Origin of the sequence: Arthrobacter sp. ISL-69 (assembly GCF_018613775.1) — a bacterium.
Taxonomy (GTDB): Bacteria; Actinomycetota; Actinomycetes; order Actinomycetales; family Micrococcaceae; genus Arthrobacter.
Map to the genome: position 1 here is coordinate 1 of NZ_JAGGPO010000005.1, position 422976 is coordinate 422976.

Annotated in this window: 387 protein-coding genes, 1 tRNA gene, 17 pseudogenes and 3 riboswitches; of the genes and pseudogenes, 199 read left to right on the plus strand and 206 right to left on the minus strand. The window is 65.8% G+C overall.

Going from position 1 to position 422976, the window contains the following annotated elements:
* Positions 1–248 precede the first annotated feature (248 nt).
* From J7I79_RS00955 to J7I79_RS00980, 6 genes are all read left to right on the plus strand, one after another.
* Positions 249–1577, plus strand: a complete 1329-nt coding sequence (locus tag J7I79_RS00955) for a dicarboxylate/amino acid:cation symporter (RefSeq protein WP_251042246.1) — start codon at positions 249–251, stop codon at positions 1575–1577.
* Between the two features lie 41 nt (positions 1578–1618).
* Positions 1619–1912 carry a winged helix-turn-helix domain-containing protein gene (locus J7I79_RS00960; protein ID WP_214949155.1) on the plus strand — a complete coding sequence of 98 codons (294 nt, stop codon included), beginning with the start codon at positions 1619–1621 and terminating at the stop codon, positions 1910–1912.
* Between the two features lie 248 nt (positions 1913–2160).
* Positions 2161–3759: a CdaR family transcriptional regulator gene (locus tag J7I79_RS00965; RefSeq protein ID WP_214949157.1), complete on the plus strand. Its 1599-nt coding sequence runs from the start codon at positions 2161–2163 to the stop codon at positions 3757–3759.
* The gene (locus J7I79_RS00970) at positions 3756–4697 is read left to right on the plus strand and encodes a glutaminase (protein WP_214949158.1); all 942 of its coding nucleotides are present in this window, start codon (positions 3756–3758) and stop codon (positions 4695–4697) included. Before J7I79_RS00965 ends, J7I79_RS00970 begins: the two co-directional genes overlap by 4 nt.
* Positions 4698–4760: 63 nt before the next feature.
* The gene (locus J7I79_RS00975; RefSeq protein WP_214949159.1) at positions 4761–6275 is read left to right on the plus strand and encodes an amino acid permease; all 1515 of its coding nucleotides are present in this window, start codon (positions 4761–4763) and stop codon (positions 6273–6275) included.
* Between the two features lie 241 nt (positions 6276–6516).
* Positions 6517–8256, plus strand: coding sequence for a thiamine pyrophosphate-dependent enzyme (locus tag J7I79_RS00980; protein WP_214949160.1), 1740 nt, complete (start codon positions 6517–6519; stop codon positions 8254–8256).
* On the opposite strand, the gene J7I79_RS00985 is transcribed toward J7I79_RS00980, so the two are convergent.
* Complete coding sequence (locus J7I79_RS00985; protein ID WP_214949161.1) at positions 8225–8923, minus strand: DUF2306 domain-containing protein; 699 nt, start codon at positions 8921–8923, stop codon at positions 8225–8227. The genes J7I79_RS00980 and J7I79_RS00985 overlap by 32 nt on opposite strands.
* Before the next feature lie 418 nt (positions 8924–9341).
* On the opposite strand from J7I79_RS00985, the gene J7I79_RS00990 reads away from it, so the two are divergent.
* Positions 9342–9539 carry a hypothetical protein gene (locus J7I79_RS00990; protein WP_181039031.1) on the plus strand — a complete coding sequence of 66 codons (198 nt, stop codon included), beginning with the start codon at positions 9342–9344 and terminating at the stop codon, positions 9537–9539.
* A 98-nt stretch (positions 9540–9637) separates the two neighbouring features.
* Here J7I79_RS00990 and J7I79_RS00995 read toward each other — a convergent pair whose 3' ends face one another.
* Genes J7I79_RS00995 through J7I79_RS01005 form a run of 3 tightly spaced genes read right to left on the minus strand, consistent with a single transcriptional unit; the run spans position 9638 to position 11899 of the window.
* Positions 9638–10135 (minus strand): SRPBCC domain-containing protein, encoded by a 498-nt coding sequence (locus J7I79_RS00995; RefSeq protein ID WP_214949162.1) that lies wholly within the window; start codon positions 10133–10135, stop codon positions 9638–9640.
* A 13-nt stretch (positions 10136–10148) separates the two neighbouring features.
* Positions 10149–10481, minus strand: coding sequence for a helix-turn-helix transcriptional regulator (locus J7I79_RS01000; protein WP_214949170.1), 333 nt, complete (start codon positions 10479–10481; stop codon positions 10149–10151).
* Between the two features lie 41 nt (positions 10482–10522).
* Positions 10523–11899: an NtaA/DmoA family FMN-dependent monooxygenase gene (locus tag J7I79_RS01005; protein WP_214949172.1), complete on the minus strand. Its 1377-nt coding sequence runs from the start codon at positions 11897–11899 to the stop codon at positions 10523–10525.
* A 152-nt stretch (positions 11900–12051) separates the two neighbouring features.
* Here J7I79_RS01005 and J7I79_RS01010 point away from each other — a divergent pair, with 152 nt between their 5' ends.
* From J7I79_RS01010 to J7I79_RS01020, 3 genes are read left to right on the plus strand one after another with little or no spacing between them, the layout of a single operon-like run.
* On the plus strand, positions 12052–12498 hold the full coding sequence (locus J7I79_RS01010; RefSeq protein ID WP_214949174.1) for a hypothetical protein: 447 nt from the start codon (positions 12052–12054) through the stop codon (positions 12496–12498).
* On the plus strand, positions 12495–13274 hold the full coding sequence (locus J7I79_RS01015; RefSeq protein WP_251042247.1) for a cyclase family protein: 780 nt from the start codon (positions 12495–12497) through the stop codon (positions 13272–13274). The genes J7I79_RS01010 and J7I79_RS01015 overlap by 4 nt, the downstream gene beginning before the upstream one ends.
* Before the next feature lie 41 nt (positions 13275–13315).
* Positions 13316–14077, plus strand: coding sequence for an IclR family transcriptional regulator (locus J7I79_RS01020; RefSeq protein WP_214949176.1), 762 nt, complete (start codon positions 13316–13318; stop codon positions 14075–14077).
* On the opposite strand, the gene J7I79_RS01025 is transcribed toward J7I79_RS01020, so the two are convergent.
* Positions 14070–14882: an IclR family transcriptional regulator gene (locus J7I79_RS01025; protein ID WP_396020141.1), complete on the minus strand. Its 813-nt coding sequence runs from the start codon at positions 14880–14882 to the stop codon at positions 14070–14072. The two genes, J7I79_RS01020 and J7I79_RS01025, sit on opposite strands and share 8 nt — an antisense overlap.
* A 139-nt stretch (positions 14883–15021) precedes the next feature.
* Positions 15022–16479 carry an amino acid permease gene (locus J7I79_RS01030; RefSeq protein WP_214949178.1) on the minus strand — a complete coding sequence of 486 codons (1458 nt, stop codon included), beginning with the start codon at positions 16477–16479 and terminating at the stop codon, positions 15022–15024.
* A gap of 300 nt (positions 16480–16779) precedes the next feature.
* Between J7I79_RS01030 and J7I79_RS01035 the strand changes: the two genes are divergently transcribed.
* Positions 16780–17892 (plus strand): homoserine dehydrogenase, encoded by a 1113-nt coding sequence (locus J7I79_RS01035; RefSeq protein ID WP_214949179.1) that lies wholly within the window; start codon positions 16780–16782, stop codon positions 17890–17892.
* A complete protein-coding gene (locus tag J7I79_RS01040) occupies positions 17885–19294 on the plus strand; it encodes an aldehyde dehydrogenase family protein (RefSeq protein ID WP_214949180.1) in 1410 nt (469 codons plus the stop codon). The genes J7I79_RS01035 and J7I79_RS01040 overlap by 8 nt, the downstream gene beginning before the upstream one ends.
* Here the strand turns inward: J7I79_RS01040 and J7I79_RS01045 are convergent.
* Complete coding sequence (locus tag J7I79_RS01045) at positions 19291–19779, minus strand: Lrp/AsnC family transcriptional regulator (protein ID WP_396020142.1); 489 nt, start codon at positions 19777–19779, stop codon at positions 19291–19293. The two genes, J7I79_RS01040 and J7I79_RS01045, sit on opposite strands and share 4 nt — an antisense overlap.
* Positions 19780–19880: 101 nt before the next feature.
* Between J7I79_RS01045 and J7I79_RS01050 the strand changes: the two genes are divergently transcribed.
* A complete protein-coding gene (locus J7I79_RS01050; RefSeq protein WP_214949182.1) occupies positions 19881–20570 on the plus strand; it encodes an HAD hydrolase-like protein in 690 nt (229 codons plus the stop codon).
* Between the two features lie 101 nt (positions 20571–20671).
* Here the strand turns inward: J7I79_RS01050 and J7I79_RS01055 are convergent, their stop codons facing one another.
* The 4 genes from J7I79_RS01055 to J7I79_RS01070 form a co-directional block, all read right to left on the minus strand.
* The gene (locus tag J7I79_RS01055) at positions 20672–21259 is read right to left on the minus strand and encodes an adenylate kinase (RefSeq protein WP_214949987.1); all 588 of its coding nucleotides are present in this window, start codon (positions 21257–21259) and stop codon (positions 20672–20674) included.
* A gap of 197 nt (positions 21260–21456) precedes the next feature.
* The gene (locus J7I79_RS01060; protein WP_214949188.1) at positions 21457–22980 is read right to left on the minus strand and encodes an aldehyde dehydrogenase family protein; all 1524 of its coding nucleotides are present in this window, start codon (positions 22978–22980) and stop codon (positions 21457–21459) included.
* A gap of 44 nt (positions 22981–23024) precedes the next feature.
* Complete coding sequence (locus J7I79_RS01065; RefSeq protein WP_214949189.1) at positions 23025–23936, minus strand: DUF817 domain-containing protein; 912 nt, start codon at positions 23934–23936, stop codon at positions 23025–23027.
* Positions 23937–24017: 81 nt separating this feature from the next.
* Entirely contained in the window at positions 24018–24791 is a 774-nt protein-coding gene (locus J7I79_RS01070) for an oxygenase MpaB family protein (protein WP_214949190.1), read from the minus strand.
* A gap of 107 nt (positions 24792–24898) precedes the next feature.
* On the opposite strand from J7I79_RS01070, the gene J7I79_RS01075 reads away from it, so the two are divergent.
* The 4 genes from J7I79_RS01075 (at position 24899) to J7I79_RS01090 (ending at position 28622) form a co-directional block, all read left to right on the plus strand.
* The gene (locus J7I79_RS01075; protein WP_214949191.1) at positions 24899–25375 is read left to right on the plus strand and encodes an NUDIX domain-containing protein; all 477 of its coding nucleotides are present in this window, start codon (positions 24899–24901) and stop codon (positions 25373–25375) included.
* Positions 25376–25530: 155 nt separating this feature from the next.
* Positions 25531–27693 carry a penicillin acylase family protein gene (locus J7I79_RS01080; protein ID WP_251042248.1) on the plus strand — a complete coding sequence of 721 codons (2163 nt, stop codon included), beginning with the start codon at positions 25531–25533 and terminating at the stop codon, positions 27691–27693.
* The gene (locus J7I79_RS01085) at positions 27680–28273 is read left to right on the plus strand and encodes a GNAT family N-acetyltransferase (protein ID WP_214949192.1); all 594 of its coding nucleotides are present in this window, start codon (positions 27680–27682) and stop codon (positions 28271–28273) included. The genes J7I79_RS01080 and J7I79_RS01085 overlap by 14 nt, the downstream gene beginning before the upstream one ends.
* Before the next feature lie 46 nt (positions 28274–28319).
* Complete coding sequence (locus tag J7I79_RS01090; protein WP_214949194.1) at positions 28320–28622, plus strand: hypothetical protein; 303 nt, start codon at positions 28320–28322, stop codon at positions 28620–28622.
* Between the two features lie 149 nt (positions 28623–28771).
* On the opposite strand, the gene J7I79_RS01095 is transcribed toward J7I79_RS01090, so the two are convergent.
* The 4 genes from J7I79_RS01095 to J7I79_RS01110 all read right to left on the minus strand — a co-directional run bounded on the left by J7I79_RS01095 (position 28772) and on the right by J7I79_RS01110 (position 31823).
* Entirely contained in the window at positions 28772–29149 is a 378-nt protein-coding gene (locus J7I79_RS01095) for a hypothetical protein (RefSeq protein ID WP_214949196.1), read from the minus strand.
* Complete coding sequence (locus tag J7I79_RS01100) at positions 29149–29622, minus strand: hypothetical protein (RefSeq protein WP_214949198.1); 474 nt, start codon at positions 29620–29622, stop codon at positions 29149–29151. The genes J7I79_RS01095 and J7I79_RS01100 overlap by 1 nt, the downstream gene beginning before the upstream one ends.
* Before the next feature lie 531 nt (positions 29623–30153).
* Positions 30154–30603: a nitrilase-related carbon-nitrogen hydrolase gene (locus J7I79_RS01105; RefSeq protein WP_251042249.1), complete on the minus strand. Its 450-nt coding sequence runs from the start codon at positions 30601–30603 to the stop codon at positions 30154–30156.
* Positions 30600–31823: an MFS transporter gene (locus tag J7I79_RS01110; RefSeq protein WP_214949200.1), complete on the minus strand. Its 1224-nt coding sequence runs from the start codon at positions 31821–31823 to the stop codon at positions 30600–30602. Before J7I79_RS01110 ends, J7I79_RS01105 begins: the two co-directional genes overlap by 4 nt.
* A 92-nt stretch (positions 31824–31915) precedes the next feature.
* Between J7I79_RS01110 and J7I79_RS01115 the strand changes: the two genes are divergently transcribed.
* The 9 genes from J7I79_RS01115 (at position 31916) to J7I79_RS01155 (ending at position 42912) form a co-directional block, all read left to right on the plus strand.
* Positions 31916–32485 (plus strand): TetR/AcrR family transcriptional regulator, encoded by a 570-nt coding sequence (locus J7I79_RS01115; protein WP_214949202.1) that lies wholly within the window; start codon positions 31916–31918, stop codon positions 32483–32485.
* Between the two features lie 123 nt (positions 32486–32608).
* Positions 32609–33850, plus strand: a complete 1242-nt coding sequence (locus J7I79_RS01120) for an NYN domain-containing protein (protein WP_214949209.1) — start codon at positions 32609–32611, stop codon at positions 33848–33850.
* Positions 33851–33947: 97 nt separating this feature from the next.
* Positions 33948–35822, plus strand: a complete 1875-nt coding sequence (locus J7I79_RS01125) for a Na+/H+ antiporter (protein ID WP_214949210.1) — start codon at positions 33948–33950, stop codon at positions 35820–35822.
* Positions 35823–35968: 146 nt separating this feature from the next.
* Positions 35969–36862: a MurR/RpiR family transcriptional regulator gene (locus J7I79_RS01130; protein ID WP_214949213.1), complete on the plus strand. Its 894-nt coding sequence runs from the start codon at positions 35969–35971 to the stop codon at positions 36860–36862.
* Positions 36863–36952: 90 nt separating this feature from the next.
* Entirely contained in the window at positions 36953–37882 is a 930-nt protein-coding gene (locus tag J7I79_RS01135; RefSeq protein ID WP_214949214.1) for an NAD(P)-dependent oxidoreductase, read from the plus strand.
* A 9-nt stretch (positions 37883–37891) separates the two neighbouring features.
* On the plus strand, positions 37892–39439 hold the full coding sequence (locus tag J7I79_RS01140; RefSeq protein WP_214949216.1) for an aldehyde dehydrogenase: 1548 nt from the start codon (positions 37892–37894) through the stop codon (positions 39437–39439).
* Positions 39440–39467: 28 nt separating this feature from the next.
* The gene (locus tag J7I79_RS01145; RefSeq protein WP_214949218.1) at positions 39468–40691 is read left to right on the plus strand and encodes an amidohydrolase; all 1224 of its coding nucleotides are present in this window, start codon (positions 39468–39470) and stop codon (positions 40689–40691) included.
* Positions 40688–42064: a DUF3100 domain-containing protein gene (locus J7I79_RS01150; RefSeq protein ID WP_214949220.1), complete on the plus strand. Its 1377-nt coding sequence runs from the start codon at positions 40688–40690 to the stop codon at positions 42062–42064. Before J7I79_RS01145 ends, J7I79_RS01150 begins: the two co-directional genes overlap by 4 nt.
* A gap of 98 nt (positions 42065–42162) precedes the next feature.
* Positions 42163–42912: an ABC transporter permease gene (locus tag J7I79_RS01155; protein ID WP_214949222.1), complete on the plus strand. Its 750-nt coding sequence runs from the start codon at positions 42163–42165 to the stop codon at positions 42910–42912.
* A 103-nt stretch (positions 42913–43015) separates the two neighbouring features.
* Here J7I79_RS01155 and J7I79_RS01160 read toward each other — a convergent pair whose 3' ends face one another.
* The 4 genes from J7I79_RS01160 to J7I79_RS01175 are packed head-to-tail and all read right to left on the minus strand — an operon-like array spanning position 43016 to position 48078.
* A complete protein-coding gene (locus J7I79_RS01160; RefSeq protein ID WP_214949224.1) occupies positions 43016–44407 on the minus strand; it encodes a GntP family permease in 1392 nt (463 codons plus the stop codon).
* Between the two features lie 24 nt (positions 44408–44431).
* On the minus strand, positions 44432–45067 hold the full coding sequence (locus J7I79_RS01165) for a bifunctional 4-hydroxy-2-oxoglutarate aldolase/2-dehydro-3-deoxy-phosphogluconate aldolase (protein ID WP_214949226.1): 636 nt from the start codon (positions 45065–45067) through the stop codon (positions 44432–44434).
* Positions 45057–46718 carry an amidohydrolase family protein gene (locus tag J7I79_RS01170; protein WP_214949228.1) on the minus strand — a complete coding sequence of 554 codons (1662 nt, stop codon included), beginning with the start codon at positions 46716–46718 and terminating at the stop codon, positions 45057–45059. The genes J7I79_RS01165 and J7I79_RS01170 overlap by 11 nt, the downstream gene beginning before the upstream one ends.
* A gap of 10 nt (positions 46719–46728) precedes the next feature.
* Complete coding sequence (locus J7I79_RS01175) at positions 46729–48078, minus strand: alanine racemase (RefSeq protein WP_214949236.1); 1350 nt, start codon at positions 48076–48078, stop codon at positions 46729–46731.
* 249 nt (positions 48079–48327) lie between these two features.
* Here J7I79_RS01175 and J7I79_RS01180 point away from each other — a divergent pair, with 249 nt between their 5' ends.
* The 3 genes from J7I79_RS01180 to J7I79_RS01190 are packed head-to-tail and all read left to right on the plus strand — an operon-like array spanning position 48328 to position 50502.
* Complete coding sequence (locus J7I79_RS01180) at positions 48328–49335, plus strand: sugar kinase (RefSeq protein ID WP_214949238.1); 1008 nt, start codon at positions 48328–48330, stop codon at positions 49333–49335.
* Between the two features lie 19 nt (positions 49336–49354).
* The gene (locus tag J7I79_RS01185; protein ID WP_214949992.1) at positions 49355–50101 is read left to right on the plus strand and encodes an IclR family transcriptional regulator; all 747 of its coding nucleotides are present in this window, start codon (positions 49355–49357) and stop codon (positions 50099–50101) included.
* Entirely contained in the window at positions 50098–50502 is a 405-nt protein-coding gene (locus J7I79_RS01190; RefSeq protein WP_214949240.1) for a RidA family protein, read from the plus strand. Before J7I79_RS01185 ends, J7I79_RS01190 begins: the two co-directional genes overlap by 4 nt.
* 153 nt (positions 50503–50655) lie before the next feature.
* On the opposite strand, the gene J7I79_RS01195 is transcribed toward J7I79_RS01190, so the two are convergent.
* The 7 genes from J7I79_RS01195 to J7I79_RS01225 form a co-directional block, all read right to left on the minus strand.
* Positions 50656–51015 (minus strand): rhodanese-like domain-containing protein, encoded by a 360-nt coding sequence (locus tag J7I79_RS01195; protein ID WP_214949994.1) that lies wholly within the window; start codon positions 51013–51015, stop codon positions 50656–50658.
* A 94-nt stretch (positions 51016–51109) separates the two neighbouring features.
* Positions 51110–52732 carry a beta-N-acetylhexosaminidase gene (locus tag J7I79_RS01200; protein WP_214949243.1) on the minus strand — a complete coding sequence of 541 codons (1623 nt, stop codon included), beginning with the start codon at positions 52730–52732 and terminating at the stop codon, positions 51110–51112.
* Positions 52729–53640 (minus strand): carbohydrate ABC transporter permease, encoded by a 912-nt coding sequence (locus J7I79_RS01205; protein WP_311380489.1) that lies wholly within the window; start codon positions 53638–53640, stop codon positions 52729–52731. The genes J7I79_RS01200 and J7I79_RS01205 overlap by 4 nt, the downstream gene beginning before the upstream one ends.
* Positions 53637–54635, minus strand: a complete 999-nt coding sequence (locus J7I79_RS01210; RefSeq protein WP_214949245.1) for a carbohydrate ABC transporter permease — start codon at positions 54633–54635, stop codon at positions 53637–53639. Before J7I79_RS01210 ends, J7I79_RS01205 begins: the two co-directional genes overlap by 4 nt.
* 43 nt (positions 54636–54678) lie before the next feature.
* Entirely contained in the window at positions 54679–55971 is a 1293-nt protein-coding gene (locus J7I79_RS01215; protein ID WP_214949247.1) for an extracellular solute-binding protein, read from the minus strand.
* Between the two features lie 70 nt (positions 55972–56041).
* Entirely contained in the window at positions 56042–57001 is a 960-nt protein-coding gene (locus J7I79_RS01220; RefSeq protein ID WP_214949249.1) for an ROK family protein, read from the minus strand.
* A gap of 28 nt (positions 57002–57029) precedes the next feature.
* Complete coding sequence (locus J7I79_RS01225; protein ID WP_214949251.1) at positions 57030–58178, minus strand: ROK family transcriptional regulator; 1149 nt, start codon at positions 58176–58178, stop codon at positions 57030–57032.
* A 116-nt stretch (positions 58179–58294) separates the two neighbouring features.
* Here J7I79_RS01225 and J7I79_RS01230 point away from each other — a divergent pair, with 116 nt between their 5' ends.
* Both J7I79_RS01230 and J7I79_RS01235 read left to right on the plus strand, forming a co-directional pair.
* Positions 58295–59035: a copper homeostasis protein CutC gene (locus tag J7I79_RS01230; RefSeq protein WP_214949252.1), complete on the plus strand. Its 741-nt coding sequence runs from the start codon at positions 58295–58297 to the stop codon at positions 59033–59035.
* Positions 59036–59087: 52 nt separating this feature from the next.
* Positions 59088–59660: an MOSC domain-containing protein gene (locus tag J7I79_RS01235; protein ID WP_214949254.1), complete on the plus strand. Its 573-nt coding sequence runs from the start codon at positions 59088–59090 to the stop codon at positions 59658–59660.
* A gap of 71 nt (positions 59661–59731) precedes the next feature.
* On the opposite strand, the gene J7I79_RS01240 is transcribed toward J7I79_RS01235, so the two are convergent.
* The 6 genes from J7I79_RS01240 to J7I79_RS01265 form a co-directional block, all read right to left on the minus strand.
* On the minus strand, positions 59732–59995 hold the full coding sequence (locus J7I79_RS01240) for a hypothetical protein (RefSeq protein ID WP_214949255.1): 264 nt from the start codon (positions 59993–59995) through the stop codon (positions 59732–59734).
* The gene (locus J7I79_RS01245) at positions 59992–60795 is read right to left on the minus strand and encodes a putative hydro-lyase (protein WP_214949256.1); all 804 of its coding nucleotides are present in this window, start codon (positions 60793–60795) and stop codon (positions 59992–59994) included. The genes J7I79_RS01240 and J7I79_RS01245 overlap by 4 nt, the downstream gene beginning before the upstream one ends.
* Positions 60792–62165 (minus strand): MFS transporter, encoded by a 1374-nt coding sequence (locus J7I79_RS01250; RefSeq protein ID WP_214949257.1) that lies wholly within the window; start codon positions 62163–62165, stop codon positions 60792–60794. Before J7I79_RS01250 ends, J7I79_RS01245 begins: the two co-directional genes overlap by 4 nt.
* Positions 62166–62435: 270 nt before the next feature.
* Complete coding sequence (locus J7I79_RS01255; protein ID WP_214949998.1) at positions 62436–63113, minus strand: GntR family transcriptional regulator; 678 nt, start codon at positions 63111–63113, stop codon at positions 62436–62438.
* Positions 63114–63303: 190 nt separating this feature from the next.
* Complete coding sequence (locus tag J7I79_RS01260) at positions 63304–64161, minus strand: LysR family transcriptional regulator (RefSeq protein WP_214949258.1); 858 nt, start codon at positions 64159–64161, stop codon at positions 63304–63306.
* Positions 64162–64271: 110 nt separating this feature from the next.
* The gene (locus J7I79_RS01265) at positions 64272–64859 is read right to left on the minus strand and encodes a nucleotidyltransferase family protein (RefSeq protein WP_311380490.1); all 588 of its coding nucleotides are present in this window, start codon (positions 64857–64859) and stop codon (positions 64272–64274) included.
* Positions 64860–64902: 43 nt separating this feature from the next.
* Here J7I79_RS01265 and J7I79_RS01270 point away from each other — a divergent pair, with 43 nt between their 5' ends.
* The 4 genes from J7I79_RS01270 to J7I79_RS01285 all read left to right on the plus strand — a co-directional run bounded on the left by J7I79_RS01270 (position 64903) and on the right by J7I79_RS01285 (position 66654).
* Entirely contained in the window at positions 64903–65427 is a 525-nt protein-coding gene (locus J7I79_RS01270) for an adenylyl-sulfate kinase (protein ID WP_214950005.1), read from the plus strand.
* A 74-nt stretch (positions 65428–65501) separates the two neighbouring features.
* Positions 65502–65900: a GNAT family N-acetyltransferase gene (locus tag J7I79_RS01275; RefSeq protein WP_214949260.1), complete on the plus strand. Its 399-nt coding sequence runs from the start codon at positions 65502–65504 to the stop codon at positions 65898–65900.
* 149 nt (positions 65901–66049) lie between these two features.
* Positions 66050–66223 (plus strand): CsbD family protein, encoded by a 174-nt coding sequence (locus J7I79_RS01280; protein WP_214949263.1) that lies wholly within the window; start codon positions 66050–66052, stop codon positions 66221–66223.
* Positions 66224–66405: 182 nt separating this feature from the next.
* Positions 66406–66654: a hypothetical protein gene (locus J7I79_RS01285; protein ID WP_214949266.1), complete on the plus strand. Its 249-nt coding sequence runs from the start codon at positions 66406–66408 to the stop codon at positions 66652–66654.
* A 32-nt stretch (positions 66655–66686) separates the two neighbouring features.
* Here J7I79_RS01285 and J7I79_RS01290 read toward each other — a convergent pair whose 3' ends face one another.
* A complete protein-coding gene (locus J7I79_RS01290) occupies positions 66687–66986 on the minus strand; it encodes a DUF6221 family protein (protein ID WP_214949268.1) in 300 nt (99 codons plus the stop codon).
* Positions 66987–67285: 299 nt separating this feature from the next.
* Here J7I79_RS01290 and J7I79_RS01295 point away from each other — a divergent pair, with 299 nt between their 5' ends.
* Together J7I79_RS01295 and J7I79_RS01300 are read left to right on the plus strand one after the other, a co-directional pair.
* Complete coding sequence (locus J7I79_RS01295) at positions 67286–67720, plus strand: hypothetical protein (RefSeq protein WP_214949270.1); 435 nt, start codon at positions 67286–67288, stop codon at positions 67718–67720.
* Between the two features lie 29 nt (positions 67721–67749).
* Positions 67750–68142, plus strand: a complete 393-nt coding sequence (locus J7I79_RS01300; RefSeq protein ID WP_214949276.1) for a VOC family protein — start codon at positions 67750–67752, stop codon at positions 68140–68142.
* 94 nt (positions 68143–68236) lie between these two features.
* On the opposite strand, the gene J7I79_RS24065 is transcribed toward J7I79_RS01300, so the two are convergent.
* The 11 genes from J7I79_RS24065 to J7I79_RS01355 all read right to left on the minus strand — a co-directional run bounded on the left by J7I79_RS24065 (position 68237) and on the right by J7I79_RS01355 (position 78601).
* Positions 68237–68464, minus strand: a complete 228-nt coding sequence (locus J7I79_RS24065) for a hypothetical protein (RefSeq protein ID WP_251042251.1) — start codon at positions 68462–68464, stop codon at positions 68237–68239.
* Entirely contained in the window at positions 68461–69126 is a 666-nt protein-coding gene (locus tag J7I79_RS01310) for a GPP34 family phosphoprotein (protein ID WP_214949278.1), read from the minus strand. The genes J7I79_RS24065 and J7I79_RS01310 overlap by 4 nt, the downstream gene beginning before the upstream one ends.
* 42 nt (positions 69127–69168) lie before the next feature.
* Positions 69169–69807 (minus strand): GPP34 family phosphoprotein, encoded by a 639-nt coding sequence (locus J7I79_RS01315; protein WP_214949279.1) that lies wholly within the window; start codon positions 69805–69807, stop codon positions 69169–69171.
* A gap of 103 nt (positions 69808–69910) precedes the next feature.
* Complete coding sequence (locus J7I79_RS01320) at positions 69911–70471, minus strand: TetR/AcrR family transcriptional regulator (RefSeq protein ID WP_214949280.1); 561 nt, start codon at positions 70469–70471, stop codon at positions 69911–69913.
* A gap of 4 nt (positions 70472–70475) precedes the next feature.
* Positions 70476–70958: a sugar O-acetyltransferase gene (locus J7I79_RS24545; RefSeq protein WP_214949281.1), complete on the minus strand. Its 483-nt coding sequence runs from the start codon at positions 70956–70958 to the stop codon at positions 70476–70478.
* A 31-nt stretch (positions 70959–70989) separates the two neighbouring features.
* Positions 70990–71745 (minus strand): SDR family NAD(P)-dependent oxidoreductase, encoded by a 756-nt coding sequence (locus tag J7I79_RS01330; RefSeq protein WP_214949282.1) that lies wholly within the window; start codon positions 71743–71745, stop codon positions 70990–70992.
* A 28-nt stretch (positions 71746–71773) separates the two neighbouring features.
* Complete coding sequence (locus J7I79_RS01335; RefSeq protein WP_214949283.1) at positions 71774–73534, minus strand: hypothetical protein; 1761 nt, start codon at positions 73532–73534, stop codon at positions 71774–71776.
* A gap of 75 nt (positions 73535–73609) precedes the next feature.
* Positions 73610–75364 carry a DUF5605 domain-containing protein gene (locus J7I79_RS01340; RefSeq protein WP_251042252.1) on the minus strand — a complete coding sequence of 585 codons (1755 nt, stop codon included), beginning with the start codon at positions 75362–75364 and terminating at the stop codon, positions 73610–73612.
* 41 nt (positions 75365–75405) lie between these two features.
* Positions 75406–76290, minus strand: coding sequence for a carbohydrate ABC transporter permease (locus J7I79_RS01345; protein WP_214949284.1), 885 nt, complete (start codon positions 76288–76290; stop codon positions 75406–75408).
* The gene (locus tag J7I79_RS01350) at positions 76290–77258 is read right to left on the minus strand and encodes a carbohydrate ABC transporter permease (RefSeq protein WP_214949286.1); all 969 of its coding nucleotides are present in this window, start codon (positions 77256–77258) and stop codon (positions 76290–76292) included. The genes J7I79_RS01345 and J7I79_RS01350 overlap by 1 nt, the downstream gene beginning before the upstream one ends.
* Positions 77259–77344: 86 nt before the next feature.
* On the minus strand, positions 77345–78601 hold the full coding sequence (locus J7I79_RS01355) for an ABC transporter substrate-binding protein (protein WP_214949288.1): 1257 nt from the start codon (positions 78599–78601) through the stop codon (positions 77345–77347).
* Between the two features lie 281 nt (positions 78602–78882).
* On the opposite strand from J7I79_RS01355, the gene J7I79_RS01360 reads away from it, so the two are divergent.
* Positions 78883–79917, plus strand: coding sequence for a LacI family DNA-binding transcriptional regulator (locus J7I79_RS01360; RefSeq protein ID WP_214949290.1), 1035 nt, complete (start codon positions 78883–78885; stop codon positions 79915–79917).
* Positions 79918–80207: 290 nt separating this feature from the next.
* Here J7I79_RS01360 and J7I79_RS01365 read toward each other — a convergent pair whose 3' ends face one another.
* From J7I79_RS01365 to J7I79_RS24865, 3 genes are all read right to left on the minus strand, one after another.
* A complete protein-coding gene (locus J7I79_RS01365; protein ID WP_251042329.1) occupies positions 80208–80534 on the minus strand; it encodes a hypothetical protein in 327 nt (108 codons plus the stop codon).
* Between the two features lie 232 nt (positions 80535–80766).
* Entirely contained in the window at positions 80767–81111 is a 345-nt protein-coding gene (locus J7I79_RS24075) for an alpha/beta hydrolase (protein WP_311380491.1), read from the minus strand.
* Positions 81062–81481 (minus strand): alpha/beta fold hydrolase, encoded by a 420-nt coding sequence (locus J7I79_RS24865; protein WP_396020144.1) that lies wholly within the window; start codon positions 81479–81481, stop codon positions 81062–81064. Before J7I79_RS24865 ends, J7I79_RS24075 begins: the two co-directional genes overlap by 50 nt.
* A 129-nt stretch (positions 81482–81610) precedes the next feature.
* On the opposite strand from J7I79_RS24865, the pseudogene J7I79_RS01375 reads away from it, so the two are divergent.
* Both J7I79_RS01375 and J7I79_RS01380 read left to right on the plus strand, forming a co-directional pair.
* A pseudogene (locus J7I79_RS01375) lies at positions 81611–82701 on the plus strand (type I restriction endonuclease).
* Positions 82698–83369: a hypothetical protein gene (locus J7I79_RS01380; RefSeq protein ID WP_214949292.1), complete on the plus strand. Its 672-nt coding sequence runs from the start codon at positions 82698–82700 to the stop codon at positions 83367–83369. The pseudogene J7I79_RS01375 and the gene J7I79_RS01380 overlap by 4 nt, the downstream one beginning before the upstream one ends.
* Before the next feature lie 93 nt (positions 83370–83462).
* On the opposite strand, the gene J7I79_RS01385 is transcribed toward J7I79_RS01380, so the two are convergent.
* From J7I79_RS01385 to J7I79_RS01395, 3 genes are all read right to left on the minus strand, one after another.
* Entirely contained in the window at positions 83463–84257 is a 795-nt protein-coding gene (locus tag J7I79_RS01385) for a hypothetical protein (protein ID WP_214949294.1), read from the minus strand.
* A gap of 77 nt (positions 84258–84334) precedes the next feature.
* Entirely contained in the window at positions 84335–85825 is a 1491-nt protein-coding gene (locus J7I79_RS01390) for an HNH endonuclease signature motif containing protein (RefSeq protein ID WP_214949296.1), read from the minus strand.
* A 57-nt stretch (positions 85826–85882) separates the two neighbouring features.
* Positions 85883–86737, minus strand: a complete 855-nt coding sequence (locus J7I79_RS01395) for an aminoglycoside phosphotransferase family protein (RefSeq protein WP_311380492.1) — start codon at positions 86735–86737, stop codon at positions 85883–85885.
* 310 nt (positions 86738–87047) lie between these two features.
* On the opposite strand from J7I79_RS01395, the gene J7I79_RS01400 reads away from it, so the two are divergent.
* Entirely contained in the window at positions 87048–87896 is an 849-nt protein-coding gene (locus J7I79_RS01400) for an HAD-IIB family hydrolase (RefSeq protein ID WP_251042253.1), read from the plus strand.
* Positions 87897–88090: 194 nt separating this feature from the next.
* Here J7I79_RS01400 and J7I79_RS01405 read toward each other — a convergent pair whose 3' ends face one another.
* From J7I79_RS01405 to J7I79_RS24550, 9 genes are all read right to left on the minus strand, one after another.
* Positions 88091–88846 carry a GPP34 family phosphoprotein gene (locus tag J7I79_RS01405; RefSeq protein WP_214949299.1) on the minus strand — a complete coding sequence of 252 codons (756 nt, stop codon included), beginning with the start codon at positions 88844–88846 and terminating at the stop codon, positions 88091–88093.
* A gap of 134 nt (positions 88847–88980) precedes the next feature.
* Positions 88981–90060: a LacI family DNA-binding transcriptional regulator gene (locus J7I79_RS01410; RefSeq protein ID WP_214949301.1), complete on the minus strand. Its 1080-nt coding sequence runs from the start codon at positions 90058–90060 to the stop codon at positions 88981–88983.
* Between the two features lie 38 nt (positions 90061–90098).
* Positions 90099–91010, minus strand: coding sequence for a carbohydrate ABC transporter permease (locus tag J7I79_RS01415; RefSeq protein WP_251042254.1), 912 nt, complete (start codon positions 91008–91010; stop codon positions 90099–90101).
* The gene (locus tag J7I79_RS01420) at positions 91007–91888 is read right to left on the minus strand and encodes a carbohydrate ABC transporter permease (protein ID WP_214949304.1); all 882 of its coding nucleotides are present in this window, start codon (positions 91886–91888) and stop codon (positions 91007–91009) included. Before J7I79_RS01420 ends, J7I79_RS01415 begins: the two co-directional genes overlap by 4 nt.
* Positions 91889–91934: 46 nt before the next feature.
* Positions 91935–93269, minus strand: a complete 1335-nt coding sequence (locus tag J7I79_RS01425; protein WP_214949311.1) for an ABC transporter substrate-binding protein — start codon at positions 93267–93269, stop codon at positions 91935–91937.
* Positions 93270–93312: 43 nt separating this feature from the next.
* Entirely contained in the window at positions 93313–94749 is a 1437-nt protein-coding gene (locus J7I79_RS01430) for a glycoside hydrolase family 32 protein (RefSeq protein ID WP_214949314.1), read from the minus strand.
* A gap of 287 nt (positions 94750–95036) precedes the next feature.
* Positions 95037–96089 (minus strand): hypothetical protein, encoded by a 1053-nt coding sequence (locus J7I79_RS01435; protein ID WP_214949316.1) that lies wholly within the window; start codon positions 96087–96089, stop codon positions 95037–95039.
* Positions 96090–96122: 33 nt separating this feature from the next.
* Positions 96123–96986: a phosphatidylinositol-specific phospholipase C/glycerophosphodiester phosphodiesterase family protein gene (locus J7I79_RS01440; protein WP_214949318.1), complete on the minus strand. Its 864-nt coding sequence runs from the start codon at positions 96984–96986 to the stop codon at positions 96123–96125.
* A 197-nt stretch (positions 96987–97183) separates the two neighbouring features.
* Positions 97184–97948, minus strand: coding sequence for a FadR/GntR family transcriptional regulator (locus J7I79_RS24550; protein WP_214949322.1), 765 nt, complete (start codon positions 97946–97948; stop codon positions 97184–97186).
* A 164-nt stretch (positions 97949–98112) separates the two neighbouring features.
* Here J7I79_RS24550 and J7I79_RS01450 point away from each other — a divergent pair, with 164 nt between their 5' ends.
* The 5 genes from J7I79_RS01450 to J7I79_RS01470 are packed head-to-tail and all read left to right on the plus strand — an operon-like array spanning position 98113 to position 104692.
* Positions 98113–99636, plus strand: coding sequence for an ABC transporter substrate-binding protein (locus J7I79_RS01450; RefSeq protein WP_214949324.1), 1524 nt, complete (start codon positions 98113–98115; stop codon positions 99634–99636).
* A 31-nt stretch (positions 99637–99667) separates the two neighbouring features.
* Entirely contained in the window at positions 99668–100612 is a 945-nt protein-coding gene (locus J7I79_RS01455) for an ABC transporter permease (protein WP_311380493.1), read from the plus strand.
* Positions 100609–101505, plus strand: coding sequence for an ABC transporter permease (locus J7I79_RS01460; protein WP_214949326.1), 897 nt, complete (start codon positions 100609–100611; stop codon positions 101503–101505). The genes J7I79_RS01455 and J7I79_RS01460 overlap by 4 nt, the downstream gene beginning before the upstream one ends.
* Positions 101502–103280, plus strand: coding sequence for an ABC transporter ATP-binding protein (locus J7I79_RS01465; RefSeq protein WP_214949328.1), 1779 nt, complete (start codon positions 101502–101504; stop codon positions 103278–103280). Before J7I79_RS01460 ends, J7I79_RS01465 begins: the two co-directional genes overlap by 4 nt.
* Entirely contained in the window at positions 103277–104692 is a 1416-nt protein-coding gene (locus J7I79_RS01470) for an amidase (protein WP_214949330.1), read from the plus strand. The genes J7I79_RS01465 and J7I79_RS01470 overlap by 4 nt, the downstream gene beginning before the upstream one ends.
* Positions 104693–104766: 74 nt before the next feature.
* On the opposite strand, the gene J7I79_RS01475 is transcribed toward J7I79_RS01470, so the two are convergent.
* The 3 genes from J7I79_RS01475 to J7I79_RS01485 all read right to left on the minus strand — a co-directional run bounded on the left by J7I79_RS01475 (position 104767) and on the right by J7I79_RS01485 (position 108619).
* Positions 104767–105075, minus strand: a complete 309-nt coding sequence (locus J7I79_RS01475; RefSeq protein WP_214949332.1) for a hypothetical protein — start codon at positions 105073–105075, stop codon at positions 104767–104769.
* A 114-nt stretch (positions 105076–105189) separates the two neighbouring features.
* Positions 105190–107193, minus strand: coding sequence for a VWA domain-containing protein (locus tag J7I79_RS01480; protein ID WP_214949334.1), 2004 nt, complete (start codon positions 107191–107193; stop codon positions 105190–105192).
* A gap of 37 nt (positions 107194–107230) precedes the next feature.
* Positions 107231–108619 (minus strand): sigma 54-interacting transcriptional regulator, encoded by a 1389-nt coding sequence (locus J7I79_RS01485; RefSeq protein WP_214949335.1) that lies wholly within the window; start codon positions 108617–108619, stop codon positions 107231–107233.
* 146 nt (positions 108620–108765) lie between these two features.
* On the opposite strand from J7I79_RS01485, the gene J7I79_RS01490 reads away from it, so the two are divergent.
* Positions 108766–109449 (plus strand): MSMEG_4193 family putative phosphomutase, encoded by a 684-nt coding sequence (locus tag J7I79_RS01490; protein WP_396020145.1) that lies wholly within the window; start codon positions 108766–108768, stop codon positions 109447–109449.
* 43 nt (positions 109450–109492) lie between these two features.
* On the plus strand, positions 109493–110194 hold the full coding sequence (locus J7I79_RS01495; RefSeq protein ID WP_214950022.1) for an SCO1664 family protein: 702 nt from the start codon (positions 109493–109495) through the stop codon (positions 110192–110194).
* Between the two features lie 48 nt (positions 110195–110242).
* Here the strand turns inward: J7I79_RS01495 and J7I79_RS01500 are convergent, their stop codons facing one another.
* On the minus strand, positions 110243–111247 hold the full coding sequence (locus tag J7I79_RS01500) for a LacI family DNA-binding transcriptional regulator (RefSeq protein WP_251042297.1): 1005 nt from the start codon (positions 111245–111247) through the stop codon (positions 110243–110245).
* 350 nt (positions 111248–111597) lie between these two features.
* Here J7I79_RS01500 and J7I79_RS01505 point away from each other — a divergent pair, with 350 nt between their 5' ends.
* From J7I79_RS01505 to J7I79_RS01550, 10 genes are all read left to right on the plus strand, one after another.
* Complete coding sequence (locus tag J7I79_RS01505; protein ID WP_214949337.1) at positions 111598–112302, plus strand: nucleoside/nucleotide kinase family protein; 705 nt, start codon at positions 111598–111600, stop codon at positions 112300–112302.
* 93 nt (positions 112303–112395) lie between these two features.
* Positions 112396–113160 carry an ATP-binding cassette domain-containing protein gene (locus J7I79_RS01510; RefSeq protein WP_214949339.1) on the plus strand — a complete coding sequence of 255 codons (765 nt, stop codon included), beginning with the start codon at positions 112396–112398 and terminating at the stop codon, positions 113158–113160.
* Positions 113157–114242 carry an ABC transporter permease gene (locus J7I79_RS01515; protein ID WP_214949341.1) on the plus strand — a complete coding sequence of 362 codons (1086 nt, stop codon included), beginning with the start codon at positions 113157–113159 and terminating at the stop codon, positions 114240–114242. Before J7I79_RS01510 ends, J7I79_RS01515 begins: the two co-directional genes overlap by 4 nt.
* Positions 114243–114295: 53 nt before the next feature.
* Positions 114296–115273 (plus strand): ABC transporter substrate-binding protein, encoded by a 978-nt coding sequence (locus J7I79_RS01520; RefSeq protein ID WP_214949343.1) that lies wholly within the window; start codon positions 114296–114298, stop codon positions 115271–115273.
* Between the two features lie 75 nt (positions 115274–115348).
* Positions 115349–116848, plus strand: coding sequence for a mannitol dehydrogenase family protein (locus J7I79_RS01525; RefSeq protein ID WP_214949344.1), 1500 nt, complete (start codon positions 115349–115351; stop codon positions 116846–116848).
* Positions 116845–117621: an SDR family oxidoreductase gene (locus J7I79_RS01530; RefSeq protein ID WP_214949346.1), complete on the plus strand. Its 777-nt coding sequence runs from the start codon at positions 116845–116847 to the stop codon at positions 117619–117621. Before J7I79_RS01525 ends, J7I79_RS01530 begins: the two co-directional genes overlap by 4 nt.
* 60 nt (positions 117622–117681) lie before the next feature.
* The gene (locus J7I79_RS01535) at positions 117682–118266 is read left to right on the plus strand and encodes an ATP-binding protein (RefSeq protein WP_214949347.1); all 585 of its coding nucleotides are present in this window, start codon (positions 117682–117684) and stop codon (positions 118264–118266) included.
* Positions 118267–118416: 150 nt separating this feature from the next.
* On the plus strand, positions 118417–119316 hold the full coding sequence (locus J7I79_RS01540) for a hypothetical protein (protein WP_214949349.1): 900 nt from the start codon (positions 118417–118419) through the stop codon (positions 119314–119316).
* Positions 119317–119615: 299 nt separating this feature from the next.
* Positions 119616–120173: a hypothetical protein gene (locus J7I79_RS01545; protein ID WP_214949351.1), complete on the plus strand. Its 558-nt coding sequence runs from the start codon at positions 119616–119618 to the stop codon at positions 120171–120173.
* Positions 120170–123049: an ATP-binding cassette domain-containing protein gene (locus J7I79_RS01550; protein ID WP_214949358.1), complete on the plus strand. Its 2880-nt coding sequence runs from the start codon at positions 120170–120172 to the stop codon at positions 123047–123049. Before J7I79_RS01545 ends, J7I79_RS01550 begins: the two co-directional genes overlap by 4 nt.
* Here J7I79_RS01550 and J7I79_RS01555 read toward each other — a convergent pair.
* From J7I79_RS01555 to J7I79_RS01565, 3 genes are all read right to left on the minus strand, one after another.
* Positions 123039–123191, minus strand: a complete 153-nt coding sequence (locus tag J7I79_RS01555) for an LPXTG cell wall anchor domain-containing protein (RefSeq protein ID WP_028269736.1) — start codon at positions 123189–123191, stop codon at positions 123039–123041. The two genes, J7I79_RS01550 and J7I79_RS01555, sit on opposite strands and share 11 nt — an antisense overlap.
* 48 nt (positions 123192–123239) lie before the next feature.
* Positions 123240–126890 carry a methionine synthase gene (gene metH, locus J7I79_RS01560; RefSeq protein ID WP_214949360.1) on the minus strand — a complete coding sequence of 1217 codons (3651 nt, stop codon included), beginning with the start codon at positions 126888–126890 and terminating at the stop codon, positions 123240–123242.
* A 148-nt stretch (positions 126891–127038) separates the two neighbouring features.
* Entirely contained in the window at positions 127039–127818 is a 780-nt protein-coding gene (locus tag J7I79_RS01565; protein WP_214950029.1) for an SDR family NAD(P)-dependent oxidoreductase, read from the minus strand.
* A gap of 83 nt (positions 127819–127901) precedes the next feature.
* Between J7I79_RS01565 and J7I79_RS01570 the strand changes: the two genes are divergently transcribed.
* Positions 127902–128519, plus strand: coding sequence for a TetR/AcrR family transcriptional regulator (locus J7I79_RS01570; protein WP_214949362.1), 618 nt, complete (start codon positions 127902–127904; stop codon positions 128517–128519).
* Positions 128520–128607: 88 nt separating this feature from the next.
* On the opposite strand, the gene J7I79_RS01575 is transcribed toward J7I79_RS01570, so the two are convergent.
* The 3 genes from J7I79_RS01575 to J7I79_RS01585 form a co-directional block, all read right to left on the minus strand.
* Complete coding sequence (locus tag J7I79_RS01575; protein WP_214949364.1) at positions 128608–130341, minus strand: AIPR family protein; 1734 nt, start codon at positions 130339–130341, stop codon at positions 128608–128610.
* 199 nt (positions 130342–130540) lie between these two features.
* Positions 130541–132586 carry an ABC transporter ATP-binding protein gene (locus J7I79_RS01580; RefSeq protein ID WP_285291274.1) on the minus strand — a complete coding sequence of 682 codons (2046 nt, stop codon included), beginning with the start codon at positions 132584–132586 and terminating at the stop codon, positions 130541–130543.
* On the minus strand, positions 132583–134316 hold the full coding sequence (locus tag J7I79_RS01585; RefSeq protein WP_214949366.1) for an ABC transporter ATP-binding protein: 1734 nt from the start codon (positions 134314–134316) through the stop codon (positions 132583–132585). Before J7I79_RS01585 ends, J7I79_RS01580 begins: the two co-directional genes overlap by 4 nt.
* A 259-nt stretch (positions 134317–134575) precedes the next feature.
* On the opposite strand from J7I79_RS01585, the gene J7I79_RS01590 reads away from it, so the two are divergent.
* Both J7I79_RS01590 and J7I79_RS01595 read left to right on the plus strand, forming a co-directional pair.
* Positions 134576–135031 carry a group II truncated hemoglobin gene (locus J7I79_RS01590; RefSeq protein WP_214949369.1) on the plus strand — a complete coding sequence of 152 codons (456 nt, stop codon included), beginning with the start codon at positions 134576–134578 and terminating at the stop codon, positions 135029–135031.
* Between the two features lie 107 nt (positions 135032–135138).
* Positions 135139–135987, plus strand: a complete 849-nt coding sequence (locus J7I79_RS01595) for a PhzF family phenazine biosynthesis protein (RefSeq protein ID WP_214949371.1) — start codon at positions 135139–135141, stop codon at positions 135985–135987.
* Positions 135988–135993: 6 nt separating this feature from the next.
* On the opposite strand, the gene J7I79_RS01600 is transcribed toward J7I79_RS01595, so the two are convergent.
* Positions 135994–136374 (minus strand): RidA family protein, encoded by a 381-nt coding sequence (locus tag J7I79_RS01600; RefSeq protein WP_214949373.1) that lies wholly within the window; start codon positions 136372–136374, stop codon positions 135994–135996.
* A gap of 108 nt (positions 136375–136482) precedes the next feature.
* Here J7I79_RS01600 and J7I79_RS01605 point away from each other — a divergent pair, with 108 nt between their 5' ends.
* Complete coding sequence (locus tag J7I79_RS01605) at positions 136483–136836, plus strand: VOC family protein (RefSeq protein WP_214949381.1); 354 nt, start codon at positions 136483–136485, stop codon at positions 136834–136836.
* Between the two features lies 1 nt (position 136837).
* Here J7I79_RS01605 and J7I79_RS01610 read toward each other — a convergent pair whose 3' ends face one another.
* From J7I79_RS01610 to J7I79_RS01620, 3 genes are all read right to left on the minus strand, one after another.
* A complete protein-coding gene (locus tag J7I79_RS01610; RefSeq protein WP_214949383.1) occupies positions 136838–138175 on the minus strand; it encodes a formimidoylglutamate deiminase in 1338 nt (445 codons plus the stop codon).
* Complete coding sequence (locus J7I79_RS01615; RefSeq protein WP_214949385.1) at positions 138172–139371, minus strand: allantoate amidohydrolase; 1200 nt, start codon at positions 139369–139371, stop codon at positions 138172–138174. Before J7I79_RS01615 ends, J7I79_RS01610 begins: the two co-directional genes overlap by 4 nt.
* A 70-nt stretch (positions 139372–139441) precedes the next feature.
* Positions 139442–140371 (minus strand): 2-hydroxyacid dehydrogenase, encoded by a 930-nt coding sequence (locus tag J7I79_RS01620; protein WP_214949387.1) that lies wholly within the window; start codon positions 140369–140371, stop codon positions 139442–139444.
* Between the two features lie 196 nt (positions 140372–140567).
* Here J7I79_RS01620 and J7I79_RS01625 point away from each other — a divergent pair.
* Positions 140568–140913: pseudogene (locus J7I79_RS01625) on the plus strand (VOC family protein).
* 233 nt (positions 140914–141146) lie between these two features.
* A complete protein-coding gene (locus tag J7I79_RS01630) occupies positions 141147–143810 on the plus strand; it encodes a Tat pathway signal sequence domain protein (RefSeq protein ID WP_214949389.1) in 2664 nt (887 codons plus the stop codon).
* Between the two features lie 177 nt (positions 143811–143987).
* Here J7I79_RS01630 and J7I79_RS01635 read toward each other — a convergent pair whose 3' ends face one another.
* Together J7I79_RS01635 and J7I79_RS01640 are read right to left on the minus strand one after the other, a co-directional pair.
* The gene (locus tag J7I79_RS01635; RefSeq protein WP_214949391.1) at positions 143988–145394 is read right to left on the minus strand and encodes a cation:dicarboxylate symporter family transporter; all 1407 of its coding nucleotides are present in this window, start codon (positions 145392–145394) and stop codon (positions 143988–143990) included.
* Between the two features lie 152 nt (positions 145395–145546).
* Positions 145547–145786 carry a hypothetical protein gene (locus J7I79_RS01640; protein ID WP_214949393.1) on the minus strand — a complete coding sequence of 80 codons (240 nt, stop codon included), beginning with the start codon at positions 145784–145786 and terminating at the stop codon, positions 145547–145549.
* Between the two features lie 520 nt (positions 145787–146306).
* On the opposite strand from J7I79_RS01640, the gene J7I79_RS01645 reads away from it, so the two are divergent.
* Positions 146307–146633: a hypothetical protein gene (locus tag J7I79_RS01645; protein WP_214949395.1), complete on the plus strand. Its 327-nt coding sequence runs from the start codon at positions 146307–146309 to the stop codon at positions 146631–146633.
* A gap of 105 nt (positions 146634–146738) precedes the next feature.
* Here the strand turns inward: J7I79_RS01645 and J7I79_RS01650 are convergent, their stop codons facing one another.
* Positions 146739–147611 (minus strand): hypothetical protein, encoded by an 873-nt coding sequence (locus J7I79_RS01650; protein ID WP_214949403.1) that lies wholly within the window; start codon positions 147609–147611, stop codon positions 146739–146741.
* Positions 147612–147805: 194 nt separating this feature from the next.
* Positions 147806–149845 (minus strand): rhamnogalacturonan lyase, encoded by a 2040-nt coding sequence (locus J7I79_RS01655; protein ID WP_396020146.1) that lies wholly within the window; start codon positions 149843–149845, stop codon positions 147806–147808.
* 318 nt (positions 149846–150163) lie between these two features.
* Here J7I79_RS01655 and J7I79_RS01660 point away from each other — a divergent pair, with 318 nt between their 5' ends.
* The 11 genes from J7I79_RS01660 (at position 150164) to bcp (J7I79_RS01710) (ending at position 161415) form a co-directional block, all read left to right on the plus strand.
* Positions 150164–151129, plus strand: coding sequence for a hypothetical protein (locus tag J7I79_RS01660; RefSeq protein WP_251042256.1), 966 nt, complete (start codon positions 150164–150166; stop codon positions 151127–151129).
* Positions 151130–151281: 152 nt separating this feature from the next.
* Positions 151282–151458 carry a CsbD family protein gene (locus J7I79_RS01665; RefSeq protein WP_214949405.1) on the plus strand — a complete coding sequence of 59 codons (177 nt, stop codon included), beginning with the start codon at positions 151282–151284 and terminating at the stop codon, positions 151456–151458.
* Positions 151459–151701: 243 nt separating this feature from the next.
* Positions 151702–152502: a hydroxypyruvate isomerase family protein gene (locus J7I79_RS01670; protein WP_214949407.1), complete on the plus strand. Its 801-nt coding sequence runs from the start codon at positions 151702–151704 to the stop codon at positions 152500–152502.
* 118 nt (positions 152503–152620) lie between these two features.
* Positions 152621–153499, plus strand: coding sequence for a 2-hydroxy-3-oxopropionate reductase (locus tag J7I79_RS01675; protein WP_214949415.1), 879 nt, complete (start codon positions 152621–152623; stop codon positions 153497–153499).
* A 170-nt stretch (positions 153500–153669) separates the two neighbouring features.
* Entirely contained in the window at positions 153670–155448 is a 1779-nt protein-coding gene (gene gcl, locus J7I79_RS01680) for a glyoxylate carboligase (protein WP_214949417.1), read from the plus strand.
* 2 nt (positions 155449–155450) lie between these two features.
* Positions 155451–156659, plus strand: coding sequence for a glycerate kinase (locus J7I79_RS01685; protein WP_214949419.1), 1209 nt, complete (start codon positions 155451–155453; stop codon positions 156657–156659).
* On the plus strand, positions 156652–157995 hold the full coding sequence (allB, locus tag J7I79_RS01690) for an allantoinase AllB (RefSeq protein WP_214949421.1): 1344 nt from the start codon (positions 156652–156654) through the stop codon (positions 157993–157995). The genes J7I79_RS01685 and allB overlap by 8 nt, the downstream gene beginning before the upstream one ends.
* A 12-nt stretch (positions 157996–158007) precedes the next feature.
* Positions 158008–158694 (plus strand): winged helix-turn-helix domain-containing protein, encoded by a 687-nt coding sequence (locus J7I79_RS01695; protein ID WP_214949424.1) that lies wholly within the window; start codon positions 158008–158010, stop codon positions 158692–158694.
* A gap of 42 nt (positions 158695–158736) precedes the next feature.
* Positions 158737–159240 carry a thioredoxin-dependent thiol peroxidase gene (gene bcp, locus J7I79_RS01700; RefSeq protein ID WP_214950035.1) on the plus strand — a complete coding sequence of 168 codons (504 nt, stop codon included), beginning with the start codon at positions 158737–158739 and terminating at the stop codon, positions 159238–159240.
* A 121-nt stretch (positions 159241–159361) separates the two neighbouring features.
* Entirely contained in the window at positions 159362–160813 is a 1452-nt protein-coding gene (locus J7I79_RS01705; protein WP_214949431.1) for a CotH kinase family protein, read from the plus strand.
* Between the two features lie 122 nt (positions 160814–160935).
* On the plus strand, positions 160936–161415 hold the full coding sequence (bcp, locus tag J7I79_RS01710; RefSeq protein ID WP_214949434.1) for a thioredoxin-dependent thiol peroxidase: 480 nt from the start codon (positions 160936–160938) through the stop codon (positions 161413–161415).
* 152 nt (positions 161416–161567) lie between these two features.
* On the opposite strand, the pseudogene glyA reads toward bcp (J7I79_RS01710), so the two are convergent.
* A pseudogene (gene glyA, locus J7I79_RS01715) lies at positions 161568–162422 on the minus strand (serine hydroxymethyltransferase); the annotation flags it as partial.
* Positions 162423–162579: 157 nt separating this feature from the next.
* On the opposite strand from glyA, the gene J7I79_RS01720 reads away from it, so the two are divergent.
* Positions 162580–163251, plus strand: a complete 672-nt coding sequence (locus J7I79_RS01720) for a GntR family transcriptional regulator (RefSeq protein ID WP_214949436.1) — start codon at positions 162580–162582, stop codon at positions 163249–163251.
* Positions 163252–163476: 225 nt separating this feature from the next.
* On the opposite strand, the gene J7I79_RS01725 is transcribed toward J7I79_RS01720, so the two are convergent.
* The 3 genes from J7I79_RS01725 to hxlB form a co-directional block, all read right to left on the minus strand.
* Complete coding sequence (locus J7I79_RS01725) at positions 163477–164067, minus strand: hypothetical protein (RefSeq protein WP_214949438.1); 591 nt, start codon at positions 164065–164067, stop codon at positions 163477–163479.
* 531 nt (positions 164068–164598) lie between these two features.
* Positions 164599–165222: a 3-hexulose-6-phosphate synthase gene (gene hxlA / locus J7I79_RS01730; RefSeq protein ID WP_214949445.1), complete on the minus strand. Its 624-nt coding sequence runs from the start codon at positions 165220–165222 to the stop codon at positions 164599–164601.
* A gap of 64 nt (positions 165223–165286) precedes the next feature.
* The gene (gene hxlB, locus J7I79_RS01735) at positions 165287–165889 is read right to left on the minus strand and encodes a 6-phospho-3-hexuloisomerase (RefSeq protein ID WP_214949446.1); all 603 of its coding nucleotides are present in this window, start codon (positions 165887–165889) and stop codon (positions 165287–165289) included.
* A 187-nt stretch (positions 165890–166076) separates the two neighbouring features.
* On the opposite strand from hxlB, the gene J7I79_RS01740 reads away from it, so the two are divergent.
* From J7I79_RS01740 to J7I79_RS01765, 6 genes and pseudogenes are all read left to right on the plus strand, one after another.
* Positions 166077–167420, plus strand: coding sequence for a response regulator transcription factor family protein (locus tag J7I79_RS01740; RefSeq protein ID WP_214950036.1), 1344 nt, complete (start codon positions 166077–166079; stop codon positions 167418–167420).
* A 38-nt stretch (positions 167421–167458) separates the two neighbouring features.
* Positions 167459–168031, plus strand: a complete 573-nt coding sequence (locus J7I79_RS01745; protein ID WP_214949448.1) for a GNAT family N-acetyltransferase — start codon at positions 167459–167461, stop codon at positions 168029–168031.
* A 163-nt stretch (positions 168032–168194) separates the two neighbouring features.
* Complete coding sequence (locus J7I79_RS01750) at positions 168195–169004, plus strand: IclR family transcriptional regulator (RefSeq protein WP_214949450.1); 810 nt, start codon at positions 168195–168197, stop codon at positions 169002–169004.
* Positions 169005–169101: 97 nt separating this feature from the next.
* Positions 169102–170217: pseudogene (locus tag J7I79_RS01755) on the plus strand (BCCT family transporter); the annotation flags it as partial.
* Positions 170148–170336, plus strand: a pseudogene (locus J7I79_RS01760) (glycine cleavage T C-terminal barrel domain-containing protein); the annotation flags it as partial. The pseudogenes J7I79_RS01755 and J7I79_RS01760, both read left to right, overlap by 70 nt.
* Before the next feature lie 172 nt (positions 170337–170508).
* A complete protein-coding gene (locus J7I79_RS01765) occupies positions 170509–170706 on the plus strand; it encodes a DUF1508 domain-containing protein (protein ID WP_214949451.1) in 198 nt (65 codons plus the stop codon).
* Positions 170707–170759: 53 nt separating this feature from the next.
* On the opposite strand, the gene J7I79_RS01770 is transcribed toward J7I79_RS01765, so the two are convergent.
* The gene (locus tag J7I79_RS01770) at positions 170760–171392 is read right to left on the minus strand and encodes an RNA polymerase sigma factor (RefSeq protein ID WP_214949453.1); all 633 of its coding nucleotides are present in this window, start codon (positions 171390–171392) and stop codon (positions 170760–170762) included.
* A gap of 248 nt (positions 171393–171640) precedes the next feature.
* Between J7I79_RS01770 and J7I79_RS01775 the strand changes: the two genes are divergently transcribed.
* The 3 genes from J7I79_RS01775 to J7I79_RS01785 all read left to right on the plus strand — a co-directional run bounded on the left by J7I79_RS01775 (position 171641) and on the right by J7I79_RS01785 (position 173787).
* Complete coding sequence (locus J7I79_RS01775) at positions 171641–171991, plus strand: DNA-directed RNA polymerase subunit alpha C-terminal domain-containing protein (RefSeq protein ID WP_214949455.1); 351 nt, start codon at positions 171641–171643, stop codon at positions 171989–171991.
* A gap of 236 nt (positions 171992–172227) precedes the next feature.
* On the plus strand, positions 172228–172491 hold the full coding sequence (locus J7I79_RS01780) for a hypothetical protein (RefSeq protein ID WP_214949463.1): 264 nt from the start codon (positions 172228–172230) through the stop codon (positions 172489–172491).
* Between the two features lie 240 nt (positions 172492–172731).
* Positions 172732–173787: a sigma-70 family RNA polymerase sigma factor gene (locus tag J7I79_RS01785; protein ID WP_214949465.1), complete on the plus strand. Its 1056-nt coding sequence runs from the start codon at positions 172732–172734 to the stop codon at positions 173785–173787.
* A 46-nt stretch (positions 173788–173833) separates the two neighbouring features.
* Here the strand turns inward: J7I79_RS01785 and J7I79_RS01790 are convergent, their stop codons facing one another.
* On the minus strand, positions 173834–174121 hold the full coding sequence (locus J7I79_RS01790) for a hypothetical protein (protein ID WP_214949467.1): 288 nt from the start codon (positions 174119–174121) through the stop codon (positions 173834–173836).
* Positions 174122–174381: 260 nt separating this feature from the next.
* Between J7I79_RS01790 and J7I79_RS01795 the strand changes: the two genes are divergently transcribed.
* The 13 genes from J7I79_RS01795 (at position 174382) to J7I79_RS01855 (ending at position 188182) form a co-directional block, all read left to right on the plus strand.
* Complete coding sequence (locus tag J7I79_RS01795) at positions 174382–176538, plus strand: glycogen debranching N-terminal domain-containing protein (protein WP_214949469.1); 2157 nt, start codon at positions 174382–174384, stop codon at positions 176536–176538.
* A gap of 158 nt (positions 176539–176696) precedes the next feature.
* A complete protein-coding gene (locus J7I79_RS01800) occupies positions 176697–177482 on the plus strand; it encodes an amino acid ABC transporter ATP-binding protein (protein ID WP_214949471.1) in 786 nt (261 codons plus the stop codon).
* Between the two features lies 1 nt (position 177483).
* Positions 177484–178128 (plus strand): amino acid ABC transporter permease, encoded by a 645-nt coding sequence (locus tag J7I79_RS01805; RefSeq protein WP_214949473.1) that lies wholly within the window; start codon positions 177484–177486, stop codon positions 178126–178128.
* Positions 178125–178778, plus strand: coding sequence for an amino acid ABC transporter permease (locus J7I79_RS01810; RefSeq protein WP_214949474.1), 654 nt, complete (start codon positions 178125–178127; stop codon positions 178776–178778). Before J7I79_RS01805 ends, J7I79_RS01810 begins: the two co-directional genes overlap by 4 nt.
* A 47-nt stretch (positions 178779–178825) precedes the next feature.
* The gene (locus J7I79_RS01815; protein ID WP_214949476.1) at positions 178826–179698 is read left to right on the plus strand and encodes an ABC transporter substrate-binding protein; all 873 of its coding nucleotides are present in this window, start codon (positions 178826–178828) and stop codon (positions 179696–179698) included.
* 167 nt (positions 179699–179865) lie between these two features.
* Complete coding sequence (locus J7I79_RS01820) at positions 179866–180771, plus strand: dihydrodipicolinate synthase family protein (protein ID WP_214949478.1); 906 nt, start codon at positions 179866–179868, stop codon at positions 180769–180771.
* Positions 180772–181014: 243 nt separating this feature from the next.
* Positions 181015–182016, plus strand: coding sequence for a proline racemase family protein (locus J7I79_RS01825; protein WP_214949480.1), 1002 nt, complete (start codon positions 181015–181017; stop codon positions 182014–182016).
* Positions 182013–182975, plus strand: coding sequence for an ornithine cyclodeaminase family protein (locus J7I79_RS01830; protein ID WP_214949481.1), 963 nt, complete (start codon positions 182013–182015; stop codon positions 182973–182975). Before J7I79_RS01825 ends, J7I79_RS01830 begins: the two co-directional genes overlap by 4 nt.
* The gene (locus J7I79_RS01835; protein WP_214949482.1) at positions 182972–183697 is read left to right on the plus strand and encodes a GntR family transcriptional regulator; all 726 of its coding nucleotides are present in this window, start codon (positions 182972–182974) and stop codon (positions 183695–183697) included. The genes J7I79_RS01830 and J7I79_RS01835 overlap by 4 nt, the downstream gene beginning before the upstream one ends.
* Positions 183694–184878: an FAD-binding oxidoreductase gene (locus tag J7I79_RS01840; RefSeq protein ID WP_214949484.1), complete on the plus strand. Its 1185-nt coding sequence runs from the start codon at positions 183694–183696 to the stop codon at positions 184876–184878. The genes J7I79_RS01835 and J7I79_RS01840 overlap by 4 nt, the downstream gene beginning before the upstream one ends.
* Complete coding sequence (locus tag J7I79_RS01845) at positions 184875–185204, plus strand: (2Fe-2S)-binding protein (RefSeq protein ID WP_214949486.1); 330 nt, start codon at positions 184875–184877, stop codon at positions 185202–185204. The genes J7I79_RS01840 and J7I79_RS01845 overlap by 4 nt, the downstream gene beginning before the upstream one ends.
* Positions 185201–186652, plus strand: coding sequence for an NAD(P)/FAD-dependent oxidoreductase (locus J7I79_RS01850; protein WP_214949493.1), 1452 nt, complete (start codon positions 185201–185203; stop codon positions 186650–186652). Before J7I79_RS01845 ends, J7I79_RS01850 begins: the two co-directional genes overlap by 4 nt.
* Before the next feature lie 39 nt (positions 186653–186691).
* Complete coding sequence (locus J7I79_RS01855; RefSeq protein WP_214949494.1) at positions 186692–188182, plus strand: aldehyde dehydrogenase (NADP(+)); 1491 nt, start codon at positions 186692–186694, stop codon at positions 188180–188182.
* Between the two features lie 349 nt (positions 188183–188531).
* Here J7I79_RS01855 and J7I79_RS01860 read toward each other — a convergent pair.
* The 4 genes and pseudogenes from J7I79_RS01860 to J7I79_RS01875 all read right to left on the minus strand — a co-directional run.
* A pseudogene (locus tag J7I79_RS01860) lies at positions 188532–188878 on the minus strand (hypothetical protein); the annotation flags it as partial.
* Entirely contained in the window at positions 188875–189495 is a 621-nt protein-coding gene (locus tag J7I79_RS01865) for an MBL fold metallo-hydrolase (RefSeq protein WP_104174390.1), read from the minus strand. The gene J7I79_RS01865 and the pseudogene J7I79_RS01860, both read right to left, overlap by 4 nt.
* Positions 189492–190631 (minus strand): S-(hydroxymethyl)mycothiol dehydrogenase, encoded by a 1140-nt coding sequence (locus tag J7I79_RS01870; RefSeq protein ID WP_214949501.1) that lies wholly within the window; start codon positions 190629–190631, stop codon positions 189492–189494. Before J7I79_RS01870 ends, J7I79_RS01865 begins: the two co-directional genes overlap by 4 nt.
* A 120-nt stretch (positions 190632–190751) precedes the next feature.
* Positions 190752–191792 (minus strand): amino acid permease, encoded by a 1041-nt coding sequence (locus J7I79_RS01875; protein WP_311380494.1) that lies wholly within the window; start codon positions 191790–191792, stop codon positions 190752–190754.
* Here J7I79_RS01875 and J7I79_RS01880 point away from each other — a divergent pair.
* The 3 genes from J7I79_RS01880 to J7I79_RS01890 all read left to right on the plus strand — a co-directional run bounded on the left by J7I79_RS01880 (position 191762) and on the right by J7I79_RS01890 (position 195426).
* Complete coding sequence (locus J7I79_RS01880) at positions 191762–193150, plus strand: MFS transporter (RefSeq protein ID WP_214949502.1); 1389 nt, start codon at positions 191762–191764, stop codon at positions 193148–193150. The genes J7I79_RS01875 and J7I79_RS01880 overlap by 31 nt on opposite strands.
* A gap of 121 nt (positions 193151–193271) precedes the next feature.
* A complete protein-coding gene (locus J7I79_RS01885; RefSeq protein WP_214949504.1) occupies positions 193272–194528 on the plus strand; it encodes an aminopeptidase P family protein in 1257 nt (418 codons plus the stop codon).
* Between the two features lie 88 nt (positions 194529–194616).
* Complete coding sequence (locus tag J7I79_RS01890; RefSeq protein ID WP_251042259.1) at positions 194617–195426, plus strand: IclR family transcriptional regulator; 810 nt, start codon at positions 194617–194619, stop codon at positions 195424–195426.
* A gap of 104 nt (positions 195427–195530) precedes the next feature.
* Here the strand turns inward: J7I79_RS01890 and J7I79_RS01895 are convergent, their stop codons facing one another.
* The 3 genes from J7I79_RS01895 to J7I79_RS01905 all read right to left on the minus strand — a co-directional run bounded on the left by J7I79_RS01895 (position 195531) and on the right by J7I79_RS01905 (position 199268).
* Positions 195531–196376 (minus strand): class I SAM-dependent methyltransferase, encoded by an 846-nt coding sequence (locus tag J7I79_RS01895; RefSeq protein WP_214949508.1) that lies wholly within the window; start codon positions 196374–196376, stop codon positions 195531–195533.
* Between the two features lie 178 nt (positions 196377–196554).
* A complete protein-coding gene (gene opgC, locus J7I79_RS01900; protein WP_214949510.1) occupies positions 196555–199071 on the minus strand; it encodes an OpgC domain-containing protein in 2517 nt (838 codons plus the stop codon).
* Positions 199068–199268, minus strand: coding sequence for a hypothetical protein (locus J7I79_RS01905; protein WP_214949512.1), 201 nt, complete (start codon positions 199266–199268; stop codon positions 199068–199070). Before J7I79_RS01905 ends, opgC begins: the two co-directional genes overlap by 4 nt.
* Positions 199269–199551: 283 nt before the next feature.
* Here J7I79_RS01905 and uraD point away from each other — a divergent pair, with 283 nt between their 5' ends.
* The 5 genes from uraD to purM are packed head-to-tail and all read left to right on the plus strand — an operon-like array spanning position 199552 to position 203635.
* Complete coding sequence (gene uraD / locus J7I79_RS01910; RefSeq protein WP_214949519.1) at positions 199552–200049, plus strand: 2-oxo-4-hydroxy-4-carboxy-5-ureidoimidazoline decarboxylase; 498 nt, start codon at positions 199552–199554, stop codon at positions 200047–200049.
* A complete protein-coding gene (gene uraH / locus J7I79_RS01915) occupies positions 200046–200387 on the plus strand; it encodes a hydroxyisourate hydrolase (RefSeq protein WP_214949526.1) in 342 nt (113 codons plus the stop codon). The genes uraD and uraH overlap by 4 nt, the downstream gene beginning before the upstream one ends.
* 34 nt (positions 200388–200421) lie before the next feature.
* The gene (locus tag J7I79_RS01920) at positions 200422–200772 is read left to right on the plus strand and encodes a hypothetical protein (RefSeq protein WP_214949528.1); all 351 of its coding nucleotides are present in this window, start codon (positions 200422–200424) and stop codon (positions 200770–200772) included.
* A gap of 47 nt (positions 200773–200819) precedes the next feature.
* On the plus strand, positions 200820–202469 hold the full coding sequence (gene purF / locus J7I79_RS01925) for an amidophosphoribosyltransferase (protein WP_214949530.1): 1650 nt from the start codon (positions 200820–200822) through the stop codon (positions 202467–202469).
* Positions 202466–203635: a phosphoribosylformylglycinamidine cyclo-ligase gene (purM, locus tag J7I79_RS01930; protein ID WP_214949532.1), complete on the plus strand. Its 1170-nt coding sequence runs from the start codon at positions 202466–202468 to the stop codon at positions 203633–203635. Before purF ends, purM begins: the two co-directional genes overlap by 4 nt.
* Positions 203636–203713: 78 nt before the next feature.
* Here purM and J7I79_RS01935 read toward each other — a convergent pair whose 3' ends face one another.
* Both J7I79_RS01935 and J7I79_RS01940 read right to left on the minus strand, forming a co-directional pair.
* Positions 203714–204586, minus strand: coding sequence for a VOC family protein (locus J7I79_RS01935; protein WP_214949534.1), 873 nt, complete (start codon positions 204584–204586; stop codon positions 203714–203716).
* The gene (locus tag J7I79_RS01940) at positions 204583–205377 is read right to left on the minus strand and encodes a VOC family protein (protein ID WP_214949537.1); all 795 of its coding nucleotides are present in this window, start codon (positions 205375–205377) and stop codon (positions 204583–204585) included. The genes J7I79_RS01935 and J7I79_RS01940 overlap by 4 nt, the downstream gene beginning before the upstream one ends.
* A 206-nt stretch (positions 205378–205583) precedes the next feature.
* Here J7I79_RS01940 and J7I79_RS01945 point away from each other — a divergent pair, with 206 nt between their 5' ends.
* Complete coding sequence (locus J7I79_RS01945; RefSeq protein ID WP_214949539.1) at positions 205584–206366, plus strand: alpha/beta fold hydrolase; 783 nt, start codon at positions 205584–205586, stop codon at positions 206364–206366.
* 177 nt (positions 206367–206543) lie between these two features.
* Here the strand turns inward: J7I79_RS01945 and J7I79_RS01950 are convergent, their stop codons facing one another.
* Positions 206544–206777 carry a DUF3073 domain-containing protein gene (locus J7I79_RS01950; RefSeq protein WP_104174527.1) on the minus strand — a complete coding sequence of 78 codons (234 nt, stop codon included), beginning with the start codon at positions 206775–206777 and terminating at the stop codon, positions 206544–206546.
* Positions 206778–207077: 300 nt separating this feature from the next.
* On the opposite strand from J7I79_RS01950, the gene J7I79_RS24700 reads away from it, so the two are divergent.
* Positions 207078–207830: a septum formation family protein gene (locus J7I79_RS24700; RefSeq protein WP_214949540.1), complete on the plus strand. Its 753-nt coding sequence runs from the start codon at positions 207078–207080 to the stop codon at positions 207828–207830.
* Here J7I79_RS24700 and clpB read toward each other — a convergent pair.
* Positions 207827–210496 (minus strand): ATP-dependent chaperone ClpB, encoded by a 2670-nt coding sequence (gene clpB, locus J7I79_RS01960; RefSeq protein WP_214949548.1) that lies wholly within the window; start codon positions 210494–210496, stop codon positions 207827–207829. The genes J7I79_RS24700 and clpB overlap by 4 nt on opposite strands.
* A gap of 252 nt (positions 210497–210748) precedes the next feature.
* On the opposite strand from clpB, the gene J7I79_RS01965 reads away from it, so the two are divergent.
* Positions 210749–211084, plus strand: a complete 336-nt coding sequence (locus J7I79_RS01965) for a YciI family protein (protein ID WP_214949550.1) — start codon at positions 210749–210751, stop codon at positions 211082–211084.
* Between the two features lie 261 nt (positions 211085–211345).
* On the plus strand, positions 211346–211855 hold the full coding sequence (locus J7I79_RS01970; protein ID WP_214949552.1) for a carboxymuconolactone decarboxylase family protein: 510 nt from the start codon (positions 211346–211348) through the stop codon (positions 211853–211855).
* Here J7I79_RS01970 and J7I79_RS01975 read toward each other — a convergent pair.
* From J7I79_RS01975 to J7I79_RS02005, 7 genes are all read right to left on the minus strand, one after another.
* Positions 211852–213432, minus strand: coding sequence for a GMC family oxidoreductase (locus J7I79_RS01975; protein WP_214949553.1), 1581 nt, complete (start codon positions 213430–213432; stop codon positions 211852–211854). The genes J7I79_RS01970 and J7I79_RS01975 overlap by 4 nt on opposite strands.
* The gene (locus J7I79_RS01980; protein WP_214949561.1) at positions 213429–214952 is read right to left on the minus strand and encodes an aldehyde dehydrogenase family protein; all 1524 of its coding nucleotides are present in this window, start codon (positions 214950–214952) and stop codon (positions 213429–213431) included. The genes J7I79_RS01975 and J7I79_RS01980 overlap by 4 nt, the downstream gene beginning before the upstream one ends.
* Positions 214949–217171: a choline BCCT transporter BetT gene (gene betT, locus J7I79_RS01985; RefSeq protein WP_251042260.1), complete on the minus strand. Its 2223-nt coding sequence runs from the start codon at positions 217169–217171 to the stop codon at positions 214949–214951. Before betT ends, J7I79_RS01980 begins: the two co-directional genes overlap by 4 nt.
* Positions 217172–217370: 199 nt before the next feature.
* The gene (locus J7I79_RS01990) at positions 217371–218429 is read right to left on the minus strand and encodes a sulfate/molybdate ABC transporter ATP-binding protein (protein ID WP_214949563.1); all 1059 of its coding nucleotides are present in this window, start codon (positions 218427–218429) and stop codon (positions 217371–217373) included.
* Positions 218426–219295: an ABC transporter permease gene (locus J7I79_RS01995; RefSeq protein ID WP_251042261.1), complete on the minus strand. Its 870-nt coding sequence runs from the start codon at positions 219293–219295 to the stop codon at positions 218426–218428. Before J7I79_RS01995 ends, J7I79_RS01990 begins: the two co-directional genes overlap by 4 nt.
* A 7-nt stretch (positions 219296–219302) precedes the next feature.
* Positions 219303–220121 (minus strand): molybdate ABC transporter substrate-binding protein, encoded by an 819-nt coding sequence (gene modA / locus J7I79_RS02000; protein WP_214949565.1) that lies wholly within the window; start codon positions 220119–220121, stop codon positions 219303–219305.
* On the minus strand, positions 220118–220528 hold the full coding sequence (locus tag J7I79_RS02005; protein WP_214949567.1) for a molybdopterin-binding protein: 411 nt from the start codon (positions 220526–220528) through the stop codon (positions 220118–220120). Before J7I79_RS02005 ends, modA begins: the two co-directional genes overlap by 4 nt.
* A gap of 192 nt (positions 220529–220720) precedes the next feature.
* On the opposite strand from J7I79_RS02005, the gene J7I79_RS02010 reads away from it, so the two are divergent.
* Positions 220721–222055: an FAD-binding oxidoreductase gene (locus J7I79_RS02010; RefSeq protein WP_214949569.1), complete on the plus strand. Its 1335-nt coding sequence runs from the start codon at positions 220721–220723 to the stop codon at positions 222053–222055.
* Positions 222056–222243: 188 nt separating this feature from the next.
* On the opposite strand, the gene J7I79_RS02020 is transcribed toward J7I79_RS02010, so the two are convergent.
* Positions 222244–224061 (minus strand): HNH endonuclease signature motif containing protein, encoded by a 1818-nt coding sequence (locus J7I79_RS02020; protein WP_251042262.1) that lies wholly within the window; start codon positions 224059–224061, stop codon positions 222244–222246.
* Between the two features lie 97 nt (positions 224062–224158).
* Here J7I79_RS02020 and J7I79_RS02025 point away from each other — a divergent pair, with 97 nt between their 5' ends.
* Both J7I79_RS02025 and J7I79_RS02030 read left to right on the plus strand, forming a co-directional pair.
* On the plus strand, positions 224159–225046 hold the full coding sequence (locus J7I79_RS02025; RefSeq protein WP_214949576.1) for a DUF4031 domain-containing protein: 888 nt from the start codon (positions 224159–224161) through the stop codon (positions 225044–225046).
* A complete protein-coding gene (locus J7I79_RS02030) occupies positions 225043–225714 on the plus strand; it encodes a 2-phosphosulfolactate phosphatase (RefSeq protein ID WP_311380496.1) in 672 nt (223 codons plus the stop codon). The genes J7I79_RS02025 and J7I79_RS02030 overlap by 4 nt, the downstream gene beginning before the upstream one ends.
* Before the next feature lie 111 nt (positions 225715–225825).
* Here J7I79_RS02030 and J7I79_RS02035 read toward each other — a convergent pair whose 3' ends face one another.
* The 3 genes from J7I79_RS02035 to J7I79_RS02045 all read right to left on the minus strand — a co-directional run bounded on the left by J7I79_RS02035 (position 225826) and on the right by J7I79_RS02045 (position 227156).
* A complete protein-coding gene (locus J7I79_RS02035; RefSeq protein WP_214949578.1) occupies positions 225826–226329 on the minus strand; it encodes an SRPBCC domain-containing protein in 504 nt (167 codons plus the stop codon).
* The gene (locus J7I79_RS02040) at positions 226322–226672 is read right to left on the minus strand and encodes a helix-turn-helix transcriptional regulator (protein ID WP_214949585.1); all 351 of its coding nucleotides are present in this window, start codon (positions 226670–226672) and stop codon (positions 226322–226324) included. The genes J7I79_RS02035 and J7I79_RS02040 overlap by 8 nt, the downstream gene beginning before the upstream one ends.
* Before the next feature lie 82 nt (positions 226673–226754).
* Positions 226755–227156 carry a YccF domain-containing protein gene (locus J7I79_RS02045; RefSeq protein ID WP_214949587.1) on the minus strand — a complete coding sequence of 134 codons (402 nt, stop codon included), beginning with the start codon at positions 227154–227156 and terminating at the stop codon, positions 226755–226757.
* A 224-nt stretch (positions 227157–227380) separates the two neighbouring features.
* Between J7I79_RS02045 and J7I79_RS02050 the strand changes: the two genes are divergently transcribed.
* Positions 227381–228397: a magnesium and cobalt transport protein CorA gene (locus J7I79_RS02050; protein WP_214949589.1), complete on the plus strand. Its 1017-nt coding sequence runs from the start codon at positions 227381–227383 to the stop codon at positions 228395–228397.
* A gap of 36 nt (positions 228398–228433) precedes the next feature.
* On the opposite strand, the gene J7I79_RS02055 is transcribed toward J7I79_RS02050, so the two are convergent.
* The 3 genes from J7I79_RS02055 to J7I79_RS02065 form a co-directional block, all read right to left on the minus strand.
* Positions 228434–228979 (minus strand): YceI family protein, encoded by a 546-nt coding sequence (locus tag J7I79_RS02055; protein WP_214949591.1) that lies wholly within the window; start codon positions 228977–228979, stop codon positions 228434–228436.
* Positions 228980–229103: 124 nt separating this feature from the next.
* On the minus strand, positions 229104–230168 hold the full coding sequence (locus J7I79_RS02060) for an LLM class flavin-dependent oxidoreductase (RefSeq protein ID WP_214950037.1): 1065 nt from the start codon (positions 230166–230168) through the stop codon (positions 229104–229106).
* A gap of 96 nt (positions 230169–230264) precedes the next feature.
* On the minus strand, positions 230265–230861 hold the full coding sequence (locus tag J7I79_RS02065) for a phosphoribosylanthranilate isomerase (RefSeq protein WP_214949593.1): 597 nt from the start codon (positions 230859–230861) through the stop codon (positions 230265–230267).
* A 140-nt stretch (positions 230862–231001) separates the two neighbouring features.
* On the opposite strand from J7I79_RS02065, the gene J7I79_RS02070 reads away from it, so the two are divergent.
* Entirely contained in the window at positions 231002–231667 is a 666-nt protein-coding gene (locus J7I79_RS02070) for a HutD family protein (RefSeq protein ID WP_214949595.1), read from the plus strand.
* A gap of 24 nt (positions 231668–231691) precedes the next feature.
* Here J7I79_RS02070 and J7I79_RS02075 read toward each other — a convergent pair whose 3' ends face one another.
* Positions 231692–233659 carry a glycogen debranching N-terminal domain-containing protein gene (locus J7I79_RS02075; RefSeq protein ID WP_214949602.1) on the minus strand — a complete coding sequence of 656 codons (1968 nt, stop codon included), beginning with the start codon at positions 233657–233659 and terminating at the stop codon, positions 231692–231694.
* Between the two features lie 208 nt (positions 233660–233867).
* On the opposite strand from J7I79_RS02075, the gene J7I79_RS02080 reads away from it, so the two are divergent.
* The 8 genes and pseudogenes from J7I79_RS02080 to J7I79_RS02115 all read left to right on the plus strand — a co-directional run bounded on the left by J7I79_RS02080 (position 233868) and on the right by J7I79_RS02115 (position 241332).
* Positions 233868–234968 (plus strand): LacI family DNA-binding transcriptional regulator, encoded by a 1101-nt coding sequence (locus tag J7I79_RS02080; protein WP_214949604.1) that lies wholly within the window; start codon positions 233868–233870, stop codon positions 234966–234968.
* 216 nt (positions 234969–235184) lie between these two features.
* Positions 235185–235676: a hypothetical protein gene (locus J7I79_RS02085; RefSeq protein ID WP_251042264.1), complete on the plus strand. Its 492-nt coding sequence runs from the start codon at positions 235185–235187 to the stop codon at positions 235674–235676.
* Positions 235677–235726: 50 nt separating this feature from the next.
* Positions 235727–235792, plus strand: a riboswitch (guanidine-III (ykkC-III) riboswitch).
* Between the two features lie 9 nt (positions 235793–235801).
* Positions 235802–236125, plus strand: coding sequence for a multidrug efflux SMR transporter (locus J7I79_RS02090; protein ID WP_214949607.1), 324 nt, complete (start codon positions 235802–235804; stop codon positions 236123–236125).
* On the plus strand, positions 236125–236511 hold the full coding sequence (locus J7I79_RS02095) for a multidrug efflux SMR transporter (protein ID WP_214949609.1): 387 nt from the start codon (positions 236125–236127) through the stop codon (positions 236509–236511). Before J7I79_RS02090 ends, J7I79_RS02095 begins: the two co-directional genes overlap by 1 nt.
* Positions 236512–236575: 64 nt before the next feature.
* Positions 236576–237205 carry a nucleoside/nucleotide kinase family protein gene (locus J7I79_RS02100; protein ID WP_396020154.1) on the plus strand — a complete coding sequence of 210 codons (630 nt, stop codon included), beginning with the start codon at positions 236576–236578 and terminating at the stop codon, positions 237203–237205.
* Between the two features lie 877 nt (positions 237206–238082).
* A pseudogene (locus J7I79_RS24870) lies at positions 238083–239584 on the plus strand (EAL domain-containing protein).
* 65 nt (positions 239585–239649) lie between these two features.
* Positions 239650–240660, plus strand: coding sequence for an aldo/keto reductase (locus J7I79_RS02110; protein ID WP_214949618.1), 1011 nt, complete (start codon positions 239650–239652; stop codon positions 240658–240660).
* 21 nt (positions 240661–240681) lie between these two features.
* Entirely contained in the window at positions 240682–241332 is a 651-nt protein-coding gene (locus J7I79_RS02115; protein WP_214949621.1) for an MBL fold metallo-hydrolase, read from the plus strand.
* Between the two features lie 132 nt (positions 241333–241464).
* Here J7I79_RS02115 and J7I79_RS02120 read toward each other — a convergent pair whose 3' ends face one another.
* Positions 241465–243372, minus strand: a complete 1908-nt coding sequence (locus J7I79_RS02120; protein WP_214949628.1) for a DEAD/DEAH box helicase — start codon at positions 243370–243372, stop codon at positions 241465–241467.
* Positions 243373–243879: 507 nt separating this feature from the next.
* On the opposite strand from J7I79_RS02120, the gene J7I79_RS24105 reads away from it, so the two are divergent.
* Positions 243880–244017 (plus strand): hypothetical protein, encoded by a 138-nt coding sequence (locus tag J7I79_RS24105; protein ID WP_251042266.1) that lies wholly within the window; start codon positions 243880–243882, stop codon positions 244015–244017.
* Positions 244018–244498: 481 nt separating this feature from the next.
* Positions 244499–245989 (plus strand): D-serine/D-alanine/glycine transporter, encoded by a 1491-nt coding sequence (cycA, locus tag J7I79_RS02130; protein ID WP_214949630.1) that lies wholly within the window; start codon positions 244499–244501, stop codon positions 245987–245989.
* Here the strand turns inward: cycA and J7I79_RS02135 are convergent.
* Entirely contained in the window at positions 245986–247443 is a 1458-nt protein-coding gene (locus tag J7I79_RS02135) for an MFS transporter (protein WP_214949632.1), read from the minus strand. The genes cycA and J7I79_RS02135 overlap by 4 nt on opposite strands.
* 109 nt (positions 247444–247552) lie before the next feature.
* On the opposite strand from J7I79_RS02135, the gene soxR reads away from it, so the two are divergent.
* Positions 247553–248053 (plus strand): redox-sensitive transcriptional activator SoxR, encoded by a 501-nt coding sequence (gene soxR / locus J7I79_RS02140; protein ID WP_214949634.1) that lies wholly within the window; start codon positions 247553–247555, stop codon positions 248051–248053.
* Between the two features lie 10 nt (positions 248054–248063).
* On the opposite strand, the gene J7I79_RS02145 is transcribed toward soxR, so the two are convergent.
* Positions 248064–249098, minus strand: coding sequence for an Lrp/AsnC family transcriptional regulator (locus J7I79_RS02145; protein WP_214949636.1), 1035 nt, complete (start codon positions 249096–249098; stop codon positions 248064–248066).
* 158 nt (positions 249099–249256) lie between these two features.
* On the opposite strand from J7I79_RS02145, the gene J7I79_RS02150 reads away from it, so the two are divergent.
* Together J7I79_RS02150 and J7I79_RS02155 are read left to right on the plus strand one after the other, a co-directional pair.
* Positions 249257–250477, plus strand: a complete 1221-nt coding sequence (locus tag J7I79_RS02150) for a M20 family metallopeptidase (RefSeq protein ID WP_214949638.1) — start codon at positions 249257–249259, stop codon at positions 250475–250477.
* Between the two features lie 17 nt (positions 250478–250494).
* A complete protein-coding gene (locus J7I79_RS02155; protein WP_214949640.1) occupies positions 250495–251784 on the plus strand; it encodes an MFS transporter in 1290 nt (429 codons plus the stop codon).
* Between the two features lie 350 nt (positions 251785–252134).
* Here the strand turns inward: J7I79_RS02155 and J7I79_RS02160 are convergent, their stop codons facing one another.
* Complete coding sequence (locus J7I79_RS02160) at positions 252135–252761, minus strand: TetR/AcrR family transcriptional regulator (protein WP_214949642.1); 627 nt, start codon at positions 252759–252761, stop codon at positions 252135–252137.
* Between the two features lie 57 nt (positions 252762–252818).
* Positions 252819–253706, minus strand: coding sequence for an SGNH/GDSL hydrolase family protein (locus tag J7I79_RS02165; RefSeq protein WP_214949644.1), 888 nt, complete (start codon positions 253704–253706; stop codon positions 252819–252821).
* A 184-nt stretch (positions 253707–253890) separates the two neighbouring features.
* Between J7I79_RS02165 and J7I79_RS02170 the strand changes: the two genes are divergently transcribed.
* Together J7I79_RS02170 and J7I79_RS02175 are read left to right on the plus strand one after the other, a co-directional pair.
* Complete coding sequence (locus J7I79_RS02170) at positions 253891–254343, plus strand: DapH/DapD/GlmU-related protein (protein WP_214949646.1); 453 nt, start codon at positions 253891–253893, stop codon at positions 254341–254343.
* Positions 254344–254587: 244 nt separating this feature from the next.
* Positions 254588–255397 (plus strand): hypothetical protein, encoded by an 810-nt coding sequence (locus J7I79_RS02175; RefSeq protein ID WP_214949648.1) that lies wholly within the window; start codon positions 254588–254590, stop codon positions 255395–255397.
* Positions 255398–255442: 45 nt separating this feature from the next.
* On the opposite strand, the gene J7I79_RS02180 is transcribed toward J7I79_RS02175, so the two are convergent.
* Positions 255443–256027, minus strand: coding sequence for a histidine phosphatase family protein (locus J7I79_RS02180; RefSeq protein WP_214949650.1), 585 nt, complete (start codon positions 256025–256027; stop codon positions 255443–255445).
* Between the two features lie 276 nt (positions 256028–256303).
* On the opposite strand from J7I79_RS02180, the gene J7I79_RS02185 reads away from it, so the two are divergent.
* On the plus strand, positions 256304–256909 hold the full coding sequence (locus tag J7I79_RS02185) for a GAF domain-containing protein (protein WP_214949652.1): 606 nt from the start codon (positions 256304–256306) through the stop codon (positions 256907–256909).
* 60 nt (positions 256910–256969) lie between these two features.
* Here the strand turns inward: J7I79_RS02185 and J7I79_RS02190 are convergent, their stop codons facing one another.
* Complete coding sequence (locus J7I79_RS02190; protein ID WP_311380498.1) at positions 256970–257821, minus strand: dipeptide/oligopeptide/nickel ABC transporter ATP-binding protein; 852 nt, start codon at positions 257819–257821, stop codon at positions 256970–256972.
* Between the two features lie 25 nt (positions 257822–257846).
* On the opposite strand from J7I79_RS02190, the pseudogene J7I79_RS24110 reads away from it, so the two are divergent.
* Positions 257847–258263: pseudogene (locus J7I79_RS24110) on the plus strand (sulfonate ABC transporter substrate-binding protein); the annotation flags it as partial.
* Between the two features lie 119 nt (positions 258264–258382).
* Here the strand turns inward: J7I79_RS24110 and J7I79_RS02200 are convergent.
* Both J7I79_RS02200 and J7I79_RS02205 read right to left on the minus strand, forming a co-directional pair.
* Complete coding sequence (locus J7I79_RS02200) at positions 258383–259378, minus strand: Gfo/Idh/MocA family oxidoreductase (RefSeq protein ID WP_214949656.1); 996 nt, start codon at positions 259376–259378, stop codon at positions 258383–258385.
* 1 nt (position 259379) lies between these two features.
* Positions 259380–260582 (minus strand): Gfo/Idh/MocA family protein, encoded by a 1203-nt coding sequence (locus tag J7I79_RS02205; RefSeq protein WP_214949658.1) that lies wholly within the window; start codon positions 260580–260582, stop codon positions 259380–259382.
* Positions 260583–260688: 106 nt separating this feature from the next.
* On the opposite strand from J7I79_RS02205, the gene J7I79_RS02210 reads away from it, so the two are divergent.
* Positions 260689–261720 (plus strand): LacI family DNA-binding transcriptional regulator, encoded by a 1032-nt coding sequence (locus J7I79_RS02210; protein WP_214949660.1) that lies wholly within the window; start codon positions 260689–260691, stop codon positions 261718–261720.
* Between the two features lie 47 nt (positions 261721–261767).
* Here J7I79_RS02210 and J7I79_RS02215 read toward each other — a convergent pair whose 3' ends face one another.
* Complete coding sequence (locus J7I79_RS02215) at positions 261768–263093, minus strand: MFS transporter (protein ID WP_396020148.1); 1326 nt, start codon at positions 263091–263093, stop codon at positions 261768–261770.
* A 304-nt stretch (positions 263094–263397) separates the two neighbouring features.
* Between J7I79_RS02215 and J7I79_RS02220 the strand changes: the two genes are divergently transcribed.
* From J7I79_RS02220 to J7I79_RS02230, 3 genes are all read left to right on the plus strand, one after another.
* Entirely contained in the window at positions 263398–263676 is a 279-nt protein-coding gene (locus J7I79_RS02220; RefSeq protein WP_214949662.1) for a hypothetical protein, read from the plus strand.
* A gap of 99 nt (positions 263677–263775) precedes the next feature.
* Positions 263776–264765 (plus strand): tRNA (guanosine(46)-N7)-methyltransferase TrmB, encoded by a 990-nt coding sequence (gene trmB / locus J7I79_RS02225; protein WP_214949664.1) that lies wholly within the window; start codon positions 263776–263778, stop codon positions 264763–264765.
* A 6-nt stretch (positions 264766–264771) separates the two neighbouring features.
* Positions 264772–265167 (plus strand): hypothetical protein, encoded by a 396-nt coding sequence (locus J7I79_RS02230; protein ID WP_214949667.1) that lies wholly within the window; start codon positions 264772–264774, stop codon positions 265165–265167.
* Positions 265168–265175: 8 nt separating this feature from the next.
* On the opposite strand, the gene J7I79_RS02235 is transcribed toward J7I79_RS02230, so the two are convergent.
* Positions 265176–265622 carry a hypothetical protein gene (locus tag J7I79_RS02235; protein WP_214949668.1) on the minus strand — a complete coding sequence of 149 codons (447 nt, stop codon included), beginning with the start codon at positions 265620–265622 and terminating at the stop codon, positions 265176–265178.
* Between the two features lie 71 nt (positions 265623–265693).
* Positions 265694–267262: a hypothetical protein gene (locus tag J7I79_RS02240; protein WP_214950043.1), complete on the minus strand. Its 1569-nt coding sequence runs from the start codon at positions 267260–267262 to the stop codon at positions 265694–265696.
* Positions 267263–267607: 345 nt separating this feature from the next.
* Between J7I79_RS02240 and J7I79_RS02245 the strand changes: the two genes are divergently transcribed.
* Together J7I79_RS02245 and J7I79_RS02250 are read left to right on the plus strand one after the other, a co-directional pair.
* Positions 267608–268366 carry a DUF1206 domain-containing protein gene (locus J7I79_RS02245; protein WP_214949670.1) on the plus strand — a complete coding sequence of 253 codons (759 nt, stop codon included), beginning with the start codon at positions 267608–267610 and terminating at the stop codon, positions 268364–268366.
* A 32-nt stretch (positions 268367–268398) separates the two neighbouring features.
* A complete protein-coding gene (locus tag J7I79_RS02250) occupies positions 268399–268878 on the plus strand; it encodes an SRPBCC family protein (RefSeq protein ID WP_214949672.1) in 480 nt (159 codons plus the stop codon).
* Here J7I79_RS02250 and J7I79_RS02255 read toward each other — a convergent pair.
* Genes J7I79_RS02255 through J7I79_RS02265 form a run of 3 tightly spaced genes read right to left on the minus strand, consistent with a single transcriptional unit; the run spans position 268868 to position 271363 of the window.
* The gene (locus tag J7I79_RS02255) at positions 268868–270052 is read right to left on the minus strand and encodes a pyridoxal phosphate-dependent aminotransferase (protein WP_214949674.1); all 1185 of its coding nucleotides are present in this window, start codon (positions 270050–270052) and stop codon (positions 268868–268870) included. The genes J7I79_RS02250 and J7I79_RS02255 overlap by 11 nt on opposite strands.
* Positions 270053–270083: 31 nt before the next feature.
* Positions 270084–270866, minus strand: a complete 783-nt coding sequence (locus J7I79_RS02260; RefSeq protein ID WP_214949676.1) for a zf-HC2 domain-containing protein — start codon at positions 270864–270866, stop codon at positions 270084–270086.
* The gene (locus J7I79_RS02265) at positions 270863–271363 is read right to left on the minus strand and encodes a sigma-70 family RNA polymerase sigma factor (protein WP_214949678.1); all 501 of its coding nucleotides are present in this window, start codon (positions 271361–271363) and stop codon (positions 270863–270865) included. The genes J7I79_RS02260 and J7I79_RS02265 overlap by 4 nt, the downstream gene beginning before the upstream one ends.
* Before the next feature lie 215 nt (positions 271364–271578).
* Here J7I79_RS02265 and J7I79_RS02270 point away from each other — a divergent pair, with 215 nt between their 5' ends.
* Positions 271579–272112 (plus strand): hypothetical protein, encoded by a 534-nt coding sequence (locus tag J7I79_RS02270; RefSeq protein WP_214949680.1) that lies wholly within the window; start codon positions 271579–271581, stop codon positions 272110–272112.
* Positions 272113–272165: 53 nt separating this feature from the next.
* On the opposite strand, the gene J7I79_RS02275 is transcribed toward J7I79_RS02270, so the two are convergent.
* The 3 genes from J7I79_RS02275 to J7I79_RS02285 form a co-directional block, all read right to left on the minus strand.
* Positions 272166–272975 (minus strand): hypothetical protein, encoded by an 810-nt coding sequence (locus J7I79_RS02275; RefSeq protein ID WP_214949681.1) that lies wholly within the window; start codon positions 272973–272975, stop codon positions 272166–272168.
* Entirely contained in the window at positions 272968–273525 is a 558-nt protein-coding gene (locus J7I79_RS02280) for an RNA polymerase sigma factor (RefSeq protein WP_214949683.1), read from the minus strand. The genes J7I79_RS02275 and J7I79_RS02280 overlap by 8 nt, the downstream gene beginning before the upstream one ends.
* 130 nt (positions 273526–273655) lie before the next feature.
* Positions 273656–274297, minus strand: a complete 642-nt coding sequence (locus J7I79_RS02285) for a protein tyrosine phosphatase (protein ID WP_214949685.1) — start codon at positions 274295–274297, stop codon at positions 273656–273658.
* A 178-nt stretch (positions 274298–274475) separates the two neighbouring features.
* Here J7I79_RS02285 and J7I79_RS02290 point away from each other — a divergent pair, with 178 nt between their 5' ends.
* The gene (locus J7I79_RS02290) at positions 274476–275069 is read left to right on the plus strand and encodes a DUF5655 domain-containing protein (protein WP_251042271.1); all 594 of its coding nucleotides are present in this window, start codon (positions 274476–274478) and stop codon (positions 275067–275069) included.
* A gap of 21 nt (positions 275070–275090) precedes the next feature.
* Here J7I79_RS02290 and J7I79_RS02295 read toward each other — a convergent pair whose 3' ends face one another.
* The gene (locus J7I79_RS02295; protein WP_214949687.1) at positions 275091–276821 is read right to left on the minus strand and encodes a cell wall metabolism sensor histidine kinase WalK; all 1731 of its coding nucleotides are present in this window, start codon (positions 276819–276821) and stop codon (positions 275091–275093) included.
* A gap of 138 nt (positions 276822–276959) precedes the next feature.
* Between J7I79_RS02295 and J7I79_RS02300 the strand changes: the two genes are divergently transcribed.
* The gene (locus tag J7I79_RS02300; RefSeq protein ID WP_214949689.1) at positions 276960–278186 is read left to right on the plus strand and encodes a pyridoxal phosphate-dependent aminotransferase; all 1227 of its coding nucleotides are present in this window, start codon (positions 276960–276962) and stop codon (positions 278184–278186) included.
* A 149-nt stretch (positions 278187–278335) separates the two neighbouring features.
* The gene (locus J7I79_RS02305) at positions 278336–281017 is read left to right on the plus strand and encodes a GH32 C-terminal domain-containing protein (protein WP_396020149.1); all 2682 of its coding nucleotides are present in this window, start codon (positions 278336–278338) and stop codon (positions 281015–281017) included.
* A gap of 77 nt (positions 281018–281094) precedes the next feature.
* On the opposite strand, the gene J7I79_RS02310 is transcribed toward J7I79_RS02305, so the two are convergent.
* Entirely contained in the window at positions 281095–281388 is a 294-nt protein-coding gene (locus J7I79_RS02310) for a putative quinol monooxygenase (RefSeq protein WP_214949691.1), read from the minus strand.
* A 73-nt stretch (positions 281389–281461) separates the two neighbouring features.
* Positions 281462–282457, minus strand: a complete 996-nt coding sequence (locus J7I79_RS02315; RefSeq protein ID WP_214949693.1) for a LacI family DNA-binding transcriptional regulator — start codon at positions 282455–282457, stop codon at positions 281462–281464.
* A gap of 163 nt (positions 282458–282620) precedes the next feature.
* On the opposite strand from J7I79_RS02315, the gene J7I79_RS02320 reads away from it, so the two are divergent.
* The 4 genes from J7I79_RS02320 (at position 282621) to J7I79_RS02335 (ending at position 286743) form a co-directional block, all read left to right on the plus strand.
* On the plus strand, positions 282621–283739 hold the full coding sequence (locus J7I79_RS02320; RefSeq protein ID WP_214949696.1) for a substrate-binding domain-containing protein: 1119 nt from the start codon (positions 282621–282623) through the stop codon (positions 283737–283739).
* A gap of 114 nt (positions 283740–283853) precedes the next feature.
* Positions 283854–284900, plus strand: a complete 1047-nt coding sequence (locus tag J7I79_RS02325; protein ID WP_214949698.1) for an ABC transporter permease — start codon at positions 283854–283856, stop codon at positions 284898–284900.
* On the plus strand, positions 284897–285691 hold the full coding sequence (locus J7I79_RS02330) for an ATP-binding cassette domain-containing protein (RefSeq protein WP_214949704.1): 795 nt from the start codon (positions 284897–284899) through the stop codon (positions 285689–285691). The genes J7I79_RS02325 and J7I79_RS02330 overlap by 4 nt, the downstream gene beginning before the upstream one ends.
* A 77-nt stretch (positions 285692–285768) precedes the next feature.
* Positions 285769–286743, plus strand: coding sequence for a carbohydrate kinase (locus J7I79_RS02335; RefSeq protein WP_214949706.1), 975 nt, complete (start codon positions 285769–285771; stop codon positions 286741–286743).
* On the opposite strand, the gene J7I79_RS02340 is transcribed toward J7I79_RS02335, so the two are convergent.
* Both J7I79_RS02340 and J7I79_RS02345 read right to left on the minus strand, forming a co-directional pair.
* Complete coding sequence (locus tag J7I79_RS02340) at positions 286716–288674, minus strand: glycoside hydrolase family 32 protein (RefSeq protein WP_214949708.1); 1959 nt, start codon at positions 288672–288674, stop codon at positions 286716–286718. The genes J7I79_RS02335 and J7I79_RS02340 overlap by 28 nt on opposite strands.
* A 146-nt stretch (positions 288675–288820) precedes the next feature.
* Positions 288821–289819 (minus strand): hypothetical protein, encoded by a 999-nt coding sequence (locus J7I79_RS02345; RefSeq protein WP_214949710.1) that lies wholly within the window; start codon positions 289817–289819, stop codon positions 288821–288823.
* A gap of 177 nt (positions 289820–289996) precedes the next feature.
* On the opposite strand from J7I79_RS02345, the gene J7I79_RS02350 reads away from it, so the two are divergent.
* Entirely contained in the window at positions 289997–293476 is a 3480-nt protein-coding gene (locus J7I79_RS02350; protein ID WP_214949712.1) for a DEAD/DEAH box helicase, read from the plus strand.
* Positions 293477–293509: 33 nt separating this feature from the next.
* Here the strand turns inward: J7I79_RS02350 and J7I79_RS02355 are convergent, their stop codons facing one another.
* Complete coding sequence (locus tag J7I79_RS02355) at positions 293510–293896, minus strand: hypothetical protein (RefSeq protein ID WP_104174728.1); 387 nt, start codon at positions 293894–293896, stop codon at positions 293510–293512.
* Positions 293897–294241: 345 nt separating this feature from the next.
* Here J7I79_RS02355 and J7I79_RS02360 point away from each other — a divergent pair, with 345 nt between their 5' ends.
* Positions 294242–295177: a ketopantoate reductase family protein gene (locus tag J7I79_RS02360; RefSeq protein WP_214949714.1), complete on the plus strand. Its 936-nt coding sequence runs from the start codon at positions 294242–294244 to the stop codon at positions 295175–295177.
* Between the two features lie 43 nt (positions 295178–295220).
* Here the strand turns inward: J7I79_RS02360 and J7I79_RS02365 are convergent, their stop codons facing one another.
* From J7I79_RS02365 to J7I79_RS02415, 11 genes are all read right to left on the minus strand, one after another.
* On the minus strand, positions 295221–296054 hold the full coding sequence (locus J7I79_RS02365) for an alpha/beta fold hydrolase (protein ID WP_214949716.1): 834 nt from the start codon (positions 296052–296054) through the stop codon (positions 295221–295223).
* A 110-nt stretch (positions 296055–296164) separates the two neighbouring features.
* Positions 296165–296587 carry a heat shock protein transcriptional repressor HspR gene (locus tag J7I79_RS02370; RefSeq protein WP_214949717.1) on the minus strand — a complete coding sequence of 141 codons (423 nt, stop codon included), beginning with the start codon at positions 296585–296587 and terminating at the stop codon, positions 296165–296167.
* 40 nt (positions 296588–296627) lie between these two features.
* The gene (locus J7I79_RS02375; RefSeq protein WP_214949723.1) at positions 296628–297614 is read right to left on the minus strand and encodes a DnaJ C-terminal domain-containing protein; all 987 of its coding nucleotides are present in this window, start codon (positions 297612–297614) and stop codon (positions 296628–296630) included.
* A gap of 175 nt (positions 297615–297789) precedes the next feature.
* Positions 297790–298494 carry a nucleotide exchange factor GrpE gene (locus J7I79_RS02380; RefSeq protein ID WP_214949725.1) on the minus strand — a complete coding sequence of 235 codons (705 nt, stop codon included), beginning with the start codon at positions 298492–298494 and terminating at the stop codon, positions 297790–297792.
* 2 nt (positions 298495–298496) lie between these two features.
* Entirely contained in the window at positions 298497–300365 is a 1869-nt protein-coding gene (dnaK, locus tag J7I79_RS02385) for a molecular chaperone DnaK (protein ID WP_214949732.1), read from the minus strand.
* Between the two features lie 348 nt (positions 300366–300713).
* The gene (locus J7I79_RS02390; protein WP_214949734.1) at positions 300714–301217 is read right to left on the minus strand and encodes a hypothetical protein; all 504 of its coding nucleotides are present in this window, start codon (positions 301215–301217) and stop codon (positions 300714–300716) included.
* 128 nt (positions 301218–301345) lie between these two features.
* Positions 301346–302881 (minus strand): alpha-N-arabinofuranosidase, encoded by a 1536-nt coding sequence (locus J7I79_RS02395; protein WP_214949736.1) that lies wholly within the window; start codon positions 302879–302881, stop codon positions 301346–301348.
* Positions 302882–302945: 64 nt separating this feature from the next.
* Complete coding sequence (locus tag J7I79_RS02400) at positions 302946–303845, minus strand: carbohydrate ABC transporter permease (protein ID WP_214949738.1); 900 nt, start codon at positions 303843–303845, stop codon at positions 302946–302948.
* Positions 303846–303847: 2 nt separating this feature from the next.
* A complete protein-coding gene (locus J7I79_RS02405; RefSeq protein WP_214949740.1) occupies positions 303848–304801 on the minus strand; it encodes a carbohydrate ABC transporter permease in 954 nt (317 codons plus the stop codon).
* A gap of 82 nt (positions 304802–304883) precedes the next feature.
* Positions 304884–306215 (minus strand): extracellular solute-binding protein, encoded by a 1332-nt coding sequence (locus tag J7I79_RS02410; protein ID WP_311380499.1) that lies wholly within the window; start codon positions 306213–306215, stop codon positions 304884–304886.
* 179 nt (positions 306216–306394) lie between these two features.
* Entirely contained in the window at positions 306395–307201 is an 807-nt protein-coding gene (locus tag J7I79_RS02415; RefSeq protein WP_214949742.1) for a TetR/AcrR family transcriptional regulator, read from the minus strand.
* A 178-nt stretch (positions 307202–307379) separates the two neighbouring features.
* Here J7I79_RS02415 and J7I79_RS02420 point away from each other — a divergent pair, with 178 nt between their 5' ends.
* On the plus strand, positions 307380–308309 hold the full coding sequence (locus J7I79_RS02420) for an NAD-dependent epimerase/dehydratase family protein (protein WP_214949751.1): 930 nt from the start codon (positions 307380–307382) through the stop codon (positions 308307–308309).
* 22 nt (positions 308310–308331) lie between these two features.
* Here the strand turns inward: J7I79_RS02420 and J7I79_RS02425 are convergent.
* A pseudogene (locus tag J7I79_RS02425) lies at positions 308332–308652 on the minus strand (MMPL family transporter); the annotation flags it as partial.
* Positions 308653–308660: 8 nt separating this feature from the next.
* Here J7I79_RS02425 and J7I79_RS24115 point away from each other — a divergent pair.
* Positions 308661–308837: pseudogene (locus tag J7I79_RS24115) on the plus strand (MarR family transcriptional regulator); the annotation flags it as partial.
* Here the strand turns inward: J7I79_RS24115 and J7I79_RS02430 are convergent.
* Complete coding sequence (locus tag J7I79_RS02430; protein ID WP_311380500.1) at positions 308816–310123, minus strand: APC family permease; 1308 nt, start codon at positions 310121–310123, stop codon at positions 308816–308818. The pseudogene J7I79_RS24115 and the gene J7I79_RS02430 sit on opposite strands and share 22 nt — an antisense overlap.
* 128 nt (positions 310124–310251) lie before the next feature.
* On the opposite strand from J7I79_RS02430, the gene J7I79_RS02435 reads away from it, so the two are divergent.
* From J7I79_RS02435 to J7I79_RS02445, 3 genes are all read left to right on the plus strand, one after another.
* The gene (locus J7I79_RS02435; protein WP_214949754.1) at positions 310252–311067 is read left to right on the plus strand and encodes a methyltransferase domain-containing protein; all 816 of its coding nucleotides are present in this window, start codon (positions 310252–310254) and stop codon (positions 311065–311067) included.
* A 145-nt stretch (positions 311068–311212) separates the two neighbouring features.
* On the plus strand, positions 311213–311764 hold the full coding sequence (locus tag J7I79_RS02440; RefSeq protein ID WP_214949756.1) for a dihydrofolate reductase family protein: 552 nt from the start codon (positions 311213–311215) through the stop codon (positions 311762–311764).
* 167 nt (positions 311765–311931) lie between these two features.
* The gene (locus J7I79_RS02445) at positions 311932–312555 is read left to right on the plus strand and encodes a LysE family transporter (protein ID WP_104174742.1); all 624 of its coding nucleotides are present in this window, start codon (positions 311932–311934) and stop codon (positions 312553–312555) included.
* Here J7I79_RS02445 and J7I79_RS02450 read toward each other — a convergent pair.
* From J7I79_RS02450 to J7I79_RS02475, 6 genes are all read right to left on the minus strand, one after another.
* Positions 312533–314143: a long-chain fatty acid--CoA ligase gene (locus J7I79_RS02450; RefSeq protein WP_214949758.1), complete on the minus strand. Its 1611-nt coding sequence runs from the start codon at positions 314141–314143 to the stop codon at positions 312533–312535. The two genes, J7I79_RS02445 and J7I79_RS02450, sit on opposite strands and share 23 nt — an antisense overlap.
* Before the next feature lie 42 nt (positions 314144–314185).
* The gene (locus J7I79_RS02455; RefSeq protein ID WP_214949760.1) at positions 314186–315550 is read right to left on the minus strand and encodes an MFS transporter; all 1365 of its coding nucleotides are present in this window, start codon (positions 315548–315550) and stop codon (positions 314186–314188) included.
* A 70-nt stretch (positions 315551–315620) separates the two neighbouring features.
* Entirely contained in the window at positions 315621–316076 is a 456-nt protein-coding gene (locus J7I79_RS02460) for a MaoC family dehydratase (protein WP_104174745.1), read from the minus strand.
* Positions 316077–316179: 103 nt separating this feature from the next.
* Entirely contained in the window at positions 316180–317409 is a 1230-nt protein-coding gene (locus tag J7I79_RS02465) for an acyl-CoA dehydrogenase family protein (protein ID WP_214949768.1), read from the minus strand.
* 1 nt (position 317410) lies between these two features.
* On the minus strand, positions 317411–318304 hold the full coding sequence (locus tag J7I79_RS02470; RefSeq protein WP_214949770.1) for an amidohydrolase family protein: 894 nt from the start codon (positions 318302–318304) through the stop codon (positions 317411–317413).
* A gap of 2 nt (positions 318305–318306) precedes the next feature.
* A complete protein-coding gene (locus tag J7I79_RS02475) occupies positions 318307–319269 on the minus strand; it encodes an SDR family NAD(P)-dependent oxidoreductase (protein WP_214949772.1) in 963 nt (320 codons plus the stop codon).
* 125 nt (positions 319270–319394) lie between these two features.
* Here J7I79_RS02475 and J7I79_RS02480 point away from each other — a divergent pair, with 125 nt between their 5' ends.
* A complete protein-coding gene (locus J7I79_RS02480; RefSeq protein WP_214949780.1) occupies positions 319395–319880 on the plus strand; it encodes a MarR family winged helix-turn-helix transcriptional regulator in 486 nt (161 codons plus the stop codon).
* A 245-nt stretch (positions 319881–320125) separates the two neighbouring features.
* Here the strand turns inward: J7I79_RS02480 and J7I79_RS02485 are convergent, their stop codons facing one another.
* Entirely contained in the window at positions 320126–320398 is a 273-nt protein-coding gene (locus tag J7I79_RS02485) for a hypothetical protein (RefSeq protein ID WP_251042273.1), read from the minus strand.
* A 214-nt stretch (positions 320399–320612) separates the two neighbouring features.
* On the opposite strand from J7I79_RS02485, the gene J7I79_RS02490 reads away from it, so the two are divergent.
* Together J7I79_RS02490 and J7I79_RS02495 are read left to right on the plus strand one after the other, a co-directional pair.
* Positions 320613–321209 (plus strand): dihydrofolate reductase family protein, encoded by a 597-nt coding sequence (locus J7I79_RS02490; protein WP_214949783.1) that lies wholly within the window; start codon positions 320613–320615, stop codon positions 321207–321209.
* Between the two features lie 55 nt (positions 321210–321264).
* The gene (locus tag J7I79_RS02495) at positions 321265–321783 is read left to right on the plus strand and encodes a putative immunity protein (protein WP_214949785.1); all 519 of its coding nucleotides are present in this window, start codon (positions 321265–321267) and stop codon (positions 321781–321783) included.
* Between the two features lie 44 nt (positions 321784–321827).
* On the opposite strand, the gene J7I79_RS02500 is transcribed toward J7I79_RS02495, so the two are convergent.
* From J7I79_RS02500 to J7I79_RS02530, 7 genes are all read right to left on the minus strand, one after another.
* On the minus strand, positions 321828–322358 hold the full coding sequence (locus tag J7I79_RS02500) for a GNAT family N-acetyltransferase (RefSeq protein WP_214949787.1): 531 nt from the start codon (positions 322356–322358) through the stop codon (positions 321828–321830).
* Between the two features lie 69 nt (positions 322359–322427).
* The gene (locus J7I79_RS02505; protein ID WP_214949789.1) at positions 322428–322994 is read right to left on the minus strand and encodes a dihydrofolate reductase family protein; all 567 of its coding nucleotides are present in this window, start codon (positions 322992–322994) and stop codon (positions 322428–322430) included.
* Between the two features lie 156 nt (positions 322995–323150).
* Positions 323151–323669 (minus strand): AAA family ATPase, encoded by a 519-nt coding sequence (locus J7I79_RS02510; protein WP_214949791.1) that lies wholly within the window; start codon positions 323667–323669, stop codon positions 323151–323153.
* A 176-nt stretch (positions 323670–323845) separates the two neighbouring features.
* Positions 323846–324343, minus strand: a complete 498-nt coding sequence (locus J7I79_RS02515) for a hypothetical protein (RefSeq protein WP_214949793.1) — start codon at positions 324341–324343, stop codon at positions 323846–323848.
* Between the two features lie 301 nt (positions 324344–324644).
* Positions 324645–325028, minus strand: a complete 384-nt coding sequence (locus J7I79_RS02520; RefSeq protein WP_214949795.1) for a hypothetical protein — start codon at positions 325026–325028, stop codon at positions 324645–324647.
* Between the two features lie 84 nt (positions 325029–325112).
* Positions 325113–325781, minus strand: coding sequence for a hypothetical protein (locus J7I79_RS02525; protein WP_214949797.1), 669 nt, complete (start codon positions 325779–325781; stop codon positions 325113–325115).
* Positions 325778–326389 (minus strand): RNA polymerase sigma factor, encoded by a 612-nt coding sequence (locus tag J7I79_RS02530; RefSeq protein WP_214949799.1) that lies wholly within the window; start codon positions 326387–326389, stop codon positions 325778–325780. Before J7I79_RS02530 ends, J7I79_RS02525 begins: the two co-directional genes overlap by 4 nt.
* Before the next feature lie 274 nt (positions 326390–326663).
* On the opposite strand from J7I79_RS02530, the gene J7I79_RS02535 reads away from it, so the two are divergent.
* From J7I79_RS02535 to J7I79_RS02550, 4 genes and pseudogenes are all read left to right on the plus strand, one after another.
* A complete protein-coding gene (locus J7I79_RS02535) occupies positions 326664–327095 on the plus strand; it encodes a LexA family transcriptional regulator (protein WP_214949801.1) in 432 nt (143 codons plus the stop codon).
* Positions 327088–327393 (plus strand): annotated as a pseudogene (locus J7I79_RS02540) (DNA polymerase V subunit UmuC); the annotation flags it as partial. The gene J7I79_RS02535 and the pseudogene J7I79_RS02540, both read left to right, overlap by 8 nt.
* Before the next feature lie 219 nt (positions 327394–327612).
* Positions 327613–328665 carry a tyrosine-type recombinase/integrase gene (locus J7I79_RS02545; RefSeq protein WP_214950060.1) on the plus strand — a complete coding sequence of 351 codons (1053 nt, stop codon included), beginning with the start codon at positions 327613–327615 and terminating at the stop codon, positions 328663–328665.
* A complete protein-coding gene (locus tag J7I79_RS02550; protein WP_214949803.1) occupies positions 328655–328996 on the plus strand; it encodes a helix-turn-helix transcriptional regulator in 342 nt (113 codons plus the stop codon). Before J7I79_RS02545 ends, J7I79_RS02550 begins: the two co-directional genes overlap by 11 nt.
* A 28-nt stretch (positions 328997–329024) precedes the next feature.
* On the opposite strand, the gene J7I79_RS02555 is transcribed toward J7I79_RS02550, so the two are convergent.
* On the minus strand, positions 329025–329294 hold the full coding sequence (locus J7I79_RS02555) for a hypothetical protein (RefSeq protein WP_214949805.1): 270 nt from the start codon (positions 329292–329294) through the stop codon (positions 329025–329027).
* 366 nt (positions 329295–329660) lie between these two features.
* On the opposite strand from J7I79_RS02555, the gene J7I79_RS02560 reads away from it, so the two are divergent.
* Entirely contained in the window at positions 329661–330932 is a 1272-nt protein-coding gene (locus J7I79_RS02560) for a hypothetical protein (RefSeq protein WP_214949807.1), read from the plus strand.
* A 294-nt stretch (positions 330933–331226) separates the two neighbouring features.
* Here J7I79_RS02560 and J7I79_RS02565 read toward each other — a convergent pair whose 3' ends face one another.
* Positions 331227–331886 carry a hypothetical protein gene (locus tag J7I79_RS02565; protein WP_214949810.1) on the minus strand — a complete coding sequence of 220 codons (660 nt, stop codon included), beginning with the start codon at positions 331884–331886 and terminating at the stop codon, positions 331227–331229.
* Between the two features lie 645 nt (positions 331887–332531).
* On the opposite strand from J7I79_RS02565, the gene J7I79_RS02570 reads away from it, so the two are divergent.
* A complete protein-coding gene (locus J7I79_RS02570) occupies positions 332532–332822 on the plus strand; it encodes an antibiotic biosynthesis monooxygenase (protein WP_214949812.1) in 291 nt (96 codons plus the stop codon).
* Between the two features lie 226 nt (positions 332823–333048).
* Here J7I79_RS02570 and J7I79_RS02575 read toward each other — a convergent pair whose 3' ends face one another.
* The 3 genes from J7I79_RS02575 to J7I79_RS02585 form a co-directional block, all read right to left on the minus strand.
* The gene (locus J7I79_RS02575) at positions 333049–333336 is read right to left on the minus strand and encodes a hypothetical protein (protein WP_214949814.1); all 288 of its coding nucleotides are present in this window, start codon (positions 333334–333336) and stop codon (positions 333049–333051) included.
* A 154-nt stretch (positions 333337–333490) separates the two neighbouring features.
* A complete protein-coding gene (locus tag J7I79_RS02580; RefSeq protein ID WP_214949816.1) occupies positions 333491–333973 on the minus strand; it encodes a hypothetical protein in 483 nt (160 codons plus the stop codon).
* A 175-nt stretch (positions 333974–334148) separates the two neighbouring features.
* A complete protein-coding gene (locus J7I79_RS02585) occupies positions 334149–334580 on the minus strand; it encodes a hypothetical protein (RefSeq protein WP_214949818.1) in 432 nt (143 codons plus the stop codon).
* A gap of 606 nt (positions 334581–335186) precedes the next feature.
* Here J7I79_RS02585 and J7I79_RS02590 point away from each other — a divergent pair.
* Positions 335187–335492, plus strand: coding sequence for a hypothetical protein (locus J7I79_RS02590; protein WP_214949820.1), 306 nt, complete (start codon positions 335187–335189; stop codon positions 335490–335492).
* A 1169-nt stretch (positions 335493–336661) separates the two neighbouring features.
* Positions 336662–337675, plus strand: a pseudogene (locus J7I79_RS02595) (DUF4113 domain-containing protein); the annotation flags it as partial.
* Between the two features lie 28 nt (positions 337676–337703).
* Here J7I79_RS02595 and J7I79_RS02600 read toward each other — a convergent pair.
* The 3 genes from J7I79_RS02600 to J7I79_RS02610 all read right to left on the minus strand — a co-directional run bounded on the left by J7I79_RS02600 (position 337704) and on the right by J7I79_RS02610 (position 340366).
* A complete protein-coding gene (locus J7I79_RS02600) occupies positions 337704–338054 on the minus strand; it encodes a DUF3846 domain-containing protein (protein ID WP_214949822.1) in 351 nt (116 codons plus the stop codon).
* Positions 338055–338163: 109 nt separating this feature from the next.
* Entirely contained in the window at positions 338164–338847 is a 684-nt protein-coding gene (locus J7I79_RS02605; protein WP_311380501.1) for a GntR family transcriptional regulator, read from the minus strand.
* Between the two features lie 52 nt (positions 338848–338899).
* Positions 338900–340366, minus strand: coding sequence for a chlorohydrolase family protein (locus J7I79_RS02610; protein WP_214949832.1), 1467 nt, complete (start codon positions 340364–340366; stop codon positions 338900–338902).
* Between the two features lie 326 nt (positions 340367–340692).
* Between J7I79_RS02610 and J7I79_RS02615 the strand changes: the two genes are divergently transcribed.
* The 6 genes from J7I79_RS02615 (at position 340693) to J7I79_RS02640 (ending at position 347966) form a co-directional block, all read left to right on the plus strand.
* Positions 340693–341766, plus strand: coding sequence for an ABC transporter permease (locus tag J7I79_RS02615; protein WP_251042276.1), 1074 nt, complete (start codon positions 340693–340695; stop codon positions 341764–341766).
* A 74-nt stretch (positions 341767–341840) separates the two neighbouring features.
* Complete coding sequence (locus tag J7I79_RS02620; RefSeq protein WP_214949834.1) at positions 341841–343565, plus strand: ABC transporter substrate-binding protein; 1725 nt, start codon at positions 341841–341843, stop codon at positions 343563–343565.
* 63 nt (positions 343566–343628) lie between these two features.
* A complete protein-coding gene (locus J7I79_RS02625; protein ID WP_214949836.1) occupies positions 343629–344630 on the plus strand; it encodes an ABC transporter permease in 1002 nt (333 codons plus the stop codon).
* Positions 344627–345682 carry an ABC transporter ATP-binding protein gene (locus J7I79_RS02630; RefSeq protein ID WP_214949837.1) on the plus strand — a complete coding sequence of 352 codons (1056 nt, stop codon included), beginning with the start codon at positions 344627–344629 and terminating at the stop codon, positions 345680–345682. Before J7I79_RS02625 ends, J7I79_RS02630 begins: the two co-directional genes overlap by 4 nt.
* Positions 345683–345689: 7 nt before the next feature.
* Positions 345690–346709 (plus strand): ABC transporter ATP-binding protein, encoded by a 1020-nt coding sequence (locus tag J7I79_RS02635; protein WP_214949845.1) that lies wholly within the window; start codon positions 345690–345692, stop codon positions 346707–346709.
* A 24-nt stretch (positions 346710–346733) separates the two neighbouring features.
* Entirely contained in the window at positions 346734–347966 is a 1233-nt protein-coding gene (locus J7I79_RS02640; protein WP_214949847.1) for an amidohydrolase family protein, read from the plus strand.
* A gap of 94 nt (positions 347967–348060) precedes the next feature.
* Here J7I79_RS02640 and J7I79_RS02645 read toward each other — a convergent pair whose 3' ends face one another.
* Positions 348061–349362 carry an MFS transporter gene (locus J7I79_RS02645; protein ID WP_311380502.1) on the minus strand — a complete coding sequence of 434 codons (1302 nt, stop codon included), beginning with the start codon at positions 349360–349362 and terminating at the stop codon, positions 348061–348063.
* A 255-nt stretch (positions 349363–349617) separates the two neighbouring features.
* On the opposite strand from J7I79_RS02645, the gene J7I79_RS02650 reads away from it, so the two are divergent.
* Both J7I79_RS02650 and pabB read left to right on the plus strand, forming a co-directional pair.
* A complete protein-coding gene (locus J7I79_RS02650; RefSeq protein WP_251042277.1) occupies positions 349618–350166 on the plus strand; it encodes a low molecular weight protein-tyrosine-phosphatase in 549 nt (182 codons plus the stop codon).
* The gene (gene pabB / locus J7I79_RS02655) at positions 350163–352226 is read left to right on the plus strand and encodes an aminodeoxychorismate synthase component I (protein ID WP_214949849.1); all 2064 of its coding nucleotides are present in this window, start codon (positions 350163–350165) and stop codon (positions 352224–352226) included. Before J7I79_RS02650 ends, pabB begins: the two co-directional genes overlap by 4 nt.
* A gap of 7 nt (positions 352227–352233) precedes the next feature.
* Here the strand turns inward: pabB and cls are convergent, their stop codons facing one another.
* Positions 352234–353709, minus strand: a complete 1476-nt coding sequence (cls, locus tag J7I79_RS02660) for a cardiolipin synthase (RefSeq protein WP_214949851.1) — start codon at positions 353707–353709, stop codon at positions 352234–352236.
* A 149-nt stretch (positions 353710–353858) separates the two neighbouring features.
* On the opposite strand from cls, the gene J7I79_RS02665 reads away from it, so the two are divergent.
* Positions 353859–354803 carry an aminodeoxychorismate lyase gene (locus tag J7I79_RS02665; RefSeq protein WP_214949854.1) on the plus strand — a complete coding sequence of 315 codons (945 nt, stop codon included), beginning with the start codon at positions 353859–353861 and terminating at the stop codon, positions 354801–354803.
* An 83-nt stretch (positions 354804–354886) separates the two neighbouring features.
* Here J7I79_RS02665 and J7I79_RS02670 read toward each other — a convergent pair.
* Positions 354887–355467 (minus strand): annotated as a pseudogene (locus J7I79_RS02670) (DinB family protein).
* Positions 355468–355588: 121 nt separating this feature from the next.
* On the opposite strand from J7I79_RS02670, the gene J7I79_RS02675 reads away from it, so the two are divergent.
* A complete protein-coding gene (locus J7I79_RS02675; protein WP_214949856.1) occupies positions 355589–356104 on the plus strand; it encodes a GNAT family N-acetyltransferase in 516 nt (171 codons plus the stop codon).
* An 82-nt stretch (positions 356105–356186) separates the two neighbouring features.
* Here J7I79_RS02675 and J7I79_RS02680 read toward each other — a convergent pair whose 3' ends face one another.
* The 4 genes from J7I79_RS02680 to J7I79_RS02695 all read right to left on the minus strand — a co-directional run bounded on the left by J7I79_RS02680 (position 356187) and on the right by J7I79_RS02695 (position 361413).
* Positions 356187–357236, minus strand: a complete 1050-nt coding sequence (locus J7I79_RS02680; protein ID WP_311380503.1) for an EAL domain-containing protein — start codon at positions 357234–357236, stop codon at positions 356187–356189.
* A gap of 253 nt (positions 357237–357489) precedes the next feature.
* Entirely contained in the window at positions 357490–358524 is a 1035-nt protein-coding gene (locus tag J7I79_RS02685) for a PLP-dependent cysteine synthase family protein (RefSeq protein ID WP_214949860.1), read from the minus strand.
* Positions 358525–358526: 2 nt separating this feature from the next.
* On the minus strand, positions 358527–360113 hold the full coding sequence (locus J7I79_RS02690) for an aromatic amino acid ammonia-lyase (protein ID WP_214949862.1): 1587 nt from the start codon (positions 360111–360113) through the stop codon (positions 358527–358529).
* 4 nt (positions 360114–360117) lie between these two features.
* Positions 360118–361413: an NtaA/DmoA family FMN-dependent monooxygenase gene (locus J7I79_RS02695; RefSeq protein WP_214949869.1), complete on the minus strand. Its 1296-nt coding sequence runs from the start codon at positions 361411–361413 to the stop codon at positions 360118–360120.
* A gap of 243 nt (positions 361414–361656) precedes the next feature.
* Positions 361657–361770: riboswitch (SAM riboswitch) on the plus strand.
* Between the two features lie 13 nt (positions 361771–361783).
* Between J7I79_RS02695 and J7I79_RS02700 the strand changes: the two genes are divergently transcribed.
* The 4 genes from J7I79_RS02700 to J7I79_RS24875 all read left to right on the plus strand — a co-directional run bounded on the left by J7I79_RS02700 (position 361784) and on the right by J7I79_RS24875 (position 364433).
* Positions 361784–362107, plus strand: a complete 324-nt coding sequence (locus J7I79_RS02700; RefSeq protein WP_396020152.1) for a DUF1737 domain-containing protein — start codon at positions 361784–361786, stop codon at positions 362105–362107.
* On the plus strand, positions 362104–362514 hold the full coding sequence (locus tag J7I79_RS02705) for a rhodanese-like domain-containing protein (RefSeq protein WP_104174785.1): 411 nt from the start codon (positions 362104–362106) through the stop codon (positions 362512–362514). The genes J7I79_RS02700 and J7I79_RS02705 overlap by 4 nt, the downstream gene beginning before the upstream one ends.
* A complete protein-coding gene (locus J7I79_RS02710) occupies positions 362515–363723 on the plus strand; it encodes an O-succinylhomoserine sulfhydrylase (protein WP_214949871.1) in 1209 nt (402 codons plus the stop codon).
* A 263-nt stretch (positions 363724–363986) separates the two neighbouring features.
* Positions 363987–364433 (plus strand): methyltransferase family protein, encoded by a 447-nt coding sequence (locus J7I79_RS24875; protein ID WP_396020155.1) that lies wholly within the window; start codon positions 363987–363989, stop codon positions 364431–364433.
* Positions 364434–364579: 146 nt separating this feature from the next.
* Here J7I79_RS24875 and J7I79_RS02720 read toward each other — a convergent pair whose 3' ends face one another.
* From J7I79_RS02720 to J7I79_RS02735, 4 genes are all read right to left on the minus strand, one after another.
* Positions 364580–364972, minus strand: a complete 393-nt coding sequence (locus J7I79_RS02720; protein WP_214949875.1) for a nuclear transport factor 2 family protein — start codon at positions 364970–364972, stop codon at positions 364580–364582.
* 99 nt (positions 364973–365071) lie between these two features.
* Complete coding sequence (locus J7I79_RS02725; protein ID WP_214949877.1) at positions 365072–365395, minus strand: hypothetical protein; 324 nt, start codon at positions 365393–365395, stop codon at positions 365072–365074.
* 27 nt (positions 365396–365422) lie between these two features.
* Positions 365423–366661: a glutamate--cysteine ligase gene (locus tag J7I79_RS02730; RefSeq protein ID WP_214949879.1), complete on the minus strand. Its 1239-nt coding sequence runs from the start codon at positions 366659–366661 to the stop codon at positions 365423–365425.
* A 113-nt stretch (positions 366662–366774) separates the two neighbouring features.
* On the minus strand, positions 366775–368298 hold the full coding sequence (locus J7I79_RS02735) for a UDP-N-acetylglucosamine 1-carboxyvinyltransferase (protein ID WP_214949881.1): 1524 nt from the start codon (positions 368296–368298) through the stop codon (positions 366775–366777).
* Positions 368299–368593: 295 nt separating this feature from the next.
* Between J7I79_RS02735 and J7I79_RS02740 the strand changes: the two genes are divergently transcribed.
* Positions 368594–369058 carry a hypothetical protein gene (locus J7I79_RS02740; RefSeq protein ID WP_214949882.1) on the plus strand — a complete coding sequence of 155 codons (465 nt, stop codon included), beginning with the start codon at positions 368594–368596 and terminating at the stop codon, positions 369056–369058.
* Here the strand turns inward: J7I79_RS02740 and J7I79_RS02745 are convergent.
* From J7I79_RS02745 to J7I79_RS02755, 3 genes are read right to left on the minus strand one after another with little or no spacing between them, the layout of a single operon-like run.
* Positions 368985–369788 carry an energy-coupling factor transporter transmembrane protein EcfT gene (locus J7I79_RS02745; RefSeq protein WP_214949884.1) on the minus strand — a complete coding sequence of 268 codons (804 nt, stop codon included), beginning with the start codon at positions 369786–369788 and terminating at the stop codon, positions 368985–368987. The two genes, J7I79_RS02740 and J7I79_RS02745, sit on opposite strands and share 74 nt — an antisense overlap.
* The gene (locus J7I79_RS02750; RefSeq protein WP_214949886.1) at positions 369785–371416 is read right to left on the minus strand and encodes an ABC transporter ATP-binding protein; all 1632 of its coding nucleotides are present in this window, start codon (positions 371414–371416) and stop codon (positions 369785–369787) included. Before J7I79_RS02750 ends, J7I79_RS02745 begins: the two co-directional genes overlap by 4 nt.
* A gap of 16 nt (positions 371417–371432) precedes the next feature.
* Positions 371433–372065, minus strand: coding sequence for an ECF transporter S component (locus J7I79_RS02755; RefSeq protein WP_104174796.1), 633 nt, complete (start codon positions 372063–372065; stop codon positions 371433–371435).
* A 72-nt stretch (positions 372066–372137) separates the two neighbouring features.
* A riboswitch (TPP riboswitch) is annotated at positions 372138–372281 on the minus strand.
* A gap of 175 nt (positions 372282–372456) precedes the next feature.
* On the opposite strand from J7I79_RS02755, the gene J7I79_RS02760 reads away from it, so the two are divergent.
* Positions 372457–372720, plus strand: a complete 264-nt coding sequence (locus J7I79_RS02760; protein WP_214949888.1) for a DUF4235 domain-containing protein — start codon at positions 372457–372459, stop codon at positions 372718–372720.
* 63 nt (positions 372721–372783) lie between these two features.
* Here J7I79_RS02760 and mnhG read toward each other — a convergent pair whose 3' ends face one another.
* From mnhG to J7I79_RS02790, 6 genes are read right to left on the minus strand one after another with little or no spacing between them, the layout of a single operon-like run.
* Complete coding sequence (gene mnhG / locus J7I79_RS02765) at positions 372784–373191, minus strand: monovalent cation/H(+) antiporter subunit G (protein WP_214949890.1); 408 nt, start codon at positions 373189–373191, stop codon at positions 372784–372786.
* Entirely contained in the window at positions 373181–373459 is a 279-nt protein-coding gene (locus J7I79_RS02770) for a monovalent cation/H+ antiporter complex subunit F (protein ID WP_214949892.1), read from the minus strand. Before J7I79_RS02770 ends, mnhG begins: the two co-directional genes overlap by 11 nt.
* Complete coding sequence (locus J7I79_RS02775; protein WP_214949899.1) at positions 373456–374001, minus strand: Na+/H+ antiporter subunit E; 546 nt, start codon at positions 373999–374001, stop codon at positions 373456–373458. Before J7I79_RS02775 ends, J7I79_RS02770 begins: the two co-directional genes overlap by 4 nt.
* Positions 373998–375632 (minus strand): Na+/H+ antiporter subunit D, encoded by a 1635-nt coding sequence (locus J7I79_RS02780; RefSeq protein WP_214949901.1) that lies wholly within the window; start codon positions 375630–375632, stop codon positions 373998–374000. Before J7I79_RS02780 ends, J7I79_RS02775 begins: the two co-directional genes overlap by 4 nt.
* Positions 375629–376276 carry a Na(+)/H(+) antiporter subunit C gene (locus tag J7I79_RS02785; RefSeq protein ID WP_214949903.1) on the minus strand — a complete coding sequence of 216 codons (648 nt, stop codon included), beginning with the start codon at positions 376274–376276 and terminating at the stop codon, positions 375629–375631. Before J7I79_RS02785 ends, J7I79_RS02780 begins: the two co-directional genes overlap by 4 nt.
* The gene (locus tag J7I79_RS02790) at positions 376273–379326 is read right to left on the minus strand and encodes a Na+/H+ antiporter subunit A (RefSeq protein ID WP_214949905.1); all 3054 of its coding nucleotides are present in this window, start codon (positions 379324–379326) and stop codon (positions 376273–376275) included. Before J7I79_RS02790 ends, J7I79_RS02785 begins: the two co-directional genes overlap by 4 nt.
* 204 nt (positions 379327–379530) lie before the next feature.
* Between J7I79_RS02790 and J7I79_RS02795 the strand changes: the two genes are divergently transcribed.
* From J7I79_RS02795 to J7I79_RS02805, 3 genes are all read left to right on the plus strand, one after another.
* Positions 379531–380934 carry an MFS transporter gene (locus J7I79_RS02795; protein ID WP_214949907.1) on the plus strand — a complete coding sequence of 468 codons (1404 nt, stop codon included), beginning with the start codon at positions 379531–379533 and terminating at the stop codon, positions 380932–380934.
* A 65-nt stretch (positions 380935–380999) separates the two neighbouring features.
* Entirely contained in the window at positions 381000–381482 is a 483-nt protein-coding gene (locus J7I79_RS02800) for a cation:proton antiporter regulatory subunit (protein ID WP_104174805.1), read from the plus strand.
* A gap of 5 nt (positions 381483–381487) precedes the next feature.
* The gene (locus tag J7I79_RS02805; RefSeq protein ID WP_214949909.1) at positions 381488–382675 is read left to right on the plus strand and encodes a cation:proton antiporter; all 1188 of its coding nucleotides are present in this window, start codon (positions 381488–381490) and stop codon (positions 382673–382675) included.
* A gap of 142 nt (positions 382676–382817) precedes the next feature.
* On the opposite strand, the gene dcd is transcribed toward J7I79_RS02805, so the two are convergent.
* Positions 382818–383393 (minus strand): dCTP deaminase, encoded by a 576-nt coding sequence (gene dcd / locus J7I79_RS02810; protein ID WP_104174807.1) that lies wholly within the window; start codon positions 383391–383393, stop codon positions 382818–382820.
* Between the two features lie 155 nt (positions 383394–383548).
* Here dcd and J7I79_RS02815 point away from each other — a divergent pair, with 155 nt between their 5' ends.
* Positions 383549–385324, plus strand: a complete 1776-nt coding sequence (locus J7I79_RS02815; RefSeq protein WP_311380504.1) for a CAP domain-containing protein — start codon at positions 383549–383551, stop codon at positions 385322–385324.
* A gap of 46 nt (positions 385325–385370) precedes the next feature.
* On the opposite strand, the gene J7I79_RS02820 is transcribed toward J7I79_RS02815, so the two are convergent.
* A complete protein-coding gene (locus J7I79_RS02820) occupies positions 385371–385817 on the minus strand; it encodes an SRPBCC family protein (RefSeq protein ID WP_104174808.1) in 447 nt (148 codons plus the stop codon).
* 334 nt (positions 385818–386151) lie between these two features.
* Between J7I79_RS02820 and J7I79_RS02825 the strand changes: the two genes are divergently transcribed.
* From J7I79_RS02825 to J7I79_RS02835, 3 genes are all read left to right on the plus strand, one after another.
* Positions 386152–386225 (plus strand) — tRNA-Gly (locus J7I79_RS02825).
* Between the two features lie 156 nt (positions 386226–386381).
* Positions 386382–386531, plus strand: a complete 150-nt coding sequence (locus J7I79_RS02830; protein ID WP_181038911.1) for a hypothetical protein — start codon at positions 386382–386384, stop codon at positions 386529–386531.
* Complete coding sequence (locus J7I79_RS02835; RefSeq protein ID WP_214949911.1) at positions 386528–387688, plus strand: N(5)-(carboxyethyl)ornithine synthase; 1161 nt, start codon at positions 386528–386530, stop codon at positions 387686–387688. The genes J7I79_RS02830 and J7I79_RS02835 overlap by 4 nt, the downstream gene beginning before the upstream one ends.
* Here J7I79_RS02835 and J7I79_RS02840 read toward each other — a convergent pair.
* Positions 387621–389150 carry an MFS transporter gene (locus J7I79_RS02840; protein WP_214949913.1) on the minus strand — a complete coding sequence of 510 codons (1530 nt, stop codon included), beginning with the start codon at positions 389148–389150 and terminating at the stop codon, positions 387621–387623. The two genes, J7I79_RS02835 and J7I79_RS02840, sit on opposite strands and share 68 nt — an antisense overlap.
* 178 nt (positions 389151–389328) lie before the next feature.
* On the opposite strand from J7I79_RS02840, the gene J7I79_RS02845 reads away from it, so the two are divergent.
* Complete coding sequence (locus tag J7I79_RS02845) at positions 389329–390183, plus strand: LysR substrate-binding domain-containing protein (RefSeq protein WP_104174811.1); 855 nt, start codon at positions 389329–389331, stop codon at positions 390181–390183.
* 749 nt (positions 390184–390932) lie between these two features.
* On the opposite strand, the gene J7I79_RS02850 is transcribed toward J7I79_RS02845, so the two are convergent.
* The gene (locus tag J7I79_RS02850) at positions 390933–394460 is read right to left on the minus strand and encodes a bifunctional proline dehydrogenase/L-glutamate gamma-semialdehyde dehydrogenase (protein ID WP_214949915.1); all 3528 of its coding nucleotides are present in this window, start codon (positions 394458–394460) and stop codon (positions 390933–390935) included.
* Between the two features lie 194 nt (positions 394461–394654).
* On the opposite strand from J7I79_RS02850, the gene J7I79_RS02855 reads away from it, so the two are divergent.
* A complete protein-coding gene (locus tag J7I79_RS02855) occupies positions 394655–395860 on the plus strand; it encodes a hypothetical protein (RefSeq protein WP_214949917.1) in 1206 nt (401 codons plus the stop codon).
* Between the two features lie 201 nt (positions 395861–396061).
* Here J7I79_RS02855 and J7I79_RS02860 read toward each other — a convergent pair whose 3' ends face one another.
* A complete protein-coding gene (locus J7I79_RS02860) occupies positions 396062–397525 on the minus strand; it encodes an amino acid permease (protein ID WP_214949919.1) in 1464 nt (487 codons plus the stop codon).
* A gap of 152 nt (positions 397526–397677) precedes the next feature.
* Between J7I79_RS02860 and J7I79_RS02865 the strand changes: the two genes are divergently transcribed.
* The 3 genes from J7I79_RS02865 (at position 397678) to J7I79_RS02875 (ending at position 400263) form a co-directional block, all read left to right on the plus strand.
* The gene (locus J7I79_RS02865; protein WP_214949927.1) at positions 397678–398613 is read left to right on the plus strand and encodes a LysR substrate-binding domain-containing protein; all 936 of its coding nucleotides are present in this window, start codon (positions 397678–397680) and stop codon (positions 398611–398613) included.
* Between the two features lie 93 nt (positions 398614–398706).
* On the plus strand, positions 398707–399135 hold the full coding sequence (gene panD, locus J7I79_RS02870) for an aspartate 1-decarboxylase (RefSeq protein WP_214949935.1): 429 nt from the start codon (positions 398707–398709) through the stop codon (positions 399133–399135).
* A gap of 204 nt (positions 399136–399339) precedes the next feature.
* Complete coding sequence (locus tag J7I79_RS02875) at positions 399340–400263, plus strand: AEC family transporter (RefSeq protein ID WP_214950072.1); 924 nt, start codon at positions 399340–399342, stop codon at positions 400261–400263.
* Here the strand turns inward: J7I79_RS02875 and J7I79_RS02880 are convergent.
* The 5 genes from J7I79_RS02880 to J7I79_RS02900 form a co-directional block, all read right to left on the minus strand.
* On the minus strand, positions 400260–402887 hold the full coding sequence (locus J7I79_RS02880) for a trehalase-like domain-containing protein (RefSeq protein ID WP_214949937.1): 2628 nt from the start codon (positions 402885–402887) through the stop codon (positions 400260–400262). The two genes, J7I79_RS02875 and J7I79_RS02880, sit on opposite strands and share 4 nt — an antisense overlap.
* 161 nt (positions 402888–403048) lie before the next feature.
* A complete protein-coding gene (locus J7I79_RS02885; RefSeq protein WP_214949945.1) occupies positions 403049–404152 on the minus strand; it encodes a PP2C family protein-serine/threonine phosphatase in 1104 nt (367 codons plus the stop codon).
* Positions 404153–404284: 132 nt separating this feature from the next.
* A complete protein-coding gene (locus J7I79_RS02890; protein ID WP_214949947.1) occupies positions 404285–405274 on the minus strand; it encodes an LLM class flavin-dependent oxidoreductase in 990 nt (329 codons plus the stop codon).
* Between the two features lie 191 nt (positions 405275–405465).
* Positions 405466–407787 carry a chromosome segregation ATPase gene (locus J7I79_RS02895; protein WP_214949949.1) on the minus strand — a complete coding sequence of 774 codons (2322 nt, stop codon included), beginning with the start codon at positions 407785–407787 and terminating at the stop codon, positions 405466–405468.
* Positions 407788–408006: 219 nt separating this feature from the next.
* Positions 408007–408813 (minus strand): hypothetical protein, encoded by an 807-nt coding sequence (locus J7I79_RS02900; protein WP_214949952.1) that lies wholly within the window; start codon positions 408811–408813, stop codon positions 408007–408009.
* A gap of 200 nt (positions 408814–409013) precedes the next feature.
* Between J7I79_RS02900 and J7I79_RS02905 the strand changes: the two genes are divergently transcribed.
* From J7I79_RS02905 to J7I79_RS02915, 3 genes are read left to right on the plus strand one after another with little or no spacing between them, the layout of a single operon-like run.
* Positions 409014–409994: an ABC transporter substrate-binding protein gene (locus J7I79_RS02905; protein WP_214949954.1), complete on the plus strand. Its 981-nt coding sequence runs from the start codon at positions 409014–409016 to the stop codon at positions 409992–409994.
* A gap of 54 nt (positions 409995–410048) precedes the next feature.
* On the plus strand, positions 410049–410531 hold the full coding sequence (locus J7I79_RS02910; RefSeq protein ID WP_214949956.1) for a helix-turn-helix transcriptional regulator: 483 nt from the start codon (positions 410049–410051) through the stop codon (positions 410529–410531).
* Between the two features lie 10 nt (positions 410532–410541).
* The gene (locus tag J7I79_RS02915) at positions 410542–410952 is read left to right on the plus strand and encodes a VOC family protein (RefSeq protein ID WP_214949963.1); all 411 of its coding nucleotides are present in this window, start codon (positions 410542–410544) and stop codon (positions 410950–410952) included.
* Positions 410953–411146: 194 nt separating this feature from the next.
* Here the strand turns inward: J7I79_RS02915 and J7I79_RS02920 are convergent, their stop codons facing one another.
* The 7 genes and pseudogenes from J7I79_RS02920 to J7I79_RS02950 all read right to left on the minus strand — a co-directional run.
* Positions 411147–412553, minus strand: a complete 1407-nt coding sequence (locus J7I79_RS02920) for an NtaA/DmoA family FMN-dependent monooxygenase (protein WP_214949969.1) — start codon at positions 412551–412553, stop codon at positions 411147–411149.
* A gap of 10 nt (positions 412554–412563) precedes the next feature.
* Positions 412564–413661, minus strand: a complete 1098-nt coding sequence (locus tag J7I79_RS02925; RefSeq protein ID WP_251042280.1) for an LLM class flavin-dependent oxidoreductase — start codon at positions 413659–413661, stop codon at positions 412564–412566.
* Entirely contained in the window at positions 413661–414260 is a 600-nt protein-coding gene (locus tag J7I79_RS02930; RefSeq protein ID WP_214949973.1) for a DUF1684 domain-containing protein, read from the minus strand. The genes J7I79_RS02925 and J7I79_RS02930 overlap by 1 nt, the downstream gene beginning before the upstream one ends.
* Positions 414238–415261, minus strand: a pseudogene (locus J7I79_RS02935) (LLM class flavin-dependent oxidoreductase). Before J7I79_RS02935 ends, J7I79_RS02930 begins: the two are co-directional and overlap by 23 nt.
* Positions 415258–416288: pseudogene (locus tag J7I79_RS02940) on the minus strand (transporter substrate-binding domain-containing protein). The pseudogenes J7I79_RS02935 and J7I79_RS02940 overlap by 4 nt, the downstream one beginning before the upstream one ends.
* Positions 416289–416299: 11 nt before the next feature.
* Positions 416300–417139, minus strand: coding sequence for an amino acid ABC transporter ATP-binding protein (locus J7I79_RS02945; RefSeq protein WP_251042281.1), 840 nt, complete (start codon positions 417137–417139; stop codon positions 416300–416302).
* A pseudogene (locus J7I79_RS02950) lies at positions 417136–417762 on the minus strand (amino acid ABC transporter permease); the annotation flags it as partial. The gene J7I79_RS02945 and the pseudogene J7I79_RS02950, both read right to left, overlap by 4 nt.
* A gap of 146 nt (positions 417763–417908) precedes the next feature.
* Between J7I79_RS02950 and istA the strand changes: the two are divergent.
* Both istA and istB read left to right on the plus strand, forming a co-directional pair.
* Positions 417909–419597, plus strand: a complete 1689-nt coding sequence (gene istA / locus J7I79_RS02955; protein WP_214950076.1) for an IS21 family transposase — start codon at positions 417909–417911, stop codon at positions 419595–419597.
* Positions 419594–420409 (plus strand): IS21-like element helper ATPase IstB, encoded by an 816-nt coding sequence (gene istB / locus J7I79_RS02960; protein WP_214949981.1) that lies wholly within the window; start codon positions 419594–419596, stop codon positions 420407–420409. Before istA ends, istB begins: the two co-directional genes overlap by 4 nt.
* Positions 420410–420493: 84 nt before the next feature.
* Here the strand turns inward: istB and J7I79_RS02965 are convergent.
* Positions 420494–420691: pseudogene (locus J7I79_RS02965) on the minus strand (recombinase family protein); the annotation flags it as partial.
* Positions 420692–421646: 955 nt separating this feature from the next.
* Here J7I79_RS02965 and J7I79_RS02970 point away from each other — a divergent pair.
* On the plus strand, positions 421647–422939 hold the full coding sequence (locus J7I79_RS02970; protein ID WP_214949983.1) for an IS256 family transposase: 1293 nt from the start codon (positions 421647–421649) through the stop codon (positions 422937–422939).
* Positions 422940–422976: the final 37 nt, after the last annotated feature.

Below are 422976 nucleotides of genomic sequence, written 5' to 3' on the forward strand. Positions count from 1 at the left end.
CGCCGAACTCGTCCTCGAACACCAACTCCTCACCGCCGAACAACTCCAGGAACTCCTCAGCCCCCAACGCCTGGCCAACCTGAGCAAGTAACCGCACCACCACCGAAGCACCTTCTACCCCATCCGACCAGGGAGCAGGGGCACACCGCCGTGCCCAAATTTCCCCACCGACTACAGAGAAAACGGCACTCGATGACGAGGACCGTTCCAGCACCGGGCCCCGCCCGGCCTCTACGCAAGGACTGAGTATGAAAAACAAATCAACGATGTGGATTCTGGCAGCGCTCGTGTTCGGAATCCTCAGCGGACTGTTCTTCCACTGGCTGCTGCCGGTGGACACCCGCGAATCCGTCGTGGCCGTCCTCGACACCGTGACGCACATGTTCCTCAACCTGATCAAGATGATCATCGCCCCGCTGATCTTCGCCACCCTGGTCTCCGGCATCGCAGGTGCTGCCAAGTCCGCCGGCGTGGGGAAGCTCTTCGGCCGGTCGATGATCTGGTTCCTGTCCGCCTCTGTCCTGGTGGGCGCCTTCGGCTTCATCACCGCGCACGTGCTCAACGTCGGCCACGGCCTCAACCTCGTAGCGGGCGGTGACGCGGGGATGGAAACGAAGCCCCTCGATTACGCGGAGTTCATGACCCACATCATCCCCACGAGCGTCTTCGCGGCACTGACGGCCAACAACCCCCTGCAGATCCTGGTGTTCGGCGCGCTCTTTGGCATCGCCCTGCTGAACCTCCGGAAGAAGGGCCGCTCGTCCATCGCGGATGCCATCGACGAACTGATGGGCGTTATGCTCAAGGTCACCGGATACGTGATGAAGGCGGCCCCGGTGGGCGTTTTCGCAGGCATCGCAGCGGCCTTCACCGCCGAGGGCCTGGACGCTTTCGCCACCTACGCGTCGTTCATCGGCGGCTTCTACGTCTCTCTCTCCGCACTCTGGGTCATCATGATCGGCGTCGCCGTCGTCTTCCTCGGAAAGGCCGCCTTCCGGCTGGTCCGCATTGTGCGGGAACCCATGGTCATCGCCTTCGCCACCTCCAGCAGCGAGGCAGCCCTGCCCAAACTCATTGAAGGCCTGACGAAGTTCGGCATCGAAAAGCGCACCACCGGTTTCGTGCTGCCCCTGGGTTACTCGTTCAACGTGGACGGTTCCATGATGTACATGACCTTCGCGTCAGTCTTCCTGATCAACGCCTACGGGATCGACATGGACCTTGGCCAGCAGATCGCGATGACGGCAATGCTCCTGCTCAGCAGCAAAGGCATGGCTGGCGTGCCGCGCGGGTCACTCGTCGTCGTAGCCGCCGTGGTCCCGGCCTTCGGTATCCCCGCCGCCGGGATTGGTGTCCTGCTGGTGATCGACCAGCTCCTGGACATGGGACGCACCGCCACCAACATCCTGGGAAATGCCATCGCCACCGCGGTCATCGGCCGGAACCACGACAAGACCGCTTCCCTCCTCGATGCGCCGCGTGCGGAAACCTCCCACGACGATCAGGACATTCAGCACGCCGAAGTCACTGAGGTCACAGAAGACAGCAGGGAGCCTGAGCGCGTTTCGATGCACTGACCGAGCGAACCTCCCCTCACCCCGGACGAAAGGCATGGCCAATGACCGCTGACTTTGAACTCCAGAGCCCGACGGAGGCACACCGCATTGAGCGGACGAAAAGGGCGCGAAGCCCACCAATCAGAGCACAAATCATCAACTACCTGGCGAGCAACGGCGCAAGCAAAGTAGCTGACATCAGCAGCGGCATCGCCTTCTCACGGGACTGCGTCAGGTACCACCTGGCAGCGCTGGAGAGCGCTTCGATCGTCCGTTCCAACATTTCCCCCGGAGCGAGGGGCCGGTTCACGCCCTTCTACGCCCTCGCCCCCGGAAAAGCGCGGGCGGACTCCTAGCTCGACGGCGATGAGCTGCCCGCAGGCGGACGACGGCGGGACCTCCCGCCGTCGTCCGCTTTGCCTTTTATCGCCGGGTTACCGCGGATTCCCCCTCACACTTACCCCCAAACCGACCGCGCATTGGTTCAGGGACCTAAAAGCCGGGGCTGGATTTAGTCGGGCATCCATATTTTCCGGCAACTGCACTCGATAGCATTGGGTGACCGGACAGAGCCGTCCGGGGGTATCAATGCCGAAGGAAACCCATGGCCGCAGCTACAGTGGACGACATCCTGTCGGATCTCCCCCTGGGTTTCGCCAGCCTCATCCTCCGGCCGTCCCGCGCAGAATCCCCCATTGAACGCTTCCTGATCGTTGACGCGGACGACGAAACGTCCGACGGCGGCGCCGCGTTTGTCCTGCTGATCGGGGTTCGTGGGCGCTCCGCTTTGCCGGCGCTCCGGCGGCTTGTGAAGAACCCGCCCCTGGTGCTCGCCGTCAAGGGCAGCCCTGGGGAACTGGCGGAAGCCGAAGAGCTACTCCGGGCAGCCGGAACGGGCCTCCTCCTGGTGGACCCGGCCGCTGACTGGGACCGGCTCCTGTCCATCGCCAAGGACCGGATCATGCCGCGCAGCTACCAGAGCGAAGTGCTGACGCTGCTGGAGGAAGACCTGTTCGCCATCGCGCAGACCACGGCCCGCCTGACATCGAGCCATGTTGTGATCGAGGACGCGGCCAACAAGGTCCTGGCCTACTCCACGGTGACGAATGACATCGATGAGCTCCGCAAGGCATCGATCCTTGCACGCCGTGGTCCGCGAAAGTACGAACTCCTCCTGAAGGATCTGGGCGCCTACCGCGAACTGCACCGGACCCGCCTGCCTGTCAGGGTTCCGGCCCGGCCCCAGGACGGGCTGAGGGAACGCGTCGCCATCACCCTGTTCGCCGGCGAGCGCATCATGGGGTACATCTGGCTGCAGGAAACCGGGGACGGGTTCGGCACGGACGTCGACTATGTCCTGACCGGATCGGCTGCCCGGGTGTCAGCCGAGCTGATCCGCTACCGCAACCAGCAGTCGGTGCACATGCGCGAGGACCGCATTGCGCGGATCCTTTCGGGCCCGGCCGAGGCCGCAGCAAGTGCACATAGCGAGAAGATCCCCGCGGACCGTCCCTCGGCACTGATCCTGCTGGGAATGTCCGCCTCCCAGGCACAGGAAGACGACGCAGCCCTCAAACACGGGGAACTCGCCAACCTTGCGTCCATCCATGCGGCGGCCTACAAAGCGTCTGCCATCGTGGGGCAGTTCAACGGCGACACGGCCGTGATCGTCCCGGGGCTCCAGTCCGCCAATGCCGAAGCCGGGCTTCGGAGCCTGGCCGAGGCAATCGTCCGGGACGCCGGGAAGCACCTGGGTATCAGTCCGTTCGCGGCAGTGGGCCCGATCGCCCCCGATCTGTTGTCGATTCACTCCGTGACCGCCAAAACGGAGGCCCTGCTCGGCTGCATGCGGCGGTCAGGGACCGCGTCGGTGGCCTCGGTGGGCGACTTCGAGGTGGACATCCTGTTCCACGAGGCGGTGGAGAACTTCACGGCCTCCGACTTCCGCCACCGCAGCCTCTGGGCACTCCTCCGCGACGATGACGAACTGGCCGAAACCCTGCGGGCGTATTTTGCGGCGTCGCTGGACGTGGCCGAATGCGCCCAGCAGATGAGGATGCACAAGAACACCGTCTATTACAGGATCAGCAAGATCAGCCGGGTTACGGGCCTGAACTTCAACAATCCCCGAGATTCATTGGTCGCCCTGCTCCATCTCCAGGAGTGGGCCGGCAAGCATAAGGAGCACCTGGGCAAGAAATGATGACAGCACTCGATTCACCGCCTCTTGGTCTGGTCCTGGCTGATATTGTCCGCAGCCACCGGCCCCGAAGTGTTGCAGGCTCGGTGCCTGCCGGCATTCCGCACCTGTCATCGCCGCCGTTCGACCGCTTCGGAATCGCGGTGGCCACAACCTCCGGGGAGGTGTTCAGCGCCGGCGACGCCGCCCTGCCCTTCTCGATCCAGAGCATCTCGAAGGTTTTCACCCTGGCCATGGCCCTCAACGCCGATGACCCCGGCACACTCTGGTCCCGGGTGCTCCGCGAACCGTCGGGAACCTCGTTCAACTCCCTGGTGCAGCTTGAAGTGGAGCACGGGATCCCCAGGAACCCCTTCATCAATTCCGGCGCCCTGGTGGTGACCGACCATCTGATGGACAGGTTCCCTGACGCTGCAGGGCATGTCCTGCAGTTCCTCCGCGGCCAGGCGGGGCAGCACAGTGGCCAGGGACCGTTCATCGATGAGGTGGCCGCAGAGAACGAGCTGGCCAACAGCAGCCGCAACCTTGCCCTGGCCCATTTCCTAAAGAACTTCGGCAACCTGCACCGGCCCGCCGAGGCCGTGGTGGAGAACTACGTCAGGCAGTGCTCCATCATGATGAGCTGCGTCGAGATGGCGAAGGCCGGCCTGTTCCTTGCCCGCGGCGGGCACGGAACAAACGGCCCCGTCGTCTCCCGGAGCGAGGCCAAGCGGATCGGATCCATCATGCTCACCTGCGGCATGTACGACGCCGCCGGTGAGTTCGCCTACCGCGTCGGCCTTCCCGGTAAAAGCGGTGTGGGCGGCGGAATCCTGGTCATCGTCCCCGGCGAATGCGCGATCTGCGTCTGGAGCCCGCGGCTGGACTCCAAGGGAAACTCTCTGGCGGGCTCGGCGGCCCTCGCTGACCTGTCCGACCGGACCGGATGGTCCGTTTTCTAATCCGTCCCCGCATTTTCCTGTTCCACCCTCAGCTAGATCTTCAACCGGTCGAAAGGATCACCCATGTCCAACAACCCCAATGACGAGGTTGCCCAGCACGATGCTGACGGCGGCCACGCGCATGCCACCGAACGCCTCCTTCACGCGGAGGACAAGGGCTACCACAAGAGCCTGAAGCCCCGCCAGATCCAGATGATCGCGATCGGCGGGGCCATCGGCACCGGCCTGTTCCTCGGTGCCGGCGGCCGGCTCAACGCCGCGGGCCCTTCCCTGGTGATCGCCTACGCCGTCTGCGGGTTCTTCGCTTTCCTGATCCTCCGCGCGCTGGGCGAACTGGTGCTGCACCGCCCGTCGTCGGGCTCCTTTGTCTCCTACGCCCGTGAATTCTACGGCGAGAAGGCAGCCTTTATCTCGGGCTGGTTCTACTGGATCAACTGGGCAACCACCACCATCGTGGACATCACCGCCGCAGCGCTCTACATGAACTTCTTCGGCCACTACATCCCGTGGATGGCCGATGTCCCGCAATGGGCCTGGGCCCTGACCGCCCTGGTTGTCGTGCTGTGCCTGAACCTCGTCTCGGTCAAGGTCTTTGGCGAGATGGAATTCTGGTTCGCCATCATCAAGGTCGTCGCCCTCGTCGCGTTCCTGCTCATCGGCACCTACTTCGTCATCTTCGGCACTCCGGTGGATGGCCAGGCAGTCGGCTTCAGCCTCATCACCGACAACGGCGGAATCTTCCCCAACGGCATCCTGCCCATGATCATCCTCATGCAGGGCGTATTGTTCGCCTACGCCTCGATCGAGCTGGTCGGCACCGCCGCCGGCGAGACCGAAAGCCCCGAAAAGATCATGCCGAAGGCCATCAACTCCGTGGTCTTCCGCATCGCCGTGTTCTACGTCGGCTCCGTCATCCTCCTGGCCTTGCTGCTGCCCTACACCTCCTACGAAAAGGGCGTAAGCCCCTTCGTGACCTTCTTCGGATCCATCGGCATCCAGGGCGTGGACGTCATCATGAACCTCGTGGTCCTCACCGCCGCTCTTTCCTCCCTCAACGCAGGCCTCTACTCGACCGGCCGCATCCTTCGCTCCATGTCCGTGGCCGGCTCCGCCCCCAAGTTTGCCCAGCGCATGAACAAAGCCGGCGTACCGTACGGCGGCATCGCCATCACCGCTGGCGTTTCCCTCCTCGGCGTCCCGCTGAACTACCTCGTCCCTTCCCAGGCCTTTGAGATCGTCCTCAATGTCGCCTCCGTGGGCATCGTCGTCACCTGGGCCACCATCGTCCTCTGCCAGATGCAGCTCAAACGCTGGGCAGACAGGGGCTGGCTGAATCGTCCCTCCTTCCGGATGTTCGGCGCTCCCTACACCGGCTACCTCTCGCTCCTGTTCCTCGTCAGCGTCCTGGTGATGGTCTTCATCGACTCCCCGCTCACCCTCCTGGTTACCCTCATCGCCTGCGCCCTCATGGTGGCCGGCTGGTACTCCTGCCGCAAACGGATCCACGAAATCGCCGAGGCACGCGACGGCTATACCGGCGCCGCACCCGTGGTGGCCAACCGGACACCAATCCGGTAACAGTCCCGCAACCACCCGGTTTCCACAGCTCCCAGACCCCAACAACAACCGACGAAAGCCCGCCATGAACCGACAAAACCTGCTGAGCCCCCAACCTGACCGGGCGCCAACGGAAAACCAGACGACGGACAGCTGCGAGGACGGCTGCTTCTTCTGCACCGGACCGGAAACCGACTAGGCGCCACCGGCGCCTCCACCCAACGCACGTAAACCAACGCCCAACCCAAGAAGACAAGTAGTGATGACAACGGAGTCCGCATCCACCATGACCGAAACCGACACCCAACCGTTCGACGGCGACACCATCCATCAGATTGCAGCACGCCCAGCCTCGGCGGCTGACCCCGGAATACTGAGATCCGCCGGGCACGTGATTGTTGACTCCCTCGTGGCCCACGGCGTGGAGCGCACCTACGTGGTTCCCGGCGAGAGCTTCCTGGACGTGCTGGATGGGCTGCACGGTTCAGACATCGACACCGTGGTCTGCCGGCATGAGGGCGGTGCCGCGTACATGGCCGAGGCCGACGGCAAAATGAACCAGCGCCCGGGCGTTGCCATGGTGACGCGCGGCCCCGGTGCGGCCAACGCCCACGTTGGCCTGCACACGGCCTGGCAGGACTCCACGCCCATGCTGCTCTTCGTCGGGCTCATTCCCTTTGCTCACCGCGACCGCGAGGCGTTCCAGGAATTCGATATCAAGGCCTGGTTCGACACCGGAGCCAAGCGCGTGATGGTGCTCGATCACGCCGAGCGCGCCTCTGAGATTGTTGCGGAAGCCATGTTCGCGGCCATGAGCGGGCGGCCGGGGCCGGTGGTGGTGGGCTTGCCGGAAGACATCATCCGCCAGCAGATTGATCCGGCCCTGCACCCCACCATCCCGGTGGCGGCGGGCGGCATGAGCACCACCGACGCCGAGGCACTGGCCACCGCACTGGCGAATTCCTCGAAGCCGCTCTTTGTCACCGGCGGCAACGACTGGACCCAGGAAGCGGCCGGCCAGCTCACCGAATGGCTGGAAAAGCACCACATCCCGGCCGCCGCGGAATGGCGCACCCAGGGAACCGTCTCCTTCGACTCCCCGTCCTATGTTGGTCCGATCGGCTACGGCCGCCCCCGCCCCACCTACGACCTGCTGGATGAAACCGACCTGCTTGTTTTCGTCGGGACCGTTCCGGGTGACGTGATCACGGACGGATTTCTCTGCCGGCAGGACTGGAACAAGAAGAACTTCCTGGTGACCATCGATCCTTCGCTGCGCGGCCGCTCCGGCCCCGTCTCCCGGCAGATCGTGGCGAAACCGGACGCTTTCGTCCGTGACCTGGTGGCAATCGACCTGCCCCTGAAGGAGGAATGGAAGGCGTGGACGGCCAGGATGCGTGCCGAGCAGACGTCCTTCGCGAGCCTGCCTCCGGCCACGCCGGCTGAAGGTCCCGCCAGGATGGACACTTTGATGGCCAACCTGGTCCCGAGGCTGCCGGAGGACGCCATGGTGACATTCGGCGCAGGCGAGCACACCAACTGGGCGCACCGGTATTTCCCCACCCGCCGCTATGCCTCCATGATCAGCGCCCGGAACGGCTCCATGGGCTACTCTGTTCCCTCGGCCGTCGCCGCCTCGCTGGCCAGTCCGCAGCGCCGGGTGGTCACCATCGCCGGAGACGGCGAGTTCCTTATGAACGGCCAGGAGCTGGCCACCGCTGCCCAATATGGGGCCACGCCGCTCATCATCGTGATGGACAACCAGGAGTACGGCACCATCCGCACGCACCAGGAGCGGCACTACCCGTCCCGGGTGTCGGGCACGCAGCTGAAGAACCCGGACTTCGGCCTCATGGCCCGGGCCTTCGGCGGATTCGGCATCACCGTCACCCGTGACGGGGATGTGCCGGCCGCCCTCGACGCCGCGTTCCGGGCCATCGACCAGGACGGCGTCTTCGCCCTCATCCACCTCATCGTGGAACAGCGGGTGAAGGCCTACTGACTGTCCGGCGCGGTGCCTTCCGGGCGCGGCGGTGGATGACGTACTCGGCCACCGCCACGTTGATCACCCACCCCGCGCCCAGCAGCACTGCGCGGGTGGGCACGTCGGTGGGTCCGATAAGCAGCAGCCAGGGGATGCTCACGAAGGCCTGTGTTCCCGCGCCGACGGCAACCGCATAGGCCCGCGTCATCCAGGCGCTGTGCCGCACGAAGTCCCGCCGCCTGATCGCGGCCAGCCCCAGGACCAGGCTCACCAGCATCGCGGTGCCGAAAAAGAGCCGGAGGGGGACGTCGGTGTAACCGTCGGGGAGAGGGTAGAAGGCGGACATCCACAGCCCGGAAAGGGCGGCAAGCAGGCCGGCTGGGATGAGAATGCGCCCGGCGATGCGGTGCCAGCCCCGGCGTCCCCGAAGTGACGGAACGAACTGGAACGCCCCGAGCAGGGAGTAGACGGTGACGCTAACAATGTGCGTCACCACCGGGATCGGAGACGCGAAGAACCGCGCGTTTTGCGGCGTAACATCGGCGCCTGCGGTCAGTTCGGTCAGGCGGAGGGCCCCGAAGATCACCGGGATGAGGCTCAGCAGGATCAACCCGGCGGGCACGGGCCACTGGGGCCAGGAACGCCGGACGGGTGCGGCTGCGGGGCGGATGGTTTGCGTTGGCATGGCGGGGTCCTTCGCTGGCTGGGTATACGGTGTACACCTGATGCGTCTGACCATAGGTGTACGCCGTACACTTGTCAATGGATGGCGGGTCCGGAGCCAGCCCGCAAGCGGCCTGCGAAACCGTTGTGATGAGTCTCACGCGCAATGACCGGCTATTGGCTTGAGACGCCAGCACCCCTCCGTGCATCATGGAAAGGACGGCTGAGAATGCGATTTCCCAGCCGGAAAGCCCTGATCATCACGCTTAGGCGCAGAGAATGCAGCGGCTTAGAACAACCCAACCTGGTGGACGCAACGAGGCCAAACCAGTGAGCTCGCCCGAGCTGCAGAAGGCCTCTGAGCGTTCACGGACAGACCCGTCCCGGGCTCCGCACCGACGCGAAGCCCATGACCGAACTTACGAATGAGGCACCGAATAATGACGTTCGAAACCAACCACTCCGTGACGCTGAAAATCTGGGACCGCTCCGCGATTGACCACACGCTGGACGCCCTGGTGCACGACATTTCCACCAAAGCCAACGCCCACCGCAGCGACGTTGCCGTCACCCTCAGCGGGCCGAACACCTTTACGGTCAGCCTGAACCGGAAGGCCGCCCAGGGCGTCACCGTCTAGGGAACCACACGGAAAACGCAAGAGAACGACGGCGGGAGCTCCCGCCGTCGTTCTCTTGCGTTACTGGCCTGAACAGTCTTCGCTGGCCGTGATGCCGGTCAGGCGTGCGAGTGCTCGGCGAGCATGGCGTCGATCTGGCCGGCCGCTTCCTTCATGCCTTCCTCCATGCCCATCTTGACCATTTCTTCCATCTGCTCTTCGGATTCGAACGTGGACATGATGGTCATCCGGGCGCGGCCGCCGAGGTCCTCGAGGGTGACCGTCGCGTGGGCAGTGCCCACGTCCTCGACGGGATCACCGTCTTCGTCGGCAAAACCTTCGTCGAACTCCAGCTGGTTCGGAGCCTGGACGGCGGTGAAGCGCCACCATCCGCGGGCCTTCGTACCGTCCGGACCGGTCATGTAATAGGCGGCCTTCCCGCCGGGCTGGAAATCAAAGCCGTCGAACGTGGCGGGGTAGGTGGGCGGGCCCCACCAGCGCTCGAGCTGCCGGGGGTCTTCCCAGATCTGCCAGACGCGCTCAACGCCCGCATCGAATTCTGCGACGAGGGTGAAGCTCAGGGCCTCAAGATTCTTGGTGGAACTGATAACAGTCATTGCGGAACCTTTCCTATCCTTCAGCGAGAATGTCTGCAATCCGCTCGGCACGCTGCCGCCAGATCGCCTCGTACTCATCGAGCAGGCGGCGGGCTTTCTCCAGGCCTTCATGATTGCCCCGCACGATCTGCTCCCTTCCGCGCTTCTCCTTCGTAACCAGGGAGGCGCGCACCAGCACCGCCACGTGCTTCTGGACGGCGGCAAAGCTCATGGCATAGAGGGCCGCGAGGCCGGACACCGAATACTCCCCCACCGTCACCCGTCGCACAATGTCCCGGCGGGTGGCATCGGAGAACGCCTGGAAGAGGCGGTCAACTTCGGCTTCACTCATCTGATCTACAACCATTTGGTTGTAGAATACGGCTGTGGCGGAAGGGTGTCAACAGGCTATCGCTGGCGGAAGCCCGCCCCGTAAGACGGGCTGGCCATCAGGTCCGAGCCGTCAGCCCGCAGCCTGGAGCGCATGGTGCCGCTCTTCGGTTCCGTGTCGTAAAGCCCGCGCTTGGCGAGTTCAGGCACCACCAGTTCTGCGAAGTCATTCAGGGAGCCGGGGCTCACCAGCGGGTTGATCATGTAGCCGTCCAGCCCCGACGTTGCCGCGTGGTCCTGGATCTGCGACGCAACGTCTTCCGGCGTGCCGATGAACAGCAGGTCGGTTCCGCGTGTGACCTCGGAGAATTTGCACCGCACATCCCCGGCGGTGAGCGGCTTGTCCTGCGGCGCCCCCTTAACCACATAGGACGTGAGACCGTTGGACGCCGTGGCCAACGGCTCGTCGTCGGCGTACTTGCTGAGGTCGATCCCGGTATCGCCGGCATAGCTGACCAGCTGCGCCTCCAAGTGGTAGTTGCGCTGAAGCCCGTCATACTTCTCCTGCGCTTCGATCACGGTGGGTGCGGTGATGATCCGGGCCAGCGCCATGGACCGCACCTCACCGGCGGGACGGCCGCGCTCCAGCGCCCGGCGGTTGATGTCCGCCAGGCCTGCGGCGATCTCCTGCGGGTCCTTCTTGGGCAGCAGAATCACTTCGGCGTGCTTGGCCGCGAACTCGCGGCCCCGCGACGACCACCCCGCCTGGAACAGGGCGGGGGTCCGCTGCGGCGACGGCGACGTCAGCGACGGTCCGTCCACGCGGAAATGCTCGCCGTCGTGGTTGATCGACTGAACGGAACCGGGACGGGCGTAGACCTTTTCACTCTTGCTTCCGACGACGGCGTCGCCCGCCCAGCTGCCCTCCAGCAGCTTGTAGAACACATCCATGAATTCATCCGCGCGGCCGTATCGGTCCGCGTGCTTGAGCATCTCGTCCATGCCGAAGTTCCGGGCGGCGCTGGAGAGGTACGACGTAACGATATTCCAGCCGATCCGGCCGTTGCTGAGGTGGTCCAGGGTGCCGAAGCGGCGGGCCAGGGAGAACGGGTGCTCGTACGTCGTCGAGGCCGTAATCACGAACGACAGCCGCTCCGTGAGGGCGGCGAGTGCCGGCACATACATAAAGGGGTCGTTCGCAGGTGCTTCCACGGCCCAGCCCAGGGCGGCGTCGGCCGATCCGCCGTACACGTCATAGAGGCCCAGGACATCGGCAAAGAACAGTGCATCGAGGTTGGCCTGCTCGGCCGTGATGGCCACATCCCGCCAGCGGTCCAGTGAATTGAGCTCCAGACGGTTATCAAGCGGGTGCGTCCAGAGGCTCGGGGCGCCGCCGCAACCGACGCTGGCCTGTTCGTAGAGGGCAAAAAGCAGCGGGGAGGTGGGGGTGCTCAAGACGGATCACTTCGCTTTCGTGGACGGAACGACTTCAATCTATGTGCAGTATAGACAATTAGATATGCTTGTGTTGCCCGTCACCTTCTGTCAGGATGATGCAAACGCCACGCGAGCTGGCTCCGGACGATCCATGGAAGAGGCATCCAGACATGAATATTGGTATGAGAAGCGTGCGCAAACTCCGCGTCCACTGGCCTATTGCCGCAGTGTCGTTGAGGCAGCTGGTGGAGGGCGACCTGGAGGTCCTGAAAGCGGATCCGGGCCTCGCGTCACTTTTTGACGCATTGGAGTCATGCCCTGAACTGGGGGACTTTGGAAACTACCGGCATGTATTCGAATCGAGTCTCGGCTTCGAGGGGTTCACCGCTTCGGCGGCAGCCAACCCCACGTTCGGCCGCGCGGGCGAGAGGACGCTCTCGCCCACTTTTGTCCTGACCACGTACCTGGACGCTGATCTGTCCGAGGAGGCAGTCGGCCGGCTCCTGGAACGCATGATCGAAGTCCACCCTTGGGAGGTGCCGGTCATCGAGCTCTCCGATCCGGTCCGGGTCTCCACCGCAGCGGCGATTCGCCCGGTACTGGGCCGGGCGTCATGACAGTCCACGCCGCCTGCACCCAGGCCACCGGCACTCAGGCTACCGGCCTCTGGAAGGGCTTTCAGTCGCTGCTGTCCGGCAGGTCGTTCACAGACCTGACACACGCCTTCCACCCCGGCCAGCCACACTTCCCCGCTTTCCCGGACGAAGGCAGGACGGCCCTGTTCGACCTCGAAAAGGGCGACGGCTTCACGGCGCACGTCTACTCCATCGTCGGCCAGTGGGGCACCCACGTGGACCCGCCGTCGCACTTTATCCGGGGCGGGCGAAGCCTGGACAACATCCCCGTGGAAGAGATGGTGCTGCCCCTGGTGGTGCTGGACATCAGCACGCGGGCCGCGAGCGACGCCGACGCGACGCCCACCCTCGATGACGTCAGCGAATGGGAGGAGCGGAACGGCCGGATGCCGGCGGGCGCGTTCGTGGCGCTCCGGACCGGCTGGAGCAACCGCTGGCCCGACCCCGGGGCGATGGCGAACCGGGATGCCGACGGCGTCAGCCACACCCCGGGCTGGTCCCGGGACGTGCTGTCCTTCCTGGTCACCGAGCGGAACATCACGGCGATCGGCCACGAGCAGACGGATACGGACCCGGGCAGGGCGACGTCGTACCAGGACTTCAGCCTGGAAACCTACATCCTTGCCCAGGACTGCTGGCAGATCGAGCTCCTCGCCAACCTGGACGGGCTGCCGGAATCGGGGGCGTTGCTCGTGGCCACCTGGCCGAAGCCTCAAGGCGGCAGCGGATTCCCCGCCCGGGTCTTTGCGATCCACTAGGGACACCAAACCGCGGGTTGCCAGCAACTAAGATCGGAGCCATGTCGAAAATCTCCAGCATGGGCCGCGGAATGCAAGTTGTCTTCGCCGTCGGCTCCCGTCACGGCGGAGGAGCGCGGGGCGCGACCGTCGGGGACATCGCCGCAGATCTGGGCAAGGACCGCAGCCAGGTTTCCCGCGGGCTCAAGGCCGCCCAGCAGGAGAACTTCCTGCTCCGTGGCGGGCACCGGGAGTATTCGCTGGACTGGAGCCTCTACACGGATGCCCAGCTACTGACTGAGCAACGGCTCCGGACGGAAGGCATGACGGCATTGGAGGGGCTCGTAGAGGACACCGGGGAAGGCTGCTTCCTCGGTGTCCTCAACGGGGACAGCACCGTAACGATCGGTGAGCACGTCCCGCCGAACAGCAGGATGGTGGGCTCGTGGATCGGCCGGCCCTACCCCGCTTACTGCAGCGACGCCGGCCAGGCGCTGCTGTGGGACGCCACCGACGCCGAGGTCCGGGCCGTGTTCAGCCAGACCGACTTTGTCCGCCATGGCCCCAACACTCCCGCCGATATTGAAGACTTCCTGTCCCGCCTGGGCGGGGCGCGGGAGCGCGGCTATTCCGTTGTGGATGAAGAGGCGGAGCCCCATCTGTACTCGGTGGCCGTTCCCGTCCGCGACTTCCGCGGCGAAGCCATCGCTGCTTTGCAGGTGGTCGGATCAAAGGCCCGGCTGGAACCGAAGCGCGAAGAGATTGCCGCCGCGGCCCTGAAATGGGGCGGGTGGCTTGAAGCGGCCCTGGGCCGGCCTAGCTGACTCCCCCGCCGTCTGATCCCACCACCGAGAGGCGCTGTGCTGCCGTATGCAGCGCCCCGGCAATTTCCTCGCACCGGACGTCAAAAGCGGCACTGCCGCCCAGGACGGCAAGGGCTGCGGTCACACGCCCAGCCGGATCCCGGACGGGAACGGCGAGCTCATGGACGCCGTGCTCAAACTCCTCGGCCGCCCTGATGAAACCCCGCGGGCGGTCCTGTTCCATCAATTCGCACACTTCCGGCACGGAGTGAGCTGCCCGTGGGCCGCCCACGCCGATAAAGTCCACACCCTGAAGAAGCTCCTCAACCTCGGTGGCCTTGTGGTCCCAGAGGAGGGCCCGGCCTGAACCTGTGCACCAAACGGGGGTGACCATGCCGGGTTTCACAAAGCTTCCCAGCGCGCCGTCATTGCTGGACGTCCTGAGCAGGATCACCCGTACGCCGTCACGGACGGACAGCCGGGCCCGGAGGCCGAACTCAGCCACGAAAAGTTCCAGCTCACTCTTGGCCTGGCCTATCCAGCCAACATTGAGGCTAGCTCCAAGCTGGAAGAAGGCCGGCCCGGCACGGAACGGCCCGCGTTCCACCCGTTCCAGAATGGCCAGTTCGCAGAGCTCCTGGGTAAGCCGGGACACGCGGCCCTGGTCCATCGCAAGCTCTGCGGCGAGCTGCGAAACGCCCAGCAGTCCCCTGCCCCGCTTCTCGCGGTCGACGATGAGCCGGACAATGCGAAGGCCCTGGCCCAGCGATGACGCTTCCGACAATTCCAAGCTGAACCGCTCCCTCTGGTGGACTTCAACGCCCATTCTCACACAGCGCAGGCGGCGGTGACCGGCGGCTTTCGTCGTGCCGGCGGGCCTTTCGACAAATACGCCGGAGGCCCGACGGCCGAACCAATGTTCGGCCGCCGGGCCGGCGGGGTAGCCGCAGAACTGCCGCAGCAGGCTACTTAGCGAGCTGCCGCCGTCGTCCGTACTTGACGTAGAAGAAGGCGTAGCAGGCGCCCACGAAAGGAACGCCGAAGTAAAGGGCAGCGACCTGGTTCGGATCGAAGGCGATGCCGATCAGCGAGATAAGGCACAGCGTGAAGGCAAGGATCGGAACCACGGGGAACAGCGGGGCCCTGTAGGCGAGATCGTGGATGTTTCCGCCGTTCCGCACGAAGGCCCGCCGGTGGAAGAAGTGCGACGCCGTGATGGACATCCAGACCCCCACAACGGCGAACCCGGCAACAGACACCAGCGCGAGGTACACCGATTCCGGAGCCACCACGCTGCTGATCAGGGAGGCCAGCCCGCCGACCATGCTGACGCAGAGCGCGATGAGGGGAATCCCGTTTTTGGTCAGCTTCCGGAAAGCCTTCGGTGCGTGCCCTTCCTCGGACAGGGAAAAGAGCATCCGGGCGCAGGAGAACAGGCCGCTGTTTCCGGCGGAGAGCAGGGCGGTGATAATGACGAAGTTCATGATGTCAGCCGCATAGGGGATGCCTATGGAGGAAAAGACCGTCACGAAGGGGCTCTCGTCCAGGCCCACCTGGTCAAAGGGGATGGTGGCAGCGATGACACCGATGGCGCCCACGAAGAAGATCAGCAGGCGGAACACGGTGGTCCGCATGGCCTTGGGAATGCTGGTCTCGGGGTTGGCGGTTTCGCCCGCTGCGACGCCGATGAGTTCCGAACCGGAGAACGCGTAGAACACTGCAAGGGCAGTCACCAGGACGCCGGAGAAGCCGTTAGGGAACAGTCCGCCCGATGTGTTGAAGTTTTCGAGCAGGAACGGGTGGGAACCTCCGGCCAGCGGGTGGAACCCGACCAGGGCGGCCCCGCCGAAGGCAATCAGGACAACGATGGCGCCCACCTTGATGATGGAAAACCAGAACTCGGATTCGCCGAAGAAGCGCGATGAGACGGCGTTCAGGGCAAACAGGATGGACGCGAAGACGATGCACCACACCCACACCTCAATGCCCGGGAACCAGCGCTGCATGAGCAGTCCGGCCGCGGTGAACTCCGACCCCAGGGCCACTGCCCAGCACAGCCAGTACAGCCAGGCCGTGGTGAAGCCGGTGGCGGGACCGATGGACCTGGCTGCGTAGATGTGGAACGCGCCTGAGACCGGATAAGCGATGGCCAGCTCGCCGAGGCAGGCCATGACCAGATAGACGACGAACGCGCCCACGAGGTACGCGAGGACCGCGCCAAGCGGGCCGGCCTGGGAAATCGTGTAGCCCGAACTGAGGAAGAGGCCGGACCCGATGACGCCGCCCATGGCGATCATCACCAGATGCCGCGGCCCCATGGACCGGCGGAGCCCCGGCGCCGGTCCGCGCCCCGATTCAGCGGATTCCGATTCAAGAGATGAAGAAGCCTGCGGATCCAAGCGGGTGGTGGAAGAGAGTTCCATGAATTGCTCCCGGGAAAGTAGTCGGGGTGCGAACGGGATTGATGCACCGGAAAGCCTCGGAGGGGTTGGGGACCAGTCCGGTACACCCAACCGCTGTGATGAAAGTAACACCAAAAACATAGTTTTGATCTTTAAAAACATCCCTAGATGCATATATTGCACGAATATTAAGGAGTCACGGTACAAACGGCGTCATCCTTGGTCACTTTGCGCAGTCCTTTGGGCGGAATCACATGGCGGGACGGACACGGACCGGCCTGAGCATGGAACCACCAAGCATTTCCGAGAGAAGGACACGGCATGACCACCTACGACCTTGCACTTATTGGCTTCGGCGGAGTGAACCGCAGCCTGGCTGAGCTGATCTCCGCCCGCGGCGAAGCCCTCCGCGCCGAGCTGGGCTTCGGCCTGCGTGTAGTTGCCATCACCGACCTGCGCCTCGGTTCCCTGGTGGACGCCGACGGTATTGATCTGTCCATGGCCCTGGCGCTGGGCGGAGACGGCGAGACCTTTGTCCGGCACGGCGGTTCCGTGGCACCGGACAACGAGGCGGTGATCCGCAACTGCACAGCGGACATCATCTGTGAGGCCACTTTCACCAATCCCGACGACGGCGAGCCTGCGGTTTCGCACGTGCGCTGGGCCCTGGAATCGGGCAAAAGCGTCTGCACCACGAACAAGGGGCCGGTGGCCCTGCAGGGCCGGGAACTGGCGGCCCTGGCGGAACAGCAGGGAGTCCGCTTCGAGTTTGAGGGTGCCGTCATGAGCGGCACGCCGGTGATCCGGCTTGCCAAGCAGATGTTCAGCGGGCTGAAGCTCAACGGCTTTAAAGGGATCATGAACGGCACCAGCAACTACGTTCTGGGGCGCATGGAAGCCGGCCTTGACCTTGGCGAGGCGGTCCGTGAGGCCCAGGAGCTGGGCTATGCCGAGGCGAATCCTGCCGCGGACCTCGAGGGTTTTGACGTGCAACTGAAGGTGCTGATCCTCGCCAATGAGCTCCTCGGCGGGAACCTGCAGCTGAAGGACATCCGGCGCGAGGGCATCTCCGCAGTAACGCCGGAGGATATCCGGGCGGCTGCGTCAGCCGGCCGGCGCTGGAAGCTGATCGGATCCGCCAGGCGGACTCCCGACGGCGGCATCGCGGCGGGCGTTGCACCGCGCGCCGTCGACTTGGAGCACAGCCTTGCCGGCATCTCGGGTGCCACGAACGCTGTTTCGTTCGAAACTGACCTGCTGGGCCCCGTGACGGTTTCCGGCCCCGGCGCCGGACGGATCGAGACGGCCTACGCGCTGCTGTCCGACATCATTGCCATCCACCAGGCATCGGAAATCAGCGGCGCCGCCGGCTCCCCTGCCGCGGCCGGTTCCCTTGAGGCTGCCACGGAAGACGGAGGGCTGGCACGTGCCTGAGGCCACCGTTCTGCAGGACGTCCAGGTTCCCCCGCTCCACGAGGTGACCAGTCCCTATGACGGCAGGATTGTCGGAGCGGTCCCCACCGCCGACGTCAACGCCGTTGTTGCACTGATGGCAACGGCACGCTCCGGCGCTCTGACGGCAAAGTCCCTGCCCCGCCATGTACGCGCCGCCATCCTGTCCACGGCCGCGGCGGACATTGAACGCAGAACCGAGGACTTCGCCCGGACCATCGTGGCGGAGGCGGGGAAGACCATCCGCCAGGCGCGCAAGGAAGTGCACCGGGCCATCAACACCCTCCGGCTGTCCGCGGAGGAAGCCACGCGCGGCGCCGGCGAAGTCATCCCGTTCGACTCCTATGCCGGATCAGAGGACCGGACCGGCTGGTTCACGCGGGAGCCGCTCGGGGTCATTGCGGCCATCACGCCCTTCAACGATCCCCTTAACCTGGTGGCCCACAAGGTGGGCCCGGCGATCGCCGGGGGCAACGCCGTCGTACTCAAGCCGTCGGCCCTCACGCCGCTGTCCGCCCAACTGCTGGCTGACGCACTGTATGACGCCGGCCTGCCGCCGGAGGTCCTCACGGTGGTCCACGGCGGGAGGGATGTTGCGGCGGCCATCATCGGGACCCGGGACGTCCGGATGGTTTCCTTCACCGGCGGGTTCGCGACCGGTGAGGCAATCGCCCGCACGGCAGGGCTGAAGAAGCTCGCCATGGACCTGGGCGGCAACGCGCCGGTGATCGTCCTGGACGATGCGGACGTGGACAAGGCCGTGGACTCATGTGTATCCGGCGCGTTCTGGGCTGCGGGCCAGAACTGTGTGGGGGTGCAAAGGATTCTGGTCCACCGTTCCGTCTACGGCGAATTCCGCCGGAAGTTCGTGGCGGCCACGGGAGCACTGGTCACCGGCGACCCCGCCGAGGAACGGACTGACGTTGGCCCCATGATTAGCCCCGGAGCGGTCAGGGAGGTCCAGCTCAAGATCGGCGGCGCCATCGACGCGGGCGCAACGGTCCTGGCCGGCAACCGGGCTGAGGGAAATGTTTTGCTGCCGACCGTCCTGGAGTCCGTTCCGGAGGACTGCAGCCTCTGGCAGGAGGAAGTATTCGGACCGGTGGTCATACTCAAGATGTTCAGCACCTACGACGAAGCGATCGGGCTGGCGAACTCCATCGATTTCAGCCTTCATGCGGGCATCTTCACCCGCTCCCTTGCGGCGGCCATGCGTGCTGCCCGGGATCTGGACGCAGGTGGCGTGATGATCAACGACTCCTCGGACTACCGGTTCGACGGCATGCCGTTCGGCGGGTCCAAGTACGGCAGCATGGGCCGGGAAGGCGTCCGGTTCGCCTATGAGGAAATGACCCAGGCCAAGGTGGTCTGCATCAGGAACTAGCGGGGCGGCAGGCCCTGGAGCCCGTCAGCGGCGTGCCCGGCGCCGTTCCCGTCGGCGCCCCGCCGCCGGATGACGTTGGACAGGGTCAGCGCGGTCACGGTGTCGCCCACGCCGGGGAGGGCCGCGATCTGCTCCCAGATCTCCTGGACCCTGTCCAGCGAGCGCGCCTCGAGCCGCACCAGCAGGTCAAAGTCGCCGCTCAGGACATCACAGAGGACCACTTCGGGAATGGTCCGCAACGCGGCCAGGACGTCTGCGCCGCGCATGCGGTCCTTGCGGTAAATCATGAGGAAAGCGGAAACCATGCTCTGGCCCACGCTGCCCGCCACAATCGTGTAGCCCTGGATGTAGCCCTGCCGCTCCAGGCGGTCCACACGCTGCCGCACGGCGTTCCGGGACAGGAGCACCCTGCTGGCCAGCTCGGCATGGGACACCCGGGCGTTCTTTGTGAGTTCCGCAAGGATCTTCTGGTCGATGTGATCCAAACCCGCCCCGTCCATCCCTACCCTCCGCCGCAATCATCGGTGCGCCACTGCCCCTGGGACTGTGTGCGCTCCGAAACCGTAGCCAGAAAGGCTCCGCAGAAATGATACGTCTACACCTGGACAATCAGGCACCCGCCGCCGTCAGCTGCATTCTGTTCGACATGGACGGGACGCTTTTGGACTCCGCACCGGGGGTGATGGATAGCGCTGCCCGGGCGCTCAAAGCCGTAAATGCGCCCGTTCCCCCGCGCCGGGATCTGCTCAAGTATGTCGGACCGCCCATGTACGAGTCGTTTCGGCACAGCGCGGGCCTGGACGCAGCAACTGCCCAGGAAGCGCTCCGGCACTACCGCGCAGCCTACGCCGACACGGGTGCGGAACAATCCAGCCTTTTCGACGGTGTTGGCGGCCTCCTGGACCAGCTGGCTTCGCTGCAGTGTCCGATGGCCGTGGCGACGTCCAAAGTGGAGGATCAGGCGCTCCGGCTGGCGGGCGCTTTTGGTATCGACCGTCACTTCGCCGATATTTGCGGTGCGTCCGACGCAGCCGGCAGGGCCTCCAAGGAGGACGTTATTGCCGAATCGCTCGGGCGGCTGAAGGCGCAGGGCGTGGACATTTCCAGCCCGGTCATGGTGGGCGACCGGAGCTACGACGTTGACGGGGCGGCCGCACACGGGGTCCCTTCGATCTTTGTCGCCTGGGGATACGGAGACCCGTCGGAAGCGCGCGGGGCCGCGGCTGTTGCCGGGTCTCCCGAGGTCCTTGCGATGCTGCTCCGTGCAGGCCGGTAAAGCAGCCGCCCGGTAACTGAAGCGGAGGACGACGGCGGGAAGTCCCGACGTCGTCCTCCGGCTTTAGCTCTTAGTCGCCACGGTGTTCACGTGGTTCCGGATCACCGTCCGCTGACGATGGAGACCGAGCTTGGGTTTTCGATGGCGCCCATCACCCTGTCGGTCACTTCATCGATGCCGCCGATGCCGTCGACCTGGGTCAGGATGCCGCGCTCGGCATACTTGGCCACAACGGCCTCTGTCTGCCCGTGGTACAGGTCCAGCCGGTGGCGGATGACGGCTTCGTTGTCGTCGCTGCGGCCCGTCTCCTTGGCGCGGCCCAGGAGACGGTGGACCAGTTCGTCGTCATCGGCCGTCAGCTGCAGGACGACGTCCAGTTCCTGCCCGCCCCTGGCCAGGACCCCGTCCAGATAATCAACCTGCGCCGTGGTGCGGGGGTATCCGTCCAGCAGGAAACCGTTCTCGACGTCGTCCTGGCAGAGGCGGCTGCGCACCATCTCGTTCGTGACGCTGTCCGGAACGAAGTCACCGGCGTCCATGTACTTCGTGGCCTCGATGCCAAGCGGCGTCCCGCCCTTCACATTGGCGCGGAAGATATCGCCGGTGGAGATGGCAACAACGCCGAGGCGCTCCGAGATGCGCTCCGCCTGCGTGCCCTTGCCGGAACCGGGCGGGCCAATAATCAACATTCTCGTCATTCAAATAACCCTTCGTAGTGCCGTTGCTTCATGTCAGTGGCGACCAGGATGCATCGGTGCGTGACAGCAGAGTACGACGGCGGGAGGTCCCGCCGCCGTCCACTGGCTTTTTATGCAGCTAACGGTAGTTATGGTGCAGTAGGCGGTCACGCGGTGGCAGTCCGGTGAGCCTGGGCTGGTGCCCGGGCTTAGAAGAAGCCGAGCTTGTTTTCGGAGTGGCTGACCAGGAGGTTTTTGGTCTGCTGGTAGTGGTCCAGCATCATGGCGTGGTTTTCACGTCCGATACCGGAGGACTTGTACCCGCCGAACGCGGCGCCGGCCGGGTAGGCGTGGTAGTTGTTGACCCAGACGCGGCCGGCCTGGATCTCGCGGCCGGCACGGTAGGCGACGTTGCCGTTGCGCGACCAGACGCCGGCGCCCAGCCCGTAGAGGGTGTCGTTCGCGATGCTGATGGCGTCGTTGTAGTCGGTGAAGCGTGCCACGGAGAGCACGGGGCCGAAGATTTCCTCCTGGAAGATCCGCATCTTGTTGTTGCCTTCGAAGATGGTGGGCTGGACGTAGTAGCCGCCGGCCAGGTCCCCGTCGAGCTCCGTCGGTGCACCGCCGGCCAGGATTTTGGCGCCCTCTTCGAGCCCGATGTCGATGTAGGAGAGGATCTTCTCCATCTGGCCCACCGATGCCTGGGCGCCGATCTGGGTGTTGGTGTCCAGCGGGTTGCCCTGGACGATCTTCTGGGTCCGGGCAACGGCGTCAGCCATGAAGGAATCGTAGATACCGTCCTGGACGAGGGCGCGGGACGGGCTGCTGCAGACCTCGCCCTGGTTAAAGGCATACAGGGTGAAGCCCTCCAGCGCCTTGTCGTAGAACGCGTCGTTGGACTCGGCAACGTCGTTGAAGAAGATGTTCGGGCTCTTGCCGCCCAGTTCCAGCGTGACCGGGATCAGGTTGGCGCTGGCGTACTGGCTGATCAGGCGTCCCGTGGAGGTCTCGCCGGTGAAGGCGATCTTGCGGATCCGCGGGCTGGAGGCCAGCGGCTTTCCCACTTCGGCACCAAAGCCGTTCACGATATTCAGCAGGCCCGGCGGCAGCAGGTCCGCGATGAGTTCGGCCAGGACCAGGATGGACGCCGGGGTGTTGGAAGCGGGCTTGAGCACCACCGCGTTACCGGCGGCCAGGGCAGGAGCCATCTTCCAGACTGCCATCAGGATGGGGAAGTTCCACGGGATGATCTGGCCCACCACGCCAAGGGGTTCGTGGAAGTGGTAGGCCGTGGTGTCGTCGTCGAGCTGGGAGAGCCGGCCTTCCTGGGCGCGGATGGCGCTTGCGAAGTAGCGGAAGTGGTCCGCCGCGAGCGGAATGTCCGCATTCAAGGTTTCGCGGATGGGCTTGCCGTTGTCCCACGATTCGGCGACCGCCAGCATCTCCAGGTTCGCGTCGATCCGGTCCGCGATCCTGTTCAGCACGGCGGCGCGCTCCGTGGCCGATGCCTTGCCCCAAGCCGGTGCGGCCTTGTGTGCGGCATCGAGTGCCAGCTCAACGTCCGCAGCGGCGCCACGGGCCACCTCCGTGAACTGCTTGCCATTCACTGGCGATACATTCTCAATGTATTGGCCGGTTGTCGGGGCCACCCATTCGCCGCCGATCCAGTTCTCGTAGCGGTCCTTGAACTGGACCTTGGATCCTTCTTGGCCGGGCTGTACATAAACAGTCATGGTCACTCCTCTGGAAAACAGACGTCTTCGTCCTGGCCCCCATGCTAGGTGTTCAAAGGTTGCGACCAGGCTGCATCGGCCGCTTGAGGCCCGCTTCCTACCGCGGGCTCCTCGGGCGGCCGGGGCTTGTAGACCCAGGCCACGAGCACCACGGAGATGATCATCAGCAGGAACCAGGAGACCAGCTTGTCGGGCGAGACCAGGTGCCATCCGTCCACCTGGTTGGGGTAGAGCCAGGCCCCGGACCAGGTGGCGATATTCTCCGCGATCCAGATGAACAGCGCCACGAGCAGGAAGGCCAGGACCAGCGGCATCCGGAACTTCCTGCGGAACACGCGGAAGTGCATCACGCACCGCCCGTAGATGATCACGACGGCGGCCAGCAGGACCCAGCGGGCGTCCACGATGTAATGGTGGGTGAAGAAGTTCACGTAGACGGCCGCGGCCACGACCGCCGTCACCCACCGCCTCGGGTAGCGGGCAAAGCGGAGGTCAAAGAGGCGGTAGACGCGCACCATGTAGGAACCGACGGCCGCGTACATAAAGCCGCTGAAGAGCGGTACGGCCCCGATGCGTAGGACACCCTCGGCTTCATAGGCCCAGGACCCCACGTCGGTCTTGAACAGCTCCATGACCGTTCCCACCAGATGGAAGAGGACAATCACCCTGAGCTCACGGAGGGTTTCGAGCCGTGTGGCTACCATCAGGATTTGGATCACGACGGCGGCGAGCGTCAGGAAGTCGTTCCTGGCCAGTCCGGCGTTGTCGGGATACCAGAGGCGCGCCGCAAGGAGCACGGCAAGGAGCACGGCGCCAAAGATGCACGCCCAGCCCTGCTTGAGGCCGAAGACAACAAACTCAGTGAGCCTGGAACGGGCACCGCCGGCAGGTGCCTTGTCCAGAAATCGGTGAGCACGCTCATCGATCAAAAGCTCTACGGACGTGAAGCTGCGCATCGGTATCCCGTTCCCCCGCCACGAGTGGCAATGTTAATTTTTCTGCCGGACATCCTGTCCGTTTCCTGCCTGCGCCTGGCGCTAGGCCGTGCCGAGCCGGGCCAGGCAATAGTTCTTGGGCCAGTGCCGGGCCCGTTGCGGCAGCCGCGGATACACCACGGCGGACCACCGCATGGTGCGGTCGAACCAGCGGCGATGGCGTTCACTCCACGGCAGCCCGAAGCCCCGCCGGAGCTGGTCCGGCAGGAGTCCCACGGTGATGAAGCGGGCCAGCGGCATGACCAGGCGCTGCCAAAGCTGCGGGTCGGACGGATACAGCAGGTCGCGGGCCACGCGGACGCTGACCTCGTCGGCCTGCAGCCTTTGCAGGGAGCCGTTCCAGTAGGTGGCGAAGGCCGCGCGGTCGGCGGGCCACAACTCTGCCGGAAGCTGCAGGGCCGTACCGATTCGCGCGTAGTCCCGGTACATGAGGTCCGCTGCTTCGTCGTCCAGCGCCCCGTAGATTCTCTCGTAGACCGTGACGGCGGTGTCATAGAGGGTTGCCACCACCCACAGCTGCGACTGGGCATCGAAGGCGCTGTAGCCCGCGGAACCCGCATCGGGTTTGCGGCGGACGGGACCATGGGCGCGGTTCACGCTGCGGCGCACCGCTGCCACCTGCCCCTCGGTGCCGTACACCACGGCGTACACGTAGGTCAGGGTGCCGCGAAGCCGCTCCAGCGGACGATCTGTGAAATTGCTGTGCTCTGCCACGCCGTGGCCCACCGCCGGGTTCGCGATCTGCAGCAAAATTGCGCGTCCTGCCCCCGCGAGCAGAACGCCTTCTGCTCCCATGTCGGCAAGTCCACGCACCATTCCCACACCCTACCCGAGTGGCCGGGATGGCGCCCCCGCAGGCGTCCCCTCAATGGCCGGACGCCTCGGCGCCAGCCGGCCCGTATAGCCTTGGGAGAGGAGGGAACATGACCGTTCGAAGCGCAGGAATACTGTTGTACCGGTGGAACCCGGCAGCCCAGCTGGAGGTCTGGATAGCCCACATGGGCGGACCGTTCTGGGCCCGCAAGGACGCCCACGCATGGTCCATCCCCAAGGGCGAATACCCTGAGGACGAGGATCCGCTAATCGCCGCCCGGCGGGAGTTCGCCGAGGAAATGGGCACGCCGGCGCCGCCCGCTGACTACATCCGGCTTGGCGAGTTCAGGCAGCCGTCAGGCAAGATCATCACGGCCTTCGCCGCAGAGTGGGACTTCCGGCCCGGACAGGTTGTGAGCAATACGTTCCCGCTGGAATGGCCTAAGGGATCCGGCGTCATCCAGCACTTTCCCGAGATAGACGACGCCCGCTGGTTCGAAGAACCCGAAGCGCGGACCAAGCTGGTGAAAGGCCAACTGCCCATCCTTGACGCCCTCAGCCAGCACCTCCGGGACAACCTTCCCTGAACGCTCTCGCCCGCCGCCGTCGGACGACGGCGGGACGTCCCGCCGTCGTGCTTGTCCCATTATTACCGCCGCATTTTGTCACCGCGGATTCGCCGCCTTATTCTTCTTGTTAGCTAAGCCTTACCTAACTAGATGAATCCGGGAGACTCACGTGCATGCTGCACCGCGACGCCATCCGCAAGGGGTCTCCGCCTATGCCCGCTGAGACGTTCCGCGACGAGTGGGGAATTCCGCACCTGCGGGCCGACAGCGCGGATGAACTGGCGTTCCTGCAGGGCTTCAACGCGGCCACGGACCGGTCCTGGCAGATCGAAATGGAACGGTGGCGCTCGGAAGGCAGGACAGCCGAGATGCTGGGAGCCGACGGGCTCGAATGGGACCGCTTTGCGCGGCGGACGCGGCTCGACGACACCGCGCGCCGCTGTTTCGCAAACCTGGATGCTGCCACGCGGGGCTGGTGCTCGGCCTATGTCGAAGGCATAAACCACGCCCTCGCTGCCGGACTCCGGAACGCCCCCGAGTTCCGGGACACGGACACCGTGCCTGCTTCCTGGAAGCCTTGGACGCCCCTGGGGGTTTTCCTGGTCCACCACATTCTCTTCGGTACCTTTCCCAACAAGCTCTGGCGTGCGCACGTGACCCAGACCCTCGGCGCGGGGGCGGTGGAGCTGTTCAGCATTGAAGCTCCGGTGTGGGCCGGCAGCAACGCCTGGGCGGCGGCGGGCAGCCTGACGCAGTCCGGTTCCCCGCTCATTGCCGGGGACCCGCACCGGCTGATGGAACTCCCGGGCGTGTACCAGCAGGTGCGGCTGGCATGCCCGGAGTTCGACGTCGTCGGCCTGGCCTTTCCCGGCGTTCCCGGGATCCCCCACTTCGGCCACAGCGGGACGGCGGCCTGGGCCGTCACCAACGCCATGGCGGACTACCAGGACCTCTACAGCGAGCAGTTGCGGCGCGAGGGAGACGTGGTGCTGGCCCTCGGACCCGACGGCGCGCGCCCGGTCCTGGTGCAGCACGAGGAAACGATCCTCGTCCGCGGTTCCGCTGCGGAGACGGTTGAAGTCATCGAAACGGAACGCGGCCCGGTGATCTCCGGAGGGGTCGAGGGCGGCGCCCTCAGCCTCCGCACGCCGGCACGCGTAGCGGGAACGCTGGGCTTTGAAGCGCTGCTGCCGCTCCTGCGGAGCCGTTCCGCGGACGATGTGGAAACAGCGCTGGAAGCCTGGGTGGAACCCGTCAACTGCGTGCTTGCGGCCGATTCCCAGGGCGGCGTGCGCCAACTGGTCGCCGGGAAGGTCCCGGTCCGAAGCCGGGAGAACCGGGTCCGTCCGGTCCCGGCGTGGTCAACGGAACACCAATGGACCGGCGGCTGGGAGGATCTGCCCGGGACTCCGGTGCCCGGGCTGGCGGTCAATGCCAACGACCGCGATTCCGGCGGCGGGGACCGGCTCGGACTGGAGTTTGCACCTGCCCACCGCGCCCGGCGGATCCGGCAGTTGCTGGAGGAGGGCGGCACGGGGCTGGACGCCGCCTACATGGAGCGCATCCACATGGACAGCCTGCTCGGTTCGTGGCCCGTCTTCCGTGCACTGCTGCAAGGGCTCACACCCCGGTCCGAAGCCGACCCGGCGTCCGCAACCGGCCCGCTGTCCGCAACCGCGCGGGCGCTCCGCGCACGGCTGCTGGAATGGGACGGCCAGATGCGCGCGGACAGCGGCGATGCCGCTGTCTTTGCAGCCTGGCGCTCGGCCTTGGTCACCGCGTTGGCGGCCGCGCCGGCGTTGAACCGGCTGGCTGCCGCCAACAGCTACGCTCCCCTGTTCGCTCCCTGGCTGAATCCGGTGGCGCGCGTGGGATTCGCTTTGGAGACACTCCTCGCGAAGGGCCCGGCGTACGGCATCGACGTCACCGGGGCAGCCAGCCGCGCGCTGGAAGAAACAGCCACCGCAGCTCCGTCAGGAACATGGGGCGGCAGCCATACCGTGCTGCCGCTGCACGCCCTGGCCGACCACGGCACGGCCGGGGCCGCATCAGTGCCCACCGTCCCACTCACCCGGCTGTCCGGCGACACCGCCTGCGTGCTTTCCACCGAAAGCCTTCCCGGACTCACCGACAGGTCTTTCCGGGGGCCTGTGGCCCGCTACGTCTGGGACCTGGAAAACCGTGCCAACAGCCGCTGGGTGGTGCCGTTTGGCGCCTCGGGCCTCCCCGAAAACCCGCATTTCGCCAGCCAGCTGCCCCTGTGGGCGGCCGGCGACTTCATTCCCATCATCACTGCCTGGGAGCAGCTCACCAAGGAGAACCATGACCCGCGCTGACACCGCCCTGCCTCTCTCTGCCAGGGAGTCCGCCTACGAGGAGGACCTGCCCGCGCTGGGCCGGCTCCGGCTTGTCCGGGTCCTCCCGGAGGCCGACGCCGACCTGATCTACAGCTGGGTGCGGGAGGAACGGGCCCGGTTCTGGGGCATGCGTGACTGGAGCCGGGACGAAGTCCGGGACATCTACGAATTCCTGGATGGGCTGGATACGCACCACGCGTACCTGATGTCCGTGGCGGACAGCCCGGTGGGAATCTTTCAGAGCTATGAGCCGCTCGAGGATCCCGTGGCCGAAGCGTACGCGGCCCGCCCCGAAGATACCGGCATGCACCTCCTGCTGGCTCCTGCCACCCGCCCGGTACGGAACTTCACCCCCATCCTGGTCGCCGGACTGGTCCGTTTCCTGCTGTCGGATCCCGCCAAGGACCGGGTCGTGGCGGAACCGGATGCCCGGAACGACAAGGCGATCCGGCGGTTCCACGGCTGCGGCTTCGAACCGGGATCCAAGGTGCGGCTCGCGGAAAAGGAAGCGCAGCTGGTGTTCCTGACCAGGGCAAAATTCGAATCACAGGAGTCCTAGCGGCCTTCCGGAAAGCCGCGATCATCCCAGAGGAAAGGTGTAATCCGTGCAGCAGGCCCTTCTTTTTCCCACCACCCGAAACCACGACCACCTGTACGGCCTGGCCAGCCATCTGTGGATCGGGGACGGCCTCTATCCCACCGTCCATAACCGGCGGGATCCCTACGCCCTGCCGGCCTTCGACATCAACGGCCAGTGGGTGTACCCGTCCCGGTACAACAGCTATCTGTCACCGCAGCTGCCCGTCTACCTCCTCGAGGAGGACTATCTTGTCTCAACGGGGCACGGCGAGGAGCCGCCCGGACTTCCGTTCTTCGAAATCCGCTGCATGTGCCTGCCCCAGCTGTAGGGCTAATTGCGGCCCAGGAAACTATCCGAAGGGCACCGGACACTATAGGTACGGGAAAAGCCGACGGTCAACCGGGCCGACAGCAGTCAGGCCCTGGATTTTGTCCAGGGCCTGACTTCAATTTATGGGCATCGTCATGACTTCCACATTCAAGTGGCTGTTTCTGAGGGATCCCCGTAAAACCGGCCGAAACGGTGGAGGTACAGGTACATGCCGAGGAAGGTGACTACGCCCAGGAGCGGCCCTGCCCAGATGGCAACCGGAGTGCCGTGGATGAGTATCGCGGCGGCTCCGAATATGCCTCCCGCGACGCCTACTCCGGGGGTGGCAGTGGCGAGCTTGCCTTGGACGTTTCGGCCTACCTGACGGTATCGAAGGCCGTGCAGGACGCCGAAGAGGATAAAGGCGGCCCCCATAATCAACGGCCACGGCCATTCGGCCATTGCTACAACGCTCAGGGTCAGCCCGTACATGGCGGCCAACACCAACCAATAGTTCCGTACAGTGGTGGTGACTTTCGTGTTCATCAGCATCCTCGGTTGAAGTCAATCACGGATCCGGCGATGGCCATGGCCGCTGAGCAACCAAGCGCAGCCATGGGGCCGAAGAATCCCAAAGCGCCGCAGAATGCGGCATTGGTGCCCCACCAAGCCCAGAGGGCAGCCCAAGCCGACGGGCACTGCGGGAACATCGGTTTCATGGACATGCTGCCTTTACCGCCACCGGCCATCGAAGGTTTCGCCTTAATGATTTTGGCTACCTTGGTGTTGTTGGGCCCATCGCTGACGTCGAGTGAAAGATACCCGGTGTCGGTGAGCTCGACCAACGATTTAAGTACGTCAGTAGGCATGGAAGCGGCCAGGAAGTTCTGTTGAAGTCCGCTGTCGAATCGACTATCGGACGACAGAAAGGTGGTGAGCGGCTTGGATTTCTTTATGATGCGAAGCCGCTCAGCGAACCCGGCCGGGTCGCTTGATCGAGCTTGCTCAAGTCGTTTCATGGCCTCGTCTGTCTGGGCCCGGGTCGGTTGGAGCAACGCGACCCCAGACCCGGTGCCGGCCACGGTGCGCGCTCCGGCGGCACTGGCAGGCCCGACGGATGCCAAGAAGACCGCAATTACTGCCACAATCGTAACGACTACTCGACAGGCTTGTTTCCAAGCGCCAATTGTTAAAAACATTTGAATTCCCCCAATACAGACTCCACCCACTCTTGCTGAGCAGGCGCACTACCGCGCGACCATTACAGGGCGCGGAAGCGGGGTCTAGGCTACAAACCCCACCAAGGTGATGCAAGTCAAATGGGCACCGTCCCATATTGAGGACTGGCGTGAGGCGCTTACGTTCGGGCGGGCTCGAAGCCTTGCGGGGTCCACGGCGAGGAGAACCGCCGCGAGCCGCGCGTTGAGCTCGAAAACACCGCGGCTGCTCGCCACCCCGGCTACGCCGGGCACTTGGTGGGGAACGCGCCCAAGCAAGCGGACGACGGCGGGAGGTGCCGCCGTCGTCCGCTCGCCGTTGCCGGCGGTGCTTTAGCTCCATTCGGGCGGCTGGAAGCTCGCTCCATCGAACATGGCGTAGGCGAGGATACCGCGCTGGTCCTTGAGCTGGGACCACGGTTTGTTGATTCCAAACGTCCCGTAGCGCCGGGCCTGCGTCACCCGGTCCAGGTCCAGGACGCCGTAAAGGATCTCCTCCCCGCCCCGGGCCTGCTGCATGATGGTCCCTTCCGGGTCAACGATGACGGTGTCGCCGACCCCTGAAGGATCCGCCCCGTTGACGTTCACCACGAAGACCTGGTTGACGAAGGCATTCGCCCGGGACATGACCACTTCCATTTCCCGGTCCCGCGTGGTGGTGAGGGTCGGCTGGATGATCACCTCGGCTCCAAGCCAGGCCAGCTGCCGGGAGACCGTGTGGCGCCGGACGTCGTCCGCAGTGTAGTTGCCGCCCGGACGCCGGCCCGGTCCCATGCGGCTCATCTTTCAGCCTTGGACTGGCGCAGCATGCCGCCGAGGGCCAAAGCCGAGAGGACGATGACAATGCCGCCCACCACGATTGCTGTCAGTTCGATTCCCCACATTGATGCGAGCAGCCCGGCCGCGATGGCCGGAACGCTCATCGCGAGGTAGCTGATGACATAGACCGTGGACAGCAGCGAGGCCCGTTCGGACGCCTTGGCGAGCGGCATTACCGTCCGCATGGCGCCCTGGAACCCTGTTCCGAAGCCGGCCCCCGCCACGACGACGCCGAGGAACAAGAGGACCGGCTGGCCGGCGACCACGGCGCCAAGGGTGACCGCGACGCCGGAAAGGAGGGCAGCCGCGCCACCCACCAGGACCCGCGCGGCCGGGCGGCGGCCAAAGGTGAAGACGGCTACGGCTCCGCTGGAGGTCAGCGCGAACACCAGCCAGCCTCCCACCATGGGTGAGGCGGAGCCGGTCTGAACCCGCGCGAGGCTTGGGCCAAGGGACAACACAAAACCACCGATGGCCCACACGGCGATGAGCACCGGGGACGCGACCAGGAGTGCCTTGCGGGCAGCGGGCGGGACGAACACGCTGATCCGTAGGGACTTCAGGGCACCCGGACGCCGTACCGCCGACTCCGGCAGAAAAAGCGCGGCCACCAGCAGCAGGGCGAACACCGCAATCAGAATCACGAAAACTTCCATGGCGGGGGCGGGAGCCGAAGCTGCCAGGGCTGCAGAGCCGAGCGCGCCCACGGCCATGCCGATGATCGGTGCCACGCTGTTCACCAGAGGGGCACGCCGCGGGGCAAGATCCGCGAGCGCTGCCCCCAAGGCCGCCGTCGCCGCCCCCGTGGCGACGCCCTGCAGGATGCGGGCTGAGATAAGTTCCGCGGCGCTGCCGGAAACGGCGAAGACGATCATGGCTGCCGTTTCCAGAGTCAGGGCGCCAAGAATGACGGCACGCCGGCCCAGATGGTCGGACAGCGAGCCGATGATCAGGAGCGCGGCCAGAAGAGCCAGCGCATACGCGGCGAAAACAACCGTCACGGTGAACTGCGTCAGATGCAGCTGCTCCTGGTAGATGGCGTAGAGCGGCGTTGGCGCGCTGGACGCCGCCAGGAATGAGACGGACATCAGCACCTGCACCACAACCGCCGCCCGGGCGCCCATTCTGGCGGGAAAAGGAACCTTGGCTGGCGCGGCGGATCGGGGAAGATATTCTGTGGTCACGAACAACACCTCTCAAAAGCAAACCGTTTGCTTTTATACCAACATATGATCGATTGACCGCAAAAGCAACTGGTTTGCGTTAGTATGGACGAATGACACCCCTCGATGGCTCCCGCCCCGGCGGCCGCAGCGCCCGCATCCAAGAGGCCGTCCATACGGCGACCAAGGAACTGCTTGCTGCCACAAGCCGCGATGACCTCACCATTCCCGCTATTGCGGCGCGGGCGGGAGTGAACCCGACCACCGTCTACCGCCGCTGGGGTGATCTTCCCGCGCTGCTTTCGGATGTGGCGGCCGACCGATTCCGCCAGACCGAGCCGCCTGCCGAAACCGGCTCCCTCGAAGGCGACCTCGCCGCCTGGGCGGAACAGTTCCGGGAAGAGATGGCCTCCGGACCCGGGCGGTCGTATGTGGCAGATGTGCTTGCCGGCGATGCCACCGGAGACAACGCGGGGATCTGCTCGCGCTATGCCGCAGACTCAGTCTCGATCATTGTCCAGAGGTTCCCGGCGGCGCACGCTCCGGCGACAGAGGACGTCCTCGACCGCGTGGTTGCGCCGATCCTCTACCGCATCCTCTTCACCCGCGACCGCCCGACGGCAGGGTATGCCGCCGGGCTGGTCTCGGGGCTGCTGGCGGACGGGCGCCCGGAAGCGGGATAGTCAGGGCGCGAAACCCGGCGTATCTCAAAGGCGTCGTCCAGTTGCCCGCCCACGGATAGCCGGACAACGCCCTGGTTGGAGAAAAAGCTCCCACGTGCCCCGGGTTGCTGGCACACTAAGCCAATGAAAGACGCGCGCTCCCCCTCCCGACGCCCCGGCATCCGGGCCGCCATGTTTGTTGACTTCGACAACGTTTTTACGGGCCTGCAGGCCCTCGATCCGGCGGCGGCGAAGCGGTTCGCGGAAGACCCCAAACACTGGGCAGACGCGTTGTCCGCCGCGGGCTCGGGCGAGAGCGCCCGGCGCTTCCTGATCCGCAACTGCTACCTGAATCCGGTGGTGTACTCGAAGTACCGGACGTACTGGACGCGTGCGGGTTTTCGCGTGATCGACTGCCCGTCGCTGACGCAACGCGGAAAGAGCAGCACCGATATCAACCTTGTGCTGGACGCAATGGACACCCTCTCCGGGAGCGGCGGCATCGACGAGTTCTTCATCGCGTCGGCCGACGCCGACTTCACATCACTGATCCAGCGATTCCGGGCCGCCGACAAGATGACCACGGTGATCGCCGCCGGCGCCGTAGCCTTCGCATACCGCGAGATGGCGGACAACGTGGTGGAGTCCCACGACTTTGTGGCCATCCTGAACGGCACCACGGTGGAGCCGATCCACGCGGTGGCGTCCGTCCAGCCGCAGCGGGCGGAGGGGGCACCGAAGGCGAAGCCGAGGGCAAAGACCGTTTCCGCCGCGGTCAAGGAGGTTTGCGACTTCGTCCGGACTGCCCCGGGCCCGGTCGTCGGGGCAATGGTGGCCCACCGGGCACTCACAGCCGACCCCTCCCTGAAAACTGACTGGGGCGGCTACGGGAAGTTCGGAACCTGGGTCGCCCAGATCGGCCAGGGTGTTGAATACACGGCTACGCGCGGCGGCTGGGTCTGGGACGCGCAGAGGTTCTCCAGCGACGATCTGCCGACCGAAGCAGACGTCGAGTCCGGCATTGAAGAACGGGTTGCCAGGGTCACCGATGTGCCCGCACTCTCCGCCGCCCAGTTCCGGCAGATGTTCCTGGCCATGGCGGCGAGGCTTCGTGAGCAGCCTGCCAACCGCAACGAACTGGCCAAGCTTGTGAGAGATGACTGTGTCACGGCGGGCCAGCCGGTGTCCCGCGGCGCCGTGAATTTTGTCATTCAGGGCCTGGGATACGTCGATTTCCAGCTCACTGACACTGCGACGGCGGAAGAGCTGGCGGCGGCCTGGACGGACGACGTGGAAGAACTATGCCGGGTGGCACTGATGGAGTTCGACGACGCCGAGAGGCTGGCCCTGCGGCGCTGGGCCGGTGGCGGCTTCGTGGATGCCTAAGAGGCGTGGTCCTCCCCGACTCCAGACGCCCGCCACAAGCACCTCTGAGACGTTGAACGCGGGGCGCTTCGCCCCTCCCACCTGAAAGAATGGCTGAATGGAAGTCGCCCTGGGACTGCTTGTTCTCGTGGCGGTGGTCTGCGCCGGCAGCGCACTGGGCAGGAAACTCAACGTTTCGGTGCCGCTGCTGCTGGTGCTGGCCGGCGTCGCCGGTTCTTTCCTCCCGTTCGTTCCGCCAATCGACCTCAACCCGGAACTGGTCCTCGTGGGCCTGCTGCCGCCGCTGCTCTATGCCGCCGCGCTGCGGACCTCGCTGTTCGACTTCGGCTCCAACCGCCGCGCCATCGGGCTCCTCTCGGTTGGCTACGTCATTTTCGGCACCCTCACCGTGGGCTACGTGGTCTGGTGGCTCTTCCCGGAGATCCCGCTGGCCGCCGCCATCGCCCTCGGCGCCGTGGTGGCGCCGCCAGATGCGGTGGCCGCGACCGCCATCGCGCGGAAGGTGGGGATGCCGCGCCGGATTGTCACCATCCTCGAGGGCGAGTCACTGGTCAACGATGCCACCGCCCTGGTCTGCCTCCGCGCTGCGATCGCCGCCATCGCGGGGTCCGTGTCCGCCGCCGGAATCGCCGGTGGATTCCTTCTCGCGGCCGGCGGCGGCCTGATAGTCGGCCTGGCCGCGGCCTACGTCCTGACCCAGCTCCGCAAACGGATCCGGAACGTCGCCATCAACACGTCGACGTCGCTGATGGCGCCGTTCGTCGCCTACCTGCCGGCCGAAGCGATCCACGCCTCCGGTGTCCTCGCCGTCGTTGTTACCGGGCTGGTGATGGGAACCAAGGCGCCGTCCATGCCCAACGGCGCCGCACGGCTGAGCCAGCGCAGCAACTGGAACACAGTGCAGTTCCTGTTGGAGAATTCCGTTTTCCTGCTGATCGGGCTGCAGGTCCGGACCATCATCGACGGTGTCCAGGATGACTCTCTCGGTGCGGCCCGCATCTGGGCGGGCTGCGCGGTCATCCTGCTGGCAGTGCTGCTGCTCCGGCCAGTCTGGGTCTTTCCAGCGACGTACCTGCCCCGGCTGATCCCGTCCGTGCGGCGCAACGACCCGGCGCCGCCGTGGCAGTTCGCCGCAATTGTGTCCTGGGCGGGCATGCGCGGCGTGGTGACCCTGGCTGCGGTATTGGTCCTGCCCGCGGACCTCGAGCACCGATCCGTGCTGGTCCTGGCTGCCATGGCGGTGGTCGCCGGGACGCTCACGCTGCAGGGGTTTACCCTTCCGCCGCTGGTCCGGCTCCTGCGTGTCAGGGGCCCGGACCAGCGCGAGGACGCCCTGAACCAGGCTTCCCTGGTGCAGCTGGCCACCGCCGCCGGCGTGGAGCGGCTGCAGGAAATGCGCACCGACAACGATCCGCCGGAGGTCGTGGCCATGCTGAAGCGGCGCACCCAGGAGCGCGGGCTGGCGGCGTGGGAACGGCTGGGCCGCCCGACGTCGGAAGCGGCGACGCCCAGCCAGCGCTACGCCCAGCTGCGGCTCGCCATGCTGGAAGCCGAGCGGGCCAAGGTCCTGGAACTGCGGAGCGGCGGCCAGTACGCCCACGAGGTCCTCGGTGAAGTCCTGGACCGGCTGGACGTCGAGGAATCGATGCTCGACGCCTCGCTGGATGAGCTGGATGCCTCCGGCGGGGGCGGCGGAGAGGGCATCGCGAGGCCGGGCGGCGTATGCGGCCACCTGGAGTCCGCGGCGGACCCGCAGGTCCCGCCGGACCCGTTCTGCCCGGACTGCGCACTCGAAGGCACGACGACGGTACACCTCAGGATGTGCCTGGACTGCGGGAACGTGGGCTGCTGTGATTCCTCCCCGGGAAACCACGCGTCCCGGCACTTCGGGTCGACAGGCCATCCGGTGATGCGGAGTATCGAACCCGGCGAAAACTGGCGCTGGTGCTACGAGGACGACCTGCTGGGGTGACCAGGGAACGCGCGCGGCGCCGGCCGTTGGCCAGCCAGGTTTAACAGCCCGGAAACACAAAACTCTTCCTGCAATTCAAATTGCATAGTACATTTGATGCAAACGCCATTGCAGAGTGATCCAGATTACAGAGAAGAGTTCCCGCCGTGTCCAGTTCGGCATCGCCCGGTCATCCCGCCAGCAGCAACGGCGCCTCCGATCCGGCATCCGCCTGGCTTGGCGACGCCCTGCCGGACGTCCTCCTGACCAAAGCCCAAGGCCGGGTAGTGGAGGTCATCGTGCGCAATCCGCAGCTGTCCTCCTACGCGGACATCGCGGAGATCGCGCAGCGTGCCGACGTAAACAACTCCACCGTGGTCCGGGCCGCACAGCACCTGGGCTACCGCGGCTGGCCCGACCTTCAGCGCGAACTGCGCGCCCGCTACCTGGTGATGATCTCCACCGAGGACACCCTGGTGGAACACGGCGCGCACCGCAGCCCGCTCCACGATGCGCTGAACCACGACATCGAAAATCTCCGCCTCACCCTCGAAGCGAACACCGCCGACGAGGCCGAGTCAGCCATCGCGACGCTTGCCGGGGCACGGTCGATCACCGTAGTGGGCATGGGCTCCTTCGCCGGCCCGGCCAGCGTCATGGCACATCTGGGAACCATCATGGGCTACCCCATCGCCCTGGAGCCCCGCGGCGGAGTCCATCTCGCCTCCAGCGTCAACAGGCTCGGTCCCGGCGATGTCCTGGTGGTGATCAACATGTGGCGCTCCATGCGCGAGATCATCGCCGCCGCGGAGGCAGCGCACCAGGCCGGCGTGAAGGTCGTGGCCATCAGCGACATGCGACGCGGCCGCCTGGCCACGATCGCAGACCACCTGCTGGTGGTCGCCTCCGAAGGCATCTCCTTCTTCCAGTCCGTCACGGCAGCCAACTCGGCGGTCTACGGCCTGCTGACCGGAATGGAGGCTGCCCACCCCGAACGCAGCCGCGAAACCATCCGCCGGACCCAGCAGCTCTGGAAAGACCTGGACATCTTCTTGGACTAAGCGCATTCCCCGACTGGGCTGCACGTCCGCCGCCCGTCCATCCGTCCCACACCCCTTCCGCACTTCAGCAACATCCCCAAGGAGCATTCAATGAGCACCAGCATCGACCGCCGCATAGCCGTCATCGGCCTCGGCGCGATGGGCGGAGCCATGGCAGACACCCTGCGCCGGACCGGCTGGCAGGTCACCGGCTTCGACCCCTCCGAAGCCGCCAGGGCAGCCGCCGAGGCACGCGGCATTGCCACGGTGAGGGAGGCCAATGCGTTGGCCGGAACGCCCTACGTGGTGCTTTCCCTGCCGTCGGCAGCGATTGTCGAGGCCACCGTGCCCGGCCTGTTCAGCGCACCCGGAACAGTCGCCGTCGTTGACACCACCACCTCCGAACCAGCCACCAGCGCCGCGATGGCCGCCCTGGCCGAATCGAACGGCGCCGCGTTTGTGGATGCGCCTGTTTCCGGCGGCCGGGACGGCGCCGCCAGCGGTTCCCTCAGCGCCTTCGTCGGAGCCAGCGAAGCAGCCCTCGCCGCGGCCGGGCCCGTGCTGAACGCACTGACCGGCGGAAAATACAGCCACATCGGCGGCCCGGGCAGCGGCAACGTCGTCAAGCTGCTGAACAACGTCCTGGCCGCCGCCAACCTCGTGGCCGTGGGCGAAGCCCTCGCCGTCGCGAAAGCCTACGGCATCGATCCGGGCACCGCCGCGGCCAGCATCAGCGCAGCCTCCGGGGGCAGCAAAGTCTCCGCCAACATGTACCCCAACTGGGTGCTCTCCGGCACCCACGATTCCGGCTTCACCCTGGGCCTTATGGCCCGCGACGCCGCCCTGGCGGTGGACGTTGCCCGGCAAAAGGGTGAGAACCCCGCCCTGCTCGCCGCCGTCGTCGGCAAGTGGCAGGAAGCCCTGGCCGCCCTCGGCCCCGCCGCCGACTTCACCGAAATAGCCCGCATGGTTGCCCCCGGCATCACCCGCGCCGGCACTCCCACCAACCCGGTGGCCGCAGCCACCGCGCACCGCGCTTAAGGACCCTGCATGACCATCACAACAGCACCCACTTCATCCTCGACGGACACCGCCCGCGCCGTCCTCGACGCGACCTTCCCCGGCGGCCTCGGCGCCTTCATCGGCGGCAAGATGGTGCCGGGCAGCGGGGAAAGCATCACGCTGACCGCCGCCGCCACCGGCGCACCCTTCGCCACCTACACCGATCCGGGCGCCGAAGGGGCCCGGGACATCCTGGAAAGCTCCGTCCGCGGCGCCGCGGCCTGGGGCGAACTCAACGGTTTCGAGCGCGCGGCCATCCTCCGGAACGTCAGCCGCACGCTGGAGGCCCACACCGAAGAACTGGCCATCCTGGAAGCGGGCACCACCGGAAAACCCATCCGCGATGCCCGGGTGGAAGCCGCCAAGGTGGCCGAAATGTTCGGTTACTACTCCGGCTGGGCGGACAAGCTCACCGGACAGACCATCCCGGTGCCCGGATCCTGGCACACGTACACCGAGCGGGTGCCGTGGGGCGTCATCGTGGCCATCACGCCCTGGAACGCACCGATGTTCACCGCCGGCTGGAACTCCGCCGCGCCCCTGGCCGCCGGCAACGCCGTGATCATCAAGCCCAGCGAGTTCACTCCGGCCTCCACGATCCGGGTGGCGCAGCTGGCCCACGAAGCCGGGTTGCCGGACGGTGTCTTCAACGTCGCCCCCGGGCTCGGCCAGACGGTCGGCGCAGCCCTCACCTCGGACCGCCGCGTCGGAAAAGTCAGCTTCATCGGCTCCGTGCCCACCGGTCGACGCGTCGCGGTGGCCGCTGCCCAGGCCGGCATTCCGGCCCTGCTGGAACTCGGCGGCAAAAGCGCCAACATCGTGTTCGCCGACGCCGACCTCGAGCGGGCGGCCGACGGCGCCATTTCGGCCATCTTCTCCGGGGCGGGGCAGTCCTGCGTGGCAGGGTCCCGGCTGCTCGTGGAACGGAGTGTGCACGACAGGTTCGTGGAGCTGGTCGCGGACCGGGCCGCCCGCCTCCGCGTCGGGGATCCCCTGAGCGCCGACACCGAGGTGGGCCCCATCATCACGGCCCAGCAGTTCGCCACCGTCAAGTCCCTCATCGACGCCGGCATGCAGGACGGCGGGCGCCGGATCACCGGATCCGTGCTTCCGTCCCACCTCGCTGACTCAGCCCTGGCCGGCGGCCACTGGGTGATGCCCACCCTGCTGGACGGCGTGACGCCGCAGAACCGTTTGGAGACCACCGAGGTTTTCGGCCCGGTGGTCGGCGCGGATGCCTTCGACACCGAGGCGGAAGCAATCGCCCGGGCCAACAGCACCAGTTTTGGCCTGGCGGGAGCCGTGTGGACCTCGGACGTTTCCCGGGCACATCACGTGGCGCGTTCGGTCAGGGCCGGAACGTTCTGGATCAACTCGTACAAGACCATCCACGTGGCCGTCCCGTTCGGCGGCTTCGGCGACTCAGGCCATGGACGGTCCTCCGGTCCCGGCGTGCTGGACGAGTACACGCAGACCAAGGCGATCTGGGTGCCCACTCGGGCAGCTGGCTCCCCCTTCCCTTCCCTTTCGTACTAGCCCTTTCCTACCAGCAAGGCAGAGACCCGTGGAACTTACAGACACATCCAGACCCGCCGATGCGCTGAGAGCTGAGCTCAGCGAGGGAGTGGACCGGTGGAAACCGAGCGTCCAGGCCATGGCCAGGAGCATGCACGCCAACCCCGAAATTTCCTTCGAGGAAACCCGTTCCGCCGAGGCGGCCGCCTCGCTGCTCGAAGAGGGCGGCTTCAGGGTTGAACGCGGAAGCTGCGGCCTGCCCACCGCCTTCACAGCGACCGCCGGCAGCGGCGACCTCGTCGTCGCACTTTGCGTGGAGTATGACGCGCTCCCGCAGATCGGCCACGCGTGCGGACACAACCTGATCGCCGGAGCCTCAGTTTCCGCGGCACTGGCGCTGGCTCCGCTGGCCGATGAACTGGGCATCACCCTCAAGGCCATCGGCACCCCGGCCGAAGAGCACGGCGGCGGCAAAGTCCTCATGCTCGAACGCGGCGGTTTCGACGGCGTGGGCCTGGCACTCATGGTCCACCCGGTCCAGGACGGCCTGACCTACAACCCGGCCGGGACAAGCGCCCAGGCCGTGGGGCGGTACCAGGCAACATTTACCGGCAAGGCTGCGCACGCGGCGGCCGCTCCGCACCAGGCCGTGAACGCCGCCGACGCCGCGGTGCTGAGCCAGGTTGCCGTGGGCCTGCTCAGGCAGCAGATCCCCGGCGACCACAGGATTGCCCTGTACGTCGCCGAGGCCGGGCACGTCACCAACATCATTCCCGAGCGGGCCGTGGTGAACTTCGAATGCCGCGCCTTCACCCTGCCGGAGTACGAAGCGCTGCTGGAACGCGTGCGGCGCTGCTTCGAGGGCGCCGCCCTGGCCACCGGGACGCAACTGACCATTGAAGCCACGGAACCGCTGTACGAACCCCTGCTCCAGGACGATGCCCTCGCAGCCCACTGGACCAGTGCGATGGACTCCTTCGGCAAGGACACCTCACCTTCGGCCGGACTCAGCGGCGGCTCCACGGACATGGGAAACGTCTCCCAGGTCATCCCCAGCCTGCACCCGTGGCTGAGCATCCCGGGCGCGGACGTGCCGATCCACTCCCACGCCTTCGCCGCCTTGGCGGACACCCCGGAGGCATACGCGGTCATGTTCGAGGCAGCCCTCGCCCTGGCCTGGACCGTCGCTGCCGCCGCCACCACCCCCACGGAACGCGAGCGGTTCACCGGTGCCGCGTTCAGCCGCCCCACCCCACAGGAAGTCACACCATGAGTACCAGCACCACAACCGCTCCGGTCACCAGGGCCGGAACCAAGCTGACACTTCCCGTTGCGGCGCTGGCCCTCGCCATCGCCGTCACCGTCCAGCTCATCGGCCAGCTGAAGATCGATCTGGGCATCGGCTCGATCATCATCTTCCCCATGGTCTGGGGCCTCATCCTCGGCCTCCTGACCTCGGTCCAGAAGTTCAGGCCCCTCGGACTGGACCTCCAGCGGGTGGCGGCAGCCCTGGTGGGCGTGGCCGTGTTCCTGCTGGTGGCCCGGCTTGCCTTCAACATCGGCCCCAGCCTCCCCAGCCTCATCAAGGCCGGGCCGGCGCTGCTCCTGCAGGAGATCGGCCATCTGCTCGGAACCGTTGTACTGGCACTCCCGCTGGCCGTCCTCCTGCGCATGGGCAAGGCAACTGTCGGTGCCACCTTCTCCCTGGACCGCGAGCCCTCCTTCGCCATGGTCTCCGAAAAGTACGGCCCCGACTCCGACCAGTACCGCGGCGTCCTTGCCATGTATGTCTTCGGCACCCTCTTCGGCGCCGTGTTCATCACCCTGCTGACCTCGCTCGTGGCCAACTGGAAGATCTTCGACCCCCTGGCCCTGGCCATGGGTGCAGGCGTGGGTTCCGGGTCGATGATGGCCGCCTCCGCAGCCAGCATCATCGGCGCCTACCCCGGCGACCAGGAGGCCATCCTCGCCATGGCCGCCATCTCCAACCTGATCACCACGGTCCTGGGCGTGTACGTCGGAATCTACGTGGCCCTGCCGCTCGCCGACCGTTTCTACCGGTTCCTGACCCGCAAGCAGACGGCCCGCGAAACCGCTGCCGTCACGGCCGGCGCCCCCGCCGAAAGGACGCAGGCAGATATCGACCGGGAAGAAGCCCAGGCTGACGCCAACCGCAAATTCCGGGAACAGGTCGCCGCGTCATCGGCAGCCATCACGCTGCCGCTCTGGCTCTCCCTTTCGGTCCTGACCGTCCTCGGTGTGGCCACGGCCTCGATCGCGGCCAAGGGATTCAGCTGGTCCATCGTCGGCGGCTACGCCATCCTGCTGGCCCTGGTGCTCTTCAGCCTCCTCCTGGCCAGGATCACCCGGAAGATCTCCGCGATCGTGTTCATCACCACGATCGGGGCGTTCATCTCCAGCCCGTGGTTCTTCGGGGCCGAGCCGCTCAACGCGATGGTGAAAACCGTTGACTTCCTGTCCATCGCCACGGTCATGCTGACCCTGGCCGGCCTGTCGCTCGGAAAGGACATCCCCCTGCTGAAAAACATCGGCTGGAAGATCATTCCCGTCGGGCTGCTCGCCATCACCGCGTCGTTCCTGCTCTCCACCGTGATCGCCGAGTTCGCGCTGGGGCTCTGGCACTAACCGCCGCCGCTGCTGCACTGCGGCAAACGCAACGGACGACGACGGCGGGACCTCCCGCCGTGTCGTCCGTTTGTTGCCCCCGCCGCTAGGCTGGCAGCATGACTGAGTTGGGCGCGTTCGTTCCCACGCTTCTCTGCCTCTCCCTGCTTGTAGCCCTGACGATGACGGTCCTACGGGGGTTCAAGGCGCCGCACAGTACCGCGCCGGCCCTGGCAATCCTGCGCGGAGCGGCCCAGCTTGCCGTGATCAGCTTCGTGCTCAGCGGCGTCATCACCAGCCCCGTCTTCGTCACCGCCGCGCTGCTGATCATGTTCACTGTGGCGGCAGCAACTGCCGCGCGGCGCATCGGTTGGAGCTGGACGCGCCTCGGACTCGTCAGTGCTTCGATGGCCGCCGGCATCGCTGCCACCCTTGCCATCATTTTCGTGACAGGCGCCATCCCTTTCACGCCGCGCTACGCCCTGGCGATCGGCGGCATAGTCATCGGAAACGCGATGACCATCGCCACCCTCGCCGGCCTGCGGTTTGCGGAATCCGTGAACGACCGCTGGGAGGAGGTGGAGGGCTGGCTCGCCCTCGGGGCCACGCCGCGGCAATCAACCCGGGAACTGGCCCACGCCGCCGTCTACTCGGCCCTGATTCCCAGCACCGACCAGACCAAAACGACGGGGCTGGTCACATTGCCGGGAGCCTTTGTGGGCGCCATCTTCGGAGGCATCTCGCCGTTGGAGGCCGGGCGCTTCCAGATCATTGTCCTGGCCGCGATCATGGCCGCAGGCTCCATCACCGCTGTCATAACCATCGCCGCCCTGGCGCCCGTCCGCATCCGCCCCGACCGGCCGCACTGACCACCCGAGCGCGAACTGGCAGGTAACGCCCGCAAAACAAGGATTTGAGGGCATTATCTGCCCGTTCGCGCGTCGGCTATGGGCCGCTTGTTACAGCAGCCGGTCACCTGACGAACTGGTAGAGCAGTGCCGCCATGGCGAAGCCCACCACGGACAGCACAGTTTCCAGCACGGTCCAGGTCTTCAGGGTGTCCTTGACGGACATGTTGAAGTACTTAGAGATGATCCAGAAGCCGCCGTCGTTGACGTGGCTGGCGATGATGGAGCCGGACGAAATGGCCACCACGATCAGGGCAAGCTGCGGCTGGGAGAAGCCGGAGGCCAGGCTGGGTGCCAGGATGCCGCCGGTGGTCACGATCGCCACTGTGGCGGAGCCCTGGGCGATGCGCATGCCCGCGCTGATGACAAATGCGGAAAGGATGATCGGCAGCCCGGCCTGGGCCAGCGAATCCGCAACGGCCTTGCCAACACCGGTGGCGGACAGGACCGCGCCGAAGAATGCACCGGCGCCGACCACCAGCAGGATCATGCCCACCGGGCGCAGCGATGCGCCCGTGATTTCGCTGAGCTCGTCCGGCGTCATGCCGCGGCGGATGCCCAGGAGCCACATGGCCAGCAGCACGGCCACGGTCAGTGCGATCGCCGGGTTGCCGAAGAACGTCAGGGCGTCACGCACCGGGCCTGCGGGAGCGAAGATGTTGCCGAACGTACCACCGAGGATGAGGAGCATCGGCAGGCCGATGGCCAGCAGCACCAGTCCGATGGACGGTTCGTGGCCCTTGGCTTCCTCAGCCTCGGGGACGATCCGGTCCTCGGGAACGTTAACCATAACGCGCTTGCCGATCCAGGTGCCCCACAAGATGCCAGAGGCGAACCAGGCCGGAATACCGCAGATCAGGCCCATGAGGATGATCCAGCCGAGGTCCACGTGGAACAGGCCGGCGGCAGCAACGGGGCCGGGGTGCGGCGGCAGGAAGGCGTGCGTCACGGAGAGGCCTGCCAGCAGCGGCAGTGCGTACAGGGCGAGGGACTTGCCGCCGCGGATGGCCGCGACGTACACCAGCGGCGCCAGGACGAAGATGCCGATGTCGAAGAACACCGGGATGCCCAGCACGAAGCCGGTGATGCCCATGGCGAGCGGCGTGCCCTTCTCCCCGAAGATCTTCACGAGCCTGCCCAGCAGCACTTCCGCGCCGCCGGATCGCTCAAGGATGGCGCCGAGCACCGTGCCGAGGCCGATGATCACCGTGATGTGGCCCAGGATGCCGGCGAAGCCCTTTTCAATGAGGGCGTCGCTGCTCTTGGTGGCCGAGCCAACCAGCGCCTCCACCGAGATCCCGCCCACCAAGGCCACGATCACGCCGGTTCCCACCAGGGCGATGAACGGCTCGAGCTTGAGCTTGATGATCAGGAACAGCAGGAGGGCGATGCCCGCGCCTGCCAGGAGGAGCAGGCCGGCGGTGTCGTGCCGGAGCCAGTTCAGGAATTCATTCATGGAACGTGTCTTTCTCGGTTAGTCCTACTTGAGGGTGCCGGTGAAGGCGACGGCACGTGCCGCGATGTCTGCCCAGTTGCCGGCAGCCACTGCTGCGGGCGGGACCACGCTGGTGCCGCAGCAGACCGCGGCAGCACCGGCGTCGAGGTAGCTCTTGGCGTTGGAGGCGTCAATGCCTCCGGAAGGAAGCAGCCGGATGCCCGGGTAGGGGCCTTGCAGGTCCTTCAGGTACACCGGGCCGAGCTGCCGGGCGGGGAAAATCTTGACGGCGGCGGAGCCCAGATCCAGGGCCTGCGCCACCTCGGTGGGAGTCATGGCGCCCAGGCTGAAGGGGATGCCGGCGTCGGCGGCGACTTTGGCGACCTCCGGGCGGAGCCCGGGCGTCACCAGGAACTGCGCCCCGGCGTCGATCGCCGCCCGTGCCTGGTCCGCAGTCATCACCGTGCCGATTCCGACGGCGGCACCGTGCTCCGCGGCCGTGTCCGCCGCGCGCCGGACGTGGGTCAGCACATCAGGCGTGGTGAAGGTCAGTTCGACGGTGCGGATGCCGCCGCCGGCCAGTGCCCGGCAGAGGTCCGCGGCGTCCGGGATGGACGCGGCGCGGACGACGGCGAGGGTGCGGTCGGCTTCAAGCTGCCGGACGAATTCTTCAGGAGTCATGGGTGGGTTGCTTTCCTTCTCGGGTGAGTCCGTCGCTGCTGCGGCGCAGGGCACGGCCGGCGCGGACGCCGGTGGGTTGGCCTCCGTCGATGGCTGCCGCGCCGTTGACGAAGACGTAGTGGATGCCGGCGGCGGCCTGGCGCGGGTTCTCAAAGGTGGCTTCGTCCCGGACGGTTTCCGGATCGAAGAGGACCACGTCGGCTGCGAAGCCTTCGCGGACCAGGCCGCGGCGGTCAAGCTTGAGCCGTGCCGCTGGACGGCCGCTCAGGTGCTGCACGGTTTCTTCGAGGCTGAGCAGCCCGAGGTCCCGGGAGTAATGGCCGAGGTAGCGCGGGAACGTGCCCCAGGCCCGCGGGTGCGGCTTGGCTCCGACCAGGAGTCCGTCGCTGCCGCCTGTGTGCGTGCGGTGTTTCATGATGGCCTGGACGTTTTCCTCGTGGCCAACGTGCTGCAGGATACCGGTGCCGAGTCGGTCCTCGGTGAGGATGCGTGCAAAGACGTCGAAGGGCTCTGCACCCGTTTCAGCGGCGATGCCCGCGATCGTCTTGCCCACATGCCCGGCGAGCGCCGGGTTCTGGACACCGCTGATCTCCAGGGTGTCCCATTCGGCCACCACCCCGTGGCAGCCGTCGGAACCGTAGATCTCCACGCTTTCGCGGATCTTCGCGCGGGTTTCCGGATCGGCCAGGCGCTCCAGGGTGGCCCCGGTGCCGCCGGACGACGCCCAGCTGGGGAGGATGGCAGAGAGCGTGGTGGCTCCGGGTAGGTAAGGGTACGTGTCCAGGGTGATGTCCACGCCGTCGTCCAGGGCTGCGTCGATCAGGTCCAGCAGTTCGCCGGCGCGGCCCTTATTCTCCGCAAAATTCATGGTGGCGTGGGACAGGTGCAGCGCACAGCCGGTGTCCCGGCTCAGGCCGATCATTTCGGCGTAGGCGCCAAGCGCGCCCTTGCCGTAGGAGCGGTGGTGCGGTGCGTAGAAGCCGCCCAGCTCCCCCACCGTCCGGCAGAGCCCGGCGAGTTCCTCGGTGCGGGCATACATTCCCGGCGTGTAGGTCAGCCCGGAGGACATTCCCACGGCGCCCTCCTCCATGGCGGTGCGGACCACGTCCTGCATCCGCTCTTGCTGCCCGGGCGTGGGGTCACCTTCGGCGAAGCCCATCACCATGGCACGGACGGTTCCCTGCGGGACGAGGTAGGCGGCGTTGGTGGCGATCCTGCCGCCGTCGCCGTCTTCGCGGTCCAGCCGGTCGAGGTACTCGCCCACTGTCCGCCAGTTCCAGTCGAAGTCCGCGGGGTTGTCGTTCCAGCCGGCAATCTTCTCGCGGACTCCGGCCAGCGTGGCGTCATCCACCGGTGCGTAGGACAGTCCGTCCTGGCCCAGCAGTTCCGTGGTGACGCCCTGGCTGAGTTTGGCGTAGTGGTCCTTGTTGACCAGCAGCTGAAGGTCCGAGTGGGCGTGCATGTCGATGAAGCCGGGGCTCAGGACCAGGCCGGCGGCGTCGATCGTGCGGTCGGCGCCGGTTCCGGCCACCGTGAGGGATCCGGCGTCGGCGACGGCGGCAATCACCGGGCCGTCCAGCAGGACGTCCGCCGGGCGGCGGTCCGCTCCGGATCCGTCCACTAGGACGGCGTTGCTGATGAGGGTCTTCATGGCATGTGTCCTAGAAGAAGGTGTGGATGAGGTCGACGACGGTCCGGTCGCCGTCGGTGTCCGCCAGTACCGGGATGACGGTCCATTTGTCGAGCGCGGTGCACGGGTGGGACAGGCCAAGCCGGACCACGTCACCGGGCCGCACCGATGTGGTTCCGGCGTCGAACGTCATGAAGCAGTGCTGGTCGTTGACGGCGGTGATTTCGGCACCGGCGAGCGGTTCCATGGGGCCGCCGAGGGCGGGTCCGATCAGCTGGGGACGCGGCAGTCCTTCGTCGACGGGAAGGTCCCGTTTGCCGGCGTCGAGGATGGCCAGGCCGGGTTCAGGCTGGGAGACAACCCGCGCCCAGCCGTGCATTCCGGCACGGAAGGGTTCGCCTCCGTCGCGGGAAAACGGCGAGATGCCGCGGTAGAAGCCGTCGTCGTGGATGATGTACGCGCCGCTGCGGATCATGAGTTCCACCCGGGGGCCGTTCGCCGGGCCGCCTGGCTCGGCGCCGGCCGTGATGCAGGGTGAAAGGACGGAGACGACGTCGTCGAAGTAGGCGCTGCCGCCGGCGGTGAGGATGACGGCGTCGGACCCGTACAGGCCGCCGTCGAGCAGTTCCTCATGAAGCTGGCGCATGTGGCCGAGGTAGCCGCGGACGGCGGCGAGGCTGTCCTGGTCCGCCGTGTGGGCCAGCGATCCTTCGTAGCCGCTGACGCCCACCAGCCGCAGGTGCGGCGACGCCGAGACGGCCCGGGCCACCTCCAGGGCAGCGTCCACGCCGCGGGCACCCGTCCGGCCGCCGGTTCCGCCAAGTTCCACGAGGACATCCAGGACAGCCCCGCTTCCGGCGGCTGCCAGGGTGCGGCCGATGACCTCCACGGTGTCCACGGAGTCCACCCAGGACAGGATGGGCGCGTCTTCGGTGGCGGTGTTGGCCACCCACTCGATGGCGTGCGGGTCCGTGAGGCTGTTGGCGAGCTGCAGGCGGCGGACGCCGAACTCGCGGGCCACCCGGAGCTGGGCGAAGTTGGCGAGCGTGATGCCCCAGGCTCCGCGGTTGAGCTGTTCGGTCCACAGCTGGGGTGCCATAGTGGTTTTTCCGTGTGGGGCCAGCAGCACGCCGTGCTCCTTGCACCACGTGGCGAGCCGGTCCGCGTTGCCGCCCAGTGCCCGGGCATCGAGCGTAAGCAGCGGGGTCTGCAGGTCAGCCAGGTTGTGGCCCGCCTCGACGAACCCGGCGTGGGTTGTCCCGTTGGCGGTGGCGGGCACGGCCTTGTGCCGCCAGTCGAGCCGGACGTCTTCGAGGCGGGCCACGGCGGCCGCCGAAATGGCCTCAGCCGTTGCTTCGGTGCCGTACGCGGAAGTATTCACGGGTTCATTCCCTTCACGGTGCGCTGCGTTGTTGGAGCTGCGTTGTGGGTCTCGGCGATGGGTACACCGCCAGTGCGTTGCGTATTTTGCAACGTCGGTTGCAAAGCTGCTGGTGATATGTCTAACATGGTGCAGGATTGAGAGTCAAGGCCGCGGCGTGCCCGCAGAGCCGGTTTATCCGCCGCGGAACCCTCCGTACCGCGGCGTCCGAGTGCCGCTGAAAAGCGCAAGAGGGAGTGCGGGAGTTACATGCTGTCAGCTGTATGTGTTGGCGAGACGATGGCCATGCTTACCCCGGTACAGGCCGTACCGCTGCACCAGGCCACCGAGCTCCACTGCGGGATCGGTGGTGCCGAGTCGAACGTTGCCATGGGGCTCGCAGCCATGGGCCTGGACTCGCACTGGGTGGGACGCGTCGGCCGGGACGGTTTCGGCAGGCGGATCCTTAACGAGCTCAGCGGACACGGCGTGGGGGTGGCCGGCGTCGAAGTTGATCCCGCCCTGCCCACCGGCCTCTACGTGAAGGTTCCCGCCCAGGAGTCAGATCCCGACGGCGGCAGCTCGGTCCTGTACTACCGGCAAGGCAGCGCGGCGTCGGCCATGGGACGCGAAACACTGGCGAATCCGGTGGTCGCCGGCCTGCTGGAAAGCGCGGCCCTGATCCACCTCAGCGGAATCACCGCCGCCCTCTCCCCCGAGTGCCTGGAACTCATCGAGGCCGTCCTGACCGCCCCGCGGAACGGACGGACCATCAGCTTCGACGTCAACTGGCGGGCCGCCCTCTGGGCCGGCCGGGACCGCTCGGTGCTTCGACGGATGGCCAACCTGGCCGACGTCGTCCTTGTTGGCAAGGACGAAGCCGAGCACGCGTTCGGCACCACCGACGAGGCCGAACTCCGCAGGCTCCTCCCGGACCCTGACGTCCTGGTGATCAAGAACGAGGCGATCAGCGCGATTGCGCTGAACCGGAACGGCAGCCGCGACGAGGTCCCGGCACTGTCCGTGGACGTTGTCGAACCGGTAGGCGCCGGGGATTCCTTCGCTGCCGGCTACCTGAGCGGCATGCTCTTCGGCCTGGACCAGAAGGCAAGCCTCCGCAGGGGCCACGTGGCGGCAGCCTGCACGCTCACCGTCCACGGTGACCGCGGCCCGCTCCCCGAGGCCGCGCAGCTGGCCGCAATCCTTGCATCGACCGACGCCGAGTGGGCCGCCATCCGCGTTGCCGACGGTCACTTCAACACCAGAACCGGAGCGTGACACCGTGAGCCAGAGCCTGATGCGGGCCATCGACCTGCTCGCTGAACTCGCCGCCAAACCCGCCACCTTGGACGAGCTCGCCGCCAAGGCGTCCGTGCACAAGACCACAGTGATGCGCCTGCTGCACGCCATGGAAGAAAAGCGTTTTGTGGTCCGGGACGAGGACCAGCGCTTCATGCTTGGCTCCAAACTGTTTGAACTGTCTTCGCTCGCGCTGGAGCAGCGGGACATCCGCAAGGTGGCCCACCAGCATCTGGCCGAACTGAATGGCCGCACCGGGCACACAGTGCACCTTGCGGCCTTCGAAGGCAACGAGGTGGTGTACATCGACAAGTTCGAATCGCACCACCCTGTCCGCATGTATTCGCGCATCGGCCTGACTGCATCGCTGCACTCGGCCGCTGTGGCGAAAGTCCTCCTCGCCGACATGCCGCGCAGCCGGCAGGAAAAGATCGCCGCGGGGCTGGACTACGTCAAAGTTACCGACAACACCCTGACCTCGCCGGAAGCCCTGCTGGCCGAACTGGAGCAGGTCAGGATCCAGGGCTGGGCCCACGACAACGCCGAGCACGAAGCGTTCGTGCACTGCATCGCGACCCCCATTCGCGACGCCAGCGGCGCCGTTGTTGCCGCAGCCTCTTGTTCGGTACCGGTGGTGATGCTCAGCTATGAAGGATTGCTGGAGCTGCTGCCCGACCTCAAAGCCAGCACCGAGGCCATCTCGAAGGACCTCGGCTGGATCAGCCACGAAAGGAACTCAGCATGAGTGAAAAGACCGTAGTACTGACCGAAAACGCTCCCGCCCCGGCACACGTATTCTCCCAGGGCATCCAGAAGGGCGGCTTCTTCCAGGTCTCCGGCCAGGGCCCGATGGACCCCGCCACCAACCAGTACATCGGCGCGGGCGACGTCCGCGTCCAGACCCGCCGCACGCTGGAGAACGTCAAGGCCATCCTGGAAGCCGGCGGCTCCTCCGTGGAGGACGTGCTGATGTTCCGCGTTTACCTCACCACCCGCGACGACTTCTCCGCCATGAACGAGGTCTATGGCGAGTTCATCAAGGAAAACGTCCCCAGTGGAGCCCTTCCCAGCCGCACCACCGTGTTCGTTGACCTCCCCCACGAGGTCATGCTCGTGGAGATCGACGCCCTGGCCGTCACGGCCTAGTCACCAACGGTAAGGTTCGACGGCGGCACTCGGGTGAGTGCCGCCGTCGTGCGTTTCTGGGTGGTTGGGACACGCAAACGGCGTGAGCACACGACACACGCGGATGCAGATGTCATCGCACCGTTGGGGCGTCCCTTGGGAATATGCGCGTCGCTAGGCCGTGCGCGCCGTGACCAGCACGTCGGGCTTCCCCGGAGTGACGCCGTCCGCCGTCTCCACCGGAAGACCGTTCCGTGCCCAGTACTCGATGCCGCCGATCATTTCCCGCACGGGATAGCCCAGCTCAGCGAACGCCAGGGCCGCGAAGGTGCTGCCGTTGCAGCCCGGCCCCCAGGAATAGACCACCACGTCGGTGCCGGCGGGGATCAGTTCCGGGGCGCGGGACGGGATGTCGGCGGTGGGCAGGTGCACGGCACCGGGGATATGGCCGTGGTCCCAGGACGCCCGCCGCCTGGTGTCGACGAGCACGAATCCCCCGGGAGGGAGGTTTTCGAGGGTCTCGGCCACGTCCATGACATCGATCTCGAACCTGAGTTTGGCGCGGAAGTACGCCGCCGCGTCATTGTGTGCGGCCCCGGTGTCTGTGCGTTCAGTATTCACTCGTGTCCTATCCGGCGTGGGTGCCCTGTTCGGCGTCGTAGTCCCGTTTCCAGCCCTCCACGCCGGGCCGCTGCTGCCACGGCTTGGGTCCGGACAGTGGCCGGTATTCCACTCCCATGGCATCCAGCCGAGCCAGGTGCGCCCCGGTGAGCCGGGCCAGGAACCCATCGTAGTCCCGCTGTTCGGGCCGCGACCAAAACACTTCGGCGACGGCACTGAGGCGCGGATACGCCGCGTAGTAGACGCGCCGCGGCGAGTCCAGGTGCTCGGTCCAGATGTTGGCCTGGGCGCCGAGGAGCCGGCCGGGGAACGCAGGATCAACGTCGTCCGGGAGCGGCTCGAAATCGTAGACGGCCTGCAGGGTGGTGACAAAACCGACCGGGACCGGCTCCGCGTCGCCGTCGGCCTGCCTGTGGTCCAGGTACAGCTTGTGCTCGGGGCACATCACCACGTCGTAGCCGTTCTTCAGGGCTTCGATCCCGCCCTCATAACCGCGCCAGGATGCCACGAGGGCGCCGTCCGGCAGTCCGCCGTCGCCGATTTCGTCCCACACGGATGTGGCGCGTCCGTGCCCCTCAAGGTGGAGGGCCAACTGCCGCACGAACCAGCTGTGCAGCCCTGCCACGTCCGGCAACCCCAGGCCGGCGGCTTTGGCGCTGGCCCGGTCGCTGGCCTGCCATTGGGTGAGCGGGACTTCGTCGCCGCCGAGGCTGATCCAGGGGGACGGGAAGATTTCCACGACTTCGTCCAGCACGTTGCGGTAGAACTCCAGCGAGGTGTCCGAGATTTCCAGGACGGTTTCGCTGATGCCCCAGCGGGTCCAGACCTCCACCGACGCGGAACCATCCAAGGTGCCGGTGCCCAGTTCGGGGTAGGCGGCGATGGCTGCCTGGCTGTGGCCGGGCACGTCGACTTCCGGGATAACGGTGATGTGCCGTTCGGCTGCGAAGGCCACCACTTCGCGGAGGTCCGCCTGCGTGTAGAAGCCGCCGTGCGGCAGCGAGTCGAAGACCCCTGCACGCCAGGATCCGCGGGAGGACTCACGCCGCCACGAGCCGGTTTCTGTGAGCTTCGGGTAGCGGTTGATCTGGATCCGCCAGCCTTGGTCGTCCGTGAGGTGCAGGTGCAGGACGTTGAGCTTGTGCATGGCCATCACTTCGATGAACCGCAGCAGGTTGTCCTTGGGCATGAAGTGCCGTGCCACGTCCAGCATGGCGCCACGGTAGCCGAAGCGGGGCTTATCCTCCACAGACACCCGCGGCACCGGCCACGCAGAGGCGTCACCAACGGGAGCCTGCCGCAACGCAGCCGGACCCATCAGCTGCAGTAACGTCTGCGCGGCATAGAAGGCGCCCGCAGGACCGCCGGCATGGATCACGACGGCGGCGTCCACGTCCAGCCGGTACGCCTCGGCGTCGAGCTCCGGATCCAGCCGGAGGCTGATGGTGGCAGAGGCTCGCGGGGCGGGCATCAGGTCCCAGCCGGTGGCCGCGCCCAGGGCCCGGGACAGCCAGCGGCGCGCCGTGTTCAGTTCCCGGTCGGCACCGAGGGTGGTGGAACCGTCCAGCTCCAGCACGCCCTGCTGCAGGTCCACCGACCACGGCGCCGGGACGAGGTGGTGCGCGCTCATCCCTTCACCGCCCCGGCCAGTCCGGACACCAGCTTGCGCTGCACGGCTATGAAGAAGATCAGCACGGGGATGGTCATGATCACGGAACCGGCCATGATGGCGCCCCAGTCGTTCTGGTCGGGTTTGAAGAAGGTCAGCAACGCCATGGGCAGCGTCTGGTTCTCCTGAGCCGAGATGATGAACGTTTTGGCGAACAGGAAGTCGTTCCAGGTGGAGATGAAGGAGAATACCGAGCAGGCCACCACGCCCGGTGCCACCAGCGGGAACAGGATGGACCGGACGAAGCGGAAGCTGCTGGCGCCGTCCAGCCGGGCTGCCTCCTCGATCTCCACCGGCACGGCGGCCACGAAGCCGCGAAGCATCCAGATAGCGAACGGAATGCTGAAGCCGACGTGGACCAGCACCAGGGACCCCAGCTGGTTCAGCCCCACCAGCGGGATGGCTTCGCCGGCGTTGCGGAGCAGGAAGAACAGCGGGATAGTGAGGGCTTCCACGGGCACCATCTGGGACACGAGGATGATGATGAGCAGCTTGGTGCGCATCTTGAAGTTGTAGCGGGTCAGCGCCACGGCGGCCAGGAAGGCCAAGACGGTGGAAATGACGACGACGGCCAGTGCCACGATCACGCTGTTCAGGAAGTACTGGCCGAAGTTGTTTACGGCCAGCACTCGGCCGAACGAGTCGAGCGACGGTTCCAGGGTGAACGGCGCCGCGTCGCCGGCGTCGAGGTCTGTTTTGGGCTTCAGCGCCGAGAGCACCATCCAGAACAGCGGGAAGGCGACCACCAGCGCGATGGCGAGGGCCGCGGCGTCGGCGCCGAACCGCCGTCGTCCGTTCTTGCGGAACTTCTGCGGCGCGTCCGCCGCGGACGGCAGGTTGTTGCGGAGTGAAACGTCGACGGCGGTCACAGTGCTTCTCCCGTTCTCTTGAGGATGCGGAGGTAGACGAGGGTGATGACCATGAGCAGGGCGGTCATGATGACGCCCAGGGCCGAACCGAGCCCGTAGAGGCTGGCCGCGAACGCCTGCTGGTAGCCGTAGACGTTCAGCACGAGGTTCTGCCCCGCGATCCCGCCGCCGTTGGTCATGATGTAGATCTGGGAGAAGATCTTGAAGTTCCAGATGATCGACTGGATGGTCACCACGATCACGATGGGCCGCAGCATGGGAAGCATGATGCTGCTTGCGATCCGCGGCATGGTGGCGCCGTCGATCCGGGCTGCTTCGATCACCTCGGTGGGGATGGCCTGGATGCCGGCGTAGACGGTCACCAGGACGAACGGGAACGAGCACCAGACCACTTCGCTGGCCACGAGGCCGAAGCCCGACCATTTGTCGTACGTCCAGGAATGGCCGGCGAACTGCGTCAGCCCCGCGGACACGAGCGTCTTGTTGACCAGGCCGAGCGTGGGGTCGAAGAGGAATAGCCAGACGGCGCTGCCGGTGACGGCGGGAGTGGCCCACGCGCCCAGCGAGACGATAAAGAGGGTGGAGCGGACCCACGGCCTCAGCCGGGTGGCCAGCACCGCGAGCGTGCTGCCCACCAGCAGCGTGAGGACCACGCAGGCGGCAGCGAACAGCACCGTGTTGCCCAGCACCGTCCAGAACTGCGGGTCGGCGAAGAGCTTCTGGTAGTTCTCCAGGCCGGTGAACCGGAGCGGCGCCTTGCCGCTGACCTGGGCCTGGCGGTAGTCGTACAGCGAGACGTTGATCAGCTGGAAGATGGGGTAGCCCAGCAGGGCGATCAGGACGATGAAGGCGGGGGCAAGGTACAGCCACGGTTCCAGTCCGCGTTTGGCCTTTGAGCGGCGGACCGACCTGCCGTCCGGCGTCGGGGCGCCGCCGGGCCGGGTGCCGTTGTTGCCGCGCGGCGATTCGGCCTGCAGCGGCGCCAGGGCCGTCATGCCGCGCCGCCCGGCGCGAGGGTGGGTGAAGGATTGTGTGACATTACTTGGCTCCGAATGCCTTGTTCATGGCGTCGGCGGCTTCGCTGGTGGCCGTATTGACGTCCGCCTTGCCGGTGACGATCTTCTGGTACATGCCGGTGAAGACGCCCTGCGCGTCGATGGTGGACCAGGTCTCCGTGACCGGGACGAAGTTGGTGCCGGCGCCGAGGGTCTGGATGAAGGGCGCCACCTGGGCGTTGGAAGCGGCCACGTCCTTCTGGACGTCCGAGAACGTGGGCAGGTTGCCCATGGAGTCGAACATCTTCTGCTGGTACTTCTTGCTGGCCAGCAGCTTCACGAAGTCTGCAGCCAGGGTGCGGTGGGTGCTGCTGTTGAAGACCCCGAGGTTGTTGCCGCCGGCGAAGGCCGGCGCAACGGAACCCGCTGTCTTACCCGGAACGGGGACTACGGCGAACTTGTCCTTGACGGCGCTGGCCGCCACGGCCTTGTAGTTGAAGTCGCCGCCGATGGTCATTGCCGACTTGCCGGCGATGAACTGCTGGACGCTGGCGTTGCCGCCGAATTCGGCGCAGGTCTGGGCGGGGCAGATATCGTCCTTGAGGAGGCGGGTGTAGGCGGCCACGCCTTCGCGGGATTCCGTTGAGTCCAGGCCGGAGACGAACGTGTTTCCGTCTTTGGTGGCGATGCTGCCGCCGTTGGCCCAGAGGTACGGCATGGCCGAGAACTGGGCTGCGCCGCCCACCGAGATGCCGAGCATCCCGGGGTTGGCCGCCCGGACGGCACGGGCCACGGATTCCACGTCGGCCAGGGTCTTGGGGACTTCCAGGCCGAGCTGCTGGAGCAGGTCGGTGCGGTAGTAGAGGGCGCGCACGCCGACGAACCACGGGACGCCGTAGTTCTTGCCGTCGATTTCGGTGGTGGCCAGGATCTTGCCGTCCAGGTCCCTGCCCTCGTCCCAGGCCTTGATGTCTTCAGTGACATCGGCCAGGCCGCCGGAGGCCACGTAGCTGGCCAGGTCGGTGTTGCCGAATTCGGCGACGTCCGGGGCGCTGGAGGGATCGTTGAAGGCGGCCTTGAAGCGTTCGGCCCGGCTGTCCACGGGGATGTACTGGACGTCGATCTTGGCGCCGCTGTGGGCTGCCTCGAACTCGGTCACGGCCTCTTTGACCACTGCCGATTTGGGGTCCTGATTGACTTCGGAGAAGAGCCACACGCGGACAGTTCCGGTCTGCTCATCCGAGGACGAGGCGGCGTTGTTCGAGGTGGGCGGGGCGCAGGATGTCAGTGCGAGGGCGGCCAGGGCGACTGCCGCGGCGGTGCGTGCGATTTTCAAAATTCCTCCGTTGCGAAAGTGGGATAACCGGTTGGAATGTGGGGGCTGCTGGAGGTACGGATGACGGCTGCTAGGACGTCCGGATGAGGTTCTCGTGAGGGGTTTCTATCTGCCGGGACAGTGCCGCGGCGCCGAGCGCCGCCAGCGGAATCTCTGACGGGAGCAGCTCAAAGCGCCCTGGGAGCCCCAGGGACTCGAGGAACCGGGACTTCCCGGCACGGTGGTTGAGTTCGGACCGGATGCCATTCAGTAGTGCCGGTCCCAGGGCGGCGAGGCCTCCGCCGATGATGATGCGGTCGGCGCCCGTGGACAGCACGAGCAGCTGGACCGCCAGGGCGACGCCGCGGCACAGCACCGCGGCCGCCGCGCGGGCCTGTTCGTCGCCGGCGAGCGCAGCCGCGAAGGGATCCCGTCCGCCGCCCGGCGGCGCAGTCCACATCCGGGCGAGGGCAGACCCGGACGCGAGGGTTTCCAGGCAGCCCACCTGGCCGCAGGCGCAGGGGGTGTCCCCGCCTACCGGCAAGTGGCCGATTTCGCCCAGCATGCCGTCCGGTCCGCGCAGCACCCTGCCGTTCCGGACGACGCCGGCGGCCAGGCCGGTGCCCAGGTTCAGGTATGCGAGAGTCTCAGCCCCGCCGGGACCACCGGCCGCCGACCGATGGGCAGTTCGGGCCGCAAGGATGCCATGGGCTCCGAGTGCTGCCGCCTTCACATCGTTCTCGACGGCGACAGGAGTTCCGAGCAATTCCTCCAGCTCACCCGCCAGATTGAGGGTTTCCACGCCCAGGTTCACGGCGTGGCGGACCACGCCGGTGGACGGATCCACCAGGCCGGGCATGCACGCCCCGACGGAGTCCAGCCGCCCGGGGCCGGCCTCGGCCATGGCGTCCCTGGCCAGGGCCGCGGCCACCCGGATCACCTGGTCCCGGCCGTAGCCGGAAGGTGCGGTGCACAGGGCCGCCAGCGAGCCGTCGTCGTGCAGGATCGCGGCGGCAGTTTTGGTTCCGCCGATATCCAGTCCGAGCCTCATGAAGCGGGTCCGGTCAGTATCGGTCCCATCAGGCAACGCCCAACTGGTTCCAGAGCACCAGCACGGAGGTTCCGCGCAGGACGATGTCGGGGGCATCGTCCGCGAGCCGGACGGATACCGGCGCCGGGTCCTGCTGCAGCAGCCGTGCGAGGAGAGTTGTCTCCACGGATTCGAGCAGCTGTCCGTCCAGCAGGTGCGGCGGTCCGCTCAGGACCACTTCCGATAGGTCCAGGGCGCCGACAACCGGTGCCAGGGCAACGGCGAGCCGTTCGCCCGCTTCACGGAACAGGGCGTCGGCTGCGGCCTCCGGTTCGGCGCTTGCGGCCGCTTCGGCCATCTTCCGCTCCAGGTTGGGGACGGACATCCAGGTTTCCAGGCAACCGGTCTTTCCGCAGTTGCACATGGCTCCGCCGTCGGTGCCGACGGTGACGTGGCCGATCTCGCCTGCGCCGGAGTGGGCGCCGCGGACCCGCCGGCCACCCACGATCAGCCCGGAGCCGACGCCGCGGCCGATCTTCACCAGGATCATGTCGTCGCTGCCGTCCCCGAAGGTGTACTCCGCGTGGACGGCGGCGTCCGCGTCGTTGGATACCAACACCGGCAGGCCGGTGTGCTGCTGCAGCACGTCCCGGAGCCGCACGTTTTTCCAGCCCAGGTTGGAGGCCTCGACCACGACGCCGTCGGGGTTGACGATGCCCGGGGTTCCCACGCCGATGCCCAGGAGCGTGGCGGTGGCCAGCTCCACGGCGTCGGCGGCGAGCCGGAGTACCTGGCTGACTACGGCGTCGCCGGTTTCCGGTCCGATGGTGCGTTCGAGCCGGTCCACGATGTTGCCGTCAAGGTCCAGCACGGCGGCGCGCAACAGGCCGTTTTCCGCCAGGTCCATGCCGATGATCTGCAGCCCGCGGCGGTTGAGGTCCACCAGGATTGCCGGTTTGCCCGGGCGGCCCTTTTCGGACTGGCCCAGCTCCACCACGTGGCCGCGTTCCATCAGATGCGCGACGAGGTCCGAAACGGTCACCCGGGTCAGGCCGAGGGCCCGTGAGAGATCCGCCCGGCTCATGGCGCCGGAGGAGTGGAGGGTCTGGCGCACCAGCGAAAGGTTGCGTGCACGGCCGTCGGAGGGAAGGGTTCCGCTTACCGAGCCGGCAGTGCGAACACCTGGAGATTCAGTCATGTTTGTTAGTAAACTATACTAACTATCAAATAGCAATGGTTTCTTTGGCCTCATCCCGGGCTCGGTACTGAACGGGTGGCCGCACCAAACGTCCGCCCTTACCGCAGGAGCTATCCGTGAAACTTGAAATTGCAGTGGTAAGTGCCGAGGGCGCGGGGATTGCGGCCGCTGAGGGTGCCGACCGGATCGAGCTGTGCAGCAGCCTGGAGCTCGGCGGCATCACGCCGTCCCAGGGCCTGATGGAGGCGGCAGCGGAACGGGTTGACGGCAGGCTGGAGATTCATCCGCTCATCCGGTGCCGGCCCGGAGATTTCAGCTACTCCCCCGCAGAGCTGGACACCATGGAGCGCGAGATCCGCAGCCTGCTGATGCAGGGGGCCCACGGGGTGGTGCTCGGGGCACTGAAGCCCGGCGGGGAAGTGGATGCTCCGGCCATGCGCCGCCTCGCTGAGTCCGGGCGGAACGCAAACCCGCTGGCGCAGCTGACGTTCCACCGTGCCATCGACCAGACCCCTGACGCAGTGGCAGCCGTGGACGTGCTGATGGACCTCGGCTTCACCCGGGTTCTGAGCTCGGGCCGGTCCGCGTCGGTGCACGAAGGCCTGGACACGCTCGCGCGGATGGCCCGGCGGTCTGCCGGACGCCTACAGGTGATGGCTGGTGGAGGGCTGAGGATTATCGACATTCCGGCCGTCAGGCGTTCCGGGATGGATGCCGTGCACCTGTCCGCCAAGCAGAGGGTGCCCGTTTCAGTATCCGGTGCATTGTCCCTGGGCACCGGGGATGGAGCCGATCCGGCGGCATACTACGTGACCGACGCGGCGGTTGTGCGGGCGGCCCGCATGGCGTGCGGCTGAAACTGAGCCCATCCCGGTGCGCAGGCGCCTGCGATGGGGATAGTTTTGAGGTATGACGGCAAGCTACCGGTACGACGTTGAGGTCCTTCATCTGCTCGTATCTCCGGCGCACGCCTATTTTGGCCGCGCCCGGGAGGGTGCGGCCGACGTTCCGACAACTGACGCCGACCACGTCGAACTGGTGGCCGGCAAAGGCATTGTGGGAGACCGGTTCTTCGGCAAGGCCGCGCACATGGATGCAGCGGTCACGCTGATCGCGGTCGAGGCCCTCGAAGCCATGGCCGCGGAGCTTGGGACCGGCCCCTTTGACCCGCTGCTGACGCGGCGCAACGTGGTCCTCCGGGGCGCCCACCTCGCCCCGCTGCTTGGCGGCGAGTTCGCTCTGGAATCGCGCGGTGACCTCGTGCGGCTCCGGGCCGGCAGGCCGGCCCACCCCTGCGCCTGGATGGATGAGATGCTGGCCCCGGGCGCCCATAAAGCGATGCGCGGGCGGGGCGGCGTTCGCTGCCAGCCGCTCTCGGACGGCATCCTGCACCGCGGGCCCGCCGTACTGATCAGCCCGGTGCCCCTCGACCCCGAAAGTGCCGGCACGCCCGCCCTGCTGCATCCATCGCGGCTGCCCTGACAGTCCCTCACGCGTCAGTAAGCGGACGACGGCGGGAAGTCCCGCCGTCGTCCGCTCGCCGTTTGCTGGCCTTACAGTCGGTGACGCTCCGGAGCTGCCCACCGGGCGTCTCCGGAATCGGCTTTGCTCGCCGGTTGGCCTGCGTACGTCCAGACGCAGGGCCGGCCGCCATCGCTCGGGAAGAGCTGGCCTTCGTACAGCGAGATGCTCGCTCCCGCCGGGCTCTGCCAGACTCCGGTCAGTTCGCAGTGGGTGCCGGTGGCCTGCCGCCGCGGCGCCGAGAGGTTGATGATCCTGCGTGCCCGTTTCTCGGCAACGGGAAGTCTCTTCTTCACGATGACGCCCCTGCCGATTCCCGGTACGTGCTTTCGGGAACATCAGTGATGAACATGTAGCCGGGGGCGTGGCTGATGGCAAAGGAGGGCGTGGATGCCATCACCGCGCTCTGCGGTGTCACCCCGCAGGCCCAGAAGACCGGCACTTCCCCCGGCCGGATCTCCACCGCATCGCCGAAATCGGGGCGGTTGATGTCGGCGATGCCGAGGTCCTCGGGCGATCCGACGTGAACCGGGCTGCCGTGGACCTTCGGTACTTCCGATGTCACCCTGATGGCCGTTTCGACCAGTTCGGGCGGCATCGGCCGCATGGAAACCACCATCGGGCCGTGGATCCGCCCGGCAGGGGTGCACTCGACGTTCGTGCGGTACATCGGGACATTCCGGCCGGTTTCGGTGTGGCGGAGCGGGACGCCCGCACTGGCAAGCGCGGCCTCGAAGGTGAAGCTGCAGCCGATGAGGACGCCCACCATGTCGTCACGCCAGACCGATGAGACGTCCGTGACTTCGTTGGCAAGTTCGCCGTCCACCCACACCCGGTAGGCGGGGATGTCACTGCGGATGTCGGACCCTGCGGCGAGGACGCTCCCGTACTTTCCCGCCGGGATGATGTCGATGACCGGGCAGGCTTTGGGATTGAGCCGGCAGAATTCGATGAATTCGTCGGCGTAGTCGGCCGTCACCGCTATCAGGTTCGCCTGGGTGTAGCCATCGCTCCATCCGGAGGTGGGGGTGACCAGGCCGTTGCGGAACTTCAGGCGTGCATCGGATGGGGCCAGGAGGGCGCTGTCCTTGCTCATCGGGTCCCGCTCTCAACGACTTCCGTGGCCGGCTCGGTTGAAGACTGCAGGTACTCGTCGTCCTCGGCAACATTGGAGTCGCGGCCGAGGGCCAGGCCCACGAGAGTCAGGAGGCAGGCGACGCTGAGGTAGATGGCCACCGGGACCCAGCTGTCATAGGTGCTCAGCAGGAGGGTGAACATGAACGGAGCGATGGCCCCGCCAATGATTCCGGCGAACGTGTAGGCCAGTGAGCTGCCGGTGGAGCGGAGCCGCGGCGAGAACTGCTCGACGACGAATGCTGCCTGGGGTCCGTACATAAACGAGTGGCAGAGCAGGCCAAGCACGATGCCCACGATCAGCATGACCGGGGACCGTCCTTCGAGGATGATGAAGAACAGGTAGGCCCAGACGGCGGCGCCAACTGCGGCGATTGCGTAGACCAGGCGGCGGTTGATGCGGTCGGAGATGGCGCCGGCGAGCGGCATGGTGAAGAGCTGGAGGGCTGACCCGATCAGGACGGCGACGAGAACCTGGCCGCGGTCGAAGCCGAGCTCCTGGATGCCGTAGGTGAGCGTAAAGACTGTGCACATGGCGTAGAGAACGTCCGGGCCAATGCGGCTGAGCATGGCGGCGATGAGGGGCCGGCGCTGGGTGGCCAGCACTTCGCGGATGGGGGCCTTGGGCTTGTCGCCCCGGGCCTCCATGGCCTTGAAGATGGGGGTGTCCTCGAGCTTGAGCCGGATCCAGAGGCCGAAGGCCACAAGCAGCGCGGAGATCAGGAAGGCGATGCGCCAGCCAAAGCTCAGGAAGTCTTCTTCGGACAGGGTCAGGGTGAGAACGGCGAGTGCACCGTTGGCCATCAGGTTGCCGGCCGGCGGGCCGATCTGCGCGGCTGATGCCCAGAAGCCACGGCGTCGCGGGTCGCCGAATTCGCTGGAGAGCAGGACCGCGCCGCCCCATTCGCCGCCGACGCCAACACCCTGGGCGAAGCGGAGGAAAACGAGGATGGCGGGGGCGATGACGCCGATGTTGTCGTACGTGGGCAGCAGGCCGATCAGGAACGTGGCGACGCCGATCAGCATGAGCGTGATGACCAAGATCTTCTTGCGGCCGATCTCGTCCCCGAGCCGGCCGAAGATGATGCCGCCGACGGGCCGGGAAATGTAGCCCACGGCGTAAGTGGAGAAGGCCAGCAGGGTACCCGTGACAGGGTCCGAGGCCGGGAAGAAGATGAGCGGGAAAACGATCGCGGCCGCGGCGGAGTAGACGGCGAAGTCGTAGAACTCCAGCGCGGTTCCGGTCAGGCTGGCCGCGAATGCCTTGTACATGCCCTTGCGCCCTACAAAGGGTTTCGGGTCAGCGGGGGCCATTACTGATGGAGTGGCCATTTGTACCTCCATGAAGAGTGTGGATGTCATCCGGGTGGGGGCGGATGGTGTTTGTGCGCCTTTCTGTCCGGGCCTGCGGCGTTGCAGGTCGAGGCATTCGGGCGCCTGTGCGGCTACCGTGATTGGCTGCGGAAGTCGGGACTACGAGCAATTGTTGGATTGTTGAACAATCCGAACTTGTTGAACAATTTACGCGACGCAGATCACACCGTCAAGGGGTTAAGGGTGATTCGGTCGTCGCGGCAGTTGCCGGATTTAGGGCGGGAAGCGCTACTTCGAAGCGTCAGGCCCGGACGCGTGAACCGCCGTCTGGTGCTCTTCGGACCGGACGAGGTAATCGGTCAGGCGGTCGGCCGCGAGCTCTGTGTCCCCGGCTTCGAGGGCCTTGCAGATCTGTTCGTTGTCTGCCAGCCAGTCCCGGTAGAACCCGCCGTCAACAGCGGCCTTGTGGAAGAAGAGCCGCATCTCGGCAAGCACCTGCGACATGATGGTGTTCAGCCGTTCGCTGTCCGCCATGGCCACCAGGGCGCCATGGAAGTGCTGGTTGGCGCTGCCGAGGCGTTCGCTGTCCCCCGCGGCGGCTGCACTTTTGCCTTCCTCGACGGCGGCCCTCACCAGGGCGATGCTCTCGGGACTGCCCCCGCCGCGGACAGCGCTCACCTCGATGGCGCGCCTGACGGTGTAGACGTCGTGGATGTCCTTCGCGCCCAGGCTGGCAACGAAGACGCCGCGGTTGGGCTCGCGGACAACCAGGCGCTCGCTCACGAGTTCGGCGAATGCCTCTCGGACAGTGTTGCGGGAGACCCCGAGCTCGTCGGAAAGGGCCTCTTCCCTGAGTTTCGTCCCCGGCGGCAGCGCGCCCTCTGCGATCTGAAGCCGCAGCTCCGCAGCCACCCTGGCCGCCACCGACGGCACTGCGACCCGCAGCCTGGACGCCCCGCCCGGCATCCCAGTCCCGTTCCGCGGGCCACCCGGGAGTTCGCGGAAGGAGGGAGTTTCGGCGTTCGGGTTGAGGGTGGCCATACCCTGAATCTACCCCGGGCCATCAACAATCCCTTTGTTGAATTGTTCAGTTGCGGCATGAACGACGACGACGGGACCTCCCGTCGTCGTCCGCCTTGCCTTTGGTGCCGCTCCCCTACAGAGCCGGGTGGCCAGGGATGAACGCTTCCTGGGCCAGCCGGGTGAAGTCGGCGACGAGAACCGAAGGGTCGTCCTTCCAGGACGCAAGGAAAACGGAAATCGGCGGGGCGTCGCGGACCGGCCGGTATGCGATCCCGGGTCGTGGATTCTGCGCAGCCGTTGCCTCGGAGGACATGCCGATGGCCTGTCCCGTGGAGATAAGCGTCAGCCATTCGTCGACGCCTTGCACCAGCCGGACCGAGGCCGGCCGGGCGGCGTCGGACCAGAGGTCTTCCGTCGTGGTTCCCGTGCGGTGGTCGACGGCAATCGTTCGTCCCGCGAAGTCGGCCAGGCAGAGGAAGCGCCGCCGGGCGAGCGGATCAGCCTTGGCGAGGGCGCCGTACCGGGCCTCAGTTCCGATGAGCGTGGACGCGAAGCGGTGGTCATTGAGGTGGCGCCTGACAATGGCGACGTCGACGGACCCATTCGCAAGGCCGCCCGTCGGGGCGTTGGACTGCACCCAGATCAGGCGCACGCCCGGGTGTATCTCCTCCCATTTCCGCTGCAGGGCCACGGTGCGGCGGCCCAGCGCCGACCATGCATAGCTCACCCTGAGCTCGCCACCCTGGTCCTGGGCTGCGCGTTCAAGCAGCGCGACCTGGTCAAGGACGCTCCGTGCATGCTCGATGATCCGCTCCCCGGCGGCCGTCGGGGTGACCTGGCGGGTCGTTCTTTGCAGAATCCGCAATCCAAGGGCCAGCTCCAGGGCAGCGACGGACCGTGACACTGCAGCCTGGGAGGTGCCGAGGGCGATAGCCGCGTCCGTAAATGTCTGGGAGTCCACCACGCTGGCCGCAGGTTTGGGAGTCTTCATCCTTGTGTTGCCGAGACCTAGCAGCGACTTCGTCGGGATTGCCATCGGCATGGCAGGTGCCGCGGGCTGGGCGGCGCACATCCATCTGGCTGGCCGGCCGCAGGCCGTCCCTAAACGTTGACCGCAGGCCAGGGCTGGATGTTGAGTGAGGGCCACTCCGTGCTCCACCGTTTGGTCTTGTCCAAGTACACGTCCCTGGGGGCAAGGACAGGGTTGGGCACCACGTTCCGGCCGAAGAGGTCGTCGTAACCGTGCGGTGCGTACGTCGTAACGCCGCCGTGTTCGTCGGCCGTGACTGCGAAGCAGCAGGTCTTCGCTGCGAAGTGGTCTATCGCGTCGACAGTGCTGGTGAACGGCACCGCCGGGACGCCGAAATGCTCCTCATACCAAAGGTGGACCCGGGCTTCGTTGCGGACTTCGACCTCCGCATCCAGGTCCTTGAACAGTTCCCGCGCCCGGTGAATTACCGCATCTTCCGCGTCGTAGGAGGTGTCTTCGTCAAAATAGAACAGATCGTAGTCCCGGATGCCGGCTCCGGGGTTTCTGCCGTCCAGCACGTTCCAGACGGTCTGGAACAGTGCACCCGCTGTCAGCCACCAGTCCGAAACACCCAGCGCCGGCGCCAACTGAAGGATCTGCCGGTTAATCGGGTTCCTTTGGATATAGGTCAGAAAGAGGCGCTCATCATCGGAAGTCACCAGCCAATCGTGCCCCAGCCTAGGCAATACTCGAGGGGTGAACATGCAGAGTGAGGTTCTTTTCATCGGCGGCCGGTCGGGTGTCGGCAAGAGCTCCGTGGCGTTTGAACTCCACGCGCAGCTCGCCGCCCTGAACATCAAACATTGCGTGATCGAAGGGGACAGCCTCGACCTGGCCTTTCCCCAACCATGGGAGCAGCACCTGGCCGAGCGCAATCTGGCCGCGATCTGGGCAAACTACCGGGATCTTGGCTACCGGCGGATGATCTACACGAACACGGTTAGCGTCCGATACACCCAGGAATTGGCGGCAGCCATGGGCGACGAACCCAGCATTACTGCTGTTCTGCTGACCGCCACCGATGAGACATCCTCAGCCCGGCTGCGCGGTCGCATCCTGGGGAGCGACTTTCAGGAACATCTTGACCGCAGTATTGCCGCCGCGAGGGAACTGGAGCTCCAAACGCCGCGGTGGGTCCATCGATGCCCGACGGACAACCGCAGCGTCCAGGCCATTGCTGCTGACCTCCTGCCGCTCACGGGCTGGACCGCCAACCCGGCCGACTAGGAAATATCGCTCCCATGTCTCGGTCTGGCAATTCACAGTCCCGGTGACGGGTCGTGTCTGCAATGCTGTTCAGCATGACGATTGCTTTGAAATGGCGCGGAGCGTTGACGAACGAAGAAATCAATCAGCTGCACGCTGAGGGCTTCGATCACGCTTACGTTGAAGACGACTGGACTGACCGGCTCTCCCGCCTCAGCCTGGGGTGGGTCACGGCCCGTGACGATCAAGGGCTGGTCGGCTTCGTCAACGTGATCTGGGACGGCGACGTGCACGCCTTCATCGAAGACACTTTGGTGGCACACAGCGCACGCCGTCAGGGCGTCGGCAAAAGACTCCTCGCCGTTGCCACGGAACAAGCCCGGGAGGCGGGCTGCGAATGGATCCATGCCGACTTCGACGATCACCTGAAGAGTTTCTACTTCGACGCGTGCGGGTTCCGGCCCACCAATGCTGGTCTGATCCAGCTCCGCTAGCAGCGCCGGACGGTGACCCGCCAGAAGGGCACTCTGGCTTCTGGAATTTATACCATCAGTATGCTTAGCATTTGGCCTGAATCGGGTTTACGATGAACTAGTAGCCGCGGGCGGATCGCCGGCGGCAACCAACCGGAGGGAGTATCACCGTGGGTCTGGATGACAAGATTCAAAATGCTGCCGAGAAGCTTGGCGGCAAAGGCAAGGAAGCTGCCGGAGACGCCAAGAATGATCCGGGCCTGAAGGCTGAAGGTCAGGCCGATCAGTCCAAGGCGGACCTGAAGCAGGCTGGCGAGAAGGTCAAGGACGCCTTCAAGGAATAGGCCGGCAACACAAGGAAGGGTGCAAGCCGAACTCGGCTTGCACCCTTCCTTACTGTCCGGCCCCCAGGGCGGCAACCGGATTGATGACCCGGGACGATTGGCCCTATTTGAGGCTGGCAGTTTGGTGCTAAGAATGCAGCAGGTATCCGGAGCAAGAGATCCGGCTATTGATAGGAAGTCCAGTGGATCCGACGACCGCTGCAGGGTATGCCCTCATGTATATGGCGGCAATCGCCGTGATCGTCGTCCTCTTGCTGCCGGTTCTTGTCACGTTTTTCCTGCTCCTGCTTGTGGCCGGAGCAATTCAGATTGTGGTTTTCCTGGTGAAAGTCGCCACCGTCAGCTTGATCAGGGGCATCATCGGGCTCTTCAGAGGTTCGGACGACGGGTCCCAGCCCAAGGACCACCGCGGCGGGCTGGTGCCGCACTGACTGGCAGCCGATCGCAAACGGCGAGATAACTCCTACCCGGAGACGGACCAGCCTTCCTCATACTCAGGGTGCCAGCTGTACACCGAGGCCAAACACATCAGCACGTACTCGCTGGTCCCGCCCATCTGCGACGGTATGTCGGTAACCAACGGTACGTTCTCCAGAATCTTCCGCTTGGCGGCGCACTCGGCCAGCACCCGCGCCGCTGTGAACGGCGAGACTTCGAGGCGGGTCCCGATCACCTGATGACCTGGCCCGATCTCCACCAGTTCCTCCGCGGCCGCCTCGTCCTCGGCAACCCGAGCTTCTAGGAATTCGATGATGTCAGCCATGCCCCCATTCTTCAACGCGCACACAATTTCCGGGAAACCGGTCCGTGTACCGATACGGTCCAGCGGACGACGGCGGGGCCTCCCGCCGTCGTCCGCTTGCGTTGTCGACTGCTTGCTCTTGTCACACAGGCAGGTAGTGAGTAATGTACGGCCCACCACCGGACTTTCGGCGCATCAGGCGGCGCCCGGAACGGCGCTGCCGTCAGGGGCTACACCCCGTACATATAAGACGCCCAGTGACCGCGCTCACCGACAATGCGGAACACAGGACGCCACGCTTCCATTCAAGGGAGAACCTGATGTTAGGCACCAGAAGCTGCCTCGCCGCAGCTGTTGCCGCCATGCTTGTGACCACAGCCAGCCCCGCGCAAGCAGCCCCCGCCACGCTCGTGAGCGCCGGGCCGGGAATCCTCGTCGCCGACGGCGCCGCGGTGGATGTTCCCGTCACCTTCGTGTGCGACACCGACCCCGCCTTGATCATCGCAATTCCCGTCGTCCAAGTCACCCAAAGGGTCAGCGACGGACGGATCGCCGGCGGCGGCGGAAACGATCAGCTCAGCTGCACCAAGCAGGCCCAAACAGTCACCATACGAGTGGTTCCAAACATGATGGCGTTCAACGAAGGCGCTGCCGCGGCTTCGGTCTACCTGCAAACCTGCAGCGCGCAATTCCAGTGCACCACGGTCATCAACAACATGGAAATAACACTCGCCAAACCAGCCGGCGTCGGGTGACCAATCGAGCTCGGAAAGAGGATCTGGAAATGCCCAGCGACCCTACGGACATGGTCAGCGTCCGGTACATGGTGGACGATGTCGGTGCGGCGATCGACTTTTACACCAAGCACCTCGGGTTCACCCTGAGGATGAGCGCTGCACCGGCGTTCGCCGACGTCGCCCGCGGCCAGCTGCGGCTTCTGCTGAGCGGGCCAACCAGTTCGGCGGGCCGGTCAATGCCGGACGGCACGGTGCCGTCACCGGGAGGATGGAACCGCATCCACCTCATCGTGGACGATATCGCGGCCGAGGTGGACCGGCTGCGCGCCGCGGGCGTCACGTTCCGGAACAACATTGTCACCGGTCCGGGCGGTCAGCAGATCCTGCTGGAAGATCCGGCCGGCAACGTGGTCGAGCTATTCCAGCCCGGTCCTTCTTAACGAAGCCAGGCGGATAGCGCGCAACAACCGATAGGACGACGGCGGGACGTCCCGCCGTCGTCCGCGTGCGTTTGCTTCCGCTCCCCCCGCCGACCTACGCGTCGAGGAACCGCAGGAGGAACGGGACCGTGGCGTGCATCGTCCGGAGATCCCCGCCGCTGGCGGCCTGCTCACCGAGGTAGTCACCGTGGCCACCGGGGACGATCAGCAGCCGGGCGCCCGGGATGAGGAGCAGCGGCGGCCGGCCGGGCACCTCCCGGCCGTGGACCTCGTAGTACGTGCGAAGGCCGTTGTTGTCCGCGAAGCCGTGGGTGAAAGTCATGCGGCGTCTGCCAGTCCCAGTCTGATCAGGCGCAGTTCGTCCTCCACTGCACGGGAGGGCCAGTGGTTCTTCACTAGCTCGCGTGCCCGGTTCTGGTCTGCTTCCGGGAAAAGCCTGGCGAGCAGCCCGGCCGCCTGGAGCAGCGCGATCAGTGCTGTGGTCCTGGCATCGGGCGGCGTGGCTGCTGCCGGCGTGGCACCTGACGGCCTAAGGCCGAGTGCGGTTTGGATCGTTTGCAGGAGCGCCGCTTCCGGAGCGTGGTCCTTCTCCGGGTAGCGCGTGGACTTAAACAGACCAAGGTGTTTTTCGCCGACGTGCTCCACGATGCCCAGCGACGCCATCCCTTCGTACACACGGTGCACTTCGCCGCGGCCCTCCAGCATGGAGACCCACCGCTTGGGAGTGTGTGGCCGTGATTTTTCCCGGATGAGTTCCAGCTCGTGCTGGAAGTCCGATTCCGGGGCGGCCCCGATAGCCCGGACATGCTTACCCCGCGCCGCGATGGCACCGAGCAGGTCCAGCTCAGCCAGGATTGCCCCTGCCACCGTGGTCCTCAGTACGTACGCCGGCAGTTCGGGTTCGCCGTCCTTGTCGTTCGTTGCCAGCAGGAGGAAAGCCTGGGGAAGGCTTAGGTCCTCGGCCTTCGGTATCGCAGCGTTCATACCTTCATGGTGGACCCGTTGGGCAGCGGCCACAACGGCCGCTTAGGTGGCGGCTTCAGCCTCCGCCAGCCTGATCATGCGCAGTTCGTCCGTCACCGCACGGGACGGCCAGTGGTCCTTCACCAGTTGCCTGACCCGGTTCTGATCTGCTGCTGGGAAAAGCCTGTCGAGCAGGCCTGCGGCCTGAAGCAGGGCGATCAGTGCCGTGGTCCTGGAATCGGACAGCGAACCGCCGAGCGCGGCTTGGATCTTCTGCAGGATGGCTGCTTCCGGGGCGTGGTCCTTCTCCGGATACCGCGTGGCCCCGAACAAACCGAGGCGTTTTTCGCCGACGTGCTCCAAGATGCCCAGCGACACCATCCCCTCGTAAACACGGTGCAGTTCGGCGCGGCTCTCCAGCATCGAGACCCACCGCTTGGGAGTGTGGGGCCGCGACTTGTCCCGGATGAGGTCCAGCTGGTCTTGGAAATCCGGTTGCGGGGCGTTGCCGGTAGCCCTGAGGTGCTTCCCCTGCAGTCCGATTGCACCGCGGAGGTGCAGCTCAGCCAGTATTGCCCCTGCCAGGGCGGCCTTGAGCACGACTACCGGCAGTTCAGCTTCGCCGTTCTTGTCGTTCGTGGCTAGGAGGAGGAGGGCCTGGGGAAGGCTCAGCTCCTCGGCCTTCGGTGTTTCAGCGTTCATAGGATCATGGTGGCGCAGTTGGGCACCCACCACAACGGCGATTCTCAGGATAGGACGACGGCGGGACGTCCCGCCGTCGTCCGCTCGCGTTTGTCGGCAGAAGTCAGTGATCCCGGGAGGAGACGGGAGTGGTAATCCGGGTGACGGCTTCCGCCGTCACCGCCCGGTCATGCTGCTCGGTATCCAAGGCTGCGTGCAGGAAGGAACCTTCGATCAGCGCGTCCAGCATCCGGCAGGTGACCGGGTCGAAGTGGCGGGCCAACGAGGTGCGGCTCTGCCGCATCCACGCGTGGGTGATGGCGCGGTAGGCCGGGTCCCGGGCCGCCAGCGTGTACAACTCCTGGGTGAGAACCAGCTCACGGGGCGACACGTTCAGGTCCTCGTGGACCAGATCCACCACCGCTTCCCGTGCCTCTTCCATGGTGTGGGCCTGCAGCAGGCGTGCTTCGAAACGGGCGGAGATGGCGGTGGCGAAGCGGGTGAAGGCCTCGTGCAGCAGGTCCTCCATGCCGCTGAAGTGGTAGGTCATCGATCCCAGCGGCACATCGGCCTGGGCGGCGATCTTCCGGTGTGAGGCTCCGGCCACGCCGTGTTCGGCAATCACGTCCAGGGCCGCATCGATAATCCGATCGCGGCGTTCCGGGTCAAAGCGACGCTGGACCATGAGCCTAGATGGAGCGCACGACGCGGGCGGGATTGCCCACGGCCACCACGTTGTCGGGGACGTCCTTGGTGACCACGGCGCCGGCTCCGATCACGCTGTTCTCCCCGATTGTCACGCCGGGCAGAACTATGGCTCCGCCGCCCAGCCAAACGTTGTCCTCAATGGTGATCGGCTCGGCGGCCTCCAGCTTGTCCCGACGCGGCTGGGGGTCCACCGGATGGGTGGGGGTGAGTAGCTGGACGTTCGGGCCGATCTGGCAGTCACGGCCGATCGTAATGGCGGCGACGTCCAGGGCGGTCAGGCCCGAATTGATAAACGTCCCGGCTCCGATGGTGATGTAGCTGCCGTAGTCCACCGACAGGTGAGGCCGGACGTCGACGTTCTCCCCGAGGTCTCCCACGAGCTCCTCAAGGATGGGCCGCGCCGATCCCGGGTCCTCGACGTAGGCCGCGGCGTACCGGTGCGGCGGGACTTCTGCCGCCGTCACGGTCCCGGAAACGTTGTTTGTCGTGGGGCTGTCAGAGTGCCGTCAGGCCGCCGTCGACGGTGAAGAGGCCGCCGGTCGCGTAGGCCGATTCATCGCTGGCCAGGAAAACCATAATCCCTTCGACGTCGCCGGCGGTGCCTGCCCGTCCGAGCATCGTGGAGTCGACCAGGCCGGCCCGGCTGACTGGATCGTCTGCGATGGTCTGCACGAGAGGGGTCTCGGTGTAACCGGGCACCACGGTGTTCACGCGGATGCCTTCTCTGGCATAGTCGGCCGCGACGACGCGCGCAAGCCCGTGGACGCCGGCCTTGGAGCTGGAGTAGGCGGTGAACGTCTGCCCGCACGCGACTACCGCGGTGGGGCTGCCGGTGCAGATGATCGATCCGCCCCGGCCCTGGAGGGCCCGCACCGCGTGCTTGAGCGTCAGGAACGCCCCGCGGTGGTTGATCGCTACGGTTTTTTCCCAGACTTCCAGGGAGAGCTCGCCTACTTTGGCGTCCTGGCCAAAGAGTTGGACGCCGGCGTTGGCTACGACGATATCCAGCGAGCCGCCGGTGGCGATAGTGGCGTAGGCGGCTTCCACGCTGGCCTCGTCAGAGATGTCCATCGGAAGGGCCACGGCACTGTCGTTGCCTGTGGAGGCGGCTGCTTTTTCGGCAGCTTCAATGTTGATGTCGGCGAAGTACACCCGGGCACCTTCGGCAGTGAAGCGCTGTGCCACGGCCAGGCCAATGCCTGATCCGGCTCCCGTGACGAGAGCGGTCTTGCCTGCAAGCCTGTTGGACATCATGTTCCTCATTTCGTGTTTGGTGGATTCAGCCCAGCAGCCGGGTTTGGACCGACCAGGCAGGAATGTCGAGGGTGTGTGTGTTGCCGCCTTCGAGCCTGACGGCCGTGCTCAGCGTCTCTTGCGTGAGGTTCGCGGCAAAGAGCAGCACGCCGGCGTCGGCAGTGACCGGGTAGAGAACCAGCCCGGGGACGGGGCACTCCACCTCTAGCACTTCGGCGCCGCGCAAGGCCGCCAGTTTCTGCAGAAGGTGGAATGCCGGCGTCGGGGTGCCAGCGTCGGTGAGAAGACCCCTGGTTCCGCTGGCCTCGAAATAGCTGACTGATTCCACACCGGGCAGGGTCAGGGCCGCAATGCTGCCCAGCAGCCAGGCGGCTGTGAAGTCTTCCGCCTGCAGCGGGTCGGTGGTCATTTCCTCGATGGTCCCCGCGTCATAAGCCCCGTCGGTGGAGACGGCGTTGAAGCGGGCCTTGAGGGTAATCGGGCCAATGTGAAGGGGCTTCCCCGCCCCGATCCGGAGGGCGTTCAGCGCAAGTAGCCGCTGGATCGGGAGGCTTTCGACGACGTGGGGTACTTCGGTCGCGTGCATCTGGGGTGTGATGCTGTAGGTGATGGCATCGGCGTTTGACGGGACAGAGTCCCGCCGACGGTTAAGCTCTGTGAAATGGGAGCGGGCCCCGACTAGGAGTGCGCCAGTGAAACCGCGCCGCTGCGCTTCGGAGTGCAGCTCCTCCCACAGGTCAGGCTCTGTGACGTGGCTGCGGGAGCTGAAAGCGCCGATTCTGACTGCGTTTTCCAAGGGCAGCAGGTCCATCACGGCCCGAATTTCCCCAGGGCCGGTCGCGATGATCCTCACGTCCAGCGCAGCTGCCAGCTCTGCTGCCTGCTGCACGGCATGCCCAAGGATCTGGGTGGCTGAGGCGGTGTCATCTCCCGGAACTTCGACGATCAGGGCGCCCAGGCCGGGTACCTGGCTGAGTCTGACAGCAGACAGGGACGACGACGTTCCCAAGGCGGGTACGCGGCCTTGGGCCTGTCCGCACACCGTCACCACCTCGGCCGAGGGTCCCGGGGAAGGAGCTTCTGCCGCCTGGTCTGCTGGTGCGGCCTGGTCTGCTGGTGCGGCGGTCAGACGAACGCTCTGGTGCACTCGGTCTCCGGCATGCACGGTGACGGGGAAAGGACGTGACAGCGGCGTGCTGTAGGTCTTGAAGGAGGCGTCGGTCCAGTTTCGCTGATCCTCGGTTTCAAAGATGTCGCCGCTGAATTCGAGGCCGAAGGTGGTGCCGTCGCGTTCCCAGCTCATCGCTGCAATGTCCATGAAGGGCTGGTGCGGTCCGATGGCCGTAGGAAATACGAGCTCGCTGCGGCTCTGGTCGGGCGCAGTGATGGTGACGTTGCGCCCGGCGTCGTCGGGTCGGTGCAGGACCACCAGTCCGATGCGGTTGCTGCGCAAGTCGCCGGGCGCGACACCATCAAAGGTCACTGTGAGGTCGTCGCCGAAAATCCGGACAGCCAGCTCTGCACGGTACTCGGGGCCAAATCCGGCGAACGCGACGACGAGCCGCAGGGTAAACCTGCCGTCGTCGTTCCAGGTCGTTGATTCGACAATGGGCGCCAGCGTCCTCCAGTCGTGGTCGCGGACCACGGGCCGGATGGCCCTGAGCACGGGATGCCCGCGGTATTCGATGTCGGCCAGTTCATCCCCGCGCAGTTGCAGCCGCCACGGGCCGGTTTCAATCGTTTTAGCCGGTGCAAGGAGCCGGGATTGGTTCTCGGCGAGGATCACGTTTGTGCTTTCGGTCGGGATGGGCGAAGTATGGCCGGCCGGGGACAGGGAAACCCGCCCCCGGCCGTCAAGGCGTCAGGCCTCGACGCGAAGCCGCACGGCAATGTACTGCCGGCCAGGCAGATCTATGCGGAAGCGGCCTTCGAAGGTGCCGGGAAGGGTTTCCACGGTCATGTTCCAGGTGTCGATGACGTCGATCTGGAACCGGATGCCCGGAGGCATGACGAACCGCCGGTACGTGGGCTGGTTGAAGCCGAAGTAGATCAGCTCGTACTGGTCCTTGATGCCGGCGCTGGGCGCATCCCAGTGGCCGGGGAGTGGCTCGAGGTGGCCTGCGGGGCTTTCCTCCAGGATGCGGCGCAGGAATCCGATGCGGTCCGGGCTGGTGCCGTGCAGCTTTCCGCCTTTGGCCCACCAGAGGATGTCGTCGGGGTGGACGTAGGTTTCGCCGTGTCCGACGTAGCCGCCGCGGATGGCACCTTCCCAGAACCGCCGCGTCATCTCTTCGCCGGTGATGTTGCCCCAGCCCTGGTCGATGTTCCCTTCGTAGGCGCATTCATCGATGACGACGGGCTTCTGCCATTCCTGCCGCCACTGGGTGGTCATTTCGGCGGTCTTGTAGATGTCCAGCCGCTGAATGCTTGCGTGCGTGACCCAGGGGCGGGAGTGGTCATACATCTGGCGGCAGTTGTGGATGGAGAGCAGGTGCTTGTTGGGGTCGTTCTCCTGCACGATCGCGGCGAAGCGTTCCCAATCCTCGATTGTCTTCTCGAACATGAGGTCGAATTCGTTGGCCAGCGACCACCAGATGTTCCGGTGGGACGCCAGCCGGGCGGTGACGTACTTGACGTACAGGTCATCCGCCGCGGCGTTCATCGTGGAGAAGCCCCACCGGTCGTAGGCATGGAAGAGGATCAGGTCTGCCTCGATGCCGAGCTGTTCCAGTTGGCTGATCCGCTTCTCCAGATGGTGGTAGTAGACGGGGTTGGGCCGGGAGTAGTCGAAGCCGTCCTCGAGGGTCCCCTCATAGGGGTAGATCCCGGGCTCGTTTTCGTTGAACAGGTAGGACTTGGGGAAGACGCACATGCGCATCTTGTTGAAGGGACCGCTTTTCAGGGACTGCAGGGTCTGTTCTTCGCGGGCGTCGCCCTGATGGGTCCAGACGTAGGAGGTTGTGCCGATCGGAAGGTAGGGTGTTCCGTCGTCGTAGGCGAAGTGGAACGTGTCGGCCACTCGGACCACGCCGCGGGCATCCGGTGAAGCGGCCGCCGCGGTGAAGCTTCCGGTGATGGCTTCCAAAGACTTGGCGTTGCTTCGGGTGATGAAGGACCACTCCCCCTCTGCCGGGACAAGCAGCCGGACAAGGTATGTCCCGTCGCCGTCGTAGAAGCCGGGAACCGTGAGCGTTTCTCCTCCGGAGGTGAAGTCCGCGGTCAGGGTGACCTCCGTGAACGGGTTGCCGTGGGAGGGGCCCTGCAGGGTGATCTCGTATCGCTGCCATTTCCGTCCCTTGGCCGCGAAGTCTGCTTGGGCGCTGCCACGTTCCACCGATTCGGACTCGTAGCCGGCAGCCGGTTCGTTGTTCCGGTCGGAACGGTCGGGCGCCGGTGAAGGCTGCAGGGCCTCGATCTTTGCGAGGATCTCGGCTTTCTTAGCCGGGTCGTTGCGCAGGGATTCCTCGGTGCCGAGGATCAAGCCGAGCTGATAGTGGTACAGGGTGTGGAGCAGCGGGTTGGCCGCGAGCTCGGGCACGTGGTGAGCCAGGATCTCGTGTCCGGCCGGGTCACGCATGACCTCGAAGAGCGGGGTCGTTGCGGTAAAGGTCGCCATGATGGCCTTTCTGCGTTGAAAGTTGTTGCGAATGTGCGGTGTTAGCCCTTGACGGCGCCGCTGAACATGCCCTCGACGAAGTAGCGCTGGAATAGCAGGTACACGATGAGCACCGGGAGGATCGACATGATCGTGAAGGCGTTCAACGGGCCGTAGGAGCTGGTGAACTGGGACTGGAAGCCCTGGATGGCCAGCGGAATTGTCTGGGCTGCCTGGTCCTGCAGGATCACCAAGGCGATGGCGTATTCATTCCAGGTGGCCACGAAGTCCAGGATGAACAGCGCGGCGAGAGCGGGCTTGGACAGGGGAAGGATGATCTGCCAGAAGAGGCGCCAGTTGCCGCCGCCGTCCACGCGGACGCTTTCGTCTATTTCCTTGGGTATGGCGCTGAAGAAGCCGTGGAGGATGAAGATCTGGATGGGCAGCCCGAACCCGATATACGGGAGGATCACGCCGAGCGGGCTGTTGAGCATGCCCAGGTCCAGGATGATTTTGAACAGCGGTCCGAGGGCGACCTGGATCGGAACCATGGAACCCAGCGCGAAGGCCCCCAGAATCAGTTTGCTGTGCCTGAAGCGGATCCGGGACAAGCCAAAGGCCGCAGCTGCTGAGAAGAGCAGGCCCAAGGGAACCTTGATGGCGGCAATGAGGAGGCTGTTGCCGCCGGCGGCAAGGAGGTTTCCAGTCTCCAACGCATCGGCGTAGTTCTGCCATTCGGCGGCGGCAGGCAGGGAGAAGGACGAGGTGGAGAAGATCGCGGCTTCGGATTTCAGTGAAGTGAACATCACGAAAATCAGGGGCATGGCCCAGATGACCATGGTGACGGCCAGTGCGAGCCACAGTCCGACCCTGACGTAGTCGACACTGGGGCGTGGGCGCGAGGTCCCGTGGGCGTGCTTTGCGGGCCTGAGAGTGAGGGTGCTCATCAGTCTTCGTTTCCTTTGGTGGACCAGATCAGGTAGGGGATGACAAGGACAAGGGTGATGGCGAGCAGCACCGTGGCTATCGCATTGCCCATTCCGAAGTCGTGCTGGAGGAATGACTGGGAGTAGGACCAGAGTGCCAGCACCTGTGAGGATTGGGCGGGACCGCCGCCGGTCATGCCGACTACGAGGTCGAAGACCTTGATGGAGTGCACGATGGTCAGCACCATGACGACCACGATGGTGGGGCGGAGGGCCGGGAACGTGACGTGGCGGAAGACCTTCCAGTTGTTGGCGCCATCCAGGCGAGCCGATTCAACGAGTTCCTTGGACACGCTTTGCAGACCGGCAAGGAAGAGGACCATGTTCAGGCCGGCGATCTGCCAGACGAACGCAGCGAAGATGGCGTAAATGGCCACCTTGGGGTCGCTGAGGAAGGTAACGCCTGAACCGTCGCCGAGATGCCAGGCCTTTGCGAGTTCTGAGAATACGCCGTAATTCGGGTTGTACATCCAGCGCCACATGTTCGCGATGGCGATCGGCGCCAGCACCCCCGGGATGTAAAAGACGGAGCGGAAAAGGTTCCGGCCGAAGATCGGGCGGTTCAGGGCCAGCGCCATCACCAGGCCGAGGGTGGTTGGAATGACCAAAGACAGGAGAACCCAGATGACAGTGTTCTGCAGGGCCGTCCAGAACACCGCGTCCTGGGTGAACAGACGGACATAGTTCTGGAACCCGACGAACACCTGCGGGTCAGTGTTGAAGCCTGACCATTCGTAGAGGCTCAGGCGCACCGCGCTGACCATCGGGCCGATGACGAAGACAACATATGCGGCCAGAGCAGGGGCAAGGAAGGGCAGGGCTGCGATGAACCCACCGCTGACAAGGCGCTTCAGGAGTGGTTTCTTCGGAGGTTGCCGCGGAACAGGAACTGGGTGCGTCTGGAGGCGCGTGGCTGTGAGCTTAGACAAAAGAGTCGCCTTTGATCTTTGGATCGGTCATGGGGCTGAAGGGTGGGACCGTGCGGAACACACAGCCCCACCCCTGAGCGAAGGAGCTATTTGCTCGTATCCAGGAACTTCTGGAACTCTGCCCCGGCCTTGGCCGGGTCAAGACCGCCGGTGGCAACCAGATTCTGGATGCGCCAGTACTCAGTGGTCTGGGACTGGCTGAGGTTCTGGTCGTTGTTCATGTACAGGCCCTTGGCGTTGGCGAAGATGCCCGCCCAGGACGTGCTGAGTTCGTCCGTCTCGGTGGGCTTGACTTCCTTGTTTACCGATTGCGTCGAGAACGTACCCAGCGTCTCCTTCTGGACCGGGGTGGACATCATGAAGTCCAGGAACTTGGCCGCTGCATCCGCGTTCTTGCTGTCCTTGGTGACGTACATGGCCTGCTCGAAGCCGTACATGCGGCCTGTACCTGTCGGCAAGGGGAACACGCCGAAGTCCTCGACCTTGGCCTTGTCCTTGATCTGGGAATTGAACCAGTCGCCTTCAAGGGCCATCGCTGCCTTGCCGCTGAAGAAGAGGGCGGAGGACTCGTCATTATTGATGCCGATGAAGCCGGGGTTGAAGTAGTCCTTTGACCACTTTTGAAGGTTCGTGAAGGACTCGGTCACACACTCTTCCTGACCCCAGTTCGCCTGCTTGGTGACCAGCTTGTCGAAAGTCTCCGCCCCGCAATAGCCCTCGAGGAAGGTATCGAGCAGGCGCATCACGTGCCAATTGACGGTTCCGCCGAACTGGATCGGCGTGATGCCGGCGTCCTTCAGCTTGGCAGCGGCGTCGTTCAGCTCGTCAATGGTCGCTGGCAGTTTCGTGATGCCAGCTTGTTCGAACAAAGCCTTGTTGTAGTACATGGCCTCACCGTTGAGCTTCCAGGGCACACCGTGGAAACCGCCGTATTGTTTGACCGGCTCAAGGGCGGCCTCCGTGAACCGGCTCTCCCACTTGTACTCGGTGTACCGGCTGGACAGATCGATGCTGGCGTTGTTCTTGACCAGTTCCCCGCCGAGGCCTGGACCTGCCCAGAAGTCGTAAATGTCCGGCGCCGCAGAAGTACCAATCGCGGTGCGCAGGGCGTCCTTGTGTGCGTCCACAGCACGATTCGTCTTCTTAACCGTGATGTCAGGGTTGGAAGCTTCGAAATCCTGGATGATCTTGTCTTGGGCCTTCGCCGCAGTCGGGGAGCTCGGGTTGATCACCCACCAGTCCAGCTGGGTTTTGCCTGAGGCATTGGATCCTGAGCCGGCGGAACAGCCGGCCAGCACAGCAATGGCCGTAAGAGCAACAGCGCCTTTGGCAAGCAAACGCATCGTCGCGTCCTTTCGTAGGGGTAATTGAGGGTGCTTCGTCACGGATATCTCGGCGAACCCTGCTGAGAACGCCGCGTATGTGACCTGACCCACAACGAGTATGTGGGTTTACGATAACTCACGTCAACCGGTTGACCAATTATTAATGAAAAGAGAACTTGGGGTCTCCCAGGCGCCAGCGAAGCCGCAACACCGTTTTCGACCATTGGTGGGCGCGAACGCAACGTATTCGTGGGTGATCGTAAACTTTTGATGAGTAGTAGCTCTGGAAGAGGAGACGGGTGACAAAAGTACGGACCGCGGCACGGCCGAACATGGCTGATGTCGGCAGACTGGCCAACGTCTCAAGTCAGACGGTTTCGCGCTATTTCACCGGTGTCGGCTATGTGCGGGCCGAGACGCGCAAGCGGATTACCGATGCAATCGAACAACTTGGGTACGTCCCGAATCAGTCCGCCCGCGCGCTTCGCACGAGCAGGACAAACTCTGTCGGCGTTTTAGCCATGGGCGCCTTCAACTACGGGAGCGCAGGCGTGCTCACCGGATTGGGACTTGCGGCACGCGAGGCCGACGTCACCCTCACTATCGCTCAGCTTGATCTCGACTTCGAAGCAAAAGACTGGGAAGTCGAGGCGCGACGAGCACTCGCGCACTTCAAGTCGGTACAAGTTGACGGGATTGTGCTGTCCACACCGCTACCGGACGTCGACAAGCTGCTCGCCGATTGGGACCAGTCAACGCCCCTGATAACGGTCTCCGAGCTTCCGTCGGCGGACGAAGGCTCCGCGGGCACTCACTCGTACGCTGCCGGCTGGGAAGCGACCCATCATCTCATCGAGTTGGGACACCGCGACATAGTCCATGTCGCTGGCCCTTCGACGCGTAATGAGGCACGCGAGCGTGAGCGCGGCTATCGCGACGCCATGCAGAGCGCCGGCCTGACCCCCCATGTCCTCGATGTAGCAAACGACTGGTCCTCGGTTTCTGGATATCGCGCTGGCGAGCTGGCGGATCCGGCCACGTTCACGGCTGTCTTTGCAAGCAACGACGAGATTGCCCTCGGCTTCATAAGCGCCTTGGAACGGCGCGGCACCAGGGCACCGGAGGATTTTTCAATCGTGGGCGTTGACGATATGCCTGCAGCCGCCTACTTCTCGCCTCCGTTGACCACAATGAGGCTTGACTTCCGGGCACTGGGCGTTGCCACTTTCAAGATGCTCCACCACCAGATCCTCACAGGAGAACGCGCCCAGCACTACGTCGTCGAGCCCGAGCTCGTGATCCGCGAGTCGACGGCACGCATCGCACGGCCTTAGCGTCACGGCCTTGCAGTGACGGCTAGATCTCAGGCAGATTTCCGGCCGTCCTCAACGGAATATGTCATCTCCCAATTGGGATTCTCACTCTGCGCAGTTCATTGTCCTCTTATCATTTCTAAACCAAGTACATATCCCGAAAAGATGGAATTAGCCTCGGCTTCTTGGCCACACAGTCTGTGGGGATTCCGCCAGCCCGCCCCTTCATGGCTTGCAGGGTTTTGTTTATCAGGCTGCCAGTGGCAAATCGAAAAGATTCTCGGCAAGGCGGATTAGATGGCGCGGCGCGTCTAATTCCTCACCGCACTCCCGTGGCCTAGGAAAACCGCCGTTCCATTGAAGGCGTCCTCGAGATAGACGCCGGCTTCTCGGATGAGCACTTCGGCTCTGACGTTCGGAGGCATGCGGTTTGCCCCGTCGTTCAGGTAGACATGCCAGTCTGCGCCAGTCATGGATTCGATGTTTCCCGCAACCAGTTTCTGCAGTGCTGCTGTGCCTGTGTCCACGGTTTCGATGCGCACCGGTTGGGTGAGGCGGGCTGGAACGATGAGGGCGTTGTAGGTGGCGTGTTCATGGGCTAGCGCTGGTTTTTGCGCGGCTTTACGAACTGAATTCACTAGTTTCGTTTTTTGCCGTTTTGTCGGCACGTTTTTCGAGAATAGATTTCCCCGTCTTCTTGGCGCTGACGCTCCTTGGCGATTTTCCTGACAATGGAATCACACCTTTCTGTGCTTTGTACCTACCCGATACCATACACACTTCTATTTTTTATGCCAGTTTCCCGAAAAGCACCACAAATCGTCGGAAAGCGGCCGACGGCGGGAGGTCCCGCCGTCGGCCGCTTTCGTTTTAGCGTGAGTCTTTGGCCGCGATGAATTGCCGGATCCAGCGGAGGGTTTCGGGAAGGTCCAGATGAAGGTTATGGCCGGCGCCGGGGACCTTGACCAGCGTGGAACGGCGTATGTGCCAATGCAACTGGACGGCGTTGGGCAGGGGCGTCAGCGCATCGTCGGTGCCGTGCAGAATGAGGGTCGGCGATTGGATGGAGCCGAGCCGGCTCCACGCGTCGTGCTCCCGGCTGGCGCGGGCCAGTTTGCCCCCGCTCGTTGCGGCGAGGATGAGCGCGCGAACACTCTGTGGATGATCAATGGCGAGCCACTGGGCGATCCTCCCGCCCATGGAATGGCTGTACACGTGGGGCGCTGTCAACGCGGGCGGCCTCTAGGACAGCGGCCGCATCGGCTGCCAGGAGCCTCGTGGTGTAGCGGTCGGCGTCGCCATTGCTGCTCCCGCCGATCCCCCGGTGGTCAAACCGGATGACGCGGAAATGTTCGGCCAGCGCCTCCGCAGGCGGCCCCCAGCCGTCCATGGCCGTTGCTTGACCGGCAATCAGGAGCAACGGTTCCCCGCGCCCCTCCTCGGTCCAAGCCAGCGCGGCGCCATCTGGAACCAAGGCAATCTTCACCGTGACACTACATCTTCCGGCGGACAGGCGGCTGTGGTGCAGCCCATAGCGGAGTCTCACGAGTCGCAGGCGAAGGGCTGTGGGGGCGGTGGCCTGCATCAGCGGTCCGAGGCTTGGGCCGCAAGCTGGGACTACCAGCACCTTTCGCACTTCATTAGGCGCCTTTGGCCCAAATTGGCACAGTGCTGAGCTACGGTTGGCAGCACCAACATTTTTCAAGGGGGACAAATGGAGTTTGCAGAAAAGCTGTCAGCACTGGCAGCAAAGGTGCGCCAACAGCGGGATGCGATCCAAACTGAAGAGGCCACAAAGAATGCATTTGTCATGCCCTTCATTCCCACAATTCTCGGCTACGACGTCTTCAACCCCATGGAAGTCGTTCCGGAATTCATCGCGGACGTAGGTCTCAAGGAGGGCGGGAAGATCGACTATGCGATCGTCAAAAACGGCGAGGTCCAGATGCTGATCGAGTGCAAGAAGTCCACGGAGCCCGTGAAGATCGAGCATGCGTCCCAGCTTTTTCGGTACTTTGCCGTCACCACCGCCAGGATCGCAATCCTCACCAATGGTGAGTGTACCAATTCTTCACTGACCTCGATGCACCGAACCGCATGGACGCGAAACCGTTCCTTGTGCTCGATCTGAACGACATTGACGAGTCGCTCATTCCGGAACTTCAAAAACTATCCAAGGATGTTTTTGATCTCGACTCGATCATCAGCGCCGCCGGTGAACTGAAATACATCGGCGAACTCAAAAGGACGCTGGCGGCGCAATTCAGGGAACCGGAGGATGAGTGGATCAAGTTCCTTACCGGACGCGTATATCCAGGCGCTTATACACAGAAAGTGCGCGAGCAGTTCACCGCTCTAGTAATCAAGGCATCCAAGCAATTCCTGAATGACCAAGTGAACGAGCGCCTCAAGAAGGCCCTCGGAGCCCCGAGCTTCCCGCAAAATGACGACGCCGCCGCCGCTGCCAGCGTCACCAGCGCACCTGTGGCCGAAGCCGACCTGGCCGACGCTGACGGCCTGGAAACAACGCTCGAGGAAATTGAGGGCTACCAGATCGTCCGGGCCATCGTCTGCAGTGAGGTTAAGCCGGCCCGCGTGATCCAACGGGATGCCAAGTCCTACTTCTCGGTACTGCTGGACGATAACAACCGCAAGCCGATCGCACGCCTGCACTTCAACCGCACGCAGAAGTACATCGGAATATTCGATGACAACAAAGAAGAGACTCGGGTGCCGATCAGCTCGCTGGAAGAGATCTACGAGCACACCGAAGCCCTGCGTGCGAGCGTCAAGAGCTACCTGTGAGCGCGGCGGCCACTGACCTGGACCTGCTTCTCCTCGCGATTGCCGCCATGCCAACGCCTTGGAAGAAGTGGCCCGGCGGTTATCCCGACCGTTTGGACCTCGCATTGGTCGACGCTGTCATGTCGATCCGATTCCGCTATGGCCGGGAACGCAAAGATGGTTCGTGGACAGGGGCACGCGGAGCGGTTCTGCGATACCAGAAACATTCAGAAGACATCACAGGCGCAGAAAAGATGAAGCATCTCGCGAACCACGACCCGGTCGCGCTCGAAAGGATTCTGAACCGCCAGAAGGTCCACTCCGGAAAGACCAAAGCCTTCGCCATCGTGGAAGCGGCTAAGCGCTTTACTGCCATCGGAGTCACCGAGCTAGCGCACGTAAGGCCCCATGACCCTGAACACAGACATCAGTACACCGGCGTTTCAGGCCTCGGCCCCGTCACGTGGGAGTACTTCACCATGCTTCTCAGTCACGAGGGCGTGAAGGCGGACACGTGGCTCACCGAGTTCGTGGGGCGCGCAGTCCGGCGGCCGGTGTTGTCTGAATTTGCGGGATCCTTGGTCAAGGAGGCTGCCGAGACGCTTGGCGCAAAGCAGAATGAACTCGACCACGCCATTTGGAGCTTCGCCAGCACTACGCGGTTGAAGAGCATGCCGGAAATACCCTGAACCATCTCAGGCAGGAAGCGGACGACGGCGGAACTTCCCGCCGTCGTCCGCTTGAGTTTGACCAGGGGAATGTCCATGAATCCGGGTCCACAGCTATTCCGGCAGGCTGCCGACGTCGTTGAAGGGTCCGTTGCGGCGCCGCCGCAGCTGTTGACCGGGGACTGACGGTGGGTCTGACAGCGGGGGGTGTTCCCGCCGTCGTCCGGCCAGCTCGCTAAACCGGTCAACAGCCTGCTGGGCCGCCGCCTGCAAGTCTGGATCCTGAGTTGCCGCCCGGGCATAGGTGCCCACTGCGGTGAGGGCGTCGGACAGCAACCGGGCGGGAACCTCCCCTGATGCGTCGCCGCCCTGCAGCAGTATGGCCTCGCGATCTGCCACCAGTGTGTCAGCCATGGTGCCCACGGTGATGCGCTGCCACACGTCTGGGATGCTCTCCACGCTGGCCAGCTTTTCGCGCAGCGGCCATGATGCGATGAATCGGGCAAGCCACGCCTTGTGCCGCTTTTTGTGCCGCCATCCCTGCCAATGCGGGTAGAAGCTGAAGACGAGAGCGAATGGCGCGATGATTCCCAGCACCACAAGCGCCCAGTCCGCTTCCCCCGGGTAGGGTCCGTCAGCTGCGTCTTCGTAGACGCCAAACAGCACGCCTGCGGTAATGCACGCCAGGATCCACGTAACACCCAAGAGATCCCGGGCGCGTTTCTGTGATGTGGTGGCGTACTGGACGGGGGCTGGTTCCGAGACGACGTGAGCTTCAGCCGCAGTAAGCCCCGTATTCAGGAGTTTGGATGTCGCAGCACCCTGCAAACCGGATTGGTGCGGCACTTCCAGGTACACCAGCGGCAGTCCGTGCGTTTCCTGTGCAGGCACACTAGTTCGGTCGTCCATGTCTCCCCCGATAAGGCCGTCCGGATTGGACTCTTGAGTATAGGGTCCGCTGCGGGCAGGACGGTGCAGCGTCGATCCTACGCCGCGATGGATAGCGCCCAGTCCGGCAAGGGATCGACCGGTAGTGGTGGCCCGGTCTGTCCGAGACCGGTGGCACAGGCAAGTACGTCCGGCCAGTCGGGCGGTTCCCACTCCGGGTCTTCGCCCGCGCGCCCGGGGTTGTCCGGCCAGTGTGGTGGTTCCCAGTCCTGTTGTTCGCTGGGATAGGAGCGTCCCGCAGGTGAGATCCAGCCGGGTGGCTGGTCCCGGGTGGCGTCAACCGGCCTCCACGACGTGGTGTGTTTGAGTCTGTGGTGTCTCCGGCATGGCTGGCCCAGGTTGGAGATGCCGGTGCCGCCGCCCTCGGACCAAGCCAGCAGATGGTCGGCTTCATTATCCAAGGAGTGGTTGTTGCAGCCGGGAAACGGGCACCGGCCATCCCGAAGCCGCAACCATTGGCGCATCGCCTTCGGGACCCGGTAGCTGGTGCGTCCGATCTCCAGCGGCGCTCCGCTGCGCGCATCCGTCAGCACGTGCAGGAATGATCCGGCACCATCCGCGACCAGCCGACGGGCCATGCTCGGCGGAATTGGACCATACCCATCCAGCGTGGCCGGTTCCGTCACGGCGCCCAGGAGCGACAACACCGGAACAGTCACCAATACCTGTGCCTTGGGAGACGGGGTTCCTGCCGCCACCCCCACCAGCAGCCAGTCAGCGGCGACGTCCACACGGAGCTGGGTCAGAGTCCGGGATTCGGCCGGCCCCTGCAGGGCACGCGCTGCTTCCGTGGCACGCGACCAAACAGCCGCGGCCACATCCGCGGTCACGTAGGCAGAGAGCCAGGCCATGCCGTCCCGGTCCGGGACATATTCCAACCGACGGTCCTGCACGCCCTTGCTGTGGCGCGCTTCGATGCTTACAGGATGGTGACGCTCGCGCCAGCTCCGCGCTTTGGCCCGGAACCTACCCGGCACCAGCTGTCCCGCCGGGCAGCCACGCGCAGCAAAGGGAGCTTCGGGGTCGAGGAAATGAGCCTCCAAGGCAGCAGCCGCGGCGGGGTCCAGACCGGATGTTTCATCACACATCACTCGCGCGTGCTGCCACGAAATGCTCCCTGACCGCAGCGCAGACAGCGTCAGGGGCAACCCGGTGATCAGGGTGGCTGCCTCTGCCAGGAGGGCCGCTGCCGATCTTTCACTCACAGTCAGGACACAGGCCACCTCCGCTGTCACCGCCATTTCCTGGGCGGTGCGCTCCTGCGGGGAGGCGGCCGGGGCCGCCATGGCTGCGGCAGCGTGGGCGTATCCGCCGGCGAAGTGCACTTTCAGGGCGGCCATTCCGGCCTCCACGCGGGCCACCACAGCCATGCCGTCCAGGCACGCGTCCGCTTCCTCCTGGAGAGGGTCAGCACCAGTCGAGGCCAGGTTTCCGGCGTCGTTCCCGGCCGCGCGACCGGCAAATGCAGCCAGCGCAACCAGGGAGGCCGCCATGGCCTCCAACGTCTCCGCAACCGCTCTGCTGTCCATACCCACAGCATGTCAGCAGGCACTGACAATAAAGCCGGCATCAGAGTTGCAGCAAGGTCAGCCCTCCAGGATCTGCCTGATCCCGAACTCCCCGACGGCGAACATCCGCGGATTATCGTCGGAGTTGCTCAGCATGGCGGTGGACAGGATGAGAGCCCAGCCGCGGGCCCTCATCCAGGTGTCCCCTTCCATTGCGGGGCCAAAGGCGTCCATGAAGCGGTGGCGGGCGCCGGCGTCGAACATCAGCCACCCCACCGCCAGATCGACCGCTGGGTCACCTGCCCCGACGTCGCCGAAATCGATGACGCCGGCCAGCGAGCCGTCGTCGGCCAGCAGGATATTTCCCGGGTGAAGGTCCCCGTGGAGCATCATCGCCGGACCATCCCACGCTTTAGCGGCGCAGGCCTGCGCCCACACCGATCCCAATGCTGCTGCCTGCGGGTAGCGTTCGCGGTCCCCGAGCCGTTCCACCACCGCAGAGTCACGGTCCGTCAGCGGCACGCCGCGGAATGGATTCACCGGGACGCCGGATTCGGCGGGCACGTGGAGGGACAGGAGGAAATCGGCCAGGCCTTCAGCGGCCGGCCCGCGTTCTGCCGGGCCGACGTCCGCCGCGGCGGCTCCGGGGACCCACCGCACGATGCTCCACGGCCAAGGAAAGTCCAACGTCGGCTGGCCGGCATGGACGGGGACAGGAACCGCAACCGGGGAACGGCGGGCTATGTCGGGAAGGTAGCGCCGCTCATGCAGTATGAGCGAAACGGCCTCCGCCCTGCGCGGCAGCCGGACGGCCAGGTCGTCGCCGAGCCGGAAGGTCGCGTTGTCCCAGCCATTCGCAACCCGCGCTAAAGGCCGGTCGCCGAGGTCGGGCCGCTGGTCCCGGACGAGGCCCTGGACCAGGCTGTCACTCACTTCAACCGTGGCTGGTGGCATTCCCGCCATCAGAGATCCGCCTCCGTAGGTCCTGCGATTTCCTTGTTCCTGCAATGCAATCCGGCTGTTTCCCTTATCAGGGAAGGATTACGGCCGGGCTTGAAACTATACGGGTGGCGCCTTTGCGGTGCATTTTCGGAGAACGGACGGATCAGCCAGCGTGTGGCGGACGACGGCGGGACGTCCCGCCGTCGTCCGACTCACCAGCCCTCGGTCGCCCTGGGCGCAGACGCGTCGTGATGAGGTACCCGTTAGGTCGGGATGTTGCGGGTGGGTATGATCCGGGAGCATGAGCGCAACGCTGAGCACCACTGGAACTGTCCGGGCTGTCTTCCTTGACGTGGACGGCACCTACGCGGACTACGGCGTCGTACCTGAAGGCCATGTGCGCGCTGTACAGGCGGCGCGGCAGGCCGGACACCGAGTCTTCTTGTGCACGGGGCGCCCAGTGTCTATGTTGCCCCCGAGCATCCTCGCCGCGGGTTTCGACGGCCTCGTGGCCAGCGCCGGCGCCTACGCCGAGGTGGCCGGGACGGTCCTCGTGGACCGGCGCTTTCCGGCGGATCTTGCGGCCAGGACGGTCCGGGCGCTGGACGCGCACGACGCCGTATATGTCCTGGAAGCGCAGGAGGCGCTGCACGTACCACCTGCGGCGCTGGAACGTTTGCGGGCCATCCTTGACGCCCACTTCGAGCAGGCACCCGAAGGCCCGGTAGGTTCGTCCGACATCCTCCGGGCGGTGCGCACCACCTCCAACCGTGCCGACGTGCCGTTCGCTAAGGTCTCCGTGTTTGACTCCCCCGTTGCAATGGAGAGCTTGGTCGGGGAAATCGGCGGGGACATTGCAGTGGTCGCCAATTCGGTGGCGGACGAGGGCCGGCATGCGGGAGAACTGTACCAGCGCGGAATCAGCAAGGCCGACGGCGTCGCGGCCGTCGCCGCCCATCTGGGCATCGCCCAAGCGGACACGATTGCGGTGGGCGACGGTGCCAACGACCTGGAGATGATCGCCTACGCGGGCGTCGGCATCGCCATCGAAGGATCGCTCCCGGAGCTGGTGGCGCTTGCCGACCGCACGGCCGCTCCTCCCCGTCAGGAAGGTCTCGTTGCCGCCTTCGCCGAGCTCGGCCTCATCTGATCCGGCCCGATTAGAGTCATTCGTTCCCCGGTCGTGAGGGTGGCTCCCGGCCTGATCAGTGGATGCGGCGCGTATCTGGCTCAATGGCCCAAGCAAGGCGATGGAGCACGCTTGCCAAAAACAGCGGCGTAAGCGGTCGACGGCGGGACGTCCCGCCGTCGACCGTTCGCCGTTTCCGGCACCTTAAGGCAGCATCACAAGGTAGCGGCTTCTTCCTCCGCCAGTCGGGTCAGACGAAGTTCGTCCTCCGCGGCGCGGGTGGGCCAGTAGTCCCTCGCCAGCTCACTTGCCCGGGTTAGGTCTGCTGCCGGGAAGAGCTTGCCGAGCAGTCCGGCTGCCTGAAGCAGGGCGATCAGCACTGTGGTCCTGACATCGGGCGTCTTGGCATCAGGCTTGGCGTCAGGCTTGGCATCAGGCGCCCCGGCACCAGGCTTCGTGGAATCAGGCGCCTCAGCATCTGTGGCCTCGGAATCAGGCGCTTCGAGATCGGCCGGCGCACCGCTGAGTGCGGCCTCGATCTTTTCAAGTAGCGCCGCCTCCGGAGCGTGATCCTTATGCGGGTACCGCACGGGCCGGAACCGGCTCAGGTGCTTTTCACCGACATGTTCCACGATGCCCAGTGATGCCATTCCCTCGTAGACGCTCTGCACTTCGGCGCGGCTGTCCAGCACGGAGACCCACCATTTGGGGGTGCGGGGCCGGGATTTGCCGCGGATGAGCTCCAGTTCGTGCTGGAAGTCCGTCGTGGGGTCGGTGCCGGTAGCCCTGACATACTTCCCCTGCAGCCCGACCGCACCGAGCAGGTCCAGCTCGGCCAATATTGCCCCTGCCACCGTGGTCCTGAGTGCGAACAAGGGCACTTCAGGTTTGCCGTTTTTGTCGTTCGTAGCCAGAAGGAGGAAAGCCTGGGGAAGGCTCAACTCCGCCGCCTTGGGTGTTTCAGCGTTCATAGCATCATGGTGGACCCGTTGGGCAGTCACCACAATGAGGATTTACAAGCGTCGCTGAGTTTCCACTGGAGACGCAGTAAAAAACCTTCAACGCCGACCAGCCGCCTTCGGACGCGAGGGCTGGGGGACGGTGGCTAGGCGGGGGCCAGTGCCCGTACCGAGTTCCGTTCCACAGTGGGACAGTAGATCTTTGTGGGGGCAGTGGCCTGTGCTTCTTCAAGGCCCAGGAGCATTCTCACTCCGGCGGCGCCCAGTTCGTAGTGGGGTAGAGATACGGTGGAAAGTGGTGGCCGGAGGTGGGCGGCGATGACTTCCTGGTTGTCGAATCCCACCACTGCAATGTCGTCTGGTATGGCGAGCCCGCGCTCGCGTAGTCCGTCGTATAGCCCCATCGCCATTCGGTCGTTGTAGCAGTACACGGCCGTGACATCGCGTTTGAGGAGTTCCTCGGTCGCTCCGTACCCGCCTTCCTGATCTGGATAGGCCTCCAGGACCAGGCCCGCATCGAACGGAATGCCTTCGGCTTCCAGCGCTTCCTTGTAGCCCTGGAGTCGTCCGTCCTTTGCTGGGGCGGGGATGGTGGCATTGATGAACGCGATTCGGCGGTGGCCATGCTTCAGCATGATTTCGGTGGCTGAACGTCCGCCTTGTATTTCATCCGGGACGACAGCTCTGGCGCCGTGTTCCGCAGAAAAGCAGTTGACGAGGACGAAGTCCGATTCCCGGAGAGATGCCGGCACGTCCGTGGCTCGGTGGAACCAGGTTGAGTAAAGAATGCCGCGGACCTTGTACTCGAGCATCATCGCGATCGCGTCCGTCTCAAGTTCGCGGTTGCCTTCGGTGTTGGCGATGAGAAGGGCGTAGCCGTGCTTCCAGGCCTCATCCTGGGCGCCGTGGATGATCTGGCCGGCGAAAGGAGTGGTGGCGATGGCGTCGGCGACCAGGCCGATGAATCGGGAACTGCCGCTGACCAGGGTTTGCGCCATGGCATTTGGCCGGTAACCCAGGTCCCGGATCGCGTCCCGCACCCGCTTGCGGGTCTCGTCGGAAATTCGTGCGGCCTTCTTCTTGTTCACGACCAGAGAAACGGTGGCAGTTGAGACACCGGCGGCCTCGGCAACTTGCCGGAGGGTGACGGGTTGAGTGCGTGGGGGACGTTCCAGCGGGGCAGCCGCCCCCAGCGGCGTGACCGAGTTATTCTCCTGCGAAATCATGTGCCCTCCTTCAGGAGTATATCCGTCTGTTCCTGCCGTCATCCTTTGGTCGCCCCGCTCTCAAGGCCTTGGATCATGGCCTTGTTGAGCACGAGGAAGACCAGCAACAGGGGCGTGATGGTGACGCAGACGGCCGCGAACGTGGCTGTCCAGTCGGTTTTGCCCATGGCTCCGATGTAGTTCTGCAGACCCAGCGGGATGGTCTTCAGTTCCTCGGAGAGGACGAAGGTGTTGGCGAAGATGAAGTCGTTCCAGATGAAGATGCTGTTGACCAGCACGACCGTCACAACAGTGTTTACCGACAGGGGCAGGGTGATAAGTCCGAAGATGCGGTACGGTCCCGCTCCGTCAAGAGACGCCGCCTCGTACGTTTCCCGCGGGATGTACTCAAAGAAGGAGCAAAAGAGGTAGATCGACATGGGAAGGGCGAATCCAGCCAAGGGGATGATCATCGACGGGTAGGTGTCGAGCAGGTTGATCGTGGAGTAGTCGATGAAGAGCGGTACGAGCGAGATCTGGACCGGCACGATGATGCCGATCAGGAACAGGCCGCGGACGAACTTGCTGAAGCGGAAGCCCAGGACCTGGAGCGCGTAGGCGGCCATCATTCCCAGGAGCACGATCAGGAGGTTCGCGCCCATTGTGACGATGAAGCTGTTGAGGATGTTCATCCCCAGGTTGCCAGTCTCGAAAGCGCGGGCGTAGTTCTCCCAAGTAAGCGAGGTGGGCAGGGCGAAGGGGTCCCCGGTCGCGAAGTCGTGCTCGGTGCGAAGGCTGGTGATGAACAGCCAGGCCAGAGGGTAGACCTGCACGATGACGATGAGGGCAATCAGCACTCTTGACAGAGTGCTGAACAGGTTGGGCTTCCGCCGCCTGCGGAGCGGCGGCTGGCTGTCTGATGGGGCTGGCGCTGTGATGGCCCTGGTAACCGGGGCTGCTGGCGCGGTCATGCGTCCGCCTTTCGTTTGAGCATGAAGAGGATGAGTCCTACGGCAACCAGGCATTCGACGACGATGAATACGGCGATGGTGCTGGCATATCCGAAGTCGGTGCTCGTGAATGCTGTCTTGTACATATAGGTGGTCAGGAGCTCCGAGGACTGTCCGGGGCCACCGTTCGTCATCAGGTAGGGAATGTCGAATCCGCGCAGGCCGTAGGTGGTCGCCATGATGGTGGTGGTGATCCAGACGGGCCGGATGTGGGGGAAACGGATCTTGGTGAACAGTTGCCACCGCGACGCGCCGTCCAGGCGGGCGGCTTCCTCAAGTTCCAGCGGAACAGACAGCAATGCCGCGTAGAGGATGAGCATGTAGAGGCCGGTGAAGCGCCAGCCTTCCGGTACCGATACCGCGGCAAGCACGGTGTTCACGTCAGAGAGCCATGCGTGTTCAAGGGCGCCGAGCCCGATCCAGTGCAGCAGCTGGTTTAGAAGGCCGACCGGTTCGATCGAGTAGATGCGCACGAACAGGAACGCGATTGCCACGGTTGAGATCACTGCCGGCAGCAGGTAGAGAGTCTTAATGAGTTCGCGGCCGCGGCGCAGCGAGGTCAGGAGGCTGGCGACGAGAAGGGCGCCGCCGAGCTGCAGGACCAGGCAGATGGCGAGATAACCGAGGGCGTTGAAGAAGGAGCGCCAGAAAATGTCGTCTCCGGTAAACATCCGCACATAGTTGGTGAGGCCCACGAACTCCATATCGCTGATGCCGTTCCAGGAGAAGAAGCTCAGGAACAGCGATTGGAGAATCGGGATCAGTACTGCTGCGCCGTAGAGAAGCAGTGGCGGGAGCAGGAATACCAGGACTGAAAGTCGCGACCTGTTGGGGAGCATGGCGAGGCCTTTCGGGTGGGGGGCCGAAGCCCCCCACCGCTACGTGTTATTTAAAGAACTTCGGTGCGTTCTGCGCGATGGTGCTGTCCATCGTGCTAGTGAACTGTTCGGGCGTGATGTCGCCCTGGACGAGGAGCACGAGCTCCTGCTTGAGCCGGGAGTCAGTCGTCGGGTCCAGCTGGGTATCCCATGGCATGGCTTGCTGGTCGCCGAGGTCGTTGGCCGTCTCGAGGGCTTTCTTGTACAGCGGAGTCGCATTCGCCGGGGTGGCAGTCTGCACGTCGGTCGTCGGTGACAGCGCGCCGGTGGCCGCATACTCCGAGGGGTACTTCGTCAGTGCGAACTTCAGAAAGTCGCTTACGAGCGGGTCGTAGGTCTTGGAGTTCACGGCCATGCCGATTCCGGACGGCGAGACGTATTCGTTGGCAGCGGTGACTGATCCCTCAGTTGTTGGGAGGGTCATGAAATCGATGTTGTCCCGAACCTCGGGGTTCAGCTTGTCTGTCGCCAGGCTTGGCAGTTCCCACGTGCCGATGTTGTACATGGCCGCCTTGCCGGAAGTGAACTGGTTTTGGGCATCGGAGTAGCCCTGCGAGGAGAAGCCGTCCTGGAAGCATTTGGCCTTTCCGAGCGCAGCCATCCAGTCAACGGCCTTCTTCCCGGCAGGATCGGAGAACTTCGCCTCGCCTCTCTTCAGTTTCTGGAGGAAGTCGGGACCCGCCTCCCTGAACGCCTGGTAGGCCACGTAGCGTTCCAGTGGCCACTGGTCCTGCCCGTCGATGGCGATCGGTGTGATGCCGGCGCCGCGCAGGGCGGTGCACATCGCGGGGATGTCATCCAGCGACTTTGGCACCGGGACGCCGGCCTGCTGCAGCAGGGCCTTGTTGTACCAGATGAACTCCAGCTCGAACTGGAATGGAATCATGTTCAGGGACCCGTCGTCGAAGCGCTGGTAGTCAAGCGCGCTGGGCCGGTAGCTGTCGTAGACGCCAAGGGATTTGAGCAGCTTTTCGGCGTCGACCATCTTGCCCTGTTTGGCCAATTGCTGGGCGAAGGGTGTGGCGTCGGTGTCGAAGAGCTCGGGAAGCTTGTTCGCGGCGGCCAGGGTCTCAAGCTTCTGGATGTAGGAGGGCCTGTCCGGGGTGGTGATCAGGTTGAGCGAGAAGCCCGGGTGGTCCTTGGCGTAGTCGTCCGCGATTTTCTTCATGATGTTGATGACGGCCCCGTCGGCCGGCCGGGACAGCAGCCATGAAATCTCACGGGGCTTGACTTCCCCGGTGGGACTGACGTTGGAAGGGTCGCTGGCTCCTCCGCTGCCGCATCCGGCCAGAGCGAGGGCTGCGGCCGCTGCCACGGCAGCTGTTCGGAATAGCTTCTTCATGGGATAAATCTCCTTTGATTCGAGCCGAAAGTGGTGTGGGTGTTTAGGTGTCTGTGCGCTTACGTACCTGAAGTTCGGTAAGAGTTGCGGACCCCTCCCCGGCGAAGACGCCGATCCGCCCCGCCGGCAGGTCGTAGATCCTGGTGCTGAGAGCTACCTGCCGATCCAAAACGGCGACGCACAGGTCCCCGTCGACGACGAGTTCGAGGGTGTGCTCTCCGGGAGTCAGGTCGCAGGGGCGCTCCAGTTCGATGTCGAATGGCGTGTCCCCGGAGACATGCCACTGCGCGTCACCGGTGACTTTCCGCGGCCACCGGTCGAACACCATGCGGCCGCGCTTCGGTTCCAGGCGCAGAACGTAGGACTGGTCCCCGTCCTGGCTTGAGCGCAGCAACAGACCGCATTCGGTGGTGTTGGGGCCGATGTCCAGGACTGCCGTGGCGTAGAACTGGCTGGGCAGTTCTTCGTCGGAGACGATGGCGGTGTACCCGTCCGGTACGTCCAGTCGTGTCGGCAGCTCGTTCGTCAGGGATACCGGGACGTCCTCCCAGAAGCTGTCAACGAGTTCGGCGGCCAAGGCGAATCCCAGGGTTCCGTCGGGGTTTTGCCGGGCTTCCAGGACCGACATCGTGCCGGCCCACTGCCAGGGCCCGTCATCGGTGTTGCCTTCTTTGCTGGCGATCCAGCCGAAAAAGAAGCGGCGTCCGTCGCGTTCGGCGGACTTGGATGCGTAGAAGGCACGGCCGTCGATGCTGTCCAGGGTCGGTACGCTCCAGGGGCCGTCGGGGCTCCTGGCCATGCGGTACCGGGTCGTGAAGGATTCGGAGAACTCCGAGTAGACCATGTACCACCAGTCGCCCCAAGAGAAGACGTCCGGGCATTCATGGGTGATGTAGCGGCGCGGGTCCCAGAACGGTTCGGTGTGCTGCCAGGTCACCAAGTCGCTGGAGACGCACTGGGCTATGACACCGCGCCGACGTTCCGGCCCGGTGGAGTGCCGGGCCGCCAGCAGCATCCGCCACTGGCCCGCGGCCTCGTCCCGGAAGACGAAGGGATCCCGCCAGTCGCCGGACTCGTAGCCGTCCGGGGCGCCGAAAGTGAGTTCCGGGTGCTTCACCCAGGTCTGCATACCGTCTGTGCTCGTGGCGTGCATAACGAGCTGAAGGGGCGCACCGTCCGGTCCGAGGTTGCGCGGGTTTTGGCCCGTGTAGAACAGATGGTGGACGCCGGTTTCATCGACGACGACGCTGCCCGTGTAGGCGTTGAAATCCAGGTCCGTTTCACTTCCGTGCTCTAGGGAAACGCCCTGGTCCTCAAACTGCGTGAGGTCTTTGGTGGTGACAAGGTTCCACGAGGTTCCCGGCTTCGGGTCCGCGCGGACCTCGTGAAGGTAGAAGAGCCAGAACTCCCCGTCCTTCTCGAAGGGGATGAGGTCTCCCACCCAACCGTCGGCGGGTTTAAAGAAAACTGAGCGATTCATCGGCGCTGATGTCCATTCTGCTAAAGCGTTTGATCACGAGTAATCTAACCTCAATCCTGAGCTTGATCAAGCGTTTTAGCAGAATTGGATGTTTAATCTTTCGTCGACCCCCAAACGGGGACTGAGCTGGAGCGCGAACTGCTCTTTCTCCTCCGGCGTGGACTTCCTCCTACTTGAAGATCCGTCGCTTAAAGACGACACGGTCGTTGCAACTCCCAAAAACTCTGGGTGTTGCAACGACCGCTAGAAGCTGAGACTTCCCGCCGTCGTCCGCTGCCGTCTGGTGCCTACTGGCTGAAGGGGACTTTCTCCCAGCTCAGGACATCTCCGACGTCGCGGCTGTTGCCGGCCACCGTAAACCTGACGTAGTTGGTGGCGTTGGCAGATCCGTCCACGGTGATGCGCTGCAGGTCATCCGCGGCGGGCTGGCCGTAGATCTCCAGCCATGGCGATCCGTCTGCCAGCGGCTGGTTCTGGGCAAAGACGTGGCTGTCGCCGTTGATGAGATAGACCGGGCGGTCGAAGCGGTTGGTCTCGTCAATGATGGCCGCCACGATCTCCCGGAACCCGGAGACCGCTTCGGGGCTGGCCGTAGCCGCGGCGAGCAGCGACGGATCGAACATGTCGGCCTGCGTCATCAGCACCACGGCGCGGTCGTTGCGGCGCTCGGCGTCAGTGAACGTGGCGTGTATCTGGTCCAGGACGGCATCCGTCCGGTGCTCAACTTCGGCCAACTGCTCGGGCGTGGGGGTGGTTTCGCCCAGGCCGCTCCACGGAAGCAGCGAGTTGTTGCTGCCCTGAATGTTGACTACGGAGAAGGCCACGCGATTCTGGGTGAAACGGACATTTTCCGGAAGTCCAAGGTTCTCCTGGGCCTTGACCGGCATGGTTGCGCCCAGGGTCTTGCCGGGCTGGTCGAAGAAGACCTCCCGCAGCTTGTCCAGCCGTTCCAGCGGGTTGTAGGCGCCGTTGTTGGTGCGGTGGCAGTCCACCCACTCGTTGTCGCCCGGGGTGAAGACCAGCGGGTGCTCGAAGGTGTCGAACTGTGAGCGGATGTTGGCGAAGTACTCGTCTGAGCAGACCGAGGAACCGTTCTTGATGTCGCCCACGTGGGTGACGAATTTCAGCGCGCTGTCGGCGTTGATGTCCTGGATGCGGGACGGGAACTTGGCGATTTCGGCGTCGCCGTAGGGGACGTCGCCGATGACGCCAAAGGTGAACGCTTCTTTGTTGGAGGCGCTGTCGGAGCTGTTGTTGGCTGCGTTGGCGGACTGGGCCGCAAGGAGGGCGAGCGCCAGGACGGCTGCCGCCGTCGTTGTTTTCAAGGTCTTTGAAGGCATGGAGGCGTTCCTGTTTCTACTGAGTGGGGCGGCTTAGAGCGTGCGGGCGGTGAGGAACTGTTCCAGCGCCTCAAGGTCGTCGGTGTTGATGTGGTCCACGCCGGCGTCGAAGAGTTCATTCCATACCGCGTCGCGTGCGGCGCCGGGCTGGTCGGGAGTGGCCCAGAAGCGGACCCGGTAGCCCTTGGCGTGGGCGTCGGCAACATATGCCTGGAGCTTGGTGCGTTCGGTTTCGGGCATAGGGCCCACACCCTGCCAGGTGAAGAGCTTGGTCCAGTTGTCGCTGACCAGCGGCATCAGCCCGGCAGGCATGCCTGAGGTGAGGTCGGCGGAGCGTCCGTCATAGAAGCCGAACCGCTTTTCCTGTGCCTGCATGGTTGCCAGGGGACGGTTTCCGCTGATGACGGCGGTGACGGGCCCGGTTTTGGTGGTGCCGTTGCTGTAGCGGCTCATGATGTCCCGGTGCTCGGCCAGTTCCTGCTCGACGGCGGCGTACGTGGCATCCCCTTCACTCTTGATGTCGATCAGGAGTTGCAGGCTTCCGTCCCAGTGGGGATAAACGCTGTGGCCCCGGTTCCGTACCAGCTCGTCCAGCGGATCGAGGTAGAGGCTCTCGAGCGTTACTCCTGGCTTGGCGTCCTCGAGGTCGTGTGCCACCCGAAGTTCGCCGTCGACCAGCCACACGTCTGCTTCAACGCTGGTGAATCCATGCTCCAGCGCATCGAACAGGGGACGGCCGTGCTCATAGTCATTGTGCGCGTGGGCTGCGGCCAGAGGCTGTCCGAGGACCACGGACGCCGGCGCGTGGGCGTCGGCGGGATTCGCGGCCGACGGGGCGGCGATTCCGGTCAGGGAGGTGAGGGCCACAAGGGCTGTGACGGCGCTTTTCAGGAACACGGAGTTCTCCTTGGTACAGCTGAGTCGATTCATGTGCCAGGCGATGGGGGCGCTGGGGGGTGCGTGAAAAGACTTCCTGCTGCGGAAGAACGGGCATGGCTCCAACGGTTTCGGGACGGTGAACAGGGGGCGTCGTTTGGACCTGGCTACGGCCGCGGGTTCTCCGGACGACGGCGGGACCTCCCGCCGTCGTCCATTTACTCCACCCCGTGAGGCATTTCCATGAATGCCGCCAGGGCACGTTTCTCTGCGGCATCGAGGTCGTCAGCGTAGTAGCGGTAGATGTTACTCACTGCCATCGAACCTGCTTCTTTGGCCTGGCGGTTAGCTATGGCAGCGACCAATAGTGAAGCATCGCGGGCGCTCCGTTCCAACCGGGAACGGCGGTCCGAGTCTACGGACAGCCGCCGGTCCACGAGGTCGGTCATAATCCCGCCGACGACGGTTCCGCAGACCTCCATCAGCCGGTTTCCTGATGCGCGCCGGATTGCTGCGTGGAAGCGATCGACGTGCTGTCCGAACGGGCCGTCGACTTGGGCAGCAGCGACTTCTTTCAGGGCAGCAGCGTGATGCCTTATCTGTGCGAGGTCTTCCTCGGAGCGGTTGATTGCCGCCAGCATGCAGGAGTGGCCTTCAATGAGAAGCCTGAACTGGAGCAGCTCCACCCTGGAGATGCCTTCCAGGTTCGCGAGCCTGGCCATTGCCTTCTCCAGCACCCGCGGCGAGTACGGCATGACCACGGGGCCCTTAGGGTCTCCGGGCCGTGACTCAATGATGTCGTTCGCCTGAAGCACGCGAAGAGCCTCCCGGACAGTAGCGCGGCTCACGGAAAAGTCGCCCATGAGTTGGCGCTCGCTCGGCAGCCGGTCCCCCGGCTTGAGCTCGCCGCTCTCTATCGCGCTCTCAACCTGCTTGACGATCGACTCATAGGCACTGACCTTCTGAACGGGGCTGAACGTCATGAGCTTCCTTCATTTCGATTGCGGACCCGCAGGTTAAATCTTTGTTTCCGCCTTGATCTGCGCTGATACCCCATCCTAGTCTGAATGCAACTGGTCAGACCAGTAGCCTAACTAGGCCGGAATTACTCCACGCACGTCCACCCATGACTTTGGAGGCGCCCCAAATGACCGCATTCACCAAACGGATATCCATACTCGCCCCGGCAACCGCCGCCATTCTCGCCCTTGCGGCGTGCAGTGCCGGAGCCGGAGCGGGTTCTTCCGCCAACAGCGGCGGAACGCACAGTCCATCCGTCAAGATCGGGCTCACCGGCGAACCGGCCAACTTTGACCTCACGGCAATTGCCGGCTCCGCCATTCCGCAGGTTCTGATGAACAACGTTTATGAAGGCCTGGTCACCCTGGACCAGGACGGCACCGTCCAGCCTCGGCTGGCGGAATCCTGGACTGTCAGCGATGACCGCACCACCTATGACTTCAAGCTCCGCGAAGGCGTCACTTTTTCCAACGGCGAGGCTTTCACCGCCGAAGATGTCAAGTTTTCGCTGGAACGGGTTGCCACGAACTGGAAGATCAACCAGGCCAAGATGTCGCTGCTGGATCACGTAGAGGTCGTGTCCCCCACCGAGGCCAAAGTGGTTTTGAAGACACCGAGCAACGCATGGCTGTTCGACATGACCGGCACCGTGGGCCTGATGTTCGATCCCAGCGGCATCGCCAAGCTGGCGACCGAGCCAATCGGCACGGGACCCTTCACGATTACCGAACGCGTCCAGGGCGACCACATCGGCCTCGCGGCCCGCGCCGGATACTGGGGCGAGGAGCCCGAGGTCACCGATGTCAGGTTCCGCTACTTCGCCGATGCTGTGGCCAGCACCAATGCCCTCCGGTCCGGCGACGTCGACATGCTCTTCAACATGCAGGCTCCTGACCTCATTTCCCAGTTCGAATCCGACAGCAAGTTCGAGGTCATCCAGGGCTCCTCCAACGGCGAGATCCTGCTCTCCCTGAACAACAAGACCGCCCCCTTCAAAGACGTCAGGGTCCGTCAGGCCATCGCCTATGCGCTGGACCCGCAGGCCATTATGGACACCGCGTGGGCGGGCAACGGCGCGAGGATCGGCGCCATGGTGCCTCCCACCGACCCCTACTACGAAGACCTGACGGGCATGTACAAGCAGGACCTCCAGAAGGCCAAGGACCTGTTGAAAGAGGCCGGGGCGGAGAACCTGAGCATCACGTTTGATGTCCCCACCCGCCCTTACGCCAAGGCCGTTTCCGAAGTGGTTGTGTCACAGCTCGCCGAAATAGGCGTCAAGGCCACCATCAACACCAACGAATTCCCCGCTGTATGGCTCGACAAGGTCTTCACCAAGCACGACTACCAGATGTCCGTCATCCTGGCCGTGGAGCCCCGGGACATTCTGGCCACCTTCAACAACCCGAACTACTACATCGGCTACGACAACACTGAGATTGCCCCCATTGCCGCCGCGGCCGACCAGGGAACGTCCGAGGAGTGGGTCCAGGGGATGAAGGAAGTCACGAAGAAGACCGCGGAAGACGTTGCCTCAATTCCGCTCTTCCTGTTCCCAAATGTGGTAGTGGCCGATTCCGAACTGAAGGGGATCGCGGCTAACGCAGTAACCGAATCACTGGAACTCCAGGGCCTGAACTGGGCTTCCTGACCCCTCCTACCACCAAAGAAAAGAGGGCGTCGTGGTCTATCGGCTTCTCGCACTCCTTGGCAACTTCATCGCTACCGTTCTCGCATCAACCGTCGTCGTTTTTCTCCTGCTGCGCATCATGCCCGGAGACCCCGCAACGGTTGCCCTCGGCATCGAAGCGACGCCTGAGCAGCTTGAGGCGTGGCGCACCGAGAACGGCATCAACGCGCCGATCCTTACTCAGTATTTCGAGTGGCTGGGCGCCCTCCTCAGGGGCGATTTCGGCGTCTCCTACGTGAGCCAGCAGAACATCTCCGGCACCGTCATGGACCGGCTTCAGGTCACGCTGATTCTCGTGGGCGCTGCAATGCTGATCGCCCTCTTTGTCGCAATACCCCTAGGGACCCTGTCGGCGATGAAGCACAAGAACGCATCCGGCGTGCTGATCTCGGGTGTTTCGCAGATCGGGGTGGCCGTACCGAGTTTCTTGGTCGGCATCCTCTTGGTGGCGTTGTTCGCCATCAAACTCGGGTGGTTTCCGTCCGGAGGCTGGGCGGCACCGGCAGAAGGCGCTGAATTCCTCAGGCATCTGGTTCTGCCTGCAGTGGCGCTCGGATCAGTACAGGCGTCCATCCTCACCCGGTATGTGCGGTCTGCGGTCATGGAGATCATGCGTGAAGATTTCCTCCGCACGGCCAGGTCCAAGGGCCTGACCGACGGTTCCGCGCTGCTGCGCCATGGGCTCCGGAACGCCGGCATCCCGGTGCTCACGGTGGTTGGTGTCCAGCTCGCGGGGCTGCTGATCGGCGCCGTCGTCATCGAACGGGTCTTCAGCATCCCCGGACTCGGCAGCTACCTCATCGACTCCGTCGGCAACCGCGACCTGCTGGCGGTCCAAGCGGTGGTGGCCGTGCTCGTTGTTGCCATTGTTCTGATCAACTTCCTCGTCGACCTCGGCTTCACCGTTGTCGACCCCCGTCTCCGGAGGGCCTCATGACTACCATCACGCCGGTCGACACAAAGCTGGCCACACCTCCGAACCCGTCACCCGCCCCCGGACGCTTCCGCGGCATTCTCTCCGGCGGAAACACACAGCTCATCATCGGCCTGACGCTGATCGCTGTTGTGGCGGTGGCGGCGGCGGTGTCCCTTTTCTGGACGCCCTACGACCCGGTCCGCTCTGTCGCGGGCGACCGGCTGTTCTTCCCCAGCGCGGAGCACCCCTTCGGCACCGACCGCTACGGCCGGGACCTGCTCTCCGGAATCATGGTGGGAGCCCGCACCACGCTTTTCGTGGGCACCGTGGCCGTTGCCATCGCGGCCGTCATTGGAGTTCCCCTGGGGATCCTCGCCGGCATGCGGCCCAAGCGGGTTGGAACGTTCATCATGGGCGGCAGCGACGTGGTGATGGCTTTCCCGGGCTTGCTCCTCGCCATCGTGTTCGGAGCGGTCTTCGGTGCCGACACTGTGACGGCAATGGTCGCCCTCGGCATCGGCGCAGCCCCGGCCTTCGCCAGAGTGGCCCGCGCCGGCACTCTGCAGGTGATGAAAACGGAGTACGTCTTCGCCGCACGGGCCGCCAATCGCTCAGGGCTCGCCATCGCAACCCGGCATATTCTGCCCAACATCGGCGGCATGATCGTGGTCCAGTGCTCGGTGAACTTTGGCATTGCCGTCCTTGCCGAGGCCGGGCTGTCGTTCCTGGGCCTGGGCACCAAGCCTCCCACCCCGTCCTGGGGACGCATGCTCCAGGACTCACAACAGTTCCTCGGAAGCCACGACTACCTGGCGTTGATCCCCGGCCTGGCGATTGCTGTCGCCGTCCTGGGGTTCAACCTTCTTGGCGACGGGCTCCGTGACCGATTCGACCCGAAGCTGAGGACACGATGACATCCATTGCTACTTCACCGCCTGCCCTTCAACCGCGTGAGGATCGGCCGGCCCTTGAGGTTTCCGGGCTCACGATCTCCAGTGCTGACCGGGTTCTTGTCAACGATCTGCGGTTTCGGATCGAAAGAGGCGAGCGCGTAGGCCTCATCGGTGAATCGGGCTCCGGAAAGTCCCTGACGTCCCTGGCCGTGATGGGCCTGCTCCCTGAGACGCTCACGGCGCAGGGCAGTGTAAGGATCGACGGCGACGACCGGAACCTTGTGGGGCTGGGGGAAGCCCAATCCGCGAAACTGCGCGGCCGCAATATGGCCATGGTCTTCCAGGAGCCTATGACTGCCCTGAACCCGCTGATGCGGGTGGGCCAGCAGATTGCTGAAGCCATGACCATCCACGGCACGCAGCCCAACCGCCCCTCTGCCGAGCGCCGGGCTGTGGAACTGCTCGCCGACGTCGGACTTCCCTCCCCCGCCGAGACGGCGAAAGCGTTCCCGCACCAGCTCTCCGGCGGCCAGCGCCAGCGCGTTGTGCTGGCCATTGCCCTGGCCAACGATCCCGCACTGCTGGTCTGCGATGAGCCCACAACTGCCTTGGACGTCACTGTGCAGAAGCAGGTGCTGGACCTCGTCCTGAAAACCGTTTCCATGCGTGACACCGGCCTGCTTTTCATCACCCATGACCTTGCCGTGGTGGGCGAAACCTGCGAGCGGGTCCTGGTAATGAACAAGGGATCTGTGGTGGAGGAAGGCCCTATTGACCGGGTCTTCACCCGGCCCGAGCACCCGTACACCCGCGGGCTGCTTGCGGCTTCGGACCTGGACGCCACGGACGACGCCGGCCGGCTCTTTACGGTTTCGACGGCGGCAAGCTATGTCCCCGGCCGTTCAGTTGCACGGATGGCGCGGAAGGAACCTGAGTCGGTCACCTCTGCGCCGGTCGAGGCGCCGGCGGCGCCAACGAAAGTGGTGAAAGCGGAGAACATCACCAAGCAGTACAGTCGCGGCCGGACGTCCCTTTTTGCTCCGGCCCCGACCGTCGACGCCCTCAAGGGTGTGTCCTTCCAGATTGAAACCGGTCAGCGCTTCGGCATCGTCGGGGAGTCCGGTTCAGGAAAGTCCACGCTCCTGCGCATCCTCTCAGGACTGGACGAACCGACGTCGGGCACCATCGACGTGGTGGGCCGCCGCCTCAACGGCGCCCGGAAGGCGGACCTGGCCGAACTGCGCAGGAACCTGCAGATCGTCTTCCAGGACCCCATGGGTTCACTCAATCCGCGGATGCGGGTGGGGGACATCATTGCCGAGCCGCTGCTGAATGCGGCCAACCTACAGTCCGGCGTTGCGATGGGTAAGAAGGAGCGACGTGAGCTTGTCGCGGAGATGGTCGCCGCCGTCGGCCTTCCGCTGGACTCGGTGGACCGGTTTCCCCACCAGTTCTCCGGCGGGCAACGGCAGCGCATCTCGATCGCGCGGGCACTGGTGTGCCGCCCCCGCATCCTGGTTGCGGACGAGCCGGTGAGTGCGCTGGACGTTTCAGTCCGCGCCCAGGTGCTGAACCTTCTTGCTGACCTGGTGGAGGAGTACAACCTCACCCTGATTTTCGTCTCGCATGATCTGCATGTTGTCCGCTACCTGTGTGACCACGTGGCTGTGATGCGGCATGGCGAGATCGTGGAACAGGGTGCCACCAAAGACATCTACGAAAACCCCCGCAGTGACTACACGCGTTCGCTGATCGCAGCGAAGCCCACCATTCGACACACGCAGGAGATGCAATGACAGAGACAACCCTCCCGGCCGCCGCAACCCGTGAGCTGACTGGGAGCGAACTGGTAAAGGCATACGCCCGGCGGGAACTGTCTCCCGTGGAGGTGGCACGGGGTGTCCTCTCCGACATCGAGGCGCGAAATCCTGGGATCAACGCCTTCAGCAACCTCGATCCGGAACAGGTCCTTGCCGACGCTGCTGCCAGCGAGGACCGCTGGCAGCGCGGTGAACCGCTGGGCGCTATCGACGGCGTGCCGTGCACGGTCAAGGAAAACCTCTACCGGGTGGGGGTTCCCGCCCGTGCAGGGACGGCCAGCAGCGAACCGATCCTGCCCGCCCGCAATTCACCCGTGGTGGACCGCATCCTGGAGTCCGGCGGCGTCATCGTCGGCTCCACCACCATGCCCGACTGGGGAATGCTGTCCTCGGGGGTCTCCAGCCTGCACGGCGTGACGCGTAGCCCGTGGAACGCGGACTGGACCGTGGGCGGTTCCAGTGGAGGCGCCGGGGCGGCGGCCACAGCCGGATTCGGATCTTTCCACGTGGGCACCGACATCGGTGGTTCCGTCCGCCTTCCCGCAACCTGGCTCGGCCTGGCCACCCTCAAGCCGAGTGCCGGCAGGATCCCGATCGACAATCCCTACCTGGGCCGGGCCGCCGGCCCGTTGGCGCAGTCTGTTGAGGAAGTAGCCATGGCCATGGCCGTGCTGTCCCGGCCGGACGCCCGCGATTTCACCTCGCTTCCGCCGGAACAGCTGGCGTGGAACGAGCTCGATATCGATGTGCGCGGCAAGCGAATTGCGCTTCACTTGGAGCCCGGTGCAGGCATGCCCGTGGATCCCGAAGTGCGCGCGGCCGTAGCCCGCGCGGCGGACCTGTTCTCGGACGCCGGTGCCGAGGTCACGGAGCTCAAACCATTCATTGACGAGGGCTACCTCCGCAGCGTGGACGACTTCTGGAGGGTGCGGTTCTGGCGGACCTACGTGGACCTCAGCCCGGACGCCAAGAGCAGGGTGCTGCCGTTCATCTCCACCTGGGTGCACGGCGGCGCGGATGTTTCCGGCCGGCGGGCCCTGGAAGCCTACGACGCGATCGGCGAACTTCAGCGCGCCACAGTGGCCGCCACCGGGCCCTACGACGCCGTCCTGTCCCCGGTCGCGTCCGTCGCAGCCTTCCCTGCCGACTGGCCCATGCCGTGGGGCCACGCTGATCAGGGAATGTCGCACATCGCCTTCACGCTGCCATACAACATGTCAGGCCAACCGGCGTCGAGTGTGAACTGCGGCTTCACCCGTGACGGGCGGCCAATCGGCCTGCAGATCTCCGGGCGCCGCTTCGCCGACCTCGAAACGTTGCGGTACACGGCCTGGTACGAACGGTCCCGATCTACCGACGCTATCCCGCAGTTCCCTGTGGGGGTGTAGTCGCCCGTTGAGGACAGCGGTGAGCGGACGACGGTGGGAGGTCCCGCCGTCGTCCGCTCCTGAGTTCAAGCGGTTTACTGATTCTTCGTGCTGGCTCTTCTGCCGATCCTGAGACCGGCCCAGAACGCCAGGACGAGCAGGCCGGTGACTGCTATGGCCAGGCCGATCTGCGTCCCTTGACTTACGAAGGCCACGCCGCTGCCTGAGAAGACCTGGTTGCTCAGCGGCGCGTAGGCGAACCAGCCTATGCTGGCATTCGCGTTGTTCCAGGCGACGAGGCAACCCACCAGCACCGCGACGAGGCCCACCCCGGGCAGAACGGCGGCAGATACGCGGGCGAGCTTCTTTGGCTTACGTTCCGCAGATGTGTTGTCTTCCCCCATGCAGGCGAGTCTAGCGGGCTACTAACCGTGACCACGCCGTTTTGCGGCCACGGTGAGCGGACGACGGCGGGGCCTCCCGCCGTCGACCGTTCTGGGTTAGTGCCCAACAGCCTTCTATTTGGCCCAGTCGGCGTCGCCGTAGGGGCGGCCGCGGAAGTGGGCGCGAAGATACTCCCCCACAACGGCAGCCCCCAGGTCCCCGGGCTCGGGCGCCACCACCCGGCCGCCGACCCGGCGGGCCATCCGCTGGACGAACCGTTCCAGGCCGGGGTCGTCGCCGAGCCGGAAGAACGTGACCTGGGTGCCGGCACGCCCCAGGCGGTCCAGTTCGGCCACGGTAATCCGGATGGTCTCCGGGTCCGGCGGGTAGTCGAACCAGGTCTCACCGTCGGCCAGCAGGTGCGCGGTTGGTTCGCCGTCCGTCACCACCAAGAGGACGGGCTGCATCGAGGGGTGCTTGCGGAAGAACCGGCCGGCCAGCAGTAAACCGTGGTGCAGATTGGTTCCCTTGTTCTGGAAGGCCGGCAAGGCGGTGAGCTCACCAATGTCCATGGTCTGCGCGTAGCGGCCGAACGTAATCAGCTGCAGGCGGTCGCCACGGAAGCGTGTCGAAATGAGGTGGTGCAGGGCGAGCGCGGTGCGTTTCATCGGCACCCAGCGTCCTTGCGCGGCCATCGAGAAAGACACGTCCACGAGCAGGACCACGGCGGCCTGCGTGCGTGCCTCAGTTTCTGCCACTTCGATGTCGTCCGCGGCGAGGCGCAGTCCGTGGCCCGGGTCGCCGCCGTCGGCAATGGTGCGGCGGATCGCGTTGGTGATGGTTCGCGTGACGTCCCACGGCTCGGCGTCGCCGAACTCCCACGGGCGGCTGGAGCCGGTCTGTTCCCCGGCCGCCCCGGCAACGCGCGTGTCCCGGCGCCCCTGCCGGCTGGAGAGTTGCTTGGCAGTGTCCCGAAGCAGCGCCCTCCCAAGCCGCCGCATCGACTGTGGTGACAGCCGGAGATCCCCGTCCGCCCCGCGTTGGAGGTACCCGCCGTCGTGCATTGCCTTCTCGATTTCAGCGAGGGTGCGTGCCGTCACGGCGGCATCCTGCCCGAGCTGGCGGGCCAGGGCGTCGAGGTCCAGGTCGTCCAGGCTGGACCCGTTATACGACTGGGAGAGCTGCTCAGACAGCTCGTCCAGCTCGGCGAGGTCCTGCAGTACGCCGGTGCCGTCGCCCAGGCCGAGCCCTTCCTCACCCTCGAATCGTTCGGAGCCGGTCCAGTCCTCGCCGGGGCGCAGTGCGCGCAAATTGTCGTCGAGTTGGCCGAGCTGGGCCATGAGTTGCGGCGAGCCGAACGCCTGGGCGGAGAGGTTCATCAGTTCCTCCCGCTGCTCCCGGGACATGGATTGCAGCATCCGCTGGGCTGCTGCCGCGCGCTGGGCCAGGGCGTCGATCAGCTCCTCGACCGACTGTGGATTCTCGGGAAAGAACTGACCGTGCTTGGCCATAAAGTTCTGGAAGTCGGCGTCGGTGTCCTCGCCGCGCCGGTGTTTGTCGAGCAGCCCGTTGAGGTCCTGCAGCATCTCGCTGACGGCCGCGCGGTCCTCATCGGTGGCGTTCTCGAGTGCCTGTTTCATGCCGGCGAACCGCTGGTCCAGGACCTCACGGCCCAGCAGGTCCTTGATCCGTTCGTAGGCTTCCCGGGCGGTGCTCGACTGCCAGTCGTAGGAGGCCAGCTCGTTGACCGCTGCGGCAGTTGACCGGGGCAGGTTCTGCAGCTGCATCTCACGGAAGGCGCGGTCGGTGTTGTCCATCGTGGCGTCGCGGGCCAGCTGTTTGCGCTCCTCCAGCACCGCGGTGTCCAGCAGTTTCTGGACTTCGTTGAGGGTACCGTCCAGCTTGTGCCGGCCCAAGAGGTCTTTGCGGCGCTGCTGGACGCGGGCGGCGAGGTCGTCGAGGCCTTCGCGGCTGCGGCCGCCGCGCCGCAGGTACTCCTGGAGGGCATGCCTGGGCGAGTAGCCGGCCATCACGTCCTCGGCGACGGCGTCAAGCGCTTCCGCCAGGTCCACCGGCGGGGCGAGCGGATCCGGTCCGCCCCTGTACCGGCTGTACCTGGACCGGTTGTGAACGCTCATGGGCCCTCCTGTCCTGCCCCGTCGAACTGCTTAGCTTCTAGCCGTAAATCGTCGCCTCGTCGTCGGACTCCTTGGCGATCCGTCGGGCGAGGTAAAGGCCTTCCAATGCCAGTTCGACGGCGGCGGCCCGCTGCCCGTCGTTCGTCGCACCCAGGCGCTCACTGATCTCGTCGTAGAGTCGGGAGCCGTTGAGGGACGGGAGGTTCTGCAGGAACTCCCGCGCGGTGACCAGTTCTCCGGTGGTCACCGTGGTGTGGCCGTCGAGTGCAGCCACCAGTTGCCCCATGTCGATGCCGTGGAAGTGAGCCCGCACGGCCTCCGCGGTGGCCATGCGCAGGAGATGGTCCAGGATGTCCTGTTCACGCCCTTCCTCACCGGACTCGAACTCAATCTTGCCCGCGAGGACTTCCACCGCCGCTTCCAGGTCGATGATCCGGGCCACGGCCTCGTCCTCGCCGCGCACACTGGCTCGGCGGAGGGCGGCCGCGGCGACGGTTTCGGCACCCGCAATGGCGAACCGCGCGGAAACCCCGGAGGTCTGGTTGACCGCCGGGGACTGACGCAGCGCCCGGGTGTAGCGGGCCAGGATCTCCAGGATGACGGGCGGGACGCTGGCCACCAGCTGCCCCTCCTGCCGGATGACGGCCACCTCATCGTCGAGCTCTATCGGGTAGTGGGTGCGGATCTCGGCGCCGAAGCGGTCCCGCAGCGGCGTGATGATCCGGCCGCGGTTCGTGTAATCCTCCGGGTTAGCGGACGCGACGACGAGAACGTCCAGCGGCAGCCGCAGCACGTAGCCGCGGATCTGGATGTCCCGTTCCTCCATCACGTTGAGCATCGAAACCTGGATGCGCTCGGCGAGGTCGGGCAGCTCGTTGATGGCGATGATTCCGCGGTTGGAGCGCGGGACCAGGCCGTAGTGGATGGTTTCCGGGTCGCCGAGCCGGCGGCCCTCGGCCACCCGCATCGGGTCGATGTCGCCGATCAGGTCGGCGACGGAGGTGTCCGGCGTCGCCAGCTTTTCGACGTACCGTTCGGAGCGGTGTCGCCACGCCACCCGCAGCCGGTCCCCCTCGGTGAGGACGCGGGCACGGGATTGCTCCGTGATGGGTTCGTACGGGTGTTCGTTGAGTTCCGATTCCTCGATCACCGGCGACCACTCGTCCAGCAGCCCGGCCAGGGTGCGCAGCAGCCGGGTCTTGCCCTGCCCCCGTTCGCCGAGCAGGACGATGTCGTGGCCGGCAAGCAGGGCCCGCTCGAGCTGAGGCAGGACGGTCCGGCTGAAGCCGTACATCCCGGGCCAGGGATCGCGGCCGGCTGCGAGCGCGGCGAGCAGGTTGTCGCGGATTTCGCGGCGCAGGTCCTTGTGCACGTGGCCGGAGGCACGCAATTCACCAACAGTGAAGATATCGGGGCGATCACTCACTCCTCTACGGTAGACCTCTACCGGGTGGGGAATCGAGGGATTTCTCCAGATTCCCTGCCACGGGCCAACCGTGCGCCTTAGCGCTCCGCGACCCCCCATCCCTCGCAAGCTCGGGCGGGGACCCCTGCCGCTACGCTTAGATCCTGATGACTGCAGCCATGCCGCCGGCGTCGCCGGCACCACCATCTGGGCCGCCGCCGGGTCCGCCGGGAACGCTCCTCCTTTTGGTGCGCCATGGGGAGACGCCGACGACGGGCAGAGTGCTGCCGGGGCGGGCACCGGGGCTGCACCTGTCCGACCGCGGCCGCGCCCAGGCTGACCGGGTCGCGGAGCGTCTCGGGGACCTTCCGGTCGACGCCGTCTATTCCTCGCCGCTGGAGCGCGCCTGCGAGACGGCGGAGCCGACGGCGGCCCGCACCGGACGGGACGTGAACCACGACGACGGCCTGCTCGAATGCGACTTCGGCGACTGGACCGGGGCTGCTCTGGCGGACGTGGCCGCCCTGCCGGAGTGGCACACCGTCCAGCACAGCCCCTCGACCTTCCGTTTCCCCAATGGCGAGAGCTTCACGGAAATGCAGGCGCGGATTGTCGGAACGCTGGAGGCGCTGCGAAACGCCCACGTTGGGGGCGTGGTGGTGTGTTTCTCCCACGCCGATCCCATCAAGGCCGCCGTCGCCCACGCCCTGGGCACGCCCCTGGACCTCTTCCAGCGCATCGTCATCAGCCCGGGTTCAGTGTCGGCCATCTCGGTTGTGGAGGGTCAGGCGCCCGCCGTGCTCATGGTGAATTCGACGTCCGAACCGCTGAGCGGGCTGAGGGGACAGTGAGGTGGGGACTTACGGCGGCACAGCCAGTGAAACGGGGCCGACGGTGCCGGGCCGGGAGCTGACGCTGCTCACGCAGGGCAGCGTCGAGCTGATCGGGCGCATCCCGCGCAGCAGCAACGAGACGTTCCTCGTCCAGGTCTCCCGTGCGGACGACGCCGCGTACGCGGTCTACAAGCCGGAGGCCGGGGAGAGTCCCTTGCACGATTTCGAGCCCGGGCTGTACCGGCGGGAACGCGCGGCCTACCTGCTCAGCGATTCACTGGGGTGGGGTCTGGTGCCGCCGACGGTGGTCCGCGAGGAGGCGCCGTTGGGGGTCGGCTCGCTGCAGTGGTTCATCGAATGCGACTTCCGTGAGCATTACTTCACTCTTTACGAGGACGCCCCCGAGACCCACCGCGACCTGGCGCGGATCGCCTTGTTCGATTACATCGCCAACAACACCGACCGTAAAAGCGGGCACGTGCTGCGCGGCGATGACGGAAGAGTGTGGGGCATTGATCACGGGCTGTGCTTCTCGGCCAGCTTCAAACTGCGTACCGTGATCTGGGACTTCGCCGGTGAGCCCATCCCGGACGCCCTGCTCGAGGACATCGCTCCGCTCGCAGAGGGCGCGCCAGTCGAGGTGGCCGAGCTCCTCGACGTCGAAGAGGTCACCGCTTTGCAGCGCCGCGTGCAGCGCCTGCTCCGCGCAGGGGTGCTGCCGGTTGACCGCACCGGCATGCGCTACCCGTGGCCGCTGGTTTAAGGGCCGTAGACCGCGGCGTAGAAATAGGTCAGCGCGTTCGCTGGGCATCTATCCCAACGGTGCCGAGGCCGCAACGACGGACTGGCACGATTGGCGTTCGATCAGCTTGACCGGGAGGACATTTTTCCGTCGGAACCTCTTGTCCGGCGTTCCAATCCGGGCAAGGATTCTCTCGGCCGCAACTCGTCCGACGTGCCGGGGGTCCTGGTCGATGACCGACACGGAGGGCTGGAGAACGTCTGCCATTGGAAAGTCGCCGAAACTGATAAGAGCAACGTCGGTTCTGCTCATCGCCTGAAGGGCAGGAAAAACACCGGTCGAAAACCTGGCGTTGGAGGAGAAGATCGCAGTGGGCGGGTCGGGCAGGGCCAGCAGGGACTTGCAGACCTGTGCCGCAGAGTCGGCGCTGGGCGAACCGAGCTCCACCAACTCCTCGTCGATGCCCAGGCCGCCGGCTTCGAGTGCGGCACGGTACCCTTCCAAGCGCAGCTTAGTGGTGGGGACCTCAACCGAATCCCCGACGATGGCGATCCGGCGGTGCCCGTGGGCGATGAGATGCACGGTCGCCTCAAATGCCCCTCCGAAGTCGTCCTCGACAAAGTAGTCGGCGCTGAGCTTGACGGGTGCGCGGTCGATAAACACGATGGGGAAGCTCTCCTGCCAGCGGGCAAGGTAGGACTGGTCTGCGGAGACCGGGGCAATGATGAGGCCATCGATCTGGCGGCGGACCGTTGATTCAATGATGCTCTGCTCCAGGTCCGGGTTGTCCCCCAGGCTGGTCACAACGATCGCCATGTCCTGCTCGCGCGCCGCCAACTCGATTCCTTTTGTCACGGCAGCAAAGAAGGGGTCCGCAACGTCGGGTACGGCGATGCCGATGACGGCGGACCTGCCCTCGCGGAAGGTGCGAGCCATCATATTCGGAACATACTTGAGTTCGCGCATGGCCGACCGCACCCGTTCACGTGTGTCCTCTGTGACGTGCGGGTCGTCGTTGAAGACCCTGGACACAGTCTTTGCGCTCACTCCGGCGCGCTCGGCCACGTCCTGCATGGTAGTCACTGTTCAGCTCCTTCGCGGTCCGTTGCGAACAACCGTCTGGCCGGCTGTCCGAATAGGGGGACTGTCAGCACCGTACCCGAAGATGTCATCGATGACAATTACCTGGATGCCACACTCCGCCCGGTGATCACCGGATCTTCAATCACTTCATGTCATCGATGACATTGATTTTAGACAAATCCTTGACATCGATGACACGAGACCTCTACCTTGCTGTAAGGCAGGTCACAGCGAAACCCTCGGGGCCTTCGCTTCAGACCTACCGCATTGACCAAGACAGCGCTTCAAGGGTGTGGCAGCAGAGCTTCTTCACCGTGGCACCACCAACGGAGGAGACGATGATGAACACTGCTGGAGACGAGTTGCCGGCCCCCTCACGGGCCGCCGCACCGCTGAGCTGCACGCTGGAGGAACTGGTGGAGCGCGCCCGTTCCCTTGCCACCGGCGGAACCCGGAGCATCCTGGGCATTACGGGGGCGCCCGGCTCGGGAAAGTCAACAGTGGCGCAGGCTCTCGATGAGGCGCTGGGCGCGCAGGCAACCCGGGTGGGCATGGATGCCTTCCATCTTGCCAACCAGGTTCTTGCGGACCGCGGCTCCAGGGACCGCAAGGGCGCGCCGGACACTTTTGATCCATGGGGCTACGCGAACCTGCTTCACCGGCTCAAGTCGAACCGGGAGCCGGTGGTCTATGCCCCGACATTTGACCGCGGCCTGGAGGAATCCATCGGCGGCTCCGTTCCGGTGGCCCGCGAGGTTCCGCTGGTCATCACCGAAGGAAACTACCTTCTCCTCGACGCCGACGGCTGGCGGGACGGCAGGGACCAGATCGATGAGGTCTGGTACCTGGACGTGGCGGATAGCGAACGGCAGCTCCGGCTGGTACGGCGTCACGAAACCTTCGGAAAACCATACGAGGAGGCGCGGGCCTGGGCGCTGGGCAGCGACCAAAGCAACGCCGAAATCGTTGACACCACCCGAACGCGGGCGGACCTCGTCATCAACCTGGTCCACTCCCAGACTCCCAAATCCCTCGCTCAAGCCTGAAAGAAGAGGAACCAGCAAGTGACAACGCAACGAAGTGTGTCCGGCCGGAAGGCCGTGGCCGCATCCACCCCACCAGCTGACAGGTGCTAGACAATGACAACCATTCCGGTTCTTGAAGCCCGCGGCCTGACCCGCAGTTTCGGAAATGTCCGTGCCCTCGACGGAGCGGATTTCGACGTCAACGCAGGTGAAGTCGTTGCCCTGATCGGCGATAACGGCGCTGGCAAGTCGACACTCGTCAAAGCTCTTTCCGGCAATCTCGCCCTGGATTCGGGCAAGATCCTGTTCGCAGGCGGAGAGGTCGAGCTGACCTCGCCAAGCCACGCCAGCAGCCTGGGCATCGAAACCGTTTACCAGGATCTCGCCCTGGCCCCGCACCTGAACGCCGCCCAGAACATGTTCCTTGGCCGCGAGATCCCCAAGCCGGGGATCCAGGGGCGGCTGGGATTCATGGATAACAGGACAATGCGGCTGAAGTCCAGGGAAGCCTTTGACGAACTCGGCGCCACCGTGCGGAGCCTGACCGACCCCGTCGGGGGTATGTCGGGAGGTCAAAAGCAGGCCGTTGCCATTGCACGGGCCGTGGCTTGGGCCAAAGGCGTGATCTTCCTGGACGAACCGACGGCCGCGCTCGGCGTCGTGCAGACCAGGAACGTGCTCGACACCATTCGGCGCGTCCGGGACAAGGGCGTGGGCGTCGTATTCATCAGCCACTCGATGCCGCACGTCATCGACGTCGCCGACCGGGTCCAAGTCCTCCGGCTCGGACGTCGCGTGGCCACCTACGAGGCCAAGAAAACGTGTGTGGAAGAACTAGTCGGCGCAATGACCGGCGCACTTGATGGAGCACAATCATGACCACCACCGAAACCACTCCCCGCACCGCCGGGTCTGCCAGCGTGCCGTCCCCGGCCTTTTCCCTCCGGCAGGCCCTGCAGGTCCAGTCATTCCAGATCCTGCTCGTTTTACTGGTCATCTTCGTGGTCTTCGCCGCCATGGCGCCGGCGGTGTTCCCGACCTGGGGCAACGTCCGACAGATCATCCAGAATGTCTCCATCCTCGGCGTCCTGGGGATCGGCATGACCTTCGTCATCGTCACCTCAGGCATCGACCTGTCCGTCGGATCCAACCTGGTCTTCTCAGGCGTCGTCGCGGCCAAGGTCATGCAGGCGATGGGCGACGCGGGCTGGGGAACGGCTTTTGTCGGAATCGTGGTTTCCGTCGGCTGTGGACTCTCCTGGGGCCTCCTGAACGGAGTCCTCATCGCGAAGGCCAAGGTCCCCCCACTCATCGTCACCCTGGGAACACTCGGCGGAGCACTCGGGCTGGCGCAGGTCATCACCGGGGGCGTGGACGTCCGGGAAGTGCCCGCGGTACTGCAGGACACGATTGGCTACGGCAACGTTCCCGGGACCACGCTGCCGACGATCTCGCTCATCGCGCTGGTCTTCATCCTGATCTTCGGGATCGTGCTCCACCGGACCAAGTTCGGCCTCTACACCTTCGCCATAGGCTCCAATGAGGAATCAGCCCGGCGCGTGGGCGTCAAGGTCAGCCGCCAGTTGATTTCCATCTACGCACTGTCCGGAGCCCTCGCCGGCGTGGGCGGCATTCTGTCCCTGTCGCAGTACGGCACCACAGCCATCGCGGGCCAGTCGGCCACGAACCTGAACGTGATCGCCGCCGTCGTGATCGGCGGAACCTCGCTCTTCGGCGGCGTAGGCACCATCTTCGGAACCGTCGTCGGACTCTTCATCCCGGCGGTGCTGCAGAACGGATTCGTGATCGTCGGAGTCCAGCCGTTCTGGCAGCAGGTCGCCGTCGGCGCAGTCCTCGTCGCCGCCGTGTACGTCGACCAGCGGCGCCGGGCCGCAGCGGCCCGGGGACATTCGGCCAAAGAAGGCGGCATCAAGAGATTCTTCGGACGGCGTCCCAACTGATTTCCTCCCAGCACCAACCCCCATGCAGATCCAAGCACTAGAGGAGCTAGACAATGAAGTTGACCCCTAAAATCACCCTGCTCGCCGCGGGCGCACTTGCCGCAACCTCCCTGACAGCCTGTGCCGGCAGCAGTGCCACCGCCGGAAGCTCCAGCACGCAGCCCAAGCTCGCGTTCATTCAGGGTGTGGCCGGCGATGAGTTCTACGTCAGCATGCAGTGCGGCATAGACGCCGCAGCCAAAGCGGCAGGCGCCACCATCAACACCCAGGGTCCGGCCAAATTCGACCCGACGCTGCAAAAGCCCATCGTGGATTCAGTTGTGGCTTCGAAGCCGGACGCCATCCTCATCGCACCTACGGACGTGGCCGCGATGCAGGCACCGTTGAAGGCGGCCACGGCGGCCGGCATCAAGGTGGTTCTTGTTGACACGACGGTTCAGGACCCGTCATTCGCTTCCTCAGCAGTCGCTTCGGACAACAAGGGCGGCGGCCTTGAGGCCTTCAAAGCAATCAAGAAGCTCAGCCCTGACGGCGGCAAGGTCCTCGTGATTTCCACCGACCCCGGAGTCTCCACGGCGGACGCCCGGGTGGCCGGCTTTGAAGAGGGCGCCAAGGCTGATTCGTCCTTCGAGTACCTGGGCGTGCAGTACAGCCACAACGACCCCGCTGAAGCGGCCAAGCTGGTCTCCGCCGCCCTGGCCAAAGACCCGGACATCGTCGGCGTTTTCGCAGCCAACACGTTCGCGGCCGAGGGAACCGCCACCGGCATCCGCCAGGCCGGCAAGCAGAACCAGGTCAAGATCGTCGGGTTTGACGCGGGACCCGCGCAGGTCAAGCAGCTCAAGGACGGCGTCGTCCAGGCACTGATTGCCCAGGAACCGGCGTCCATCGGCACGCAGGGTGCGGAGCAGGCACTCAAGGCCATCAAGGGCGAGTCCACCACGAAGGAAATCCAGACCGGGTTCAAGCAGATCACCGCGGACAACATCAGCGGCGACGGCGCCCAGTACGTCTACAAGTCCTCCTGCTAGCAGCCGGCCTCCGGTGCGGGTGCCGCCTTCCCGGCGGCACCCGCACCGTCCGGCCCCGACCGAAGAGAGCACCTGATGACGTCCCTGAATGAAGCAACCCTTCCGGAGCTGGCCGGCCGGCTACCCGTCCCGTCGTACAGGCGCCGCGGAGTGAAGACCGGAATCGTCCACTTCGGCGTCGGCGGGTTCCACCGCTCGCACGAGGCCATGTACATCAACAGGATTCTGAACCTCGGGAGCACCAGTGAATGGGGCATCTGCGGTGTCGGCGTCCTGCCCGCCGACACCGCAATGCGCGACGCCCTCGTTGCACAGGACGGCCTGTACACGCTGGTGCTGAAGGACACCGAAGGAACCGAGGACGCGCAGATCATCGGGTCCATTACCGAATACCTGTTCGCCCCCGACGACCCGTCCGCGGTCATCCGCAAGCTCGCCGATCCTGCCACCCGCATCGTCTCCCTATCCGTGACCGAGGGCGGCTACAGCATCAGCGATACCACCGGAGAATTCGAGCCCCGCGCCCTGGACATCGTCCATGACCTTGGGCCCAACGGTGTTCCGCGTTCCGTGTTCGGCCTCATCACCGCGGGCCTGGCGCTGCGGCGCGAGCAGGGCACGCTCCCTTTCACTGTCATGTCGTGCGACAACATCCAGGGGAACGGGAACATCGCCCGGAAGGCCCTGGTGTCGTTCGCCCGGCTCAAGGATCCGGGGCTGGAAGCCTGGATCAGCGACACGGTGGCCTTCCCGAACTCCATGGTGGACCGCATCACCCCTGTCACCACCGACGCGGACCGCGCCGCCGTCTCCGCCAGGTACGGGTTCTCGGATGCGTGGCCGGTTGTGGCGGAACCCTTTGAGCAGTGGGTCCTCGAAGACACGTTTCCCGCGGGGCGCCCGCCCTTGGAGGACGCCGGCGTGCAGATCGTGGACGACGTCGAACCCTACGAACTGATGAAGCTCCGGCTTCTCAATGCCAGCCACCAGGTGATGAGCTACCTCGGGCACCTCGCCGGCCACGGCTACGTGCACGAAGTCTGTGCCGATCCGGCATTCGCCGAATTCATCCTTGGCTTTATGGAGGAGGAGGCAACACCAACCCTTCGGCCGGTGCCAGGCATTGACCTCAATGCCTACCGGCACCAGCTGCTGCACCGCTTCTCCAACCCCGCCATCCGGGACACACTCGCCCGCCAAATGGTGGATGCATCCGAACGGATCCCCAAATTCGTGCTTCCGGTCGTCCGCGAACAGCTCGAGCTCGGCGGCCCCGTCGACCGGTCGGCCCTCGTGGTCGCAGCCTGGGCGCTGTACCTGGAAGGGACCGATGAACAAGGCGAACCTTTCGACATCACTGACCGCCGTTTGGGCCAACTCCGCGCCGCCGTCCGCGCGGACCACGAAGACCCGGGAGCGTTCCTTAACCTGACCGAGGTCTTCGGCGAGCTGGGCAAGAACAACCGGTTCAGCGCCGCATACCAGCTGGCACGCGAGGCCCTGCAACACTCCGGGGCACTCGGCGCCGTCCAGGCCCTCACCCGCCTTTCGATACCTACAAGGAGAACCTCATGAACGACTCACCCGAAGCAGGCACGGCCGTCGAGGCACGGTCCACACTGGCCGACTTCAACGGCCGCGCGGTCCTGGTCACCGGGGCCAGCGGCGGCATCGGGGCCGCCACCGTCCGTCAGCTCACTGCCTCCGGGGCAAAGGTGATCGCCACCGCCCGCACACTCGAGTCGTTGGCCGCTCTTTGCGATGAAACGGGTGCACAGCCGCTGGCCTTCGATCTGACGTCCGAGGACAGCATCCGCGGCGCCATCGAAGGCCTGGACCTGTGGGGTGTCGTCAACTGCGGCGGTTTCGGCGGCGAGATCGCCACCCCGCAGGACACCGATATCGATGTCTTTGACAAGGTCATCAGCATCAACGCCCGCGGCGCGCTCCTGGTCATCAAATACGCCGTTCCCTCCATGATCCGGCAGGGCAACGGAGGCGCGATCGTCAACGTCTCCAGCCAGGCCAGCCTTGTGGCGCTCGCCGGCCATATCTCCTACGGCTCATCCAAGGCCGCGCTGGACAACATCACCCGGGTCTCGGCGCTGGAACTTGGCAAGCACAACATCCGCGTCAACAGCGTCAACCCGACAGTCGTCATGACCGATATGTCCAACTTCTACTGGGGACGCCCAGAAATCGGCGGACCTTTCCTGGAGCAGATGCCCCTCGGACGCTGGGCGACGGTGGACGACGTCGCCGCCCCCATCGTCTTCCTGCTCAGCGACGCCGCCGCCATGATCACCGGCGTCTCCTTGCCCATCGACGGCGGATACTCCACCCGCTGAGGCTTTCCCTACTGGAGATGCCGCGAACCGACCACACATCTGGAACGAATGAGAATGCACATGACCGAAGAAATGACCTCCGAGGCGATCATCGTCTGCGGGGTGCCTGCAAGCGGCAAGACAACGTTCGCGCATGATCTGGCCCGTGAACTCCGTTGGACCTTCCTTGACCTCGACACCCTCACGAACCCCCTGTTCGAGCACATGGGCGGCGAGTTCCTGGTGGACGTGCCGACGGCGCAGCCACCGGTCCGCGCGAGCGTGAACGATATCCGCTACACCTGCCTCTTCGACACCACGAAGGAAAATCTCGCCCTGGGCAACAGCGTCATCGTCGTCGCCCCCTTCACATCGGAACGCACCTTCCCGGCGGCGTGGGACCGGCTGGTTGAACGCTTGGCCATCTCTCCCGGCCGGGTCCATCTCGCTTGGATGGACACCCCGCCCGAGGAAGTGGTGAACCGCATGCGGCTCCGCGGCGCTGCACGCGACCTCGAGAAGATGAAGGACCCCGAACGCTTCCTCTCGCCCGACGTGACGCGTGCACCCGGCGTCGGGCACATCCGGATTGACGGCCTGCTGGCCCCCCGGCAGCAGATCGATCACTTCCTGCAGGACTTTGGTGTGCGGCAAACCGTGAGCTGAGTCCTGCGGCCAACCGCCGCTCCACCGATCCAACCAAGCTACGCCTCCCAGACACGGGTCAAGGTGCGATCCGGCGTGCCTCCAACAAGTCGCTCCGCCGTTCTTGCTCGCCTGGTCGGTTAAGACCAAACCATCAACAAGGAGAACCCAATGAATGAACTTACAACCCTCGAACGCCGCGGCATGGCGGCGATTTCGACCCCGGGCGGAAAGATGCTCATCGTCGCTGCCGACCAGCGCAATGGCATGAAGGCCGTCATGTATGACGCCCCGGACGGGCCGAACTCCATCACCACCGATCAGCTCTCCGACGCGAAGGCAGACCTTGTCCGCTACCTGGGCAACGCTGCGCCGGCCATCCTCCTCGACCCGGAGGTCGCCCTCCCCAGGGTTGCGGATGAAGGCGTTCTTTCGCGTGACACCGCGCTCGTCGTCGGCCTTGACGCCTCCGGTTTCGATACGGTGGACGGCCTGCGCTACACAAAGTACGTGCCGGGGATGTCGCCGCGGAGGGTCCGCGAACTTGGCGGCGATGTCGCGAAAATGCTCTGGTACATGCGCCCGGACCTGCAGGACGCCGGCTCGCGCGTCGCCGATGAGATCCGTGAACTCGTCACGGGCTGCACGGCCGAGGGGCTGCTCCTGATCGTCGAGATCCTCGTCTACCGCCTCAACGGCGAAAGCGAGGAGGCCTACGCGGCAGCGTTCCCCGGCCTGGTCGCCGACTCCGCACGTCTCTCCGTCGAATGCGGGGCGAAGGTGCTCAAGCTCCAGTACCCGGGATCCGCCGAGGCCAGTGCCGCTGTCACCGAGGCGGCAGACGGCGTGCCGTGGGCGGTTCTCTCGGCCGGCGTCGACCACGAGACGTTCATCAAGCAGGTAGACATCGCGGTTGCGAACGGGGCCGGCGGCGCCATGGCTGGCCGCTCGCTGTGGAAGGACAGCCTCGCCGTTTCGGCAGAGGTCCGCGAGCAGCTCCTGACAACACGGGCGCTCCCGCGCCTGCAGGAGCTTCAGGCCGTGGTGGACGGCACCCTCGTCGCTTCATAGCGAAGGTCAGCGGAGAGAGTACGACGGCGGGTGGCCGTTGAGCGGCATCGCCCCGGCATGCCGGTGGACACCGTCGCACGCCTCCTACGGGAATCGGCTGCGGCATTCGATACACGGTCAGCACCCTGACCGGCCGTGGTAGGGATGTCCCGCGGGTCGGCCCCGTGCGGACGTGAGCGGACGACGGCGGGACTTCCCGCCCTCGTCCGCTTGCGTTTGGTGACGCTGCGATGACAGACCTAACGTCACACAATGCGACGGCAACCGGATCCGGGCAAGCAACGTCCTACCCTTGACTCGTGACTTTGACTAAGATCCGCACCGCCGCCGCGAGCTCGCTCGCCGCCGCAGGCCTCCTATTTACCCTCGCCGCCTGTTCCACGCCGGCCGCCACCCAGCCAACCAGCTCTGCATCGACTTCCCCGGCAACAGCTTCAGCCAGCACCGACTCCGGGCCCTGCGCCGGCGTGAAGGTCATCGTCGATTCGGGCGCCCTGAAGCAGGCTGCCGCTGATACGTCCGTTTGCGTGCCCGTGGACGCGCCGACCCTCGCATCCAAGGTGCTCGACGAGGCAAAGGTGAAAACTGAGGGCACTCCCCAATATCCCAAGGAACTGGCGTGCCGCGTGAACGGCGTGCCCGCCGCAGACTTCGACATCGCCCACAAGGGAGGAACGTACCGGGAAGACTGCAGCAAGATGCCCGCTGCTTTCGCCTACTGGTCACTCTGGGTCAAGCCGGCCTCCGGTGACTGGGCATACGCGCAGGAAGGCCTCAGCACCCTGCAGCTGAGCCCGGGACAGAGCGTGGAACTGCTCTTCACGGTCGACGGCGCACCGGCAGCACCGGCGGCATGACCTTTCGACCCGCGCCGCTACGTGCAGCGGCGGCTCTCGCCGTCGTCTTCATCGCGGCGCGGGTCATTTACCGCTTCCTTTTCAACGGGGCGGGCATTGGCGAACCGGTTCTGCTTGACCTGCCGGCGGTGCCGCTGCCTGCCCCGTACGCCCATGTGGTCCTCCTCGGCCCGGTAACCGCAGCTGGCCTGTGGCAGGCGGTCCTGTCCGCTTTGCCGATTGCCGGGATGTTTCTCGCTTTCGGCTTGCTCAATGCGTTTGTGGATGTGGCCCGCGGCTTCGTGCACCTTGCCCGCCGCGGCCCCATGCAGGGCCTGGCCCGGACCCTGGTGGTGGCCTGGGCGGCGCTCCCGGCGCTCGCCGACGCCGTGACCTCCGTACGCCTGGCGTTCCGGTTGCGGGGCGAACGCTTCGGACCCCGCGCCCTGGTGCCCGTGCTCGAGCGGACACTTGAGCACGCGGGCCGGGTTGCCGCAGCCCTGGAGCTGCGCGGCTTCGGGAGCCGGGCAGCACATCAGCCCGGCCAGGGTACCGAAGCGCCGGTCCTCGTCCGGGACGCAGAATTCCGCATCGGTGATGCGCGGGTGCGCGTCGCAGGGTTCACGCCGTCGAGCGGGTCCATAACGGTCATCACCGGGCCGACGGGCTCCGGCAAGTCCACCTTCCTGCGGGGCGTGGCGGGCCTCCTCTCACACGTTGACGGTGGAGAAGTTTCCGGCACCGTGCGCGTCGCCGGAACGGACCGTGCCACCACGCCGCCGCGCGATACCGCCCGCCTCGTCGGCGTCGTATTGCAGAATCCCCGCGCTGCCTTCGCCTCTACCCGGGTCCGGGACGAAATCGCCCTCGCACTGGAGTTGCGCGGCATGGCGTCCGGGACCGCCAAGGCCCGGGTGCTGGAGGTCGCGGAGCATATCGGAGTGTCGGCGCTGCTGGACCGGAATATCAGCACCCTCTCCGCGGGTGAAGCGACGCTTGTGGCCATCGCGGCCGCGGTGGTGGAGCATCCGGCCCTGCTCCTGGTTGATGAGCCTTTGGCCGACCTGGACACCGCAGCACGCGGACACGTCATCGCTGTTCTCAACGCCCTCGCCCGCGACGACGGTGTCTGCGTCATCGTGGCGGAGCACCGGGCGCAGCCGCTCGTACCGGTTGCCGACTCGTGGTGGACCATCGACGCCGACGCCCTGGTGCCGGGTGCTGCGCCATCCGCACCTTCGGCCCCTGTTAGTGCCCATCCAACGCCGGCAGAGCCAGCGGAGCACGTGCCCGTCCTGACTGCGGCAAACCTTGCGGTGCACCGCAAGGGCAAACCGCTCGTGCATGACGCATCCCTGACCCTGCACCGCGGTGAAGTGGTGGCCCTCGTGGGGCCGAACGGGGCAGGAAAGTCGTCCCTCCTGGTGGCGCTCGCCCTGGGTGAAGGAACAGTTGGCGAAGGCACGTCGGGTGAATACACGGTCGACGGCGGCCGCGTCGCCCTCGTCCCGGACGCCTCGGACGACCTCTTCACTCGGGATACCGTCGCAGCCGAGCTCCGCGCGGCCGATCGGCGCCAGGCGCGCGCTGAGCGTAAGGCTGCCGCCGGGCGGCACCAGGACCTGCGCGGTGACCGGCTCCCCGCAAGGCCCGCGGCTTCACACTTGGCCCGTTTGCGGGGGGACGTCCGGATTCCCATTGGACATGAACATCCCCGGGATCTCTCTGCAGGAGAGCGCAGGATCCTTGCCATCGCGCTGCAGACCATGGAGAACCCGCAGGTACTCCTGATCGATGAGCCCACCCGCGGACTCGATCCTGCTGCCCGTACAGCAGTCTCGGAGGCGCTGCGGGCCGCTGCGGACGCCGGTGCCGCAGTCCTGATCGCCACGCACGACCTCGACTTTGCCCACAACCTCGGCGCCCGGATCCTCCCGATGCGTGACGGCGTCGCGCCGGCTTCCGCGCCGGCCAACGCGCCGGAACCGCCCCTTCCGCTTCCCCGGCAGGCGGACACCGGATCGAGGCCACGGGTCACCGAGCCTGCAGACTCCCAAGGAGCCGCGAAACAGCGCCGCATCCGGATGCCTCGGGGCGTCGAGCTCGCAGTTCTTGCGGCCGCAAACCTTCTGGCCCTCGCAGCGTTCTGCTGGCCGCTGCTCGCCGCGGCTTTCCCGGAGGATGCCGCCGCGGCCCTCCCCTACGCGGCGCTGGCCATTGCGCCGCTCGCCGCCGTCGCCGTCGTCGTGTCCATGGACGGTTCGGTCCGCTCCGCGCACACGGTGGCGTTGCTCGGCGTCCTGGCCGCCGTAGGTTCGGCGGTGCGGGTGGCAAGCACCGGCGTCGGAGGCGTGGAGGCGGTCTTTATCCTGCTGATCCTGGCCGGGCGGGCCTTCGGTCCCCGTTTCGGCATGCTCCTCGGCGCCGCCACCATCGCCGTCTCCAGCGCCTTGTGGGGTGGCATCGGGCCGTGGACACCGTTCCAGATCTTCGCCTGCGCGTGGGTGGGCGCCGGGGCCGGCCTGCTCCCCCGGCGTGTGCGGGGCAAAGCCGAACTGTGGATGCTGTGCGGCTACGGCGTCCTGGCGTCCTACGTGTTCGGTTTGCTGACAAACCTTTGGTTCTGGCCCTTCGCGGTGGGCGCCGGCACCGGCATTTCCTACGCGCCCGGCGCGCCGCTGGGCACCAACCTCAGCAGCTTCCTGCTCTATTCGCTGGTGACGTCGACGGCGGGCTGGGACACCCTGCGTGCCATCACCACGATCGTCGGAATCGCTGTGGTGGGGCGGGCCATTCTCGCCGCACTCCGGCGGGTGAAGCCGGTCTACAACGACGGCGGGCAGGCCACCAAGGCCCTACCCGCCGTCGTATCTGATCTGGAGGAGATCAGGCGTTAGTTTTCCGCTTGAACCAGCCCCACACGGCCGTGGCCACGAACAAGATCAGGCCGATGAATGCCAGCCACAGCAGGCCCTTCACCACGAAGCCGAGGATCGAAAGGACAAGCCAGATAATAAGCAGTGTGATGATAATTCCCATAGGGGAAGCTTAGGCCTTATCCCTGCTGAAACAGGGACCAGCACCAACTCACACCTTGAAGTACTTCGCCTCCGGGTGGTGGAACACGAACGCGTCGGTGGACTGTTCGGGGTGCAGCATCAGCTCATCGCTCAGGACCACGCCCATCCGCTCCGGATGCAGCAGTTCCACTACCTTGCGGCGGTCCTCCATGTCCGGGCACGCAGGGTATCCGAGCGAGAACCGCGCACCGCGGTAGTCGAGCTTGAACAGGCCGGCCTTGTCTTTGGGCTCCTCGGCTGCGAAACCCAGCTCCGAGCGGATGCGTGCATGCCAGAATTCCGCGAGCGCCTCGGTGAGCTGCATGACCAGGCCGTTGAGCTCGTAGTAGTCGCGGTAGTGGTCGCCGGCGAAGAGCTTGGCAGTCACCTGATCGACATTGCCGCCTGCGGTGACCAGTTGCACCGGCAGCACGTCGATCTGCCCCGATTCGCGCGAGCGCACGAAGTCGGCCAGGCACAGGTGCCGGTCGCGGCGCTGGCGCGGGAAGTCGAAACGCAGCCGCTCGGTGCCGAGCGGACCGCCTGATCCGCCGTCGGGGGCGAGCAGGCCTGCGGTGCCGAGGACGCCGTCGCGATCCTCGCCGTGGTGCAGCACCACCACCTGTTCCCCCTCGGAGACCACCGGGAAGTAGCCGTACGCGACGGATGCGTCAAGCATTCCCTCGCCGAGGATGCGGTCCATCCAGTACCGCAGGCGCGGCCGGCCCTCGCGTTCCACCAGTTCCTCATAGGAGGCGCCGTCCTCGCCGCGGCCGGGCTTGAGCCCCCACTGCCCCATGAAGGTGGCGCGTTCGTCGAGGAAGGCACCGAAGTCGTGGAGCGAGACGCCGCGCACGATGCGCGTGCCCCAGAACGGCGGCGAAGGCACGTGGTTGTCGGCGGCGACGTCGGAACGGCCGGGCATTGCCTCCGGCTCGGTCACCTTGAACTTCGGGCCTCCTTTATGGATCCGCTTCTTCAGCGCGGGGAGGCCCACCTCTGCGGGGTCGGCTCCGCGGGCCACCTGCACCAGGGGCTCCATGAGCGACAGGCCCTCGAAGGCGTCCTTCGCGTAGCGGACCTCTCCCTCGAACTGTCCCGCCAGGTCCTGCTCAACGTAGGCGCGGGTGAGGGCCGCGCCGCCGAGGATAATCGGCCACTTCTTGGCCAGGCCACGGGACTGCAGCTCCGCCAGGTTCTCCTTCATCACCACGGTGGACTTCACGAGCAGCCCGGACATGCCGATCACATCCGCGTTGTGCTCCTCAGCCGCCGCGATGATTTCGGCGATCGGCTGCTTGATGCCGAGGTTGATCACCTTGTAGCCGTTGTTGGTGAGGATGATGTCCACCAGGTTCTTGCCAATGTCATGCACATCGCCGCGCACGGTGGCGATCACCATGGTGCCCTTGCCTGAAGCATCCGACTTCTCCATGTGCGGCTCGAGCAGCGCCACCGCGGTCTTCATCACCTCGGCGGACTGCAGCACGAAGGGCAGCTGCATCTCGCCGGCGCCGAAGCGCTCGCCCACAACCTTCATGCCCTCGAGGAGGTAGTCGTTGATGATGCCGAGCGGGGTCATGCCTTCGCTGCGTGCGAGGTCCAGGTCGTCTTCAAGGCCCTTGCCCTCGCCGTCGATGATGCGCCGCTCCAGGCGCTCGCCGGTGGGCAGCGCCGCAAGTTCAGCCGCGCGCTGGTCCTTCAGCGCCGCGGTGTCGACGCCGGCGAACAGGTCCAGCATGCTGTTCAGCGGGTCGTACGTGATGTTGCCGTCGGCGTCGTATTCGCGGCGGTCCCAGACGAGGTCCAAGGCCACCTTGCGCTGCTCCTCCGGCAGCGAAGCGAGCGGCACGATCTTGGCCGCGTCGATGATGCCGGAGGTCAGGCCGGCCTGCACGGCCTCGTGCAGGAACACCGAGTTCAGGGCCATGCGCGCTGCGGGGTTCAGGCCGAAGGACACATTCGAGACGCCGAGCGTGGTTTGGATGCCGGGGTACTTCGTGGTGATCTGACGGATGGCTTCGATCGTTTCGATGGCGTCCCGGCGGGTTTCCTCCTGGCCGGTGGCGATGGGGAAGGTCAGGGCGTCGACGATGATGTCTTCGACGCGCATCCCCCATTCGCCCACCAGGGCGTCGACGAGGCGCGAGGCGATGGCCACCTTGCCCTCGGTGGTGCGTGCCTGGCCGTGTTCGTCGATGGTCAGGGCGATCACGGCGGTGCCGTGTTCCTTCACGAGCGGCATGATGCGCGCGAAGCGGCTGTCCGGGCCGTCGCCGTCCTCGTAGTTGACGGAGTTGACCACCGGGCGTCCGCCGATGTGTTCGAGCCCGGCCTGCAGCACGGCCGGCTCGGTGGAGTCCATGACCAGAGGGAGCGTGGAGGCCGACGCGAAACGTGAGACGATCTCCTTCATATCGGCCACGCCGTCGCGCCCCACATAGTCAATGCAGACGTCGAGCAGGTGCGCGCCGACGCGGACCTGCTCGCGGGCGATATCGACGCAGTCGTCCCAACGCTCTTCCAGCATCGCCTGGCGGAACGCCTTCGAACCGTTCGCGTTGGTGCGCTCGCCAATGGCGAGGTACGCAGACTCCTGGTCGAAATTCACGTGATGGTAGAGGGAAGCGATGCCTGCTTCACGCTCGGTGGGAACGCGGCTGCCGTCGGCGCCCCTGCCGCCGCTGGTGACAGCGGCGCTGGCGCGGAAGGGCGCAAGACGCTCGACGACGGCGGCCATGTGCTCCGGCGTCGTACCGCAACATCCGCCCACGAGGCCCAGGCCGAATTCCCGCACAAACTGCTCGTGCGCGGTGGCGAGTTCGGTGGGCGAAAGCGGGTAGTGCGCGCCGTTGGCGCCAAGGACGGGCAGTCCGGCATTGGGCATGCAGGCGATGGCCACGGAGGACTGCTTGGCCAGGTGGCGCAGGTGCTCGCTCATCTCATCCGGCCCGGTGGCACAGTTCAGGCCGATGGCGTCGACGCCGAGCGGCTCGAGCGCGGTGAGCGCCGCGCCGATCTCGGAGCCCATCAGCATGGTTCCGGTGGTTTCGACGGTTACCTCGACGAAGATCGGGAGCCGCACGCCGCGGGACACGATGGCCTGCTTGCAGCCGTTGACCGCGGCTTTGGTCTGCAGGAGGTCCTGGCTAGTCTCGATGAGGAAGGCATCCGCTCCCCCGTCGATGAGGCCCTCGGCCTGCAGGGCGAAGGTCTGCTTGAGGTAGTCGTAGCTGGTGTGCCCGAGGCTGGGGAGCTTGGTGCCCGGCCCCATCGAGCCCAGGACCCACCGCATCCGTCCGTCGGTTTTTTCTGCGGCTTCGGCGCGGTCGCGGGCGATTTCGGCGCCTTTTCGGGCGAGCTCCTCAATCCGGTCGTCGATGCCGTAGTCGGAGAGGTTCGACCAGTTCGCACCGAAGGTATTGGTTTCCACGGCGTCGATTCCCACCGCGAAGTACGCGTCATGAATGTCCGCGAGGACATCCGGACGCGTGGCATTGAGGATCTCGTTACAGCCTTCGAGCCCCAGGAAGTCGTCCTCGAGCGAGAGTTCCCGGCCCTGCAGCATGGTGCCCATCGCCCCATCGGCAATGACCACCCGCTGGTTGACTGCATCCAGCAGCTCCTGCGAACGGACGGGGCGGGGGACGGACTCAATATCAAGCGCAAAACGAGGCATCTAAACAGGTTACGTGCGGGGGCCGAACATTGCGCCGTGTTTCCGTGTACTACGACGGCGGGTGGTGGGAAGTTTTGCCTACCGCAAAGACGGAGCGGACGACGGCGGGACTTCCCGCCGTCGTCCGCTTGCCTTGAGGCGAGGTGCTTTAGAGCGCTGACCAGCCGCCGTCGGACGCGAGGATGGCGCCGTTAACGTTGGTGCCGTCGTCGCTGAGCAGGAACGTGATGGAGGCGGCGAGCTGCGCCGCGGTGGCGGGCGTGGGGACGGTGGCCTGCATCAGCGGGCCGAGGCGTTCGGCCGCGAGCTGGGATCCCCAGTTGGCCACGATGTTGGTGATGGTGGGGCCGGGGGCTACGGCGTTGAAGCGCAGGCCCTTGGGCCCGTACATCACGGCCGAGTTCTTGGTCAGGCCGACGACGGCATGCTTGGACGCGGTATAGGCGGCGCCTGCGGCGGAACCACGCAACCCGGCTTCGGAGGCGACGTTGACCACCGAGCCTGCCCCGACGTCGAGCATCAGCGGCACCACGGCGCGGGTGAGGCGCATCAGGGCGGTGACGTTGATCCGGAAGACGCGGTCCCAGAGTTCGTCTTCCACTTCGTGGATCGGGGCGAAGTTGTCCATGATGCCGGCGACGTTGGCCAGGGCATTGACGCGTCCGCCGGCGGCAGCGAGAACGGCGGCCACGGTCTCTTCTGTGGAGATGTCGCCGGCCACGGGGACCAGGTCCAGTCCGGCGTTTTCGGCCACCAGGTCGTCCAGGCGTTCCTTGCTGATGTCGGCGGCGACGACGCGGCCGCCTTCCTTGGCGATGCGCAGGGCGGTGGCCTGGCCGATGCCGGAGGCTGCGCCGGTGACGATGACGGTCTTGCCGGCGAAGCGGCCGTTGGTGGTGGCTTCCTGCCATGAAGCTTCGTTGCCCATGATGTCCTTCCAGACGTTGCTGAGGGTGATGCGATCCACCTTATGACACTCTGTGTCATTATGTAAGGGTGAATACTGGTGGGATGCCTTCGGATGCTTTGACCACCGCCGTTCCACGCCCCACCGGGCGCCCGGTGACAATTGATCCCGATGCCGTGGCCGCCATCGCGCTGCGCCTGTTCGCCGAGCGCGGCTACGAGCAAACCTCCATGGAGGACATCGCGCGCGAGGCGGGAATCGGGCGCAAGAGCCTGTACCGCCACTTCTCGAACAAAGCCGAGCTTGTCTGGGGCGGCACGGATCCGGTGGTGGAAGCGTCGGGGCGGGTATTGGATTCAGCCCGCGCTTCGGGCGGGGCCGACGGCGGTTCCAACGGCGACGTGCTGGCGGCGCTGCGGGAGGCCGCTGTTGCAGGGGTTGCTGTTATTCCTGACCTGGCAGTGACACGGGGGCGGCTGCGGCTGATCGCCGAACACCCCGAGCTGGCGAATCGGAGCTACGAGTCCCTGACACCGCAGCGGGACCGGGCGCGGGCGTATCTGGTTTCGGCAGGGGTCGGCGAGGACGTTGCCGGGTATCTGTGCGCCGCGTTCATGGGCGCGACGTTCGAGGCCTGGATGCTGTGGGCCGCGGGGACGGATCCGGATCCGGTGCCGTATTTGGTGGCGGCTGTAGGGGTTCTGCGGGTACCAAGGGAATAAATGGCTCCCTGCGCTACCACAAGAACATGCAAGGGCGACGGCAAGAAGTTCCCACCGTCGCCCTCCGGGCTCCCAGCCGAAGTTGGAATTAAGTGAGAATCCAGGACTCACTCTGCAACAACGCCCGGGCGGTTGCCGCCTCTTCCGCCACACGCTTCGTGAAGGTCGCCAGTTTGGAGAAGTCGCGAGTCAACTCGTTTCCGTCGGATGCATCGACGACGACGTTGGCCGCCGCAGCGAAAATTAATTCACTATGAGTCGGGTTCCAAAGAAGCGCCGCGAAGGATGCTGCTGTCTTCTTCTGCGCCGCGCTATTAAACGGCTCCAACTTGTTCCCTGCGACAAGGTGCCTAACAGCCTGAAGAAGATGGTACCGAACGGGCTTCAGATCATTCTTCAGGACACCACTTCGGAAGAGGGCTTCACTCCGGAAAAGGGCCACGGCCGCAGCGTAATAGCTTTCCAGTTCATGATCATCGTTGAACAGACGCTCGCCAAGGACAGAATAGAGAGTCGAGTAGTAACGGCTCGCCCTGTTGGGTTCATCAAGGAAAACCGACGCAAAAGACTTAACCAGCTGCGCGCGAGTTACAACCCGACTTCTCGGGGTACTGGAGATTGCTCGATACTGCTGAGATCGCCGCTCATAGTAAAGGCGCTCTGGCTCAGAGTAAGTAGCGAAAAACGCCTCCAACTTGCGCTGGAACTGGAGGAGCGAATATAGATCTTCAGTTTTTACTTGGCTTTGACTATTAGTTGCATCTGTAATCTGCGTCGCAATCGAGTCGTCTTGGGTCACAATAATCCGCACCGGGATGGTTACATCCGAGAGTGATTCCCTGGCTTCAAACAAAACGTTCGAGGTTTGACAACCATTCACAATCTGAAAATCTTCAAGTGTAAACTCATCACCTAGGACCGTGGCCGCTTTAGCTACAATTGTCACACCATTATTGAGGACGCTAAATCGGTCGCCGCTCTTTGCAATGGATGTTCTAATCTTCGCATTAACCGGATTACTGGACCCCTGAAAATCCCGGACGTTATCTTCGAAGATACCTCTTCGCAGATCACCGTCGACATCTCTAATGATTTGAAGAAACTGGGATCCAGGCAAGACTCCAATGTACGACTGTTGCACACCCTCGATTTTTGGAAGGGTGACTTTACTGGAGAAGGTGAAATTGACCTCAGTTTTACTGTGGGCTGCCCGGTACATATCCTGGAGCTGATTTGCTCCGACTGGAGTGAACAGTACCTTGGAGAACATATTTGTGTCTTCCAATCGCTCCACGGAAGTCGCAATTTTCTTTTGGAGGTAAGGATCATCATTCCACCTGCCTGGAGTGACGTAATACATGTGGCATGTCGGATTTCGCTTCAGCCGCATACCGAGACTGAGTAGCTTTGTCGTTAACTCCTTCGCCTCCTGGAGGCTGGCGTGCACGTCGTTACTCTGGAAGAAGGACCTGACTTCGTCTGCGAAGTCAGCCATGCGCGCACCTTCAAATTTCCCACTCGTCTTACTTTGAATGAAATAGAAGTCGACATCAATGCTACTTCCGCTCTTGGTCAGCTCATCCAACTCATCCGGCGAACTGATTAGCGCACCATTTGTGACAATGGCAAGAGAATCGATACCCGGTGTACTCCCGTGGCCCACGGCCACGTCATCGGTAGCGAGGCTCTCATGCAACTTTGGGGCTATGACAGAAAAAGCAGCAAAGTGTTCAAAGGCTTCATGCGTCTTTAGGTGCTGCAACTGCTCCTGGTCAATAAATGAATTCAGGAGAGATTCCGTAATTCGGTCCAACGTCGCCAATGAGTACCTTCCGTAAGCCTGTCCGAGAGCACCGTATCGAAATAAATTCTTGTGGTACACCAGAAGAATACATGCCCACTCCGCTATAACCAATTGTGCGCAACCTCGGCATTACACTCTTATCTACTTCAAGTAACGCGCCCAATACGCCCAGAACTTGCTGATAAATGATTCCTTTTGTGAAGCGCGCAAGCAAACCTCAAACCTCCGCCGCAGGCGCCGCGAACTGCGCCTCGTACAGCCGCGCATAGGCTCCACCGGTAGCCAACAAGGAAGCGTGGGTGCCCTGCTCCACGATCTGGCCGGCCTCCATCACCAGGATGAGGTCGGCGTCGCGGATGGTGGACAGGCGGTGCGCGATCACGAAGCTCGTCCGGTCCGACCGCAGGGCACGCATCGCCTTCTGCACCAGCACCTCGGTCCGAGTGTCCACTGACGAAGTCGCCTCGTCCAGGATCAGCACGGACGGCCGGGCCAGGAACGCCCGGGCGATCGTGAGCAGCTGCTTCTCGCCGGCGGACACGTTGGAACCCTCGTCCTCCAACACCGTGTCGTAGCCCTCCGGCAGCGAGTGCACGAACCGGTCCACGTACGTCGCGCGCGCAGCCTCCAAAATTTCGGATTCGGTAGCCGAAGGCCGGCCGTACGCGATGTTGTCCCGGATCGATCCGCCGAACAGCCACGTATCCTGCAGCACCATGCCCAGCCGCGAGCGCAGCTCGTACCGCGTCATGGCGGTGACGTCCACGCCGTCGAGCGTTATCCGCCCCGCATCGATCTCGTAGAAGCGCATCATCAGGTTCACCAGGGTGGTCTTCCCCGCCCCGGTCGGCCCAACGATCGCCACCGTCTGCCCCGGCTCCGCCACCAGGCTCAGGTCCGAAATGAGGGGCTTGTCCGGCGAGTAGGAGAACGACACGTTCTCGAACACCAGGCGCCCCCGCCCGCCGTCGGGCGAGGAACCGGGAGAAGGATCAGGCGACTGCTCGTCCGTATCCAGCAGCTCGAACACCCGCTCGGCGGACGCCACCCCGGACTGCAGCAGGTTGGCCATGGATCCGAGCTGCGCCAGGGGCATGGTGAACTGCCGCGAGTACTGGATGAACGCCTGCACGTCGCCCAGCTGCATGGCCCCGGTCGCCACCTGCAGACCGCCCACCACCGCGATCCCCACATACACCAGGTTCCCGATGAACGTCATGGCCGGCATGATGAGCCCGGAGATGAACTGCGCGCCGAAGCTCGCGTCGTACAGTTCCACATTCTTCTGCCGGAACCGCTCCTCCACCTCGCGCTGCCGGCCGAACACCTTCACCAGCGCATGCCCGGTGTACGTCTCCTCGATCTGCCCGTTCAGCTCGCCCGTGTGCTTCCACTGCGCCACAAACAGCTTCTGCGAGCGCTTGGCGATCAGCGCCGTGATCCCCAGCGTCAGCGGAATGGTCACCAGCGCGATCAGGGCCAGCGTGGGCGAGAGGATCACCATCATCACCAGCACGCCCACCACGGTCAGAACCGACGTGACCGCCTGGCTGATGGACTGCTGCAGGCTCTGTGAGACGTTATCGACGTCGTTGGTCACCCGGCTCAGCAGCTCACCGCGCTGGATCGAATCGAAATACCGCAGCGGCAGCCGGTGGATCTTCGCCTCGATCTCCCCGCGCAGCCCGAACACGGTCCGCTGCACCACCCCGTTCAGCACATACGCCTGCACCCACATAAACGCCGACGCCAGCACGTACAGCACCAGCGCCCACAGCAGCACGCTGGACAGCGCCGCGAAGTCGATCCCCTCCCCCGGCGTCAGCGCCATCGGCGTCAGCATGTCCGCCTTCTGGTTCTCCCCCGCCGCCCGCAGCTGCGCAATCAGCTGCTCCTTGCTGACCCCTGCGGGCAGTTGCCGGGACACCACCCCCGAGAAGATCAGGTTGGTGCCCTCCCCCAGCAGCCGCGGCCCGATCACCGAGAGCGTCACGCTGGCCACCCCCATGACCAGCACCAGCACCAGCCACGCCCGCTCCGGCCGCAGCGTGCCCACCAGCCGCTTGGCCGACGGCCAGAAGTTCATCGCCTTCTCCGCCGGGACGTTCATCCCCGCGAACGGTCCGCCGCGTCCCGGTCCGCCCGCCGGACGGGGAATACGTACGACGTCGGCAGTCCCGGTTTTCGAGGCGGGTGCGGTTCCGCCGGGGGCGGCGGTGTGCGCGGACGTAGCGTCCGACGTCGGCCGTTGCGGCGCGTTCATACCGTCTCCTCCGCTGCCAGCTGGGAGGACACAATCTCCCGGTACGTCTCCGACGTCTCCAGCAGCTCCCCGTGCGTTCCACGCGCGACGATCCTGCCGTCGTCGAGCACCAGGATCTGGTCCGCATCCACAATGCTGGACACGCGCTGCGCGATGATCACCAGCGTGGCGCCGGCGGTGTTGCGTTTGAGAGCCCGCCGCAGCCGGGCGTCGGTGCCGGTGTCCAGCGAGGAGAACGAGTCGTCAAAGATGTACAGCTCGGGCCGTTTCACCAAGGCCCGGGCGATGGCCAGCCGCTGCCGCTGCCCGCCGGAAACGTTGGTGCCGCCCTGGGAGATGGGCGCATCGAGCCCGCCCTCCATCTCCTCCACGAAGTCGCGCGCCTGGGCAATCTGCAATGCGGACCAAAGCTCGTCCTCGGTGGCGTCCGGTTTGCCGTACTGCAGGTTGCTGCGGACGGTCCCGGAGAACAGGTAGGGCCGCTGCGGCACCAGGCCGATGTGCCCCCAGAGCAGGTCGGGGTGCAGCTTGCGGACGTCCACGCCGTCCATCCGCACCGAGCCGGTGGTGGCGTCGAACAGCCGCGGCATGAGGTTCACCAGGGTGGTCTTGCCCGCGCCGGTGCTGCCGATGATCGCCGTCGTCTGCCCCGCCCTGGCCGTGAAGCTGATCCCGGAGAGGACGGGCTGGTCGGCACCCGGGTAGGCGAACCCGACGTCGCGCATTTCCAGCTCGCCGCGGCGCACCGCACTGCTGAGCGGACTCTTCGGCGGCCGGACGCTCGACTCGGTGCCCAGCACCTCGCCGATCCGGTCCGCGGAGACCGCGGCGCGCGGGATCATCACGGCCATGAAGGTGGCCATCATGACTGACATCAGGATCTGCATCAGGTAGCTGAGGAACGCGATGAGCGTGCCCACTTGCATGGATCCGTCCTCGATCCGGAACGACCCGAACCAGATCACCGCCACGCTGGAGACGTTCAGCACCAGCATCACCACGGGGAACGCGAGCGCCATCAGCCGGCCGGCACGCAGCGCGGTGTCCGTGACGTCCTCGTTGGCCTGGGCGAAGCGGGCGGTTTCGATGTCCTCGCGGACGAACGCGCGCACCACGCGGATGCCGGTGAGCTGCTCGCGGAGGACCCGGTTCACGGTGTCGATCCGCTTCTGCATCTTCCGGAACAGCGGCACCATCCTGATGATGATCAGCCCCACCCCGATCATAAGGACCGGCACGGCGACGGCGATCAGCCAGGACAGCTGCACATCCTGCCGCACGGCCATGATCACGCCGCCGATGGCGAGCATGGGTGCGGCCACCATCATGGTGGCGCCCATCAGCACCAGCTGCTGGACCTGCTGGACGTCGTTGGTAGACCGGGTGATCAGGCTGGGCGCGCCGAACTTCGTGACTTCCTGCTCGGAGAACTCCCCCACTCTTGTGAAGATGGCCCCGCGCAGGTCCCGGCCCGCGCCCATCGCCGCCTTCGCCCCGAAGTACACGGCGATCACCGAGCACACGATCTGCAGCAGCGTGATTCCCAGCATCAGGCCACCCAGGCTGAGGATGACGCCGGTGTCCCCCTTGGCCACGCCCTCATCGATGATGTCCGCATTGAGGGTGGGTAGGTACAGCGACGCGATTGACTGCGCCAGCTGGAAAATCACGACGGCGAGCAGCAGCTGCCGCTGCGGCCGCAGGTATTCAACGAGCAGTTTCCAGAGCATCCGGACTCCACTTCACGCCGCGTGGGGTCCGTAAGATCCCGCGCAATCAGATTCGAAGGCCAGTTTACGACCGGAACCTGCGAGTGGACCGGGTTCCTCTCAGGGCGAAGCGGGGGTGGCTGCGGTGGCTACTGCCGGGCGGCTGCGATACGAGTCTCCGGCTGATGCCCGTCCCTAGCGCGGTCGGCGGTCAGGGCCGCCGTCGTTCGGGCTGGTCCTGACCCTTCCGCGCTTCCGTGCGGCGTGGCATCGTTGCTGCATGCAGACGGTGTACGAGGCTGCTGGCGGTGCCGACTTTTTCCTGACCCTGGCCAACGCATGGCATGCCAGGGTCATGGCTGACGAGGTGGTCAGCCATGCGTTCAGCCACGGGTTCCATCCCGACCACAGCCGGCGGCTCGCTGCCTATTGGGCTGAGGCCTTGGGCGGCCCTCCGGACTTTTCGGGCTCCTACGGGGACGAGACATCAGTGGTGCGGATCCACAGCGGCAACGGGCAGCACGAGGATATGGACCGAAGGGCCATCGCCTGCTTCGACCAGGCCCTGACGGACGTGGGGCTCACCGACGACGACGTCGTCCGCAAAGTGCTGTACGACTACTTCGCCTGGGCGACGAACACCACGATGTCGAAGTACCAGCGTTCCCCGGATGACGTGCCGGACGGGCTACATATCCCACAGTGGTCCTGGGAGGGGCTCGTCGGCGAAGGCTGACCAAGGCCACTTTCCGGATTTGGCTATGGTGCGCGCGCTTCGCAGCCACCTACCGTGGATGGGTACGGTCTCCCGCCGGAGTTCCCGCAATCCAGAGAAAGGCCAGCATGCCCACCGTTGTGAACGAATATCCCTTCTCCCAGGTAGACGTCTTTGCCCCGGGCCCCAAAGCCGGCAACCCGGTCGCCGTCGTGCATGACGCCGAAGGCCTGTCCACTGAACAGATGCAGAGCTTCGCGAACTGGACCAACCTGTCCGAGACCACGTTCCTGCAGAATCCGACCCACCCGGAAGCGGACTACAAGCTGCGGATCTTCACCCCGGCGTCCGAACTGCCGTTCGCCGGGCATCCCACGCTGGGTTCTGCCCACGCCTGGCTGGACAAGGGCGGCCAGCCCCGCCGTGACGGGGAGTTGGTGCAGGAATGCGAGGCAGGGCTGGTGAAAATCCGCCGCACCGATGCCGATCTGGCCTTCGCGGCACCGCCGCTGGTCCGGTCCGGCCCCGTTGAACCGGCGGTACTGGAGCAGGCCATCGCCAGCCTGGGCATCGACGGCGCCCGGGTCCTTGGCAGCAACTGGGTGGACAACGGCCCGGGCTGGATAGGAATCCGACTGGAATCAGCAGAGCAAGTGCTGGAGCTGCAGCCTGACTTCGCCCTGATGGACCAGCTCTGTGTTGGCGTGATCGGAAGTTACGCGGAGGCAGGACCGGCGGACTATGAGGTCCGGGCCTTCGTGCCCGGGTTCAGCGTTCCCGAAGATCCTGTAACCGGCAGCCTTAACGCCGGGCTCGCGCAATGGCTCCTCAGCGAAGGAGTGGTGGACGGTGACTACACCGTCCAGCAAGGCACCGTCCTGGGACGCGGCGGCCTGGTGACCGTCACCGTCGAGGACGAAAGCATCTGGGTTGGCGGGGTCAGCCGCACTGTGGTGAGCGGCCGCGTTTCGCTGTAGGTCCCTTCAGGGAACAGCAACAACTGCGTCAATCTGTACCTTGGCACCCAGCGGAAGGGCGACCACCTGAACAGTGGTGCGGACCGGATACGGTTCTTGCAGCCGCCGGGCATACACATCGTTGATGGCTTCAAAGTCCTGATAATCGGTCAGATAGACAGTCGTGCGCAGCAGATTGCTCAGTGACAGTCCTTGTTCGTCCAACAGGATCTGCAGATTGGTCAGCATCGTGTCGCACTGCTCGGAGACATCGTCCGAGACCAGTTCTCCGGTATCACGGCGCTGGCCAATGATGCCTGCGGTGTATCCGACACTTCCGTGCTCGACGTAGTGGGAGAACGGAGCTGCGGACTGGTAGAGCTGCGGACTGAAGTGATGGCGGGGCATGGTTTCCTTCGGGCTCTTGGGAATTCCCTATGAGGCTACAGCGATAGGCATACGGCCTTCGCCGTATGCCCGTCGCCCTGCTTCCCGGTGCGGCGGTAGGCTCGGAAAATGATTGGACGCGTTGATGAGGTCGTAGTGGATTGCCAAAACCCGGCCTCGCTTGCCGAGTTCTGGTCCTCGGTCCTCGGTGGCGAACCAGTGCATCGAAGTGATGCGTGGTCCTTCATCGACCCGCCGGGATGGACGCGGCTGGCCTTCCAACGGGTGCCCGAGGGCAAACAAGGGAAGAACCGGCTCCACATAGACGTGCACGTGGAGGATGTGCCCGCAGCCTCTGACGCCGCCGAAGCCCTCGGAGCCGTCAGGATCGGCAAGATTCACATGGACACTGTGGGCACGTTCCAGGTGCTCCAGGACCCCGAAGGCAACGAGTGGTGCGTTGTGCGCGCCGCAGGAGCATGAGTTAGGAAAACTTTTTCAGCGCCTCCGTCAGGAGGCGGCCAGGCTGGCCGAGCCGCACGTGGGCGCCGTTGGAGGCCACCAGCTCCCCGCCAATCACGACGTCGGTGACGTCGCTGGCTGTGGCACTGAACGGGAACTGCTCTGCCTTGGAACCGGCAGTGCGGGCAGAATCAGGATCAACGGCCATCAGGTCGCAGACCGCACCGACCACAAGAGCGCCGGCGATAGGGGTTGCCATGGAGCGGGCTGCCCCATCCGTAGCGGCCCGCAGCAGTTCCTGCGGCGAGAACCTGCCGCGCTGGCCGGAGCCGAGCCGTTCCCCGTGTTCCAGCGTGCGCATTTCAATCCAGGGATCGATGACGGCATGCTGGTCCGTGCCCAGCGCGATGGTGGCTCCGGCGTCGGACAATGCGCGGGCCGGACCGATCCCGTCGGCGAGGTCGGCCTCGGTGCTCGGGCACATCACCACCGTGGCGCCGGCGTTGCCGAGCAAAGCGACATCCCCGGACGTCAGATGCGTGGCATGGACGGCCGAGAGCCGCCCGGACAGCAGGCCGTGCCGCTCCAACAGGCCCGCGGGGGTGACGCCGTACGCCTCCAGGCAGGCCTCGTTCTCCGCCGGCTGTTCGCTGAGGTGGATGTGGAGGGGCATATCCGGGGGCAGCTGTTCAGCCACCGCCGCCAGGTCCGTATCGGGCACGCCGCGCACGGAATGCAGCGCGGCCCCCACGCCGACCATCTCCGGTGGAAAGCTTTGCGCGATTTCGTTCCGGAGCGAAAGGAGCCTCTCCAGCCAAGCCTGGACGTTGGCGTCGCCGAACCGCTGCTGTTCGGGACTCAGCGGCGTACCGATCCCTCCCGCCAGATACAGCGTGTCCAGGAGCGTCAGTCGGATCCCTGCTGCCATTGCCGCCCGGGCCAGGGCCAGCTCCATGGCATGCGGTTCCGCGTAGGGAGCGCCACCAGGCTGGTGGTGGACATAGTGGAACTCGGCCACGCTGCTGAAGCCGGCAACCACCATTTCCGCGAACACGGCACTGGCGAGCTTTTCGTAGGTTTCCGGCGTCAGTTCGGCCGCGCTCCGGTACATCTGCTCCCGCCACACCCAGAAATCACCTCGTCCGTCATGCGTCCGTCCGCGCAGGATCCTGTGGAAGGCGTGGGAGTGGGCGTTGGCGGCGGCCGGAAAGACGACGCCCTTCAGGATGTGGTCGCCGGGCTGCGGTTCCGCGCCGGAAGTGATTCGCTCGATGCGGCCGTCCCGCACGTCCAGCCGCACCGACGCGCGCACTGCGGGGCCTCCGCCGACAACAGCCGTCTCGCACCAGAGCCCGGTCACAGGAGACCCTCCAGGACATCCGCCAAGGCACCGGCGCCGGTGCTTGCGTCCTCGTCGGCAACATACTCTTCGGGCGAATGCGAGATGCCGCTGGGATTGCGGACGAAGAGCATCGCGGACGGCACATAGGCGGAGAGCACCCCGGCGTCGTGGCCGGCTCCGGTAGCCAGCAGCGGGGCGTCGGGCAGGATCCGGCTGATCCGCTGGGTCAGGCCGGGATCGAAATGGACAGTGTGGCTGTAGGACTCTTCCGTGAGGGAAACGGAGCATCCTTCGGCCGCCGCTATCTGCCGGGCGGCGGCGTAGATCGCTTCGATCAGCCGGGCGGTCACGGCGTCGTCGGGATGCCGGGCATCGAGCCACATGTCCACACGGGAGGCAATGACGTTGGTCCCGCCGGGCACCGGCATCAGGCGTCCCACCGTGGCACGCGCGTCCGGCTGGGCTGCGGCGGCGTCGCGTACGGCGACGATAATCTGTGCCGCTGCGACCATCGGATCCGCGCGATCCGCCATCAGGGTGGTCCCGGCGTGGTTGCCCTGGCCGCTGATGCTCAGCTTCCAGCGGCCGTGCCCCAGGATGGAACTTCCGACGGCGGTGGCCGGGCCGCCCGTGCCCAGGCCCTTGCCCTGCTCCACGTGCAGTTCAACAAAGTCTCCGATCCGCGCCAGGGCCTGGGGATCCGGACCGACGTGCCTGGGATCGAGGCCGTTCAACCGTGCGACGTCCGCAAAGGTGTTGCCGTCGCCGTCGCGCAGGTTCCGTGCCTTGTCGACGTCGATGGCTCCGGTGAGCAGGCGGGATCCGAGGCAGGCAACGCCGAAGCGTGAGCCCTCCTCTTCCGGGAACACCGTGATGGCCAGGGACCGGTTCGACACTTTTCCGCGGGCTATCAGGATGTCCACGGCCGCGAGTGCCGATGCGACGCCCAGCGGGCCGTCAAAGGCGCCGCCGCCGGGCACTGAATCGAGATGGCTTCCCGTGACCAGGGCGCCGTCCTGGGGTTTGCCCCACCAGGCCCAGATAATGCCGTTGCGGTCGGTCTCGACGGACAGGCCGCGCTGGAGCGCCTGTTCGATGAACCATGTCCTCAAGTCGAGTTCCGCCGTCGAGTAGACGGCCCGGGAGTAGCCTCCGCGCACCGCGTCGCGGCCCACGTCCTTGATCGAGTCGAGGAGCTGATTGACGGTTTCCAAATGAACCTCCGAACGATACGAGCATTGATGGATTCCTGTGCCTGCGCCTTGTGACGTCCCCGGAATTCGGCTAGCCGGGTCGGCCCCCGAGCACTACGTTGACCGGCGGCTCACCCGCCAGCATGAGGTCGATCTGCCGCTGCAGCAGCCGGCCCATCCTCGGGCGCATGGCGGAACTCGCACCGCCCACGTGCGGGGTAATGATGACTCCGGGTGTGCCCCACAGCGGGTGGTCCTTGGGCAGCGGTTCGGGATCCGTGACGTCCAGCGCGGCGCGGATCCGTCCCGAAGCGGTGTGGCGGACCAGGGCCTCAGTGTCCGCCACCGGGCCCCTGGCCACGTTGACCAGCAGCGCGCCGTCGGGCATTGCCGCAAGGAATTTGTCGTCGATAAGGTGCCTGGTGGCGTCGCCGAGCGGGACCCCGACAACCACGATGTCGTGGTCCGGCAGCAGTTCCGGCAGTTCGGCAATGCCGTGGATGACGCCGTTCCCGTCCGTCCGCTGCCGGCTGGCCACGCGTGTCACCGTGGTTTCGAACGGGATGAGCCGCTGCTCAATCGCCTTGCCCACGCCGCCGTAGCCCACAATGAGGACGCGGCGGTCGGCAAGGCTGGCGGTGGGCCGGGCTTCCCAGAGGCCCTCCTGCTGGTTGCGCATGAGCCGCGGAAACTCCCGCTGGCTGGCCAGGATCATGGCGAGGACCAGTTCCGCAGTGGAAGTTTCATGCACTCCGGCGGCGTTGGCGAAGACCCTGCCGGCCGGGAGCGAGTCCGCCACGCCGTCGTAGCCGATCGACTGGCTTTGAACGAGTGTGGTCTCCACCGCCTCGAGATTCCGGAGAACGCGCGTGCCGCCCATGTACGGCGGGACCACGATGTCGATCTGCGGCTGCGGCGGCTCGCCCGTGAAGTCCCACTCCACAACGGTGACATCCGCGTGCGGCTTCAGGTACTCACGAAGTACCGCGTCGGGCAGGCTGACTGTGATCTTCCGGGTCATGATTCTCCAACTGCTCCGTCGGCTCGGGGCGGGCTGGGCGCCACGGAAGCGCAGCCCGCCGGGAGGGGTTCTTTGCAGCCAGCCTAATGGAGGGCGTCGTTCCAACACCGTTGCGGGCCACTTTGCGTCGGTGTAGCTTGGCCGGATGCTGAGCATTGGCTCGATCGTGATCCGCGTTGATGACCTCCAGGCCCAGATGGCCTTTTGGCAGGCCGCCCTCGGCTTCGAGCCGCGGCATGCACCCAACGACGATTCCGTCGATTTTGTGATCTTGCAGCCGCCCGGCGGCACGGGAACCTGCATCTCCCTGGACCGCGTCCCCTCGTCGGTGCACATCCCGCCGCGCATCCATCTGGACCTGTACACGGAGGACCAGCGGCGAAGTGCAGCGGCTCCTTGGCCTGGGCGCCACCCGCGTGGAGTGGAGCAAACGGCCCGCGGACGCGGACTACGTGATCATGGCCGACCCCGAGGGCAACCGTTTCTGCGTCATCGACACCGCCGGCCGGGGTGACTCCGAAGGGTCCGGCGCCACCGAATAGCACCACACACAGACACCCAAAAGCGCACAAGAATGTCACAGACTCGTTGACTTACCCCGTCCCCGACTGTTAGAAATGATGGGAAAGCGGTTTCCGGGACGCGCCCAGCCATCACCACACCAAACGCCACGGCCGGGTTGCCGATCCATTTTTGAAACGATACAACGAACTTTGCGCGAACCGGACGTGCCTGTAATTTACTGCCTCACGCGTGTCGAAGGAGATACCAAGCGATGATCGAAACAACGCTCAACTGGCTCGACGGCGGGGCTCCGGCCGCGCTTTCCGGCGGCACCACCTGGGGCATGCCCTTCGCCCGCGGCTCCCTGGCCGGCGTCGGCGGGATCTCAGTGTCCGACGAAGCCGGCCGGGCCGTCCCCTCCCAGGCATGGCCGCTGGCAACATGGCCGGACGGCTCGCTTAAGTGGGCCGGCATCGCCCTGCCGGCAACCGACGCGCCCTCCGCGCACTACAACGTAACGTACGACGGCGGCGCCTCGCCGGAGGCGGAAGCCGCACCGAAGGTTGAGCCCTCACCCCACATCGAAGTGACGGAAGCGGAAGACTCCGTCACGGTGTCCACCGGCGCGCTGGAAATGGTCATCAGCCGCAGCAGCTCAACCCTGTTCACCACCCTTTCCCGCGGCGGCGTGCCCGTGGCCCGTGACGGCAAGCTGGTCAGCCTGCTCCAGGACGGCGTCCACGACGGCCCCGGCAGCGTCAGCCGGGAACCGTTCACCGGCGAGGTGACCGCCGTCGTCATTGAACAACGCGGTCCTGTCCGCGCAGTCATGCGACTGGAAGGCTCGCACCGGCCGGACACCCACGCCGGCGACGGCCGCAGCTGGCTGCCGTTCGTGGTCCGCTTCTACTTCCACGCCGGCGCCCGCAGCGTGCGGATGGTCCACTCGTTCATCTGGGACGGCGAGCCGGAGCGTGACTTCCTCGCCGGCCTCGGCGTCCGTTTCTCGGTGCCGCTGGAGGGCCAGCTGCACGACCGGCATGTGCGCATCGCAGGGGCCGACGGCGGTTTTCTCACCGAGGCGGTGCGCGGACTGACCGGCCTGCGCCGCGACCCGGGCGAGGCTGTCCGCCGCGCCCAGATCGAGGGAAAGCCCACCCCGCCGCTGGAGGAGTGGAGCGAGCTGGTGTCCAAGCGGCTGCACCTGATCCCGGCCTGGAACGACTTCACCCTGAGCCAGCTGAGCGCGGACGGCTTCGAGCTCCGCAAGCGGACCGGCGAGGGCCACGGCTGGGTGGGAATCTCCGGCGGCACCCGGGCCGAGGGATTCTGTTCACTCAGCGACACCCGCGGCGGCTTCGGCGTCGGCGTCCGCAACTTCTGGCAGTCCCACCCGGTCCAGCTGGACATCCGCGGCGCCGCCACCGCACAGGCGGAAGTGACCGCCTGGCTGTACTCGCCGGAGGCCCAGCCCATGGACCTGCGTTTCTACCACGACGGGCTGGGCCAGGACACCTTTGAGGAACAGCTTGAAGGCCTCGAAATCACCTACGAGGACTACGAACCGGGGTTCGGCAACCCCCACGGCATCGCCCGCACCCACGAGCTGACACTGTTCGCCTACGACGCGACGCCGCACACCCGCGCCCTCGCCGCTGACGTGGAGGCATCGTCAGCGCCGCCCCTCCTCCAGGCCTCGCCTGAGTACCTTCACTCGGTCAGGGTCTTCGGCGACTGGGCACCCGTGGACCGCAGCACGCCGGAGCGCGCCGGGCTGGAGGACAAGCTGGACTTCCTCTTCGACTTCTACGCCGGCCAGGTGGAGCAGCGGCGCTGGTACGGGTTCTGGAACTTCGGCGATGTGATGCACACGTACGACTTCGACCGGCACGTCTGGCGATACGACGTGGGCGGGTACGCCTGGGACAACTCGGAGCTCTCCCCCGACCTGTGGCTCTGGTACATGTACCTGCGGTCCGGCCGGGCGGACGTCTTCCGTTTCGCGGAGGCGATGACCCGGCACACTGGTGAGGTGGACGTCTACCACCTGGGCGAGTGGCGCGGCCTGGGTTCCCGGCACAACGTGCAGCACTGGGGCTGCAGCGCCAAGCAGCTGCGGATCAGCACGCCCGCGTACCGGCGCTTCTACTACTACCTCACGGCGGACGAACGCACCGGCGACCTGCTCTCCGAACTCGTGGACAGCGACCAGAACTTCCTGGGCCTTGATCCCGTCCGGAAGGTCCGGCCGGACAGTGCCACCTACCGGCCGGAGCGGAGCGCCCTCGGCGTGGGGCTCGGCACCGACTGGGGATCCCTCGCCGCCACCTGGCTGGCTGACTGGGAACGGACCGGCAACCCCCGTTCCCGGGACCGGCTGCTGGGTACCATGGCGGACATCGGCGCCCTGAAATACGGCTTCCTCACGGGAGAGGCGCTGTACGACCTGGACAAGGGAAGGTTCGACGCCGGGCGCGAACGGATCCAGGTATCGCACCTTTCCGCGGTGTTCGGGCTGGTGGAAATCTGCAGCGAGCTCATCGACCTGGTGCCGGATGCTGCGTTCGAACACGCCTGGCTGCAGTACTGCCAGCTGTTCCTGGCCTCGGAGGAGGAGCAGATTGCCGAGGTGGGCCAGCCGCTAGACGGCGTCTACCTGACGCAGGCCCACAGCAGGCTTTCCGCCTACGCGGCGGCCCGCGCCGGGGATTCCGGGCTCGCCCGCCGGGCCTGGGACAGCTTTGCGGAAGGCGGCGAACACCTCAACCACGGATCGGCGTTCACCCTGCGGAAGATCAAACCGCCGTACGTCCTCACCGCCGTCGACGAAGCGCCCACGGTGTCCACCAACGATGCCGCCCAGTTCGGCCTGGCGGTGATCCAAAACCTGGCCCTGATCGGGGACCATCTCCCGGCACTCCAGCCCGTCCGCTGAACGCCGGGATCCGGGAGCTTCAGCCAGTGGGCGGCTGAGGCTCCGTAGTCCCGGTGCCCGTTCCGGCGTCGGACCCGGCCACCACAACGATGGCACCGACAAGCAGCCGGGCCGTACAGGTTCGGTCCCGGCCGGCGACATCGTGGTGGCCGACGCGGACGGCGTTGTGGTGGTCAGCTAGCTCCGGGAACTGTAGGCAGGCACGACGGCGGACGGCCCCTCAGGCGGGCCGGCCGCCGTCGTGCTTTCAGTGACTTCGCTTTCAGTGACTTGCGTATCTTCCCCGCGGAAGGCGCGGAGCATGGCTTCGCGGTCGAACTGGCCTTCCCATTTCGCCACCACGAACGTGGCCACGCAGTTCCCAAGCAGGTTCACGGAGACGCGCATGGAATCCATGAGGCGGTCGGCGCCGAGGAGCAGGGCGACGCCGGCCACGGGGAAGATGCCCAGGGCGCCGGCAGTTGCCGAGAGCGCCAGGAACGCGGAGCCGGGAACGCCGGCCATGCCCTTGGACGTGAGCATCAGGATGCCCAGGGCCACGAGCTGCTGGCCCAGGTCAAGGTTGTGCCCGAAGGCCTGGGCCAGGAACAGCAGCGAAATGGACAGGTACAGCGCGGCGCCGTCCAGGTTGAACGAATAGCCGGTGGGGACCACCAGTCCGGTGGTGGCGCGGGAGCAGCCGGCGTTGGTCAGTTTCGTCATGATGCGCGGCAGCACGGACTCGGTGGATGCTGTGCCCAGAGCCAGCAGGAACTCTTCCCGGCTGTACTTGATGAACTGCCACAGGGGCACGCGCGGGTACACCCAGGCCACCACGAACAGCAGCGCAATGAAGATGATGGCGGCACCGTAGCAGGCGGCGATCAGCAGGGCATAGGTGCTCAGCGAACCCAGGCCGTACTGGCCGATGATGAACGCCATGGCGCCGAAAGCGCCCACCGGTGCAACGCGCATCACCCAGGTCATGATCTTGAAGAACAGCTCCAGCACCGTCTCCAGGAGATTCACCACGGGCAGGCACCGGTCACGGCCCACCACCACGATGGCCGCACCGAAGAACACCGAGAAGCACAGCACCTGCAGCAGGCTGTTGGACGCGAAGGCGCCCACCACGCTGGTGGGGATGATGCCCAGCAGGAACGCTCCGGCGTCCTTGGGCGGTGCCGTGCCGGTCTTGGCGTTGAGGGCGTCCTGGGACAGCGTGTTCGGGTCGATGTTCAGGCCGGCGCCGGGCTGGACGATGTTGCCCACCACCAGTCCGAACACCAGGGCGAAGAGCGTGGCACCGGTGAAGTACAGCAGGGCCTTCACGCCCACCCGGCCCACTGCCTTCACGTCACCTACGGCCGAGATTCCCGTGACAATCACCAGGAAGATCAGCGGAGCAATGATCATTTTGATCAGCTGGATGAAGCCGTCGCCCAGCGGCCGCAGGGCCGAGCCGAGGTCCGGCCAGAAGTGGCCGATCCCGATGCCGAGGCAGACGGCCACGAGGATCTGGAAGAAGAGCGACTTGTAGAGCGGCTTCTTGGGCGCCGGTGTGGTGCTTGCTTCGCGCATCACGGCGGTCGGAGTAAATTTCATCAGGGCTGCCAATCAACAGGGAAAAGGCGCGCAGGTCGCCTCAGGACATGGGCAACGCTATGGTCCCCGTGTTTCCGGCAGGCTAAATCCATACTGCGGAATTGTTTAACCGCAAGATGGAAAAGAAATGATTCCTGGCAACCGTCGGAGTGCTACACCTGGTCATCCCAGGTGCCGTCCGCCGCGGCGGCCTCCTCCGGTTTGTGCTCCGCATCGGGGTCGCCGCTGCCAATGTACGATGCCGGGACGGTGCCGCCCGCCTGCGTCTGCTGTTCTTCCCGGATGTTCTTCGCCGTTTTCCGGCCCGGGTGGGGCTGCTGATCGACGGCGTCGGGGTCGCCCGGGCCGATCAGGTCGGCGGGGTCGGTTGCTGCTTCCTTGGGGTCGGTCATGGCGGCACCTTTCGTTCGGGGTTGCAGGTCTGTGGCCGCCGGTTCCTTGGCTCCGGCGGCACCTTCAGCCTATTGGTTTGTGTCGCTGGAGTGACCAGATTTCCGCTTGTTATGTCTCGTGAGGTCGCGTTGCATGACTCGCAAAAATCCCGTCAAGAGGGGAACATCTTCCCTAGCGCTGGGGCAAAAGCAGGCGCACGATTGTACTACCGGGCCACGAAATGCAGTGCGCAGCGCCCGGAGTCAAGCCCCCGCTGAGACCGGGAGTGCTGTTTGAAAATGGGTTGAAAACTGGCTGCCGCTTCACAGGGGAGTGTTACGCGGTTGGACAGTCGTGCCTGAAAATGATCCACTCGCATCCTTTTTAGGAGCAAGAGAAATGTCCACAACCACACCAACTAAGTCCCGCCCCCTCGGGACCCGCTTTGCATTGATATCGGCTGTTTCACTGGGTCTTATTGGAGGACCCGTTGCACTGGCCGTGCCGGCTGACGCTTCAACGTCGCTTCGCGGTTGTACCGTGGACCCGCTGAAGCCGACCGACGAAAGGAACAACAAGGCAGACTTCAGAATCAAGGTGGACTGCAACGGCAAGAAGACCGTGGAAATCCGCCAGAAGCGCTTTGAAAAGGACCGGCACGGGCGCGACGACTTCCTGGGCCGTTCCGAGTTCAAGGAGAACTTCGACAGGCACGACGGCCGCGTCATAATCCACAGCAAGGACAAAGTGGACAAGGACAAAGGCAAGGACCGCGTGTACCACGAAGTTTCATTCCGGGTGAAGGCCGGCAACAACTGGTCAGACTGGACCAAGTGGGAAAGGAGCGACGTCGCGACCATCCGCTGACCGTTTCACCGATCTGCGTATCTGAACCGCTCTACGGATTTGCGCACCTGAGCCAGGGGCCAACACCCTTGGCTCTTCCGTGTTGCGCCCCGACGGTGGAGGGGTTTACTGGCCGGCGCCGGTAACCGTCGGTGAAGGACTGGCTGGGGACTCTGATTCAGTCGGGGTCACGGTGACTGTTGTCGTGCTGGTCTCGGAACTCGTCTCCGCGGGCCCCGTCGGCGTTCCGGACATTGACGGAGTGATGCTCGGCGTCGAGGTCGTCGTTCCGGAGGAACCGCCTTCGGCTTCATCAAGGACCTTGTTGACCAAGTCCTCCAGCTCCTTCTGATCGGCGTCGCCAAGATTGGCACCGCCTTTGGTGGCCACCACCAGAAGGCGGCCTTGGGCTGCGGAAATCTGCATCAGCATGTCAGACTCGTTGCCGCCGCGCGTACTTATCGTTGCGAAAGTCTTCTCTCCGTCGGTTTCGGCCTGCAGTTCCTTGCTGGCGACGTCGTAACTCTGCCCGAGCACTGAGACCTTGAAGCTCTCGCACTGGGCCATTTTGCCGCTCACGTCATTGAGCAAGCTGACGGCGTCGGGCCCCTCGCTTCCGGACTGGGCGGACAACGTGCGGGGTTGCTGACTCTCCGAGATTGCAATCGCCACGTCGCCGCTTTCGACAGTGTCCAGCAGGCCGGCCGTGGCAATTGTCTTGCACTCCGTCGGGTCGGTGGTGGCCGCGCTCATCAGGAAGCCGGCTATGCGGCTGCCCTGTTCCACCTGGTCCTTTGAATAGAGCCTCAGCTCACTGCCGTCCTTGTCCGACTTGCCGGAGATGAGCTCGCGGAGCTCATCCTCACTATAGACCTTGTCCTGCGCTGTGCTGGTTGTTGCACTGGCGGTGGGTGACGGGCTTTGTCCACCGCCACCCGTACACGCGGCCAGGGCGAGCACCGCCGCGGCTGCCAGGCCCAAAGCCGGAACAGTTTTCATGAGAACCACCCTTCAGATAGCAAGCATGCTTATGGTCCATAGGGTACTCCTGCTGACGCCTATTTCCGCCGATGATTTTGCGGCGCGGACCGGCCATCAAGTGTCCGTTCGCGCCCGCGGGCGGAACCCCTGCCTGCCTGCCGCCCGCATCCGTTGGGATGCGGGCGGCACGCTTGTGCCGGCGTCGTCCGGTGTTACTGGGAGGTGCCGGCGTACCTGACTGACGGCATGGCCGGTGTCTCCATTCCCTCGCCGATGAAGAAGCTCGGGTGCGGGGGCTGGTTGTAGGCCACGTTTTCACGCGCTACGCCGGTCCGGTACATCGGGTCGTGCATGAGGGTGCGGAGCCGCACCTCGGTGGCGGCCGTGGTGGTGTAGATCCGCAGCTCCGTACTGTCCGCGGACGGGAACGCAAGCTCCTCGCGCCAGTCACCGAGCAGGTCGGCCTGCAGGGACGGGTTGCCCTTCGTGGTGTTGTTGGTCCTGGCGCCCGTGGCGGTCAGGAGCCTGTCGCTGGTTTCCGTCTCCCAGTTCCACTTCGAGACGGTGGGCACGCCGACGGAGGTGGCGGCATCGTAATCGTGGTCCACGATTTCGCGCAGCAGGTCACCGTCCCACCAGGCCAGGAAGTTGGCGGCCGGGATGTTCTCCGCGATCAGTTCGCCCTTCGCGGACATCAGCTGGCCCACCGGCGAGTTCCACGCTGCAGTGCCGCCGATGGCCCAGCCCTCAGCGCCGGCGTAGCGGGGATCAATGTCCCCGGCTGCGCCGCGGCCGGTGTCCTTGATGGCCGGGATGCTCCAGAGGACTTCACCCGTGGCGGCGTCGCGGAACGTGGCACCCCGGTTGCCGCTCTGGCTCATGCTTTCGTGCACGGCGAAAGTTTCCAGGCCCGGGCGGGACGGATCCAGGTCGCCGGTGTGGATGGCGTCACCGTGGCCCAGCTTGGTGTTGTACAAGGGCTTGCCGTCGTCGTCGATGGTCATGGAGCCGAAGACGAACTCGTCCTTGCCATCCTGGTCCACGTCGGCCACCGAGAGGTTGTGGTTGCCCTGGCCCTTGTATTCGGCACCGGCGTCGTCGGAATCGAACTTCCAGCGCTTCACCAGCTTGCCGTTGAGCAGGTCGTACGTGACCAGGACCGTGCGCGTGTAGTAGCCGCGGCTGAACATCATCGACGGGTGTTCGCCGTCCAGGTACGCCACCGCTCCGAGGAAGCGGTCCACGCGGTTGCCGTAGCCGTCGCCCCAGGCTGCCACTGAGCCGCGGGGCGGATCGTAGGCCACGGTGTCCATGGCTGTGCCGGTCTCGCCCTGGAACACCGTGAGGAATTCGGGACCGGACAGCACGTAGCCGGCGGTGTTGCGGTAGTCCGCAGCCGGATCGCCGATCACGGTGCCGGCGGCGTCCTTGGTGCCATCCGCGGTCTTCATCGACAGCTCGGCCCGGCCATCGCCGTCGAAGTCGTAGGCCAGCAGCTGCGTGTAGTGCGCGCCGGCGCGGATGTTGTGGCCGAGGTCGATGCGCCACAGCTTGGTGCCGTCCATCCTGTAGGCGTCCACGTACACATTGCCGGTATAGCCGGACTGCGAGTTGTCCTTGGCATTGGACGGCGCCCACGCCTGGATGATCTCGTATTTGCCGTCGCCATCGAGGTCGGCCACGCTGGCGTCATTGGCGGAGTAGGTATACGGCTTGCCGTCCTTGGTGACGCCGTCGGCCGGCTTGTCCAGCTTGATGGCCAGGTAGTTCTGGGCCAGCGGCGCAACCTCTTCGGTGAGCTTGTCCTGGCCGTTTCCGTTGCCCACGGCCTTGATCACGTACTTGGACGACGCCGTCCCTGCCGGATCGACGTACATGGTGCTGTTCCTGACGGGGTCCACAGTGAGCTGAACGCCGTCGCGGATCACGTGGAAGCCAATGCTGTCCTTGTCCAGGCCGAGCATCCGCCAGCTCAGCGTGACGCCCTGGTCGGTGAGCACCGCCACCGGGGCGCGGTCCAGGCTTTCCACCTGGCGCTTGAGCCCGGCGGTACCGGACCGGGCTGGCTGGGCCGCCGCGGCGCCCGCCGTCTGGTCGGGCTCGGTTTGGTTTGGAGCGGCCTGGGCCAGGGGAACCCCGGTAAAGGCCAGGGCGGCTGCGGCCAAAGTTGCTGCGGCGGCCAGTGGCGCAGACTTCCGCGCGCAGCCTTTCGTACTCTGAGGGGAACATTTCGCGGGGTATGCCAAGAACATCTCCTTTGATGCTGGCGGGCAGGAAACCTGCGGCGCCATGAGTGGGTTGTATCGTTTCATTTCGTTGCCGGAAACGTCCCCGTGAATTTCGCGAGGGGTTTGTCGGGCGGGAAAGAAAGCGCTTTCCGCCCCTAAGGTTTATCAGTGCGACAGGACGGCGGTCAATACTCCAGCGATATTAAATGGGAGAAAATGTGCAGTTGTGTGGCGACGCATTAGAGCACTCCACGATTAATCCAGTCGGTGTATTATTTCGGACGGACCAACCGTTTTTTGCGTGAGTAGTCCCTCATCAACCCCCATGTGCAAGGAGCTGTCATGACCCTTCCGGAGCAAGCTACGGGAGAGCCAGCTGCCCAGCCAGCTCCCGGCACAAGGCCTGGCCACCCTCGGGCCGGCGTCGCAGCCTGGGGGTGCCTGATTGGATTCCTGGGAGGATTGCTCGGCCTGGGCCCGTGGCTGATGACCGGAGCGCGGCTCCCTCTGCAGAACTTGTGGGGTGCAGAGGTCACGCCGGAGCAGATGCCCTTCTCGTTATTGCCACTGAGCCAATACGAACTCACCACCATGGTTGCGCTCCTGACCGTAGGCGGTGCAACGGCAGGACTCGCGGTGCGCATCCTATTCCCCGCCCGGCGCCGGCTGGCGACATGGTGTGCGGCAGCCGGGCTTCTTGCGGTCCAGCTCGCGGCGGCCGTCCAGTCATTCACAGTGCTCGACGGCGGCCTGACGGGCGGGACGATGGCAAGCCTCTACTTCGGCGGGCTGCTCGCGGGCGTGACTGCATCCCTCGCTGCAGCCCTCGTGGCGCTCCTGCTGCTGGCTTCGAAGTCCCGGGGACTGACCGCGTTGGGGTGCGGACTTGTGGCCGTGCCGTTCGCCTCATGGGCGGTGGAGTGGGTTGTTGGCTTTGTTGGGTACGTTAATGTCCCCCTCGCAGTGCCGTCCGGTGCTCGCTGGATTCCCGCCCTCCTCGTCGGCTGCGCCCTGGCCTGGTGCGGGCTTCGACCGGCGCGGCGGGCCGCGGTGTGGCTCGTGAACCTTGCCCTGTTGTGGGTGGTTCCCGCCCTCTTCATCTCAGTGAACTACGTTCTTGGGTCACGCGTACTGGCGGGCGACCTGCAGGAGACGCTGCTGATGGGCAGGCAGATCCTGGCCGCCACTCTAGGGCCCAAGGGCGGAGCACTTCCCACAGTCTTCCTGGCCCTGGCCGTCGCACTGGCGGGTCTGGGCATCCGCCATGTTGCCGCTCGCAGGCGGCCGGGGCAAGGCCCCTCAACTTAGTCCTCACGCTGAGCCGCCGCCCGGCCAGCATCTCGGGCAGGAGCCGATTTGAGAACAGCCGGGCCACCCCGCCAAGGCCATTTCTATCTACAATTTAAGTGGCGGCAATGGCGGCAACCAGCTGCACGGGCCGCACCACAAGGAGGACCGCAATGGGTTTGGGTGACAGGATCCACAACGCCGCGGAGAGGCTTCACGGCAAGGGAAAGAAAGCCGCCGGTGAGATCAGTGGCAACGACCGCATGAGGGCCGAAGGCAAGGGCCGCGCAGTCAGGGCCGACCTCAAGCAGGCAGGCGAAAAGATCAGGCACGCTTTCAAGCGGCACTAAATACGAACAACCGGACGGGCGGCCCTGCCAGGGCCGCCCGTTTTTCTGTGCCCGCGCGCAGCCGACGCCGCCCCCAGCTCTTGAGCCGCCATATCCCCGCCGCTTCCCCGGCCTTAATGGTTGACGTCCACGCCCGACTGGACCTACACTTTTCATACAGCAGAATATAACTTCCACAATACGAAATAACTTCGGACGTTACTGTTAGACCGACGGAACACCGGACCACGCAAGGACATGACAATGACGTACACAGTGAACTGCTCCATCCTGCTGACGGAACTGCCGCTCCTGGAGCGGCCCGCCGCAGCGAAGGCCGCCGGCTTTGACGCCGTCGAATTCTGGTGGCCCTTCGAAACCTCCGTCCCCGCCGACGCCCAGGTCACCGAGTTCGAGAACGCCATCACCGACGCTGGCGTGCAGCTCACCGGCCTGAACTTCAACGCCGGCAACATGCCCGGCGGCGACCGCGGCCTGGTCTCCTGGCCCGCACGCTCCACCGAATTCCAGGACAACATCGACGTTGTCGCCGGCATCGGCGAGCGCCTCGGCTGCAAGGCCTTCAACGCCCTCTACGGCAACCGCATTGAAGGCGAATCGGCCGAAAAGCAGGACGCCATCGGCGCCGAAAACCTTGCGGCGGCAGCTGCCGGCGTCGCCCGCATCGGCGGCACCGTCCTGCTGGAACCCGTCAGCGGCGCCCCCAGGTACCCGCTCCTCAAGGCCCAGGACGCCCTCAACGTCATCGCCCGGGTCAGGGATGAATCAGGTGCAGAGAACATCAAGCTCCTCGCCGACTTCTACCACCTGGCCGTGAACGGTGACGACGTCGCCGCCGTCATCGAAAAGCACGCGAAGGACTTCGGCCACATCCAGATCGCCGACAACCCCGGCCGCGGGGCTCCCGGAACCGGAGAGCTTCCCCTCGGCGAATGGATCGCCCGCAGCCGCGAACTCGGCTACGAGGGCTACATCGGCCTCGAATACAAGGAACCGGCGGAGACCGCCTTCAGCTGGGCCATCCGCCAGCGCGTCTCCCAGTAGCCCCCCTAGCCCAACTGAATAGCAGCAGATGTCGTTTAGAGCCCTCAAAACGACATCTACTGCGACCTAGTTGGGTCCGGCTTCCTCAATCACCACAGACTTCAGAAAGAGAACCACAATGAGCAATGTTGCAGTCATCGGACTCGGAATCATGGGCCTGCCCATGGCCATCAACCTGGTCAAGGCCGGCCACACCGTCACCGGCTTCAACCGCAGCCAGGACAAGATCGACAAGCTGGTCTCCGAAGGCGGCAGGGGTGCCACGAGCATCGCGGACGCCGTCAAGGACGCCGACGTCGTTATCACCATGGTCCCGGACTCCCCCGATGTCGAAGGCGTAGTCAGCGGCAAGGACGGCGTCTTCGCCAACGCCAAGAAGGGCACTTTGTGGATTGACGCTTCCAGCATCCGCCCGGATGTGGCCAAGCGCCTGTCCGAGGACGCAGCCGCAGCAGGCATCCGCCCGCTCGACGCTCCCGTTTCCGGCGGCGAGCAGGGCGCCATCGACGCCGCCCTCTCCATCATGGTGGGCGGCGACGCGGCTGACTTCGATGCAGCACAGGACGTCCTCAACGCCGTCGGCAAGACCGTCGTCCACGTCGGCCCGTCCGGCTCCGGCCAGACCGTCAAGGCAGCCAACCAGCTGATCGTCGCCGTCAACATCGAGGTCCTGGGCGAGGCCATCGCCTTCCTCGAGGCCTACGGCGTGGACACCGACGCAGCCCTCAAGGTCCTCGGCGGCGGCCTCGCAGGCTCCAAGGTCCTGGACCAGAAGGGCCAGAAGATGCTCGACCGCAACTTCGACCCCGGCTTCCGCCTTGCCCTCCACCACAAGGACCTCGGCATCGTCACCTCCGCAGCCCGCGAAGCCAACGTCGCCGTCCCCCTCGGCGCCGTCGTCGCACAGCTCGTCGCAGCCACCGTCAACCAGGGCGACGGCGGTCTCGACCACTCGGGCCTCTTCAAGCAGGTCCTCCAGCTCAGCGGCCGGAAGTAACCCTCACGTAGCACGCGGCCGGCGGCGCTGACCGATCACAACTGGGGCAGTTCGACACGAACACGCCGGCCGCCGTCGTAATTTACGACGCAGACTCCCCCAAAGTGCCCCGCGACGAACGCCGGGCCTTCCCTCAGCACACCCAAAAACAGACTTCTTAGGAGCACACCATGAGCAAGATGCGTACCGTTGATGCAGCGGTTGCCATCCTGGAAAAGGAAGGCGCCATCGAGGCGTTCGGCCTGCCAGGCGCGGCAATCAACCCTTTCTATTCGGCCATGCGGGCCCACGGCGGCATCCGCCACACGCTGGCCCGCCACGTTGAAGGCGCCAGCCACATGGCCGACGGGTACTCCCGGGCCAAGGACGGCAACATCGGCATCTGTATCGGCACCTCCGGCCCTGCCGGCACCGACATGATCACCGGGCTGTACGCGGCCTGGGCCGACTCCATCCCCATGCTCTGCATCACCGGCCAGGCACCCGTGGCCAAGCTGCACAAGGAAGACTTCCAGGCCGTGGACATCGAGTCCATCGCCAAGCCCGTCACCAAGATGGCCATGACCATCCTGGAGCCCGGCCAGGTTCCCGGCGCCTTCCAGAAGGCCTTCCAGCTGATGCGCTCCGGCCGCCCCGGTCCCGTGCTGCTGGACCTGCCGATCGACGTGCAGATGGCGGAGATCGAATTCGACATCGACACCTACGAGCCCCTGCCCGTTGAGAAGCCCAAGGCCAGCCGCAAGCAGCTGGAAAAGGCCCTGGACATGCTGACCGCAGGCGAGCGCCCGCTGATCGTGGCCGGCGGCGGCATCATCAACGCCGGCGCCTCCGAGCAGCTGGTGGAACTGGCCGAACTGCTGGGCGTTCCGGTCATCCCCACCCTGATGGGCTGGGGCTCCATCGCCGACGACCACCCGCTGATGGCCGGCATGGTGGGCCTGCAGACCTCGCACCGCTACGGCAACGAGAACTACCTGCGCAGCGACTTCGTGATCGGCATCGGCAACCGCTGGGCCAACCGCCACACCGGCGGGCTGGACACCTACACGGCCGGCCGCAAGTTCGTGCACATCGACATCGAGCCCACCCAGATCGGCCGCGTGTTCTCCCCGGACTTCGGCATCGCATCCGACGCCGGTGCTGCCCTGGAAGGTCTGATTGAACTAGCACGCGAACGCCGCGCAGCCGGATCCCTGCCGGACTACTCCGGCTGGGCCGCCGAATGCGCCGAGCGCAAGGCCAGCCTGCACCGCAAGACGCACTTCGAGAACATCCCCATCAAGCCGCAGCGCGTCTACGAGGAGATGAACAAGTCCTTCGGCAAGGACACCACGTACGTGTCCACCATCGGCCTGTCCCAGATCGCCGGCGCCCAGATGCTGCACGTGTTCGGCCCGCGCAAGTGGATCAACGCCGGCCAGGCCGGTCCCCTGGGCTGGACCGCCCCGGCCGCTCTGGGCGTTGTCCGCGGCAAGCCCGAGGAGACCGTTGTTGCCCTGTCCGGTGACTACGATTTCCAGTTCATGATCGAGGAATTGGCTGTGGGTGCGCAGTTCAACCTGCCGTACATCCACGTGGTGGTCAACAACTCCTACCTGGGCCTGATCCGCCAGTCCCAGCGCGGCTTCAACATGGAGCAGAACGTTTCCCTGGCGTTCGAGAACATCAACAGCCCGGAGACGAACGGCTACGGCGTGGACCACGTCAAGGTTGCCGAAGGCCTGGGCTGCAAGGCCATCCGGGTGGAGGACCCCAACGACCTGGGCTCTGCGTTCGACAAGGCCAAGGCGCTGGCCGGCGAGTTCAAGGTTCCCGTGGTTGTTGAAGTGATCCTGGAAAAGATCACCAACATCTCCATGGGCGTGGAAATAAATGCGGTCAACGAGTTCGAGGAACTGGCCGAGACCAGCGCGGACGCCCCCACCGCCATCCTGGCGATGCAGGCTTAATCATGCGGATCGTGATCGCGCCGGACAAGTTCAAGGGCTCACTGTCCGCCCCGGACGTTGCCCGGCACCTGGATGCGGGGCTGCAGGCGGCCACGGGCCACAACCTGGACGTCATCCGGATTCCGGTGGCCGACGGCGGCGAGGGCACCCTCGACGCCGCCGTCGGCTCCGGCTTCACCCGCCGGAGCGCCCTGGTCAGCGGCCCCACCGGGCAGCCGCTCCGGGCGGAGTTTGCGGTCCGCGGCCGCGAAGCGGTCATTGAAATGGCCGCCGCTTCGGGGCTCGCCGTCCTACCGGGCGACATCAAGGACGCCAAGGGTGCCACCAGCCTGGGCACCGGGGAACTGATCCGGGCAGCACTCGACGCCGGATGCCGGCAGATCATTTTGGGCGTCGGCGGGAGCGCCAACACCGACGGCGGCGCCGGCGTCCTGCAGGGACTCGGCGCGCAGCTCCTCGACGCCGAAGGCAACGAACTGCCGCCCGGCGGCGCTGCCCTCGCCAGATTGGACCGGATCGATTTCTCCGGCTTCGACACCCGGCTGGACGAGGCACGTTTTGTCCTCGCCAGCGATGTGGACAACCCGCTGCTCGGAGCGGAAGGAGCCGCGGCGATCTTCGGCCCGCAGAAAGGCGCCGCCCAGGAGGACGTCGCAATCCTCGACGCTGCGGTCTCGCACTTCGTGGACGTGCTCGCCGACGAGATCGGGCCCCGCGCGCTGAAGGCCGCTGACGCACCGGGTGCCGGGGCGGCGGGAGGCGTGGGCTACGCCGCCATCGCGGTCTTGGCCGCGACGCGCAGGCCGGGCATCGATGTCGTCCTGGAATTCACCGGACTCGCGGACCGGCTGGCCGGCGCGGACCTGGTGATCACCGGCGAAGGCAGCCTGGACGAACAGAGCCTGCTCGGGAAGACGCCCATGGGCGTGGCACGGGCGGCTGCACGGGCCGGCGTTCCGGTGGTGGCCGTCTGCGGCCGGACCACGCTGACGCCGGCGCAGCAGAAGGATTCCGGGTTCCGGCAGGTCTACCCTCTGACCTCCCTGGAGGCCAAGGTAGAAATATGTATAGCCGAAGCAGGACCCCTGCTCGAACAATTGGGAAAGAACATCGGCGTGGAGCTGGCGGACCTGGTCCCGGCCGGTTCCGCCCCGGTCGGTTCCACCCCGCCAGTGAACAGCGTCCGCACTAAGGAGCCCCTCAATGTCTGAAGAAAGCTTTGACCTCGTCATCCGGGGCCAGCGCGTCCTCACCACCGCCGGCATCGCGGCACGTGAAGTGGGCGTACGCGGCGGCAAGATCGTCGCCATCGAGCCGCTCGGCAACGGCCTGTCCGGCGCGGAGGTGATCGAACTCGCCGACGACGAGACCCTCATTCCCGGCCTGGTGGACACCCACGTCCACGTCAACGAGCCCGGCCGCACCGAATGGGAGGGCTTCGCGTCCGCCACCCGCGCCGCCGCAGCCGGCGGCGTCACCACCATCATCGACATGCCGTTGAACTCCATCCCGCCCACCACCACGGTGGAAGGCCTCAAACTCAAGCGCGAAGTGGCCGAGGACCAGGCGTTCGTGGACGTCGGGTTCTGGGGCGGCGCCGTGCCCGGCAACAAGGCGGACCTCCGCCCGCTGCACGACGAAGGCGTGTTCGGTTTCAAGTGCTTCCTGCTGCACTCCGGCGTCGACGAGTTCCCACACCTCGAGGCGGACGAGATGGAAGAGGACATGGCCGAGCTCAAGTCCTTCGACTCGCTCATGATCGTCCACGCCGAAGACTCCCACGCGATCGACCGCGCGCCCCACCCCGGCGGCGACCACTACTCCACGTTCCTGGCTTCCCGCCCCCGCGGCGCCGAGAACAAGGCCATCGCAGAGGTGATCGAACGCGCCCGCTGGACCGGCGCCCGCGCCCACATCCTGCATCTGTCCTCCTCTGACGCGCTGCCGATGATCGCCTCAGCCAAGCGCGACGGCGTGCACCTCACCGTCGAGACCTGCCCGCACTACCTCACGCTGATGGCCGAGGAAATTCCCGACGGCGCCACCGCGTACAAGTGCTGCCCGCCCATTCGCGAGGCTTCCAACCGCGAGCTGCTGTGGAAAGGCCTGCAGGAGGGCACCATCGACTGCATCGTCTCGGACCACTCCCCGTCGACCCTTGACCTGAAGGACCTGGAAAACGGCGACTTCGCCGTGGCCTGGGGCGGCGTCTCATCGCTGCAGCTGGGCCTGTCGCTGATCTGGACCGAAGCCCGGCACCGCGGCATCCCGCTGGAGCAGGTTGTTTCCTGGATGGCCGAGAAGCCCGCCGCCCTGGCGCGCCTCTCCAACAAGGGCCAGCTGGCGCTCGGTTATGACGCCGACTTCTCGGTGTTCGCGCCGGATGAGGCCTTCGTGGTGGACGTCTCCAAGCTGAAGCACAAGAACCCCATTACGCCGTATGACGGCAAGGCGCTCTCCGGAGTGGTCCGGAAGACATTCCTGCGCGGACATGAAATCGACGGCCAGACCCCCGGCGGCAAGCTCATCCGCCGCGGCGGCGTCTGAGGCATCACGCCAATGGCTGTCCAGGTACATTCCCCGCGGGGCATATGTGTGGCGGGTCCGGCGACGCCGGGCCCGGCGCTCAAGGCCCATGGCCTGGCTGTCTGGGTGACCCCGGACGGCGACCAGGACATTGACGACGCCGTGATGGCGCGCGCCGCGGAACTGTTGCTGGCGCGCGCCCTGAAGATTGCTCCGGAGGCGGAAGTCCACGTTTGGCCCGCCGCCGGAGCTGCAACTTCCGCTGCCCACGCTGCCCCGCCGGGGGGACCGCACGGGGCAGCCGGCAGCGGAACCCAGGTGCCGTCGTCGTCCGTTCCGGAGGACTCCCCGGAGGACGATGACGGCGCGACTCCCCTCCCGCCGTTGGCCGGGCCCGCGAGCCTGGTGTCAGTGGACCTTGCCGCCGGCGAGGTCAAGCTGGACGGGGCGCCGGTGCCGCTGACCGGCGTCGAATTCAAACTCCTGCGCTATCTCGTGGAGAATTGTTCGCGGGCCATCAGCCGGGAAGAGCTCCGGCTGTTCCTCGAATCATTCGATTCCCCCGCAGCGGCCTCCCGTTCCATCGATGTGTACGTTGGCCGGGTGCGGCGGAAGCTGCACCGCGGCCGGCATGCGATCGCCACGGTGCGCGGCGGCGGCTACCAGTTCGTCCCCGGTCCCCACGCCAAAGTGCGCGGACCTGCGGAATACTGCATCTGAGAAAACATGAGGAACACCATGACCCCCATTGACCAGGCCACCATGGCTTTCACGCCCACAGCGCTCACCGGCACCGCTCTCACCGCAAGGCTTCAGCCCGGCACGCCGGCTCCGGATTTCACCCTGCCGGATGCCGCCGGGAAGGCTGTATCCCTCGCGTCCTACCGGGGCAGGAACGTGATCGTCTACTTCTACCCGAAGGCTGCCACTCCCGGCTGCACCACCGAGGCCTGCGACTTCCGCGACAACCTGGCGTCGCTGCAGGGCTCCGGCTACGAGGTCATCGGCATCTCCCCCGACGCCCCCGCGGCACTCGCCGAGTTCAACGGAGATTTCAGGCTGAACTTCCCGCTGCTCTCCGACCAGGACAATGCCGTCGCCCTGGCGTACGGAGCCTGGGGCGAGAAAGTCCTCAACGGCGAAATCACTGAGGGCGTGCTGCGCTCCACCGTGGTCATTGGCGCTGACGGCGGCGTCACGCTGGCCCGCTACCAGGTGGACGCACAGGGCCACGTTGCCACGCTCCGCGAGGAGCTGGGGCTGTAAGAGGCAGCGCGTCGGCGCCGTGCGGCCGGGTCATACCGGCCGCATGGGCCAGGCACAGCAACGGCACAGGTGCTACGGGGAACGTTGCATGGACCATCTCCGAGCTTGAAAGCAGCAGTCCATGCGACGTTCCCCCCGCACCGTCCTATCCTCGTCCCTCGTCGCGTTCACCCTGGCTCTGACCGGGTGCGGAGCCGGCGCGGCTACAGACCCGTCCGGGACGGCAACAGCCGCGGCCTCCGCGGGCAGTGGCGCAGCCGCTGAATCAGGCGCGGAAGCAGGCGCCGGAACACCGACGGCGGAGACCACCCTCTTCGCCGACGGCGCCTCCCATGAAGTCGGCATTGAATGGGACGAGGCTGCCTACGCCGACATGATCGCCGCCTACGAAGCAGACGGGTCCAAGGAATGGATCCAGGCGGACATCACCATCGACGGCACGCTCGTCTCCGGCATCGGAGTGCGGCTCAAGGGCAACTCGACGCTGCGCAGCCTCAGCGGCGACGGAGACGGAGCAAGGGGTGGCAGGGCCGCGGTTTCGTCCGGCATCTCCTCCGACGTTCCGGAATCGCTGCCGCTGCTGATTGACTTCGATAAGTACGTTGACGGCCAGACTTACCAGGGGCTCACCCAGCTCTCGCTGCGCCCGGGCTCGCCGGTCCTGAACGAGGCCCTGGCGCTGGCCCTCACCGAGGCGAGCGGCCAGGCCACGCAGCGCTACGCCTACACCACCTACTCCGTGAATGGCAGCACCACCCAGACCAGGCTGCTGGTCGAAAACCCGGACAAAGCCTACGCCGACGCCCTCTTCGACACCCCGGGCGTGCTCTATAAGTCCGACGCGGAGTCCAGCTTCACGTATCAGGGCGATGACCTTGCAACTTACGAAGAGCAGTTCAAACAGCTCAATGCGGAGGACACCGAGGACCTCCAGCCCATTGTCGATTTCCTCAAGTGGCTCTCCGAAGCCAGCGATGAGGAGTTTGATGCCGAGCTGGCCAACCGGGTGGATGTGGAATCGTTCGCACGCTATGCGGCCACGATGAATCTGCTGGTCAACGGCGACGACATGGCCGGCCCCGGCCAGAACTACTACCTCTGGTACGACCTCGACACCAAGAAGATCTCCGTCATTTCCTGGGACCTGAACCTGGCCATGACGGGCAACGCCACGGCCTCCCCGGATGAGGAGGTCTCCATCGGCGGAGGCGGAGGCATGGGCGGAGGCGCCGGTATGCAGCGGCCTCCAGGCGGAAATGACGACGGCGGGTCGCCGCCGGCGGGAGCTCCGGCCGATGCCGGCGCCGGCGCCCGGACGGGCGGTGGCAAGGGCGGCAACGAGCTCAAGGAGCGGTTCCTTGCCTCCGAGGCGTTCCAGTCCCTATACGACAACGCCTACGCGGACCTCTATGAGCAGCTGTTCGCCAGCGGAACCGCCGCCGGCCTCCTGGACCGGATCGCCGCCGTCGTGCCTCCCAGCGATGACCTCACGCAGGAGGAACTGGCAGAGCAGACTGACACGCTCCGCACGTTTATCCAGGAACGCACCGAGGCACTCAAGGACCAGGTCTAGGCGTTACTCGGAGGGTCACCGGGCTGGCCGGCGGAATACTGACTCTGAACCCGTGGTTGTTTCAGTAGAACCGACTGAGTACCAATCGCTTTTGTCAGTAATCAGACTCCAGAAGGACCATCATGCCCCCCACCCTGACCACCAAGCTCCAGCCCGGAACCCAGGCACCGGACTTCACCCTGCCTGACGCTGAAGGCAAGCCGACATCCTTGGCCGATTACCGCGGCAAGAACGTCATTGTGTACTTCTACCCGGAAGCGGCCACCCCCGGCTGCACCACCGAGGCCTGCGACTTCCGCGACAGCCTCGAGTCCCTGCAGGGCTCCGGCTACGAGGTCCTGGGCGTCTCCCCCGACGCCCCCGAAAAACTGGCCCACTTCACCGGCGACTTCGCACTGACCTTTCCGCTCCTGGCCGACGAGGACCACTCCGTGGCACTGGCCTACGGCGCCTGGGGCGAAAAACTGCGCGACGGCGAAGTCACCGAGGGCATCGTCCGCTCCACCGTGGTGCTCGATCCTGAAGGCAAAGTGAAGCTGACCCAGTACCAGGTCAAGGCACAGGGCCACGTCGCCGCGCTGAAGGAAGCCCTGGGCGTCTAGGACGCTCTCTCACTTTTCGCACCAAAAACCGGAACCCTCTCTCACCCTTGAGAGAGGGTTCCGGTTTTTTCTGTAATTAGTGAGAGAGGGTTCCGGCTGCGTTCAACCAGATCAGATGCGGGCCCGGTCGGATGCCACTGCGGAGTCACGGACCGTTCCTTGAATTCCGGGGTGCCGGCGAGCTTGAAGGCCACGGCCTTGGCGGCGATGACGTGCTCCAGCGGGCCGCCCTGCTGGCCGGGGAACACGGCGCTGTTGATCTTGCGGGCGTACTCCTCCTTGGCGAGGATGACTCCGCCGCGCGGGCCGCCCAGGGTTTTATGCGTGGTGGTGACGACGTCGGCGTACGGCACCGGGTTCGGGTGCAGCCCTGCTGCCACCAGGCCGGCGAAGTGCGCCATGTCCACCATCAGGTAGGCGCCCACCAGGTCGGCGATGCGGCGGAACTCGGCGAAGTCGAGCTGGCGGGAGTAGGCGGACCAGCCGGCAACGATCAGCTTGGGCCGGTGTTCCAGGGCCAGCGCCTCGACCTCGGCCATGTCCACGCGGAGGTCTGATTCACGCACGTGGTACGGGACCACGTTGTAAAGCTTGCCGGAGAAATTGATCTTCATGCCGTGGGTGAGGTGGCCGCCGTGCGCCAGGTTCAGGCCCATGATGGTGTCGCCCGGGTTCAGCAGGGCGAACATGGCGGCGGCGTTGGCCTGAGCGCCGGAGTGCGGCTGGACGTTCGCAAATTCCGCGCCGAACAGGGCCTTGACCCGGTCGATGGCGAGCTGCTCGATCACGTCAACGTGCTCGCAGCCGCCGTAGTAGCGCTTGCCGGGGTAGCCCTCGGCGTACTTGTTCGTCAGGACGGAGCCCTGCGCCTCCATGACGGCGGACGGGGCGAAATTCTCCGAGGCGATCATTTCCAGCGTCGACTGCTGGCGGCCCAGCTCATTGTTGATGGCCTGCTTGACCTCGGGATCGACTGCGGAAAGTCGCTCGTTCAACTGCTCAACCACGGATGCTCCTTTTGAAATACCACTATTGTTATGACTGATATATCAACGTGAGGTCAATGGTATGATTGAGATCACAGCACAGTCAATAGCTGAACGAAAGTGGCACGAAGCTTCCGCTTGGAAGTTTCGAACCTGCAGCGAAGAACGGAGCGGCGCCTTGAATGCACTTCTTGCCCTGCCTCAGACGGAAGACGAGGCACCGTCACAGGCGGAGGCCGCCTACAGGCAGCTGCGCGACAAGCTGATCATGCTCGAAATACGGCCCGGTGAACCCATCAATGACGGGCAGTTGGCCGCCGAGCTCGGATTTGGGCGCACTCCCGTGCGTGAGGCGATCAAGCGGCTGGAAGTGGACCACCTGGTCATTTCCTATCCGCGCCGCGGAACCTTTGCCACCAATGTGGATTTCACGGAACTGGCGGATGTCTCGGAAATCCGCGAACTGCTGGAGCCGCTGGCCGCCCGCCGCGCTGCCAGCAGGGCAAGTGCTGCCATGCGCCAGGAACTGCTGCGCGTAGCCGACGCCATCGCGGAGCTGGCCCCCGGCCAGGGGGAGTCGCGCGACCTCATGCGCTACGACCTGATGGTGCACCGGCTGATTTACAAGGCGGCCGCCAACCCGCATCTGGAAAGCACCCTGATCCGTTACGACAACCTGGCAACGCGCATCTGGTGCGTGGTCCTGGACAAGGTGCCCTCAGTCAGCGGCCACATCACTGAACACGTGGAGCTGCTCAAAGCGGTGGCGGCCGGGGACGCCGACAAGGCGGGCGAGCTGGCCCTGCACCACGTCACGAGCTTCGAGGAAACCATCCGGAAGGTCCTCTAAGCAGCTCCCCTTCCACGACGCTCTCTCACTTTTCGCAACGAAAACCCAAACGCTCTCTCACTGGTGAGAGAGCGTTTCGTGTCAGCGCGCAGAAAGTGAGAGAGCGTTTCGCCTCAGGCGGCAGGAAGTGAGAGAGCGTCGCCGAAAAATCGGCAGGAAGTGAGAGAGCGTCCTGAAAGGGAAGAGTCCCCCGGGCTGTGAGCACTGCCCGGGGGACTCTTGCGTTTACTGCGAGGAAGGCCCAGCTTCCTGTCGGCCGCCTCCTCCGATCACCCCGCTTTCCACGGCCTTGGTGACGGCGTCCGCCTCGGCCTGCGTGAGTTTGCCGTCGCTGACAGCCTGGTCGAGCCTGGTCTTGAGGGCGGCCGCGCGTTCGGCCTGGCCGGCGGCGCGGATTTCCTCCAGCGCTGCGGTGACCTTGGATTCCTCGACGCCGAGCGACGCAGCCAGGGACTTGGCCAGTGCCGCGTCCTGGGCGGAGCGGTCCGGTTTGGTGCCCTCAGCTGGCTTGGTGCCTTCGGCCGGCTTGTTGGCATCCCGGAACGCCTGGAGGGCTTCGGTCACCTTGGCCTCCTCCACGCCAAGCTTGGCGGCCAGGCCAGCTGCCAGCTGGCCGCGGTCGCCGCCCTTGTGGCCGCCCCGCATTCCGCCGTCTGTGGCCGCGGAGCCGTCTGCCGGCGTGGTGGCCGCGGCCGATGCGGTGGCACTGGGGCTTGGGGTTTCGGCCGCCGATGCCATCCCGGTGACTCCCAGTCCGGCGCCCAGCGCCAATGCCCCGGCCGAAAGGCCAAGCGTGATTCTCTTCATGCGTGACATCTGATGTCTCCTCGATCCGCCGTGTGAAACGGCTCTTTGGGAAGAACGGCCGGTTTGCGCCGTCCCTTACTCAAAGATGCGGCGCCAAGGTGTGGCGCTGCTGTTCGGATCCTGTCGGCATGCTGTGAATGCCGGATTGCCACGTCGCGATGGACTCAGCCGTTTCTCTTCCAGCTCTTTGGCCACTTCATGTTCAGCAGCAGCAGCCCCAGCAGGAGTGAGTCCACGGTCATGATCGCCGCCATGAGGTAAGCCCAGCCGATCATCACGGGTTGCTCACCACCAACTGGGAGCACGAAGCGCGGGGGTGGATCCTAATTCCCATGACAATCTCCTGACGTGGATCCCCCCAGTCAATCGATAGTCCACCAAGTTTGGCATGGCCGCGGTCCGTACGGAACGGCCTCCACTACTCGAATCCGGCACTGAAAATCACCCGCCGGCGCGCCGGACACTTGCTTCGCGAGGGACACTTGCACGGCCCCAGACAGCGCCCGACCCCGGACCGCCGGGTGGCCGGGCGCGTCGGGATCAGATGATCGCGGCCCGCAGCTCCTTGGCGGCGACGGCGGGATCGTCCGCGCTGTAGATGGAACCGCCGACGACGGCGACATCCGCGCCCGCGCGCTGCACGGCGTTGATGGTGGAGATGTTCACTCCGCCCGCGACAGAGAACGGAACACGGGCTTCCTCACCGGCGCTGAGCAGGACGTCCAGGTTGTAGCCCGGCTTGGCCTGCTCGTCGAGACCGGCGTGGAACTCGATGAACTTGGCTCCCAGGGCCCGGGCTTCCTTGGCGCGGGTCACCTTGTCCGAGACGCCGATCAGGTCAACAACGATGCCCTTGTTGTGGGCCTTCGCTGCCTTGACCGCCCCGGCGATGGTGGAATCGTCGGCACTGCCGAGGACGGACACCAGGTCCGCGCCGGCGCTGAACGCGATCTCGGCTTCCAGCTCGCCGGCGTCCATGGTCTTCATGTCTGCGAACACGATCTTGTCCGGGTGGGCGGTCTTGATGGCGGTGACGGCGGACAGGCCGGCGTTCTTCACCAGCGGCGTGCCGAGTTCGATGATGTCCACGTATTCGGCAACTTTGGCGGCGAGTTCGAGGGCGGCTTCGACGGTCAGGACGTCCATGGCGACTTGCAGTTTCACGAGTGGTCTCTTTTCAGCTTGGGGTTGGTTTGGGGTTTCGATGGAGCAGGGGTAGGTGGGGGTTCTATTCGAGGTTCGCGTGGCGCTGCCAGAGTTCCTCCGCGGCCGCCGCGTTATCGTCCCAGAGGCTTTGGAACACCGCTTCGGTGGTGGCGAACAGCACCTGTTCGAAGAGGCTGCCCGAATACTGCCGGGACACGGCCGAGCCGTGGTCCGTCTTTTGGGCGGCCGGGATGAGTACGACGGCGGCAGCAACTGCCGCGAGCGGGGAACCGGGCCTGGTGGTGTAGGCAGCAACCCGCGCACCCTGGCCGGCCGCGGTTTCTGCCGCCTTGACGACTCCTGCGGTGGTGCCGGAACCGGAGGCTGCGAGCAGCAGGTCGCCGGCACGGATGCCAGGCGCCGTCGTCTCGCCGACGACGTGCACGGTCAGCCCCAGGTGCATGAGCCGCATGGCCGCCATTTTCAGGACAAGGCCGCTGCGCCCGGCACCGGTCACGAAGATCCTGTCGGCCAGCCTGAGCTCGGTCACCAGGGCCGCGACCTGTGCCGGGTCAACGCGCTGGAACACTTCACTGATTTCGTCCCGGACAAGAGCCCGGTTGCGGCTAAAGGCCCGGGATGTATCGGCCAGGGCGGCCGGATCGGTGTCTGCGATGACGCTCATGGGCTTGTACCTCCTTCACGAATGTTGTTACCTATCTATCCTCGCCCGCCTGCCGGGTGGGTCCAACGCCATCATCGAATGGTCTTTACTACCCAAACGGATAGGTGGATTCCGGACCTGCCCCTAAACTAGGCAGGTGGAAACCCTCACCGATGCACCCGACGTCCATTCCTCTCCCCGGCCCGACCTGCCCCGGCTTGTTGGGGAGGCGCAGCCGTTGCTCGAGGCCATCGCCGCCCTGTCCACCGCTCCGCTGGCCACCATTGCCCAGCGGCTGCGGGAGGCCACCCTCCCCTACCTGGGCAGCACGGCCCTGGTTATCTTCACCGAGGACTGCACGGGCCGGCCGCAGAAGAAGGCCGGCGACGAGTCGATCATCAGCCGCGTGTCCATCGCCGAACTGGACCACATCCGGGCGTCGCTGCGCGGTGACGATCCCGGCAAGGATGGTTCCGGCGAGGATGCCGGCACTGGCTCCTGGCAGGGCGCAGGTTGGCAGGGCGACGGCTGGCTGGGCGAAGCGGTGCTTGGCGGTGAGCCGCACCCGGTCCTTGCCCTGTCGTCGCCGAGCAATGCCCTGCTGGTCCTCGCCGATCCCCAGCCCCTGCCGGACCCCGCCCAACACGCTGCGGCAGGGCGGATGCTCCGCTACCTCTGGACGCTGGCAGCCGAGCGGATCCGGGAGAAGGTGGCCGACGCGCCGCCGTCGTACCTCATTGAATCCCGCGCGGCCTCGGCCGAGCGGGTCCGGGTGACCGCCGAACTGGTGGACCGCCACTCCACCACCCTCGAAACCCTGCTCGCCGCGTTGCGGTCGCCCGCGCTGGATGACAACGCGGCGCGGAGGTCCGCCACCGACGTCGCCGCCAAGGCATTGGTGGGGCTCCGCACCCTGAACGACCGCACCACGGAACTCGTGGAGGAGCCCGTTGCCACCGCGTTCCAGCGCCTCCGCGAGGACCTGAAACCACTGATGAATTTCAGCGGCATCGACGTCCAGTTCATCGAGCCTCCCGTCAACGGCCGCGCGCTGCCCGGCGAGGTTGCCCACGCGGCCCGGGCGATTGTCCGCGGACTGGTGCTTGCCATGGTGGACCAGTCAGGCGTCCGCCGGATCCGCACGCAGTGGGATTGCGACGGCGAGAACCTCCTGGTCAACGTCCGCGACGACGGTCCCGGCGAGCTGTCCGCGGAGGCACCGAACATGGCCCGCCTCGCCCAGCGCGTCGAAGCCCTTGACGGCAGCATGTCGGTGGATGTGATGCCCGGCTGGGGTGCCGACGTCGCCGTCTCACTCCCCCTCGACCCGCCGGCCCGCCACCTGGCAGACGTCTCCGACTGGAAGCTCGGTGAGCGGGAACTCGAGGTGCTGCAGCTGCTGGCCGCCGGCCAGCGGAACCGGGCCATCGCGGTGAAACTGCACATCAGCGAGAACACCGTGAAGTTCCACCTCCGCAACATCTACCGGAAGGTCGGCGCTTCGTCCCGCACCGAAGCGATCGCCATGGCCCACAGCAACGGCCTCCGTTAGGCCCTGGACCGGAACGGCACACGGGAGGACTGCACGACATGGCGATCGAAATTCGTCCGGCAACGGCGTTCGAGGACGTACGAACGATGGTTGGACCCAAGCGGCCCGACGCGTCCGTGTGCTGGTGCCTGAGCTACCGCATCCCCTCCAAGCAGAACGTGGAGTTGCGCGGCACTGAGCGCGGGGAGCTGGTTAAGCAGCTCGTGAAACAGAATCCGCCGCCCGGGGTGATCGCGTACGACGGCGATGAGGTGGTGGGCTGGGCGGGTGTCCATCCGCGCGCCGACACCAGCTTTGCCCGCAACCGCAAGATCCCCCACGTGGACGACCTGGACGTGTGGTCGGCGTGGTGCATCCGGGTGCGGCCCGGGCACCGCGGCGAGGGAATCTCCCACCACCTGCTGCAGGGGGCGGTCGACTTCGCCCGCAGCTACGGTGCGCCAGCCATCGAGGGCTACCCCGTCGATAACCAGGGAAGCCAGGTCGACCTGACCATGGCATATGTGGGCACGCGCCAGCTCTTCGAAAGGGCAGGCTTCACCAAGGCCGCCGACACCGACTCCGTGGTCAACGGCTTCCCCCGTGTGCTGATGCGCCTGGACCTGCGCTGACCGCGCCGCCGGGGGCACGCGGGGCGCGTCAAACCGTTTAACGCAATGTCGGCAGCGTCACACCCCACGGCATAGGATCGAAAGTGTGGAACTAACCGAGAGGACGCTACGGCGGCCATGTGGCAGGTAGGCAAGCCGCAGAAACTACTTGAGAGTGTGGATCATGGCTTCGAAGAATGACCCCGAATCCGACGTCGATGCGGAGTCAGGCCAGCACGGCGGTGTCCAGTCAGTGGACCGGGCCCTCGCAGTCCTGGAAATCCTGGCGCGCGACGGCCATGCGGGCGTGAGCGACATCGCCGAGGAGATGGGCATCCACAAGTCCACCGTCTCCCGGCTGCTGGGTTCGCTGGTGGGCAGGGAAATGGTCCACCAGAACAGCGATCGCGGTAAGTACCAGCTGGGGTTCGGCATCCTGAGGCTGGCAAGCTCCATCCCCGGGCGGCTCAGCCTGGTCTGCGAGGCCCGGCCCGTGCTGGAAAACCTGGCTGAGGAATTCAAGGAGACGGTGAACCTCGCCGTCCTGCGCTCCAACTACGCCGTCAACGTGGACCAGGCCATGGGCCCGTCAACGCTGGCAACCTACGACTGGGTGGGCAGCCTGACGCCGCTCCACGCGACCTCGAGCGGGAAAGTCCTGCTGGCGGCACTGTCCGCCGATGACCGGGACCGCGTCCTGAAGGAGACCGGACTTCCGGCCCGGACGCCGCGGACCATCACCAACAGGAACAAGCTCGAAACCCAGCTCCTCGACGTCGCCCGCGAGGGCTATGGAGTGGTCCGGGAGGAGTTCGAAATCGGGCTCAACTCGATGTCCGTACCCGTGTACAACCATCTGGGTGCGGTTATCGGGGCAGTCAGCATCTCCGGCCCGGCCTTCCGCTTTGATCCGGAAACGGCCCCGGGACTCCTCGAAGCACTGAAACAGGCCGGCCTGCAGATCAGCGCAAAGATGGGCTACACCGGCCGTTAAACACCGAACCGGTGGTTGAGCCTGTCGAAACAGGCTCAACCACCGGAACGATGCCCCAACTACAGCGGAACGATATCCCCTACCTTCTCCTGCACCCAGTCATGGCTTCACCTCGCTCTTTGGCATCAGGATGGTTGAGGGACCCGTCGGCAAGTTCATTAATGTGCTGGCAATTTTCGCCACACTCTTCGGTACCGCTGCATCGTTGGGCTTGGGCGCCCTCCAGATCGGCAGCGGCCTGACGTCCAACGGCTGGGTCGGGGAACTCGGCACCCCTGTGCTCGTGGTGATCGTCGCCATCCTGACCTCATGTTTCGTGGCCTCCGCGTTCTCGGGCATCAGCCGCGGCATCCAGTGGCTGTCCAACATCAACATGGTCCTGGCCGTCGTCCTGGCACTCATCGTCTTTGTTGCCGGCCCCACCCTGTTTATCCTCAACCTGATTCCAGCCGCGGTCGGCGACTATGCCAGGGACCTTGCGGAAATGTCCTCCCGGACGGAAGCCGTGGGAGACGAGGCACTGCGGAGCTGGATGTCCAGCTGGACCATCTTCTACTGGGCCTGGTGGCTGTCCTGGACACCGTTTGTTGGCATGTTCATCGCCCGCATCAGCCGGGGACGCACCATCCGGCAGTTTGTCACCGGAGTACTGCTGGTTCCCAGCATTGTCAGCGTGATCTGGTTCGGCATCTTCGGCGGCACCGCCTTCAGCATCCAGCAGCAGGCCGATAAGACAGAGAATCCCGCCGACGGCCTCGTGAAAATGGTCGACGGCGCACCCTCCATCTCCTTCGACGGCGCCCTCTTCGACCTGGTCAAGAACCTGAACATGCCTGCCTGGGCCACCGCCGCAGTCATCGTCCTGGCCATGGTGCTGGTGGCCATCTTCTTCATCACCGGAGCAGACTCAGCGTCCATCATCATGGCCTCCCTGAGCTCCAACGGCTCCAGCGAACCCCGCCGCGGGCTTGTGATCTTCTGGGGCCTGCTGACTGGTGGAGTGGCAGCAGTCATGCTCCTTGCCGGCGGAGATGAACCGTCCGAGGCGTTGTCCGGCCTGCAGCGCATCACCATCGTGGCCGCCCTGCCCTTCGTGCTGGTCATGCTGCTGCTCTGTGTCGCACTGACCCGTGACCTGCGCCGCGATCCGCTGGGTACGTCACGAGCGCGGCATACGGCTACTCGGTGCGCAAGCCGATTGCTTACGCCTGGCTGCCGGCCTCTGTCTCCGTCGGTGATTCCGTGGAGGTGGAGTACTTCGGCGAGCGCATCGCGGCGACCGTCACGGCCGAACCGCTGTTCGATCCCGGCATGGAGCGGCTGCGCGGCTGACGCTCCAGGCCTTCTTCGCCAAAGAACGACGGCGACGCACCGGCGAGTCCGGAGTGTCGCCGTCGTTCTCGGTTTAATCAGGGTCAACGGGGCTGCTGCCGTCATGATCACCTCGCCATGCGGTTAAGACCCTGCGTTGTGAACGATTCGCATCACGTTAGGAGAACGACCCATGGCCGCTTTGTTCGAACTGTTTAAGGACGCGGACGATTGCTTCAGGTTCCGACTGGTCGCAGAGGATGGTGAGGTGATGCTCACCTCGGTGGCCTATGCGTACGAGGACGTCGCAATTGCCGGGATCTGGGCCGTGCGGGAAGCAGCAGTCACGGGAAGCATCGTGGATCTCACCGACTTGAAGCCCACAGCCTGAAGAAAATTTTCGTCAGCATCGATTCAAGCCAGCAACGATCCAGGCCAGTGAGCCTAACTCAGTTCCGATCCGCGCTGTTGCTCGTACGCGGTGCGCAGCCCCGCCTTGGCACGGATTAGCAACGCGGACACCGCGTTGGGTTCGAGGCCCAGGATCGGTGCTATGTTTCGTGGCTTCTCGCCCATGACCTCGGCGTACCAAAGCACCGTCCGCCAGCGCTCCGGCAGGGAACGCATCGCAGCAGCGACGTGTTCCTGCTCGAACACAGTCAGGACCGTCTCGAGCCGCTGGTCATCGACAGGTCCCGGATCCAGGTCTTCGTCGGGTGCCGGTTGCTCACGGACACGTTTGTTCCAGAACGTCATAGCCACGGAACGGATTGCGGTGCTCAGATACGGGCCAAACACATCCGTGGGCCCGTAGCCGTTCCTGATCGCGCCAACAGCTTTGGCGAACGCGTCATGAAGCACATCCTCGGCCTCCTGGGCGCCGGACATTAGACCCCGGATGAACCGCAGCCCCGGCTCGCGGTACCGTTCATACAGCACCGCCATGGACTCTGCATCCCCGGCCCGGACGCCGGCAATCAAATCCGATTCATCGCCGCGGATACCGCCGGATGGCTCGTCGGATGCTGCACGGCGCCGATGCCCGCTCCCCGGTGAAACGTGCTCAATTGTTTCCATGTGGTTGCCTGCCCTCGACGCCGAAAAGCGAGAACGCACTGCAAGCGCCTCACCCCATTTACCGCGGGCGGGCCTGTTTCATGACGCGGAAACCGAAATTGTTGTGAAAGCGTTTGCAGGGGTTGGCTGGTCCGGGCCTTGGGGCCCGGCCCGCAGTTGTCCGTCACGGACTCCGGGCAGCACGGTTAGAACTCCGGGTGATTCCGCCGTCGCGGCGGGATCCTAATTACTGCGGGAGGATTCTTGTGATGCCGGACGGCCAGAAGACTTTGTCAACGCGTTCAATTGAGCTGCAGCGGGCTCGTCCGATAGCTGAGCTGCGCCTGCCTGCACGGGCAGCAAACGGCCTCGCCCGACACGGCGTGAACAGCATCGGACAGCTGATTGCACGCTCGCGGCAGGATCTAAAGAACGAGATTAACGGCCTCGGGATCGGCAGCATCCGTGACATTGAGGAAGCCCTGAAACGGGAAGGCCTGAGCCTCGCCACCGCCGGAAGAGCGTTACGGTATAGCCGTCCACTCAGCCGGCATGCCCGGAATCACCACGCCTGGCTGGCGGGTCTGCCGATCTTGAAAGAGGCGGGCAGGGTTCAGTGAAGTATTGCCGATTTCCGCTGCCCGCTCCGGCCCGCACCGGCAGCGTGGCCCACCAACACCCGCGAAACGACTGCCGGCTGGAAGATCGTGGCCGGCGATTCGTTTGCGGCTGGCAGCAGCGCAACTGCGGCGGGCCGTTCCAGCACGGGATCCCGGGGCCTGTCGGGAGGCCGGATCGCCGCTGACCGGTAAAATAGGGACCAATCAGCATACGCAGTAATTGGGGGGTGTTCGGTATGTCGGAAGGACCTGACGGGCGGCTGACCCTATCAGTGGGCCAGTGGGAGTTCGAGCAATTGAACCGTGAGTGGGCTGACTATGTCGCCGCCACCAGTGCGGGATCAAGCCCGGTCGACCCGGTTCTCACCCTAAGGCGTACCGGCGGGGTGCTGCGTTCCCTGGACCGGTTGCTGGCTTCGATCGGCCGCGGGGACAGCGAGGCCCCATCCGGCGCCGAGCACCGCGAGTCCGAACGCCGCGGGTCCGAGCACCGCGGGTAGAAGCCTCCACCGTCACGCACTGACTTGTTCATGTTTTTTATGACCAAAACGCCCTGAACCCTTCATTAGGTGATTATGTTAGCGCTACCACATTTCCGCGCCAGCAGGATTTAGTCGTCCGCCCGGAGTCACTATGCCCACCCTTTGCCGTCAATCACGTGTCGTTTCCGCGTGCCGGGCAGTGCTGTGAAGGCCGCCGCAACCCCGCCGGACGGCGCGTCTGCGGGTACGGGAGCCGCCGTGGCAGAAGCTGAGGCAAGGCTTGTACAGGACTGCCGGGAAGGCAAGACCGGGGCCGTCCTGGAATTGTTCAGAACCCACTGGGAACCGGCCTTGGCCTATGCCAACGTGCTGAGCAGGTCGTCACATGATGCCGAAGACGTCGCCGCTACGGCATTCCTTAAGTCCCTGACTGCAATGCGACGCGGAAGAGGGCCAGACGGCCCGGTCAGACCATATCTCCTGAGGGCTGTCCGCACTGCGGCATGTGACCGCCATTCGTCCGCCGAGCATCCGTCAGGGCGAATCATCGAGCTGGCTGACGGCCAGAACACTGACGGGCTCCTCAACGGTTCCAAGGAACACGACTTCGTCGCGGAGGCCTTCGCGACTCTCCCCCTTCGCTGGCGAAAAGTCCTGTGGTATGTCGAGATCGAAGGACTGAAGCCGCGTGAGGCCGCGCCGCTTCTCGACGTCGCCCCCAACGCACTCTCAGCCCTACTCCGGCGTGCCCGCAAAGGACTTCGTGAGGCCTATCTCCTGGTGTATCTGCGCGACTCCGAAAGCCGCGGCTGCGACTCCATGCTGCGCATGTTGGCCGAATCTGCCCTCGACCGCACCACGGCGGCAGGCCAGGCCAAAGTGGACGTACACGTCCGCACGTGCCGGAACTGCCGCGCGGCACTCCGGGGTTTGCGTGGTGTCCGTTCCAGAATGCAAGCTTTCCTGAATCCGGGCCTCCTGCCGGCGGCGCTCTCGCCGCTCACCGCTGTCCGGATCCTCGAAATCTTGGCATCCCCGCCGCACTGCCCCTTGGGCCACATCGCGGAAACCATCAATGAATCTGCTGACGTTGCACGTTCGCTCTTCCAAGGGCTGAAAACAATTGGCGCATCGGCGGCGGTCGTCGTCCTCATGGTCCTGCCGGCAGCCCCGAACGCTGCAACACCCGGGCTGGAACCTCCTGGTCGCCAAGGTGCTTGCGGCCCATACGGAACATCCGTCGGTTGCGTGCACCGTGCAGCCACCGCCCCGGATTACCTGCAGTTGCGGGCAGTGACCCGGTCATCCCAATAGCGCTATTTGCAGCTACGGCGTCAGGTGGGTCTGACCGTCTTTTCGGCTAGCCCGCCGCGTAGGTTCTGGCTTCACGCTGGATAAGCCGGGTGACCTTTTCGACCCGTTCAGACATGTACGTACCGACCTGGAGCCGGTCGCCGGGCCAGCTGGAGGCCTCCCAGGAGTCTTCCAGGGCTTTGGCCAGGGCACGGGAGAGGGAGTACACCTTCCACGAGTGCTTCACGTAGTGGAGGGCCCGCCTCCGGTACTCGGGGCTATGCCTCAACAGCTGGACGGCGGCGCGCGCCAGGGCTTCGCCAAGCAGTTTTTCGCCGGCTTGAATATTTTCCATGCGGACCTTCACCATCCCCAGTGCGCGGACAAGATCTTCCTTGAACTGTTCCCTTCGAGTGTCGCGAAAGTAGCTCAGCATCGGCTCAAGCCAATGCAAGGATTGGCTCAAGACCCGGCCGCGGGTCCACTCTGGCATCACGGTGTAGCTAGGCGTAGCGTCATTCACACAGGCAGGCGGCGGCGTCGCTGGATTGTGGCCGGGCCACATTTGCAGCCGGGCGCCGCCTCAGCGGTGTCAATCCACTGAAGGAGTCGGCGATGGCCGGATGGAACGCGGATACAGCTGCCGGGCCATTGGGGTCCGGAACGGTCACGCTGGTGGAAGGTTCATCATTCTGTATCTCTTCGGCCAACGGGGACATCCATCCGGAACACCCGCACGGGGTTTTCCATGAGGACACCCGGATCCTGTCCCGCTGGAACCTGACCGTCAACGGCCAGTCCATCGAGCCGCTGGCGGCGGAGACGAAGGAGCCGTACCGCGCTTTGTTTGCAGGCCGTGTGCCCCGTTCGGACGGGTACGCGGACAGCCCGCTGATCGTGGAGCGGCTGCGGGAAGTCGGTGCGGGAATCCTGGAAGTGATCACCATCAGGAACTACTCGTCCGACGCCACAGAGTGCGTGGTGGAACTGAGCGTTGAAGCGGATTTCGCGGACCTCTTCGAGGTCAAGGAGGCCCGGATCCAGCGGCGCTGGGAAGAAAGCCGCGAGCGGGACGGTGACACGCTGACCATCCGGGCCGCCTGGGAGGATGTCCGAAAGGGAGTCGTCGTCAATGCAGGTGGCGCCGACATCGAAGCGGAGGCCCTGACCTACCGGACGGTCATCCCGTCGCACGGAGAGTGGAACACCCGGGTCAGCGTGGTGCCCAAGGTGGACGGCGCGGGCCCCGCTGAGCCGTTCGCCCACCCTGCTGCCGGGGAGCTGTCCCCCCGCGACGTGCGCCGGCAGGCATGGGTGTCCAAGATTCCCGTGCTGCACATGGGCAACCGCTCCATCGAACGAACCATCCGCCGCAGTTACGACGACCTTGGCGCCCTGCGGATTGAGGATCCGCAGCACCCGGACCGGATCGTCGTGGCTGCCGGTGCGCCCTGGTTCATGACGCTTTTCGGCCGCGATTCGCTGTTTGCCTCCATCATGTCGATGCCTGTGGATCCATCCCTCGCCCTGGGCACCGTGCAGACGCTGGCCGACCGCCAGGGCAGCGCCGTGGATGTGATGAGCGAGGAGGAGCCCGGGAAGATCCTGCACGAAGTCAGGCTCGACGTCTCCAGCGGTCTGGCGCTGGGCGGAAAATCGTCCTACTACGGCAGCGTCGACGCAACGCCGCTGTTCCTGATAGTCCTCGGCGAGGTGAGCCGCTGGGGTTTTGGCGCGGAGACCATTGCCGCGCTGCTGCCCCATGCGGACCGGGCGATGGAATGGATCCGGAACTACGGGGACCGCGACGGCGACGGGTTCGTCGAATACGCGCGCCTCAACGAACGCGGCCTGATCAACCAGGGTTGGAAGGATTCGTGGGACGGCGTCAATTTCGCCGACGGCCGCATGGCCGAGGGGCCGATCGCGCTGTGCGAGGTGCAGGGGTATGTCTACGGCGCGTACATGGCGAGGTCGTGGTTGGCGTACGACGCCGGTGACGAGGCTCTGGCCTCTGACCTCCGGGACCGCGCGGCACGGCTGAAGAAACAATTCAACGAACAGTTCTGGATGCCCGAGCGCGGTTACTACGCCATCGCGCTGGACGGCAACAAGCGTCAGGTTGATGCGTGCGCGTCCAACATGGGCCACTGCCTGTGGAACGGCATCATCGACGAGGACAAGGCGCCGATGGTGGTGGAACGGCTGATGTCCACGGAAATGTTCAGCGGCTGGGGAGTGCGTACCCTGGCAACCGACATGGGCGCCTATAACCCCGCCAGCTACCACAACGGCTCGGTCTGGCCGCACGACAACGCGGTCATCCAGGCCGGCCTTCTCCGCTACGGGTTCGTGGAGGAGGCGCAGCGGATCTCCACGGCCCTGCTGGACGCGGCCGAGTATTCGGAGGGGCGGCTGCCCGAACTGTTCTGCGGTTTCGACCGCCAGCACTTCACCGCTCCCGTGCCCTACCCCACCGCGTGCTCGCCCCAGGCATGGGCGGCCACCACACCGATCTACCTCGTGACGAACCTGATGCGCTACAACCCGCACGTTTCCGAGGGCGGGCTGTGGATGGACCCCGTGCTGCCGGAATCCTATGGGGACCTCCGCATCACGAACGCGCCCATGGCCGGCGGCCGCATCACCATCGACGTTTCCGGCTCCGAGGCGACCATCCAGGGATTGCCCGAGGGCATGGTGCTCCACCACGGAACACGGCCCTGGATGGCCGACCTGGTGCAAAAGGCCACGCTGCCCAAACAGGACTAAGGACTGTGCGAGTCGTCCCGGGAACGCGACGGCTGAAGCTCTGAGCCACCCGAAACTTAGGTCTTCCCTTAGTCGCCTGTGACATGTACCATTTCACATATCACGTGACATAGCCCACATCGATCGACGGTCCCTTGGCCCCCACATGGAAGATCGCTATGACCCTTTCAGAAATCGCAGACGGCAAGCTCGCACCTCGTCTGGGTATCAAGCTAGACAACATCTCGAAGCGCTACGGCGAGCACACCGTCCTCGACGACGTGTCCCTGCACGTTGAACCGGGGACGGTCACCGCCCTCATTGGACCCTCAGGCGCCGGTAAAAGCACGTTCCTGAGATGCATCAACCTCCTGGAGCGTCCGGATTCCGGCACCATCCAGGTAGACCAGCACACCATCGAGCCCGGCAAGGATGTCAACAGCCGCGACCTTGCGGCCCTGCGGCGCACAGTGGGCATGGTGTTCCAGTCCTTCAACCTGTTTCCGCACATGTCCGCCTTGAAGAACATCAGCTTCCCCCAGCAGAAAGTCCTCGGTCGCAGCAAGGAAGAGGCCGATGCACGGTCGAGGCAACTGCTGGAGAGGGTGGGCCTCAAGGAGAAGGCGGACCAGCATCCGGGGAAATGCTCCGGCGGCCAGCAGCAGCGCATCGCCATCGCCCGAGCCCTTGCACTCGATCCGGCCATCATGCTCTTCGACGAGCCGACATCGGCCCTGGACCCCGAGGTGGGGCTCGAAGTCCTGGCCGTGATGCGCGAACTGGCCGGGGACGGTATGACGATGATCGTGGTCACCCATGAAATGCAGTTCGCCCGGGACGTCTCGGACACGCTCGTCGTCATGGCCGATTGCAAGATCATCGAGCAGGGCGATCCGCGCGCCATCATGAGCGACCCCAAGGAAGCCCGCACCCGCCGCTTCCTCCGGGCCGTGCTGGAGCGCTGATATGGACGCCCTTTCAGCAGTACTTCAGGGACTGCCTATGACGATCATGCTGACGCTGTCAGCGTTCGCCATCGGCATCGTGGGCGCCGTTCCCCTGGCCGTGGGCTTATCGTCGTCGAACATTCTTGTGCGGCTGGTGTCGCGGCTCTTCGTGGACCTGGTCCGCGGAGTCCCGATCATCGTTTGGCTTTTCCTGCTCAAGTTCGGCATCCAGATCGGCACGTTCAAGTTCAACCCCGTCGGCGCCGCAATAGTCGGCCTGGGCGTTGTCTCCATTGCCTATCTCGCCGAAATCTACCGCGGTGGGCTACAGTCCGTTCCGCGCGGCCAAGGCGAGGCGGCTCATGCCCTGGGCTTGACCGGCGGAACCACCTTCTACGGCGTGATGGTCCCGCAGGCCTTCCGCATCGTCTCCCCCTCCATTGCCACCTACCTGACAGGCCTGCTCAAGGACTCCTCGATCGCCTCCACGATCATCGTCACCGAGATGGTCTTCCAGTCCCAGGCCTTCGCCCGGCAGCACCCCACGGTGGAGGGGATCCTGCCCTACATCATCGTGGGCATCCTTTACATCGTGCTCAGCTTGCCGGTTGCCTATTTGTCCCGTCGACTCGACTCCCGCATGAGGAAGGCTGTCTACGCATGACCTGGCTAACAGAATGGGCGGGCTACCTCCCACAGATGATGTCCGGCCTCGGTGTCAGCCTCCTGATCGCCGGCATCTCGATCTTCTTCGGCTATCCGTTGGGCCTGGCGCTCAGCCTCATGGTGACCTCCAAGAACCTGGCCGTCCGCACCCTGGGGCTCGCCGTCGTCGAGATTGGCCGTGGCGCACCTGCTTTGGTGATCCTCTACCTCTTCTACTACGGCTTGCCGAAGTTCGGGATCGCGTTCGAGAGCATCACCGCCGCCTGCCTCGCCCTCACGTGGAACTCAGCGGCGTATTCGAGCGAGATCATGCGGGCCGGCCTCCAGTCGGTGGCCCGCGGACAGCTTGAGGCCTCCAACGCCCTTGGCCTGTCGCAGCGCGACACCTTCTTCCGCGTCATCATGCCGCAAGGCATGCGATCGGCGATCCCCGGGCTCATGGGAGTCGCGATCCAGATGTTCCAAGGCACCTCCCTGGCATACGGAATCGCCGTCCCCGAGCTGATGAAGACGGCGTACAACATCGGCAGCCAGGACTTCAACTATCTGCAGATCTTCACCCTCGCAGGCCTCTGCTACGCCGTCATTTCGATGCCGGCCACGTGGATCACCGTCTTCTTCGAGAAGCGCATGGCCCGCCACACCTAACCACTCCACCACATCCCGCAGCACCCCCAACACCCACAGGAGGAACCATGAATACCCACCGCCTCAAAAGCGCCGGCATCCTGACTGCCAGCGCGATCGCCCTCAGCCTCGGCCTGACAGCCTGCGGCGGATCCTCGGACGCAAGCACCGCCTCATGCACCCCGAAGCACCCCGGCATCCAGACCGTCGCACCGGGCAAGCTCACGGTGGGCGTCATCGATATCCCGCCGTTCAGCAGCTACAACAGCGGCAAGCCCATCGGCATCGACATCGCGATCGTCAGCAAGATTGCCAAGGACGAGTGCCTCGAACCGGCCTACCAGCAAGCCACCTACGCAGATGCCGTGCAGTCGATCTCAGGCGGCAACATCGACCTCGCAGTGGGCACCATCGACGCAACCGAGAAGCGCCTCAAGGCTGTCGACTTCTCCGCCTCCACTTACCTCGACGGCATGGGCATCGTTTCCAAGTCGGGCGCCACCACCGTTTCGGAACTTGAAAAGATGAGCAAGGTCGGCACGATCGACGGCTACCTGTGGGTCGAGGACCTCAAGAAGATCCTGGGCGACAAGCTCGTCACCTACCCCAGCAGCGTCGAGCTCAAGGCGGATTTCGACGCCGGCCGCCTGGACGCCGACGTCGACGCCTACGGCGTGCAGGTGCTTCAGTTCAAGGGCGCCGCCGGCGTCAAGGTTTCGCTCGCTAACGAGAAACCAGACGCACGCGTCGGGGCAATCGCCCACGCACCCGAAGCCGCATTCCCGATGACCAAGGGCAACAAGAGCCTCCAGGAGGCACTCAACGCCGGCATCACCGCACAGCGCGCGGATGGCACCATCACCAAGCTCCTGACCGACGCCGGGCTGTCCGAAGGACTCGGGAAGGTCGCCGAAAAGCAGTACGTAGTTCCCGCAAGCTAGCCCTCCCTGCCCCTTCCAGCTGACGCAAGTCGGCAAACCCGGGTGCCGGGTTTCGGCCCGGCACCCATTTGAACCACCTGTGCAATGTCACATGGTAGATTATGCTGTGAGGTAGCTCACGGCAGCACAATGACGGCGCCGCGCGTGCCCCACCGAAAGGACCCACAATGACTGAAACCCGCAAGCCCTGGCACGGCGTACTCGTCGCCACAGCGCTGCCGTTCAAGGATGATCTCAGCATCGACTACGACGCCTACGCTGAGCATGTCCGTTTCCTTGCCAACGCAGGCTGCGACGGCGTAGCCCCCAACGGCTCGCTGGGCGAGTACCAGGCGCTGAGCGAAGAAGAGCGTGCCCGCGTGATCACGATTGCGGTCGAGGCCGCGCCTGAGGGCTTCACCGTCATGGCCGGCGTGGGTGCTTACGGCGGCCTCCAGACGCAGAAATGGGCAGAGCAGGCCGCCGAGGCCGGCGCCAAGGCGCTCATGTTGCTCCCTCCGAACGCCTACCGCGCCAACGACGACGAGGTGGTGGACCACTATCGCCGCGCCGCCGCCGTCGGGCTGCCGATCGTGGCCTACAACAACCCCATCGACACCAAAGTGGACCTGACTCCGCAGCTCATCGCCCGCCTCCACGGCGAAGGCCTGATCGTTGGCGTCAAGGAGTTCACAGGCGATGTCCGCCGCGCCTACGAGATCAAGGAACTCGCCCCCGAGGTGGACCTCCTCATCGGCACGGACGATACCGTTGTCGAGATGGGCCTGGCAGGTGCCGTCGGCTGGGTGGCGGGCTACCCGAACGCAATTCCTGAATCTACCCTCGAGCTCTACCGGCTCTCCACCTCCGGCGATGTCGCAGACCTTGAGCGGGCCCGGGAAATCTACCGCGACCTGCACTCCCTGCTTCGCTGGGACAGCAAGACGGAATTCGTCCAGTCCATCAAGCTGTCCATGGACGTCGTTGGCCTCCGTGGCGGCGCCTGCCGCCCACCGCGCGGACCGCTCGCCCCAGACGTGCGGGACGCCGTAGTCCGCGACACCGAAGCAGCCCTCGCCAAGGGCTACAAGTAAACAAAAGGTGAGCGAGCGTCCCCGCAAAACCCGCCAAAGGTGAGCGAGCGTTGGTGGGAGACGCACAAGTCGGGTTTCGGTCCTTCGGAAAGGAGCGCATCGCAGTCGAACGCGCAACGGAGGTCGCCCAGCGACCGCAGTGACGCCTTCCGCGCTAAGCGACGCCGAAGGGCCGAAACCCGGCGGAGCCCGCCGGAGGCCGAAATCCCGCCAACCCAGCCACAACAAGAGGAGAAGGAAAGCATGAGAACCAGCCGCATCTTCCACGCCGTGGACTCGCATACCGAAGGCATGCCCACGCGCGTCATCACCGGCGGCATCGGGACGATCCCCGGCGCCACCATGGCCGAGCGGCGCCTGTGGTTCATGGAGAACAGCGACTGGATCCGTACCCTACTCATGACCGAACCGCGCGGCCACGCGTCGATGAGCGGGGCGATCCTCCAGCCATCCACGCGGCCGGACGCGGACTTCGGGGTGCTCTTCATCGAGGTGTCGGGTCTCCTGCCGATGTGCGGCCACGGCACCATCGGCGTCGCAACCGTCCTGGTGGAGACGGGCATGGTGGAGGTTGTTGAGCCGGTTACCACCGTGCGGCTCGACACCCCCGCCGGCCTGGTGGTCGCCGAGGTCGCCGTCAAGGACGGTCACGCCGAGTCCGTGACCATCCGCAACGTCCCCTCCTTCGTGGACCGCCTCGATGCCAAGGTGGAAGTTCCTGGCTTCGGTACCGTCCCGTACGATCTGGCATTCGGCGGGAACTTCTACGCGATAGTGGACCTGGACAGCCTGGATTTGCCGTTCGAGCGCGAGCGCAAGGACGACCTGCTCAGGGCCGGATTGGCGATCATGGAGGCGATCAATGCCACGGATGAACCCGTCCACCCCGAGCGCGACGATATCCGCGGCTGCCATCACGTCTATCTCAAGGCGCCCGGCTCGACGGCGGAGCACTCCCGGCACGCGATGGCCATCCACCCGGGCTGGTTCGACCGCTCCCCGTGCGGTACAGGCACGAGCGCCCGGATGGCGCAGTTGCACGGGCGCGGCGAACTGGCTCTGGGCACCGACTTCGTCAACGAGTCCTACATCGGTTCCCGTTTCATCGGCCGCTTGGTTGAGGAAACGGAGGTGGCTGGCCGCTCGGCTGTCGTCCCCACCGTCACCGGCCGGGCCTGGCTTACCGGCACCGCGCAGTATTTCCTGGATCCCACCGATCCGTTCCCTGCGGGGTTCCTGCTGTGAGCCTTCCCTACTTCAATTCGACGGCGGTGCGAGCCGCCGCCCCTTGGACGACGGCGATCGCGGCCCTTGAATACGCGCTCCTGAACGGCGTTGACCCCGAGGACGACTGTCCACGGTTGTTCAGCCCCGCACCGAACGGCGAGTTCCTGCTCATGCCCGCATCAGGCCAGCGCTACAGCGGTATCAAAGCGCTCACCGTAGCCCCTGCCAACCCGGTACAGGGGCTCGAAAAGATCCAAGGGGTTTACATCCTCTTCGATTCGGACACGTTGGCACCGCTGGCCACGATGGACGGGAACGAACTCACGGCCATCCGAACGCCGGCCACCACCCTGCTGGCCGTCAAACACATCCTGGCCTCGGCCCTCCACGGCGCTCCCCGAAGCCACGAAAGCACCGAAAGAAGCCGCGTGCTCGTGTTCGGCACTGGAGTCCAAGCGCTCAACCACCTCCGCGCGGCGCACGCCGTGCTCCCGGAGGCGAGCTTCGCCGTCGTCGGCCGGCGCCCCGAGCGGGTGACAGCGCTGATCGGGCAACTCGCCACCGAGGGCATCGAGGTCCGTCCGGGCAACCAGGCCGAGGTGCCCGACGCCGATGTGGTGATCTGCGCAACCTCCTCCCCTACGCCGCTGTTCGACGGCGGTTTGGTTGCCCCTGGTGCCGTGGTGGCCGCTGTAGGCCAGCACGGCTTGGACGCCCGCGAAGTCGACGCCGCCCTTGTGCTGCGCAGCGACATCGTGGTGGAGGGACGCGCCTCGGCACTACGCGAGGCCGGGGACCTGATACCCGCACGCAGCGCGGAGGAATGGAAAGCGATCCGTCCCGCCAACCTCCGGGACCTTGTCAAAGGAGAGTTCGAGCGCTCCCCAGGCAAGCCCTGCCTGTACGCAGGCGTGGGCATGGCATGGGAAGACCTCGCGACCGCTGCCGTGGTGTATGAAGGAGGCACCCGATCATGAAACCCGCACAAGGAGTGCTTACCGTGCCAACCAACAACCAGCTACCGATCGCGCCGCTCGGCCGCCAGCACAGCCTCCGCGAGTCCGTCACTGAGTCCCTGCGCGCAGCGATCATCGCCGGCACGTTAACAGAAGGCACGCTGTATTCCGCCCCGGCACTTGCCGCGGCTTTTGGCGTCTCGGCCACACCGGTTCGCGAGGCCATGATGGATCTGGCCCGCGAAGGCCTGGTGGAAACTCTGAAGAACAAAGGCTTCCGCATCACCACCATGAGCGACCGTGAATTGGATGAGCTCACGGAAATCCGCCTGCTCCTCGAGCCGCCTGTTGTTGGCGACGTGGCCGGGGCGGTCCCGCCATCGGGAATCAAGGTGCTGCGCTCCAGGGCGGACGACATCGTGGACGCCGCGCGGGAAGGCGACCTCACTGCCTACCTGGCCGCGGACCGCATATTCCACGCCGAGCTTTTGCGGTACGCCGGGAACAACCAGCTGGTTGAGTTGGCTACCAGCCTTCGTTCCCGTACCCGGATGTACGGCCTCAAGATCCTGAGCGATAGCAACCGCTTGGCCGACTCAGCCCAGGAACACCACGAATTGCTCGACCTCATCGAAGCCGGTGATGGGCCGGCGGCGCAGGAATTCATGCGCCGCCACATTGGCCACGCCCGCGGTCTCTGGGCCACGGGCGAGAACGAGAAACCGCAGGAGCAACCGACATGAACTCAGCGTGCGATGTGCTCGTCATTGGCGCCGGGGTTATCGGCGCCGCCACTGCCTATTTCGCAACTCAGCAGGGTCTCACCGTCACTGTCCTGGACAAGGGGCTCCCCGCCAGCGGCACATCTTCCGCCTGCGAAGGAAACATCCTTGTCTCGGATAAGGAACTCGGTCCCGAACTCGAACTAACCCGCTACTCCCTTGGCGTCTGGCATGGCGACCTCGCTGAGCATAAGCGGCTTTGGGAGTTCGAGTCCAAGGGCGGCATCATCGTCGCCTCCCGCGAAAGCAGCCTGGCATCCCTCAACCGTGTGATGACCGCGCAAGCCCTTTACGGCGTTGTTGTGGAGAAGCTGGACCCGGATACCCTGCGGAACGCTGAACCGAACATCACCCCTGACGCCTTGGGCGGGGCGAGCTACCCCGAAGACTGCCAGGTCCAACCAATGCTGGTCGCCGCACATCTGGTTCGGCTGGCAACCGATGCAGGAGCCCGTTTCGTCGCCGACACTCCCGTCAATGGCTTCCTCCGGAGCGGAGACCGCATCACGGGTGTAAGGACACCTCGCGGTGACTTCTCTGCCGGGGCTGTGGTGAACTGCACCGGTACGTGGGCCGGCGAACTCGCCGCCCTGGCCGGGGTCAACGTCCCGGTCCTCCCCCGACGCGGCTTCGTCATGGTCACCGAACCACTCCCGCCCATGGTTCACCACAAGGTCTATGCAGCCGAATACATCGATAACGTCGGCAGTTCCGACGCCGGGCTCCAGGCCTCGCCGGTAGTCGAAGGCACTCCCAGCGGCACTATCCTCATCGGCTCAACGCGCGAACGCGTCGGTTTCGACCGCACCGTGAGCACCAACGCACTTCGGCTCCTGGCAGGCAACGCCGTCGCACTGTTCCCCTTCCTTGAGCACGTCAAAGCCATCCGCCACTACCACGGCTTCCGCCCGTACTGCCCGGACCACCTGCCGGTGATAGGCCACGACGAGCGCGCCCCCGGGCTGTGGCATGCCGCCGGCCATGAGGGCGCCGGAATCGGCCTCTCCGCCGGGACCGGCAAACTCCTTGCCCAAGCGCTCTCTGGCCAGGCCCCGGACCTCGACCTTTCCCCCTTCGCGCCGGCCCGCTTCGGCGAGCGAAAGGAAAACAGCACAACTCACCGAGAGGAGGCCCCCGCATGAGCACCCATTCAGGAGAGACCCGGTCAGTCAATACGCCGGATGCGGTCAACGTGAGCTTCGACGGCCGTCCACTGGCTGCGGTACCAGGACAAAACGTCGGCGCTGCCCTGATCTCCAACGGCATCACCGCCTGGCGCAGCACGCGCAAGGACGCGCGTCCCCGCGGACTTTTCTGCGGCATCGGCGTCTGCTTCGACTGCCTCGTAACGGTCGACGGCGAAGCGAATCAGCGCGCCTGCCTCGTCGAAGTGCGGGAGGGCATGGAGATCGAGGGTTCTTGCCCGGAACGGGATTCCCTGTCGGAACCCGAAAGGGGTCGGAAATGACTTCGACAAGCACTGTACGAACCGTCAGTGCCGACGTCGCCGTCCTAGGGGCCGGTCCGGCCGGGCTGGCGGCGGCCGTTGCTGCGGCCGAGGCGGGAGCCGACGTCGTAGTGGTGGATGCGGGCGCCCAACCGGGCGGCCAGTTCTGGCGTCACCGCCCCGAAGCCGTTGTGCCCACACCGGATGGCAAGGGTCACCATGGCTGGAAGAGCTACCTCGACCTCCGTGCGAGGTTCGACGCCGCGCGCCGCCGCGGGCGGATCACCTACCTCCCCGGCCTCCAGGCCTGGATGGCGGAAAAGGTCGACGCCGGCTTCATCCTTCGCACGACGCCCACCGTGGCTGGCGGTTCCCATTCCGGGAAGGCCGACGGCGGCAGCACCGTCGTCGCGCGCCGTCTTGTCCTGTGTCCTGGCGGTTACGACCGCCAGCTTCCAGTTCCCGGCTGGGACCTTCCCGGTGTGATGGCTGCCGGCGGAATCCAGGCATTCATCAAGGCCAACGGAATTCTTCCCGGGAGACGCTTCGTGATCGCCGGGACCGGTCCTTTCCTGCTCCCCGTTGCCGCGAATATCGCCGAGGCTGGCGGCGAGGTCCTCGCGGTGCTTGAGTCCTCCTCCCCGACCGCCTGGCTGCCGCATCTGCGTGCTGCGGCGGGAGTGCCGGAGAAGGCCCTTGAGGGCGCGGAGTACGCGGCCGTCTTCGCCCGGCACCGGATTCCGTACCGCACGCGCAGCATCGTCACCGAGGTCCTCGGAACGGATCACGTTTCCGGCGTAAGGACAGGCAAGGTCGACGCCGACGGTCGGGTGCGGCCCGGCACCGAGCGTGTCTACGAGGACGTGGACGTGGTCGGCTTCGGCTGGGGCTTCACGCCGCAGATGGAACTGCCGCTGTCCTTCGGGATCCAGGCTCGGCTCGACGCTGACGGCTCGCTGGTCGGCGTCGTCGATGAGCGCCAGCAGTCCAGCGTCCCGGGCCTGTTTCTCGCGGGTGAGGTCACCGGCGTCGGCGGGGCAACATTGGCCGTGCTTGAGGGCCTCGCGGCAGGCACTGCTGCGGCGGGCGGGACCGTTTTGCCGGAGAAAACCGCCGCGCGGCACCGGCGTTTCGCCGAGGCCATGCACCGGGCGCACCCCGTTCCTCCCGCCTGGCAGGACTGGCTCGCTCCCGAGACGATCGTGTGCCGCTGCGAAGAAGTCACAGCCCGCCAGATCACCGACGCCCGGGAGAGCCTGGCGGCCCGCGACTCCCGGACACTGAAGTCGTTCACCCGCGCTGGAATGGGCTGGTGCCAAGGCCGGGTTTGCGGCTTCGCAGCCGCCTGCATTGGGGCCGGCCCCGGCGCTGCGCCCACCGCTGAAAGCCTGTCCGGCTCCGCAAAGCGACCTTTGGCCGCGCCAGTGGGCATCGGCGAACTTGCCTCACTTGAAACTACGGACAACTGAACTTCCCCATCTGAACTGCCTCCCGAAAGGAGACCGCGCATGACCGCGATCGCCCAGACCACCGCCGTCGTACTGCCGCCGACGACCGACGCCGAGTTGGAACAACTGCTGGCGGCGGCCCAGACGGCTGCGGCACCACTGGCCGCCCTCCGTCCCGCCGAGCGCGCCGAGCTGCTCGACGCCGTCGCTGACGCTTTGGATGCCGCCGCCGACCAGCTCGTTCCCGTGGCCGAACGGGAGACCCACCTGCCCGGGGCGCGGCTCCGCGGCGAGCTCAAGCGCACCACCTTCCAGCTGCGCCTCTTCGGAGAAGTACTGCGCGACGGCGGCTACCTTGACGCCCGCATCGACCATGCCGACGTCGACTGGCCGATGGGCGCCCCGCGGCCAGAGCTGCGGCGCGTGCTCGTGCCCATGGGGCCGGTGGTGGTGTTCGCCGCCAGCAACTTCCCCTTCGCGTTCTCCGTTGCCGGCGGAGACACCGCCTCGGCGCTTGCCGCGGGCAGCCCCGTGCTACTCAAAGCCCACTCCGGCCATCCCGGGCTGTCCCGGCTCACGGCGGAGGTCGTCGTCTCGGCACTCCGCAAGGCAGGCGCTCCCGAGGGCACCTTCGCACTCATCACCGGCACCGCCGCCGGGGCCGCCGCCCTGCGCGATCCGCGGATCAAGGCGGGCGCATTCACGGGTTCCATCCCCGGCGGACGCGCCCTCTTCGACATCGCCAGTTCCCGGCCCGAACCGATCCCATTCTTCGGTGAACTGGGCAGCAACAACCCGGCTTTCGTCACCGAGGCCGCAGCCGCTGAACGCTGCGCGGAGATAGCCGAGGGTTTCGTCAGCTCCTTCACGCTCGGGGCCGGACAGTTCTGCACCAAGCCCGGTACATTGTTCGTTCCAGCCCGGTCCGGGCTGGTTAAGGCCTTGCGCGACGCTGCACTGCCGCCGGCCGCGCCGCTGCTCAACGAGCGGATCCAGTCCGGATATACCGAGGTGCTGCAGGGCCTGCAGTCTGACCAACGCCTTGAGGTACTGGCACGGGGAGCAGGACCCTTGGCCGATCCTCCCGGCCCAACACTCCTGCTCACCACCGCGGCGGACATGCTCGCCGAGCCGCATGCCCTCCAAACCGAATGCTTCGGGCCTACCGCCGTCGTGGTGACGTACGACGACGAGTCCCAGCTTCCCGAGCTTGCCGAGACTTTCGAGGGGCAGCTGACCGCCACGATCCACGGAACGGACTCCTGCCAGGTAGAGGCACTGGTGGAGGTCCTTGCCCGCAAGGCCGGGCGGGTGGTCTGGAACCAGTGGCCAACGGGTGTCTCCGTGACATACGCACAACAGCACGGCGGACCCTACCCGGCGACCACCGCCGTGGGAAGCACCTCCGTAGGCACGGCGGCTATGGAACGCTTCCTGCGCCCGGTTGCCTATCAAGGCTTCCCGCAGCACCTGCTGCCGGAGGCACTCCGCGAGGACAATCCTCTGGCAGTTCCGCGCCTCATGAACGGCCGGCGGGAGGGTGGCCGTTGATGTGGGTGCAGAGAATTTCCGATCAACAGATACTCACTCGACGGCTAGGAACGGATGACTCCTACTGGTGGATTCTCGCTGGCGGCATACATGTCCCGGGATTCGGCCCGGCCACCGAACCCGGCGAAGCTCTTAGCCTCGGTGAAGTGCCCCCTGGACCCCACAGGGGCTGAAGACTTCCTTTGGAAAAACGACGGCGACACTCCGGACCTGCCGGAATGTCGCCGTCGTTCCCGGCTGACGTCTTCACTTGAAATGGGTCAGCCGCACGCGATGGAAGGGGCTAGCCCGCCGCCGCTCCTGCGGAGGCATCAGCCTCGTGTGGCACGAACCGGACGAACATCCCCCTCAGCCCCGAAATCGAGTGCTTCGCCCAGAACTCAGCCCCGACCGTGCGCAGGGTGTTCTCCTCGGCCACCGCCTTCGCGCCGTTCTCGCAGAACTCGGCCACCTTGCGCTCTTGTCCGATTCCGGCCACGCACAGCCCGGGCAGTCGAAGCCGCCGCGCTGGTTCAGGCGCAGCAGCGACTGGGCCGTCCGGGACACCCCGGCCTGGGCCACGGCACGCTCCAGCGCCACCATCACCGCCTTCACGCCCGCCGCCTGCGTCTTCGGCTTATGGACTTCCAGCTCGTCCTCGTTGATGTCCGCGACGGGAGCCGGCTGCCTGCCGAACTTCAGGGGCACGCCTTTCATTGGCTGACCCTGGCCAGCGTCTCCCGCTCCGCCCCGATGGTGGTGCCGTCGCCGTGGCCGGTGCGCACCACTGTCCGTGCGGGCAGCGTCAGCAGCCGTTCGCGGATGGAGGTGAGGATGGTGGGGTAGTCGCTGTAGGACCGGCCGGTGGCGCCCGGTCCGCCGTTGAACAGTGTGTCCCCGGTGAAGACCGTGCCTTCCTCCTCTAGGTGGAAGCAGGTGGACCCCGGCGAGTGGCCCGGCGTGTGGAGGGCGCGCAGTGTCGCCCCGCCCACCTGGAACACGTCGCCGTCGGCAAGGTAACGGTCCGGCTTGGCGTCCGGATAGACCTGCTCCCAGAGCACCAGGTCGTCAGGATGCAGGTAGACCGGTGCGTTCACGGCCTCCGCCACGGCACGCGCGGCGCCGATGTGGTCGTTGTGCGCGTGCGTGAGCAGGATGGCCAGGACCTTCCGGCCGCGGACCTGGCTGATGATAGCCGCGGCGTCATGCGGTGAATCGATGATCACGCATTCATCCTCGTTCCCCACGATCCAGACGTTGTTGTCCACGTCCCAGGTGCCGCCGTCGAGCGAAAACGTCCCCGAGGTGACCAGGTTCTCGATGGTGACGCTCACGCGGACACCGCCGTGACAGTCTCAGCGGACGTGACGGTCCCGGCTGCCGGGCGGATTTCCACCACGGAACGCAGCACCTTGCCCTCGTGCATCTTGCCGAATGCCTCTTCCACCTGGTCGATGGTGATGCGCTCGGTCACGAACGCGTCCAGGTCCAGGTTGCCCAGCTTGTACTGCGCCACCAGCATCGGGAAGTCGCGGGAGGGCAGGCAGTCGCCGTACCAGGAGGACTTCAGCGACCCGCCGCGGCCGAAGACATCCAGCAGCGGCAGCTCGAGCTTCATTTCCGGCGTCGGAACGCCCACCAGCACCACGCGGCCGGCGAGGTCCCGGGCGTAAAACGCCTGCTTGTACGTTTCGGGGCGTCCCACTGCCTCGATCACGACGTCGGCACCGTTGCCGCCGGTCAGTGCCCGGATGGCCTCGATGGGGTCTTCCTTGCTGGAGTCCACGCCGTGGGTGGCGCCGAGGGACTTGGCCATTTCGATCTTGTTGGCGTCGATGTCCACGGCGATGATCGTCGTGGCGCCGGCCAGCTTTGCCCCGGCGATGGCGGCGATGCCCACTCCGCCGCAGCCGATCACGGCGACGGATTCGCCGCGCTTGACTTCACCGGTGTTGATGGCGGCGCCGATGCCTGCCATCACACCGCAGCCGAGCAGTCCGACGGCGGCGGGATCGACGTCGTCGTCAATCTTGGTGCACTGCCCGGCGGCGACGAGCGTTTTCTCGGCGAAGGCGCCGATGCCGAGCGCGGGCGAGAGCTCCGTGCCGTCCTCAAGCGTCATTTTCTGGGTGGCGTTGTGCGTGTTGAAGCAGTACTGCGGCTGACCCTTGGCGCAGGCGCGGCATTCACCGCACACGGCCCGCCAGTTCAGGATCACGCGGTCGCCGGGAGCCACTTCGGTGACATCCGGTCCGACGGCGCTGACCACACCGGTGGCCTCATGCCCCAGCAGGATGGGGAAATCGTCAGTGATTCCGCCCTGCTTGTAGTGCAGGTCCGTGTGGCAGACACCGCAGGTAAGGATGTCCACGAGGGCCTCTCCCGGTCCGGGATCCGGCACCAGGATGGTCTCGACCGAGACCGTGGCATTCTTTTCCCTGGCTATGACGGCCTTTACTTTGTGAACCATGATTCCTGTGTTCCTTTCGTTGATCGGACGAATATCGCCGATCCGACTAACAAATACTAGAAGCTGCGGTGCCTGCTGGCGGCTACCCAAAGGGATGGCCGGGGGCACCCAAAGGGATGGCTATCGGGCTGGTTCAAGGTCCCCATCACGCGTGACGGGCTCGCCAGCCACGGTAGCATCCGCCGCGGGAGCGGCGTGCTCCGCGAGGACGCCCGTCTGGTGCCTGATCTTCAGGCGGTACAGCAGGACACCGATGACGACGACGGCCCCCACGAAGAGGACGCCTCCCCACTGGAGGTACCACTCAAAGGGCGGCACCGAGTTGTAGATCTCGGGGCGCGGCCAGACCAGGTTGAGCGTCATGGCACCGCCCCACAGCACTGCGAGGATGTTGACCGGCATCCCCCACTTGCCCATGCAGAAGCACGGCTCGGTGTCGTCATCCGCCAGCGGGACCACGTACTGCAGGCCGCCGAGCACGAAGGACGCGGTGACTGCGCGCGGGATGGCTTTGGGGGCCGTGCGCTTGGGATCCTTCGTCTCCTCGCCGAGGGAACTGGCGGTATCAAAGCCGTACATCACGTAGCCGGAGGCCATGGCACCGATGAGGAACACCCCGAAGAAACCGAGGGGGTGCTCGTCGCCGAAGCCGGCGGTGTCGAAGAGGACTTCAGGACCGCGGACCATGTGCCAGCCGAGGGCCAGGATGAGCAGCACGGCGGCGGCCAGTTCCACGAACACGCCGATGCTGTTGATCCGGGTCATGAGCTTCACGCCGAAGGCGTTGATGAGGGTGGAGATGCCGATCATGATGCTGGCCAGCAGGACTCCGTTGACCGCGAAGTCGTACTGCCCGGTGCCGTCGCCCACCAGCTGGAAGCCCGACCAGATCTGGGCAGGGTGAGCTGCAGGTCCGGGCGAGCTTTCCTCGAACCTCATTGCTGCAACCACAATCCGCTGAATGCAACAATTTTTGTGAATCCCGGCCCGCCACCCAGCGTGCAGATGCAATCCGCTCGTTCCAAATTCATAAGATGGAAACAAGAAGGCATTGACTGTGTCATAAGTCACGCCTACTCTGGTGCAACAGGGTTGCGCTGAATGCAACCCCAAAACACTTTGGTGGATACATGAGTAACGAACCTTCCTCCCCCGCCACACTCGCGGGACGGATCAGCCCGGAGTCGCATAGCGGCGTCAATGGTGACGCCAACGGCGGTGTCAACAGCAGCGTCAGCAGCGGCGTCAGCAAGGAAACCCGCAGGAAGGTGGTCACTGCCAGCTTCATCGGCAATTTCGTCGAATGGTTCGACTACGCCGTCTACGGTTACCTTGCCGCGACCATCTCGTCAGTGTTCTTCCCGGAGGCTGACCGGCAGGCAGCCCTGCTGGCAACCTTCGGCGTCTTCGCGGTCTCATTCTTCGTCCGCCCCCTCGGCGGATTCGTCTGGGGCCACATCGGTGACCGCTTGGGCCGGCGGAAAGCACTGTCGCTCTCCATCGTCATCATGTCCGTATCGACGTTCTGCATCGCCCTGATCCCGGGATACGCCAGCATCGGAGTGATGGCGCCGATCCTCCTCCTCCTGGTCAGGATCGTCCAGGGCTTCTCCGCCGCCGGGGAATACGCCGGCGCCTCCGCCTTCCTGGTGGAGTACGCACCTGCCAACAAGCGCGGCCTCTATGCCGCCGTCGTTCCGGCCAGCACCGCGGCGGGCCTGCTGCTTGGTTCGCTGATCGCGGCGCTCCTCAGCACCGTCCTGACCACAGGGGAGCTGCATGAGTGGGGCTGGCGGCTGCCGTTCCTGCTCGCGGCACCCATGGGCCTCATCGGACGCTACATCCGCACCAAGCTCGAAGACACTCCGGCATTCCAGGCGCTGGCTGCCGAGGACCACACCGTCAAGACCCCGGTCTTCGCCATGTTCCGGACCTACCGCAGGCAGCTGATCATTGCCACCGGCGCCGTGCTCCTCAACGCCGTCGGGTTCTACGTAATCCTCAGCTACATGCCCACGTACCTCTCGGAGGAACTCGGCTTCGGCGTAGCGGAATCCTTCCTTGCCACCACCATCGCCCTGGCCAGCTACATCGGCTTCATCTTCCTGACGGGCATCGCTTCGGACAGGTTCGGCCGCAAGCGCATGCTGATCACAGCTTCACTGCTCTTCATCGTGCTGACCGTCCCGGCCTTCATGCTGCTGGACACGGGCAATTTCCTGGTCATCGTCCTGGTCCAGATCCTGCTTGGCGGCATGCTGACGCTCAACGACGGCACGCTCCCGAGCTTCCTGGCGGAGCTCTTCCCCACTCGGGTCCGCTACACCGGGTTCGCCGTCAGCTTCAACCTGTCCAACGCACTCTTCGGCGGCACAGCCCCGTTCATGGCCACGCTGCTCATCGGCCTGACCCAGAACAAGGTGGCCCCGGGCTGGTATCTGGTGGCGGCATCCGTCGTCTCCCTGGTCGCTGTCCTGTTCGCCACCGAGACCTCGAAGAAGCCACTCCGGCAGGAATGACCCGCGTTTCCGAGTCCTTGCAGCTCAGGGGCCCTGCGGCCCTGCACACCCAGCCCGCCTCCTGCGGGGCGCACCACACACTTTGCTCACTCAATTCAGCACTAAAGAAAGGTATGAACCCATGACCACCATCGAAACCGAGGCCGTCAACAATGTCGCCAAGCTGGACCGCCTGAAGGTCCTCCACAACGGCGAAAAGGTCAAGCTGACGTTCTCCGATACCGAGTTCGAGCGCCGCCTCGCCGGCCTGCGCCGGATCATGGCAGAGAAGGACCTGGACGCCGTCGTCCTGACCAGCTACCACTCGATCAAGTACTACTCCGACTTCCTTTTCACGACCTTCGGCCGCTCCTACGCCATGGTGGTGACCAAGGACGACAGCGTCACGGTAACGGCCAACATCGACGCCGGGATGCCGTGGCGCCGCAGCTTCGGCGACAACATTGTCTACACGGACTGGCGCCGGGACAACTACATACACGCCATCCAGGAGGTCCTGCGCACCCGCGGCATCAACGCCCGCCGGATCGGCGTCGAGGACGACTCGCTGCCGCTGGACAACCGCAACAAGATCCAGGCCGCCTTCTCCGGCGCAACCCTGGTGGACGTGGCCCAGGCCGCCATGCGCCAGCGGATGATCAAGTCCGCCGAGGAGATCGAGGTCATCAAGCACGGTGCGCGGATCGGCGACCTGGGCGGCGAGGCCATCCGCAACGCCATCACCGCCGGGATCACCGAATACGAGGTGGCGCTGATCGGAACCGAGGCCATGGTCCACGAGATCGCCCGCACGTTCCCGGACTCGGAGATCCGTGACACCTGGGTGTGGTTCCAGTCCGGCATCAACACGGACGGCGCGCACAACTGGGCCACCACCCGCAAGATCCAGGAACACGACATCCTGTCGCTGAACTGCTTCCCCATGACCTCCGGCTACTACACGGCCCTGGAACGCACCCTGTTCTACGGCGAACCGGATGCCCGCTCGCTGGAACTCTGGAACATCAACGTGGAGGTCCACAAGCGTGGCCTCGAACTCATCAAGCCCGGTGCCGTCTGCAAGGACATCGCCGCCGAACTGAACGAGATCTACGTGGGCCACGGCCTCCTGGCCAACCGCACCTTCGGCTACGGGCACTCATTCGGCGTCCTCAGCCACTACTACGGCCGGGAAGCCGGGCTGGAGCTCCGCGAGGACATCGACACCGTCCTTGAGCCCGGCATGGTGGTTTCGATGGAACCGATGATCACGGTCCTGGACGGCCAGCCCGGTGCCGGCGGCTACCGCGAGCACGACATCCTGGTGGTCGGCGAAGACGGCGCGGAGAACATCACCAAGTTCCCGTTCGGTCCGGAATACAACATCATCGGGGCATAACGGCACCACAACCTGCCCCTGCCGGAAGCGGCGCCACATCCTCCGTGGCGCCGCTTTCCGGCTCACATACGGAATGATGGTGGACACCATGACCTCTGCAGAAGCTCCCGAAACCAGCAGCAACGGCGACGCCAAGGGCACGTCTGTCATCGTCAACGCCATCGCAGTACTGCGAAGCTTTACCGCGGACGAGCCACTGCTCGGCGTCACGGAGATCGCCAACCGCGTCGGCCTGCACAAAAGCACCGTTTCCCGCATCCTGGCCACGTTCGAGCAGGAACACCTGGTGGAGCGCGATCCGGAGACCCGCAGGTTCCGCCTTGGCCTGGGCCTCATCGCCGTCGCCGGCCCTCTGCTGGCCGAACTCGAAGAGCGGCGCGTGGCGTACCCCGTCCTGCGCGAACTCACCGAGCAGACCGGCGAAACCAGCGCGCTCATGGTGTGGAACGGGTCCGAATCGATGTGCGTCGAACAGATCGCCAGCCATCACCAGATCAAGCACACCACCCCGCTGGGCGCCCGGTACAAGGACGCACTCAGCGCCTCCGTCCAGGTCTTCCTCGCCGCCGAACCCGCCGAACGCGTACGCGTACTGCTCAAGAGCGGCGAAATTTCCTATCCGGGCCTGGACGACACCAGCCTCGAGGCCTACCTGATCCGGCTGGGCGACGTCGCCCGGCGCGGCTGGGCCACCAATTACGGCGAATCCTCACTGGACGAAGTAGGCCTGGCGGCCCCCGTCTTCGATCACCGCGGCGACATCGTGGCGGCGGTCCTCATCCCTGCGCCGCGCTTCCGGGTATCCCCGGACACGCTGCAGCGCCTCGGGGAGTCCTGCAAGGCAGCCGCGGACCGCGTCACGGCCCGCCTCGGCGGGGCGTCCCCCCTCCCGGCCTGACCCAGACGCTCTCTCACTTCCCGCGGGTTTTTCGGCGACTCTCTCTCACTTCCCGCGGGTTTTTCGGCGACGCTCTCGCACCTGAGATGACCTGGCGTGCGTGACTAAACCGTTCCCACCACGATGGTGGCCGTGGACGATAGCCGGATTGCCCCGTCGCGTTCATGGGTCCGTGCCGCCTCCAGGACCTGTGTCCGGATGAGGTCGCGCGTACCACTGTCCGCCTGGGCCAGGCCGGACACCGCCGCGGCAGCGACGTCCGTCATGAACTCCCAGAAGCGCTCAGGGGATTCTTGGACCATGTCCACGGAGAGGGTCTCCTCGCTCACGTCGGTGAGGCCGGCGTCGACAAAGGACTTCAGCATTAATCCCGGCGCGGCACAGCGGAACAATCCGGGTGCCTCCGGCGGCTGCGGAGGCAGTTGCACATGCCGGTTCATGATCCCCATGATGGTGGTGGCCCAATCGTTCCGGGCAGGATCGCCCCAGACTGCTGCCACAATCCGCCCTCCCGGTTTGGCTGTCCGGGCGATTTCCCGGACAGCTTCGTCAACGTCGGGGAAAAGCATGAAGCCGAAACGGCACAGGACGGCATCGAAGCGGCCGTCGTCGAACGGCAGGGCGGCGGCTTCGCTGACCTGGGTTCGCACATTCTCCAGGCCGGCGGCCGCGGCCTTTTCGCGGGCGACCATCAGCATCTTTTCGGAAAGGTCCGTCACCGTGACGCTTCCCGCGGGCACCATCGCCGCCGCGGTCAGGCCGGGTTCGCCGGTTCCCGCGGCCACATCCAGCACATGCGAATCGGGTTTCAGGCCCGCGTGGCCGATCATGGCCTCGCCGAAGGGAGCCAGCCACTGCACTACGTCGTCGTCCCATTTTTTCCAACCGGCGGAAAACCTGTCCCAGGTGTCCCGCTGCTGGTCCCGGACTTGCTCTGAATCAGTTGGCATCGCTGTTCCTATGCTCGTGGGTAGGTAACAGTCTGCTCCGGCCCACCCTCCGGGGCAATTGATTTTGGAGGCGCTCCCGTAAGGAACGAACTGGTCCCCGCAAGTGAGAGAGCGTCCGCGTTAGGGCGGCAGGAAGTGAGAGAGCGTCCGCGTTAGGGCGGCAGGAAGTGCTAGAGCGTCAGGTGGGGATGATGCGGAACAGGAACTTGGTCCGGACCATGACCCACAGCAGGGCCACAATGGCCGCATAGGCAGCCGTGTTCAGCCAGACGTTCCCCTGCTGCAGCGCCGGGATGTTGGCCACGACGGCGATCAGCACCACGTGCATGATGAAGACGTACAACGTGGCCTGCCCCAGCGGGATCAGCAACCAGCCCACCGCGCGTTCGATGGGCTTCCAGTACGCCGTCAGCAGTGCGTAGGCCGTCACCAGAAGCGTGATCACGTTGAGGAGCCGGCCCGGTTCGAGGTAGGTCCGCCCGAAGAACTGGTCGTACACGGCGCGGTAGTTCGCGTCCGAGGTCAGCGCGAGCCGGACGTCGAACTCGTTGGCCAGGTACAGGTTGGCCCAGGACATCAGTGCGAGGGCGACGGTGATGGCGGCGCAAACGCCCACCACCCAGCGGTGCGCGGACAGCCAGGCCACGATGGTCCGCCGGTAGTAGCCGCCCACCAGGCCAAGCACAAACAGGACCTGCCACACCAGCAGCGGGAAGGAATCCTCGAACTGCGACGGCAGGAGCCTGAAGCGGAACACCGTACCGGCAATGTACAGGGCGGTGGTGGCCGCCAGCACCCACAGCACCTTGCCTCGGGCCAGCGCCAGCAGGATCAGCGGGCTGACCAGGAGCATGATGACATAGAGACCCATCACGTTGAACTGCCACGGGCCGAACTGCAGGAGCAGGACCGCGGGAATGACAGCCCCGGACACCGGGAACTGCAGCAGGCCCCGCATGCCCGTGTAGAGGTCGTAGGTCCGGCCCGCGCCTGACCTGCCTGCGCCTCCGGTGCCTTGGTCCGTGAAGGTGGTCAGCGCCTCCGAGTTGAGCGCCGGGATGAGGCTGATGACGAACACCAGGACCACAACGGCGAGCGCCGTGACGTACAGCTTGCCGGCCCGCCGGCCGGTCTTTTGCGCCACTTCACCAATGCGGTCCCGGGCTTTGGGCCCGTAGACCGTTCCCAGCACCAGCCCGGACAGCAGCACGAACAGTTCAGCGCCGGACACAAAGCCGATGGCTTCCTGGGTGAACAGCTGAAAGAGCGACGTCATGCCAACGTGGTTCACCACCACGAACAGGATGGCCAGCCCGCGCATCAGGTCCACCCGGGAGTCGCGCGAGGACTTGTCCGGGTACGTCCATCGCTTGGCTGAGCGCAGGCGCACCGGCACCAGCCACAGCAGGATCGCTCCGAGCAGCAGCGCCGCTGCTGCGATCGCCGCCGGAACGCCGGCCAGGGCGTTGCCGGATGACCCGCCCAAACCCTCTACCGTCCTGGTGACCGGCCCGGTAACGAGCGTGGATTCCCTGACGGCCTCGCCGGCAGCAGCCGCCACGGCGGCGTTCCGGGTGAGTCGCCAGTCAATGATGGTGTTGCCGGCGTCCCCAACGTCCGTTTTCTCGTCCCAGACGACGGCGGCAATCCGCTCCAGTTTGCCCGGTGCGGCCTCGCCCAGCACCTGTTTCCACCAGCCGGACTTGATGTCGGTTTCCGAAGGGCCGCCCGCCGACGGGCTGTAGTACGCGGCCGTCTGGAGCAGTAGCGGCTTGTCCCGCTGGACGGCATATGACTCGTAGAAGTTGGCGTCGCCGCCGCCGTCGGAAGCTCCACCGCCGTCCCCGAGCGGGCCAGCGCCCCTGGCCGTCCCGGTCAGCAACGAAGCCAGTTCCCCGTCCTCGGGCAGCGTGTTGACGGCGGCTTTCCCTCCGGTGTCATCGTGATGTGTGGTCTGCCCCGCCCAGTCAACGACGTCGTCCCCCGGGTAGTACGGGGCGTAGGGAGCGTCCAAGCCGTTCCAGGCGCCGTCGGAATTCGTGTCCAGCGCGGCGAACCCGGGAGAGCCGGAAGCCGGGGCATTGCGGTTCCTGGTGAACGGATAGTCCCGCGCCTGGAACGGCTGCCACACCATCAGCGCGTTGGTTTTCGAGTCGAATGCCTGGGCCATGGCGCGGTACGCCGGCACGTAGGCCCCGGGCTGCTGGCCCCAGGACACCCAGCTTGAATTCATGTCCGGGGCGAAGCGGATTAGCAGCTTTCCGGGGAAGCCCTCCGCCAGGTCCTCGAGCTGCGCCGCGAAGTCAGCGGCGCCGCCCGCGTTGACCTCCGCCAGCGGAACCGTTGGATTGACCGTGATCAGGGCGTGGGCACCCGAGGCGGCACTCTGGGACAGAAACTCCCGCAGGTAGCCCTTTTCGGCGCCTTTGATGGGAAAGGAGATATCGTGGCCCAGGATCGCCGGGGTGGCCTGCAGCCGCCCGGCGAACCCGGCGGCATCGTCCTCGCCCCATTCCAGGACGCCGCCCAGGAGCGGCTTTCCCGGCGAGGCGCCGAGGCCTTCACCACCGTTGACGGTCGACGCCGGGATCCCGGCCCGCGCCGTCACCGCGGCCTGCGCGGCTCCGGCCGGCACGAAAAGCAGAAGGGTGAGCAGCAACAGGATTGCCCTGAGTGCGGCGCTAGGCAACTTCAACCTGGCCGCTTTCCGGCAAGATCCACCAGGAAATTCAGGGCCCGCGCGGCGCTGGCGCTGGGAGTGTCCCCGGCGGCGTCGGGAACCTCTGCGGCGGCTACCGAATCCGGACCATCAGGAAGCAGCCCGTACTCCGCGAGCACTGAACGACGTTTCAGGTCGGTATCAGGAAAACCGCGCGCGTCGGTATGAGCCATTAAGGTCCTTCCCCAGTTCAGGACAGCCGGCCGAGGCGCCGCGGTCCCCCCAGCAGGAGTCTAGCGGAGCCGGTGGCTTCCATCCGGGGTGCGGTAATCTCTTGACACCGGCACTGAAGCTCCGGTTGAATATTACGCATGCTGAAATAACAGTTCCATGATGTGGAAGGCAGCGCGCTGTTGCGGCCAGTATGGAGCCACAGCGCACAACTGCAGCGGGGCACTCCCTTTTCCGCATAGCCGACGCCATGGATGCCAGCATTTGCACGAGGGATGAACAAGCATGCAGCTTGCCGTATTCAACGGGGCGGACCGCGCGGAAGTCACCGCGGCACTTCGCCCCTGCATTGATGTCCAGCGCTGGGTGGACCAGATCGCGGACGCCCGGCCGTTCGCCAGCAGCCAGGCCCTGCTGGACTTCGCCCGCGAGGCCGCCGCCCCCTTCACACCGGACGAGGTGGAGTCCGCAATGGCGCACCACCCGCGGATCGGGGAACGGCCCACGGCCGCCACCACCGAGGCATCCATGTCCCGTTCGGAGCAGGCCGGGGTGGATCCGGCGGACACGGACGTGACCACGGCACTGGCCGAGGGGAACCGCGCCTACGAGGAGAAGTTCGGCCGGGTCTTCCTGATTCGCGCCGCAGGACGCACCTCCCCGGAAATCCTGGCTGCGCTCCACGAACGGCTTACCCACACCCCCGACCAAGAAGACGCCATAGTGGCCCAGCAGCTGCGCGAAATCGCCCTGCTCCGGCTCGAAGGAGTGATCAGCGAATGACCGTTTCACAGGTGACCACCCACATCCTGGACACCGGGGCCGGGCGCCCGGCCGCCGGCGTCGCCGTCGTGCTTTACGCGCGCGACGGCGGCGGCTGGAACCTCGTTGCTTCCGGCACCACCGATGCCGACGGCAGGGCGAAGGACCTCGGTCCGGAGCTCCTCCCCGCCGGGACGTACCGGCTGAACTTCGCCACGGGGGCCTACTACGAGGGCCTGGGCACGGCCACCTTCTTCCCGGAGGTGGACCTGGTGTTCTCCGTGTCAGACGCCGGCGAGCACTACCATGTGCCGCTGCTCCTGAGCCCGTTCGCCTACTCGACGTACCGCGGCAGCTAACCCAACCAAATCCCCGGGCAGTAGGCTAGAAGGCATGGCTTCTGAAGACACCCCCGCCGAGCGGCGCGAAATCACCGTCCGCCGGGCGCCCAAATACGTGCCGTTCCTCATACTGGGCGGCCTCGTGGGCATCATCGTGGCGGCGGTCATTGCGTTTGCGCTGCCCGGGGACCCGAGTTACGAACCCAGCTCCGTCTTCGGTTTCTTCCTGGTTCTTTTCGGCGCCGGCGGCGTGATTCTGGGCGCAATTGTCGCGCTCCTGTTGGACCGGCTCAGCGTCCGGCGCACCGAACACGCCGTCGTCGAAGCCGTCCCGGAGACCGGGCCCGGCAGCGATCCTGCCGACGGCGCCGGCAACGGCACCACGGCCGGCAGTCAGTCATAAACGGGCGCCCGGAAAAGTCCTACCCCATCACGTGAGATAATCGACCAGTGGCACGCGGCGATGGAAAACTTTCTCATGATCTTCTCCCTGGCGAAAAGGGCCCTCAGGACGCTTGTGGCGTCTTTGGGGTCTGGGCACCAGGTGAGGAGGTAGCAAAACTCACCTATTACGGGCTGTATGCATTGCAGCACCGCGGTCAGGAGTCGGCTGGCATAGCAACCAGCGACGGCAAGCGGATCAACGTCTATAAGGACATGGGCCTCGTATCCCAGGTCTTCGACGAGACCACGCTGAACACCCTGACCGGGCACCTGGCCGTCGGCCACTGCCGCTATTCCACTACCGGCGCCAGCCACTGGGCGAACGCCCAGCCCACGCTTGGCGCCACCGCCACGGGCACCGTGGCTCTGGCCCACAACGGCAACCTCACCAACACCGCCGAGCTGAACGCCATGATCATTGAGCGCAACGGCGGCCAGCTCAGCGGCGAAATGAAGCAGGGCAACACCTCGGACACCGCACTGGTCACGGCACTGCTGGAGGGCGAAGAGGGCAAGACCCTCGAACAGTCCGCCATTGAGCTGCTGCCCAAGATCAAGGGCGGCTTCTGCTTTGTCTTTATGGACGAAGGCACCCTCTACGCTGCGCGTGACACCTACGGCATCCGCCCGCTGGTCCTCGGCCGGCTCGAGCGTGGCTGGGTGGTCGCCTCCGAGCAGTCGGCCCTGGCCACCGTTGGTGCCAGCTTTATCCGTGAAATCGAACCCGGCGAATTCATCGCCATCGACGAAGACGGCGTGCGGTCCCAGCGCTTTGCGGAGCCGACGCCGGCCGGTTGCGTTTTCGAATACGTCTACCTCGCCCGTCCGGACGCCGCCATTGCGGGACGGTCCGTGTATGAATCCCGCGTGGAGATGGGCCGCCAGCTTGCCCGCGAAAACACCCAGGAAGCGGACATCGTCATCCCGGTCCCCGAGTCCGGCACCCCCGCGGCCGTTGGCTACGCCGAGGAATCCGGCATCCCCTTCGCGCACGGCTTCGTCAAGAACTCCTACGTGGGCCGCACGTTCATCCAGCCCTCGCAGACGCTGCGCCAGCTGGGCATCCGGCTCAAGCTGAACGCCCTCGAGTCCGTCATCCGCGGCAAGCGCGTTGTGGTGGTGGATGACTCGATCGTCCGCGGCAACACCCAGCGCGCCATCGTCCGGATGCTCCGCGAGGCCGGCGCCGCCTCCGTGCATGTGAAGATCTCCTCCCCGCCCGTGCAGTGGCCCTGCTTCTACGGCATCGACTTCGCCTCCCGCGCGGAGCTGATCGCCAACGGCGCCACCATCGAGGAAATCTCCCAGGCCATCGGCGCCGACTCGCTCGCCTACATTTCCGAAGACGGCATGATCGACGCCACGCGGCAGCCGCGCGAACGTCTCTGCACCGCCTGCTTCACCGGCCAGTACCCCATCGAGCTTCCCGGCGCGGACAAGCTCGGCAAGAACCTGCTGGAGCGCACGGACCTCGGCGGCCTGCCCGCTGCAGGATCCGCCGCCGCTCCGGCTGGTGCAGCCGTTGCTGTTGACGCGGACGAGGACCCGGCCGGCAAGCCGGGCGCCACGGGCTGCGATCCGGGACCGGACGCCGAGTTCGAGAACCTGCTGACCGACGCTGACCGTCTGACCTCTGACAAGAAAGAGTCCGTATGACTTCCGCATCACCCGCCGCCGGTAACTCCTCAGAGACAGCCCGCGGCATCACGTACGCCTCTGCCGGCGTAGACGTCGAAGCGGGAGACCGCGCTGTTGAACTGATGAAGGACGCCGTCAAGGCCACCCACAATTCCTCGGTGATCGGCGGCGTGGGCGGCTTCGCCGGCCTCTACGACGTCTCGAAACTCCTCACCTACAAGCGGCCCCTGCTGGCCACGTCCACCGACGGCGTGGGCACCAAGGTGGCCATCGCCCAGGCCATGGACATCCATGACACCATCGGGTTCGACCTCGTGGGCATGGTGGTGGACGACATCGTGGTGGTCGGCGCCGAGCCGCTCTACATGACCGACTACATCGCCTGCGGCAAGGTTGTTCCCGAGCGCATCGCGGACATCGTCCGCGGCATTGCAGCAGCCTGCTCCGTGGCCGGCACCGCCTTGGTGGGCGGCGAAACCGCCGAGCACCCGGGCCTGCTGGGCGAGCACGAATACGACGTCGCCGGTGCCGCAACCGGCGTGGTCGAGGCCGACGCCCTGCTGGGCCCGGACCGTGTCCGCGCCGGCGACGTGGTGATCGGCATGGCCTCCTCCGGCCTGCACTCCAACGGCTACTCCCTGGTCCGCCGCGTCATCAACCACGCCGGCTGGGCCCTGGACCGCCAGGTCTCCGAACTCGGACGCACGCTGGGCGAGGAACTGCTCGAGCCCACCCGCGTCTACGCAGCCGACTGCCTGGACCTGGCCCGCACCTTCCCGGTGAACGGCTCCGCAGCCGGCAAGGCCGTCCACGGCTTCAGCCACGTCACCGGCGGGGGCCTCGCAGCCAACCTGGCCCGTGTCCTCCCGCAGGGCCTCATCGCCACGGTGGACCGCGCCACGTGGGAACTGCCCGCCATCTTCAAGCTGGTCTCGGAACTGGGCAACGTCCCGCTGGCCGACCTCGAGCGCACGCTGAACCTCGGCGTGGGCATGGTGGCAATCGTCTCCCCCGAAGCTGCCGACGCCGCCGTGAACCGCCTCAACGACCGCGGCCTGCCGTCCTGGATCATGGGCACGGTGGAACAGAACTCGGACGCAATCGTCAAGACCGGCCCGGACTACGTCCAGGGTGCCAAGGGTGTTGACGGCGGCGCAGTCCGACTGGTGAACGCCTACGCCTAAGGGTTCCTACCCTCATCGAGTGCTCCGCAACCGCCGTTTAGCTGGTCCATAACGGCAGTTGCGGAGCACTCGATTTGTCTAAACCTCCAGCACGCTGAACACACCGCCCTGCGGATCCTGCAGGGTGGCCACGCTTCCGCCTTCCTGATCGTCGCTGCCGTCAGCCTCCGGTTCGATCAGGACGACGGCGCCCGCAGCCACCGCTGCTGCCACGGCCTCCGCGACGCTGGAGACGCCAAAGTACACCTGCCAGCCTGTCTGCAGCGCCCGCTCCTCAGGCTCCGCTTCGTCCCCGTCCCCAGCGGGGTACTCCGGCTCCGCACCCCAGAACTCCACTTCGTCCGCGTCGGCGTCATCCTGCGGCAGCGGTGCGATCCCCGCTACTTCCGCGCCGTCCACCATCAGCGTGGTGTACGTTCCGCCGTCATCCTGCGGGTATTCGGTGACTTCATGCCCGAACAGCTGCTGGAAGAAGGCGACGGCGGCCTGGGGCTCTGGTGTCAGCAACTCTGCCCAGGCAAGCGCGCCCGGCTCGTTGTACCGGGCGGCGCCGGTATGCGTTCCCGGCTGCCACACTCCGGTGGTGCCGCCGCCGGGCGGCGCCAGGAAGACCATTACGCCCGTGTCCTCCACGTCTTCCGGGCCGAACTCCACGGAGCCGCCCGCGTGCGGGGTCTCCTCCACAATTGCACCCGCATCAGCGGCAGCGAAGTAGATGTTCCACTGCGCGGCTGTTCCGGAGGCTTCTTGATGCGGGTTATGCGGCGCAATGACGGTGACCAGGTCGTCGCCCAGATACGCCTTCGCGTAGCTCCGGCCGTCCGGCGTGGGGAGGTCCTCGTAGCGCCAGCCGAAAATCGCGGCATAGAACGTCTTTGCGGCCTCCACATCCTTGGTCTGCAGGTCCGTCCAGCAGATCTCGCCGGCGTTGAAGGTGGTGCGCCCGGTCATTGTGTGCCTGCGCTTTCGGCAGCCATGATGCTGAAGGCGGCTCCGTTGGCGTCCGTCAGTACGGCCAGCCTGCCCACCCCCGGGACATCGAACCCGGGCACATGGACCTGCCCGCCGAGTTCGGCCGCCCGGGCCGCGGCCAGGTCCACGTCCTCGACTTTGAAGTAGATCATCCAGAAAGACGGCACCCCTCCCATAGGCTGCTTCAAGGCCCCGGCCACGGGCTTTCCGTCCACCATGAAGTTGGTGTATTCGCTGAGCTCGCCGGCGGGTGCGGTCTCCGTGGTGCATCCGGTCACGGCCTCATAGAACCGGATGGCCTGCGGGACGTCGCTTGTCTGCAGTTCGCTCCAGACCGGGGCGCCTGGTTCGTCCACCAGCCCGGACCCGATGTGGGACCCAGCCTGCCAGAAGCCCACCTGGGCGCCAGTGGGATCCGCTGCGAAGAACATCCTCCCGCTGCCGTTCTCCACATCATCCACGGGATACAGCAGGGTTCCGCCTGCCTCTGCGACCTTCGCGGCCGCTTCGTCTGCATTGTCCACGGCAAGGTAGCTGGCCCAGTAGGACGGCAACCCGGTGGACGCCATGTCCGGCATCTGCTGCATCATTCCGGCAACGTAGCGGCCCTGCAGCCGGGCCATGTAGTAGGTCGTGTCGGGCCCTGCGGGCATTGCGTCCAGCTCCCAGCCGAATAGCTGCGAGTAGAACTCCTTGGCCGCCTCGATGTCGCTCGCAGAGAGGTCCGCCCAACACGGCGTGCCCTGCTTATAGCTCTCAACTTCTGGCATGGAAATCAATCCCCTTCGACCGCCGGTGGACCCGTCAATGGAACAGCCCACGATCAACCTAGTACGGGGCTCCGACACTGACAACACGGCTGACAACATCGCCCCCGCTACCATCGACCGGCATGTTGTAGCGCTGGCACCGCAGGAGGACAATGGCGGCAAAGACGGTCCGCCGCTGTCGAAGGGCCGCCGGAATGGAGTGCGCCATGGCCAGCCACGTGGACATTAACGGGCACCCGACCTGGGTGGATGACCGTGGCGGCAATGGCGAGCCGCTTCTGCTGCTGCACGGGGGCCTCGGTAACAGCGACGATCTGCTCAACAGCATCGGCCCGGGCCTGTCGGAGCGTTTCCGCGTCGTCGCCTTCGACCGGCGGGGTCACGGTTATACGGCGGATACCGATGCCGATTTCCACTACTCGGACATGGCGGACGAGACGGTAGGCGTGCTTGAGGCCGTGGTGGGTGGCCCGGCCCATCTTGTCGGGTGGAGCGACGGCGGCATCATCGCCCTGCTTGTCGCGCTCCGCCGCCCCGACCTGGTGCGCAAACTGGTAGTGGTCGGCGCAAACTACCACTTCGAGGGCACCGTCCCCGCAGAGATGGAGCCTGACTCGCCTGTGCTGGGCGAACTTGGCAACGCTTATATCGCGCGGTCACCGGACGGCGCAGCCCATCTCGAAGTCGTCATGAACAAGAGTTTCAGGATGTTCCGGTCGGAGCCGACCCTGACACCGGCTGACATCGCCCACATCAGCGTGCCGGTGCTCGTAGTGGCGGGCGACGACGATGTTGTTGCCCTGCCTCACACCGTGTCCCTGTACGAGGCACTCCCGAACGGTCAATTGGCGATTGTTCCCGCCGCCTCCCATGGGCTCCCGCTGGAACAGCCCGAGGCCCTCACCCGCCTCGTCCTCACCTTCCTGGCCACCGCCGGCCCGCCCCGGACACTCATGCCGATACGGCGCGCTCGACGATCAGGCGGGTAACAGCAGAAAGCCCGTCAGGGCACACCGGAGGCCGGCATGCCCTGACGGGCCTGATAACTGAAGTCAGCACACGGGGTGCCGGAAAAGAAGAGCCAAAGTGTCGTACGGGACACTGCGGTGAAAAGTACGACGGCGGCACGCCGCTGACTGCCTTACGGCAGGTTCAGCGGGCGACAACTAGCCGATTCGACGGGTGTCTACCTCGTCGTCGTCTTCTTCCAAATCATCCGCGTACTTGTCCACATAAGCCGAATAATCCGGTTCAACCGGCTCACTCGAGAAACGGCTCGGTGCACGACCCTCTGAGCTCTTGAGCTCACGCTGAAGCGCAGAGTAGTCAGTGTTCGGGGAATAGTACTTAATATCCCGAGCCTGCTTGGTAGCTTTTGCCTTTTGACGGCCGCGCCCCATGGCGTGACCCCCTTTTGTACTCGGACCGGAGGTGGTCACCATTGGCGTTAGTGAGGCCCCGGAATGTTTGGTCAATTTGTCGTACACCTAGATTACATGCTTTCAGCGGTAACTGCGCCCCGACCGGTTACCTCCGGAGCAGAGTTGCCACGTTTGCGCTGGTCCCGGCCATATCGGCCCGCCTATTTTCTTCGGTAGAGTCGTTTGAGCGACTCCAAGCCAGCGGCCGCATCTGCGACATTCCTCCGGGGAAAAGCAGGGAAAAGCCAGGAAAGGACGCCGGGAAGGGTGAATCCTCACGTGAATGACGAGAACACAACAGGCAACAGCACAGGGAACCCGAAGACAACCCCGGGAACCGGGCTGCCGCCAGTCGTGCCGCCTCCCCCTGCCCGGCCGCCGACCAGCAGCCTTCCCGTCCAGCCCCGGGCCGGCACGGACGATCCCGCGCCCAGTGAGACGCCTTCGGATGAGACGTCCGATAATGCTCAGTCCACCGAAACTGCGTCCAACGACACTCCGGCCGCTGTGTCAAAGGAGACCCTGCTGAAGGCCGGCATCGTGGTGGCAGGCCTGATTTTGCTGGGCCTGCTTATCTGGTGGGTTGCCACCCTGCTCGGGAGCGGCAACCAGCAGGCAACAACCCAGCCCCCGGACACGGAGTCGGCGTCCCCGTCCGCGCAGGCAAGCCGGGGCGAGCTCCCCCTGGATGGGGTGGGGGCCCTGGACTACCAGCTGGGCGACTGCTTCGAGAATTTCGATCCCGAAGCCACTGAATCCCGGGTAGTGCCCTGCACCACGGGCCACTCCGCACAGCTGGTCGCCGTGCACCGCTACCCGGAGTCGGACTCGTACCCGGGCGTCGCAGCACTCCGGGAAAAGGGCCGCGAGATCTGCCAGGGCGCCGGGCTGACCGACGCTGTGGCCAACTACGTCCTCATGCAACGCAACGCCTACCCCAGCGACACCAGCTGGGAACAGGGTGACCGGCGGGTGGACTGCTATGTCACAGCGGACAAGGGCAACATCATCATGGAATCCCTCATCCCCTAGCCCTTCCGCCGCACGGACAGCCCGCTGCCGGCAGGCGCGCCGCCGTCGGGTCCTGCCAGGGCCTCAAGCCCCTCAATGGTGAGTTCGTCGACGTCGGCCGCGGTGTCCACCACGACGGTGTCCCCGTCGTTGATGTCGCCGGAGAGGATGGCCCTGGCCAGGCGGTCGCCGATTTCGCGCTGGACCAGCCTGCGCAGCGGCCGCGCACCGTAGGCCGAATCGAAGCCGGACATGGCAAGCCAAGCGCGGGCGCCGTCGGTCACCTCGAGGGTGAGCCTGCGCTCGTGCAGCCTCCTGCCCAGCTCGGCCACCTGCAGCTCCACGATCCGCGCCAGCTCATCCACGGTCAGGGCGTCGAACAGCACCACTTCGTCCAGGCGGTTCAGGAACTCCGGCTTGAAGGAGGCATTCACGGTGGCCATCACGGCGCTCCGCTTCGCCTGTGCGTCCAGCGACTGGTCCACCAGGAACTGGCTGCCCAGGTTGGAGGTCAGCACCAGGATGGCGTTACGGAAGTCCACGGTGCGGCCCTGGCCGTCGGTGAGGCGGCCGTCGTCGAGCACCTGCAGGAGGATGTCGAAGACCTCAGGGTGCGCCTTCTCCACTTCGTCGAGCAGCACCACGGAGTACGGACGACGGCGGACGGCCTCGGTCAGCTGACCGCCTTCCTCGTACCCCACGTAGCCCGGAGGCGCCCCGACCAGCCGCGCCACGGAGTGCTTCTCGCCATACTCGGACATGTCGATCCGCACCATGGCGCGTTCGTCGTCGAACAGGAAGTCCGCGAGCGCCTTGGCGAGCTCCGTCTTGCCCACGCCCGTGGGTCCGAGGAAGAGGAACGAACCGGTGGGCCGGTTGGGGTCGCTGATGCCGGCCCGGGCACGGCGGACCGCGTCGGACACGGCCGCCACGGCCTTGGACTGGCCGATCAGCCGCTTTCCGAGCTCCTCCTCCATGTGCAGCAGCTTCTGGCTTTCGCCCTGCAGCATCCGGCCGGCGGGGATCCCGGTCCAGGCGGAAATCACTTCGGCAATGTCGTCCGCGGTGACTTCCTCGGCCACCATGAGCTCCTGCTTGGCGCCGCCGCCGGCCACCCGTGCCGACTCCGCCTCGGCGGCAGCGTGCAGCTCGTGTTCCAGTGCGGGAATCTCGCCGTAAAGCACGCGCGAGGCCGTCTCCAGGTCGCCTTCGCGCTGGGCCTTGTCCGCCTTGGAGCGCAGCTCGTCCAGCTTGGCCTTCAGGTCACCCACCCTGTTCAGGCCGGCCTTCTCGGCTTCCCAGCGGGCATTCAGGGCGGCCAGCGTCTCTTTTTTGTCCGCCTTGTCCGCCCGCAGGGCAGCCAGGCGCTCCACGGATGCGGCGTCCTTCTCGTTGGCGAGGGCCAGTTCCTCCATGGTCAGGCGGTCCACCTGGCGGCGCAGCTGGTCAATCTCCTCCGGTGCGGAGTCGATCTCCATGCGCAGGCGTGAGGCGGCCTCATCCACCAGGTCGATGGCCTTGTCCGGGAGCTGGCGCCCCGAGATGTAGCGGCTGGACAGTGTGGCGGCGGCCACGAGCGCGGAGTCGGCGATGGCGACCTTGTGATGGGCCTCGTAGCGTTCCTTCAGGCCACGGAGGATGCCGATGGTGTCCTCCACGCTGGGCTCGCCCACGTAGACCTGCTGGAAGCGGCGTTCCAGGGCCGGGTCCTTCTCGATGTTCTCGCGGTATTCGTCCAGCGTGGTGGCACCGATCAGGCGTAGCTCGCCGCGGGCCAGCATGGGCTTGAGCATGTTGCCGGCGTCCATGGAGCTGTCCCCGGTGGCGCCTGCACCCACCACCGTGTGGAGCTCGTCGATGAAGGTGACGATTTGCCCGTCCGAATTCTTGATCTCCTCCAGGACCGCCTTGAGTCGCTCCTCGAATTCGCCGCGGTACTTGGCTCCCGCCACCATCGACGCGAGGTCCAGGGCGATCAGGGTCTTTCCGCGCAGGCTCTCCGGGACGTCGCCGGCCACAATGCGCTGGGCCAGGCCCTCGACGACGGCCGTCTTACCCACCCCGGGCTCACCAATGATGACGGGGTTGTTCTTGGTGCGGCGGCTCAGGACCTGGATGATGCGCCGGATCTCTGTGTCGCGGCCGATCACCGGATCCAGCTTGCCCGAGCGTGCCATCGCGGTGAGGTCCGTGCCGAACTTCTCCAGGGCCTGGAAGGTGTTTTCCGGATCCGGGCTGGTGACCTTGCGGTCGCCGCGGACACCCGGCAGGGCGGCGAGCAGCGCCTCATGGGAGGCGCCGGCGTCGCGCATTAACCGCCCGACGGCGTCGCTGCCGGCGGAGAGGCCCAGCAGCAGGACCTCGGTGGACACGAAGGTGTCGCCCAGTTTGTCGGCTTCGTTTTTGGCGTTCTGGATGGCCTGCAGCGCGGGCCTGGACAGCTGCGCCTGCTGCGTGGAGCTTCCGGACGTTGCGGGCAGCGCCTTGATGGCGGTGCTGGCCTGGACACTGACGGCGTCCGGGTCCGCGCCGGTGGCGCGGAGGAGCGCGACGGCGACACCGTCCCGCTGGTCCATGAGCGCCTTGAGGAGATGGGCCGGCTCAACCTGCGGATTTCCCGCCGTGGAGGCGTTCATGGCTGCAGCCGAAAGAGCCTCCTGGCTCTTGGTGGTGAACTTGGCGTCCAAAGAGAGCTCCTTTCGGGGATAGATCAACTCTTAAAGTTGAGTGTACTACGCTCAACTTTGCAGACGGCGCTTCAGGGTCCATGTTTGCCGACGGCGAAATGGCTGTCTAGGGGCGATCGGCCCCGTAGCCGTCGCCACGGGAATTTCCGCGAGAGCCCATAGACCCGGACGAACCTTCGGCCTAGGCTCGAGCCTGTGAAACGGAAGGGCGACACACCCGACACCGCAAGGCACTAAAGACGAGGACCTCTGATGAAGAAGTTTGTAGTTCTTTACATCGCAACCCAGTCAGCACAGGAACTTATGGCGGAGAGCTCGCCTGAAGCGGCCCAGGAAGGCATGAAGGCGTGGATGCAGTGGGCCGACAAGGCAGGTGACGGCCTGGCGGACCTGGGAACGCCGCTGGGCGAAGGCAAAGAAGTGACAAGTAGCGGAGCTTCGGACGCGGAAAACATCGTGGGCGGATACAGCGTGCTGCAGGCGGAAGACATGGATGGCGCGCTCGCGCTGCTGGAGGGCCACCCCCACCTCATGTTGCCCGGCGCCAGCATCCGGGCATACGAGGCGCTGGACATGCCCGGAATGTGAGCCCGGCTTGGGCGGGGGCAGCCCCGGCTCCGGCAGCCCTGCCCGGACATGCAGGAGGGCGGTTCCCCCAAGGAACCGCCCTCCGGCTGGTGCGGGCAACCTGCACATCGCTGATGCACGGCCCCACACAGTGACTTCTTTGGTGGACCGCCGCCCGCCGCAGGGGCGGGCGGGCGATCCGTAGAAAACACTACAATGCTTTCTTATGCTTGTCACGATAATGACAAAACTTGTCATGCAGTGGTGGGTATTCTGGGAGCCATGGACCAGACCCCTGAAGCCGCGCACCCCACCACCCAGCACATCTTCATCGACAAGGAGAGCCCGTCGGTCTGGCGAGCACTTAACGGACTGGGCCTCAAGGCACGGGAAGCGGCCGACGAGGCCGGCATCAGCAGGGCCCTCACCGAACTCCTCAACGTCCGCATCTCGCAGATCAACGGCTGCGCCTATTGCCTGAACATGCACGTTGCCGATGCCCTCAAGAAGGGGGAAACCACCCAGCGGCTCGCCGTCCTGGCAGCCTGGCGGGACACCGCCCTCTTCACCGAGAAGGAACGCGCGGCCTTGGCGCTGGCGGAGTCAATCACCACCCTGCCGGACGCCCACACCCGGGACCGTGAGGACGGCTATGCCCGGCAGCACCTGAATGCGGCAGAGTATTCGGCGGTGAGCTGGCTGGTGATCACCATGAACGCGTTCAACCGCGTGTCCATCACCAGCCAGCACCCCGTGCGGCGGGAAGCCAAGGATGAATCCGAGGCGCGCTAGGAAGCCTGCCGCGCGGCCCTGACGAGTTCCGCGCAGCGCTCCCCGATCATCATGGTGGTGATGTTCGGGTTCACTGTGGTCAGCTCGGGCATGACAGAGGCATCCGCCACGCGCAGCCCGGTCACGCCCTTCACCCGCAGCTCCGGATCCAGCGGGGACATCGCATCGTCCGCAGCGCCCATCCGGACTGTTCCCGCCGGGTGGTAGACCGTGTTGTGGGTCTTGCGGATGTAGTCCGTGATTTCCGCATCGCTCTGGACGGCCTCGCCCGGGTAGAGTTCCTTGCCCGCCCACTCGGCCATGGCCGGCTGCGCCACGATCTCCCGGGCCTTGCGGATGCCCGCCACCATCACGCGCATGTCGTGCGGGTCGGTGAAGTACCGCGGATCCACCTTCGGCTTGTCCCGGTAGTCGCGGCTGCGGAGCCGGACCGTTCCGCGCGACCTGGCGTGCGTGACGTTCGGCGTGAGGCAGAAGCCGTTGTCCGTCGTCGGGTAGCCCTGGCGCAGGGTGTGCATGTCAAACGGCACGGAGCCGTAGTGGAACATCAGGTCCGGCCGGTCCAGGCCCGCTTCAGTGGTGGTGAAGATCCCGATTTCCCACCACTGGGTGGACGACTCCGGCATGGGCTTCCGGGCCTCCCACTGGATGACACCTTCGGGGTGGTCCTGCAGGTGCTCGCCGACGCCCGGCGAATCGGACCGGACCGGAATCCCGAACTCTTCCAGCTGCGCGGCCGGGCCGATCCCGGAAAGCATCAGCAGCTTGGGCGAATCGATGGCCCCCGCGGACAGGATCACCTCGGCGCGTGCGGTCAGGGCATGGGTCTTCCCGAAGGAGTTGTCCACGACGTCGACGCCGGCGCAGCGGTTGTCCGCGGTGAACTTCAGTTCGCGGGCGCGCAGCCCGGTGAGCAGGGTGAAGTTGGGCCGGTTCATGACCGGGTGGATGTAGGAAACGGACGACGACGATCGGGTACCGTCGGCGCGGCGGTTGATCTGGAAGAAATTGGCGCCGTCGACCACGGTTTCGCCGAAGTTGAAACGCACCCGCGGGATGCCGGATTCCTCGCAGGCATCCAGCAGGGCGCGGCCGCAGGGGTCCGCCGCGGGCACGTTCATCAGGTGCACAGGGCCACTGTCACCATGGTGCGGAGCGTCCGGACCGGCGTCCTCGTTCGTTTCAAGATGCTTGTACAGCCGGTAGGCCATCTCGGCATTCCAACCGGTGGCGCCGAACTTCTGTTCCCACTCGTCGAGGTCCTCGCGGGGAGCCCAGAAGGCGATGCAGGAGTTGTGGCTGGAGCAGCCGCCCATCACCTTGGCGCGGGCGTGGCGCATGAAGGAGTTGCCGTTTTCCTGCTCCTCGATGGGGTAGTCCCAGTCATAACCGGATTCCAGCAGCTCCATCCAGCGGTCCAGCTGCAGGATGGCCTCCACGCCGCGGTCGTCAGGCCCGGCTTCCACCAGCGCCACTTCCACCGAAGGGTCCTCGCTCAGCCGTGAGGCCACCGCCGCACCGGCGGAACCGCCGCCGATGACGATGCAGTCGAAGTCAGTCTTGTCCAAGGCCGTCATATGCGCTTACTTCCCCTCTGCGCGGCGTCTGTGTTCCCGGCTGCGGCGTGGTCCGCAAACCAGCCCGTCACCTGCGGATCGATGTTGTGATAAACATGCTTGGCTTCCTGGTATTCGGCCAGGCCCGTGGGTCCAAGCTCCCGGCCGACGCCGGACTGGCCGAACCCGCCCCACTCCGCCTGCGGCAGGTAGGGGTGGAAGTCGTTGATCCAGATGGTGCCGTGGCGCAGTCTGCGGGCCACCCGCTGGCTCTTGCCGGCGTCCTGGGACCAGACGGCACCGGCCAGGCCGTAGTGGGTGTCATTGCCCAGCCGGACGGCTTCCGCTTCGGTGGTGAAGGTTTCCACGGTGACCACCGGGCCAAAGGCCTCGTCCTTGAGGACGGACATTCCGCTGGTGACCTGGTCCAGGACGGTGGGCAGGTAGTAGTACCCCTTCTTGAGCTCGCCGTCGCCCCACTTTCCGCCGCAACGCAGGCGTGCGCCTTCGGCGATGCCCTTGTCCACGTAGGCGGCCACCTTGTTGCGGTGGGGGGCGGAGATCAGCGGCCCGGTCTCGGCGTCGGGGTCGAAGGGACCGCCCAGACGGATCCGCTCCGCCCGGCGCACCAGCTCGTCCACGAACCGTTCGGCGATGGATTCCTCGATAATCAGGCGCGAGCCGGCGGAGCAGACCTGGCCGGAGTGGACGAACGCGGCGTTGAGCGCATTGTCCAGGGCGGCGTCGAAGTCGGCGTCCGCGAAGATGATGTTGGGGTTCTTCCCGCCGAGCTCCAGGGCCACCTTCTTGACGGTGGCGGCTGCCGAGGCGGCGATGGTCTTGCCGGTTTCGAGTCCGCCGGTGAAGGACACCAGGTCCACGTCCGGGTTACCGGAAAGCACGGATCCGACAGTCTTGCCGTCGCTCAGGACGAGGTTGGCCACGCCCGCGGGCAGGCCCAGTTCTGCCAGGACCTCCATCATCAGGATCGCGGTGTGGGGTGTGAGCTCGCTGGGCTTGAGCACAAAGCTGCAGCCGGCCGCGAGCGCCGGGGCGATCTTCCATGCTGCCTGGAGCAGCGGGTAGTTCCAGGGGGCGATCAACGCGCAGACGCCCACGGGTTCGTATTCGATCCGGCTGACCACGGTGCTGCTGCCGGCGTCCACGAGCCGGCCGGAGTCCTGGCCCGAGATCTTGCCGAAGTACTCGAAGCAGATGGCGATGTCGTCCATGTCGATTTCGCTTTCCACCAGACGCTTGCCGGTGTCCAGCGTTTCGGCGCGGGCGAATTCGTCCTTCCGCTCCCGCAGCCTCGCGGCCACTCGCAGCAGGAACGAGCCGCGCTCCAGGGCCGGGATGCCGGCCCACTCGCCGCCGTCGAACGCCGCCCTGGCGGCGGCGACCGCACGGACCGCGTCGAAGGCGTTGGCTTCGGAGACGACGCCGGCCAACTCGCCGTCGGCCGGGCAGCGGATCTCCCGGGTGCCGCCGTCGGACGCCGCACTCCAAGTGCCGCCGATGAATAGCGTTGCGGTGGTCATTTCGCTGCCTCCTGCGTTTCGAAGTCTGATTCCCAATTGTCTTTTGCCACCTGGTCCTCGACGAGGACGGTGTTGCCCGGTGCTGCACGGTTCAGGTGCAGGAACTCCAGGTGCTGTTCGTAATGGTCCAGGACATCGGTGATGACCTGTTCCTTGGTGTAGCCCATGAGGTCGTAGCCGTGGCTGCCCTCGAGGGAGAACACTTCCATCCGGTAGTAGTGGTCGTCCGGGTCTGCCCGCCTGGTCGCGTAGGACGGCGTCTCGTACTGCACCGGATAGATCTGGTACTTGAAGGGCCGCTCCGCCCCCATGGCAAGCTGCAGGTCGATGCTGTCAATCCCGCAGGAATCCACCGTGGACACCGAAAGGACCGTCTCGGCGCCCTGGGTTTTCAGTTCCTCGCTGACCTCGCGCAGCGCCGGAACGGCCACGGTTTCCATGAAGCGCGTGGTCTGCCGGCGCCCGGGGTAGCTCATGGCACGGGTGAGCCGCTGCCGCCAGCTGCGTCCACCGCGCTGTTCCCCTGCCCGGCCGGTGATGATGCCCGGCAGGCTGGCCCGGTAGCTGTCGTTGAGGGAGTTCTCCACGCGCAGGGCCTTGTACAGCCCCAGCATAATGAACACCAGGAGCAGGGAAAGCGGCAGGCCCATCACAATCGTCGCGTTTTGCAGCGTGGACACCCCTCCCACCATCAGCATGGCCAGGGTCAGCAGGCCGGTGGCCACCGCCCAGAACACGCGCATCCATTCCGGCCCATCGGCGTCGGCATCCTTGAGGTGCGAGGTGAAGTTTGCCATCACCAGCGCCCCGGAGTCCGCTGAGGTGACATAGAACAGCAGTCCCGTGAAGGTGGCGACGGCGGCCGTCACCGGAACGCCGGGGTACTGGGACAGCAGGCTGTAGAAGCCGCGCTCCGGGTGGCTCATGGCCGCCTCGCCGAAGGCCGCGTTGCCGTTCATGATCAGGTCGATGCTGGAGTTTCCGAAGACCGAGATCCACAGCAGGATGAAGATGAAGGGCACGGTCATGGTGCCGAGCACGAACTGGCGGATGGTCCGGCCGCGGGAGATGCGGGCCAGGAAAAGGCCCACGAAGGGCGCCCAGGCAATCCACCACGCCCAGAAGAACAGCGTCCAGGCATTCATCCAATCCGTGGGCCGGTCGTACGCGAACGTATCAAGGGTCATGGACGGGAAGCGGCTCATGACGTCGCCGATGTTCTGCACGATGCCGTCCAGCAGGAAGCTGGTCTTGCCGGCCACCAGTACGAACAGCATCAGGGCCACGGCCATGATCACGTTGAGTTCGGACAGCCGCCGGATGCCCTTTTCGACGCCGGAGACCACGGAGACGGTGGCCATCACCACGGACAGCGCGATCAGGCCGATCTGCACCGAGAGGTTCTCGGGAATGCCGAACATGAAGTTCAACCCGTAGTTGAGCTGCACCACGGCGATGCCCAGCGAGGTGGCGATGCCGAAGATGGTGCCGAGCAGGGCGGCGATGTCCACGGCATGCCCCACCGGGCCTTCGATCCTCTTGCCAAAGATCGGGTACAGCGCGGAACGGATGCTCAGCGGAAGGTTGTGCCGGTAGGCAAAGTAGCCCAGGGCCAGCCCCATCAGCGCGTAGAGCGCCCAGCCGGTGATGCCATAGTGGAACAGGGTCCAGACCAGGGCCTGGCGTGCGGCTTCCGCATTACCGCCTTCGCCCTGCGGCGGGGCCAGGTACTGGCTGACCGGCTCCGACACGGAGAAGAACATCAGGTCGATGCCGATGCCGGCGGCGAACAGCATGGCGGCCCAGGTGAACATGCCGAACTGGGGCTTGGAATGGTCCGGGCCGAGCTTGGTCTTCCCCACCCGGGACAGCGCAGTCACGAGGACGAAAGCCACCACGGCCGTGACGATCAGGAAGTAGTACCACCCCATGTTGGTGGACACCCAGCCCACCATGGAGCCGATGACGGCCTCGGCATTGTCCTTGGCGAGGATGGCCCACAACGCGATTCCCACCACCCCCGTCGCCGAGCCGAAGAAGACGGCCTTGTTGACCCGTGTGGTGCGATCGGGTCCGGTGTCCGGCGCGGCCGGCCCGCCTGGCCCGTATGGCCCGCCTGAAGCCTGGGATGCCTGCCCTGGCGGTCCTGTGGCCGGCGGCCCAGCGGACACTTCCGGTCCTGACGGCGCGCCGGAAGGCGCTGTGGAGTTCTGGCTCATCGGTCCCATTTCAGTTTTTGAGGCTGCGGTCCAGGCCCCGGGTCAACACCGCGCGGCGCGATGGCGCGCGGAGGCCGGGCCGGGCGTCGTGTTGAGTCTGGCTTGGCTTTCGACGCTATCAACGCGCTCCGCCGCACCCCCAAGTTTTATGAGACTACTCACTCGTTTGGTGCCGTTTACCGCAGTTTGGGGGCGTTTGCTAGGCGGGATAGACGGCGACTGCAGCCGCCTTGATCACGAAATAGACCGTCATTCCGGGGGTGAGCCCCAAGTCCGCCGAAGCTGCGGGAGTGATGTCGGCGGACATCCCATCGGCCCGGACCCGGATTTGGTCCCCATGCTGCTCCAAGTCCGTAACCGTGACGGCGAATGAGTTCCGGGGACTGCCGTGCGCGTCGGTCAGGAACACGGAGACGGCCGACGGCGGGAAGGCGGCCACGCCGGGCTGCCCGGCGCCGGCCGGGGATACTTCCACGTCCTGGTGCCCGGCCACTTCCAGCCCCTCTGTTGTCCGGATCCCGGTGGAGGTGAGCGTCCCCGGAATGAGGTTGAGGCCGGCCAGCCCGGCCGCGAACCGGCTCCTTGGACGCTGCAGGACCTCCCGGGTAGGCCCCTCCTCGGTGATCCTACCGGCCTCCAGGACAATCACGCGGTCTGCCAGCATCAGGGCGTCCAGGACGTCGTGGGTGATGATGATGGCGCGGCGCCCGGCCAGGACCTTCTTCAGGAGCCTGCGGAGCAGCGGCGCAGCATGGATGTCCAGGGCTGCCATGGGCTCGTCCAGCAGCAGCACCTCGGGGTTGGCCGCCAGCGCCCGGGCCACCGCCACGCGCTGGGCCTGTCCGCCGGAGAGTTCGGCCGGCCGCCGTGCTTCGAGTTCCCCGGCGTCCACCGCGGCCAGCCACTTCCGGGCCGACTCCCGGGCAGTTTTCCGCGGAATCCCGGCACTGAGGGGTCCAAAGGCCACATTTTCCAGGGCGCTGAGGTGCGGGAACAGCAACGGCTCCTGCGCGAGGAGGGCCGTTCCACGGTGGTGCGGTGCGGTCCAGGTGCTGGCGCCGCCGCCGAGGTCGAACAGCACCTTTCCATCGATTTCGGCCCGGCCGGAATCGGGCCGCAGGAGTCCGGCAATGACATTGAGAAGGGTGGATTTCCCTGCCCCGTTAGGGCCAAGGACCGCCACGGTTTCGCCCGGCGCAAGGCCCAGACCGACGTCGAATCCGCGGGCGCCCAGCGTTGCCTGCACGTGAAAGCTCACCGGTTGCCGTCCGATCGTCCGCCGGCGGCGGCGCGCCTCAGGTCAGCGCCTGCCGGGGCACTGCGCCGGCCCGGCGTTCCCGGTCGCCGGTACGTCAGCCCCACAACTGTCACAGCGACGGCCACCAGCACCAGCGAAAGCGCGACGGCGGCATCGGCGTCCGTTTCCCTCTGCAGGTAGATTTCCAGCGGCAAGGTCCGGGTCACCCCCTGCAGGCTCCCTGCGAAGGTGAGCGTCGCACCGAATTCGCCGAGGCTCCGCGCGAAGGAGAGCACAGCCCCGGACGCCAGGCCGGGCAGCACCAGCGGCACCGTGACGCGGCGCAGCACAGTGGTCGGCCGGGCTCCGAGGGTTGCGGCCACGGCCTCGTACCGGCCACCGGCGGTCCGAAGCGCACCTTCCAGGCTCACCACCAGGAACGGCAGCGCCACGAACGTCTGCGCGAGGACCACCGCCGTCGTCGAAAACGCAATCTGGATCCCGGCGACCTCCAGGCTCCGGCCCAGTAGGCCCTGGCGGCCGAAGGTGTACAGGAGGGCGATGCCGCCCACCACGGGCGGCAGCACCAGCGGTAACAGCACAAAGGCGCGCAGCAGGCGCTGGCCCGGGAAGGTCGAACGGGCCAGCACCAAGGCCAGCGGCACTCCGAAGACGATGCACAGGGCGGTGCTCGCCGCAGAGGTCCGCAGGCTGAGCCCGAGAGCCGTCAGGGAGGAGTCGGACGTCACGAGCGGGATGAACTGCGGCCAGTTGACCCTCGCCGCCATCGCTGCCAGCGGCAGCAGGACGAACAGTCCGCCCGCAGCGGCGATCCCGTAGATCCAGCGCGGAATCCCGTCGTACCCGCTTGCTCTGGCCCGTCCCATGGTCTCCTTACGGTGCGCCGAAGCCGGCGTCGGCGAGGATCTTCCTGCCTTCGGCACCGGTCACCATGGCGATGAAGGCCGCGGCAAGTCCCTTGTTCCTGCTTGAGCCTACTGTGGCGATGGGATAGGTGTTGACGGCCTTGCCGGCCCCGGCGAACGGGATTCCCTTCACCTTGCCGCCGGCGCCCTTCACATCGGTGACGTACACCAGACCGGCGTCGGCCTCACCGGAGGTCACCTTGCCCAGGACATCCGTAACGGATGATTCCTCGCTGACCGGGGAAATCGTGACGCCGGAGGCCTTTTCCACAGTGTCCGTCGCGGCCCCGCACGGGACCTGGCTGGCACAGACAACCACCTTGACGCCCGGCCTGGCGAGGTCGGCGAAGGAGTCGATCGACGCCGGGTTGGACGGCGGGACGGCGATCTCCAGGACGTTCGTGGCGAAGTCCGTCGCCGTACCGTCGATGAGTTTGGCGTCGGAAAGCTTGGCCATGTTCTTGGTGTCGGCCGAGGCAAACACGTCAGCGGGCGCACCCTGGGTGATCTGTGTGACCAGGTCCGAGGAACCGGCGAAGCTGAGCGTCACCTTGGTGCCGGGGTTCTTCGCTTCGAACTCGCCGGCCAGTTTAGTGAACGTGGCCTTGAGCGACGCCGCCGCGAAGACGGTGACGGTCCCGGACAGCTGCCCGGTCTCTTGCTGGGCAGTCCCGTTCGAGGACGCGGCAGCTGAAGGCGACTGGGATGCGGGGGCACAACCGGCCAGGCCGGTGGCGACGGCGCCAAGTGCCAGCAGTGCGGTGAGGCGCAGGTTCCGGATGTTCACACGATGCTCTTTCCTTGGGGCGTTTCAATGATCACGGTGGTGGCCTTGACGACGGCGGTGGCCACCGAGCCGAGCTCAAGGCCCAGTTCCCGGACGGCTTCGCTGCTCATCAGCGACACGACCCGGAACGGCCCGCACTGCAGTTCGACCTGGGCCATGACCTTGTCCGCGGTAATGCCCGTGACCAGGCCGACGAACCGGTTGCGGGCCGAACTGCCCACCCGGGTTGGATCCTCCGGGAGCTGTGCCTGTTCGCGGGCGAGGGTGGCCAGCTCGAACCCGTCCACGGCCAGGCGGCCGGATTCGTCCTTCACCGGAGTGAGGCTTCCGTTCTCGGTCCAGCGGCGGACGGTATCGTCGCTGACGCCCAGGAACCTGGCAGCTTCCGCGATCCTTATTGTCGACATCACACAAGCATAATTTCTCATTTGCGGATAGGAAAGGCTGATTAATCCGCAAATTCGGAGCAGTCGACGCATTTGGGAAATGGGGCAAGCCCAAGCGAAAGACTCCCGTAAGAACGAGCCGTAGCCCGGCCGAGTGCTGCCGCAGTACGATTTTTCGTGGGGGCGGAGCCGCCAGCGCGAAGGAGCGTTGCAATGCAATGGATCAGGCCTGACAGTCCGGACTATGACGCATCCCGGAAACTTTTCAACGCGATGATCGACCGGCGCCCTGCCGTCATTGCACCATGCGGCACTGCCGGCGAAGTGGCCGAGGCCCTGAAGCATGCACGGGACAACGAACTTGCCGTAGCTGTCCGCGCAGGCGGGCATTCAGTCGCCGGGATGTCCATGAACGACGGCGGCCTGGTGGTGGATGTGCGCCCGATGAAGTCCATTGAGGTGGATCCGGAAAGCCGCACTGTAACCATTGGCGCCGGTGTGACCTGCGGGGAGTTCGACCGTGCCACACAGCAGTACGGCCTGGCCATGACCGGTGGCCGCGTCTCCACCACAGGGTTGGCCGGCTTCACCCTGGGCGGCGGCTCGGGCTGGTTGGAAAGGGCATACGGCTTCGCCTGCGATCACCTTGTCTCGGTTGACCTCGTCACGGCAGCCGGCGAACTGGTGACGGCCAGCGCTCAAGAGAACCCCGAACTGTTCTGGGCTCTGCACGGCGGTGGCGGAAACTTCGGAGTGGCCACGTCCTTCAAATTTGCGCTCCACGAACTAGGTCCAACGGTCCATGCCGGACTGATGCTCTGGCCGGGCGATGCTGCACCCGAGATCAGCCGCGGCTACCGGGATCTGGCACTCGCGGCGCCTGACGCCGTCGGCTCAGCCTTGATGTTCCTGACAGCCCCGCCGGAACCGTTCGTGCCGGAAGACATGCTGGGAGAGATGGCGGTGGGAGTGGCCTATGCCTACGCAGGGGATGCGGCCGCAGGCGCGGACCACGCCAAGCCCTTCCGTGAGCTGGGTCCCTCCGTCGACCTGGTGAGCGATATGAACTACGCCGATTTCCAATGCATGCTCGATGACCCGCCCAACCTCTACAACTACTGGAGCGCCGACTACCATCATGAGCTCTCCGACGACGCACTGGATATCTTCATCGATTCAGCCCACAGCTTGCCGGGTCCGCATTCCCAACAGCTGATAGCCCGTTGGGGCGGGGCCGTGAGCGGACCCGCTGCCGCACTGACTCCCCTGCAGAACCGCAACGCCAACTGGGTCAGCCACCCCTTCGGCATCGAGGAGACTCCCGAACGCGGGCAGGAAGCCAAGGCCTGGGTCAAGAGGTTCCGCCATGACATCGCGCCGTATGCCACCGGCGGAGTTTGGCTGAACTTCGTGGGTGACGAAGGGCAGGCCCGTGTCCAGGCGGCCTTCGGGAACGAGAACTTCGTCCGGCTGTCCCAGGTGAAGCGGGAGTTCGATCCGGACAACGTGTTCCGGGGCAACCAGAACATCCCGCCCGCCCCGGCCTAGGGCGTAGAGACCAACCGCAGACGAGGCCTGGTGCTTACGCCGCGTCGGACTGCGGCAGCTGGCTGACCTTGGCCGTTAGAGCACCTGGCCGGTTCCATTCCGCGCTTCCGGCTCGACCCGACAGACCCGACCGGACCTGGGTTCCCCTGTTGGTCGGTGCATGGCGGCGCCCGACGTCTGCCGGTAGTTCAGGTCTTGAAGTAGTTGTTCTGCTGTGGCCTTTGGCGTGGGTCGATGTGGGGTGGCGGGATGAACCACGGCATGCCGGTTTTGACCTGGATGGTCCATTGCTCTTTGTGGATGAGGTGGTGGTGATGGGAGCACAGCAGGGTGCCGTTGTCTGTGCTGGTGTTGCCGCCGTGTGACCAGTAACTGATGTGATGGGCTTCGCACCAGGGGGCGGGGATGGTGCAGCCGGGGAACGCGCAGCCCTGGTCGCGGGCGGTGATGGCTTTGCGGATGTGGGGCGGGAAGATCCTGGTGGTGCGGCCGATGTCCAGGACGCGTCCCTGGCTGCCGAGCAGGACGGGGATGATGTCCGCGTCGCAGGCAATTTTCCGGACCACGGAAGCCGCGACCGGGCCGGTGAACGTGAACGAGCCCGTGCCGGGGATGCCGGCAGGGGATCCGCTGCTGGAAAGTCCGGCACCTACGGGGCCGGTGTGGCCGGGATGGCCAGCGTTGCCATAGTCGTTGCTGTCGTTGTCCGGGCCGTCGTATCCAGGGTTGGTGGCCGTGGTCCGGGACCGGTAGCGAGGGCCTTTGGCGGTGGTGTGTTCGAGGCGGTCCAGGAGGTCGCGGTAGTCGATGGTGACCATGACCTGAGGGCGGAGTCCTCCCGCCGCCGGGAGGGTTCCGGTAGTCAGGGCTGCTTTGCAGGCACCGACCAGGCCGTCGAGGAGCCGTTGCGGCCGGGTCCGCCGGTCCAGGTCGGCATCAGGTCCGCCGCCGGTCCCGTCGCCGCTATCCGCTGCACTGTCTGCGTCGTTGCCGGCGTCGCTGCCGGCGTCACTACCCTCGGTGGTACCGGCTCTGGTGCGGGGGTTGGTGGCGGTGTTCATGACGGTCAGGAGGGGTTCGTACTGGTCCGGGGTGGCGAAGATTTCCAGGTGGTGGAGTCCGCGGCGGGCCGGGCGGAGGAAGACGCCCTGGCGGCGGCGGAGTTCTTCCTCGGAAGGCTCCGAACCGTCCTGGTCGATCGCATCGGTCCAGCGGCGGGCGACCCGGGTGAGGAAGTCGGTGTCGTGTTCGGTCGCGGTGCGGGTCAGGGCGTGTTCCATCCGGGCCGTGGTGTCCCCGGTGGCGTGGTGCCGGACCCGGTCCAGGGCCGCCGTGATGATGCTCGCGGGCCGGGACGCGACGGTCCCGGCAGCGACGGCGGCGGCGAGCTCGGGCCGCTCCGCAGGGTCCGTGTGGCCCGCAAACCCTGCCCGGGGCAGGACCGCGGCGGCGAGACTGATCCGGCGCCGGGCTTCGGCCGCACTGATCCGGAGCCGGGCGCGGAGGAACTCGGTGGCGTTCCTGTACCCGTCATCAGCCAGCTCAGATTCGGCTGGACGTGGAGCTTGGGAGGCTACAGCAGTATCTGCGCCCCATCCGATGGCCGCGCCCGAGCCCGAGCCTGAGCCGACTGCCGCCGAGCGCGCAGCCACTGCGGCTTCCCGACGGGTACGCTCCACGGCCCCGGCCGCAACGATCTGCAGATAATCGACGGCCCGGGAGACTTCCTCGACATTGTCGGCGAAGTCAGCAGCCTCACGGAAGCTCAGCAGCGCCGCGTCGTCGACCGCCGTCGAACCGATGCTTTTGAGCAGCTCAGGGCACCGCGCCAGATCACCGGAACCGCCGCCGTCGGACTCCGGCTGACTGCTTGAATCATCGCCGAAGCGGCCAGCCGGAGGAACGGCACGCAGTGTCCGGCTCAGCGGCACTGGCTCGAAAGAAGCATTGGAAATCTGCCCTAGGCGCGGGGCCTGGTTCGAGGCGAGTTCTTCAATGGCTTCCATGGGATAACTCTGCCAAAGGGGTGTGACAAAAAGACCTGCTGTTCAGCGGAAGAACTCCGCGCCAGCCCACGGGCGCCCGCGGCACTAGACTTCCCTCATGGCCGTCTACCTCGATCCGCCGCTCTGGCCAGCCCACGGAACTCACTTTTCGCACCTCATCTCGGACACGTCCCTCGAGGAGTTGCACAGCTTCGCGGACGCCGCCGGCATTCCGGACAGGGCGTTCGACGGCGACCACTACGACGTCTCCGAAGCCCGGTATGACGCGCTCGTAGCGGCCGGTGCCATTCCCGTGGAGGCCCGGGTCCTGGTCCGTAAGCTGATCGCCAGCGGCCTCCGCATCCCGGCCCGCGAGCGCGGCAAGGCCCTCAAGGTGCCGCTGCTGAACCGCTGGAACGCCGTGCTGCCGGGTCACGACGCCCTTTTCCTGGACCTCCTGGACCGCTGGGGCGAGGAGCACCGCAAGTACCACGGCCGCACCCACCTGCTGTCCGTCCTCGAGGCTCTGGACCTGCTCACCGAACCTACTGATCCGCCGCGCACTGTTGTCCTTGCCGCGTGGTTCCACGACGCCGTGTACCGCGGCATCGCCGGCCAGGACGAGGAGGAATCAGCCAGGCTCGCCCAGGACCGGCTCCTGCATGCGGGCCTGTCCGAGGACGAGGCGTACGAGGTCGGGCGGCTGGTCCGGCTGACTGCCGACCACCGGCCGGATGCCGGGGACGACGACGGCGCCCTCCTCTGCGACGCGGACCTTTCCGTACTCGGCGGCGAACCAAAGGCCTACGGCCGCTACCTCAGCGCCGTCCGGGAAGACTTTGCGCACATCGGCGACACCGACTTCGCGGCCGGACGCGCCGCCGTCGTCCGTCACCTGCTGGAACTGGACCCGCTGTTCAACACGGCCCGCGGCCGGGAACTCTGGCTGGTTTCCGCCCGACGCAACCTCAACGGCGAGCTCAACCCCGAAGTCAAGCTGGCGTGAGCGAGGTTCCCGCCGCACACCGGCAACTGCCGTTCACCGTCCGTTTCGACTGGGGGCACGACGGCGCCCTTGCCGTGGCTCCCGGGGCCGAACTGGCCGTTGTGGTGGACGTTCTGTGTTTCACCACGTGCGTGAGCGTCGCCGTGGACCGCGGAGCCAAGGTGTTTCCTTACCGCTGGAACGACAGCACTGCGGCTGATTTTGCCGCGCAGCAGGAGGCAGTGCTGGCCGGCCGTCGCGGCGGCAACGGCGTGAGTCTGTCGCCCGCGAGCCTGCGGGACGCGCCGACCTTGGACCGCGTGGTGCTGCCGTCGCCGAACGGCTCGGCACTTGCCCACTCGCTGACGGGAATGGTGCCGCGGGTGGCCGCGGTGTGCCTCCGTAACGCCCGCGCCCTGGCAGACTGGGCCGCCCGGAACCTTCCGCCGGCGGCAGTGATCGCCGTCATCGCGGCCGGCGAAACATGGCCCGACGGCGGACTCCGCCCGGCGCTCGAGGACCAGTTGGGTGCCGGCGCCTTCCTGGCGTCGCTGCCTGAGCACCGCAGGGCAGGTTTCTCCCCTGAAGCCCGGTGGGCCATGGACGCATTCGCCGCTGCCGGGCCGAGGCTCACTGACACGCTGCTGGAGTGCTCCAGCGGACGGGAACTGGTTTTCGGCGGCTACTAGGAGGACGTGGCGATCGCGGCGGAACTCAACCGGAGCGCCGCCGTCGCGCTTCTCGACGGCGGCGCGTTCCGCCGGGCGTAACGGCGCTTAGGGCAGCCAAAAGGGAGCGGCTCAGGCCGCGCTGCCGAGGTGCTCTGCCAAGCGGTCGAACGACTCGCCCCAGCCCCCGCCATGCCCGTCGCGGTTCTCCGTAGTGTCGAAGGGTCCCTGGGTGAACGTCATCCGGGTCGTGGCCCGGCCGGTTTCCTCGAGTTCAAAGGTCACTTCCGTTTCGAAGCCCCGGGTGCCGTCCGCGTTGTCCCAGGCATGGGTGAACACGAGCCGGTGCGGGGGATCGATTTCGGTGTTGACCCCGCTCCACCAGAGCTTCTCGCCTGTCTCTTCCCTGACCATGCAGGCACGGTACATGCCGCCCACTTCGAAGTCGGCTTCGATGGTCTCCCGCGGCGTGTGGAAGCCGCGCGGACCCCACCATGCCGGAGCCTGGTCCGGGTCCGTGAGGGCGGACCACACGACTCCGATGGGGGCGGCGAAGTCGCGGGTGATGACCAGCATCGAGTCGTCTGGCGTCAACAGCTGCGCTGAAACTTCCGTTGGTCCTGCTTTGTCAACCATTTGGGGCATCCTCGGTTTCCTGGGATTGGATTCTCTTGAGGTGCGTGTCCAGGCGGTCGAAGCTGGAGTCCCAGAAGCGGCGGTACGTTTCCATCCACTGGGTGGCCTCCTGGAGGGGGCCGGCTTCGAGTCGGCTGGACCGCCATTGTGCGGAGCGGCTGCGGGAAATCAGCCCGGCGGCTTCCAGCACTTTGAGGTGCCTGGAAATGGCCGGGAGGCTGATGTCGAAAGGCTCCGCCAGCTCATTGACCGTGGCATCGCCGCTGGCAAGGCGCGCCAGGATTGCCCGCCGTGTGGGATCTGCCAGCGCCGCGAAGATCATGCTGAGCTGATCGGCCGCCATCGCATATAACCTATTCGTTAATTAACTACTAAGTTAAATATGCTCCTGTGCGCCCGCGGCGTCAAGACCCTCAGCATTGTTCTTAGCGGTAACTGGTGACGAACGGCCGGTCCGTCGGCACAATCTGCTTGCCGAGGGGCATCAGCGAGACCGGGATGAGCTTCAGGTTGGCGATGGCCAGCGGGATGCCAATGATGGTGATGGCCATGGCGAAAGCGGTCACCACATGGCCGATCGCGATCCAGATTCCTGCGACCAGCAGCCAGATCACGTTTCCCAGCAGGGAAAACACGCCGTTGCCGCCGGGCTTGTCCACCACCATGCGGCCGAAAGGCCAGAGCGTGTAGGAGGCAATCCGGAAGGACGCGATTCCCCACGGAATGGTCACGATGAGCAGGCAGCAGATGATCCCCGCCAAGAAATACCCGAGCGCCAGCCAGAGTCCGCCGAATACCAGCCAAATGATGTTGAGCAATGTCTTCATACCGCCATTCTCCCCCGCGCCCGCCCGATCCGGCCTCGGGGATTGCCCTGAAAACGCCCCTGAAATCGGGCCGCTGTACCCGACCGCCCGGCCTGGCCCCGGTCTTTACGAAATCCTTACGCCGGCATCGCGTCGCTTCACCGCAGCGGTGGCGCATACTGTTGGCAGCTTGCCGGGTAAGGCCACCGTCAGGCCCAATGGCCTTCGGAGAAGGAGACGCAGCCGTGACCATCGTTGATAACGCCGTCTATGTGAATGGCCGCCGGACCACCGACCCGGAAGGGCTGGAGGAGACCTACTTCCTGTTGCGGCAGCGTCAGGGAATGGCCTGGATCGGGCTGTACCGGCCCGACTCCAAGGAACTGCGATCCGTGGCGGATGAGTTCGACCTCAGCCACCTGGCCGTGGAAGACGCCCTGACCGGGCACCAGCGCGCGAAACTAGAGCACTACGGCGAGACCCTTTTCCTGGTGCTGCGCCCGGCGCGCTATCTCGACGACGTCGAAAAGGTTGAGTTCGGTGAAATCCACGTTTTCGTGGGCCCGGATTTTGTAGTCACCGTCCGCCACGCCGAGTCACCGGACCTGGCCCGCGTCCGCCGGAGGATGGAATCCCAGCCGGAATTCCTGGCGCTGGGGCCGGACGCCGTGCTGTACGCCATCCTGGACCAGGTGGTGGATGAGTATGAGCCGGTGGTGGCCGGCCTGGAAAACGACATCGACGAAATCGAGGATGACCTCTTCGGCGGAGACCCGGACGTGTCGCGCCGGATCTATGAGCTCTCCCGTCAGGTCATCATGTTCCAGCGCGGGACCAGCCCGCTGGCGGGAATCCTGCAGGCCCTGCTCACCGGAACACCGGAGCACCGCCCCGGCACGGAACTGCAGGACCACCTGCGCGACGTCCTGGACCACGTCCTCCGGCTGGGTGAACGGACCACTTCCTTCAGGGCCCTCCTGCAGAACGCACTCACGGTCAACGCCGCGCTGGTGGCCCAGCGCCAGAATGATGAGATGCGGCGCCTGACGGAATCCAGCTTCGCGCAGAGCGAGCAGGTCAAACGCATCTCCTCCTGGGCCGCCATCCTCTTCGCCCCCACCCTGGTGGGCACCATCTACGGAATGAACTTCCGCACCATGCCCGAGCTCGACTGGATCTTCGGATACCCCATGGCCCTTGGCCTGATGGCGGGCATGGGCGTGGTCCTGTACGCGGCGTTCAAGCACAACAGATGGATCTGACCGCGGTCCCCGCCGCAGGCCACCTCCTCGCGGACCCTAGTCCTTTTTGACCAGGGCTGCCTCCACGTTGATCTTGACCTTGTCGCTGACCAGCAGCCCGCCGGCTTCGAGGGCCGCGTTCCACGTCAGTCCGAAGTCCTTGCGGCTGATTTCGGCCTCGGCGCTAAATCCTGCCCGGGTGGCGCCAAACGGATCAACAGCCACGCCGCTGAACTCCACTTCGAGTTCCACGGGCTTGGTAACGCCGCGGATGGTGAGGTCGCCGGTGACGGTGTAGTCCTCGCCGTCACCTTCGATGCCCGTGGCCCGGAACGTCATCTCCGGGTAGTTTTCGACGTCGAAGAAGTCCGCCCCGCGCACATGGGCATCGCGGTTCGCGTCGCCGGAGTCGAAGCTTGCCGTTTTCACCGTGGCGTGCAGGCTGGAGGCCGAAAGGGACTGGCCCACGTGCGCGTCCGCCGAGGCGTCGGTGAACCGGCCGCGGACTTTGCTGATGCCGGCATGGCGGACCGAGAACCCGATTTCACTGTGGGACATGTCGAGGGTCCAGATGCCGGGGGTAATGCCTTGGGGAAGAGTCACAATGGGTCTCCTTCGACTGGGTTGGCGGGATTGGACCGCCGGTTCTTCGGGGTGCTCCCCCAGCTGAATGCTAGCGAACACGCATAGCCACGGCTAGCCTCCTGTGAAACGGCAGGCTAGCCCGCTAAGCCCCGGTCTTCGCGCCGTGCGCGGCGGCCGCGGACCACTTGGGCTGCCAGCCGATGGCGGGCGCTATGTGGCGGGCAATGTTGCCCAGGAGCTTGGCGTTGAAGTCCACGCCGAGCTGGTTGGGGACCGTGAGCAGGAGTGTGTCGGCGGCCTGTACCGCGGCGTCTGCCGCCAGCTCCTCGGCGATCGCTTCCGGCTCACCCACGTAGCTCTTCCCGAATCTCGCCACGAGTCCGTCGATGACGCCCACCTGGTCATGCCTTTCCCGCAGGGCGCTGAGCCCGAAGTACCGGCGGTCCTCGTCGTCCACGATCGGCAGCACGCTGCGGCTGACCGATACCCGGGGCGTGTGCTGATGGCCTGCCTCGGCCCAAGCGCTGCGGAACATGCTGATCTGCTCCGCCTGGAGCTCGTCGAACGGCACACCGGTGTCTTCAGTCAGGAGGGTGGAGCTCATCAGGTTCATCCCCTGTTCAGCTGTCCACACTGCGGTGGCGCGGGAGCCGGCGCCCCACCAGACCCGGCGGGCAAGATCCGGCGAGTTAGGCTGGACCGGCAATTTGCCCGTGCCTCCGCCGAAGCGAGGATCGCCCTCGGCCACGCCGGCGCCGGTGATGGCGTGCCGGAACACTGCGGCATGCCGGCGGGCCATATCCGCAGGGGTTTCGCCCTCGGCCGGGACATGGCCGAACACGGCGGCGCCGTCCCTGGCAGGTTCCGGTGAACCGCGGCTGATTCCAAGCTGCAGCCTGCCGCCGCTGATCAGGTCCGTGGCGGATGCTTCCTCCGCCATGTACAGGGGGTTCTCGTACCGCATGTCGATCACGCCCGTGCCCATTTCGATCCTGCTGGTCCGGGCGGCGATCGCGGCCAGCAAAGGGAACGGCGAGGCCTGCTGCCGGGCGAAGTGATGCACGCGGAAGAAGGCGCCGTCGATCCCCAGCTCCTCGGCGGCCACGGCCAGCTCGATGCCCTGCAGCAAGGCCTCCCGGGCGGTCTGCGTCCGGGACCCCTCAACGTTGCCCCAGTGGCCGAAGGAAAGAAATCCGATGCGCTTCATGACTGCGGCAACAAGAATCCGGCACTCTTCATTCCGGCCGGTGCTGGGCATCCCGGCCGTCCGCGGACGGCAGTGCTGCGCCAGGCCTTCGCTGCGCTAGGCCTTCGCTGCCAGGACGAAGTCCCTGATCTTCGCCAGGTCCTTCACTCCGCGAGAACTTTCGACGCCGGAGGAGACATCCACTCCCCAGGCACCGGCTTCCTTCGCGGCCATTGCGACGTTGACGGGGTCAAGGCCGCCAGCCAGCAGCCAGTTCCGCCCGCCCAGCCCCTTGGCCTGCACCGAACCGTAGTCCCAGGCCTCGCCGGAACCGGGCACGGCGGCGTCAATCAGCAGCAGGTCCTCGCCCCAGCTGCCAAACGCCTCCGGGGAGGCACCCATGGTGACTGCCCTGATGACTTTCATGCCGGCGTCGTGCGCTGCTTTGACGTCCTCCGGGGTCCGGTCGCCATGGAGCTGGATCCACTCCAGGCCCGCCTCGCGGGCGACGGCGACGGCGTCTGCCACCGGCTCGTGGCGGAACACGCCCACTGCCGGCGTGCCGGCCGGAACGTGGACCAAGAGCTCCCGGGCCCGGGCAGGAGTGACCTCCCGGGGGCTTTTGGTCAGGACGAATCCGACGGCGTCCGCACCGGCTCCTGCCGCTTCCAGGACTGACTCCGGCGTACTCAGGCCACACACCTTGACGAACATCCCTGGCTCCTCCTGCGAATTTCTCCTCCACCTGACGTTAGCAAGCCCGCCCGGCCCGCGCCGAGGTTACGCACGGCGAAGCTTCCCGGTGGTCGTGTTCATGTGGGCGTGGCCTGCCGTCCGGCCGATAGGCTGGGCGCATGGAGATCATCCGCTATGCCGAACTCAGAGCCGAACCGTGGCGCAACAGCGGCGGGGTAACCCGCGAACTCGCCAGCCATCCGAAGGCGGCTTCCGCCCAGGACGGCGCCTGGGACTGGCGCGTCAGCATCGCCGAGGTGTCCAAGGCCGGCGCGTTCTCCGCCTTTCCCGGCATGGACCGCGTCCTGACCGTGATCGAGGGCGAACTCCTGCTCCTGACCGTGGACGGCGCCGAACACCCGCTGGAGAAGTACCGGCCGTTCCGGTTCTCCGGCGAGGCCGACACAGCCAGCGCACTGCCCACAGGCGACATCCGCGACCTCAACGTCATCACCCGGAACGGTGCGTTCAAGGGGTACACGTCCATCATCGAACTCTCCAAGAAGCGCGCCCACCCGGTCTTCGGAGGCCAGCTGGGCATCCTGCTGCAGGGCCAGGCCACGGTCAGCCCGGGTACCGCCGGTGACGCAGCCGCTGCCGAGTCCGGAGCCGGAGCCGGAGCCGCCGGTTCCGGCGAAGGCGACGCGCCCGAGGCAACCCCAGTCTCCGCAGAGCCGGAGACGCTGGCCCGCTACGACGCCGTCGTCGGCTCCGACTCCCGGACACCAGAGATCCTGGGCCGGGGTTTCTTGGCCGTCGTGTCGATCGACCGGGTTGCCGGCTAGCCGCGCTACCGTCCGGCAGCCGCGTTACCGTCCGGCGCTGGTGCCGGAGGACTGCAGGAGCTTTTCCTGCGCCGGCCCCACGGGGGTAAGTGCCGCAGCGATCACTACAGAGCTGGCCGAAGCCCAGGCCTGCGGACGGCAGCTCGCGGGGAACGGCACGGGTGTGCGCATGGCGTCAGAGCCGTGGCCCCCGAAGAGTTCGGGCAGCCGCCAGTCGTTGGCCTCGGCCACCTCCAGCAGCCCGGCCGCGAGCTGCGCCGCTTCATCCGGGAAGCCGTCGGCCAGCATGCCGCTGATGATCAGGGCCGTGTCGTGGCTCCAGACCGCGCCTGCGTGGTAGCGCGTGGGCCAGTAGCCGCCGTTCGTGGTGGACAGCGTCCGCACTCCGTAGCCGGAGAACATGGTGGTATCCATGACGCGGCGCACCACGGTGAGCTGCTCCTCCTCGTTCAGTATCCCGGTGCCGAGCAGGTGCCCCATATTGGAGGTCACGCCGTCCACCGGGCGCTTGTCAGCGTCCAGGGCGAGCGCAGGGTACGGACCGAGCTCGTCCTCGCACCAGAACTGCGCGCGGAAGCGTTCGGCCATGCCGGCTGCATAGTCGCGCCATTCTGCGGCTCCCGGACGCCCGAAGGCCTCAAGGATTTCCGCGCCCACCATGGCGGCCTCGTAGGCATAGGCCTGGACCTCGGCCAGCGCGATGGGCCCCTTCGCGAGCGAGCCGTCGTGCCAGCGGATGGCGTCGCCGGAGTCCTTCCAGCCCTGGTTCACCAGGCCGGTCCCTGACTCGTCCAGGTATTCCAGGAAGCCGTCACCATCCAGGTCGCCGTGGTCGCGGAGCCATTCGAGGGCGTCCAGGAGGTTGGGCAGGAGCTCTTCCACTTCGGCATCCGGCATGCCGGCCTTCCAGGCATCGTGCAGGAGGCAGATCCACAGCGGCGTTGCGTCAACGGTGCCGTAGTACACGGGCGGCAGGCGCAGGGCCTGGCCACTCTCGGCCATGGTCAGGACGGTCCGCCGGACCTCGTGCAGGATCTTCCCGGGCTGGACGGCCGTGGTGTGGTCAGTCTCGGTGCCCTGCCGGCCCGCGAGGGCACGGAGTGTTCCGCCCGCAATGGCGGTGTTGATGGGCAGCAGCATGCGGGCCGCAATGATCGAATCGCGGCCGAACATGGTGAAGAACCACGGCGCCCCGGCTGCCAGGAACGTGTCATGCGGATGCGAATAGTGCGCCAGGCGCAGGCTGTTGAGATCGCTGACGGACCGCTCCATGAGCCGGTCCAGCCTGGGATCGTCCGACGCCGGAGCAACAATGGGCTCCCCGTCCGCTGCGAGCATCGGTGAATCCGCATCGGTCAGGTCCACGGCCCAGCCCAGCTGGACGGGCACTCCCGGCTTCACTTCCACGGCCCAGTCGATGGTCACCTTGCTGCCACGCATGCTGACGGTTCCGTTCTCCGCGGTCAGGATCAGCGTGGTGTCGGTGTCTCGCCAGGACCACGTGGGCGCCTGCGGTTCCACCGCGGTGTGGCCGCGCCCGCCCTGCTTGACCTGCTCCATGGTGGTGTTGTCAGCGCCGAGGGTCAGCCGGACGTTCAAGGTCACCGGCTGCAGCATGGCCGATTCGAGGCGCAGCGTCTCCGCCACCGTGCCGGAGCAGCCGGTGAGCGTCGCGGTGGTGTCGCCCGCGCGGAGACGGCTGGACGCGGCCGTGCGGGTGCGCACCAAGGAGAGCAGGGGGTCGGCCACCTCGGCGTCAGCGCGCACAAAGTAGATGTAGTCGGATTCCGTGGAGGAACGCAGCTGGGTTGACACCCATTCCGGCTCCCGCCCGTCCACGGTGAGGACTGCGGTGTTGATAACCCGGTCATCGCCGCAGTAGATCCCCTGCGCCCCGGCATGCCGGATCTGCCCGTGCGCGTCGGACCACGCCTGGATCGGGGCACTGAAGACGCCGGAGAGATTGTGCAGGTATGGCTGTTCAGAGGCCAAGGATAAACAACTCCTGGTGATGTTGGATGGGCGGGCAAAGACGGCCGTCCGCATTACCTGCGGGCACCTTGGCCCACAAATTTGATCGATCAAATTTTGTGCGATTAGATCGTCTCACACGTTACTGTGTGAGGGAAAGGCCAGCGTGCTGAGGCCTTCACGGGATGCCTCGACGCTGCCCGCCCAATCCGAATCCCAAGGAGTCCGCTTGCCCCGGCCCACCCTCGCCAGCCTGGCCAGCGAACTTGCCGTGTCGCGGCAGACCATCTCCAACGTGCTGAATGCGCCGCACAAGGTCAAACCCGTCACCCGGGAGCGCGTCCTGGCCGCCATCGCGGCCGCCGGCTACCGGCCCAGTGCGGCCGCCCGCCAGCTGCGCACGCAGCGCTCCATGAACTTCGGCATACGGCTCTATCCCGCCACAGACGGCATCAACGGCGCCGTCCTGGACCGCTTCCTGCACGCGCTCACCGAAGCGGCCCAGTCAGCCGGGTACAGGCTCACGTTGTTTTGCGCAGATTCGGACGAGGACGAAGTCCGCCAGTACGAACAGCTCCTGGACGTCGCCGGGCTGGACGGCTTCATCCTGACCTCCAGCACCCCTGACGACACACGGTCGCGCTGGCTGCAGGAACGCGGCACGCCCTTCGCCGTTTTCGGCCGCCCTTGGGATGCCGACGGACACTCCGCGGCGGCGGAACACGCCTGGGTGGACGTGGACGGCGCCGCCGGAACGGAAGCTGCCGTGAATATGCTGCTGGCCCAGGGCCACGCCAGGATCGGCTTCCTGGGCTGGCATACGGGCAACCCGGTGGGCGCCGATCGCCGCCAAGGCTGGAAGCGCGCCATGACGGCTGCCGGATACGGCCGGGATGTTCCCGTCCTCGGCGCCGAGGCGGAAGACACCGTTGCCGGCGGCGCAACCGGAGCGGCCCTGCTGGCATCGAGGGGCGCCACGGCCGTGGTGTGCTCCAGCGACTCGCTGGCCCTGGGAGCCATGGAGAAGCTCCGTGAGGCACGGCCCGGCGCTTTCGTGCCCGGCCAGCCCGCCGGGCCGGACGGCCGAGCCGCGATTGTGGGCTTCGACGACACTCCCGTGGCCGCTGCACTGGGACTCTCCAGCGTCGCCCAGCCGGTGGAGGAGGCGGCGCGCCACATCATCCGCGTGCTGACGCACGAACTGGCGGCCACCCCCGCGGCGGCGACCAGGAACGCGGCGGCGATCGTCCCGCCGGCACGGCAGCTCCTCCTCGCGCCGCGGGTGGTGGAACGGATTCCGCTGCCGCTGGCGGCACCGGGTTCCGGGTAAGGCGCCGGCTGGGACAGGAACCCGCCGGGCCTTGATCTTTCTCCGGCGGTGCCCTAATGTCCCCAGCTACCAGGTGAATCCGTGGAGCCGATCATGCCCGAGAAAGAGTCCGCACAAGCCTCGCCCAATGCCAGTCCCGCCCTCCATCGGACTGCGGCTCTCGTGCTGGCTGGCATAACGTGCGGGATTGCCTGGGCCGCTGGATTCCGTGGCTATATGGTCGAACTCGCCGGCCCGGCATCCACATTCGGCTGGTGGGGGACGTTCGGCGCGATCCTCCTGCCTGGAGCCACCGTCGGCGGACTCCTGGGGTGGGCCGAAGCACTCCGACGTGCAGGCGGCCGGCGGGGGTGGCGCTGGCTCGCCCTCGCGCCGCTCACCTTCGCCATCGTGCCGCTGCTCATGCCCGGCGCGGTTGCAGCACTGCTCACGCAAGGCCTCGGCGGAGGCGCAATCGCCGTTGCCCTCATGGCGATCGGCGGGGGCTACGCTCTGTCCCGCCGCGGGCCGCTTTGGGCCAGGCTCGCCTGCGGCCTCGTCAGCGCAGCCCTCGCCGCGGCACTCGCCCTGGCCGGGCCCGGGATCGCCGGCCCCGTGCTCGCCATCACCGAACCGCGCGGCGCCTGGGTTGCGGTACTGGGGGCGTCGTTCATCGCAGTGCTTGCCCTCGCCTCCTCGATCCCGCACCGGCCCCCAGACAGCCGGTGACCTTAGCCACCAATGGTGGCCACCCGGCGTCGGGCGTTGCTACGCTGGGATCAAGGTTCCCCTCCGGAACCTCCGGACGACGGTTCAGTACCCGGCACGCGACAAGACTGGCCAAAGGATCCGTCATGTCGTGGTTAATCCTCATTCTGTCCGGGGCGCTCGAGGCCGTGTGGGCCGCAGCGCTGCACCGCACCTCCCTGGCCACAGGCCGCCGGCGCGTGCTTCCCATGGTCGTCTTCCTGGTGTCCGTCATCGCGAGCACCGGCGGCCTCGCCATCGCGATGCAGTCCATTCCCACCGGCACCGCCTACGCCGTGTGGGTGGGTGTGGGTATGGTGCTGACCTCCGCTTACGCGATCATCACCAAGGTGGAACGGGCGACGGCGGCGCGGCTGCTGCTGCTCGCCGGGATCGCTGCGTGCGTGGTGGGCCTGAAGGTGGTGGCGTAATGCTTAGCAAGAATACGTCCGCCTGGCTGATCCTGCTCGGTTCCGCCGTACTCGAGGCCGTCTGGGCCACCGCCCTGGGGCTCTCCGACGGTTTCTCCCACGCGCTCCCCACCATAGTCTTTGCCGTCACGGCCACACTGAGCATGGTGGGACTGGGGATCGCAGTGAAGTCGATCCCGCTCGGGACCGCCTACGCCGTGTGGGTAGGCGTCGGCGCTGCCCTGACCGTCGGCTGGGCCATGGCCACCGGCGTCGAGCCTGCCAGTCCGCTCAAGTTGCTGTTCATCGCCGGGATTGTTGGCTGCGCGGCGGGGCTGAAACTACTGCCGCAGGACCGCGGAGCCAAACAGCACTCACCGGCACGCCGGACTAAACAGCAGCACTGACTAGGCTGGTGCCATGGTGACATCTTCAGTGGACCCGGGCACTGCCCCACGGCTGGACGACGCCATGCTCCGGCATCCCGAGATAAGGGCGGCCGTGGCGGACCTGCGTGCCCGCGTCGCGTCCGGGAAGCGGATGCTTCTCGGCATCACAGGTTCGCCCGGGTCCGGTAAATCGACCTTCGCGTCCGGCCTGCACTCCCTCTTTGATGCCGGTACGGCCGTAGTGGTGCCCATGGACGGCTTCCACCTTGGCAATGCGATCATCGACGGCACGCCGCTGCGGCAGCGCAAAGGGGCAATCGACACGTTCGACGTCGGCGGTTACCTGTCGCTATTGCGGCGGCTGGCGCGGCGGGATGAGCCCGTGGTCTATGCCCCGGATTTCCGCCGGCAGATCGACGAGCCGGTGGCTGCCTCCATCGCGGTCCCGGCCTCCGTGCCCCTGGTGATCACCGAAGGGAACTACCTCCTGGCGGACCACCCCGCGTGGCGGCAGGTCCGGGCGCAGCTGGACGAGGTCTGGTTCATGGACACTCCCCCGGACCTTCGCCTCGAGCGGCTGGTGGACAGGCACGTGCACTTTGGCATGGACCGGTCCGCGGCGGAGGAGTGGGCCGGCGGCTCGGATGAGGCCAACGCACGGTTTATCGAGTCCACCCGCCCTGCCGCCGACCGCGTCATTCCCTGGTCCTAGCGTTTCCGGTTCGTTCAGTGCGCGTTCCCCGCAGCCTGTAACGGAGTTTTCCTGAAGTCTTTTTTCAGTGACACACCGCCCGGATCCCGCAGCCCTGTTAGCCTGCTCCTAGGATCACCGGACCATCAACGGGTCTCAGCCGGTGGCTGGGTCCCCCGTGGCTCCTGGACGCAGAGGACAACAGCACATGGATGGGAACGCGCCGGGCAAGGCCTCGGGGCCGGCCTCCACACCGGCGGATACCGGCGTGGAGGGGCCCGAGCGCACGTGGAGCCTGCAGCGCGAATGGTCCAGGGCCTTCCTGCTGATGCTCGCGGCACTGCTGGTCGGGGCCGCGGTAACGATCGTGGGTGTGCGCGGCCTGATGGACCAGGTGCAGGCGACGTCCGCCCAGCTCCATCTCGAGCTGGACAAAGTGGAGGTGCTGCGGTCAGCCCTCGACGCCCACGAGCAGCTGGGTCACCAGCTGCTCTCCAGTGCACCGGGCGACCGCCCGGCCTTCGTCAGCCAGCAGGAGGAGGTCTCCCGGCTGTTCCAGGAAACCGCCACCCTCCTGCCGGGCGAGACGGGCATGCGGGAAACAATTGCCACCGCCCGCCAGTCCTGGCAGGAAGCCTTGACTGCACACGGCCTGTGGGGCAGCCAGGTGCAGTCGCTCCAAGGCAATCATGTGGCCGAGTCCCCGGCCTTCGCCGCGGCCAGCGCGGAAATCCGCAAACAGCTGGCGGAGATCAGGCACTACTCCCTGTTGGAAATGGACACGGGACTCGCACACAGTGCCGAGCTCGAACGGCTCCTGATCATCGGGCGCAGCGTCCTGTTCGTGGTGGCGGTGGGAGCCACGGTGTACTTCCGCCGCAGGATGGTCAAGGACCTCATGAGGCCGGTGGAAAGCCTGCACAAGGGTGTCCGAAAGCTGCGGGGCGGCAACTACGACCACCGCATCGAAGTGTTCCGCCGCGACGAACTCGGCGAGTTGGCGGAGGCCTTCAACGGCATGGCCGCCGCCGTCCACAACAGTCACGTGAACCTGACGCATCGCGCCACCCATGACCCCCTGACAGGGCTGGCCAACCGTGCGGCGCTGATGGAACGCCTCACGGAATCCTTTGGCAGCGGGAGCACCCGCCGGAACCGGAGCGAGGGACTTCTGTTCATCGACATCGACGACTTCAAGGATGTCAATGACTCGCTGGGACATGAACGGGGCGATGACCTGCTCGTCCAGCTGGCCACGCGCCTCCAGGGCTGCGTGCGCACCCACGACCTCGTTGCCCGCGTCGGCGGGGACGAATTCGCGATAGTTGTGATGGACGACGACGCCGGTTCCATTACCGCGGGGATCGCGGAACGGATCCATGAGGCACTGCGTGCACCGTTCTTCCTTGGCGAGGACCGTCGGGCCGTCACGGCCAGCATGGGCGCGGCCCAGCGGCGGCCAGGCACCAGCGATGCGGCCGAACTGCTGCGCCAGGCGGATTTCGCGATGTACCTCGCCAAACATGGCGGCAAAGCCCGCTACCAGCTGTTTGATGCCGAGGGCTACGACCATATGACGTATCGTGCCGCCCTCAAACGGGACCTCGCCACGGCGGTGACCGGCGGCCAGCTCCGCCTCGAATACCAGCCGATTGCGGACTTGAACAGCGGAGAAATCCTCGGCGTGGAGGCGCTGGTGCGCTGGCAGCACCCCACCCTGGGACAGCTGGCCCCGTCCGAATTCATTCCGCTCGCCGAGGAGACCGGAGACATCGACGCCGTCGGCTGCTGGATGCTGGACACCGCAAGCCGCCAGGCGGCCGGCTGGCGGAAGGCCTTGCCACAGTGCGAAAACCTTTGGATTGCCGTCAACCTCTCAACCATCCAGCTCCCCAATCCCCGGAACCTGGCTGCCATCAAGCGCATCCTTTCCGACCCGCGGCGCAGGCGGACAAAGTGGTGCTTGAAGTCACCGAAACAGCCCTGGCGGGCAGCACTGACGGCGGCATCGCAGCGCTTAAAACCCTGAAGGATACCGGCGTCCGCGTTGCCATCGACGATTTCGGCACGGGATATTCCTCGTTGAGCTCGCTGGCCGTACTGCCGGCAGACATCCTCAAGATTGACCGTTCGTTCCTTGGGCGGCAGGCATCCGCGGCGCAATCGGCGGCGATGCTCGAAGGCATCCTGGGGCTGGCCCGCATGCTGTCCCTCGAAGTGATCGCCGAAGGCGTGGAGGAACCCGGGCAGCTGGAGCTCCTCCGCGCCCTGGACTGCCAGATGGGGCAAGGCTACCTCCTGGCCCACCCGGGTTCCGCCGAGGCGATCGAGGCACTGCTGGCAACAGGAGCCCGCCTTCAGACCGGCCCGGCAGCGCTAGAGGAAGCCATCGATTCCTGAGGAATACCGACCATCCCGCCGCGGTTGTTGGCAGGGAAACAGATTCACAGCGAACGGAGCGCATCATGACTGCACCATCAGTCCACCTCGGCGACGACCTCACCGTCAGTCCCCTGGGATTCGGCGGCATGGCCCTCACCCCGGTCTACGGCGGAGTGGACCAGGGCGAGGCACTGCGGACCCTGCATCATGCGGTGGACGCGGGGGTCAGCTTCATCGACACCGCGGATATCTACGGTGGCGGCAGCAACGAGGAACTGATCGGCAAACTGCTGAAGGACCGCCGGGGCGACGTCCAGCTGGCCACCAAGTTCGGGCTCGTGGGCACCCCCGGCAGCGGCTACACCGACATCCGCGGCGACCGCGCCTACATCCAACAGGCTGTAGAAGCCAGCCTCCGCCGCCTGGGCACCGACACCATTGACCTGTACTACATGCACCGCCGGGACCTCCGCGTTCCGATTGTGGAAACCGTGGAGGCCATGGCGGCGCTGGTGCAGCAAGGCAAGGTGCGGCACCTCGGCCTGTCGGAAGTGACGTCCGAGGAGCTGCGGGAGGCCAGCAGCGTCCACCCCATCGCCGCGGTCCAGAGCGAATGGTCCATCTGGAGCCGCGATGTGGAACGCAACGTTGTTCCCGCGGCAGCCGCGCTTGGGGTGGGTTTTGTGCCTTATTCACCGCTGGGCCGGGGATTCCTCACCGGCACGGTGGACGCTTCGAAACTCGGGAGCGGCGACTTCCGCCGCAATATCCCGCGCTTCGCTGCCGATGCCGCGGACGCCAACCAGGGAGTGGTGGCCGCCGTGCAGGCTGTCGCCGACGAGCTGAGCGTTGCCGGGCGGGCTGCAACTCCCGCCCAGGTGGCGCTCGCCTGGCTGTTTGCCCAGGGCAAAAAGCTCGGCCTGGCCGTGGTTCCCATTCCGGGCACACGCAGGGCGGAACGGATAGACGAGAACCTGGGCGCCTTGGCGCTCAGTTTGACCCCGGCGCAACTGGAGACGCTCGACTCCGCCGCGGACGCCGTCGTCGGCTCCCGCTCTGCGGACCCCAACTGGGTGTCCCAAGGCCGTGAATAGGGTTTCCGTAGACTGAAGCCCATGGATTCCCTCATTCACGACCTGCGTGACATCACCATCCGCCGGATTTCGGTCAGCGAGATGGACAACAACGTGTATCTGCTGACCAGCAAGGCAACCGGCGCGCAGCTCCTGATCGATGCGGCCGATGATCTGGCCGCCATCCAGGCGCTGCTTGCCGACGCCGCCGCGGATACCTCCGCGACGCCGAAGCTGGCGCTGGTTGCCACCACCCACCAGCACTGGGACCATGTCCGTGCGCTGCCGGGCCTGGTCGAGGCCACCGGGGTAAAGACGGCGGCCGGGACGGATGACGCCCCCGAGCTGCCGGTACCGGTGGATGTGCTGCTGGACCACGGGGACGTGGGCAACTTCGACGGCTTCGATGTGACCGCCGTGCACCTCCGGGGGCACACCCCGGGGTCCGTGGCGCTGGTGTACCAGGACCCGGAAGGGCCTGCGCACATCTTCTCCGGCGACTCACTGTTCCCGGGCGGCGTGGGCAACACGCAGAACGATCCCGAACGGTTCGCCCAGCTGATCAGCGATGTCAGCGAGCGGCTGTTCGGCGTCTATCCCGACGACACTGTGGTCCATCCGGGCCACGGCAAGCCCACCACGCTCGGTGCCGAGCGTCCGCACATTCGGGAGTGGCGCGCCCGCGGCTGGTAGCTTTAGCTACGCTTTCAGGCTGGCGCTGCGCTTCGTGGTTTGCGCTGCGCGAAATGCCGGTCGCTGCGGATATACCCGCAGCGGCCGGCATTTTGCGTATCGCCAGCTACTTTACATAGCGAGCCACGAGTGTTAGCGGCTGCGGCGTTCGTTCGACGCCGGAGCTGAGGCGCGGCGGGGACCGCCGCTGCGTGCCGGACGGCCTTCGCCGGAGCGGCCGTTGCCGCCGCCGGAGTAGGATCCGCCCGAGGTGCCGCCGGTGTTGGAGGACCAGACTGCAGCGTTGCCGCCGGCTGAGCCGGACTTGGCGCCGGCAGCGGCGCGCTGGCCCGTTGCCGGACGTCCGCCGCGCTGGCCACCCGTTGCCGCACCGGTGCGGGGTGCACCGCCGCTGCGGGGCGCACCACCACGGGGTGCGCTGGTGCGGGTTGCGCCGCCGCGAGCGTCGCCCCGGGCGTCGGAGGCACGTGCGTCAGACCCGCGGCCGGCCGATGCACGGCCGCCTGCTGCGGGAACATCGTTGTGGTGCGAGTATGCGGTGGAACGGGCACGGCCGCGTGCATTGCGGCGCTCGGCGCGCTCGGCGTCGGCGCGGTCCTGGTTCTTCTCGGCAACGCGCTCGGCGGCGTTGCGGGCAGCGGCCTGGCCCTCGTAGGCCACGGCGCGGCGCTCGGAACGCGCAAGATCCGTGCGGGGAGCCCCGGTCGAAACCCGGCCGCGTCCGCCACGTCCGCCGCGGCCACCCGCAGTGGGTGCGGCCTGCGTGGAGCGGCGGGCGCGCTTGCGCTCGGCGTTTGCACCGGTGGAGGTGCCGCCGCCCTGGTTGGACTTGGCGGCCAGCAGTGCGGCGCGGGTGCGCGGATCGATCTTGTCGGCCATTTCACCCACCAGTTCTGCAACCAGCGGGGAGTTGGCGGTGACGCGCTCGAAGTTGACCTCGACGCCGGCGGCCTTCATCAGCTTCTTGACGTCGGACTGCTGCTCCGGGAGGGTCAGCGTGACCACGGTGCCGTCGGAACCGGCGCGGGCCGTACGGCCGGAGCGGTGCAGGTATGCCTTGTGCTCTGTGGGCGGGTCCACGTGGATGACCAGTTCGACGTCGTCGACGTGGACACCGCGGGCCGCGACGTCGGTGGCCACCAGGACGCGGACCTCGCCGGAGGAGAACTCGGCCAGGTTGCGGTCACGGGCGTTCTGCGAGAGGTTGCCGTGCAGGTCGACGGCGGGGATGCCGGCGTCCGTCAGGGTCTTGGCAAGCTTGCGTGCATGGTGCTTGGTGCGCATGAAGAGCACACGGCGGCCGGCGCCCGAGGCGAGCTCAACGATCAGCTGCTTCTTGACGGTCTGGTCGTTGACCACCAGCACGTGGTGTTCCATAGTGGTCACCGCGGCCTGTGATTCATCCACAGCGTGGGTCAGCGGGTTGGACAGGTAACGCTGGACGATCTTGTCCACGCCGTTGTCCAGGGTGGCGGAGAACAGCAGGCGCTGGCCCTGGCTGGGGGTCATGTCCATGAGCTTCTTGACGACCGGCAGGAAGCCGAGGTCGGCCATGTGGTCGGCCTCGTCCAGAACGGTGATCTCGACACCTTCAAGGGTCAGGATGCGCTGGCGGATCAGGTCCTCCAGGCGTCCCGGGCAGGCGATGACGATGTCAACGCCGGCACGCAGGGCCTTTTCCTGACGGGCCTGGGAGATGCCGCCGTAGATCACGGTGGTGGTCAGGCCCATGGCCTTGGCCATCGGCTCGATGGTGGCGTTGATCTGGGTGGCCAGCTCGCGGGTCGGCGCAAGGACCAGGCCCATCGGGCGGCCGGGCTTGCGGAAGTGCTTGGCTTCCCGCTCAGCGAGTCGTGCTACAAGCGGGATTGCGAAGGCAATGGTCTTGCCGGAGCCGGTGCGGCCGCGGCCCAGGACGTCGCGTCCGGCCAGGGTGTCCGGAAGGGTCTTGACCTGGATGGGGAACGGTTCAACGATTCCCTGGGCGGTCAGCGTGTCGGCGAGTGCTTTGGGCGTGCCGAGGGCAGCAAAAGTAGTCATGTGTTTCAAAGGTCTTTCAGGCGGTATCCATGCGGATATCGGCCCCCGGTGCCGGTTGGCCCAGGGGTTCGCCGAAGAAAAGTCAGGTGATCAACCGGGCTGCTGCCAACCTTGCGGCGGCGGAAGCCGGGACCAAATAGAACGCGTTCATCGACGCAGGATGTGCCTCTCACATGAAAAAAACCCACTCCCTGCCGGACAAATCCTTTGGGGGACCCGGTTGATGAACCGAATCAAAGTGGGCATCACTGCACATCAAGTTCCACCAGTCTAGCATCCGCGGACAGTTGTTCCCGTTTCCCGGCCCGCCTGGAGGTGCTGCCGGTCCATGCCGCCGGTCCATCCACTCTCCACTCGGATCCGCATCACTACCAACCGGAACCAATACAGAGGACATCCCATGAGACTCGAAGACAAGGGACGCAACGTCGTATCCACCACCTCGGCGGCGCCGGGGAGCAAGCAGGCCGGCTGAACGGCACCGGGGAACTTCACCGCGAAGGCCGGGTGGAGCAGGCCCTGGCCCCGCTCGGAAAAGCCGCGGAGACCGCCAACGACGCAGCGGCCGGAATCGGCGGCGCTAGCATCAGCGGCAACTTCGCGTCAGCGGCGCAGAAGCTCCAGGACGGGCTCGGCAAGGGCTGATCGGACGGCCAGCCCCGGAGCTGGAACCCGGCGCGCCGCGGCGGCTGCATTACCAGCCAGGTCCAGCGCAGGGGCCATTTTCACGTCCAACAAGAGACTACAATTGATGCTCTGACGCTCGACGTTTGTCGAGGAGCAATCGACGCGGACGGCGGCGCAATAGCCCTTTCCGGGGCACGGAACCAGGAGGCTCCGCCATGGCCACCCAGCCCGGCAACGTGCCGATGAACGCCCTTTCCCACCCCGGCCGAGCAGTGCACCGTTCCGGACCGCCGCCGTCGGAATCCGGTCAATACCCCGAACGGAAAGCATTCCTGCCCCGCCGGAAAAGGCCGCAAAGTTGCCCCTAGTCTTAATCCACACCCCCAACTGTTACCTCCGTCACATTTGTGGCGGCTCCGTGCGGATGGCGGTGCGGCTGCCTGCTCCCAGAGCAGTCAGCCAGCAACGCAGTCCGCTTGTGACAAGGAAAGAAGCACTGATGTCTGAACGCACCACCACGGTTGCCATGAACACTGCAACGGAACCAACCAGCGGAGGCCACAGCCAGGAACCGCACCTTGCCCGAGCGCTGAGCAACCGCCACATCCAGCTGCTGGCCATCGGCGGCGCCATCGGAACCGGCCTGTTCATGGGCTCCGGCAAGACCATTTCCCTCGCCGGCCCTTCCGTCATCTTCGTCTACATGATCATCGGATTCATGCTGTTCTTTGTGATGCGGGCGATGGGCGAAATCCTGCTTTCCAACCTGAACTACAAGTCCTTCAGCGACTTCGCCGGAGACCTCCTGGGTCCGTGGGCCGGGTTCTTCACCGGCTGGTCCTACTGGTTCTTCTGGGTTGTCACGGGAGTGGCGGACATTGTGGCGATCGCCGGGTACGTGGACAAGCTCGCCCCCGGCACCCCGCTGTGGATCCCGGCGCTCATCACCCCCGTGGTGCTGATCCTGCTGAACCTCCCCACGGTCAAGGCCTTCGGTGAAGCAGAATTCTGGTTCGCCATCATCAAGGTGGTGGCCATCGTGGCGCTGATCGGCACCGGCATCGTGATGTTCGCAACGAACTTCACCTCCCCCAACGGCGCTGTGGCCAACCTGGCCAACATGTGGAACGACGGCGGCATGTTCCCGCATGGCATGTTCGGCTTCATCCTTGGATTCCAGATCGCCATCTTCGCCTTCGCGGGCATCGAACTCGTGGGCACCGCAGCGGCCGAAACCAAGGACCCGGAGAAGAACCTGCCCCGGGCCATCAACTCCATCCCCATCCGCGTCCTGCTCTTCTACGTCGGCGCCCTGGTGGTCATCATGGCGGTCAACCCGTGGCGGAGCATCGACGCCGCAAGCAGCCCCTTCATCGGCATGTTCACCCTGGCCGGCCTGGGCATCGCCGCAGTGGTGATCAACCTGGTTGTCCTCACCTCCGCGGCCTCCAGCGCCAACTCCGGCATCTACTCCACCTCGCGCATGGTCTACGGCCTGGCCCAGGACGGCAACGCCCCGAAGGCCTTCGGCAAGCTGAGCATCCGCAAGGTTCCGCAGAACGCCCTGCTGTTCTCCTGCATCTTCCTGCTGGCCGGCCTGGTGCTGCTCTACTCGGGCGACTCCGTCATCGGCGCCTTCACTGTGGTCACCTCGGTTGCCTCGGTGCTCACCATGTTCGTCTGGTCCATGATCCTGGTCAGCTACATTGTGTTCCGCCGCCGCCGGCCCGAACTGCACGCAGAATCCGCCTTCAAGATGCCCGGCGGCACCTTCATGCCCTACGTGGTGCTGGCGTTCTTCGTGTTTATGCTCGTGGCGCTGGCCCAGGCCGACGACACCCGCCTAGCCCTGTTCGTGGCGCCCCTCTGGTTCCTGATCCTGGGCGCGGCCTGGCACTTCAACCGGAAGACGCCGCTCCAGCAGGCGCGGATCGCAGAGTGGAAGGCTGAGTCTGATTCGGACAAAGCAAAAGTCAGCGCCCTGAGCTAGGACGTTAGACGCGCCGCGACCCGCGGCGCCACCACCACAGCGACGACGGCGATGGCGGCCGTGAGGGCGAACACTCCCGCGAAGGAGGCGCCCGACACACCGCCCGCCGTCGTCGTTGTGCTTAATGCTGTGAACACGATCCCGGTGGTGGCCAGGGCCAGCGCACCGCCGAGGGAATCGGAGATGGACATGGCCGAACTGTTGAAGCCCTCGGTATCCGGTGTGGACATGGCCAGTGTCATGACGCTCAGGCGCGGATACATCAGCCCCATGCCGCCGCCGGCGAAGATCCAGCCGGCGATCGCGACGGCGGCCGGCCAGCCCAGGACGGTGGTCACCAGGGCAAGGACGACGGCGCCGAGCACCATCGCGGATCCGATCACGATGGCCAGCCGGTGGGTTAGCTTCGTACCGAGCCTGCCCTGGACCGCGGAAGCTCCGGCCCAGGCAATTGCACCGAACGTGAGGGTCAGCCCGGCGAAGGTGGGCGAATAGGAGTAGCGCTCCACCAGCAGGTACGGCAGGTAGACCTCCGCCCCGAAGAACGCCGCCGAGACCAGCCCGCGGGCCAGAATGACGCTCGGCAGCCCGCGCCGGGCCAGCAGGGTGCCGCGGGGCACCAGCGGGCGCACCGCCACCAGTGCAATCACGACGGCGGCTGCCGCCAGCGCGCCGCCCGCTACCGGGACCTGCGCGGAGAGGTTCAGGCCGAGGACGGCGAGCGCCGCGAGGGCGGCCCAGGCGAGCCGGCCGTAGGACCACCGCCTGGTCTTCGCACTAGCCTCCGGTCCGTCAGTTTTTGCGGAGGCCTCAGCCGCTGCGGGACGGCCGTGCAGCCCGCGCAGAGCGGGCACGATCATCAGGAGCGCCGGAACAACCAGCCCCACCACGCCCAGGAACACCCAGTGCCAACTGGCCGCCTGCGCCACGATTCCGGCGGCGAAGGGGCCTACCAGGGACGGGATCACCCAGGCCGCGGAAAAGGCGGCGAAGATTTTCGGGTGCAGCACCGGCGGGTAGACGCGTGCCACCACAACGTACAGGGCCACGGTCATGGCACCGCCGCCCAGTCCCTGCACCAGCCGGCCGGCCACCAGGACGGCCATGCTTCCCGCGGTGCCGGCGATCAGCAGGCCAAGCACAAACATGACCACCGACGCGTAGAGCGGCCCGACGGGCCCGCGGCGGTCCGACCAGTTGCCGGCCGCCACCATACCGATGACACCCGTGGCGAGGGGGCCGGCGAAGGCCAGGGCGTATAGCCCGGCGCCGTCCAGCTCACGGCTGACCAGCGGCATGATGGTGGTCACCGCGAGGGATTCGAAGGCTGCCAGGAACACCAGCGCGCACGCGCCGGACGTCACCAGGAGGTAGTGGCGGTGCAGGATTCCTGCGGTCGCCGGGGCGGATGAGGGGGCGCTTCGTTGCACGGTGGTGGCCTGATCAATAGTCATGGACGTTACCGTAGGACCTCAACTAAGGTTGAGGTCAAGGTGCCGCCCGGGGATGCGGAAATGACGCTCGGCGGTCGGTTACAGCATTGGGGAAAGCCTAGGGGGAAGCATGCCACAGCTTGTCGGCGGAGCACACCATGCCCTGAGCATCGGTGAGTTGTCCGAACGGAGCGGGGTGGCGCCGTCGGCCCTTCATTTCTACGAACGCAACGGCCTGATCTCCTCCGAACGGACCTCCGGAAACCAGCGGCGGTACCGCCGCGACGCCTTGCGGCGCGTCGCGTTCATCCGGGTCTCCCAACGGGTCGGCATCCCGCTGAAGGAGATCCGGGCGTCGCTGGATTCCCTGCCTGAAGGCCGGACCCCCACCAAGCGCGACTGGTCCCGGCTTTCGCGGCTGTGGCGCTCCGAACTGGACGCGCGCATCGCCGCCCTGGAGCATTTGCGGCGCGACCTGGACGGGTGCATCGGCTGCGGCTGCCTCAGCCTGAAGGCCTGCCGGCTGCAGAACCCGGAGGACACGCTGGGCGACGGCGGCACGGGCCCCCGGCGCTGGGAACCCGGCTCGCGGGACCCTGACACCGGGGATTCCGAAGGTCCGGACGCCTAAGCGTCCAGCCTTAACCCGACGGAAGGCTCAACCCTACCGACGGAACGACGGCGCCGGTCGCCGTCGAGTCCGGGTTCAGCATCCAGCCCACCCGCTTGACGCTGCTGAGCATCACCACGCTCTCCACGAGTTCAATCCCCGGGATCCGCTGCTGCAGCGCAAGTTCCTCGGTCAGGACGTCGGCCACCGACTGCAGCCACATGATGATCACAAAGTTGGTCCGCCCGGTGGTGGAGGCGGCCAGCCGGACGTTGCGGAACCCCCGGAGCTCGGCCGCCGCGGCATCATGCTGACCGGGCGGAACATTTGCGAACCACTGGCACGTCACCGGGAACCCGGAATACTTCTGCGCGATCTCGCACCGGAAGGACAGCACGCGGCTGGCCAGCACGCGGTTCAGCTGCCGCTGGACCGTGGCCGGATGCCGTCCCAGGGCGCGGGCGATGTCCGCTGCCGTTGCCCGGCCGTCCCGGGCCAGGAAGGGCAGCAGGTCCAAGTGGCTGGCGGGCAGCGGCTCCCGCAGGGACAGGGGCGGAGCGGACCCCGCGGCCTCAGGTCCCGCCTTCGCCCGCAGCGCCGCCACCTGCGCACGGTCCAGGACGTTGAGCCGCCAGGAGTAGGCGCCCGTGTGCAGGCGCGTGCACAGCGCTGTCTGGTACTTCACGAGCCCGTCGATGTCCTTCAGCCGAGCGGCCACGGCGGTGCCGAACTCCTCCAGGGACTGCGTGATCGCCGTCAGCATCAGGTCACGGTTGCTGGCTGCCTCGTCCACGGTGACTATTTCCGGCACTGCCGCCAGGGCCTCCGTCACATCATCACGGCGGTGCATCTCACACTCCACGTCCACAAACGCCAGGCACATCTGCTGCGGGTCGCCCATCAGGTGGGCGGTGACCCAGGACGCCCCGGCGGTGCGCAGCCGCTCCCAGCGTGCGGCCAGCGTGGTGGCGTGGACGCCCAAGACCTCTGCGGCGTCCGCCCAGCTCAGCCGCGGTGCAATCTGGAGGGCGTTGATCAGCGCCAGGTCCTCCTCGCTGAGTTCCATTTATCCCTCTCCCTGCCCCGTCCGCTGCGCGAATCCTGCGGTCAGTAGTCTCTATTTGCATTTTTCCAGCCATTTGGCTGTCTGTGAAGTGTGTCACGACAGACTGGAGACCGGAGCCGCAGAACCGCTGCCGGCCCGCCGAAAGATCAGGAGCACGCATGCCGATCATCACCGACGCCAAGGAGCTGCAGGGGGACCTTGCCAGGTTCAGGCACCAGCTGCACCAGGAGCCGGAAATCGGCCTTGATCTTCCGCGGACCCAGGAAAAGGTGCTGAAGGCGCTGGACGGGCTGCCGTACGAGATCACCCTCGGCGAGAGCACGACGTCGGTCACTGCGGTCCTGCGCGGCGGCGCACCGCACGGCTCTCCCGCCAAGCCGGCGGTCCTGCTCCGCGCGGACATGGATGGCCTTCCGGTCCAGGAAAAGACCGGCGCCGAGTACACCTCGAAGATCGACGGGGCCATGCACGCCTGCGGCCACGACCTCCACACCGCCATGCTGGCCGGCGCCGCCACGCTCCTGGCCGAGCGCCGGCACGAACTGGCCGGCGACGTCGTCCTGATGTTCCAGCCGGGCGAGGAGGGCTTCGACGGCGCGAGCCACATGATCCGGGAAGGCGTCCTGGACGCCGCCGGACGGCGCGTGGATGCCGCGTACGGCATGCACGTGTTCTCCGCTTTGGAACCGCACGGGAAGTTCTGCACGCGGCCCGGCGTCATGCTGAGTGCCTCCGACGGGCTGTTCGTCACTGTACTGGGGGCCGGCGGCCACGGTTCGGCGCCGCACTCGGCCCAGGACCCGGTCACCGCGGCGGCGGAGATGGTCACCGCGCTGCAGGTGATGATCACCCGGCAGTTCAACATGTTCGATCCCGTAGTGCTGTCGGTGGGCGTCCTGCAGGCCGGGACCAAGCGGAACATCATCCCCGAAACCGCCAGGATCGAAGCCACCGTGCGCACGTTCTCCGAGGAATCCCGGGACAAGATGATGACTTCGGTCCCCGCGCTGATTAAGGGCATCGCCGCCGCGCACGGCCTGGATGTGGATGTGGAATACCGCGCCGAGTACCCGCTGAGCGTCACTGACGTGGACGAGACCAACACCGCGGAGGACGTGATCCGCGGGCTGTTCGGCGAAGGCCGGCACACCCGCTTCGCCACGCCGCTGAGCGGCTCGGAAGACTTTTCCCGCGTCATGAACGAGGTCCCCTCCACCTTTATCGGCCTCAGCGCCGTGCCGCCTGGCGCCGACCATATCGCCGCAGCGTTCAACCACTCCCCCTATGCCACGTTCGACGACGGCGTCCTCGCCGACGGCGCCGCACTGTACGCGGAACTGGCACTCTCCCGCATCGCCACCCTGGCCGCCCGGTCCTGAGAACCCTGGAGAACACCATGACAACCACCGTCAGCCCGCAGCTCGCGGCCCGCACCGCCACCAGGAAAACCATCATCGGCACCGGCATCGGTAACGCCGTCGAATGGTACGACTGGGCCATCTACGCCACCTTTACGCCGTTCATCGCCAGCCAGTTGTTCAGCAAGGCGGACCCGGCGTCTGCGGTCCTGTCCACGTTGGCGATCTTCGCCGTCGGCTTCGTGGCACGTCCCTTCGGCGGCTTCCTCTTCGGCTGGATCGGGGACAGGATCGGCCGCAAGGCGTCCATGACCCTGGCCGTGGGCCTGGCGTCCCTGGGCAGCCTGATGATCGGCATTGCGCCCACCTTCGCTGCCGTTGGGGCGTGGGCATCGCTCATGCTGCTGGTGGCCCGGCTGGTTCAGGGCCTGGCGCACGGCGGCGAGCTGCCGTCGTCGCAAACTTATCTTTCCGAGATGGCACCACGGGAACACCGGGGGTTCTGGGCCACGCTGATCTACACGTCCGGCACTGTGGGCATCCTGTTCGGCACCCTCCTGGGCGCCGTTCTGAACATGGCGCTGACCACCGAAGTGATGAACGCCTGGGGCTGGCGGATCCCGTTCCTGATCGGCGCCGCCATGGGCCTCTACGCCCTGATCATGCGGTCGAAACTGCACGAGACGGACGTGTTCGAGGGTGAGAGCGCGACGGAGAAGCGGGCGCCCATCTGGCCCCAGATCGTGCGGCACCGCAAGCAGGCCCTTCAGGTGATCGGCCTGACCGTGGGGCTGACCGTGATCTACTACATCTGGGGCGTGGTGGCCCCCAGCTACGCCACGACCGCACTCAAGATCGACCGCGGTGAAGCGCTCTGGGCCGGCGTGATCGGCAACATCGTGTTCATTGCCGCTCTGCCGTTCTGGGGCAAGCTGTCCGACCGGATCGGCCGCAAGAAGGTCCTCTGGGCCGGCGCCATCGGCTCGGCCGTGATGCACTTCCCCATGACCTGGCTGCTGAAGGATTCCGCGTGGCAGCTGGCGGTCGGCATGTCTGTGATGCTCGTCTTCATCGCCGCCAGCGCGGCCATTGTTCCGGCCGTCTACGCCGAACTGTTCCCCACCAGCATCCGCACCGTGGGTGTCGGCGTCCCCTACTCGATCTGCGTCGCAGTGTTCGGCGGAACCGCGCCGTACCTGCAGCAGTGGCTTGGCACCACGCTTCAGCTGCCCAGCCTGTTCAACATCTACGCCGTGGTGCTGCTGCTGATCAGCGCGGCATTCGTCTTCAGTCTTCCCGAAACCAAGGGGAAGGACCTGCGCGGCTGACGCTGTTTCCAGGGTGAACCGGCGAAGGCCGGGCGGCTTGGTCGCCCGGCCTTCGCGGTGTCTGCGAGAATGGCGCCATGCGGGCACCCTTTGTACACGAGGCAACCGTCGGGATGGCGGCCGACGGCGACGTCCGCGGGGGAGGTGCGCCGGAGGATAGACCGGGCGCTCCGCTCCGGCACGGTGACCAGCCCGGAAGGCGTGGTGAGCCACTGGGAATTCCGGGGAAGCACGCCTGGCCACCCGACCCCGACCGAGACCGAGCACGCCCGGCGCATCGCGGGGACGTAGCGGAAACGTTGGTAGTGGAAACGTTGCGGGGCGGCGGCAGCCTCAGGTGAAGTTCCGGCTCACGTGGTGTTCCGGGCGACCGCGACCTGCGGCCGTGTAACCCGCGCGGGACGGGGCATGGCGGTGCGGATGATCTGCCGCGCGGCCGACCGGGCAATGTCGGGCGTGTCAGGGCCGGGAGACGTAATCTCGTACGCCTGTCCCCCTTCAAGGATGAGCGCAAGCGACCGGGCCAGCGCACAGGGGTCGCCGGCTCCCGTCTGGCGGGCCAGCCGGGTTATCCAGTCCAGGACCCGCGCGTTGTGCAGGGCAATCCTCAGGTGGGCGGCGGTACCAGGGCGGATCTCGGCAGCGGCCCGCAGGAACGCGGCACCGCGGTGATCTCCGGGGTGCCCGTCCCGGGAAAGGGCGTCGAACATGCCGAGCAGCTGGTCGGCCGGGTGGGTGGCGATCGGGCCTGCCGCCTGCCTCAGGGCCGCCGCCCAGCCGAGGCCCAACTCATCGACACAGGCAAGGACCAGGTCATCCTTGGTCGGAGAGTACTTATAGAAGGTTGCCTTGGCCACGCCGGCCTCGGCAATGATGCGGTTGATGCCGACCTGGTACAGGCCTTCGGCGGAGAACAGGTCGGACGCGATCGTGAGGATGCGATGACTCACATCCCTGCGCCGGCTCGCTTCGTCCATGGTTCACCTCATGGGCAGACAGTGCCAGGAACCGCTTCGCCAGACGGACCTGTCTACCTACTGGTTCAGGATCTTCAGTGCGGCGGCAGGTTGCCCAGTGCTATCCACGGGGGCCGCCGTAGGGCGCTTTGCCCTCAGTTCCTCCAGGGCGACGCGCTTCCGCAGCCGGTGCCACGCCCACGGCAGGAGATACCTGCGTGCCCACATCAGGTCTCCTGCCCTGGCCTGGGGCCAGCTGCCACGCGGCAGGTCTCCGGGTTCCAGCGGCCGGAGCCCGTGCGGGACGCCAAGCGTATCCAGCACCATGATTGCCACGGTGTGGTGGCCCAGCGGGGAGAGGTGCAGGCGGTCCTGGTCCCACATCCGCGGGTCCCTGAGCGTCCTCAGGCCCCATAGATCCGCGATCACGGCGTCGTGCCGCGACGCGATGGAGCGGATGTTTTCGTTGAAGACCGCAATCTTCGTCCGGTTGCGGCCCAGAACGGGCGTAGACCTCCAGTCGGGCCCGGTGAAGAGCACCAGGGTAGCGCCGGCAGAACTCAAAAGTTCCACCCCGGCGTCGAGCTTGTCAGCCAGCTTGTCCGGATCGCCGTTGTGGAGAACCATATCGTTGCCGCCCGCTGAAAGCGTGATCAGGTCCGGCTGCAGGGCAAGCGTGGGCCCAACTTGCCGTTCCAGAATCTGCTCCAACATCAAGCCGCGTACGGCAAGATTCGCGTACGCGAACTCCTCATGACCGGTGCTCAGCTCCTCCGCCACACGATCGGCCCAGCCGCGAACTCCGCCCGGACTCCGCGGATCGGGGTCGCCCACTCCTTCCGTGAACGAATCCCCCAACGCAACAAACCGGCGCCACGGATGGGCACTCGCACCCACCACGTACCCGGCGCCAGGAACACCACCGTGGGGCCGGCGTCCTGACAGATCTTTGTCATTCGCGGTCACCCTGCACCTCCTTGTGGGAAGCCTGAGCCCTTTTTGTGAATAACCATCGGCGCGGCCTGTATGTTCCGAAAAATTGATTCATTTTTCCGCGATCTCCGTGATTTCCGCATGGAATGCACGTCCCGTTTCGGGTGTTAAAAGGAGTGTCCGATGTTATGGGTTGCTCCGGATTGACAGGAAGGTAATGAGCAGGAAAATCGAAACCGTTGAAGACGACACCGGGAAGGTCATCACCTACCACCGGCACCCGAACGGTGGCGGTCTGATCGGGCGCGGCGCCGAGGTGCATGAGACGTCGTTCATCAGTTCGACCGCTTATGTGGAGGCTGGCGCCCGGGTGGAGTCGGGGTGCCGCGTCGGCGGCGGCAGCTGGATCGACCGGCAGGCGCGTATTGGTCACCGGGTGGTGATCGGTGATGCTGTGTACGTCGGGCCGGGAGCGGTCGTCGGCAACCGGGTCCATATCGGCAGCCACTCCCGGATCGGGGCAGGTGCCGTTATCACCCACGGGGTTCGCCTGCATGGGGACACCACTGTTGCCCAGGGCAGCCACGTGGCGACCAGAAGCAAGCCGTCGGTAAATTCGTCATCACAATCCCGTTCGGACGGCAACCGTAAGGTTCGAACGGCTGCCTGAGACCGCTGTTTTGCGCTGAGCCTGCCACCAATCCGCGCGAAGCGGAGAGGAAGTCCAAGTTAGGCCGAAAGCCCCTCGTGGGCAGCACGCGGCGCGACTAATTTGGGTAATACTCCCGGCCGCGCAAGCGGAGGGGAGCGCCTGTGGGGCGTCGGCCCGTGACCGATCCTGGATTCCTGAGCAGTCCGCCGCACTGGCCCGTTCAGCGAACGAACTGGTTGGACATTGAAAGCGGGGATGCGTGATGGGCAGCGCAAGGGATCCTGTAGGCGGTCAAGGACGCGACGGAGTCGGGGATAACGTTCCCGAACCGCTGGGCCCACCGGATGACCGCGCTTCTGACCGCGGTCCTGACGACGGCTATTACGAAGAGTCCGACGGCGTTGTCCCCTATGGCGAGAACGCCGTCCATGACGACCCCGGGTACGTCGATGCCACCGACGGACCGATGGATGGTTTCTTTACGGAAGACCCGGCCGCCGCTACCCGTGAAACCGTGGTTGCCCGCGAAGAGGAGCGGTTCGGCGGCATCAAGATCGGGTCTGCCTTCTTCGGCTGGCTGACCGCGACGGCTATGGCCGTTTTGCTGGCAGCTGCCGTCACGGCGGCCGGCAGGGCCGGCTTTCTGGCCGGAATGGACCTCACCGCGGAAGCCGGCCTAGCATCATCAGGCGGCATGACAGGCGTAATTGTGCTCCTGACGATCCCCTTCCTTGCCTATTTTTCCGGCGGCTACGTCGCAGGACGGATGGCGCGGTTCAACGGCATCGGCCAGGGGCTCATGGTGTGGTTGTGGGCCGTGATAGTGGCCGCAGGTGTGACCCTCTTGGCGATGATCAGTGGTGGGCAACTCAATGTGCTGAGCACGCTCAACAGCTTCCTCCGCCTTCCCGTGGGCGAGGGTCAGCTAAGTACGAGCGGCATTATCGCGGTCATTGCCGTGGCCGCCACAGCCCTGGTGGGCGCCGTGCTGGGCGGCATCGCCGGTGTTCACTACCACCGAAAGGTGGACCGTGCGGGCTTCACGCCGACGGAGGAGTACTACCAGCCATAGCTTGAGGGACTCCTACCCTAATTTTGAGGCGCGGGAGCATGCGGGTCAGCCCCGGGCGGCAGCCACAACACGCTCGCCATTGAAGTATTCGAGCTGCCAGCCATCAACGGCATGGTGGTGGGCCAAGTTGAGCACGGCGTTGTCGATGCTTTGCAGAGTCCGGCCGATTGCCCGGCTGAGGGTCACGCGGATGAGCGTCCCGTGGGCGACGACCAGGACGCGGCGGCCTCGGAACTCCTCGGCCAGGGCGTCCAGGGCGGCCAGCCCGCGGCTGGCTGCCTCGTCCTCGCTTTCGGCGCCGCGGAACCCGCCGGGGGTACGCAGTGCGTCCAGTTCGGGACCGGCCTGCAGGCCCTCCGCGGGTCCGAAGCTACGCTCGGTAAGTTCCGGCACGCGCCGGGCCACGCTGAGCCCGAGCCCGGAGGCAATCAGGTCCGCGGTTTCGGCGGCACGGATCAATGGCGAGGACACGATGGCATCCCACTCGTAGCCGGACAGGACCGCGACAGCGTCGCTCGCCTGGCCGCGGCCGACGTCGTTCAGCGGAATGTCGGTGGCACCCTGCAGCCGGCGCTGCGCATTCCAGTCCGTCTGGCCATGGCGGACGAGGGCGAAGGTCGTAAGGGTCATGCTTTCCATTGTGCCCTGACTGCGGGCGGGCCCGGAAAACTGCGGCTACGTGAGACGGGCCGATCGGCGTAGGGCAGGACATGATTGCCACGGCTTCGCTGCTGGGCGAGAGCAATACCCGCGGCAATTGCCCGGGACGGTCATATGCTTTTCATACAGGGTTTTGCAGTGAGCCGGAGCGTCCTAATGTGAGCGTGGAACATGGCGGTAGCTACCCCATCGAACAGTCAACCGGAACCACCGGCTTTCCCGTCCGCCGTTTTGGACAGTCCCGATGTGCAGACATTCCTCAGCGATGCAGCGCAGGAGTTCGTTGAAGACATCGGCGGCGCAGCCCGGGGTTTCCTGTGGGCCATCACCCATGTGGGCCCGGGTGAAGTCCGGAACTGGGACTCCGGCTCCGCCAAGGCACGGGAGGTCGACGGCGTTCAAAACTCCTTCGCGGACGGTCCTGCCCTGACCGCGGCGGCAAGCCGCGAATTCGTCCACATACCCGATGCCGCCGTCGACCGCCTATGGCCTGGGTTCTCCGCCGCCGTCGTCGGCCAGGGCGTGAGATCGGTGCTGTCCGTCCCCATTCTTGTGGAGGGGGAGCTCAGCGCCGCGCTGACACTTTACGCTGCCGCTCCGCACGCCTTCTCCAGCGAGGATGTCATCCACGCGGTAGCCTGCGCGCGACGCCTGTCCAGGGTGTGCCGGCTGCTGCTGGACCTGGCGCGGAACGCCGGGGCGGCCATCACGCAACCGCCTCTGTCCGTGACCGAATTGGCGGTATGGTCCCTGATCCGCGAATACGGCCTCACCAAGGAATCGGCCATGCAGTACCTGCAGGCAGTGGTACGTGATGGGACCGTGACTTCTCCATACCCTCGGACCGGGTGAGGTCAGCGCCGCTGAGACCGAGCTGGGCGCCGAGCTGGGCGCGTTTCACTTCGGTGGCCACTAAACGGCATGGATCTCTTCCACGTGGTGACCTGCCGGGGCCGCCTTGGGGACAAGGAGCACCGCTGCCACGAGTTCCTTGCTGTGCCGGTGCCGGGGATCGGCGAAGAACTCGGCGGTGGGCGCCACTTCCCCCAGGGCGCCCTGAAAGAGCACGGCCACGCGATGGCTCATGTAGCGCAGGACGTTCATGTCGTGGGAGGTCATGATCAGGGAAAGCCGGCGGTCGCGGTGCAGGCGCAGCAACAGGTCCAGGACCTTCCGTTGTGTCACCGCGTCCAGGGCCGACGTGGCTTCGTCGCAGATGAGGACTGCCGGTTCCAGCAGGAGTGCCCTGGCGATGGTGAGCCGTTGGAGCTGCCCGCCTGAGCATTGGCTCGGGTACCTGTCCAGCAGCGCAGGGTCGAGTTCAACCTCGCAAACCACCCCTTCGATGAGCGCAGCGCGGTCCTCCGCGTTGCAGTCCCGCCGCTGCAGCAGGGGAGCCTCCAGGCTGGTGCGCAGCTTCATCCGGGGGTCGAACACATCGTGCGGTTCCTGGAAGACGAGCTGCACGTCCGTGCCCGCGGTTCCGGATGGGTTGTCCTTCCCGCCGAGGGACCGGGTGATGCTTCCGCTGTCCGGGGTTTCGAGTCCGAGGATCAGCCGCGCCAGGGTGCTCTTGCCCGATCCTGACTGCCCCAGGATTCCGAGAATCTCGCCTTCTCTCAGATCGAGCGACACGTCCTCCAACGCGGGCCGGGCGCCGCGCCGGTTGGACCGGAACCGCTTGGTGACACTGTGCAGGTCCAGGATGGTGCGCGACGAGGTGGCCTGGGGCGCAGTCGCCGGGGGAAGGGCCGATGCCCTCACGAGGTCCTTGGTGCAGGTGGTCAGAGACGGCTCGCTGACCGGCAAGCCGGGCGAGTTCCCCACCACGATCCTGATCGTGAACAAGAAGTTCGCTGCCGAGCACCCGGACACCGTCAAAGCACTCCTCAAAGGCCACACCGGGTCCGTGAAGTGGCTCAACACCGCTGCTGCGGACGAGAAATCCACTGTCATCAACGCTGCCCTGAAGGACGCGTCCGGTGCCGAACTGAAGGCGGACGTCATCGAGCGGTCGCTGAAGAACATCGTCTTCACGGTGGATCCGCTGGCCGGAGCTTACAAGAAGCTCCTCCAGGACGGCGTGGACGCCGGCACCACCAAGCAGGCCGACCTCAACGGCATCTTCGACCTCACAGCCCTGAACAGCGTCACCGCCGAAACCGGCGGAGACAAGGTCAGCGCCGCCGGCCTAGGCAAGGATTAAGTCAGCCAGGGACTGATCCCGAAGAACTGAACAAGCGCACCAAATCACCAGAGGCACCTGCCGGAACTTCCCGGCAGGTGCCTCTGGTGTTCCCGCAGCGTGCTCCGCCGCGGCAGCGTTCAGTACTCGATCTTTTCGGTCCTGCCGCTGCGCAGGGACCGGGTGGCTGCCTCGGCGATGGCCTGCGCCTTGAGCCCGTCTTCCAGTGAGGGCGTCGGTGCCGAACCGTCCTCCAGTGCGGAAACGAAGTGCGAGAGTGCCGCCGCGTACGTGGGCTGGACCCGTTCAAACCAGCCGGCGTGCAGGCCGTCGTCGACAACCTGCCCTGCCCGGTAGCGGGACACGGCGCCGGTGCGGCGGCGCTGGGTCTCGGCCATCCCACCCGAGCCGAACACCTCGATGCGCTCGTCGTAGCCGTAACTGGTGCGCCGGATGCTGTCGATCTGTACCAGCGCCCCGGTGGGGAGGCGGAGCGTCACGGCGGAGGTGTCGACGTCGTCGTACTCGGCAAGGCGCGGTTCCGCCAGGGCGGAGCCGACGGCGGACACCTCCACCGGGTCCTGCCCCGTCAGCCAGCGGACCAGGTCGAAGAAGTGCACCGTCTGGTCCCGCATCTGGCCGCCGGATGCGGCAATGTAGGACAGCGGCGGCACCGCCGGTCCGCGGGTGGACATCTGGAGGAGTTCGACGTCGCCCACTTCCCCGGCGTCGATGATCCGCTTGAGTTCGACGTAGTCGCGGTCGAAGCGGCGGTTGAAGTCGATCATCACGGGGACGCCCCGTCCGGCTGCGTGCGCCGCGGCCTCCCGGGCCCGGCGCAGGTCCAGGTCGATCGGCTTTTCGCACAGGACCGCCAGGCCGGCGTCGGCCGCGCGGACCAGGTGCCGGGCGTGGGTGTCCGTGGACGAGGCGATAAACACGGCATCAACCTGACGGGGATCGAACACCTCCGCCAGGTCGCTGACGGCGTGCGTGCCGTGGGTTTCCGCGAGCGCCTTGGCCCGGTCGGTGTCGATGTCGTAGATCCGGGAAAACTCGATCCCCGGATGCGCGGCGAGGTTGGCGGCGTGGACGGAGCCGATGAAACCGGCTCCCAGGAGGGCGAATCGCCGCATGTCAAATTCCTGCTTTCGCAAATGCTGCATCGGGCTGGATGGATGCTCCGGGCGAGACCCAGGCGCAGTCGCGGTGGTGGGAAGCGGCCACAGCCTCGACGAACTGGACGCCGATGAGTCCGTCGCGGCCGGTGGCGATGGTCAGTTCCCGCGCTGGCAGCGGCGTGCCGTCGCGGCGGGCGCGCAGCTCGTCAGCGAGGTCGCGGTAGAAGTTCGCGAAGGCCTCGAGGAAGCCTTCCGGGTGGCCCAGGCCAACCCGGGTGAGGCGGGTGGCGTCTTCGGAGAGGGTGCCCAGGCCGTGGGTCAGGACCGTGGTGGCGCCGTCGAGGTCCTGGACCGTGAGGTGGTGCGGGTCCTCGTGCTGCCATTCCAGGCTGCCCTTGTCACCAAACACCCTGATGCGCAGGCCGTGGTTGTGCCCGGTGGCGGCCATGCTTGCCCACAGCCGGGCGGGCACTCCCCCGGTCAGCTCCATCTCCACGGTGGCGTGGTCGAAGACGCGGCGGCCGGGGACCAGGGTGCTCAGCCGGCCGGACAGGCGGTCCGCGTCCAGTCCCGTAATGTAGCGCAGCAGGTGGTAAGCGTGGGTCCCGAGGTCGCCCACAACGCTCGGGAACCCGGCAACCTCCGGATCGGTGCGCCACCGTGCTTGTTTGTGGCCCTGCAGCTCGAGCGGCGAGGATGCCCACCCGGAGGCGTGCTCGACGTCAACGAACGTTACCGTGCCCAGCTCGCCGTCCCGGACCATCCGGGCCGCGTGCCGGACCATCGCGTACGCGGGATAGCAGTGCGGGACCGCCAGGAACACGCCCTTTTCGGCGGCGAGGCGCACCAGCTCAGCGGCGGATTCGGAGTCCTGGGTCAGCGGCTTCTCGCACACCACCGAGATGCCGGCCTCAAGGAAGCTGCGGGCGATCTCGAAATGGCTGTCGTTGGGCGTGGCGACGACCACGACGTCGGCCCCGTCCGGCCGGGCAGCCTCCGCTGCTGCCATTTCCGCGTAGTCACGGTAGGCCCGATCCTCCGAAATGCCCAGCTCAGCGGCCAGGGCGAGGGAACGTCCCCGGTCGCGGCCGAAGACGCCCGACGTCAGTTCGAACTGGTCGTCCAGCCGCATGGCATAGCGGTGGGTCTTGCCGATGTCCGCCCCGGCTCCGCCCCCGACCATTCCTGCGCTCAGCCGGCGTGTACGCGGTTCACTCATGCCATTCCCTTCGATTTTGGACAATTGTTGGACCGGTCCATAATGAGGGTGGAACGAGGCGCTGGTCAACCCCTTATGCTGAGTTGGGACCGAGAGGAGAAGCAGCATGGACAGTTCGCCCGCCTTCGGCGACCAGCCGCGCCGGCCCACCATTCGGGACGTCGCCGAGCGGGCCGGGGTCTCCAAGTCACTCGTGTCTTTGGTGCTGGGCGGATCGTCCAGCGTGAGCCCCAGCCGCCGCCAGGCCGTGCAGGACGCGATGGCCGAGCTCGACTACCGGCCCAACCAGCTGGCCCGCGGACTTTCCAGTCCGCGCAGCGGAACTATCGGCGTGCTGCTCAACGACCTGCGCAATCCATGGTTCGTGGAACTGCTCGAGGGGCTGACTGCCTCACTGCACTCGGCAGGAGTCTCTCCGGTCCTCGTCGATTCGTACACGGACCACAGGGTTGGCCGGCATTCAGTGGAGACCCTGCTCGAGCAGCGCATCGACGGCATCGTCGTTGTCGGCACCACCACGGAAACCGCCGCACTCGAGGCGGCAGCCAGGACGGTCCCCGTGGTCCTTGCCGGAACACGTGAGCCCGACCTGGACAGGACCGACGTCGTGGTCAACGACGACGAAGCGGGCGCGCGCCAGGCCACCGATCACCTGATCTCCCTGGGCCACCGGCGCATCGCGCACCTTCAGGGGCCGGGCCGGATCGCCGAGCTGCGGAGGGAAGGCTATGAATCCTCCATGCGCGCCGCCGGGCTTGAGCCGCTGGTGGTAGCCGGCGGAATGAGCGAGGAGAGCGGCTACGACGCCACTCAAAGGCTGCTGGCCCGCACGGAACGCCCCACCGCCATCTTCGCGTTCAACGACATCGCCTGCATCGGAGCACTGTCGGCGGCCGCCGACCAGGGGCTCAGCGTCCCGGACGACCTCTCACTGGTGGGCTACGACAACACCTACCTCGCCAAGATCCGGCACCTCTCGCTGACGTCGGTGGACAACGGCAACATCGCCGTTGGCCTGCAGGCCGGCAAGTTCATCCTGGAGCGGCGGGAACACCCGGAGCTGCCGCAGCGGCTGCACGTAGTCGCTACACAGCTCGTCGTCCGGGGGTCCACCGGCCACGCCCCGGCCAAGGGCTGACCCCGCGGCCGGCACCCCGCGCACGCGGGGATACCCGCCGTCGAGCGTCACCCGCCGATGAAACGGTCCCGTCCCGCCCTGAATCCGAACACGGCGGCGAGCGCCCCCACCACCAGGAACAGCGCGCCGGCCGCGGCGAAGGAGCCGGTTGCCTGGTGCAGCTGCCCGACCATTAGCGTGCCCGTGGAGCCGACGCCGTAACCCACGCCCTGCATCATGCCGGACAGGTGCGCGGCCGTGTGCCCGTCCCGGGTCCGGAGCATGATCATGGTCAGCGCCACCGCGGTCAGGCTGCCCTGCCCCAGGCCCAGTAATCCGGTCCACACCCAGATGAAGTCGAGCGGCCCGAAAATGCTCAGTGCGAACCCGCCGCCGGTCATCAGCGCCACCACCGTGTTGATCGCGCGCTGGTCGCGGAACCTGGCGGCCAGCGCCGGTGCGAACAGGGAACCGAGCATCTGCAGCACGATGGACGCGGAAACGATCAGCCCGGCAGTGCCGCCGTCCACGCCGCGCTCCCTCAGGATGGGTGCCAGCCAGGCGAACACGCTGAAGGACATCATGGCCTGCAGCACCATGAAGATGGTGACCTGCCAGGCGACCGGCGAGCGCCACACGTTGACGCCGTCGGCCACGGCCTGATGCAGCGGGTGCCGCTGCCGGACGGCAAGCGGAAGGAACAGGAAAAGTACGACGGCGGCGGGCAGCGCCCAGAACCACAGCGCTGCTGTCCACTCCCCCGACGCGGCGAACACCGGGTAGGTGAAGCCAGCGCCCAGGGCGGCCGAGGCGCAGATGGCGGTGGTGTACAGCCCGCCCATCAGCCCCAGCCGGTGCGGGAAGTCGCGTTTCACCAGCCCCGGCAGCAGCACGTTGCAGAGGGCAATGGCGGCGCCGCAGGCCGCTGTTCCGGCAAGCAGCGCGGGCAGATGGCCGGAGCCCGGCAGCTCAACCGGGCGGAGCAGCAGGCCCGCGGTAAGCACGGCCATGGCCCCCAGCAGCACGCGCTCGGCGCCGAAACGCCGGGCGAGTACCGGCGCCAGCGGGGCGAACACTCCCAGCAGGGTCACCGGCACGGTGGTGAGGACCACCACCGCCCAGCCCGGCAGGCCGGCGTCGGACCGTATTTCCGGCAGGACCGCCGCGAAACTGGAGAACACCGTCCGCAGGTTCAGCCCGATCAGCACCAGGCACACTGCGAGGTAGATCAGCCCGCGGGGTCCGCTGACGCGGGTGGGCTCGGCGGCGGGCAGCTCGTCCACTTCGGCGTCCACCAGCGTGCCGGAAGCGTCCCTGCGGACGCGGCCGGGCGCTGTTGTTTTCGGGGCAGCGTTCCTGGCTGCGTTCGCGGCTGCGTTGTTGGCTTCGGTCACCGGCCCATTCTCGCAGGAGTTATCCACATAGGACCGAATCCCGGCTGCGGCCCCGCCCGGCCGTCCCTAGTCTGGGCTGACCACGTCCTGGCGCCGCAGGACCCGCATATCCGGCACAGGAGGAACCAGGAGCTTTCCGCAACCGAACGTTTCATCTGCTGGGTCATCGCCTGCCCAGCCACCAGATCACCAGCTGCCTCCTGGTCAGCCGCCCGCCCAGCTACCGCCTGCCCAGCCCCGGCGTCGCAGCGGCAATGGTGCAGGCATCACCAGCCTGGTTTTTAGTCTCATCGCGCCCGCGAGCATGATCGTAACCGCCCCGATCAGCCTCTTGACGGCACTGTTTACGAGGCCTGCTGAAGGCCCTGGTTCGCTGACCTGGGTTGCCCCGCTGGTCCTGTGGAGCCTCCCGATGCTTTTTGGACTGTTGGCGGTGTCTTTGGGCGTCGCTGCAGTCCGGGGATCCCCGACCGGGTCAAACAGCTGGACGGCCGCCGCCGCCAGCCTGTGGATCTCCGGACTGCAAGTGGCCGCTGCAACGGCGCTGGTGCTCCGGAACGGGGACTTCATGATTTTGTTCTGACCGCGGCCGTCCCCGCTCCAGCCGGCTCTGGCGCCGGGCCGGCTCAGGCGCCAGGCCGTCGGCCCGGCTCCCCTGACGATGTCCACTATTCTGGAAATGATGAGTGAATCCCCAGAAACCCCCGAACCGACGCACGTGCAGACGCCGGAAGCAGCACCGGAATCTGCCCCGTCGCCGGATGCCGCTCCGGAACCGCAGCAGGCAGCCCGCCCGGTGACCCCCGGCAGCCAGGCCTCCTTCGGGACCTACGGCGGCCGGCCCGTCAGCTTTGTGCGCCGCGGAACCCGCCTGCAGGGACGCCGGCAGCTGGCCTGGGAGGAGCACTCGGACCGGTGGGCGGTTGACGTCCCGCGGCACATCGCCAACACCTCCGTGCACCCGGACTATGTCTTCGACGCCGAGGCGGAGTTCGGCCGCACGGCGCCCCTGATCGTGGAGATCGGTTCGGGCCTGGGCGACGCCGTCTGCCATGCGGCCGAGGAGAACCCGGACTGGGACTTCCTGGCCGTGGAGGTCTACACGCCGGGCCTGGCCAACACCATGATCAAGATCAACAGCCGCAAGCTCAGCAATGTCCGCGTGGTCGAGGCCAACGCGCCGGAGGTGCTGGCCACCATGCTGCCGGCGGGGTCCGTCAGCGAGGTCTGGGTCTTCTTCCCCGACCCCTGGCACAAATCCCGCCACCACAAGCGCCGCCTGATCCAGCCCGAGTTCGCCGCGCTCGTTGCCACGGCACTCAAACCCGGCGGCCTGTTCCGTGTAGCCACGGACTGGTCCAACTACGCGGTGCACGTCCGCGATGTCATGGCCGGCTCTGCCGACTTCGTGAACCTGCACGACGGCGAGCGCAGGGGCCCCGAAAGCCCCCTCACCCAGGTGTGGCAGTCTGGCGTCGAGTCCCTGGTGGGCGGCGCGCCCGTCAAGGAGGGCCGCGCCCCGGTCAGTACCGAACACACGGGCCCGAACGAGGGCGTGGACGAGACCGGCGGCTGGGCACCGCGGTTCGAGGGGCGCATCCGGACGAGTTTCGAAAACAAGGCCCACGAGGCCGGCCGCCTCATCTTCGATCTGTGCTACCGGCGGCTATGATGCAGCATGGCCTCCGTACAGCCCGCGACTCCGCAGCGCCGATCGGCTGATTCGCGCGGGCTGGCGGCCGGCATCACCAGCCTGGCATCCGCCGTGCTGGCACCGGTTGCGGCCATGTTCAGCCTGTCCACGTTCATCATGGCCGCCGCCGAACCCCTCCTGGCCAACGTCGCCGTGCGGGACACCAGCGGGTACTGGGTCATGCTCATCGTCCTGGTGGGCCTCCTGGCAGGGCTGGTCCTGACCTCGGTCATTACGGGAATCGTGGCCATCAAGCGGTCGGACCGGATGAGCGCCGGGCGGATTACCGGGCTGCTTGGCCTGGCGTTCACCGCGTTCAACCTCACGGGCGGCCTCTGGACGTGGGCCGGCGTTGCCGGGCCCTGGTTCACCTTCGGCTAAGCAGGGCGTCAGCTCACCCGGATTGCGCCGACCACGTCTTTGAGCAGGCCGATCCGCGGCTCGAGCTGGGGGTCAACGTACGGCCAGATGACCACCACGCCGATGAAACGGTCCTTTTCCCATACCCCCACGGTGGCGGCCGCTTTCGCGTCGCCGCGCACATCGTCATAACCGACGACGACGGCGTACGCGGCTTTGCCGGGAAGGTTCAGTTCGCCCTCGGTCAGCAGGTTTCCGCCGCGCTCGTCAAGATAATGGCTTGCCATCAGGTGTGCCCAGCCGTTGGCCTGGGCCGGTCCCTCAACGGAGGCGTCATCCGTGATGACCGTGACCAGGACATCCCCCAGCAACCCGTACTGCTCGGTGTTGGGACCTGCGGCGGAGTCGTCTAGGACCAGGGTGTGGTCGGGGAAGTCCGCCGTGAAACCGAGCGGGGATTCGATGTGAACTGTCATGGCTGGTGGTTGCTCCTTCAGCGGTAATGCAATTTTGTTGGGAAGGCGGCGTTTATGGGCAGGCGGCGGAATTACAGCCGGGACAGCTTGGTGTCGTTCGGAACCTTCTGGTACGTGCTGACGTTGGTGGTGACCTGGTTCTCCGTGCTGACCTTGACCTCGCCGGCCTTGATGTCGAATCCGGCCTCGTTGGACGCCGTGACCACAGTGTTCACCTGGACGGTGGCTGAGCCCGCCTCGTAGAGCCTGGCGGCGTCCTGGGCGGCTGCCCCACTGTTCCCCAGGGCCACGTTCTTCATGTAGCTGTCGATCAAGGCGCTGTTCTCCGGCGTGTAATCGATGTCGATCTTAACCGAGCCCTGGGTACCTGCCGTCACGCTGGATTCGATGTTGCCCGCCTTGACGTCCATGCCTTCTTTGACGCCCTGCGCCACAGTTCCCTCCATGGACAGCGACACCGAACTGATGTTGTTGTCCTTGTCCATGTTGAGCTCCAGCCCGCCCTTGCCGGAGGCCTCAAACGTCCGCCCGTCCAAGTCCAGGTTGCCTTCTGCGGAAACCTCCACGCTGCCCCTGGCTGTCCCGTCAGTCAGGTTCTTCTCATAGGCCAGTTCCAGCTTCGCGGAACCGGCGGCATCAGTGGACTCGGCCCCCGCCTCCAGGCTCAACGATCCCTTGGCTTTGTCCTCATGGCCGCTGGAGCCGTTATCCGAGGCCGCCTCGTTCAGGGTGTCCAGGATGTAGTCCGGCGGGTTTCCGGCCACGTCCTTGATCTCGCCCACGCTGTCCGGCGGAAGGTCCTCGTACATCTGGTTGCGGGCAGCCATGGCCTCTTCGACGCTGTCGAACGTGTACTCGCGGGCCACTTCGCCCGTGAGCGTGGCACCGGCGGACCCCGTGGCGTCGTTCACACCCAGGCCCATGTTGCCGTACACCTTCACCGTGGCCGAGCCGTCCGCGTTTTCCACCACTTCGGTGCCCACCTCGGCGCCGCCGTGGACCCAGAGGACGCGGGCCTCGATGGACGCCTTGCCCGTCTCCGTATAGACGGGAATGTCCTCCTTGGCCAGCTCCAGCAGGTGCTTCCGGGCCAGGTCCTGCGCGGACTCGGGGATCCCGCCGTCCATGGCCATCAGGTCCTTGGCCAGCGGACCGTCAGGGCCCTCCCCCTCGATCAGGTACTTCCTGTCCGCCGCGGAGAGGCTGGCCCACCATTTGGCCTGTTCTTCGGGGCTGGCTCCGGACATCTTGTCCAGCTGGGCCTGGAGATCGGCGCGGTGCTCGGCGGCCTCGCGGGCGGCCTCCAGCTTTTCCTCCACCCAGTTCTTCATCTGCTCGAAAAACCCGCCCGGCCCCGCACCCGTGCCGCCCGAGCCGGCCTCCGAGGATTTTTCCTGCTCCGCGGCATGCTGCAGCAGGACCTTGGAGTTCTGCCGGAGGCTTGCCACCACCCGCTCCAGGCTTGGACGGTGGCTGCCCGTCCATTCCTGCCGGAATCGCTCGCCGTCGCCGCCCTTCCAGGGAGCTGCGAGGATCTGGCTCTGCAGCGAGGAAGCACTGGTGCTGAGCAGCGACGCAGCCTTGTCTGCAGCTTTGGCCAAGGCTCGAAGCTGACTGACGTCAGCACCGTAAAAGGTCATGGTGTCTCCCCAGAGAATGGTGCCGTCGCGAGGGTGCGGCTGGTCCACATCGTGCCATGTCACTACGGGGCGCGCCATGGGCATCACTCCCCATACGGCCCCGCGGGGTCCCTGTCCAGCGTGCACGGCGCCGGAAAGGGACACCCGAAAAGCCACCGGAAAGAGAGCTGTTCCGGATCCGGTTCCCGTGGCACGATTGGCCTTTAACACCACGGCGGGACAAGCCCGCGGCCACGAGAACTGCGCGAGGAACCGGACATCAAAAAAGAACGCGAGGAACCGGACATCAAAAAAGAACTGAGATCGGCCGCCGGTACGGCTGAGGAAGTCACCAATTCGCGGCCGATGGAGCTCATGGCCCGCACCGGGTTCGCCGTGAGCGGCCTCCTGCATTTCCTGGTGGGCTCCATCGCCATCCGCCTGGCCATGGGCGGGGAGGGCAAGGCGGATGTCAGCGGCGCCGTGCAGGAACTGGCGAGCCAGCCGGCCGGGCCCATCCTGTTGTGGAGCAGCTTCGCCGCCTGCGTGGCCCTGGCCATCTGGCAGACCAGCGACGCGATTTTCGATTACAGCCACCTGCCGAAGCGAGACAAGGTTCTCCGGAAGCTCAAGGCAGCGGGCCAGGCCGTGGTGTTTGCCGCGTTCGCCGTCACGCTTGCGTCGTTCGCGGTCGGCACCGGGAAGGACAACAGCCAGTCCACCAGCGACTTCACCATCGCACTGATGAAGGCGCCCGGCGGTGTTCCGCTGCTGATCGTCGTCGGCGCCGCGGTTGCCATCACAGGGATTGTGTACGGGATCCGGGGCGTCCGTAAGTCGTTCGAAAAGAACCTCAGGATGCCTGCCCCGGGCCCCACGCGCACGGCTGTCACAGTCTCGGGCGTGGTTGGCTACGTGGCGAAGGGCTTTGCGCTCCTGCTGGTGGGCCTGCTGATTGTCATAGCAACCGTACGTGCGCACCCGGAGGAATCAACCGGGCTCGACGGCGGCCTGAAGGCCCTGCGGGACCAGCCGTTCGGGCTGTACCTGCTGGCCGCCGTCGGCATCGGCCTGATTGCCTATGGCGTGTTCCAGGTGGCACGGGCAAAACTGGCCAAAATGTGAGCCGCCCGCGCCCTCCGGGCTAGGGTGGACGCATGCCCCAGGTACGCGCCGAACGCTTCATCCGACTCGATCCGGAAACTGCCTTTGCGTTCTCGCAGACCACCGGCGACTTCCGGCTGAAATGGGATCCCTTCATTTCGGCCCAGGGCTGGTTGGACGGCGCCCGGGCCGCCGGCAAAGGCGTCCGCACCCGCACGGTCTCGAAGATGGGGCTGGTGATGGTGAGCGAATACGTCTCCTACGCGCCGCCCCGGAATGTGGGCATGACCATGGTCTCCGGTCCGTGGTTCTTCGGCAACTTTGGCGGCGGGTGGCGGTTCACCCCGGCCGACGGCGGGACCCGCGCAGTCTGGAAGTACACCTTTTCCTGCCGGCCGGCGTGGCTGCGGCCCGTGGCGGAGCCGATCGGTGGCTGGCTGCTGGGCCGCGAAATCGAAAAACGCATCGAAGCCTTCGCCCGGGCCTGCGAGGATCCGCAGCTCGTGGCGGAGTTCCGCGCCCTCAACGCCTGAGCACGCGCTCGGAGTCTTCGAGGGCGGCCCGGACGCGCGCCCCGATGCCCTGCAGCCGGCCCATCGGTTCGGTGGCGTAGACCAGCCGCACGTACCGTGGGGCCACGTCCTGGCCCCACGCCGTCATGGGCGTCGCCGCGATCCGGCCCGCTTCGAGGAGCCGCCGGGACAGTTCCGGCGCCCGCATCCCCAGCGCTTCGGCATCCAGCAGCAGGGACCAGCCGCCCTCGGGTATCACGATGGGAAGCCCGGCCAGTTCACTGGTCACCAGGTCCCGGCGGGACTGCCACTCCTGCACGGCACCGGCAATGCCGTCGTCGGCGGTGGTCAGCGCGGCGAGGACACCTGCCTGGCCGAAGCCGCTGGCCACCGCGGTGTTGTAGATCGCCGCGAGGGCAATATCCCCCATGACCTCCGGGGGACCCGCCACCCAGCCGACGCGCCAGCCGATCATGCGGTAGTTCTTGGACACGCCGCCCAGGGTGATGGTGCGGTGCGCCAGTTCGGGGAACGACGCCGGATGGCGGTGCGGCAGTCCGTCGAACAGGATCCGGTCCATGGCGGCGTCGTACAGCAGCCAGCAGTCCGCGTGCTGGCAGGCGTCGCGGACGGCGCCCCACTCGGCGTCATTGAACACGTGACCGGAGGGCATGGACGGGCTCATCAGGAGGATGGCGCGGGTGCGGGCGGAGACCGCGGCTGCCAGCCGTCCCGGGTCCAGGCGCCAGCGCCCGCCGGACACCATCAGCGGGACGAATACCGGCACAGCCCCGGCAAGCCGGACGCGGTTGATCATTCCCGCGTAGGTGGGATCAGTGAGTATTACTTCGTCCCCGTGGTCCACGGTGGCCAGGAGGACGCTGAGCATTCCCGCCAGGGCTCCGCCGGTGATCACCACCTCGGAGCGCGGATCGTAGGAGAGCCCTGTTTGCTGCCGGAGCAGGTGTGCCACCGCCTGACGGAGGGCCGGCATCCCGGTGAAGGGCAGCCAGCTGTTGGCGGCCTTGTTTCCCACCGCTTCGCGGGTGGCGATGATGGCCGACGGCGGCGGCGCGATGTCAGTGTCCAGGTTTTCCATGCGGAGCACGTCGGGATCACCACCGACGGCGGCTGCCACCCTGTCGATGCCGAAGGGCTGAATCCGGGCGAAACGCCCGGTCCTGCCGCGGACCATGTGCCCAGCGTCCCACCGGGTACGGACCGCGTCAATGGGCGCCGGATGTGCCGTCCACCATGGAAATGACAGCCACCGTCTGCTGCCCCTCGTTACGCAGTTCCACGCTGCTGATCCGGCCGATCTGGGTGGGCGTTGCGCCGGTGATCCTGGACCGGCCGCCGGGCGTCGCGGACCAGCTGCAGGCGCGGTCCTCGGTGCCGTCCTGGCCCTTGACCCACAGGGACAAAGTTCCCTGGGTGGGCAGGCTGGTCCCCGTGAACGAGACTTCGGTCCCCCACGCCTTCCGCATCAGGGCAAGCTGGACCTGCAGCCCGCCCGGCGCCTCCACCGAATAGCTCGCGTCCGGCTTCGGCGGCTGGTTGAACAGCGGAGCGGCCAGGAATCCCAGCGCCAGGCACGCGGCGGCCACCGCCCCGACGAACGCCGTCCACCGCCGTCGGGATTTCCGACGCCGCACCGCCAGCTCGTCCAGCAGGCCAGCAGGGTCCCCCGCGGGAGCCACGTACCCCAACGACGTGGCTCCTGCAGGGGTAGCTTCCACGGGCATGGCGGCGGCGGTTGCGGGAAGGCCATCGCTCTCCGCACTGCCGGTCCCCGGGGTTGCCGACGCCGCGGAGGCGGTGCCCGTGAGGGCGACGGCGTCGGCAACAGGGAGGGAGTCCAGCAGCGCCGGCAGGCTGGCGAGTTCGTCCAGCTCCCGGCGGCAGTCCGCGCACGCTGTCAGGTGCTGTTCGAAGCGAGACGCTTCAACCGGCTCCAGCCCGCCCAGCAGGTATGCCCCCAACAATTTGTGCATTTCCGCGCCGCTCACCGCTGCACCCCCATTTCATCAAGGATGGTCCGCAGCGCCCGCACCGCGTAGAACGCGCGGGACTTCACCGTCCCGGCAGGGATGTTGAGCTGCACAGCCGTTTCCGTAACAGTGCAGCGGCGGTAGTGCAGGGCCACCAGGACGTCCCGGTGTTCTGTACTTAGCCGCAGCAGGGCTTCCTCCATCAGGACGCGGTTGAGCAGCTCGTCAACCCGTTCGCTGGCTTCCGCCGGATCCGCCACGTCCCGCTCTGTCGCCTCGATGGGACGGCGCTGGGCCTTTCGGTAGTTGTCGATCATGATGTTCCGGGCAGTGCGGAAGAGGTAGCTCCGCAGGCTGCCGGTAATCTCCGGAGCCTGTTGCCAGACGCGGAGCACGGTCTCCTGAACAACGTCGTCCGCCAGCTGCGGATCGCGGGAGGCGCTCAGCACAAAGCGCCGCAGGGCCGCGCCGTGCTCGCGGTAGATCGCTGCTACGACGTCTTCATCGAGCGGCATCCGCGGCCCTCCCGCTGTTTTGATGGTGCCCTGCATTGTGTGTGCTGCCTCGTGCTGCTGCGGCAGGCCGAACGCCCGCCGTCCCCTGTTACGACGCCGCCGCGGCGCAAACGGTTCAGGGAGCGGCCGCCGTGAACCATTCTCCGCCCAAGCACGTCGTACCGGGTAGCGCCGGACCCCACCGTTTTGGCCGGCACGAATCCAAGGAGCTGGACATGAAAAAGCAACTGGGCGCAGGGCTGTCAGCTGTGGCGCTGGCCGTGCTTCTCACCGCCTGTGGCGGCGGCACCGAAACGCCGCCCACTACTGCGGGAGGAACGACGTCGGCCTCCGCCTCTGCCGAAACGTCCGCGCCGGCGTCGTCCCCGGTCCCCGCGGGCGCGGCGGAGCTGAAGACGGCATCATCCGGTGCCGGCCAGATCGTGGTGGCTGCCAACGGCATGAGCGTCTATTTTTTCACCAAGGACGTCAAGGACTCCGGTACCAGTGCCTGCACGGGCGGCTGCATAGCGGCATGGCCGCCGGTTCTCACGGAATCGGCGTCGCCGGCAGTTGACGGCGTGACCGGAACGGTGGGAACCATCGCGACGCCGGAAGGTAAGAAGCAGGTCACCATCAACGGGCTTCCCGTGTACTACTACATCCAGGACAAGGCCGCCGGGGACATCACCGGCCAGGGCGTCAACGACGTCTGGTATCTGGTCAGCCCGGGAGGAGAGATGGTGAAGACCGCGGCCAGCGGATACTAGCCCGAGGCGTCAACGCGGATCCGCGTTGACTGGGTGGCTAGTTGACTGGGTTGCTAGCGGTCCGGCGGCGGACTGGGCAGTTCGGGAGTCGGCAGTTCAACGGGCGGCGTGGGAACCAGCCCGGACGGGTCGGGGCTCACCGGAGGAGACGGAAGCGGCTTCACGGTAGGCAACTGGCCATGCCCCGGAATGGTGCCCGGATTCCGGGGATCGGGTTTTGCGGGCAGCGTAAGTCCGGGGGTCCCGGATGCGCCTGGTGAGGGTGTGGCGGGATCGGCGGGGGTTCCCCCGCCGGCCTGCCCGCCGGGGACTGATCCGCCGTCTGCCGGGGATGGGGCCGGTGACGTCGGTGCAGGCGTTCCAGCCACTGTTCCACCAGTATCCGGCGCGGGCTGGGCGGGAGTCTTCCCCCCGGCGCCGGGCGTCATGGTCCCGACGATGAACGTCACGGCATGACCGACGTTGCCCAAGGTGTGGCGGAAGTTTTCATCCGAGGCCGCAGCGGCGGCGCCTCCTGCGGCCAAGGCCGCCGCGACGGTGAGGGCTGTGAGCGGAAGGCGGCTTTTGCGCCGGCGTCGGGCGGCAAGTTCGTCGACGGTGGAGGCGGCGGATGCGGCGGCGGCGGAAATGGCCGGCGCGGTTGACTCGGCGCTGGCGGATGCGGCGGACGCAGTGGGGACTGCTGCAAGCATGGCGGCCGGTGCCATCAGCGCTTCCACCGCTGCGGATGGACGGGGGCTGTCGGCTGCCAGGGCACGCAGTTCCAGCAGGACGGGGCGAAGCTCGCCGTCGTCGTCCATGCCGGCGTCGGCCAGCAGTTCGTCGATGATCCACTGGTCCCGGGATGAGGAGATGTCACTCATGATGTGCCTGGCTTCCTATTAAGGCGCGTTCCCTGAGGGCGCTGAGCGCCCGGCGATGCAACTGTTTTACTGCTCCCGGAGTCCTGCCCATGACGTCAGCGGCCTGTTCCACGGAGAGATCCGCGACCACCCTGAGTGCAAGCACTTCCTGGTGGTCCGGGCTTAGTCCTTCGAGGAGGGCCCCGGCACCTCCGCCATCAACCTTCGCGAGTGCCAGTTCCTCGGCCGAGGCCGAGCTTCGTCCGTCGAGGTCTGACTCATAGGGACTGAGGACCGGTGTGCGCTCGTTGCGGCGGTAGTGGTCCACCATGCGTGCGTGGGCAATGGAGAAGATGAGCGATTTGGCGCCCTGGAGTCCGCCGGTCAGGCCGTCAAGCTTCGGGTAGAAGGCCAGGAACACGTCCTGGGTGACCGCCTCCGGATCATCCACTCCGCGGGCCCTCAGGTAACCGAGCACGGCGCCGGAGAACTTTCGGTAGACAAGGGTGAACAGCACGGCGGGGTCGGCCCCTGCCGTGTGCACGTATTCATCTGCCAAAGTGTCGAGCACCGTCAGGCTCCTCCATGCCACGCAGCGTGGTCACATATCCGGGTTCCGGAAGGCTGTGGACTGGCGCCTGTTGCACCGCGGGACTCCTGCCAAAGCGAAGGAGTCCCGCGATCCACCATAGGCGGCTGTGTTACGGACGGCCAGCTGAGGTGGGCAGCTCGGGGAGCTGGGTGGGGACCTCGGCGGGGAGTTCCGGTGCGGCGGGAACGGCTGCCTGGGTGGGCAGTTCCGGTGCTTCCGGAACCTCCGGGACCTTCGGGGTGTTGACATCGGCTGCGGCCTCGCCCGAGCCGGCACCGTCAACCTTGTGGCTGTCGGACTTGGCAGCGGCAACTACGTCGGCGCAGTAGCTGTCGATGTTGGCTTCGCCGTCAGCGGCGATGGCCAGCGATGCGAAACCGGTGGAGGATGCTGCCAGGCCACCCTTGGTGAAGGCGGTGCACAGGCCGTAAGCGGCGGGGCCGGCGGCGTCCGGGCCAACAGCGGTTGCCGATGCTTCGGCCTTGGCGTTGTCGCTCTCAGCGGCGGCATCGGCGGAAGCGGACGGCGTGGCGGAAGCGGAAGCCTCGGCGTTGGCGTCGGCCGTGGCGGTCCCGGAAACGCCGCCGACGTGCGGGGCGGGGGCGCCGAGCAGTTCGTGGGCGCTCTGCTGGACGTCAGACGGAAGCGCTCCGGCGAATGCGGCTGCGCCGGTGCCACCGACCGCCAGCGTGCCGGCCGCCAATGCGCTCGCGGCAATCTTGCTAGTGGCAAAAACAGTGAACAAGGACATGGAACCCTCCGAAAACATATACAACAGTGTCAGTAACGGCCAGGTTGGATCCGGCCACTCAAGCGGTGCGGACGCGGTCCACACTCCCCTTACATCGCTGCGGGTTCCGGAAAAGTTACGCGGTCCCCAAAATTCTTTTTGGGGACCGCGCCGCAGCCGGCGGCATTAGGATCTGAGCATGCGCAAGCCGACCGATCTCAAGAACGCCGCGAAGACCTGGCAGACCATGGTGGACAGCAACCAGGCTTTGCTCCTGCGCAAGTCAGGCCACGACGCCGGATGGTGGGCCGAGCGGGGGCGCGAGGCGGGACTGAAGAACGACTCCGAGCTCCGGGACTGGATGCGGGACGAACACGGGATCACGGGCTACGCTCAGCACGCCGCGTCCTGGGAGATGTTCGGCTACCCCGAATTCATGCTGCGTGACGCCGATGAATTGATCGACGCCCAGTACGCCAGCCACCCCGCGCTGCGGCCCATTGCGGATGCGTTCCTGGCCTGGGCTGCCGAAACGGCGGGCGTCGAGATCCAGATGCGCAAGGGTTACGTGTCCCTCCACTCTCCACGGCGGAAGTTCGCCCAGGTCACGCGTGCCAACAACACCACTGTGGACGTCGCACTTCGGCTGGACGCCCCAGCTGAGGGCAGGCTCGAGCCCGTCAAGGTGCGGGCGGGTGATTTCTTCGACCGCAGGGTGCGGCTGACGTCGGTTGAGGAAGTGGACGACGAAGTACTGGGCATCCTGGCGAAAGCGCTCCACCAGAACACCTGATCCGAACAGCTGGTCCGGACGTTAGCGCGGGTCAGCGGGAAGGGTGAAGGTCACGGTGGTGCCCTCTCCCGGTGCGCTGGTGAGGCCGATCGACCCACCGTGCCCTTCGATGATGGTTTTGCTGATGGGAAGGCCAAGGCCTGCTCCGGGAATGGCCGTATCGCGGGACCGGGCGGAACGGAAAAACTTGGTAAATGCCTGTTCCTGGTCTTCCTCCGTCATGCCGATGCCCGTGTCGGTGATCGAGCAGACCAGTTCCTTGCCGTTCCTGCGGGCACGGGCTGTGATCCTTCCGCCGTCCGGTGAGTACTTCATGGCGTTCGATATCAGGTTGCCGAGCACCTGCTGGATCCTGGCGGGGTCCACCCGTGCGGTGAGCGGTTGGTCCGCGTCGAGCACCAGCGCCACCCCGCAAAGGGCTGCCCGCGCCTGGTTGGCGGCCACGGCTGCGGCGAGGAGATCTGCGATGTCCGTATCCCGCAGGACGAGCTCCACGCTTTCAGACGCGACGGCAATCAGGTCATTCACGAGGCCCAGAAGATTGCCGGCGTTCCGTTCCACGATCCGCAGCTCAGGCGCTATGTCCTCGTGGCCGGGTTCGTCCAGGACCAGTTCCAGGTAGCCGAGTATTGATGTCAGCGGCGTGCGCAGCTCATGGGATACCGTGGCGACGAAATTGTCCTTGGCCGCCAAGGCGTTTATCAGGGCGGTCACCTCGGCGAAGGTCACGACGGCCCCCGTGTTGGTCCCGTCCAGGGACCGGATGGCGCGGCCGCTGACGGAATAGGCCCGTTGCTCCGTTTCCTCGCCGGCCCAGTAAAGCTCATGGGTGAACGCCTCACCCCGGGAAGCCCGCGCGGCAGGGAACCCCTCCGGCGGCACAACGGTGGTCCTGTCGCCGTGAAAGAGCTTCGCAGACCCTGCGGCGCGGGTCAGCCGGGCCAACGAAGGGTCGGTCCGCATGGCCCTGTTAGTCAGCACGTCCTGGCCGTTTTGGTCCACCACCCAGACACCCACATCAACGGTTGAAAGCACGGCATCAAGCAACCCCTGATGTTGCACGCTCTCGGCGAGGGTTGCAGCCAGGTCACGGTCCTTGCGGACCAGTGTCAAGCGTTGCCGGTACAGAGCGCCGGCCACGACGTGGGCCGTCACCGCGATCGCGGCCATCACCAGCGGCAGGAAGATGGTCCGGATCATCGGAGCCTGCGCCGGGTCCGATCCCAGGGCGGCGGCGGGGACAACGGTGCTGAGCACTGCCGCGAGGACTGCCAGGACAACCCGGTGCCGGTGCCGGCCCACGGACAGCCAGACCACCGGGAAAACCAGCAGCAGGCTCAGGATGTTGAAGCTGGGGCCGCCGGCATGCCGCGTAAATCCGATGGCCACGCAGTCGAGGACGGGAATCAGCGTGAATGCTTCGGGGTGGAGCCTCCCCCAGGGAACGGCCAGGCAGAGGCCGAACAGTATGGCATGCGCCAGCAGGGCGAGCCTGAACGTGTCATTCACCAGCGTTGCCGGACTGAAGATCACGGCAGCGACCACAACCAGGAACAGGGTGACCGAAAGGGGCAGTTGGCTCAGCACCACACGGCCCCGGACTCCGAGCCCGCCGAAAATCCGGTCGATCCCCTCGATCAGCGGCGTGTCATCGGACACCGGCACGTCATCGGCCGGCGATCGGTCATCGTTGGACCCCGCTGCCCGCCGCGGCGTTCGAAGCGGGCTGGTTGATCCCTGGATACGGTTCATCGTTCTGTCCCCCCGGCACAGAAAAGAGTCCCCCGGGCTGCTTCAAGGGCGCTGCCCACAGTCTAAACCCGCCACGTCGCAGGGTTTGGAATACTACGCGACGGCGCCGCGGGACCAGCGCTGTGAAAAGATCACAGCATGCGTCCGATGCAGCACTCCAGCAAACTCCAGAATGTCCGCTACGAACTCCGCGGGCCCATCCTCCAGGCAGCAAAGGAGATGGAAGCCGAAGGGCACCGGATCCTCAAGATGAATCTTGGCGACACCGCGCCGTTCGGCCTGGAGGCCCCCGAGTCCGTGGTGGTGGACATGATCCACCACCTGCGCGGGGCGCAGGGTTACAGCGATTCCAAGGGCATCTTCTCGGCCCGCACGGCCATCTCGCAGTACTACCAGACCAGGGGCCTGATGCAGATCGGCGTCGAGGACATCTTCATCGGCAACGGCGTGAGCGAGCTCATTTCCATGTGCCTGCAGGCGTTTATGGAAAACGGCGACGAGATCCTCATTCCTGCGCCCGACTACCCGCTGTGGACGGCCGCCGTCACCCTGACCGGCGGCAAGCCCGTGCACTATCTGTGCGATGAGGACGAGCACTGGTGGCCGGACATGGCCGACGTCGAATCAAAGATCACCAAGCGCACCAAGGCAATCGTGATCATCAATCCGAACAACCCCACCGGTGCCGTCTACCCGCGGCACATTCTGGAGCAGTTTGCCGAGTTGGCCCGCAAGCACCATTTGGTGCTGTTCTCGGATGAAATCTACGAAAAGATCCTGTACGAGGACGCCCAGCATATCCACACCGCTTCGGTGGCCGAGGACGTCTGCGTCCTGACTTTCAGCGGGCTCTCCAAGGCCTACCGGATGCCGGGGTACCGCGCCGGCTGGGTGGCCGTCACCGGTGCGCTGGCCGCAACACAGGCGTACCGCGAAGGCCTGGAACTGCTGGCCTCCCTGCGCCTGTGCCCCAACGTGCCGGCGCAGCACGCCATCCAGACCTGCCTTGGCGGCTACCAGAGCATCGAGGCCCTGATCCGGCCCGGCGGCAGGCTGCGCGAACAGCGCGACCGCGCCCATAAGTTGCTCACCGCCATTCCCGGCGTCACGTGCGTGCCCGCGGCGGCGGCCATGTACCTGTTTCCCCGCCTTGACCCGGAGCTTTACCCCTTCAAGAGCGACGAACAGTTCGTCCTGGACCTGCTGCGCGAACAAAAGATCCTGGTCTCACACGGTTCGGCGTTCAACTGGCCCCGGCCGGACCACTTCCGCTTTGTCATCCTTCCGGCCGTCGAGGACATTGAGGAAGCTGTGCGCAGGATCGCCACGTTCCTTGCCTCGTACCGGACCAGCGCGGCGGAATAGGCTGGCCGGACCCCGGCGGCGACCAGTAAGGCCCGGAACGGTCCTGCCCGCCGAGCTTTGCCGTGCCGTATCCGGCCTCTCGCGTACCGGTCCGTTGACTTGTCTCGTGGACTTAATTTAGCGTTCCCTCCACTGACAACGTTGTCTTTATGGGAAAGACACGCGCGATGAAGGGCGACCTCAGCACTATGCACACAACACGAACCATCGGCTTGCGGGCAGTCACCGCCGTGGCACTGGCAGGCCTGGCCCTTGGCGGCGCCTTGGCCGGGGCCATCCCGGCCGGAGCGGCCACCACTCCGGGTGAAGAGCAGTACCGCCCCGCCGTCCATTTCTCGCCGGAGAAGAACTGGATGAACGATCCCAACGGAATGGTCTTCTACAAGGGCGTCTACCACCTCTACTACCAGCACAACCCGTCCGGGAACACCTGGGGGAACATGTCCTGGGGGCATGCCACGTCCACTGACCTGGTCCATTGGAAGGAGCAGCCGCTGGCGATTCCCACCGATGACCAGCAGGACATCTTCTCCGGCAGCGTGGTGGTGGACAAGAACAACTCCTCCGGCTTCGGCACCGCGACAAATCCTCCCCTGGTGGCGATTTTTACCAGCGCCTACAAGGACGCATCCCCGCACCGCGGGCTGCAGGCGCAGTCCCTGGCGTACAGCCTGGACCAGGGCCAGACCTGGACCAAGTACGGCCAGAACCCTGTCCTCAACCGCAACTCAGCTAACTTTCGCGACCCGAAGGTCTTCTGGTACGACGCCCCCGACGGCGGCGGCTACTGGGTGATGACCGCCGTGGAGGCCTTGGACCACAAGGTGCTCCTGTACAAGTCCGATAACCTCAAGGACTGGACCGAGCTGAGCTCCTTCGGGCCGGCAAACGCAACTGGCGGCTTGTGGGAATGCCCTGACCTCTTTCCATTGGCCGTGGACGGAAACCCGGACAACGTCAAGTGGGTCATGGTGGTGAACATCAATCCCGGCGGCGTGGCGGGCGGTTCTGCAGGGCAGTACTTCGTGGGTGACTTTGACGGCACCACGTTCACTTCGGACACCACGGACCCCGTGGATTCCCTCCCGGCCGGAACTCCGCTGGCGGGTTTCAACGACGGAAGTTACGGCGGCTGGACGGTCAACAACGAACCTGGAAACTGGAAGAACGGGCCGTTTGCCGACACACCGGCACAGGGAACACTGGCAGGACAGAACCAGGTCACCGGCTATGCCGGGGCCGGGCTGGTCAATTCCTTCAACGACGGCGACTGGCCGCTTGGCTCCATGAGTTCACCGGAGTTCACGGTCGGCAGTGACTACATCAACTTCCTCGTGGGCGGCGGACAGCATCCCCGCATCTCGGACAAGCTGGACAACAATGCCCCGGCCGGAGACCTGCTGTTCAACGGCTTCGAGGTTCCGGACGGCAGCACACTGGCCGACGCCGGCTGGACCGGAACCGCGGACCTGGAGCCCGCCTTCCAGCCGGCCACGGCAGGCGGCGACTACTTCATCGGGGCCAAACGGATCAACACCTTCGAAGCGGGTGGCGCCCCGGGTGATGACCGCCAAGGCACCCTCACGTCCCCGGCCTTCACCGTCACCCGAAACTTCATGAGCATGCTCGTCGGCGGCGGGCAACGCGCCGCCGACTCCGGGGAAGTCCTGGAAGCCCAGCTCCTGATCGATGGCAACGTTGTCAGAACAGTCAGCGGAGACAACGCCGGCGCGCTCAACTGGAAGGGCTGGGACGTTTCGGAGTTCGCCGGCCGGAGCGCACAGCTAAGGGTCGTGGACCAGGCGGGCGGCGGGTGGGGACACCTCACCCTTGACCACGTCATGCTGACCGACCAGGCGGCCGTTCCCCGCTCGGACGAAACCACAGTCAACCTCGTGGTGGACGGGCAGGTGGTCCGGTCCGCCACGGGAACCAACAGCGAAGTCCTGGACTGGGCATCGTGGAATGTCGCGGAGTTCAGGGGCCGCCAGGCCAGCATCCGGATCGTGGACAACAACCGCTTCGGCTGGGGGCACCTCCTGGCCGATGAGTTCGTCGCTTCGGCACGGCCGGCCAAGCCCCGGTTGCAGGGCTATGACTGGTTGGACTACGGCCGCGACTACTACGCCTCGGTTTCCTTCGGCAACATGCCCCAGAACAAGCGCGTCATGCTCGGATGGATGAACAACTGGGATTACGCCAACCTCGTCCCCACTTCCCCTTGGCGCAGCGCGATGTCGCTGCCCCGCGAAGTGGGCCTCACCCAGACTGCCGACGGGCCCCGGCTGACCCAGAAGGCGGCAAGCCAGGTGGACAAGCTGGCCGCGAAATCTTCCTACAGCGAGAAGTCGGCCCGCAGCATTGCACCGGGCGTCCACCCGCTTCCGGCTACGGCGTCTGGCGATGTCCAAAGGATCGATGTCACGTTCGCCCCGGGAACGGCAGCCAAGTCCGGCATAACGGTGTTGGGAGACGGAACAACGTCCACTGAGATCGGCTACGACGCAGCAACCGGCGAGGTCTACGTGGACCGGAGCAATTCCGGGAACACGGGCTTCCACCCACTGTTCACGTCGGTGGACTCGGCGCCGGTGACCGTTGATGGAAGCGGCAACGTGACCCTGCGGATCTACGTTGACCGCGCGTCGGTGGAGGTCTTTGCCCAGAACGGCCTGCGTACCATTACGGACCAGGTGTTCCCGGGCGCCGGCGCAGGTCAGGTGGCCCTCTTTGCCGAAGGCGGCACGGCCAGGGTCAAGTCGCTCACGGTCACCCCGCTGAAGCCATCCATGTTTTCCGCCGCACTCAGTACGGTGAAGAACAGCAGGTAGCTGCAGCACCCAAAGGAAAGGGCCGGTGCCCGCGCGGGATCCCCCCGCGGGCACCGGCCCTCTCGCTCGCGAACTCCTTAGGCCTGGGGCTGCAGCCAGGTCAGAACCGAACCGTCCCCTTCGATGTGGCGCACCAGCTCTCCATTGAAGGCCGCACCGTAGTCCGCGCCGATGTGTTCCTGGAACGCGGCCTCGTCCCGGTACACCTCGAAGACGAAGTACTCCCGGGGGTTCGACTCACGCGTGTAGGGCAGGAACAGTTCGTTGCCCGGTTCGCTGCGGACTTTTTCGGTGAGCTCGCGCATCATTTCGGCCACCCGGGCTTCGCTGCCGGGTTTGACCGTGAATTCGGCGTAAAGCGTTTTGGTCATGGTGCTCCCTTTCAAGGGTGGGTTCGCATTGGGACGGTATTGGGCAAGGCAAAAGCGGACGAAACCGGATCGCTCAGGACGGTGGGATCTCACCGGACCCCCGGAGGATGAGCTCGGACGGCACGACATACGTCTTCGGGGCAATCCGGTCACCGTCGATGCGGGCCAGCAAGCGCTCCGCGGCGAGCTTGCCGATCCGCTCCGGATGCTGGGCAATCAAGGTGATCCCCGGTTCCATCATGTCCGCCAAGCTGAAGTCGTCGAACCCCACCAGCGCCACGCGTTTGCTGGCACCCAGCTCCTTGAGCGCCCTCATCACTCCGAAGGTGACCAGGTTCTGGCTGGAAAAAATGGCGGTGGGCGGGTCGTCGGAGGCCAGGAGCTCCCGCGCCGCCAGCCGCGCCGACTCCTCGTCATGCAGACCTTCGCGGACGGGGATGGTCGACGTCGGGACGCCGGCCCTCCCGAGTTCCTCGATGAATCCCCGCCTCCGCTCCCGCGCCGTCTGGATTTCGGTGCGGTCGCCAAGGTAGGCGAGCTTCCTGTGCCCGTGGGCCAGCAGGTGGGAGGCCGCCTTAGCGGCACCGACGGCATTGTCCGTCACCACGGCATCGGCGTCGATGCCTACGGGTTCGCGGTCGATGAACACCATGGGCAGGTCCCGGGAGTGCTCCGGGATGACGTAGGCCTGGCTCTTGGCAATCGGCGTCAGCACCAGGCCGTCCACCCGCCGGCCCAGGAATGCGGCGACAAGTGCTTTCTCACGCTCGGGATCGTCGTCCAGGCTGGCGGCGAACACCGCGATCCCGCGTGCAGCGAGGGCATCCTCCAGCGCCCGGTGGATTTCTCCGCTGAACGGGTTGGAGACGCTGGGCAGCAGCAGGCCGATGCTCAGCGTCTGCCGCCCGGTCCGCCGGAGGCTTCCCGCCGCCATGTCCAGCTGGTAGTTGAGCTGCTGGGAGGCCCCGAGCACGCGGAGACGGGTGGATTCGGAGACGCCCGGTTCATCGTTCATGACGCGCGACACCGTCTTGATGCCAACTCCGGCCAGCGCCGCAACATGGCGCATCGTTGGCCTGCCCTGTGTCGCCTCAGATTGGTAACGATTAGACATCGTTGTCAAACCTCGTCCTTCATTCTCGATTATGCCTTGACTCTACCTTGTGAGATTGGTTACATTTTCCATGACATCGTTGTCAGGCACAACTCGTGCCATGGAAACAGGAGATTCAATGTTGAGTTCCACAGCCCCACGGACCGTCGCAACCCGTTTGTTCGCCCTCGGCGCCGTCCTGACGCTCGGCACGCTCAGCCTGACGGCGTGCGGCGGAAACACCTCTTCCGCCGGCTCCACCAGCGGGTCATCGTCGGACAAGATCGGCGTCTCGCTGATCGTCAAGACCACCTCGAACCCGTTCTTCGTCTCCATGCAGGACGGCGCCAAGAAGGCCGCCGAATCCGGCGGCGTGGACCTCAAGCTGGCAGCCGGCAAGGCCGACGGCGACGAGGACACACAGATCCAGGCCATCGAAAACGCCATCTCCAAGGGCGACAAGGGCATCCTGATCACCCCCAACGGCCCGTCCGTCGTCGACGCCCTCAAGAAGGCCAAGGACGCCGGCCTCTTCGTCATCGCCCTGGACACTCCCCCGGACCCGGCGGATGCTGCTGACATCACCTTCGCCACGGACAACTTCGCCGCGGGTGAGCTCATCGGCAAATGGACCGCGGCCCAGCTCGGCGGGAAAAAGGCCACCATCGCCCTCGTGGACCTCTTCGACGACAAGATTGTCTCGGTCGACTACAACCGCGACCAGGGCTTCCTCACCGGACTCGGCATCGACACCGCCGACGCGAAGAAGAACGGCGACGAGGCCAAGACCGGCAAGTACACCGGCGGCAAGGGCGGCGACTACGAGATCGTCGGCAGCCAGGCATCCCAGGGCAACGAGGACGGCGGCCGCACAGCCATGGAAACCCTCCTCGCCAAGAACCCCAACATCAACGTTGTCTACACCATCAACGAACCGGCAGCCGCCGGAGCGTATGAGGCGCTGAAGTCCGCCGGCAAGGAAAAGGACGTCCTGGTGGTCTCCATCGACGGCGGCTGCACCGGTGTGAACAACGTCAAGTCAGGTGTCATCGGCGCCACTGCACAGCAGTACCCGATCAAGATGGCCGAACTGGGCGTGAAGGCCATCGTTGACCTGGCCAAGACCGGCAAGAAGCCCGCCAACTCCGAGGGCCTGGACTTCTACAACACCGGTGTCGAGCTCGTCACTGACAAGCCGGCCGACGGCGTCAAGAGCATCACCACCACGGCAGCATCCGACATCTGCTGGGGAAAGTAGCCACCCAGTTCCACTGAGTGCGGGGAGGTCTGAGCCTGTTAGGCCGCCCCGCACTTCATCTCCCGAGCTAGCTTGCTACGCATTAGCACCCATCATCGAAGATCAGGACATATCGTGACCCAGCAACAGACCGCCGGCCCGCCCAGCGCCGGGCATGCCGACCTGGCGGAGGAATTCCTCGACCGACAGACACCGCTTAGCCGGATACGCAATATCCTCCACCGTTACCCTGCCGTCAGCCCGGCCCTCGTCCTCCTCATCGCGGTGGTCGTGTTCGGCCTGCTCAATGACAGGTTCCTGCGGGTTGAAAACCTCTCCCTGATTACGCAGCAGGTCTCCGTCGTCGGCACCCTGGCCATCGCCCAGACCCTCATTATCCTCACGGCAGGCATCGACCTTTCCGTTGGGGCCGTCATGATCCTCTCCTCCATGGTCGTGGCCCAACTTGCCGTCAACAACGGACTGCCCGCGCCCGTCGCGCTGCTCGCAGGCCTGGTCATCGGACTCGCGGCCGGAGCCCTGAATGGGTTCCTGGTCACCAGGTTCCGGCTCCCCCCGTTCATCGTCACCCTGGGCACACTGAACATCTTCATCGCACTGACCCTTCTCTACTCCAGCGGGACGACCGTGCGCGGCTCGGCGATGCCGGACCTGCTGACCTGGACCGGAACCACCTTCCCGGTGGGCCCCGTGCGGATCTCCACCGGCGTCGTCGTGATGCTGCTGCTCTACATCGCCATCGCGTTCATCCTCGGCAAAACCGCCTGGGGACGGCACGTCTACGCCGTGGGCGATGACAAGGAAGCCGCCCGGCTGGCCGGTATCGCCGTAAACAAAGTCCTCATGAGCGTCTACCTCGCCGCCGGCGCCGTCCTGGCCATCGGCGCCTGGATCCAGATCGGCCGGACCAACGCCGCCAGCCCCAACGCCGGAGTCGACCTGAACCTGGACTCCATCACCGCCGTCGTCATCGGCGGAACCAGCCTCTTCGGCGGCCGCGGGTCCGTCTGGGGAACCCTTTTGGGTGCCTTGATTGTCGGAGTGTTCCGCAACGGCCTGTCGCTGGCCGGCCTGGATGTGCTCTACCAGACCCTCGCCGTGGGCGTCCTCATCATCCTCGCTGTGTCCATCGACCAGTGGATCCGAAAGGTGAAATCATGACCGCCACCCAATTCCAGCCTGCCGGCACCGGCCTCCGCCAGCCCATCCTGCAGGCCAGGAACCTCGTCAAGACCTTCGGCCGCGTAGTGGGCCTGGACGGGGTCAGCCTCGACCTGTACCCCGGCGAAGTCCTGGCCATCATCGGAGACAACGGCGCCGGCAAGTCCACGCTCATCAAATGCCTCACCGGCGCCGAGATTCCGGACTCGGGCGAACTCATGGTTTCGGGCAAACAGGTGCACTTCAAACGCCCGCAGGACGCCCGCGTCCACGGCATTGAAACCGTGTACCAGAACCTGGCAGTCTCGCCTGCCCTGGACGTGGCCTCCAACCTCTTCCTGGGCCGGGAGGAACGCCTGCCCGGCCCGCTCGGCAGCATCTTCCGCGTCCTCGACACCAAGGGCATGCGCCGCAAGGCCAAAGAAGAGCTGACCCGGCTGGGGATCTCGACGCTGCAGGACGTGACGGTCCCCGTGGAGAACCTGTCCGGCGGCCAGCGCCAGGCTGTTGCCGTGGCGCGGGCCGCGGCCTTCGGTTCCAAGGTGGTGGTCCTGGACGAGCCGACGGCGGCGCTCGGCGTACGCGAATCCAACCAGGTCCTTCAACTGGTCCGGGACCTGCGGGACCGCGGGCTCCCCGTCATCCTGATCAGCCACAACATGCCGCACGTGTTCGACGTGGCCGATCGTATCCACATTCAGCGCCTGGGCAAATGCGCTGCCACCATCACGCCGCAGTCGCACAGCATGACCGATGCGGTGGCCATCATGACCGGCGCGGCCACGGCCTGAGCGCCGCAGTAGTTTCACCAAAACTCCGTCCGCGGACCGGATCACCGGTCCGCGGACGGCTTCACGAAAGAGATCCAATGTTCAATCCCGGTTCGCACTCCTCCCCTGCCGACAGCCCCGACGTCATCGTCGTCGGCGAGGCGCTGATCGACGTCGTCAGCCGTCCCGACGGCGACGTGGAGCACCCCGGCGGTTCGCCTGCCAACGTCGCCTACGGTCTCGGTCGGCTGGGAGTCAGCACCGGGTTGCTGACGGCAATCGGCGACGACGCCCGCGGGGCCGCGATCGAAGCACACCTGTCCGGCGCGGGAGTCGTGCTGCTGCCGGGGGCCCGTTCCCTCGAACGCACTGCCTCGGCAACGGCCACTATCGCCGCGGACGGTTCGGCCAGCTACGTCTTCGACATCGACTGGCGGCTGGAGGCGCTGGCGCCGGCCTTCTTTCCAAAGGTCCTGCACACCGGCTCGATCGCCACGTTCCTGGCACCGGGCGCCGCCGCCGTCCGGACCCTGCTGGAGCAGGCACACCGGGACTGCATGGTCACCTACGATCCCAACATCAGGCCGGCACTGCTCGGCAGCCACAGTGAAGCGAAGTCCCTGTTCGAAGAACTCGTCCCCCTGACCGATGTCGTCAAACTCAGCGACGAAGACGCCCGCTGGCTGTACCCGGGGCAGGACCTGGAGCAGACGGCGGAGAGGATCCTGGCCTTGGGCACCGGGCTTGCCGTCATAACGGCCGGAGCCGAAGGATCACTGCTCCGCGCGGCTGAAGGCAGTCTTCACATTCCGTCCGTGACCACGTCCGTGGCGGACACCATCGGCGCGGGCGACTCGTACATGGCCGCCCTGATCCTGGGGCTGCTGACCCGCGGCACCGCCGGGCTGGCCCCTTCCGTGCTCGAGGCCATCGGCCGGACCGCATCGGCGGCGGCCGCCATCACGGTCAGCCGGCCCGGCGCCAACCCGCCCACCCTCGACGAACTTCGGGCAGCCCAGGACCGGACCGCCCATCACCGGGAGGGTCAGGACGCGGCGGCCATCGGCGTGTAGCTGAAGGACTTCAGCGTCAGAGTCCCGTCCTTGGTCAAGGCTTTAAGGCCCTTGGGAGCGCCCGCGGGAAACGCCAGCGACGTCAGGGTCTTCTCCCCGCCGTTGATAAACACCTCAACGGAGCTGTAGTCGACATAGATTGTCAGCTGCACCCGGCCCTCGCGGGGAGCGGATTCCGCCCGCCGGACCGTGCCGTAATCGGGTGCGAGTCCGGCGGTTTCCTTGGCTGCACCGTCACGGGAGACGAACGCGGTTTCCGAGTCGAAGTCATAGCCCACTGTGGCGAAGACCCCGTTTTCGGCGAGCAGCTCCACCTTGGCCTCGGAGCCGTCGTCCCCGGCCGCGCGTTCAAGCGTGAGGTCAAGCCGGTATGCACCGCCGTCGGGCGCGGGCAGCTCAGCGGAACCGTCCGGAGTCAGTTTCCGGTCCTCCACAGTGACAGTCTCGCCTTGCAGTGACTTCAACGCATCGGTGGGCGTGGAGACGAGCGTGGGCCTGCCGGAAACGGTCTTCAGCCGGATGTCCCTCACCACCGTATCGGTGCCGCCGTGCCAGTCCTCCGTGGGTAGCTTTCGCGCATAGGCCCAGTTGTTCAGCCAGGCGATGGCGTGGCGGGAGCCCATGCGCTGGCTTTCGGTGAGCCGCGGGTCGTCCCAGGTCACGGCGGCGTAGAAATCGGCCCCGTCGTCGAGCCACTGGTGCTTCTCTTCCGACGGCGTGAACCGTGTACCGTCCCAGGTTCCGGTCCAATAGGCGACGCCGGTGGACTTTCCCTCCTCGGCCCCGTTGGCGCTGGCGGCGAGCACCCATGTCCGCTTGGCCGGGTCGCCGTCGACATCGAGCTGAAAGAGCTCGGGGCATTCAAGGACGCCCAGGCCTTCGCGCTCAAAGCCGGACAGGTAGCGCCATTCCTTCAGGTTGGAGGACGCGTACAGTCCGATCTTTTCGCCCTCCGCCAAAGCCATGACCCACTGGTTGTTGGCTTCATCGCGGATGATTTTGGGGTCGCGCCAGTGCTGCTCCCCGGGGTTGTCCATTACCGGGTTGCCGTCATAGGCCTTGAACGAATGGCCCTTGTCGGTGGAATAGAACAGCGACTGCCGCTGCACCCCCTCGTCCTGCTGGGTCATAACGGCGATGACGGCGTCCTTGCCGAACCCCGCGGAGTTCCCGTGGTCCACCACGGCGCTGCCCGTCTCGATGTCGCCGAGGCCGTTCTTGTACTTTTCGATCGCCACCCCCTCGTCCTTCCAGTGCACCAGGTCGGTGCTGGTGAGGTGGTACCACTCGGTGCCGTTCTCCCCGGGGTAGCCGGAGTTGTAAAGGTAGTAGTAGTGCCACTGACCGTCCAGCCAGAAGGGCCGCTGGGGGTCGTTCATCCAGTTTTTCGGGGGCGTGATGTGGTAGCTGGGCCGGTAGGCGGAGGCTCCGTCCGGACGCGCGAACGCCGATTCTGCCGGTGCGGGCACCTCCGGTCCGGCGCCGAGGTCGGCCAGCATGGCATCCACGGCTTCGGGAGTGATGCAGCCGGGCCGGGGAATGTCCCCGGAACCTGCCCGCACCACCTGGTCCCGCACGCTGGACCGCACATAGACGTCCTGGCCCAGCCGGGCGGCGGCCACCCAGCCGTCGGCGCATTCGATGGTGCGGAGGTCGGAGACGCCGTCGGTCCGAAGCGGATGCGCCAGGCCCTCCAGGCTGCGGTCTCCCCCGGCCAGCCAGAAGGAGCCGTAACGGCCCTTTCCATCCTTGGCTTCCGACTGCGCTTTGGCGACGTCAGCCAGCGCCTGTTCGGCCGGGCTGCCCGGGTCCGGCCGGGACCCCAACCCCACCACCAGGGCCACCGCCACCAGCACCAAGGCAGCGGCAGCGGCCACCGCGGCCCACAGGGCCCGTGGCGTGACTTTGTTGGGAAGAAACCTGAGTGACATGTCCACCGATCATCGTGATGCACAAACGCCGGCGCCGGGTTTAAAGCCGGCGCCGGCGTTCCGCATTCTGGTCTGATTTCACTCAATTTTACAGGGGATGCACCCCGGTGTTCCCGCTGCGGTCGCCGCAGCCCCGGAGTAGGGACCTACGCGTCAGCCTCTTCGAACTCAACCGCAGCAACAATTTCCTTGGTCGAGGGGCTGATCATGTAGGCCTCGTCATCGTCTTCCACCATGATGAAATCACCGTGGTCCGTGGTGAAGTGCCAGGCCAGGACAGTCTCGCCGTTGTGCTCGTAGTTGGGATCGCCCATGGTGATTTTCTCCAGCTCGTGGCCGGCGACGTCGCACAGTTCGCGGATGATCAGTTCGAACTCCGGCGCATTCTCGAGGGCCTCTTCCGCCGCCTCGGCCTGGCGTTCGGCCAGGTTGGGGATCTGCGCCACGCGCTCTGCGATGTGCAGCTCCAGCTGCTCGTCGGCCAGCACCAGCAGGCCTTCCTGGCTGCGGAGCCATGCGGCGTTCAGCGCAAGGATGTCCTCGGTCTCCAGCAGCGACTCGAAGTCGTCGTCGAGCCCCTCGAGTTCGCGGACTGCCTCGGCAGACCGGGCCGCCTCCGCAGTGGCGCTCCCGCCGTCGCCGTCGGCGCTGCCGTCGCCGTCGGCGCTGCCGTCGCCGTCGGTGCTGCCGTCGCCGTCGGTGCTGCGGTCGTCGTCGGTGCTGCCGTCGTCGTCGGTGCTGTCTCCGCCGTCGACGTCGTCAAAATGCTCAGTGTCCCCGTCCAAATAAGTATCGGCGTCGTCTTCGGAGAGCGCATCAAAAGCCGCGGCCGTGCGGTTGAACAGCGCAAGGTGGGCGGTGGCGCCCATGCCTTCCAGGCCTTCGCGGACGTAGGCGTCGATCTCTTCGCGTTCCGGCACGGTGAAGACGTACTGCGCGAAGCCGCCGGCCAGCGCCTGGGTGAGGTAGAAGTCAACGTAGTAGCTGCGCAGGGCGTTCGGCGCAATTTCCGGGGCGTCGAGCAGTTCCGCGTACATGGCGTTGACCACCGTCACGTTGGAATCAACAACGTCCTCGTTGGCCGCCGCGGCGCTATCGATTGTCAGGACGACGGGGTGCTTGCTGGCGGGCTGACCGGTGCTCATGGGAAATCCTCACTGCTGAAAGCGGGTGGTGCTCAGGACCCTTTCACGCTATGCCGCGGACCGGTCCGCGGGTTGAGGAGGAGTTGAACGTTGGGCGAAGTTTCAGGGCCTGTCCCGGCTCGGTAAGATGGATCAGATAACCTGCAGATTTTTGACCTGCTGAAAGTAGCGCGCACCATGCCATCCCAACCGGACGAGAGTGCGGCACTGGCAATACAGACCCCCGCGATCAACGACCGCTCCCTCGCGGCCGGACTCGCCTACGCCATGGGCAGCCGGGTCTCGGGGATTTCCTTCGATGCCGCCACCGGCCTGATGCTCGGCAAAGTCCGCGGCGGTTCGGACGCGCCCTATTCAACCACTGCGAAGCTGGTCCGGAAGGCGGGCGGTTGGAGCTGCACCGTGGGCGTCTGCAGCTGCCCCGTGCGGAAGGACTGCAAGCACGTGGCCGCGCTGCTGTTCGCTGCGGAGGACAATCCGGCCACCCGCGTCCAGCTGCTTGCCCCGGCCGAGGCGACCCGGTTGGCCCGTGAGCCGCTCGCGCAGGAGATGCCGGACTGGGAGCAGGCCCTGGGCCCGCTCATTGCCCGGCCGGGAATCACCCAGTCCACCAACGGCATCCCGCTGGCCCTGCAGTTCGACATCGAAGAGCCTGCCCCGCACTTCTCCTACACGGGCCGGCGTGATCCGCTCCGCAGTGTGCGCCAGCTCAAGGCGCGCCCCGTGATCATGGGCGCCAAGGGCAAGTGGATCCGCGGCGACGTCTCCTGGAACACGCTCAGTTACCTCAACTACCGGCGCGAATGCAACGAGTCGCATGTGGAGTGGATGCAGGAATTCCTTGCGTCCCACACCGCCCTCGCCAACCGCCAGCACAATTCCACCGCGCCCTGGCTGGGACTGAACACCTACGCCGGAAAGAACTTCTGGAGCCTGCTCACCCAGGCGCGGAAGATCGGCGTCGCGCTGGTGCAGGCCAGCGGCCAGGAACCCGTACGGTTCGTGGAGGACCCTGCCGCCGTCGGGCTTAATCTGACCCGGTTCGGCGCTCCCGGCGGGGATGAATCCGGCGCCGCCTCAAACGGAAAAACGCCCGACGACGGCGGGCTGACGCTAGCGCCCACCATCACCGTTGAGGGGGAAGTGGTTGATCCGGCATCCGTGGGGACCATCGGCCGCCCTGCGCACGGGATCTTCCTGACGTCCGGAGGGGACGCACTTCCGGGCGTGGGCACCGGATCGATCATCACGCTGGCTCCGCTGGAAAGCGGCCTCAGCGAGGAACTCCTGACGTTCGTCACGGCTGGCAGCGCCCTGCACATTCCGGCACAGGACGAGACCCGCTTCCTCACCGGTTTCTATCCCAAGCTCAAGCAGGCCGCCCGGGTCACGGCCTCGGACGAGTCCGTGGAGCTGCCCACGCTGGCCGTTCCCACGTTGTCCCTGTTGGCAAACTACGGCACCGACCACAAGGTGCGCCTGCACTGGGAATGGCACTACAAGTCCGGGAACCTGGTCACGGCGCAGCCGCTGTGGCGCCACCCGGGCGACCACGGCTACCGGGACGACCCCACCGAAGCCCGCATCCTCGAGTCCGTGGGCCAGCCCTGGGAAGTTGTACCCAAGCTGGGCGAATCCGCCACGGGCGGCTGGGGCACCCCGCGGCTGGCGGCGTCCGCAGAGCTGAGCGGGCTGGACACCCTGGCCTTTACCGAGGAAGTGCTGCCGCGGCTCCGCAACACCCCGGACGTCGTGGTGGACACCGCGGGCGACATCGCCGACTACCGCGAGGCCGAGGAAGCCCCCATTGTGGCCATCTCCACCAAGGCCACGGACAGCCGCGACTGGTTCGACCTGGGCATTGTGATCACGCTTGAGGGCCAGCCGGTGTCCTTCGCCGCGCTGTTCTCCGCGCTGGCGGCCGGTGAGACCCGGATGCTCCTGCCCAGCGGCGCGTACTTCTCCCTGGACCTGCCCGAACTGCATCAGCTGCGGGCCCTCATTGACGAAGCCCGTTCACTACAGGACAACAAGGATGCACCGCTGCAGATCAGCCGGTTCCAGGCGGGGCTCTGGGACGAGCTGGCGCACCTGGGCATTGTGGACGAGCAGGCCGCCGCCTGGCGTGAGGCCGTGGGCGGGCTGCTCGAGGGCGGCATCAAAGGGCTGCCCCTGCCGGCAACGCTAAATGCCGAGCTGCGCCCGTACCAGCTGGAGGGTTTCAACTGGCTGAGCTTCCTCTACCGGCACGGGCTCGGCGGGGTGCTGGCTGACGACATGGGCCTGGGCAAGACCGTCCAGGCGCTGGCGCTGATCTGCGCGGCGAAGGAAGCAACCCGGGTTCCGGACGGCACCGGTGCTGACGGAGCCCCGGCTTCCGACGGCGCCGTACCGAGTGCGGCCGCCGCACCGGGCTCCGCACCTTTTCTGGTCGTGGCCCCCACCAGCGTGGTGGGCAACTGGGAAGCTGAAACCGCAAGATTCGCCCCCGGCCTCACCGTCCGGGCCATCGGCGAGACGTTTGCGAAGAACGGCGTGGACCCGGCCGAGGCCATGGCGGGCGCGGACATCGTGATCACGTCCTACGCCCTGTTCCGGATCGACTACGAGGCGTACGCGTCCCGCGAATGGGCGGCCCTGGTGCTGGACGAGGCCCAGTTCGTGAAGAACCACCAGTCCAAGGCCTACCAGTGCGCGCGGAAGCTGCCGGCGGCGTTCAAGCTGGCCATCACCGGCACGCCGCTGGAAAACAACCTGATGGAGTTCTGGGCACTCACCTCAATTGTGGCGCCCGGCCTGTTCGCGAGCCCCAAGCGGTTCGCTGAGTACTACCAGAAGCCGGTGGAGAAGAACGGCGACAAGGGACAGCTGGACAAGCTCCGCCGTCGGGTCCGTCCGCTCATGATGCGCCGCACCAAGGAACAGGTCATCCACGACCTGCCGCCGAAGCAGGAGCAGATCCTCGAGGTGGTGCTGAACCCACGGCACCAGAAGGTGTACCAGACCCACCTGCAGCGGGAGCGCCAGAAGATCCTGGGCCTTATCGACGACGTCAACAAGAACCGCTTCACCATCTTCCAGTCGCTGACGCTGCTGCGCCAGCTCAGCCTGGACGCATCCCTGGTGGATCCTTCCCTGTCCGGGGTCCGGTCCAGCAAGCTGGACGTGCTGTTCGAGCAGCTGGAGGACCTTGTGGCCGAGGGGCACCGGGCACTGATCTTCAGCCAGTTCACCGGGTTCCTGGGGAAGGTCCGTGAGCGGCTGGTCGAGGAGAAGATCGAGTTCTGCTACCTCGACGGCGGCACGCGCAACCGTACCGATGTGGTGAACGAGTTCAAGAACGGCTCCGCCCCCGTGTTCCTGATCAGCCTCAAGGCCGGCGGCTTCGGCCTGAACCTGACCGAGGCGGACTACGTGTTCCTGCTGGACCCGTGGTGGAACCCGGCCTCCGAGGCGCAGGCTGTGGACCGCACCCACCGGATCGGGCAGGCGCGGAATGTGATGGTCTACCGCCTGGTCGCCAAGGACACCATCGAGGAAAAGGTCATGGCCCTGAAGGCGAAGAAGTCGCAGCTGTTTGCGGACGTGATGGAGGGCGATGCGCTCTCCGGCGGTTCCCTGACGGCTGAGGACCTGGCCGGCCTCTTCAACGACTGAGGGTTTGACTGCCGGCGTTTCAACGCCGGCCGGTCAGCCCATCGCGGGCGCGAGGGACCGTCCCGACGACAGCTGCTTCCGGGCCCAGCGGGCGAGTTTCGTGCCCTTTCCCTTCCACCAGTTGTCCTCGTCCTTGTCGTGGTGCAGGCGGAAGACGATCATGACCATCACGAAGACGCCCATGGCAACGTCCATCCAGGACCAGAAGACGGCGTCAACCAGAACGCTGATGCCCATGACCAGGACGGACGGCACGGCCAGGGTGCGGAAAATGGTACTGGCCACGTAGCGCCGGTGCGACCTGGGCACGGACAGGGCACGCACCATGTCGAAACAGAGGCACACCACGACCATCGCCTGGCCTAGGGACAGCAGGACCTGCCCGGACATCGAGCCCGCGAACATGGCAACTGATTCCATTCCCGCACTCATCGGACGCCGCCAATTTGGGCAGGGCATGGAGTTGCCGCACTGCACGGAAGTGACAGACCGGGATTGCAGAAAACACGCATAAGGAAAACCCCCAGAGAGACCAGAATCAAGCTGTGAGACCCAGCTGTGCTCCATTTAAGCGGCTGCCGCTCCGGTCCGTCACGAGTAGTGTGTACTCTATTCTGCCTGCCCGGGAGCCGGGCACACTACCGGGTACTCAGTCCGCGCCCGCGCCCGCCGTCGTGCTGGAAACAGGTGTGGCAAAGCTAATCTGAAGCAACCTACGCCGCCGTCCCCTTCGGATCCGCAGCGACACAATCACTGAGGAGCACTATGAACAGCCAGCCGAACGCCCAAAGGATCCTGGTTGTCGGTGCCGGCGCCACCGGCGGATACTTCGGTGCTCGCCTGGCGCAGGCCGGCCGGGACGTGACCTTCCTGGTCCGCGAGGGGCGGGCCGCCACCCTGCGCCGGCGCGGTCTGCGCATCACTGGCCTGGGACAAGAGGACGTCATCGAACCTGCGCTTGTCACCGCGGCGGACCTCAACGGCTCCTACGACCTGGTGCTGGTTACAGTGAAGGCCTCCGCCCTCCCCCGGGCGCTGGCCGACGTGGCACCGGCAGTGGGGCCGGAGACAGTGATTATTCCGTTCCTCAACGGCATGGCCCACATGGACACACTGGAGGCTGCATTCGGCACCGAACGGGTCCTGGGCGGGATCGTCAAGGTGGTCACTACCGTCACCGACGACGGCGACATCCTGCAGATGAATCCGCTGGCGACACTCACGGTCGGCGAACAGCACGGCCCGCCGAGTGACCGCGTCCTGCAGGCGGTGGAGCTCTTCACGGTGCCCGGGTTCAAGGCCTCGGCCACGGCGGATGCCTTGGCATCCATGTGGCACAAATGGGTATTCATCGTCTCTGCCGGCACCGTGACCTGCCTGATGCGGGGACCGGTGGGCGCCATCGTCGCGGTGCCCGGCGGCAAGGAGTTTGTGCACTCCGTCCTGGCCGAAGCCGGTGCCGTCGCGGCGGCGGCCGGTTACCCGATGCCGGACCACGAAACGGAGCAGTCCGTGAGCATGCTTACGCAGCCGGGATCAACCTTCACATCGTCCCTCTACCGCGACGTCGTTGCCGGCCTCCCCGGCGAGACGGAACACCTGCTGGGCGACTTCACCCGGCGGGCACGCCTCGTCGGGGCCGGCACGCCGCTGATCGACCTCGCCCTGATGCAACTCAGGGTCCACGCCGCAACCAGCTAGCGTGCCGCTCCGGTAATGCAGCCTCGGGAAGGCTGAGCCGTTCCTACTTTTTGAGGAACGCCAGGAGTGCCTCGTTGATTTCCGGCGCGTGGGTCCACAGCATCCCGTGCGGGGCGCCCTCGATCTCCACGTAGTCCGCGGCGGGCAGCGCTTCCTTGAAGCGGCGGCCGGTGACGTCGATGGGCAGGATGTTGTCCGCCGTTCCGTGGACGATCAGCGCGGGAACGTCGATCTTCGGGATGTCCTCGCGGAAGTCCGTCAGCCAGGTGGGCTGCGCAGCCACGGAGGCGTGCGCGGAGGACTTGCTCGCGGTGGCCCAGCTGGCCCGCAGCGCCTCTTCGCTGAGGCGGCTGCCCAAGGTGTCGTCGGTGTTGAAGAAGTTCTTGAAGAACTCCGTGAAAAAGGCGTAGCGGTCTTCCTTCACGGCGGCGAGCAGGCCATCGAAGACTTCCTGGGGAACGCCGTCGGGGTTGTCCTCCGTCTTCAGCATGAAGGGCTCCAGGGAGCCAAGGAACACGGCTTTGGACACGCGGGCCGATCCGTAGGTGCTGATGTAGCGGGCCACTTCGCCGGTTCCCATCGAGAAGCCCACCAGCACGGCGTCGGCCAGGTCGAGCTCGGTGAGCAGGGAATTGAGGTCCGCGGCAAAGGTGTCGTAGTCGTAGCCCTCGGTGGGCTTGCTGGATTTACCGAACCCGCGGCGGTCGTAGGTGATCACCCGGTAGCCGGCCTCCAGCAGCACGGCCGTTTGCCGTTCCCAGGAGGCGCCGTCGAGGGGGTACCCGTGGATGAGGACCACCGGCTGTCCCTGTCCGTGGTCCTCGTAGTACAGCTCAACGGTGGTGCTGTTTTCTTTTCCGACAGAGACAAAGGCCATGAGGGCGTTCCTTCCGGGGCAATGAAGACTGGCAGTGAACAGGCGTGACCATCCACTCTGTTCCGGCACGCTTCGCCTGTCAAGGCAAAGCCACCGTGCCCGTCTGTGGGTCAGTCGGTGGGGCGCGGGCGCCACACCACCACGGCCTGGGAGCGGGCGCGGGGACGCTGTCCGCGGGCCAGGCTGACCACATCGCCCGCGGTCCCGGCGGCGAAAATGCGCGAGTCCAGCGGCGTGCGGCGGCGGCCCAGTTCCTCTGTCAGTTCGCCCACGCGTCGCTGCAGCGCAGCCACCTGGTTCTCCAGCTGCAGGATCCGCTTGATTCCCTCCAGCGACACCCCTTCGTGCGAGAGCCGCTGCACCTCTCGGAGCATGTTGACGTCACGCTGGGAGTACCGCCGGGACTTTCCGGGCGCGCGGCTGGGCGAGACGATGCCCAGGCGGTCATACTGCCGCAGCGTCTGCGGGTGCATGTCTGCCAGCTCAGCCGCCACCGAGATGACGAAGATCGGCTGATCAAAGTCAATGTCCATGCCCGCCCTCTCTCTAAACCCTGCCCTGTCCCCCGAAACCCTAGAGGCGTGCCTTGGCTGCCAGGCCGGCGCGGACGTCCTCACCGGCGGTGGCTGCGGCGAAAGTCTTCACGGCCTCCTCCGCTTCCTTGGTCAGCTTCTGCGGAACCACGACGTCGATGGTCACCAGCAGGTCGCCGGTGGCCTTGGCGTGCTTGACCCCGCGGCCCTTGACACGCAGCGTGCGTCCGGACGGCGTTCCTGCGGGAACGCGGACCTTGACCTTCTCGCCGTCGATCGTGGGCACCTCGATGTCAGCGCCCAGGGCCGCCTCCGGGAAGGAGACCGGAACGTGGATGCGGAGGTTGTCGCCGTCGCGGGTGTAGAAGTCGTGGCCCTTGACGTTCACGGTGACCATGAGGTCGCCGTTGCCGGCGGGACCGTACTGGCCCTTGCCGCGGACGCGGACCTTCTGGCCGTCCTTGATGCCTGCCGGAACACGGACATCGATGACGTCTCCGTCAGGTTCGCGCAGGCCGATGGTGGTGCCGCGGATGGAACCCGCGAATGAAATCGTGGTGGTCGCCGTGCGGTCGGCGCCCTTCTGCGGCGCGCGCTGGTAGCCCGCGGGGCCGCCTGCGCCGCCGAAGCCCCCGCCGAACAGGTCGGCGAACTCCGGCGGAATGCCGCCAGAGGTGCTGTAGCCCCCGGAGTGACGGCCGCTGCCACCGGTGAAAAGACCGCCGAAGAGGTCTTCGAAGCCGGCACCGCCAGGCGCTCCGCCCCCGCCGCCGGGAGCAAACCGCGCGCCGCCGCCCATGGCACGGATTGCGTCATACTGCTGCCGCTCATCCGGGTCCGAGAGCACGGAATAGGCCTCGGAGATGTCCTTGAACTTCTTCTCCGAAGCCACGTCACCCGCATTGGTGTCCGGGTGGTGCTGGCGCGCAAGCTTCCGGTAGGCCTTCTTGATATCGGCGTCGGAAGCGTCCTTGGCGACTCCAAGGATCTTATAGAAATCCTTGTCGACCCAGTCCTGGCTAGCCAATGGCGTTTCCTTTCAAAAGTACAAAAAGCGTTAAGGCGAGACTACCGCTGAGCGACGGACGGATAAGGGGGCCCGGGAGTGGCATCGGGCCTGCCGGAGCGTGGCGGCTTCGGTCCGAAGGACCAAAGCCGCCACGCGTAGGGGCGGGGCCCCCTTATCCGTCCGTCGCTGGTAACTACGCCGGAACTGCGACGATAACCTGTGCTGCCCGGAGGACCCGCTCGCCGGACTTGTAGCCGGAGCGCAGGACCTGGCTGACGGTGTCGATTTCGACATCCTGGCCGGGCTGCTGGATGAGGGCCTCGTGGATGGTCGGATCGAACTCCACCCCGGTCTCATCGATGCGGACCAGGCCGTAGGTCTTCAGCGCGTTTTCCAGCTTGGCGGCGATCGCGGCGAACGGGCCGTCGGTCAGGTCGCCGTGCTGGCGGGCGGCGTCGACGTCGTCCAGTACCGGAAGCAGGGAATTCAGGACGCCGATGACGGCCATTTCCCCTGCCACGGCACGGTCGCGTTCGACGCGCTTGCGGTAGTTGACGTACTCGGCCTGCAGGCGGCGGAGGTCGTTCTTGAGCTCCTCCGCTTCCGCTGCGCCCACTCCCTGCGCCACCGATTCCTCGGCAGGAACCTCAACGCTGTTGAGGATGTCCTCGGCCTGGGAAAGGGCGTCGCCCTCGGTTTCGGCAGTTTTGCCTGCCTTGTCGGCGTGGCCTTCGCGCTCGGGGTGGCGGGCCGCGCCGGTCTCCGGGTCAACCTTGCGGTTGTCCCGGATGATCGGCTTCTGCGGCTCGTTGTCCCCGCGCTCGTTCTCGTGGCTGTCGCGGTGATGCTGCTGGTCTTTGGAAGAGCTGTGCTCTTCCTCGTTACCGTGATGCGGCATGATTACTTCTTCTCTTCTTCGTCAACGATCTCGGCGTCGACGATGTCCTCATCAGCAGCTTTGTCGCCGCCGGCGGGAGCACCCTCAGCGCCTGCGGCACCCGTGGCACCGTCCGGCGAACCGGCCTGCGCGTAGATGGCTTCGCCGAGCTTGGTCTGGGAAGCCTGCAGCTTCTCAAACGCGGTCTTCACCGCGGCGTCGTCGGTGCCTTCGAGGGCCTTCTTGAGGGCGTCGACGTCGGCCTGGACCTCGGTCTTGACCTCTTCGGGCAGCTTGTCGGCGTTGTCGATGATGAGCTTGTCCACGGAGTAGGCGAGCTGCTCGGCCGTGTTGCGGGTGTCCGTTGCCTCGCGGCGGGCCTTGTCCTCGGCTGCGTGCTCCTCGGCGTCCTTGACCATGCGGTCAATGTCTTCCTTGGAGAGGGCGGTGCCGCCGGTGATGGTCATGGACTGTTCCTTGCCGGTGCCCTTGTCCTTCGCGGAGACGTGCACGATGCCGTTGGCGTCGATGTCGAAGGTGACCTCGACCTGCGGGACGCCGCGCGGAGCCGGAGCAATGCCGGTCAGCTCGAACGTGCCCAGCGGCTTGTTGTCGCGGGTGAACTCGCGCTCGCCCTGGAAGACCTGGATGGCCACGGACGGCTGGTTGTCGTCAGCCGTGGTGAACGTCTCGGACCGCTTGGTGGGGATGGCCGTGTTGCGCTCGATCAGGTGCGTCATGACACCGCCCTTGGTTTCAATGCCGAGGGACAGCGGGGTGACGTCGATCAGCAGCACGTCCTTGCGCTCGCCCTTCAGGACACCTGCCTGCAGTGCGGCGCCGACGGCGACGACCTCGTCAGGGTTGACGCCCTTGTTGGGCTCCTTGCCGCCGGCCAGTTCCTTGACCAGTTCGTACACGGCGGGCATACGGGTGGAACCGCCCACCAGGACGATGTGGTCGATCTCGGAGAGCTTGATGCCGGCTTCCTTGATGACGTCCTGGAACGGCTTCTTGGTGCGGTCCAGCAGGTCCTTGGTGAGGTCCTGGAACTTGGCGCGGGTCAGCTGCTCGTCCAGGTGGACCGGGCCGTCGGGGGTGACGGAGAGGTACTGGAGGGAGACGTTGGTGCTGGTGGAGGAAGAAAGTTCCTTCTTGGCCTGCTCAGAGGCCTCGCGCAGGCGCTGCAGGGCGATCTTGTCCTTGGACAGGTCGATGCCCTTGACCTTGAGCTGGTTCAGCAGGTAGTCAACGACGCGCTGGTCCCAGTCGTCGCCGCCGAGGTGGTTGTCACCGGCGGTGGAGCGGACCTGGATGGTGGAGAAGTTGTCTTCGTCCTTGCCCACTTCGAGGAGGGAGACGTCGAAGGTTCCGCCGCCGAGGTCGAAGACGAGGATGAGTTCGTCTTCCTTGCCCTTGTCCAGGCCGTAGGCCAGGGCGGCCGCGGTGGGCTCGTTGACAATGCGCAGGACGTTCAGGCCGGCGATTTCTCCGGCTTCCTTGGTGGCCTGGCGCTGGGCATCGTTGAAGTAGGCCGGAACCGTGACCACGGCGTCGGTGACTTTTTCACCCAGGTAGGACTCGGCGTCGTTCTTCAGCTTCATCAGGATGCGGGCGGAGATTTCCTGCGCGGTGTACTTCTTGTCATCGATCGCCACGGACCAGTCAGTGCCCATGTGGCGCTTGACGGAGGCGATGGTGCGGTCGATGTTGTTGACGGCCTGGCGCTTGGCGATCTCGCCGACCAGGACTTCGCCGGACTTGGAGAACGCAACGACGGACGGCGTGGTGCGGCCACCCTCGGCGTTGGCAATGACGGTGGGCTCGCCACCTTCGAGAACGGAGACGACGGAGTTGGTGGTTCCGAGGTCGATACCTACTGCACGTGACATGTGTTGCTTCCTTCTTTCCTTGGAAACGATCCCGGGCCCGGTGTCCGGGCTGGTCGAATTCAGGCACGCCCACTGATTGAGCGATCTACACTCAACTTTACCCATGGCCGGATTTAAGTCAATCCAAAGTTGAGTCAATCACGCTCAAGTTTGAGGTTCAGGGGCAACAGCAGGGCACACGGGCATTCTCAAAAGACCGTCAATCCGCCATTTTCGCCCGGACATGGCGATGCCCCGGGGCCGGTTTCGCTGTGCGTGAACCCGGCGCCGGGGCAGGTCAGTGCGGCGAAGCCGTCAGGCAGGCATTCAGACAGGTGCCTTCAGACTGGCCGTTTCAGGCCGGCTCCCTCAGGCAGGGTCGCGCGGCTGATCCTCATCCTCTTCGTCGGCCTCGTCTTCCAGGGGCACTTCATCCTCGACGAGCCGGTGTTCCGCGGGCGCCTCTTCTGCGCCGGCGGCGCCGGCAGTGCCCGCGCTACCGTAGTCGCCGTCCGGGTACTCGGATTCCTCAACGGTCGCCAGGTTCTCCCCCGCCGTGCCGGCCTTGCCGTCATCGCTGGTTCCGTATTCGCCTTCGACGGCGCCGGACGGTTTCTCGACAGCCCCGGCCGCTCCGTAATCACCCTCGGAATATTCGCCTTCGACGGCGCCGGACGGTTTCTCGACAGCCCCGGCCGTTCCGTAATCACCCTCGGGATACTCGCCTTCGCCGGCGGCTTCCGTATCGTCGTCGCGCGCAATGCCCGCTTTGCCGTAGTCGCCGTCGACATACTGGCCGCTGTCGCCTTCAACTGCCGGCGCGGGCTCTGTGCTGGGCTGCTTTTGTGCTTCAAATTCTCTGTTCTCTGACACTGACGGATCCCTCCTGGAAGCATCGGACGCCCGGACGGGCGCATGGGCAGTCTATCCATCCGCCCGGCCGTCCAACAGTGCCGAACGGGCCCCGTTCCCGGGGACCGTCACGGAGTCAGCGGGTCACCTCAGTTGCGCACGACCTCCAGTTCGATGGCCGCCCACGAAAGGGCCGGCAGGCTCGCGCGGACTTCGCCGCCGGCGGCCTTGACTCCCTCCAGCGGGGTGAGGCCGACAGCGCCGGGGTTCTCCTGCGTGTTGGTGATGAAACGGTCGGCGCCGTCAGGAACGCGGAGGACTTCGGCCCGGACCACCTGCCGGGCGTCGAAGCCGCGAAGCACCACTTCGACGTCCGCCGCCCCTTCCAGCCCGCGGTTGGCGAGGAACAGCGCGATGCGCCCCGTCTCCTCGTTCCACGTGGCGCTGACGTCCACGAGGTCGGCGTCGCCGAATTTGGCGTTGGTGTACTTATCCGAATCGACCGCCAGCCGGAGGATCTGGCCGTGGGCCAGCTCGGCCATGCGGGCGAACGGGTGGAAGATGGTCTGCTTCCACGCCGGCCCGTTTTCCTCACTCAGGATGGGGGCGATCACGTTGACCAGCTGCGCCTGGTTGGCGATCTTGACGCGGTCCCCGTGCCGGAGCAGGGAGTTGAGGAAGGTCCCGACGACGACGGCGTCCGTCACGTTGTACTGGTCTTCGATGACGCGAGGGTGCTCGCGCCAGCCGTGCTTGCCCACTTCCGCGGGGCTATCGGCATCTCCGGGGCGGGTGTACCAAACGTTCCATTCGTCGAAGGAGAGGTTGATGTGTTTTTTGTGCTTGCCCTTGGCCCGGACGGCGTCCGCTGTGGCGATCACGGATTCGATGAAGTAGTCCATGTCCACGGCGCTGGCCAGGAAGCTGCCGGCGTCGCCGTCGTGTTCCTGGTAATAGGCGTGCAGCGAGACATAGTCCACCTGCTCGTAGGTGTGGGTCAGGACGGTCTGCTCCCACGCGCCGAAGGTGGGCATGCCCGAGTTGGAGCTGCCGCAGGCCACGAGTTCAATGTCGGGATCCACGAACCGCATCGCCTTCGCGGCTTCCTGGGCCAGCCGGCCGTACTCCTCGGCCGTCTTGTGCCCGATCTGCCACGGGCCGTCCATCTCGTTGCCCAGGCACCACAGCTTGATGTTGAAGGGGTCTTCATGGCCGTTCTTGCGGCGCAGGTCGGACAGCCGGGTGCCGGACGGGATGTTGGCGTATTCCACCAGTTCGCGGGCGGCATCGACGCCGCGGGTGCCGAGGTTGACGGCCTCCATGACCTCCACCCCGGCTTCGCGGGACCAGTCCACGAATTCGTGCAGTCCGAAGGCGTTCGTTTCCAGCGTGTGCCAGGCGCCGTCCAGCCGGCGGGGCCGGTCCGCGACCGGCCCGATGCCGTCCTCCCAGTTGTAGCCGGAGACGAAGTTTCCGCCGGGGTACCTGACGACAGTGGCGCCGAGTTCCTTGACGAGGTCCATGACGTCGCGGCGGAAACCGCGGTCGTCCGCGCGGGGATGGCCCGGCTCGTAGATGCCGGTGTAGACGCAGCGGCCCATGTGCTCGACAAATGATCCGAAGATCCGGCGGGGAACTTCACCTACGGTGAAGTCGCGGTCAATGGTGATTCGTGCGCGGGACATTTTGCTCCTGTCCTGGTGTTTGGCTTGGTGTGGATGGCGCAGGGTGTTGAGGTCCGGCGATGGCCTAGGTGCCGGCGAGCCCGGTGGTGGCCACGCCGCGGATGATCTGCCGCTGGAAGAACAGGAACACCACGATCAGGGGCAGTGCTGCCAGCAGGGCCGAGGCCATGTTCTGGGCGTACTGGATGCCGTAGGCGCTCTTGATGGTCTGCAGGCCCACAGGCAGGGTGAGCAGGGAGCTCTCGTTCGTGGCAATGAACGGCCACAGGAAGTTGTTCCACGCCCCGATAAACACGAAGATGGCCACGGCGGCAAGAATCGGGCGGGACAGCGGCAGCACGATTGTGGTGAAGATCCGCAGCCGGCCCGCGCCGTCCATGAGGGCTGCTTCCTCGAGTTCACGCGGAATCTGGTCGAAGAATTTCTTGAGCACGAACACCATGGGCGAGTGGATTACCTGCGGCAGGATCAGCGCCCAGTACGTGTCGATCAGGTTCAGCGACTGCATCTGCTGGAACAGCGGGATGATAAGGACCGGCGGCGGAATGATGATGGAGGCCACGATCACGCCCATCAGCATTTTCTTGCCGCGGAAGTCGATCCGCGAAATGGCGTAGGCCACGGACGCGGAAATCACCAGCGTGATGGCGGTGATCGCGGCGGACGTGAACAGCGAGTTGAGCGTCCAGGTGGGGATGTTGCCGCTTTGCAGCACTTTGGCAAAGGCATCGAAGGTGAAGCCCGACGCCGGTATCCAGCTGATGGGGGTGGACGCGGCATCCGTTTCGGTCTTCAGTGCGGTGGCGGTGGCCCAGGCAAAGGGCACGAGCCACGCCACAGCGAGGACCGAGACGACGACGGTGGCCAGGATGCGGGAAAGCGGTGTCTTCGGGCGGCGGTCTGGCACGGTTTCGGCGAAGCCCTTGGGCCGGAGTGCAGGCTTGGAAAGTGTGGTGGTGGCCATGGCTAGGCGCTCCTTTTCCGTGCGGTGAAGACCTGGGCCAGCGCGATGAGCAGGATCAGGCCGAAGAAGATGTAGGAAATGGCTGCCGAGTAGCCCAGCCGGTAGCCCGTGAATCCGGCCTCGAAGATGTACTGCACGATGGAGCGGGTCGCTCCGCCCGGTCCGCCTTCGGTCATCTGGTAGATCTGGTCAAAGACCTTCAGGGACGCGAGGATCTGCAGGATAACGATCATCACCGTGGTGGGGCCCAGCTGGGGGAGGCTGATGGAGAAGAACTGCCGCCAGCCGCCGGCACCGTCGAGCGAGGCCGCTTCATAGTGCTGCTGCGGGATGTTCTGCAGCGCGGCCAGGTACAGCAGGAAGTTGAAGCCCACGGTCCACCAGACCGTCGCAATCACAATGGCCCACATCGCCACGGAAGGGTCGTTCAGCCAGGCCACCGGCGGAATGCCCAGGTTGGCGAGCAAATCGTTGAACAGCCCAAGCTCCGGGTTGTACATCCAGGCAAAGAAGAGCGACACCACGGTGGAGGCGAGCAGGAACGGGGAGAAGAAGGAGAGCCGCCACAGCCACTGCGCGGGAAGGCCCATGTTGACCAGCGCTGCCAGGGCCAGGGCGATGACTACCAGCGGCACGGTGCTGATCAGCGTGAAGTACAGGGTGTTCCCCAGCGACCGCCACATGTCCTGGTCGGCGAACGCCTCGGTGTAGTTTGCCAGGCCGATGAACCCGCTGTTGGCGCCGGTGAGCGACTTTCCGGTGAGGCTCATGACGGCCCCGGAAATCATGGGCCAGACCAGGAACGTCAGGAAGAAGGCCAGGAACGGGGCAGAGAAGGCCCAGCCGTGGATGTTGTCGCGCCTGGAACGGGAGGATTTCGCTGCGGGTGCTGGGATGTCGTCGCGCCGGCTGCGGGTTGATTTCCCGGCGGGCGCTGTTGTGGGGGCGGTGCTCATGAGGACTCCTTTGTCACGAACGGGGCGGTGCTCAATCGGGATTCGGCGATGCGTGCTCCGGCAGGACTGCCGGGGTCGGTGCTCACACCGGGTTGGGCATGGCGAGGACCGCGTTGATGCGCTTCATGAAGGCGTCCCAACCGTCGGTGGCCTTGTCCCGTCCCAGGAACACGTTCTGGACGTTCTCGGCGAAATAGCTCTGGAAGTCGGATCCGGAGCCGGTGAACCAGGCCTCGGGATCGTAGTTGATGATGTCCGCTGCGTTCGCATAGTCCGCCTGCGGATCCAGTGCCGCGTACTCCTTGGACTTCACCACCGGCTGGTAGGCCGGAATGTGGCCGGCTTCGGCCCAGCTCAAAGATCCCTTGAGCATCGACGCAACGAACTGGTACACACCGCGACGCTTGGATTCGTCGAGCTTCGCCTGGTGCGGCAGCACGAACGAGTGCGAGTCGGCGAAGGCTGCCGGCGTTCCGAACAGGGTGGGGATGGTGCTTGCTCCGAGCGGAACACCCGCCGTCTTCATGGTGGGCAGTTCCCAAACGCCGGTGAAAAGCAGCCCCGACCCCTGGCTGGCGAATTCCGCGATGGCCGTGCCGCCGTCGCCGCTTCTTGTGGAAATGGTGTTGTCCAGCAGCGACTTGATGAACTCCAGGCAGTCGATGGCCACATCCCGCTCCACTTGGGCGGGCTTGCCGGGATCCAGGACGAAGTCCGCGCCGTGCTGGCGGTAGAGGGTATAGAACAGACGCCACATCTGCGCGCCGTCGCCCAGGTATCCGTAGGAGAGCCCGTGTTTGCCGGTGACGCGCTGCAGTTCACGGCTTACTTCAAGGAACTGTGACGGCGAGGAAATACTTTCCAGCTTCCCGTCGTTCCCCAGCACACCGGCCTTGCCCGCCACGTCCGTGTTGTAGAGCATCACGAACGGGTGCGAGTCCAGGGCCAGCGAAAACACCTTGCCGTTGAACTGGCTCTTCTCCCAGATTCTCGGGCCGAAGTCTTCCGGCCGCACCCCGAACTCCGCGAGCAGGTCCAGGTCCCAGGCATCCAGCAGGCCGCCGGGAGCGTAGCCGGGCACCCTGGCCGCATGCATTATGGCCACCTCGGGCGGCCGCCCGCCCGCCGATGCCATGGCCAGCTTGGTGTAGTACGGCGCGCCCCAGGCGAGCACAGTGGGCTTGATCCTGAAGTCGGTGTGGTCCGCGTTGGCTTTGTCGATCATGGCCATCATCTTGATGCCGTCTCCGCCGGAGAGCAGGTGCCAGAAGCGGACGTCGTCCGCGGCGGCCTGGGCTGCACCGCCGCAGCCGGTCAGGCCACCGGCGAGGGCGAGCCCGCCGAACAGGGCACCTCCGCTCAGCAGCAATTGCCTGCGGTTCAAATGGGTACTGCCGGAATCCTGATGCTTCACCGTCACTCCTTTGGACGTAGCCGGACAAAACTTGTAGCCGCCTTCGGATGACCGGAAGCCGGCCTGCGCGACCGTGGGCTGCACCACACTTTACATCGTTGTAGAAGTGCAGACAAGACTTTTTTGTTAGCGTTCACAATTGCTACGAAACCGCTGGTCCCTGCAGTCACATTGGCCCCCTAGCCGAGCCCGGCCAGTCCGCCCAGCACCCGGAGATGATGTTCAAAAAGCGCATCCGGGGCCGAGAAGGTGCCTGCCCCGTACTGTCCGAAGACTTCGAAGCTGACGGCTCCGAAAAGTGACGTCCACGCCAGTGCGCCGCGCGCCAGCAGGTCATCGGGCATAGCCAGGCCGAGCTCCTCCCTGATGGCGTGCAGGTCGGGCGCCAGGGGGCCGGGAACCACAGGAACCCCACCTGCGGGCGCCCCGTCCGCCGGCGCCGCCTCGGCGCCCAGCGCGCCTGCCCGCCAAGCGGCGTCGAATACGGCCATCAGGCTAAAGATCACCCGGGTCCCCGGTCCGGTAGTGCGCTCGGCAGGGGCCCGGTATCCCGGTACCGGGCTGCCGAAAAGCAGGGCATAGCGGGCGGGCTCGCGGATGGCCCAGCCGCGGACGGCGCGGCCCAGCGCCTGAAAACGCCCCATGAAGTCCGCTTCAGCCACGCGGCCGACGGCGGCATCCACCTCGTCGCCGAGCTCGCCGTAGGCGTCGATCAGCAGAAGAGTCAGCAGTTCGTCCCGGTTTTCCACGTACCGGTACACCGCGGAAGAGACGACACCAAGGTCCCGCGCCACGGCCCGAAGCGACAGCGCGGCGGCACCGTGGACGGCCAGGTGCTCCCGGCCCAGCCGGACGATATCGGCGATGGTCTGCGCCCTGGCCCGCTCCCGCGGCGTGCGGGGCGCAGGAGCGATAGCTTCGCCGGCGGCCGCGTCGGCTGAGTGGGGATGGCGGGGCGCGGGGGCGGAGGAATTGGGGGCTGGCATGCGTCCAGCATTCCACGTATCGGAGCACTGTCAACAATTGAGAGCAGTGCTCTTGACATGCCAGCACTCCAGGAGCATCCTTGTTTCGAGAGCACTGCTCTCTTGAGCGAAAGCAGGCCGGATAACCGCAGACTGGCTGATGAAGAGCAGAATGACATTCCAGAGGAAGGAGAAGCCAATGCCCGAAATGTATGTGGTCACCGGTGCCGGTCCCGTTGGCTGGACCGTCGCGGAGCAACTTGCCGGCCAAGGCAAACGGGTGCGGATCCTGACCCGTTCCGGCAGCGGTCCCGAGCACCCCCTCATCGACAGGATGTCAGTGGACGTTTCCAGCCCCGGGCTGCTTGGCGAAGCTTTTGACGGGGCGGCGGCCGTGTTCCACTGCATCCACGGCTCCGCCTACGCAGCGGAAGCGTGGCGAAAGGAACTCCCGCAAGCCGAGGAGGCCGTTCTGGCGGCGGCAGGCAAGGCGGGCGCCGTCGTCGTATTTCCTGAAAGCCTGTATTCCTACAGCCAGCCGGATGCCGCCATGGCTGAAGGCAGCCCCCGGGAGGCGCAGGGCGGCAAGCGCGGTGTGCGCACCGAACTGCTGAAGGCACGTGCAGCCTCCCCCACGAACACCGTGAGCGTCGTGGCGGGCGACTTCTTCGGTCCGCAGGTGCGGACCTCCCACGCCGGCGAACGCATCGTGCCGGCGGTGCTGGCCGGAAAGCGGCTGCTGGTGATCGGCAGCGCAGACCAGCCCCACTCCTTCACATACGTACCGGACCTTGCCGCAGCCATGATCCGGGCGGCGCAGACGCCGGGGCTGTGGAACCGGGTGTGGCATGCCCCCACAGGCCCGGCCCTCAGCCAGCGCCAGCTCGCGTTCGCCTTCGCGGAAGCCGGCGGCGTGGCTGCCCCCAAGGTTGGTGCCATCCCCGGCTGGCTGCTGCGGATAATCGGGGTGTTCGCCCCCGGAATGCGGGAGGTTGCCGAGATGCTCTACCAATTCGAGCGGCCGTTCGTGATGGACTCCCGGGTGAGCGAAGCCAGCCTGGGCCTGCACCCCACGCCACTCCCGGAGGCCGCTGCCGCCACTGTGGCCTGGTGGCGGGGGCAGGTTTGAGGCTCCGGACGGCGGGCCCGGCCTAGCGGCGGCCGACGGCCTCCGGTTCGGGTTCCGGGGTGCCGGCCTCCCGCTGTAGCGCCGCATCCGGCTCCGGCCTGCTGAGCTTGCCGGGCCACCAGATCCGCCGCCCCAAGTCATAGGACAGGGCCGGGACCAGCAGCGAGCGCACCAAAACAGTGTCCAGCAGGACCCCGAACGCGACGATGAAGGCGAGCTGCACCAAGAACATGATGGGGATGGCGCCCAGCGCCGCAAACGTTGCAGCGAGCACCACGCCCGCGGAGGTAATGACGCCGCCCGTCACGCCAAGGCCGCGCAGGATCCCGGGCCTGGTGCCGTGTCAAGGACCAGATCGTCACCCCCGGCGTGCTCCGGAAGGAACTGAACCTCAGCTCCCCCGCCACCACGGCGCTTATCGACCGGCTTTACGGGTCGGGACACGTGGTGCGCGAACGCCAGGGAGCGGAACGCAGGCAGGTCCAGCTCCGCATGACCCCCAAGGCCTACCGCGACGGCGGCGCCATGGCGGAGTTCACAGGAAGCGGCCGCGCAGGAACCGGCAGGAACCGCGCCCCCGACCACACCGCAGCCGCGGCCAGTAGTGCCGGAACCGCCAGCGCCCAGCCGCTGAACAGCAGGATCAGCAGCATCACCGCCGCAGCGACGATAACGCCATACCAGGCCGGCGTTCCGGGCCGCAGCAGCCGGGTGCCCGCTGCGAGGCCGAAGGCCGTCACGGCTGTGAAGCACGCAGAGGCAGCGCCGATCTGGAACTGCATGCTGGCCAGCCCGGCGACCGCCGCCCCGAAGGACAGGAATGTCATCCCGGCCAGGACGGCGAGGCTCACGGAAGGCACCTCGCCCGGCCCGCTGCCGCGCGCCATTGCCGGCGGCAGCACGCCGTCGGCCGCCAGGCGGGCACCGAGCCGGCTCGCGCCGGCGATGAATGTGTTGAGCGGGCCGAACGTCAGCACAGCCGCGGCAACCGCGGTCAGCGGGGCCGCCAGCGGCCCCAGCCCCTTTTCGAGCAGGTCGGCTACCGGCACCGGGCTTCCGGGCAGGGCCGGGCCCAGCACGGCCACCGAGGCTGCCACGACGCCGATGTACACCACCCCGACGACGACGAGCGTCAGCCACGTGGCGCGCGTGAGGTCTCGGCCGGGATCCCGGAACTCGGCCGCCAGGTGCGTCACCGCCTCCCATCCCGCGAAGCAGAAGAACAGCAGGCTGGCCACTCCACCCACTGCCCAGTAGCCGTGCGGCGCGAAGGGCTGGAAGTTCTCCGCTTTGGCAAAGGGGGCGGCCACGGCAACGGCGAACGCCAGCAGCGCCACGAGCAGGATCATCAGCACCAGCTGGAGGCGGCTGGACAGCTTGATTCCGACGGCGTTGCTCGCGAATCCGGCCCCCAGCAGCAGCGCCGCGGCCACCAGCGCGGTCCCGTGTCCGCCGCCCAGTGCATTGGCGATGTAGTTGCCGCCGATCACCGCGGTGGCGGGCGCGCCGAACGGGATGGCGAAGTAGAACAGGTAGCCGGCCACCACTGAGGCGCGGCGCCCGAAGGCCCTGGTGACAAAGTGGGCGATCCCGCCGGCGTCGGGCTCCTGGCGGCTCATCTCAGCGAAACTGAAGGCAACGGGCGTGCAGAACACCAGCAGGGCGGCCCATGCGAGCAGCGAGGCCGGGCCCGCTTCCCGGGCGGCGATGGCCGGGAGCACCAGGATGCCCGATCCGAGGATTGCTCCCACGTAGATGCCTGTTGCCCGGAACAGCCCGAGCCCTGCCGGATTACTGGATTTGTTGTTTCCCACTCCTCCAATCATCCGCAGAACGGCGGGCCGCAGAAGCGGCGAAACTGACGCCGAGGCACCATAAACTGCCTGTTTTTGTTCCGCCCGGCTGCCGCGCATTTTCCCCCACGGCGCTGTAGCGTTTCCTTATGAGTGCGCAGCAGCCTGAAGATGTGTACACGCATGGACACCACGAGTCAGTGGTCCGTGCCCATGCCTCGCGGACCGCCGAGAATTCAGCCGCGTTCGTCATCCCGCACCTCACGCCGGGGGCGTCCGTGCTGGACGTCGGCTGCGGACCGGGCAGCATCACCTGTGATTTCGCCGGTCTGGTGGCGCCGGGGCACGTGACCGGGCTGGACCGCTCCCCGGATGTGATCGCCCACGCCACCGCCCTTGCCTCCGAGCGCGGGGTGGAGAATGTCGAGTTCCTGGCCGGCAACATCTATGACCTCGACTTCGAGGACGAAACGTTCGACGTCGTCCACGCCCACCAGGTGCTCCAGCACCTGACGGACCCCGTCGAGGCCCTGCGCGAGATGCGCCGGGTGGCAAAACCGGGCGGCATTGTGGCGGTACGGGACGCCGACTTCCACGGCATGAGCTGGTACCCCGCCATCCCGGAACTGGACGAGTGGATGGAGCTCTACCAGCGCATTGCCCGGCGCAACGGGGCGGAGCCCGATGCCGGACGCCGGCTGGTCTCCTGGGCGCAGGCCGCAGGGTTCACGGACGTGGCACCCACCAGCAGCAACTGGCTGTATGCCACCGGCCAGCAGCGCCGATGGCAGGCCCGGGTGTGGGGCGAGCGTGTGCTGCACTCGGCATTCGCGGACCAGGCCCTGGAATACGGTTTCGCCAACGCGGCGGACCTGGCCCGGATCTCGACGGGATGGCACCGCTGGGGATCCACGGACGACGGCTGGTTCCTGATCCCCAACGGCGAAGTCATCGCACGGGCCTGATTTCATCGGTTCGATCCGGGACCGGGATGTCCACATAGGGCAATACCTGAGCTGCTGCGTCTGACGGATTTTCCTGCAGCCCTTTCCCTGGACTCCGTTCTGTCCCTAGGATGCGAAGGAAAACCACCAGCGAGGAGAACCCACAATGCGCACGTTGACCGCAGGCCTTTTCTATTCCGTGGACGGCGTGGTTGAGTCCCCGAACCTCTGGCAGTTCGACAGTTTCGACGAGGAACTCGGGGCGGGGATGAATCAGATGATGGCACGGGTCGAAACCGGGCTCCTCGGTCGGGTCGGCTACGAGCAGTGGGCCAGTTATTGGCCCAGCGCGGCTGACGACGCCAATTTCGGCGAGTTCATCAACAAGCTGCCGAAGTTCGTGGCATCGAGGACACTTTCGGGTGAGCTCGGATGGCAGAACTCCCGCCTCATGGATGCCCCGCTGGAGGAGTGCGTGGCCGGCCTCAAGGAGGGCGACGGCGGCGAGATAGCGGTCTTCGCCAGCATATCGCTTACCCGCCAGCTGCTGTTCGCTGGTCTGCTGGATTCTCTGATGCTCATGGTCCACCCCGTGATCGCCGGAAGCGGACGCCGCCTGTTCGAGGACGGCGACCCCGTGACGCGGCTGGAGCTGCAGGATTCACAGCGCACCAGCAAGGGGAACATGATCCTCCGCTACGGCCGTATGGGCGCCTAGGGCAGATGCCGACTCTGCTGGTTCTGCCGATGGACCGAAATTCGAATGAGCTGGTACACGCAGACGGCGGCCAGAAGTATCCGGACTGGCGCGTTCTTTCCCTTGCCATGGCCTGACGATACTCCGAGCCAAACCTTCGGTACAGCCACTGCCCCTAAACTGGATTGGTGCAATCCTCCCTTTGGCTGGCCCTGGCCGGCGCCGGCGTCCTGATCAGCTTCACTCCCGGAGCCGGTGCCATCAACACCATGAGCAACTCGCTGAATTCGGGATTCCGGCGGTCCATCTGGGGAATCCTGGGCCAGCAGGCTGCACTGGTGGTCCACGTGCTGATCGTGGCATTGGGCGTGGGCGTCCTGGTGGCCAGCTCCCCCGTGGCATTCAACGTAATCCGGTATGCAGGGGCCGCCTATCTGGTCTACCTGGGCATCCGGCAGTTCCTGCACAAGCCCGACCTGGACCAGGAGAAAGCGGCCGAACTCCGCAACGAACCGGCCCCCTCCATGTTCCGCCGCGGCCTCTGGGTCAATCTGCTGAACCCCAAAGCCATCATCTTTTTCCTGGCCTTTATGCCGCAGTTCATCCGGCCGGAACAGCCGCTGCTGCCCCAGTATTTGGTCCTGACTGCCACCGTGGTGATCATCGACATCCTAGTCATGTGGTTCTTCTTCGCCGCCGCGGCCAAATCGTTCCAGCGGTTTACGCACAACGCGCGCGGGCAGAAGATCCTGAACCGGACGTTCGGCGTGCTGTTCGTGGCCGTCGGGATCATGCTCGCCCTGATCCACTAGCAGCAGGGTTACAAAGGCGGGGCTGCAACTGTCCGTTCGCGGGCGTGAGCTTCCTCAGGTCCGCTTTCCGGATCTTGCCGCTCGCGGTCCTGGGCATCTCGTCCACGAACACCACCGATTTGGGAATCTTGTAGCGGGCCAGGCGGCCGTCCAGGTGTGCCCGCAGCTGCTCTTCGCTCAGCTGCGCCCCGTCCCGCAGGAGCACCACGGCCCGCGGCACTTCGCCCCATTTTTCGTCCGGCACACCGATTACCGCCACACTGCCGACGGCGTCGAGCTCCGTGATGGCCTGCTCCACCTCGGCCGGATAGATGTTCTCGCCGCCGGAGATGATCATGTCCTTGAGCCGGTCCGAGATGAACACGAAGCCGCCGTCATCCTTATAGCCCATGTCGCCGGACTTGAACCAGCCGTCCCCGGTGTAGGAGTCGGCGGTCGAGTCGGGCCGGTTCCAGTATTCGTGGATGACGTTGGGGCCCTTGATCTGGATCTCGCCCACCGTGCCCGGTTCCGCGGAGCCTGCATCCGGATCAGCCAGGTCGGTTATCCGGACGTCCGTGAAGAAGTGCGGCAGTCCGGACGATCCGGCCTTGTCCCGGGACCGTGCCGCCGGCAGCGTGGTGGCGCCCGGTGCCGTCTCAGTCATCCCGTAGCCGTTCGAGAACCGCAGCCCGCGCTTCTCGTAGGCATCCAGGACGCGCAACGGCACGGCAGACCCGCCGCAGGTCAGCTTGTTCAGGGAGCTGAGATCCGTGGCGTCCCAGGCGGGATGTTCGCAGAGCATCTGGTAGGTGGTGGGCACCCCGCTGATGGTGGTGGCCCGGTGCCGTTCGATGAGCTGGAGGGTCCGGAGCGGATCGAATTTGGGCTCCAGGACCACGGTGCCGCCCTTCAGCAACGTGGGCAGGACGCCCATGTCCAGGGACGCCACGTGGAACATCGGGGAGATCATCAGGGCAACGTCCGTGGAGGCGAAGTCGAAATCGACGATCACGTTGATGCAGTTCCAGGTGATGTTTCCGTGGGTCAGCAGGGCGCCCTTGGGATGCCCGGTGGTGCCTGAGGTGTAGAGGATCATGGCGCCGTCATCCAGGGCCACCGGCTCGTCCGGGGCTACCTCCGCGCCGGACGCGACGACGTCCTCATAGTCCTCGGCCGCCGTCGTGCCTTCCTCCCGGGTGCCACCGGGGGAACGGTCGACGGCGATCCGCCGGCGCACCGCCGTCCCTGCACCGCCGCGGACCGCCAGTTCCGACAGGCTGTCCGCGTGCACCAGGAGGACGGCACCACAGTCCTGCAGCTGGAACTGGATTTCGGGCGGGGCCAGCCGTGTATTGAGCGGCACGAAGATGGCGCCCAGGGTGCCGCAGGCGAAGAGTGTCTCCAGGAAGGACGGATCGTTCTCCCCCAGGTAGGCCACCCGGTCGCCGCGGCCCACGCCGCGGTCCCGGAAGGCGTTGGCGAGCCGGGCGGAGCGTTCGGCCAGTTGCTCGTAGCTGAGCTCCCGGTCTCCGGCGATGATTGCTGTCTTGTTGCCCGACTTCGGGCGGCGCCGTTGCAGCCACGAGCCGATGCCAAAATTTTCCACGGCAAATCCTTTCTAATTAGACGGTAGTCCTTGGCGGCCGGATCAGGGCCGGACAGTCTCGAGATCGTTGTTCTTGGGTTCCCGGGTCAGCAGGATGAAGACGATCGAGACCACCGACATGATGGCCAGGTACCAGACCACGGAGCCGGTGTTCTGGCCGGAATCCTTGAAGATCTGCGCCACGATGCCGGGCGTGAAACCTGCACCGAGCAGCGTTGCCAGCTGGTAGCCCAGCGAGGCGCCCGTGTAGCGGGACGTGGTGCCGAACTGTTCGGAGACGAAGGCCGCTAGCGGGCCGAACAGTGTGGAGTGGATCATCAGGCCCACGGCGAACGCCACGAAGATCAGCATGATGTTGTTGGAGGACAGCAGCTGGAACATCGGCACGAGGTAGGCGATGAACAGCACGAGTCCGCCCACCATCACCGGACGCCGGCCCAGCTTGTCCGAGAGCCTCCCGCCCAGGACCACAAAAACGATGGAGACCAGGGAGGCCGCGGCGTAGGCGTAAAGCACGCCCTGGCGGTCGGCGCCCTTGGAGACGGCGAACGTCACCGCAAACGTTGCCAGCACCACCTGCAGGGCGAACCCTGCGGCTCCGGCCAGCATAGTGAAGACCAGCGTCTTGGGGCGGCGGAGCACCTGGAGGAGGGGAATTTCACGGCGGGCCGGGGCGGCGCCGCCGGTCCCCGGCGCCCCGTCGGCCTGCTCCCGCTTCTCCTGCTCCAGCGCCGCCTTGAAGATGGGGCTCTCGGACACCTTGAGGCGGACAAACATGCCCACGCCCAGCAGCACGAAGGAGAGGAGGAACGGTACACGCCAGCCCCAGGCGAGGAACTGGTCGTTCGGCAGCGAAGAGAACGCGCCCATGATGAACGTGCCCAGCACGGCGCCCGTCGGCGCACCGGCGTTTACGAACGACGCCGCAAAGCCCCGCCGTCCGGACTCCGAATGTTCCAGCGCCATCAGGGCGGCCCCGCCCCATTCGCCGCCGACGGCGATGCCTTGGAAGACGCGGAGGATTACCAGCATCACGGCGCCCCACGGACCTGCCACGGATGCACCCGGGACCAGGCCGATCAGGGTGGAGGCCACGCCCATGACCAGCATGGACACGATGAGCATTCCCTTGCGGCCCAGCCTGTCACCGAAGTGGCCGAAGATGACGCCGCCGAGCGGGCGTGCCACGTAGCCGGCGGCGAAGGTGCCGTAGGCGGCCACGACGCCTACCCAGTCGTCCATTCCGGAGAAGAAGACCTTGGGGAAGACCACCGCGGCGGCCGTGGCGTAGAGGAGGAAGTCGTAGTACTCGATGGTGCTGCCCAGATAGCTGGAGGCGATGACCGTGCGCGCTTCCTTGCGGCGTTCGGCAGTACCCATGGCTTGGAGCTGAGTGAGTCCGGACATGGCTGTTCCTTAGGACAGAGGGACAAAACGGGAGGGTTACTTGCGGGAGCGGTGGACCTTTTGAAGCGGACTACTTGTAGAAGCGGGCCAGGAATTCGGCCACGACGGCGGGACGTTCCTGGCCTTCAATCTGGATGGTGTTGGCAACCTTGATCTGGGCGCCGCCCTTGACCTCGGTGACTTCGGCGATGGTGGCCTGCATGCGGATCCGCGAGCCCACCTTCACCGGCGAGGTGAAACGGACCTTGTCCAGGCCGTAGTTCACCTTGGTGGTGACGCCGTCGACGTCGAACAGCTCGCCCCAAAACGGGATGATGAGCGAGAGCGTGAGGAAGCCGTGGGCGATCGGGGCGCCGAACGGGCCGTCCTTGGCGCGTTCCGGGTCCACGTGGATCCACTGGTCATCGCCGGTGGCGTCGGCGAATTTGTTGATCTGTTCCTGGGTGATTTCGCGGTATTCGGTCACGCCGAGGTCGGTTCCGGCGAGCGTGAGCAGTTTGTCGAAGTCGACGACGAGATTGGGCATCTTTGCCTCCTGTGGTGGGTTTTTGGAGTTGCGGAAGTACGACGTCGGTGCGGTGCAGCCGCCGTCGGGGTTCAGTTGTGGTCAGGTGTCGGTCAGTGCTGCGTCAGCGGGCGAAGGCGCTTTCGCCGGTGAGGGCGCGGCCCACGATGAGGGCGTTGATTTCGTGGGTGCCTTCGTAGGAGTAGACGGCTTCGGCGTCGGCGTGGAACCTGGCGACGTCGGATTCGAGGGTGATGCCGTTGCCGCCCACCACTTCGCGGGCCAGGGCCACGGTTTCGCGCATCAGCAGGGATGTCTGCATTTTTGCCAGGGCGGAGTCCTGGTCGCGGTAGATGCCCTTGGCTTGCTGTTCGGTGAGCCGGACCACCAGGGACAGGGAGGCCGTGACGTTGCCGAGCATCCGGGCGAGTTTTTCCTGGACCAGCTGGAAGGATCCCAGCGGGCGGCCGAACTGCCGGCGTTCCGTGACGTACCGCAGGGCGGCTTCGAACGCGCCGGCCTGGATGCCGGTGGCGATCCAGGCGACGTCCGATCGCATGGCCCGGAGCATCGCGGCCACGTCCTTGAAGGAGTTCACGTTGTGCAGGCGCCTGGACTCGGGAACACGGACGCCGCCGAGGGTGATGTGGGCGTTCTGCATCATCCTCAGCGCCGTCTTGCCGTGGATCTTCTCCAGCGTCACGCCGTCCGCCTGCCGGTCAACGAGGAAGGCCTTGACCTGCCCGTCGGCCACGTCGCGGGCGAACACCGCGAGCACGTCGGCCGTGGCGGCTCCCCCGATCCAGCGCTTGGCGCCGTCCAGGATCCAGGAGTCCCCCTCGCGGCGGACGCTGGTGGAGAGTCCGCCGGCGATGTCCGATCCGGAGTCAGGTTCGGTGAGCGAGAAGACGCCTTTGAGCGAGAAGTCGATGACCTTCGGCATCCATTCGGCCTGCTGCTCCGCCGAAGCGCCCACGCGGATGGCTGTACGGAACAGCCCGGCCTGCGCGGTGTACCAGGTGGCCAGCGACGCGTCGGTGCGGGCCAGCTCGAAAATCCGGAAGCCCTGGTAGATGCCTCGGGCCGCCCCGCGGTCCGGACCCGCTCCTGTGAGGTCAGCGGGCTCCATCAGGTCCAAGTCGATCAGCGGCTGCGCAAGCCGGGTGGGGAACTCGCCCCGCTCCCAGTACTCGGCTAGCAGCGGCTGCGCCTCCCGGCCCAGGAAGCTCCGCAGCCGTCCCAGCACGCGGCGTTCCGCCTCGGTGAGGAGGGACTCGGCGTCGTAATAGTCGCAGACGCCGTAGAGCCGGGTCTTTTCGGCAATAGACGTCTGCTCAGCTGTGGCGGTACTCATCTCAGCCGTCCAGTCCGAGCAGGCGCACGGCGTTGTGTTTGAGGATTTTCGGCCGGACCTCGTCCTTGAGCGGAAGGTCCGCAAACGCGGCCAGCCATTTCTGCGGCGTGATGAGCGGGAAGTCCGTGCCGAACAGGACCTTGTCCTGCAGCACGGAATTGGACATCCGCACCAGCGACTCCGGGAAGTACTTGGGCGACCAGCCGGAGAGGTCGATGAACACGTTGGCCTTGTGCGTGGCGATGGAGTTGGCCTCGTCCTGCCACGGCACGGAGGGGTGCGCCATGATGATCTGCAGTTCCGGGAAGTCCGCGGCCACGGCATCAAGCAGGAGCGGGTTGGAGTAGGCCAGCTTGATGCCGTAGCCGCCGGGCAGCCCGGCGCCCATGCCGTTCTGCCCGGTGTGGAAGATGGCCGGCAGGCCCAGTTCCTGAAGCGTCTCCCACAGCGGATAGAACTGCTGATCGGAGGGGTCGAAGCCCTGCAGGCTGGGATGGAACTTGAAGCCGCGGGCGCCCAGGTCGATGGCCTGGCGTTTGGCCCCCTGGATGGCTTCGGCGCCGGTGCGCGGATCGACGCTGCCGAACGGGATCAGCACGTCGTTGTTCCGGGCCGCGCCTGCGATCAGGTCCTCGATGCTGTTGGGCTCGTGCTTCAGCTGGGTGCGGGCGTCCACGGTGAACACGACGGCGGCCATGTTCAGTTCGCGGTATACCTCGGCAATGCGGTCCAGCGACGGGGTGCGGTCCTCGGACTTGAAGTACTTGGCGGAAGCCTCGGTGAGGGCCGGCGGCAAGGACTCGTGGCCGTGGCCGTCCACTTCGAGGTGGACGTGCATGTCGATCGCGTCGAGCTTCGAGGCGTCGATGCCGAGCTCGTAGCGGGCAGCAGTCATGGCTAGCCGACCTTCGCAGGCAGTGGCTCGTTCTGCGCAGGACGTGCTTCCGGCTGCAGTTCTTCGGGCAGCGGGAGGAATTCCTCGCCCACGGACTGCAGCTTGCCGCCGAAGAGCGGGCCGAAGTTCTCTACGAGGTCCTCGTAGCGCCAGCCACCCTCGCGGTATTCGGTGGCCGCGGCCTCGGGGTGGGTCCAGAGCTGCAGCCGGTCGCCGCCGGCGCCGATGGCCTGGCCGGTAATGCCGGCCGCCTCGTCGGAGGCGAGGAACGCCACCAGTCCGGAGACGTCGTCGGCCGTTCCGAAACCGAGCCCGTGGCGGAAGAAGGCCGGCATGGCCTCGCCGCGCTCGTCTGCTTCCACGGCTTTTTGGAAGTAGGGGACGGTCTTGGTCATGGCCGTGGCGGCCACCGGGATGACGGCGTTGGCGGTTACGCCGGCCTTCTTCATTTCCAGCGCCCAGGTGCGGACCATACCAACAATGCCGGCCTTCGCGGCGGCGTAGTTTGTCTGGCCGAAGTTTCCGCGCTGCCCGGTGGGCGAGCCGATGGTGATGATCCGGCCGGCGATGCCGTTCTCCTTGAAGTAGGCGAACGCTTCCCGGACGCATGTGAAGGTGCCGCGGAGGTGGACGTTGATGACGGCGTCGAAGTCCTCGTCGGTCATCTTCAGCAGGCTCTTGTCCCGCAGGATGCCCGCGTTGGTGACCAGGATGTCCAGGCGGCCGAACTCCGTAATGGCTGCCTGCACCAGCTGTTTGGCAACCTCCGTATTTCCGACGGGAGCAACGACGGCGGCGGCCCTCCCGCCGTCGGCCTCGATGGTCCGGACTGCTTCGGCAGCCACCTCGGCGTCGACGTCGTTGATGACGACGGCGGCGCCCTGGCGGGCGAGTTCCCGGGCGTAGGCCAGGCCCAGGCCCCGACCGCTTCCGGTGACGATTGCTACTTTGCCTGACAGGCTCATGGCTGCTCCTTTGCTAGCTGACCTTGTGCATCCCGGCCGTCGGCGTGGGATGCTGTTCTGTATCCATGAAAATATGGATAGTTGAAAATGTCAACGATTTATTTTGAGGATTATTGGAGTTGGCCATGACGATCGAGACACAGGGCGATCAGCGGACCGGGCAGGCGCACAAGCTTCTGGCCGCGTCCATCAGCCAGGATTTGGGCTTCCTGCTGGCCAAGCTGCATGCCGCGGGGTCCGTACTGAACAACAGGGCACTGGCCGAGTTCGACCTCAAGGAGCGTTCCTACTCGGTCCTGATCCTGGCAAACAGCGGACTGGAGCCGACGCAGCGCGAAATGGCGGACTTCCTCAGCCTGGATCCCAGCCAGATTGTGGCCCTAGTGGATGAGCTGGAAAAGCGGGGCCTCGTGGTGAGGGCGCCCGGCAGGCAGGACCGCCGCGCAAAGACCGTAACGGCCACCACCAAGGGAGGAAAGCTGCTCGATGAGGCCGGCGAGGCCGCCCGAAGAGCTGAAGCGGAAGTGCTCGACGGCCTGCCCGCGGAGGAATCGGCCCAGCTCAAGGCCTTGCTCCGCAAGGCGTTGTGGGGTGCCGGCCTGCCTGAATAAGGCCGCTAACCCGGAGCCGGAATACCGCAGTCGCAGTCGCAGTCTGCAACGCATGGCATTCCGCGGGCGTGAGGAACCACCACCGGGAGTCCCGCCCTGGACAAAAGCGCGCCGGTCGGAAGGGCCGACGGCGACTGGGGACAGCCCGGGTCTCAGCGGGCTTTTTCGCCGCCGGCCCCATAACAATTTTAGGAGATTCCACCCCGCCGCGGGCGAGTGGACGCTACCCGTTTTCTCCGGTTCGCTTAGGCGGACTCGGTTCCGGCCACGCGCCCCTCGGCACGGGCGGAACGGCGGTTCCGGAGCCAGCGGCGGAGGAGGTCAACCATGGCAAGCAGTCCTGCCAGGGGCGAAAGAACCGCTGCGGCGTAGACGAAGAGCAGCCACGTGAGCGTGGCGATCGGGGGCTGGTTGGTGCTGAGGAGTGACAGGCCGCCGAAGAGGGCCACCGTCCAAAAAATCACAACGCCGAAGAGCACCGCCGCAGCAGGGAAATACTCGTTCGTCACTACGGTCATCACAGTATTCAATGCTCTTCCTCCTGACTGGTTTGGCGCCGGAAATCACCGCGTCAATCTCAGTATGGGGGCAGCGAAACCCGGAACCCGGCAGGACGCAGAAACCGTGACGAAAATAACCTCGGTCCCGCTTTCCGCGGTGGTCTCCGTCCCCCGCGATAACTACTGGACACTCAGCCGGTCCCGGACCGCCGAGTGGTGGCATGATGGGCGCATGAGCCGAGTCACGTGCGACCTGACCATCTCCCTGGACGGTTTCCTCGCCGGCCCGAACCAAAGCCTGGCGGAGCCCCTTGGCGAGGGCGGAGAGCTCCTGCACAGGTGGATGTTCGAAGAACCCGAGGCCAACGCCGCCGCCCTCGAAGGCATCCTCGCGGCCGGTGCGTACATCATGGGACGGAACATGTTCGCAGGGCCCGGACCCGGGACGTGGGACGCGGACTGGCGGGGATGGTGGGGCGAGGAGCCGCCGTATCACGCACCGGTGTTCGTCCTCACGCACCAGGCACGCGAGCCACTGGAGATGCAGGGCGGCACCACGTTCAACTTCGTGACCGATGGGATCGAATCGGCGCTGGCCCAGGCGCGGAAAGCCGCCGGCAGCAAGGACGTGGCAATTGCCGGCGGAGCACAGACTGTCCAGCAATACCTCTCGGCAGGGCTGATCGACGAGCTGCGGCTCCACTCTTCGCCCATGATCCTGGGGGCGGGCGAGCGGCTGCTCGACGGCGTCGCGAACCTCAGGCTGGAGCCGACGGAAGTGAGCGGTACCGGCCTCGTCACCCACGTGCGCTATCGGGTGATCCACTAAAAGGCTGGCGCTCAAGGCCCCCGTTCCGTTGGGCGATGCACCATAGGATGGGACTGTGCCGATCCTCCCGAAAGAGCGTGACCCCCGGCTGATCACCATCCGTCGCGGGGGAACTCTGACGGACGAACACCACCGGCTGTTGGCTGACTGGGCCCTCGTGTGCGCCGAGCACGTGCTGCATCTGTTCGAGGACCATCAGCCAGGTGACAGCCGGCCACGCGACGCCATCGATGTCGGTCGGGCCTGGATCCGCGGTGAGGTGCCTATGGGTGACGCGCACCGAGCGGCTTTCCAAGCGAATGCCGCGGCGCGCGGGATGCCCGACCCGGCGAAGTTCGCTGCACTGTCGGCGGGCCAGGCGGTTGCGGTGGCTCACGTCGCCGCCCATGACCTGGGTGCTGCTGCGTACGCCATCCGGGCGGCCGGTGCAGGTGTCCCAGCCGACGAGGCAGCGCAGGCCAGGGCCAGGGAACGTGAGTGGCAGCGGGGTCGCCTCCCTGCCGCCGTCAGTGAGCTCGTTCTCGACGATCAACAACGGCGAAGTGCCATCTGCTGGCACGTCTTCGACGACTGATCCCAGGCCTGCCGCTCATCCGCCGATCGCCGTAACCTGCGCGACTATGAGGGAGAGCTCGAGTCCGAGGCACGCCCGGAGGGGATCCGCACCATGCGGATCACCCGCACGCCGTCCTCCATGTTCACGGTCCCGTCCGCCACGAATCCGTGCTTGCGATAGAACGCCTGCGCCCGAGGATTCGGATCAGCAACCCAGAGCGCTGCCGAATCGTGCGGGCCGATGACGGCATCCAGGAGGACGGCCCCCGTACCGGTCCCATGCTCAGCCGCGACGACGTACAACACGTAGAGCTGCGTGCCCCACTGCGACTCGGAGTTCTGCGCGGGCCCCGCCATCGCGATCCCGATCACGTCGCCGTCGCGCTCGGCCAGCGCGACGCGGTTCGCGCGGTAGCGCTCATCGCTGAGCATGGCAGTCCAGAACCGTTCGCGGGCGGCCGGCAACGCCGGGTCGTCAAGGACGTGATCCGCCATCAGCCCGCGGTACGTCTCCCGCCACGACCGCACGTTCACACGCGCCATCTCGGCAGCGTCCTCGACGCGCGCCTGACGGACCCTCACCTGCGTACTCATGGGCGAAACCCTACCGGCTGCTGCGCCCGAGAAGCCGCCACATTACAGTGCCCGTCCGCAGCCGGCCCTTTAGTTTCCGCCGGTCGAGTAGTGGAGCAAAACCACACCGTTGCCGAACGTCCGCGTCCCCTTGAGCCTGAGGTCCATCCGGACGTCAGGGGCCTCGAACAGGGGCCGGCCCTGCCCCAGAACCACGGGATGGACGAGAATCCGGAATTCGTCGATCAGGCCGTGCCGCATGAAGGCGGCGGCCAAATTGGCGCCGCTTAGGGCGATATCGCCGCCGGGCTGCGCCTTCAGTTCCGCGATCTTTTCAGGCACGACGTCGTGAACCACCGTGGCGTGCCGGCCCGCCTGCGTGAGGGTCCGCGAGAACACGAACTTGGGCATGTCGCGCCAGATCCCGGCGAACTCGAGCATAGGCGCCGAGATGTCCGGATCCTGGTCGGCAGCGGGCCAGTACCCGGTCATCAGCTCATGAGTGACCCGCCCGAACATGAAAGCTCCCATCGTCCGGAACTGCTCGTTCAAGTGGCGGAGGAGCTCGTCATCCACCAGGTGCCAGCTGATGTCCCGGTCGGGCGTCTCGAAGAATCCGTCCAAGGAGACCGACATCATCAGGATGATCTTGCGCATTCGCGTACCTCCAGCTGCGGCGAACCGCCGCTGTGGCCGCCGTCGTATCTTCCAGTGAAGCACTCCCGGATCCGGCGGAACAGGACATGATCAAGCCGGCAGCCCAGGCAGTTCTCCGTCCCTGACTCCGGTCGGCCGATTACCGTGGCCCGCTGCTTAGCTCCCCAGGGCTTCTGCGATCTGCTGGGCTGACTGGGAGGGCGTGAGGTGGGTGGTGTCGATAACCTCAGCTTCAGCGTGAAGCCATGTTCGGGCAGCTTGGGCATACGGTTCCAGATAGTTGAGACGGAACGGGGAAGGGATGGCGTGGTCCCCAGCTATCCGGGCATAGAGGGTGTCCTGGTCGGCGTGGATCACGAAGTGCCGTACTGGAATGGCATGGTGAGCCAGACCGTCGCTAATTTCGCGCCAATACTCTTCTACCAAAACGGTCATGGGCATCACCAGCGTGCCGCCAGTGTAGTCAAGTACACGTTTTGCGGTCTCCACAACGAGGGGTCGCCATGGCGGCCAGTGCTGGAAATTATCCGCGGCGGGCAGGCCGGGAGAGATATCCATGAGAGTTTCACCAACCTTCTCGGCGTCGAACACTCTCGAATCGGGAATGAGCTGCTGCACAAGGGCACTCGTTGTCGTTTTACCTGCACCGTGGGTGCCGTTGAGCCATACGATCATGGCACCAAACGCTAGCAGTGCCATGTCCGACGCAAAGGGGTTTGCACCGCGCCCGGCTGATAGGTGGTGTTCCCTGTGAAAAGAACCCGACAGCGTGCGGCCACCTGGCGGGGTGTACTGGTGGACCTCCAAGTAGGAATCCACCACGTTTCAGGGGTGAGTGGGTTCGCCGCAGCTCACCTTCCGTCGGCTGGGTCCAAGGTTGTGAAGCCGCCAAGTGGTTCGATGCCGCTGAAGAAGGCCATGTTCTCCAGATTGTTGCGGGTGAAAAGCTCTGTGTAGGTCATCCTCATCTGTAGGGATGGCCTGTGCCCCGCCATATTGAATCCAGCCCAGGCTTGGATTTCGGGGTCAATCCCTACTCCAGTAAGGTCGGCTTCGATAGCGAAGCGCGAGATTGCTTTGCTCGTGGTGAAGCGTCCGATTACAAGCTCGCCAACGATGTGGTGGTAGGGCTTCACTGATTCGTCAAAAGTAGCCGTCACGCCGTCGGGCAGGCGCAGACGGATTCGATGCGCACCGGCCCTCTCCAACCCCACGTGCAAGCTTCGGTGTCGATCGATGCGGGCAAGTTCGTGGACCCAATAGAAGAGGTTGCTTTCCGGCCCGTGAGGAGACTGATAAGGCTGGGCTGCCTCAACCTTGTCCAAAATGTCTTCCGGGACGCCGGCCAACCGCTTACGTTGGCTTGCGTACTCCTTCGCGGTCGAGCAGATTGGGTATTGGATTCGTTCAGCCAGCGGAGGCGGACCTTGTCCAGTGGCCGATGCAACCCACGCATAGAGACCGTTATCCAGGGCAGCGCGAACCGTCGCGAGCCAATCGCTGAATGCCAGCGATAGCTGCCCAGGTGCCTGCTCGCGTGTGACGGCCTTCCTGGAAGCGATAAATCTCCCATCACCCCTGGGATATCGACGTCCGGAACGTTACTCCGACTACGTTTGAAATCTTGACACCCCTGCGTGAAGCCTGCTGCTAACTGCGATCAGCTGCCCGGGCGTTCCTAGCGTCCACTTCCAGTAGAAAAAGGTCGGCCAGGTTCAGCCAGTCTCTGACCGGCAGCTCAGGACACCAGCCTTCTAGGAACTTCTCGGGCGTGGAATTATGAGGGTTCGGGTCGATGCCTTCCGACCGGAAGTTCTTGAACGAGGACGTCGACCTGTCCACCCGGAAGATGATGTTCCGGGGCTGGTTCACGGCGCCGAATTCGATCTTGGGGAGTGCCTCAGGTGACTGCACAGTGGGCTGCCATTGGCGCCAGGCGGACAGGAAGGGACCCTCGAAGGCGATGTTGTCCGTGGCGATGTCAGTGACGCCGCGTGCCCCGAGGGCCCCGAGAAACCCATTGGCCAGCACCATGGCGGACTGGACGCCAGCATTGTGTGTCGACGGTGGTGCCCCTCTCTCGTGGTGCTCCGCCCTTAGTGCTCAGATTGCTTCTGGCTATTTCTCCAGGGCGGGGATTCCGAGCCGGGCGCAGACCTCGGCCGGGCCGGGGATGACGGCGACGGTGTTGTCGACGACGCACGCGGTCAGGAACGGAACGTAGTGGCCGATGGCGATGCTGACCGGCCCGGACGAGAGAGGGTTGCCGTTCTGGTCCTTGTCCGCCCCCTCACGGAGGGGACGATCACCCCGAGGGCCGTCTGGAGGAGACACGAAACCCTCGGGAATGAGGTCATCGGTGACTCCGCCTTGGTTCATGATTCCGATATCCCACGCGCGACTGCACTGGTTTATTGGGTCGTTGACCTGTTGCATTCCGGCGTTCTTATCGTCCGGGTTGGGGTTGTTCTCGGTGTCGAAACCTGCGATGAAAGTCCCAGTGGTGATATAGGGAGGCCTTGTCTCCCCCGGCGACCCTATGACGGGCATTCTGGTGGTGAGGTCGGCGTGGTAGTAGCAGCGGATGTCCCGTTTGTCGTCCACCGGAGCCAATGCCACGTAGACGCCGCCGGCGGTGGTGCCGGCCAGTGCCAGCCCGGCGAAGGTCAGCATTGCCGGTTTGCGCCACCGTGGGATTAGCTTGGGCTGCCGGCTGGCTTCCTGGACGAGGAGGTTCTGGACGCGGTTTTTCGTGTCTCTCGGGTAGGTCACTTCAGACAGGTTCATGACAGCCTCGCTTCAACGATCGTCGTGTCGAGTTGTTCAATGGGCGCCAGGTCCCGGTTCATGGCGGCCAGCTTGGCCCGTGCACGATGCAGTCTCGATTTCACTGTCCCGATTCGGACGCCGAGAGCCTTGGCGGCCTCTTCCTGCCCGACGCCGTTCATCAGGCACAGGATCACGACGTCTCGTTCCCCGTCGTTAAGCCCTGCTGTCGTATCGAGCAACTCGCGGACAGCACGTTCTGCGTCGAGCCTCGAGGCGACCGATTCGGCATGGTCTGCTTCGGGTTCGCCGTGCCGGGGATCGGAGTGCGGCAGCCTGGAAAGGAAATCGGCGTGGCGCCGGGATCCCCTGGCGCGGTTGCGGTTCGCGTTCGTTGCCACTCCGAGCAGCCACGGCAGGACCGTGTCCCTCTCCGGTCTGAGTCTGTTGCGCTGCCGCCACGCCTCCAAAAAGGTGATCGAGACGAGTTCCTCCGCGTCGTGCCAGGAACCACAACGGGACAGGCAGTACCGAAAGACCGCATCGGCGTGCCTGTCGAAAAGGACCCCGAAGGCATCAGCATCGCCTGCAATGCACTTACGCCACAGGTCTTGGTCTGTTTCCCCCATTTGCCTCATGCCTTGTAGTGTCCGCAGGCGCCGAAAAGGTTCCCGATCCGCCAAAATAGTTTTCGCCGTTCCCGGGCCAGACCCCGAGTCCCTCCCCTAGCCCAGCACCGAGAGTCAAAGCTACGGCAGGCGGGACACTAAGGACGGAATGCGGAAGCTGCGCCGCAGCGCGCATCTGGATCATTCATCGGATGCAACATGGTGGAGAGTCTGCAATGTCCGGGCCAGGGTCTACACTGAATTTATCGAACATATATTCGAATAAAGGTGTGTTGTGGGCATAGTTATCGGTCCCCGCGTGATAGATGCGGGCACTTCCCTGTTGTCGGTGCTGATCTCCCCGGTACGGGTCGCGGCTGGCTACCCGTCGCCGGCGCAAGACTACTTTGACGGCCGGATCGACCTCAACGAACACCTCATCAAGGACATCACCAGCACGTATGTCGTGCGGGTGTCGGGGGACTCGATGGAGGGGGCCGGGATCAGCGACGGAGACGAACTCATCGTCAACCGGGCCCTCGACCCGAAAGACGGATCGGTGGTCATCGCCGTCCTGGACGGCGAGCTGACCATCAAGCGGCTGAGGATCACAGCATCCGGAGTAGTGCTGCAGGCGGACAACCCCCGGTATCCGGACATCCGCGTTCCAGTCCTGTCGGATCTTGTCATCTGGGGCGTAGCCACGCGGTGCCTGCACCATGTCTGACGCGCGCCTACCGGACCCGCTTGCACCGGACACGGGCCGGCGGATTGCCCTGGTGGACGTCAACTGTTTCTACGCGTCGGCGGAGCGCGCTTTCGACCCGTCGCTGGAAGGCCGCCCCCTGGTTGTCTTATCCAACAACGACGGCTGCGCGGTCACCAGGTCCCCCGAGGCCAAGGCCCTCGGCATCCCCATCGGCGAGCCGTGGTTCAAGATCGCGCCCCGCGTGAAGGAATGGGGGCTGGTGGCCAGGTCCAGCAACTACGAGCTCTACGGCGACATCAGCTCACGCGTCATGGACCGTGCACTGTTGCAACAAATGCAACTTTCCACGTTTGCAACAGCACACTAATTGCGGTGACGCGAGGTGCCGCAATCGACGTTATCAAGGAAATTCCACGGCCAATGCGGTGTGATTTGACGTGGTGATGCATCCATCCGTACTTTGTTGTATCTAATGCAACATAACCAGAACGCTGCGCCCGCCTTGAGGCTACTGTCGTCGGCGTCGAACGTCGCGATGATGAATCCTGAACAGACAGTTTTCGAGGCGATGATCGACGGTTGGCGGAACCAGCAGCAAAGCCGGGGCCTGAGAGCAGCGACGATTCGGGCGCGACTGGCGATAGTTACGCGGTTCCGTGAGTTCTCCGACAAGCCTCCATGGCAGTGGAGAGTCAGCGACCTTGATGAGTTCACCGAAACCATCGGCGGTGACAAGAGGGCCCTGTCCACGATGCGGCACTATCACGGCGCAATTCGGGTCTTCTGCGAGTACCTCACGAATCCGCACTACGACTGGATGGAGATCTGCGAAGCGCAGTTCGGCGAGCTGCCCTCACAGGTGTGCCTACCGTGGAACACGGTCGCGCACCGCTTCGAGTTCGAAGGAGACGCGGCTCGGCGGCCGCTTTCCTACGAAGAAGTCCAGGTGTTGTTCGATACAGCTGATGCGCGCGTTGAGGCGCTGGTGACCTCGGGCCGGAAAGGGGCTCTCGGGGCGCTGCGCGACGCGCAGCTGCTAAAGACGGTGTATGCCTTCGGTTTGCGCCGCACGGAAGCAGTGAAGCTCGATCTGACCGACCTCCATCACAGTTCCGCGGTGCCGGGTTGGGGCCGGTTCGGTGCAGTTCATGTCCGGTGGGCGAAGGCTTCCAGGGGCAGCGCTCCGCGGAGACGAACGGTCCTGCTGGTTCCGGAGTTCGACTGGTGGGTGCAAGGAATGCAGCAGTGGGTCGAAGACGCCCGGCACAGATTCGCGCCGGGCGACCTTGAGGCAATCTGGGTCACTGAGCGGCGCACGCGCCTGACGGCTGGCTTCCTGGACCGGCGTTTCGCGGCGTTGCGGGACGAAGCGGGGTTGTCGAAGGCCCTCACACTGCACTGCCTTCGGCACTCGTACGTCACTCACCTGATCGAATTTGGTTATGCCGAGCGCTTTGTGCAGGAACAGGTCGGGCATGCGCAGGCCTCATCAACGTCGATCTACGCTTCTGTGAGTTCTGATTTCAAGAATCGGGTGCTCGCGAAGGCACTGAAAAACCTCGTAGAAGGAGACGGCCGTGACCATTGAGCTGGAGACGACCTGGAATCTCCGGTCGGTAATGGCTTCCCGGGGAATCTTCCAGACGTCGAAACTCGGCCCACTGCTCGCCGAGCGGGGAATCGACCTGTCCAGGGAGCAGGTGTACCGGCTGGTTGCCCAGACGCCGCAGCGGGTGCGCCTGGATGTGCTCTCAGCCCTCTGTGACGCGCTGGAGTGCTCCCTGGATGACCTCGTATCGATGAAGCGCAGCACGACAGCAACTCAGCGCATCGCTGTCGGCGAGCAGACACGCGGTTCAATCGGTGATCTCCGCCCGCTCCGGGCAACCGTCCGGCGTCCCGGACCAGGGCAAGTTTGACGTGGCCGACCAGAGTCCCGGGCAGCAGCTATCTGAGATCGTCTCGCACATCCAGGACACGGACCCCAAACTCCCAGCCGCAGACATCAAGACAGCCGTCATCGAGGTCGCTCCCGTCGAGCGAACCCAGCGCCTCCTCCAGCTTGCCCTGATCAAGCAGCCAGGGGTCTTGCAAGGCAAGCACCAGAACGTCCCGATCACCGTTCAAAAACTGTGTCATGCGCTCGTTGCCGCCGGCGCCACCGGCATCGTTCTTCCGGCCTGCGAAGGGTGCGGCCGGCACCTCCGGCTGCCCCACAAGGCACCCGGCGGAGGGCGGCATTGCTCACGCTGCGCCCGGAATCACTTGTCAGCGCCCTGCGCCGGCTGCGGGCGGATCCAGCCAGTTCAGCGCAACATCGGAGGGGAACGCTTCTGCAGGGCGTGCTGGCGGGCAGACCCCCGGTCCTTCGATACCTGCTCACGTTGCGGCGAGTCCGCGACCATCGTCGTCCGGCGACCGGAGTTGGTGTGCCTCGACTGCTACACCGCCCCGGAAAAGACATGCTCACTGTGCCGTAGACCCGGCCGCGTCGCCACACACCTTGACGGAAAACACGTGTGTGCCCGCTGCTACTACGGCATGCGGAACCCACATCCATGCCCCGAATGCGGTCAGCGACGGATGCTGACGAATCTCCTGCACGAACAACTCGTCTGTGCTGAATGCGCAGGCGCCCCGGTCACCATGGCCTGCCCCGGCTGCGGCTCGGTCGAGGAATCACGCAAGCATCACCTGTGCGCACAGTGCCGCCGACCCATCGTCGTCCAGCGGCTTCTCTCCGACGAAACAGGCGAGATCCGGGACGAGATGCGGGCCTTGGCCGACTACCTGATCTCCCACCACCCACGAGCAGAGTCGCTGAGCCGTTGGGTAGACAACAGCAGCGCCGCAGCCACCCTCCGCGACCTTGCCGGCGGCACACTGCCACTGGAACCCGCCGCGATCATCGAGCGAGCCGGTTCCGCCCAGTCAGCCTCGTTCCTGCTCTCCCTGCTCGTGCTATCCGGCACCCTGCCCGACTTAGACGTCCAACACGCCCGCTTCGAACACTGGCTTCGCGGCTGGTTCGCCTCTCTCGATGCACCAGAGGACCGTCTTCTCCTGCGCCAATACAGTGCGTGGGGATTGAACTCCACGACCCACAGCACACCACGCGGCACTGCCAAAGCCCGCTACCAGAAACAACGCGCCGCCCTGAAGTACTGCGCCGAGCTTCTCCGAGTCATCCGCGCCCATGGCCACTCGCTCACGACCTATCCGCAACGCGGACTCGATGCCTTCCTCACAGATTCTCCGAGCCAACACGACGCCCTCGCGCCCTTCACCCGCTGGCTGCGTCAGAACCGCATGAGCCACCTCCGCGTCGAACACCGCAAGAATCAGCTCGCAGGGAAAGGATTCGAATCTGACCATCGCTGGCAAATGGCGCGCCTCTTCCTGAGGGACACGCACATATCACCCGTTGATAGGGTCGGTGCCCTCCTCGTCCTGCTCTACGGCATGCATCTGACGAGGATCGTGACGATTGAACGCACCCAGGTAAGTGTCACTCAGGATCGAGTGACCCTGACCATCGGGAAGGAACCAATCGAGCTACCCCATGCGCTAGGCGAAGCCATCACGGACCTCCTCAACCTGAGCCAGCCCCGATCAGAGCGCTGGCTCTTCGCCGGACGGAACCCTGGCGCGCCCCTCACGGCCGGTGCCCTCGGAAAACGGCTCAACCGTCACGGCATGCGGACAGGCAGCGCCCGGGTCACGGCCCTCCTTGAACTCGCGCAACAGATGCATCCCAGAGTCCTCTCGGACCTCCTCGGAATCTCCACAACCTCAGCGACCGCGTGGTGGCGTCTCGCCGGAGGAGACTGGGCCTCCTATCCCGCACTCCGCTAACAACTGCCCGGCAAAAATGACTTAGCCAGGCGCAGATCAGGGATGGCCATTTCTGGGATGAGGAGAAGCCATCAGGGCTGGTTGAGCCGCAGAGGACGGGCGCCATAGGCAGGTTCGATCGCCTCCTGTCCCTTCTGGGAACCCTGACAGGGACGGTTTTGGAGGTCTAGTCCATGACTACTGACCAAATCCCCTGACGGGAGGCGGTTCCTCACTAATCCAGACAGGTCGCCAACCATTCATTGGCCATTCAAAGCCTCAGTTTCGCCGGATTTCTGACTTGAGAAAGCTGCCTCACAGCGATGCGTTGCCCGGGGCAGCCTGCTCCGCTGTGCGGGTCAGGAACCTGCCCGTCCGCCGAAAATCACGGATAAGAAACCCATCCGCTATCACGATTCCAACGACCGCAGTTGCCATTAGCACGGCGACTAGATTGTCACCGCCCAGGGCAAAGTTCATCGCTTGAGCAGCGAAGACGCACGGCATCAGCGGCTGCAGGAGCAGTTGCGTGGCCAGTCCCTTTCGTAGCTGCACCGCAGCGGCCCGGGTGACAGCAAGGTGTTCCGGATCGAGGTGTGCTTTCCCTGCGATCTGACGCCGAACCTGCTTTTGTTCCTCACTCTCCAAGGAAAACAGCACGTCGATCTTCCCCAAGTTGGCTGCAGGTGCCACCTTCTTCGCGTTGTAGATCAGTCCCCCAACAAAGGCAACCACCACTCCTAGGAGAAACCCGAACGACAGAAGCGTCGGCCACACCTCCGGTGTGCGCGGAAAAGCCAGGATGCCGGTCACGGCTCCGACCGCGACCAGGGCGAACAGTCCAGCCGGGAAATAGCGGGTGTAGTAAGTTTTCACGGCCTTGCCAAGGCCGTTGTCCTCGATGCCCTGGGATCTTCTTCTGGCGTTTGCCCACCGTTCGTTGGACTCCGCCATGAGATCGTCAATCCCGCTCATCGTCTTCCTCCCAAGAATGCAACAAACGCCGGCAAAGACATGAGCGAAAAGCCACTGCTAACGCCACTGTTCAGATGCTCAAATCCTGACCTAATCCCGCCAGGAGTCCACGCTCTGCTGGACGGTTGAGGTGTAACGCCTAGGTTGCACGTGACGTTCACGTCTTGTCCCGTGATCCGGTCTATTGTGGATCCTCCGGCCTACGGGGATGCCCAGGGGCGCTTGGCCGGTTTCTTTTCGCCGCGAAAGCCATTCCTGACGGTATTGATCTGTCTTTGTAGCCTCCTTTCCGCCCCAGCCAGCTCCAAAGTATCCGCCGAGAATTATGCAGATCATCAGAAGTGCTGTGCCGGCAGACTCCGGGCCGAAAAGCCAGGTAGAACCGAGAGTCACCACAGCAATGATCAGCAGTGAGATGAGTATCTTTAGAAGCACTTTCATTGATGCTGCCCTCATTCCCTTGCGATACCCGGAGTCTACGACCGGAGGCCCGACCCGAGTAGACCCTGGTGATGCTGTGTGAGAGCTGATACATGGAGAAGGCATTGCAACGAAGGATCATCGTCCTGTTTCGGGATCCAGCCGAGGAACGCTAAGGGAAACGGTGACAGGCGCGCGTGGGAATCGTTGTGTGAGACTTGTCCGATGATTACCGAACACGCGCTGTTGCCAGTCATCCCCGGCCAGGAACAGGACTTTGAGCTGGCCTTCCGCAGGGCTAGGCCCATCATTGCTTCGATGGCTGGGTTCCGGTATTTGTCGTTGTCGCGTTCGATGGAGTCGCCGAGCACCTACCTGCTGCTCGTCGAATGGGATCGGCTCGAAGACCATACCGTTGGATTCCGCCAATCAGAGCAATACGGGAATTGGCGCGCACTGCTGCACCATTTCTACGATCCATTCCCGGTCGTGGAGCACTACCAGAACGTCCTATAGGCGATCGTTGCGGCGGATCAGGGACAAATTCGCGCAGTAGTAAGCGCCGTGCCACTAGGGAACCTTGCACGGGACGAAGCTGGCCCATCCGGGACGAAGTCCCCTTAATGGTGAGGTTCCGCGAGCAGAGTCTGCTACGCCTCAACCGGTGACCGCGTTAGGGCAAGTGATGCCATGAGAAGGATGAAGCACACGCCGAATCCAATGACGGCGGCAGCGGATCCGATCAACGCCTGACACGTAGGGGAATGACCAAGTAAATGGCCGCCGCCACTGACAAGGCGACGCAAAGGAGGCGGGCCCGGTCAGGGTGCTTTCCGGCTGGAGGTTCTTTCTTCCGCGCGAATGCGATAAACCAAATCACCTGGCCCACAAAAAAGGCGATACACGTGATGCTGACCGGGGAGATATTGCCTGTACCCGGGGTGTTGTCCAGGCTTAGCTGGATAATCAAGCCGACAAGGCTACCTGTAGTGAGCAGCCATGCTGTCAGGAGTTTGAATCTCTCAGCCATCTCTCGCACTCTCCTTTTCAGAGAAGTGAAGCACAGGCGGGTTAGTGGACGCGAGGGCCATTTGCGATGTCGAGCAACGAGCTGACTAGGGTTCGTTTTGGAACCCTGACCGAAGTGAATCACCATGGCTGCGGCAGTCCGGGTTGGCCGGCGGCTACTCCCCGGTGTATCCGTATTCGTGTTGATCTGGAATCCAGAGTTCAGTGGCCTCACGCTTTGCCCGGTCGACTTCTTCACCGGGAATCACGAAGAGTGATTCAAGAGCCTGCTCCGGCCAGGTGAAGGTCAGCGTCAACTGCTCCGGCGTTGACGGCTGGTCGAACCAATACATGATGGTCCACCTCGTGTTGCTGCCCTGAGTGGTGAGAACCTCGGCAGAGCCCCCAAGTGAGTCTTCTTGTTCCATCATCAGTTGAGGACCGAGAGTCGGAGTGTTCCGATGGTACGAATCTACCTGGGTGAAAATTTCACGTTGCTGGTTGCGTGTCAAAGTGCCCCGGAACCTGACGGAGATCTGGGCCATGAAACCGGAGGGATAGACCTCCCCGAAGTCCAGGGTGCAGGCTGTCCCATCCGGATGGACTAAGCTCCGTCCGGCGATCAATCCGGGAAGCCAATGGTGTGGTCGACGATTCATGCGCTGCCCCCTCAGGCGGTTCGTCACTTGAGGCTACAGCTAACGACCCGAGATATCCCTGGCGATGGAGCCTGGACCCCGATAGGTTGCAGGCTAGGCGCGTGGTCCAGGTTCAGGACCGGCTTACACGACGGTCAGGGCCGACGGCGGTTCGAGAAAATGCTTCCCGTCGTATTCATGGAGTAGGCCCGGGCGCACGCGGCCCTGCAGTATCGATAGAGGACTCATCCGGGGCTTCGTCGAAGAAACGCCGAGCCCGCGGCAGCCAAAGCGGGCCAACAATAGCAATCGGGACCAGGAAGAGCAGCCAACTCCAAGACGGCGGCCAGGAGAAGCCGAACCCCCACAGCGGGACGGTGAGGCTCAAGTAATACCGCATGGTCCGATCGCCGTCTTTGAGGGTTTGCACGAAGCTGGCGGCGATCACGGAAAGTAGGAGCAAGATGAATCCGAAGAGCCAAGGAACCCATGCCGGTTTTGGTTCCTTGGCCACTTCTACGATGGCCAGAACGCCAAGGATGTCAAACGCTGCTATGGCCGCCATCATCACCCAAACAGCGAAGAGCACCTCGAATGGTGGCTTCCGTCCCTTCTTCCGGGAACTCACCGTGCCTCCGTGCTGCTTGTCATGACCAGAGCGTAAACCATGGTCATATCCCAAAACAGCCCACCCCGAAGGCGGGCTCCTTGGCCGCCCGCATGCCGTTCATCAAAACGGGGAGCCAGAGCGCACTCGAAATTGCGAGCCTAAAAGACAATGCCGCGTCAGGCCCAATGTGGTCCTAGATCAGGCCGTCTCAGTGGTCCTGAGTCAGGTTGACGTACTCACCACGCAGGGCCTGCTGGCGATCGATCTCGCGTACGACCCCTTCAGCATGGCACTTGTATAGGTTTCGTTGTCGTAGCTCATCCCTGATGGGCGGCAGTAGCAGCGGCCGGGGACCACGCCAACACCCGTCGCGGTGCCCCGCGCTTCAGCCGCCGGTGCCGCCTCCACATCAGTCGAGGAACAACTACCGGGACGATCAGGGACTTGGTCGCTGGAATCTGCGTCAGGAGTTGTTCGAGGGCCGCTGAGCCCTGTTGCTGTACTCTCGCATCAAGAGGTGGGAGACCTGAATCGGGGGGCATCATTAGGACTATCCGGCTCATCAGACGTCTATTCTCGGAGATGCCTGAGCCTGCGAGGACCTTTGAGCGGTGGGCCGTTGTCTTGTTTGCCGCCACCTTTCTTATCGGGGTGACGACTCGCCTGGACTGGGTGATGTTCGTCGGTATGGGCGCTGCAGGAGTTTTCCTAGTTCTTTTCGGACGGTGTATCTTCCGGGATTTCAACGGTGCAGCAAGCGCTTGGTCGAAGTTCTACAGGGAAAGCAAGGGTATTGCACCGGACGGGTTTACTCTCGCCGATGTTCCGACGCTCAAAGGTATTGGGTTCTGGTACATGCTGGTGGGGGGAGGGTTTGTGATCATAGCGGTTGTTGGGTGCGTGGCCAGCATGGTTCGTCAATTCGGCTAGGGCAGGGAATTCGTGAAGAATGACCGACGGCTGCACGCCCCTTACCCTTGTCGAACCTTCAGCGTGCCGGTTCGTCGCTAGGATTGTCGCTGCTGAGCTCGACTTTGAGAGTGGGCTTATCCGGAGCCGCGTGCTCCCAATCGACGGACGGCGGAGGTTTATCGGGCTTCCGCGCCATGTCCGGCTCGCGGTCAATGCGCAGCCATACTCGCAGCGAGTCGTTTCTATACAGAATGCTGCCCGGCGCCGGAGACTGACTTTGAATAACCGGGTTGCTGGACCAAGCGATCCCGCTTATCGGGGGTCCGTCCGGATCCGGATTCGCCAAAGTCAGTCCAGCGGACAGAGCGATCTCCCGAGCCGGCAAGAATCGCTCCCCAACAACGTCGGGGACAATGACGAGCTCTGCGGCTCGCTGATCATCGGTTGCTTTGTCCGGCATGACTGCCTCCTATCGCCATTGTCTGCTTCTCGCAGCAACCCAGCAACAGGCCAACAGTGAGAAAAGCCGTGGTTTGGGGCCGGCTGCCGAGTCTAAGCGTCCCGCAACGGATGTCCCATATAGGCCGCCCAAAACGTCCCGCAAGCCGGTCCCCCGGCTGGGTGGCGGGTGCGAACTTCACGCAGTCGATGGTGGGCTCTACTCAAGGTCCCGTGATACCTGTCCGTGGGTCTATCCCACGAAGGGGCCCCTTTACGGCACACTCTTCAAGAGCCAGGAACGTTAGTTAGAGGTCGAGGCAGCCTTTCGGGGGTGCATCTATGGCTCGTGTGGGGCATGCCCGGCAGCGACTCCACTGGCTGAGCAGCGACTCTGTGAGCTCCGAATTGAGCCTGCTGCGACCATGGTTGGAAACCTCCCACAGAAAAACAGGACAGGGCTCGCGATGGCCAACGTCGTCAAACAGCTCCGGCCGCTGCGAAGGGCTCGGACCCCCGGCATGGTTTCAGGCGAAGGTTGGCAGGATCCGGTCGGAAGGCCCTTGCGGATCCTGCCACTATACGAATCCGGGGTCCACGGGCGCAGCGATGCGTTCCATCCACGATTTGAGCACAGGAAAGCCCGTCCTGAATTGGATTGAAATTTTCACCCTCGCCAGTAGCACCGTGCCACCGCGGAGCCACGTTTTTGAGACGAATAGTGGACCTTCGAATACGCGCCCCTACCAGTAGAGCTCCTTGGCAGGTACTCGGCCTGGCTGGAGGTATACAGCATCGACGAAGCCTTCCTCGGAGTCAAAGGCACCCCGGACGAGCTCCTGCGGCTTGGCCACACCATCAAGGCGGCTGTCCGCCGCAACGTCGGAGTGCCGGTCTGCGTGGGGATTGCCAATACCAAGACCCTCGCGAAGCTGGCCAACAAATGGGCGAAAAACAACCCCGTCCTCAACGGCGTGTGCCACTGGGATGCCATGCCTGCCCAGGCCCGCGAAGCGCTGATGCGCCGGCTCTCGGTCATAGAACTCTGGGGTGTGGCCGGCAGGCTCACCAAGCGCCTGAACGGCCTGGGTATCCATTCCATCCTCGACCTTGCAAACGCCGATCCGGTGCGGATCCGGGAGCGCTTCTCCGTGGTGCTGATGCGCACGGTCCTGGAACTCCAGGGCACTCCCTGCATCCCCATGGAAGAAGAGCGCATCGGACGTGACCAGCTCATCTTCAGCCGGTCCTTCTCAACGCCCATCACCACCGCGGCGGACCTGCGCCAAGTCATGAGCGTGTACGCGCAGCAGGCGAGCGCCCGCCTGGCCAAACACGGGCTCCAGGCCAAGGTCCTCAATGCGTTCGCCGGCACCTCGCATTACAACCCGCTGGATACGTCATACCCGACTGTCACCGTGACGCTGCCCCTGCCCACCGCTGATCCGGTGCTGCTAACGAAGGCCTCGCATGCGCTGCTCCCCCGGATCCAGGAAGGCATCAAGTACGTCCGCGCCGGCATCATGGTCACCGACCTCCGCCCCAGCGGACGGCAGGCGCCGCTGCCGGTATTCGCGAACCCGCATGAGGAACGCGGCATCGGAACCTTGCTGGAGGACATCAGCCGCAAGTACGGACGGGGTTCCGTGGGCTTGGGCCATGCCGGCATCCGGGGCGGGCCCGACTGGTCCATGGAACGCAGCATGCTCTCGCCGCGGTACACCACCAACTGGGACGAGCTCCCGCTCGTCCGGGCAGCCTGAAGCGGCAGGGCCGCCCCACAACCCGCCCCTATGCCGCCAGGGGGGATCCGAACATTTCCGCGGCCCGCCGCAGCAGGTGCCCGGGGACGTCAGCTTCACCGCCGGGCCCGGTCCGGCCAAGGAACACAGCTGTTCCGCGGGCCGCGTCCGAGAGGTCGAGCCCCGCCTCACGGATCAGTTGGGCTGCCCGGATGTTCGGCGGCAGGTTCATGGAGTGGCCTTCGGCGTTGAGGTAAACATGCCAGTCGCCGCGGCTTACGGACTCCAGATGTCCCCCGACCAACTCCCGCAAGACATCCGGAGTAGCGTCGATGGCCACGGTTCGTAGGGCTTCATCCAACCGGACCGGAATGACAAGTGCCGTACACGTAGTGCTCATTTTTTATCCTCAGTACTCATAACTGAGAGGTCCGTCAGTCTGTTCCCGCAAACCGCCAAATTGACCGGATCAGTAACGATGTTTTACACCGCCGGCAACGGAGCCTGTGTCAGGGTTCCAGCGTCTGGGCCAGCCCGGCCAGGACGGGCTCGCGGCCAAGCTCGATGTGCGAGTACGCGAGTGAATACGCCAGATCCGCTTTGCCGGCAAGGATGGCATTGCACAGTTCCATGTGTTCGTCCCGCTGGAGTTCGTTGCTGCGGTTGTGCGCGAGGCCAAAGATCCATCGCATCCGCCCAAACAGCGGTTTTACCGATTCGATGAGGAGTCGGCTGCCGGAAAGCCGGACGATTTCGGCGTGGAACTCGGCGCTGAGCCGCACGACGTCGTCCGTCCGCCCGCCGTCGATCGCGTCCCGGGTTTCGTCCAGCAGCTCCTGAAGCAGGCGACCGGACTCGCCCCCGGACACCCGCATGGCTGCCATCCGCGCAGCAAAAGTCTCCAGGCAGAGCCTGACGTCGAACAGCTCGTTGACGTCGGTGAGGGTCAGCCGGCGCACCACCGCGCCGCGGCGCGGGAACGTCTCCACAAAGCCGTCCTGCTCCAGTCGCTGGATGGCTTCCCGGACCGGAATCCGTGAAACGTCATAAACCTCGGAGAGCTCGCGTTCGCGCAGCCGCATGCCCTGCTCATATTTTCCGGCCACGATGCCTTCGAGGACCAGCTGGTAGACATGCTCGGCGCGGGCTTCGTCGTCGCGGCCGTTCAGCGTTTCGGGCACAGGCTTGGCCACGTTCGCATTCCCCTCCATACAGTCACCTCCGGAGCCGGAGGCACGGCCCCGCTCAGCGTTCCACCCGAGCATACACGGGCGGAAACAGCTCGGCCGTGGTCCTGCGGGACGCATCCCGGAGGGTGTATGCGGCCTTCATTTTGTCGAAGAGTTCCTGCCCCCTGCGGCGCCAGTATCCGAGGTCGACGCCGTCAATCTCACCGTCCGCCATCAGGGTCCTCCCGGCAACCACGGACAGCACGGCCTGGCGGGCGGTTCCGTTCAGCAGGAGTGTTCGCAGGGGGTCATCCCTGACGCCGTCGCGGAAATCAGCGAGTGAAAAGGCCACCAGGTCCGCCTGTGCACCCGCTTCCAGCCGCCCCAGGTCCGGGCGGCGGAGCGCACGGGCACCACCCAGCGTGGCGGCGTCGAAGTATCCGGCCACATCCCCCGCCCCGGTATCCCCGGCCAGGATCTTCGCCAGCTGGACTCCGGCATCGATACCCCGGATCAGGTCCGGCGGGAAGGAATCGGTACCGAGCGCAATGTTGATTCCCGCCTCCCGGTATGCCCCAAACGAGTCCAGGGTGCTGCCGTAACGCATGGACGTAAGCGGGCAGTGGACGATGCTCACGCCCGAGTCCGCCAGCTTCGCCAGCTCACCCCGGTCCTCGCCGTGGACCGCGGGGTTGCGGTCCGTGTAGGTGGCGTGCGGAATAAGGAGCCGCTCGTTGAGCAGGCCGGCCTGTTCGATGAGCTCCAGCGGCGTCACTCCGTGAGCGTCCTGGATGATCCGGCGTTCCACCAGGCCCTGCAGGGAGTGCAGCCGGACCAGCACATCGCGCTCCGCTGAAAGCTGGGCTGTGGCCTTCAGCAGATCGGACCCGAGGGTCTCGATCCTGCAGGGGAGAAGCACGCCCTGCACAAGAGGATCGGCCAGCCCGCTCGCAAAGTCGAGGAACCGCACGGCATCGGCGAACCCGGCTGCTCCCTCGCCGTCGTCGAACAGCACCGAGCGTTCGCCGTCCCCACGGAGGACATTCACGCCCCCGCGGTAGGCCGGACCGAGATACCCCCGCAGCCCCAGCCGCCGGCTGGTGCCGGCCACCCCCGCCATCTCGCCGAAGGTCTCCGCCCACCCGGAATGGACTTCCGAGGCAATGGGCATGTACGTGGTGATGCCGTGCAGGACCAGCTGGATCAGGGCATACTCGCGGATCTGCTGACGCTCCTCGGCCGTGAAAACGTCGGCCCGGCGGTTGCGGAAGTAGTCCTCGGACCACTGGTAGCCGGCGGCAAGCTCCGGGCCGGCCCAGCTGTCCAGCAGCAGGTGGTCCACGTCCGCCAGCGCGTCGAGGTCAATCAGGCCGGGCATGAGGAGTGCCTCGCCCAGGTGACGTTCAATATCAACGGAACCCCGGTACTCCCGGCCGACGAACTCGATGGTGTCATCCCTGTAGACAACGCAGGCGTCCTCCAGGACAACGTGGCCGCCGTCTTCGTGGCCGAGGACGTGGCGGGCGGTTATTTTCGTGATCAACGGGACCCCTTCTCTGGTGATGTCCACCACAGTCTAAGCTTTGGTATTCCAAAAATGGCATTTGATGGCCGTTTTGAGGCAATCCGCCGCCCGCTAGGCTGGAAAGGGGCGCTTCGGCAGTGGCTGGCGAGCTCTGCAGACATCCGCGGACCCCGCCCCGGGCGAACAGCAAGCACCTCCCGATACCCGTGAATCCGGGAGAAGTGTCCGGAATGCCGGAACATTCGCGGAGGTGTGTGATTTACATCGCACCTGAGTTGCCCTACTATTTTTTTGGTATACAAAAGTTCCGGAGCTTGCTCCACGGACCACGAAACGAGTCCCCGTTGACCCAGCTACAGTCCACCGCCGAAGCCGGCGCCGCGAGCCCTTCCCCCGCCAGCGACGGCACACCGGCCGGCCGGAATAGCGGACCCGCACGGTCCGGGACGTCCGGTAGCGCCGCCCCCGCAGAGGCCCGGTCGCTGCTGGCCACCGCCTGGCTGCGGATCCGCCGGAGCAAGATTGCCCTCCTGAGCCTGTGCGCGGTGGTGGCCATCATGCTGTTCGCCATCCTCGCCCCAGCGCTCAGCGCCCTGTCGGGCAACGACCCCTTCACCTCCAACACGAGCCCGGAAGTGCTGGACGATTTCCAGACTCCGGGCCTGCCGCTCCCTGGCTACATGTACCCGTCCGCGCAGCACTGGCTGGGCGTCGAGCCCGGCCTTGGCCGCGACCTCTTCGCCAGGCTTGCCTACGGCGGACAGGTCTCCCTCACCATCGCCCTGTTGTCCACGGCTGTTTCCGTGGTCCTTGGAACGGTGCTCGGCGCTGCGGCCGGCTACTTCGGCGGCAAGACCGACGCCATCATCAGCCGCATCATGGACCTGTTCCTCGCATTTCCGCACCTGCTGCTGGTGCTCTCCCTGACGCCCATCCTGCAGTCCCGGCTCCGGGACACGCCGCTGGGCGAAGGCAGCTTCCTGCCCATGGCCTCGCTGGTGATCATCCTGGGCTTCTTCGGCTGGGCATACCTCGCCCGGATTGTCCGCGGCCAGGTTCTGAGCCTGCGGGAACGCGAATTCGTGGAAGCAGCACGGTCCTTTGGCGCCTCGCACATCAGTGTCCTTTTCCGCCAGATCATTCCCAATGTCATGGGCGTGGTCCTGGTGTACGCCACCATGCTGATCCCCACGAACATCTCCGCCGAAGCGGCGCTGTCCTTCTTCGGCGTCGGCGTCAAGGACCCCACACCGTCCTGGGGCCAGATGCTCAACGCCGCCCAGTCCGGCAACTGGTACCTCAGTGACCCCTGGTTCCTCGCCGTTCCCGGAGCCATGCTCATCGTCACGGTCCTCGCGTTCAACCTGCTCGGCGACGCCGTCCGCGACGCCCTGGATCCCAAAGCCTCCCGGCACTGATCCCGCGCAGGCGTAAGCCGACCAAGTCCCAATCCCCGCACACCTCCGTTCACCCAACCCTCAAGAGGAGCATCATGAAAACCCCCACGAGAGCACTGGCGCTTTCCGTGCTGATCGCCGTGGCCGCCACGGGCTGCGGCGCAGGCCAAAGCCAGACCGGCGCCGCCAAGCCCGCCGAGTCGGTCACCGAACTGGCACCCAACGTTGTCCAGGCCGGGTTCAGCGCCAAGGGCGGCAACATCAGCGTCCTGATGTCCTCCGATTTCCAGACGCTGGATCCGGGCAACAGCAACTACGTCCAGACGGCCAATGTCGGCCAGCTGTACTACCGCACACTGACCATGGCCAAGGAAACGGCCGGGCAGCCGCCCACGGTTGTTCCTGACCTCGCGACGGACACCGGCAAGGTCTCCGCCGATGGACTCAGCTGGACCTTCACGCTGAAGGACGGCGTGAAATTCGAGGACGGCAGCCCCATCACATCCGCCGACATCAAGTACGGGATCGAGCGCACCTTCGCGCAGGACGTCTACACGCAGGCACCGCAGGAACTCAATGCAGCGCTCGATGCCGGCGGGTACAAGGGCCCCTACAAGGATCCTGCCGCTGTGCTCAAGGCTGTAGAAACCCCCGATGAGCGCACCGTGGTGTTCCACCTGAAGAAGCCGTTCGCTGAGTTCCCGGCGCTCGCATCGCGCTCCAACACGGCCCCGGTCCCCAAGGCCAAGGACAGCAAGCTGGACTACACCAACCACCCGGTGTCCTCGGGCCCCTACATGGTGGAGACCTACAACCGCGGCAAGTCCCTCAAACTCGTCCGTAACCCGCACTGGGATCCCGCCACGGACCCCAACCGCTCGGCGCTGCCGGACACCTTCAGCTTCTCGCTGTCCACCTCGCAGGCCACGATCAGCCAGCAGCTCCTGGCCGACTCGGACCCGAACGCCATCACCCTGGATTCCAACGGCGCCCTGCAGACCTCCGACTCGGCCAAGCTGGCCGATGCCAAGGTCAAGGACCGGGTGGCTTCCGGCCTGCTCGGCTGCAACGATGTCCTGAGCCTGAACACCCAGAAGATCACCGACCCCGACGTCCGCAAGGCCATTGCGCTGGCCCTGGACCGCCAGTCCATCCTGGTGCAGTACGGCGGACGCCGCTTCGGCGAAATCACCCAGAGCCCGCTGAATTCCAAGATGCGCGGCTATGTCGCCACGGACCTGGAACTCGACCCCAGCGGCAAGCCCAAGCTGGAGGAAGCCAAGAAGCTCCTGGCGGGCAAGGACTACCCCGAGTCACTTACGTACGGCTACGCCAACAACCGCGATGCCTACAAGAACACGGGCACCGTGGTCCAGCAGAACCTGAAGGCCCTGGGCATCGACGTCGAACTCGTTCCGATTCCGGCGCCGAACTACTACTCGATCATGGCCAGCGAACAGCTCCCTGATCTGGGCCGCTCCGGCTGGTGCGGCGGCGCCGACCCGGCATCTGTGCGCACTTCCGCCGATCCCCTGCTTGGCCCGAACAACGACGGCACCAGCTACGGCTTCTCCAACACCTCCCGCTACTTCGATCCGCAGGTCTCCAAGGCGATGTTCGAGCTGCGCAGCACCGACGGCACTTCCGAGGAGCTCGGCAAGAAGTGGTCCGAGGCCTTCGGTTCCGCCCTGAAGACGTACCCGATCATCCCGCTCATCCGCAGCCACACCAACAGCGTGGTCGGTTCCAACGTCCGCAATGCCCAGGTGGGCTACTTCTTCGGCGGCATCGACCTCTCGATCGTCGGCGTCGAGCACTAACCAGGCCTCGTCCAGAAGGAGAAGCGGGCCGCCCGGACCACCGGGCGGCCCGCAACCACCACAATGATCACTTTCATTCTTCGCCGGGCCGGATCGCTGGTCCTGTTGCTCACCGCGGTCAGCTTCATCACCTTCACGCTCTTCCAGCTTGGCCCCTCAGACCCTGCCGCGGCTGCCTGCGGACAGGAATGCACGCCCGAGCGCGTGGCCGAGGCCAGGGTGGCCTTGGGCATGGACCAGCCGTTCCTGGTCCAGTACGCCGACTACATGCGCGGGCTCTTCTCGCCGCGGATGATCGGGGCTCCCGGAGCCCAGTCCCTGTGTGAGTGGCCCTGCCTGGGCAAGTCTTTCCAGACCAACGAGAACGTCGCGGACATTATCGGCCGCTCACTCCCCTACACCCTGTCCATGGCGGTTGGCGCCCTGGTCCTGTGGACCATTTCCGGCGTCGGGCTGGGGCTCCTCGCCGCGCTGCGCAAGGGATCTCCGACCGACAAGTTCATTGTGGGTGCGGCCTCCGTCGGTGTCTCGCTGCCCATCCCCGTCACCGGCCTGTTCCTGCTGCTGGTGTTCGTCAACCAGCTGCATCTGCTGCCCTTCACCACCAACGAGATCAACAGTCCCTTCGGACCCGAGGGGCCCCTGGCGTGGGTGGCCAACTACCTGTTGCCCTGGATTGCGTTGGCCGTCCTGTTCAGCGCTTCCTACATCCGCGTCACCCGGACCAACATGATCGAGACCTTCGGCGAGGACTTCATCCGGACCGCCCGGGCCAAAGGCCTGGCACCCCGGACAGTCACCTTCAAACACGGCGTCCGGGCCGGAATCACGCCCGTGGTCACGATGCTCGGCATGGATATCGGCCTGCTGCTGGGCGGGGCCGTCCTCACCGAACAGATCTTCTCCGTCCCCGGCCTGGGCTTCACGGCCGTACACGCCGCCATTTCCGGCGATCTGCCCGTGACCCTGGCCATCACCATGCTGGCCGCCTTCTTCGTCATAGTGGCGAACGTCGTGGTGGACCTCGCCTATGCCGCCATCGATCCCCGAGTGAGGCTCCAATGACCCAGCTCCACACCAATCCCCGCACGGACCGCAGGACCCCAGGACCGGCGTCGGACGCTTTCCTTGAGGTCCGGGACCTGTCCGTGAAATTCCCCACCGACGATGGCGTGGTGTCCGCCGTGAACGGCATGGACTTCTCGCTGGAGCGCGGCAAAACGCTGGGCATCGTGGGCGAATCCGGCTCCGGCAAGTCCGTCACCAGCCAGGCGCTTATGGGCCTGCTCAAGGGCACCTCGGCGCAGGTCACCGGCCACGCACTGTTCCAGGGCAAGGACCTCGTCACGCTGCCTGAGCCCGCCATGCGCCGGCTCCGCGGCCGCAACATCGGGATGATCTTCCAGGATCCGCTGTCGGCCCTGCACCCGTTCTACACGGTGGGCCACCAGATCGCCGAGGCGTACCTGGTCCACAACAAGGCGACCAAAAAGCAGGCCCGGGCGGCCGCCGTCGACATGCTGGGCAGGGTGGGCATCCCCAGCCCCGAACAGCGCTACGACGAATACCCGCACCACTTCTCCGGGGGCATGCGCCAGCGCGCCATGATTGCGATGGCCCTGATCTGCGAGCCCGAACTGCTGATCGCCGACGAACCCACCACTGCCTTGGACGTGACCGTCCAGGCGCAGATCCTGGACCTCATGTCCGAGCTGCAGGAGGAAACCAATTCGGCCCTCATCCTCATCACCCACGACCTCGGAGTGGTGGCCGAGGTCTGCGACTCCGTGCTGGTCATGTACGGCGGGCAGTGCGTCGAATCGGGGCCCGTGGACGAGATCTTCTACGACACCCGGCACCCCTACACCCTGGGCCTGCTCAACTCGATGCCCACCCTGAACAGCCCCGCAAGCCGGTTGAACCCCATTCCCGGCCAGCCGCCGTCGCTCCTTGACCTCCCCAAGGGCTGCATCTTCAGCGCCCGGTGCGACTACGCCGACCTCACCGGGGACGGCGTGTGCGCCAGCCGGCGGCCGGACCTTGTGGTCGAGGACGGCCACGGCAAGCGCTGCCATTTGAGCGGCCCCCAAATCCTCACCATCCGGAATTCGCGTTAGGACCGCCATGGAAAAGCAGGCAATTCTCCAGGTGGAGAACCTCCAGAAGCACTTCCCCTTGAAGGGCGGAATCCTGCCGGGTGCGGCAAAGCGCTCCGTCAAAGCCGTCGACGGCGTGTCGTTCAGTTTGGCGCGCGGCCAGACGCTGGGCCTCGTGGGCGAGTCGGGATGCGGCAAGTCGACCACCGGCCGCATGGTGGCCCGGCTGCTGGATCCCACCGGCGGGCGGATCGTGCTCGACGGCGTGGACATCAGCCAGCTGCGCGGCCGGGACCTCTACAACTTCCGGCGGAAGGTCCAGATGATCTTCCAGGACCCTTTCGCCTCGCTCAACCCGCGGCAGACGGTGGGCACGGCCATCGCCGCGCCCATGGTCGCCCAGAAGATCAATCCTCCGGGCGGCCTTAAGAACCGGGTCAAGGAATTGCTGGACCAGGTGGGGCTCAAGCCGGAGCACTACAACCGCTTCCCACATGAGTTCTCCGGCGGCCAGCGGCAGCGCGTGGGCATCGCCCGGGCCATTTCGCTGAATCCGTCCGTGATCGTGTGCGACGAGCCGGTGTCCGCCCTCGATGTCTCCGTGCAGGCGCAGGTGGTCCTGCTACAGGAAATCCAGCGGGACACCGGAGTCTCCTACGTCTTCATCGCCCACGACCTCTCCGTAGTCCGGCACATCTCGCATGAAGTGGCAGTGATGTACCTGGGCAAGATCGTGGAGCGGGGCCCGCGCGACGAGCTGTTCCGGAACCCCGCCCACCCCTATACCCGGGCTCTCCTCTCCGCCGTGCCCCTGCCGGACCCCCGCGCCGCACGCGAGCAGGTCAAGATCCGGCTCCGCGGCGACCTGCCCTCGCCCGCCAATCCGCCCAGCGGCTGCGTCTTCCGTACCCGCTGCCCGTTGATCGGCACCCTGCCGGAAGAGCAGCAGCAGCGCTGCATCAGCGAAATCCCCGCACCGGCCGGCCCGGCCGCCCCTGCCTGCCACCACGCAGGACTGGCAGCCGCGGCCCTGGCCGGTGTGCAATAGACCCACCACCAAAGGAGCACCACATTGAAGACCCTGATCCGCGCCGTCCGCCCGTGGGGGCAAGCACTCAGCGACGTGACTATCACCGTAGGTGAAGGCATAGGTGGCCAGATCACCGGCGTCGAGCCCCATGACCCTGCCCGCGCCGTTCCCGGCGACGTGACGGTAGTAGAAGGCCGGAACCGACTCTTGGTGCCGTCCTTCTCCGACGTCCACGTGCACCTGGATTCGACCAGGATCGGCCTGCCGTTCCGGGAACACACCGGCGGTCCGGGCGTGTGGGCCATGATGATGAACGACAGGAAGAACTGGCGCCATGCCGAGGTGCCGCTGCAGGAACGGGTGAACGAGACCCTGGGCCGGATGATCGCGCGCGGCACCACACGGGTGCGCTCCTACGCCCAGGTGGACGTCGACTGCCGGCTGGAGCGTTTCGAGGCCGTGGCCGCCGCCAAGGAGCAGTTTAAGGACCAGGCCGATGTCGAGATCATCGCCTTCCCCCAGGCCGGCCTGCTCCTCGAGGAAGGCACCGTGCCGCTCATGGAGGAAGCCCTTAAGGCAGGCGCCAACGTCATGGGCGGCATCGATCCCTGCAGCCTGGACCGCGATCCCGCGAAGCACCTGGACATTGTCTTCGGCCTTGCGGAGAAGTACCAGGTCCCCATCGACATCCACCTCCACGAACCCGGCGAACTGGGCGTTTTCAGTACCGACCTGGTGCTGGAAAGGACACGCGCCCTGGGCATGCAGGGCAAGGTGACCATGTCCCACGCCTACCAGCTGGGCAGCGTCAACGAGGCCACCACCCGCAGGCTGATCGATGCCTTCGCGGAGCTGGACGTCTCCCTGGCGTCCGTGGCCCCGGCCGCGTCCGGACAACTGCCCATCCCGCTGTTGGCGGAGGCCGGCGTCCGGCTGGGCCTGGGTGAGGACGGCCAGCGCGACTACTGGTCGCCGTACGGCAACGCGGACATGCTCGACCGGACGTGGCAGCTTGCCTTCACGCACGGCTTCCGCCGGGACGAGCTCATCGAGCACGCCCTGGCGATCGCCACTGTCGGCGGCGCCAGCGTCCTGGACCCGTCGGCGACGCGGCTCAAGGGCACGGCGCACCGACCCGGCCTCGAGGCCGGCGATCCGGCCGAGCTCCTGCTGCTCGACGGCGAGACGGTGGCCTCCGCGGTCATGGACCGCGGCACCGACCGGACGGTCCTCCACCGGGGGAAGGTTGTGGCTGACCAGCTGGAACTCGTCTAGCCCGCTTTAGGCGCGAACGAACAGTTGGTGCCCCGAATCCAAGCGGATTCGGGGCACCAACTGTTCGTTGGCGTGTCCGGGTCAGTGGCCAGCGTCAGCGCCCGACGTCGGCCGGCTCGCCCAGTCGCTCCGGATGGGCCGCGCCCGCACTCACCAGCGGCCCGCGAACGGCCAAATACCCGGCGACGGCGAGGAGCACCGCCTCGGCGGAGAGCACCCAGAAAGGAACTTCCCAACCGCCCGACCACTCGTGCAGGAACCCGGCGCCGAGGGGACCAAGGGAGGCAAGCGCGAACCCCAGCCCCTGGCTCATGGCGGAGAGCCCGCCGGCACTCCGGGGACCCGCTGACCGCAGGACGATCAGGGCCATTCCCAGGCCGAAGCCCGCGCTCTGCACGATCCCCAGGAGCCCGACCATCAGGAACTGCAGCTCCGCCGGAGCCATCAGCACTCCCAGAAGCGCCGCCGCCACCAGCATCCCCAAGGCCGGCGCCATGAGCTTGAGGACCGCCGGGCGGGCTGCCAGCACGGGCGCGAGCAGGCTCGCCGGGAGCCCGGCCACGCTGAACCACGCCAGCAGCCCCGCCCCGGCATCAGGCTCCAGGCCCCGGGACACCAGGTACACGGACAGCCACGAGGTAATGGCGAAGTACAACATGGCCTGCAGCCCGAAGAAGGCTGTCACCGCCCACGCCGTCCGCTGCCTCCGCAACGGCACGCCGGATGACAACGGCATTCTGGAGGGCAACAGCACGCCCGAGGCTCCCTGCTTGGCCGGCGTTCCCTGCCCGGCGGTTGCCGGCTTCGCTGGCCCCGAGCCGGGGCGGCCGATCAGGAAGGCGGCCAGAAGCGCCGGCACGGCCCAGAACGCCAGGGCGCCGGACAGGCTTCCGCCAAGGGCATCCTGCAAGGGCTGAACCAGTCCGGCCCCGAGCGCCGCACCGAGCCCAAATCCCATGGTGCACAGCCCCGTCCACCATCCGCCGCCGCGGTTGGCCTTGACGATCTGCGGCACCATCACGCTCGCCGCCATGATCGAAGAGCCCGCAAGGAATGTTCCGGGCAGGAGCATCCCCGGCACCAACACCCGGATAACCAAGGCCGCGGCCAGCACCATAAGTGCTGCTGCCACTGCCCGGCCCGCACCGAGCTTTCCGGCCAGCCAGGGGCCGCAGGGGGCCGAGATGCCGAAGGCGAGGACCGGCAATGCGCCCAGGACCGGCAGCAGCCGGGCGTCAACCCCGAAGGCCGCCTGGAGCTGACCCATCACACCGGCGACGGTGGTGACGGCAGGCCGCAGGTTGATCGAAACAAGGATGAGGGCAGCCAGCACCCACACGGCGACGGTCCCGTCGCTGGTTTTGTTAGCGCTCGTCGGCGGACGTGCTGCATCCACTGATTACCTCCTCGGAATCCATTTGGTATACCAAACAACAATACGGTGGGAATCGCTGAAGTAAAACTTCCTGCCGTGTGGTGGACCTTGCGTCCGCGTCCGCCGTGATGGAATACCAGCAAAGCTGAGCAGGATTCCTGTAGGCGGCTTTCCGCGGCGTCCGATATGACCCGCTCCGTAACATTGTTTACCCGCCGGTAAAGGCGTAGGTGCCGTGACTAGCCAAGAGGGGGCACCATCCCCCATGCTTGCTCCATGTCCTCAATGTCGAGCCCATACAGGATCATCGCGGTCTGCACCGGAAATATCTGCCGGTCCCCGATGGCCGAGCTGATGCTGGCCGAGGCCTTCGCAGCAGCGGGGCTCGCCGGCGACGTCGTCGTGGATTCAGCCGGCACCACCGCCTACGAGGCCGGCCGCCCCATCGATCCCCGGGCCGCCCGCAAGCTGGCCGCCCACAAACTCGCCTCCAACGGGCACATTGCGCGGGAGTGGAGGCCCGAGTGGTTCCGTGACCGGCACCTGGTTCTCGCCCTCGATGTGGACCATTACGGCTGGTTACGGGCCACCGCCCCCGACGGCGGAGCGCTGGCGCGGATCCGGATGCTGCGCAGTTTCGACCCGGCTGTGGCGGGGCGGGACCTCCTCGACCAAGGCATCGAGGACCCCTGGTACGGCGGCCATGCGGACTTTGACGTCACCTGGGACCTCATCAAGGCGGCCGTTCCCGGCGTCGTGGAACATGTCCGCCGGGAAGTGTTGGAACAGAACCAGTCCGGGCAGCAGGTACGCTCTATTTCATGACCCCTGCGCCCGTGATCATTGCCGTCGACGGCCGATCCGGCGCAGGAAAAACCACCCTTGCAATCGAGCTTGCCGCCCGGCTGCGGGAGCACCACAAGGTGTCGCTGTTCCATCTGGAGGACGTCTACCCGGGCTGGAACGGGCTGGCGGCGGGCATCGAACGGTACGTCACCACCGTGCTGGCCCCGCTGAGCCGCGGGGAGGCTGCCGAATGGGTCGGCTGGGACTGGGAGATGCACTACGACGGCCCGGCCCGCACCACCCTGCCGGCGGAGATCGTCATCGTGGAGGGTGTGGGCGCCGCGGCGGATTCCGCCCGTCCGATGCTGGACGCCGTCGTCTGGGCGGAGTCCTCCGACGACGACCGCCGCACCCGCGCCCTGGCCCGTGACGGCAGCACCTACGAACCGTTCTGGGACCTGTGGGCAGCGCAGGAGGAGGAGTGGCTTGCTGCGGATGCGGTGCAGGAAAACGCCGACATCCGGGTACTCAACAGGGCCGACGGCACCGCCCCGGACGACGTCCTCCTGGCACTGCAGTACCTTCCCGCGCTCGCCCCCGTGCTGCTGCCCGAGCTCTCCGGGCGGCGCGGCCTCCAGCTCCATGCCGAGCGGCTGGACTGCGTCCCTGACGCCGCCCGGCTCTTCGACGCCCTCTACGGCCGCTCACTGAACGCCGTGTGGCTCGACTCTTCCCTCCGGACCAACGGTACGGCCGCCGAGCGCAGCCGCTTCAGCATATTGGCGGACGACGGCGGCAGCTACGGCCAGGACGTCCGGCACCGATCCGGCGTGACCCGGCTGACCACCGGCACCGCCACGGTTGAGACTGCCGGACCGTTCTTCCGCTGGCTCGACGGCGTGTGGGGCCGCCGCGCCCTCCGCGCTCCCGAGGGCTACGACTGCGAATTCACCCTGGGCTGGCTGGGCTACCTCGGCTACGAGCTCAAGCGCGAAACCGGCGGCAGTGACATCCCCTCCGGCACCCCGGACGCCGCAATGATCTTCGCCGGCCGCGCCGTGGTCCTGGACCACCTCGAGGGAAGCGCCTGGCTTCTCGCCTTGGAGGCACCCGACGCCCCGGAGTGGCTGGCGCTCGCCCGCTCGGCCGTCACGGCGGCTGCGGTTCCGGCCGAACCGGCGGCCGGCACCGCCGTCGCAAGCACCGCCGTCGGAATCGGCAGCATCGCAGCCCCTGCCTTCACGGGCCGCGACACGGAGCACGCTTACAAGGCCAAGATCGCCGACGCCCAGCATGAGATCGCCGAGGGAAACACGTACGAAGTCTGCCTGACCACGGCCATCACCGCCGATGTTGCGGGGAGACCGGACGGGCTGGATCCCTGGCAGGCGTACCTGGCCCTGCGCCGGAAGAACCCGGCGCCGTTTGCCAGCTACCTGCGGTTCGGCGAGCTCACCGTGGCCAGCACGTCCCCGGAGCGGTTCCTGAAGATAGCGGCCGACGGCGGCATGCGCGCCGAGCCGATCAAGGGCACCCGGCCCCGGGCCGCGGACCCTGCCGGCGACGAGCAGCTGCGGCGGGACCTCGAGTCCTCCCCCAAGGACCGGGCCGAGAACATCATGATCGTGGACCTGCTCCGCAACGACCTGAGCCACTTCGCCGTAGCCGGATCTGTCACGGTCAGCAGGCTCTGCGCCATCGAAAGCTATGCCACGGTCCACCAGATGGTCAGCACCATCGACGCGAAGCTGAAGCCCGGGCTGCCGCGTGCTGAAGCTGTTGCCGCATGCTTTCCCGCCGGGTCCATGACCGGGGCTCCGAAGATCAGCACCATGGCCATCCTGGACCGGCTCGAAGGGGCGCCCCGCGGGGTCTATTCGGGCGCCATCGGCTACTTTTCGCTGAGCGGGGCCATGGACACGGCCGTGGCCATCAGGACCCTGGTGATCCGCGCAGACGGGGCGGGCGGCGCTGAACTGAGCCTCGGCATTGGCGGCGCCATCACGGCGGATTCCTCGGCCCAGGAGGAGTACGACGAAATCCGGACCAAGGCCTTCGGCGTCCTCTCCGCACTGGGCGCAGACTTCCCCGAAAGCTGACGCCCGCCTACTGCAGCGTGGCCGTGAGCCGGGCGACGTTGTCCACGTATTTGACCGCCATGGGCCGCTTCATCCAGTCTTCGAGCGTCAGTTCGTGGGAGATGTCCCGGTAGGTGTCCTCCACGGCACGCATCTTGGCCACGATGTCCGCGCCCAGGAGCATCACCGAAACCTCCAGGTTGAGCGAGAAGGACCTCATGTCCATGTTGCTGGAGCCCAGGACGGCCACTTCGTCGTCGATGGTGAAATGCTTCGCGTGCAGTACATACGGCGCCTTGTACAGGTAGATCCGCACGCCAGCTTCCAGCAGTGCCTCGTAGTAGGACTGCTGCGCGTGGTGGACCAGGAACTGGTCCCCCTTTTCCGAGACGAAAAGTTCGACGTCCACGCCGCGTTGCGCCGCCGTCGTCACCGCGTAGAGCAGCGAATCGTCCGGGACGAAGTACGGGCTGCAGATAGAGATCTTGTGCTGGGCGGAGTAAATGAGCGTGTTGAACAGGCGCAGGTTGTTTTCGGTGATGAAGCCGGGGCCGCTGGGCACGGCCTGGGCGGTCACCCTGCCTGGCGCCATTTCAGGCCGGTGCGCCAGCTGGTCTTCGAGCGACTCGTCCGTCTCGCTCAGCCAGTCGGTGGCGAAAACGACGTTGAGCGTGGTGACGATGGGCCCGCGCAGGCAGGCCATGAGCTCCACCCATTCGCGCCCCATTTTGCGGTGGCGGGGGTTGTTGTAGGAGGGCTCGATCAGGTTCTGCGAGCCCGTGAAGGCGATTTCGCCGTCGACCACCATGATCTTGCGGTGGTTGCGCAGGTCCGGGCGGCGCCACTGGCCGTGCACCGGGCGCAGCGGCAGCATGGGCCGCCACTGGATTTTGCTCGCCTTGAGGCGCCTGATGAGTTTCCGGTAGCCCTTGATCCGCAGGGTGCCGAGGTGGTCGAACAGGACCCGGACCTGCACTCCGCGCTCGGCGGCTTCCTCCAGCGCGCCGAAGAGGTCATCGGTGATGTGGTCCGTGCTCATGATGTAGAACTCTGCGTTAACGAAAGTCTTCGCCTCGCGGACGGCGGCGGTCATGGCCTTGATGGAGTCCGGGTACCCGGGCAGCAGCTCCACGCTGTTGCCGTCCACCATGGGCAGGGAGCCCAGCGTCTTGTTCAGCTCCGCCGCGGAGGCCACCCACTCCGGGCCGCTGTAGCGGCTTTCGACGGCGTCCAGCTGGGACGTGCCGGCCCGGACTCGCTTGTTCACGGCATCCTGCTGTGACCGGCGCTTGCGTGAGAGCTTGAAATTTCCGAACAGCAGGAACAGGATCAGGCCCAGGGCAGGCACGAAGAAGATGCCCAGCAACCACGCCATGGCGGTGGTCGGGCGCCGGTTGCCGGGAATGATGCCCAGCGCCAGCACCCGGATGACCAGGTCAAGAATGCTCAGCGCCAGCACGAGCCAGTAAGGCGCGGTGCCCGCCAGCGGAAACGGCCACAACACAGGCTAGACCCCCACGGTTCCTCACCCGCAGGACCGGTTCCGGAACGGGCGTTCAGCCCAGCCTATCCCGCACAGGCGCAGAACGCCGTTGGGCTCCGTGGCGGCCTGTTGCCGGGGCCGGCGTCCCGGGCCGAGGCTAAGCTGGAAGCATGACTCCTGCTGCCCCCGCCACCGTGCTGGTATTCCTTGACCCCCGGTTCGACAACGGCCGGATCGCCGATGCTTCGCAGCCGCAGCTGATGGCCACCGACCAAGGCGCCACCCGCGGCGACGGCGTCTTCGAATCCATGCTCGCCGTGGGCGGAAACCCGCGTAAACTCGACGCCCACCTGAAGCGCCTGGAAGGTTCCGCCGCGGCGATGGACCTGCAGATTCCTGCCGGGGACGCCTGGCGCCGGGCCATTGGGACGGCAGTTCGCGAGTACCGTTCCCAGCACCCGGCCGGCACGCCGGAGGAGGACGAGGTGGTGGTGAAGCTGATCTGCACCCGTGGCACCGAAGGCACGTTGACGCCCACGTGCTGGGTGCAGGCATCGCCCGTTCCGGCGGCAGGAAGGCGCCAGCGGGAGACCGGAATCGACGTCATCCTGCTGGACCGTGGCTACGACAGCGAAGTGGGCGAACGGGCGCCGTGGCTGCTCCTCGGCGCCAAGACGCTCTCCTACGCCGTGAACATGGCGGCCCTGCGGTACGCCCACAAGCAGGGGGCGGACGACGTCATCTTCACCTCATCCGACGGCCGGGTCCTGGAAGGCCCCACGTCCACGGTCCTGCTGGCGCACCTTGACACGCCCGACGACGGCGCCGGCGGCACCCGCACGGTACGCCGCCTCATCACCCCGCAGCTGGACAGCGGCATCCTCCCGGGCACGTCGCAGGGCGCGCTGTTCGCTGCCGCGAAGGCGGCGGGCTGGGAACTCGGGTACGGCCCGCTGGAACCCCGGGACCTTTTCGATGCCGACGCCGTGTGGCTGATTTCGAGCATCCGGCTGCTGGCTCCCGTGAACCATATCGACGGCAAGGAAATCGGTACGCCCGCGCTGCGCAAGCAGCTGACCGCCGAGCTCAACGAGCTCTTCGCCACGATCGGGTAGGGCTACTCCCGACGCCCTCTCACTTTTCGTCGGTTTATCCCCGACGCTCTCTCACTTTTCGTCGGTTTATCCCGGACGCTCTCTCACTTTTCGTCTGCTGCCGCGCGGGCAGCCGAATCGAGGCGGGCGCGGTGTGCGGCCCACTCTTCGGGGCTGCGCGCTGTCAGGTTGGGATCACCCGGCCGCTGGCCCGCTGACCCGTCGATAAGCTCGCGGAGGATGTCCGCGTGGCCCAGGTGTTGGGCCGTTTCGACGCACATGTGGACAAGGATCTGGTGCAGGGTCACGTGCCGTCGTTCCTCCGGCCACCACGGCACAGCCCCCGTTGCGTCCAGGGGCAGCGCCTCAATGGTGGCGTCGCTGTGCTCAGCGGAGAACCGGTGGAGTTCCACGATCTGTTCCCGGGTCTCCGCCGGGGTGGCCCACATGTCGGCGTCTGGCTCTGCGTCATCGTCCACGGCAGCTCCTTGGGGGCAGGGCGCCCGAAGACCTCGCCGAAGTATCCCAGTTCCACGCTGGCCACATGCTTTACTAGGCCCAGCAGATTGGTGCCGGTCGGCGTCAGCGGCCTTCGGGCGTCGTACTCATCAAGCCCGTCGAGCTTCCCCAGGAGGTCGTCGCGCCGGGCGCGAAGGTAACGGTGCAGAATTGCCTTGTCATCCATAGCGCGCACTATACAGACGCTCTCTCACTTCCTGCACAGATTTCACCGACGCTCTCTCACTGGATCCGGGGAAAGATTGTCGGTTCGGTCCGTCGCTCTGCAATCCTGATTGAATGGCGTGATGATTCGAAAGGCACACCGCGAAGACCTCACAAGGATGCAGGCCATCGAAGTCAGCGCGGGGGATGCCTTCCGGGGTCTCGGCATGGACTACGTCGCCGACGACCCGCCACTGAGTTCCGATGCGCTGGCAGCTTACGCGGATGGGGGTCTGGCATGGGTTGCCACGGACAGTTTCGACCGTCCGGTGGCCTACATTCTGATGCGTGAGGTGGACGGGTGGGCACACATCGAGCAGGTCTCAGTCCACTCGCTTCATGCCCGCCAACGCCTCGGCCAAGCACTCATCGTGGAAGCAGGACGCTGGGCGGCCGATGCCGGGCTCCAAGGGCTCACCCTGACCACCTTTGCGGCTGTGCCCTGGAACGGGCCGTACTACTCACGTCTGGGCTTTGAACCGGTTCCCGAGGACCGCTGGTCAGCAGGTCTGCGTGAGATCGTGGCCGAAGAAGCGGCCCACGGTCTGGATGCCTGGCCCCGCGTTGTCATGAAACGACCGCTCTCCGCCGCCAACTGAGAGAGCGTCCCGTTTCCGACCGCAGAAACTGAGAGAGCGTCCGGTTTCGGACGGCAGAAACTGAGAGAGCGTCCGGTTTGGGCTAGGCTGCCGGGCCGGCGGATCCCGAAATGGATGCCTCGTGCTCGGCGGGGGTCCGCCAGGCGGCCCAGTCGAGCGGCTGGACCGACGGACGGCCCAGGAGGTAGCCCTGACCGGTGGTCATCCCGAGGTCCTTGACCGCGTCGAGCTCGGCCTGGGTTTCGATTCCTTCCGCCACCAAGTCCGCACCGATCTGCCGGGCGAACTCAACCATGGCCGCGCCCAGGGTCTTCTGGCCCGCTCCTTGGTCGATCCCCGCGATGAGGTTGCGGTCGAGTTTGATGATGTCCGGGCTGAGGTGAGTGACCTGGCTCATCGAGCCGAAACCCGCCCCGGCGCCGTCAACGGCTACCCGGAGCCCACGCATCCGCAGCGGTGCCAGGGCTGCCACCACGGGACCGTATTTGTCCTCGGCAATGCGCTCGGTCAGCTCGATGACGATCCGGTCAACGGCCAGTTGGGACTGCTCAACGAACGCCCGGAGCCTGGGGTCGAGGCAGGTGGCAGGTGACAGGTTCAGCGCCACATAGACGTTCTCCGGCAACTGTTCCGCCGCAACAAGCGCCGCCTGCAGGGCAGCAAATTCAAGGTCCGGACCGAGGCCCACGGATGCGGCCTCGTTGAACCAGTGATCGGCGCTGGCGCCGTCGTCGCTGACAAAACGGGTCAGCGCCTCCACACCGATGACATTCCGGCTGGACAGCTCGTGGATTGGCTGGAACGCGGTGAGGAGCATCCTGTCGCCGAGGATCGCCTCAATGCGCCGCCTGCTCTTGCGGGTGAACAGCACGGTGGTGCCGTAGTCCTCGTCAGGTGTCGGCAGATCGGGGCTGGGCAGGTTGGCCTCAGGAAGTTCGGAAGCGTCTGACTGCTCCCCGGTGATGCTCCTGGTTGCGATCAAGTGCTCCAGCAGGGCCCGCTCGGGATTCCCCGGATGCGATTCCATCTGGCTGCGCAACTGTTCGCGCGCCCACTCGCTCTGCGGTGTGGCGTCGTCCAGCACGGACTCGATGATGTCCCACGCCTGTCCACGGATCGTCGGATCACTCACGTCCGCGAGCGGGGTCGACTGGGGTCCCCTAAACACAGTCGATTCTCCATCGGTCAATGCTGGAAAAGAAGTCTCATCCATTGACATTGGCTATTCCTTTATAAGTGCTGGTCCCGGCTGAGCCCGGGACCCGTCCATGACCACACCGCATACTTATTCGAAGATGCGGGAACCGCGAACGTTTCAAAAGCGTACAACGAGACGGGACCGCCTGTCTCTAGCTGTATCCGACTCGTAATGCTAAGCAGGCGAACTACTCCTCCACGAACTCCGCGGCCAGATGGATGTTGTTATCCGCCAGCCACACGGGGTTGAAGGCCTTGCTCAGGTAGTTGCCGCCGGCGTCGGGGGCGATAGCCACCACCACCGAGCCGTGCGGTGCGGCGAGCGCAACCCTGAGGGCGGCCGCAACGGTAAGCCCGGACGACGGGCCGAGGGACAGTCCCTCCTCGTTCAGCAGCCGGTGCTCCGTGGTGTACACCTCGTTGTTGGGAACGCGCAGGAAGCGGTCCACGACGCTGCGGTCAAAGATCTTGGGCCACTCTGCTTCCGGCCAGGAATTTCCCACACCGTCCACCAGGATTTCGCCGGGGTGCCCGCCGCTGTACACGGAACCAACGGGATCGGCGGCGACCACCTCAACATGGCCTCCCGTTTTCTCCTTCAGGTACCGGCCGTTTCCGCTGATGGTTCCGCCGGTGCCGATTCCTGCCACGAAATGCGTTATTTTGCCGGACGTCTGCTGCCAGATCTCCGGTGCCGTCCCTTCGTAGTGGGCCAGCGGGTTGGCGGAGTTGTCGAACTGCTGCGGCCGCCAGGCACCGGGAAGGTCCGCCGTGATCCGGGCCGCGACCGCCCGCGCATTCTCGGGTGACTCTGACGGTGCGGTCCAGTCTGTCACCACCACTTTCGCGCCATAGCGGTACAGCGCCGCGAGCTTTTCGGATGAGATGGTGTCCCCCGTCACGACGACGACGGGATGCCCGGTCAGCGCGCCGATCAGAGCCAGTCCTATCCCGGTGTTCCCCGACGTGCTCTCCACAATGGTTGCCCCCGGCCGGAGCTCGCCGCTGCGCTCAGCGGCGCGGACCATGCTCAGGGCCGTCCGGTCCTTGATGGAGCCGCCGGGATTGTCGGATTCGAGTTTGACGTAGACGGTGCTGCCCAGGCCCTTGCTGAGGACGTTCAGCGGCACCAGCGGCGTGTTTCCCACCTGCGCCAGGACGGCCGCGGCGTCCGCCGCAACATCAGCTTCCTGAACCGCGTGCCTGCCTGTCATTGTGCTCATGGCTACCTTTCCGCCCCGCCGTTGTGGTCACCGTTCAGGGCACGGCCCAGCACGGTTCCCACGGCGCCGTTCAGTTCGATGCGCGCCTCTTCCACCAGCGCCGCCGCCGGCAGGTGCCGGGCCAGCAGGCCCGAAAGGCGCTCGACGACGGCGCCCGTCCCCTTCCCCAGCGGCCGCACCGCCCGCGCTTCGGCCCCGCCCAGCAGGTACGCGGCCGTGAGTGCCTCGATGGCGAGTAGCTTTTCAGCCGCGTCCACGGAGCGCTCCAGGAGTTGGAGTGCCAGCGGAGCCAGCGTTGAGTGGTCTTCGATATCCGCGGACAACGTGGGCGCCCCGAGGGTCGCCGGCGCAGCGAGGACCTTGAGCTCGGACAGCAGGCCGGCTGCCGAGTACCAGAGCAGACCTGGCAGCTCTTCCGGTTCCAGCGCGGCACCGTTCCTGGCGGCCTCGAGGTGACGCTGGCGGATGCGCCGCTGCGGCGGGTAGAGCTTGGCGATCCGCCGTTCGCTGCTGATTCCCAGATGGGCCAGCCCAAGGCGCAGGCCTTCGAACGCCAGCGCAAGCTGCATGGGCTGGAAATTCCCGCCGGACACCATCCGCCCCGAGCCGAGATCGGTGAGGGGGTTGTCGCCGCGGCCGTTGAGCTCCACCTCCAGGGCGTCTTCCAAGGCGGTAGCCTGCCACCGGAAAGCTCCGTGGGTCTGGGGTGCGGCCCGGAAGGAGAGCGCGTCCTGCACTGACGCCTCCCGCGTCGGGTCCTCCAGCCATCCGCCCTCGAGCAGCCGCCGGACATTGCCTGCCGTGACCGCCTGGCCGTCTACCGCCTTGGCCGCCTGCACCGCCGGCGAAAACGGGCTGAGGTTGCCGCCGCCGTCGTGCCTTGCCGTTGCCTCAAGCGACAGCGCAAGCGCGATGTCCGCGAGATCGGCGAGCCGCAGGATCCGGTGCAGCACCAGCGCGCCCACCCCGATCGAATAGGAGTTGGAGCTGACCAGGGCCAGGGCCTCGCCGGGTGCCAGTTCCAGCGGCGCCAGCCCGGCGTCCGCAAGGGCCTGCCCGCCGGGCACCAGCTTCCCGTCCGGCGCCACCGTCTGGCCTTCCCCGATGGCGACGGCGGCCACGGCGGCGAGGTGGGTCAGGTCGGCCGAACCCACGGACCCGTCGCGCGGGATGGCGGGGACCACTCCCCTGTTCAGCATTTCGGCATAGAAGCGGGCAGTTTCGGGCCGGACGCCGGAGCCGCCGCGGCTGAAGCCCACGAGCCGTGCCAGCATAACGGCCCGGACCTCGTCCCGGTCCAGGGGGTCGCCCACACCGCTGTTGTGGTACCGCACCACCTGCACCTGGTAGGCAAGGATCGATGTGTCCTCTACAGCGGTGTCACGCCCGGAACCCAGCAAGGTGTTGAGGCCGTAGACGCGGTGGCCGGACTCGATGGCCTGCTGCACCACCTCACGCGAGAGCCCGATCAGCCCCAGGGCGTCAGTACTCAGGACGAATTTCACCGCCGGATCGGCCGCTGCCTCCGCGACGTCCCTGGCGCGCAGGTGGGCCGTGCCGATCAGGAAGTTGCCGCTGCCGTTGCCCATGGGCCTAGAAGTCGCGCAGGTTCCGGCGGAAGCCGCCGTCACCATAGCTTGTTCGGAGCAGCCCCCGGCGCCGCAGCACCGGCGCCAGGCGGTCCAGCACCCCGTGAACCGTGGCCGGGTCCACGAAGCCGGAGAACAGGAAACCGTCCCCGCCCACCTGCGCCCCAGTCTCCTCGAGGTAGTCCGCAATCTCTTCGGCGGTGCCGATGATGCTGTCCCCGGCGCCGCCGCTGCGGGCCTGCAGGAGTTGGCGCAGCGTGGACCCGGGCGGACCGGCCTTGGCGAAATGGTCCAGGGTGCCCTGGTTGCTGTTCGTGGTGAGTTCGGGGAGCGGGGCGTCGAGGTCGAACTGCTTGAAGTCGATCACGGAGAGGTAGGAGATGGAATTCAGCTGGCTGTCGATGTCGCGCTGCGTGAGCTGCCGGCGCTGCTCCCGGAGCTCCTCAGCTTCGGCGCGGGAACCCACCACGGTGGGTTTGAGGACGTACAGCACCTTGACATCGTCGGCGTTCCGCCCGGCCGCGGCTGCCTCGGCGCGGATCGAATCGCGGTACGCCTTCATGCCGTCCACACCCCTCGCCAGGGCAATGGCGACGTCGGCGTTGCCGCCCGCGAACGCCTTGCCCCGCGGGGACGCGCCGGCCTGGACCAGCACCGGTTCCTCGGGCAGCGGCGCGGTGTTCAGCGGCCCCCGGACCTTGAAGAACTCGCCGTCGTGGTTGATCGGGTGGACCTTCGTGTGGTCCGCGAACACGCCCGCTTCCGCGTCCTCCAGGATGGCGTCCGGCTCCCAGCTGCGCCAGAGCCTGCGCACCACGTCCACGAATTCCTCCGCCTTCTCGTAGCGGAGGTCATGCTCGATCTGCTGGTCCAGGCCGTAGTTCTGCGCGGCAAGATCGCTGCCGGAGGTCACCACGTTCCAGCCCAGCTGCCCGTTGGAGAAGTGCTGCAGCGTCGCCAGCAGCCGCGCAGCTGTGAACGGCGGGTAGAAAGACGCGCTCACCGTGGGAACAATGCCGAGGTGTTCCGTGGCGGAGAGCAGGTACGGAACCAGGGCCAGCGGATCGTGCTTGGGTGCGAAGGACGCCTGGGCCAGCGACACCTTGGCGCTCCCGCCGTAGGTGTCCGGCACGGTGAGTGAATCCTCGATGATGAACAGGTCCAGCCCGGCCCGTTCGAATTCCCGCACGGCGTGCTGGTAGAGCGCCGGCTTTTTCCAGTCGTAACCGATGCCGTAACCGGGGGCGCCCCAGCCTTGGACGCCAAATCCGTGACCCACAAACCAACCGAAGTGCAGCATGGGACTGACTGTATTCCCGTTGGATCTGTTCACGGCTGCCTGATTTCATCCGGCGTTACAGCGGTTCGTCTCCCGTCATTATCCTCCCCGCATTGGCATTTGTAACCGCAACACGGGGTCACGTACAGGCCGTTAGTCACCCCCAATTAGCTCCGACGTAATGGCGCATCGCGCGTGGTCCCGTTACGGAAGATGACGACGACGGCGGTGCGGGCCGCCGTCGTAAGTGCTACGTTTTTGGGGAGTAATGAGAACCGGTGCCAAGCCCTGACTGGCCGGTCGGCAACCCTCCCTTTCGCGGCGGGGTGCCTCAGGTGAATACTCGGCATATCGATATTCGAGCTGCAAGCGTGAGAGAAGGAGACCCGTCGTGTCTGACGCCCCCGCCCAACTGGTTCCGGCCGCCGCCCCGGCTGCCGCTGCCCAGGACCAGCCCCAGGAAAAACTGGCGTACCGGCTGATCACCGGCCCGGATGACCGCTCGTTCTGCGAGCGCATCTCCGCGGCGCTGGCCGAAGGCTACGTCCTGCACGGGAGCCCGGCTGCAACGTTCAACGGCGCCAGCGTGATCGTGGCGCAGGCCGTGATCCTGCCCGCGGCCATCGCCACTGCCGACGCAGCCGTGGCAACTGCGGTGGACGAACTGGACTTCGACGTCGAGTTCCCCGGCGACGCTTTCGAGGGGCACGCGTGAGCTACGCCGGAGACCTGAGCCCCCAGGACGCCTGGGCCAAACTGGAACAGGGCGCCGTCCTCGTGGATGTCCGCACCGAGGGTGAGTGGGCGCACATCGGCATCCCGGACACCAAGGCCACGGAAAACGATCCCCTTTTTATCCAGTGGACTTTCCCGGGCGGGATCCCCAACCCGGAATTCATCAACCAGCTGAAGCAGCAGGCCCCGGAGGACACCGGCGTCGAACTGGTGTTCCTCTGCCGTTCCGGCGCCCGGTCGGTCGCCGCAGCCATCGCCGCCACGCAGGCTGGCTTCACCGCCTACAACGTCCTTGAAGGCTTCGAAGGCGAACCGGACCGTTGGGGCGAGCGCACCGTCAACGGCTGGAAGAACCGCGGCCTGCCCACCAACCTCGGAAAGAACTAAGTGACCTTCAACCCCGATGCCGCCGGCTGGAGCCCCGACACCCAGGCTGTCCGCGGCGGCCTTGACCGCACCAATTTCCAGGAAACCACCGAGCCGATCTTCCTGAACTCCGGCTTCGTGTACGAATCCGCGGCAGCTGCCGAGCGCGCCTTCACGGGCGAGGACGAACGGTTCGTCTACTCCCGCTACGGCAACCCGTCGGTGGCCACCTTCCAGGAGCGCCTCCGGCTGCTCGAGGGCACCGAGGCGTGCTTCGCGACGGCGTCCGGCATGTCCGCCGTGTTCACGGCACTGGGCGCCTTGCTCGCCGCCGGCGACCGGGTTGTGGCTGCACGCTCGCTGTTCGGCTCGTGTTTCGTCATCCTGAACGAGATCCTGCCGCGGTGGGGCGTGGAAACGGTGTTCGTCGACGGACCGGACCTGGACCAGTGGCGCGCCGCCTTGGCAGAGCCGACGACCGCCGTGTTCTTCGAGTCGCCGTCCAACCCCATGCAGGAGATCGTGGACATCGCCGCGGTCAGCGAACTGGCGCATGCGGCAGGGGCAACGGTAGTGGTCGACAATGTCTTCGCCACTCCCCTGCTCCAGCGCTGCGGCGACCTCGGCGCCGACGTGGTGGTGTACTCCGGCACCAAGCACATTGACGGCCAGGGCCGGGTCCTGGGCGGCGCCATCCTGGGCACCAAGGAGTTCATCGACGGCCCGGTCAAGCAGCTCATGCGCCACACCGGACCGGCGCTTTCCGCGTTCAACGCCTGGGTACTGGCCAAGGGCCTGGAAACCATGGCGCTGCGCGTCAACCACTCCTCGGCCTCGGCCCTCCGCCTGGCCGAATGGCTCGAAGAGCAGCCCGCCGTCAGCTGGGTCAAGTACCCGCTGCTGAAGTCACACCCGCAGTACGAACTGGCAGCAAAGCAGATGAAAGCCGGCGGGACCGTGCTCACGCTGGAGCTGTCGCCGTCCGCGGGCCGTACGGCGAAAGAGGCCGCCTTCGCGCTGCTGGACTCGCTGCGGATCATCGACATCTCCAACAACCTCGGCGATGCGAAGTCGCTCATCACCCACCCCGCCACCACCACCCACCGTGCCATGGGTCCGGAAGGCCGTGCGGCCATCGGGCTGAGCGACGGTGTGGTCCGTCTCTCGGTAGGACTCGAGGATGTTGACGACCTGATCCGGGACCTGGAACAGGCACTGAAGCGGATCTAGCCGTGTCCTGGCGGACGCTGGCCTCGAATATTCCGCTACCGGAGCAGAACCTGCTAGGCATAGCCGCCGGCCTGCTGCTGCAGCGCGTCCTGCCCTTGCGCCTGGACGGCGGGACGAACCGCGTTGCGCCGGGCACCGGGCGGCCGGGCACGCGGCGGCCACACGCCGGCGGGCAGCGCCTCGCCGGGCAAAAGGTCATTGGCCTCGGTGCCATGGCAGCGGGGTGCTTCGTAATCGGCTGGTCTTGGGCAGCCGCCCGCGGGATGCGCCTGGCGGACCCCAGCGTGCTGGTCGCTTCAGGGCCCTATGCGCTCTGCCGCAACCCGATGTACGTCGGATGGTCCCTCCTTCACCTAGGGATGGGCCTGGTGCGGGATGACGCGTGGACTATAGCCGCCCTCCCGTATTCGGCCGCCGCGGTCCACCGGCAGGTACTCCGTGAGGAGTCGCTGCTGGCGGACAAATTCAGCGACAGGTTCGGGTGCTACGAGCGCTCCGTGCCGCGGTACATTCCTGCGTTTGTCAGCCGTGGACGAGGATGGTGTCGATCAGTTGGCCTAGCTCGGGTGCATCGGATGCGGATGCGGAGGGCGGCCGCGGCGGCGCCCTCCATTTCGGCGTCGCCTTTCCCGACGGGCGGAAGACCACGACTTCCCAGCTGCACCCGGGAATGTTTGACGGCTCAGAGACAGCGGCAGGGCCGGTCCTGATGATGGCAGGCGGCGGCTCCGAAAAGTGCAAAACTACCGGGCCGGGCAGTGACACCGGCCGTGCGATAACACTGGGCTGGGCAACAACATCACTGTTCTGGGCAGTGGAAGGCGCGATGGGCGCCCTCACTGCCCGTCATGTGGGGCTATGCCCAGAAGGCGTCGCCCTTGGCGGTATCCTGGAAGAACTCCCGTCCCTCGGTGATCTTGCCGTCAGCCACCCTGAATGCGATTACGCCGTCCTGGTCCAGGGACCGGCCGCCGCTCTCTGCCTGGTTGTGCTGCACCGCAACAGTGCTTGTTTCCCCTCCGATGATCTCCTCAACGGTCACCTTCAGGTTGCCTCCTGAACGGGCGCCGAGTTCACCGAAATAGGCCAAGATGGCGTCGCGACCCTCCTTCTTTCCGGATAGCACGCCGTCTCCGGCGACGTGCCAGACTGCGTCCTCCGCGAATATTTCACCAAGGGTTGCCGTGTCACCTGCGCTGAATGCCTCGTATCCGCGCCGGACCAGTTCAACATTCTCCTGGGTTCCCATTTCGGGCACCTCTCCGTCATCATCGTCGGGTAATTCCCGGACGGACTAAGGCTATTCCCAGCCAATATGCTTGTCGATGGATCCCGGAAACAGCAGTGCCTAGGTGTCGAGCTCCCAGTGGATGCGGATGGCATCGGCAACGGGCGCGGCGGCGACATCCACCGTGAAGGCCACTGGCGCGGTTCCGGTCTCCTCGATAACGGTGTCGTGATAGACGCGGCCGCAGGCGGGGCACAGGGTGTAGAGGTCCTCGTCTTCCGGCCACGCGGCCAGTCCGGCAGGCACTGGCGTGTCCCCGCCAAGGTGGACCGGCATGCCTTCGGAGTTGGCCTGGATCAGTCCTTCATCGCCCACAGTGTTACCGCATACACAGGTGATGGTGGTGACATCATGGCCGGTGACTTGGGCGATTTCGGTTTCCATTGCGCGCTCCGGGGTCGTAGGAACTGATCAGGACTGCCGAACGCGCAACAGAACCGGCGCCGGCCCGCGCGCGTTGATGTCTTCGGCCCTGCGCATGGTCACTTCCACCGAGTGCGCCACGACGGCGGCCAGCGCGGCAGCGGCATCAGCGGCTCCTGCGAGGCCGTCCTGCATGGCACGGAGCTGCTGTTCCGAACCGGTCCCGCGGTCCAGGATCCTGCGCACGCCTTTCCGGGCCAATTCCAGTTCGTCCTGTTCCGCCAGGACCGGCGCCACGAAGTCCACCAGCGCCTCCACCACTTCCTCGGCCGGAGCCGGGCGGAACGTGCCGAAATCGAGCAGTTCACCGCGAAGGCCGCAATTGCTGGCCTGCCACGCCGCCATCCGCAGGAGCACGGTGGGGACAGGGGCGGGGTCAACTCCGGCCCGCCATTCCCTGCTGGCCGACTCGACCAGGCCGCGCACCAGGACGGCGATCAGCGCAGCGTCCTCGGCCTCCAGGCAGACGTCGGCCACACGGACCTCGACCGTGGGGTGGTTGCGGGACAGCCGCGCGTCAAAATAGATCATCCCCTCGTCCAGCAATACGCCGCTGTCCAGTAGCCGGGTGACCACGCGCCGGTACATGGAGTGCGTTCCGAAGATCTGGGACGGGCCCGACGTCGGCCAACGGTTCCAGGCCTGCGTGCGGTAGCTCTCGAAGCCGGTCTCCACGCCGTTCCAGAATGGCGAGTTCGCGCTGAGCGCGGTCAGCACCGCCAGCTTGTCCCTGATCCGGTCGAGGACGGCCACGCCTTCCTCGGGCGACTCGATGAACGTGTGAACGTGGAACCCGCAGGTCAGCTGTTCATGGACCGTGAGTCCGAACCGCTCCTGCATGGTGGCGTAGCGCGGGTTCGGCGTGGTGTGCGTCGTGGAGGCAATCGGCGATGTTGCCAGCGCGGCCACCCGTGCGCTGTGTTTCTTGGCGGCGCGGTCAGCCAGTCCCCGGCCCTCGCGGATCTGGTGGAGCAGCTCCGCGTAGTCGAGGCACGGCCGTGTCTGCGTCTCGATCTGCTCAAGTTTCAGCTCGGCAGTCAGCCCGGTGGCGTCGCCGTCATTCGTTGAGTCGTTCGTTGCGTCGTGTGGATCCGGAAGCCTCGGCTTGTCCGGGGAATCGTCGGCGGCGAGCTTCCGCCCTGTCAGGAGGGCGTCCGCCAGCGCCAGCGGCTCCCCAGTCACGGGGTCCACGATCAGCAGCTCTTCCTCAACCCCGAAAGTTCGCATGCATACATTGTGCGCCCGTCACGCCGCGTTAGACAGGTTCCGTAACGGAAGCTCATGAACGGACGGGCACGCTGCCGGACGCGGCGTTGCGGCGCGCGTCCGGGAGCGTGACGTCAGTCCTGGAAGTATTCGATCTTCGCGCCGATGGTGTTGAGCCGCTCGGCCAGGTCCTCGTACCCGCGCTCGATCACGTAGATGTTGCGCAGCTCAGACACTCCCCGGGCCGCCAGCATGGCCAGCAGGATGCACGCCGCCGGGCGCAGAGCAGGCGGGCAGCCCACCTCCGCGGCACGCCACCGCGTGGGTCCGTTCACGTAGATCCGGTGCGGATCCAGCAGCTGGACGCGGGCTCCCAGCTTGTTCAGCTCGGTCAGGTAGATGGCGCGGTTCTCGTAGACCCAGTCGTGGATCATCGTCTGGCCTTCGGCGTTGGCGGCAATGACGGCAAAGAACGGCAGGTTATCGATGTTCAGGCCGGGGAACGGCATCGGGTGGATCTTGTCCGCGGGGGCATGCAGGGCAGAAGGCTTTGTGGTGACGTCCACCAGCCGGGTGCGCCCGTTGCGGGCAAAGTACTCCCCGGAGATCTCCAGTTCCTGGCCCATCTGTTCCAGGGTGGCGAGTTCGATTTCCATGAACTCGATGGGGACACGGCGGATGGTGACCTCAGAATTGGTGACGATGCCGGCGGTGATGAGGCTCATCGCTTCGATGGGGTCCTCGGACGGGAAGTATTCGATGTCGACGTCGATGGACGGCTGCCCGGTGATCTTCAGGGTGGTGGTCCCCACCCCGTCGATCACAACGCCCAGCCGCTGCAGGTAGAAGCAGAGGTCCTGGACCATGTAATTAGGGCTGGCGTTGCGGATGACCGTGGTGCCGCGGCGGTGCGCCGCCGCCATGATCGCGTTTTCGGTGACCGTGTCACCGCGTTCGCTCAGCACGAAGGTGCGGTTGTCGCCGTCGGCCGGCGGAGCCTGCACGGAATAGAAGCCGGACTTGGCTTCCACTGAAAGGCCGAACTGGCGGAGGGCCTGCATGTGCGGCTCCACAGTACGGGTGCCCAGGTCGCAGCCGCCCGCGTACGGGAGCCGGTACTCTGCCGACTCGTCCAGGAGCGGCCCCAGCAGCATGATCACGCTGCGGGTGCGCCGGGCGGCTTCCACGTCCATGGAATCAAGGTCCAGGACGGCGGGGCGGCGGAGCTGCAGGTCGTTGGCGTTGAGCCATGTGCACTCGACACCGATGCTGGTCAGCACCTCGACAATCCGGTTCACTTCCTCGATCCGGGCCAGCCGCCGCAGCGTGGTGGTGCCGCGGTTGATGAGGCTGGCACAGAGCAGCGCCACGCCGGCGTTCTTGCTGCTGTTGACGTCCACGGAACCGGAGAGGGTGCGGCCGCCCTCCACCCGAAGATGCGTCATCTGCGGCCGGCCGACCTTGACGATGCTGCGGCCCACAATGGCCTCGAGTCGCTGGATCATTTTCAGGCTGAGGTTCTGCTTGCCCTGTTCCATACGGGCGATGGCGCTCTGGCTGGTTCCCAGCTCGGCCGCCAGCTGCCCCTGGGTCCAGCCTTTCTCGCCGCGGGCATCGCGGAGCAGCAGGCCTACGTGTTCAGCAGTCTCTTGAGTCATACGACGAAAATATCACGCATGAGCTATTTGGCCATGCGAAACGCCGGAAAATGCACTTGAACTCATAAAATATCCACTTTGTGCGATATGTGTGGGATCGCGCGGACAACGATTCCGCTGGATCCGGGCTCCGGATACTTGTCCCCATTGCCCGCCCGGACTTCAACGACGAATCCCGGACGACGTCGTGATGACCTGGTCTGCGCAGCGATCCAAACCCCGAACCGTTTTCCTGGTTCTGCTCTCCCTTGTCCTGACGTGCGCCCTTGGCACCTGCTCCCCTGGACGAACCACCATGCCTGAAGGAAACGACAATCTGAACAGCCGGGTGCTGGAAGCGGCCACCACGGGCACCGAGCTGAGGTTGGCCGATGCCACCGACTTCGCCTGGGACGAGGCAGGCTTCGTCACCGAGGGGACACGCGCCAAAGACATCGAGGCAGCGTTCGGCGAGGCAGTCACGAGGGAGAACCGCTACACGGCTTCCCCGGTGCTGTTCATCTTCCTCAAGGACGGCAAGGTCGCCAAGGCCGCTCGTATTATTCCGGACGCCTTCTTCGGGGAGGATGCAAAGAAGAAGTACGGGCGTGACGTCGTGCTTACGCCGCTGGAAGGCCACAAGGGGATTCCTCAACTGGCGCGAATAATGCTGGCGCGGGACCACTCCGTGGCGGGGCCCGGGCGGTCTACTGCTGCTCGAGGAACACCATGTTCCAGGTTCCCGCACCGACAGCCGCGGCCACGGCCGCGGCAGCAATGAGCAGCCCGCCGAGGACTACCCAGATATCCAACGAACTGTACGTCGATTCGCGCGCCCAGGTCCGCTGCGCGCCGCCAAAACCGCGCGCTTCCATGGTGACCGCGAGCCGTGAAGCCCGGCGGATGGCCTGCACCAGGAGGCCGAAGCTCTGCCCAAGGGTCGCCCGGAGGCGCTGCGCGGGAGTCCCGTGCGAGCCCACGCCCCGGGCGCGCCGGGCCATGCCGATGGTCTGCCATTCCTCTGCCATCAGCCCGACCAGCCGCATGGCTGCCAGCGTGCCCAGGACGAAGCGGTGCGGCAGCTTCGCCTTCTGGGCGAGGGCATCCGCCAAGTCGGTGGGGTCCGTGCAGCTCATCAGCAGCACCGCAGGAAGGGCGATCGCCAGTCCCCGCAGCAGGAACCCCAGCCCCAGCTCCAGCGAGCCTGCGCTGATGGACCAGATGCCGACGTCGAGCAGGATCCGTCCGGTGTCCGGCGCCAGGATCGAGGTGCTCCAGCCGCCCAGCGCAGCCGCCACGATCAACGGCCACCCGCGCTGCCACAGCAGCGCCACGGTCAGGCCGGCCAGCGGGAAGAGCAGCAGTTCGAAGGCCAGCGCCACGGAGGCGGACACCCAGTCGATGGACAGCGCCAGCACCACGGTCATGAGCATCACGACGCCGAACTTGGCCAGTGGATTGGCCCGGGTGAGCAGGGCATGGTTGGCGTGCAGGGTCAAGGCTTCCCTCATGGCGCGGCCACCCCGGGATTGCGCGGGCCGGGTTCCTGCGCAGCAAGGTTGAGCTGGGGCGCGCCAAGTTTCAGCTCGGTGCCGCCCAGGACGTCGCTGAACTCCTGGTCGTGGGTCACGGACACCACGGCCGTGCCGGCGTCGAGGAGTTCGGAGAGGAAGGACGCCAGTTCCGCCCAGGTATTGGCGTCCTGACCGAACGTGGGCTCATCGAGGATCAGCACCCGGGGATGGGCGGCCAGGACGGTGGCGACGGACAGCCTGCGCTTCTCGCCGCCTGAGAGTGTGTAGGGGTTCGCGTCCACGAGTTTGGTCAGCCGGAGGCGCTCCAGCAGTTCGTCCACGCGTTCCTCTCCGTGGCCGAGGTGCCGGGGGCCGAACATCAGCTCGTCCAGCACCCGGCCGGTGACGAACTGGTGCTCCGGCTCCTGGAACACGGTTCCGATCCGCGCGATCAGCTGTTCCGCCTTCCATTTGTACGGGTCGATTCCGGCGCCGTCACTGAGGTCGACCGTTGCGGATACCGCGCCCTTCACCGGCTGGAGCAGCCCGGCGAGGGTCAGGGCGAACGTGGATTTCCCGGAACCGTTGGGGCCGGTGATGGTCAGCGCCTGGCCGGCCCGGACCTGCGCCGTGATCCCGGACTGCACCGGGACCGGTGGAACGGTTTGGAAACGCCGGCGGCGGGGACGCTCGCGGGAGACCGCCAGGCTTTCCGCAGCCAGCAGCAGGTCCCCGTCAGCGGGCACTCCGGCACCGCGCCCGCCAGTGGCACCCGGCATTCCTGAGGCACCGGACCGCGTCCGGGTTGCAGGCACGTACCCGGGCACCCAGACGCCGGCGGCCACGAGCATGTCCCGGGCCTGCGCCAGGACCTGGTCCGGGGACCCGTCCAGGAGCACTGCGGATTCCGTGGCCGATCCCGGCTGCAGCACCACAATCCGGTCCACGAGGTCCTTCCACACGCCCACGCGGTGCTCCACCACCACCAGCGTTGCCCCCGTTTTGTCCAGGCACCGGCCCACGGCGTCGCGGACCTCCAGCACACCGTCGGGGTCAAGGTTGGCCGTGGGTTCGTCCAGGAGCAACAGTCCCGGGCGCATGGCGAGGATACCGGCGAGCGCCAGGCGCTGCTTCTGTCCGCCGGACAGGGCCGACGTCGGGTGGTCCAGCGGCAGGTGGGCCAGCCCGACGTCGTCGAGCGCCTCCCCCACACGCTTCCAGATGTCCCCGCGCGGTACGGACAGGTTTTCGGCGCCGAAGGCGACGTCGTCCCCCAAACGGGAGAGGACCACCTGAGTCTCGGGGTCCTGCTGCATCAGCCCGGCACGCCCCCGCTGGGCGCGCGGCGGGGCGCCGTCGATCAGCAGGGTGCCGGTCTCGTCGGAGTCCTCGGCGTCCGGGGTGCCCCCGTGGTGGGCGCCGGCGTCGCTGTCACCGAGCACTCCGGCAAGGGCATGCAGCAGCGTGGACTTGCCCGCGCCGGAGGGGCCGAGGAGCAGTACGCGTTCGCCCGGCTGAATTTCCAGGTCGAGGCCATGGACTGCCGGCTGGGACCGGCCGGCGTGCCGCCAGCCCCAGCCCCGTGCCGTGACCGCCGCGGGGCGGACGCTGTCGGAAAACGTCATGAGCAGTGTGCCGTCATCAGGAGAAGACGGGCTCCGTGGCTGCCTTGCGGGAGGCGAAGGAGCTCAGCACGCCGGTCCTGGCCAGGCCGCGCGTGGCGATCCAGGACAGCGCCCCGGCGATGATGGCGCCTGAGATGGCGGTGAAGATGATGTAGGCCAGTTTGTCACCGGCGGCGTATGCAATGTTCCAGCCCCACGGCGCGAACGCATCGTTCAGTCCGCAGAAGAAGCCTGCCGCGGCGCCGGCCAGCAGCGAAACGGGCAGGTTGAACTTCTTGTAGACGAACACGGCGAAAATGATTTCCGCGCCGAGGCCCTGCACGAAGCCGGAGAACAGCACGGACGCGCCGTACTGCGAGCCCATGATGAGCTCCCCGGTGGCAGCCACGGTTTCGCAGAAGATGGCAGCGCCCGGCTTGCGGATGATCAGCATGCCCAGGACGGCGGGAATCATCCAGCCGCCGGCGATGAGGCCCGTCAGCGGCGGGTAGACGGCGTTCATGGGCGGCGAAACAGCGGCGGCACCCTGGGACCATGCCCAGAAAATAACGCCGCCGGCCACGGCGATCAACGCGGCAACAACAATGTCCACCACGCGCCAGCTCTTCTTGCCGTGGTGCAACGTCTGCTTTGCAGAAATATCAGTCATGTCTTCCTCCTGAGGTACAGGAGGGGAGAGTGTTTCCCGGCCGGACCGCGGCTTCCGCCGCCTGCTGCCGGACACTCTGAGAACTCGACTCCCTTGCGCCGGTACTAACCGGATCAGGTTCGAGGGTCTGCGGCTGTCCGCACTCTCAGCGCCCGCCTCCGGTTCCCCTGGACTGCTCCAGTGATGCCCGACGGCGACGCTCCCCTGTCGTATCAAATCGCCCTTGTGGGCGTTGTCAGTTTACACCCGGGGGCCCGCGAACTCCCGGGGGAAGTTGTCACATTGGGGCGGCCCGCCGCCTTGTTCCGGGGAGGAGGCTGACCGTGCTCCGCGCACCGATGGGGCTAGGCTAGGGGAAGCCCCTGTTTCCGTCGTCTTAGGAGTACCTGGAATGAGTCTTTTCATCAAGCTGCTTGGAACCGGAGCGAGCCTGCTGGCCGGATTCGCCGGCACCAAGGCAGTTGACGTTGTCTGGGAAAAGGTCACCGGCAGGAAGCCGCCCAAGGGCGACAAGGATGACGTTCCCACCACCCTGCGCAGCGCCCTGACCTTTGCCCTGATTTCGGCAGCCGTCAGCGCGATCATCCAGGTTTTGGCCAACCGCGGCACCCAGCGTGCCATCACCCGCTTCGCCAAGAGCCAGGACATCGTCTAGCAGTCAGCGCTTCCACGGATGCCGGCGTCCGGGCCCGCCCGCGGGTGAGTCCGGGCCCCAGGCTTAGGCCGGGCCGCTTCCTTCGTCGTCGTCCGCATCACGTTTGTCGGCGGCTTTCTGCACCACGGCTTCCAGCTCGTCCGTGGTGAGGAGTTCCCTGTGCAGGTGCTTGGTGCGGTAGCCGGCCCTGCCCACCATGTGCGCGGACACCGGCACGGTGAGCACCTGGAAGATCCACGCCACGAACAACACGGGCCACACCCACCAGGTCCGCAGCTGCAGGCCCATCGCAGCCAGCAGCAGGAAGAGGCCCAGCACCTGGGGCTTGGTGGCGGCGTGCATCCTGCTCATCAGGTCGGGGAAGCGCAGCAGGCCAACGGCCGCGCCGAGGGACATCAGGGCGCCCACCACCATGAAGACGGCAGAGATCGTGTCAATGACTGTGTCCACGCCGGATACCTCAGGATTCATGGGGCTGCTCCCGCCGGTCCGCCACGAAGCGGGCCACGGTCACGGACCCGATGAACCCGATGATGGACAGCGCCACGAGCAGCATCAGGTTGTTCAGATGCCGGTTGACGGCCATGTCTATGCAGAGCGTGGCTCCAATGATGGCCAGCAGCACGTCGGAGGCAAGGACCCGGTCCAGCAGGGACGGGCCGATGGCGATGCGGACAATTGCCCCCGCCGCCGCGAGGGACAGGATCGCAGCCGTCACGGTCAGCACGATCTCCATCATGAGGCCACCTCGTGTTTCAGCTCGGCAAGTTCCTCTTTGGTGCCCATGATCCTGATCAGCCCGGCCTCGGTGTCCCGGACTTCCTTGCGCAGGCTCATCACGTCCTCCCCGTTGCGGACGTTCAGTCCATGGATGTACAGCGTGGACGTGGAGCGGTCCACCTCCACCACCAGCGAGCCGGGAATCAGCGAGATGACGTGGCCGGTGGCGGTAACCATGAGGTCCGAATGACTGCGGAGCTGGACGGCCACGACGGCGTTGCTCACCTTTGGACCGCGGGCCACGGCCAGGTAGAGCACCTGGAAGCTGGCGGCCACCACCTTGCCCAGGAACACGATCGCGAACGGGACGGCACGCACAACGCTGAAGCGGCCGCCCAGTTCCACCGGGGGCAGGTAGAACAGCCTGGCCACCACCACGGCGATGAGCGCCCCGAACAGGAGGTTGCCGGGGCTGAAGTCCTGCCAGAGCGCCGCCCAGACAAACACGAGCCAGACCAGGAGCGGCAGCTCCTGCCGGATGGAGATCCGCCGTCGGCTCATTTCTGCGCCTCCTGCCGGGCAGGTTCAGGCCGGGCAGGTTCAGGCTGGGCAATCGGGGGCACCGGCGCGTTCTCGCCCAGCACCGCCTGAATGTAGGCGGACCGGTCCAGCATCTCGAGGGCGGACTGGTCCGCCACCCGGAACAGCGGCCCGGCGAAGACGGTAAGCGCCACGCCGAAGATCACCAACCCCAGGGTTGATCCCACCATGGTCCGCGGCAGCAGGGTGACGTTGCGCCTGCCCGCGCGGTCGCCCGAATCGGCGTCTTCAGGGGAGGCCAGCAGCACGGGATCCGGGTTCTCAGCGTCCTCGGGCTTGCGCCAGAACGCACGGTTCCATACACGGGCAACGGCCAGGAGCGTCAGCAGGCTGGTCAGGACGCCGCCGATCACCAGGGCATAGGCCAGCGGGGTGCCGAGCTGCACGCCTGCCTGCATTAGCCCGACCTTCCCCAGGAAGCCCGAGAACGGCGGGATCCCGGCCAGGTTCATGGCGGGAATGAAGAACAGCAGGGCAAGGACCGGGGACAGCTTGGCCAGCCCGGCAACCCGGTCGATCGACGAGCTTCCGCCGCGGCGTTCGATCAAACCCGTAACCAGGAACAGGCTGGTCTGGATGGTGATGTGGTGGGCCACATAGAACACCGCCGCACCAAGGCCCGCTACGGAGGACATGGCCAGCCCGAACACCATGTAGCCGATGTGGCTCACCAGGGTGAAGGACAGCAGACGCTTGATGTCGCTCTGCGCCAACGCACCCAGGATTCCCACCACCATGGTCAGCAGCGCCGCCACCATCAGCGGGGTATTCAGCGAGTCCCCCGGGAAGAGGAGCGTCTCGGTGCGCACCATCGCATAAACGCCCACCTTGGTCAGCAGGCCGGCGAACACCGCCGTGACGGGGGCCGGCGCCGTCGGGTACGAGTCAGGCAGCCAGAAGGACAGCGGGAAGACGGCCGCCTTGATGCCGAATGCCACGAGCAGCATCACGTGCAGCAGCATCCGCGTGCCCGGATCCAGGTCCGCGAGCTTGATGGCCAGGTCCGCCATGTTGATGGTTCCGGTGGCCCCGTAGATCATGGCGATGGCGATCAGGAACAGGACGGACGACACCACGGAGACCACCACATAGGTAACGCCGGCGCGGATGCGGGGGCCGGTTCCGCCGAGGGTCATCAGCACGTAGCTGGCCGTCAGCAGGATCTCGAACCCCACATAGAGGTTGAAAAGGTCCCCCGACAGGAACGCGTTGGACACCCCGGCCACCAGGATCAGGTAGGTGGGGTGGAAGATCGACAGCGGGGCGTCCTGGTCGCCGTCGGCCATGCCCTGGCCGGTGGCGTACACCAGCACCGCGAGGCTGACCGTGGAGGAGACCACCAGCATCAGGGACGAGAACTGGTCCACCACCATCACGATGCCCCACGGCGGCAGCCAGCCGCCGATGTTGACGGCCGCTGTTCCGCCGTTCCACACGGAAGCCAGCAGCACGCACTCCAGCAGGAGGGTCAGGGACAGCAGCGTGATGCTGACGGCCCGCTGGGCCCGCGAGTGCCGGATCAGCACGAACGTCAGGGCGGCACCAAGGATGGGAAGTACGACGGCGAGCGGGGCAAAGCTTGCGATGTTCACTTCACACCTCCTTCCGGGCCGGGGGCCACGTTTTGGGAACCGGGCTGTTCTTCCGCGGCAGCGTCCTTGGCCCGGATCCTGCGGTCGCCGGCTTTCACGGTGGCAGCACCGGCTTCGGGGCCGTCCGCCGGGTCGCTCTCCGGGCTGCCGCCGGAAGCGTTGTCGCCGGACGCGCTGTCCCCGGAAACGCCCGAATCGGAAATTCCCCGGCCGTCCGAACCGATCATGGTCAGCGGAAACTCGGACGTCTCGACGGGGATCTCGGAATCGTCCTCGGCATCGAAGCTGGGGGTTTCCGCAACGCGGATGTCCTCCACGTCGTCCTGGATCTCATCGCGGCGGGCCAACACCCAGGTGCGGTAGATCATGCCGAGCATAAACGCCGTCACTGCGAAGGAGATCACGATCGAGGTCAGGATCAGCGCCTGCGGGAGCGGATCGCTGTAGTCGTGCGGGTCTGTGTCCTTGCTGAACATGGGCGCCAGGCCGGCATAGCCGCCGGTGGCCAGGATCAACAGGTTGGTGGCGTTCGCCAGCAGCATCAGGCCCAGCAGCACACGGGTGAGGCTGCGTTCCATGAGGAGGTAGATGCCGCATGCGTAGAGCGCCCCCATGACCGTCAGCAGTGTCAGGTTGACGCTCATGCCCTCCCCCTCCCGGTGGTCTCCGCGGGAACTCCGTCGGCTTCCTGGCCCTCGGTCTCGCCGGCCGGATTTTCTTCGAAGTGCTCATCAATCTCGGCGCCCAGGCTGCGCAGCACGTCCAGCACCAGCCCCACCACCACAATGTAGACGCCGATATCGAAAATGGTGGACGTGACGAACTTGATGTCGCCGAAGACCGGCAGCCACAACTCGATGATGGCGCTCTGGAACACCTGGCCGCCCAGGAGCAGCGGAACCACCCCGGATGCCGCGGCGGTCGCAAGGCCGATTCCCAGAAGCGTTCCCGCGCCCACCGGTGTGGCCTCGCGCAGTTCGAAACGGCCGCCGGCCAGGTACCGGATGGTGAGGGCCAGCCCGGCCATCAGGCCGCCGGCGAAGCCGCCGCCGGGAAGGTTATGGCCGGCGAGGAGGAGGTAAATGGAGAAAACGACCATCGAGTGGAACACCAGCCGGGTGACCACTTCGAAGATGATGGAGCGCCGTTCGGGAGCCAAGGTGCGTCCTGCGACGAGCCAGGCGTCCCTGCTGGAGGCCGCAAACTTGCGGGTCAGTGCCAGCGCGGCGCTGTCCCGGGAGCTCTGGCCGGCGACGGACCGCCGGCCCACCGTGCCTTCGGCCACTGAAGAGGAGGACCGGATGCCGTCGCCGCGCCCCTTCACGAAGATGAGGCTGGCCACCCCGGTGGCGGCAAGCGCGAGCACGGAGATCTCACCGAAGGTGTCCCACGCCCGGATGTCCACGAGGGTGACGTTCACGACGTTGAGTCCCCCGCCGCCTTCGTAGGCGAGCCGCGGGAACTCCAGGGAGACGGGCGTCGCGATCCGGGCGCCCATGGCGTAGATGGCCACGAAGATCATGGTGACGCCGAAAGCCACCCCGATGATCACGCGGATCACGCGGTACTTGCCGCCGGTACGGTCCCGGAGCTCGGCAGGCAGGCTGCGCATGGCCAGGACGAACGCCACCAGGATGATGGTTTCCACCAGCATCTGGGTCAGGGCCAGGTCCGGTGCGCCCTGCAGTGCGAACATGAGGGCGATGCCGTAGCCGGTCACGGACACCATCAGCACCGCGAGGAACCGCTTGTTCGCCCGCACGGCAGCCAGCGCCCCGATCACGATGCCGGCCCCCGCCACGAGCTGCAGCGGGGAATTGGGATCAATGAAGTACAGGCCGACCGGCAGGGGCTTCCCTGCAATGATCAGGGCGGTGAGGGGAAGCACGAACGCCACTGTGAGAATCACGGCAAGGTAGAAGAACAGCGAACCACGCTGCGTGCGTCCCGTGACCCAGACCGCCACGTCGTCCAGGGCGCCGATGGTCACCTGGTAGGCGCGGTCCCCGTCCACCCAGGCCGGCACCAGGCTCTGACCCCGCGCAACGAGGTTGCGTCCGTAGAACATGGCCACACCCAGCACGAAGGTGATGGCCGTCAGGCCGAGCGCGGGGGTAAATCCGTGCCAGAGCGCAAGGTGCCCTGCCGCGCTTGCCGGATCGCCGCCGTCGTGCACGAATTCCGCGGCGTACGGCTGGATCCATTCGTCCACCGGCGCCGGCCACAGGCCGTAGACGACGGTGAGCAGGCTCAGCAGGGCCGGGGCTGCCAGGAAGGACGGCTTGATGGCTTTGAACGGTGTGGGCTCGATGCCCGGCTTTGCCGCGAAGGCACCCCACATAAAGCGTGCGCTGTAGGCGAAGGTGAGGATGGATCCCAGCACCAGCCCTGCGAGCACCACCAGTCCCCAGGGGTTGGGCTGGCCTGCGGCGCCAGGGGAAGTGCCGTAGTGCACGAAGGCCTCGAACACTGATTCCTTGGCCACAAAGCCTGCCAGCGGCGGGATTCCGGCCATCGAGGCGGCGCCGATGGCCGCGACGACAGCCAGCGCCCGGGATGACTTGTAGACCCCCGACAACTTGCGCAGGTCACGGGTTCCGGACTGGTGGTCGATGATGCCCACCACCAGGAACAGGGTGGCTTTGAAGAGCCCGTGGGCCAGGAGCAGGGCCAGCCCCGCCAACGCAGCATCCGGTTTACCGAGCCCCACCACCATGGTGAGGAAGCCCAGCTGGCTGACTGTGCCATAGGCGAGGATGAGCTTGATATCCGTCTGCCGGAGCGCCCGGTACCCGCCCACCAGCATGGTGGCCAGGCCCAGGACCAGCACCATGGGCAGCCAGTAGGCCGTTTCCGCGAAACCCGGCGCCAGGCGTGCCACGAGGTAGACGCCGGCCTTCACCATCGCCGCGGCATGAAGGTACGCGCTCACGGGCGTGGGCGCCGCCATGGCGCCCGGGAGCCAGAAATGGAACGGGATCAGTGCCGACTTCGTCACGGCACCGATGAGGATCAGTACGACGGCGGCGGCCACGGCTCCCGCTGCCGGCCCACCGGCCAGCTCCGGGGCCTGCTCGAGGATGGCTGAAATCCGATAGGTTCCGGCACTGAAACCCAAAATAATGAGGCCCACCAGCATGGCCAGGCCGCCCGCCGTGGTGACCATCAGGGCCTGCAGGGCAGACCGCCTCGCGGAAAGCCTGGTGCGGGCGTAGCCGATCAGCAGGTACGACAGGACGGTTGTTAGTTCCCAGAAAATGAACATCAGGAGCAGGTCGTCGGCCGTGACCAGGCCGAACATCGCGCCGGCAAAGGCCAGGAGCTGGGCGCCGAAGCCGCCCAGGTTGCTGTCCTTGTTCTTGAAGTAGCGCGCGCAGTAGACCAGCACCAGCGCGCCCACCCCGAGCACCAGCAAGGACATGATCCAAGCCAGGGCGTCCATCCGGAACGCGAGTTCGATCTTGAGTTCGGGGATCCAGGGAAGGTTCTCGGTTACTGCGCCGCCCGGGGAGAGTGGCGCCGCGGAGGCTTGGCCAGCCGCGCCCTCGTACACGGCGTCACGCTGCAGAAGCAGCCAGACGAATGAGCCTGCGGGGACCGCGGCCAGCGCGTAGAACGAGTTCCTGCGGAATTTCCGGAACAGGAACGGCGCCACAGCGGCCACCGCGAAATGCACGGCAAGGACTGTGATCACTGGTTATCTCCGCAACGTCAGGAATTCGATTGTCAAAAGTTGGAGCAGGCGGTTATTCGTCAGGTTCGGTGCCCACAGTTTATCAAGCGGACGCAAACACTTTTGACACGCGCGGGGGCGGTGCCGGGCGGATTCCCCGTGACTCCGGGGAGTTTCCACCTTCCGTTAACTCGTCGTTGCACTTAGGGCGGATAGCATCAGCCTATGAACCCCGCCACCGCCTCCGCGGCTACGCAGCCCCCGTCCGAACTGGAGTCCGGAACGCTGGCCACCAGCAAGGGAAGGGTCCTCGCCTGGGCCGCCTGGGACTGGGGCTCAGCGGCCTTCAACGCCGTGATGACCACGTTTGTCTTCACCGTCTACCTGACGTCCAACGCTTTCGGCGGCGAGGACCAGGCGTCTGCGGTGCTCGGCGGAGCCCTCGCCATCGCCGGCGCCGCCATCGCCCTCCTTGCGCCGGTGACGGGCCAGCGTTCGGACACCGGCGGGCGCCGCAAGCTGTGGCTTGGCATCAACACGGCCGCCGTCGCGGTGCTGACCGGATTGTGCTTTTTCGTCTTTCCACGGCCGGAGTTCCTGCTGCTCGGCGTCACGCTCATCGCCCTCGGCAACGTCTTCTTCGAGTTCGCCGGGGTGAACTACAACGCCATGCTGGCGCAGATCTCCACCCCTAAGAACATCGGCAAGGTCAGCGGCTTCGGCTGGGGCATGGGCTACCTCGGCGGCATCGTCGCGCTGCTGATAGTCCTGCAGCTGTTCGTCCAGCCCAGCTTCGCGTGGTTCGGCGCCTCCACCCAGGACAGCCTCAACATCCGGCTCGTGGCGGTGTTCTCCGCCCTCTGGTTCTTCATCTTCGCCCTGCCGGTCCTGTTCGCCGTGCCCGAACTGCCCAAGCCGAAGCAGGCCGCCAAGCTGGGTTTCCTGGCCTCCTACGGGTTGCTGGTCCGCCGCATCAAGGCGATCTACCGGACCAGCCCGCACACCATCTTTTTCCTCCTCGCCAGCGCCATCTTCCGCGACGGACTGGCCGCCGTCTTTACGTTTGGCGGCATCCTCGCGGCGGGCACATTCGGGTTCGAACTGAAGGAAGTCATTTTCTTCGCCATCTTCGGCAACGTCGTGGCGGCTGTGGGAGCCATGATCGGTGGCTTCCTGGACGACCGGATCGGGCCCAAGACCGTCATCATCGGTTCCCTCGTCGGCCTGCTGGTCGCTGGCACGGTCATCCTGGTCCTGGGCAACGGCAGCTATGTCTTCCTTGGCCAGGTGTGGGCGGGTGCCACCACGTTCTGGGTGTTCGGGCTGTTCCTATGCCTCTTCGTCGGCCCGGCCCAGTCGTCCTCCCGCGCCTACCTTGCCCGGCTGGCCCCGCACGGCGAATCCGGGGAGCTCTTTGGCCTGTACGCCACCACGGGCCGGGCCGTCAGCTTCCTGGCACCAACGCTCTTCACGCTCTGCATCGCAGTGGCCTCCCCGCTCGTGGAACCGGGGGAAGCGCAGCGTTGGGGCATCCTCGGCATCATGGTGGTGCTGCTGGCCGGACTGCTGGTGCTGCTGCCCGTCAAACCGCCCGGCAAGGTGCAGATCGCCGTGGTTCCTGACGCCTGAGCGGGCGGCCGGGAATTCGGCGGTTTCGGAGCCTCAACTGCCTCCGCGCGGACTAGGCTGGTGCCATGAACGTGGATGAGACAGACCTCCCTGGCCTCGGCAGGCGCAAGGATTTCATGACCGCCTCGGGGCGCCGGATTGGCGTCGTGGAATACCGCGAGGGTCAAACCGAACTGATCGTTTCCACCTGGGACGATCCCGATACATGCCAGGCGTCCATCCCCCTGACAGCTGACGAAGCCGCCACCCTGGGCAACCTCCTGGGTGGCCAACGCCTGGCGATGCAGCTGTCCGAGGAACACCGGGAAATCCCCGGAATCGTCACGCGCCAGTTCTCCATCGGCGCCGACTCGCCATTCAACAACCAGCCCATGGGCAAGGCCTGCATCCGCACGCGCAGCGGTGTCTCCATCGTTGCCATCATGCGCGAAGGCGAGGTTGTGCCCTCCCCGGGGCCGGACATCGTCCTTCACCCCGGCGACCTGCTCGTGGCGGTGGGAACGCAAGAAGGCCTCGACACGGCGGCCGATATCCTGCGCAACGGCTGAGCGGCATGGATCCGCTCGCGCTAACCCTCATCGAACTGGGGGCCGTCGTCTTCTGCCTTGGCCTGCTGGCCAGGCTGGCCGGGCGGATCGGGATGTCCCCCATTCCCTTGTACTTGGTGGGCGGGCTGTTTTTCGGGGCCGGCGGCCTGGTCAAGCTGGAGGGAATGCACGAGTTCGCACATCTCTCCAGCGAGATCGGAGTGATCCTCCTGCTGCTTATGCTCGGATTGGAATATACGGCGACCGAGCTGGTCACCGGGCTGCGCAGGTCATGGCAGGCCGGCGTGCTGGACTTCGTGCTGAACTTTGTGCCGGGGGCAGGGCTGGCCGTGCTGCTGGGCTGGGGTGTGGTGGGAGCGATGGTGATGGGCGGCGTCACGTACATCTCCTCCTCCGGCATTGCGGCGAAGGTGATTACTGACCTTGGCCGCATCGGTAACCGCGAAACTCCGGTGGTGCTTTCCATCCTGGTCTTCGAGGATCTGGCGATGGCCATCTACCTGCCCGTCCTGACTGCCACCCTGGCCGGCGTCAGCTTCCTGGTGGGCCTTCAGACAGTCGGAATCTCACTGGCGGTGGTTACCGTGGTGCTGGTGGTTGCCCTCCGGCACGGACACCATGTGTCCAAGGCAGTGCACAGCGAAAACTCCGAGGTCTTCCTGTTGAACCTCCTGGGCGCGGCTCTGCTGGTGGCTGGCCTCGCCGCTGCCATGCAGGTCTCGGCCGCAGTAGGGGCGTTCATGCTCGGCATCGCCATTTCCGGTGCCACCGCGCACAGCGCAACCCGCATCCTTGAGCCCCTGCGGGACTTGTTCGCAGCAATCTTCTTCGTGGTCTTCGGCCTCAACACCGACCCCACGACCATCCCACCGGTCCTTGGCTGGGCACTGATCCTTGCCGTCGTCACGGCCGCCACCAAAATGATCACGGGAATCTGGGCGGCAAAACGCGCAGGAATTGCCCTGCCCGGCCGCTTCCGTGCCGGCGCCGCGCTCATAGCCCGCGGCGAATTCTCCATCGTCATCGCCGGCCTAGCGGTGGCCTCCGGAGTGGTGCCGCACAACTTGGCGGCGCTGGCAACGGCCTACGTGCTCATCATGGCCATCATGGGACCGCTGGCGGCGCGCTACGTCGAACCGATCGTCAAGATGTTGCGGCGCCCGGCGAAACCACAGCCCGCCCCGGCCGCCTGAACAGCGACGCTCTCTCAGATCCTGCCGCCCAAACACCGACGCTCTCTCAGATCCTGCCGCCCAAACACCGACGCTCTCTCAGATCCTGCCGCCCTAACACTCACGCTCTCTCAGATCCTGCCGCCCAAACACTCACGCTCTCTCAGATCTCGGTGCGGTGGAAGTTCAGGTGGCTGCGGCTGGCGGTGGGGCCGCGCTGGCCCTGGTAGCGGTTGCCGTACTCACCGGAACCGTATGGGAACTCGGCGGCCGAGGTCAGCCTGAAGAAGCACAGCTGGCCAATCTTCATGCCAGGCCACAGCTTAATGGGCAGGGTGGCCATGTTGGACAGCTCGAGGGTGACGTGGCCGGAGAACCCTGGATCGATGAACCCCGCGGTGGAGTGCGTCAACAGCCCCAGCCGGCCGAGTGAGGACTTCCCCTCCAGGCGTGCGGCGATGTCATCCGGCAAGGTGACGGTCTCGTAGGTGGAACCGAGCACGAACTCGCCCGGGTGGAGGATGAACGGCTCCCCGGAGTCCACTTCGACCAGTCGGGTCAGCTCAGGCTGGTCCTCGGCGGGGTCGATGTGCGCGTATTTGTGGTTGTCGAACAGCCGGAAAAACCTGTCGATCCGCACGTCCACGGACGACGGCTGGACCATCACAGGGTCATACGGATCCAGGACAATCCGTTGGGAATCAATTTCGGCACGAATATCGCGGTCAGAGATCAGCACACTCAAAAATACCGCACCATTGCCGACCCCGCGGTCCGGGGTTACTGTTGCTGCTGTTAAGGAATGACATCTCCGCTACAGGATGAGGATGATGTTGCGGCTGTGACGGCGCCTCTGCCGGCAAAGGAGACGGCGCCGACGGATCTGGGGTTGACTTGAGGAAAATTTCGGCACGGGCAACGGCGGCCATGATTTGCGCGCTGGCTCTCATCCCGCCTGCTGCCGGCCAGCTGGGGGGATTTTCCTCAAGCCCGGAATCCGCCGGGTCTTCAGCCGCGGGGCACCAGACGCAGAGCGTCGCCCTCGGCCCGCCGTCGGCCACGTACGACGGCGGCACGGAAGCCGCCGCTGCGGCACCGGGCCTCGCCCCCGCCGTGGACCCGGACATCCGGGCGGGCGACCCTGCCGGACTCGCAGATACGTCGGGAGCAGCGTCCGCTGTCGCCCCCGCCGGCACCATCTCCACGGCACCCATGCCGGCGTCCGGTGCCGGGCAGGCTTCGCCGCCAGCCCAGGACACTCCGCCCGAACCCGCGTCCATTCCGCCGCTGTCCGCCACGGAGGCGGACCTGGCGGCCCTGGCCCAAACTCCGTCGCAACCCCCGCCGGCGCCCGCCGCCGCCACCGAGGCGCTCCAGGCAGAATCCCTCACCACCGAAGCGCTGGTCAGGGATGACGCGTCGTCGCAGATCAAAACCGTCTTCAACGCCATCAACAGCTACCGGGCTTCGTTCGGCCTTCCCGCCGTGAAGTACCACGCCACGGTGGCCGGGATGGCGCAGGAGTGGTCCGACAGCATCGCCTCCCGCGAAGTGATCGAGCACCGCTCGAACTTCTGGACCGACTCCCGCGCCCTCAACCCCACCAACGGCGCAGGGGAAGTCATCGCTGTCCGCTGGGACCGCGACGCCGCGCAGCTGGTGGAGTGGTGGAAGGGCTCACCTGCCCACAACGCCATCCTGAAGGACCCGCGGTTCAATGTGGTCGGCGTCGGCATCACTTTTACGGACGGAAACTGGCAGACCACTCCCAACCGCTACACCATGTGGGGTGTGGTGAACTTCTTCGGGTACAGCACACTCCCCGCCGGAACCATCACCAGCCCGGGCGGCAGCACTGAACCGCCGGCGCAGCCCGTCACCGTCTGCGATCCGCTGGTGCGGCACATGCCCCCGACGGCGGACCTGGCCGCGGCGGCCATCAAGGGTCCAGGCGACCTTGTGTCTGTTAACTCGTCTGGCCAGCTCCTTAACCGCCCCTCGCTGGGGAACCGCCAATTCGGTGCACAGCAGGTCATCGGGAGCGGGTTTGGCACTGCCAAGGAAGTTTTCGTCACGGACTGGGAACGGGACGGCGTTTTTGACCTCCTGGTCCAATGGGCCGACGGGCGGGTCACGTTGCATGCGGGAGCGGTTGCCGGCGGCTTCCTCCCCGCCGTGACGCTCGGCCAGTCCGGATGGGCCGGAATGACCCTGGCCCTGGGAGGCTGGTGCGCCAACAACCGGCTCCCCCAGCTGGTGGCACTGGACGGGTCCGGGAACCTCTGGCTGTACCCCAACCGGGGAAACGGCGACCTGGTGGCCCGGACGCTGCTGGCGTCGGGCGTGTCAGCCAACCGGCTGGCCATGGTGGATTACGACGGCGACGGTTTCCAGGATGTGCTGGCGCGGCAGACGGACGGTAACGTCCGCCTTTACCGCGGCTCAGGCGCACCGGCTCCACGCGCTGAAGCCCGGACCGTGGTGGCCAGCGGATGGACGGACGTCACGGCGATCCGTCCGCTGCAGGATGTCACGGGCCTGAACTCGACAGGGCTGGCCCTTCGGCGGGCCGGCGACGTGGTGGTGCAGTACTGGGACCTCAGCACCGGCGCGCTGTCCGCACCGTCGTCCATCGCGGGCGCGTGGGCGGGGCAACGCCTGGCGCAGTAACGGGGCGACGCTGGCGCAGTAACCGCCAGACCGCTGGTACCGGTGGCTATTGCTCCGTCGGCCGCGCTTCCAGGACTGACTTGAGGCGTTCAAGTTGGGCGACTTCCGCCTTCATGGTCCGCTGGATCATAAAATCCATGAGTCCGGCCAACCCCTTGGGCCGGAATTCCAGCGCGAACCGGACCCGGGTGTTTGTTCCCTCGGTGCTCAAGTAATAGCCGCCGTGCGGGCGCGCGGGACCGGCAACCACCTGGAACTGGATCTCGGCACCCGGCCTGAGCTGGGTAATCTGGAAGTCCGCGGCAATGGGGCGCCCCGCCGGGCCTGTTAAGGTCTGCTGGTAAACGGCGCCGTTGGCGCCCACGGCGCCGGACCGCAGTTCAATGCTACGGATTCCTTCACGCCACGAGGGAAGATTCAGCCCGTCCTGCAGGAACTGGTACACGGTCATGGCATCGCGTTCAACGACGACCTCGTACTCTGCAAATGCCACGGGGATCCCTTAATTGTCGGACAGCTTTCTGACGTAGCCCGTTCCCCTGATACTGCAGCTAACCCATTCAGGATATTCAGGAGTGATCCCTTCGGAGCCGCCTGCGCCGTGCCTTAACCGAACAGTTATGGAATGCGGTTCCCCGGGGCCGCCTTTGGCCGAACCGTTGGCCTGCCGGTCCCGCCAACGCAAGCTGGATGTGTTCACAGTGGCGCGTGCGAGCTGAAGGCGCCAACGTTTCCGGTGTCCATGTTCGGGGACGGCGCGCGCCTGGGGTAAAGTAAATCCGGTTGACGCAACCGGGACTATCAACCACATTGTGGCCGGTCCCCCTGCGGCTGTAGCTCAATGGTAGAGCGCTAGCTTCCCAAGCTTGATACGCGGGTTCGATTCCCGTCAGCCGCTCCAATTTTCCCGCGGACTTCGCAGCGCCCGTTGCGGGCGCCTCCCAGCCCCGGCCGCCGCAGTCGCTTCCTGCGCGCCGTGGCCTGGCCCCGGGGCATTAGGCGCCTACCTGTATCGTCAGAAGTCAGGAACCCCTTCGGTTCCGCTACAGGAGCAATCATGGCTGACAAGTCCCCGCGTCAAGCAGCATCCAAAAAATCCGGCAAATCCATCAAGGAAAAACGCGCCGACAAGCGGGCCTCGGAAGCGCCCGCCAGCTCCCTCGACAAGGTGACCGCCGCCAAGTCAGCGAGCCCCAAAAAGAAGTGACCGGCTCCGTGAACCACCTCACCCTCGGAGTCCTCGCCAGCACGCGAAAGCCTGACGAACGGCGACTCCCGCTCCACCCCCTTCATCTGGACCGCATAGCACCGGAGCTCAGGCGGCAGATCATCCTTGAAGAGGGCTACGGTGAACGGTTCGGTGTCTCGGACAGCCACCTGGCCTCCCTTGTGGGACGGATTGCCACCCGCCACCAGATCATTGCCGACGCCGACGTCGTCCTGCTGCCCAAACCGCAGCCCGAAGACCTCGCCGAACTCCGCGACGGGCAGGTCCTCTGGGGCTGGCCGCACTGTGTCCAGGACCGCGCCATCACGCAGCTGGCCATCAACAAGAAGCTCACGCTGATCGCCTTCGAGGCCATGAACCACTGGGCCGGCGACGGCGGCTTCGGCCTGCATGTTTTCCACAAGAACAACGAGCTGGCCGGCTACTGTTCCGTCCTGCACGCCCTTGCCCTGACCGGGTCCACCGGCGATTACGGCCGGCGGCTTTCCGCCGTCGTCATTGGTTTCGGCGCCACCGCCCGCGGTGCCGTCACCGCGCTGAATGCCCACGGCATCCACGATGTCCAGGTGCTGACCAACCGGGGTGTGGCCGCCGTCGGCTCGCCCATCCACTCGGTGCGGATCGCCCAGTTCGACCATGACGACAAGGCGCCGTTCCTCAGCCAGGTCATCACCGAACGCGGCAGGGTGCCGCTGGCACCGTTCCTCGCTGCCAGCGACATCGTGGTCAACTGCACGCTGCAGGACCCCAATGCCCCCCTCACGTACCTGCGTGAAGAGGACCTTGGCGCGTTCCGTCCCGGCAGCCTGATCGTGGACGTGTCCTGCGATGAGGGCATGGGCTTCAGCTGGGCGAAAACCACCACGTTCGCCGAACCCATGCTTACCGTGGGCGACCACATCGATTACTACGCCGTGGACCACAGTCCGTCCTACCTGTGGAACTCCTCCAGCTGGGAGATCAGCGAAGCGCTGCTCCCCTTCCTGGAAACCGTCATTTCCGGTCCCGAGGCATGGGCCGGAAACGAGACGATCGCCCGTGCCATCGAAATCCGCGGCGGAGAGATCCTCAACAAGGACGTGCTGCAGTTCCAGCAGCGGCAGGCGGAGTACCCGCACGCCCCTCTGGGCGCGTAGCTGCCGGCTGGTGCGCCGGTCCTGAAGGCCGGCGCACCGGCCGCTTCGCCGTTCGCCTGACAATCCGGAGCAGGTGGCGCCGGTCCTTAAGGTCAACTTTGAGGGTCAGCTCACCGCGCCGGGCCAGTACGACGGCGACAGTCACCGCTGCCAGGACCGGCACCCCGCCGGAGACCAGGATGGCAGTGTGCGGGTCCAGGTGCTCGGCAATCCAGCCGATCATGGGACCGCCGATGGCCTGGCCGCCGATCAGCACCATGATGTACAGGCTCATGACGCGTCCGCGGATCCCCATGTTGGAGCTGATCTGGACCAGCTGGTTCGAGGCGGTCAGGAACATCAGGCACCAGAACCCGGAGAGCACCATGGCCGCGCCGAACCACACCATGGACGGCGCCAGTGCCGCCAGGCAGAGCATGAGGCCGTACATTCCCGCGCCCAGGACCACTGACCGCAGCCGCAGGTGCCGGCGGCGGGTGGAGGCAATGGCCCCGGCCAGCGCACCGAGCGCAACCAGCGCGTTCAGCAGGCCGTAGCCTCCGGCGCCGACGTCGTACACGTGGTCCGCGAAGGCGGCCAGCAGCACCGGCAGGCTCATGGCGAATACGGCGATGAACCCGGCCATCAGCCACGGCCAGTAAATGGTCGGCTTGCTGAGTGCGTACCGCAGCCCCTCCCGGAGCATTCCCTTGCGCTTTGGAGCAGGCGCACTGATGAACAACTGGTCCTTGCGCAGGAGCAGCAGCATGGCCACCGTTGAGCAGCAGGCCACGGCGTTTGCGGCGAAGGCCCAGCCGGCACCCACGGCGGTGAGCAGAAGTCCGGCGATTGCAGGGCCGATGAGCCCGCCCAGCTGGAACGTTGTGGAGTTCACGCTGATGGCGTTGCGCAGGTACGTGGGGCCGACGAGTTCGTTGACGAACACCTGCCGGGCCGGCTGGTCCAGAACAGTGACAAGTCCCAGCACCAAGGCGATGGTGTAGACGTGCCACACTTCGATGCGCTGGCTGAGCGCCAGGATGGCCAGTGCGGCTGCGAGGACCGCCGCGACGGCCTGGCAGAGAACGAGGATCTTCCGTTTCGGGAACCTGTCCGCCATCATCCCGCCCCACGGCCCCAGCACCAGGGACGGCATGAACTGCAGCGCCACGGTGATGCCAACGGCGGTGACCGAGCCGGAAAGCTGCAGCACCAGCCAGTCCTGCGCGATCCGTTGCATCCAGAGCGCCACCACCGCGATGAAGTGCCCGATGGCAAAAATGCGGAAGTTGGGGACCCGGAGGGAAATGAAGGTGTGGCGCCACGGGAGCCGTTCAGTGACGACGGCGATCGGCTGGGTGGCGTCCGCGGGCCGCGGCGAAGCCTGCGGCGGCGAAGTCTGCGAGGGCGGGGAACCGGCGGAGGCGGCGGAATCGATGACGGGCTGGCTGACGGTTGCCGTGGAAGGCGGAGGGGGTGCCACAGGGAATCCTCAAAAGGTGCGGGTGAGCGGGATACCTCCACGCTATGGTGGCCCAAAGTGATTATGGAAGCGTATTGTTCCTATAACTAACATTGCGAACCGCAATACTGCCTGGCGCGGAGCCGCCCTCACGGGGGTTCCGACACCTGCGTCCGCCGCCCACCCCTCCAGGAGTGCCATGTTTGAACCCGCCCAGCTCCGGTCCTTTTTGGCCGTTGCCGAGACCCTGAGCTTCACGAAGGCGGCGGAGCGGCTGGGGTTGGCCCAGCCCACCGTCAGCCAGCACGTGCGCAAGCTGGAAGCCGCAGCGAAGCGGGTGCTGATCGCTCGTGACACGCGGGACGTGCGGCTGACGGATAACGGCGATGCCATGGCAGGTTTCGCCCGGACCATCCTCGCGGCCCACGATGCCGCCTCCCGCTATTTCTCCGGGTCCGCCATGCGCGGCCGGTTGCGTTTCGGCACGGCGGACGACCTCGCGATCACCGGCCTCCCCCGCATCCTCCGGGAGTTCCGCCAGATCTACCCGCAGATCAACCTGGAACTCACTGTGGGCCAGAGCGACCAGCTCTACAAGAAACTGAATGCCGGCCAGCTGGACCTGGTGTTCGTGAAGTGGGTTGCCGGAGCCAAGGACGGCACGGTGGTACAGCACGACGCGTTCGCGTGGGTGGGCCTGGAACAGACGGCACTTGAACCAGGGGATCCGGTTCCGCTGATCGCCTACCCCTCGCCCAGCCTTAGCAGGAAGCTTGCCATCGACGCCCTCGAATCCCGGGGCCGGACGTGGCGCATCACCTGCACCACCCGGCAGATCAGCGGCGTCCTGGCCGCGGTCCGGGCGGGAATCGGCGTGGCCGTTATGCCGTCCTCGCTGGTCCCCGAGGACCTCAAGATCATCACCCGCCGCTTTGACCTGCCGCCGGTGGGCGACGTCGACTTCACCCTGATCCGCAATCCGCTGGCCAATGCCGAGGTGATCGAGGCGCTCACCCAAGCGATTGTGGGGCGCACACTGAAGCGCTCCGCATAGCAGTTGGGTACCGCCCGAGTAATGGAATAAATAGCACTTAACCAAGTAAGTACTTTCCCGGGCATAAATGATTAGTGCGCGTAAGTGATTGAAGATATTACGCGCGTAATTTATGCTTGAATTCTGTTAAAGGTTATGCAGAAGCCAATGACAACGATTCGATGACGAACCGTGTCCGCCGCCGCTGCCTTGGGGGCGCCTGACGGACAACGTTCGGGATAGGCATGCGATGACGCCAACCACGAACCACCCGCATCTTTCAGTCTCAAATACGGTCCACTCACTAAAAACGGTACGCCCGCTGGCGGTAGGGACGCACCGCAACACGCCAGCACATCATGAATCAAGCGCACACGCTGATCTAGTCACTCAGCGCGAACCGCATGCCGCCGCAACCCTGGTGGACACCGAGTTTGTGGGTAGCCCCTACTGCGAGCGCTGCGGCACGGATGAGTTTATTTACTTGGAGACCTTCGTCCCGGCAAAGTACCGGCACGACGGCACCCTCCGGAAGCCGGGCGAAGTAACGTACTTCTGCACCGGCTGCGAAGATTTTTCGGCACACTCGGTCCCAGCCTCGTGGGTGCCGCCCGGCTGGTATTTGGGCTAGCCGCAACTCCGCTGACGTTCAGCTAACCTGACATACACCTAGACAGAAACGAATCGCCGCCGGCAGGCACCCGAAGGTGCCCACCGGCGGCGACTGCTTTTGGCCTGAACCCGTCTTGGTGAGGCTGCCGAACTGCCTCTTAGATCAGGCTGTCCGAGAGGTGGTTGGGCGTTCCGAAGCGGTGCGCGGTGATGCTGACGGCCTGCTCGTGCAGGAACGGCAGCAGCTCCACCCGGCCGGCCTCGGTGACCGGGTGGCCGTAGATGGCCAGGTCCGGGCACCCACCGGTGGCTTCGGCCAGCGCCGTCGCGTCGCCGCCCAGGAGCCGGATCCGTCCGCCGGACAGCTTGCCTGCCCCGGCGAGCCTCGCAGCGGAGGCCAGCCACGCGGCGTCGTCCTCCACGGAGACGGGGATATCCAGCGCACCGAGCGCCGCCTGCAACGGTGCAGGAAGTTCGACGGCGGTGGATACCGTCAGTGCCGACCCGGCCAGGACGCCGGCGGCTACTGTCCGCACCAGGGCGGCTACGGGTTCGCCCGCGGAGAGCCGGACGATCACCGGCAGGGAGCGGTAGCGGAAAATGTTCCGCTCGGCGCTCAGGCCGGAGACATCCTTGGCGGTGCCGAACTCTTCGGCCCAGGCGAGGGCGTCGGAAGCCAGTGCACGCTGCAGGGCTTCGAAGGCGGAACTGTCCAGTGAGCCCTTCGCGGCACCAACCACGCGGCGAACACCCGGGTTGGTGACGGCTGCCGAGGCGCCGGCGGCTGTGCTGGCTTTGCTTTCCCAGCCACCGAGACCGGCGAGGTAGTTGGGTCCGCCCGCCTTGGTTCCGGCGCCGACGGCGGACTTCTTCCAGCCGCCGAACGGCTGCCGCTGCACGATGGCTCCGGTGATGCCGCGGTTGACGTAGAGGTTGCCTGCCTGGATGGTCTCCAGCCAGAGCCCCACTTCCTCGGTGCTCAGCGAGTGCAGGCCGGCGGTCAGGCCGTACTCCACCTGGTTCTGGATGGCGATGGCGTCTTCCAGGGTGGCCGCCGTCATAACGCCCAGCACGGGACCGAAGAACTCGGTGAGGTGGAAGTAGGATCCGCGGCGCACTCCGTAGCGGACGCCCGGGCTCCAGAGCCGGCCGGTCTCGTCCAGCTGCCGCGGCTCAACGGCCCAGCTTTCGCCTTGGCCCAGGGTGGTGAGGGCGTTCAGGAGCTTGCCGTTGGCGGGTTCGATGATCGGACCCATCTGACTGGCAGGGTCCTCCGGGTAGCCCACCTTGAGGGAGGTGACGGCGTCAATGAGCTGGTTGTGGAACCGCTTGGAGGTGGCCACGGAGCCCACCAGGATCACCAGCGAGGCGGCGGAGCACTTCTGGCCGGCGTGGCCGAAGGCGGAGTAGGCGACGTCCTTGGCAGCGAGGTCAAGGTCCGCGCTGGGGGTGACGATAATGGCGTTCTTGCCGCTGGTTTCGGCCAGGAGCGGCAGGTCCTTGCGGAAGGAGCGGAACAGCTCGGCGGTCTCGTAGCCGCCGGTCAGGATCACGCGGTCCACGGCGGGGTGCGAGATCAGCTGCTGGCCGAGCTCACGCTCGCCCAGCTGGACCATGGTGAGCACGTCGCGCGGCACGCCGGCTTCCCAGAGCGCTTCGATCATCACGGCACCGCTGCGGCGGGCCTGCTTGGCGGGCTTGATCACGACGGCGGAGCCGGCGGCCAGTGCCGCGAGCGTGGAACCGGCGGGGATGGCCACCGGGAAGTTCCACGGCGGGGTCACCACGGTGAGCTTCGCGGGCACGAAGGTGGCGCCGTCGACGTCGTCGAGCTTGCGCGCGGACTCGGCGTAGTAGTGGGCGAAGTCAACGGCTTCGCTGACCTCCGGGTCGCCCTGGTCGATGGTCTTGCCGGTTTCGCTGGCCATGACCTCAAGCAGGTCGGCGCGGCGGGCCTCCAGGATGTCGCCGGCACGGTGCAGGACGGCGGCGCGCTCGGCGCCGCTGAGGGCGCCCCAGCCTTTGCCCTTTTCGACAGCCGTGGCGATCACCGTGTTGAGCGTCTCTGCGTCCGCGATGGTGGCGGCTTCCACGGAGTCGTTGCCAAGCGTGGAAAACGAAACGCGTTCCAGGATCGCGCGGCCCCAGTCGCGGTTGGCCGGCAGGGACGGGTCGGTGTCCGGGGTGTTCTCGAAGGAGTCGCGCGGCATCGGCTCGGCCGCGAGGCTGCGGTTCTGCTGCCGGTTGGCCGGCGGAACCTCGTCATCGAGCTCTGCCAGCGAGGCGAGGAAGCGCTGCTTTTCGCGTTCGAAGAGTGCTTCGTTTTCGCTGAGCTCAAACACTGCGGACATGAAGTTGTCCTGGCTGGCACCCTCTTCGAGACGGCGGATCAGGTAGGCGATGGCGACGTCGAACTCAGCGGGGTGCACGACGGGGGTGTACAGCAGGAGCGAGCCAACATCCTTCTTGACGGCTTCGGCCTGTCCCTGCGCCATGCCCAGCAGCATCTCGAATTCGATGCCGGATTCGACGCCGCGCTGCTTGGCGAGCAGCCAGGCGAAGGCGATGTCGAAGAGGTTGTGTCCGGCCACGCCGATCCGGACGTTCTTGATCCGGTCCGGGTGCAGCGAGTAGTTGATGACGCGCTTGTAGTTGGTGTCCGAGTCCTGCTTGGTGCCCCAGGTGGCCAGCGGCCAGTCATGCAGGGAAGCCTCGACGTGTTCCATGGGCAGGTTGGCGCCCTTGACCACGCGGACCTTGATCGCGGCGCCGCCGTCGGCGCGGCGGGCGGCGGCCCAGTCCTGCAGTCGGATCATGGCGGACAGGGCGTCCGGGAGGTAGGCCTGGAGCACGATGCCGGCCTCAAGGTTCTTGAACTCCGGCTTGTCCAGGATCCGGGTGAAGACCGCGATGGTCATGTCCAGGTCCTTGTATTCCTCCATGTCCAAGTTGATGAACTTGGCGTTCTGTCCGGCGCCGGCGAAAGAGGCCGCGCGGGCGAAGAGCGGGGTGAGCTTCTCCACGACGTGCTCCACGGCCTCATCGAAGGCCCAGGCGGAGTGCGGGGCGACGGTGGAGGAGACTTTGATGGAGACGTAGTCCACGTCCGGGCGGGCCAGCAGCGTGTGGGTGCCTTCGAGCCGGCGGGAGGCCTCGTGTTCGCCGAGGACGGCTTCGCCGAGGAGGTTGACGTTGAGCTTGATGCCGTCCTTGCGGATCTTCGCGATGGCCGGGCCCAGCTTGGCATCGGTGGCGTCGACAATGAGGTGGCCCACCATTTCGCGGAGCACGCGGCGGGCGACCGGGATGACCACCTGCGGCAGGACCGGAGCCATGGTGCCGCCGAGGCGGACGGCGCTGCGCACGTACCAGGGGAGGAACGACGGGACCTTGGGCGCGAGGGCAGCAAGGTTGCGGGCGGCCACGTGGAGGTCTTCCGGGCGGACCACGCCGTCCACGAAGCCAACGGTGAAGTCGAGCCCGTTGGGGTCCCTCAGCACGCCGGCGAGCTGTTCAGCGGAGGCATCCACGGGGACCTTGGCGGCTTCCGTCAACCAGTGGCGCACCAGCCCGATTGCTTCCCCGGCCAGGGCCTGGGCTTCGGGCACGTGGGAAGTGGCTGCAACGGCCGGTTCGGTGGCCGCTTTCCCGGTGAAGACGCCGGGCTCCGTTGAAATGTTGGTCATATCTAACACTCGTTCTTTCCGTTGGTGAGGTCGTTCTTTCCACCAGTATGATCCTCCGGTCACTTAAGATAAAGCGACGTTTTCTGAGCAATACAGGTTAGAAAACCCAACGATTAAAAATCCCGCCCGAACGTTCGGGCGGAGGCTCGCATAGCCTCCGGAATCCAGCTCGGGAAGGCCCGCGAAAATGTGTCATGCACATTGACAACTTTAGTCAATTAGTGACATGGTTCACTCGTCTATGGCCCGGGATGTCCGATATCCTGAGCGCGATTATGGGGGAATACATGACGAAACAGTTAGCCGCAAAACGACTGATACTCGGCTTCGATGCCGGATGCATGACATGCAGCAGGATCGCCGAAGATGCCGCTGCGGCCAGTGGGGGGAAGCTGGAAGTCATGAACCTAAGCTCCCCGGAAATGGTCCAGTGGAGGACTCAAGCGCTAGGGGCGACGCCTCCCTGGAAACCAACCCTGGTCGAGCTGGCCGGCACCGTCACCTCCGTCCGCACCGGACCCGCTATCGGCTTGGCATTGATTCGAAACCTCGGCACGGTAGGCAGCTGGGCTGTCCTGCAAGCCATTGGCAAGCTCCGCCAAAAAAGCGGGGAGGCAACCCGAGGACCGGAGCTCGGACCCAGTAGAAGCGCCTTCCTCAGAGGGCTCACCGGGGCAGCCTTGGGCGTCTCGATCCTAGCCGGTTCGAGTAATTCCGCAATGGCTGCCGGGAACGCCAAGAAGATGCGCAACAACCATTGGTTTGATGAAGTGGAAAGCGTCGCGATAGAAGAACTATCTCCCGATCGCGCCATGGCCGCCTGGCGCAAGGCCGTCACAACGGACAACTTCGCCAAGCTCGCTGCCCTGCCAAGCATGAGTGCCGGGCTTACGCTGGCAGCAGCTGAAAACGTCCGGGGCGTGACCTGCAAAAACGAGCTCGACAACGGCCCTACCGTTCGCGGCGCTGTGCACGCGCTCAAGGACGGCGGCACGATGACCGCATTGGCGCTTATCGACGAAGACCGCATTACCGTAACGTACGAGGTCGCAACCAAGAGCGGCACCATCCGACGCCTCACAAAGGTGCATCAAGTGACGGGAGAACTGACGAGCCGCCTGGTAGCTGAGGCTGACGACGGCGTTGCTACAGACATCAGCGCCTTGAGGGCCGCAAGCGATGCCGGACTCACTCCGATGGCGGATGGCTGCCCCGACTGCATGTCCCGACGCTGCGATGACATGGACTGGGGCTGCGCTGCGGCTTGCTGCGGCGCCTGCCGCTTTGCCAACTTCTTTGCAATGATGGGCTGCTTGGCCGTTTTCTGCCCCGGCTGCACCGTAGGGACATGCTGCCGCAGATATTCGTGCCAGCCGATTGCCCGCTGCGGGCCCTACTAAGCAAGACCGCCGCCGGCGCCATCGCCGCCTTCCGGGTGACGCTCTCTCACTTCCTGCAGCTTTCCGCGCGACCCTCTCTCACTTTTCGCACACAAACGACGAACCCTCTCCCACCGGGGCGAGAGAGGGTTCGTCGATATGGCACCGGATCTGAGAGAGCGTCCGGTTATTTGTGGCAGGAAGTGAGAGAGCGTTGGGCTGCTACCCCAGCGGGCGGTGCATCTCCACGGCCTCTTCGTGCCGCGGGCTGTCAGGATTCATTAGCGAGTGCTTGCGGCCGTAGCCGAAGTAGATGATCAGGCCGATGACCAGCCAGATCACGAAGCGCCATTTGGTGTCCGCGGGAAGCTGCCAGATGAGCAGCGCGGAGGCCAGGACGCCGAAAGCCGGGATGAACGGCATCAGCGGAAGGCGGAACGTGCGGGGCGCATCGGGCTTCTTGTAACGGAAGACGATCACGGCCACGCAGACCACCACGAATGCCGCCAGGATCCCGATGTTTGTCAGGTCGGCGACAGCCTTGATGGGGAAGACACCAGCCAGCAGCGCCGAAGCGACACCGGCAATCCACGTCACGCGCTGAGGGGTTCCATGCTTGTCTGTTCCAGCGAACCAGCCGGGCAGGAGACCATCGCGGCTCATGGAGAACCAGACGCGGGTGACGCCGAGCAGGAAGGTCAGCATCACGGTGAGGATGGAGAGAACGGCGAATACCGAGATAATGGTGGCAATCACGGGCAGGCCGACGCTGGTAAAGGCTGAGGCGAAACCAGCAGCAGGATCGATGTCCTTGTAGTTCTGCATTCCGGTGAGGACCAGGGTGGCCGCTACGTACAGGAGCATGGCGATGATCAGAGACAGGACGATGGCCTTGGGCATGTGCTTCTTGCCGTCCGTGGCTTCCTCGGCCGCCGTACTCATGGCGTCGTACCCGAACACGGCGAAGAAGACGGTCGCAGAGCCCGCCAGCACCGGGCCGAACCCGCTGGGCATGAACGGGTTGTAGTTATTGGTGTCGATGTAGAAGACGCCCAGGCCGATAATGAACAGAATCAGGACTACTTTGATAGCCACGGCTACCAGTTCAAACCGGCCGAAAGCCTTGGTTCCGCGGGACAGGATCCAGGTCACCAGAAGACAGACCAGGATGGCGGGAATGTTGACGATGCCGCCCTTGCCTTCATCCGCAGTCGAGGTCATCCACGTAGGCAGGTGAATTCCGATGCCGGAGAGGAAAGCGTCAAAGTAGCCGGAAATGCCGATGGCCACTACCGCTACGATTGCGATGTATTCGAGCAGAAGGTCCCAGCCGATAAACCAGCCGATCACTTCGCCCAGGGCCACATAGCCGTACGTGTAAGCGGAACCAGCACGTGGGATCATTCCCGCGAATTCTGCATACGAAAGGGCTGCCGCCGCTGAGGCCAGGCCCGCAATAAGGAATGAGATCAGCACCGCGGGCCCCACACCCGGAGTGTCTTCATTGCCGGCCGCGACCAGCCCGGCGAGGGAGAATATCCCGACGCCGATAATGCCGCCGACGCCGATGGCTGTCAGTTGCCAGAGGCCGAGCGATTTGAATAGTCCGCTGTGCTTGTTTTCTTCTTCAATGTCGTCGAGTGGCTTGCGCCGCATTATTGATTGGGTCGTATCTCTAGTACTCATCAGGAACTCCTGCTTGGGGTGCGGCCCCATCGCGGTGCCCTGACGCGGGTCTGTGACGGGGGTAACTCACTGGATCAGTATGCAAGCCCAATTGCATTAGATAAAGTGAATTCTCCTAATTAATATTCATTAGATTTAGCGAAGGAACAGCCATGCTCGACGTCCGGCGGTTGAGGCTGCTCCGTGAACTGAAGATCCGGGGAACCCTGGCCGAAGTGGCGGACGCCCTGCAGTACAGTCCCTCGTCGGTCTCCCAACAGTTGGCAGTGCTGGAAAAGGAAGCCGGAGTCCAGCTGCTGCGCAAGACCGGACGCCGGGTCCAGCTGACCCCGCAGGCCGAGGTCCTCGTTGCACACACCGCCCATCTTCTCGAAACCCTGGAGCAGGCCGAGGCGGACCTGGCGGCCTCGCTGACCACGGTTACAGGCACGGTCCGGATCGCCGTCTTCCAGTCCGCGGCCCTGGCCCTGATGCCGGGCACACTCACGCGGATGGCAGCCCGTTACCCCGAGGTGAGGATCGAAATGGTCCAGCGGGAGCCGGAGACTGCGCTGCACGAAACGTGGGCCCGGGACTTTGACCTGGTCATCGCGGAACAGTATCCCGGCCACGCCGCCCCGCGGTACGCGGAACTGGACCGCGTCCGGCTGACCAGCGATGCAATCCGGCTGGCCATCCCGGGACCGGACAAGGGCCTGGCGCCCATCAGCTCGCTCGAGGACACAGCGGACCTCGCGTGGGTGATGGAGCCGAGGGGCGCGGCGTCCAGGCACTGGGCCGAACAGGCCTGCCGGAGCGCCGGCTTTGAGCCCGACGTCCGGTACGAAACTGCCGACCTGCAGGCCCAGATCCGGCTGATCGAGTCCGGCAACGCCGTCGGCCTGATGCCGGACCTGGTCTGGACCGGACGGGGAACGTCAGCGGAACTGCTGCTCCTGCCGGGCAATCCGCACCGGACCGTGTTCACGTCCGTACGGCGGTCCAGCGTCAAGCGGCCCGCCATCCTGGCCGCCCGGGAAGTGCTGGCCATAACGGCCGACTCAATTGCTCCGGCGGGACCGGTCCCGCCGGAGGCCAAGTCCGCCTGATTCTTGGGCATTATCCGAGGTTGCCCACGGATCAGCAGGGGAGTTGCCTACGTCACAGCGCGGAATTACACCGGGCGTTAGACTGAACACGTTATGAATCGCACAATGTTTAAGTCCAAAATCCACCGGGCCACTGTCACGCATGCCGATCTGCACTACGTCGGGTCGGTCACCGTTGACCTGGACCTGCTGGAGGCTGCGGACATTCTCCCGGGAGAGCTCGTAGCGATCGTCGACGTCACCAATGGCGCCCGCCTGGAGACGTACACCATCGCCGGCGAGCGCGGTTCCGGTGTCATCGGCATCAACGGGGCGGCCGCGCACCTGATGCACGAAAATGACATCGTCATCCTGATCACCTATGCCGAGATGACCACGGAAGAGGCCCGGTCCTACACGCCGAAGGTTGTCCACGTGGACAAGGACAACAAGATTGTCCAGATCGGCAACGACCCCGCCGAGGGCCACACCCGCGGCCTCATGCGGCCGCCGTTCGCCCTGAACAACTCCGCCCTGAACTAAGCCAGCAGCCAGCGCGGGGCCTCCCCGGGAGGGCGCGGATCCGGCAACGCACGCAGCCGGAACCCGGCCCGTCCGGATACCGAGATCCTGCCCACACTCCGGCTTCAGGCTGATTAAATCTGATTAGGCTGGGATGGTGAACGCTAACCCGTGCCCGCCTGCCCTGCCAGAGACGCTGTCAAGGACAATCTCCGGGACGTCCGGGTGCTAGGCGTTCTCGCGGGCTTCTTCGTGGTGTGGTGCATCATCCTGGTCGGAATGTTCGTGGGCCGCCGGAACGTGCTCGGAGAGAACGCCCGTTCCGTGCTCAGCGCACTGACCTTCTTCGTGGCCAGCCCCGCCCTCCTGTTCGAGACCCTCGGCAAGGCCAAGCTGCACGACGTCTTTGCCGCTCCCCTGCTGGTCACTGCGGTCGGCGCAGCGGTTACGGCGGCCCTCTTCTTCGTGATTGTCCGGTTCCTGCTTAAACGGACCGTTCCCGAATCCCTGATGTCGTCGATGAGCGCGTCACTGGCGAACTCCGCCAACCTGGGCATCCCCATCGCCGTGTACGTCCTGGGGGACGCCAGCTACGTGGCGCCGCTGCTGATCTTCCAGCTGGCCTTCTTCACCCCGCTCTTCCTGATGGCCCTGGACGCCACCACCAGCTCGCACCGGACCACCCCCGCCGGCTTTGCGCTCATGATCCTGAAGAACCCGATGATCGTGGGTTCCGCCCTGGGCCTGGTCGTCGCAGGGACGGGCTGGAAAGTCCCTGACCTGGTCATGCAGCCCATCCACCTGATCGGCGGGGCAGCCATCCCGGCCATGCTGATCGCGTTCGGCATGAGCCTGAACGGATCGCGTCCGCTGCAGGCAGCCGCGGGGCGCCGCGCTGACGCGCTGCTTGCCAGCGGCTTCAAACTCGTCATCCACCCGGCCATCGCCTACGTTTTCGCCCGGATGCTCGGCATGGAAGGGCATGCCCTGTTCGCCGTCGTGGTGACGTCCGCACTGCCCACCGCCCAGAACGTGTTCGTGGCGGCCAGCCGCTACCGGACGGGCATCACCGTGGCCAAGGACACCGTCCTGATCACCACAGTCGTCGCCGTCCCGGCCATGATCGGCGTGGCCCTGCTCCTGACCTAGTTCTTCTGGTGCTGGTCCAGGAGCCGGGCGCAACGGATGAAGCCGAGGTGCGAGTACGCCTGCGGGTGGTTGCCCAGGTGGGTTTCGGTGCCGGGATCGTATTCCTCGGGCAGCAGTCCGGTGGGACCGAACAGGTTCACCAGCTGGTCGAACAGGTCCCACGCCTCCTCGATCCGGCCCACTGCCACGTAGGCCTCAATCAGCCAGGTGGTGCAGATGTGGAAGCCGCCCTCCAGGCCCGGCAGTCCGTCGTCGTACCTGTACCGGAAAACGGTGGGTCCCACCCGAAGCTCCCGTTCCACGGCGGTGACCGTGTCCAGGAACCGCTGGTCGTTCACGTCCAGCAGGCCGGACAGGCCGATGTGCAGCACCGCCGCGTCCAGGTCCGGACTGTCGTAGGCCACGGTGTAGGACGCCGCGCCGTCGTCCCAGCCTTCACGGAGGACTTCCGCGCGGATGGTTGCGGCGGTGGGCGCCCACGACGGTTCCGGTTCCCTGCCGTGCCGGGCAGCGGTGCGCAGGGCCCGGTCCAGCGTCACCCAGCACATGACCTTGGTGTACACGTGATGCCGCGGGGCCCGGCGCGCTTCCCAGATCCCGTGATCGGCCTCATGCCAGCGGGCCATCACCGCGGATGCCATCTGGACCATGAGCTCCCAGTGCGAATCCTCCAGCGCGCCCTCGCGTTCGCTCACTGCGGAGATAAGTTCGGCGATTGGCCCGAACACGTCGAGCTGCACCTGGTGGTCCGCTGCGTTGCCGATCCGGACGGGACGGGACCCCGCGTAGCCGGGCAGGCTTTCGATGATGGCCTCCGTGGACAGCGGCGCTCCCGTGACCGAATACAGCGGGTGCAGCCATTCCGGCCCGGGCGCGTTGTCCAGGATCCGCCCCAGCCAGCGGAGGAACCCGTACGCTTCCGTGGTGGAACCCAGGTCCACCAGCGCGTTGACCGTCATGGAGCCGTCCCGCAGCCAGCAGTAGCGGTAGTCCCAGTTCCGGGTGCCGCCGATTCCTTCCGGTAGTGATGTGGTGGGCGCGGCGAGCACGGCACCGGTGGGTTCGTGCACCAGTGCGCGAAGCACCAGCGCCGAGCGGCGCACCAGCGATGGCTTGACGCCCGGCAGTGCCAGGTCCTGGACCCACTGCCGGGAGTGATGGGCGACGGCGGCACGGCGCTCCGTTTCGCCGCTCACCTGGGCGTGGCTCGGATCGGTGTCACCGCAGCGCAGGTTGAGCACCACGGGCCCGTTCTGCAGGTTGACGTCCGCGGTGGCAGTGGCATGGCGGCCGTCCGAGGTGATGGAAAAACTGACGCCGGGAGCCAGCAGGATGATGGGATCCGAGGTGCCCACCACGTGCAGTTCCTCACGCCGGGCCTCCATGCTGAACGGGGCGTTGGCGTAGTCGGGCCGGGGAGCGAAGACGATCCTTGCCGCGCCGCTCCCTGACAGCACCCGGACCAGGCTGGTGATCCCGTCCGGGGCCGGTTCGAGGTAGTCGGTCACCGTGACGTCTGCCCAGCGGGTCTCCACGATCATGGTGCTGTCCACGTAGCGCTGGCCCAGAACCTGGGACGCCTTGACGGGTTCCACCGAGAAGTGGCCCGCTGCGTCGCCACCTAGGATATGGGCGAACAGGGACCCGGAGTCCGGCAGCGGGTGGCTCATCCAGCAGACCTTGGCTTCAGGGGTGATCAGGGCCGTGGACGAGCCGTTGCCGATCATGGAGTGGCGCTCCAGGCCGACGGCGTCCTCCCCGAAGAGCCACGCCCGCCGCAGTTCAAACAGGATGGCCAGTACCCGGGCAAAGGATTCAGGATCCCGCAGCCGGTGGGCCGCGGCCGTTGGCCCCTCCCCCACCTTGATGCCCATGTCCGGGCCGCGGAGGGTGGCCATGGCAAGTTCGTCGCTGGAAGCATCACCGGCGTACAGGGCGGCGCTCACTCCCAGGCGGGCACGGAGATGCTCCAGGGCGTCGGCCTTGGACGGTTCAACCACGGAGAGGTCCAGCACGGAACCGTCAACAATGTAGAACAGGCCGTGGGCGCGAGCGACTGCCTCGGCTTTTTCCAGGACCTTGGCGACGATCGCGGGCGAGGCCGGCCGCGTGTGCACGGACACCGCCACCGGCTTCCGTTCGATGCTGATCCCCTTGTAGGCGCCGATAGTTTCAACCAGGGCCTGGCTCGCCTGCTGCAGGACGGATTCGGTGGCCAGCGAGAGCCCGTGGGCGAAGCCCATGTCGAATTCCGCCCCGTGCGAACCCACCAGGTGCACTTCGGCCGGGAGCCGGGACACAGCCGCCAGGTCCCGCAGCGACCTGCCGGAGATGACGGCGGCGTGGGTATTGGGCAGGGCGGCCAGGGCCCGGAGGGCGATCGCGGCGCTGCCCAGCGGCAGGGTCTCGGTGGAGATGCCTTCCGCATCACAGAGGGTGCCGCCGTAGTTGCAGGCCACCAGCAGCCCGGGCGTCCGGGCAAGGATCTTAAGTTCAGCGAGCAGGTTCGGTGTGAGGCCGTCGTCGGCGGCATCCGACTGCACAAAGGCGCGGAGCAGGCCAAGCGGCAGGGACCGAGTCAGGAGGGCGGAATCGGCCACGGTCTGGTTGAGCGGAGTAGGCACAGGCGACGTCCTTCGGATAATCCCCAATGATGCGCGAGAAAGTCCGGCGAGGGACATACCCCCAGTTTCCTGTGCCGTAGTTACGTCAGAATATCCCTGTCATTGCGGGAATGTAACATGTGCGCGCCCTCCCTTTGAGGCAGAGGGCGGCTCCCGGCCAGCTACTGCCGCGCCCGCTTCAGCACAACCACAGTGGCGTCGTCGGAAACCTCCCGGCCGGAGGCCAGCTCCAGGACGGCGTCGCAGGCGGCCTGCGCGCTGGCGCTGGCGGAGACAGTGCCGGCCACCACGGCGGTCAGGACCTCGACGTCAGGGTAGACATCGAGCAGTCCGTCGCTGACCACTGCCAGCGAGTCGCCGGGCTCCAGCGAAACCTGGTGCGCGTCCCACTCCTGGCCCGGCCAGGCTCCGACCGGCGGTCCGCCGGTGACCAGCCGCGAAGAGCTGCCGTCCGCCTTGATGTGCAGCGCCAGTCCGTGGCCGGCGTCCACATAGTTCAGGATGCCCGTGGAGGCGGTGAGCCGGGCGTGGAAGAGGGTGACGAAAGACGCGGACTGCTCCAGGTCGGCTTCGAGGATCCGCCCGGCGGACTTGAAGGCCTCGCCCAGCGGCGATCTGTGGGCAACCGAACGCATGACGGCGCGGACGGTGGCCGCGATCAGCGCGGCCCCCATGCCTTTGCCCATGGCGTCCGCCAGCGTCAGATGCAGGCCGCCGTCGTTCGGGTACCAGTCGAAGAAGTCGCCGCCGACGTTGCGGGACGGCCGGAACGACCCGGCGATGTCGAACCCGTCGAGGGACAGTCCCTCCGCCGGCAGCAGGCTGCGCTGGACCTCGACGGCGCGGCGCAGTTCGTCCTGGACTGCGGCTTCGTGTACGGCGCTGGCGCGCGGCCGGCGGAACAGGGCGGTGATCCTGGACCCGAGCTCGCGGGGGCTGAAGGGCTTGGTGAGGTAGTCGTCCGCGCCGGTGTCGAGCCCGGTCAGGCGGTCCAGCTCCTCGCCTCGGGCGGTGATCATCAGGATGTAGGCGTCGGAGAAGCGGCGCAGTTCGCGGCAGACCTCAACGCCGTCGATGTCGGGCAGGTTCAGGTCCAGCGTCACCAGTTCAGCGCCGTCACGCTGCATCAGTTCAATGCCGGCCCGTCCCGTTGAGGCGGAGGAAACCTGGAAACCCTGCTTGGTCAGGATGTGGACCAGCAGGCCGCGGATGTCTTCATCGTCCTCAATGACCAGGGCACGGCGTACGTCCGGCTCAACAGTCATGCACTTATTAGACTCCGTGCGGCTGTTATTGTCACATCCGTATCTTCCGTGACGTTCTGCCACACGGGCCGTGTGGCCCCGGCGACGCCGACGCCACCCGACAGCGGACATCCGCGGCCGGGGAGGCGGCGCCTAGACCCGGGCCATCCCGGCTGCCGCGGCGAGCAGTTCGACGGAGCGCAGGCGGGCCTCTGTTCCGTTGCTCTGGTGGGCCACGATCAGCTCGTCCGCGTCAGCATGGGCCGTGAACTCGTCGAGGTAGTCCATCACCACATCCGGAGTGCCAATGGCCGAGTACTTCATCATCTGGGCCACGTGCTGGCCCTGCGGCGAATCGAGGATCATGTCCGCCTCATCGTCGGTAAACACCCTGCCGTTGCCGAAGAACAGGGACACGCGGGCGCGCTTGGTGGCCTGGAACATCTCCTGCGCCTCGGCGGCTGAATCGGCCGCAATCACATTCACGCCGGCGATCACATGCGGAGCGTCCAGCTGGGCCGAGGGCTTGAATTCGCGGCGATAGGCGGCGACGGCATCCTGCAGGGCGTTGGGTGCGAAGTGCGAGGCGAAGGCGTACGGCAACCCGAGCTGCGCTGCCAGCCGGGCCCCGAAAAGCGAGGACCCCAGAATGTACAGCGGCACGTTGGTGCCCTTGCCCGGCGTGGCTTCCACACTCTGGATGCGGGTGGGGCCGGTCAGGTAGCCCTGCAGTTCCAAGACATCCTGCGGGAAGCTGTCCGCCGACATCGGGTCGCGGCGGAGGGCTCGCATGGTGTTCTGGTCACTGCCCGGCGCACGGCCCAGGCCGAGGTCGATGCGTCCGGGATGCAGCGTCTCCAGCGTGCCGAACTGCTCGGCGATGGTCAGCGGGGAGTGGTTGGGCAGCATCACGCCGCCGGCGCCCAGCCTGATGCTGGTGGTGTTGGCCGCGATGTGGGCGATCAGCACGCTCGTGGCCGAGGAGGCGATGGAGGACATGTTGTGGTGCTCCGCGTACCAGACCCGGCGGTAGCCCAGTTCCTCGGCCCGCTGCGCCATGGCCACGCTGCCGGCGAAACTCTCGGCCGCTGTCTGACCTTTCGCGATGGTGGCCAGGTCAAGGATGGAAAGCGGAACAGTCACGGAGGAGCCGGCCTTTCGTAGCGGAGCAGTGGCGGTCCGTTCCGGTAGCGGAACAGGCACACTGGCGACAACGACGGCGGCGGCCGGGTTATTTCTGGATGTCGCCGTGGCGCCGGACACGCAGGGAGGGGCCGCCGTGTCCGGTGACCCCTCCCTGCGTTTTAGCTCACCTGTGCTAGTTTCCTATTGCGCTAGGCCACGCAACCTCCGAGGGCGATCTGGCCGTCGATGGCGGCGATCTGGCCCTGTACGCTGCCCAGCTGGGCCTGGAGGGACTTGACCTTCGCCTTCTGCACTTCGATGGCGTCCTTGTTGGTCTTCTTTTGCGCCGTCAGAGTGTTGAGCTGGCCCTGGGCGGACGTGACCTGCTGGTCCAGTGTTGTCAGCTGTAGTTGTAGTGCCTTGAGCTGGGCCTCCGTGGCGCTGATCTCGCCGTTGAGCTTATTCAGCTGGTCCAGCAGCGGAGCCACCTGGGTCTGCAGACGCAGAACGTCAGCTTCCTTGCCTGCGATCTGCTCGTTGAGGACCGCTAGCTGGGCGACCAGGGTGTCCAGCTCCCCGTTCAAGGTCGCGATCTCACCCTGCTTGGTGGAAACCGATGCGTTGGCGCCGTCCACGGCGGATTGCAAGGCCGGCAGCTCGTTTTGCAGCCCGCTGACCTCTGCCTTTTTGGCCTCGACGGCCGCGTTTGCGGCTGCAAGGGCGTCGTTTGCTTCGGCCAGCTTGGTCTGGAGCCCGCTGAGAACGTTCTTCTGTTCCGCGATCGCGGCCTGGGCCTCGGCCACGCCCTGAGTCAGTCCCGGAAGTGCAGCCTCAAGGTCCGCCACTACCTGTTGCTGCGTGGAGACGTTAGCCGCGGCCGTGGCTGCGGCACCTTGGAGCGCGGGCAGCTGACCCTGCAGAAGGGTGAGCTCTCCCTGCTTGGCGGTGACGCTGGCGTTGGCATTACTGACCGTCGCCTGGAGCCCCGGAACCTGTGCCTTCAGGGCAGCGATCTCGCCCTCCTTCGTGGCGACGGCGGCGTTGGCTGTGGTCAGCGCGGCCTGAAGCGGTGCGGCCTGCTGCTGCAGGGCGCTGCTTTCCTGCTGCTTGGCCAGGAGCTGGGCGTTGAGGGTGTTAACCGAGGTCTGAAGAGTGGTCAGGTCACCTTGGTACCCGGAGATCTGGGCATTCTTTGTGGTGATCTGGCCGTTCACGGTGGTCAACTCGGCCTGGTACGCAAGAATCTGGGCCTCACGTGCCTCGCGCTCCTCCTTCTTTCCGCCATTGATCGCCCCCAAACGTAGGATCTCGCCAGCAAGAAACGACTTGCGCGCTTGTAGAACCACGAGATCCGCGTTCGCCTGCGTGAGCTGCGCCTGTTTGGCCGTAATCAAGACGTTCTTTGCCGCAATCTGCCCCTGCAGCGCAGTGATCTCGCCGTCGACGGTTGCGATCTTGTTTGCGTTGGCGGCGAGCGCCGAGGCAGCCGCAGCCGCATTCGCTTGCAGCGCGGTCAGCTCCGTCTGGGCCTGAGTGATCGCAGCGTTCTTGGCGGTCAGGGCATCCGCGGCCTGGCTGGCGGCAGTTTGCAGCGCCGCGAGTTCGCCCTGCGCCGTGCCGATCTCTGCGTTCTTGGCGGCCACAGCATCCGCCGCTGATTGGGCTGTGGCCTGCAGGGTAGCGAGTGTGGCTCTTGCTTCAGCAGCCTTCGCCTGCTGGGCCTCCAATTGCGCCTGGGCGGTCTCCCCAGCACCTTCAAGCCGCGTCAGGTCGGTATCCGCATCAGCAACTGCCTGGGCAGCTGTGGCTGCAGCCGCCGCCGCTTGTTCCGCGGCACCCGTCAGGCTGGTTAATTCGCCCTGTGCCGTCACGATTTCAGTGTTCTTGCCGGCGAGGGCGTCAGCGGCCGCATTTGCAGCGGCCTGGAGTGGCGGGAGTTCGCCCTCTGCCACGCTGATCTCGCTCTTTTTCGCGGCTTCCTGGGCTTCGAGGCCTGCCCTCTGTTTGCCCAGCAGGGCAGCCGCGGCCTGGGCCACGCCAAGCTCCTCCTGCAGCGGCGTGAGTTGCGCTTCGGTGGTGGCCTTCTCCGCTTCGAGTCCGGCAAGCACCTTCTCGACATCGGCAACCGACTGGACAACATTGGTCTGGGCGACCTTAAGCCCGGCCAGTTCGGTGGCTGCCGAGTCCATGTCCGAGGTCAGCTGCTGCTGCTCCGCGCTGAGCGCGGCAATCGCATTCTCTGCCGCGGCGATCTCCGCAGTCAGTCCGTCCGCCTTCGTCTGCAGCCCGGCGCGTTCGGCCTGCAGGGAGGCGATGAGAACGGCATTCTTGCGCGCCGCCGCCTTGAGCAGGTTCTCCTGCACGGTGCCGCGGTGGGCAAGCTGGTTCACCACTCCGTTGCAGATGCCTGATGTATCGGTTGCCGCCTGGGAGGCCGGGGCCAGCACCAGCATGCTGGTCAGGACGCCAGGGAGCACGACGGCGGCAGCGAGCCGGCGGGCGACGACGGATGTGGTGGACGCTTGTTGCATGGGGACTCCCGGGGTGCGAGACGGGATTTACGGCCATCATTGGCCGCAAACGTAGTCCCGATGCTAGGGGCGTCCGCCCGGGAAAACACCAGTAGATTCCACTCGTCTTTGGCTGTCTTCGTACCTGTTTCGTGTACGCAGTACTCGTTTCTAACTGAAGTTAGCTAGAGGTTGATCGGTGCACTTCTGTCACACGATTCACGCGGTAGCAGCCAGCGGCTACTTGCAGGCGTAGTTGTAGTCCAGGCCACTGGAGACATACTGCGTCAGCGCCACGCGGCTGCCCGGGGTGAGCCCTGACAGGGAACAGTTCGACTTGGCGCCGTTCAAGGTGCGGGCGCCGGCCAGCCAGCTGGGAAGCCCCGCCAGGTTGCTCGTCGAGGGAACGGTGCCGGCGATCTGACCCCACTGGTAGCCGGTGGAATAGATCCCGACGTCGGCGCCGATGCTTTCGAAGTAGGCGGTCATGCCCTCCAGGTCAGCCCGGTTGGCTTCCTTGTCCGGCTGCCAGCTGTTTTCCGTCTCCACATCCAGCCACCAGAAGTAGTCCTCCGGGTCGTCCACCCCACGCAGCACGGCGTCGTCGTACGCTTTCGCATAGCCGTACATGTAGGCGCAGGCCTTGTCATTCTTGCCCTCGCACTTCCCGTACGGGTTGTCCACTACGGTGCCCGAGTAGAAGTTGGACGAGGGCCACCAGGAACCGGCCAGCCCGGGGTTGGCGGTGTTCACGTACAGGGCGACCCGCGGCTGGGAGGTCGCCTGTGGATACTTGATGGTCAAGGCCGCCCAGTCCAGCTGCGCCTCGAGGCACGGATTCGTGGCGTTCGCGAGTCCGTTGTTGACGCCGACAATGGCGAAGGCGAGTCCGGAGGGAAGGGTCTTGCCGCACTGCGGCCACGAGACGTCAATGCCCACCGGATCGGCAGGCCGCGGCGGCGCCGCCGTCGCAGGTGCTCCGCCAAGCACCGCGAGGGCAACGGCGGTGGCAAGGGACAGAACCATCTTCAGCATTGATGCGGCCATACCAAAGTCTACTGCGGAGGCCTTGGGCAGGCCGGGCAATTCACCGCGCGGCACTAACCATGTTGCGTGACGCCAGCGGACGCCGGATTAACCCCGATTACCCCCTGTATCGCCCGGTTTCAAAGTCCTTTGACCGGACTTTCGCCCTGCCGGATAGTTGCTGGCACAAGCACCCAATCCGATAATTCCAAGGGGAAACCATGGCCCGTTTTTCACTCAGGCCCGGCGTCACCGCGGCGCTGGCCGCCACCACCTTGCTGGGCCTGGCGGCGTGCTCCGACCCCGGCGCATCGGCTGCAGCGGACTCCGCTCCGGCGTCGTCCGCCACCGGCGTCAAGCAGTTCAACCTCTCGCCGGAACAGGACGGCGTGACGGCAGCCGTGGACCCGGCAGCAGCGGCGCTGGTGCCTGAATCCATCAAGAAGGACGGCAAACTTACAGTGGCCGTCAGCCCGTTCGCGGCCCCGCTGGCCGTCTACGCCACGGACAACAAAACTCCGGTGGGCAACGAAGTGGATATCGCCGTCGCACTGGCCCAGACGCTGGGCCTCGAAGCGGACATCGTTCCCACCGCCTGGGCCGACTGGCCCCTCGGTGTGGAGTCCGGGAAGTACGAGGCCGTCCTGTCCAACGTCACTGTGACCGAGGAACGGAAGCTCAAGTTCGATTTCGCCAGCTACCGCGACGACAAGCTGGGTTTCTATGCCAAGGCCGACAGCTCCGTCGCCAAGGTGGAATCGGCACCGGATGTTGCCGGCAAGCGCGTGATTGTCGGGTCCGGGACCAACCAGGAATCCATCCTGCTGCGCTGGGATGAGGAGAACAAGAAGAACGGCCTGGCGCCGGTTGAGTTCCAGTATTACGACGACGACTCCGCCTCCTCGCTCGCCGTGCAGTCCGGACGGGCGGACCTGACGTTCGGGCCGAATGCTACGGCGGCGTTCAAGGCGGCCTCCGATGCGAAGACCAAGCTGGTGGGGCTGGTGGACGGAGGGTGGCCGCTGAAGGCGAGCATCGCCGCCACCACCAAGAAGGGCAACGGCTTCGCGGCCGCAGCCCAGGCAGGGCTCAACCACCTGATCGAAGACGGCAGCTACGCCAAGATCCTTGACCGCTGGGGCCTCACTGCCGAGGCGGTCCAGAAGTCCGAGCTGAACCCCGCGGGCCTGCCCAAAAAGTAGGCAGTCGTTCGGACCACCGTGGAAAACGCCGGGACCGCGGCGTACGCTCATGACATGAACCCACAAGAGCTCGCCAACCTGGCGCACCTGCGCCGGGCGCGGGACCTGATCGACAGGGACTTCGCCCACGCCCTGGACGTCCCCACCATGGCCCGCAAGGCCCTGATGTCGCCGGCGCACTTTTCACGGCAGTTCCGGGCCGCCTACGGCGAGACTCCGTACAGCTACATGATGACCCGCCGGATCGAGCGGGCCATGGCACTGCTCCGCGGTGGCATGAACGTGACCGATGCCTGCATGGCCGTGGGCTGTACGTCGTTGGGTTCTTTTAGCTCACGCTTCACCGAAATCGTGGGAGAACCGCCCAGCGCGTACCGGTCCCGCGAGCACAGCGCGGTGGAGGCCATGCCCGCCTGCGTGGCGAAGATCCGGACGCGGCCCACCCGGCACAGCGCCGCGGGCGGGGCGGACGCCGGGCCCGCGGATGGTGCCCAAGCGAGCAGGATTCGAGAAGCGATACTCATGCCCGCCGAATAGCGTTAGTCGCATGAACATTTCACTCCAGTACTGCAACATCACAGTCAACGACACCGAAAAAGCCCTCACCTTCTACCGTGACGCCCTGGGCCTCGAGGTACGCAACGACGTCGCCTCCGGAGGATTCCACTGGGTGACGCTCGGCAGCGCCGCCCAGCCGGATCTCGAGATCGTGCTCTCCGAACCGCATGCCGGACGTTCGCAGGAGGACGGGGACATGATGCAGGAGCTCCTCACCAAGGGCGTCCTGCCGATGCTCGTATTCCGCACCGACGATCTGGACGCAACGTTCGAGAAAGTCCGGGCGTCCGGCGCCGAGGTAATGCAGGAGCCCATCGACCAGCCCTGGGGTCCGCGCGACTGCGCCTTCCGGGATCCCTCCGGCAACATGGTCCGGATCTCGCAGACGCCGACGGCGTAACTCTCCATATCCACACGAATCCCCCGCCGGGTGCTCCGGCGGGGGATTCTGGTTTGATGGGCTGCGCCCAAGCATGGCCCAGTGGGTGATCGTGGTTCCTCTAGAGATACTGCTGCCAGATGGTCAGCTGCAGCTTCACGGTATCCGCGGCTGATTCCCTGTCAGCGTCTCCCACTTCCGTGCCGGACACCTCGTCACCCATCGGCTTGGACCCTCGCTTCCGGCGTTGCGGACGAGGGAGCGGCTTCCGCGTCAGCGGACTCCGCTGCGGGACGTTCCGGAGTCGCCAGTCCCAGGTTCTCGCGCAGCGTGCTCCCGGCATACTCTCTGGGGTAGACGCCACGTTCCTGCAGCGCCGGCACCAGGTGGTTAACGATGTCGTCCAGGCCAGTGGGGATGAGCCACGGCGAGATGTTGAAGCCGTCCACGGCTCCGGTGCGGGCGTACTCCATCAGCCGGTCGGCCACCTCGGAATAGGACCCGTTGAAGGTGGCGTCCACGCGGCTGGTCTTGGCGGAGACGAACTGGCGGATGGACAGCCCCTTCTCCTTGGCTTCCGCCCGCCACTGGTCGGCCAGCTGCCGCGCCTTGGCGCCGTGGAAGCCGCTCCCCCGGGTCTCGGACGTTTCCTCCACCACCGGATCAATGTCCGGGAGGGGGCCGTCCGGATCGTATTCGGCAAGTTCCCGGCCCCAGAACTGTTCGAGGTAGGCGATGGCCTGCTGCGGCCCGATCTGGAGGCTGCGGACCCAGGCCTTCTTCTCCAGGGCTTCCTGCGGCGTGGCCGCCAGGATGAACTCGCTGGCCGGCATGATCTTGACGTCGTTGGCGTTCCGGCCCGCCTTCAGCGTGCGCTCCACGATGTCGCTCCGGAACGTCAGGGCGTCGTCGAGCTTCGGGTGCGCCGAGAAGATGACGTCGGCCTGACGGGCGGCGAAGTTGCGCCCTTCCGGAGAGTCGCCAGCCTGGAACAGCACGGGCCGGTACTGGGTGCTGCGGGGCAGGCGCGGTGTGACGTCCACGGTGTAGTGCTGGCCCTCGTTGACCACCCGCCGCCACTGCCCGGATACGGGATCATGGGCATCCCAGATCCGCTTGGCCGTCTCCACGAACGCCTCGGCATGGGTGTAGCGGTCAGCGTGGTCAAGGTAGCCGCCGCGCCGGAAGTTCGCGCCGGTCCAGGCGTTGTCCGTGGTCACGATGTTCCACGCCGCGCGGCCGCCGGAGAGCAGGTCCAGCGAGGACAGCCTCTGCGCCAGGTCCGCGGGATCGTTGTACGTGGTGTTTTGGGTGGCCACGAGTCCGATGTTCGACGTCACCGATGCAAGGGCGGCGAGCATGGTCTGGGCGTCCGGGCGCCCGGCAACGTCCAGTTCGTGCGAGCGGCCGAGGTGCTCGCGGAGCCGGAGCCCTTCGCCCAGGAAGAAAGCGGCGAACAGGCCCCGCTCCGCCGTCTGCGCGATGCGGCGGAACGATTCGAAGTCCGTCTGGGAACCGGATTCGGCGGCCTTCCAGATGGTTCCCGAGTTGACGCCCTGGAAGAAGATGCCGAACTGGAGCTGGCCGCTCGGCTGGTATTTAGCACGGGTGTGCTGGGTCATGGTTTTTCCCTCAATTTCCGACGGCGGTTGCGGCGTAGCGGCTGGCTGGCCTTTCCAGACCCAGCATGTCCCGCAAGGTACCGTCCAGGGGCACCGGGGCCAGGACTCCGCGGCGGCGGAGTTCCGGAAGCACCAGGCGGGATAGTTCCTCGAGGTCCACAGCTAGCCCGGCGGGATGCAGGCGGACGCCGTCAGCCACTTCCAGCAGCTCGGTGAGCAGGTCGGCCAGGGCAGCCGGGGACCCGGCGAAGCGTGCCCGTTCGGCACCGGCAGGCTGCACGCCGGGCAGGTCCACTCCCGCAAGCCGCTGGGCGGCGCTCTGCCCGCGGGCATCCAGAACGACGTCGAGCTCCACCACGACGGCGGGCGCCGCCCGGCCGCCCAGCCGTTCCCTCACCTCGCGGACCTCGTCCGCGACGAGCTCAGGTGTGGGGGCCGAGACCAGGACGGCATCCACCGCGGTCGGCTCAACCAGGCCGTCTCCGGTCAGGGACGCCGGCACCAGCACGGGCACCTGCCCCTGCAGGGGACGCGGAATGATGGACGGGCCCTTGACCGAGTATCCGGGGCCGTCGAAGTCCGCGTAGTGCAGCTTCCCGGCGTCGACGTAGCGGCCGCTGGCGACGTCGCGAATCACGGCGTCGTCCTCCCAGGAATCCCACAGCCTGCGGCTCACCTCGATGGAGGCAGCGGCCTCCCGGGCAAGGCCTGCACCTGTGACGTGGCGCCGCCCGACGGCGGCTGCCGCCGCGCGGTCATCGTCCGCCGTTGCAATCCAGCCGGCCCGCCCGCCGGTCACGTAGTCCAGGCTGGCCAGCTGGGTGGAAACCTGGAACGGCTCGGTGTAGGCCGTGCCCACCTCCGGGATTAGGGCGATGGACCGGGTCAGGGGGCCGGCGAAAGCGGCGCGCTGCAGCGCGTTCAGCCGTCCGGCCTCCGGGGAGTCCCGGAAGGTCAGTGCGTGGAAACCGGCTGACTCAGCGGCCAGCACGGCAGCGGCGAGCGCCGGGCCCCCCGCCGTGCCTCCTCCGGCCGCGCCGCCGGTGGCGCCGTCAAGTTCCAGCGCCAGGAAGCCCCAGCCTGCGGGAGCCTTGGTTGCGTTGCTCATCATGCATCCTGACGGTCGGTGGGGGTCTTCTCGCCGGCTTCGACCGGCACGGGCAGGCGGTTCTCGGCAGGCGGCAGCGGGCATGTGGCCAGGTCGGTGTAGGCGCACGGCGGGTTCACAGCCCAGTTGAAGTCCAGGCTGACGGTGCCGTCCGGCGCGTAGGCCGGCGTGCCCCGGTATTCCATGAGCAGCGGGTTCCCGGGGTGCCGCGGCCGGACGATGTACTCGCCGCCGCGCTTGGCGAGCTCGACGACGGTGTCCCCCGCGGTGAGGTTGATGCCGTCGCGTTCGGCGATGGGTCCCAACTCCACGGTGGCACCGCCCTCGGGGTTCAGTTCCCTGCCGTCCCGCTGCAGGCTTTCGCCCGGCCCCAGGACCAGGCGGACGGCGTCATCCTCCACACGCCAGGTGCCGGGAACGCCATCGAGCCGGGCGGGTTCGGCGCCCAGCCAGTGCAGGTGCGTGACGGCGAGGAAGCCGTGCGGGTCAGCCCGGTGGCGTTCGTGAGCGTCGTGCCATTCGGCCCAGGCCGTGGCGAACGCGTCTTGCTGGGACTCAGCCCGGCGGGACGAATTTTCAGTGTGCGTAGACGTGGGCATGGTCGCTCCTGTAGTTGTCGTGGTCGGCGGTGACGGCCGCGGTGGCGTCGGGTTCGGTGGCTCCGGCAGACTCCGGACGGCCGCCGAAAGGATCCCGGGCCTCCCACAGGCTCGTGGGTGCGGCGGCCCGGACCGCGGGGATGACCTCGAGGGCGAACCGTTCGAGGATGTCGAGCTGCTGCTCGAACAGCAGCGTGGTGGGCAGGGAGATCGACTGCAGGTCGTGGCCGTAGACCTCGTGGTAGCGGAGGACCTTGTCGATCACCTGCTCCGGGCTGCCCACCAGGGCGGGCCCCTCCGCTACAGCGTGGTCGATGTCGCGGAACGTGTCCGTGCCGTTCATACTCCTCGCGGTAGTGCTCGATCAGCACCCGGTAGTTTTCCCGGGGCTGGATGGCGTTGGCCGTGAACAGCGAATCGCCCCACTTGGCCGCGAGCGCTGCGGAGGTCAGGGTGGTGGCTGAGCCGTGCCATACGCGTGGTGCGCCGGCGTACGGGCGCGGCGTGGTGGTGGCCGGCTCGGTCAGCGGGCTGCGGAAGCGGCCGGACCAGGTGACGTTGTCCTCGCGCCACAGCCGCCGCAGCAGCCCGTACTTTTCGGCCAGCAGCTCCCATTGGTCGCCCAGGTCCAACCCGAACAGCGGGTACTGCAGGACCTCGTTGCCTTTGCCGATCACCAGCTCCAGCCGGCCGCGGCTGAGCTGGTCGATGGTGGCATAGTCCTCCGCCACGCGAACAGGGTCCAGGACGGCAAGCACCGTCACGCCGCTCTGCAGCCGGATCGTGTTGGTGACAGCTGCGATCGCGGCCAGCACGGTGGTGGGCGAGGAGGAGATGAACTCGCCGGCGTGCCGCTCCCCGACGGAGAAGCTGTCGTACCCCAGTTCTTCCGCACGCCGGGCCGTCTGCACCACCTGGTTGAGTCGGTCCGCGGTGGAGACTATCGCCCCCGTTACGGGATTCTTAAGCTGCGGGATGATGTCCAGGACCTGGAATTTCATTTGCCGGTCCCGAAGTTTGCCTCGGTGACGGTTTTGGATTCCGGCAGGGCTTCCTCGGACAGGCCCCAGCGTTCCAGGACCTTGCCGTACGATCCGTCCTTAATGGCGGAATTCAGCGCCTCCGTGATGACCGGAGCGAGGCCGTTGCCCTTGACCGACGTGGCAGCCACAAGCGTCTCGGACGGCCAGCCGGCGTTGACCTTGCCTACGATCTTCAGGTCGTCCCGGGTGTTTTCCCGGTACACCGTGGACGGGTAGGGCGCGATGTTCAGGTCGGTGCGGCCCGAGGACAGGGCCAGGATGGTGTCAGCATCTGATGAGTAGTACTGGAGCACTGCCGGCGCCTTGCCTTTGCCCTCCAGTTCCTTGTTCCATGCCAGCAGGATCTTCTCCTGGTTGGTGCCGGAACCCACGGAGATCTTCAGGCCGGAGATGTCGTCAGCGCCCTTGATGTCATAGGAGGAGCTCTTCTTCGCCTCGAAGCCCATGTACGCGGCCCGGTAGCTGGCGAAGTCGAACAGCTTCACCCGTGCAGCGTTGATGCCCACGTTGGAGAACACGGCTTCGAAGTCGCCGGACTGGGTCTTCAGCGGCCAGTTCTCCCACGACGTGACCTGGACGTCGAGCTCCAGGCCCAGCTTGTCCGCCACGAGCTGCGCAATGTCCAGCTCGGAGCCGATGGGTGTCTTGTCGTCCGTGGCGTGGAAGGACAGCGGGATGGATCCGGCCGTTGTGGCCACGGTGAGCTCGCCGTCCTTGCCGATCAGCTCGGGGACCTTGGCGGCGAGCGCCGCATCCTTTTCCGCCCGGATCCGCTGCTGGTCCGGTGAGGTGTTGTAGACGACGCCGTTGCGTGCCGCCGTCGCGGATGTCTTGCTGGACGCGGAACCCGACGCCGCTGCCCCCGGATCGGAGCAGCCGGTCAGCGCCAGCGTGCCGGAGAGGGTTCCGAGGAGACGACGGCGGGCAGCGCCGCCAGGGTGCGCGGGCGGCCGCTTCGGTTGCGCCGGAAGGTGGAGAGTGCCATGGGCAGTTCCTTTAGATGTTGAAAGCGGGTTCGATCACCTTGGAGAAGAAACTCCGGGTGCGTTCTTCCTGCGGGTTGGTGAAGATGTCCTGGGGTGCGCCCTGTTCCACGATCTGTCCCTGGTCCATAAAAACCACGGTGTCCGCCACGTCGCGGGCGAAGCCCATCTCGTGAGTGACGATGATCAGTGTTGTTCCGGACTTGGCGAGCTCCCGGATGACGTCCAGGACCTCGTTGACGAGTTCGGGGTCCAGGGCGGACGTGGGTTCGTCGAAGAGGAGGATCTTGGGGTCCAGGGCCAGGGCGCGGGCGATGGCCACGCGCTGCTGCTGGCCGCCGGACAGCTGGCGCGGGTAGGCGCCGGCCCGGTCCTTGAGACCCACCCGGTCCAGCAGTTCCAGCCCGCGGGCACGGGCTTCGGCTTTTGACCGGCCTTGCGCGACGACAGGGGCCTCGGTGACGTTCTCCAGCGCCGTGAGGTGCGGAAAGAGGTTAAAGTTCTGGAACACCATGCCGATTTCGGTCCGCTGCTCGAGGATGTCCTTCTCGCGCAGTTCGTGGAGGCGTTTCCCGCGGACCTCGTAGCCCACCAGTTCGCCGTCGATGGCGATGAACCCGCCGTCCACCTTTTCCAGGTGGTTGATGGTGCGCAGCAGGGTGGACTTGCCGGACCCGGACGGCCCCACGATGACGGCCACGCCGCCCGGTTCCACGGTCAGCGTGATGCCTTTGAGGACTTCGGTGGCACCGAAGGACTTGCGGACCTTGGTGATTTCCACGAGCCCGCGGGTGGTGGCGGGGCCCGCGATTTCGGTTGCCGCCTGGGCGGTTTCAGTGACTGCCGTGCTCATCGGGTGCCCTTTGCTCGGTTGTCGGTAACGGCAGCGTGGGTGGCGAAGAACCTGCGGGCCTTCTGGAGCGGCGTCAGCGGGAGGGTCCGCACGGCGCCCTTCGAATAGTGGCGCTCGATGTAGTACTGGAAGACGCTCAGCACGGAGGTGATCACCACGTACCAGAGGGTGGCCACCAGCAGCAGGGGAAGCACTTGCTGGGTGCGGTTGTAGATGACCTGGACGGTGTAGAACAGCTCCGAATAGGCCAGGACATAAACGATGGAGGTGCCCTTGACCAGGCCGATGATCTCGTTGAAGGCCGTGGGAAGGATGGCCCGCATGGCCTGGGGCAGGACGATCCGGGTGGAGCGGCGCCAGGCGGGGATCCCCAGGGCTGCGGCTGCTTCCAGCTGGCCCTGGTCCACCGACAGGATGCCGCCGCGGATGATTTCGGCCGAGTACGCTGCCTGGTTCAGGGTCAGACCCAGCACTGCGGCCGCAAACTGGCTGATCAGTGTGGTGGTCTGGACTTCGAAGAAGCGGACGTCCGTAAAGGGAATCCCCAGGCTGATCTTCTCGTAGAGGTAGCCCAGGTTGTACCAGAGCAGCATCTGCACCAGCAGCGGGGTGGAGCGGAAGATTGACTATGGCAGTTTGAGTGGGGACCGGTTTTGCAGTTTGTTTTGGGCCCACTTTGCGGCTCGCCGGTTGATGAATCGCAGTTTCAGTTGAGCCCACCCCACGGTTGATTCCATCGAGACGTTTTTCCCAACAGTGGAAGGCAGTGATGGAGTTGAGAGTGGAGCTTTTCGCCAAGATTCGCCGGGACGCCAGGGTCAGGGGACTGTCGATCCGGTCCATTTCTCGGGAGAACCGGGTATCGCGTAGGACGGTCCGTCAGGCGTTGGCAGCTGCTGAACCGCCCGCAAGGAAGACTCCATCGCGTAGTGCGCCGAAGTTGGGTCCGCTGAGAGCGGCCATTGATGAGATGCTTTTGGCGGATCTGGATGCCCCTCGGAAGCAACGCCATACCGCTCAACGAATTTTCGACCGCCTGATTGATGAGCACCAGGCGGTCATCTCGTATTCCACGGTTCGCCAGTACGTGAAAGCCCGCAGAGCCGTCATTGCAGTCGAGTCCGGCAAAGCGCCGGTGGAGGTCTTCGTCCCGCAGGAACACGCCCCGGGTGCGGAGGCGGAGGTGGACTTCGGTGACGTTTGGGTGGATCTGGCCGGCGTCAGGACCCGGTGTTACATGTTCGCGTTCCGGCTTTCGAACTCGGGAAAATCCGTCCACCGCGTATACCCAACCTGCGCTCAGGAAGCGTTCCTGGAAGGACATATTGAAGCATTCAACGCCTTGGGCGGTGTTCCGACGCGGCATATCCGCTATGACAACCTCACCTCTGCAGTCACCAAAGTCGTCTATGGCGCTGGCCGGCAACGCGTGGAGAATGACCGCTGGATACTGTTCCGTTCCCACTATGGCTTCGATGCCTTTTATTGCGAGCCCGGTATCAAGGGCGCCCACGAGAAAGGCGGGATCGAAGGGGAAGTGGGCAGGTTCCGACGGAACTTCCTGACGCCCGTCCCCGCCGTGAACACTCTGGTCGACCTCAACGACCTGCTCAGGATCTGGGACGAAGACGAGAACGGGCGAAGGATCTCCCAGAGGCTGCGAACTATCGGCCAGGACTTCGCCGTCGAACAGCCTCTGCTGGCTTCGCTGCCGAAAGAGAATTTCGACCCTGGGCTGGTGCTGACGCCGAGGGTGGATCGGTCCTCGTTGGTCACGGTTCGTTCCACGAAGTATTCGGTACCTGTACGGTTCATCAACAGGAAAGTTCGGGTGTCCCTGCAAGCCACACAGGTGAGAATCTTTGACGGCCGGAGCCTGATCGCTACCCATCCCCGGACCGTACTCAGGGGCGGGCAATGCGTTCAGTTGGACCACTATCTTGAAGTCCTGAAGATCAAACCAGGTGCGCTGCCTGGATCCACGGCGCTGGCTCAGGCCCGTGAAGCAGGGTTGTTCACCCCAGCTCACGATGCATTTTGGGCTGCTGCCCGCAAAACCGACGGTGATGCCAAGGCGACCCGTGAACTGATCGACGTGTTGCTGCTTCATCGGGTGATGGACGCCGGCGACGTCGTTGCCGGTATCACCGCAGCCCTCCGTGTCGGGGCTGTCACCGCTGACGTGGTCGCGGTCGAAGCAAGGCGCGTCGCTGCCGAAAGGACCACCCCTGGGTGGGTCCAGCCCGATTGCGATCCCGGCGCGAATGCCGGTGTTGTCGAGCACCGCGTTGTCAGTCTCACTCAACGCCGCCTCGCGGACCCGGCGGCGGTGATCGCCGGTTTGCCGTCGGACAAGCGACCGCTGCCCACCGTAGCCGGCTACGACCAGCTGCTGAATCGGCGCACCGCCCACGCCACCGACCCCGAGCCATCACCGAGCAAGGAATACGTCTCATGAGCCCTACCCAGCCTGTTGTTGTGTCCCAGACATTGCGCCGTCGCCGCGGCCTCACCGAGCAGGCCGCGGTCGCCGCGGTCGACCAGGCCTGCCGGCGCCTCCGGCTACCCACCATCCGCGCCGTGCTCGACGAAGCCCTCGCCGTCGCGGGCAAGGAACAGCTCTCCTACCAAGGCTTCCTGGCGGAATTGCTCCTCGCCGAATGCGATGACCGGGACCGGCGCTCGTCCATCCGCAGAGTCAAGTCAGCGGGCTTCCCGAGGGACAAATGGCTCGGAGATTTCGACTTCGACTCGAACCCGAACATCAACCCCGCCACTGTCCACACCCTGGCTACCGGGGAATGGATCCGCAAAGGATCACCGCTCTGCCTGATCGGTGACTCCGGCACCGGGAAATCCCATCTGCTGATCGGGCTCGGGACCGCCGCGGCGGAGAAGGGCTTCCGGGTCAAATACACCCTCGCTACCCGTCTCGTGAACGAACTCGTCGAGGCGGAAAACGAGAAAGCCCTGGCCAAAACCATCGCCCGGTACGGGCGGGTCGACCTGCTCTGCATCGACGAACTCGGCTACATGGAACTGGACAAACGCGGCGCCGAACTCCTCTTCCAGGTTCTCACCGAACGCGAAGAGAAAGCCTCCGTGGCCATCGCCACCAACGAATCGTTCTCCGGCTGGACCAAAACTTTCACCGACCCCAGACTCTGCGCAGCCATCGTCGACAGGCTCACCTTCAATGGCACCATCATCGAAACCGGCACCGACTCCTATCGCCTGGCCCGCACCCTGGCGCAACAGGCTGCCAGGTGAAGCCCACGGCCGAGAATAGAACCGGGGAAAGTGCCTGCCACAGGGGCAGGGTGGAGTCTGCCCCCCGTATTTCTGCTGCTGCGCTCATTTGCCTTCCGGGGCCCGCCTGTTATGCAGAAATCGAATCAATACCACAGGAGCAATCCCCACGATCAGGAACACGCAGTCATGGATGCTGTTCAGGATGTCCTGAACAGTGCGTCCGATCCGGTCCAGGGCGTGGACCACGATCACGTCGCCCTTGCTGGCCTGATCTTGCGCCTCGTGGAGTCCCGGGCGGTTTGTCGTGAACCCCTATATCTCAAGTCTTCAGAGCTAGCGTTTCGAGTGTGGCCTATCGACCGCTTTCGTCGACTTGCCCATTTGGCCTGTTCCGCTTCTAGAGGGAGACCCGCTGCGACGCGTCGGCTCTTTCTTCGCCGATGTGTTTAGGCGTTTGAGACCTCCACAGCGCCTACTGTGCCGGCGAAGACCGCTGCAATCGTCCGCCGCCTGCCGCCGGCATCAGGCGGCCTCGGAGGCTGATCGAGCTACTTGAATCAGACGATCCATTTTTGAAGTAAAAGTCTCATCAGCTCCGAAAAACGTCTTGTCAGTGAGCCTCCACCCGAATCTGTCAAAGGCGGACGCCTTCACTTCGGCCCCTCCGGAGGTTGGTCGAATAGTCACTAGGAGCCCTACTGGAGCGTTATTCTTCCCCCAGGGGATAAGTTCGCCCCAGAGCCTGTACAAGATCTTCGATCCCGTCGTGATTTCGAGTTCTGAGCTCGTCGACCTGACTCTGTATTGCCGATCGCTAAAGGCCTTTACAAGGGTGGCTTCCACGTCCTCCGGGTTCAAGGATGCAAGCCAAGTTTCTGAACGGTAAAAGATTGGATTCGCATTGCTTTTTGGCCCCACGTCTGACACGGTGCTTCCCCTCGTTGTTCGGCTTGGCAACCTACCTGATCTTTCCAGTTTTATCAGGCCTTCCAGTTGCACGAGATCAGGCCCCAGATCGTACCTTGGAGACCACCTAGTACTGCGCCGCCGGTGGAACCGATGACCGCGCCGGGGAAGGCACCGACACCAACTCCAGCCGCCGCACCTGACACGGCTCCTACTATTGCACCGAAGAAGAATCCCTCCTGCACGTCGTCAATGATTGTCTCTTTGACGCAGTCGCCGGGGACTGTGGAATTAACGGTGTATCTGGCTCGACACGCCGGGCGGTGAGCCTGGCGGGGAGGAGCCCGATATGGCCGTAACACTTGAGGCTGTGCCGAGTACGAAAACCGTTGAGAAACTGACAGAGAAGTCCGAGGTCGAGGCCGCTCGCGAGCTGGTGAGGATGGCCAAGGAGCAGGGCCTGGCCTTGACCGGTCCTGACGGGCTGCTGAAGATGCTGACGAAGACCGTTATCGAGACCGCCTTGGACGAGGAATTGACCGAGCACCTCGGTTATGAGCGGCACGACACGGCCGCAAAGGTCACCGCCAACTCGCGCAACGGCACCCGGCCCAAGACGGTGTTGACGGAGACGACAGGCCCGGTGGAGATTGACGTTCCGCGGGACCGGGAAGGCACGTTCGAACCGAAGATCGTCGCCAAGCGCCAGCGGCGCCTGACGGGCGTTGATGAGATGGTCCTCTCGCTCTACGCGAAGGGCCTGACGACCGGGGAAATCAGCGCACATTTCGCCGAGATCTACGGTGCCTCGGTCTCGAAGGAAACGGTCTCGCGGATCACCGACAGGGTCATCGATGAGATGAATGAATGGCAGAACCGGCCGCTGGACGAGGTTTACGCCGCGATCTTCATCGATGCCATTGTGGTCAAGATCCGGGACGGGCAGGTCGCCAACCGGCCCATCTACGCCGCCATCGGGGTCACTCTGGACGGCGAGAAGGACATCCTGGGTCTCTGGGCCGGGGCCGGCGGCGAGGGCGCTAAATTCTGGATGAGCGTCCTCACCGACATCAGAAACCGCGGTGTGAAGGACAGCTTCTTCCTGGTCTGCGACGGGCTCAAAGGCCTGCCCGAGGTCGTCGGGAACGTTTGGCCGCTGACGACCGTCCAGACATGCATTATCCACTTGATCCGGAACACCTTCCGGCTGGCTTCGAAAAAGGACTGGGACGCGCTCAGGCGCGATGTGAAGCCGATCTACACGGCACCGAACGCCACGGCGGCCCGGGCAGCGTTCGAGGAGCTCACGGAGCGCTGGGGCAGGAAATACGGGGCGATTGTGCGGTTGTGGGAGAACGCGTGGGAAGAGTTCATCCCGTTCCTGGACTACGACGTGGAAATCAGGCGCGTGATCTGCTCGACAAACGCAATCGAGTCGCTGAACGCCCGGTACCGGCGCGCCGTAAAGGCGAGGGGTCATTTCCCGACCGAGCAGGCTGCGCTAAAGTGCCTCTATCTGGTTACCCGATCGTTGGATCCGACCGGTGCCGGCAGGACCCGATGGACGATGCGGTGGAAGCCCGCTTTGAACGCCTTCGCCATCACTTTCAGCGACCGATTCCCGGCAGCTGAAAGCTACTAAAAGAAACCGCCGGATACACCGTTAACGAGATAGTCCC

Coding starts and splice junctions, on each gene's coding strand:
- J7I79_RS02895 (WP_214949949.1), bottom strand. CDS start 407,787: ATGCAACAAGCGTCCACCACATCCGTCGTCGCCCGCCGGCTCGCTGCC.
- J7I79_RS01075 (WP_214949191.1), top strand. CDS start 24,899: ATGACCGTTCGAAGCGCAGGAATACTGTTGTACCGGTGGAACCCGGCA.
- J7I79_RS01605 (WP_214949381.1), top strand. CDS start 136,483: ATGATTGGACGCGTTGATGAGGTCGTAGTGGATTGCCAAAACCCGGCC.
- J7I79_RS00990 (WP_181039031.1), top strand. CDS start 9,342: ATGACGTTCGAAACCAACCACTCCGTGACGCTGAAAATCTGGGACCGC.
- J7I79_RS02310 (WP_214949691.1), bottom strand. CDS start 281,388: ATGACCAAAACGCTTTACGCCGAATTCACGGTCAAACCCGGCAGCGAA.
- J7I79_RS01550 (WP_214949358.1), top strand. CDS start 120,170: ATGACCTTTCGACCCGCGCCGCTACGTGCAGCGGCGGCTCTCGCCGTC.
- J7I79_RS01765 (WP_214949451.1), top strand. CDS start 170,509: ATGGCCGCTTTGTTCGAACTGTTTAAGGACGCGGACGATTGCTTCAGG.
- J7I79_RS24875 (WP_396020155.1), top strand. CDS start 363,987: ATGCGCCTGGCGGACCCCAGCGTGCTGGTCGCTTCAGGGCCCTATGCG.
- J7I79_RS01665 (WP_214949405.1), top strand. CDS start 151,282: ATGGGTTTGGGTGACAGGATCCACAACGCCGCGGAGAGGCTTCACGGC.
- soxR (WP_214949634.1), top strand. CDS start 247,553: ATGCCACAGCTTGTCGGCGGAGCACACCATGCCCTGAGCATCGGTGAG.
- J7I79_RS01405 (WP_214949299.1), bottom strand. CDS start 88,846: ATGAACGCTGAAACACCCAAGGCGGCGGAGTTGAGCCTTCCCCAGGCT.
- J7I79_RS01255 (WP_214949998.1), bottom strand. CDS start 63,113: ATGCCGGGCGGGGCGTCCAGGCTGCGGGTCGCAGTGCCGTCGGTGGCG.
- J7I79_RS01770 (WP_214949453.1), bottom strand. CDS start 171,392: ATGGAAACAATTGAGCACGTTTCACCGGGGAGCGGGCATCGGCGCCGT.
- panD (WP_214949935.1), top strand. CDS start 398,707: ATGAATCGCACAATGTTTAAGTCCAAAATCCACCGGGCCACTGTCACG.
- J7I79_RS01905 (WP_214949512.1), bottom strand. CDS start 199,268: ATGGCTCATACCGACGCGCGCGGTTTTCCTGATACCGACCTGAAACGT.
- J7I79_RS02120 (WP_214949628.1), bottom strand. CDS start 243,372: ATGACTACTTTTGCTGCCCTCGGCACGCCCAAAGCACTCGCCGACACG.
- J7I79_RS02900 (WP_214949952.1), bottom strand. CDS start 408,813: ATGGCCGCATCAATGCTGAAGATGGTTCTGTCCCTTGCCACCGCCGTT.
- J7I79_RS01065 (WP_214949189.1), bottom strand. CDS start 23,936: ATGCGCAGCTTCACGTCCGTAGAGCTTTTGATCGATGAGCGTGCTCAC.
- J7I79_RS01460 (WP_214949326.1), top strand. CDS start 100,609: ATGACTACCATCACGCCGGTCGACACAAAGCTGGCCACACCTCCGAAC.
- J7I79_RS01465 (WP_214949328.1), top strand. CDS start 101,502: ATGACATCCATTGCTACTTCACCGCCTGCCCTTCAACCGCGTGAGGAT.
- J7I79_RS02915 (WP_214949963.1), top strand. CDS start 410,542: ATGAACATTTCACTCCAGTACTGCAACATCACAGTCAACGACACCGAA.
- J7I79_RS01390 (WP_214949296.1), bottom strand. CDS start 85,825: ATGGACAGCAGAGCGGTTGCGGAGACGTTGGAGGCCATGGCGGCCTCC.
- J7I79_RS02805 (WP_214949909.1), top strand. CDS start 381,488: ATGGATCCGCTCGCGCTAACCCTCATCGAACTGGGGGCCGTCGTCTTC.
- J7I79_RS01850 (WP_214949493.1), top strand. CDS start 185,201: ATGACTTCGACAAGCACTGTACGAACCGTCAGTGCCGACGTCGCCGTC.
- J7I79_RS02315 (WP_214949693.1), bottom strand. CDS start 282,457: ATGCGCCATGTTGCGGCGCTGGCCGGAGTTGGCATCAAGACGGTGTCG.
- J7I79_RS02695 (WP_214949869.1), bottom strand. CDS start 361,413: ATGCTGCACTTCGGTTGGTTTGTGGGTCACGGATTTGGCGTCCAAGGC.
- J7I79_RS02200 (WP_214949656.1), bottom strand. CDS start 259,378: ATGCGGCGATTCGCCCTCCTGGGAGCCGGTTTCATCGGCTCCGTCCAC.
- J7I79_RS02250 (WP_214949672.1), top strand. CDS start 268,399: ATGCCCCAGGTACGCGCCGAACGCTTCATCCGACTCGATCCGGAAACT.
- J7I79_RS02330 (WP_214949704.1), top strand. CDS start 284,897: ATGACCGCCACCCAATTCCAGCCTGCCGGCACCGGCCTCCGCCAGCCC.
- J7I79_RS24865 (WP_396020144.1), bottom strand. CDS start 81,481: ATGCAGGCCACCGCCCCCACAGCCCTTCGCCTGCGACTCGTGAGACTC.
- J7I79_RS02100 (WP_396020154.1), top strand. CDS start 236,576: ATGCTCCGGCATCCCGAGATAAGGGCGGCCGTGGCGGACCTGCGTGCC.
- J7I79_RS02395 (WP_214949736.1), bottom strand. CDS start 302,881: ATGTCCCGCGCACGAATCACCATTGACCGCGACTTCACCGTAGGTGAA.
- J7I79_RS02180 (WP_214949650.1), bottom strand. CDS start 256,027: ATGACCCTTACGACCTTCGCCCTCGTCCGCCATGGCCAGACGGACTGG.
- J7I79_RS02035 (WP_214949578.1), bottom strand. CDS start 226,329: ATGGTTGACAAAGCAGGACCAACGGAAGTTTCAGCGCAGCTGTTGACG.
- J7I79_RS02090 (WP_214949607.1), top strand. CDS start 235,802: ATGTCGTGGTTAATCCTCATTCTGTCCGGGGCGCTCGAGGCCGTGTGG.
- J7I79_RS02845 (WP_104174811.1), top strand. CDS start 389,329: ATGTTTGAACCCGCCCAGCTCCGGTCCTTTTTGGCCGTTGCCGAGACC.
- J7I79_RS01570 (WP_214949362.1), top strand. CDS start 127,902: ATGCCTTCGGATGCTTTGACCACCGCCGTTCCACGCCCCACCGGGCGC.
- J7I79_RS01210 (WP_214949245.1), bottom strand. CDS start 54,635: ATGACGGCCCTGGCGCCGCTGCAGGCCGAATCGCCGCGCGGCAACAAC.
- trmB (WP_214949664.1), top strand. CDS start 263,776: ATGAGTGAATCCCCAGAAACCCCCGAACCGACGCACGTGCAGACGCCG.
- uraD (WP_214949519.1), top strand. CDS start 199,552: ATGCAGCTTGCCGTATTCAACGGGGCGGACCGCGCGGAAGTCACCGCG.
- J7I79_RS01965 (WP_214949550.1), top strand. CDS start 210,749: ATGAAGAAGTTTGTAGTTCTTTACATCGCAACCCAGTCAGCACAGGAA.
- J7I79_RS01185 (WP_214949992.1), top strand. CDS start 49,355: ATGCGGGCCATCGACCTGCTCGCTGAACTCGCCGCCAAACCCGCCACC.
- J7I79_RS01790 (WP_214949467.1), bottom strand. CDS start 174,121: ATGGAAAATATTCAAGCCGGCGAAAAACTGCTTGGCGAAGCCCTGGCG.
- J7I79_RS02305 (WP_396020149.1), top strand. CDS start 278,336: ATGGGAAAGACACGCGCGATGAAGGGCGACCTCAGCACTATGCACACA.
- J7I79_RS02275 (WP_214949681.1), bottom strand. CDS start 272,975: ATGAGTGACATCTCCTCATCCCGGGACCAGTGGATCATCGACGAACTG.
- bcp (WP_214950035.1), top strand. CDS start 158,737: ATGGCTTTCACGCCCACAGCGCTCACCGGCACCGCTCTCACCGCAAGG.
- J7I79_RS02500 (WP_214949787.1), bottom strand. CDS start 322,358: ATGAGTACGCAGGTGAGGGTCCGTCAGGCGCGCGTCGAGGACGCTGCC.
- J7I79_RS01565 (WP_214950029.1), bottom strand. CDS start 127,818: ATGGGCAACGAAGCTTCATGGCAGGAAGCCACCACCAACGGCCGCTTC.
- J7I79_RS02760 (WP_214949888.1), top strand. CDS start 372,457: ATGAGTCTTTTCATCAAGCTGCTTGGAACCGGAGCGAGCCTGCTGGCC.
- J7I79_RS02170 (WP_214949646.1), top strand. CDS start 253,891: ATGAGCAGGAAAATCGAAACCGTTGAAGACGACACCGGGAAGGTCATC.
- J7I79_RS01670 (WP_214949407.1), top strand. CDS start 151,702: ATGACGTACACAGTGAACTGCTCCATCCTGCTGACGGAACTGCCGCTC.
- J7I79_RS01750 (WP_214949450.1), top strand. CDS start 168,195: ATGGCTTCGAAGAATGACCCCGAATCCGACGTCGATGCGGAGTCAGGC.
- J7I79_RS02270 (WP_214949680.1), top strand. CDS start 271,579: ATGAAAAAGCAACTGGGCGCAGGGCTGTCAGCTGTGGCGCTGGCCGTG.
- J7I79_RS02860 (WP_214949919.1), bottom strand. CDS start 397,525: ATGAGTACTAGAGATACGACCCAATCAATAATGCGGCGCAAGCCACTC.
- J7I79_RS01940 (WP_214949537.1), bottom strand. CDS start 205,377: ATGCCAGAAGTTGAGAGCTATAAGCAGGGCACGCCGTGTTGGGCGGAC.
- J7I79_RS02740 (WP_214949882.1), top strand. CDS start 368,594: ATGCCTGAAGGAAACGACAATCTGAACAGCCGGGTGCTGGAAGCGGCC.
- J7I79_RS02690 (WP_214949862.1), bottom strand. CDS start 360,113: ATGGGCAACGGCAGCGGCAACTTCCTGATCGGCACGGCCCACCTGCGC.
- J7I79_RS01170 (WP_214949228.1), bottom strand. CDS start 46,718: ATGAAGACCCTCATCAGCAACGCCGTCCTAGTGGACGGATCCGGAGCG.
- J7I79_RS00960 (WP_214949155.1), top strand. CDS start 1,619: ATGACCGCTGACTTTGAACTCCAGAGCCCGACGGAGGCACACCGCATT.
- J7I79_RS02730 (WP_214949879.1), bottom strand. CDS start 366,661: ATGCGAACTTTCGGGGTTGAGGAAGAGCTGCTGATCGTGGACCCCGTG.
- J7I79_RS02285 (WP_214949685.1), bottom strand. CDS start 274,297: ATGTCCTTGTTCACTGTTTTTGCCACTAGCAAGATTGCCGCGAGCGCA.
- J7I79_RS01000 (WP_214949170.1), bottom strand. CDS start 10,481: ATGGTTGTAGATCAGATGAGTGAAGCCGAAGTTGACCGCCTCTTCCAG.
- J7I79_RS01165 (WP_214949226.1), bottom strand. CDS start 45,067: ATGACTCCTGAAGAATTCGTCCGGCAGCTTGAAGCCGACCGCACCCTC.
- J7I79_RS01220 (WP_214949249.1), bottom strand. CDS start 57,001: ATGAGGCTCGGACTGGATATCGGCGGAACCAAAACTGCCGCCGCGATC.
- J7I79_RS02025 (WP_214949576.1), top strand. CDS start 224,159: ATGGCCGTCTACCTCGATCCGCCGCTCTGGCCAGCCCACGGAACTCAC.
- J7I79_RS01525 (WP_214949344.1), top strand. CDS start 115,349: ATGACGTCCCTGAATGAAGCAACCCTTCCGGAGCTGGCCGGCCGGCTA.
- J7I79_RS02635 (WP_214949845.1), top strand. CDS start 345,690: ATGGAAAAGCAGGCAATTCTCCAGGTGGAGAACCTCCAGAAGCACTTC.
- J7I79_RS01870 (WP_214949501.1), bottom strand. CDS start 190,631: ATGGTTCACAAAGTAAAGGCCGTCATAGCCAGGGAAAAGAATGCCACG.
- J7I79_RS01660 (WP_251042256.1), top strand. CDS start 150,164: ATGACCCTTCCGGAGCAAGCTACGGGAGAGCCAGCTGCCCAGCCAGCT.
- J7I79_RS01125 (WP_214949210.1), top strand. CDS start 33,948: ATGGAAGTCGCCCTGGGACTGCTTGTTCTCGTGGCGGTGGTCTGCGCC.
- purM (WP_214949532.1), top strand. CDS start 202,466: ATGACTTCCGCATCACCCGCCGCCGGTAACTCCTCAGAGACAGCCCGC.
- J7I79_RS01115 (WP_214949202.1), top strand. CDS start 31,916: ATGACACCCCTCGATGGCTCCCGCCCCGGCGGCCGCAGCGCCCGCATC.
- J7I79_RS02085 (WP_251042264.1), top strand. CDS start 235,185: ATGGTCGAACTCGCCGGCCCGGCATCCACATTCGGCTGGTGGGGGACG.
- J7I79_RS02460 (WP_104174745.1), bottom strand. CDS start 316,076: ATGCCCAATCTCGTCGTCGACTTCGACAAACTGCTCACGCTCGCCGGA.
- J7I79_RS01705 (WP_214949431.1), top strand. CDS start 159,362: ATGCGACGTTCCCCCCGCACCGTCCTATCCTCGTCCCTCGTCGCGTTC.
- J7I79_RS01880 (WP_214949502.1), top strand. CDS start 191,762: ATGAGTAACGAACCTTCCTCCCCCGCCACACTCGCGGGACGGATCAGC.
- J7I79_RS01490 (WP_396020145.1), top strand. CDS start 108,766: ATGACTGCAGCCATGCCGCCGGCGTCGCCGGCACCACCATCTGGGCCG.
- J7I79_RS00955 (WP_251042246.1), top strand. CDS start 249: ATGAAAAACAAATCAACGATGTGGATTCTGGCAGCGCTCGTGTTCGGA.
- J7I79_RS01775 (WP_214949455.1), top strand. CDS start 171,641: ATGCCGGACGGCCAGAAGACTTTGTCAACGCGTTCAATTGAGCTGCAG.
- J7I79_RS02725 (WP_214949877.1), bottom strand. CDS start 365,395: ATGGAAACCGAAATCGCCCAAGTCACCGGCCATGATGTCACCACCATC.
- J7I79_RS02040 (WP_214949585.1), bottom strand. CDS start 226,672: ATGGCGGCCGATCAGCTCAGCATGATCTTCGCGGCGCTGGCAGATCCC.
- J7I79_RS02465 (WP_214949768.1), bottom strand. CDS start 317,409: ATGAGTACCGCCACAGCTGAGCAGACGTCTATTGCCGAAAAGACCCGG.
- allB (WP_214949421.1), top strand. CDS start 156,652: ATGTCTGAAGAAAGCTTTGACCTCGTCATCCGGGGCCAGCGCGTCCTC.
- J7I79_RS02115 (WP_214949621.1), top strand. CDS start 240,682: ATGGATTCCCTCATTCACGACCTGCGTGACATCACCATCCGCCGGATT.
- J7I79_RS02560 (WP_214949807.1), top strand. CDS start 329,661: ATGCTGACGAATCTCCTGCACGAACAACTCGTCTGTGCTGAATGCGCA.
- J7I79_RS02920 (WP_214949969.1), bottom strand. CDS start 412,553: ATGACCCAGCACACCCGTGCTAAATACCAGCCGAGCGGCCAGCTCCAG.
- J7I79_RS01315 (WP_214949279.1), bottom strand. CDS start 69,807: ATGAACGCTGAAACACCGAAGGCCGAGGAGCTGAGCCTTCCCCAGGCC.
- J7I79_RS02210 (WP_214949660.1), top strand. CDS start 260,689: ATGGACAGTTCGCCCGCCTTCGGCGACCAGCCGCGCCGGCCCACCATT.
- J7I79_RS01810 (WP_214949474.1), top strand. CDS start 178,125: ATGACCTGGCTAACAGAATGGGCGGGCTACCTCCCACAGATGATGTCC.
- J7I79_RS01435 (WP_214949316.1), bottom strand. CDS start 96,089: ATGCCTTCAAAGACCTTGAAAACAACGACGGCGGCAGCCGTCCTGGCG.
- J7I79_RS02060 (WP_214950037.1), bottom strand. CDS start 230,168: ATGAAGCGCATCGGATTTCTTTCCTTCGGCCACTGGGGCAACGTTGAG.
- J7I79_RS24065 (WP_251042251.1), bottom strand. CDS start 68,464: ATGACTTTCACCCACGGCTTCGCGGACAACAACGGCCTTCGCACGTAC.
- J7I79_RS01410 (WP_214949301.1), bottom strand. CDS start 90,060: ATGATTTCGCAGGAGAATAACTCGGTCACGCCGCTGGGGGCGGCTGCC.
- J7I79_RS01470 (WP_214949330.1), top strand. CDS start 103,277: ATGACAGAGACAACCCTCCCGGCCGCCGCAACCCGTGAGCTGACTGGG.
- J7I79_RS01310 (WP_214949278.1), bottom strand. CDS start 69,126: ATGAACGCTGCGATACCGAAGGCCGAGGACCTAAGCCTTCCCCAGGCT.
- J7I79_RS01060 (WP_214949188.1), bottom strand. CDS start 22,980: ATGACTGTTTATGTACAGCCCGGCCAAGAAGGATCCAAGGTCCAGTTC.
- J7I79_RS02520 (WP_214949795.1), bottom strand. CDS start 325,028: ATGGTGCTGGCCAATGGGTTTCTCGGGGCCCTCGGGGCACGCGGCGTC.
- J7I79_RS02675 (WP_214949856.1), top strand. CDS start 355,589: ATGATTCGAAAGGCACACCGCGAAGACCTCACAAGGATGCAGGCCATC.
- J7I79_RS01620 (WP_214949387.1), bottom strand. CDS start 140,371: ATGACCCGGAAGATCACAGTCAGCCTGCCCGACGCGGTACTTCGTGAG.
- J7I79_RS01980 (WP_214949561.1), bottom strand. CDS start 214,952: ATGACCACCGCAACGCTATTCATCGGCGGCACTTGGAGTGCGGCGTCC.
- J7I79_RS02295 (WP_214949687.1), bottom strand. CDS start 276,821: ATGAACCGTATCCAGGGATCAACCAGCCCGCTTCGAACGCCGCGGCGG.
- J7I79_RS01855 (WP_214949494.1), top strand. CDS start 186,692: ATGACCGCGATCGCCCAGACCACCGCCGTCGTACTGCCGCCGACGACC.
- J7I79_RS01020 (WP_214949176.1), top strand. CDS start 13,316: ATGTCGAAAATCTCCAGCATGGGCCGCGGAATGCAAGTTGTCTTCGCC.
- J7I79_RS01780 (WP_214949463.1), top strand. CDS start 172,228: ATGTCGGAAGGACCTGACGGGCGGCTGACCCTATCAGTGGGCCAGTGG.
- J7I79_RS02415 (WP_214949742.1), bottom strand. CDS start 307,201: ATGCCAGCCCCCAATTCCTCCGCCCCCGCGCCCCGCCATCCCCACTCA.
- J7I79_RS02435 (WP_214949754.1), top strand. CDS start 310,252: ATGAGTGCGCAGCAGCCTGAAGATGTGTACACGCATGGACACCACGAG.
- J7I79_RS02785 (WP_214949903.1), bottom strand. CDS start 376,276: ATGAGCGTCAACCTGACACTGCTGACGGTCATGGGGGCGCTCTACGCA.
- J7I79_RS01385 (WP_214949294.1), bottom strand. CDS start 84,257: ATGGACGACCGAACTAGTGTGCCTGCACAGGAAACGCACGGACTGCCG.
- J7I79_RS02150 (WP_214949638.1), top strand. CDS start 249,257: ATGCCGATCATCACCGACGCCAAGGAGCTGCAGGGGGACCTTGCCAGG.
- J7I79_RS01935 (WP_214949534.1), bottom strand. CDS start 204,586: ATGACCGGGCGCACCACCTTCAACGCCGGCGAGATCTGCTGGACGGAC.
- J7I79_RS02355 (WP_104174728.1), bottom strand. CDS start 293,896: ATGGAATCAGTTGCCATGTTCGCGGGCTCGATGTCCGGGCAGGTCCTG.
- J7I79_RS01695 (WP_214949424.1), top strand. CDS start 158,008: ATGGCTGTCCAGGTACATTCCCCGCGGGGCATATGTGTGGCGGGTCCG.
- J7I79_RS02850 (WP_214949915.1), bottom strand. CDS start 394,460: ATGACCAACATTTCAACGGAGCCCGGCGTCTTCACCGGGAAAGCGGCC.
- J7I79_RS01355 (WP_214949288.1), bottom strand. CDS start 78,601: ATGCGTTTGCTTGCCAAAGGCGCTGTTGCTCTTACGGCCATTGCTGTG.
- J7I79_RS02400 (WP_214949738.1), bottom strand. CDS start 303,845: ATGGCCACCACCACACTTTCCAAGCCTGCACTCCGGCCCAAGGGCTTC.
- J7I79_RS02155 (WP_214949640.1), top strand. CDS start 250,495: ATGACAACCACCGTCAGCCCGCAGCTCGCGGCCCGCACCGCCACCAGG.
- J7I79_RS01795 (WP_214949469.1), top strand. CDS start 174,382: ATGGCCGGATGGAACGCGGATACAGCTGCCGGGCCATTGGGGTCCGGA.
- J7I79_RS01415 (WP_251042254.1), bottom strand. CDS start 91,010: ATGACCGCGCCAGCAGCCCCGGTTACCAGGGCCATCACAGCGCCAGCC.
- J7I79_RS01975 (WP_214949553.1), bottom strand. CDS start 213,432: ATGACGGCCTTGGACAAGACTGACTTCGACTGCATCGTCATCGGCGGC.
- J7I79_RS02365 (WP_214949716.1), bottom strand. CDS start 296,054: ATGGCCTTTGTCTCTGTCGGAAAAGAAAACAGCACCACCGTTGAGCTG.
- J7I79_RS01300 (WP_214949276.1), top strand. CDS start 67,750: ATGCCCAGCGACCCTACGGACATGGTCAGCGTCCGGTACATGGTGGAC.
- J7I79_RS02475 (WP_214949772.1), bottom strand. CDS start 319,269: ATGAGCCTGTCAGGCAAAGTAGCAATCGTCACCGGAAGCGGTCGGGGC.
- J7I79_RS02470 (WP_214949770.1), bottom strand. CDS start 318,304: ATGACTGCTGCCCGCTACGAGCTCGGCATCGACGCCTCGAAGCTCGAC.
- J7I79_RS01920 (WP_214949528.1), top strand. CDS start 200,422: ATGGCTTCTGAAGACACCCCCGCCGAGCGGCGCGAAATCACCGTCCGC.
- J7I79_RS00965 (WP_214949157.1), top strand. CDS start 2,161: ATGGCCGCAGCTACAGTGGACGACATCCTGTCGGATCTCCCCCTGGGT.
- J7I79_RS01995 (WP_251042261.1), bottom strand. CDS start 219,295: ATGGGACGGGCCAGAGCAAGCGGGTACGACGGGATTCCGCGCTGGATC.
- J7I79_RS02570 (WP_214949812.1), top strand. CDS start 332,532: ATGATTACCGAACACGCGCTGTTGCCAGTCATCCCCGGCCAGGAACAG.
- J7I79_RS01635 (WP_214949391.1), bottom strand. CDS start 145,394: ATGAAATTTACTCCGACCGCCGTGATGCGCGAAGCAAGCACCACACCG.
- J7I79_RS01055 (WP_214949987.1), bottom strand. CDS start 21,259: ATGTTGATTATTGGCCCGCCCGGTTCCGGCAAGGGCACGCAGGCGGAG.
- J7I79_RS01895 (WP_214949508.1), bottom strand. CDS start 196,376: ATGCCAACTGATTCAGAGCAAGTCCGGGACCAGCAGCGGGACACCTGG.
- J7I79_RS02360 (WP_214949714.1), top strand. CDS start 294,242: ATGAACAGCCAGCCGAACGCCCAAAGGATCCTGGTTGTCGGTGCCGGC.
- J7I79_RS02205 (WP_214949658.1), bottom strand. CDS start 260,582: ATGAGTGAACCGCGTACACGCCGGCTGAGCGCAGGAATGGTCGGGGGC.
- J7I79_RS01475 (WP_214949332.1), bottom strand. CDS start 105,075: ATGGGGGAAGACAACACATCTGCGGAACGTAAGCCAAAGAAGCTCGCC.
- J7I79_RS01430 (WP_214949314.1), bottom strand. CDS start 94,749: ATGAATCGCTCAGTTTTCTTTAAACCCGCCGACGGTTGGGTGGGAGAC.
- J7I79_RS01630 (WP_214949389.1), top strand. CDS start 141,147: ATGATCGAAACAACGCTCAACTGGCTCGACGGCGGGGCTCCGGCCGCG.
- J7I79_RS02370 (WP_214949717.1), bottom strand. CDS start 296,587: ATGGACATTGACTTTGATCAGCCGATCTTCGTCATCTCGGTGGCGGCT.
- J7I79_RS01120 (WP_214949209.1), top strand. CDS start 32,609: ATGAAAGACGCGCGCTCCCCCTCCCGACGCCCCGGCATCCGGGCCGCC.
- J7I79_RS01270 (WP_214950005.1), top strand. CDS start 64,903: ATGCAGAGTGAGGTTCTTTTCATCGGCGGCCGGTCGGGTGTCGGCAAG.
- J7I79_RS01330 (WP_214949282.1), bottom strand. CDS start 71,745: ATGTCCAACAGGCTTGCAGGCAAGACCGCTCTCGTCACGGGAGCCGGA.
- J7I79_RS02855 (WP_214949917.1), top strand. CDS start 394,655: ATGCACATTGACAACTTTAGTCAATTAGTGACATGGTTCACTCGTCTA.
- J7I79_RS02565 (WP_214949810.1), bottom strand. CDS start 331,886: ATGAGCGGGATTGACGATCTCATGGCGGAGTCCAACGAACGGTGGGCA.
- J7I79_RS01320 (WP_214949280.1), bottom strand. CDS start 70,471: ATGGTCCAGCGTCGCTTTGACCCGGAACGCCGCGATCGGATTATCGAT.
- J7I79_RS02945 (WP_251042281.1), bottom strand. CDS start 417,139: ATGAGCACGGCAGTCACTGAAACCGCCCAGGCGGCAACCGAAATCGCG.
- J7I79_RS02160 (WP_214949642.1), bottom strand. CDS start 252,761: ATGGACGAAGCGAGCCGGCGCAGGGATGTGAGTCATCGCATCCTCACG.
- J7I79_RS02255 (WP_214949674.1), bottom strand. CDS start 270,052: ATGGTCCGCGGCAGGACCGGGCGTTTCGCCCGGATTCAGCCCTTCGGC.
- J7I79_RS01095 (WP_214949196.1), bottom strand. CDS start 29,149: ATGAACACGAAAGTCACCACCACTGTACGGAACTATTGGTTGGTGTTG.
- J7I79_RS01585 (WP_214949366.1), bottom strand. CDS start 134,316: ATGCTCTGGAAACTGCTCGTTGAATACCTGCGGCCGCAGCGGCAGCTG.
- J7I79_RS02235 (WP_214949668.1), bottom strand. CDS start 265,622: ATGACAGTTCACATCGAATCCCCGCTCGGTTTCACGGCGGACTTCCCC.
- J7I79_RS02800 (WP_104174805.1), top strand. CDS start 381,000: ATGAACGTGGATGAGACAGACCTCCCTGGCCTCGGCAGGCGCAAGGAT.
- J7I79_RS01890 (WP_251042259.1), top strand. CDS start 194,617: ATGACCTCTGCAGAAGCTCCCGAAACCAGCAGCAACGGCGACGCCAAG.
- istA (WP_214950076.1), top strand. CDS start 417,909: ATGGAGTTGAGAGTGGAGCTTTTCGCCAAGATTCGCCGGGACGCCAGG.
- J7I79_RS01535 (WP_214949347.1), top strand. CDS start 117,682: ATGACCGAAGAAATGACCTCCGAGGCGATCATCGTCTGCGGGGTGCCT.
- J7I79_RS01135 (WP_214949214.1), top strand. CDS start 36,953: ATGAGCACCAGCATCGACCGCCGCATAGCCGTCATCGGCCTCGGCGCG.
- J7I79_RS01195 (WP_214949994.1), bottom strand. CDS start 51,015: ATGGACGTGGCCGAGACCCTCGAAAACCTCCCTCCCGGGGGATTCGTG.
- J7I79_RS02600 (WP_214949822.1), bottom strand. CDS start 338,054: ATGAGCACTACGTGTACGGCACTTGTCATTCCGGTCCGGTTGGATGAA.
- J7I79_RS01530 (WP_214949346.1), top strand. CDS start 116,845: ATGAACGACTCACCCGAAGCAGGCACGGCCGTCGAGGCACGGTCCACA.
- J7I79_RS02230 (WP_214949667.1), top strand. CDS start 264,772: ATGGCCTCCGTACAGCCCGCGACTCCGCAGCGCCGATCGGCTGATTCG.
- J7I79_RS01425 (WP_214949311.1), bottom strand. CDS start 93,269: ATGAAGAAGCTATTCCGAACAGCTGCCGTGGCAGCGGCCGCAGCCCTC.
- J7I79_RS01685 (WP_214949419.1), top strand. CDS start 155,451: ATGCGGATCGTGATCGCGCCGGACAAGTTCAAGGGCTCACTGTCCGCC.
- J7I79_RS02290 (WP_251042271.1), top strand. CDS start 274,476: ATGCGCAAGCCGACCGATCTCAAGAACGCCGCGAAGACCTGGCAGACC.
- uraH (WP_214949526.1), top strand. CDS start 200,046: ATGACCGTTTCACAGGTGACCACCCACATCCTGGACACCGGGGCCGGG.
- J7I79_RS02830 (WP_181038911.1), top strand. CDS start 386,382: ATGGCTGACAAGTCCCCGCGTCAAGCAGCATCCAAAAAATCCGGCAAA.
- J7I79_RS01160 (WP_214949224.1), bottom strand. CDS start 44,407: ATGAATGAATTCCTGAACTGGCTCCGGCACGACACCGCCGGCCTGCTC.
- J7I79_RS01150 (WP_214949220.1), top strand. CDS start 40,688: ATGAGTACCAGCACCACAACCGCTCCGGTCACCAGGGCCGGAACCAAG.
- J7I79_RS01290 (WP_214949268.1), bottom strand. CDS start 66,986: ATGGCTGACATCATCGAATTCCTAGAAGCTCGGGTTGCCGAGGACGAG.
- J7I79_RS01745 (WP_214949448.1), top strand. CDS start 167,459: ATGGCGATCGAAATTCGTCCGGCAACGGCGTTCGAGGACGTACGAACG.
- J7I79_RS02245 (WP_214949670.1), top strand. CDS start 267,608: ATGGAGCTCATGGCCCGCACCGGGTTCGCCGTGAGCGGCCTCCTGCAT.
- J7I79_RS02750 (WP_214949886.1), bottom strand. CDS start 371,416: ATGACGTTTTCCGACAGCGTCCGCCCCGCGGCGGTCACGGCACGGGGC.
- gcl (WP_214949417.1), top strand. CDS start 153,670: ATGAGCAAGATGCGTACCGTTGATGCAGCGGTTGCCATCCTGGAAAAG.
- J7I79_RS02575 (WP_214949814.1), bottom strand. CDS start 333,336: ATGGCTGAGAGATTCAAACTCCTGACAGCATGGCTGCTCACTACAGGT.
- dnaK (WP_214949732.1), bottom strand. CDS start 300,365: ATGTCACGTGCAGTAGGTATCGACCTCGGAACCACCAACTCCGTCGTC.
- J7I79_RS02300 (WP_214949689.1), top strand. CDS start 276,960: ATGCGTCCGATGCAGCACTCCAGCAAACTCCAGAATGTCCGCTACGAA.
- cycA (WP_214949630.1), top strand. CDS start 244,499: ATGTCTGAACGCACCACCACGGTTGCCATGAACACTGCAACGGAACCA.
- J7I79_RS01080 (WP_251042248.1), top strand. CDS start 25,531: ATGCTGCACCGCGACGCCATCCGCAAGGGGTCTCCGCCTATGCCCGCT.
- J7I79_RS01590 (WP_214949369.1), top strand. CDS start 134,576: ATGCAGACGGTGTACGAGGCTGCTGGCGGTGCCGACTTTTTCCTGACC.
- J7I79_RS01510 (WP_214949339.1), top strand. CDS start 112,396: ATGACAACCATTCCGGTTCTTGAAGCCCGCGGCCTGACCCGCAGTTTC.
- J7I79_RS02440 (WP_214949756.1), top strand. CDS start 311,213: ATGCGCACGTTGACCGCAGGCCTTTTCTATTCCGTGGACGGCGTGGTT.
- J7I79_RS02530 (WP_214949799.1), bottom strand. CDS start 326,389: ATGGGGGAAACAGACCAAGACCTGTGGCGTAAGTGCATTGCAGGCGAT.
- istB (WP_214949981.1), top strand. CDS start 419,594: ATGAGCCCTACCCAGCCTGTTGTTGTGTCCCAGACATTGCGCCGTCGC.
- J7I79_RS01820 (WP_214949478.1), top strand. CDS start 179,866: ATGACTGAAACCCGCAAGCCCTGGCACGGCGTACTCGTCGCCACAGCG.
- J7I79_RS01520 (WP_214949343.1), top strand. CDS start 114,296: ATGAAGTTGACCCCTAAAATCACCCTGCTCGCCGCGGGCGCACTTGCC.
- J7I79_RS01420 (WP_214949304.1), bottom strand. CDS start 91,888: ATGCTCCCCAACAGGTCGCGACTTTCAGTCCTGGTATTCCTGCTCCCG.
- J7I79_RS02065 (WP_214949593.1), bottom strand. CDS start 230,861: ATGTTCGTCAAGGTGTGTGGCCTGAGTACGCCGGAGTCAGTCCTGGAA.
- J7I79_RS01010 (WP_214949174.1), top strand. CDS start 12,052: ATGAATATTGGTATGAGAAGCGTGCGCAAACTCCGCGTCCACTGGCCT.
- J7I79_RS01675 (WP_214949415.1), top strand. CDS start 152,621: ATGAGCAATGTTGCAGTCATCGGACTCGGAATCATGGGCCTGCCCATG.
- metH (WP_214949360.1), bottom strand. CDS start 126,890: ATGCCTCGTTTTGCGCTTGATATTGAGTCCGTCCCCCGCCCCGTCCGT.
- J7I79_RS02910 (WP_214949956.1), top strand. CDS start 410,049: ATGAACCCACAAGAGCTCGCCAACCTGGCGCACCTGCGCCGGGCGCGG.
- J7I79_RS01505 (WP_214949337.1), top strand. CDS start 111,598: ATGAACACTGCTGGAGACGAGTTGCCGGCCCCCTCACGGGCCGCCGCA.
- J7I79_RS01655 (WP_396020146.1), bottom strand. CDS start 149,845: ATGTTCTTGGCATACCCCGCGAAATGTTCCCCTCAGAGTACGAAAGGC.
- J7I79_RS02485 (WP_251042273.1), bottom strand. CDS start 320,398: ATGACCGTAGTGACGAACGAGTATTTCCCTGCTGCGGCGGTGCTCTTC.
- J7I79_RS01225 (WP_214949251.1), bottom strand. CDS start 58,178: ATGACTGAATCTCCAGGTGTTCGCACTGCCGGCTCGGTAAGCGGAACC.
- J7I79_RS02545 (WP_214950060.1), top strand. CDS start 327,613: ATGATGAATCCTGAACAGACAGTTTTCGAGGCGATGATCGACGGTTGG.
- J7I79_RS01640 (WP_214949393.1), bottom strand. CDS start 145,786: ATGACCGACCCCAAGGAAGCAGCAACCGACCCCGCCGACCTGATCGGC.
- J7I79_RS02745 (WP_214949884.1), bottom strand. CDS start 369,788: ATGAGGGAAGCCTTGACCCTGCACGCCAACCATGCCCTGCTCACCCGG.
- mnhG (WP_214949890.1), bottom strand. CDS start 373,191: ATGAATCCTGAGGTATCCGGCGTGGACACAGTCATTGACACGATCTCT.
- J7I79_RS02490 (WP_214949783.1), top strand. CDS start 320,613: ATGAGCCGAGTCACGTGCGACCTGACCATCTCCCTGGACGGTTTCCTC.
- J7I79_RS01800 (WP_214949471.1), top strand. CDS start 176,697: ATGACCCTTTCAGAAATCGCAGACGGCAAGCTCGCACCTCGTCTGGGT.
- J7I79_RS02175 (WP_214949648.1), top strand. CDS start 254,588: ATGGGCAGCGCAAGGGATCCTGTAGGCGGTCAAGGACGCGACGGAGTC.
- J7I79_RS01015 (WP_251042247.1), top strand. CDS start 12,495: ATGACAGTCCACGCCGCCTGCACCCAGGCCACCGGCACTCAGGCTACC.
- J7I79_RS00995 (WP_214949162.1), bottom strand. CDS start 10,135: ATGACTGTTATCAGTTCCACCAAGAATCTTGAGGCCCTGAGCTTCACC.
- J7I79_RS02930 (WP_214949973.1), bottom strand. CDS start 414,260: ATGCCCACGTCTACGCACACTGAAAATTCGTCCCGCCGGGCTGAGTCC.
- J7I79_RS02240 (WP_214950043.1), bottom strand. CDS start 267,262: ATGACCTTTTACGGTGCTGACGTCAGTCAGCTTCGAGCCTTGGCCAAA.
- J7I79_RS01480 (WP_214949334.1), bottom strand. CDS start 107,193: ATGAGCGTTCACAACCGGTCCAGGTACAGCCGGTACAGGGGCGGACCG.
- J7I79_RS01825 (WP_214949480.1), top strand. CDS start 181,015: ATGAGAACCAGCCGCATCTTCCACGCCGTGGACTCGCATACCGAAGGC.
- J7I79_RS01245 (WP_214949256.1), bottom strand. CDS start 60,795: ATGAGCAAGGACAGCGCCCTCCTGGCCCCATCCGATGCACGCCTGAAG.
- J7I79_RS02380 (WP_214949725.1), bottom strand. CDS start 298,494: ATGCCGCATCACGGTAACGAGGAAGAGCACAGCTCTTCCAAAGACCAG.
- J7I79_RS02735 (WP_214949881.1), bottom strand. CDS start 368,298: ATGACTCAAGAGACTGCTGAACACGTAGGCCTGCTGCTCCGCGATGCC.
- J7I79_RS02625 (WP_214949836.1), top strand. CDS start 343,629: ATGATCACTTTCATTCTTCGCCGGGCCGGATCGCTGGTCCTGTTGCTC.
- J7I79_RS02405 (WP_214949740.1), bottom strand. CDS start 304,801: ATGAGCACCGCCCCCACAACAGCGCCCGCCGGGAAATCAACCCGCAGC.
- J7I79_RS02340 (WP_214949708.1), bottom strand. CDS start 288,674: ATGTCACTCAGGTTTCTTCCCAACAAAGTCACGCCACGGGCCCTGTGG.
- J7I79_RS02925 (WP_251042280.1), bottom strand. CDS start 413,661: ATGAGCAACGCAACCAAGGCTCCCGCAGGCTGGGGCTTCCTGGCGCTG.
- J7I79_RS02720 (WP_214949875.1), bottom strand. CDS start 364,972: ATGGGAACCCAGGAGAATGTTGAACTGGTCCGGCGCGGATACGAGGCA.
- J7I79_RS02005 (WP_214949567.1), bottom strand. CDS start 220,528: ATGTCGACAATAAGGATCGCGGAAGCTGCCAGGTTCCTGGGCGTCAGC.
- J7I79_RS01555 (WP_028269736.1), bottom strand. CDS start 123,191: ATGGGAATTATCATCACACTGCTTATTATCTGGCTTGTCCTTTCGATC.
- J7I79_RS02455 (WP_214949760.1), bottom strand. CDS start 315,550: ATGTCCGGACTCACTCAGCTCCAAGCCATGGGTACTGCCGAACGCCGC.
- J7I79_RS02045 (WP_214949587.1), bottom strand. CDS start 227,156: ATGAAGACATTGCTCAACATCATTTGGCTGGTATTCGGCGGACTCTGG.
- J7I79_RS02095 (WP_214949609.1), top strand. CDS start 236,125: ATGCTTAGCAAGAATACGTCCGCCTGGCTGATCCTGCTCGGTTCCGCC.
- J7I79_RS02020 (WP_251042262.1), bottom strand. CDS start 224,061: ATGGAAGCCATTGAAGAACTCGCCTCGAACCAGGCCCCGCGCCTAGGG.
- J7I79_RS02135 (WP_214949632.1), bottom strand. CDS start 247,443: ATGACTATTGATCAGGCCACCACCGTGCAACGAAGCGCCCCCTCATCC.
- J7I79_RS01260 (WP_214949258.1), bottom strand. CDS start 64,161: ATGAAGACTCCCAAACCTGCGGCCAGCGTGGTGGACTCCCAGACATTT.
- J7I79_RS02770 (WP_214949892.1), bottom strand. CDS start 373,459: ATGATGGAGATCGTGCTGACCGTGACGGCTGCGATCCTGTCCCTCGCG.
- J7I79_RS01180 (WP_214949238.1), top strand. CDS start 48,328: ATGCTGTCAGCTGTATGTGTTGGCGAGACGATGGCCATGCTTACCCCG.
- hxlB (WP_214949446.1), bottom strand. CDS start 165,889: ATGAGCGTCATCGCAGACACCGATCCGGCCGCCCTGGCCGATACATCC.
- J7I79_RS01190 (WP_214949240.1), top strand. CDS start 50,098: ATGAGTGAAAAGACCGTAGTACTGACCGAAAACGCTCCCGCCCCGGCA.
- J7I79_RS01815 (WP_214949476.1), top strand. CDS start 178,826: ATGAATACCCACCGCCTCAAAAGCGCCGGCATCCTGACTGCCAGCGCG.
- J7I79_RS02650 (WP_251042277.1), top strand. CDS start 349,618: ATGTCCTCAATGTCGAGCCCATACAGGATCATCGCGGTCTGCACCGGA.
- J7I79_RS02350 (WP_214949712.1), top strand. CDS start 289,997: ATGCCATCCCAACCGGACGAGAGTGCGGCACTGGCAATACAGACCCCC.
- J7I79_RS02905 (WP_214949954.1), top strand. CDS start 409,014: ATGGCCCGTTTTTCACTCAGGCCCGGCGTCACCGCGGCGCTGGCCGCC.
- J7I79_RS01345 (WP_214949284.1), bottom strand. CDS start 76,290: ATGAGCACCCTCACTCTCAGGCCCGCAAAGCACGCCCACGGGACCTCG.
- J7I79_RS02510 (WP_214949791.1), bottom strand. CDS start 323,669: ATGATCGTATGGCTCAACGGCACCCACGGTGCAGGTAAAACGACAACG.
- J7I79_RS01845 (WP_214949486.1), top strand. CDS start 184,875: ATGAGCACCCATTCAGGAGAGACCCGGTCAGTCAATACGCCGGATGCG.
- J7I79_RS01650 (WP_214949403.1), bottom strand. CDS start 147,611: ATGAAAACTGTTCCGGCTTTGGGCCTGGCAGCCGCGGCGGTGCTCGCC.
- J7I79_RS00975 (WP_214949159.1), top strand. CDS start 4,761: ATGTCCAACAACCCCAATGACGAGGTTGCCCAGCACGATGCTGACGGC.
- J7I79_RS01100 (WP_214949198.1), bottom strand. CDS start 29,622: ATGAAACGACTTGAGCAAGCTCGATCAAGCGACCCGGCCGGGTTCGCT.
- J7I79_RS01250 (WP_214949257.1), bottom strand. CDS start 62,165: ATGGCCACTCCATCAGTAATGGCCCCCGCTGACCCGAAACCCTTTGTA.
- J7I79_RS02970 (WP_214949983.1), top strand. CDS start 421,647: ATGGCCGTAACACTTGAGGCTGTGCCGAGTACGAAAACCGTTGAGAAA.
- J7I79_RS02505 (WP_214949789.1), bottom strand. CDS start 322,994: ATGCGCAAGATCATCCTGATGATGTCGGTCTCCTTGGACGGATTCTTC.
- J7I79_RS01835 (WP_214949482.1), top strand. CDS start 182,972: ATGAAACCCGCACAAGGAGTGCTTACCGTGCCAACCAACAACCAGCTA.
- J7I79_RS01030 (WP_214949178.1), bottom strand. CDS start 16,479: ATGGAACTCTCTTCCACCACCCGCTTGGATCCGCAGGCTTCTTCATCT.
- J7I79_RS02755 (WP_104174796.1), bottom strand. CDS start 372,065: ATGACTGATATTTCTGCAAAGCAGACGTTGCACCACGGCAAGAAGAGC.
- J7I79_RS02665 (WP_214949854.1), top strand. CDS start 353,859: ATGACTCCTGCTGCCCCCGCCACCGTGCTGGTATTCCTTGACCCCCGG.
- J7I79_RS01885 (WP_214949504.1), top strand. CDS start 193,272: ATGACCACCATCGAAACCGAGGCCGTCAACAATGTCGCCAAGCTGGAC.
- J7I79_RS01805 (WP_214949473.1), top strand. CDS start 177,484: ATGGACGCCCTTTCAGCAGTACTTCAGGGACTGCCTATGACGATCATG.
- J7I79_RS00980 (WP_214949160.1), top strand. CDS start 6,517: ATGACAACGGAGTCCGCATCCACCATGACCGAAACCGACACCCAACCG.
- J7I79_RS01450 (WP_214949324.1), top strand. CDS start 98,113: ATGACCGCATTCACCAAACGGATATCCATACTCGCCCCGGCAACCGCC.
- J7I79_RS02345 (WP_214949710.1), bottom strand. CDS start 289,819: ATGAGCACCGGTCAGCCCGCCAGCAAGCACCCCGTCGTCCTGACAATC.
- J7I79_RS01600 (WP_214949373.1), bottom strand. CDS start 136,374: ATGCCCCGCCATCACTTCAGTCCGCAGCTCTACCAGTCCGCAGCTCCG.
- J7I79_RS01580 (WP_285291274.1), bottom strand. CDS start 132,586: ATGAACGCGCCGCAACGGCCGACGTCGGACGCTACGTCCGCGCACACC.
- J7I79_RS02620 (WP_214949834.1), top strand. CDS start 341,841: ATGAAAACCCCCACGAGAGCACTGGCGCTTTCCGTGCTGATCGCCGTG.
- J7I79_RS01105 (WP_251042249.1), bottom strand. CDS start 30,603: ATGAGCCGCATGGGACCGGGCCGGCGTCCGGGCGGCAACTACACTGCG.
- J7I79_RS02110 (WP_214949618.1), top strand. CDS start 239,650: ATGACTGCACCATCAGTCCACCTCGGCGACGACCTCACCGTCAGTCCC.
- J7I79_RS02685 (WP_214949860.1), bottom strand. CDS start 358,524: ATGAGCACAATGACAGGCAGGCACGCGGTTCAGGAAGCTGATGTTGCG.
- J7I79_RS02145 (WP_214949636.1), bottom strand. CDS start 249,098: ATGGAACTCAGCGAGGAGGACCTGGCGCTGATCAACGCCCTCCAGATT.
- J7I79_RS01295 (WP_214949270.1), top strand. CDS start 67,286: ATGTTAGGCACCAGAAGCTGCCTCGCCGCAGCTGTTGCCGCCATGCTT.
- J7I79_RS01050 (WP_214949182.1), top strand. CDS start 19,881: ATGATACGTCTACACCTGGACAATCAGGCACCCGCCGCCGTCAGCTGC.
- J7I79_RS02630 (WP_214949837.1), top strand. CDS start 344,627: ATGACCCAGCTCCACACCAATCCCCGCACGGACCGCAGGACCCCAGGA.
- J7I79_RS01155 (WP_214949222.1), top strand. CDS start 42,163: ATGACTGAGTTGGGCGCGTTCGTTCCCACGCTTCTCTGCCTCTCCCTG.
- J7I79_RS02580 (WP_214949816.1), bottom strand. CDS start 333,973: ATGAATCGTCGACCACACCATTGGCTTCCCGGATTGATCGCCGGACGG.
- J7I79_RS02795 (WP_214949907.1), top strand. CDS start 379,531: ATGAACCCCGCCACCGCCTCCGCGGCTACGCAGCCCCCGTCCGAACTG.
- J7I79_RS01140 (WP_214949216.1), top strand. CDS start 37,892: ATGACCATCACAACAGCACCCACTTCATCCTCGACGGACACCGCCCGC.
- J7I79_RS01235 (WP_214949254.1), top strand. CDS start 59,088: ATGACGGCAAGCTACCGGTACGACGTTGAGGTCCTTCATCTGCTCGTA.
- J7I79_RS00985 (WP_214949161.1), bottom strand. CDS start 8,923: ATGCCAACGCAAACCATCCGCCCCGCAGCCGCACCCGTCCGGCGTTCC.
- pabB (WP_214949849.1), top strand. CDS start 350,163: ATGACCCCTGCGCCCGTGATCATTGCCGTCGACGGCCGATCCGGCGCA.
- J7I79_RS02420 (WP_214949751.1), top strand. CDS start 307,380: ATGCCCGAAATGTATGTGGTCACCGGTGCCGGTCCCGTTGGCTGGACC.
- J7I79_RS01540 (WP_214949349.1), top strand. CDS start 118,417: ATGAATGAACTTACAACCCTCGAACGCCGCGGCATGGCGGCGATTTCG.
- J7I79_RS02265 (WP_214949678.1), bottom strand. CDS start 271,363: ATGCCGCTCGATGAAGACGTCGTAGCAGCGATCTACCGCGAGCACGGC.
- J7I79_RS01025 (WP_396020141.1), bottom strand. CDS start 14,882: ATGGGCGTTGAAGTCCACCAGAGGGAGCGGTTCAGCTTGGAATTGTCG.
- bcp (WP_214949434.1), top strand. CDS start 160,936: ATGCCCCCCACCCTGACCACCAAGCTCCAGCCCGGAACCCAGGCACCG.
- J7I79_RS01500 (WP_251042297.1), bottom strand. CDS start 111,247: ATGCAGGACGTGGCCGAGCGCGCCGGAGTGAGCGCAAAGACTGTGTCC.
- J7I79_RS02525 (WP_214949797.1), bottom strand. CDS start 325,781: ATGAACCTGTCTGAAGTGACCTACCCGAGAGACACGAAAAACCGCGTC.
- J7I79_RS01070 (WP_214949190.1), bottom strand. CDS start 24,791: ATGGTGCGTGGACTTGCCGACATGGGAGCAGAAGGCGTTCTGCTCGCG.
- J7I79_RS02320 (WP_214949696.1), top strand. CDS start 282,621: ATGTTGAGTTCCACAGCCCCACGGACCGTCGCAACCCGTTTGTTCGCC.
- J7I79_RS02885 (WP_214949945.1), bottom strand. CDS start 404,152: ATGACTGTTGAGCCGGACGTACGCCGTGCCCTGGTCATTGAGGACGAT.
- J7I79_RS01595 (WP_214949371.1), top strand. CDS start 135,139: ATGCCCACCGTTGTGAACGAATATCCCTTCTCCCAGGTAGACGTCTTT.
- J7I79_RS01840 (WP_214949484.1), top strand. CDS start 183,694: ATGAACTCAGCGTGCGATGTGCTCGTCATTGGCGCCGGGGTTATCGGC.
- J7I79_RS02070 (WP_214949595.1), top strand. CDS start 231,002: ATGGAGATCATCCGCTATGCCGAACTCAGAGCCGAACCGTGGCGCAAC.
- J7I79_RS01085 (WP_214949192.1), top strand. CDS start 27,680: ATGACCCGCGCTGACACCGCCCTGCCTCTCTCTGCCAGGGAGTCCGCC.
- J7I79_RS01725 (WP_214949438.1), bottom strand. CDS start 164,067: ATGTCACGCATGAAGAGAATCACGCTTGGCCTTTCGGCCGGGGCATTG.
- J7I79_RS24550 (WP_214949322.1), bottom strand. CDS start 97,948: ATGACGTTCAGCCCCGTTCAGAAGGTCAGTGCCTATGAGTCGATCGTC.
- J7I79_RS02220 (WP_214949662.1), top strand. CDS start 263,398: ATGATCGTAACCGCCCCGATCAGCCTCTTGACGGCACTGTTTACGAGG.
- J7I79_RS02480 (WP_214949780.1), top strand. CDS start 319,395: ATGACGATCGAGACACAGGGCGATCAGCGGACCGGGCAGGCGCACAAG.
- J7I79_RS01950 (WP_104174527.1), bottom strand. CDS start 206,777: ATGGGGCGCGGCCGTCAAAAGGCAAAAGCTACCAAGCAGGCTCGGGAT.
- J7I79_RS01340 (WP_251042252.1), bottom strand. CDS start 75,364: ATGGCGACCTTTACCGCAACGACCCCGCTCTTCGAGGTCATGCGTGAC.
- J7I79_RS02865 (WP_214949927.1), top strand. CDS start 397,678: ATGCTCGACGTCCGGCGGTTGAGGCTGCTCCGTGAACTGAAGATCCGG.
- J7I79_RS01035 (WP_214949179.1), top strand. CDS start 16,780: ATGACCACCTACGACCTTGCACTTATTGGCTTCGGCGGAGTGAACCGC.
- betT (WP_251042260.1), bottom strand. CDS start 217,171: ATGAGCCAGAACTCCACAGCGCCTTCCGGCGCGCCGTCAGGACCGGAA.
- J7I79_RS01970 (WP_214949552.1), top strand. CDS start 211,346: ATGGACCAGACCCCTGAAGCCGCGCACCCCACCACCCAGCACATCTTC.
- J7I79_RS01400 (WP_251042253.1), top strand. CDS start 87,048: ATGAGCGCAACGCTGAGCACCACTGGAACTGTCCGGGCTGTCTTCCTT.
- J7I79_RS01945 (WP_214949539.1), top strand. CDS start 205,584: ATGGCCAGCCACGTGGACATTAACGGGCACCCGACCTGGGTGGATGAC.
- J7I79_RS01515 (WP_214949341.1), top strand. CDS start 113,157: ATGACCACCACCGAAACCACTCCCCGCACCGCCGGGTCTGCCAGCGTG.
- J7I79_RS02010 (WP_214949569.1), top strand. CDS start 220,721: ATGCAATGGATCAGGCCTGACAGTCCGGACTATGACGCATCCCGGAAA.
- J7I79_RS00970 (WP_214949158.1), top strand. CDS start 3,756: ATGATGACAGCACTCGATTCACCGCCTCTTGGTCTGGTCCTGGCTGAT.
- J7I79_RS01200 (WP_214949243.1), bottom strand. CDS start 52,732: ATGAGCGCGCACCACCTCGTCCCGGCGCCGTGGTCGGTGGACCTGCAG.
- J7I79_RS02775 (WP_214949899.1), bottom strand. CDS start 374,001: ATGAGCCGACGGCGGATCTCCATCCGGCAGGAGCTGCCGCTCCTGGTC.
- J7I79_RS01275 (WP_214949260.1), top strand. CDS start 65,502: ATGACGATTGCTTTGAAATGGCGCGGAGCGTTGACGAACGAAGAAATC.
- J7I79_RS02335 (WP_214949706.1), top strand. CDS start 285,769: ATGTTCAATCCCGGTTCGCACTCCTCCCCTGCCGACAGCCCCGACGTC.